Here is a 403,533-nt window from a genome sequence, read left to right on the forward strand (position 1 = left end):
AACACTCATACTGGAGGAAATCTCCACATAAAAACTAAAAATAAAATGAATGAGTTTTTTATAAGCACTAGCAATGCCCCATCTATAATTGCCTCAATAAAAGAAGTTCAAGTCCCTAGTAATACTTAGACTTTCCTAGGTAGGCTTTTATAATGTCATTCCACTCTTTGCTTATGCGCGCTGCGGTGGTGTATGGAATATTGTATAATGCTTCGTAGTTTGTGTATCCCGTTTTAAGAAGCTCTTCTAGATAAAACAGTGTAGCATTTACATCCCCTTCCCTTGCACTCAATGATATGGATTGAATAAATGCATCCTGATTATTAGGGTTTACTAGTGACCTCAATACGTTTGCAAATAGCAATTGCTCAATCTTAGTATCCTTACGCTTTAATATTTTATACTGTAATTCAACCTCAGATTGTACAAATCTCTTTAAACGCATAGCCGACTTGCGTTTTATCATAGCATTATCTGTGCTGTCTATTTGCATATCAAGTTCGTCCATCTGGTAACTCCACCACCCTAAGTTATTAAAGTAACTATTACTCATATCCTCTCGGATATTATATTGAAACTCCTCTGCCATGAGATCTTCACCGTAGCTGAACATAGCGTATATATCACGATCTGATCTATAATTCTTAAGTCGCTTGATGTTATCTAAAAGCTCTTTCTGCTCGTCGATGTCAAGGCGCTTTTTATATTTGTCTTTAAGTGTTGATACAAAATCAAAAGCATTAAGACCATCTTGCTTTCGGTACATTGTTTTCCCAAAGGCTACATCACTATTATAATAAGATTGGAGCTTCTGGTCACTCGTAGTTTCATCTATCAAAATAGCCGTAAGAGCCTCTGCTATATATCCTGCGCTAGGCCAGTCTACACCATCATAGGTGTGATAACTCACCAGATTTTTTCTCAGACCATAATTACGACTGTAAGATCTTAACTTGTAATACTGACTGCCCTCATCTGGAGAAAGCAAGGCTATTTTAAGATTCTCATTACTACGAAGACTTTTTTTATCTAAAAATGCATTTCCTATTGCTATGACTCCATAAATAGATGTATCTGCCTGTGCTTGTGATGTTACAATGACACCATCTTTTCCATATCCAGAGAGGATAATTTTATCCTTATCAATTGCGTATGCTTGAGATAGCTTTTCTATAAATTCTTTACTCTGGTTTATAGCTATCGAGAGGGTATCACTTAGTCTGTAATTTGGGCTAGCTATTATACTCTCTGTTAATCCTGCACCTATAGAAAACTGCTGTACCGCACTTGACCCGCGACCTAGCTCATCATAAATTACCACAACCGGATAGTTGACGGCTTCCTTATAATCTGCTGGTAGATATAAAGAATAGTTATCTGTCGAATTATCAAAGGTTACTTGTGGAATAACTACCCCTTTTACAGGTGTTGATTGTGCAACTGCAAGTGATGAAATAAACAAGAAAATGTAAAAGTACCGCATAGCGTTTTTTTGATGAATCTAGCAGGTATCAAAAACCGTGCACAAATAAAGGTAGTACAAAAAACAATATTTTTCAGGCACTGATTGTGCAAAATTTATTTCTGTATTTTTAAAGAACAAAACCAATCCAAATGAAATATAGAATTCTAGTTGTAAGTTTTTTAGTACTCGCTTTCGCGAAAGCGTTATCACCTCAACTACACGCACAAGAGTACTTTACAGGAAAGTACGCACCTTTTGACGTTGCAATCCCTTCTCCAGCACAATTTCTAGGTTATGAGATTGGTGAACAACATACACGTCACGATCAAATAGTATCCTATTTTCAAAAACTAGCCGAATTATCACCGAGAGCAACCTTAAGTGAATACGGAAGAACTCACGAAAACCGCAAACTTGTGATGCTTACCGTATCGAGCATTAACAATCAAGAGATATTACCTACGCTTAAAAACCAACACCTCGCCTTTGTAGACACCAAGCAACGCGCGACCAATTATGATGATATTCCTGTTTTTATACAACTTGGCTATAATGTACATGGCAATGAGCCATCCAGCTCTGAGGCGGCATTGCTCACGGCATACACGCTCGTGGCATCACAACATCCAGAAATAGAAAAATATAGAGAAAACAGTATCATATTTATAGACCCTACCATAAATCCAGATGGCCGTGATCGTCACACGCAGTGGGCAAATAGTTATAAAGGCTCACCACTAGTTTCTGATAATATAGATGCAGAGCATACAGAAATGTGGCCACGCGGACGTACTAACCACTACTGGTTTGACTTAAACCGTGATTGGCTACTTGCCGTAAATCCAGAAAGCCGCGGAAAATTAGATTGGTATCACGAGTGGTATCCTAATGTAGTTACAGATTTTCACGAGATGGGTACAAACAGTAGTCACTTTTTCGAGCCTATGCTCCCCATTGGCAGTATGGATCCTATTATGCCTAAAGAAAACTACGAAGACCTCAACAATCTTTTTGCTCCTTACTTTTCAAGTGCGCTGGATGAGATAGGTAGTTTTTATTTTACAAAGGAATCTTTTGACGGCACCTACCCCGGTTATGGATCGTCATATCCGGATCTTCAGGGAGCACTAGCACTTCTTTTTGAACAAGCAAGTAGTCGCGGGCATCTTCAGGACACAGATTTCGGAACTATAAGTTTTCCTTTTACCATTAGAAATCAGTACACCTCCGGGATGGCTACTGTAAAGGCTGCTGTGGAGAATAAAGGTACTTTACGTAAGTACCAGCAAGATTTTTTTAAGTCCGCTTTCGCGAAAGCAAAAACAGATCAAGCAGCCGCTTATGAATTTGGAGATCCTTATGACGCAAACAGAACAAAAGCTTTTATAGACAAACTTCTCAAACATCGCATCAAGTTATATGACAAAGGAGATGGTCGCTATGTAGTCCCTACGCAACAAGCGCAAAAAAGAATGGTGCAGTCCTTCTTTGAAACCTATAAGAAATACAGAGACAGTGTTTACTATGATGCAAGCGCTTGGTCTGTGGGTAATTTTTACAATATGCGTTACAAAGGATTGTCTAGCACACCGAACTTGGGTAACGAAGTTACGTCTACAGATGAGCTCACTAAGGTTCAAATGGTAATAAAAACAGATTATGCATACCTCATCGATTATGATGATTATAATGCGCCTGCTTTGCTTGCTTATTTACAGCGTGAAGGTCTGACGATGGCGACGGCGTTCAAACCTTTTACTGCAAAAACAACGAGCGGTAATCATGATTTCAACTACGGAACACTAATGCTGCCTGTAAGTCGTCAAGAAAAAACTCCAGAAGAAGTGTATCGTATTATTACATCTGGACAACAGAAATTCCAAGTGCCAATCTATGCGGCAAATACCGGTTTTAGCATCAAAGGAATTGACTTAGGAAGTCAGAATTTCCGAAAAGTGGATACTCCAAAAGCGCTTATGATTATAGGAGATGGGACAAGCTCGTACGAAGCTGGCGAAATATGGCATTTACTTGATACGCGTGTACATATGCCTATTACAAAAGTGATGAGCAACAACCTTAACAGAGTAGATTTGAGCAAATACAACACTGTAGTAATGGTTTCTGGAAGCTATGGAAATTTATCTAAGCGATTTCAAGAAAATCTCACTTCATGGGTTTCACAAGGAAACACCTTAATTACTTCTGGAACTGCAAGTAGCTGGGCTATCAAATCAAAAATAGCCTCTGGAACGCTCACAAAAGAAAACAAGAAAGACTCTACAAAAACTATGGAGCGCGAGCCTTATGTGAATCAAAGACCTAATCGAGGAAAAGAGCGCCTAGGTGGAGCTATTTTTGAGGTAGACTTAGATCTTACCCACCCACTAGCTTTTGGATACAGGTATGACAAGCTGCCTGTATATAAAAATAATAATGTCTGGTTGCAGCCTAGTAAAAATGAGTATAACACTGTTGCTCAATATTCGGCGGCGCCACATATAGATGGTTATATTTCTGAGAAGAATCTCAACACCTTTATGAAAAAGAGTGCATCTCTTGTGGTCTCTCGTAAAGGACGAGGACGCGTCGTGATGTTTGCAGATAACCCTAACTTTAGAGGAAGTTGGTATGGAACTAACAAACTATTTTTAAACGCAATCTTTTTCGGAAGTTTGATTAATTAAAAGCTAGCGCATCTCTTATTATGAAATGGGTTTGTTGTGCTTTCGCGCAAGCGGAATGTTAAAAATCACAATATGTTGCTGTAAGAAACGTTAAGTTAAGATAACTCTTACAAAAAATTAATATTCTCACACGCAACCTTTTACATAAATTTGCATCTATAGATTATAACTAACATTATCCCAAGATGCAAGTAGAAATAAAAAACAAACCTATTCTCATTGTTTCAATAATCGTTCTCTCATTATGTGCGTTGTTTTTCTTCTTTCTTTAAGAACTTAAAATAACTACCTAATTAAAATAAAAAAGCCCAATACTCTTTCGAGTATTGGGCTTTTTTGTTGCTAGCTGTGAGTACTTATGATCTCACTAGTTTTTTATACTTAATACGCTTAGGCATTAGATCTCCACCTAACCTCTTCTTCTTATTCTCTTCATATTCAGAGAATCCTCCCTCAAAGAAATATACCTGGCTATCTCCCTCAAACGCAAGAATGTGTGTACAGATACGATCTAAGAACCAACGGTCGTGACTAATTACTACGGCACATCCTGCAAAGTTCTCTAGTCCTTCTTCTAGCGCTCTTAATGTGTTTACATCAAGGTCGTTTGTAGGCTCATCCAGTAACAGTACATTTCCTTCTTCTCTTAGTGTCATAGCAAGGTGCAAACGGTTGCGCTCACCACCAGATAGTGTTGCCACTTTCTTATTTTGCTCACTTCCTGAGAAGTTAAATCTACTTAAATATGCTCTAGAATTTACTTCCTTCCCTCCCATCATGACAAGCTCTTGCTCGTCTGAGAAGTTCTGCCAGATGGTTTTATCTGGATCTATATTACTGTGACTCTGATCTACATATGCGATTTGAGCAGTATCTCCTACGGTAAAGTTTCCTTTATCTGGAGCTTCCTCACCCATAATCATCTTAAAGATAGTAGTCTTACCAGCTCCGTTAGGTCCTATCACTCCTACAATACCTGCTTGTGGTAAGTTAAAGTTTAAATCTTCATACAGTAATTTATCACCAAAAGCCTTACTTACTCCTGATGCCTCAATAACGTTAGTACCAAGACGTGGCCCGTTAGGTATATAGATTTCTACCTTTTCATCTACTTGCTTCTGGTCTTGACTCATCATCTTGTCATAGTTCTGTAGACGAGCTTTTTGTTTAGTCTGGCGACCTTTTGCTCCTTGACGTACCCACTCCAGCTCGCGCTCTAATGTTTTTTGACGTTTTGAAGCTGTTTTATGCTCTTGCGCCATGCGCTTAGATTTTTGATCTAACCAAGAAGAGTAGTTTCCTTTCCAAGGAATTCCCTCACCTCTATCTAGCTCAAGAATCCATCCTGCTACATTATCAAGGAAGTAACGGTCGTGCGTTACGGCAATCACCGTTCCTTTGTATTGCGCTAGGTGGTGCTCTAACCAGTGCACAGATTCTGCATCAAGGTGGTTAGTAGGTTCATCTAGTAATAACACGTCTGGCTCTTGTAATAACAATCTACATAATGCCACACGACGCTTTTCTCCACCAGAGAGCACACCTACTTTTTGATCTGCCGGAGGTGTACGTAGCGCATCCATCGCGATCTCTAGTTTTGTATCTAGCTCCCATGCTCCACGTGCATCTATCTCATCTTGTAAGACAGCCTGGCGAGCCATAAGCTTATCCATCTTATCTGCATCTGAGTATACCTCTTCTAGACCAAATGAATCATTAATCTTATTGTATTCATCAAGAATAGCAACCGTTTCGGCAGCTCCTTCTTTTACAATCTCAATTACGGTTTTTTCTGGATCTAGCTTAGGCTCTTGCTCAAGATACCCTACAGAAAATTCTTTATCTGAAGTTACATCACCTTGAAAGTTTGTATCTAATCCTGCGATGATTTTCATCAAGGTAGATTTACCAGAACCGTTAAGACCTAAGATTCCTATTTTTGCTCCGTAAAAGAAGCTTAGGTATATCTTTTTAAGTACAGGTGTCTGTGCTCCAGGAAACGTCTTTGAAACGCCCTGCATTGAAAAAATGATCTTTTTATCGTCGCTCATAATTTGGCTTTTGGCTCTAAGCTGTATGCTTTAAGCTAGTTGTTTTATTGTTAGTACGCTTTCGCGAAAGCGCACTAGGTATCATATCCTTTGTTGTAAAATAGGATTTTACGATGCAAAGGTAATTAGTTACTCAATCATCCCTTAGTATTAATTGGAATATTATGCTGTGTTAATTGTGTGAGCATTTCTGGGATATCTGCAGGCTCTAAGAATAAGTTCTTTATTTTCTTATTCTTCAACCTTAAAATCAGAGATCTATGTCCTGTAAAGGCTGTTTTATCTTGAACGTAAGCAATTTCTGAAAGGCTAATCTCTTTCTGCCATGAAACGCGAAAAATACTTGAAACACTCAATATTAAAAGTACGCCACCTAAAGACCCTGTTATAATAGTAAGTATATCAACATCAGTATTATTGAAACGTTTGTAAGCATATATTAAAAGAAATAACGAAGTAGATAAAGTACTAAAGAGCAATAATTCATCCATGCGCTTATCATTAATTGATATGCTTTCCTCTGTGAGCTTTATATTTTCTAATGTATTTGCCATAAGTAGTTTAAAGCACTAATTTACAAATCTCCTTCTAAAACTGCACGCATCGCTTTTGCTTTAAGCAAGCATTCTTCATACTCACTATCTGGGTCTGAGCCAGCAGTGATGGCTCCACCTACGGAGTATGAGATATATTCATTTTCTGCATTGTATAAAATACTACGTATTACGACATTAAAATCAAAATCGCCATCTGGCGTAAAGTAACCTACAGCGCCGCTATACAAGCCACGTTTTGACTCCTCTAGTGACTCAATAATTTGCATTGCTCGTAACTTTGGAGCTCCGGTCATGCTTCCCATTGGGAAGGTACTACGTATCACGTCTACCGGTGAGATCCCTAATCCTAGTTCTGAAGTTACGGTAGAGATCATTTGGTGCACCTGCTTAAATGGGTATACCTCACACAACTCCTCTACTACAACAGATCCTCTGCGGGCTGTGCGAGACAAGTCATTGCGCACCAGGTCTACAATCATTATGTTTTCTGAGCGTTCCTTTGAGTTTTGTTGTAACGCTTTCGCGAAAGCGGTATCCTCCTTTTCATCTACCCCACGTTTTGCTGTTCCTTTTATGGGCTGCGTGACAATCTTACTCCCTATTTTCTTAATATATCGCTCCGGAGATGCCGAAAGTAAGAACTGATCCTCAAGCTTGAGATAGGTGCCAAAAGGTGGCGAACTAATAGCATTAAGGCGTTTATAGATTTCTAATGGGTTTATAGTTCCCAGCGCATAAAACTCTTGGCACAGATTTGCTTCATAAATATCTCCCCGATAAATATGTTCTAACATGCTGCGCACTTTTTCCTTGTACGCTTCTTTATGGATCTTAAGTTTTATGGATAATGGCTGTGCTTTAAATTCGATTTCAGAAGACTGAGTTGCCAGTATCTCCTCGTAATCATCCTCCATCTCATCATCTACCATCCCTAGATATAACATCTCCAGTGTGTCTCCTTTGAGTAAGAACAATTTTTTAGGTTGGAAAAAATGTAGGTCGGCAAAGTCTAGCTTGTCGCTATTTTTTGAAGTAAGACGCTCTGTATCATTCTTAAGATCATAGCTTAAATAACCAAAAATCCAATCCTTAATTGTACTTTGATATTCCTCCAACTGGTCAAAAGCACCTTGATAATCTGTCTTTAAACTAGTAAAAGCGTCTACTGCTAAGATGGCTTCATACTCAGGATAATTCTGACGTTCATAGCTATTACTATCAAGCCAGATAACCTCTTCATATTGTTGAGACCACGATAATAACTGCTCTTTGAGCGTTGTTATATCACTAATAGAAATAATTTTTGAAGTACGATTCATCACTGTAAAAATACATAAGAATCTGTCGCAATTAAATTGATGTTAAAAAACAATTATTAAGTAATTTGCGCATAATCCTACCGACCAAGTAGACTTATAAAAATCTAACCACTAACACACTGATATTATGGTGTCAAAAACATTACAGACCACTTATAGAGAACGCCTTTTTAGACATCTGGATGGTATAGTAACAGCGCCATCTGCGTTTACACTCTATAAAAATGGAGTAACCGACTTTATTTTGCAAGAAAAGGAAGTGAGTCTAACTACTTTAAGCAACACTTTTACTGTAAACGAGGGCTACTTGAACGTAGCATTGCGTGTACTAGCATCACAGGGATGGATTGAGCAAGCTGTGAATAATGAGGATAATGAAGTGGTTTATAAGGTAAACGAATTATCGCCTATTGCATTTGCACTGTTTCCTCTATATGAAGATGTGACTGCACTGCAAAAGCTTTCTGAGAATTATCATTTTAGAAAATTTGAGGCAGCTCCATTTAAGAAACTCCAAAATATTTTTGAGAAATATAAAGAAGCCTATGGTCTCACCTTATCTTCAACTACCAAGGAGCGCGAAGTGCAAGAGCAAATACTTGCACATATAGAAGGAACTATCTTAGGCCCAACGCTTGTGCACTTATCAATGAATGGTGCCTTTCATAAATATTTTATGCAAGCCAGCTTTAAGCCTGAGGAGTTTCATGCAGATGGACAAAACTTTAAAAAGCTGCTAGATATGCTCTCCTATTTTGAACTTTTTAATAAAAAAGGACAGACCTACCAGTTTACAGACAAAGGACTATTTTTTGCAAAAAGAGCAAGCTCTTACGGAGTAACCGTATCTTACATACCTACCCTACGTAAACTTGATGATCTTATTTTTGGCGATGCATTGAGTGCAAAACACCATGGCGATGGAAACCAAGAAGGCCATGTAGATAGAGCTATGAATGTCTGGGGAAGTGGTGGTGCACATGCCACTTATTTTAAAGTGGTAGATACTATTATACTTGATATTTTCAATAAACCTCTAGACGAGCAACCTAAAGGGATATTAGATATGGGCTGTGGTAATGGTGCATTTTTAATTCACCTTTATAACCTCATCGAGCGTCACACTTTACGTGGTAAGCATCTAGATGAATACCCACTCATCCTTGTAGGAGCAGATTACAACCAAGCCGCCATAGACATTACTAAGCAAAACGTAATACAATCTGAAATCTGGGCAAAAGTAATGTGGGGAGATATAGGTGATCCAGAAAGACTAGCGACAGATTTAAAAGAAGAGTACGATATAACACTAGGAGATCTTCTCAATGTACGTTCTTTCTTAGATCACAATCGTGTTTGGAAAGCACCAGAGAAAAAGCTTGAGCATGCAAGTAGATCAACAGGCGCATTTTCATATGAAGGAAAACGACTATCTAACAATGATGTGGAGGCGTCTCTTGCGGATCACTTTAGTAAGTGGTCACCTTATGTAGGAAAACATGGATTACTGCTTATAGAATTACACAGTATCCCACCAGCGGTTGCTGCTCGTAATATAGGGCGTACTGCAGTTACAGCTTATGACGCTACACATGGATATTCTGATCAATATATTGTAGAAGTGCCAGTCTTTCATGATACACTTGCCGCTATTGGAATGAAAAGAGATGAAACCTTGAGTGCTAAGTTTCCAAATACAGAAGCAGCTACGGTAACGGTAAATCTTTTTAGACAATAGTTTCTTTTATCTTTGCAGCCTATGGAAGAGAAAAAAGCACAACCTAACAATCCGCTGCACGGTGTGAAGCTTGCAGATATACTTGAATTTCTAGTTGAAAAATATGGCTGGAAGGAAATGAGCTTACAGGTAGATATCAATTGCTTTAAAAAAGATCCTTCCATAAAATCTAGCTTAAAGTTTTTAAGAAGAACTCCATGGGCAAGGGAGAAAGTGGAGTATTTATACCTACAGTCTATATAAAGAAATAGCGCACTACTTTATATAGTGCGCTATTAATCATCCACAAAAAAAAACACTACTCTTAAACAGTAGTTTGCACACCTGCATACTGCTCTATTAATCGTACCATTAAATCATTAAGTTTTTCTACTTTAAAACTTTCTGTAGTGGCTTCTATGTGATCATTTCCTATACCACTATCATCAGTTAAGAACACATATGTTCCATTAGTTGACACACTAAAAGACCTCATTAAAAACTCTACTTCTTTATTTGCTCCACTGGCAACTACTGGAATAATTTTTATACCCTGCTCTTTTGCTTTTGCAATTTGACTTTTAATCATGGCAACGTTTTCTTGATTAAAATGAGGCGGAGCATCTAGCATCAAAAAGAGTATCCTAGCCTTTGCTTTCTCGTTCCATGACTGTGACAATGATACCTTAAGCGCCTCCTCTACTGCTTCTTCATAATCTCCACCTCCAGCTGCATGCTGCGACGAAAGGAAGTCTTTTACTTCATTTACATCGCTGCTAAAATCTATTGTACGAGTTACATAATCATCACCATGGTCTCTGTACACCGTAAGCGCTACTCTCTTTTGTTCAACACTCGTATCTATCCTATTCATTATATTTTTGAGTTCTGACTTGAGATATGCAATCTCATCACCCATGGAACCTGTAGCATCAACTGCAAATAATATATCGATAGCATTACTAGCTTGATGTTCATGAATTGTAAAAGAGACTTGTTTCTGATTTCTAGAGATTTTCTTTCCTTCTATCTCACCACTGTAATACAGTTGCACTAGATAAGTATCAGTTGGACTATATTTTCCTTTAAACAGCATACTCATTCCTGATGTATCTGTCATTCCTTTCATCAAGAGGTTATTATTTTTATAAAGAGCAACACCTACGTTTGCTACTGGCAGTCCGCTGTTATCCGTTACTTGTATATCAGTTCTACCATCATGATTAAATCCCCACTTCATTGCAATTTCCTTTGCTTCTCCGGAGTTGTAGATTTTCACAAACTCAGCGTATTTCTCTACATCATTTATTTCACCAGCTGTTAGTTGGCCATACGCAGGATCATTCTGAGAAATTCCAGAAGAAGGTTTGCCATCCGTAATATGTATTCCAGCAACTTTCCCTTCAAGTTTTGAAGAAACGGTAGAAACAGCATATCCTAATGCTTTCTTCTCTCTTCTTACACCCATGGCTGTAACCACGACTTCATCTAACTCACTACTGTATTCTAAAATGACATTTATAGTAGTCTGAGAATTAACAGGAATCTCTTTTGAATTATAGCCAACGTAGGTAAAGACTAATGTATCTGTAGCAGCAGCTTTAATCTCGTAGTTCCCATTAAAGTCGGACACAGCGCCTATCTCACTGTTTTTTACGAGAACATTAGCTCCTGGAAGAGGTTCGCCATCATTTGATACGTTTCCTGAAATAATTATTTCTTGTGCTTGTACTCCTAGTATAAAAAGGAGCAGCATTATGAATGTGCTAAGTGTTTTCATATCCTTTGGTTTTTAATTATGAGGTGAAATTAGAGTAGACACCACCTTTTAAAAACCTAGATTGAGGGAACAGGATGTTTGAGTGAGGGAAGTAACCCTTAAGTTGAAGTTGAAGTTGAAGTTGAAGTTGAAGTTGAAGTTGAAGTTGAAGTTGAAGTTGAAGTTGAAGTTGAAGTTGAATATTAATTAAAATTCCTTCCGGAAACATAATACACCAAACTCAAAAAGAAATGTAAACACATTGCTATAAACCAATTACAACTTCTTAGCCTCCTCCCAAAAAGCGTCCATTTCGGCAAGCGTCATGTCTGAAAGGTCTTTATTAAGTTCTTTGGCCTTACCTTCTAAGTACTGAAAGCGTTTTATAAATTTCTTATTGGTGCGCTCTAGTGCGCTTTCTGGATCTACTTTTAAGAAGCGGGCGTAGTTAATCATTGAAAAGAGTACATCACCTAACTCGGCTTCAATCTTTTCTTGATTGTTTTCATTTACTTCGTGCTGTAGCTCCTCAAGTTCTTCTTGCACTTTTTCAAAAACCTGCTGTGGTTCTTCCCAGTCAAAACCTACACCTGCTACTTTATCTTGAATTCGGCTAGCTTTTACTAGTGCGGGTAATCCCTTTGGCACACCTTCTAGTACAGACTTCTTACCTTCTTTAAGCTTAAGCTTTTCCCAGTTGCGCTCCACCTCTTTTGCGTCGGCAACATCTATATCTCCATAAATATGAGGATGGCGAGAAATAAGTTTATCTGAAATACTGTTTGCAACATCTGCGATATCAAAGTCCTTGGTCTCGCTTCCTATTTTGGCATAGAATACAATGTGTAATAAGAGATCTCCAAGCTCCTTTTTTACTTCTTCTAGATCATTATCTAGTATGGCGTCGCCTAGCTCATAAGTCTCCTCTATGGTAAGATGGCGCAGGCTCTCCATCGTTTGTTTTTTATCCCAAGGACAACCTACGCGTAGCTCATCCATTATGGTTAGTAATCTATCAAAGGCTTGTAATTGTGTTTCTCTTGTATTCATCATCCCTTGTGTAAGTGTAGCGGCAACTATTTGCTGTTGTCACCTCTATTCAGTGTTATTTACAGTATTCTGGTTTGGCACATTTTCGCGAAAGCGTAACCACCATTAAAACTAAAAAAGCCTTTACACATAAACTGTAAAGGCTTTTTAATATTATAAAAAGTTATGCACTATTCCTCTTCTTCGCTTGCTGCTGCAGGAGCTGCTGGCGCTTCAAAATTGAGCATATCTTTTGCTTGTAAGATGTTGTACCACTGTACTACCTTTTTGATGTCACTAGCATACACACGATCCTCATCATAATCTGGAACTACGTTAAAGAAAAACTCTTCAAGTTCATCTTTTGACACTTTATGATTAATAGTAGGTGCTCCGTTTTCTTTATCTTTTATAGCTTGTAATACCTCTCTCAGTGGCTTTTCTTCACTTAGGGTATAGATAGCAATTTCTGAAAGTACACTTACATTATGACGAATACCTACAGTAATTCTCTTACCATCTACAAGAGATTCTGCCACAAAACCACTACGTGTTTGCTTCTTTAACTCATATATTCCAGGCTTTCCAGCGATTGCAATTACTTTATCTAAACTCATATGTTATTAAAATTGGGTGGCAAAGATGCACTTTGCGATACTTATTTACAAATTTTGTTTGCAAGGATTTGTTAATCTTCACAGAAGACCTTGAGAATACTAGCGTTTTTTTGATGCAGCCGGAAAACGCATACGATATTCTGCACTGCACTTCCCTTTTGAGATATTTGCGAGCTTCCCTTTTATTAAGCGTTTTTTAAGACTAGAGAGTTTATCTGTAAAAAGTATACCATCTATGTGGTCATACTCGTGCTGTATCACACGTGCTATAAGACCATCATAAGTCTCTGTATGCTCTTTAAAGTTTTCGTCTTGATACTTGATGGTTACCGTAGGCTTTCTAAAAACATCTTCGTTTATACCAGGTATGCTCAGGCACCCTTCAGAAAAAGCCCACTCCTCGCCTTCTTCTTCTAGAATCTCTGCATTGATAAAGGTTTTCTTAAAGCTAGATAGCTGCTTTTGCTCCTCTGCTGTAAAGCTCTCATCATCTGCAAATGGTGTTGTATCTACAAGAAAGATGCGTATAGGTAATCCCACTTGTGGTGCTGCAAGGCCTACGCCGTGCGCTCCATACATTGTCTCATACATATTCTCAAGGAGCTCACTAAGATTAGGATACTCTGGAGTAATGTCTTTTGCCTTTTTCTTAAGCACGGGACTTCCGTATGCTACTATAGGTAATATCATATCTATTTATTATACAGGTAATCCTGCAGTATAATGGTTGCACTTATTTGATCTACAAGTGCTTTGTTTTGTCTTTTCTTTTTACCGATGCCGCTATCTAGCATAGTCTGGAAAGCCATCTTTGAGGTAAAACGTTCATCTTGCCTAATGATTTCAAGCTCGGGATGTTTTTTTTCTACGCTTTCGCGAAAGCGTACAATATCTACCTCTACATCACTCGCCTCATTATTCATGCGCTTAGGCTCACCTATCACCATAGCCTCCACTTTCTCTTCTGAAAGATATTTCTTTAAAAATGTAAAGATATCCTTAGTATCAACAGTTGTAAGACCAGAAGCGATCATTTGCAACTCATCTGTCACTGCAATACCAGTGCGCTTTGTTCCATAATCTATTGCAATGATGCGTGCCATCTATAAAATTTGGTGCAAAAATAAGGAAAAACGAGCTATAAGATTGCTCGTCGTAGCGGCTTTCGTTGTTACTTCACTTTATCAATATAAAAAATCCACACTCAATGAACTTATATTTGAAGAAGTAAGTGAGCTTCTCTAGCAGGCTAAGGTTTATACCGTTGTTTTATATATAACAACAAACTGCAAACTTGTTTCCTTTTTGACACCTTGGTAATTGTTAAAAAAGCAATTGAAACTTTATCTTTGAACTCCGTTAATGACTACTGAGAGACTTATTAATATCTCTCTCGGCGTTTAAAAATTATCAAATGACACAACTTAGAAATATCATCGAAGAGGCGTGGGAAGATCGCTCACACCTTACAAATCCAGTTACTATTAATGCAATACGAGAAGTAGTAGACATGCTAGACCGCGGTACACTACGCGTAGCAGAACCTACTGACGACGGATGGCAAGTAAATGAATGGGTGAAAAAAGCCGTTGTACTTTATTTTCCCATCCAAAAAATGGAAACACTTGAGGCTGGTATTTTTGAGTATCATGACAAAATTCCATTAAAAAAGGACTTTGCAAATCGTGGTATTCGCGTAGTGCCTAATGCAGTGGCACGTCACGGAGCTTATATCTCTAAAGGCGTAATCCTTATGCCAAGTTATGTAAACATAGGAGCTTATGTAGATGAGGGAACTATGGTGGATACATGGGCAACCGTAGGAAGTTGTGCGCAAATAGGTAAAAACGTACACCTAAGTGGTGGTGTAGGTATAGGTGGTGTTTTAGAACCACTACAAGCATCTCCAGTTATCATAGAAGATGGTGCTTTTATAGGATCTAGATGTATCGTAGTAGAAGGTGTACACGTTGAGAAAGAAGCTGTTTTAGGAGCAAACGTAGTACTTACTATGAGCACAAAGATTATAGATGTAACAGGTGATGAGCCTGTAGAAATGAAAGGACGTGTACCTGCAAGATCTGTAGTAATACCTGGAAGTTACACTAAGAAATTTGCTGCAGGAGAGTACCAAGTTCCTTGTGCATTAATCATAGGGAAACGTAAAGAAAGTACTAACAAAAAGACATCACTTAACGATGCCTTAAGAGAGTATGACGTAGCGGTATAATATGACAACGGAGCAGACTAATGATATTCAAATAGATGCAGTTATTACATGGGTTAATGGTGATGACTTAACATGGCAGCACAAAATCAACACCTATCTTGCTACTAAGATTGATTTCTCTAAAAAAGCAGAAAGCACTCGCTATAATGCGATAGGCGAAGTGCAGATTGCAATAGCATCGATTATCAAGTTTGCTCCGTTTATAAAAAACATATACCTAGTTACCGACAACCAAGTACCACAAGGCTTTGACAGACTATGTACAAAGGCCCAAGAACATGGAGTTAACCTAGAAATTATAGATCATACGGTAATTTTTAGAGGCTACGAGGAGTCTTTACCGAGCTTTAACTCTATCTCTATAGAAGTTATGCTCTATAGAATCCCAAACCTGTCTGAGCACTTTATAGTTTTTAATGATGATTTTTTCCTAATGAGAGCTACCGCTCCCGAAGATTTTTTTATCAATGGAATGCCCGTATTGCGCGGCTCATGGGAAAAATTTAATGAAGACAGAACACTTAGAGTTTACTTTCAGAAGCTACTCAAGCTTATAGGGAAAGCACCAGACCCTAATAGAACAAGCTTTAAAAGACTACAGCAACAAAGCGCTATGCTAGCTGGCACAAAGAAGTATGTGAGAAGATATCACACCCCTATGAGTGTAAGAAAATCTACGCTAGTTGATTATTTTAACGAACATGAGGACTTGCTCAAAAAGAATATTTCATTTAGGTTCCGCGATAAGAGTCAGTTTTTACTGTCTTCCCTATCTGAGCATCTCGAAATTAAAAAGGGAACCTTTCACTACTCAAAAGACACGCGACTAACTTATTTCAGATCTTACAAGAAACCTTCAAGTGTAAAAAAGAAGTTGGCTCAATTTATAGAAGATCCATCTAAAATATTTGTAACCTTCCAGAGCTTAGAAAGAGCAGATCCTGCTTTACTTGCACATATTAAAAACTGGATATCTAGTAGACTAGATCAAGATCTCAGCTAGAAAATTATTTTTTGATAGATAAATGCTACTTTCCATGCAAAGTCATGGAGAGACAAATCCATGATTCACAAAAAGATCCCTACATTTCTTTTAAGTCTATATTAAAATGTAACGCTAGGTTTTCCCACTGCACTCTATTGCGGTCCTCATTAACGTTTGTTTTTTTAAGGGCCACTTTTTGACTACCTACAAGTGGTATAGGGTCTTCCACAGTATATGGTGCAAATCGAGATAATGTCCCATTTAAAAGCGCCATTGTTTTAAACCACAGATCATCACTTTTGGGAGATAATTCTTGAAAAAGATCTACATTTAAAACTTGTTTATTAAGAGACCCTACAGGATATAAAACTCCACATACTCCCACAGGCATCATTGTCATATCTTCAATGGCAGCAGATGTTACATGTTTCCATTGTTTATAAGGAAGGACTTCTCCTTGTTCATTGTATGATATACTCCTTACTCTATTTGCAATAATATCCTTTGGATATTCTAGGTGGGACTTATACAATTGCCCTAATAAATTAGGATGGTACATCACATCATCATCAACGGTCACGATTATGCTATCAGGAAAAAGCTCTAAAGAATGGATAAGCTTACGGTGAGAAAAAGTATAGGGCGAGTATCTTATCTCAAACACATCACCTTCTAACGCTTTGAGTCCTGCTGGCACAGCACTTTCTAAGTCTTCGTTAAGCCAAAGAATAATTTTATCTGGTTGAGGATTTGCAGAAAGTAGACTCCTCACTGTATATTGAACAAGCTTAAGACGAGAAGGAATTGTGGTAAGTGACACAATCAATGGCACCGTATTCTTGTTTCTTGACTTAATCTTACTAACAGATTTGTTTTTTAACGCAAAACTTTTAAGTATGGATGGAAAATATTCTTTTAACTTCATAATTCAATAAAAATAGCGGCTATCTAAATAGTAACATCATGATTTTTATCGATACCATGAATTGCGTAAGTCACTTTATTGTCACGAGTATTTTTTCTAATCGCCGCATTTTTGTCAAGAGTTTCTTGTGTCTTGTATCCTCTTGCGTGATCTAAATGAACACAAATTGCAGTATAACGTATCTGAATAGATTTTATGCCAGAATTCATCAAGCGCTCGCCAAGCTCCCTATCTTGTCCTCCGTACTGCATGCGCTCATCAAAACCATTTACCCTCACAATATCTTCTTTCCAACCGCTAGCGTTGTGACCATTCCAACTAGCATTTGTAGGAGTAAGAAAATTTAGGGCTCTTGAAGTAAATTTGCCAGCCGTGAGTTTTTTATTTTTAAATGAAGATTTTAAACCACGCTCTTTTAACCAGTTTACATCAAAACAATTTTGATTCTGGATATCTGCATAATTTATTGAATTTGATATATCTAAAGGAAGTTTGAAATAACCTCCCGAAAGAAAATAACCTTTCCTTCTATGTTTTATATGCTCTTCAACAAAGTTATTTTTTGGTATACAATCACCATCACTCATTAATATGTAATCCGAGTTACAGGCAACTATGGCTTTATTGAGAATACGTGATTTTTGAAAACCTTCATCTTCCTGCCATACATGTATAATAGGAACTGGAAAATCTTTTGAAAAATCTTCTAAAAGCTTTTTTGTCTGTGGTCCAGATCCATCATCTGCTATAACAATTTCAAAATCGAAGGTCGTTTGAAATTGATATCCCCAAAGTGTTTTTTCTAACCAATCAACAGCATTATACGTGCTTAATATTACGGAAACTGATGGCTTAAGTGATTTCATAGGCAGGAGACAAAACTAGCTAATTATTCATAAAATAGCTAGCATATTTAGTACAATAGAACAACGTACACCATAACACAAAGCATTCACCGTATTCCTAAGTGATGATGCCCATTTTAATCAATATATTATTCATAGGAAAGCAAAAAAAAACCTCTCAGTTTCCTGAGAGGCTTTTAGTATAAGAACTAGATGGTGAGAATTACTCTCCTCCTTCCATTTTCTTTTTAAGAGCTGCAAGAGCATCGTTTGCATCACCTAAAGTAGGCTTAGACTCATCTGCTTGAGTTTTAGCTTTCTTAGCTTGTTGCTTAACGATCTTAGCTTCTTCTTCTTTATGGATAACCATATGTGAAGCAACTACACGCTTGAAGTCTTTGTTGAATTCAATAATTTGGAATTCTGCCTCTTCTCCTTTTCCTAATTTAGTTCCGTCTTCTTTTTCAAGGTGACGAGTAGGAACAAATGCAGTAATATCCTCGTTAAAATCGATAGTAGCTCCTTTGTCTACAATCTCTGTGATTGCAGCTTTGTGAGTAGTACCCATTTTGAACTCATCCTCGTACTTATCCCAAGGATTTGCTTCGATTTGTTTGTGACCTAAAGATAATTTACGTCCATCTACGTCAAGCTCAAGAACCACTACTTCTAGTTTATCTCCTACCTCACAGAATTCTGATGGGTGCTTCACTTTCTTAGTCCAAGAAAGATCTGAGATGTAAATTAATCCATCAATACCTTCTTCTAGTTCTAAGAACACACCGAAGTTTGTAAAGTTACGCACGATACCTTCGTGACGTGAACCTACAGGGTATTTAGAAGTAATATCTGTCCATGGATCTTGCGTTAATTGCTTGATACCAAGGCTCATCTTACGATCTTCACGATCTAAAGTAAGAATTTGAGCATCTACTACGTCTCCTACTTTTACAAAGTCTTGAGCGCTACGTAAGTGCGTAGACCATGACATTTCTGATACGTGAATAAGACCTTCTACTCCTTCTTCTACTTCGATAAATGCACCGTAATCTGCGATTACAACTACTTTACCTTTTACGTTATCACCTACTTTAAGCTCTTCTCCTAAAGCTTCCCATGGGTGCTTAGAAAGTTGCTTAAGACCTAACTGGATACGTGTTTTATCCTCATCAAAGTCAAGGATTACAACATTCAGTTTCTGATCAAGCTCAACGATTTCGTTCGGGTGGTTGATACGTGACCAAGAAAGGTCTGTAATGTGTACCAGTCCATCAACACCTCCAAGATCAACAAATACACCGTAAGAAGTAATGTTTTTAACAACACCTTCAAGTACTTGTCCTTTTTCAAGCTGCCCGATGATCTCCTTCTTCTGCTCTTCGATATCTGCTTCGATAAGCGCTTTGTGAGATACGACAACGTTTTTAAACTCGTGGTTGATTTTTACAACCTTGAATTCCATTGTTTTGTTTACATACTGATCGTAATCACGTATAGGCTTCACATCAATTTGTGATCCTGGTAAGAATGCTTCGATACCGAAAACATCTACGATCATACCTCCTTTAGTACGAGCTTTTACAAATCCGTTTACGATAGTTCCCTCATCGTGTGCAGCGTTAACGCGATCCCAAGCCTTGATAACACGTGCCTTACGGTGTGATAATATCAATTGCCCAGTTGCATCCTCACGTACGTCGATAAGTACTTCTACTTTATCACCTACTTTAAGGTCTGGATTGTAACGGAACTCGTTAAGAGAGATTACTCCTTCAGACTTAGCGTTAATGTCAATGATTGCATCACGATCAGTAAGTGTAATTACTGTTCCTTCTACAACATCGTCATCAAGTGTATCTACAAAGTTACTTGCTACAAGCGCTTCAAATTCTTCAAGTTGCTTGTCATCTACAGTATCGATTCCTTCTTCGTACTTCTCCCAGTTAAAGTCTTTAAGAAATTGTTCTGGGTTTTCTTGAGCTGGAGTTAGCTCAACTTTTGGTGCTGCTACTGCAGCTTCTTCCTGAACTTCAGGATTTTTTGTTTCTTCAGCCATTTGCTAAAATTTACATCTACCTAAAAACAAGCGTTTTATAGACAGATGGGTTTTGTATTTTACGTTTCTGCGAAAGCTTCATAAACCTAGAAACCGTAAAAGGGTTTGTTTTATTTTTTAAATACCTCAATGGCAGCTTTCTAAAGGTGGCCAAAAAGGAGTGCAAAAATACACCCTTTATCTTTATTTACAAAGGGGTTGTGAGATAAAAAAGCGTCTCCATAATTATCCTCCATTCCTAGAAGAACAAACTTACTCTTCTAAGGCTATTAAACCCACTAATTACAAAGATTAAAGCCATATGCCTAAGCTTATTACACACAAGATCTTGTCGTAAATTTTACAAAAAAATAACAAGCCTAAAGGAAAACCGTAAACAAGTGTGAAAATCTATTTGTAGATTCGCTAAGTCCATTTTCACTTAAACACTAAAAAGTATTGATTCTTAGAATTTTAACGCTTTCGCGAAAGCCCATTTCTATAATAATCTACCCATATATTTAGAAAGCCATCGAAATATTAACCAAGTGAGAAATTGCAACAAGATGATAATCTAGGACAGCACTTTAAATAAACTCAATAAACAATGAAAAACTTTCACATAATCAAATCTATTGTGTGTTTATTATTACTTTCAAACATAAGTTGTGCGGATAATGAGAAACAATCACAAAAAGACTTACAAAATCTCTTCTATAAATATCATTTAAAGAACTCAACTATTGAAAAGTCTAAAAATGAAATTGAAATCATAAGTTCAAAGGAAATTCATTCATACTATAACGGAGTGTTTTACAAGATAAAAGGCACAAATGAACTATATTTTGGAATCACCGATAAAAATAAAATCCTCTCCATTAACCATCTGCAAGGAAAGGAAAAATCTTCATTATTTAATAAAAGTAACTGCATTGTACGTTCCAATAATAAAGGAAATACAAAATCTCAAGATATAGATGATTGCTTTACATTTTTTGCCGGAGAGTTTCCTTATCAAGGTTACACTCAGTTAGAGTTTAAATGGGATTGTTCAAATAAAGATGTAGCTTCAGAGAATCTTCTTGAAGGAAAATATTTCTTCTTTTTAAAAGAAGGTGAAAACCATGAAATTTGTAATCTAAGAGCTAAAAAGGAAGATGGGCAATTTGTCAATATTACTTACAATATAAATGATAAATTATTCAAAAAAACAACCAATATTCTAACCGTAAGTCGTTAATCTTTATTCATAATATTTATTAGTATTACCTAGTTGATAAAAAACATAACTATGAAACTTTTTCTAAACCTCCTTTTAGCTTCTACACTCTTACTTACCTCTTGTGATAGTGATGACGACACCACAAATACAGATAGCCTTTCTACACTTACAGACTTGAATGGTGAAACTGGCTTATCATATGATGAAAGTTTAAGCAAGTGGACAGACTTAAAAAATGATAATGGGAAATCTTACATCTATCAAACAGACATTATCTCCTTTACAGGTGATGGAAGCACTACAGAAATCAAAGTGATAAATAACAGTGTGGTCTCTAGAGTATATCAAGCCTTTACTGTAAATGGTGAGACTGGAGAAAGAACAATTACAGACACTTACTCTGAAAACGAAGCTGCATTAGGAACAAACCCAGAAGGCGCTGCACCACTCACAATAGACGAGTTATATAATTCTTGCGCAAGCGAATACCTCGTAGTAGATCAAGAGAACAATACGATATCCTTACAAACTGAAGTAAATGGCTTACTTACATTATGCGGTTTTACACCTAATGATTGTGCAGATGATTGTTTTACCGGTATTTCCATAAAAGCATTTGACTGGATTAACTAGTCCTATTTAACGCACAGCATGTTTTCGTGAGGTCCATAACTGTCGTTAAGATTCTTTTCCCTTAAGCAATCCTATCGTCCTACTTATAGATTGTATATTTATGCTATAGAACAATGGTAAGATCAGCCGCTACAATCCATTTATTTGTATCAAATCTTATTTGAAAATCCCTATAGCAATAATGAAAACATTAAAAGAACAAACATACGCCAAAATTGAAGCTGGAAGACAGGCAAAACCTGACTTTATGAAAGGCGTAGATAAAGTTATCGAGGAGGCTAAAGCTTTTTTAACTGGAAAGGATGCGCTTCAAGTAGGTAACAAAGCTCCAGAGTTTGAACTTCCTAATCCTAAAAAGCAGAAGATATCTCTCACCACTTTATTGAGTCAAGGTCCTGTTGTGGTTACATTTTATCGCGGTGATTGGTGTCCTTATTGCAACTTACAACTACGAGCATTACAGTCAAAACTAGAGGAAATTCGCGCGCTAGGTGCAACACTTGTTGCCATAAGTCCACAGGTGCCAGATGGATCTATGACAGAAAGTGAGATTAGCAATATGGAATTTACGGTACTATCTGATCAAGATGCAAAGGTGGCTTCTCTATATGGAGTGTCATGGGAGGTGCCAGCATTTTTAATGGATCACATGAAGGTAGATAGAGGACTAGATTTAGATAAAATAAACAATGGCAAAGGAAGCATATTACCTATTCCTGCCACTTTTGTGCTCAATAAAGAAGGCATAGTTACATGGAGCTATGTAAATGTGGACTATAGAACACGAGCAGAACCTAGTGACATTATTGAGGCTCTTAAAGTAATTTCTTAATATAGAACTAGTGATAGTGCAAACCGTTGTTCAAACTCTTTTATCAATGTTAAGAAAAATCTATATAATCGCTATTATGCTAGCCTTTACTAGCTGCGACTCTAGCAAACACATACGAGACCATAAGAGTAGTGAGAACACAACTGCAGTAATAGAAAAATTGAATAGTAGTAGTTTTGTAAATGACTTCCTTTCTTTCTCTTATCCCGCATCATTCAAGACCTCTTATGAAGCACACGAGACTTTAAAAGTAAACACGCTAAAGGGTGATAGCACGACTATCGTGATTTATGAAATGGATCAAGAATTAAAACTTGAAGATTTTGCAAGAGCGTTCATTAATAACATGAATACATCTACTCAAGAGATAAATAGTCTAGATTTTCAATTAGGTAATGACACACTGCCTGCAAAGAAAGCAACCATAAACAATAGTAAAGAGGTACTAATTCTAGAGGTGAAAAACTCAGCCAAAAAAACATTGTTCGTGAGTTTTGAAAAACTCATGACAAAAGACGGAGATTTTACAGAAGAAACCAAATCAACAATGCAACTGATTAACTCAACAATTAATTATAATTAATCCAGCAATCTTAAGTGCATATATTTATAGCCCGCCACAAACAATGATTAGTATTAGAAGAGTATGGATTGGAGCACCTTTGAGATAGACAATAAACCATTTAGTTGGGGACAAACATTTAATCACGTCTTTGAAATCTTTAAGCGTGAAAACCTCAACAAGTATACTAGTTCTTGGAAGCTACACAAAGTACCTTCAAACGGATTTTTAGGCTTAGATGGTGTTTCATGTGAATTCTACGGGCCTTCTTATAACAGACCAATTTCCTCCATTTCATTTGGATTAAAACCTATCAAAAAGGGATGGTTTCAACAGCACCACGCGCCTTATATGAAGCAGCTCATATCTATTCTAGGCGAACCTCATAACATTAATAAGAATCCGCTGCCGGATGGTAAAAAGTATAACGAGGGATATAGCAGCGGCAGTGTTATTTATGCTGCACACTGGTGGTTTGGCGATATAAGGATTGGTCTCTCTGTCTATGGAGGTATTAGAAATGAGTCATTAGGAAAAACAGCGGCACTCCTCTATATAGGTTGGTATAATGAGATAGCAATGGCTAAGCCATACATCGATGAGTATTATGATAGAGAAGCTCGTATAAGCAAGCAGCTCACTCTAGTAGAAACCTTTACACTCAGCTATGGCCAGTTAAAAACACTTCGTAGATCTTATGAGCTACCTAGTGATTTACTGGCAGATAAGGAAGATGAAATTCACGCAGCACAGCTCACTTTATACCACGCTAACGTTTATAGGACTCCAAAAAACCTTGCACAACAAATGCAACCTAACCAGCTACGGCTTTTATCTCTAGACACTACCCAGCATTACGCACTAGCCACTATGTACGACTTCACGGTATTTGACTATGATAGCGAGCTCGTGTTTACTAATGTACTACCAGCAAAAGGAGCCGGAGCTACAGAGATTACTGTAAACAACATAACGTATAGAGACAGTCCTAATAGTGTCCCGTTATCTGAACTCAAAACCAAAATCAAATCTTTAGGATTTACCATTAAAACCGCCGAGTTTTACGATGCTTGATGATTACAAATGGCATTCGTAATAGCTTTATCAAACTAGCAGCTTACAGCATATTCTGATTAAATTGAGTGGTGCTACGCTTTCGCGAAAATATGCACACAATAACTATTTCTAGTAGCGAGACACGCTGCGCTAGATTTACAAATAAGTGTATATTTAGACAATCAATTAAAAAACAAGTAATTGCACATACTTTAAGTAATATCAGATTTTCAATGAGACTTCTATGATTTGATCTCTGTTTGCTTTGTAAGATTGTTTTTTATCCGCTCACAAATGAAAAATATATACACAATACTTTTACTTCTTTCGATACTTAGTTGTACCGAAAAAAAGATAAATACTATTATCGAGCCTCTAGTTAACAATAAGGTAACAACTAAAAAGAGAAACGAGGTATTTATAAAAGTAAATGACACTATAGATTCTTTTTTTACGAATTTAACGCTGGATGAGATGCAGGCTATGCCTGACATGTTATACCTAGGCAAAAAGGAGAATAAATCATCTATAACAATTCCTACAGACACTACAGTTTATATAATAGGTGGAGACCCTTTCATTTCAATGTTTTACAAACTTGAAATTGAGAAAGGCGACAGCATTTTAATTAATGTCGAAAACACAAGAATTAATTCTTCCAAGCAAGTTAAATATCCAGTTTTTACACACTTAAATAGTGATAAATCATGGAGCGAAACTAACTTTGATTACCTTCTGTTTAAGCAAAATCTAAATAGTGAGGCAATTGTAATCGACGAAGATAAATTTCAAAACAATAAGTTCTCAATAAAACAAATACATAAAAATTCAAACTTGCTATTGGATAGTCTAAAAGCTATTAATAGTATCTCAGATGAGTTCTACAGAAGTACAAAGCTTGACCAGCAACTTAAGTACGCAACATCGAAAGTAAGAGAAGCTAGAAAGCAGCATTTAAAATTGGATATTGATAGTTTAGATATAAAAATAAATAGTGAAGAATTATTTGAACGCAATGAATACGTAAGTTTTTTAAAAGCTTTGGTGTTATATAAATATTTTCAAAACGATAAAAGAGTTTCAAACACTGTACAATTTGATGTTGTTACTAAAGAAACAAAGCTATTTAATCAGTCAACAAAGGAAATGTTACTAAGTGCTTATCTTAAAAGCATCTATTTTTTGGAGAAATCAAAATTTCAGAATTACTTAGCAAAATTTCACACTATAAACACTAGTAATAAGTTTAAAAACAAATGGCACATAATCGTTCAAAACCAACAAGAAAATGCTAAGAAATTAGACATAAACAACCGTACTATTGGAATTTTATCCAATTTGGTTAATGACAACCAATTGACATTTGAAGAAATTCTCTTAAAAGAAAAAGGAAAAATAGTGCTAGTTGATTTTTGGGCAAGTTGGTGTGTACCTTGTAGAAAAGAAATGCCATTTCTAGAAGATTTAAAAGCAACGTTCAATGAGACAGAATTTGAAATTATTGAAATTTCAATTGACAAAGAATACTCAGCTTGGGTTCGTGCTAGTAAATTAGAAAACCTATCAACTGAAGAAAATAATTATATAATTGCAGATTGGAAGAAGTCAAAACTCTATAATAATTACAATATTAAGACAATTCCAAGGTACCTCCTTTTTGACAAATTTGGAAAAATCATTGATGATAATGCTCCAAGACCAAGTGATAATGAGCTTGCATCCTTGATTAAAGCTAACTTATAAGAAATGCCATTAATATTTATACACTCCCGTAGTTGCACGGCGCCATTTCATAATCAGGATTATGGCACAGCGTTATCAACCTAACAACATAAAGAGTAATATGGTAAAAAAGGAATTGGATCTATAAAAACAAGATTACTTCTGCTTTATTTCCGCAAGCTTAATCCTCAATTTGATTTACTAAAGTATCAAATCACTTCACATTTTCGCGAAAGCGCACTTATTTTTTATACCACGTATCATAGCGCATAAAATTCTTACAACAATAAAAAGGCAGCAATATAGTATTGCTGCCTTTCCTTCTTTGGAGCCCCCTAAACCCCATTCTAGCCTTGCTTTCGCGAAAGCGTAGAAATCTTTAAACCGTTGTTAGTCTACTCCTTGTGCGTCGCTTATGACACGGTCTATAAAGTCTGTATTGATATGTAGCAATCTTGCTAGGTTGTATAGCACGATAACCTCGCTGTCATCTATCTCACCATCTGCATAGGAGATGATAGATAAATCACGTAGTAAATTGAGTTTTTGCATGACCGAAAGCACAATATGTAAATCACGTGTGAGCTCTTGTACCTCGCTTATCATCTCATCTTCTGTGAGTCCTTTGATAGTCATCATACAATTTGCAAAAACCTTAGGCGCTACAATACTGCTCAATGCTTGGATCTCTGAGTCGTCTACCACGCCATCTGCATTTGATATGAGGTAACCACCTAAGAACATTAAACGCTGTATTTTTTCTGAATGTTCGCTTTCGTCCTCTAGGTTTTCTGGCTCCATTAATGACATAATGCGCTTGATTTCTAGCTCCATCGCCTCTTCTGTAATCTCACCCTTGATGGTATCGTTAAAGGCTGCGTAGGTCTCACTCTTATTAAAAAGCTCGAGTGCCTTAATCCTAAGCGGACTAAAAGGATGCGTGCTATACCAGTCTGAAGGGTCGTGATTTGAGTCGTTAAGAACTTCCTCAAGATCACTAAACTGCTCTATGTATGCATTAAGCTGGAAGTCTAATGAATCTGTTGTTACGCCAGAAGATAGTTTGAAAAAGGTGCGACCTACGGCTTCAAAATCTTGACAACACAGCAGTCCTGCTCTATCTGCGCTTATCTCTGCATTTCTATTCCACGCAAATAATTTCATCGCGTGTATAGGTGCGAGATCATTCTCACCTTGATCAAGTATCTGTCTCACAGGGTAATCAAAGTGTTCAAATAACACATGCCCTATCTCATGCCCTACTACAAAGGTGAGCTCATCTTTTGAGAATCGCTCCAGTATTCCTGATGATAGAATGATGTATAACTTATTATCATCAGGTGGATAGCATGAGGCATTAAACATATCACTTTGATATACAAAAAACTCAATATCTGCCTTAAGTTTCAAGGTTTGCTTGCAGTGCTCTCCTATCTCATGGAGCATGGGTGCAAGTGTTTTTGTAAGTCTTAAACTAGATTTTAATAGGTGTTTTCTAGACTTAAACTTGCTATTACCTTTATTTACTTTTTCCAGCGTCTTTTGAATCAGCTCGTCTTTTTGAAAAGCGATTACATAGTCTCTATCTCCATCATATACAAGTAGGTTTAAATCTACATCTGCCCTTTTATTTGTATAAATTTCTGGTTCTTGCTCTACAGTGGCTTTGTGATTGAGTGCATTTATTTCTTCTATACGTTTTGCATATGCAGTCGCTAGCTCAGAGGTTACATTTTGAAAATCTACGCTTGCTTCTTGCAGTTTTGCATGATCTCCAGATGCTTGTGCATCGCTTAGCTCGCTTAACATTTTATCTTGTGCAGTAGCTAGTGCTACTTGATGCTCTTTTTCTAGTGCTGAGAGTGTTTCTGATGTGTATGACATATTGTTAAGCTTGAACGGTTATTTTTGAATTAGATAGTTTCATGAGTCTTCCCTTGAGGTCAAAGATTCCAAGAATTTGATCTTCGCCCTTTTGAGCAATAATGTTATTACCTGGCAACTCTACCTCATAACCTTTCTTTTTAAGGTAGAAATACAGACTGTATTTGTGAGGGAAGGAATAGTTTGCAGCAATAAATGTGAAGTGAGAGCATAACAAAGCCGGTGCGGTTCTCACCTTACTCTCTACCTCTTCTGAAGTAATAGTCACATATACTGTTATGCCTTTAAAAGGTAACGCGAGGTAACAGCTCTCATTTGCCATTACTGAGGCTATGGTCGCAAAATAAATACCGGGATCTGAGTCAATCTCAAATTTTGGAGCTATAAAATCCTCAATATTACACGCCTTTCCTAATGCTTGTACTGCTTGTGATGTTTGTAAAAACTTTTCTGGTATACCGCTTTGATTATTTGCCCATGCCCACAACCAGCTTTTCTCGTTTTCTGAATACGTTCCTAGTACTTGAATGTCAAAGACCTTATCATCACCAAAGGTTACCTTACCCTCGAGCATATCAAAACTCCATCCTAAATCTTTTACCAGCTCATCAAATATTTCTTGCTTCTCTAGTGAGAGTGCAATAGACTGGTTATACATTTCTTGTATAGTCACTGTAGACTCGCCAGCATCTTTTTGCTCATCTCCGGCAGCTGTGTCTGATGTACTTGCTGTAGCTGTTTCTGTAGTTTCCTCTGCAAACTCTTCTAGTTTTTCTTCAAGAAGTGACGTAATGCGTTCGGCTCTTTCTTCTACTTTGTCTGCGTTAACCACTGGTCCGTGATTTATTTTCAAAATGCCTTCTTCAAAGGTGATAGCGCGTTCTAGATTATGCTCGTCATTTTCATTTACAATCACTACACTTTTTAAGCCTCCCTTTAACAGCTCTACTCCCATAGCGTCCTCGCAAACCACCTTAAAAGCTTCTATTAACGGTAAAAAGTAAATTTTAGGAAATGTCTCATTATACAAGTGGGAGAAACGGTCTTCCATTAATGTATTCCACTCTATTTGTAAAGGAACTGTATAACCGGCAGCTCTGTTGATTTCTGTTTCTAATTGTGGAAATACTTCTTTTTGAAATGCTTGAATAATTCTTTTTTCTTTAAGTCCCATAATGTTGTGTTTTTATAATTGATAAAATTGTTTTTATAATAATTGAAGTAATTTTTCTTCTAATAATGAAGAAAGGTTTTGAGGCAAGGCTTTGTGTATTGCAATTGATATAGTTAGTGTGCTTGCCTCAATAGTAAGTTGTAATTTTTCTGCTTGTTGTATGACGATGTTGTCAACCCCAAGCCAGGCTTCCTTCCCCAAACTGTCTTGTGTGATGGAGTCTATACTGTTTTTAAATGTTACAAATAGATCTTGAACATTGAGTCTATTATTCTCCTCTTTGAGATCTAATGCTTCTACATTGACATGTTTAATCTGACTTCCTAACTGTGATTTTTCATTTTTTAACCAGATTTTGAGTTGTAATACTGTCAACGCATTTGTAGTTGATGATAGCGGCCTACTTATGGCTCCTTGTGATAGCTCTACAACCATTTTTTTAGGTTGTTTTACTGTAACCATCGTGATGCTATGCATGTGTACAAAGGATATTTCCTCGTTTTGAGTGCCTAAACAGATAGCTGTAGTGTGATTATCATCTTTTTTAAGATCAATGAGTAACCCCTCTAGGTAGACTCCGTTAGTCAGTGAAATCGCTATTAAAACGTCTTCTTCTTTTTTAAAAATAGACTGTAGGACTCCCTCTAACGTCTGGGCTACAAACGCTTTATAGTATGGTGATGTATTCATAATGTAAGGTGTTTTAAGAATCCTCTATGAGGTATTTGTAGTCATCTGGCAGTTGCTCCATGAGATCAAGAAATATGTTATCTCGGGAGATGGTTTTATAATCGTAGTATGACATGATTTTTAAATCCAGATCATCATAATCCATTTTTACTAAGAACATCCCAGCACCCTCGGTCAAGTTATTAGGATTTTGAGCTCCTTCACGAGGCTTGTGCTTCTCGATAGCCAAGTACATCGAACTTAAATCTGATTGATGTACCCATATTCGATTCAAATAAACTGGAGCATTAGGTTTTGAAAACTCTTGTTGCACTAGATGATCAATAGTATCGGCTTTTTTTGATCCGTAATTATTGATAATTATGGAGTTAGGATGATATCTATACGACTCTCTACTATCATCATAATTATTAGGTTTTACGATTAGTTCATAAAAACCTTTTCGCTCGGCTTTCAGCCTGAAATCAACACGCGCCTCTCTCGTCCAGGTATTGGGATATTTATCTAATACACTGCAAATTTTATTTGAGAAGAATTGAAAATCATCAAAGGAAGGATCCTTATCTAGTGTGATGTTAATTTCATGATTAAAGACATTTACCTCCATGGCTACTACATCATTATCTAAGACTTGATGCATCTCTTCCCTCAATACAATTTCTTGCTTTTGATATTGTGTTAAGGCTTCAATACTTCTATCGTCTTCATAAAAATCTGGAACATATACATCCTTGTTTTGCGCATCCCATCTAAAATTAATGACAATCTCTGGGTTTTCTTTAAGGCTTAATTCTACCCAATACAAATTAGGATTCATGGTAGCCGCATTAAAGTTCCTTTTAAAAGTTAGGATATCATATTTGTTATGATGATGCGTGTTCAAATACGTATCAAATCCTTTTTTTGCGTTAGCGCTAGAAACTCCGCAACTTCCTAAGATCAGCAATACTGCTATAAAAATTAATGAAACAATAAATCTATACATACCAATACCTCTTACTAGTTCTACTTAAATGACACCTATGATTACAAATTGTTTTCTAATACGTTAGTAAGCACTTTAACTCTGCTCTCTACGTCATCTGCGTTCAATATTGGGCTGTGATCCAAGATTAGTACACCATTAGAAAATGTAAATCCGTTTGTAGGATTGTGGTGATCTTTAGTATTAGTAATATGTATTTCCTTTAAGCTCTCGGCTAGCGCTTCCTTACCCATCTCATCTGCTGTGATAGCTTTAAATGCCTCGATGATTGGTAAGAAATAAATTTTTGGATAAGAATCGCTATAAAGATGTAAGAAGCGATCTTCAAATAATGTGTCCCATGCTATGTTAAAAGTAACATCAAAACCTGCTGCTTCAATGATCGCTTTTTGTAATTGTGGAAACTGCTCTTCTTGAAATGTTTTAGTAAATCTTTTTTCTTTTAATCCCATGATATTTTGTTTTTAAAGTTGTTATCTGCTTCAAAACTAAGACAGGGATAAGGGTATTCTACCAAGCGTTTTACATTCGCTATTTTTGGTTTTATAAGTGCGTTTAGAGTGTATCTAGCACTTGTTTTAAGTACGATTTTTTACGTGTAGCTACTGGTATTTCCTCACCGTTTGTAAGATGTACTGTATTATTAACATTAATAGTCTTAATGTACTTTATGTTTACTAAGTGTGACTGATGCACGCGTACAAAGGTGTGCTCGCTTAGTATATTTTCATAGTACTTAAGATTACGAGCGCTCATTATAGTTCTATCTACTGTATGAAATACCGTATACGCTCCATCAGACTGGCATCGTACGATATCTTTAGTTTGTAAAAAATATTGTGCTTCTGCTGTTTTAATTAATAGGGTTTTCTCAATCTCTTTTTGATTGATCTCTGAGACTTTATCTACCGCATTTTTATAGACTTGCTCTTTTTTATAAGCGACTCTAAATCTATCTATACATTCTGAAAGCTCATCAGAATCAATAGGCTTCAACAAATAATCTATGGTGTCAAATTTTATAGCTTTTATCGCAAATTCATCATAAGCCGTTGTAAAGATTATTTTAAAATTAATACTATCAAGTGCTTCTAGTATTTGAAAAGCATTTCCTCCTATTAACTCTATATCTAGAAAAACAAGATCAAGACTTTCTGCTTTTAAAAATGAAATTGCTTCTGGTACATTATCAATTTTGGCTATAACATCAATGTCCTTTTGCGTGTACCGTATGAGTTTATCTAATGTATTTAATGCATTAAACTCATCTTCTATAATAACTGCTTTAATCATTACTGCTTTAATTTAAATGAGACCTTCGTTCCTGCGGGGTTCTTCTGTTCATCAAAGAGATCTTCAATTATAAATGATTTCTCCTCCCCCATTTTTCTCATTTTTAAACGTTCTTTAAAAATAGCGGTTGCGTGTAATTCTTCGGTCACTTTTTCTTGCTTTGCTTTTGCAGATCTTCCTACTCCATTATCTACAATAACAAATAATAGCTGCTTTGCCTCTTTTTCTATCTTAATCTCTAGCGCTCCTCCTTCTTTTCTTTCTTTGAGCCCGTATTCGATAGCATTTTCAACAAAAGGTTGCAACATCATAGGTGGCACTTTAACCTCTTTAGGATTGATGTCTGGATCATGATGAATTACATAGGTAAATGCATTATTAAAACGAAGTTGCTGGGTTTCTATATAATTAGAAATCATGGCTATCTCTTTATCTAAAGTGATAGACTCCTTCCTTACGTAATCAAAGTTTTGCCTGATGAGCTTTGAGAATTTTGCAATATAATTAGATGACTTTATAGCATTCCCCTCTAGTGTGATATTTTGAATTGCTGCTAGTGTATTAAATATAAAGTGTGGATTCATTTGCGCACGCAGTAAGCTTTGCTCTAGTGTTGTAGCTTTATTTGCTGCTCTTAACTTTGCGCTATAAACGTAAAAACCAATTGCCACAAGGAGTGCAAGAAATAACAATACGATACTTATTAATAGCCATTTATTTCGAGTATTAATCTCCTGTTGATGTTCAATTTCTGTTTCTTTCTTCTTTATTTCATAATTGACATTTGCAAACTCTAAAAGATTGTCCTGCTCTAACCTACTTACATCTAGCTGCAGGCTATCTCTAATTATTTGATTATTTAAAGCTTGTGCATAATCACCATAAAAAAGCGAAACCGCCACCAGCCTGTCTCTCACATTTATCTCTTCCTTCGCATCCTTATTGGATTGATAAATGCGAAGCGCCTTATCATAATTAACGCGAGCAGAATCAATTTCTGAGGTCAATAAAAATAAATTACCCAGCCCTTTATATGGTGCTGCATTTACGACATTAATATTCTTATTTAACCTGATTGCCCCTCTTAAAAATTGTTCTGCATTCTCATATTTTCCAGCCTCTATATATGTGTATCCTATATTATTGAGCACACTTACTAATATCTTGGGGTCACCCTTAGACTGACTCAGATTCATAGCTTCGGAGTAGCTATTTAATGCCTTGTTATATTCTTTTAACTCTAGATATATACTCGCTTTATTATTCTTTATCGCTATAATAGAAAGCGTGTCTGCTTGTTTGGTATATAAACTATCTGTAGCTTCTATATAAGACAACGCCTTCTCATAATCTTTTAACTGGTAATGCAGTTTAAATAATTGATTATAAGCCTTCCCTTCTATACGAGTATTATCAATAAGTTTAGATAAATGCAACGCCTTTAGTGCATATGCTTGAGAACCTTCTACGTCACCCATATGTAACGAAGCGCCACTTAACGTGATTAAGGCGCGACCTTCATTATAACTATCATTTAAGTTTGCAAAAAGCTCATAGCTTTCCAGCTGAGTATTAAATGCTTCCTCATAATGATAACTTACATATTGAGCTTCTCCTTTTTGAAACAAAAGTAATGCTCGTTCTCGCACACTAAGATCTTCGTGGTCGTTCAGCACGCTATCTAGTATCACAATAGATTGCTCTGGTTGTAATTGTACCAGACTATCCATATTAGCAAGCTTATTTTCAATACTTGGACGAATTGAATTTTCCTTTGTACAAGCAGAAAAAAGAAGTAATAAGCAAATACTAAAACTCCATCTTTTCAGCGTTTTAATTGTTGTCATCATAAATAAAAATCTGGATATTGATTTCGTGTAGTAGTGCAAAGAAGTAATTGTTTTGAATAAATAAGATTGCTATAATTTTCAGAAACAATCATGAGCTCAACAAATATAACCTTATGATGTAATCTATTAAAGATTATTAGAATGTCATCTGATATTATGACCCACAATTTAAGCACTAGAATTTATTACGCTTTCGCGAAAGCGCAACTCGACTTCTCAACTAAGCATAAGTAATTTATCTAGCAAATATTATATCTTTAAGCTACCAATCAAAACTAAATGAGCCTAAAAATCACCTTAGAATACATCGCAGAAACTGAATTTTTCAATGAAAAACCTCTAAAATTCAACGACAATTTAAAAAAAGCAATCGCTAGCGTATCTGAAGGTAATAGTGACTTGCACAACTTTATAAATGAAGATTTAGAAGAGTCGTTACTCTCATCATCTAGTATTGTTTTAAAAACAGATATATCTAATAGTAGAGTGTTTTCAGTAATTACATATACTACTAGTATAGAGCTATCCTGTTCACAGTTAGACTCAGTTGTATCTGCCACTACAAGCCAACTATCTGATGGTTATGGTGAAGAACCCTTAGAGATTTTATTGAGCAATAGACTCTTTTCAAAAAAGAAAATATACATAGGCCTACTTCAAATGTCACTGCAGTATCCTTATAAAATTGAGACTAATTATAACGACAGTATAAATACCATATATCAGCAAGTAGATTGCCCTCTAGCGCTTTTAGAAGCTGTAGACCAAGGCGACCTAGAACTTGTCATTTCCTTACTAAAATTTGAAGAGGCAGTAAATTGCACCACTGCAGAGGGTGACTCTTTACTCATATATGCTATCACAAAAAAACAAGAGGAAATCGCTTTATATTTAATAGAAAATGGTGCAGATATCTCAAATATAGATGTGCTATTTATGCACACCGTATACGTGGGTTCTATAAAGTTGAGTCAGTTTTTACTAGAAAATGGCGCCGTTATAAACAAACCGTTACTCAATGAAATGCCCGCACTACTATGGGCCGTAAACAATATTGAGATGGCTAAGTTTTTGATACAAAGAGGCGCAGATGTAAACACACAAAACGACTACCAGAGATCTGCATTGAGCTTATCAAGCAATCCGGATGTGGTTGCATTATTACTAGAAAATGGTGCAAACCCAAACCATATCTCAGAAGAAGATAAAACTCCACTTGATTATTTAAAAGAAGATTTAAGCTATACCGATGACGCAAGGCTCTCTGTAAATTATAAGAAAATTATTGCCCTACTAAAAGCCCACAATAAATAAGCAAAGTTTTAAATCAAAATGTTACGCTTTCGCGAAAGCGTAATTCAAAACAAAAAATAGACAGACCTGTCTGTTTTAAATATTTTACTCTATATTTGCCGTATGAAACACGCCGTAGTAAAAAGTAGAATTATAGAAACCGCCTCAAACTTATTTTATAAGAACGGTTATAATACTACAGGTATCAATCAGATTATTGCTGAAGCTGGTATTGCAAAGGCGACCCTCTATAATCATTTTAAATCTAAGGAGGAAATTTGTCTAGCATATCTCAAACACAAAAACATAAGCTTTCTTAAAGATTTTGAAGCATTTACCACTTCAAAAACAAAGGGAAAAGAACAACTCCTCGCTATTTTTGACTTCTTAACGTTATTCTTTAAACAGAAGGATTTTAATGGATGCTGGTGTATAAAAACAGTAGCAGAAATACCAAAAGACAATACGCTCATAAGAAACGAAATCCAATTACAGAAAAACACCTTCATTGATCTTATCACAAAACTAGTAGCGACCAACTTAGATGAAAAAGATGAGGCACAAACAGCCTCTCTTGCTAGACAAATCTATTTACTTTATGAGAGCGCTGTAGGAGAAAGTCACCTGCACCAACAAGACTGGCCTATCTTAGAGTCAAAAAATATTTGTGAAAGACTGATTGCCTAAAAAAATTTGAATACTAAAAGACAGACTTGTCTGTCTATATTTAATAATTAAATAATTGAACTATGAAAGAATTTCAAAACAAAGTAGCCTTAGTAATAGGTGGAACAAGCGGTATCGGCAATGCGACTACAAACACTTTACTAGAAGGTGGTGCAACGGTACACGTGGTAGGTAGAAACACAGATAAAATAAGTGATGCTCCTAACCTTATCAAACACACCGTGAATATCTCAAACACACAAGAAGTAGATGGTTTAGTTGCTAAAATCAGCGAGCTAGAAAACTTAGATTATCTTGTAAATGCTTCTGGAATCTTTGGCCCTAAGCCATTTTTAGATCACACTATGGAAGATTATAACTCTTACCAAGATCTTAATAGAGGTTTCTTTTTTATCACGCAGAGTGCTGCAAAGAAAATGAAAGCTACTCAAGGTGGTTCTATTGTAAATGTAGGATCTATGTGGGCTAAGCAAGCAGTAAAGGCAACTCCATCTTCTGCATATTCTATGCAAAAAGCAGGATTACACTCCCTCACGCAACACCTAGCAATGGAACTTGCAGATGATAACATACGTGTAAATGCAGTATCGCCTGCGCTAGTAAATACCCCTGTTTATAATAATGTTTTTGGCGGTGAAGAAGAAGCTCAAAAAGCGCTCGTTGGTTTTAACGCTTTTCACCCAATAGGACGTTTTGGTGAGGCTCAAGACATCGCAAATAGTATTACATTTTTACTCTCTGACAAAGCAGCCTGGGTAACAGGTGCAATATGGGATACAGATGGCGGTGTAATGGCTGGAAGAAATTAAAAAGCACACATATTCACTCAAAGCCATAGCTCGTATTGTACGAGCTATGGCTTTTATTGTTTATGAGCACTATGTGTTTTTAAATGAATATTTCTCTTTTTCCACCTCTTTGCGGAAATCCGTAGCGAGATTTTAAAAAGAGTTTGTAGTTTCGTTTTGAGAAGCTACTAAACATTAAAAAAAATTACGACTGTATTGTTTTACGCTTTCTCAAAAGTTTAAATTAAGACATTACTAAACATCAACTAATCAATAAATGGACAGAAGAAAACTCAAATCAGTAATAGATCAAAAAAGAGAAAGAAATAAACACTTAAATGTTCAAATCAATTACTTACAAATAGTTGAAGAAGAGCTATCATATAATAAATTCGTACGCTTTTTTAGCACCACATACCTCATTATCAAACGATTTATATTAGTTACAGCATCATTATTTTTAATAATTGCTGGACTTGTTACTTATATCAATCCAGATTGGATATATGAAAACACAAATGTTGATGAATTTTTAATAGCCGATACAGAGAAATATTATAAGGATGTAGCTGGTGAAACATTTAAAGATTCCTTAATTAATCTGTCGACTAGTAATTCAGAAATAACACCCAATTCTATATTTGAAAGTTTAGAATATGGATTCAATAAAGCTATTGAAAATGAAGTGCATGAGATAATTGTTAGTTTTGGAATTCTTTCAATCTTTATAGGATTTTTATTGCTGTATATCTCTAGATTGACTAAAAAACTACGTGCACGAAATAAACAAATCGCAATAGCCGAGGAGAAAACATCAACAGTTTTAAATGAATTTAAAAACATTTTCAACTCTGAAGAATGTGAATTACAAAATCTCGAAGATATTTATGACCATAACATAGTAGGTGAACAACAACGGAACTAGAAAAACATCCCATTATCATCAACCCCAATTCCCTATTTTCGCGAAAGCATAACTAATTATTATAAAAATAAATCACTTCATCTCATTAATGAAACATTCCCTAAAAGCAGCATTTCTACTAATAGCCTTATTTGTATTTCACTCTGCGGTTGCACAAGAAAATTTTAAAAAAACAACACTAGTCAAGAACATCTTCTCTGCATTGAAAAACCAAGATGACACAAAGATCATAGAAAGTCTGGCTAATGAAGAGGAGATCTTATACCTCATCCCTATTATGCAAGCAAGTTCTAGCGAAAACATACCTGAAGTAGCAACCATAATAGCCAACTTTAAAACAGAAGCAGCCAAGGATTTTAAAGAAGTACTGAGAAAGGGATCGGCCTTTAATGTGCAATGGGAAGACATTAAGTTACAGACGGTTCGTTATGAACCTCAAGATAATAATAAGATTGCTGCTATTGAGAAGGGACATATCATTCTAGTATGCAGTAGCAATGACGTTGACTTTGAAGTTATTTTAAGAAAATCTATCAAAATAAAAGACCACTGGCGATTAATGGATAGAATGAAGTTTAGACTGCTGTAATTACATAAATGCCTTAACAAAGATTTAATCGAAATCCTATTTTCGCGAAAGCGTAATTATCTATCTTTATCTAGCACTTTAAAAACAAGCATATGAAACTTACAGACGATCAAATCAACAATAGACTAGAAGATTTTCCAGACTGGGAGTATGACGATAACGCGATACACACCACGATAGAGTTTGAGAACTTCCGCGAGGTGTTTGCAACCATGACGCGCATTGCCTTTGAGTGTGAGAAAATGGATCACCACCCTACCTGGACAAACACGTATAATGAGCTAGAAATCTCTCTTAACACACACGATGCAGATGGTGTTACAGAAAAGGATTTTGACCTTGCAGCGGCTATAGATGATATTTTAGGCGCATAAAGGACTATAAATTTTAAAGAAATCAACCGATTTCATATTTTTACCGCGGTCAATACTATTTGTATTGATCGCGTTTTTAATTACACTATTATTAAAAAAGAGATTTTTGCTTACGCGAAAATATCTATTACTATATATACATGGGAAGAGCATTTGAGTTTAGAAAAGCACGTAAAATGAAGCGCTGGAGCGCTATGTCTAAAGCATTTACACGCATAGGTAAGGATATTGTAATGGCCGTTAAAGAAGGTGGTCCAGATCCAGACTCAAACTCAAGACTGCGTGCGGTAATACAGAATGCTAAGGCGGTAAACATGCCTAAGGACAATGTAGAACGCGCTATTAAAAGAGCCTCAGATAAGAGCCAAGGCGACTACAAGGAAGTAATCTTTGAAGGATATGCACAACACGGTATCGCCATACTTGTAGAAACTGCTACAGATAACAATACACGTACGGTAGCAAACGTGAGAGCAGCTTTTAATAAATGTGACGGTAACCTAGGTACTTCTGGGTCTGTAGTATTTATGTTTGATCACACTTGTACTTTCCGCGTAAATGCAGAAGGACAGGATGTAGAAGAGATAGAACTTGAGTTTATAGATTTTGGTGCCGAAGAAGTTTTTGAAGACGAAGACGGGATACATATCTACGCCCCTTTTGAAAGCTACGGAGCGATACAAAGCGCCCTTGAAGAAAAAGGAATTGAAATCTTAGAATCTGGTTTTGACCGTATACCTCAAGTGACTAAACAACTTACTCCAGAAGAAGAGGCAGATGTAAACAAGCTTATCGATAAGCTGGATGAAGATGATGATGTGCAGAATGTGTTCTCTACTATGCAAGCAAGCACAGAGGAAGAAGAGTAAAAGATATAACACATAAAAAAATCCCTCAAGATTTCTCTTGAGGGATTTTTTTATGGATTTATGAGACTACTACTCCTGGTATAAATACAAAGATGAAGCGCCTTCTAATTCGTTGTTTACAGTTGGAGTAAGATCTCCTCCAGCTTCTACATTTGCAAATGCAAGTACTCTACCACCTGCGTTTGCTCTCTCAGCAATATATACAACGTCATTTGCTGCATCATACTCTGCTGCTACTGGATTACCTAAAAAGGTAGCTGCTCCAGCTACACGTACTTGGTTTCCTGCTACTGCAAGAGTTTCTCCATTTGCTACTGCAGCAAATTTAGATTCAAAGTTTGAGATCACGTGAAAACCACCATCTGTATCTGATGCTGCATCTCCTACATCTGTAAGAATCATTGTACCATTGCTCTCTGCAATACCGTGTGTTCTTACAATACCTTCTATAGTAATTCTCTTAGTAGGTGTGATTGCCGCATCTGCTGTATTTGTAGCTGTAAAGTTTGCAAATACTGCTACGTCAGATGTTTTATCTACTACAGCATAGAGGTTATCTCCTACAAATTCAATTCCCCATAAGGCAAAATCAGTAGTTACTGTGTTTCTTAGAGTAAATTCGCCATTTGTTTTCTGGAAAATAAATATTCTACCGTCTGCAGTGTCTGGGTTTCCATCTACGTCTGCGTTATCTGCAACAACATAAAGATCACCATTAACAGCAAGGTCACGTGGACTTACTAAGACTGCATTACTACTTAAAGTGGCAGTAAGATTAATACCCGCAGTAGAAAGAAGCACGTTTCCGTAAGCATTTAATTGTAATCCTGATCTAGATGCTTGAGTTACCTCATCACTAGAACCGTCATAATAAATACCCTCTGCATCTGTAGAAACAGTTCCAAAGCTAGCAGCTGTAATATTTGATGTGTCTCTCACATCATACACTGTTACATCACCATCACTATTACTTGATGCATAAAGTTCTGCACGTGAATCTGCAGTTACGACAGTTGATCCTCCTTCATCATCAGTTGAACAGCTAGCAGCTACTAATGCTGCTCCTAATAGTAATCCACAAATTTTTAATGATTTCATAAACGTAATTTTAAGTTAAATTGATTATTGTTTGGGATATGTACGCTGAAAAGGGTTTGAAAGGTTTTCTAAAAAGATAAGATTAACACAGTTTAACGATTAACACCCCTGCTGTGATACTTCTTGAAAGACTATAATTTCTTTATCTAAGGAGTTATTATACGGCAGTGGATAGCTCATAATCAAAAAATTACACGCCATTTTTGTTTGTCAAAAAATACACACCAAACTTTTAAAAGTTAAATATTTGTTAATTACTTGACAAGCTATTTCACCAATTGAAATTTGAGTTTATGTTTGCCGCGCAAAATAAGTTTGATCAATCAAGCTTATTGCCTACTCTTAATGAAAAACAATTTCATATTCGGGCTTAGGATGATTACAAGATTTAATCCAACAGCTGCTCAAAGATTTGAGAACCGAGTATTCTGGCCGTCTTGTACCATCAATATCGCTCTAAAGCGTCTAGAGGAATTTGCATTCTCTCCATTTACCGTTTTTATTTTCCGTATCTGAGGTTCATAGACTTAACCATTTCTTAAAGGGGATACCTTCCCTATTTCTATACCTTTTTTACCTTTCATTTTTAAAATAAACCAATGAAGACCAAGTACATTGATCTCATCGAGCAAACGTATTATTTCCCACAAGAGGAATTTAATCTCAACAAAAACCATCTTGAGTTTCACGGCATTGACCTAATGAAACTTGTAGAGCAATATGGTGCACCACTTAAGTTTACTTATCTACCTAAAATCTCTGATAACATACAGCGAGCAAAAAAATGGTTTGCAGATGCTATCGAGGCAAATGGTTATGAAGGAAGCTATAACTACTGCTACTGTACAAAAAGCTCACACTTTAAGCATGTACTCAATGAGGCGTTGTCTAATAATATCCACATCGAGACTTCGTCTGCATTTGACATAGATATCGTAGAGAGCTTAAAGGCTGCTGGAAAAATAACAGACGACACCTATGTAATAAGCAATGGTTTTAAACGTGATAGATACGTAGAAAACATCGCACGCCTAATTAACAATGGTCATGAAAATGCAATTCCAGTAATTGACAATTATGAGGAGATAGAACTACTAAGTAATCAGATCAATGGTAAATTTAAAGTAGGTATTCGAATCGCATCTGAAGAGGAGCCTAAGTTTGAATTCTACACCTCAAGACTTGGAATAGGATATAAAAATATCGTTCCATTCTTTAATAACCAGATCAAAAATAACGAGAAAGTTGAGCTTAAAATGCTTCACTTCTTTATAAATACAGGTATACGCGACACCGCATATTACTGGAACGAGCTCATGAAGTGTATTAAAGTGTACATTAATCTTAAAAAGATTTGTCCGTCACTTGATAGTCTAAACATAGGTGGAGGTTTCCCTATTAAAAACTCGCTTGCCTTTGAGTATGATTATGCATACATGATTAACGAGATCATCGCACAAATCAAACAAGCTTGTGATGATGCTGATGTAAAAGTGCCACATATTTTTACTGAGTTTGGCAGCTTTACTGTTGGTGAAAGCGGTGGAGCTATTTATGAAGTACTTTACCAGAAGCAACAAAACGACCGTGAGAAGTGGAACATGATTAACTCTTCATTTATCACAACATTACCAGATACCTGGGCTATAAATAAACGTTTTATCATGCTAGCGGTAAATCGCTGGAATGAGGAATATGAGCGTGTATTATTAGGAGGTCTTACCTGTGATAGTGATGACTATTACAACAGTGAGCAGCATATGAACGCGATTTATATGCCTAAGTACAAAAAGGACAAACCACTTTACATAGGTTTCTTTAATACTGGGGCGTACCAAGAGTCTATAGGGGGTTTCGGCGGACTGCAACACTGCCTTGTTCCTTCTCCTAAGCATATCCTTATTGACCGGAATGAAGATGGAGAGATTACCACAGAAATATTTGCAGAGCAGCAGACTAGTGATCAATTGCTAGGCATTTTAGGGTATTAAACACGCTTTCGCGAAAGCAAAACAAAAAATATTAAATAAATTATATAACCACTAACAGTAACAACACCGAGAAAACAACATTCTCACTTTACATCTAACATCTAGTATCACCATGAAAACGTACGCAGGCATACCACAAGAATATGCAGGAGCTGAAAAAGCTAAAATTGTTTTACTCCCTGTCCCTTACGACGGAACTAGTACTTGGGGCAAAGGAGCCGACAAGGGTCCTGAAGCATTTTTACATGCTTCTGAAAATATGGAGCTTTACGACATAGAAACTGAAAGCGAAGTTTACAAACAAGGGATACACCTTGCAGATCCTATCACAGAAAATGCATCACCAGAAGCAATGGTGGAAGCTGTGCACAAGATGGTAAAGAAAAACATTAAACGTAACAAGTTTGTTACCATGTTTGGTGGAGAGCATTCTGTATCTATAGGTGCGATACGCGCATTTAATGAGACTTTTGATAACCTCACAGTATTACAACTAGACGCACATGCAGATTTACGTGAGTCTTATGAAGGCTCTACTTGCAATCACGCATGCGCTGTGTATGAAGCAAACCAAACTACAAATCTTGTACAAGTAGGAATACGTAGTATGGATGCCATAGAAAAAACAGTGATGAATGAAGACAATGTCTTCTTTGCTCACGAGATGGCAACAGATGATTACTGGATGGACAATGCGATTGAGGCAATGACAGAAAATGTATATGTAACATTTGATCTAGATGCCTTTGATCCATCTGTACTTCCTGCTACAGGAACTCCAGAACCTGGAGGTTTATTTTGGTATGAAACACTAGACTTCTTACGTCGCGTGTTTGCAGAGAAGAATGTTGTAGGTTTTGATATTGTAGAGCTTTGCCCTAATGGAAACAGCAAACCTTCTGAGTTTGCAGCGGCAAAATTATACTACAAAATGCTTAGCTATAAGTTTGAGCAAGAAGATGCCGAAGAAGAATATGAAGTAAGCGGATTACAAGAAAAGAGCAAAAAAATTAATCAAGAAGAAGACGACTATAATGACTAATAAAGGAGCAATATCACAATTTATTGAGAAGTACTATCTACACTTTAACTCTGCTGCGCTAGTAGATGCTGCCAAAGGGTATGAAGCTCAACTAGAAAATGGGTCAAAAATGCTTGTTTCCCTTGCTGGAGCAATGAGTACTGCAGAGATAGGAAAAATCTTTGCAGAGATGATACGCCAGAAAAAAGTGCATATTATCTCATGTACAGGTGCAAACTTAGAAGAAGATATCATGAACTTAGTTGCTCACAGCCACTACAAGCGTGTACCTAATTATAGAGATCTTACTCCTCAAGATGAGTGGGATTTACTAGAAAAAGGTCTCAACCGTGTTACAGACACGTGTATTCCAGAAGAAGAAGCTTTCCGTCGTATTCAAGAACATATTGTAAAGATATGGCAAGAAGCAGAGGCTGCTGGTGAGCGTTATTTACCGCATGAGTACATGTATAAATTATTACTTTCTGGAGTATTAGAGCAATACTACGAGATAGACATTAAGGATAGCTGGATGTATGCAGCTGCAGAGGCAAACTTGCCTATTATCTGTCCAGGTTGGGAAGATAGCACTATGGGTAACATCTTTGCGAGCTATGTGATGAAAGGCGAACTTAAAGCCACAACTATGAAGTCGGGCATTGAGTACATGACATTCCTCGCAGACTGGTATACGGCAAACTCAGAAAATGGAATAGGTTTCTTCCAGATAGGTGGAGGTATTGCTGGTGATTTCCCTATTTGTGTAGTGCCTATGCTTTACCAAGATATGGAGCGCACAGAAACTCCTTTCTGGAGCTATTTCTGCCAGATAAGTGACTCAACTACAAGTTATGGATCTTATTCTGGAGCTGTACCTAATGAAAAAATCACTTGGGGAAAACTAGATATGGATACTCCTAAATTTATCATCGAGAGCGATGCGACTATTGTAGCGCCATTAATCTTTGCTTACCTGTTAGATATGTAATTAAGGTGTCTCAACACATCTTTAATAAGAAACGCACAATGAGAAAACCAAACAACCTAAGACGCGTCATTGTAGACTATGCAAAGCTCAATGACGATATATTAAACTTACTAGTAGCAAAGTATCCAGATGGATATGAGTCTCATCATATTATCTCTTTTAAAAATGCTCAAGGTGAGATGGTAGATTGTGTAGAAGTAACTACAGAAGACACCTTATACCTTGTTAAAGTAAGTAAGCGCCTTGTTGTGGCGATGGAGGACTTTGACCAAGATGAATATGATGATGATGACAATCTAGATCTCGATATAGAAGACGAAGATCAAGAAGAACGAGAGGACTAAAAATAATTGCAATTATTTAAAAAAATTGCAACTCCTTTTGTAACATTCTTATCTCCCACTACGTATAAGCTATAGGGTAAAATCCTAGATTGGGAAATCTATTCAATAGTGGTCGCACACGCGGCACTTTTAAATTAACAACAATTTTTAATTTACACTATTATGAAAACAATTTTTATTGCCCTTTTTACAGCGGTAACACTTGCACTTAACCTACAAACAGATAATGTAACAGCTACATTTACAGGGTATGCAGATGGTTCTTATTATTTTGAGGATGCAGATGAGCTTACACATTCTTTTGATGCAATAAGCGAGACTGCAGCAACGCAGTACGACCTTACTACAGACGCGTACAAGGGAAAAACCTTCAAAGTATCTTTTACTTCAACGACAGAGGTAAATGAAGATGACGAGGAGTATGAAGTACTTTCTATTACTGCTCTTGAGTTAATCAAATAATCTCAATAACCTTATAACCATAGGGCAGTTGGTCATACCTTCTGCCCTATTTTTATGGATTTGATGTACGCTTTCGCGAAAGCGGTATTCCCTCCACACCAAGTAGTACTCCACAAGTTTAAGTTTTAAAATTATGAATCTTAAAGACGGTGTAAAATCATCAGATAATAAAGTATCCTCAGAAGCAATGGCACTTAGTCTGTTTGTAAAAGACACCACAAAATCACTTACAGACCGTTTAGAATCTTACGAAGACATTATCAACTTAGAAGTAGGTGATACAGGTCTAACAAGAGCAAAATCTCTTGAACGTGAGTTTGACATTAGACAGTTATACATCAAATACGAAGGTGATAACCCTACGGGAACACAAAAAGATAGAATTGCCTTTGCACAAGTATATGATGCCCTGCGTAGAGATTTTCATACCATGTCACTCGCTACTTGCGGTAACTACGGTGTCGCAGTTGCACTTGCTGCAAAGTTAGGCGGAATTGCTTGTAACATATACATTCCAGAGTCCTATCACACAGATCGTGTTGTAGAGATGGAACGTCTGGGAGCTACAATTTTTAGACTAGAAGGTAGTTATGAGGATGTAGTCACTGCTAGTAGTAAACTAGCACAAGAACATGAATGGTATGATGCAAATCCTGGAGGTGCAAATACACCGCTACAGATATCTGCATACTCACAAATTGCAGTAGAGATTGTAGATGAATTAGGTGACGCGCCACAGTATTGCGCTGCACCGGTTTCTAATGGGACATTATTTGCTGGGATTTATAGAGGCTTTGTGAGTTTATATAAACGAGGCAAAACCTCTCGCATTCCTAAAATGATTGCAGCTTCTTCTACAGGTAAAAATCCTATTATTCAATCTCATAAAGAAGGTCTAGACCACTGTCGTGATCTTGATCCAGATAAGATTAAAGAAACTAAGTACAATGAGCCACTTATAAACTGGCACAGCTTTGATGGAGAGGAAGCTCTGTATGCTATCCAGCAATCTGATGGAAAAGCATTTAACATTAGTGATAAAAAAATGCGAGAGATGAGTACGCTCCTACTTAAAAAAGAGGGACTACGCATTCTTCCTGCATCAACTGCTGGTCTTATTGCACTCTTAGAACATGATGAAAAGGAGAATCTCGCTCCAGATCGTTTTGTAGCAGTACTTACTGCTAAAAATTAACTATCACCAGCAGTCGCTGGATATAACTTTAACACATACCTGTTTAGTCAGGACACATATATGAAAAAATCAATAGACGGAAATGCGCTTGTATACTGTCAAGGCGCTTTTAATACTGCAAATGGAAAAACAGCTCACGGCTTAGTGCGCTTTACAGAACGTTATAATGTAGTAGGTGTTATAGACAGCACGTACGCAGGTAAAGATGCTGGCGAAGTGCTGGACGGGAAACCAAATGGAATACGAATTTTTGAAAACATCGAGACTGCTATTAAAGCGTTACAAGGTGAAAAAGAGTTTCCAAAATCACTTGTTATCGGTCTTGCACCAGATGGTGGGCGTCTTCCTAAGGAGGCAAGAGAAACTATTGCAACAGCGATTAAACAGGGCTGGAATGTTGATAGTGGTTTACATGATTTCCTTACTAATGATGAGCATCTTGTAGCGCTAAGTAAGGAGCACAACATTCAAATACGTGACGTACGTAAAACTCCGGACCGCGATACCTTGCACTTTTTCTCTGGCGAAATAGAAAAAGTGAATTGTCTTAAGATTGCTGTTTTAGGTACAGATAGCGCTATTGGTAAACGCACAACCTCATGGTTAATCGTACACGGACTGCGCAACGGCGGAAAAAAAGCGGAGATGATTGGTACCGGTCAAACTGCGTGGATGCAAGGAGCAAAATACAGCATGGTAATGGATAGCTGCATTAACGACTTTGTGTCTGGAGAGATAGAGCACGCAGTAGTGAGTGCATACAATAATGAACAACCTGATGTAATCGTGATAGAAGGTCAAGGAAGTCTTATGAACCCAGCATACCCTGGAGGTTTTGAAATCCTTGCGGCTGGAAGACCAGATTATGTTATCTTACAACACGCTCCTAAACGTCTGGAATATGATGGATTCCCTGGCTATAAATTGCACTCATTACAAGAGCAGGTTAATGCCATCGAGGTAATCTCTGGCAAGAAGGTCATTGCGGTGACAGTAAACCACGAGAATATGACACCAGAACAAATTGAACCAGCTTGTAAAGCGATTACAGACGAGACAGGCCTTCCCGCTTTTGATGTACTTGCTCATGGCGTACAAGGCTTAATAAAGGTTCTTGAAAAACACATTAAATAATCCATGAAAATCACAAACGTTAGTTACGAGCGTCTAGAACTTACACTCACTGCACCCTATACGATTGCTTATGAGACTGTATCGCAGGCAACTAATTTTATTCTCAAAATAGAGACAGACAGCAACATCATAGGTTTAGGTTGTGCTGCTCCAGATCTTGAGGTAACAAAGGAAACTGGTGATGATGTAGCTAGAGCGCTAGACCTTGTGATCATTCCATATCTTAAAGGTAAAAATGCACTCAACTATGCGCGCATTCTTGATGAGTTAAAACCACTGCTCAGCGTTATCTCCTCTGCGCTGGCGATGGTGGACATGGCGTTGCTAGACATTGCTTCAAAAAAGATGGATGTGCCGCTTTATCAATTTTTAGGTGGTTATCGTGATAGTATTGCAACGAGTATTACCATAGGTATTTTAAGTGTAGAAGAGACTTTGAAGCAAGCTCAAGAATATGTAGACCAAGGATTTACAATTATTAAGCTTAAAGGAGGATTATCGCTAGAGGAGGATATAGAAAAAATACACCGCTTGCGCGAAAATCATCCACACCTCACCCTACGCTTTGATGGAAACCAAGGCTACACAGTAGCGCAGGCTGTGACATTTGTTGAACAAACAAGAGCGTCCCGCATAGAAATACTCGAACAACCTACCCTAGTCGCAGACGAAGAAAAACTAGGAGAAGTAAAGAGAAAAGTTCACATCCCAGTTATGGCAGATGAGAGTTTAAAATCACTGAAAGATGCCTTTAGACTTGCTCAAAATAGCCGTATGAATATGGTAAATATCAAGATTCAAAAGGTAGGTGGTATTATGGAGGCGATGCATATCAACTCTGTAGCGAGAGCTGCAGGACTAGAAGCAATGATAGGCTGTATAGATGAGTGTAGACTTGGCATTTCTTCTGGATTACACTTTGCATTATCTCGTCCTAATACAGTGTATGCAGATCTTGATGGACATCTAGATTTTGAGAATGATCCTTTTAAAGGATTGTTTAGCCTAGAGAAAGGAATCTTAAAACCTAATGGAAAAACTGGTTTGGGATTGAGTGATTTTTAGGGGATAAAACGATAGTAAGGCAAGTTAAATCAACTTGTCTTATTGTCTTTAATTAAAATAATAACTCCAATAAAAATCAATAGAGACGCAAAAACGAATTGCATAGGATCGTACTCTCCTTCAAATATAAAATAGTCTTGATCTTTATTAGATAACATTCTAACCTGATTATTACCAGAAACAAGATGACAGAATTTATTGCCTGCCTTCTTTCCATAGGTTTCACCTTTAAATAGAAGTTTACAATAGCCTCCTCTAGTACTCAAATTACGACAAGATAATGGAGCCTCTATGACATCCATAATAACTATCATATTAGCATCGACCATCTCCTTCTTTTCAAAAGTATTGTAGATCAAAAGAAAGGCAACAGTAATCATCAGTCCCGCTCCTATTTTGAGGCCTTTACTGATAATTAAATAGAGAAACTTATTCTTCAACAACTTCAATTAGTCCAGAGTTTTCAAACATAAATCCAAAATCTACATTACTTTCAATACTATTAACTTCATTAATTATTTTAAGTAATAAAATTTTTGTGTCATCAATCTTTTTTGACTCATCAACGTTGATACTTATCCACTTTCTTTCTGTAACTAGAGGGTAATTATTATCACCATTAAAATTTAGCAAGTAATAACGCAATACCGAGTTTAGACTATCTATTGGATATTTTAGATCATTATTTACAGTAATACTATCTGTATTAATATAAATTACTTCTTTCATTTTATAATGAAATATATCTCCGCAAAATTGTAGTGGTTGTATTTCAAAGATTTTACTATTAGTTTCTAGCTTAAATAGCGCATAATTTTTTTCGCAATCAATCTCTTCTAAAATTTCAGTTATTTCACTAAAGCTCGCTAATGTGTCGATATCATACTCAATAAATCCATTCGCCAGATTTCTAATTGTAAGAAAATTTTGCTGCTCTTTCTTAAATGGATTTTTGCCATTATTATGATTACAGCTAGTTGTGAAATACATCAAAGCTGAAACAATTATTATGTTTCTAAAGCTTTTAAAAAATTTCATCATAAAATCTAAGATTCCATAAACCCCACCACATCATGACAGCTTCGGCTATCATTCCTGCGCCGTATTGTGGTGACCAGCCGTCTAGAATGGTGCTGACTAACCTACCTCCTGCGAGACCACCCATAAACAGTATGTTTACTATGGTTGCAGATTTCCAGTGGTTTTTATTAATAATACCATAAATCCAATAACCACCAAAGGCGATGTAGATTCCCATTATTGCTCTAAAGATATTTTTGAGCTCTAAATCTAGAACTTCAAAACCAAAAATGTAAGGCAGTATAACACTGGGATGCGCTCCATAAACGAATGACATGGCTATTACAATACATGCAGATAGTGCTAGTTGTAAATTTTTAGGGAGCCTAGACATTAGTAATTAAACGAGACGTTTTGCAATACGATCTTTTGCCAGTTGTAAGATAGTATGAAACTGATCTTCAATATTAGTTTCTGTATTGTCTATCTCAATAGCATCAGCTGCTTTTACGAGTGGAGAATCTTCACGAGTAGTATCTATATGATCTCGCTCTACTACGTTAGAAAGTACAGCATCATAACTCACTTTATCACCTCTTTCTACAAGTTCATTGTACCGACGTTTTGCACGCTCCTCTGCACTGGCAGTCATAAATATTTTGAGCTCAGCTTTAGGAAATACTACGGTACCTATATCACGACCATCCATTACGATTCCTTTTTCTTCTCCCATGCGTTGCTGTTGCTCTACAAGTTTAGCACGCACTTCAGATATAGTAGCTATAGGGCTTACAAAGGAAGAAACCTCGAGGGTTCTGATGTACTTCTCGACACTCTTGCCATTAAGACAAACCTCTGCTTTTCCAGAAGCGGTATCTCTTGTAAATGAAATCTTAATATCATCAAGCCTTTTTACTAACGTTTCTTTGTCAAAAAAACCATCAGAGATAAGGCTATTTTCCATTGCATATAGGGTCACTGCACGATACATCGCACCCGTATCTACGTAAATGTATTCTAGCCACTCTGCAAGTTGTTTGGCTACTGTACTTTTTCCTGTGGATGAATATCCGTCTATGGCAATGGTAATTTTCAAGAGTATGTATTTTACACAAAAATAGGAAAACGTATGCTAGTGCTTACCATATAGATTTAAAGATTATTTCTACTAGTATAGATGAGCATACTCGCTTCTTTAAATAGAAGAAAGCGACACCATGACTCGCTAGCCCCGATTGCAATGAAAATCCCGCAGTGTAGCGATAGCGCAACGAGGAATTGTAATGAAAAGCGGGAAACCACCTTGCAAATATGCTCAAAATGGACTGCTCCTAAAATTGAAAAGAATTATTGTAAATCGATGCCTAGTCCAAAGAAACTACTAGCAGCGGCACTGTTATAACGAGCATATGCATAATTGAAACGCATCTTGTTAATCTTAATCCCAAAGCCTGCACTGATACCCGCAAAACTACGCTGATTGATAATACGCAACTCCTCACTCCTACGGAAGTTGTAGCCCAGTCGCACATTAAAACCTCCTTTAGGAAACAACTCTACACCCACAATCGCGTGACGTATTACGTTATCAAGAAGTCCTATTTTTTCTGTGGTGGTATTGCCGTCAAGATCTGTGGTACCTCTAGCTTCATTCTCAAAAGCGATGTTCCATAATTGCAGGTTTTCTAGCGTCACGTGCCAGCGTATAGGCACGTTAGGTAATATCTGAGAAATACCAGCATCAATCTCTAGCGGAAGCTTCTCAAAAGTATCTACATAAGGTGTAAACTGAGTTCCTATATTGCGTACTACTACTGCTGCGTTGAGATCCCAATCTTCATAATTATAGGTAAGTCCAAGATCTACCGCTCCTCCCGCCGAAGAATACTCGGCTAGTGTGGAGGTGATTAATTTTACATTTGCACCTACATAAAAATCTGAGTACGGAATATTAATCGCATAACCCAATGAAAGCGACGCCTCACTACCACCAAAATCTCCAGTTGCATTCCCATTCTCATCCCTACCATCAAAGGTTCCATAATTTACATAGGTGATTCCCGCATGCAAGACTTGCGTGCGTCTATCCCATAAATAGGCATAAGAGGCGGTACCGTAATTGATATCTGCCAGATAGTTTACATAGTTTACAGAAAGCTGATTATCCATCCTGTAATTAATGTTGGCTGGATTATAGAGCGCAGAGTCTGGGTCGTAATCGTAGTTTGTAATGATTTTTCCTCCTAAAGCAGCTTGTCTAGGTGATGACATCAAGTTGAGAAACTGATAGGTAGCACGTCCCCCTAACTGGCTATATGCCGTTAGTGAACACGTAAACAACAATAAAAAGAAGCTCTTTTTCATTAATCAGTACTGCATCATGATACTTAACGATTGCAATGATAGTATATTTTGAGAGGGATGGGAAATAATTAGAACTATAGGATAAATAAAAAGGGAAACTCGTGATGAGTTTCCCTTTTTATGGTTTAACGCTTTCGCGAAAATTTGATAAACTATCCTTAAGCTAGTTTTTTTGCATTTTTTACTTTTTGCTTAGTAAGTGCTAGTTCTAACACCTCGCTCATGTCACTTACATAGTGGAATGTTAAGCCCTTTAAGTAGTCTTGTTTGATCTCTTCTATATCGCGACGGTTCTGCTCACATAAGAGTATCTCCTTAATTTTAGCACGCTTTGCTGCAAGAATCTTTTCTTTGATTCCTCCTACTGGCAGTACTTTGCCTCTTAAGGTAATCTCACCTGTCATCGCTAGATTTTTCTTCACTTTACGTTGTGTAAATAAAGAAACTAAAGATGTAAGCATAGTGATACCTGCACTAGGTCCATCTTTAGGAGTTGCTCCTTCTGGTACGTGAATGTGTACATTATACTTATCAAAGATGGTAGGCTCTAACCCTAGAATCTCGGCGTTTGCTTTAATGTACTCCATGGCTATGGTAGCACTCTCCTTCATCACTTTACCTAAGTTTCCTGTGATAGATAGTGTCCCCTTGCCCTTTGATAAAGCAGATTCTATAAATAAGATATCGCCTCCTACTCTCGTCCATGCAAGTCCTGTAACTACTCCGGCAACTTCGTTATTTTCATACTTGTTGCGTTCCATTTTTGGAGAGCCTAGTATCTCAATAACATCTTCATTAGATATTTTCACATTGTACTCTTCTTCCATCGCGAGATTTTTTGCCCCGTAACGCACCATTTTTGCAACTTGCTTTTCTAGGCCACGTACTCCAGATTCTCTTGTATATCCTTCTACAATTTTTTCTAGTTGTGGCTTAGCTATTTTAAGTTGGTCATCTGTCATACCATGCTCTTTAAGCTGCTTAGGTAGTAAGTGACGTTTTGCAATCTCTGTCTTCTCTTCTATCGTATATCCAGTAACGTTTATAATCTCCATACGATCTAACAAAGCTGGTTGTATGGTATTTAAACTATTTGAAGTAGCGATAAACATCACTTTAGAAAGGTCATACCCCATCTCAAGGAAGTTATCGTGAAACTCACTATTCTGCTCTGGATCTAGTACCTCAAGTAATGCAGATGATGGGTCTCCCTGGTTTCCTGCGCTTAATTTATCTATCTCATCAAGTACAAAAACTGGGTTGCTAGTTCCTGCCTTACGCAAGCTCTGGATAATACGTCCAGGCATTGCTCCTATATATGTCTTTCTGTGACCGCGTATTTCAGACTCATCACGCATTCCACCTAGACTTACTCTTACGTACTCACGCCCTAATGCTTCTGCAACAGATTTTCCTAGCGAGGTTTTACCTACACCTGGAGGTCCGTACAAACATAAAATAGGCGACTTCATATCATTACGTAATTTTAGTACCGCTAGATATTCTATAATACGTTTCTTCACATCATCAAGACCATAATGATCACGGTCTAGAATCTTCATCGCGCGTTTTAAATCAAATTTATCTTTAGAGAACTCATTCCAAGGAAGGTCTAAAAATAAATCAAGATAATTGCGCTGTATGCTATACTCAGCTACCTGAGGATTCATGCGTTGCATTTTTGAAAGTTCCTTATTAAAGTGCTTCTCAACTTTTGCATCCCACTTCTTTTTCTTTGCGCGTGCACGCATTTCTTCTAGATCATCCTCAGAGCTTGCGCCTCCCAGTTCTTCTTGGATAGTCTTCATTTGCTGGTGCAAGAAATACTCACGCTGCTGCTGGCTCATGTCATTTTGAACCTTGCTCTGGATATCATTTTTGAGCTCCAGCTTCTGGCGCTCCATATCCATAAACTTAAGCGTCTCAAGTGCTCGCATATGCAAGTCGTCTATGTTAAGAAGCTCTTGCTTCTCTGCAACAGAGAGGTTCATGTTTGAACTCACAAAGTTGATTAAGAAAGAATCACTCTGGATATTCTTAATTGCAAAGGAAGCCTCTGAAGGTATATTTGGAGAGTCTTGGATAATCTTAAGCGACAATTCTTTTATAGAATCGATAACTGCTTTAAAACCTTGATCTCCTGCTTCTGGGCGTACTTCTACATATTCCTTAATAGTAGCCTTCATATAAGGCTCTACCTGCGTTACTTGATCTACCTCAAAGCGTTTTTTACCTTGTATGATAACTGTAACATTACCGTCAGGCATTTTAAGCACACGTAAAATACGTGCTACTACACCTACTTTATGAATATCATCTGCAGTTGGATTTTCTACTTCTTCATCCTTTTGCGCCACTACTCCTACTACTTTCCCTCCCTTATTTGCTTCATCAATAAGCTTTATAGAAGTATCTCTTCCTGCCGAAATAGGAATAACTACTCCAGGAAAAAGCACCGTATTACGTAAAGGTAAAATAGGCAAGCTTTCTGGAAGCTCCTCGTTATTAATTGCCTCCTCATCTTCTGGAGTCATTAACGGGATTAATTCTGCATCTCCATCTATCTCTTGCAGTGACAATCTGTCTAATGTTGTAAATTTTGGTTTTGCCATATATAATGTGTGCCACAATGTCGCATATTCCTATGCGCCCTGTGGATGTATAACTATTAGTATTCTCTTTAAATATAGCGAGTTTAGCCTATTATAAGATAATGGTTACCCTCACGGTAAGCTTTAATTCAATTGTTGTGCCAAGCGAGTACTTTGCTTTCGCGAAAATTTGAAGAAACAACACAAATGCGCGTTCTTTATCTATAATGTAATTATCTACTTGTATTAGAGCGATTCAAGATAATGTTATAAAATTTTTACGAAAGTGTAACAAAGAAATAAAACACGCATCTTTACTATAGAATGAACCAAAAGTGAATTTTACCAACCATCAAATAACCGAATTAATAACACTGTGCCAGCAAGGTAATCAGGGTGCTCAAATGGAGGTGTATAACCGCTACTACAAAGCGATGTACAACACTTCGCTACGCATTGTGAAACACGAAGCAGAGGCAGAAGATATTATGCAAGAGTCCTTCTTGAGTGCTTTTACAAAGCTGGATAGTTATAAAGGTGAGGCATCCTTTGGGAGTTGGTTAAAACGTATTGTGGTAAACAACAGCCTCAATGCTTATAACAAAGGAAAGAAGCTCGATGAGACACCGCTAGAAGATCATTTATATAAAATAGAAGATGATGCAGAAGGTGTGAGTGAGGTAGACCTCACAAGTGTGAGAGCACAAGAAGTCGTTCATGCTATGAGTATGCTTAAAGATAATTATAGACAATCACTGTCTTTACATCTTATAGAAGGTTATGACTACGAGGAAATGAGTGAGATTATGAATGTAAGCTATGCAAACTGTAGAACCATGGTGTCAAGAGCAAAAGACAGCTTACGAAAACTATTAAACAACAATGAAAAAGGAACCTATAGATCAAGTATTTAAACGTCTGGAAGGACGCCTGGATACCGCTGCACCTAGTGCAGATCACAAAGCTAATTTTCTAGCAAAATTACAGGCGCAAGCTACAGAAGATATTCCTGCAAAGGAAACAAAAACGATACAATGGATGCGACCGCTGTTTATTGCAGCGAGTGTGATTCTTCTTGCAGGATTAATGTTTACACAGTTTAACGCTACACCTAAAGCTAAGGAACTCGCAGATGTTTCTCCAGAAATGGAAAACACGCAGGATTTCTTTACAAAAACAATAGAACGTGAGCTCTTTGAGATTAAGGAGAACATGAATCCAGAAAACCAAGCCATGGTTATGGATGCCATAAAACAACTTGAAATCTTAGAGAAAAACTATGATGATTTAAAAAAAGACCTTTCTGAAAGTGGAGAAGACAAGCGTGTGATCTACGCAATGATAGATAACTTCCAGAATAGAATTGACCTTCTACAACATGTAGTAGAACAAATGGATGCCATCAAAGAATTAAATGCTATTGAAAAAGCCGTAACGCTATAGTTACTCAAATTATAAACTTATGAAAACGAAAATAACACAACTCTTACTTATAGTGCTCATGATCCCTTCTATCATGATGGCCGCAAGTGTAGATCCTCAGGGGAAATACACTAAGGAAAAGAGAATCAAAAAGGAATATACTGTAAACCCAGATGTAAAACTAGTGATTGACAATAGCTACGGAAATGTCAATATGGTAAGCTGGAACGAAGATAGAATCGTCATTGAAGTTCTAGTAAGAACTAATGGTAATGACGAGGATCGTGTAAAAGAAAAACTAGACGAAATAGATGTCAATTTTGAAGGATCAAGTAGCTATGTGAGCGCAAAAACAAACTTCGAAAAAAGCAGTAGCAGATCATGGTGGAACAGTTGGAAAAACAGCAATGTTAATATGGAAATTAACTATACCATTAAACTTCCAGCAACTAGTGTGGTAGATGTAAGCAATGATTATGGAGGTATAAACATAGACCGCCTAGAGGGAAATGCAAAAATAAATTGTGACTATGGGAAAATCACGATAGGCGAACTGCTAGCAGAAAATAACTACCTCAACTTTGATTATACTAAAAATAGCACCATAGGTTACATGAGAAGTGGGCGCATTAATGCAGACTACTCAAGCTTCTTCTTAGAAAGAGGTGGAGATATCGAACTTAATGCAGATTATAGCAAGTCAGAATTTGGACGTATTGAGAATCTAAATTACAACTGCGACTATGGCTCTGTAATTACTGGAGACACTAAAGATATTATAGGTCGAGGAGATTACATCTCTGCAAAAATTGGTGTAGTACATGGAGATCTAAATATCAATGCAGATTATGGAAGTATACGCATAGAGGAGCTGGCAAGTGATGCTGGAGACATCTCTATACAAAGTGACTACACCGGTATTAAAGTAGGCTATAACCCTCAATACAGCTTTACGTTTGCTATAAAACTCGAGTATGCTGGATTAAGCGGTAAAGAAGATCTAACTTTTAATAAGGAGCGTATAGAATCTTCAGACAAGTATTATGAAGGATATAGAGGGAACTCTAATACTAATAACCACGTAAACATCAACTCAGAATATGGTGGTGTTACTTTATTCAAAAACTAATAATCAATCATCAAAACAACAATTATGAAAAAATTAATCGCACTCAGTTTTATTCTTTTAGTAAGTACACAAATCCATGCGCAATGGTGGGGAAAGGGAGTAAAAGGTAATGGTCAAGAAGAAACCGAAACACGCAACGTGGGTGAATATGACGAGATAAGCATTGCAGGTTTCTTTGACGTGACACTTGTTGCAGGTAATGAAGGAGAAATCACATTACAAGGAGAAAGTAACTTACTAGATTATGTTGAAACAGAAGTAAACGGCGATAGACTTACTATCAAAGTTCAAAACAAACAAAATCTAAAGACGAGCTACGGAAAGGATATTAAAATTAAAATCCCTTTTAGAGATTTAGATCGTGTATCATTATCAGGATCTGGGGAGATTATGAGTGATGATGTAATCAAAGCAAATACTTTTGAGGTTTCTGTCTCAGGTTCTGGAGATGTTGCTCTTATTGTGGAGGCAAATCGCACAGAGAGTCGCGTTACAGGATCTGGTGATCTTATTCTCAAAGGCTACACAAAAGACCATACTGTAAAAGTTACTGGATCTGGTGATATAGAAGCAGGACGTTTTAAAGCAGAAATGGTAGATGCTCAGGTAACTGGATCTGGTGACATACGCGTAGCTTGTGAAAAAAGTATCAAAGCCCGTGTAACTGGGTCTGGAGATATTGAGTATCTGGGTAATCCAACAAAGCAAGACACTAAGGTTTCTGGATCTGGAGATATTACAAGAGGATAGTTTTTAAACTCTTCTTTATAACAAAAAAATGCCCTCTTATTAGGGCATTTTTTATTGACTTATGGAATACAACTATTCCTCTTTCTTTAAGATTTTTGAAGTTCCTGTAAAACGTTCTATCGTTAATTTAGGTTCACCATATACTTGAAGTTGTGCTTTATCTGCAAGATCTACAACAATCTCTTGATCTGCAGTTACAATTGTTGTTGTGCTTCCTACGCCTATTACATTAATCACATCTGTATTAAAAGTTTGAGCTCTACACTCTGCATTATCTTTTAAATCCAGCGTTACCGTTTGAGCATTTCCCATTAACTCTAGGTCTGTTCTTTCAGATGCCGAGAGCGTGAATTTTTTAGTGTTGATATCTGCTTTCGCGAAAGCGTTATCTGTAACACTCACAGTCAGATCATCTCCCATATAATCCATCTCTATTTTTGAATTTGAATTTGCCGTTATGGTAGCTTGGGTTGCTTTTATCTCCCCTTGAAACTGGCTATCATCTAGAAAGTTTCCTGTAAAAGAATCTGCTTTAAGAATGGATTGCGCTTTCACTTTACTCTTAGCATCTAGACTTACAGAATTGAGCGTAACAAAACGCACGGTAATATTAAGACGTTTTGCACTTCTGATATCTTTTCTAGCCGAAACTAACAATAGACTATCACGCACATCAAAGCTTATGAGTTCTATAAGGTTATCATCCATCTCAAGATCATAGCCTGGTTGAGAATCTGCTATAAGTGTTACTTCTAGACCATCTGTTACTTTAATATCTGTAAATGGGCGTAATACTTCAGATACATCTTTCACATTTCTACTTCCTTTTACTCGCTCCCTTTGAGCGCATACAGTCGCAGTCACAAACATGAGCATAGCAATAGCTATACCTTTCATATATATTTTTTTCATAGAATTAAATGTACAATAAATGAGCCATCATTAATAATAACACATAAAAAAAGCATCTGATTACAGATGCTCTTTAAAATAATGTCGTTTATAGATATTAATAGACAATGTTAATCACTCCATCTACTGTGAGTACTTCTTCGTCATCTGGATTTGTAAAGGCTCCAGAAAAAGTTCCTACGATTGTAGTACCATCGTTTGCAGTGATATTATTTACAAATGGAGTCGTCGCTTCTATAGATGGTGTGTGCACAACACCATCTTTAGTTATAATTGTGTTTTGCATCACACTATCTCCCGTTTGTTCTAGCACGATGTCAAATCTAAAAGTATCTCCCGTATCCATGTCTGTGCTCACTACACTTAGCAAAGAGCCACTTATAGAAACATTCGTTGTATTAAAGTTTATAAAATCGCCTCCTACGGTTCCTTGTACAAAGCCATCTCGCGCTGGCGACGAGCAATCTCCTAAGTCTTCTAGAATAGCTGTAAGACTTCCATCTTCGTCTCCACATGCAGCTATTTCTTCTTCTAATGCTGCCGTATAGATTTGACATGCAGCTATCAATGCATCTTCATCCTCTGTATCTACCGCATTAAATTCTTCTTGCGCTACTAACGCAGCTTCTTGTGCAGCGGCACAATCACCTCCACAGTTTAGAGAATCAATAGTCAATTGGATATTACCATCTGCATCACCGCAGGCAGCTATCTGAGCAGATAAGGCGTTGCTATATGCAACACAAAGCTGCTCTTCATTATCACTACTAGCATTACTAAAAGCTGCTAAAGCAACGTTTGTGGCTACTCTAGCTTGTAAACACGGGTCTGCTGTTGAGCAGTCGCCTAGACTTGTAAGCATTGATTGTAGTTCCCCAGAGGAGTCTCCACAAACTGCAATAGTTGCCTGCAGGGCTATCGAGTATGCTTCACATGCTTGAGCATAATTTGAAGCAGTTGCTCCAGAAAATGTAGCCTGCGTTACAGCCAGAACATCAAACGCTGTCTGACATTCTTCACTATCGGGATCTATCGCATCAGGATCAGAGCCATCACCTGTAACGCTAAAAACTCCTTCTAGAGGTTCGTCATCACAAGAGGTCACCGTCACGGCAATCATCATTATAAATAAAAATAAAACGTGTAGTTTTTTCATCGTAGTAGGAATTTCTAAATCTGAAACACAAACATAATCAAATTATTGGACTGTTTTGTGCTTAGGTTATGAGCCATTGCGAGCCTTTAGCAACTTATTTTGCTCTTGCATAAGATGTTCAATATTTGAAAGGAGCTCAATATTTTTAGGAGTTTTTTCTTCTGTATTTTTAGGATCTTCTGCTTTATCCTTAAATCTATTTATTCCTTTAATCACTACAAAAATGGTAATTGCGATTACCAAAAAATCTATGGACACCTCAATAAGCTCTCCATAACCTATTGCTATCTCTGTCACTTCCCCTTCGGCTGCACGTAAAAGGTATTTTCTATCGGATAGGTTTATACCATCTGTAAGTAACGAAAGTGGTGGCATCACTACTTTTTTTACAATAGTATTTACCACATTATTAAAAGCAGTGCCTATAATAATACCTACTGCCATGTCAATCATGTTACCCTTAATCGCAAAATTTTTGAATTCTTGAATAAATCCAGCCATAACTATCTCTTATATGCCGTAGCAACTTAAATATTGAATAATAAATTTTAAAGAAACCCAATCTACTTGTAATAGCGGGATTTTTTTACGCTTTCGCGAAAGCGTAACCTACGTAATTACCGTTCTGTCTTTAGGCACTCGAAGTAATAGTAAGACACCTGCTGCAAAAAATAAAATTAAAAACACAATCGAATAGCGCATGCTTCCAGTAAGTTCCTCTATGAAACCATATAGAAACATACCGATGATGATCCCTATTTTCTCGGCAACATCATAAAAGCTGAAGTATGAGGTGGTGTCCTCTGTTTCTGGTAAAAACTTAGCATAGGTAGATCGTGATAGTGATTGTATACCACCCATTACTAAACCTACAAACCCAGCAGTAATGTAAAATTGGAACGGCGTATACACAAAGTATGCCCAGCCACAAATTACGATCCAAATAATATTAATAATTACCAGTGCCTTTATATTACCCACACGCGCCGAAAGTTTTGAAGTAAGTATAGCTCCCAGCACTGCTACAAGTTGTATTAAAAGTATACTCACAATTAATCCCGTCGTGCGCTCGCTATCACTACCCCACTCTAGTTCTTGCTCTCCAAAATATGCTGCAGCAAGCATCACTGTCTGTACGGCCATACTGTATACAAAAAAGGCGATAAGATACTTTTTAAGACGTAGTTGGTCTTGCATAGACGACCAAATAGCTCTTAACTCCTTAAAGCCATTAAAGAATACATCTTTGGTAAGCTTTCCTTGTGCTTGATTTCCTTGAGGCAAATAGGCGTAGGTATACTGACTAAAACCTATCCACCAGACTCCAGTAAGAACAAATGATAAACGTGTGGGGAAACCTTCGTCTTCAAAACCAAATGTTTCATACCCAAGTATCATTGCTAGACAAACTACAAGTAGCAGCACGCTCCCTATGTACCCTAGGGAATATCCCTTTGCACTTATCTTATCATGCTGCTCCGGATGCGCAATATCTGGCAAGTATGAATTGTAAAAAACTAGACTTCCCCAGAAACCTATAAGTCCCAATGCGTATAACGTAAGACTCAAGTATATATGCTCAAGGCTAAACCAGTATAAACCTATTGTAGAGAAAGCTCCTAGATAGCAAAAGAGTTTTAAAAAGAATTTCTTATTGCCCAGATAATCTGCCACTCCAGAGAGAATAGGAGAAATAATAGCTACTATTAAAAAGGCAACCGCTGTGGTATAAAATATAAGCGGGCTACGACGCAGCATCATCCCAAAAACTTCAATCTCTTCTATACCGGCTCCTCTAAAAAGAGCTCCATAAAATAATGGAAATATAGCAGATGCAATGACAAGACTGTAGGTGGAGTTTGCCCAGTCATAAAATGCCCAAGCATTTAATAATTTCTTGTCACCTTTTTTGAGTTGTTCTTTCATAGCACTAAAATAAAAAAGCTGTGCGAGTGCACAGCTTTTTAAACTATATATTATTGTAATTTCTTATTTGAAGCTCGTCACGCCAAATTTTGCAGCTTCTGCTCTGGCCATTGGCGCTTTGGCAGTAAGATTTGCAATACGACTATCTGATGATGGGTGCGTACTCATAATCTGTGGTGGTGCTTCACCTCCACTTGCAGCTTTCATACGTTTCCATAACTCTGCTGCTTCATCAGGGTTGTATCCAGCTATAGCAGCGATTACAATACCTATCTCGTCTGCTTGAGTTTCATGGCTACGTGAGAAAGGAAGCATCCCTCCTACTTGTGAACCTATACCATAAAGTTGCATGATTTGCTGCTGCTTTGCTTGATCTTGACCTCCTACCGCAATAGCAGTGGCAACACCTCCATATTGTTGTAATTGTGCAGCACTCATACGTTGTGCACCGTGATCTGCAAGTGCGTGAGCAAGCTCATGTCCCATTACCATGGCAAGTCCAGTTTCAGATTGAGTAATTGGTAAAATCCCAGTGTACACTACAATCTTTCCTCCTGGCATACACCAGGCATTTACTGCTTCATCTTTTACTAGATTATATTCCCAGCGGTAATCTTGTAAATATCCAGGCTCTCCTAATGCCGTAAGGTAACGCTCTGCTGCTACGGCTATTTTTTCACCTACACGCTTTACCATATTAGCATCTGCTGTTCCAGTAATCACATTATTTTCAGATAGAAATGCGTCATACTGCTGGAATGCCATTGGAAATAACTGATCGTTACTTACAAAGTTAAGTGTCTTCTTGCCTGTAAACGGGCTTGTCTTACATGCACATACAAGAAGTAAAGTCATGATAAGAACAAATGTATTTTTAAGTTTCATAATGATGGTTTTAAATCAGAATATAAAAATACGCAAATGTTAAATACCGCTTAGGTGTAGCTCTGTGAAATCTTTCTTAATGATTAAAGCACAAGCTTTCGGGTCAAAATGCACATCTTCCATAGAAATCTCTTCATTATCTAACTCTATAGTCGTGATTTCAAACGGTAAACCTATTAAGTGTATTCTAAAAGTGTCATATGTAGTAATAAAGTCCCCACGTTTGTGCTGTTGTATAATCCAGTCTTTCTCTCTACCTACCATTTTGAAGGTGCGGTAACTGTAACGATCTTTTTTATAATCGTATCCATCTTGAGCATCTTCATATAATTTTGAAGCATTTTTACCTAGACCGTAGTACACCTCAAGTTCTACTTGCTCTATCTCAAGCTCTCCTACATATTGCTGTATAGGATACTTAGGTAAGATGGTTCCTTCTTTTACAAACAATGGCATCTCGTCAATATCTGCATCCACCCACTGCTCTTTACCTCCTTGTACAATTTGCTTAGTCCAGTAGTTATACCATTGTCCTCTAGGAACGTACATACGACGTCCTTTAGCATTTGGCTCTAGTATCGGACAAACTAGAATATGATGTCCAAAGATAAACTCGTCTGTACGATAATGCGTTTGCGCATCATCTTGATCAAAATATACAAGCGGCTTTAATAATGGCGTGCCTTTCTTGATATACTCATAAAACATAGTATATAAATAAGGTAATAATCTATAACGCAAGTTGATAAATTTACGAGCGATATCTGTCACACCTTCGTCAAAGGTCCACGGCTCTTGGTCTCCATGATGCCCAGAGGAGTGTGTACGGCAGAAAGGATGAAAAACTCCTAGCTGTATCCATCTAGCATAAAGCTCTCCCGTAGGTTGCTCTGCAAATCCTCCTATATCTGTACCTGTAAAACTCATCCCTGAGATACACATACGTTGCACTTGGATATTTGCTACCCATAAATGCTCCCAGCTAGCCACGTTATCACCCGTCCAAGAACTTGTGTAACGTTGCGCTCCTGAGTATGCAGACCTTGTGATTACAAAAGGACGTTTAGGATACGCAAATTTCTTCACTCCTTCATAAGTAGCGCGAGCCATTTGAGTACCGTAAATATTATGTGCTTTTAAGTGGCTACAAGGGTGCCCGTCGTAATTATGACGCACATCTGGAGGAAATGTTTTTCCTGGAACCTCCATCACTGCAGGCTCATTCATATCATTCCACACTCCTTTTACGCCTACATCTTGAATAAGCTCTTTGAATAAACCAGCCCACCAATCGCGTACCTCAGGGTTTGTATAATCAGGAAAATTACACTCTCCCGGCCATACTTTACCTTTCATAGCTGGACCATCTGCGCGTTTACAGAAGTAGTCATTTTCTACACCTTCATTATAAACCCAATAATCTTTATCTATTTTAATCCCTGGATCTATGATCACAATGGTTTTAAAACCATCATCTGCTAGTTCTTTTACCATTCTCTTAGGGTCAGGAAAATGATCTTTATTCCATGTAAAACATCTCCAGCCATCCATATAATCGATGTCTAGATAAATCCCATCACAAGGAATTTTGAGTTCGCGAAATTTACTTGCAATCTCCTTTACATTGCTTTCTGGAAAATAACTCCACTTGCACTGGTGATACCCCAGTGCCCATAACGGTGGCAACTCAGGAACTCCTGTAAGGTTTGTATAACTCGCTACCACATCTGGCATCTCAGGACCATAGATGAAGTAATAATTCATCTCACCTCCTTGAGCCCAAAAGCTTGTAACTCCCATACGCTCATGAGCAAAATCAAAATAAGTTTTAAAGGTGTTGTCAAAAAACACACCGTATGCCTTCTTTTGATGTAGCCCTATGTAAAAAGGGACGGCTTTATATATAGGATCTTGATCCTTTGCAAATGCATATTGATCTGTTGCCCAGTTATGTACTCGTTTTCCTCGTAAGTTAGAATGCATAGGCTTATCACCTAGCCCGTAATAGGACTCAGCATGCTGCGCCTTCTTACTCATCTTAACTATATTACCTCCATACTGGAAGCTCTCCTCATAGTGAAAACCTAATTCGTCTTCGTTTATGAGATTACCTTCTGTATCATAAATACTGGTCTGTAGGCTCTCTTTTTCAATACGTATATGAAGCTTTGCGGTGTTTACATGATAATAGTTATCATCATCTGTAAGCTCTAGATGATTGTAGCCACGAGGAGCATCTTCATCTATCGCATAAGAAAAGTCTGGCTCAAAAACGCCACCTGTTGCAAAGCGAAAACGTATCACACTATCTCGCAGCACAGTAAGTTCTAAAATCACCTCATTTGAGGTAGTAAAATATAAGATATCTGTCTCTTGTTTGACATCTACCACCTTTTTAGGAAATTGATTCCCTTTTTGCTCTAATTCGGTATTTACAATCATGGTAATTGTTATTTTACTCTCAAATAAACACTATATCGTGTAAAAATGAAGTTAATTCGTAATTAGTTATTAACGCTAACGTTTTCGTAAGCTCAGAAATGGTATTTATATGACTTTTAGAGGATTTAGAACACACAATCATTGCTCTTTATCTAGATCTTCATCCCGCTTTACATTACAATTCCTCATCGCGACTTGGGTCTGCTCTTGCGGGATTTTCATTACAATCGGGGTTATAGAGTCCCGCAAGTGTGCATTTATATAAGCCTCATTATTTTCTCTGTTTACCAAATTGAAATGTAGTCACTAACTACTTCTTCAATTCAAAAATCACTCCCGCCAAAGGCCCTATTTTCACCACCGCCGAGTGATCTTTTCCATTCCAAGAGGTTTGGGTAACATCTAATGCTTTGTTATGATAATCACCAGTACCAGCATACTTACTTGCGTCGCTGTTATATATTTCGCGTAAGCTTCCTTTAAAAGGTAACCCTATGCGATACTGAGGTTGGGGTGTAGGTGTCATATTAAACACACACACAACTACACTATTCTCATCATTGCCCCTTCTAATGTAACTTAGTACGGCATTTGTATTATCGTCATGTGCAATCCATTCAAAACCTTCTGGTTCAAATTGCTTCTCGTACAATGCTGGTGTACTTGTATACAGACCATTAATATCTTTAAAAGCACTTAGTGCTGCTTTGTGAATATCATATTCTAGCACGTACCAATCTAGTTGTTCTTGAAAATTCCACTCTGTACCTTGACCAAATTCGCTTCCCATAAATAGCAATTTCCCACCCGGATGCGTATACATATAGGTATACAGAAGACGAAGATTTGCAAAGCGTTGCCACTCATCACCAGGCATTCTACCTATAATAGAATTTTTACCATAAACCACCTCATCATGAGATAAGGGTAGCATAAAGTTTTCTGTAAAACCATAGGTCATTGAGAAGCTAATCTCATTGTGGTGATGATTTCTATAGATAGTATCTCTTTTAAAGTAAGCAAGGCTATCGTGCATCCATCCCATCATCCACTTCATCCCAAAACCTAAACCTCCTGAAAATACTGGCCTACTCACTGCTGGAAAATTAGTAGACTCCTCTGCAATGGTTTGAACATCTGGAAAACTAGCATACACCTCTGCATTAAGCTCCTTTAGAAACGAAATTACAGCGAGGTTTTCTCTCCCTCCTTGATCATTAGGCTCCCACTCGCCTTCTTCCCTACTATAATCGAGGTAAAGCATAGAAGCTACAGCATCTACTCTCAAGCCATCTACGTGATATTGCTCTAACCAGAAGAGCGCATTACTAATCAAGAAGCTTCTCACTTCACTACGTTCGTAATTGAATATAAGTGACTTCCAGTCGGGATGCCATCCTTTCTTTCTATCTGGGTGCTCGTAACAGGCTGTCCCATCAAAGTTACCAAGACCGTGCGCATCTTCTGGAAAATGAGAAGGTACCCAGTCTAAAATTACTCCAATGTCATTTTGATGCAACGCATCTATCAAAGTCATTAACTCCTCAGGATATCCAAATCGAGAGGTAGGCGCAAAATATCCTGTAATTTGATAACCCCAACTAGGATCATAGGGATGCTCCATTACTGGCATAAACTCCACATGTGTAAAGTTTAATTCTTTTACGTAAGCCACGAGTTCGCTGGCTAGTTCGGTATAACTAAGGCTGCGGTTTCTTTCTTCCTGCTTTCTTCTCCAACTCCCTAGGTGCATCTCATACACCGAGTAAGGTGCACTAAGACTATTATGCTTGTGGCGTTTTTTCATCCACGCACCATCCTTCCAGTTATGATTTGTTTTATAAACTACAGAAGCGGTTTGAGGTGGGTGCTCTGCTCGTCTCGCATACGGGTCTGCCTTTTCTGTAACAACACCGTTGTGGTTGGAGTGAATTTTGTATTTGTATACTTCACCATGAGATACTTTTGGGATAAAACCTTCCCAAATCCCGCTTCCATCCCATCGTACGTTGAGAATATGCTCGTCCTCATTCCAGTAATTAAAATTACCTACTACAGATACGCGTTTTGCACTAGGTGCCCATACGGAAAAATAAGTTCCATCTACACCGTCTACAGTTATGGCGTGACTACCCATTTTATCATGGAGACGGTAGTGTTTTCCTCCCTTAAAAAGGTCAATGTCAAATGCTGTAAATAAGCTATGTGCTATTACTTCTGCCATTAAATAGTTGTTCCTGACACTATAGTAGCTCCATTCTTTACAACCACGATGCCATCCCGCACTACATAAGTATCTGTTTCTACATCGTCTAGATGCTTTCCTCCAGTAATACGAACATCGTCACCTATTTTTGCATTTTTATCAATAATACAGTTAGTTATAAAACAGCGATCTCCTATACCTACGTGTGGGATTCCTTTATCACGAGCGGAGTTAATCTCTTCAAGATCTAAGAAGCGATTACTTCCCATCACGTAACAATTTTCTATAACTGTACCTTTACCTATACGTGATCGTATTCCTATGACAGAATTTGCAATACGACTACCATGTACGATACTACCCTCCGCTACTATAGATTTTTCAAGCGTTGTTCCAGAGATTTTTGTTGGTGGTAATACACGTGGTCTCGTTAAGATACTTTGCCCTTTATTAAATAAATTAAACTTAGGTATATCTGACGTTAGATCTATGTTTGCCTCAAAAAAGGAATCGATATTCCCTATATCTGTCCAATACCCTTCATAGGCATAACTAAGTACCTTATGGTTTTCTATAGATTGCGGAATAATCTCTTTTCCAAAATCCATGGTATCCGTCCCCTCTAGCAGATTAATCAATAAATCTTTATTAAAAATATAAATCCCCATAGATGCGAGATAGTGTTTACCCTCGCTCTTCATTGCTGGTGAAACTTCAGATTCCCATTCTGGAAGAAGTTCGGCAGCTGGTTTTTCTATGAAAGAGTCAATCATATTGTCATCTTTAGTTTTGAGAATACCAAACGATGTCGCGTCTTTTGCATTTACCGGCAGTGATGCAATACTTATCTCTGCTCCAGAAGCCTTATGAGCATCTAGCATTTCATTAAAATCCATCTGATATAATTGATCTCCAGAGAGTATCATAATATAATCAGACTCATAACCTTTAAAGTGGTGTAAACACTGTCTTACAGCATCTGCAGTGCCTTGAAACCAACCTTTATTTTCTGGAGTTTGCTCAGCTGCAAGAATATCTACAAATGCGTCAGAAAAATATGAAAATTGATAAGTGTGCTTAATATGCTTATTAAGGGAAGCCGAGTTAAACTGAGTTAACACAAACATCCTTTTAATATTGGAATTCAAACAATTTGAAATAGGAATATCTACTAGACGATATTTTCCTGCTATGGGAACTGCGGGTTTTGATCTTTGTGCTGTGAGTGGATATAATCTTGAGCCTTGACCGCCCCCTAATATTATTGCTAGTACTTCCTTATTCATGTTTGTGTTGCTTTTAGAGTTTGGTATTTTTATTTTTTTATGTTGACTTCCTTAGGTATCATTTCTTTATATAATGAGACATAGGTTTCTGCTGCGTTTTCCCAGCTGTGGTCTATCTCCATCATTTGTTTTTGATTTGCACTAAAGGCTTTCTTATCCTTATAAAAAAGAGAAGCGCGCTCTATGCTGTATACAACATCCCATACAGAAGTTTGATCATGACAAATACCATGACCGCCATCCCCTATATCTATAACTGTATCTTTTAACCCTCCAGTGCGTCGCACAATAGGCATACAACCATATCTTAAGCTATATAACTGATTTAAACCGCAAGGTTCAACCCTACTAGGCATTAAAAGAAAATCTGCTCCAGCATATACTTGATGTGACATCCTTTCTTCATAACCTATATGAGCATTATATCTTCCTTTATACTTGGTCTTAAGTTCCTCTAGCTGGCGTTCTACTTCTTGCGAGCCGCTCCCTAATAAAATGATATTAATATCATGCTGTTTTAAAGCAGTATCAATAATCTCAGGTAATAAATCTGCTCCTTTCTCCCAGACCAGCCTACCTATAAACCCGAAAAGTGGTTTTGAGGCGTCTAACCCAAACTCATCACAAATAGCCTTTTTATTAGCCTCACGGCCTTTAACTCTCGTTCTTATTGTATAATTTTTAATAAGGTAATCATCTGTAGCAGGGTTCCATGTTTCGGCATCAATACCGTTTAGAATCCCCACGCACTTTGATTTTTCGTCTCTAAGCAAGCCTTCTAGTCCATTTGCTTTTTCTTGTAATTCCACCATATATGATGGAGATACAGTATTCACTCGCCATGCACATTTAATAGCAGCAGCAAGTGGGTTTATATCACCGTACCAATCTAGGAGTCCTTTATCGCTTTCGCGAAAGCGTGGTAACATTCCAACCATATCGTGTGAGAAGTTACCTTGATACTGCGCATTATGTATAGAAAGTAAGGTAGGTACTTTCATAAGGCTATCAAACTCTGGGCAACGTTGCATCATAAAAGGTATAAATCCTGTATGATGATCATGGCAATGCATGATATCTAGTTTTTTCTTTAAACTTAACACCCATTGTAGCACTACTCGTTGAAAAGCAACAAAACGCAATGGATCATCTTCATATCCATATACCTTCCTTCTATCTGTAAGCTCTGTGATTCTGACTAAAAACAATGGAAAACCCAGCTCATTATCTACATCTATAACTTCGCCAAAATACGTTGTACCCTCTATGACTATGTTGTGAAAAAAGACTATAGAACCTGTCGCCCGTTCCACCCAGCTCGTTTTATAATACGGCATTATCACCGCAGCAGTATGACCTATGCGATTTTGATATTTTGGGAGAGCACCAACCACATCTGCTAGCCCGCCTACTTTTGCAACAGGATAACACTCGGCACTTACATGAAGAATATTCATAGTTTCAGGTAATTAGGTAATATCTTAAATGTAACTATTATTAAGAGTACAACTCTTTATGAGCTATTAAATATAGGTTAAATCATAAATAACTAAGCATGAATTATTCACATTTATAAGGTACAAAATCAAGGGATATCATAATTTATTAATAATATTATTACAATACATGACCAGCAGATGTATATTTTATGTCGTTATATACAAGTTTAAAATTGAGGATACCATGTCATTTTCACAATGCTTTAACGACCAAGTCTACAGTAATGAATTAACTTTACTTAAAAAGAAAATTGATATGAAAAGAATAATAGGAGTATTTGCTTTATTAAGCATTTTTACTAGTTGCACAGGGTCTGCTCAAGAGAGCAAAAAAGAAAGCTTTGAGGTTACAAAAACAGATGCGGAATGGAAAGCACAGCTAACCGAAGAACAATATTATGTATTGCGTTTAGAAGGTACAGAGCGACCTAACTCTAGCCCGCTCAATAATGTAAAAGAAGCGGGAACTTTTCACTGTGCTGCTTGTGACACACCGCTTTTTAAAACAAAAAATAAATTTGATAGTGGAACTGGCTGGCCTAGTTTTGACAGAGGTATAGAAGGAAATATAGCATATAGCTCTGATCGTAAACTTGGTTATACAAGAACCGAAGAGCATTGTGCTACATGTGGAGGACATCTAGGACACGTTTTTAACGACGGACCTAAAGAAACTACAGGAAAAAGACATTGTATTAATGGAGATGCACTCGTATTTGTGCCAGAATCAAAATAATATGAGTTACCCAATACAAAAAACGGAGGCAGAATGGCTCGAGGAGCTAGGCCCAGAACGTTATCGCATACTGAGAGAAAAAGGAACAGAACGCCCATTTACTGGAACTTATAATCTACACAACGAAGAAGGCGCTTACCATTGCGGTGCCTGTGACCAAAAGCTTTTTGAAAGCGCATCAAAATTTGACAGTGGTTGTGGATGGCCTAGTTTTGACGAGTCCATCCCAGGAACTGTAGAGTATGTACGTGACAAATCACTGGGAATGATAAGAACGGAAATTCTATGTTCTAATTGCGGTTCTCACTTAGGACACGTTTTTGACGATGGCCCTACTGCAAGCGGACAACGATACTGTGTAAATTCACTAAGTATAGATTTTGAAAAATAAGAATTACGCTTTCGCGAAAGCGTAAAAACAACAATTAAAACCGAAGCAAACACTTCGGTTTTTGTGTTTTATATATGACGGGATAATCCGTATTTTTGAACTACAATAATTAGACTTAAAAAAATCTAGATATGAGCAAATATGATGTAATCGTTTTAGGAAGTGGTCCAGGCGGATATGTAACAGCAATACGCGCAAGCCAGTTAGGCTTAAAAACTGCGGTTATTGAAAAAGAAAGCCTAGGAGGCGTTTGTTTAAACTGGGGTTGTATCCCTACAAAAGCCCTTCTTAAAAGTGCTCAGGTATTTGAATACTTAAATCACGCAGAAGACTATGGTCTTAAAGCAACAGGAGTAGAAAAAGACTTTACTGCAGTTGTAAAACGTAGTCGTGGAGTGGCAGAGGGAATGAGCAAAGGTGTTCAATTCTTAATGAAGAAAAATAAAATAGACGTTATAAACGGTTTCGGAAAGATCAAGCCTGGTAAAAAGGTAGATGTAGACGGTAAAGAATATAGCGCAAACCATATTATAATCGCAACGGGCGCTCGCTCACGTGAGTTACCTAATCTTAAGCAAGATGGTGAGACGGTAATAGGTTACCGTAAAGCGATGACACTTGAGAAGCAACCTAAATCTATGATTGTAGTAGGATCTGGAGCTATAGGTGTTGAGTTTGCTAGTTTTTATAACACAATGGGTACAGAAGTAACTATTGTAGAGTATTTACCAAACGTTGTTCCTGTAGAGGATGAAGATGTATCAAAACAATTTGAGCGTTCAATGAAGAAAGCTGGAATTAAAGTGATGACAAACTCTTCTGTAGAAAAAGTTGAAAAAACAAAGACTGGTGTAAAAGCTACGGTAAAGACTAAAAAAGGAGAAGAAATCCTTGAGGCTGATATCGTATTAAGTGCTGTAGGAATCAAAACTAATATTGAAAACATAGGCTTAGAGGATGTAGGTATCGTAACAGATAAAGACAAAATTATCGTTAATGATTTTTACCAAACTAACATGCCAGGTTACTATGCAATAGGAGATGTAACTCCTGGTCCTGCTCTTGCTCACGTAGCATCTGCAGAAGGAATTACTTGTGTAGAAAAAATTGCAGGTATGAACGTAGAAAAAATAGACTACGGCAACATACCAGGATGTACGTATGCAACTCCAGAAATCGCATCTGTAGGACTGACAGAAAAGCAAGCAAAAGAAGCTGGATACGAACTGAAAGTAGGTAAATTCCCTTTTTCTGCATCTGGTAAAGCAAGTGCTTCTGGAGCAAAAGATGGGTTTGTAAAAGTAATCTTTGATGCAAAATATGGTGAGTGGCTAGGATGTCACATGATAGGTGCAGGAGTTACAGATATGATTGCAGAAGCTGTCTTAGGACGTAAGCTTGAAACTACAGGTCACGAAGTATTAAAAACCATCCACCCACACCCTACAATGAGTGAGGCTGTGATGGAAGCAGTAGCAGATGCTTATGATGAAGTAATTCACCTATAAGAGCTACACTTTATTCATATGAAGTTTTTAGAAAATCCTGCCTTAGGCAGGATTTTCTGTTTTATAACCTCTCAAAATAGTTAGCTTTACTGTTGGTAATTAACAGCTGTATGATGAAACATTTTGATTTCTTTAAATTATTACATCTCTTTGTAATTTCCTTCATATTAGGGTCGTGTGGACCTGCTTCAAACGTAAATCGTTTTGCTCCACTTACTACAGTAAATACTGCAGAGTCTTTAAAAAAACCATACGTAATATTGATATCACTCGATGGTTTTAGACACGATTATGTAAATACTTATAACCCTCCTCATTTAAGTTCATTTATACAAGAAGGATCTCAAGCTGCTTCCTTGATACCATCTTTTCCCACAAAAACATTTCCTAATCACTACACGATTGCAACAGGAATGTATCCTGATAATCACGGCCTGCTTGCAAACTCATATTATAATTATGAAAAGAAAAAAACATACAGCATAGGTAATCGAGAGACCGTGGTAGATGGGTCTTTTTATAATGGAACTCCATTATGGGTAAATGCAAATAGTGAAGGTATGGTAACGGCTAGTTACTTTTTTGTTGGCACAGAAGCAGATATTCAAGGTGTACACCCTACTTACTATTATAATTACGATGGGAAAGCAACCAATCAAGAACGCGTAGATCAAGCAATAAAGTGGTTAGAAATGCCCGAACAAACAAGACCACATCTTATCACTCTATACTTCTCTGATATGGATGATACTGGACATCGTTACGGCCCAAACAGTAAAGAGAAACTAAAAGAAGCGCTTTTTAAACTAGATAGTACACTAGGAAATTTATTCAGTCGCGTTGATAACACGGGATTACCAGTAAATATTGTTATTACCTCAGACCATGGTATGGCAGAGCAATCTATTGAAAAACTCATTAGTACGGAGCCACTAATTAACGATGCGCTTTACAACATGATTGACAACGGTGTCATTCTCAATATACACCCTCATACTAGTGCGGAAACAGATAAAATTTTCAATAAATTAAAGAAACTAGAAAACAAATTCACGGTTTATAAAACCAAAGACACACCACATTTTGAGTATGTCCCAAAGAATAAAAACTGGGGACCCATACAAGTAATTCCTGATCATGGGTATTACTTTAGTTCAAGTAAGAGTATCGAAAGAAGAAAAACTGGAAACCAAGAAGTCTTTGGTGTACATGGGTTCACTCCTGCTTTAAAAGATATGCACGGTATTCTTTATGCAAAAGGTCCAGCGATAAACGCGGGAGGAAGATTACCTTCTGTAAAAAACATTCACGTATACCCTATGATATGTAAAATTCTAGGACTTTCTGTACCTAGTAATGTAGATGGCAAATTATCTTACTTAAGAGACATGCTTAGAGAATAACTGCTTTGCATAGCGGTTTAAAATCTCTTTTAATCCTTCATCAAAAAGTTCTCAATGGCGAGATCATAACTTCTAAGACCAAAACCTATAATTACCCCTTTTGCGTATTTTGACAAGTAAGAATGATGCCTAAACTCTTCTCTAGCAAATGTGTTTGAAATGTGAACTTCTATAACAGGTGTACTTATAGATGCTACGGCATCCCCTAATCCCACAGAGGTATGCGTATAAGCTGCACCATTTAAAATCACTCCATCAAATGTATCATTTGCTTCGTGCAATTTTGAAATGAGCTCTCCTTCTATATTACTTTGAAAATAGCTAAGCTCTGTATCCTTATATGCAAATTGAAGTTTTGTAAAATAGTCTTCAAATGTTTGAGTCCCATAAATTTCTGGTTCACGCTTACCGAGCATATTTAAATTTGGGCCATTAATTATAAGTAATTTCATAGGATATAGTTGTTGAGTACGCTTTCGCGAAAGCATAAAAATACAGATTTACAAGGCGTAAAAAAAGCGCCTACAGTGAGGCGCTTTTCACAATTCTTACTAATTAATTTCTAGAATGCAAATCCAGCTCCTAACATAAATACTCTATTACGAGCATCAAGGTCAAAACCTCCTAAATCTTCACTACTAAAAACGTCAGAAAGTCCTAGATTATAACGTGCGTTAAAAAATAAACCATTGTTAAGTTTATATCCTAAGCCACCTACAACAGCAAAGTCTACCGTGTTTATGGCATCGTTATTAAAGCTAATATCTCCAGAATCACCATCAGGATTAGAATCGATCTCGCTATTTACATTAAATCCTATTTGTGGCCCTACTTCCCCATAAAACCCATCTACAAAGTAGTACTTTGCAAGTACTGGCACATTAATATAATCTAGCTGAAACTCAACATCGTCTCCGTTATCAACACTCTGGATATCATACCCTTGACCCGAATAATAAACCTCCGGCTGTATTGAGAATTTCTCTGAGATAGGCACTTCTACAAATCCTCCAAAATGGAAACTTGTTCTTGCATCTGGATCATCAAAATCATCACCTCCTACGGTTGCAAAGTTAACTCCTCCCTTTGCCCCAAAAGACACCTCGTCTTGTGCTTGAACTGCTACAGTTCCAAATAAGGCTGCGATGGCTACTACTACTATTTTTTTCATGTTTGTGTTTGTGTTTGTTTTTAAATGTTATTCAAAGCTATCCATCATCCTGTTAAATGCGTGTTAGGCACTTTCTAAACTCTTGTTAATTGAGAATCCTTTAATAATTGTATTTTCACTTTCGTGAAATGGGAAACAGGCATATCAAACTATAAAAGCTACCTACGTATAGAACGTGGTCTCTCTGAGAACACTATAGACAATTATGCTCGAGACTTAAAGAAACTAACGCGCCATCTAGAGCAATTAGATAGTGCACAAGACCCTATTACTATATCTAAAGATGACATTCAAGATTTTATATATACCATAGCAAAGGAAGTACAAGCTAGATCACAAGCGCGTATCATCTCTGGACTTAAAGGTTTTTTTAATTACCTGATATTTGAAGATTATAGAAAAGATAATCCATTAGATCTTATAGAATCTCCTAGATTAGGTCGTAAACTTCCAGACACATTAGCTGAAGAGGAAATAGACGCTCTTATTTCCGCCATTAATCTCTCTACGCCTCAGGGAGAACGTAATCGCGCAATGCTAGAAACACTCTATTCTTGCGGACTTCGAGTAACAGAATTAATAAGCCTAAAACTTTCTGACTTATATTTTGAAGAAGGGTTTATAAATGTGATAGGTAAAGGAGACAAACAGCGCTTTGTCCCTATAAGTGAGCATACTCAAAAGTATATCGACATTTACCGTAATGAAATACGAACGCATATAGACGTCAAGCCAGAGCATGTAGATATTCTATTTTTAAATAGAAGAGGTCGCCAGCTCACACGTGCCATGATTTTTACAATCATAAAAGATCTCGCTGTAAAAGCTGGAATTAAGAAAAGTATTAGCCCGCATACGTTTCGTCACAGCTTTGCTACCCACCTTTTACAAAATGGCGCCGATTTGAGAAGTATTCAGCAAATGTTAGGTCACGAGAGCATCACAACTACCGAAATCTATATGCATGTAGACCGCAGTGATCTCGCTCGTGTGATGGAGAAATATCACCCTAGAAAGGACTCTTAGGGTTTTCTTTCAATTTTTCGCGAAAGCGTAACTATACTACTTTACAATAAGTATTTCCTCTTGTCTTCCTGAAACATACCTAAAGCCATCTTCACCCCAGAATCCTGCTTCCTCAAGCATAATTCTAATGTCTTTATTCCACTCCGGAATAGTTACTGTTGTATTAAGTTCTATAGCATATGCCGTGTTCTCGTAGAGTTTGTAATCTCCTGTACCTGGCACCCCTCCTTGAGAATCCCACATCCCGATCGTAGGGCCAGCGGCATGACCGTAGTGTCCAAGTGGATGCGTGTAAATAGACGGAACAAGACCTTCTGCTCTAGCCTCTTTTAATGATTTTAAAAGTATCTCATTACCTGTTTTACCTGTTTTAAAATTTGAGGCAAGCACATCTTGCACACGATTACCATCTGCAAAAGCCTTACTCAAGAATGCTGGCACTTCTTTCTCGTCATCCTTTAAAACGTATGCGTGTTGCTGGCAATCTGTATTGAGTCGTAAGTAAGTTATTCCAAAATCACAGTGTAGCAAGTCACCCTTCTGGATTACTTTACCTTCTGGTCTATTAGAAAATGATACTATATGACTCTCTAATTTTTCTTCAGATCGCTGGATATCAACTGTAGGGTGAAACCATGTTTCCAGTCCCATATCTGTAACTCGCTGGCGTAAGTACCACACCACATCATCTGTAGTTGTAACACCTGGGACAATCACTTTATAGCTAAAGGCATCCTTTATAATATCATGAGTCACATCTACTAGCTGTTCAAAATATTTCATTTCAAGTGCCGTGCGTGTTTCTAGCCATCCTACAGCTAGATTTTGTGCAGAGACTACTTTTGCTTGTTGGGCAGGAGATAATTTTGATATAAATGCCTCATAATCTGTCTTTACAATTCCATCTGCAAGACCAAAATTATCAGAATAATTAAGACCAATTTTTGAAGGGTTGCGCTCTTCTATAATCTCTAGAAGACGTGCCCATTGATCTGGTTGTTTTTCTTTATCCCATGCAGAGATGATATTCTTCCCTACGTTGTATCTAGCGACTGCTAGCTTTTCAATTGTGTTCTCTTCTTTATTTCTATAAAAAACTAATATGGTTCTTCTTCTCGCATTGAGCCAGGTAGAAGGAAGCATGGTTTTTATAACTGGATCTTCATTATACTCTCGAGAAATCACAACCCACATATCGATATCTGAGCGATCCATTAAAGTAGGTAACAGATTATCAAATCTATCTGCCAATACCTCATCGATTACATCTGCCCTATCGCGTTCTGTTAAAATCTGACCGTACATGCATGTAAATGGAAGTAGTAAAAGTAATAGTAATGCTTTCATAGTTAAGTTGCTAGTCCTTAAAAATACTAAAAACAAAAAAGAGTATTCAAATGAATACTCTTTTCTTATATATAAATTGCTGTATGACTATTTTATTTGTCACCTTTATTTTTGCGCTTTTTCTTGCGCTCTTTCTTTTGCTTTTTCACTTTCTTTTCTGCGTTTCCTGTCTCTTCTTCAATAATAAGTCTTTCTACTTGCTCTTCTGGAAGGAAATCATCAAGTAAAGATTTGAACTCTTTTTTTTGTGCTTCTACGCTCTTTTTACGCTCTTCTAGAGGAGACTCTTCATCAAATTGGATTTGAATTAGTTTTGTATAATGATCTTTCAAATAGCTTTTCAAAACCTCCTTTGTAAATACGTCGAGTCCTAAAAGTTCTTCGTACATATTTGCTCTTTCTATACTTAAAATGTTGGCATCTGGCTTTTCATTATACGACGCTGCTACTCCGGGTGTAGATGGAACTAAACGCCTACCTCTACCACTAAAATTAGTGCCGCTTTGACCTCCAAATCCTTGAGCCTCTACACTCACTAGGCACAACATCATTACTGCTACTATAAAATATCTCATCATCTCGACTATCAGTTTTTGCAAATATGCATAATTATTTTGTGATTACTCGTATCCAATAATGATGCCTAAAATCATAAATCCTTAATTACATAAGGATTTCTAGCAACATCGTTGATGTATTCAAAGTAATGGCACTGCCTAAATTATTTATGCTATTTGCTTTTTTGCCCTCTGTTATTGAAATGAAAAACTTCTGATTTAGGTTTATAGATAAAGCCCCCTTATCAAAAATTAAGATAAGCTAGTGTGGGTATTTACGCTTTCGCGAAAGCGTAGCCTCAAACCTATAAACTATTTAAATACTCTTTTAAGGTTTGACCCCGTTGAATTTTACCTGTTGCTGTGCGCTTAAAGGAAGTTAAAGAAACTGCTATTTTAGGAAGTTCAAAAGGACCAAAATCCTTTATATCAGTAACATGCTCTTTAATAAAAAGAGGTTCTTCTTGCTCTACAAATAACGTTAATTGCTCTCCCAGCAATTGATCTGGGACTCCAGCGACAAAGTATGGAACGTGGATATATGGCGCCAACTTAGCTTCTATTTGTTCTGGAAACAATTTTACTCCACCACTATTTATCACATTATCAATACGACCTAGCCAGATAAACTTTTTATAGGTTATGAGCTTTACAAGGTCATTTGTAATCACTGGGTCTGAGCTTACTTTAGGAGCCTTTATAACAAGGCAGTCTCTGCTATCTGTATCTACCGTGACTTTATCTAGCAATTTAAAAGGAATAATTCCTTCTTTATTTTTTTTAGGATTAACCCTCCTCGCTGCAATATGAGTAACGGTTTCAGTCATTCCATAGGTTTCATAAACCTTGGTTTTTAGACCCTGCAGCCTTAAAGAAAGTGCTGGTGATATTGCACCTCCTCCTACAATGAGCTTAGAAAGTAAGTGTAATCTTGATAGTGAATTATCAAGCTGAAAAGGTGTCATCGCACAAAAATCATACGTTCTATACACAGCATCCAGCGGATTGGATTTTGGTTGCGCCATATCTATACGCCATCCCAATGTCATCGCCCTCACAAGCATCATTTTACCAGCGATGTAATGCGCAGGAAGACACAACAATGCCGTTGTCTTTTCAAAAACATTAAAATGTTTTGCTGTTGCCTTTGCACTATTAATCATGTGCTTCTTGTTTATTTTAATAGGCTTAGGTGTTCCTGTAGATCCAGATGTATGTACTGTCACATACTTCTTAGCATCTAGCCATTCTAAGATAAACTCACCTACAGATTCTTCATAAGGCTCACCTTCTTTAATAAAGGTGTGCGCTTGCTCCTTTAATGAAGCAATAGTAAATGAAGCGCCGTTAAGCTTAAATTTAGGATGTAAGCGCGTATATTTTTCAACAAGCTCCGTCATATATTTTAAATATACGGGTTCCGTGTAAGATTAATATTAAGCAAACGTAAAATGTATGCCTAGGCAACTACTTAATCAGCAACAGGAGGCTTTACACTTCCTGTGAGTTTCTCTTTCCAGTTGGACCATTTGTATTTTCGCGCAAAAACGAACATAAGAATAGGCAGTATTATAAAGATTGGAACTATTTGACCTATAGCTGAAGGCTCTGCAACATCCAAGAAAATAGAGTTGGTTTGCAATGCACTCCAATCTGAAGTAACTAGAAGTGCAATAAACATATTATTTGCCGCATGAAACCCTAATGCGAGCTCCATTCCATCATCCATGAGCGTTATAATTCCTAAAAAGAAACCTAGACCTATGTACACAGATAAAATACTATATCCAAGCTTTTCAATTTCCGGATTAAGTGCATGCATGAGTCCAAAAATGAGTGATGTGATAATAAGAGGTACAAACTTATTACCTGCAGCGACTCCTATTCCCTGCATTAAGTACCCTCTAAAAAGAAACTCTTCAAAAGAAGTTTGTAAGGGCAACAATATTAAGGTGATTGCTAGAAGCCCAAGAAAAGGCATGAGATTAAAATTCCACACAAGATCTTCTGGGGCAAAATAGTAGGCCACTACTGTGGATACCACAGAAAATATACCCCAAATGGTAAATGCAAAGAAAAAACGGGACCAATCTATGTTTTTTCTAGCGGTTACTAGCTTTGTAAATCGCTGTTTATGAATATACTTTACCACAATAACGAGTCCAAGTAACCCTCCTAAAAAGGTGCAAAGTGCAAGTATTAAGTAGAGATTACTTTCTCCCTCAAAAAGTGGAAAGAAGTTCTCTTCACCTGCTTCCATAAAGGTATCTATATCGCCAGCTTTCATCCATGATCCTACCGTTATAGGGATTACTCCTAAAAATTGCCATCCTACAAAGAATATTATTAAGAAACCTACTATGTATCTCCACCCCTCGTGTAAACTCTTATACGCCTGCTCTATATACATATATTATAATTTAAAATCCCACTGCTTGTTATTATTCATTTTTAAAGTTCCATTCACTACTTCTAGTGGTGATGGAATATTATTTGTAAAAAGACTACCTGTACCCAGTCCTTGAGGTCCTTTTGCTCCTATTTTGTGTGTCCATTGTGCGATTGCGTTGAGCCCAACATTACTTTCTAATGCAGAAGTAATCCACCATTCGATTCCTAATGAATCTGCCACATCAATCCACTCTTGACTTCCCTTAAAACCTCCTACAAAACTAGGTTTTAAAATAATATATTGCGGTTTTATAGTTTCTAGTAGCTCACGTTTTGAAGCGAGATCTGTCACTCCTATGAGTTCTTCATCTAGCGCTATGGGTGTAGGTGTACTGGCACATAATTCGGCCATTTCCTTCCACTGTTTTGTAGCAATAGGTTGTTCTATCGAGTGAATATCTAGCTCAGCTAGTTGGGCTAGGACTTCTTTAGCTTTCGCGAAAGCAAAACCACCATTTGCATCAACCCGCAAGGTAAGCTGCTCTTTACTATAATCCTTTCTTATAGAGGAAAGAATCGCCATTTCGTCTTCAAACTCAATAGCACCTATTTTCATTTTTATGCAATCAAAACCTTGCTCAAGCTTTTCGGCTACTTGGGTTCTCATAAAATCCTCATCTCCCATCCACACAAGTCCATTAATATCTATAGCCGATGTTCCTTTTGTAAAAGAAGATGGAAATAGAACGAAGGGATCACTAGACGCGAGTGATAAGAACGCCATCTCGACACCTGCCTGTATACTTGGGTATTCCATTAGCTCATCCCAAAGCGCCTGAGGCCCATTTGAAATATGATTACAAACCCATTGTAATTTTTGTTCATAATCTGGCACGTCATCATAACTAAGACCCCTGAGGATACCGCACTCACCTACACCAGTTTTACCAGCATCTTGAATAATAATATACCACGTCTCTTTAGTACGTAATATACCTCGAGAAGTACCGCTAGGTCTTTTAAACTCTAAAATATGTTTTTTATACTGTGCTTTCAATAGAATTATATTGGTCTAGTAAAAATACTTAATCATAGGCATACATTACTCATAGAATAGTATTCTCAAGAATTTGAATAATCACTCTTTTAGTGTACAAGCAAGCGGTTCATCCCCTATTTATTGCCTTACATCTATGTTCTTTTCAATAGACATCAAACAACAAAATCATAAATACCTATAAAACAATTATTTAACTCAAATTTTTACAAGTTAAAAATATTCGAAATATATTTTTTGTAATAAAAAAAATAAGTAGTTTTATATAAATAAACGTCACTATTATGATTGCATATCCTACAAAGGGACATTTATTAGTAGCCGAACCATCAATACTGGGTGATACTTCATTCACTAGGTCTGTTATTCTTCTTGCAGATCATAATGATAAAGGCTCTGTAGGGTTTATTCTTAACAAACCCCTGGATGTCAAACTATCAGATTTAATAGAAGGTATAGAAGATTGTGAGATGCCCATATACAATGGTGGTCCCGTAGAGCAAGAGAACTTATATTTCATACATACTGCGCCAGATCTTATAGAAGGTAGTCTAGAGATAGCATCAGGCATTTACTGGGGAGGAAATTTTGAAAGAGCTCTAGAACTTATCATAAATGAAGAGATATGCTGTGAGAAAATTAAATTTTTTCTTGGATATAGTGGGTGGGACAGTAACCAACTTAATCAAGAGATTATCCAGAACAGCTGGGTAATTCTTGAAAATGAACAGCAAGACGAGCTACTTAAAGATAACCACACAGCGCTGTGGAGAGATAAAATTATTGAGATAGGCGGCGATTATGCGTTATGGTCTAATGCTCCTGAGAATCCACAATATAATTAACCCAACCTTACTTTTACATTAAGCTTTTTAAGAAGTGCAGAGGCTGTATCTATCTTGAACTGCTTCTTTCTATACTTTGTAATGGGTTGTATTCCCATAATTGTGTTTGTAATAAAAAGCTCATCTGCCTTTTGTAATTCAAAAGGTGATATTGATGCCTCTTCAAAAGTATATTCATCCATCAATCCTATTATACTGATGAGTTGTTTCCTTATAACTCCACGCAAGCAACCATCAGATAGTGGCGGCGTTTTAATATGAGTTCCTTTTACTAAGAATAAATTTCCTTGAAGTGCTTCGGCTATATTTTTCTCATTATTTACTAGAAGACAGTTATCATATCCATTTTCTTGAGCATAGATGCTCCCTGTAACGTGTACAATCTTATTTGTAGTCTTGAGCGTAGATATTAAATCTGCATTTATGTAATGATCTTTATACAACTCAACTTCATACGGCTCTTCGTTGAGAAGATAAAATGGATTAGTGTGCGCTTTCGCGAAAGCGTAATAGCCCACACCACGCTCCTCCGGAAGATATTTACCACCACCAGATCTATACACCGTAATGCGTATACGAGCAGTTTGATCAATTAAACTTGATGCTTCAAGTGTTTTTAAGAGTTCTTGTTCGAGAAATTCTGGCGTAAATTCCATAGGGATTTCCATGCGGAGAATACGCATAGAAGCCATGAGTCTAAAGTAGTGGTCTTCCCAGAAAAGAAGCTTCCCGTTTACTGCCTTGATTGTTTCAAAAAGTCCATCGCCATAAAGTAAACCTCTATTAAATGGATTAAGTTGCGCGTCTTCTGGTGAGAATAAAGTTCCGTTGTGATTGATCATAAAAAAACCGCCTTTTTGGGAGGCGGTGCAAAGATATTAATTAGGCTTTAGTTATGATGAGCCTATTACTTGTTTCAACTCTGAAATTTGATTTTCCCAAAACATTTTACCTTCATCTACTTCATCTTCCTCTGCAAAGTCTGTTACCATAAGTGATACATCCTTTGTAATCTCATCTACTTGTAGGCGCAATTCAAAATAATACTCCTCACCTTCGTCTGCTGCCCACTGAAATTTTATACGATCACCATTCTTTTTAGTAAGAAGCTTTGCTTTTTCTTCACTTCCATCCCAAATAAAAGTATAGTGGTCGCCTCTTAAATTTACATTATCTGCAAACCACTCGCTCATCCCTGATGGAGTAGCTATGTATTGGTATAACAAAGAAGGAGAAGCCCTTACAACAAACTCAATCTCATATTTAATTTTATCGCTCATAGAAATTTCTTAATGGTATGACAATATATTGAAAGTAATTAGGAGAACAAAGTAATTAAATTGATTTTATTTAAGAAAGAGGTTTGCACAACCACTAATATATTTTATATTTGCACCCGCTTAGGAACATTGCTTAAGCAACAACGTAAATTGCTTTCTCTTTAAAACTGCAATTTATAATTATGGCGAGGTAGCTCAGTTGGTTAGAGCGTCGGATTCATAACCCGGAGGTCGGGGGATCGTGCCCCCCTCTCGCTACAACAATAAAAAGGCTTCACAGAAATGTGAAGCCTTTTTTGTTATATGAAATTTTCGTTGAAATGTAAACTATCCGTATTCATCAACTTCTCAGCTTTTTATAGAGTTAATTACTCTAGACACTATCAATACAAATAAGCATGACAAAGGTTGTAAATTCACAATTATCTTACTGTATGCAACCTAGGTATGAAATAACGTAGTACGTAACATTATAATCTTCTTTAGACCTTAGTAATTTTTGACACTTAAATTTGTGCAAAATGGTAATTATAAGGCATGAAACAATCAGATATTACTTAATAATAATATTTTTCACCAACACCTCTGTGGTAGGCGCATCTGCTATTCCCTCAAATCCAGGTTGCTTTCCACCTACCTCAACAATTATATCTTGTGGCTCAAAAACCTTCTGGCCATCATCATTTATTCGTGCATAGGTCTCAGGAGCAACCTCAAATGAAACCGTTTTAGACGATCCTGCTGCTAATGAAATACGCTTAAATGCAACAAGACTACGATTAGGATTCATTCCCTCTACTCCTTTGTGTTTTACATAAACCTGAACAACTTCATCTCCATCCAAATCTCCTGTATTATGAACATCTACCGAAAATTTGAGTGGTGCTTTTACTCCTATTTGTTCGTTTAGAGTAAGATTGTCATATTTGAAAGTTGTGTAGCTCAGTCCGTGACCAAAAGGGAAAAGTGGTTCTCCTTTGAAATATTTATAGGTTCTACCTTCCATGTCATAAGATTTAAAATCAGGCAGATCATTAACACTCTTATAAAAAGTAACAGGTAATTTCCCTCCAGGATTATAATCTCCAAATAACACATCTGCTATTGCTTGACCACCAAACTCACCTGGATACCAAGCTTCAAGTATAGCGGGCACTTTGTCTGCAGCCCAATTAACTGCAAGAGCACTTCCATTCATCAAAACAACAACGGTTGGTTTACCAAGTGCTTGAACTTTTTTCATAAGTTCTATTTGAGTTTTAGGGAGTGTAATTTCTGAACGGTCACCCTTATCGAATCCTTCTAGTAATACCGGCATCTCTTCTCCCTCAATATCTGGTGAGAGACCCAAACAAAGAATAACAACTTCAGACTTTCTTGCTGCCTCTAGGGCTGGAGTAATTAAATCCTGATTCATTTTTGCCCAGACAAAATGAGCTTGCGGATCTGCATGGTAATTATAATAGTCAATGCGTACTTTACTTACTTCTCCTTTATCAAGTGCTACATCAAAATATTTAGTCTTAGGCTCGTGGTCATCCATAAACTCAAACTGTAAAGAATCATTTACATATAATTTAGCAGCGCTACTCGCTTTCACCCCAATTCTGTAGGTACCACTCTCTGGGGCTGTAAGCTCTCCAGACCAACGTACCGAGAAGGTATCAGTACCTAAACTATCAATTGGCTTTTCTGGCATCCAAATGAAATTTACATTTTCATCTACTCTAGTAAATGCAGGTTCACCTTTCCATGAACGATTAGCAAAATATTCTGCTTTTAAACCAGGCTTACCAGAATGTGATAATGCAGAAGCTGGAATAACATCAAGAATAGGCCAACCTTCAGCAACATCACTTCCTAAAGCGTAAAGTACTTGAGCATTTGGAAGTTTTTCTCTTATAGATTTTAGCGGTGTATAATAGTTTGCAGGTGTACCGTGATAATTCCCTAGTAATGCTTGCTTTGAATTTGCATTAGGACCTATAACAGCAATAGATTTTATATCCTTATTCAATGGCAAGAGGTTATTCTCATTTTTGAGTAACACCATTGATTCTCTCGCAACCTTTTTAGACAATTCATAATGCTCTTCACTTGCAACCACATCATAAGAAATATCTGCCCACTTAACATTATCATCAAACATTCCTAATTCAAAACGCGCAGAAAACAGTCTTGTTAGCGCAATATCTAATTTGGACTCATCTATCAGCTTTTTGAGAACAGCTTCCGTAAGAGAAGGATCATAAACGCTTCCACAATTTAAATCTGTACCTCTATCAACTGCTAATGCTCCTGCGGCTGCTGGAGTTTCTGTCAATCCATGTTTTCCAGGTTCCCAGAAATCATTGATTGCCCAACAATCTGAAACAACATATCCTTTAAATCCCCAATCATCTCGTAAAATCCTATTAAGTAATAGATTACTACCACAACAAGCTTCATCTCGATACCTATTATAAGCGCACATTACCGAGTGTACATTTGCTTCTTTGACTGCTGCCTCAAAGGCAGGTAAATAAGTTTCGTATAAATCCTTATCTGTAGTATGATAATTATCCTCATGCCTAGATTTCTCTGGACCACTATGTACCGCAAAATGCTTTGCAGTGGCAACCACCTTTAAGTAATCTGGATCATCACCTTGTAGTCCCTTAATATAGTTTACACCCATACGACTAGTTAAATAAGGATCTTCTCCATATGTTTCTTGCCCACGGCCCCATCTAGGATCTCTAAATATATTAATGTTAGGAGTCCAGAACGTTAAACCCTGATAAATACCTCTTTTACCTTCATTTACAAACTTATGGTGTTTTGCTCGAGCTTCATCAGAAACAGCTACACCCATGTCGTGAATTAAGTCCGAATCCCAAGTAGCACCCATTCCAATTCCTTGTGGAAATACTGTTGCTAGTCCAGCTCTCGCCACACCGTGCAAGCATTCATTCCACCAGTTATATTCAGGCACCCCTAATCTCTCGATAGCCGGAGCATCATAACGCATTTGAGAAACTTTCTCTTCTAAAGTCATTTGATTAATCAAATCTTTAACACGATCTTCTCGTGGAAGTTTCTGGTTTTGAAATGCAAACTCATAAGAGATTGCCTTTTCTTCACAACTCGAGAGCAATGCAATACATATTGCTAAAATTGATATAGTAAGTATTCTATTCATTCGGCTACTGTAAAAATTAAACTATTTATAAATGCAAGAATTTTATTCTCAACACTCCCAAATTTAATCTCTTTATCAACATACTGGTTAGAAGACATTAAGCAGTACATACCATTTATGTTGCGATTAAGTGCTTATATGCCCCAAATGCAACATTTGAACTATATCGTGCTTCATTTCTCTTACATGACCGAAACTAGCCAATTGCTAAGGGAGAAATGTATCTAGCGAAGAGATTTGATTGTAAGTGATGTTTTAAAAAATGCTATTATAATGTATTTCTTAAAGGAAATAGAAGATTATATATTAATCAATCTCTAGGCTGAGCCTCCGTAGGTAGAATTCCAAAATGCGCTTTAAAACACTTCGTAAAGTATGAAGGTGAGGAAAAGCCAACTTTATAACAGACTTCACTTACGTTTGCATTTTCAGTTTGCAATATCTGTTTAGCTCGCTCTAATCTAAGCTTACGCACAAATTCATTAACTGTTTGCCCCGTGAGTGATTTAACCTTGCGATAGAGTTGACTCCTGCTAAGGCTAAGTTCTGATGCTAATGACTCGACACTTAAATTAGAATCACTCATATTATTATTTACATAAGTTAGTACCTTCTGTATAAATACTTTATCAATAGAGGTTGCACTAGCATTCTCATCTGATCCACTTATGGCTCCAAAGTATTTATCAAATATCAACTGTCTACTCTTAATGAGCTGCTCCAAACGTAATTTGAGTAGTCTAAAATCAAAGGGCTTTACCATATAGGCATCTGCGCCATACCCTATTCCCTCTATACGATCGTCTATGAGCGCTTTGGCTGTGAGCATTAATAAGGGAATGTGGCTTGTGCGTATGTCATTTTTAATTTGCTTACAAAATTCAAAACCATCCATTTCAGGCATTATCACATCAGTAATAATAATATCTGGATTCGATTCTTTAGCAACATTGAGTCCTTCAACCCCATTAGCCGCTTGTAAAATTTTATACGTCCCTTTAAGTTCGCTACGCAAGTATTTTCTAAGTTCCGCGTTGTCCTCCACTATCAATAGGGTGTGCGACCTATGTGTAGGTAGAACATCAATTTCTTCTGGGATATTTGTTATGAATGTTTGTGGTGTTTTTTCTTTCTGTATCTCGAGATCTGTTTCTTTTGATATTAATTCTTTCTTTTTAAAATGCTTTTTACCAGAGGGCAATAATATTCTAAATGTTGTTCCTTCCCCATACTTACTATCTACCTTGATTTCACCTCGATGAAGCTGTACCAAGTCCTTTACAACCTCTAGACCTATACCTGTCCCACCATAATAAGTTTTATTAAGATTTTCTACTTGGTAAAAACGATTAAATATACGCTTGAGTTGTTTCTTTTTAAGTCCTGGTCCAGTGTCGCTAATGATGATTTCGACTACTGCAATTTTTTTATCGGGATTAATTAACGGCATTATCTCGCCAGCCTCGTTTAATTTTACCTCCACATTTATTGCTCCGCCGTCTGGGGTTACTTTTATAGCATTTGACATGATGTTGAAAATAACTTTTTCAAGCATGCCTTCATCTGCATATAACTTCACATCTGGGATTGCGGCGTCTACCGAAAGATATATATTACGATTAAATGCTTCCTCTTTAAAATATGAGATAATATCTTGGGTAAAACTAAGTGCATTAATCTTCTTTGCTCGTATTCGTAATTTGTTCAATTCGAGCTTACGTAGGTCCATCAATTCATTAATGAGCCTAAATAATCGATCGGTATTTTTATAAATGATATGATGCTTTTCCTTTATACGTTGTGGTAAATTGAGTGTTGTGTCATTGAGAATATCCTTCAGCGGACTAATCATTAAAGTAAGTGGAGTTCTAAACTCATGTGAGATGTTTGTAAAAAACTGTAGCTTTTTCTCGTGTAATATGTCTTCTTGTTCACGTTGAGCACGCTCGTTTGAGATTGCCTCTTTTTCGCGTAAGCGTTGCTTTGAAATCTTACTTATAGCGTAAAGGCCTAGTACAAATAACAAGATATAACATACAATCGCTAGATTAGTCTTCCACCAAGGAGGAAGAATTTTAATTTTTAATTCTAGAACATCTTCATTCCAAACACCATCATTGTTAGCAACCTTTACTTTAAAAGTATAATCGCCATTATCTAGATTTGTATAAGTAGCACTTCTTGCATTTCCTACATAATTCCAAGTTGTTTCTAGCCCCTCAAGATAGTACGCATATTGATTTTTTTCAGGACGTGTAAAACTTACTCCAGCATACTCAATAGTAAATACAGATTGCTTGTGATTAAATATAATTTCACTAGTCTCAGCGATTGATTTTTTAATAGGAGCATCCTCTTGTGAAGGATCTACCTCTTCATTATAGATTTTTAAACCTGTAAAATATAAAGAAGGAACGTTGTTGTTTATTACAATCTCGGCTGGGTTAAAAAAGTCAACTCCCCTATAATTACCAAAATATAATGTACCATCACCATCCTTTAAGACTGCATTAAAATTAAAATCGTTAGAGAGTAAACCATCACTACTGGTGTATTCTGTAAACGTGTTTTTTAATACATCATATTTAGTAATTCCAGAATTACCTGCAAACCACATATTGCCGTCGTTACCCTCAATAATACTTACTACGTTATCATTGCTCAATCCGCTGTTAGTGTTTAGCCAACTGAAAGAATCATCACGTATGCTATAATGACACACCCCAGCTCCTCTAGTTCCTATCCACATATCACCATTTGAGCTTTGATATAAGGATAATATATGGCGCGCACTCTTTCTATTTTCGCCTGGCTTTTCCATTCGGTCTACTAATGAAATCGCCCGCCACTCTTTATTTGCAAATTGGTCAATTTTAAAGAGTCCATCTGTAGAACCCAACCATATCGCAGAATCACGGTCTACGAGCACCTTACGCACATCACTAGTCTCAATGCCCAAACTTTTAAAAGCTTCGCCATCTTGATGTACAATTGTCTTAGTGACTGGATCAAGAGTATGCAACCCTCCATAAAAAGTACCTATAATGATTGTTCCATTTTCATCTTCGTCAAAACTCAAAATAGCATCAGAGATAAGGGCTCCATCCGTATTTAGTCTATTAAAATTCTTAAATACCCTAGAACCTTTCTTTAAGAAGTAGATACCATTATCCCAGCTCCCTATCCACACATTCTCCTTGCTATCTATAAAAATAGTTTGAAGATAGTCACTATCTAGACCTTGGTACAAACCATAACCTTCTCCGTTTACGTGTGTTATCTTACCTGAAATGGGACTATAAATATCCAGACCACCACCGTCCATCACTATCCAGATATCACCACTGGCATCTTGTGACATACCAGTAACAGAATTTTCTTTAAGTGAGTTTTCATTATTAGATAAGCTCTCTATATTATTAAACTTGTCATATAATTTATCACTTACAGCTACGCCATTATTGTAATAGCCCATCCACACTCTCTCATTATCGTCCAGAAAAAGTGACCAGATAGAGTTTGATAAAATACTATTATCATCCGTACGATCAGATAGATAATGTTTAATGAGCGTTCCGTCACTTCTCAGATGAAATAAACCATCGTTCTCACTACCGAACAATAAAGAATTATCTGATAAAGTGATTGCAGAAAGTATACGCTTTCGCGAAAGCGGGAAATGCTCCACCTTACTTACTGTGGTTCCATTTTTTAAGGTGAGCTTATAAATACCTTCAGAAATAGTACCTAGCCATAAGTTATCTTCTTTGTCAAAAACAAGCGTCTGTATTTGACTTTGAAAAACCTGAGTGTTTTCTAATTCACTAGAAGGCAATAACACTTGGTTAGTATGTTCATTATAAACACGTAATCCATTTAAGGTTCCTAAAAATGTTTGATGTGATTCACTTTCTAGTTTAAGACTAGATTGTATAATAGTATTTCTACCATCATAATCATTTATATATTTGCTTTCTAAAGTTTTTGTTTTGAGTACTATCAGCCCCGCCTCTGTTCCTAACAATAGCTCATTGTCTTTAGAGTTTCCTATACTCAATATTGATATATTGGCTAGCACTTCACTACCTAAAAAGACTTTCTCAAATCTATCTAAAGATTTATTATAACGATTAAGACCATCTTCTGTACCTACCCATAGTGTGTTTTCAGTATCTAGATACATACTATAAATAAGATTACTAGATAAAGAGGCAGGGGCATTTACTTCATATCTATATGAAGTATATGTTACACCATCAAATTTGTATAATCCGCTACCGTTGGTACCTATCCAGATAAAACCGTAATCATCTTGTATAATAGACGAGATCCCTACTTTAGATATTCCATCCTTTATGCTTACAAAATTCAAAGATTTTGTAGCATTCTGTGCTTGAGTCGAAAATGACTGAAGACAAAACAGTAATGTAATCAGTAAAAGTAATTTTCTGAAAATCATGAAGAAAAAAGTTATTGAAATCTAAAGGTACTGTCTTTCACAAAAACAAACTGACCTCAAGTGCTTCTACTACCTCATAGTAATAGTTACGATAGTGCTTTCCAGTTTTACCATCTCTTTAATAGATAAGTTCAAGTACACTCTTCTAGAAATTCTGTGCGTTTTGAAGTATAATAATACTTTATTTTTTAATTAAAATAGCCTCCCAACAGTTTGACATACTATAATTATCACGAATAGTCGCAAAATATTAAATGTATTTGATTTACGCTTTCGCGAAAGCGTATTCTACCTCAATTACTTCTTAATCCAAACGTCCTCCATCTCTTCCAGAGTTTTTCCTTTGGTCTCTGGTATAAATTTCCACACAAAAAGCATCGCTAGTACACTCATACCTCCGTAAACCCAGTATGCAAAACCATGATTAAACTGCTCGGTTAGATAGGTATTATCATCCATCATAGGAAAAGTGAGTGATACTAGATAGTTTGCTATCCATTGTGCCGCAACGGCTATAGACATTGCACGACCTCTAATTTTATTAGGAAAAATTTCTGAGAGTAACACCCATGTAACAGGACCCCAACTCACAGCAAAACTTGCCACATAAACCATCATACATGCTAGTGCGAGATATCCAGTAGCACCGGTAAAAAAGACAAATCCTAATGAGAACATTGCAATAGCCATTCCTAACGCACCTATCATCATTAAAGGTTTACGTCCATATTTATCTACCGTTTTTATAGCAACGATAGTAAATAAGAAGTTTACAACACCGACAATTATGGTGAGTAACAGCGCACCGTCCGTATTAGGATCAATCTTCTTGAAGATTTCCGGAGCATAATATAAAACCACATTAATACCTACAAATTGCTGGAGTATAGAAAGTAAGACCCCCACAATAATCACTAGCCATCCAAAGGATAGTAATTTACCCGAGTGCTGCGTGAGCGACTCTTTGATCTGATCTAAAATATACTGCCCAGCCACTTTTCCGTTCACTTTTTCAAGTACGTTAAGTGCCTCTTGGGGATTGTTACGTAGCATTAATGAGCGTGGTGTATCTGGTACTCCTAATAAAAATATGAAAAAGAGCCCTGCAGGTATAATTTCACTAGCAAACATATAACGCCATCCTAAAGTATTAAGCCACTCGTCAGACCCTCCAGTTTTTGAGATAAAGTAGTTTACAAAATAAACTACCATAAATCCAGCAACGATAGCCAGCTGATTGTAAGAAACAAGCTTCCCTCTAATATTTGCAGGCGCAATCTCTGCAATGTATAATGGTGACATCATAGACGCAAGTCCAACTCCCATACCACCAATAATTCTGTAAACGATAAAAACAGTACTAAATGTATGATCACCTTGACCTATACTCTCAAAAAACAACTCTGGCATCGCCGAGCCTATGGCAGATATCAAGAAAAGTATAGCCGCAAGAATTAATCCATTCCTTCTACCTAGCCAGCGGCTTACAAAACCACTCAAAGCTCCACCTATAATACAGCCTATAAGGGCACTGGACACTATAAATCCTTTGAAAGCATTTGCTGCTGTCTCACTAAGCCCTTTGGGTATTACAAAGAAGCTATCTAGAGAACCTACGGTTCCAGAAATAACACCTGTATCGTACCCAAAAAGGAGCCCTCCTAGCGTTGCAACTACAGTAAGTTTGAGTAAATAGCCTGATTTTTTATCGTTTGACATCTAATTAAGATTATATGTATTGATTAATGATGTTCTCAAAAAGCTCTTGCTTTCCACTAATTAATGGTAACTCTCCGTTTTCTTGAGCTATTTTGTATAAATCAGTAAGGTCTAGTTTTCCGTTTTCAAAATCCTTTCCATTACCTCCATCAAATGAGCTATACCTATCTGTCACCATCTTTTTATAAGGTGAAGATGTAAGAATTTTATCTGCTGTGATTAAAGCACGTGCAAACGTATCTGCACCGCCTATGTGTGCAAGAAAAACATCCTCCATATCTGTGGAGTTTCTACGCACTTTTGCATCAAAGTTTACACCACCGCCTTGCAGTCCGCCAACTTGTAAGAATACAAGCATCGCTTCTGTAGTTTCTTGAATATTATTAGGAAACTGGTCTGTATCCCATCCATTTTGATAATCACCACGATTTGCATCAATACTACCTAGCATTCCCGCTTTTGCAGATACTGCAAGCTCGTGCTGGAAAGTGTGTTGCGCAAGTGTAGCATGATTTACCTCTATATTCATTTTAAAATCTTTCTCAAGACCGTATTCATGTAAAAAGCCTATTGCAGTAGCAGCATCAAAGTCATACTGATGCTTCATAGGTTCCATAGGCTTTGGCTCGATAAAGAAATTCCCTTTAAAACCTTGGCTACGTGCATAATCTCTAGCCATTCCAAAGAAACGACCTAGATGGTCTTGCTCACGTTTTAAATCTGTGTTGAGTAAAGACATATATCCTTCACGACCACCCCAGAACACATAGTTCTCTCCATCTAATTTCATGGTAGCATCTAGTGCCAGTTTTATCTGTCCGCCTGCTCTTGCTAGGACATTAAAATCTGGATTACTCACAGCACCATTCATATATCTAGGGTTAGAAAAGCAGTTTGCCGTTCCCCATAATAATTTGATACTAGTATCTGCTTGCTTTTGTTTGATATAGTCTGTAATACCGTGAATTCTTTTTTCACTTTCGGCAAAGGTTGCTCCCTCTTCTACAAGATCAAAATCATGAAAACAGAAATAGTCAAATCCCATTTTTGTGATAAATTCAAATGCTGCATCTGCTTTCGCGAAAGCGGCATCCATGGGATCTTTTGGTGCATCCCAAGGAAAGTTTTGTGTTCCAGGACCAAAAGGATCTGCGCCCTGCCCACAGAAGGTATGCCAGTAAGCAATTGAAAATCTAAAATGCTCACGCATAGTTTTACCTGCCACTACTTGGTCTGGGTTGTAATATTTGAACGCAAGTGGATTATCTGAATCTTTACCTTCAAATTTGATTTTTTCTATGTTTTTGAAATAAGTTTTTGTTGCCATTAGTTGTGTTTTTGTACTATGAATTCTAATTCTGTTTTCCAGTTATTATATGCCGCTTCGTAGGGCTCTTTATTTTTAATAGGGATATAGGTCATCACGTGGTCGTTCTTTGTAATACTTTCTCCAAAACGATCAAAATCACCATCTGTAAGTCCGGCGGCTCTTGCTGCACCTACGGCACCCGTAGTATTATAAATCTCTATTTCTTGACCTATGAGAGTTGCTACTGTATTTGCAAATATTTCAGAACGGAATAGGTTATCATTTCCTGCTCTTATAACGTTGATTTCGGTTTGATCTTTCTTAAGTATATCCATCCCATAGACAAATGAAAAAGCAATACCCTCCAGTGCAGCCCTATATAAATGAGCGTTGCTATGCTGGTTGAGATTGAGATTACAAAAGTGCGTACCCACATTTTTATTATCCAGCATACGTTCTGCACCGTTACCAAAAGGGATTACAAGAACTCCATCTGATCCTATAGGTAACTTTGAAGCTTTACGATTCATGTTCTCGTATGAATTCTCTACACTATTATTGCGTAACCAGCGATACTGGATCCCCGCACCATTAATATTGAGTAATCTCCCTACAGTGGGATGCTCTTTTGTATAATTTACGTGAGCAAAATGATTTACTTTACGTATTTCTTTAAATTCACTTTGATCTGTTACTGCATAAATCACCCCTGAAGTTCCGCCGGTGGCGGCAACTTCTCCCGGTCTAAAAATGTTGAGTGACAGTGCATTGTTAGGTTGGTCACCAGATCTGTAGGTCACAGAGATTCCCTTAGGTAAACCTGTAGCCTTAGCTGCAGCAGTGTGCACTTTACCTTGATCTGTAAAATTATCTACAACATCTGGGGTAAGACTGTGATCAATACCGTAATAATCTAGAAGCTCTGTAGCGACTTTATTTGTTTTATAATTCCATAAAGTACCTTCGGCTAGACCATTTTTTGTGGTTACTAGTTCTCCTGTAAGTTTATAGGCTACGTAGTCTCCTGGCAACATATATTTATGAATCTGTTCATAAATATGTGGCTGGTTATCTTTAACCCATTTTAACTTAGATGCAGTAAAGTTTCCTGGTGCGTTAAGTAACTCTGTGGCACAAAACTCATGACCTAAATCTTGATATGCCTTGTCTCCTATTGCTACAGCTCTACTATCACACCATATGATAGAATTGCGAAGGCTTTTACCCTCTTTATCTACTAGTACTAAACCGTGCATCTGGTATGAAATACCGATGGCAGTAATTTTAGTGGCATCTATTTTTGCTTCCTGAAGAATGCGTTTTGTCGCTTTACAAATGTAATCCCACCATTGTTCTGGATCTTGTTCTGCCCAATCTCTTTGTATGGCGATAATCTCCATTTCGCCTGGTGGCTCATGCAATGAAGCCAGTTTTTTGCCCGTCGCAGCCTCAACTATGGCAACTTTTACCGACGAACTCCCGATGTCATATCCTATAGTATACAATATATGTTATTTTAAATTTTAATAAGTTTTATCTGTTTCCTATCATTAATAAGGATATCATACACACGATTTTTATGAATGCATACTCAAACTCACCAGTTACCTCATCACATTAAAGAAGAGTTGCTGCTACTTTTTATGTACTCTAGAATGCTAAATGTGGTCATACTCAATTGCATTTTTGCTACAATAAGAAATGCGTGGATAATGTATGTTTAACAAGAAGCTAAAAATAGTCTTAGACCTAAATTGAGCTTAGAACAAATCGAGCATCTTATAGAACAAATGATGCGAATAGCAGTAAAAACAACAATTTACAGCTCTATATTCACACCTCAATTAAGATATTTTATTTCTAGTGACCGATTATCATATTCTAATGAACTAGCACTTTTTGGCCATCAAAATAGTGGCAACAATCGATGATTTAGATAAACTATAATCAAATTTCTTGTTGAAAAGTAAACCTCAAATTATGTATACAATTCTTTTGAAACTGCTTTAAAAAAAACGTATCCTATTACAAATGTTGTATCTGTGTATTTATGTCCACAATAGACCGCAGGATTTCTTATGTTTATTAAAATTTTAAAGACTACTATGCAGTTATTTCCAGCTACAAATTTTCAAGAATCTTTTGGGTCAAAAAAATCAAGCTTATTTACGATACACAACTCCAACGGGATGACCGCCCAGATTACAAATTATGGAGCAACACTCGTTAGTTTGTGGGTAAAGAATGCTTTGGGTAAAGAAAACGATGTGGTTTTAGGGTATGAACGATTATCTGATTATCGCAAAATGACTAATCCGTATTTTGGGAGAACTATTGGTCGTTATGGAAATCGCATCTCAAGTAGTCAATTCACCATTGACAATAAGGTTTTTACATTAGAAAAAAATGATGGCCATCATAATCTACATGCTGGAAGTGATGCATTTCATACTGCAATATGGGATCTTGTTGAACATACTGCAAACACACTAACGCTATCATACCTATCACCACATCTTGAAGGTGGATTTCCAGGAAATCTAGCTGTTTCTGTTATATTTAAAATCACAGAGGAGAATGCTTTAGATATATCTTATAAGGCAACAACAGATGCTACAACCCATGTTAACCTCACTCATCACTCTTACTTTAATCTCAACTTAGATAAAACTGAACCTATAGATAATCACTTGCTCCAAATACACGGAAGGTCATACCTCCCGATAGATAAAGAATGTATCCCTACAGACTATATAGAAGCGGTTTCTAATACTCCGTTCGACTTTAGAAATTTTAAAAAAATAGGACAAGACATTAATGCTACACATCAACAAGTGATACTCGCAGGTGGCTATGATCACAATTTTATTCTTGATGGGAAAGATATGAGAGTTGTCGCACAAGTGAGTAGTCCATCCTCAGGAATTACGATGACTGTTACTACAGATGAGCCTGGATTGCAGTTTTATAGTGGTAATCACATATCCTCTACTCCTGTTGGAAAATATAATGAGACCTACATTGACAGAGGTGGTTTTTGTCTTGAGACGCAGCACTTTCCAGATAGCCCCAATAGAGCTGATTTTCCATCTACTCTTTTAGAGGCTGGGTCCCTTTACACTTCAAAGTGCACATTTACTTTTAGCATAACTAAATAAATATAAGCGCTTTATAGCAGTGCTTTCTGTCTTAACGACATATTCTAAAAATAAATTTAGAACGTAACATTATAATCTTCTTTAGACTTTACTAATTTTTGATACTTAAATTTGTGCAGAATGGTAATTATAAAGCATGAAGCAAAAACTAGCATCACTTATTTATTGGATTAAAAGTTTACTAGTCAAGATATTTAAAAAATATGATGGTAGATGGGCTTATATTATCACCACAACCATAGCCTTAGCACTCTTTATAGGCGGTATAAAATTATTTATATCCCTTACAGAAACTTTAAAAAGCACCTATCTAGCTGAGTCTGATGCGGCAATCTCTAATTATGTAGCTAGTTTCAGAACACCTTACCTCACTAGTTATTTTGTTTTTGTCACAGATCTAGGTGATGCATTAGGTTATGTAATCACATTTATATTATGTACAATTATATTTTACTTTACGTTTAAAAAATGGAGGTACGTTGCCCAGCTTGCATTTGTAATGGTACTTGCACTTAGTTCTAATCTTCTCTTAAAACAACTTATCAATAGAGCGCGACCAGATGTAGAACACCTCGTTACAGTAGAAACTCTGAGTTACCCAAGCGGGCACGCTATGATGGCGATGGCTTTTTACGGGACATTATTATTTTTAATAAGTAAGTTTCCTATTAAGAGGTTATATAAAGTCCTATTTATCACTTTGTGCTTAATCTTGATTTTAAGTATCGGTATAAGTCGTATCTATCTAGGTGTACACTATCCCTCAGATATCGCGGGTGGATTTATTGCAGGCTTTGTTTGGGTAGTATTTTGTGTGATTGTTTTTGATTTAATTCAAATTTTTAAACGTGACCCAGCTACCTAATATAGGTTTTAAGCTTTCGCGGAAGCAAGAAAAAACACTCACAGTATCTTTAAAAAGAAATCTAATGAACTATAGAAAATATATACCACACCTATTTATTGTCACTCTCGCTATCATTCTTACTATAAGCTGTGCAAATAGCTACAACGGCCAGAGCGATGAAAAAGACAAAACAACGATTAAGAAAAAATCTAAAAAAGATTATACGATTCTAAACACCTGGGAGATGCCGAAGGTTTTAAATGAAGTAAGTGGCATCTCGTGGCTTTCAAATAACACCATTGCTTGTGTAGAAGATGAGGACGGCATTATTTTCATATATGACCTCAAAAAAGAAAAAGTCATTCAAGAGATAACATTTGCTGGTAGTGGAGACTATGAGGGTATCGTGATTAATGACAAGGATGCTTATGTGATGCGTAGTGATGGTTTGATTTATGAGGTATCACGCTTTCGCGAAAGCGAACCCAAAACAACTACTTTCCAAACAGCATTTACCGCTCGTAATAATATAGAAACACTCACGCTAGATGCCGAAAAAAATAGCCTAGTAGTAACACCTAAGGATCGCGATCAATCTGATGATTTCAAGGGCATATATTACATCCCACTAGATTCAAAAAAGATGGACGCCCAGCCTTTCATACAAATTAATATGAAAGATAAAGCGTTTAAAGATTTTAAAAAGAAGAAAGCGTATCGCACCTTTAGTCCGTCTGATGTAGCAATACATCCAGTGACTGGCGATTACTATGTGCTCGAAGGTAAAAACCCAAAGCTGGCGATACTAGATAGCGATGGTACAATTAAAAAAGTATACAAGCTTGATAAAGACGACTTTGCCCAGCCAGAGGGAATTACTTTTAGTCCTAACGGAAAGCTTTTTATCTCTAACGAAGCTAGAAAGGACGAAGCAACTATTGTAGAGGTGGTTTTTAAATAAAAAAAATCTCTTGTCAATTAAAACAATACACTCTTAAAAGAAGTATGATATACTCACTATAAATTTATAGGCATAGCATTTATGTCATTCCATGATACTGCCTTTACAGTTTATGGCATTAAATCAAAGGAGATTTTTACTCCTTCTATAATCATCCCCGTACCTATAATACCTATTATTAAACCCATAATTTTACCTATTACAGAGATTACGTTATTTCCTAAAAATCTAACAATAAAATTACTAGCACTAAATGTCATATACATGAGCATACACATAATAGCAAAGATGAAAATCACTACCGCTATTTCTATGTAAGTTGCGTCTGATACTGAGTTCATTGCGGTTACAATCGTACCTGGACCTGCGATAATGGGGATCGCTAAGGGTGAGATTGCTATATTTTCATCTATATCTACTTCCTTAAGATGCTTGACATTGACCTTTTTAGACTGTAGCATATCAAAACCAATAAGAAATACTAGAATACCTCCAAATATCTTAAAAGCCGGTATTGTTATTTGGAATAACTCAAAGATAAACTTGCCTAACAACACAAAACCAGCAACAATAATAAACGCAACTATGTTTGCTCTTTTATTGATGTTTTGCTTTGTCTTTTTATCTGCTCCTTCTGTGAGTGACAAAAAGATAGTCATGTTTGAGATAGGATTAGTTATAGCAAAAAAGCCCGTAAATACGGTAATTGCAAACGTAATTAAGTTATCCATAAGCGGTGGGGTTATGTCTGGTTCTACTATATATTACAATTCTCCGTAATAATTCATCACAACACTGATGTATATTTAAAAATTGTTTCTAAGACATGATGAATATATGACTTTTTGTTGAAAGAGAATGTGATGAGTATATAACTCAAGAACATTACTATTCTATGTGTCTGTAATTATATTTCAACAAACAGATAATCACTCTTCAACGAGTTATTACAAGATTTAAATAAATCACAAAAAACAAAGGGTATCTCTCGATACCCTTTGAATACAAACTAAATGTAAATAAACAAACTAATTCAAATAATTGTGAGCCTTATGACGCTCTTATTTACCTCTTATAACTTTTACTAAGTCGATAGCTAATGCTGTCTTTTCTTCTATTTTCTTATAATCCCATGCGCCATTATCATCTACTGCTATGAGTTTTGAGCCTAGGCCTACACAGGTTACTCCTGCTTTAAACCATTCTTCTAAGCTTTCTTTGGTAGGAGAAACACCACCTGTAGGCATCACCGAAGTCCAAGGACATGGACCTTTAATCGCTTTTACAAACTGGGCTCCATAAATACCTCCTGGAAAGAGTTTTACAATCTCACAGCCTAGCTCTTCGGCGCGAGCAATTTCTGTTAGCGATCCGCAGCCTGGTGACCATAGCACTTTTCTTCTATTACACACCATGGCGATATCTTCACGCAGTACGGGAGTCACTACAAAGTTTGCTCCTAGCTGCAGGTATAAAGAAGCTGCTGCTGCGTCTGTGACACTACCTACACCAAGTATTAACTCAGGTAATTCCGCTTTCGCGAAAGCGCACAACTCATCAAACACTTTATATGCATTATCACCGCGGCTAGTAAACTCTATTACTCGAGCACCACCGTTATAACAAGCCTGTAATATATGCTTTCCTACCTCAACAGATTCATTATAAAACAAAGGAACAATTCCCGTGTCTTTCATTACTTGTGCTACTTCTAATCTTGTAAATCTTGCCATAATTATCTTGAAACTTTTCCTGATTGATCTCCATCCATAAACCGTTCTATATCTTGTAAAGAGACCAAGTTGTAATCACCATAAATGGTATGTTTTAAACAACAAGACGCTACAGCAATATCTACTGCACGCTGCTTGTTCATAGGGTCATCTATGAGACCAAAGGCTAGACCACCCATAAATGCATCTCCACTACCTACACGGTCTACCACGGGAGTTACTTCTTGTATGTGTGCTCTATACACTTGCTCACCATCATATAATAATCCTCCTATGCGCTGGTGAGATGCACTCACAGAGTATCTTAATGTGGTCGCAACCTGCTTGAGGTTAGGGCATAGTTTAAAAAGCTTATCATACAAAACAGGAAGTGATTTTTCATCCTGATAGTTAGGACCTACTTTGTCCTCACCTAGCATAAAAAAAGCAGTGTCTATATCTCCTAATATTAAATTACTATAATTAAGAAGTTCTGGCATTACATCCTTAGGCTCCTTGCCCCATTTCCAAAGCTTTGAACGGTAATTCAAGTCTGTAGAGATGGTGAGCCCCATCTTACTAGCTACTTTTACAGCCTCTAGACACTCTAGCGCTGCTGCTTCTGATATTGCTGGGGTGATACCACTCCAGTGAAACCATGTAGCACCTTCAAAAATAGCTTCCCAGTCAAAACATCCTTTTGTGATAGTAGCCATAGAGCTACCAGCACGGTCATATACCACGTTGCTAGCTCTTGTTCCGGCTCCTGTTTCTAGAAAGTAAATCCCTAGTCTATCTCCACCTCTTTTTATATACTTATCGCCTACTCCAATTTTTTTAATTTCTTGAAGTGCTGTATCGCCTATTTCATTATTAGGAAGCCTAGTAACAAAGTCTGCAGAGACGCCTAGATTATTAAGTGAGACTGCTACATTAAATTCTCCTCCACCATAGGTTACCCCAAAGGTTTTGGCTTGAGAAAATCTCAAGAATCGCTCTGTAGAGAGCCGTAACATAATCTCACCAAAAGTGACTACTTTACTCATATTCTAAGAATATATATTTTTTTAAATACCTAATGCTTGACCACCACCTACTTGAATTGTTTCGGCAGTTAAGAAGGCTGCATCTTTACTCGCAAGGAATGATACTACACCTGCTACATCATCTGGCTGACCAAGACGACCTAACATGATATTATTTGCCCATGAAGCAAATACTTCTGGCTTAGTCTCCTTAATTTGCTTGTGGAAAGGTGTATCAATAGTTCCTGGTGATACTGCATTCACACGGATACCATATTCTGCAAGATCCTTTGCTAGTGCTCTCGTGATTGTATGCACTCCAGCTTTTGAAGTACCATAAATACCTGCTCCTGGTCCACCTGCATTCCACCCAGCGTTAGAAGTATAATTAATAATTGTAGGGTGATCTCCTTTTTTAAGGAATGGTATTGCTGCTCTAGAAGCAAAGAATACGGAGTCTAAGTTAAGCGCCATTACAAATCTGTAAAACTCTGTAGTCATCTCTTCAAATCTTGAACGACCACCTAGTCCACCAGCGTTGTTTACTAGCACATCAATCTTACCGTACTTCTCCCCTATTTTTTTAATGTTTTCTGTTACCGCTTCATCATTAGTTACGTCAAAGCCATAATACTCGGCAGTAATACCTTCTGCCTTAAGCTCCTCAAGTCTTTTTGCACCTTCTTCATCTTGAATTCCGTTTATTATAACGGTATATCCATCGTTACCTAATCGTTTTGCTACCGCAAATCCTATTCCTCCTGTGGCACCAGTTATAATAGCTACTTTTCCTTTATTACTCATAATATTACTTTTTACTTTTTATTATTATCTATTTGATTTAAGAAGTTCAATTTTTGGGATTAATATCCACACACTCGCAATTACAATAAATGCTAATGCCGCCCCTATTGCAAATGCTGGTGTATAATTACCACCTTCAGTTAATACTGGTACTAATGCTACGAGTCCTGCTCCTGTAAGTTTTGCTGCTGTTCCAGCAAAGCCTGATAGCGTACCTACTGTCTTTTTACCATACAAATCACTTGGTAATGTTTGTACATTTCCTATCGCCGTTTGGAACCCAAATAGCACTACTGCCATTATTAAAACAGCTGCTATAGGCGATCCTGGATTTGATAAGGCAAGAAGCGCAGGTAACATAATGACACATCCTAGTGTTATTACCATCTTACGAGTCTTGTTAATATTCCATCCTGATTTTAATCTATTTTGTGCTAATAAACCACCAAACCAAGCTCCAAACATAGCTCCTACATAAGGAACCCAACCATAGATACCTATCGCTTTTACATCCATACCATACACTTCTGAAAGGTATATAGGGATCCAAAAAACAAACAGCCACCATATAGGATCTATCGCTGCAGAGGCTATAATCACACCCCAACTTTGCTTTTTAGAAAGCAACTCTCCTACCCCAGGGTTATACTCCGTAAGTTTTTCATCTTCCTCTGTTTCTTCTTTTATTTTTTGCCCCTTTAGAATATGTTGCTTTTCTAATTCTGTTAGCCACGGGTGACTTTTAGGCGGTGCTTTTACTAAAATTAACCAAGGAACTAACCATAACAATCCTATAAGACCTATGATTACAAATATCATTTGCCAGCTAAAATAAACAGTCAAAAAAGCAATGGTTGGAATTGCAACGATACCACCTATAGCTGCGCCAGAATTAAACAATCCTTGTGCAAATGCTCTCTCTGTGGCTGGAAACCACTCTGCATTTCCTTTGGCCGCTCCTGGCCAGTTTCCTGCTTCAGAAATCCCTAAGATTGATCTAAAGATTGAGAAACTCAATACTCCATTTGCTAGCGCATGTAGCGCTGTAGCGATAGACCAAAACCCTATTGATAATACAAATCCAAACCTAGTCCCTACCTTATCGAAAATTTTACCAAAGATGGATTGTCCAAAAGCATATGAAAACATAAAAACCACCGATATTAAAGCGTAGATCTCCTTTCTTTCGGTAGTGGTCTTATCTGGATATAAATCTTCTGCTATACTAGGCCATAAAACAACGAGAGCTTGACGGTCTATATAATTAATAACAGTTGCCAGCGCTATAAGTCCTACAACCCACCATCTTAGTCCTTTAAGTTTCATAAACTATAATTTTATATCTAATTAATTACTTTAAATAAGGCAAATAATTACCCTAGCCATGCGTGCATGACTTTTAAATATTTTCAACTTTTCTTTGAGTTTTACGCTTTCGCGAAAGCGTACTTTATACCTTAAATATTATAGCAATATTGATACAAAGCTTTAAAGTGTTTTTTCATCATTGCTTTTGCTTCTTGAGGTTTTTGTTGCTCTATTGCGAGGTATATTTTCTCGTGCTCTTCTATAGCTGATTGTGACATTCCAGAGTCACAAACATGATACTTTTCAAAATTTGTGATTATTTCTGGAGTTATAATGAGCATGAAATTATTCATGGTACTATTACCTGATGCTTTTGCAATGGCTAGGTGAAAGAGTAAATCTTCTTGCACCGCATCTTTACCATTGATTACTTTTTCTGTGTAAGCATCTAGCGCTTGTCGCATTTTTTTGAGATCACTATCTGTGCGTCTCAATGCAGCGAGTCTAGCAGTTTTAAGCTCTAAGAGAATACGTGTTTCAACCAGTGATTTAAAATCTGGATCTTCTAGCTTAAGGATATCATCTATCATCCCATTAAGAGCAATGACCCCAATGTTTGCAACAAAAGTTCCACTTTGTGGTATAGACTTTAGAATTCCATAAAACTCTAATTTTTGAATAGCCTCTCTCACACTACTACGAGTCACTTCAAAACGCTCAGATAACATACGCTCTGAAGGTAGCTTATCACCTGGCTCCAAATTTTTGAGATTAATAATATCCCTAATTTGACCTATGATTGCCCTTCCCGCATCTTTATTTTCAATTGTCTTTGTACGTGTCTCCAGTTTCATATCGTAACCTATTTAGTATAATTAACAAGTATCCATCATTACTATTATAACAGTCTAACTATAAGCATCAAATCCTAATTTGATTAAAGATACACAGTTGCATAAAACTATCATTTTCTCCTCCTATTATCATTAAGAATTTTACAAAAAAGTTTTACAATTTTAATCTTCTATGAATTATTGAAAATGTACCAATCCACAAACGGACTGGCACATTTAAATAAACTAAATTTTAATATCCTGGGTTTTGGGTGATTACTCCACCACTTGCTAAAATTTCAGAAATTGGAATAGGGAATAAAAAGTAATCACTATTAATCGCTTCTCCCATTTCTGCTTCTGCAGTTCCAGTTCTTACTAAATCAAACCATCTGTGCCCTTCAAAGGCTAATTCAAGTCGTCTTTCATCTTGTATAGATTGTCTTACTAATGCTTGCGTATTTATAATTACAGGGTCTAGCACTGGTAATCCAGCTCTTGTTCTGATATCATCAAGCTCTGCAAGAGAGACCGCTGGTGTAGCTCCGTTTTCATTTAATGTCTCGGCATATAATAATTGTACATCTGCAAGTCTTATCTCGATCCAATCATGATCAGGCCCTCCTGTTTGAGGATATTTTGGTGAAGAGAGAAGTGTTTCATCTATATTTACAGCTCTTCTCAAATCTGTATCACCTCCTGCTTCACTAGCATCATATGCTGCAATTAAATCTGAATCTAATGGCATTAATGCTTTAGTATCTAAACCTCCATACCAAGACCAAAATTCTGAAAATCCATACTCATCAGATATCGAGCTTGAAATTTGCGTAGCAAAAATAACTTCAGAATTCAAATCGTTATCTACTCCAAATATATCTGCATAATCAGCTTGCAATTGAATTCCAGCAGCTGCAGCTCCATTTACAACGGCTGCTAATTGTGTCTCAGCATTTCCAAAATCTCCTCTTGTCATGTAAACTTTACCCAATAAACTTTGTGCTGCATATCTAGACGCTCGCCCTCCCACTATTTCCGTATCTAAAGCGGCAATAGCATCCATTAAGTCTGGAACTATGATATTGTTGTACACATCTTCGAGTGGTTGCCTTACTAGTATTGAGGTATCAGTAGTACTAGGCGTAGGTGATAAATTTACTGGCACATCTCCAAAGACTCTTACTAATTTAAAATAAGATAGTGCTCTCAAAAACTTAGCTTCACCCACTTGAGTCTCATCTAGTGAATTATCGATTACGTTATTTGCACTTAAGATTGACTTATACATCGCTGTATAAAATGGTCCAAAAAACTGATCTTCCATTACAGTTAATTCAGCATTATACCTGTCAAAAGCCGGGAAAGGCTCCTCATCCATTAATGCATTATCTGCTCTGAAATCTCCCATGACAGCCATAGGAGTTACAGACCCGTGCTGATAAAAGTATGCTGCATTAAGAACCCCATCAAAATTTGTTAAAGAGTCTGTACTAGCAATATTTGGCGGAACTTGATCTAAGTCACTATCACATGCTGTTATTAACAGCAGCGATCCTAATAAATATTTATATACTGTTTTCATTTTTTCCTTCTTTAAAAATTAACATTTAAACCTAGCGTAAAACTTCTCGCTATCGGGCTTGCTCCTACCTGTACTCCATAAGTAGTAGGTCCTAAATAACCTCCATTTGAAGTTTCAACACCTTCTGGATTGAAAGAAGTATAATCATCTCCCCATAAGTATAAAAGGTTTGTTGCTGCCGCATACACTCTTGCAGAACTTACACCTACTCTACGTATAGTTTCTGAATCTATCGTATACCCAATTGTAAGATTTCTTAAGGCTACGTATGATGCATCTTGCACTTGTGCATCTAATTGATTTCTTGACTGTGTATAAAATTGTCCATTTGCATCAGCAATACCGTCACCATTTGCGTCAAAGCTATCTCTTAATCTTCCACCAAATTCAGAATTATAGTAAATAGGATCTATATTAAACACATCACCTCCTTGAGCTCCTTGGAATTGGAGTGACATATCAAATGCTTTGTAAGCAACTTGAGCATTAAAGCCCCAATAGAAATCTGGTGTATTTTGTCCAATTTTCACTAAGTCTCCACCTTCTTCAACAGTTTTAGTCCGATCTATTATCCCATCACCATTTTGGTCTACTACATAATATTCAGAACTATTAATATCTATAGCACGCGAAGGATCTTCAATATGGACATCTTCAACGCGTCCATTAGTTTCTAATCCCCACATTTCTCCAATCTCACCACCTACATAGTTTCTAAATACTGGACCCCTTCCACTTTGACCATAAATAGTTTGTGGTAATTCGTCTAGACCACCTAAGTCTGTGATTTCTGTGTTTACTGTAGAGAGGTTTGCACCTACATTTATAGTAAAGTCTTCCTTCCTAAGCACTGCTGCCGTAAGTTCTAATTCTAACCCAGAGCTTCTCACGTCTCCAGAGTTGAGTCTTATTGAAGTTGTTCCTAAAACTTCTGACACACTCTGATTAATTAAGATATTTTCAATATCCGATGTATAGTAATCTGCGCTTAATCTAATTCGGTTTTTAATAAATCCTAAATCAATACCATAATTAGTTTCTGTATTAGTTTGCCATGTAAGGTCTTCATTTGCAACATCTGCAGGGATTAAAAACCCATTCCCTAAAACTGTTGCTTGAGGGTTAAGAAGACTTAATGAATTATAAGCTCCTAAATCTGAAGTTGTTCCTAAAGAACCTGTACTGAATCTCACCTTTAGTGAGCTCACAGCTTCAGAGTTATAAAATCCTTCATTATGAACATTCCATCCTACTGAAAGTGCTGGGAAAGTTTCGTACTTGTTATTTCCTCCAAATCTAGAATCACCATCTCTTCTAACGGATGCAGATAATAAATAACGATTATCAAACGCATAATTTACACGCCCAAAAACACTTCTTCTTACAATAGTTTCATCTCTCTCTGTAACTGCAATATCTGCAGGATCTAAGAGATTGTAGTTAATTATATCTCCAAAAGGAACATTAGATCCTCTCAAAGCAACACCCTTAGTATACAGATTTTGAAATTCAATACCAGCAACTGCCGAGATATCATGCTTACCTATCAATTTACTGTAATTTAAAGTTGTTTCACTAAGTGTAGAGATTCTCTTAACATCAGTTTTATCTAAAGCTGTTTGATTAGTTCGTCCTCTTGAATCAAATTCAAGACCTCTCCAGAAGTAATCTTCTGTATCTCTAATATCTGCCCCTAAGACTGTTTTAATATTTAAACCATCAAGAATACTATATTGAAAATAAGAAGTGACATTTGCAAAAAATGTTTTTTGATATCTGTCTGTATTGTTCAGTTTTGTTGCTGGACCAGCATCTCCGGTTCCTCCTATACCATTGCCAGATCGCCCATAATGCCAGTCTTGTGCAGTATCACCTACCTCTAAAGTATAGATACTATTATTAAAAGGAGAATCACCTCCTCTGTATCCAGAATCGAAACTAGCAAGTCCTAATCCTTGAGCTTGCTGATCAAGCTGTTGCACAAATGCGATTGAAGCTTCTGTGTGATTAATAGGATGAATACTATAAGCTCTCAATAAATCTCTCATATCATGACCTACAATATCTCTATCTGATGTAAATCCATTAAAACTTAAACCTGTTTTAAACTTATCGCCAAGTTTTGCATCAACATTCATCCTTGCATTAAGTCGCTCAAAACCTTGAGTTCGAACAATACCTTCTGTTTTCTGATAACCTAATGAAGCAAAATAGTTTACATCTTCACTACCACCACTTACACTAAAATCATGACTTGTAGTATATCCATTTTGAAAGAGCCAGTCTTCAATACCAACTACATCTGGTGAGTTTTTATAAGCGTTTAAACGGTAATCCAACAATTCAGGATCTACTTCAGAAACGTCATAAGTTCCATTTGCTATTCCGTTTTCTAGTGTAGTCGCCCACTCTGCAGCAGTAGATTTAATATTATCTCTAAGATATCTGCTTGATGTACTTGCATACGTATTATAGCTAAACTTAGCCTTTCCTTCTTTTCCTTTTTTAGTAGTAACTAGAATTACCCCATTTGCTCCTCTAGAACCATAAATCGCAGCAGATGCTGCATCTTTAAGGACCTCTAAGCTTTCTATGTCATTGGGATTCACAGTTGCCAAACTTCCAGAAATAGGATAACCATCCACAACAATAAGCGGACTTGAATTACCATTAATAGAAGATGCTGCTCTTATTTGAATCTTTGGGTCTGCACCAGGAGCACCGTCTTGGTTTTGAATTAAAACTCCAGATAATTTACCCGCTAGAGCCTCATCTACTCGACTTGCTTGAATTGCAGCTATATCACCACCTTCTACTTTTGCTACCGCACCAGTAATTGATGATTTCTTTTGAGTTCCGTATCCAATTACAACTACTTCATCAAGAGCATTCGAATCTGTAATTAAGGTAACATTTGCAACAGCTTGACCTGTCACCGCAATCGTTTGAGTAGTAAAACCTACATAAGAGAATTGCAAAATATCTCCTGATGTTACAGAAATCTGGTAGTTACCGTCAAAATCAGTTGAAGCGCCTGTTTGCGTGCCGCGAATCGCGACATTTACTCCAGGAATAGGAGCATTTCCTTCGTCAGATACAACAGTTCCCTTTATAATGTAACTCTCCTGCCCAAAGAGCAAGACACCACACAAAAGAAAAAGGACTAAGGAAAACTTAGTTTTTACATTCATAATTAATGATTTAGATTAAATTAATTTGTTTTATTAAATAATCCTCAGAAACCTATTAACTGCTCTCTATTCTGTATGCTATTTCATACATTTACAATAGATAAGCTTGCTGAGCTTATTTATACTTCGTACCAGAAGTAATAATAAAGAGGACGGTGTCGAAGCTGTCCTTTTTTTGGTTTACCAAACTGGTCAACCAAATTGGTTTACCAAATATGAGTATAATATTCTGTTAATACAAAAATTATAGTGTTAAAATATTAACTATTCCATAAAATCTTCTCTTATTGGCGAGAATACGTCAATTAACACCCCTGCCTCAGTACAAATTGCTCCATGTAATTCATGTGGTGGTATGTAAAAAGAATCACCTCCTTTTAATGTTTTTGTCTTACCGTTAATAGTCACATCAAAAGACCCACTTTCTACATATGTTACTTGTGAGTGATAATGCTCATGCATAGGTCCTATTCCGCCCTTCTCAAAGTGTACTTTCACAAGCATGATTTTGTCATCATAGCCCATTATTTTACGTTTTACTCCTTCACCTACAACTTCCCACTCAATGTCGTTTCCTTCTATAAATTCTTTACTTGCTCCAAATGATTTCATATTCTTAGTTTTTAATTTGTTTTAATGTATAACTACCCTTCCAGGTGTATGTTTGATTTGATATAGTAATGGAGTGTTGCGCTTTCGCGAAAGCGTTATCTACTAACACCACAAGTTGCTCCTCTCCAGATTGCATAGTGATTTTTATAGCCACATATCCTTCTGGTGCTTGTTCTTGAGTTATAGATGCCACAGATGCATATGCATCTTGCGCTTTTTCTGTAACCGCATTATATGTACCATGAGACTCTAGTACTTGAGCGTACACTGCATTTTTCACTCCCGTTTTACGATGTATAAACATAGGATCTCTACGTAGGTTAAACGATGGGTCATTTGCTCCTACACGTCCAAGAATAAAAGTATCCTTACTATCTGAAAGTGTGGTGACGCTATAAAACTTGTTGTTGTTAAGCCATGTAAACTGGCTACTGGCTTCCTTAGGAGTACCAGTAGCTTCCTTCCATATATGTTGATAGCCATTTCCAGTTCCTAGCGGTCGTAATTCTCCCGGTGCTTCTACATCAAAACCAGTATAAATCACCTGCCCATGATAGTAAAATGGCAAGTCTATTTGATGCGCTTGGTCACTCTTTATTAGGTTAATATCTATGATGTATGGCTTGCTACTACCTTCTGGTGTTAACATCATCATAGTACGTGTAATCTTCGTTCCAGGATACGCGTTATTTTCTGTAGCGCTTACTACTTGTAGGTTTTTATCATTTGTATCAAAAATGATAATCTCAGGATGATGCTTTGAGCTTTCCTTGAAACTACCTTTAAAATGTGATGTCTCATCAATCACTACGGTATTATGAGCAATGGTCTGTTTTGCCCATGTCGTATTTTCTTTTAGATAACCGCCACCATTCTTTTGTTCGACATTTACAAAACGCGCTAGACCATAATCTTGTAATATCTCCTCCCCATCCTCGTAAAGAGAATAAGAGAGTTTATCAAAATGCCCATGACTAAGCCCGTGACTCGCGTTCTTCATTACGAGGGCGGTAGTGCCAGACTCATGGTTTGCTCTTAAAATGGCAACACCACCTTGATTGCCTTTTGGACCGTCATGTAGTAAAACAGACTCCTTTGTGAATGGGATTGCTTTACCCGCCTCAATTGCCTGTGCTACTGCAAGACCGGTAATATCAAGCTCTACTTGTCCTTGCTGCTGCGCTACCGATAGTAAACGTGCATCTTGATTTCCATAGTAATAAGCAATATCCACTGCAGATACTAAGGAAGAAGTGTTGTAAGACATTCCTTTTTGACCATCATTAAGAGGGAAAAATTCACCATCTTCATCGGTGAGGTTAAGTAATGCATCTACTGCTTTTATTAAAACTCCGCCGTTGTATTCAAATATTTTAAGGGTTGGTTTTTTGGTTTCTAACGCTTTCGCGAAAGCTAAAAAAGGATACATCGCATATCGCTGATAATACGGTCCTTCTGTATAATAGCCATCTGGTGAAAAAGGTTCGTCTAGATTTGCAAGAAAACCTGTTTTTTGACCTTCAGCCTTTATGAGGCCTCCATCATTATCCATCGCGGTTGCCGAAATACTATCGTTTTTAATGCCGTACAATGCTCGATCTACAAGCTCATCATCATCCATCACTAAACCTATCATACCTACAGCAACAGTTCCCCAAGTGCTGTGATTATGTATACGGTTAAAAAATTGTGGTGTTTCTACAGACAGAAAATCTGCAAAAGGACGAAATAGCTCTGTATCAAGTGTCTCACGATCTTCTTCTGGTATCCAACTACGTATGGCGTCATAAGCTTGGCTCATATGCACTAGCCAGTTTGCATCATTGAGGCATTGCCAGAATATCTTCCCACGAGAATATGATCGCTCTTGTGGATGACGTGGTAATGAAGGATACATCTCTGCATATTTCATTAATACATCTCTCGTATACTGTGCATATTTCTCTTCTCCCGTGAGCTGAAAAATCACTCCTGCCTTATGAAGTATGGTATAATTTAATTTATGCTGTGTGTGGGTATAACCTCCAGCCATATCTTTTGGGATAGGCACTTGTATCCCTTTTTCCATAGCTGCATCTACTTCTTGTTTTGCTACAGCTAGCGAATTATCAAACAACGGAACACTTCCCAACTTAGCTCTAATATCATCAACCACAGTTGCGGTAAGTACTACATTTGGGTTTGCACTACTCATAGTAGCAACCGATGTGTCTTTACTAGCTGCCTGCTCATCACAAGAAACCAGTAAGGTCGAAAGTGTGATACCAACTATAAGAGCCGTATTTCTGCTAATTAATTTCATAAAATCTTACTTAATTTTATATTCAAGCCTAGCTGCGGGAGCTAGCGGCTGAGATATGTTTTGTTTTCCTTGGGTAATCGTAATTGTGGTAGGCTTATCACTTAACAGTGTAATGTATAAACGGTCGTTTTCTACTTGCGTCATCACATCGGCCTCTTGTGAAAAATCAATAATCACATCACCTATTGTTAATTGTGAAGTAGCAAATGATATGTTAGTATCATCCTTAGATAAGGTGATACTATTGTTTTGAGTATCGCTAGTAGTAATAATTGACCAATCGGCAAATTTGTTACCCATGCTATCTTCATGTATCCTCTTATCGTAAGTGTCAAATGGATAAAGCACCGTCACAAAACTGAAGTTATCTGCAGCTGCTTTTTGCACAACAGACCACTCTTTACCACGTTTACCGTCTGTAACTACAGTATCTACGGCTTGTAGTTGTAAAATATCTAAGCCGCTTCCATTATCAAAAGTAGCTCTAAGTAACGCTGGGCTATGCTCACTACTATAATGACCCTGCCAGACTTGCTTGTAAGTATGTGGAGCCTCTGATTGAAAATTATCTTTAACAATCCAGAATTCATTCTCAACATTTATTACTTGTCTAGTATAGCTGACACCTACATTTTCAAATCCGTTGTGCGAGCCTACAAACACATCTGCTGTAGCATTTGCGCTCCACCCTAAGACCTTTGGCGTAGGAAGTTCTTTAAATTTCCCAAAACCGCTTCCTCCTTTATTTGAAGTGTATTGCTTGCCTTGCAGCTCGTCATCTACAAGCGCCACATTTTTTACCATACTATTTTTAAATAGCTCAAGATCTTCTAGAGAGTAACGTACTTGGTAGTTAGGCAATACTACCATTCCATTTGCCATTGCTTGAATACCCAGCATATCTCCATGCTGATGGTCAGGCTTATCTGCATCAAGTCCGGCAGCTATGACAAGCATATTATCTTGGTCATCCCAGCCTTCTCTCATGATATAGTATCCCGTATTTTCAAAAGCATAAGAGCCTACTTGAGGTGTGGTAGCTTTAATATCTTTTAAGGCACCTAGTTGTTCCTTACTTAAATTCCATAAATACTTAGGTTTTACCGTGCTCTTTGCAAAGTATCCCATCTCAGGATCATCAAATAAAAGATACCCCAAAGTAAGTGTTCCAGAAATATCGTTTTTCTCTGCCCAAGGTGCATCTGTATCATCAGATAATACTGGCGCAGATGCGTCTGGAAATGCGATTTTAGTAAGTGTAGTAAAAAGAGATTTTAAACGTTCTTCCCAGATGGGGCTTACTTTCTTATTACTTTTTTGAGCAAGTTGATAGATATAAAAGTAGTTGTCAATATCGCTTTGATGATAGTGAATGGTACGTTCAAACTGGAAACCATCCTCATTAATCTCGCGCTGCAAGTGCTTCTCGAGAATACTCATCGCTCTTTCATACCATAAATCTGCATCTTGAAAATCATTGAATATAATAGCAAGCATAGCCAGCGCACTCAACCCTCTCGTTTGATGATTACCAGATTTAAACTCGGCATTATTCTCATATAGGTGTGAAGCGTGTTGTAATAAGGTGGCGATGGTGGTAAGCTGCTCCTCATCTGAATATGCTTTCTCTCCAAGAAATCCATTATGAATTTGTAGCCAATTGAGAACTCTGTAACCAGACCTAAAGGCTTCGTAAACTCCGTTTCCATCGGGAATGGTTTCATATTCACCTGCGATTAAAGCGTCATTGAGTGACTGCAGCTGTCCTGTGAAGTAATCAATGTATTGTGCATCTTTATCCTTGTAGCGATAAAGAAAGGAAATATCCACCATTTTATGCTGTCTCGCTAGGTGCCTGAGACCGTATGCATTGATAGGAGTATCATTTTTATAATTAAAAGGTAACTTCCAGTGCGTACTGGCATCAAATTTATCTAAGTGATCTTGAGCACGAGCAGTATGAGAAACTTCCATCGCAGGATACAAGGATTTATACTCCTCAAAACGAGTATCATTCTCTGTCCAGTCGTAAAAGTAACGTTCTTGAAAAACAGTTCTAAAATGAGCAGCAAGCTTCTCTACTGTGTCATCACCAAGCTCATCTTTCACCTCTTTTTTTAGATAAACAGCAAGGTCTTCTACAGCTACCACCTTATCTGATGGTAATTTCTGAGAACAAAGCGTAAGTGAAAATAAACAAAAACACCACTTCAATAAAGGGAACTGTTGTGGCTTATACATTAGTAAACCAGTTTAAGTTTCAGATTTTGAACTACTTTTATTTCACCAGAGTTAGACACTGTATTGTCTACTGGCTCTTGACCTTTTTCTCCCCAAAGAACCGCGACATACTTCACACGATTATTTGTAAATGTGTTATTTGCTAGGGTAACATTTACAATACCTCTTGTTTGTAGTAAGATATTAGCGCTATCACTAGCACCACATTTTGTAAACGTATTTCCCGTAACTACAAGGCTTCCACCTATGGTAGACTCATCATAACCACCTCGATAGTAATCTAACACATCACTGGCTACATTTTCAAACTGAGAATCTTCTATAAATACAAAAGCTGCATTATAATCACCTTTATCATTTACCTCTTTATTAAGTTGGATACCACTTTGTGTGTTTTTAATCACACTATTTTTAATCATGATGGTATCTGCAAAAGATGCTTTACTCGTTTCTAGCACACTTTTGAATCCATTTATTTCTACATTATCAAGCCATAATTCATAAGACTGCCCCATGTTTTTGTCAAGCGTTGCAAAAGCATCTGTGGTTGACGTTCCTTTAAGTGAAATGTTTTTGAGTTTGAGTTTTGCTCTTGGTTGTAGCTCAAAACCTTTGGCAGTATTACTAAATGTAAGTACCGGTTTTTCTGAAGATGCAGATTGAAGAGTTACCGCTTTCGCGAAAGCGTACTTTTCATTAATCTCATAATTACCAGCACTAAGCTCGATAGTATCTCCATCATTACTTGTCGCAACAGCCTCTGTAAGCTCTGCTGTAGTTGACACTTTTACCGTTTTTCCTGCTTGTTTTTCTGGATGTGGGTTGAACCATGAGGTCCCGTAATTAGTTACGTCAAGCAAGGCCGATGCACCTGTAGTGGCTCCTGAGATGGCACCTACACTATTGCCCGACGCCCTTTTGTTTCCAAAAATATCTTCATTAATCTTATCAAAACCAAAGCCGTTGTACATCTCTGTCTCCAGTGATTCTGGCGACTGAAAGATTTCTGTAGGTGATGATAATGTCACTTCTTTGGTTAACAAACCATCTGTTTGATAAGCACTTTTATTTTCTACGTTAAGAATGTTATTTTTAAAAGTAACCCCAGTGATGCTATCGTAATTTTTGATGATTTCTGTAGTTTCAATATCTCCGTACACTAAGTTATTTGCAACAATCATACGTTCTGCGCGGGCAGAGCGTATTTCTGAAGCCGGAAGGACTTCTGCCTGACTTAGGTTTGCTCCTACTCCAAAATGCCAAGGCGTCTTTGTGTTTATAAATGAATTGTGAGCGACTACCACATCTGTAACCTGATTATAACGATTGAGTGGTGACTTAGGAATACCATTCATTACTGCCAGAGGAGCACGAAATTCATTTCCTTTTAAGTTATAGAAGTAATTATTTACAATAAAATGACCCGTATTAATTACTCGTATCCCTCCTATAAACTCAGATGCATCATTACCTATAAATACATTACCATCTATGGTCGCATAATTACCGTGACGAAGCACTAGCGAACCTTCTGACTCAAAAAAGACATTATTTTTAAAGGTATTATAATTAGACTTACTTGAGATAATCTCTACTTCTCCATTACACTTTTCAAAATAATTGTGTTCTACATTTACATAACCCGGTGTCATAGACGTATAGCTGTCTCCTAGCTGCATAGTCTCTGCACGAGGCCCACCTTTTCTAGGACGTGGTCCGAAATGGTTATCCTTAATCTGGTGATAGGTATTTACATTTTCATTACCCTTTAAAAACACGCGAAGCGTAGGCCCTTGGTTTGTTTTACCAGTAATATAATTATGATCAAAAGTATTATGTTGCCCCCATAATTCTATCCAGTGGTTTTTACTATCACGATCTGGATTTGTAAAATCTTCTATCACACAATCTGTTACACGCGAGTGATATGCTATCCTCTCATCATCTATTTTAAAACGTATAATGGCATTTTCTGTGGTATAACCATTTTTAAAATAAAGTCCTTCTACTACAAGGTGCTTCCCTCCTAGTTTAAGTGAAGAGTTGCCTTCTAAAATAACTTTTCCAGCATTTTCTGCCTTAAGAGTAATAGGATTTGCCTCCGTTCCTTCTCCGTAAAATTTTATAGCTAAATCTTTCCACACGCCATCTTTAAGACTGATTACATCTCCTGGCTTTGCATCTTTAATTGCTTCTTTTAATTCCTCTGGGGTAGTGACTGTCTGTGACACTAAAGTAATAGGCTCCTTGCATGATGCAAAGATGATAAGGCTACAAAAGAGAAGAAGATATCGAGTCATAAATATGTTGTGAGTACTAAGAGTACGCTTTCGCGAAAGCAAAAAAAGCAATACACTTACGTTATAATTGTCTAAAATCAATCACTCGCCACATTGCTATTTAAGAGTGTAATAATTTTAAAATTGAGCTTTAAACAAATTGGTTATCCAAACTGGTTGACCAATTTACAATCTCAAATATATAGATAATTACGATACTCACAATTATTTACACAATTATTTATTGAATTCCCACAAAAATGAAGACAAACTGAGCGAATATTAAATCACTGTTGTCGTTGTGACTCTCAGCATATAAGCTAGATTTCATATTTACCTGTACTACTACACGAAGATTATCTAATTGCTTAGTTAAAAAGAATATGATGTGGTTATGAGCGCAACAGTTTTTTACCTGTAGTCACAAAAGAAATTCCTTGCTGGCCGTAGGTACTTATCATAATCGCTTCAATGATAGGTTCATTAGTATCAGGCTGTATTTTCCAGTCAAAGATGAAATTTGCACCCGTGCCTCCTTCTTTATCCACGCCGTCTATAACAATCTGAACGGTCTCCATAGGGTTGATAAAAATGGTTTTGTCAAAATACACACGTATTGGCTTGCCGTAGGTGTTATAGTACACTGCCTTGTCCACATACACCTGCGCTTCTCGATTAGGATTATGCAAACTTATGGTCGCCGTTAAGTCTGCTTGATCATTTTCTGTGCGTAGGTAAATTTGAGAGTAAATAGATAAAAAGGTACTCCCCGACTCAAGCGAATCATTTATAGCCCCTTTCACTGTTCGCTTCTCCCAGTTCACTGGGTCTACAGAGCTAAGTGGCTTTGGCTCCTCACAAGAAAGAAGTAATAGATATACTAAGACAAAAGGAAGTAAATATTTCATAATAGAGCTGAGATATATGTAAGGTGTACATACTATAATAGATAAGTACTACAAGATATCAAATTTCTGGGTTTAAATTGGTGTATGGTGTTTGTATCTGTTCTTTTTAAAGGAATGTTTATAAAATCTAAAAAACACAAAAGGAAATTCAGATTCTTGCAATTTACGTAAGCTAGCTAGTACCGAATTATTATAAACAACTGCCCTACAACATCATATATCACTAATCAAATAGAAAAATTTCAATAGAAATAAAATTTTTATAAATTTTCTTAATCCGTGTTAAGTACAGTAAAATATGACTGTCCCGCATTAATTATTACAAGTACAAAATATCAGAGTCGATATAACCTCCAATATTACCGTCAAAATACAAAGCTCAACTTTTGATTAACATTTATTTATATATTTTAGCCCTAACAAACTAACCATCTTTCTATTATCGCTTGAAGAAATTACTCCCTCACCTTCTTTTGCTATGCGCTTTTTTTGCAAATGCTCAAGATTTAACTCAAATAGGCAAAGCCAAACTCTTTACGTTGGGTGGTGGCGTTTCTGCAAACTCAGTGTACTACAACGGTGACGGACAGCGAGACCCTTTTACTTACGTATTAAATGGTAACCTTAACCTAAACATAAGCGGTATTTATAATGTTCCTATATCGTTTGCGTATTCTAACCAAGATTTTAATTACAGTCAGCCATTTAAGTTCAATAGGCTTAGTTTAAACCCATCTTATAAATGGCTTACAGCGCATATAGGAGATGTATCGATGACGTTCTCTCCCTATACTTTAAGCGGTCACCAATTTACTGGTTTAGGTTTTGACGCAACGCCTACAGCAAAGCTCAAACTGAGCGCTATGTACGGGCGTTTAATACGAGCAAATGAATATGACCCAGAAGATCCTCAAGCAGTACCTGCCTATAAACGTATAGGGTACGGATTAAAATCTGCTTATGATTTTGAAAAATTCTCGTTAGGCCTCACCTTCTTTGCTGCAAAAGATGAAGAAAACTCTATAGAAAACCCCTTTCCTGTAGAAACTGATGTGAGTCCACAAGATAACCTGGTGATTAGTGTGGATGGTAAAGTAAAACTTTTTGGATCTGCTGTTCTTAATGTAGAGTATGCAACATCTGGAATTACAGACGACACAAGAGCTTCAGGTTCTCCAGAAAATGGCGGTCCAGTGGGGCTCCTTTATAAAGGGAATGCTACTACCAGATACTATAATGCCTTTAACGCACAACTCTCTACTAGCGTGGGTAATGGTAGTGTAGGTGCTACTTATGAACGTATAGACCCAGGGTATCAAACTCTAGGAGCTTATTTTTTTAATAATGATCTTGAGAATATCGCTGTAAATGCTTCTCAATCTATTTTTGATAGCGCTATAAATATTTCTGTAAATGCCGGACTCCAGCGAGATAATCTGGATAAAGCAAAAACATCTGAGTTACAACGTGTCGTAGCAGCGGTAAATATTAGTGCGCTCGCCACAGAAAAACTTAACATAAACGCCTCTTATTCTAACTTTCAGAGTGTAACAAACATTAGAGATCAGTTTGATTATATCAATGCAGTTACGCCCTTTGACAACATAGACACCTTAAACTTTAGGCAGTTATCTCGCAATGCGACCTTAAATCTAACCTATGCGATTGCAAAATCTAAAGAGCGTGTTCAAAATGCGAGCATAAATCTATCCATGCAGGATACAGAAGATTTGCAAGAGCAATTTTTATCTGGAACCCAGACCACTGTAGGAGCTACTACGTTTTATAATACGGGTGGAAATTACTCTATTAATTTTGTACCCATTGACCTTAGTGTGACCGCAGGCGTTAATGCCTCATTTAATAAAACATTAGAATCTAGCAATAATACCCTAGGACCTACTGTAGCAATATCAAAACTCTTTTTTGATAAAAAACTACGAAGCTCCTTTGCTGCTTCTTATAATAGAAGTAGTGCAGATGGGGAATTACAAAACACCATACTCAACTTTAGAGCAAATGCTGGTTACCAGCTCTTTAAAAAACACCAATTTAACTTAAGCCTATTATCTCTTTTTAGAAATAATGCAACGGCTGCTACTAATAACCTTGTAAATGACTTTACAGCAACACTAGGCTATAACTATTCTTTTACCGTAGGTAAACTCCCTGCTTTAAGATTTGGAGAGCGAGATCCTCGCGAGTCTTCCTCTGGACTTACAGAGATACAATTTAGGTCTGACGGGACAATCTATCAAGGAAACGCAAATGAACTTGACACCCAGATATCTGACGCAAAAGATCGAGATGCTTTCTCATTCATACCACCTGTGGTAAAGGAAAAGGTAGATGGTGCAAAGCTTACGATGCTAGATCTAAAGACAGCAAAGGAGAAGGATCTTAGAGATGCTGCTATTGAATATCTCACGGAGGTGGATGATTATAACGCTTTCGCGAAAGCGTATGACCAAGCAATTCTTATCGCCGTAAGAAGATTAACGCCAGATGCCATGTACCTTGATGATACTATCGAAAAGGAATTTGCTATTGCAGGTGCAAAAGTGCAAGCACATCAATACAAAGGAATCCCACTTGCAGATGTTCCGGATAAAACGAGTATAAGCTACAAGGACTATAAGATATATTATGATGCTTTTGAAATCAAACGAGAAAAACTCATAAATCACAGGTATATGCTAGAACGCATTGCCAAAATTAGATCTATGCGTGACTTAAAGGACGATAAACAGCTTAAACAGTTTAGAAAAGAGCTCGCTGCCAAAGTGTATGAGGCTTATGGAAACATTGCAAAAAACCCAACTTCCTTAAGCAAGGCACTCACCGTAGACCTTATTTTATACTATAAAAACCTAGCAACCAAGTTTGCTGATAAAGATGAGTACACGATAAAATACTTATCTAAAATTAAAAACTAATACAGATACAATGAAGCAATATCTCCTACAGTTATTCTTTTTGCTTTTTGCTATACAGGTAGTGATAGCACAGCAATTTCCTGTACAAGTAATTCCACAGACCATACCACCTAGGCCTGTAGTATTATCTGACTATGCAAATGCATCATCTGTTAATGATAAGGTGCGTGTGCAACTTATTCTCAATGACCTTACAGAGCTTAACCGCGAGGTACGCCTCAAGCTTTTTATAGAAGGACAAGGTATTAATGCACAGAGTAATGATGTGGTTGTAGGAGCCACTCCAATATTTCTAGAAGGTGGTGTCGCAACTACCTTAGGCACGGCACAACTAGCTCCTTATTTTGACCTTCAGAATTTACAAGGTATCTCTCCAGGAGTATATGGTAATTCCTTACCAGAAGGATCTTATAGCTTCTGTTTTGAAGTTTATGACTTATTTACTGGTAATGTAGTCTCGGCAAAGACTTGTACTAATTTTGTGCTTTTTGATAATGATCCTCCCCTACTTAACCTTCCATTAAACGCAGTGGGAATACAAGAGATGAACCCTCTTAATATTGTTTTCCAGTGGACACCTAGACACATCAATGTTTCAAACGTACAGTACGAACTTATAGTTTCTGAAATATGGGATCTTAACATAGACCCTCAAGCGGCATTTTTATCTTCTCCTCCCATTTTTCAAACCACTACTACACAAACTACCTTCATTTATGATGGATTACAACCCTCATTAATACCTGGCAAACGTTATGGATGGCGCGTGCGTGCCTTTGCAGCCGCAGGAGCCGAAGAGATAGGTGTATTTACAAATAATGGCTTTAGTGAGATCTTTTACTTTGACTACCAGACACAGTGTGATGAGCCGCTATTTCCGGATGTAGAGGAGCTTACTAATCGCAGCGCGGAGCTTACCTGGCAAGGTAACTTTGACCATCTTGATTATACGGTAAAGTATCGCGAGAAAGATGCAGAATCAGAATGGTATGACTTAACTACTCCTCAAGATTATATCGAAATTGACAATCTTGAACCTGAGACTACCTATGAATATAAGATACAAGGTAACTGTATGTTTGGCAGTTATGGAGAGACTTTTATTCAAGAGTTTACAACACTTTCTGATGAAGCTTCGAGCTATCAAGGTTGTGCGATTGAGCCTGAGCCTATTCTTCTTGAAAATCAAGAGCGCCTTACGGAGCTTTTCTTATATGATAACTTTACTGCTGGTAAGTTTAAAGTACGCGTACTAGAAGTAGAAAATAGCACCTCTCCTTTTAAAGGAAAAGGATACGTTACCATACCATGGCTAGGATTTATCACTATCGCTGCAGAGTTTGAAAACATTGAACTCAACACCGATAAAGAGCTTATTTCTGGAGCAGTAGTTACTACCTATGATCCGGATTGGGGTAATGTCTTAAATACAGATGGTGTATTTGATGATGTTTTTGGTAACAATGGTGATGTCATTCAATTTGATGCCTCAGATATGGTTATCAGTGATGTACAAGTCTCTGCAGATGGGGCTATTACATTAATTGATAATGAAGGTAATTCTGTCCCTATTGTAGTAGGTACACCGGTGGTAATCACTGATAGCACGGGGAATCAATGGCTCGTAACAAATGATGGAGAAGTAGTAGAACTAGGTCCTGCAGCAGAAGGTGGCGTTGTTACTTCTGAGAATACAAACGGCGTGAGCTCTAGTGGAAGTGTTACAGCGATTTCCTCTCAAGATGTTGTAGTAACATTTACAGAATCTGGCTTTTATGCTTTTGACCCACTACCAGCAGGTGCCTCATCTAGTCTTGCGAGTGAATATAATACAATCTCTCAAGCAAGTGGAGGAACATACGATGTACCCTATAAAGCAATTTCTGATATCACAGGACATACTACAGACTTTCTAGAGGGGAATGTAACTTTTGCCAATGGAAAAACTAAAAGTGATCTCATTTTTAAAACTACAGAAGGTACAGCGATAGACACTACATGGTCTGGAAACACCGTATCGTTATCCCTTACAAAACAATTTGAATTTGGAAAAACTGCAATTCTTGCAACCGTAAAACCAGCAGACTCTACTGGAAATTATGATGTGGCTGGTACTGCAGATTTATGGCATATGAGTCCCAAAACTGTAAATGTAACAGTCGTTCCCATTAATGGATCAAGTACAGGAACAGCTTCTCAAATACAAACAGAACTTAATACGATTTATGAAAAAGCAGGTATTTCATTTAACGTTGATTTAAAAGATGATTTTGAGGTACCTGCAAATGTTTGGGACATAGGGCCAACCACTGGAAGTCTTGACGTAGGTGATAGCGGTGTTTTTTCTAACTACTCTCCAGAAGAGAATGCCATTAAAAATTATTATAAAGATGCTCGAGATATTGAAGATGATCAATACTATATGTTTGTCTTTAACAATGTACCTATCGTTAATGAAGACCCATCAAAAAATACGCAAGGGTTTATGCCGCTTAAGCGTCAATATGGATTTGTCTTTAATAACAGCACAACGACCATGGCTCATGAGCTAGGTCATGGTGTTTTTGGGTTAGAACATTATACGGCAAGTGGCACAGATGATTTCTTGATGCATGAAGAGAATATCACTGGAACAGTATTACCACACATGGACTGGCAAACTATTCATGCTGCTGGATTACAGTTATATCTTTTTCAAGGTGATTCGGATGGGGAGAATTATGTGTCATCTGGATTATTTAGTAAGTTAAACTTCGGTAAAAATGAAGATAACACCTACACATTTTTGACTCCTGCTGCGCAATATATTGTGCTTCCTGATAGTGTTAAAAATGTCACTAAATATTATGGATATTATGGAACTAGTTTCTTGAGTAGTGAAGAACAATTTAAAGAATTCATGACAGTAGTACCTGGCACGCTAAAATCTTTTCAGGTTGGTAATAAAACATTCCAAGCAAATATAATATCATCTGGAGAAGACTTTGTTCTAGCTGGTTACTTTAGCGGAGATGAACGTTACATTGAGTCCAATTATGGGATAGAAATAAATGAACAGAATAATAATTCTACACTAATATTTGCAATTGAGAAGAATGAAAACAATATTGGGTATAAGGCAATACAACTTGAAGTTGGAGAGAATTTTACTAGCTCTACTACAAATAGCGTATTACAAAACCCAACCGACTTTCCATATTCCAGTAGCTGGGTAATTGACAGAAAGGATTTAAACGTATCTGCAACAGGATCCCAGTACTCATATTCTGAAGCTGAAATTGCCTACTTTTTTGATCAAAACTACAATGAAAATAACACACATAATACACTCCTTATAAGAAACAAGCTTTTAGAATTCAAAACAGCATACCCATCCTTTGTGAGTGAATATGCAGGTTTACAGTATAACGAAAGTCAATTTGAAAACTGGTCAATGTGTGCAACATTCAAATCATTTGAGGAATTAGGCATTCCTAGGACATTTGAGGTTGATATTACCAATGAATTTTGTCAATGTGTCCAATATGACAATACAAATAATTCTCCAACCTATCCAGACTACAGGCATGAGTGCTCTCAAAATACTAATTCTCCATACTCAACAAGCGAACCTACAAGGAGAGAGTGGCTGGAATTATTTTATAGATACTTAAAGGATAGATCTTTTGAAATAACGGAAACTATTTCTAATGATATCTTAGATTATAATCAAGTTAATCCAGACTTAGTTTCTAGTGAAGAAACTTTAGATATTATAAGAACAATTAATCTAGCTAGTCAAAACGATATTGCTTCAATGAGTTCATTAGCCATATTAAGGATTTTATCCAAAATTGCTAATGAACCTTATGTCAGTGAAAATAATGACCTTAATAGAGATATGGAAGCAGCGGCTATTAAATTAATTCAGTACAGTAGTGAATTAATAGCTAAGGATATTATACTTGGTATGGAATCCCCTAATATATATAATTCGTCCGTTTATCTCTACGAACAACTTTTCAGATCAATTGATGATGATTATCTATTTGGTCTAACAAATAATAATAGAGAAAAGTTTATATCTGAGTGTACAAAGTTAATTTACAAAGATTCACAGTTCTTTGATACACGCCTAACAAGCTCTATAGAGGATATGGAAAACAGGTTATTCATTTTTGAATACTCAAACTTCGTCAAAAGCTTAGGGATATTTATTGTTCAAACTGCGGAAGCTACTTCAGTTTTTGATGAAATTTCAGGGGTTTCAATTAATAATGAAATATTACATTATGATATCGATAAGGAATTCTTAGATACTGGTAAAATTTCCCTATCACAAACATTAGATTCTGGATGGTTTACACAACAGACATCATTTACCAATGATGATCTTCTACCTTTTGACTTGGTCACTTTCGTCAATAGGTCAAATCTTTCTTTGGTTAAAAGTTACACCGAAAATCTAAAAGATTCTAGTCTACCCGTACCTGCTATAGCAATTGCTTATGCTTCACAAGCAGCTTCTAATGAAACTACATCTCAAGCTATTTATACCACGTTAGACGTAATAGGATTGATTGGAAGTGGTGGCACCTTGGCAGGGGTAAGTGGATTATCAAAACTTCAAAAAATATATTTGATAGCAGATATTGGAAGTAGCGGTTTAAGTATTACATCAACTGCCTTGAGTGACAATGAGGCTAATGCGGAGGTTAGAAGCATATTAAATACCATATCAGGTATTACTGGAGTAGTTTCATTAGGAGATAATATATCTGGGTTCAAAAACTTGGTTGCTCAATCTAAAAATAAAATTAATTCTGGAGCTGATGTCGTACAACTTGTCGATGATATTGAATCACTGCCTACTAAAATTGCTAATATGGATGATGTAGATATAACAAAACTTGTTACTAATTATCCTGACGTTACTGAAAATTACATTAAGCTTACTTTAAAAAACATTAGTGATAAACTAATTGCTGGAGAAAATAACATCGATTTGATGAAAAATCAATTAGTAAGAGTTTTACAAAGTCGCAAAGCAGTAAATAATGGTTTTATACAGTTAATTACCACTACATATCCTAACATTCTAAACAAGTACAATAATCTTCTCAGTACAGATGTTGAACAAGCTGCTAAGTTTCTAAATGACTTTTCAAATGCGGATACTTCAGTACTAGTCCAACTTAATAAAACAGGCAATGAATCTATTTTATTTGAAGCTTGGTTAAATTTCACAAATAAATATCCTAATAGAATATTCTCTTGTAATTAATAATATTATGAATAAAATTAAATTATTATTACTTGTTTTTCTTCTCTTCAGTTTTGGAGCTAACTCTCAGTGTTGGCTATCAGATTTAACAGCAGAATTAACTAGTGGTTCAGTGGAATTTAAAGCGTTAATTAAGTCTAATAATGAAGGTATTAACGCATATAGAATTTTACATTCAGCTGGTAGGTCGGGCCTGAGAACTACACCTGAAGCTTTAGCAAGTTTATCTACAATTTTATCTAATACTAAAGCTCAAAATATTTTAGGAAATGAAATGAATACTATTTTGACAAAATTTGCGCAAACTCATTCAACTTCATTTTACAATAGAATGGCTTTTAAAGATCATTTAAATCTTCTTAATTCTCAAATAAATAAATATGAAGGTATTCCCGGTTTCAATAAAAGTATTCGAGATCCTTTAAACAATGCTAATACAAATGTACAAGATGGCTTTTGGCACACTTTAAAGGATATGGAAGCCCGAAATATACCTCCATCACATATCAAAAAAGTCGATATGCAATTTGACAGCGCAGAATTACCTTGTACATATTGTAAATTTGATTTGGAACTTAATACAAATAGCCCTATAAAATATTTAGAATATAAGAGCTATCAAGACGCAAGTAAAATATCTAAAAATCAGTTTCTCAACTATTTAGCTAGTATCGATAATTTTGATCAATTAAATTATGTCTTTAGCAGTCAAAAACTATCCGTTACACAGGCTCAAGATGGCTTAAAGTTATTTTTAAAAAATAATGAAATAGATATTATTGATAATTTGAATGAATCACTCAAATTAGAAATTACTTTAAGCGAAGCTTCAATTAGTTTGACTACTTCACAGATTAATTATATCGCAAATAAAATTACAACAATATTCTAATGGTAATTATAGAAAATGTTTCCGACTTCAAAGTCAACAGTGATTCGTTAATCACTATGCATGGAAAAATGACGTCTCGTAGGTTGCAAATCTGGAATAACATCCATAATTATTGTACTGAGATCTTTGATAATAGGATAATACCTACTATTAAATTTCAAGACATTGACAATGTATGGATTTACACACCTCAAAAAACATTCAATTATTGTATTTCTAAAGATAAAATATCCAAATCATATGAGCACTTTGTTCCTCAAGTAGATATAGATGGAGTTTTAATTGGTCATCATTTAGAAGATGATGACAACAAAATTTCTGCTATTGACGAGGTCACTGGATCAACTCTTTGGAAAACTAAGTATAAAAACTCAGGCTTTATATCTCAGAATCTCAATAATGAGTTCATATTTATAAATAGCGATGAGGAAATGAAACGAGATAAGCTCATTTCCATAAACGTTAAATCTGGTACTGAAAACTGGATTTACTCATTGGATAAGACACAAAGCCTTCATAACAATCTTAACCACGCATCAACTCTGGCATTTGTAAAAATAATTTGTGAAGAAAACGATATAATATGGATTGCTATTAACACTGGTTCACTATATGGAATTTCAAGAAAAAATGGAGCGTTACTATATTCTTTTCCACAGAGTTCGACTAAAGGAAAAGACAAAGATGTAGAACCCTATTCTTCTTTTGGACAGCAAACTATATATGATAAAAACAGAAAAATTATTGTAAGTCCTAATGGCAAGTTTTGTTCATTAGTTAACCTGTCCCAATCTAGCCCTTTCATCACAATTAAGGAGATTGACTACGCTTCATATACTACGGTGTTTTTGAATAAAACAGCAGGTATCTTTAACGATAATATTTTCTTTTTTGAGGGAGGAGACAGCAATCTATATGGGATATATAATTTCATTAATAATAAAATCATATCTCTCAAAACTATAGAGATTGTTAAAGACAAATTCCCCGCAATTAGAAAAATGGATGTCTCAAATGGCATTATTTATATCCTTGATCATTTTTATTCATTACACATTTACTATGATTCTAAAGAAAATCATATATCATAACCAAGCTTTATGAAAACCAAAACCCACATATTCACCCTTCTCGCATTCCTACTGTGTACTGTGACCTTTGCTTCAACGGGCAAAGACACTCTTGCGGTAGGGAAACGCACACGTACTTTTGCTACAGCTCCTGTAGCAAGTACGATCTCTGCAAATACAGAAGCGTTGCGCATTTCCAAGAAATCGTTACAACCGGCCAATTTTAAAACAAGGTCATTTGCTGCGCTTGATGAGAAGATAGATGTTGAATATGAGCTCATGGAAAACACCTATCGCTCTGAGTTTTCTAACTCTTACTTTAATGAACTGTATCCAATTTCAGAGAATGACAGTACATATTTACAAGAAGTAAAAGCAAAAGCTATTGCTGTATTTAACCGGTTAGATGAGACTGGTAATGTTGTTGATATACTTAGTATTGAAACCCTATTAGATTTAGTTAACCCTCTTGAACCAATTGAATTTCCAATAGGTCTGAGTAAAACAATTGCAGGGTCTACTTACATAGTGGGCATAAGTGATGCTGCTTTCTACCCCACCTATACGGAACTTACAATATTTGTTCGTATTACAATACCTCAGTCTGATGGGCAAGGAGCGCAAAAACAGCTATTTTTTGGGGCTACAGGTATTAAGATATCTAATGATGGAGGACTATTAGGCGATACAAACCTCGCTCTTCTAGGCGATTATCCTATCCCTATTAGTGGTGGGAATGGGGCACTTGTTATAAAAGGTGGTTTTAACCTTGAAACAGGAGATATTGCTGACAAAACGTATGTTACTATAGACTGCGATGGGTTCAAAGAACTTAGTATAAATGCACAGGTTCAATTTTCAAGGAATCTTGTTGTACCGCTCAAACCGGATTATACCGTAGACAATTCTAATTATGAAGGCACGTCTATTAAAAAAAGAGTAGGAGCTGATTTTGAAATTGTTGTCTCAGATTGGAATGATATTATGGGGGAAGTCACTATACCCCGATTTGCACTTAAATCTCAAGAAACAGAAAATGAAGGTAGTGCAAAAAGAAGCTTCGTTTTTGAGGTAAATACAGCTGTATTCGATTTTAGTGATATTAGAAATGCTGACAATATAGTATGGCCTCCTGAATATGAACAAGACTATCTAGACACTGATTCCCCAGAACTATGGAAAGGCGTGTACGTTCAATCGTTAACCGTCTCCCTACCCGAGCAGTTTAAACGTAAGGGAAGTACAGAACGTATCGAACTTAGCGCATCAAATCTATTAATCGACGGTCAAGGTGTCTCTGGAGATTTCTCGGCAGATAATATATTACCACTAAATGAAGGTTCGGCCTCAAAATGGCAATTTTCTGTAGATCATATAGAAGCATCCTTTATTGCAAATAATTTTACAAGAGCAGAGTTCAGAGGTGCCATTGTCCTCCCGATATCAGAAGAAGTTACAGATGAAGATGTAGCAAACCAGCAAGAAAATTCGAGTAATGAGAATACTCCAAGCGCCGCACTCGCTTACGAAGGTTTAATCAATCCTGCTACTGATGAATATACCCTCACGGCAAGCCCCACAACGGCTATTAAATTCAATGTATGGAAAGCGACAGCTACCATTGCTTCTAATTCTTACGTTCGCTTTACCGTTGCAGAAAATAAGTTTAAACCAGAAGCGATGCTTCATGGAAGCATGGGAATCTATGCAGATAATAGTGACCCACCAGGTGAAGGAGTACCAGAAACCCCTCCAGATCCTAATGCTAAGAAAACTGTAGAGTTTGAAGGAGTCACATTTGAAAGTCTGCACCTAAAAACAGATTCCCCTATTTTTAGTGTGGCTTATTTGGGGTATGAAGGTGAGGTTAAACTCGCTAACTTTCCAATATCAATAGGTGATATAGAACTTACTACCACAGATAATACGGCAAAATTAGAATTTGACTTAATGCTTAATCTGCAGGAGGATGCTTTTGGCGCTTCCACGCGTCTAGCAGTTAATGGAACTTTTGGCGAAGATGAAGGAATCACTAGATGGAAATACCAAAACATTACATTCTCTGAGATTTCTATAAATGCAGATATAGGAGGCGCAGAGTTTGAGGGAAGTATCACATTAATGGATAACGACCCTACTTATGGAGATGGATTCCAAGGAAATCTTACTGCTAGATTTAAAGGAATGGGTTCTGAAAAAGTTACCGTTTCTGCAAATGCTATATTTGGTAAAACAGAGTTTAGATATTGGTATGTAGATGCCCTAGCAGATGGATTAAATGTTGAGACAGGAACGGGCTTCACCATCAAAGGTTTTGGTGGAGGTGCTTTTTATCGAATGAAGAAAGCTGGCTTTAGCTCTAGCTTTACAGCTTCTGGATCAGAGTATGTCCCAGACCTTGATTCTGGACTTGGAATTAAGGCTATGATTTTATTTGCTACTACAGGTACTTCAAGAGCTTTAAATGGTGGTGCTGGTTTTGAAATTGCTTTCAATAGCTCTGGCGGTCTTAACCGTATTAGTATTTATGGAGAGGGTCACGTCATGCAAGATTTTGATATTCCTAATCCCGCTGCTAAGCTTAAAGGAACGCTCGCAGAAGTAGTACAAAATGAAGCAGGTTTTTCTGATGCTGTTCTTGATCAGCTTAAAGAAACCAATCTTGTCGAAGTGTCAAAACAAGTATATCCAGATAACGTAGCTGGAGAAGTGGGTCTTAATGCATATGCTGCCATAGAGTATGACTTTACAACAAGTACACTACACGGTACTTTTGATCTTTACATCGATGCTGCTGGAGGTCTTTTTAGAGGCCGTGCATCTGGCAATAGAGCTGGATGGGCAGTCTTGCACTTTGCACCGGACACTTGGTATGTACATATGGGTACCCCTACAGATAGATTAGGTCTCAAGGTGGGTATAGGTGGTGCCTCTATTGAAAGTGGAGGTTATTTTATGCTAGGAGATAACATACCTGCAAGTCCACCGCCACCAGCAGTTGTTGCAGATATCTTGGGGGTACAACTAGCCGAACTAGATTCTATGCGGGATGAAAATGCGCTAGGAAATGGCCGTGGCTTTGCCTTTGGAACAGACTTTAGTTTAGACACTGGAGATATAAGCTTCTTGATATTTTATGCAAGACTTCAAGCAGGTGTTGGTTTTGATATCATGGTAAAAGATTATGGTACTGCCGAGTGTAACGGCAGTGGTCAAATAGGTCTAAACGGCTGGTATGCAAATGGACAAGCTTATGCATATTTGCAAGGAGAACTAGGAGTTAAAGTACGCCTCTTATTTATTAAAAAAGATATTCCTATAATAAGTGCTGGACTCGCAGTATTAATGCAAGCAAAACTACCTAACCCTGTTTGGTTTAGAGGATATGCTGGTGGGCATTTTAGTGTTCTAGGTGGTCTTGTAAAAGGAAGGTTTAGACTAAAAGTTGAACTTGGGGAGCAATGCGAATTTGTAGATGGAGCACCTTTAGGCGGTCTCAAAATTATTGCAGATATTCAACCTGGTGATAACACTTCTAATGTAGATGTTTTTACAGCTCCACAAGTTGGTTTTAATATGCGTGTTAATCACATATTTGAGCTAGAGGATGAACAAGGAACTTTTACGTACCGTATTAAATTAAAAGAGTTTGAAGTAACAAATGCTGGGGTTCCTCTTGTAGGTACTACAGAGTGGAATGATAATAATGATCTCTTAACATTTGTACCTGATGATATACTCCCTCCAACCACAGATTTACAGATAAAGGTATCTGTAAACTTTGAAGAACGCGTGAATGGTGTATGGCGAATACTTACTGATAATGGACAAGAAGCGGTAGAAACAGAGATTCGTAGCTTTACTACAGGTGAAGCTCCAGACTACATCCCGCTTTCTAACATTGCATATATGTATCCTACCATAGATCAAAAGTTTGTGCATAAGGATGAATATGGACAAGCGTTTGTACAGTTAAAAACAGGTCAAGATTATCTTTTTGAAAATCTCGAGGGCTACACTCAAAAGGCATACTTTGTTTCAGATCAAGGAAGTGAAGATGTAACTATAGGCTATAATAACTCAGATAACAAGGTGTTTTTAAATATGCCTACCATGAGTGACAACTTAGATTACACCTTAACTATGGTCACAGAGCCCATATCCTCAGAAACTCAAGGAAGTTTAACGGAAACATTTACAGAGCAAAACTTAGGTGAAGATACTGAAGTAGAGGTACGCGAAGTAACCTTAGGACAAACGGTAATTAATGCAGAGGCTGTAGAGATGCTTTCTTTTGACTTTCATACAAGTGTGTATAGCACATTTGCTGCAAAACTGGCATCTAAAGCATATACACAACCTATGGTTGAGATTATATACTCAGATGTGCATGCACTACACACAAAGTCTAATGAAACAGAACGTTTTAATCTTGAAGAGGTAGAAGGCACAGAACTTACTAACTATGCTCCTATGATGCGCATAGAAGCAGATTTAAGTAACAATACTTATTATCAAAATGAAATCTATCCTTTAATTTACCAGAATTACCCTATCAGTAATTTTACTGTAAATAGAGATGTCTCAGACTTAGGATTGCCTCCAGTAAAAGCTATGGATCTTTTAGAGTGGTATCCAGTTTATACCACTACAGAGCCTAATAATTATTTATTAAGAGAGCGCATCCCTTTCAGGTATTTATTGCCACTCACCTTCAAGGAAGATTTTATTGATATTCAATATAAGATAACCAATGCATATCTAAATAATTCATCGCAATATGCGCAACACATTGCTCAATATGACTACATCATAAACGGCATATTCCCATATATAAAACAAGGTAATTACAATACTAAAATTAAGTATGTACTTCCCGATGGAACCGTAACAAGTATCACAGATTACATGTACAACAAGCCCAATTAACAATGACTCATAAACTTTTTATATTCTTTTTATTAATAAACTTTACCGTTACAGCACAGTCTGTAACTGATACACTTGTAAAAAGTGATAATCGTATAGAAGTTTTGGCTCGGGTTTCAGAAACGGAAGCTCTGATACGATGGGCACCTACAAAACCTATTGCTTGGAAGCAATTAAACCAGTACGGTTATATTATAGAACGATATACGATTATAAGAGATGGAAAAACCTTACCTAATCCAGAAGCCAGAACACTCACTTCTATTCCTATAACACCAAAGCCACTTGAGGCTTGGGAGGCGATTGTTCAAAATAATGATAATGCCGCTATTGTAGCTCAAGCTATTTACGGAGAACGTTTTGATGTAAGCGGCACTGATAAGATAGAAGCGATTGTAGCGCTATCTGAAGATCTAGAACAACGTCACACATTTGCACTCTACACTGCAGATCAAGATTTTGAAGTTGCCGTTATGGCAGGTTTAGGCTTTAGAGATAATACCGCAGCATCAAATGAAAAGTATATTTATCGTGTGGTTTCTAATGTGCCAGAAAGCATTAATAACATAGCATACGGAGGGGTATTCCAAGGCTACCAAGATTTTGAACCTTTACCAAAACCGATAGACTTAGTGAGCACTTTTTCTGACGCGGCTACATCTCTAAGCTGGAATTTTAAAATTCATAGATCACTATTTACGAGTTATAATATTGAAAGAGCGCAAGAAGGTGAGTCATTTAAAAAAATTAATAAACGACCATACACTTTATTGAATCAAGCAGCAGATGAACGTAGTGGCCGCATTTATTACATGGACTCTATTGCAAATAACAAAGGTTATAAATATAGAGTACAGGGTATATCTGTCTTTGGTGAACTAAGCCCTTACTCTGAGGAAGCAGGAGGAACTGGAAGAGCAGCATTAGGTTTTACTCCTTTTCTCACGACAAAAGAGTTTATTGACGAAAACACTGTCAAGTTAACTTGGGAATTTCCAGAGGAAGCAAACAGTGAGCTTTCTGGATTTACGCTTAATAAATCTAACGGTCTAGGAGAGACTCAAGAAGTTTTAATTAAAGACATACCTCCTACTGCAAGATCTATAAGATACAATAAACTGTTACCTTCTAATTATTTTACGGTAAGTGCTGTTGGGAAGTATGGTTCACAAAAGAAATCTTTCCCTATGCTGGTACAGCCGGTAGATTCTATTCCTCCATCTAGACCTGTAGGTCTTACTGGTAAAATAGATAGCTCTGGAGTTGTACGAATCAAATGGGAGGCAAATACAGATGTAGATATTTTTGGGTATCGTGTCTTTAGAGGAAATCTAGAAAATGAGGAGTATAGTCAAGTTACATCAAAACCTATCTCAACAACAGCCTTTAGAGATACCATTTCTATTAAGAATTTAAATAGTAACGTATATTATAAAATTGTTGCTCTAGACTATCGCTATAATCAAAGTGACTACTCTGACCCTCTTACTCTTAAAAAACCAGATATCATACCTCCAACCTCGCCAGTGTTTAAAAAGTTTGATGTAAGTGATGGAAAAGTAAATCTGCAATGGGCAAGAAGTTCTAGCGACGACGCAAAAACGACACATATATATCGTAAGGAAAATGACAGTCAGGACTGGCTACTTGTTTATGAAGGTGATAATACCACAGAACGATATATAGATAAAAAAGTAACTGAAGGCAACTTATATAGCTATACTCTCATTGCAATTGATGAGAGCAACTTAGAATCACCACCTTCACCATCTGTTTCAGTTAAAATACCTAAAACAAATAAAGAAAATCAAGTGCGTAGTTTTTCTGGAATAGCAAATAAACTCCAGCAATCTATAGATATAAGCTGGGCATACAGAGCAGATGACATCTCTGAATTTGAAATTTACAAATCTAAAACCGAAGAAAAACTACGATTATTACGTGTAGTACCTGCAGATACAAGGAGGCTTACAGATACTAATCTTAAAATAAATACAAGCTATACTTATGGGATTAGAGCAGTTTTTAAAGATGGGCGCATTAGTAAACTCAAAAAAATCACTGTAAAATATTAAAGTAGTTACGCTTTCGCGAAAGCGTGATAAACATTTTCATCAATGAAGCAAACAATACAACTTCTTCTACTTATACTAATTATAAGCACTACCTCGCAGGTAGGTGCCCAGTACTGGGTGAGAGGTGATATTACTATTGCAGATGCTGACTTTTTAGGGGGCTTTAACGCAAGTTTAGAGATTCGTATTAATTCCAATGCTATTATTGACTTATCCACAATGTCTGATGGAAATATGAACAGTACTGGGAGAACACAAATTATAAACAGAGCATATACTGGTTCTTTCCCTAATTCAATACAGTTTGTAGATTATATGTCTGGCGCCTCAATCTCAAGTGGAGATGGTAACACTAACGGATGTTATGGGAATTTTGGGGGTAGTAGCACTAATAATGCAACTACAAATGGAACTTTATTTAGAGGACCTTATTCATTTGAAGCCACAGGTAGCAACACTTATTTTGGATGTGATGAGATCATTCAAAATAATGTAATACAGACATTTCAAGTATGGAAACTAAAAAATTTAGTACAACCATTTGACAACTCAGTATGCACTGAGCAATCTATAATACTTAATCCTGGTAACTGGGGACCTTCTATAAAAGGTGTTTTATATAACACTAATACCATGGGCAATTATCAACCTCTCGAAACATTCTCAACTCCTGCAAGTTCATATACTGTAGATCTCAACACCCTGCCTAATCTTACTTTGCCAGGTACAGTGCGTTTTAGACTAGATTATGGAAATGGCATACTTTCTAACAGTGTGATTTATAATGTTACGGGATGCTCACCAGAAGTAACAAATATTGATGTGAGCGAACCCAATTGCTCCTATGATGAAGGTATGTTTACGTTAACCTTTGAAGAGGCACTTAATGGAGATACACTAACTAATATTGCTGTTATAGGTCCAGGTCCTAATGGTATGTTTGAAGATCCAGAAAATTCGGATACTGATGACGAATTAGTGGACACTGTTAATGAAGTTATTACGGTTCAAGGAGATCAATTTGCGTATCCTAACTCACTACCGGTAGGGACTTATGCTTTTAGGTATCAAACTAATGGCTCAGACACTGACCAACAAACTATGCCGTTTACTATAACCGCTCCACCCGCCCTAGAATATAGCGTACAAATAGAATCTGAAATCACCTGTAATGATGCAGACGATGGAAAAATAAGAATTACCATAAACCCAAATAACAATGGTAGTCTAGGTACACCGCCATATAATTATGTATTGAGCAATGGAAATACTGGGAATTTTTCTGGAAATAGTACTACTGTATCAAGTTTTATTGCTGGAGAAACTACTATTCAAGTATTTGATAGTCAAAACTGTACTGAGAGAGAATGATACAAATAATAATGAAAATAATAGTTAATTAATCACGCTTTCGCGAAAGCTTAAAATATTTATATGAAACTCATAATATGTTTCCTCATCATGTTCTCCGTTTGTAATATTACTTATGGACAAGATTATGGGGTCTATTTTGAGACAAAAGATAGTAATACATTTGCTTTTGGAGACAATCCAATCACATCATCTACTACAACAACCCTCAGCGTTTCTGGCGGCACAAGTACTTCCTATACGGGACCTCCTGCTGCTTTTCCGCAGGGGTCTACGTTTCATAATTCTTACCTTCCTATACCTAATAATATAAGCGCTGGTGGATCTGGTACTGTAACAATAGAATCTTGGTATGCTAATGATGGCGGCGGTACTGGAGGTGGTGATTGTGATTTCGGTGATGAGTTTACTACAACTATTTCAAACTTTCTCTTAAATTCATTTCAACTTGAGGGTTGTCAAGTGGTTACAGATGCTTACTTAATACATATTCAAGAACCATCTGCGGGACAAAGTACAGTGTGCTTAGATGAGGAGCTTACGCTTTCTGTAGGTAGGTACTGGCAATACAAATTAAATTCAGGACCTTGGACTAATTTTCCAAATGCTTATAACAATACAGACGAACCTTCATTTATTATCTCCGATCTTACCGGTAGTAATGAAACAGGAATTATCAAATTTAGAACTGGCTATGATGGCCAATATGCAAATACAGTAACTTATACGATTGCACCAGAGACCCCAAGCATTCAAAGCTTAGTACGTAACAACACAAGTTGCGACTACAATAGCGACGGTAGTTTTACACTAAATTTTAACACGAATCTCTCTGGGGAACAAATAGAATTTAACCTTAAAAAAGGCTCAATTAATGGTCCACTACTAACCGAAACTGCAAATATAACCGGGAATACTTATAGCTGGCCAGACACATTAGCCCCAGACATCTACTATCTTACATACCAAGCTTTTCCAAATGGCTGTGCAAAAACCTATAATGGAATTACAATAGGCAGTCCTCCCCCACTTGAATATTTTATAGAGGCAACAGACATAAGCTGTTTTAATGAAAATAATGGAGAAATCAACATTACAATAAATCCAAATAACAATGGTAGTATAGGTACACCTCCTTATAATTATGTATTAGGCAATGGTAATACAGGTACTTTTTCTGGAGCAGGCACCACTATAAGTGGCTTGAGTGCAGGAAGTACAACTATTCAAGTATTTGATTCTAATGCATGCACTGAGAGACTATAATGAAAAACAATAAACTACTTATCATCTTAATTTTGTTGTTAATTGCTGGCTTTACTGTTAGTGGACAGTCTTATAGCATTGATTACATTGATGTCCAAGTAAATTTGAGTTGTGGCCAGACAACCACAAATTATGGTGATAATTTCAATGTAGAAGTAAATCAGATAGGTAACTCTCCGCGTGGATATATTGTAAATGAAATTGGTAGAGCTACAGAAGATGGAAGTCCGTGTTCATTTAATAATGAGTTTACTGAATTAAAGACTAGTACTCAGTCTTTATGCAGTGTGTTTACAGATACCGCTGGTGGATGTTGTACTGATTATGATTTTGAATTTATAATGATCCCTAACTATTCTATTTTAACTCCAGCACCTTCTGCCAGTAATGCTTTACCTGAAGTTACACTAGAGATGACTGCTGGCTATGACCCTCTAGTTTATCAGTGGGAATTCTTACATCCTACTACAAATAATTGGACTTCTTTTCCTGCCGAATTTTTAGGCCAGAGTTCAATCACTTTTAATGCCGAAGATTTATTTGGTGCAAATGCTTCAAGTTTTTATGAAGTAAGTATTCAATATAGAATCGCTCTGTGTAATGGTTGGGTACCACCAGGTTTTCCTTATACCTACAGCTTTATCAAAGAAAGTCCTAATGTTGAAGATGTGGTTGTGATAGATCCAACTTGTCAATACAATGAAGATGGAAGATTTACTGTGATATTTGATAGACCGCTAGATGATGGCGAACAGCTTACCAATATCGGAATTATCTCTGCTGGTCCCGACAATAATATTGCAAATACAGGAGATAATGTATTTACAGCAGCAATGCCACCTACTTTTTCTGGTACTGGTAATACATATACCTATCCTAACTTTCTCCCTACCGGAGATTACATTCTAAGCTATCAAGCAAATAATACAAGTTCTGCAGAGTTTTCTGACCCATTCACTATTGGCACTGGACCTAGTCTAGCGTACGAAATTACAGCAACAGATATTTCCTGTTTTAATGAAAATGATGGAACAATCACTATTACAATTGATCCTAATAGCAGCGGCAGTGTGGGAACCCCTCCTTACAAATACACTATAAATGGAGGTGCTCCCGTAAATTTCACAGGTACAACTACCAGTATACAAAATCTAGGTCCAGATAATTACATCATTAAAGTATTTGATTCTAATGCATGCACTGAGAGACTATAATGAAAAACAATAAACTGCATATCATTCTTTTTCTACTGTTTTCTAGCTCCCTTGTGGCTCAGAACAAATTATATGTGTTATCAAGGAGGGCAACTCACAACGCGGCCTACTCAATGCAAAATCCAAATTTTGATGAATTTGAAGCTGGATGGCTTTTTACAGAAGATGAAGGTGAGAGCACTCGGTCTGATAACTTTATACAATTAGCCATTGATTACAGAATGGGATATAACGATGACACTAATAATAATTGTGGTGGTTCTGTCTGTGGTCAATTCTCTTATATTTGCGCTCCTAGCTCACCCTTCCCAGCGGATGTAACAGATCTTGACTATAATGAGAACATCACTCTCAACAGCTACAAAAGAATCATTTACAATGGCCCATCAGACTTAGGCCCTGATGATGTAGGGGATACTTGTTTACCCTTAAATTATATTGCTATTTATGTCCCGTCATCTGTGACACCTACTGGCGCGGTTTGTGATGATGCACCTTTATTTGACTTCTATAATGGAAGCTCTACAACAATTCCTTTTCTAACTTGGAAATATCAAAGAGATAATGGACAATGGGCACTATTACCTAACCATAGAAATACCTATCCTCTAGATGCCTCTGTTACTGATATTTTTGGAACCAATCCAGAAAACTATTTTACAGGTGTACTAAAAGTTCAATACACGGTAGAAGCTCAATTTTCTAACGCAGTGTACTATTCACCTATCCACACCATCACTATAGCTCCTAAAACTCCTGGAATACAGAATTTAACTGTTGCTGAAACAAGTTGTGTTTATACAAATGACGGTAGTTTCAATTTGAACTTCGATTCAAATATAAATGGTGATCAACTATTATTTAATCTACGAAAAGGGAGCACTTCGGGCCCGTTATTTACTCGCACAGAAACTATAAATGGTTCTAATTATTTATGGCCTGAAAATCTTGCTCCAGATAACTACTATCTCACTTATCAAACATTACCTAATGGTTGTGATCGAACCTTTGGACCTATAACCATAGGGAGTCCAGATCCCATGGCTTACACCATTACTGCAAATGACATAAGCTGTTTCAATGAAAATGATGGGGAGATTATTATCAATATAGATTCCAGCAATCCTGGCACACCCCCATATAAATACACTATAAATGGAGGTACTCCCATCAACTTTTCTGGTACTAATACAAGCATACAAAATCTAGGTCCTAACAGTTACAACATTCAAGTGTTTGATCAAAATGATTGCACACAAAGACTATAATCTTATGAAAAAGAATTACTTCCTTCTAAGTTTAATTTTATTTGTTTTTGCTTTCGCGAAAGCGCAAAATAATCCAGTTATAACTTATGATGATACGATTGGCCCTACATTAGGTGATAAAATTGTAACGGTTAATTTTGAACAGCCAGCCGCCATAACTATAGATGAGTTAGTTCCTAATGAAGGGAATGTTACTATTTTAGGAGGAAACGATGGGTACTTCACTGTCAGAATTACTGGAGGAAATCCAAATACCTCTGCGGTTGTACCATATAATATTATATTAAAGAAAAATAATGCTGAATATAATGGTGCTACAGTAGATGGAACATCTGGTTCTGGATTTTATGATGTGAATTTTTCTAATTTAATTGCAGGAACAGGTACAGATTCTTATTCTGTAGAAGTATCTAACCCTAACGGAAGCTGTACAGAAATACTAACAAACATTGAAATAACTGAACCTCCCGTATTTGAATTTAATGATGCTTTTGAAGTCGTTAATCAACCTGATTGTAATGGAGATAAAGGTACTATTAAAGTAAGAGCACAAGGTGGAATAGCCGACTATAGCTACCAACTCCTAAAAGAAACCACACCAGGTTCAAACGTATATGTTAATGAAGGATTAACCACAACCTCAAACGCTACAACAGACTATACTACACAAGAGCTTAATCCAGGCAATTACAAAGTACAAGTGAAGGACGATAATGGCTCTGGAAATGCCACTATACTATCTTCTGTTTTTACTATTAATAATGTTGCTCCTGTTACATTTACTCTAAACACAAAGACAGACGTCTCTTGTAAAGGAGGAAATAATGGGGCTATAAGTATCAATGTATCTGGTGGTGACGGGACTTATACTTTTAATTGGACTAAAGCAGGTAGCACATTTACCTCTACCCAACAAAACCTCACAGATTTAACAGCAGGAACGTATACTCTCTACGTTGAGGATTCAAACAACTGCCCAGATAATGTTTCTGACTTTGATCGCATAATCGTGATTGGTGAGCCTACGGATGACCTAGCAATTACCTTAGAAACGTCAGGTATACAAAATCCTACCGGAGTGGGACTTTCTGATGGTTTTATAAAAGTTGATGTTTCTGGTGGAACAGAAAATCAATCCGGAAACCCTTATACCTATAGCTGGACACTTAATAGCGTCGAAGTGGGCGAAGACGAGGATCTTACCAATGTAGAGGATGGAGAATATACACTTACCGTAACAGATGCGGCAGGATGTACTGCAACTTTTACTGATATACTTACTGACCCTCAACCTGTTGAAGCAATGCTAGATATTACAACTTCCATAGATTGTAATGGTGATTCAGGAACATTAGAGGCATCTGGATCTGGTGGTAGTGGATCTTATACTTATGAATGGTTTATTTTTAATGGTTCATCTTTTGTTGATACAGGTGTTACAACCGCAATTTATACTAATGCTGTACCTGGAGAATATAAAATCCAAGTAACAGATGCATTCAATATCAGTGATAGTATATCTATAACTCTCTCTGAGCCCACCTTAATTACCCTATCAAGTCCTACTGTAAAAAACGTTTCATGTTTTGATGGTGCAAATGGCTCTATTGAAATTTCAGCAAGTGGAGGAACTGGAAACTTATCTTACGAATGGAGATTACAGGGTGCAACACCTATCATAGCAACTACAAGCGATATTTTCAACTTAGGTGCTGGCAACTATATACTAACTGTGCGTGATGAAAACATGTGTAGCATCACTATGGACACTCCTATTGCTATTACTCAACCAGCAAGTGCATTATCTATAACTAATTTTACAGAAACTGACATTCTAATCAATGGAGAAGATACCGGTAGTATTGATATTAATGTTTCTGGAGGAACTCCCGGTTATACATTTAACTGGACAAAAAATGGAGACGCTGCCTTTAATAGTGCAACAGAAGACCTATCTGGACTGACCGCTGGTGTATATACAGTTATAGTTACAGATGGACAATACTATGCAGGATCTGGTAATGAAGGTTGTACTACCACTCAAACTTTTACACTAACGGAGCCTAGCTTTTTAGATATTGAAATTGTAGTGAATACAGATATCGATTGTAATGGTAATTTTTCTGGTAGTCTTGATGCCATTGCAACCGGAGGAACACAGTCATATAATTATCAATGGAAAGAATTGATAAATGGAACTTTTGTAAATGTTACAAACTCAACTGCTACCTCATCACAATTACAAAATGTAGGTGCTGGGGAATATGAAGTAACGGTAACAGATAGTAACGGGGCTAGCAATACAGATAGTTATATTTTTATAGAACCTACTCTTATTACAATTTCAAACATAGTTATTCAAGACGTTGCATGTTTTGGTGAAGACACTGGAAGTATAACACTAAATGTTTCTGAAGGTACAGGCCCTTATACCTATGAATGGAGAGATGATCTTAATGACATAGTTGGAAATACAAAAAATCTTCTAGGTGTTACAACCGGAACCTACACACTTACCGTCACCGATTTCAATGGTTGTACAATATCATCTAGTGCGATATCTATAGAACAACCCAATGCTCCTTTATTAATAACTGAGGAAAGCAAAGTAGACCTCACTGGTTTTGAAACTAATAACGGTTCAATAGACATATCTGTAAGTGGTGGTACTACTGACTATTCGTTTTTATGGAGTAAAGAGGGAGATGTAACGTTTACTGCAATAACGGAGGATTTAAATGCTCTGAGCGCCGGAACTTACAATGTACTTGTTACCGACAGTAATAATTGTACAATGACTGACAGCTTTACGCTCACAGAACCTGACTTATTAATTATAGAATCAATAGACCAAGCAAATCTAAACTTATGTTTTGGTGATAGTACCACAGACATAACTTCTGTAGTTTCAGGAGGAGTACCTCCTTACAATTATTCTTGGTACTTAAATAGTGAGCCAGGAAATGTGCTCTCTACCTTAGATAATCTCATAGACAGCCCTGCTGGAATCTATACACTTAATGTAATGGATGATAACGGCAATGAAGCTAGCAGCAATAATATCATTGTTACTGCCCCATCTAAAATAGTAGTCTCAGAAATCCACACGGACATTCTCTGTAAAGGAGAATTGACTGGAGAAATAGATATTACTGTTATTGGAGGGACACCTAAAACTACCGGTGCGCCCTATTTTTATGCGTGGAGCAATGGGGCTACATCAGAAGACATATCTGGAATACCAGCTGGTGAGTATTCTGTCACGGTTACAGATGCAAACACCTGTCAATCTGAAGAGATTTTCATTACCATAAGCGAACCTGTAAATTCACTTTCAATTAGTGATTCTACAATAACTGATGCCACAGGAAGTGGATTAAGTAATGGTAGTGTATCTGTTGTTGTGTCTGGAGGAATTCCAGCTTATGAATACACGTGGACAAATAGTGCAGGCTCTGTCATTTCAAATAGCAATGAAATTACAAATCAAACTGCTGGTATTTACTCACTAACGGTTGTTGATGCAAATGGCTGTACAATTGCACCTACAGACTTTGAAATTAAAGAACCAAATTTGTTAACAGTAGCAATAAACAATATTGATATTACTTGTAATGGAGGTACAGGAAGTCTTGAAGCTGATGCAAATGGAGGAATAGCTCCTTACACGTACTCTTGGAAAGATGAATCTGGTATAGAAATTAGCACAGCTATAAATTCTGGGACCATAGTTTCCGGTGCATATGATCTAACAGTATATGACGCAAATGATAATTCGGAATCGATTATAGGATATTTCTTTTCACAACCTGATGCCATCTCATTAAGCTCACAACTTACTCATGTGAGCTGTCACAATGCGTCAAATGGTGCTATCGAACTTGTAATTACCGGGGGATCCAATAATTATGATATTTCATGGGATTATGATGTAAACAACTCATCTCAGAATGCTTTAGGGCTAGCGGGAGGAACTTATGTAGTTACAATTGTAGATCAATTGGATGCCTCATGTAGGTTAACAGAAACTTTTATTATAGATGAGCCAGAAGCCTTCGGAATAAATAATAATATTGTCCAAATGCCTAGTGTGTCTGATAATGATGGAAGTATCAGTTTAAGTGTTTTTGGAGGTATCGCACCTTTCACTTATGAATGGGTTAATCAAGATGGAACACTTATAAGTACTATGACTGAAGGAGCTAATCATCAAATAAATAACCTAGCCTCTGGAATCTATACAGTTACAGTAACAGATAGTAGTGGAGCTTCTTGTATTGTGAATGAAACCTATATCGTAGGTCTACCTGCTACACTTATCACTGAAATTAATCAATCTGGAACGATTACTTGCGCTACAGATACAGTTGCCTTAAATGTGAATACAACAGGTACATATACGTACCAATGGTTTGATGCTGTTACTGATACTGCAATAGCTAATGAAACTGGAGTTTCAATTACTGTAGGAGGTGGTTCTTACTATGTGAGAGTTATTGATAATGTTAGAGACTTAACAGAAATTAGTACTGCGACTATTGTTATTGAGCCAGCGGCTGTGCAGGCTAGTGTTGTAACCACGAATGCATTGTGTTTTGAAGATGCAAATGGTTCGATAGTCATAAATGCCAATGGCGGAAGCGATAGCTACCAGTATATTTATAGATTAGTTGGTCAAAGTTATCCTACTACTTGGATAGATTTTGAAAATGGTGCTTCTACTACAATCACGGGCTTAATACAAGGTAACTATGAGATTAGAGTAAGAGATAATCTGGGATGCACCTATAATAACAACGGAACCATAGTAAACATACCAGTCACTATATCAGAACCCCAGGTCCTTGCAATTGACAGTGAAACGATTGTAAATACAACTGGAAATGGGTTGAATAATGGAAGCGTTTCTGTAACAATAAGTGGAGGTACATCACCATATACTTTTTTATGGACAGATAGCTCTGGTGCCATTATAAATTCGGATGTTGCAACAATTAATAATCTAATTGCAGATACTTATATTTTAAACATTACTGATGCAAATGGATGTACTATTAGCCCTACAGAGTTTGAGGTGACAGAGCCCCTTGCTCTAGACGTTGACATTGTCAAGACTGACATCACATGCAATGGCGGCACAGGAAACTTAGAAGCAACAGCTAGTGGAGGTACTCCTGAGTACATATATTTATGGACAGATTCTAATAGTAATGTGATAAGCAATTCTTCAAATACTGGTAGTATTACAGCTGGTATTTACAACTTACTTATAAAAGACGCATTTGATAATGAACTCTCACGAGTTATTGAATTTACAGAACCAGATGTTTTAGCTTTAAGCAATATAATTACAGATGTAAGTTGTTACAATGATTCTAATGGAGCTATAGAACTATCAATAACTGGAGGTTCTGGAACCTATGATATATCTTGGGATTATAGTCAGACTAATACCACTACAATAGCTTCTGGTTTATCTGGCGGAACGTATACTGTAACGATAAAAGATGGTATTGATGCTACTTGTATGCTTACAGAAACCTTTACCATAGAAGAACCTGAACCTTATGGTTTAAATAATATTATGGTAACTACACCATCATCTACCAATAATGATGGTACGGTGAGCTTGAATGTTTTTGGCGGTACCGCCCCATTTACATTTGACTGGGTAGATGAAAGCGGTAACGCCGTTACGAGTACTACTGCAAATAGTACAAATTCAATTTCCGGACTAGCAGAGGGAGATTACACATTAACAGTAACAGATAGTAGCCCTTTCAATTGCCAGCTTATAAATACGTTTACCTTAGGTCTTCCTGGAGAGCTGTTAGTGGCCGTAGATCAAACTCAAGAAGTAACTTGTAATGGAGGTAATGACGGACAAATTACTGTTACTACAAATACGGGTGTAAATACGTATACGTGGTATGATGCATCTGTTACTCCTGCTGTATTAATTACAGGTCTAGACACACCTATTGTTCAAGTCGCTGCGGGTACATATTATGTAGAGGTGTATGATGCAGTACAATCTATCACAGAACTTAGTGCTCCTATTATTATTTCTGAACCTGACGCTGTTCAGGCAAGTGTTACCACAACTGATGTAGTTTGCTTTGAAGAGTCAAATGGAGCTTTTATAATAAATGCTATAGGAGGATCTGGAAGTTATGAGTATGTATATAGAGCCGTGGGCGAAAATTATCCAACAGCATGGACACAGTTTGATAATAACACGGCTACTACCATCAATAATCTCTCTCAGGGTAATTATCAAGTAAGAGTAAGAGATAATGCTTTATGTACTTTTAATAACAACAATGGAACAATTACGGATATTGACGTCGTTATCACACAACCTAATGAACTACTTATCTCTGATACTACGATAACAAATACAACAGGTAACGGCCTAGAAAACGGAAATATAACTGTTGTCATTAGCGGAGGCACCTCCCCTTACACTTACTCATGGACAGATAGTTTTGGAACTGTTATCGATTCTGACATATCTACTATTGATGGTATCGCTGCAGGCAACTACACTTTAAATGTTACTGATGCAAGTGGGTGTACTATTGAACCAACAAACTTTATAGTCACCGAACCTAATATATTGAGCGTAGAGATTATCGAGAGTGATATTACTTGTAATGGTGGTGAAGGGAGCCTAGAAGCTATTGTTAGTGGAGGAACTCCTGAGTACACATACTCATGGAAAGATGCTAATAATAATGAAATAAGTAGTACTTCAAACTCCGGTAATATCATGGCTGGCGTGTACAATCTACTTATTACAGATTCATTTAATAATGAACTATCAGAAGTTATTGACTTTGTACAACCTGAGCCTTTAGCTTTAAGCAAAACAATCACAGATGTAAGTTGTTATAATGAAGGTAATGGGTCAATCGAGCTATCAATTACCGGAGGTTCTGGCGCCTATGATGTAACTTGGGATTATAACTCAACAAATACCACAACAATAGCTTCGGGCTTATCTGGTGGAACATATACCGTTACTATAAAGGACCAGATTGATATATCTTGTGAGCTTGTAGAAAGCTTTGTCATTAACGAACCTTTGCCTTATGGAATAAATAATACCGTTGTTCAAATGCCGAGCCCTGAAGGTAATGATGGAAGTATTAGTTTAGGCATTTTTGGCGGAGTTGCTCCATTTACCTATAATTGGATTGATCAAAGTGGTATAAATGTAGCTACCGTAACTGAAGGAGCTAATCATGAACTTAATAACTTATCTGCTGGGATATATACAGTAACAGCAACTGATAGTAGTGGAGCATCTTGCGAGGTTTCAGAAACCTTTATTGTTGGTTTACCGGCTACTCTTATTTCAGATATCGGTCAAACAGGCGTAATCACTTGTACAGATGATACTGTTATACTAAACGTAGTTACTACAAACACCTATAATTATCAATGGTTTAATGCAATCACTAATTCTGTAATTACTGGAGAGACCTCAAGCTCTATTAATGTAGGTGCCGGATCTTATTATATAATGGCGACAGATACGGGGAGAGATTTAGTCGAGATAAGCGCACCTATAACTATTGTTGAACCAGATGCTATTCAAGTAAGTGCTTCCACTACAGATGCTCTTTGTTTCAATGATGCTAATGGGACTATAATTATAAATGCAACGGGTGGTAGTGGTAGCTATCAATATATCTATAGACGCGTTGGGCAGGTTTATCCTACTACTTGGACAGATTTTGACGATAATGCTTCAACTATAATTACAGATATATCGCAAGGTGATTATGAAATAAGAGTTAGAGATAATCTTGGATGTACTTATAATACTAATGGTTCCATTATAAATACACCAGTTACAGTCTCTCAACCTAATGAACTGGTCATTTCTAGTAGTACTATTATAAATACAACTGGTAATGGATTGAGTAACGGTAGTGTTTCGGTTATAATCTCTGGGGGCACCTTAGACTACACCTACCAGTGGTCTAATGCTACTGGTCAAATAGTATCTACTATAGACACCATCGACGACGTAACTGCAGGTATATACACGCTAACTGTTACTGATGCAAATGGATGTACTATTATACCAACTGATTTTGAGGTTTTAGAACCGCAACCTCTCATACTTGATACTAATATCACTGCTATAATTCTTTGCAACGGTGATGCATCAGGATCTATTTCTGTTATGGCGACAGGAGGAGTTCCTTTTTCAAACTCGGCAAATGATTATAATTTCGAATGGTTTGATAATACAACTACCGCTCTTGTGGGAACAAACCCTTCTGTAGATGACCTTATCGCAGGTTCATATTACGTTGTGGTTACAGATGCAAATAATAATGTAGCCGTAAGTGATGTTATTGAAATATCTGAGCCAGATGCTTTATCACTTACACTTGAGGCTGACTTTGTTTTATGTGGAGATCAAAATGATTGGGAGATAATATCGACAGTTACAGGAGGAATTCCGGGTTATAACTATATCTGGAGTAATGGAGATGTATCACCAAATCTTACAAATGTTTTACCAGGAGAATATACGCTTAGTATTTCCGATCAATATGGTTGTGTTACAAGTAATACAATCACACTTGTTCCACCTCCTGCCTTAACAGCAAATGCTACTACTGTAAATACAACATGTTTTGATGGAGAGGACGGTAGCATACAGCTAGCTCCCGCGGGTGGCTCACCTCCATATTTATACATATGGGATAACGGTGGTTCATCTAATATTGTAAATAATCTAGAAGCTGGAACCTATCAAGTTTCAATTATTGATAGTAAAGGCTGTGAAATTATTGAAACGTATGAAATAACAGAACCCGCTGAAACTATTTTGAACTTAGGTCCAGATACCACATTATGTTTAGACCAAACTTTAGAGCTAGATGCAACTATTGCAAATGGATTATCTTACAGTTGGACTTCAGATAACGGTTTTACAAGTAGCGACCCACAAGTCGTCTTGTCTGAAGAAGGAACTTATACCGTAATTGCAACAAACACAAGTGGATGTATTGTAACAGATGAAATATCTATTTTAACTGTAGAAGAACCTATTAATGCAGAGTTCTTAGTTTCTACTCAAGCATTTATTGATCAACCATTCGTTATTGTTCAAGTGAGCGATCCTTTTCCTGATACCGTAGAATGGATACTTCCTGAAGAGGCAAATATTCTTGAAATGGGTACAGACTATGTTGAACTTAGTTTTAGTGCCACAGGTGAATATGACCTTACTTTAAAAGTTACAAATGGAAATTGTACAGAATATCAAACTAAGCGCATTATTATTATCGAAGGTCAGGAATTTGATGTAGAGTTAGAGTCGAATGATGATCCTACTGTCAAGTCATTTTTGATATATCCTAACCCGACCTCAGGTGAGTTTACGCTTGACGTAGAATTAAAAGAAATAATGCCTCTAAGTGTTAAGGTATTTGGTCTTTCCAATAATATCCCTGTTGATCAAAGATATCTAGATAATCAAGATACATATCAAGAAACTTATAACTTATCAGTAGCCTCAGGAGTATATTTTATATTACTAGAAACTCCAAATAATACAGTTCTCAAAAAATTAATTATCCAGTAACCTAAGGTTTGGACAGTTTTATAATGTTAAGTAGTATTGTAAAACTGTTTGAATCTATGACCTATAGAGCAAGATTAAAGTCAATCGTACATCTCTTCATAACTAATCCGTTTTTCTTAAGGAGAATGGACAATTATATATTGTCTAATTCTTTTTAATATACGACCTTCAAACGTCATTAAGAGTAACAATTAGACCTAACTATTTCAATTTAGTAAATTAGAAATTATAATAAGAGGAGAGTTTAAACTCACGCTTTCGCGAAAGCGTAACACTACTCACTAAGGTTATAAGAATTTATAGCATCAGATACTTCATAACCTAGACGTAATCCTTCTGTGCAATCCATTCTCACATGTACTCCTAGTGGAAGTCTAGAGTAAGCATTTTCTTGAGCCATTTCTGAAAGGGAATTATACTGTCTAGGCGCTCCTCTAAATTCGGTTCTACCTTCGTGTGTTTTGTCTGTAAAATTGATAGTGTTTCCAAACTCATTGATAAATACCCCAGCTGCCGCCGAAGAAAATGCAGAATGGCCCGAGGGATACCCTGGGAATGACGGGTTAGGCCAATTAATAAACCTATATAAATTGGTTTGATAAGTTGGGTCAATATGCGCTTGGATATATACACTAGGGCGCATTACCATATACTCATACTTATCTGCCCAAGTGGAAACAGCAGCATCGTTTAATGAGAAGCCTAACTTTAAAAGTATCATAAGTGATTGCTCATAACTCACATCCATTTGATCTATCAATTGATTTGCAATAGAAATTTGGCGACCAGGAGGACTCATCATAAGACCTTCTACATCGTCAGACCAGAACTCTGCTACCCACAAATCATCATTATTTTCTTCTCTAGCTGCGTTGTTGATGGTATACACTTCCATCATTTCATTATAAAAGTCGCTATCTACATTAGTGCTATAATTAATTGCTGGCGGCACACTTGATGTCTCTTCTGAAGATATTACAAATGTTCTTGCACTTGCCCAATAAGGAAACCAAGCTCTCTCCTCATCTGCACTGTAGGTCCAGTAGCCTTCACCTGCAGGAGGTTCATAAGCATAGGGTTGTGGTTCTATTATTTGAGATTCAGCTGCGGTATCAGTTTGACTGTATGCAATTACTTGTTCTGCAACGTAGGTTCCCCAGGCTATAGAATTTGCAATTACTTCTGCACTCAAACCTTCTTGAAGTCTAGTTTCTTGAGCATTTTTATGTTGGCCAATTTTCACATCTACATCTCCTTGCACATTATACATGAAATGATCAAAAACTATTGCATAGCAAGTGTTTAATGCCGTTTTGATATCTATGCTATCTGGACGCTCACTAAAATCAATGGTTAATCTATCAATATTATTCACATTAGATTGATAGCCATCTATATCTGCAACCGCTACTTCATATGCCGCGAGATGTATGTAAGCTAAGGATCTAGCAGTAGCAACTGGTCTCATCCCGTATGCATATTGATCTACTTCTAACCAGAGCGTATTCCAGTCTGTGATGAGTTGTGTTGTTTGGTCTGTAACAGCTATTGAAGTATCAATAATATCAGATACTTCTAGATTTTGATTAAGACGCACATCATCTAGATCATCTTGACACGATTGAAATAATACGAAAACAAAAAGTCCTAAAAGAAACGAATATCTACGTGGGGTTCTCATAATGAATTATTTAAAGAGTATAATACGCCATAAAAGAGGTCAAACCCCTATGACATGTACAGATTACAAATAATTTAATATTCCTTTATATGATAGTTTTATTTCTAAACAATACTAAAGATTTAAGCAAGATATAAAAACGCCTTAAAAATCTAACAATCAATAAATTATACTAACAAATAATTATACTAGTACGAAAATCTAGAATCAACAAAAAACATCGATGAAATACATTAATAATCTACAAAATACACAATTTAACATTTTTATTAACATTTATCGTAGGTTTTTTTCTAGTTTAGCAGCTTTAAAAATAAACCCCTAATGAATTAAGGTATCCCAAATTCCTTAATTGACTTAAACCTACTATTGTTATGAAGCAAACCTACTTAAAGGTTGTTATCCTCATTTTTGTGTTTGTATTTGGTGTTATGACTACCTCGCAAGGGCAGGTTAACTTATCACAAGCTGTAAACCACAATCACACTACCTTGAATTCTAATGGTACTGTAAAGCGAGTTATCATTAAGACAAAAAATCCAGAGACATTAAAACTATTATACACGAAAGGCTTTGACTTTACTTGTGGTAGTAAAGGCGTTTCTACAGGGGTACAATTGGATTTAAATGAAAATGAAATTAATATTCTAAAAGAGCTGAATATTCCTCATCAAATTACTATTGATAATTTGACAAAGTACATCAGCGAAAGAAATAATCGTAATCTACCTCAAGCTAAAACTGAATTAAAGAGACTTAAAAGTATTAGCCAAGGAAAGTCTCCTAGCCCTCTTGCTAATTTAGGTCAAACTACAAGATCTTTTAGTCAAAGTTCTGAAAGCATTCCAAGCGCTATTCAATATGACGAATGCAGTGAGGTAGACTGGACTCCTCAAAATTTTACGCTAGGTTCTATGGGAGGGGCTTATAATTACCAAGAAATCTTAGATCAATTAACTCTGATGCAGCAAATGTATCCTAACATTATTTCAGTTGCTAAAGACGCTTCGCCTACTAACCAGAAAACACATGGTTATACTGGAACAAACCCAGATATAGCTCCCCAAACTATGTGGTATGTAAAAATATCTGACAATCCAGATACAGATGAAGCTGGTGAACCTCAGTCATTAATTACGGGAGCAGCTCACGCAAGAGAGGTAAGTAGTGTGATGAATATCATCTACTACATGTGGTATATTTTAGAAAACTATAATGTGGATCCACTTATCACAAATATGATTGATAATCAAGAGCTTTACTTTATACCTGTTATTAATCCTGATGGGTATATTTATAATGGTATTCAAGCTCCTAATGGTGGAGGAAACCAAAGAAAGAACCTTAGACCAGGCACTGGTAATGGACAATACACTCAAGGGGTTGACCTTAATAGAAACTCTCCATACTATTGGGGAATAGATGATGCAGGATCTTCGCCTAGCGTTATATCTGGAACTTATAGAGGTCCATCTCCAGCATCTGAACCAGAAACACAAATCATAGCTGATTTTGTACAGTCCAAAGATTTAAAAGTAGCGATCAATCACCACTCAGGCTTAAATTCAATTGTAACATCATCATATAATGGAAGTACCTCTGCAGCACCTTCTGGTCGTGAAGATGAGTTCCAAGAGCTTATGCAAAATGTAACCCATTACAACCGTTACATCCATGGCTCTGCTCCAAATACATTATATCCAGCTAATGGAGATTTTAATGACTGGATGCTTGGAGGTCCACCAGTGACCACCAACCCATCAGGAGGAGGTTCTTATACTAATTCGGGCTCTGGAAAGAATATTATTGCCTTTACTCCAGAAAATGGCGACGAGTTTGCTCCAGACCCTACACATATTGTACCTGTGGCAAAAAGAGCTTTACGAATGAATTTGATTACCAGTCTATCTGCTGGTAGTTATGCTCAGTTGCACGACCTTACAAATACAGATATAAATGGATTAAATTCTACACTAAACTTCGCAGTTGAATATATAGGTCAGACACTTGATGATTTGACGCTCACAGTTACTCCTGTAAGCTCAAATATCAATAGCATAACAGCACTACCTCTCAATTCATTGAGTAACATGAGTAAGCTAGAACAAAGAGAAGTAAGCTTACCTATAACCCTAAATGGCAGTATTCAGCCTAATGAACTTATAGAATATGAAGTTACTTTAAGCAACAGCAATTATGATATATACAAAGCTGTATTTCGAAAATATTACAACCCTACAATTCTAATAGATGCAGATGGTATCTCAAACTGGACTGGTAATTGGGTAAACTATACTAATGGATATAATGGAAGTACTAATGCAATATCTGTAGTCTCTAGCGGGTCATATGGTAATAACCAAGTACGAACCACTACCTTGAGTACACTACAAAATTTTGACTCTTCAGAGGGTTACGTAATACAATTTAATGCCTTCTGGGATATAGAGCGCAATTTTGATCTAGTACAGCTGGAGGCATCGACAGATGGAACTAACTGGACAGCATTATGTGGTAAGTACAATAAACCTGCTGCACCTACATCTGTTAATAATCATTTTAATAGTACTAAAGGAGGTCCAAATAACCCTAGTAATCATCAAGAATCAAATGGAATCTACGTGTATGATGGTGATCAGATTGTAAATGGCGTTAACAAGTGGATACGAGAAGAAATATTTATCGACTTTGAAAACAACACGACATTATTAGGACAGACTGGAGTGCAACTCCGCTTTAGGTTTGATAGTGATGGAAGCAATATACGCGATGGATATAACACGGATTTTGCTGGTTTTATTTTTGATGATTTTAAAATTTTAGCCTTAGATACTTATACTCCTGAGTTATGTACAGAAACAGCTATCTCAAGTTTCCCTTATAATGAAAGTTTTGAATCCGGACTAGGCGTATGGTCACAAGATCAAGGTGATGATGGAGAGTGGTTAAGAAATTCTAGAGGCACTCCCTCTGGAAGTACAGGTCCAAACGGAGCAAATGATGGAACTTTCTATTTATACACAGAAGCTACAGAAGATCCTAACGCTCCAGGGGAAAACTTAGGTAATAATGCTACAGCAATATTAACAAGTCCTTGTTTTGATTTATCTAATGCCTCTAGTGCGACTTTCAACTTTGACTACCATATGTTTGGAGACAATATGGGGAATTTAATTGTAGAAGTACTTGATGATGAAAACTTCACATGGACGCCTCTATTTACACAAAATGGAAATACTGGAGCTACACAAAACCAATGGAGTTCGGAAAGTGCAGCATTAACACCATATTTAAATAAAACTATTAAAATAAGATTTGTAGGAACCACTGGAAATGGCTTCAGTAGTGACATGGCTATCGATAATATAGAACTGTTAGCCACTATAGAAGAACCGGACACTGTACCTCCTACAGCTGTATGTCAAAATATTACTGCTTCATTAGGAGCAGACGGTACGGTAACTATTCTCGCTACACAAATTGACAATGGATCTACAGACGATGGTACAATCGCAAGCTTAACACTAGATATTGATACTTTTGACTGTTCAAACGTTGGTGTAAATACTGTTACTCTTACTGTGACAGATACTGGAAATAATACAGATACTTGTACAGCAACCGTTACAATTGAGCCATATACTACAGCTCCAGATGGTTTGGCTATTTCAAACATAGAAATCACTACAGCGAGCGTAAGTTGGAATGCAGCGGCAAGTGGGGATTATAGTTTACGCTTTCGCGAAAGCGGAACTACAGCCTTTACGACGCAAGTTGTTTCTACAAACACATTTGAACTAGCAAATCTAGAACCTGAAACTACTTATGAAGCCCAAGTAAGCGCAGTATGTTCTGGCGCAGCAAATTCACCATATAGTACCGTTGTAGAATTCACTACAAAACCATTGTGCGATGCAATTACAACTTTACCTTATACTGAAAACTTCACAGCAGACTTCGGGATTTTTGAACAAATAGATGGTGATGATGGTGATTGGTTGAGAGATAATGATGGAACTCCAACAGGAGATACTGGACCAGGAACAGGAACAGGTAATTTGCTAATTGATGGTGATGACTATTTATATGTAGAAGCATCTGCACCCGCCACAACAGTTGGCGGTATTAATCAAGGTAGTACTGCCATATTACAATCACAATGTTTAGACCTTACAGATTATACTATCGCAAGTTTAGTTTTCAACTATCACATGAGAACAGCAGGCACATTCTCCCAAAGACCAACATTGGACATTGTTGTAAGTGAAGATGGCGGAGAAACTTTTAGTCCGGCAGTTGCTCAACTAGAAGGCGCTGACGGAACAGGCTGGAGAGAAGAGACTATTGACTTATCATCATTTTCAGGAAAAAATATCAAACTTAGGTTGGTAGGTAATACAGGAGTAGGAAGTTTTCAAGGAGATATAGCTATAGATAATTTACGTTTTATCGCTTCAAATACAACCTACATTTACGACGCAGGAGCTTGGACACCACAAGATCCAAGTGGTGACGCTACAAGTAATGATAATATCGAAGTACGTTCTGGCGCTCCTACCCTATCTGCAAATACAGTAGTAAATAATGTAACAATACTTGCTGGTGCAACATTAGATCTAGCAGCTACTACTCTGGATGTAAATGGTGACCTTACTAATGCGGGTGACATCTCAGGAGCAAGTGGTACACTTTTAATGACGGGAAGCTCTCCTCAAGAAATTGCAGGTAATGCTCTTGAAATTGCCAACTTAGTTATTGATAATAGTGATACCACTCAAGGTGTTACCTTAAGCACGGCACTTTCAATCAATAAATTATTGACATTAACAGATGGAACTCTTAATACTGGAGATACACTCACCTTATTGAGTAATGCTACAAGAACTGCAATGATCGATGTTATCACTGGAGGTACTATCTCTGGTAATGTAACTACAGAAAGATACATTCCAGCAAGGAGGGCTTTTAGATTATTTTCTAGTCCAGTAACCACAGTGACAAGTATCAATGCAAACTGGCAAGAAGGTGTTCATAATACAGGCACGTCTTTTCCTACCGATAACATGAATCCTAACCCAGGTTATGGTACTCATATCTCAGGTTCCTTAACAGGTGAAAATGGCTTTGATGCTACAGCTTCTGGAAATGGATCTATTTTTAAATTAGACAATGCTTTGCAGTCTTGGCAAGATGTTACCAATACAGATGTAACTACCTTGACTGCTGGTGAACCTATTAGACTTCTAGTAAGAGGTGATCGTAGTGTTAACATTACAAGTAACGCTGCAACTCCTACTGCCACAACATTAAGAGCGACAGGAACTCTCGCTACCTCACCTGTCAGTTTCAGTGGTAGCACACTTAACCATAATGCTGGAGCTTTTAACTTTATAGGAAATCCATACCAAGCTTCCATAAATATCAATACGACACTAGCCTCTTCTACAAATGTGAGAACTGGTGAAGTTTGGGTATGGGATGCTACACTAGGCGCTAGAGGGCAATATGTAACTGTTCTTTTAGACGGAAGTGGTTCTAGTAATGGAGCTAATTCTAAAAACTACCATTACATACAACCAGGACAAGCTATATTTACAGCAACAGACGCTACTGTAACAGATAGCAGTACTCAAATTGTGTTCAACGAGATAGATAAAGTCACAGGTAATGAAGTGCCTCTTTACAGCAACTCATCAAATGCGATTGCAACATCACCACACCTCATAGGTAGATTATACAGAAGTGAACACTATGGTGAAGACGCAGGTCTACAAGACAACTTTGTAATTCTGTATAATGATCGTTATAGTAATGACGTAACTCCAGAAGATGTTTCAAAGTTCTTCAATATCGATGAGAACATGGGCGTTTTAAGAGATGGAGGCTTACTAAGCGTTGATAAAGTAGCTATGCCTACAGAAGACGACCAGATACAACTTTACAATGCTTTATATCGTGCAAGCGATTACACCTTAGACCTTGAGCTTTATGGACTCACAGACATAGAAACATATCTCAAGGATAATCATACAGGTGTTACTACCTTACTAGAAGAAGGATTAAACACTATCTCCTTTAGCGTTGACAGTAATATGGAGACAAGTTTAGATACAAAGCGCTTTGAAATTATATATCAGCGCGAGGTGTTATCAACCACAGCTGAGGAAGCCGTTGATTTTACAATGTATCCTAATCCTATCACAAATGGAAGATTAACTATTACCTCTACTGCATTTTCCGGAAGCAAGGTAGATGTGATAATCACAAATTTATTAGGACAAACGATAATGACCAAGGAGGCATCATTCAATGGTAATAAGACTGTAATTGATAATCTTAACCAACTAAGTAGCGGTATGTACATACTATCTATAGAGAATAAAGAAATCAAGATTTCTCATAAAATTGTTATTCAATAAATTAAAAATATTCATATGACTACATATAAAAAATATATCCTAACTACACTCTTCTTTTTATTCATAAGTGCGGGAGCTCAAGCTCAAATAATCTTTGCAAATGATGTAAACGACGAAGCTCCAGCTGCACCCATAGATGGATTTATAGCAATTGGTATCGCTGCAGGTGCATATATTGGATTTAAGAAGAGGGCGCAGTCAGAAAAATAATTATTTAGTGTTAATTCAAGGCGAAAGGAGCATTCTTTATAGAATGCTCTTTTTGTTTTTGGGAATTACGCTTTCGCGAAAACTTGAAATTTATCACCCTATCCAATCAAGTTGAAGTTTATCATGAAACCATAATTACTTCAATACTAAAAACCTAATAGCAAGCAAATTACACTCAGCAAAGTCAACAAAATCATCGACGAAATACACATACACCTCAAAAAACCACAAGTACAACCTACTTGTTTTTAGGTAAAAACATCGGTGAAATACACAATTATCAGCTCAATTACACATTTTTAGCTGTTTTCCTATTATAAATCTAGTTTTTTTCATAATTTAGCCGTCCCAACTCACTACAACACCCACCCCAACGGTTTTGTAGCGACAAATCTGACAAAATGAAAAGCCCCTCAATTAATCGAGTATTACTTCTCGCCTCCGTAATTTTGGTTATCACACAATGTGTGTCATCCATTAGCGCGCAAACTGTTTTATTTAATGCAGACTTCTCAAATACCACTGGTGATAATGCGTGGACCCAGAGCATCAATACTAATGGCTCTTTTACTGTAGGAGGAATTGCTGTCAATAATCAATATCCTTCTTATGCAAACAATGCTCTTTTTGCGCTAGAAAGTCCTGTAATAGATTTAACTGGTTATGGAAATCTAACCCTTGATTTAGATCATTTTTACAAAACTCAACCTGGGAGAGATGGAATTCAACTTCAGTATCGCATAAATGGAGGTCCATGGTCTGTTCTTGGAACAGCAGCTAGTGGCTTCTATAATGATACAGATGTAGATGGCATAGCTAATAATACCGATGGATGGTCTGGCGATAACACACCTACAGGTGGTGATGCCTTCACTAATGCTCCTACGCTAAATCTTAGCGCATTTGACACTAATTTTAATAACGCAGCAAATATTCAAATTCGAGTAGTTTTTGGAAGTGATAATATTGGTGATATTTTGACCGATAATAATGGGGCTGCTATTGACAATGTAATCATTAGGGGATTACCTGCAACTAATTGCATTGATGCAACGTTATATACGGAAAGTTTTGAAACTGGTTTTGGTAGATGGTCACAAACTACCGCAGATAATTTTGACTGGTCTATAGGTTCTGGGAATACTCCAACGAATAATACCGGTCCATCTACCGCATCAGACGGCAATCAATATGCTTATATAGAAGCTAGTAATTCAAGTACAGGTTCAGTAGCCCGATTAATTTCAGATTGTATTGACCTTACTAATTACACCTCTGCTCTTTTTGAATTTGACTATCATATGCATGGTAATAATGGATCACTTAATTTAGATATAAGTACAAATGGAGGAGGTTCTTGGTCGAATTTATTTTCTAGAAATGGAGAACAGCAGGCGGATGAAACATCTCCTTGGTTAACAGAAACAATAAGCCTTAATGCCTACTTGGGCTCCGTTGTTTACTTTCGCTTCTCTGCTACAGACGGTACTGGAAATAACAACAGATCGGATACAGCGATTGACGCTATATCAATCACTGGAATTAACGGTCCTACACCAGACATTAGTCTATCGGGTAATTCAGTAATTATATCAGATGGTGATGCTATTCCAACACTGGCAGACAACACAAATTTCGGAACAACAACTGTAGGAGCACCTATCTCTAAAATATTTAGAATTTCAAACACAGGAGTTGCAGATTTAATTTTAGCGGGAACACCAACAATAATCGCTGCTGGTACTCCTGGATTTAATTACTTTACTATAACACAGTCACCTGCAACAACAATAATTCCAGGAGGTAATACTACTTTTGAAATCACCTATAATCCGCTACTTACAGGAATACATAATGCAGAAGTATTAATTGCTTCTAATGATCCGGACGAGAACCCTTTTAATTTTGTTATATCTGGCACTACTTTGGATGTAGAACCTGAGATTGTTCTGTCGGGTGATGGAATAGAAATAAGTAATAATGATATTACTCCATCCTTAACAGATAACACTAATTTTGGAAGTGTTGAGCTTGGTTATTCTGTAACAAAAACATTTGTAATTGAAAATGAAGGAATTAACGATTTACTACTCACTGGAGGCAGCCCATACATAGATATTGTAGGAGCTGGTGCTTCTAGGTTTCAGGTATCTCTTATTCCAAACAATACGATAGCTGGTGGAAATTTTGTTACATTTCAAATTAAATACACTCCAGATGCTCTAATTACACACCCCGCAACTGTTAGGATTCAAAACAATGACACAGATGAAGGGACGTTTTTATTCAACATTCAAGGAACGGGTATAGTAAATAACAACCTTGATTACACTATCTACTACGAAAATTTTGATACAGATGATGGCAATTGGACGCCTAGTTCAACTTCTGGATCAATTTGGAGATACGGATCAAATAACGTAGAAGCTGGGGCTGAAGGAGACTATTGGTATACAGATAATTATAATAATTATGCTAATAATACCAGAACTTACGTAACAAGTCCTCCAATATCGCTGAGTGGTTATTCCAATGTTCGTTTTTTATTAGATATGAGAATTAATACTAATGCAGACCGTGATGACGGTATGCAAGTACAATATCGTCTTAACGGTGCAGGTGTATGGAGTACGCTAGGTGATAATACGGATACATCAAACTGGTATAATGATGCCGAGGTTCGTGCCATAGGAATAAATGAAAATGGCTGGTCAGGTGATAATGAATCAGATCTTAATGTTCCTGGAAGATCAGATTTCACGCAACAATTTGTAGATCTACCTAGTAACACCATTGGACAATCCATTGAGTTTCGTATCTACTTCGCATCAGACGGCGGAACAACAGATGATGGGGCAAATTTTGATAATGTTTTTTTAATAGGCACCCAAGATAATCCAGATCCAGATCCAGTAATTGCACCAGGAGCTGTTACTCCTAACATGAGTTTATGGCTTAAAGCAAACGACATCGACGCTGTGTCAAGTGGTGATTTACTTAATATATGGCAAGACAGAGCTCGTGATAATGATGCATTTACTGCAGAGCTCGCACCACCAACGTATCATAACAGTGCAGCAATCAATGCTAATTACAACCCTCTAGTTGAATTTGACACGTCTGCCAACCAAGTTCTTAAGGGAAAAGGAGGATTTGATACATCAGATTATTGGGTGGTGTTACGAACGCCCCAACTTAATGAATCTGGTGTAATAGAGGGCGTACTATCTGGGCGTGTAGAAAGAGGTGCATTTGCAAATGATGGAACTGGCTTATGGGTTAATCCAGGTTCTGAAAGATTCAACAATCAAGATAACCTCGTAAGTCATATGATAGGAGCAACTCCTCAAAATACATCTGCCGCAGATGGTAGTAATTATGGAAGAGCTTATGTAAGTACTGCAGATGAAATGAATAGCGAACTTATCATACTAAATGTGAAAGCAAGTAGTGATGGACTTACCAGTGAAATTTACAAAAACGGTGTTCGTATTGACAATTATACTGGAACATATTCTGTAAGTGGTAACGACATGCCATACTCAGAAGTAACAAATAGCCAGTTCAATTTAGGAGTAGGAAGAATTACGCTAGTAGGTCATGCTTTCCAATCATTTTTTGAAGGGCAAATCACAGAATTTATTAGTTATAGATTACCAAATTCGCTATTCGACCAAAAGCGAATCCAATCATACTTAGCTATTAAAAATGGTATTACATTGCACTCTGTTACAAGTGACCCTACAAACGATGATGCAAATCCCGGAGATGAAAATTACGTTGACAGTGCTGGAAATATTATCTGGAATGCTGTCAATAATAGTGGGTTTACACACGATATTGCAGGAATAGGTAGGGATGATGCGAGTGGTTTAAATCAAAAACAATCTATCTCGAGTCATATTGATGGAGCGATTACAATGGGAATCGAAACTATTTACGATACAAATAGCGATCACATTAATTCTGCTTCAGCGACTATTGATGACAAAAACTTTTTAATGTGGGGTAACAATAATGCATCACTATCTGCGGCCTCGCCTATCGCTGTAGATATGAGTTTAAACATTCCTGGATTATCCACAAATGTGAATTTTATCTCTATAAATCGTACTTGGAAAGTCGTTGAAACTGGTGATTTAAGTACTGTAAAAGTATCTTTAGAAGAATCCCTATTATCAGCAACTATTACCCCTCCAGGAAATTTCTTTATGTTTATTTCAGACTCTCCTACGTTTGACCCGACGTCAGACTATCGCATAATGACATCTAACGGTTCTAAACTAGAAACTACGTACGATTTTACAGGTGAAAAATACATCACATTCGGTTATGCTCCAGAATATATCTATGAGCGATCAATTACATTTGATGGTACTAGAGATTATATGGATGCAGACGATGTTGCAGATCTTACTGGGCCTTTCACTATATCGACTTGGGTAAAACGAGGAGCAAATGCAAATAATAGCGATATTATTTCAAAAAGAAATATTGGTCCATATACAGAAGGGTATGCACTTCTACTTAACAACGCTAGAAGACCCCGCATTGTATGGAAAAATGCAGCAGGCACTACTGAAGCTTTAAACTCTTCTATTGTACTTCCTCAGGATGAATGGCACCACGTTGCTGTAATATATGATGGAAATAGAGTTACATTTTACATTGACGGTATAGAAGATACCTCTGCTGTGCGCAATGCTCCGGCAAGTTCAAATCAACACTTTCTAGTAGCTGCTGCAAACTACCAGAGTCCTACAAGATTCTTTGATGGAACTATAGATGAGGTAAGAGTATGGAATCAAGCATTATCGCAAGAGCAACTACAATTCATTATGAATCAGGAAATAGAGAAATTTACCGATGACTCTGTTAATGGTAAAATTATACCTCAAAACATCTCTAAAAACGAAGTAGCTAGCATTCCTTGGGCAGACCTAGAGATGTATTTACCTATGAATAAATACACTTTCACAAACGTAAAAGATGAATCTGATAATAATTACGTAGCAGCTATTAAAAATCTTCAAACGGTAGATTTCCAAACGGCTCCCCTACCTTATGTTTCGACAGCAGATGGGGTATGGGCAAACACTAACACATGGACTAACGGGGATACACAAGCACTACCAGGAGCGCCTTCAATAGTTGATGGAACGCAAACCATTGACTGGAATATTGTTCAAACAGCTCACAATGTGTCTACGGCATCAAATAACACGGTTCTAGCACTTGATGTAAATACAGCCGAGTTAACCATTGGGAATGATAGTAAGATAGAAGTATCTCACTATTTAAGATTAGACGGCATAATGGATCTTGTAGGAGAGTCACAATTAGTGCAAACAGAAAATAGTGACTTAGCAGCTACAAGTTCAGGAAGATTAGAAAGAGATCAACAGGGTACATCAGATACCTATTCTTATAATATCTGGTCATCTCCAGTAGGTCCAATAAATATAACAGACATCAATGAAGCACACACTGTTGCTTCTATAATGAATGATGGTACAGATGAAAACAACCCACAGTCATTAAACTTTAGTACTGGCTATAACGGGGCTAATTCTACACCAAAGACCGTAAGTGCATACTGGTTATACACTTACAGAAATGATCCTGCAGATACCTATAGCGCATGGGAACAGATAGGACCTTATGGAACCCTTGAAACTGGTGATGGTTTTACTATGAAAGGCCCAGGCAGCGGCGCAGTAACAGACCCTCAGAACTACGTGTTTATCGGTAAGCCAAATAATGGAACAGACGCAACATCTATTGATAAAACAATAAATGCCGGTAATGACTACCTTATGGGTAACCCTTTCCCTTCTGCTCTTGATGCAAATAAATTTATTAATGATAATCCACACTTAACGGGCACACTATCATTCTGGGAGCACTGGGGTGGAGGTAATCATTTCTTAGCAGACTATGAAGCTGGATATGCACTCTATACTTTAAGTGGGGGTACTCCTGCAGTAAGTCATCCTGCTCAAAATACGAGCGGTGCAAGTACCAATACTCCTACGCAATTTATAGCCGTAGGTCAAGGATTCTTTGTAAGAGGAGCTACTACTGGGACTACTAGTTTTAATAATACACAACGCGTGTTTGCTAAAGAAGCATCTTCTGGTTCGTTTTTCTTTAATGGGCAAAACCAACAAACAGAAAGTACTCTTAACGCAGAAGATGAAATTGTAAAACACGAAGATCTGAGAGAGAAATTTAGAATAGGTTTTGATTCCCCTAGTGCTTATCACAGACAGCTTTTAATGACTATTGATGAGAATACGACTTTTGGGTACGATAGAGCTTATGATGCAGTGATAGACAATCACCCACAAGAGGATATGATGTGGATGCTAGATGATGAGAAAGCAATAATTCTTGGAGTTCCTAGTATTGAAAATGACAGAAAATTTCCTCTACGTATAGGATTACCTATGGATGGCGAAATCTCTATTGGTGTAGACGCTCTTGAAAATGTAAATACAGATAATACCACTGTATATTTATTTGATGCACTTCAAGACACCTATACAGATATCACTATAGATCAGAAATTCACTCTTACGCTAGAAGCTGGAACTTACTTAGACAGATTCTATATCGTTCTTGAAAAAACTGCAGAGGCAGAAGAAGAGACGGAGGATACTGCAGAAGAAACAGATGAACAAGAAGAAGAGGATCAAGATATCGAAGTGGTAGATACGGAGACTATTGATGATGCTGAGCAATCAGATAATTTAAGTGTTTACTTCAACAGCCAATCGCATAACATTATAATAAATAAAAGGGTAGATTATGATGTACAGTCTGTACAGTTATTTACCATGTTAGGACAACTTATTAAAGAATGGACACCAGAAAGCGAAACTACAAGAGTAGAATTACCAGTACAAGATGTAAGTACGGGTGCTTACATCATTAAAGTGCAGAAATTACAAACTACACACACTCAAAAATTAATTATTCACTAACATTGCCCCAAATCGCAACGTTGACAAAACCTCCTTTTTAAAGGAGGTTTTTGTTTTTTGTACGCTTTCGCGAAAGCGTAACCCACTCTATAAAACTTTAAGAAAATACTAACATACTTCGCTGTAAGTTTAACCAGTTTTGTGTGACTCTAAATATTTAATAATCTAACCATAATTATGAGATATACATTTCTTACTATAGCAGCCAGCGCACTGCTTACAATTACATCTTGCAAACAAGAAAACACAACTACTACTCCTACACCAGAAGTAGCTACTGTAAATAAAAACCTTGCAAGAGTTCAAACTTCATGGATTACCGAGCGTGTAGCCAAAACCGAAAAAAGATTAAACAGTACTGAAGCCGGAAAGATTGTATGGCAATCTATGGAAGCTCATGGCGGACTGCAACGATTTTTTGAAAATGGACCACTTTCTTTCCGTTTTGATTATGTTCCTTTAGATGGAAGTACTCGTCGCTATACAGATGAAACACTAGACACGTGGAATAATAAAGCGGTACACTGGAAACCAGAAGACACTACACAACGTTTTGGATGGGATGGAGAAAAAGCTTGGAAGCAAGTAACAGACTCAACAGCATTTCCTTTTGATATGCGCTTCTGGGCACTTACACCCTACTACCTTGCAGGCTCACCTTTTATCTTAGACGGCGAAGGTGTAAATCTTGAAAAACTAGAAGATAAGACGTTTAAAGACAAAAACTATGACGTGGTGAAAATCACCTTTAGTGAAGGTACTGGAGACGCTCCAGATGATTATTATATTATCTATGTAGGTAAGGAAGACCATAAAGTTGACGTTGTGCGTTACATCGTCTCATACCCTAAATACTTTCCTAATGGCGGCGCTGCTCCAGAAAAACTTATGGAAGTTCAAGGAACAACCGTCGTAAACGGCATTGAGCTACCTACAGGTTTCCACACACACTGGTTAACAAAAGACGAAGAAGCTGGAGAGCATATTACTAATATTACAATAGACAACATCCGCTTTATTCCGGAGGTTGAAAAAAGCTATTTTGACATTCCTGAAGGCGCAGATATTATTGAATAAATAAGCACGCTTTCGCGAAAGCGAACTAATAAACTAAAGCCAACTCGTTACTGCGAGTTGGCTTTTTTATTTAACATAAAAACCACCAAAATATGTTAAGAAACCTAACTTCATGTTAAAAGCGACATCCGCTGAAATCCAAATCATCTCTCTGTCCGTAAAACTATCTCAACTTGATATAGAAACTTGATTCAAAACATATGGACACTACAAACAACCATCCAGAAGAAATAGCATCAACTGCTACCAAGAACCATTCAATTGCAAAAAAAATAGCCGTAAACCCTTGGGGAACCACTGTCCTCATTACAACATTCTTACTGCTAGTGATATCTGCATATATAGCATACATGCTGCGATATGACTTTTCACAACTAGATTTTGAACGTAAAAGTACTGTGTTTGGTTATGCATTTATGACGGTAGCCTCCGTCTTTCTAGCCTACAAAAGTGCTTTCTTTTTATATACTCTTTATAATTATTTCCGTTACAAACCAGTCGCTTCTGTTACAGATGAACAGTTGCCTACCGTTACAGTAATTGTTCCCGCTTATAACGAGGGAAAGCAAGTATATGCAACACTACAAAGTCTTGCAGATAGTGATTATCCCGTAGAAAAAATCCAACTATTATCTATAGATGATGGTAGTCAAGATGACACATGGCACTGGATGCAGGTAGCCAAAAAAGAATTAGGAAACCGTGTTTCTATATGCCAACAGCCTAAAAATATGGGTAAACGTCATGCATTATATCGTGGTTTTCACGAAGGAAATGGTGAAGTTTTCATCACCGTAGACAGTGATTCTATTGTTACTCCAGACACGCTTCGTAATCTAGTAAGTCCCTTTGTTAACAATGAAGACTGTGGTGCCGTAGCAGGTAACATAAGAGTATTAAATAATGAGAAAGCACTACTACCTAAAATGCTTGATGTAAGTTTTGTACTTAGTTTTGAATTTGTGAGATCGGCAGAGAGTAACCTCAATTCTGTATTATGCACTCCTGGTGCACTGGCAGCTTATAGAAGGGATGCTGTTTTTGCTTGTCTAGAAGAATGGATTGATCAAACCTTCATGGGAAAACCATCAGATATAGGTGAGGATCGAGCAATGACTAATATGATTCTTAGCCAAGGTAAGCACGTACTATTCCAAAAAAATGCTTACGCATATACTAATGTACCGGAAAACTATAAAGGACTTTATAAAATGTTCATTAGATGGGGACGAAGCAACGTACGTGAGAATATTGCAATGGCAAAATATGTGTTTACAGATTTTAGAAAAGATTCTAAAGCAGGCACAAGATTGCTTTTTCTGAGTCAGTCATTGCAAATTATCATGACATATCCCTTCCTAGCTTTTATGTTATTTTTCATAGCGACTCACCCAGTGCTATTCTTAACTTCAACACTTGTAAGCATCCTTGTACTCTCTACATTTCCTGCCCTATTTTACGGTAAAAAATATAATATTGGCGAGTCTTTTTATGCATACTCATACAGTTTATTCTATACGTTTGGCCTATTCTGGATCACTCCTTACGCCATTGCAACAGCGGGTAAAAGTGGCTGGTTAACACGTAGCTTACCACAAGCAGCATAATTGACTATAATACATAAGAAAGGCTCAAATTCATTCGATGAATTTGAGCCTTTTTGATTTTATACGGTTTGATACGCTTTCGCAAAAATGTGAATACACTCAAACAAGCAGTTGAAATAACGCTGGTTTATCATTAAGATACTCACCATAAAATTTACGCGCACGCATTCTATCGAGAAGTGGCTGTAAATCTTCTGAAGATTTTATTTGTAGACCTACGATTGCTGGTCCCTGCTCTCTACTTGTTTTTTTTGAATATTCAAAATAAGTAATATCATCTGTGGGTCCAAGTACCTCAGCCACAAACTCTTTTAAAGCTCCCGCTCGCTGCGGGAACTTCACAATAAAATAATGTTTTAATCCTTGATGTAACAAAGCACGCTCTTTGATTTCGGCGGTACGGGTGATATCGTTGTTACTTCCGCTTACGATACAAGCGATATTTTTACCTTTAATTTCTTCAGCAAATTGATCTAGAACGGCAAGCGTCATTGCGCCAGCGGGTTCTGCTACTATAGCATCTCTATTATATAAATCAAGAATAGTCTGGCATATCTTACCTTCAGAAACGGTAACTACCCTATCCACAAACTGCTGAGCAATTGCAAAGTTGCGATCGCCTACTCGTTGCACTGCCGCACCATCAACAAATTTATCAATCTCATCTAGCGTAGTATTTTCCTTTTTTGAGAGCGAAGTCAGCATCGCTGGAGCTCCCGCTGGCTCTACTCCTATAATCTTTGTTTTAGGTGATAGATGATGAAAAACGCTAGACAATCCAGCTATCAATCCTCCTCCACCTACTGGAACAAAAACATAATCCAAAGCCTGCTCAGATTGCGTTAAAATCTCTAAGCCTACAGTTGCCTGGCCTTCTATTATTTTTTCATCATCAAAGGGATGTACAAATGTTTTTCCTTCTGTGGTACAAATATGACTAGCTCTAGCAAATGCGTCATCAAAAGTATCACCTTCTAACACGACAGTAATCCAATCTCCACCAAACATTTCTACTTGCTCCACCTTTTGATTAGGTGTTGTAGAAGGCATAAAGATAGTGCCATGAATACCTAAACGTGAGCATGACAAAGCTACGCCCTGCGCATGATTACCAGCACTAGCACAAACGATGCCTACTTCTTTTTGTTCATCTGTAAGCGTGCTTATCTTATTGTAAGCGCCGCGTATTTTGTAACTGCGAACTTGCTGTAAGTCTTCACGCTTCAAAAAAACTTCTGCATCAAACTTGGTTGAGTAGGTAAAGCTGCGCATAAATGGTGTCTTTATGGCAACCTTCTTTACCCTATTTGCTGCATCAGTAATTGACTTTAACGTGGGAATAAATATTGTTGTTGCTACTGCCATTTACACATAGTATCCATACTTGTTATTTTGAAATTTATTACACCCTAATCTTTTACAGATTAACAATGCATCTCTTCTGTTTAGGCTGTTTTTACTTTCTTCATTGCAACCATAGCTCTTCGTAGTGTAGCTCCTATTTCCTCAACAGGATGATTGCGTATTGCATCGTTTACAGCAATTAATTCTTGATTATCTACATCATTTTCTTTCGCGAAAGCGGAACCTATAATATTAGTATCCACCTTCTTCATAAAGTCAGTTAACAAAGGCTTACAAGCATGATCAAAAAGATAGCAACCGTACTCTGCCGTATCAGAAATGATACGGTTCATTTCAAACAACTTCTTACGTGCGATCGTATTTGCAATAAGTGGTGTTTCATGTAGCGACTCATAATACGCACTTTCTTCTATAATTCCTGCAGCGGTCATGGTTTCAAAAGCGAGCTCTACTCCTGCTTTCACCATCGCTACCATGAGAACTCCGTGATCAAAATATTCTTGCTCCGTAATCTCTTCTGTAGTGATTTCTTGTTTTTCAAAAGCAGTTTCTCCAGTGGCAGCTCTCCATTTGTGAAGATTCTTATCATCTGCAGCCCAGTCTTCCATCATTGTTTTTGAGAAGTGACCAGAAATAATATCATCCATATGCTTTTCAAATAGCGGACGCATAATTTCTTTTAATTCCTCGGCTAGTTGGAAAGCTTTAATCTTAGACGGATTATTAAGACGATCCATCATCGTTGTAATTCCGCCATGTTTTAAGGCTTCTGTAATGGTTTCCCAGCCATACTGGATTAATTTTCCAGCATATGCAGGATCAATCCCTTTTTCTACCATTTTATCAAAACAAAGTATTGAGCCTGTTTGTAGCACTCCACAAAGTATGGTTTGCTCGCCCATAAGATCAGACTTCACTTCTGCCACAAAAGAAGACTCTAGAACACCTGCTCTGTGCCCTCCTGTCGCTGCTGCATAGGCTTTTGCTTGTGCCAGCCCCTTCCCTTCTGGATCATTATTAGGGTGTACTGCAATTAAGGTAGGTACTCCAAAACCTCTTTTATATTCCTCTCTTACCTCAGACCCTGGGCACTTAGGCGCCACCATGATTACCGTTAGATCCTCACGAATTTTCATTCCTTCTTCTACAATATTAAAACCGTGAGAATAAGCAAGCGTAGCTCCCTTTTTCATTAAAGGCATTACAGCTTTTACTACCGAGGTATGCTGCTTATCTGGTGTAAGATTCAACACTAAATCTGCAGTAGGAATAAGTTCTTCATACGTCCCTACTGTAAATCCATTATCTGTTGCATTCTTAAAAGACTGACGCTTGTCTGTAATCGCTCCCTCACGTAATGCGTATGAGATATTACAACCGCTATCACGCATATTAAGACCTTGATTAAGACCTTGCGCACCGCAACCTACAATCACAATCTTCTTGCCTTCTATAGCCGCAATTCCATCTTGAAATTCGCTAGCATCCATAAAACGGCATTTCCCTAGTTGTGCCAGTTGATCTCTAAGTGGCAATGTGTTGAAGTAGTTCATTCTAATTAATTTTCGGTAAAGACGGTGGTTAGTAATACGTCTTTATAATGATTAGTTATTGTTTTTTAGACTCTGTATTTGAAGTGTTACGCTTTCGCGAAAGCGGTCTCCTGCTCATTTCTTATTTGTTGTAACAATGAAGAGATAGGCATCTCTGTCTTAGTAACTGCAATTCTACCCGAGCGAGTAAACTGCATGATACCAAAAGGTTTTAACTCTCGGTGTACCAAATCAATCTCAGACCTGCGACCTGACTTCTCTAGCACAAAGAAATCTTTATTTACTGTGACTATGCGAGCATGACTATCTTTAATGATATTCTGAATTTGAGGCTCTTCAAAAAGCAACTCAGATTTGATTTTAAAAAGTGCACTTTCTGTAAAAATGGTCTCCTCATCAGTATGATAAAAGGCCTTGATTACCTCGACCTGGCGCTCTATCTGACCTTTAATTTTTTCCATTTGATGTTCTGTAACATTTACCACTAGTGTAAACTTAAAAACATCATCTATCTCACTCTCTGAAGCAGAGAGACTCTCAATATTAATCTTACGACGTTGAAATATAGCAGAGATGCGATTGAGTAACCCAATGTTATTCTCACTGTATATGGTAACTGTATATGTTGTTATTTGCTCACTCATACCTATTGAGTTTAAGTACTTATTATTTTTATTGCAGCTAGATTATTTAAGGAATTTCGGCGTAAAGTTCTTAATAGAAAAATCCTAAGCTAGGCGTATATCAGATACCGATGCTCCTGTAGGAATCATAGGGAATACATTGTCCTCTTTTTCTACCATCACTTCTAGAAAGAAACTATTTTCTGAAGCAATCATACGAGTAATAGCATCTTCTAGGCCGTTTCTGTCACTCACTTTTTGAGCTTCAATATCATAAGCCTCTGCTATCTTACAGAAGTTAGGGTTCTTCATCTCTGTGCTGGCATAACGCTTGTCAAAAAACAGTTGCTGCCACTGGCGCACCATTCCTAAAAACTCATTATTGAGCACTACAATCTTTACTGCAGCACCGGTTTGAAAAATAGTCCCCAGTTCTTGTATAGTCATCTGGTAACCACCATCTCCTATGATAGCTACTACTTCACGATCTGGCGCTCCCATCTTTGCTCCTATTGCTGCTGGAAGGGCAAAGCCCATCGTCCCTAGACCTCCAGAAGTAATGTTACTCTTAGATTTTTTAAAGTTTGCATAGCGTATACCTACCATCTGATGCTGTCCCACATCTGTTACTATAATGGCGTCGCCATTTGTTTTAGTATTGATAAGCTCTATGACCTCCCCCATGGTTAGACCTTCCTTTGTGGGGTGAATATCGTTCTTTATTACTTTATCAAACTCTATATTATAATGGTCTTTAAATTTTTGATACCAGGCGGTATGTTCTTTATTTTCTATCATCGGCAATATTCTTTCTAGGGTCTCTCTAGAATTACCTAATACCGGTATATCTGCTTTTACGTTTTTATTTACCTCAGCGGGATCTATTTCAAAATGAATCACCTTAGCTTGCTTTGCATAACTTTCAAGATTCCCTGTCACACGGTCATCAAAGCGCATCCCAATTGCTATTAACACATCACATTGGTTAGTAAGTACATTAGGCCCATAATTACCATGCATCCCCACCATACCCACATTAAGCGGATGATCTGTAGGAATTGCAGATACTCCAAGGATTGTCCACGCAGCTGGGATTCCAGATTTTTCAACAAAGGCTTTAAAAGCCTCTTCTGCTTCACCAAGAATAACACCTTGCCCCCATACAATCATGGGTTGTTTTGCACTATTTATAGCTTGTGCAGCTGCTTGTAATTGTTCTTCCTTTACTTCTGGTACAGGCACATAACTACGTATGTGTTCGCATTTTTCATAAGAAAATTCAAACTCTTCAAACTGGGCATCCTTTGTTATATCAATTAATACAGGGCCTGGTCTTCCAGAACGCGCTATATAAAAAGCTTTTGCCAGTACTTCTGGTATTTCCTTAGCACTTGTAATTTGATGATTCCACTTTGTAACAGGTGTAGAAATCCCTATAATATCGGTCTCTTGAAATGCATCACTTCCCAATAAATGCGAGCCTACTTGCCCAGTAATACAAACCATAGGTGTGCTGTCTATTTGAGCATCTGCAATACCTGTAATTAGGTTTGTGGCTCCTGGCCCTGAAGTCGCAATAGCAACACCTACTTTTCCTGTTGCTCTAGCAAACCCTTGTGCCGCATGCGTCGCACCCTGCTCATGACGTGTGAGTACGTGATGTATCTTATCTTGATGTATGTGCAACTGATCATAAAATGGCATGATCGCCCCACCGGGATATCCATAAATTAAATCTGCTCCCTCTGCCAGCAAGCAGTGTATTAATGCCTCACTACCGCTCATTGTGATAGTTGTCTTTGCTGGATTTTGTATGGTTTTTGTCTCCATATACAGGTATTTATGTGGCATTATTTTTAAACGTGCCCTTGTTTATTATCTTCTTAAACCTTCAAACCTCTTATATTAAACAGAAGAGAAAAACTTGAAGGTAACTCCTTGTCACTCCACTTTTCTAAAACTCATCTGTAACACAGCCCTCACTTGCAGAGGAAACCATTCTCGCATATTTGTAGAGCGATCCTCTTTGAACCTTAAGTGGCGGTGCAATCCAGTTTGCTTGACGGCTTGCAAGTTCTTCCTCGCTTATCTCCATATTTATGGTATTATTTTCTGCATCAATTACAATGATATCTCCATCTTCTATGAGTGCAATACCACCACCATCTTGTGCTTCTGGAGTGATATGACCCACCACAAAACCATGTGTCCCACCAGAAAAGCGTCCATCTGTAATAAGTGCTACGTCTTTACCAAGTCCTGCGCCCATGATTGCTGCTGTAGGTTTAAGCATTTCTGGCATTCCTGGACCACCTTGCGGCCCTTCATATCGTATTACGACAACATCTCCTTTCTTTACTTTACCTGCACCTATCCCTGCGTTTGCTTCATACTCACCATTAAATACACGTGCGCTTCCGCGAAAATGTAATCCTTCCTTTCCAGTAATCTTTGCAACCGAACCTTCGCTTGCTATATTTCCATACAGTATACGGATGTGCCCTGTAGCCTTTATAGGATTCTCTACGGTATGAATTACATCTTGATGTGCTTTTAGATGATCAACCTCAGCTAGATTTTCTGCAATGGTTTTGCCGGTTACGGTCATACAGTCTCCGTGAAGCATCCCTTGATCAAGCATATATTTTAATACGCCAGGAACACCTCCCACTTTGTGCAGGTCTTCCATTAAGTATTTTCCAGAAGGTTTTAAATCTGCTAGAAATGGAGTCGTATCACTTATTTTCTGAAAATCTTCAAGTTTAAAATCGATTTGTGCAGCTTTTGCGATTGCAAGAAAATGCAAAACTGCATTTGTAGAACCTCCCAATACAGTGACTAGCTTTACTGCGTTTTCTAGTGACTTACGTGTCACGATATCTGAAGGCTTAATATCATTTTCAATTAAGTTTCTCAAAGCAGCACCTACTCTAGCGCATTCTGCTGTTTTATCTGGAGAAACTGCAGGATTAGAACTCGTATATGGCAAGCTCATTCCTAATGCTTCTATGGCAGAAGCCATTGTATTTGCTGTGTACATACCGCCGCATGCACCAGCTCCTGGACATGCTTTTTTTACTACGGTTTTAAACTCTTTTTCTGTAATGCTGCCCGCCACTTTCTCTCCCCATGCTTCAAAAGCAGAAACAACATCGAGCTTCTTATCTTCATGACATCCAGGTGCTATAGTTCCTCCATAAACAAGTATAGAAGGTCTATCTAAACGTAATTGCGCCATCAAAGCTCCAGGCATATTCTTGTCACATCCCACAACGGTAATAAGCGCGTCATAAGACATCGCTTGCACCACCGTTTCCATTGAGTCTGCAATGATATCACGTGAAGGTAAAGAGTATCGCATACCAGGAGTTCCCATTGATATACCATCACTAACCCCTATGGTATTGTAAATCAAACCTACCAGATCGGATGTTTGTACGCCCTGCTTGATATCTACCGCCAGCTTATTTAAATGCATATTGCACGGGTTACCTTCATAACCTGTACTAGCAATACCCACAAGTGGCTTTTTAAAATCTGCATCTGTAAGACCTATGGCATGTAACATTGCCTGTGCTGCTGGCTGTGTAGGGTCTTGAGTGACCGCTTTACTGTATTTATTAAGTTCCTTCAAGAGTATAATGTGTTTGGAATGGTTAAAATTATTATTCTAATATCAACTGCACAGTTTATAATAATAAAGCTACCGACAACCAAACCAACTCATTTAGACTTAAAAATCTGAATATCAATTAATTAATACAGAACAAAACATACTTCTACAAGAATCTATCGTCTTATTTAATAGAAAAACAGCGTTATATAATTCATACTTAGTCAATTAAAAAAACTCAATTCTTCACCTTTTAAGTTAATAGCAATATCCTTATGCAATACTTTATATTAAATCTTTCAGAAAATCACCACGGCTCCCTTAATAAGTCCCTATTTTTGGTAAAAACATACCGCCGTGACTATTCCTCAACTACTAGATACACAACGAGATTATTTTGCAACTGGACAAACTAAGGATATTGCCTTCAGGAAAGATTGCTTGGTACGCTTTCGCGAAAGCATAAAAAACCACGAGCAAGAGATTATCAAAGCACTAGCAGATGATTTTAAAAAACCAGCTTTTGAAAGTGTTGCTACAGAAGTGAGTATTGTCATGATGGAACTTAATAAGGCCATTAAAGAAATCTGGAAATGGCAGATGCCAAAAAAGGTTTCTTCTTCGCTTTTAAATTTTCCATCTAGTGATAAAATTATGTATGAGCCATATGGCACAACGCTGGTAATCTCACCGTGGAATTATCCTTTCCAGCTTGCCGTAGGACCAATAGTAGGCGCAATTGCTGCTGGTAATACGGTTGTATTAAAACCCAGCGAACTCACTCCTAAAACATCAGAACTACTTGCAAAGATAATTTCTGAAGTGTTTGATAATAGACATGTAGCAGTTGTTCAGGGTGATAAAGAGGTAGCACAAGAATTGCTAGCACAACGATGGGATTACATTTTCTTTACAGGAAGTGTTCCCGTGGGAAAAATAGTTTACAAAGCAGCTGCAGAACATCTTACACCAGTAACTCTTGAGCTAGGCGGAAAAAGCCCTTGTATCGTTGATCAATCTGCCAAAATACAACTAGCCGCAAAGCGAATTGTTTGGGGGAAATTTGTTAATGCTGGACAGACCTGTATCGCTCCAGATTATATCCTAGTGCATACTTCTGTAAAAGATAAGTTGCTCACCGCACTAGATGTGGAAATCACAAATGCTTATGGTGCAGATCCTGCTATATCTCCAGATTTTGCAAGAATCATCAGTGACAAAAACTTTGATAGACTTTCAAGCATGCTTGAAAATGCAACAGTATTTAAAGGCGGAAATACTAATAAGGATGAACTTTACATTGCCCCTACGGTGCTTGATAAAGTAACTGTAAAAGACAAAGTAATGCAGGATGAAATTTTTGGCCCGATTCTCCCTGTACTCACTTATGAAAAAAAAGAGGACATCTCAAGAATTATAAATGCTATGGAGAAACCACTAAGTGCCTATGTGTTTTCAGAAAAGCGATCTTTTAAGAAATGGTTTAATAATAGCTTTTCATTTGGTGGAGGAGCAATGAATGATACACTTGTTCATTTTGTAAATGACAAGCTGCCATTTGGCGGCGTGGGTCACTCAGGAATAGGAAGCTATCATGGTAAAAAATCATTTTACACCTTTAGTCATGCAAAGGCAATTGTAAGTCGTGGCACATGGATGGATGTGCCTATGCGTTATGCTCCTTACAAAGGAAAAATAGGTATGCTCAAGAAGTTTATGAACTGGCTTTAATAACATTACTACATAAAAAAATAGGGCATTTACCCCTACTAAAACAATTGCATCCCTAGTACTTTTACGTATGTTCAATTTTCCCCCCACAATAATATACTTATGGGAAGACCAACTAAAACCGAACGTTTAAAAGAAGCCAGACCAATTATTATGCAATCAACCCTAATTTTTTGCAAATTAAATTTACAGAAAATCTATGCCCGCAGCCGTCGCCTTGAACTTACTCACTGGAACGAGGATCAAGACTACGCAGATTACATCAACAATCTCTGGACAACAATGATGAAGCACGACGCTATTAAAAAAGATGCTTTAAAACTTGATGAAATGCTAGGTACGGGTGATGCTGTTCAATTATTAAGTGACATCGTCATGGAACATAGACAATCAAAAAATGGCTAATCTAAACTGACTATCATGTTGCATTTGTGCCAGCTTATTAAGATCGCTGGCAACTACTTGTAGCACTCGAGGATAACCTCCTGTAGTCTGACAGTCATTCATTAAAATAATAAATTTTCCAGCGGGTGTGAGCTGCACTGTTCCTGGTATAACAGGACTTGTGTATATACTTTTTAGAGCGTTTGGCAATGTCTCAACAAGTTGTATTGCCATCCTGTTCCATAGATTTGAAACCGTAAAAACACGGTTATTTAATTCTTGCTGCTCTGTGTAGCTGAGTTTTGAAAACTCAGGCCCTTTTTTAGCGTTGATAGTAGCTATAGATGAATATAACAACCCAGATTGTGATTGCATCTTGAGATATGCATTTTTTGACGCGCCATATCTCGAGACACCTAGCGATAGCTCCATCCCTGCAGTGAGCTTTCCATATGGTGTGAGCGGGTAATACCAGCTCTTACTACCTAATATGACTTGAGAATCTAGTCCTCCTGCAAATGCAAGATAGCATCTAGATCCTCCACTTATTTTAGACATTTTTAATACTTGTTTGGCTTTCGCCAAAACAGGAACGCCTTCCATTACCTGAGCCCCATCTAGCGTAGCTCCTGCATTGCTGCCAGTAATTACAAAGTAAACATTATGATTGAATACTATAGTAGGTCCCAGTAAAGTACACTCTAGCATTGCTGCATGAGGTATATTATTGAGAATAGCATTTGCAATCATAAAAGCATGTTTATCCATAGCACCACTTTGTGGAACTCCTAGATGTGCGTAGCCTGCTCTACCATGATCTTGGACGGTTGTATAAAATCCTGGATGCAATATGGAAATAGAAGGTTTCATAAATTATTTGACGTTACCATCTTCTCATACTCACGCTCTTTTATGGCATAAAATGTAATTGTATCGCCTGCATTAAATAGACTAGGCTTTGCTTTTGTTGCGTCAAATAGCGAAATAGGAGTTCTCCCTATTACATGCCAGCCACCAGGACTTTCTTGAGGATAAATACCTGTTTGTGTTCCTCCAATGGCAACACTTCCCCTTGCTATTGAACGTGATGGAACAGATTTTCTATCAAGATGTAATCGAGCATCAAGATTTTCTAAATATGGGAAACCCGGAAGAAATCCTAAAAAGTAGATAGGATACTCTCTATTTGTATGGATTTTTATAATTTCAGGTATTGTGCGTTTTACTTGGAATGCATATTCTTCTAAATCTGGAGCATAGAGACTGCTATAGCAAACAGGAATCTGGTGTACGACGCCATTACAATCATTATTAGATACTGGAACATTGAGCAAATCGGAGACTTGATTAATTAAAGAATCTATGTTTGTAGTTATAGCAATACAATCTTTAAGAAGCAACTCATTATATGTATGTACTACCTCAGCATTGAAAAGTTTTGACAAATCATCTTTTTTAATGAGCAACCAATTCAAAAGATCCTTAGATGGAGTACTATCTATTTGAATTAACAATGAATAGTCTCCTAACCTACTAATATGAAAATCATACTGGCACATCATTTTATTAAAATATTCTCTTGAGTAAATGCTTTGTGAATTTCTTTTACAATCTGTAATGCATTTTCTGTGTCGCCGTGAACGCAAAGTGTATTTACGTCAAAAGGAAGTGTAAGATTGTTTACTGTTTTGAGTTGGCGCTGCTTTACCATTTGTAATACGTGAGGTAAGATTGTACTATGAGATGTTAATACCGCATCTGGCAAACTACGAGATACTAGTGAGTAATCATCATTGTAATTTCTATCTGCAAAGCCTTCTATGCTTATAGCTAGTTTTGAAACAGCTAGCGATGCAATTACAGAATTATGAGGTACGTAGAGCACAAGACGGTCATCTATCTCAAGTATGGTATCTATAATGAGATGAGCTATTTGTTCATCTTTAGCTGCTTGGTTATATAAGGCACCGTGTGGTTTTACATGATGTACGTGTTGTCCACTTTTTGCTGCTAGGTTAATAAGAAGTTTAATTTGAGAAGTTATTGACTCTTTTAAGAGTGCATTAGAAATAGTCATTGCCTCACGACCAAAGTTGCTACGATCTGGGTAACTGGGGTGAGCTCCAATTTTCACATTAGATATTTTCGCGAAAGCGAGGACCTCCAGCATCGTTGCTGTATCTCCTGCGTGACCACCACAAGCAATATTGCAAGAGCTTAAATATGGCATTAACTGAGCCTCATTCCCAACACCTTCTCCTACATCGCTATTGAGATCTATATGGATCATAGTAGACCAAATACTTTTAAGATAGTGCGCGCACCTAGTACAAAAACGATTAACCAAATAACGATTGAAATTCCATTTTCAAGTGATGTGTTTACATACTTCCCTAATACTTCACTTTTGTTTACTATCCAGATTAAATAACCAGCAATTATAGGTAATAATACTCCATTTGCTACTTGCGCAAACTGGATAATCTCTACAGGGCTGTACCCTATGGATGAAAAAATGATACCAAGTATAAGTATTGAAAGCCAGACTGATCTAAACTTAACTGATTTGAGATCTCGTTCCCAACCTAAACAACCTTGTACAACATATGCTGCTGCAAGAGGAGCTGTGATTGCAGAGGTTAAGCCTGTAGCTCCTAACCCTAACCCAATAAAATACCGTGCATAATCTCCAAAAAGTGGCTCTAGACTTTGAGCAAGGTCGGCTGCATTTTTTATCTCGCTTCCCTGTATGGCCGCAGCACAAATAATAATGGCCATGCTTACCAAACCTCCTAAAATCACTGCAACGATTGTATCGCGTCGCGCAGCTGGTAAATCTGATGTATTATCCCACTTCTCACTGACTAATGATGCATGTAAAAACAAATTATAAGGAACTACCGTAGTACCTACTAGTGCAACAATAGTGAGTAAGCTACCTTCTGGAAAAGAAGGAATAAAACTACCTTTTAAAACAGCTAGTATATCTGGCTTGGTTACAAATGCCGTTGTGACAAAAGCTATACTCATGATAATAACAAGTGTGACAAGTATACGTTCTAGCACTTTATAATTTCCAATAAATAAGATAATGCTAGCGAGGATTCCTAGCACTAATGACCAACTATTAATATCCAAAGTACCTAAACTTAATGAGCTCGAAAAACCGAGTGCTTCTATACCTAGAACGCCTCCGCTTATATTACCTGCCTCATATGCCGCATTGCCTATTGCTATAGCGCAAAGCATTAAGATAACTGCAAAAGTTCGTGTAATTTTATTTGATATGGAATCTCTTATAACGCCAGATAGCCCTTTACCAGAGACAAGACCTATACGAGCTGCCATTTCTTGTAATACTATGGTAGCTATTATAGATAAAACCATAGCCCATAGTAGTGTAAATCCATATGCAGCTCCTGTAATTGTACATACTGTAACAGTGCCCGGACCTATAAAGGCGGCAGCTACTAGTACACCAGGACCTGATAATTTGAATTTATTATTCATCTATTGCGCTCAACATATTTAAATTATATGATAAGCACAAAGTACGGAGAACACTTGATATATTAACCTACGGTAATTTATTTTTAAAAAGTACGCTAAAGATAGAGCCTTCCCCCTTTACACTAGATACGCTTATCTCATCTCCCATGTCTTCTATTTGGTTTTTGGTCATAAATAAACCTAAACCTTTTGCATCTTCATTGCGGTGAAATGTTTTATATAATCCGAATAGTTTCCCACCATTGGCATTAAGATCAAGTCCTAAACCATTATCTTCAACAGAAAGTAATAAATCATTGATAGATGTCATCTCTGCATTAATTTTTACAATAGACTGCCTACTACTATCGCTATACTTAACTGCATTTGAGATTAGATTAAATAAAATACTCTCTAAATATGCAGCATTATAAGTAATCTGTATGTCGTTAGGAATATCACATAAGATAATAACATCCTTCTCGCTTATTTGAGCTTTTAGTGTATTTATTGTCTTATCTATATATTCTCTCAAGAGAATAAGTTTTGGCTTGTCTGATAAGTTTCTATTTGAAGAAGCTATGTCATTAAGGTTACTAATAGTACCACTAAGACCATCTGAAATATCATAAAGATAGCGTGCTAGTTCTTTCTTCTCTTCTGGACTCTCCGCATCATCTATGAGCTGGAGAATTGTTTTTAAATTACCTGCATGTGTTCTCAAATTATGAGAAACAATGAGTGCAAAGTTCTTGAGACGTCCATTATGACTCTCTATGAGCTTATTTTTATTAAGAATATCTTCTTCATACTCCTTCATTGCAGTGATATCAACGTGAGTTCCTATCATACGAGATGGCTTTCCATTCTCATCCCACTCTACAGCTTTACCTCTATCTTGAATCCACTTATAGGCACCACTTGAAGAAAACACTCGATGCTGTCCAGAATAGTACTTAGTGCGCCCCTCAAAGTAAGCATTCATATCATCAAAATACATTTGCTTATCATCCGGATGAACTTTATCTGTCCATGTACTATCACTTAGTAATAAACTATCCCTAGGGATTTCTAAAAACTCTAATGATTTATCTGAGTAATAAACTTCATCATTCTCAATATCCCAATCCCACACTCCTATTTCTGACCCTTCAAGAGCAAACTCAAATCGATCTTTGACACTGAGTAGTTCTAGCTGAATATTTTTCATCTCAGTGATATCTGTAGCATACCCATGCCAGCTTGTTACATTCTCAGAAAGTTTTTCTGGAGTAGCTTGTATTTTTACCCAGCCATGAGCACCAGATGGTAATAGGAATCTAAATTGTTGAATCCACGGAGTCGAAGTTTTCATAGATTTATAAATAGCATCTAATACTGGCTTTCTATCATCTACGTGTACTAAATCTGAAATAACATGCGCATTATCTTGAAGATACTCTAGCGTAAGTCCGTAGAGTGCCTCTGCATTCTCTGTAATGAAAGGAAAAGAATAACTTTTAGAACGTTTGTCAAACTGAATTCTAAAGAAAAAACCCTCTACCTGATCTAAGAATTTTCTTAAACTATCAAGGCTAACCGCTTCTTGAGAAGTATGATCTGGAGATTTTTTTTTTGATATCATAGTAAGGGGGTTCTATCACGTTAAACAAAGATATTATTAAAAAAAAATGAACAGTCTTACTGTTATCACAAATTAAACATTGTTACAATGTTATCGATGAAATACGCTTATCAACGATAAAGTGTTCTATTTTATTACGTAAAATATAGTTTGTTAAGAAAATATTAACCTAACCAACCATCTCGATCTAAACTTCTATACTGTATTGCCTCAGATATATGAGTGCCTGTCACAATAGCAGCACCTTCGAGATCTGCAATAGTTCTTGACACTTTTAAAATACGATCATAAGCACGGGCAGAAAGATTTAAACGTTCCATTGCAGTTTTCAATAATTCTTTAGATGCGTCATCAAGTGCACAATACTTTCTTATTTGCTTCACATTCATCTGAGCGTTATAGTTAGTTTTTACGCTTTCGCGAAAGCGTTCTACCTGCAATTCTCTGGCTGCTGTAACACGTTTACGTATATCAACACTTGACTCTGCCTTAGTCTCATCACTAAGCTTTTCAAAAGGCACAGGAGTCACTTCAATATGAATATCAATACGATCTAAAAGTGGCCCTGATATTTTACTCAAATAGCGCTGCATCTCTGCAGGGCTACTCGTAACAGGAGCATTAGGATCATTAAAATAGCCTCCAGGACTAGGATTCATACTCGCGACAAGCATAAAACTAGAAGGATAAGTAACCGTAAATCGCGCTCTAGATATAGTAACTTCTCTATCTTCGAGTGGCTGTCTCATCACTTCTAATACAGAACGCTTAAACTCTGGCAGTTCATCCAGAAATAAAACACCATTATGAGATAAAGATATCTCACCAGGTTGAGGATAAGCACCGCCCCCAACTAACGCTACATCTGATATAGTATGATGCGGACTTCTAAAAGGTCGCTCAGACATGAGGCCTTGGTGTTCCTTTACACGCCCCACCACAGAATGAATCTTAGTTGTTTCCAGCGCTTCTCGCAATGACATGGGAGGTAAAATACTAGGTAATCTTTTACTAAGCATGGTTTTACCAGATCCTGGTGGCCCTATGAGTATAATATTATGACCTCCTGCTGCCGCAATTTCCATGCAGCGCTTAATGGATTCTTGACCTTTTACATCTGCAAAGTCAAACTCTGGATGCTCAAGACTTTTATAGAACTCTGCTCTAGTATCTATAACAGTAGGCTCAAGAGGTGTTCCTTGATCAAAAAAAGCAATTACTTCACTTATATTTTCTACACCATATACATCAAGTCCATCTACAATTGCTGCTTCTTTTGCATTTTGAGCCGGTAAAATAAATCCTTTATATCCTTCTTCTCTAGCTTTGATTGCAATAGGTAAAGCTCCCTTTATAGGTTGTAGACCTCCATCGAGAGAAAGTTCTCCCATAAGGATATACTTCTCTACCTCTTCTCCTTTAATCTGTTCGGTGGCAATAAGTATGCCTGTAGCAAGAGGTAAATCATATGCAGACCCTTCCTTGCGTAAGTCTGCAGGAGACATATTAAGAATAAGTTTCTTCCCTGGTATTTTATAACCATTATTTTGTAATGCTGCTGCAATACGATAGCTGCTTTCCTTGATTGCATTATCTGGTAGCCCTACTAAGTGGTAGCCTACTCCCTTATCTACATTTACCTCTATTGTAATTGTAGTAGCATCTACCCCAAAAACAGCACTTCCATATACCTTAGTTAGCATCTAATCAATTGTTTGCATAAATATAGGTAATACTCTGGTAATCAACCCCTGCAATTTCAATAAGCTGTTTTAGGGGCAAACACCCCTACAGCTTTTTGTAAAATCACCCTACTTTTACAATAGATTAAAAGAATTTTTATCCATTATAAAACCACTCACCGCAAGTCATATTGAGAATATCATAATAGAATAGACATTATTTAGGGGTGAAAGGCATCTCTGCACTCGCAGAGGTGCTTTTCTTTTTAAATCATTAAAAATTAACTTTTTACCATAAAAAGTTGTCGCTAACTAGAAAATGTACTTTATATTTGGCGCACCTAAGAGATTAGGGGACTGTGAGCTATTTATTTAGCTATCATGAATTTAGGGGTGAAAGGCATCCCTGCTTTGCAGGGGTGTTTTTCTTTTTACAACTATACTTATACAAAAAAGCCTGAGAAATGAATTTCTCAGGCTTTTTTGATTATTGTGATTAGTACTCTTACTTGGTAAGAATATTAAATTCAATTTTTGAAGAGTGGAATACACTATGTGTTTGTTTAGTGAAATCTTCTTCTTTTGCTTCAAAAATATTATCCACATACGTTTGCGGATTTAAATCTATAAGAGGAAACCAAGTGCTTTGTATTTGTACTTGCAATTTGTGTCCCTTTTTAAATGTATGAAGCACGTCTTGTAGCTTAACAAAAACCTCATCTTTCTCTCCTGCAACAAATGGCTGAGGGCGTTCAAAACTCTTTCTAAAACGACCGCGCATTACCTCGCTACGCACCATCTGATGGTAACCAGCCATCTCTACTCCTTCTTCTGTTTCTTCAGTGTTAGGTACATCATCTGGATATACATCTATAATTTTTACAATCCAATCTGCAGATGTTCCGGTGGTAGCTACATTAAGCTTTGCCATTATATCACCTACAAGGGTAAGATCATCTTCTAGCACAGGCGTTTCATAAACAAGTACGTCCTCACGAGCCGCAGCAAATCTTTGATCGTCAGACATATATTTACGTGGTGTAAATACCATCTTTTTACCCTCTGCATATGGTACTGGGTTTGCTGGATCACTTACAAACTTTTCTGCATCATATTTTGTAGAAGGACTTCCCGTAAGTGCATTATCTTTCCCTAAAAAGAAAGAAGCTTTCATTGATTTTTTAGGTGGCCATTGCTCAAAGGAGTTCCACTCTTTACTTCCTGAGTCAAAAACGTGTGCTTCTGGTAATCCTGTTGCTCCACCTTTATCACCTCCTTTTAAGAAGTGATTAAAGAATTTTGTCTCAATATCTCTTTGAAAATAGTCTGAAATATTATCGCCAAAATAAACATTACCTACAGCCTGCCTCTTTTTGTTACGTGCCCAGTCTCCGTGACTCCAAGGTCCAAAAACAACCGTATTGTAATTATTACTGCGTTTCTCGATGTTTTTGTACGTCTCCCAAGGTCCGTATAAATCTTCGGCATCATATAGTCCTCCTACAACCATTACTGCTGGCTCTATATTTTCTAGGTGCTGTATAAGCCCTCTAGATTGCCAGAACTCATCATAGTTAGGGTGTTCTTTTAATTGCGTCCAGAACTCATTAGTCTCATCATAATATTTATCTAAGTTTGATAAAGGACCTGTTTTTAAGAAAAAGTCAAACTGATCATCACTATCTAAATCTGGAAAATCATACCAAGACTCTGTAGTAGGTGCATCCTTCTGATATCCAAAAACCGCCGTAGCTCTCCAGTAACTTAACAAGTAAGCTCCGTTATGGTGAAAATCATCAAAAAAGAAATCACCTATACACGCTTGTGGTGACGCTGCTTTAAGCGCAGGGTGTCCACTTAAGAGTGAGTAGGTTGCATAAAAACCTGGGTAAGAAATTCCCCAAGTACCTACATTACCATTATTATTTTCTACATTATTAACAAGCCATTCTATAGTATCATAAGTATCACTTGCCTCATCTACCTGAGCACCTGTTTTATTAGGTATAAAAGCGCGCATATTATCATACTTACCCTCACTCATCCAGCGACCACGTACATCTTGATATACGATAATATTACCTTCTTGCATTAAATAAGCATTAGGCGCTATTGCTGTACGCATCTTTCCTTCTCCATAAGGTTTAGAGCTATATGGTGTGCGCTGCATTAAAATAGGATACGTTTTTGAGGTATCCTTTGGCGAGTAAATAGTAGTATGAAGATGTACGCCATCTCTCATTTTAATACGTACTTCTTGTTTATTATAATGCTCAGAAACCTGATATGTAGTGTCTAAGATTGTTTCTCGTGATTGTGCAGATGACGCTTTCGCGAAAGCAAAAAAGCATACTACACAAAGTAGTTTGAAGATGTTATTCATTTATTGATTGTTAAAAGTTATGATGGCTTTTTCTAGCCACTTTTCATATTTTTTTGCATTAGGTGTGTACCCAACAGGTTTATTTAGGAGTGTTTCGTCGTGATCTAGCATTACGTAATAAGGCGCCGCAACAATATTATAACGCTCTATCTGGAAGTTGCTCCACTTATTACCTACCGTTTTAATACGACGACCAGATGCACTCACGCCTTGCTCCTCTTTTGGTAACTCCTCTTGTGAGTCTCCATAGAGAGAGATAAGCACAACATCGTTCTTTAGCAAGTTAAGCACCTCAGGCTTAGACCACACAAGCTCCTCCATACGACGACAATTTACACACGCCTTACCTGTAAAGTCAAGTAAAACAGGTTTATTTTCTTGACGCGCATAAGCCATACCTGCTTCATAATCTGTAAAGGATAATAATCCGTGAGGACCTATCTCTGCATTATCCGGAAACTCCTCAGACGAGTTAGACAGTGTGTTTTGTCCTCCTATACCGTAAGGCGACTCGCTATAATTCATAGGTGGCGGGAAGCCGCTTATAAGTTTAAGTGGAGCACCCCAGACACCTGGTATGAGATAAAGAATAAATGCCGTTGTGAGTATACCTAGTAGCAAGCGACCTACCGAGATATGTTTTACTTCTGTATCGTGTGCTAGTTTAATTTTTCCAAATAAGTACAAGGCAAGGCCTATCATTATCGCAATTAAGAGTACTAAAAATACTTCTCTAGGCAAGTAATTACCATCTACTACAAGATCTGCATTTGATAAGAATTTGAGTGCTAGCCCTAGTTCTAAAAATCCTAGAACTACCTTTACTGTGTTGAGCCATCCGCCAGATTTTGGCAAACTATTTAACCACCCTGGAAACATTGCAAATAGTGCAAATGGCAAGGCAATCGCACTAGAGAAACCTAGCATACTTATGATAGGTGTGATACCACCCTCTGTTATAGACTGCACTAAAGCGACACCTACTATAGGTCCCGTACAGCTAAAAGAAACAATAGCAAGTGCAAGCGCCATAAAAAAGATACCTAGGTAACCACCTCTATCTGCTTTACGATCTATCTTATTTGCCCATTTTTGAGGAAGCATAATCTCAAATGCTCCAAAAAATGAAATAGCAAACACTACAAGTAATACAAAGAATACTAAATTAAAAGTAACGCTCGTAGACACCTCAACAATTGCAGTCGCACCAAAAATTGCCGTGACCGTAAGACCTATGACCACATATATAATAATGATAGAGATACCGTAAATAATGGCGTTACGTATACCAGCTGCTCTAGATTTACTTTGTTTTGTAAAGTAACTCACCGTCATAGGGATCATAGGGAATACACAAGGTGTAAATAATGCTGCCAGACCTCCTAAAAAGGATAAGAAGAAGACCGTCCACAGCCCTTTGTTGCTTGTGCTTTCATCGTCTTCATAATCATCATCGCTATCGCCTTTATCCTTTTGTGCGGGAGTAGCACCATACTTTTCAAACTCATTATAATCTGTAAAGACTTTTGCCTTGCCAGTTTTTAAGTTGTGAGCAATATAAAAGTCTTGAGGAATACACACCTCTTTACAGACCTGATAGTTTATAACCGATTTGACAATGGTTATACTTTTATCTGTAAGTGTAATAGGCATAGAGAGCACAGGATTCTGCCCTACATACTTTATGACATCTTCTTCAAAAATCTCATCAAAGGCTGTCTTTGTCTCACTCTCTTGTGCAAACTTCTCGCGGGAAACTCCTGCATCCTTTTGTAAAAACTCAAAATTAAACGGAATACCAGCTGGCGATTTTTGAGCATAAATATACCATCCCTCTTCTATGGTGGCCTCGTAGTTTAAAATATATTCTGTATCAGATTTTTTCTCTACGCTACCTGCCCACTGTACTGGATCCACGGTAACTTCAGAAATACCAAAACTAAAATCTTGTGCACTTACAGCAGTCGCCATAAGTACTATAAGCGAACTTAATATTATGAATGCTTTACGCGTCATATAGTTGTAAATTTTATCATTTTTTGTGTGTCATCAGCTACCTTAAAGCGGTCATCTGCTCTGTGACCTATTACCCACACAATATCTTTACCATTACAAAGCAGCCACACGTGCTCCTTTGCTATCAAAGATACCTTTTCATCTTTTAAATACTTACTCAACTTCTTTTTTCCTTTCATCCCAAAAGGATAGAAAAAATCACCTTCTTCCCACTTCCTTATCGTGAGCGGAAATGTCAACTTTGTCGCATCTACCACTATCTCCTTTCTTGAGGTGCTCTCAAATGTATCACTTGTCTCAAGCCTTAATGTACCAAAGTCACCTTCTATCTTACTCACACCAGATTCCCAGGTATAAGTTGTAGGTTGTGCAACGGCATTTTCTGTAAGTAATAGCACGTCTCTATCTTTTAGTAAACGATGCGTTTCAGAAAATATTTGCTTACCAGATTGTGCATCAAGCAGCTCATAAACATCACTCCACGCTGTAAAATTATAAGGCTGTAGTAACTGGTATAAAACCGCCTGTGGTTCCTCGTGTTTCTTTAGCGCTTGTACGTTTATTACTTGTAGTCCATCTTGTGTTGTCACATACGCTTTCCTTAAAGACGCTGTGTAGATTGCTAGTAACTTATCTGTTTGACGTAGATGTTGCTGCGTGGTCTGTAAACCCTGCAAAGTAGCTGGTTGCGCTGCCACCATACTCGGTATAGCGTGATGCCTCAAGTGGTTGCGCACGTAGTTATCTGTTGCATTACTGCTATCCTCACGCCACGCTAGTTTTTCATGTAATGCATACGCTTTTATACGCTTTCGCGAAAAAGGCAACAGCGGTCTCACAACCCGTCCGTTTATTTCCGGGATGCCAGTAAGACCTTTAACGCCCGTACCGCGACCTAAGTTTATGAGAAAAGTTTCTAACTCATCATTGAGATGATGGGCAGTTAAGATATAATCCAAACCTTCGGTAGCCGAAAGTTCTTTAAACCACTGATAACGCAGCTCTCTTGCGGCGATCTGAGTTGATGTTTTTTCAATTTTCGCGTAAGCGGAAGTATCAAAACTCTTTATGTAAATAGGAATGTTATGGCGCTTGCAATAGCTTTCTACAAAAGCTTGATCACCATCACTCTCTACTCCTCTTAAATTAAAATTGCAGTGTGCTACACGTATCGTAAGGCCTGCCTGACGACACAGTAACAATAAGAGCATACTATCAAGCCCACCACTTACTGTGACGAGTATCTTACTATCAAGAAGAAATGGTAAATCTTGTGCGATATGGTGCTTAAAATCCTCAAGCATCCTCACACATTATACACGACCCTTAAGGGCATTAAATACCCAAGCAATGGCAAAGAATCCAACACCTACAGAGGCAAAGCCCCATCCGGCAACATCGGTATATTTAAAAACGCCTAGAGCAATAAGTCCTAAACCTACTAAAATCATTATAAAAGTGGCCCACGCCAAAACGGTATTTTTATTCATACCCATAGTTTTATTTTTAGGGAAAATCTTATGTAATAAGACAAGCTACAAATATCGGTTATTTATTGGAATTTGGGTAGTCGGTAATTTTTACAATTCTCATTTCAAGCTTGTGCTACAATACTTACCTTTATAGACAGAAAAACATTCAAGCACACACACATTTTATGGATTTAAAATTCAATAAAAACGAAGATCATAATAAGCTACTCTTATCAGAGATGAGAAACCGCCTTGCCGAAGTAAAACTAGGTGGTGGGCAAAAACGTATAGATAAACATAAGGCTAAGGGTAAAATGACTGCCCGAGAGCGCATAGATTACCTAGTAGACAACCCAAAAAAGTGTATTGAGATTGCCGCTTTTGCTGGAGAAGGGATGTATGAAGAACACGGCGGATGCCCTTCTGGTGGTGTGGTTGTAAAAATAGGATACGTATCTGGTAAGCAATGTCTCATCGTTGCAAATGATGCTACTGTTAAGGCCGGAGCCTGGTTCCCTATCACAGGAAAGAAAAATCTAAGAGCACAAGAAATCGCTATGGAAAATAAACTACCTATCATCTACCTAGTAGATAGCGCAGGTGTTTATCTCCCTATGCAAGATGAGATTTTTCCAGATAAGGAGCACTTTGGACGCATCTTCCGTAACAATGCGGTGATGAGTAGTATGGGTATCACACAGATTTCTGCAGTAATGGGAAGTTGTGTTGCTGGTGGTGCATACTTACCTATTATGAGTGATGAAGCGCTTATAGTAGATAAAACGGGAAGTATTTTCCTTGCGGGAAGCTACCTTGTAAAAGCAGCAATAGGTGAATCTATAGATAATGAGACACTAGGAGGTGCCACTACACACTGTGAGATTTCTGGTGTAACAGATTATAAATCTAAAGATGACAAGGACGCTCTTGATACCATTAAAAAATTGATGGGAAAAATAGGCGATTATACAAAAGCAGGTTATAACCGTATTGAACCTGCAAAGCCTGCTAAGGATCCAGAAGAACTTTTTGGCATCCTGCCTGCCTCTCGTGCAGATCAATATGATATGCGAGACATTATAGACAGACTGGTAGACAACTCTGAGTTTGATGAGTACAAGGAAGGCTACGGGCAATCTATACTTACGGGTTATGCTCGCATTAATGGATGGGCAGTAGGTATCGTTGCAAACCAGCGCAAGCTTGTAAAAACTAAAAAAGGCGAAATGCAGTTTGGTGGAGTGATCTACTCAGACAGTGCAGATAAAGCGACGCGCTTTATAGCCAACTGTAACCAGAAAAAAATACCGCTTGTATTCTTACAAGATGTAACTGGCTTTATGGTAGGTAGTAAAAGTGAGCACGGAGGTATTATAAAAGACGGAGCAAAAATGGTAAATGCTGTTTCAAACTCGGTGGTGCCTAAGTTTACTATTGTTATAGGAAACTCTTACGGAGCAGGAAACTATGCAATGTGTGGTAAAGCTTACGACCCAAGGCTTATAGTAGCCTGGCCTAGTGCAGAGCTTGCAGTGATGTCTGGTAATAGTGCTGCAAAAGTATTACTACAAATAGAAACTGCCTCGCTCAAAAAGCAAGGAAAAGAAATTACACCAGAGGTAGAAAAAGAACTTTTTGACCGTATTAAGTCTCGTTATGATGATCAAGTATCACCATACTACGCAGCATCAAGAATCTGGACAGATGGCATTATAGACCCACGAGATACACGTAAGTGGATCTCAATGGGTATCGAAGCCGCAGACCACGCTCCTATCGAGAAGCCCTTTAATCTTGGGGTGATTCAAGTGTAATCGCAATAGCTGTAACAGATATGAAGGTTGTTCGTTTACTATATAAACGAACAACCTTTTTTTATGCCTTATAACAACGAACTCATTACAAAAAAGCCTTGGCTACATCGCAACTGGAAGTGGTTTGTACCCACCACTCTTATCATTGTTTGTTTTACACTATTCATTATGGCTGCTGGTGATTTTATAAACGCAATGGGAACTGCAATGGCAGATCCAGAACTTATTAAGAAAGCTAGAGAAGAAGCAGAAAGAAACAAGGAGGTAACGACCTACTTTGGATCACCGTTACAAATAGGCAATATTATAGATGGTGATGTTCTCATAGATGATAAAGCAAAAACCATACGCATTACTGTCCCTCTTAAAGGAAACAAAGGTTCAGGCAAGATTGATATTTATGCACATCTTGCTGAAGAAAAATGGCAGCACGACTCTATAGATGTTCGTCTTAAAAAACCAGAAAAGCGCACCTTTAAGGTATTGCGATAATTAACCCAACTCCTTAAAATACCTCCTCGCTTCCTTCATCACTCTTGGTGCGAGATACAAGGTTGCAATCATTGTTGGTATTGCCATTATGGCAAAAAATCCGTCTATCAAGTTAATCATCATACTAAGTGATGTGGTTGCTCCTATCAAGATACTCGCGATGTAAGCGATGTTATAATACTTCTTATTATGCGCTCCAAAAAGGAAACTCAAGCACTTAGTCCCGTAGTAACTATATGAGAAAAGCGATGAGATACTAAAAACGGCAATGCACAATAGTAATATGTATTTCCCTGCGGGTGATAAAGCTTTCGCGAAAGCGGAAGCCGTAAGCGTAACTCCATTTGCATCTGTCGTTTGCCACACGTCTGTTACCAAAATTGCAAGCGCAGTAAGTGTACACACCACAATGGTATCTATTGCAGGGCCTAGCATTGCCACCAGTCCTTCACGTATGGGTTGTGCAGTTTTTGCAGCGCCGTGCGCCATAGGTGCCGTACCTACACCAGCCTCGTTTGAAAAAGCACCACGTTTAATACCGAGTAATATGAGACCACCTACCACGCCACCCAGCAGTTTATCTCCTGTATAAAAATCGGCAGAGAAGGCATCTGTAAATATGAGACTCAAATATTTAGGAACGACATCTATGTTTACAAAGAGTATAGCCATTACTGCTACAAAGTAAATAAAGACCATCGCCGGTACCAGTCTTGACGCAGTTTTAGAAATACGATCGAGTCCGCCAAGTATGACAACTGATGTGATAGCAACAAGCACAAGCCCGATAATCAAGTTAGAGGTAAAACCCACCTCAACACCCTGAGGTACGAGCAATATATCATTTACCGCCTGCGTGAGTTGGTTTACATTAAAAACCGGCAATGCTCCCACGAGTCCCGCAATGCTGAAGATTACGGCAAGCGGTTTCCAAGCTTTACCCATTCCTTCTGTGATAAAATACATAGGTCCTCCCTGTGTTTTGCCCTCACTATCTTTACCTCTATACATTATGGCAAGTGAGCCTGTAAAAAACTTTGTTGCCATACCCACAATGGCACTCATCCACATCCAGAAAACAGCACCTGGACCTCCTATAGCAATCGCTACTGCCACACCTGCGATGTTACCCATACCTACGGTTGCACTAAGCGCTGTAGTGAGCGCCTGAAAGTGTGTGATCTCTCCTTCATCATTTTCTCCATCGTACTTTCCTCGCAAGACTGCAACAGCGTGACCTAGATATCTAAATGGCAAAAATCTCGAATAGATGAGTAAAAACAGACCGCCACCTATAAGTAAGCAAACGAGCGGGATTCCCCACATAGCGCTAGAAAAATCTGCTATAAATTCATTAGCCTGATCGTAAAATGAGGGTTGTGCTTGCATACAAGATCTATTTATATGGTGAAGTAACAAAAATTAAGAGCAGTTTACCAAAACGTTCACATATATTTTTGAACAGGCATTTGTTTTCGTCACTAAATTTACTGTTATGACACTCACCGCCAGCCAAATCGAGAACATACTGAGAAACCCAGAGGAAACTGCAGCTGCAGCAAATCTCATTTACGTCTCTGATGCAGACCTCAACATAAGAAGGAAAAAGAAGAAGAAAAACTTTCACTATTACTTTAATGATAAGCCTCTTAAGGACAAAAAGGAATTAGAGCGCATCAATAATCTTGTGATACCGCCTAACTGGGAGAAAGTGCGCATTGCATATCCTCCTAACGGACATTTACAAGTGGTAGGTCGCGATGCTAAAAACAGAAAAGTATACCGCTATCACGACCTATGGTCAAAAATTAGAAACCAAACTAAGTTTTATAAACTAGCCAATTTTGGAAATGCACTGCCTAGCATACGCGAGCGCATAGATGAGGATCTTGACGCTCCAGAGATGTCAAAACGCAAGGTGCTTGCACTTGTCCTCAGGCTTATGGAAGAAACCCACATACGTATAGGTAACGACTACTACGCAAAGCGCAATAAAACCTACGGCCTCTCTACCTTACGCACCCGACACGTGACAACTACCAAGGAAAAAATCTGCTTTGAGTTTGTGGGTAAAAAAGGCAAAAAGCACAACATCACCCTACGCAATAAGAAACTGGCAAAACTTGTAAACCGTTGTGAGGAAATACCTGGCTGGGAGTTATTCCAATTTTATGATGCAAATGGCGAAAAGCACCGCGTAGATAGCACGATGGTAAACGATTACATACACGAGCTGAGTGGAGACTTATTTTCGGCAAAAGATTTTAGAACTTGGGGAGCTACAAAAACTTTTTTTGAAACCGTGCACGACCTAGGCTACACAGAAGACGAAAAAGAAAACAAAGCAAACATACTCACCGCCTTTGATGCCGCTGCAGAGGCTCTAGGTAACACACGCAATGTATGTCGCAAGTACTATGTGCATCCTCAAATAGTAGATGCCTATGAGTCTGGATCTATCGTCGCTGAGTTTAAAAAGGTAGATGCTCATCAAGGAGCAAGGCCATTCTTTACAGAAACTGAGGAGGTATTACTGCAAATGATTTCAAAGTTTGAATTAGACTTTAGTAAGTGATATAAGTACGCTTTCGCGAAAGCGTAACACAAAAAAAGCCCCTTCGTAACGAAAGGGCTTATTAATTTTTAAGATGGTATGCTCTTATTTTGCAAGGTATGCGAGCACGTTCTTCTCGATGCGCTCCTGAATATTTGAAGTATCTGCTTTCGCGAAAGCGTCACCTGTAATATTCTCGTACAATTCAATATATCTTTCTGATACAGTCTCTATGTACTCATCTGTCATCTCAGGCACTGTTTGCCCCTCTAGACCTTGAAAGTCATTTGAGATAAGCCACTGTCTCACAAACTCTTTAGATAGTTGTTTTTGAGCTTCGCCAGCTGCTTGACGCTCCTCATAACCTTCGGCATAGAAGTAACGAGAAGAGTCTGGTGTATGTATCTCATCTATGAGAACAATCTCACCATCTGCTGTTTTTCCAAACTCATACTTGGTATCTACCAATATAAGTCCTCTAGATGCTGCTATCTCACTTCCTCTTTGAAAAAGCTTGCGTGTGTAATCTTCTAGCACGAGGTAATCCTCTTCTGAAACGATGTTCTTTTTAATAATATCCTCTCTTGAGATATCCTCATCGTGGTCACCCATCTCTGCCTTAGTAGCTGGCGTGATGATAGGTTCTGGAAAGGCATCATTTTCTTTCATTCCTTCTGGCATTGCAACACCACAAAGTATTCTCCTACCAGCTTTATACTCTCTAGCCGCGTGCCCAGACATATAGCCACGTATTACCATCTCAACTTTAAAAGGCTCACATCGCTTCCCTATTGCCACATTAGGATCTGGCGTAGCCACGAGCCAGTTAGGCACGAGGTCTTCTGTATCCTTCATCATTTTAGTAGCAATCTGATTTAAGATTTGTCCTTTGAAAGGAATTCCTTTAGGCATTACAACGTCAAAGGCGCTTAGCCTATCTGTTGCAATCATAAGTAATAAATCATCTTCGAGTGTGTAGACTTCTCTCACTTTACCCTTGTAGATAGATTTCTGACCAGGGAAGTTAAAATTAGTGTCTGTAATAGTGTTCACTATAGGTTGGTTTGAACGGTTGTATTAATCCTTTTGAGGTATTAAAACAACACGATTAGTTATTCTTCAAAAGTAAAATTCTGAATGATATATTACGAATTAAAAGTATAGAAATATGTTAGTCGTTTCTATTTTCTATCTCGCGATAAGCCGCAATCATTTTCTTTACTAGAGGATGGCGCACCACATCTTTATCATCAAGATAAATCATCCCTACTCCTTTTACGGTTTTGAGGATAAGTAACGCTTCCTTAAGACCACTGGTGACACGTCTAGGTAAATCTATCTGCCCTGGATCTCCAGTAATCATAAACTTTGCATTACGTCCCATACGAGTAAGGAACATCTTCATCTGGGCGTGAGTTGTGTTTTGAGCTTCATCAAGTATCACAAAAGCATTATCAAGTGTACGACCACGCATAAAAGCCATAGGTGCAATTTGTATCACTCCTTTTTCAATAAAGGTCTCTAGCTTTTCGCTAGGTATCATATCCCTAAGGGCATCATAAAGTGGTTGCATATAAGGGTCGAGCTTCTCCTTCATATCACCAGGTAGAAAACCTAAATTTTCTCCAGCCTCTACAGCAGGTCTCGTGAGTATAATACGTTTTACTCGCTTCTCTTTAAGCGCTTTTACGGCTAGTGCAACGCCTACATATGTTTTACCGGTACCAGCAGGACCTATCGCAAAGGTTAGGTCATTCTTTTTTGAAAGCTCTACCAGCTTACGCTGGTTTGCCGTTTGCGGCTTTATGAGTTTACCACTCACGCCGTGTACAAGTACATCACCACTCTCTACAGGCGTCTCATAATCTTCTTTACTCACACTTGTAAGTACGCGCTCTATTGAGTTTTCATCTATCTTATTGTACTTCCCAAAGTGATCCATAAGCATCGTCATACGCCTATCAAACTCTTCTAGAAGATCTTCATCTCCGTAAGCTTTGATTTTATTACCTCTAGCTACTATCTTGAGTTTAGGAAAATACTGCTTAAGGAGTTCTATATTAGCATTGCGCTGTCCAAAAAATTCGCGCGGATTGATTTCTGAGAGTTCTAAGATTAATTCGTTCAAAAGGCAGAAGGATTTAGTGAGTTACGTCCGTAAAATATTTTAGCTTTGTTTACTACTAAAATACGTCTTTTTTAACCATGAATTACTAGGTATACACCTCTCTAAGTTAAGAAATAATGAACATTTTTAGTTTATAACTATTGTAGATTTATATGCTTTTTGGCAAGCATACACTTATAACTCAATGAAAATAATCACTCTTACTACAGATTTTGGAGAGAAAGATCCTTTTGCAGGTGCTGTTAAGGGAGCCATTTATTCAGAGTTAGAAGAAGTGCGCATTGTAGACATCTCACATTCTGTATCTCCTTTCCACCTAATGGAAGCCGCTTATATTATTCAAAATGCGTATCAAAATTTTCCAAAAGGAACTATACACGTTATAGGTGTAGACAGCGAGCTCACCCCAGAGACAAACCATATTGCCGTCAAGCTAGATGGACATTATTTTATATGTGCAAATAATGGCATTATCTCCCTTCTAACTAAGGACATTGTACCTGAAGAAAAAGTAGAAATAAACATTCACGATCGCACACAAACTAACTTTACAGTTCTAGATGTATTTGTAAAAACGGCATGCCATATCGCACGTGGCGGCACCCTAGGTGTGATAGGAAAAAATATAGACACTATACGACAGCTTACTGGAATCTCACCAGTAATAAATAACTCACGAAATCAAATTTCTGGTAATGTAATTTACATAGATAACTATGGAAATGTAATCAGTAATATCACAAAAAAACTATTTGAAGAAGTAGGCAAAGGACGTGATTATAGACTTCAAGCAAGAGGTGCCGATATCTCGAAAATACATAATCAGTATAGTGATGCAATAAACTTCAGTATTGATAAATTAAAACGTGAAGAAGAAGGTAAAAAACTAGCTGTATTCAATTCTGGTGGATATGTAGAACTTGCTATTTATAAAAGCAATCCTAGTACGGTAGGAAGTGCTGCTAGCCTCTTTGGCCTCAACTATAGAGATACTGTAATGATTAATTTTATAGACAAATGATTGTAAGACTAGTAAAATTACGCTTTCGCGAAAGCGAGATACCCTCTTTTCTATCCAACTTTGAGAAAGTAAAAGAAAAAATTAGAGCGTCTAACGGGTGTATGTATCTAGAGCTACTACGTGGGGAAGATGACCCTTGTATTTTCTTTACTCACAGTCACTGGACTTCAGACGAAGCATTACAGAATTATCGAAACTCAGAACTTTTTAAAGGAATCTGGGCAGAGACGAAAACCAAGTTTAGCGCAAAGCCTGAGGCTTGGACAACTTCATCATTAGAAAAACTACTTTAGATTTCTGGATTTCGTCGCAGAGAAGAAGGACTAATACCATATTTCTCTTTAAATATTTTTGAAAAGTAGCTCCTACTCGATAGTCCAAGTGCATATACTACTTCAGACACATTTTTATCTTCTGAGGTGAGCATTGTTAAGGCACGTTTTAATCGATACTCTTTTATATAGTCATTTACGGTCATCCCGTAATTGCGTTTAAACCCATCTTGTAACCTGTAAGTTTCGATACCGACCACTTCGGCAATTTCTGGGATAGTGACAAGTTCAGATATGTGGTTTTCGATATACTGAACAGCAGCTGCAATGTTGTCTAAATCTGCCAATCGGAGTGTAGGATGCTTTTTCCCTTCGAGAGAATCTTCTTTAAATAACTTGAGCATCAATGAGGTACATTCTAATGCTTTTGCACCAAGATAATTTGTTCTCACTAAGCCTTCATCATCATTTGTCAATATATCATCAATGATATCTGAAATCTGCAAACTGTAATATCCTTTATAACACACTTGAGTGAGCGCGTTAACATCTGCAAATAGCGGATAATACACTTCATCTACCTTAGACAAATCGTAAGAAAGCTGCTCTTGAAACTTTGCCTTGTTGATTTCCAAATAACAAATAATCGCCGGCTTTTCTTTTTTAATGATATAGACCTGATCTTCGTTATATCTAGGTGCTGCAATAAGATGCTCTGCTCTTCTAATGGCCATTTCTTCAGAATCTCTAGAAAATTTATGACCTACCTCACCTTTCATGCAATAGATGAAACGAAGGGAATTCATTCCATTATTCTCAAAATAAAGTTCTGTATCATCTACCATGTCACCATTAATGATGTGAAGGCCGATACCATTAGGAAAATTAATGCCTTTTATGAAACCTTTACCTAAGTGTGTAGGGATTTGCATCGCAAATTCTCCAAAGTTGTTTGTGTAATTGACCCCGAAAGCATCTGCGATTTCTGGCACAAAGTCGTCTACCTGCTCTATTTTAAGTTTGTATGATTTCATATTTCCTTATGTGAATCATGAAGGTCTGAAATATATTGCTATAAAAAATAAAGCGTACTGTATTTAACCCAGCTTTAACCAGAAAGCATAATTATATGTGAACGCTAGATGAGCTCTTTCTTATAGGCTTTTTTAAAGAGTTTAAAGGTAGCTTTTGCACTTTTTACTGCGGTTTTAATTTCTTCATAGCTAAAGTTTAAAGAATCAACAGCTTCTTTAAATTCATTCCATCTAGATAAACCTTCATTTACATTTCCATTAAAAAAATGGTGATTCTCTACATGAGAAAGATTACTGCAAGATTCAAGCTTTTTACTCATCATCATACCACCTATCATAGATCCTTCTATAACGTATAGCTTACCTACTAAGGTTGCCTCATCCCTAGCTCCAGTTATGCGCATAGGCTCAGGCAAGGGCAAACTTGAGAAAGAAGTTATGTCTTTTGCAAGTGCATTTGTCTTTTGATAACCTGCAAACGACTTTAATCCAAGTGGTAACATTTCGTAGCGACCATTTATAAAATCTTCGACAGCTTTATATACTTTGAAGTTTTGACGTAATAATGTTTCATATTGATTTTGATCAATTGAACCATCCATGATAAAATTAGTTAAGTTATTTTTTTCTATTTCATCATGAATTGATGCTGTTCCATTCTTAAGTGCTTCTAAAATCATAGGGATGTTTTTATAAGTAAACTATACATATGTTAAATTTAATCTTGCTTATCAACTAGTTAATAGAGAATCAACTAGCTCATCATAAACTATACCAATTAAATACAATTAAGCTTGACCCGTAGGTCCAAAATTTAGGGGAACAGGTTGTTTCTCATAATCCTTTATAACACCATGTGCATTTTCAAAACGTTTAACGTTTTCTGCGAGTGCTTTTGCAAGCCTTTTAGCATGTTGAGGTGTTAATATGATGCGGCTTTTCACCTTACTTTTAGGCGTGCCAGGCATAATATTTACAAAGTCTACTACAAATTCTGAAACAGAATGATTTATTATAGCCAGGTTTGAGTACGTGCCTTGAGCGATAGCCTCATCTAGTTCTATATTTATTTGTTTTTGGTTGTTTTGTGTCTTTTTATCTTCAGCCATGTGGGCGTTTATTGTAATGAGAGTAGAACTCTCAATTCGATTGATTTAGTTTTTAAGTTTCCTTTCTAAGGAAGTCTGGAAAGGTAAGAATTGCCTTGCATTTGCGAAAGCGGAAATCCTCATTACAGTGTTAGATATTCGTTAATTAAAACTTAATATTTCTATAAAAAATTGAATTACAAGGATTAAAAAACCCGTTCAGTACAGCTGAACGGGTGTTAAACAAAATTACATATGTTGTTTAAACAAGCATTTTGTAATTCATAGTATGTAATGATTTAAATTTTTCTCTTGTTTTAATTCATATTTTTTGAGCACATTATTATTTTTAAGCAAGGTATGCTCTTCATTTTATAATGAATTTTTGATTTTATCAAGATGCTCTCTTATTTTGGCTATCCGATCTTGGTGGGAGATATTTTCTCTATTAATATCTTCCATATACTCCTTTATATCATTTACGAGATCTGTGCTTTGCTTAATACGATTTCTCGTGTTTTGTACAATAACAGGTCTGTTTTTGATTTTATCAATATGTGGTGCAAGTTTTGAAGCAAGCACACCAATATGTCTCTTTAAAATAAAGCCATCTGCACCGTTTAAAATAGTTTCTGCTGCTAGTTCCTCATCTTGAAGTGTGCCTGTAACAAATAAAAAAATGGCAGTAGGAGACTTACTTCTAGCCACCTCTAGGACCTCCATACCTGAACAAGTAGGCAAATTATAATCTGAGATTATTAGTTGTGGGTTAAAAGTCTTGATAGCCACTTCTAAGTCTGCAAGATTATCAACCACTTGCACTTTATACGTCTTATCTAACTTGTGAATTTGTCTTGTAATAAGAGCAGCATCTGAGTCTGTATCTTCTACAAGTAGTATATGTACTTCTGTTGACATAGTTATTTATTTAACGTTAACCAATATTTGGCTATAACAGGAATTTGCTCCTTTAATTCGGCATAGTTCTTAGGCTTCTCTAGATAACTATTAGCTCCATAAATATAAGCCTTATCCTTATCAGTTTTTTGATCTGAGGAACTCATCATAACAATAGGTGCATATTTAAAGACCTCTATTTTTCTTATTTCTTTCAATAAGTCTAAGCCACTTAGTTTAGGCATTTTTATGTCTAATAATATGAGATTCGGTGTAACTCCAACATCATCATATGCTTTAAACCAAGCTAAAGCCTTCAATGAATCATCAATAAAACAAATATCAACCAAGGGCATTTCTTTTTCAAAAATACGACCCATTAATGCACGGTCTGTAGCATTATCCTCTACAGAAATCACTAATCCTTTCATTATCTAGCGGGTAATTGAAAATAAAATGTAGCACCGTTATCTACCTGACCCTCTGCCCAAATACGACCTTGATGCTTCTCTAATACTCGTTGAGAGATAGCAAGACCTATACCCGAACCTTCAAACTCGTCCTTTACAAGTCTATTAAACACTCCAAAAATTTTCTCACTATACTTATTATCAAAACCTATCCCATTATCCTTCACGTAATAAACTACAGGAGAGACACTGTTATCACAACCTATTTCTATAATAGGTTTTTCTATAGTGTGAGAATACTTAAGAGCATTGCCTACAAGATTATTGAGCAACTGAAAAATCATAGCTCGATCTCCGTAAGCATCAGGTAATTTTGAGTCTATGATAAATTGAGCACTTTTATACTTTAGATCAACTTGTAAAAATGTAATTACTTCTTCTACTACCTCTTTCATAGAAAAAACTCCCATGGATATCTGATTTTTTCCTATCCCAGAAAAAGCCAAAATATCATCTATAAGCATGTTCATTTTACTTGTAGAGTCTATTATAGTTTGGATAGCTTTTTTACCATACTCATCAAGTGTTTCAAAGTAATCCTCTTTGATTATTTGTGCAAACCCATCTATACCACGTAAAGGAGATCTTAAATCATGAGAAACGCTATAACTAAAAGATTCTAACTCCTTGTAAGCTTCTTTAAGTTTATCGTTAAGAAGTTTCACCTCTTGATATCTACTTATGATTATGTTAGAAATACTTGTTTTAAGCGCTTGCGCAGAAGCGATCTCATAATCTTTCCAAGGTAGGGAGGTATTTACCTGTTCCTGATTCCATTTTTCAAAAGATTTCCTTGGACTTAGCCCTTTCCCTTTTTCTTCTACTGCCTTTTCTGGATTTCCTCCCCAAGATATAAGTTGTTTGAGTTCTGGTTTAAACCACAGCAAGCAATCCTTTTCTCCCTTTGCTATAAAGACACAAAGTAATCCCGAGCCTATTTTGGCGAAAGCCGCCCCCTTGTCATACTCTTCTGCAATATTTTGAGTGGTATATATATCGCCCATCTGGGTGTCATATATCCAGTCTATAAGCGCTATAATTTCTTGTTTACTGGGAGTTTCTCCTACAGTTGACACATTATTTTCCAATAATACGGCTCCACCTGATGCTTCGGTTATTGTGAGCATTGAGGTAGGCTTCTGGGTTAAGCCATTTGCTACATCCCATCCATCACTCATTTGCTCTACGAGCGTAGCTCTTATTGCAGTAGTAGCGTTAATACGAGTAAGCACCTCATTTGAAGCCCTTAATGTGAGCTGCGTAGAAAATACTTGAGTTAAAAACTTAACTGTTTGTCTTTTATAATAGTTTACAAACTTTGGACTATAATGATGACATGCTATTAAACCCCATAATTCTCCATCACTCACTATTGCCGCAGTGAGGGTCGCCCCTACCTTCATATTCTGTAAATACTCTATGTGTATGGGAGACGATGCCCGAGACTCGCAAAGACCTAAATCTAATGGCTCGTCTTGCAAAGTGAGCTTTGCATAAACGGGAACCGTTTGTGATGCAACATCTGCTATGATACGCACACCTTGTTTTAAAAAAAGTTTACGTGCTTGCTGTGGTATATCTGTCGCAGGATAATGCATGCCTATCCAGCTATCAAGTTGTTCTTCACGAGCCTCAGATACAATCTTACCATTCCAGTTTTCATCAAATTTATAGATCATTACACGATCATAACCTGCAAACTGTTTAATAAGCTGAGCCGTTTTATCACACATAGCCGAGACAGATACAGCTTCACTTAAGTCTGATATAATCTCGGATAACTGGCGCTGCATGAATTGAGCACTTTCTTGCTGCTCTATAGGCTCTAATTCTACATATACTAGTTGATTGTTGTGGTGAGTGACTACCACATAACGATTATCGTTAATAGTAACTTCAAGCGAGTTATTATCTCCGCTCTTGATATATGTTTCTATAAGCGTCCCATTTTCTCCTAGCACATCCTTAAGACGCTTAGAAAAAAAGTCTTCACGCTTTCGCGAAAGCGTAGAAATCACATTTTCAGATATATGTGATATCTCAAAAGATGGGTTATCTATCACAAAAAGCATCGCATGAGACTGTATGCGCCCTATAAGATGGATTGGTTCCTTATCACAATTAGTTAGATCTATCTTTTTTGGGTATAAAGCAGATGGACTCCCCATGGTTTACTTACTTTTTAATTTTAAAATAAAACGTACTTCCTACATTAACTTGAGAATCTACCCAAATTGATCCATCGTGAAGTTTTACAATTTTTTCACAATGGGCAAGGCCCACGCCCGTACCTTCATATTTATGCTGAGTTGATGCTCGCCCAAAGATTTTAAATACTTGATCAAGATCTTCTTCGGCTATTCCTATACCGTTGTCATTAATCACAAAAGTCCAATATCCATCATCTTCAAAGGATGAAATACGTACTACAGGACTCACATCTGGCTTTGAATATTTAAGAGAGTTCCCTATTAAGTTCTGGAACAACAATCTTAACTCTGTATTATATGCTTGGATAGTAGGCATTTTACTAAGATGTATTTTACCGCCACACTCTCTCAATCTTTTACCAAGATCATATTTTACAATTTCTAGTAATTCTTGCACGTTTACTTCTGTACGTTCTAGCTCTTGCCCTATGCGACTATGTTCAAGAAGTCCTTTGATTTGGTTTGCCATTCTACCTGCTGCACCATAAATGTACCCTAAGTATTCGGTGGCCTTAGGGTCTAGATCATCTCCAAATTTCTTAAGAATAACATCACTACTAAAGCGTATCGTTCCTAAAGGTTCTTGTAAATCATGCGAGCATATAGATACAAACTGTTCTAAATCTGTATTAATGCGCTGTAGCTCTTCATTCTTATCATACATTAACTGCTGTGCATGCTGTAAGTCTGAGATATTAACTAAGGTAGAACGTGAGTACGAGTGACCTTCTTCTGGAATTACAAGCTCTGAGTTAAGGATAATAGGTATCTCGTTACCTTCTGTATCTACAAGGGTCATTTGCTCACCTTCTATCACTCCTGTTTTTTGAATTTCATCTAGAAGTCCAAGCCCTTTAGCCTTAGAATCATCTGTATAAAAATCAAATATACGCCTGCCTACAACCTCACTACGAGAATTTAAGCCTATTGTATCAATGAAAATTTTATTACACTCTACGATACGTCCTGTAGAAGGATCAACACTTACGTGCATCACAGGATCATTCTCATAAAAGTCTTTAAACTTCTGCTGGCTTTCTTTTAATTTCTTTTGTGAATCGACCGTTTTTGTAATGTCTACAAAGGTGATTACAGAACCCTCTATTTTATTTGATCCTGTATAAAATGGAGAAATACGTCTTATATATGAGCGCCCACCTTTTTTATTAATTTGTGTTTCATTTACCTCTCCTGTGCTCATCACTGTTTCAATCTTACTTCTAAGTGATGATTTTTTACCAGTACCTAACTGGATCAAGAAGTGATCTATAGGTCTCCCTATATCTTGCTTCATTAACTTAAAATGTTCTTGTATAGAAGGTGTAAATTTTCTAATAGTAAGTTGTCTATCTAGAAAGATTGTTGCTATTTGAGTACTGTTAAGAATATTATCCATGTCTGCATTAAGTAATGCTAGATCATCCATTTTTTCAATATGCTCTACATTCACGGTGTGCAGCTCCTCATTTACACTCTGTAGTTCCTCATTTGTACTTTGCAACTCCTCATTTGATGCTAGCAACTCTTCATTGAGCGTTTGTAATTCTTCATTACTAGTCTCTGCATCTTCCAGTGCTTTTTTAAGCTCTCCCCTTGTTTCCTCTATCTCGTCTATAAGATCTTTAATGCGTTCATCTGGAGCTACTGCAAGATTCATTGTACCACGAGCTATGGCTGCATCAGGATTTAATTCCTTTTCAATAAACGTAATTACGTAATTACAATCATCAGCGTTATTTTGAAAAATGGGTTTTACTAGCACATTTACAACAGTATCTGCTCCTGCTTTTGTAGTAATAACATCATTGTAAATGAAGTCTTTTTTGGAACGTTTTGCTTTTCTTGCCGCCGAGTTTACAGCTGTTTTTAAATTATCAGGAAGCATCTTTAGTAAGTCTAAAGAAAAACCGCTTTCAGGTAATTGTGCATATTTTGAAAAAGAACCCAATGCATCTAGTACTTTAAAATCTGCATCCACATACACACTTGCAGTATCAAATTGAGACAAAAGCGCATTGCTGATACTCATTTTAACGTCACTAGTAAATGTTTCTTTCTTTTGAATCACTGTCTTTTTCTGCTTTCGCGAAAGCATAACATTACTCTTATCTGCATTTGAGGTAAGTAACTCACTATGCATTCTTTCTGATGGATGGATGTTCTTAAAAATTTTAAGCTTAGCATTTATTGTCTCAAAGGAGTTACGCAAGGCAGTTATAGACTCACTTGATCCTAGAAATAAAAATCCATTAAGTTTTAGTGCATAATGTAATGTATGCAATACCGCAGTTTGCACCTCTGGCTTTAAATAAATTAAAAGATTACGGCATGACACCATATCCATATTTTTAAATGGAGGATCTTTTAAAATATCATGATTTGAAAAAATTATTTTCTTTCTAAGGTCTTTATCTATTTTAAACTCTTTTCCATCTTTAATAAAGAACTTCTGTAATTTACTGGGAGAAACACTCTGAACAATAGTATTATTAAAGACTCCTTGAGATGCTAGTGCAATATGCTCTTCAGAAATATCTGTTGCAAAGATTTTGAGTTTGATATCCTTCTCTTGACGATCTATTTCTTCTTGAAAGAGGATTGCTAGTGAGTATGCTTCTTCTCCGGTGGAGCAAGCCACATCCCACACTTTTATTGTATCTCCATCTCTTTTATTTCTTACAATACTAGGTATAGTCTCAGCCTCCAATAAATTCCAAGCGTTTGTATCTCTAAAAAATTTTGTAACTCCAATTAAAAACTCCTTGTACAACACAGAAACCTCTTCTGGATGAATTTTTAAATATGCGATGTACTGATCAAAATTCCCCATTTTGAGGTTTTGCATACGTCTTTCTGTACGTCTCAGAATTGTAGGGCGCTTATAATAATTGAAATTTATATTGGTATTAGTATGCAGGATATTTAAAATAGCACGTAAACGTTCATTATCTTCTACAGAGAGATCGTCCTTAAAATTAAATACGTCTTCATTATTAAAGTAACGATGTATTTCATCTATCATTTCTCCAGCGGGTACAATATAGTCTACGTCACCACTATTAATTGCGCTTGTAGGCATCCCATCAAAGCTCGCCTCATCTGGCTGCTGTACAAGTACCACTCCTCCATGTTCTTTAATCGCTTGCACGCCTTTTGTGCCATCACTACCCGTACCACTTAATATAACGCCTACCGCTTGCTTCCCGTAAGCCTCTGCAAGAGAACTCATGAATAAGTCTATAGGAAGATTAAGTGTTTTAGCCACTGGTTTATCTAATAATATAAGGTGTCCATTTTCAATAATAAGATTCATTGAAGGAGGTATCACATAGATATGACTACGTTTTATTTCTGAGTCATTAGTAACCGCAACTATAGGAACATTTGTTTTTTTAGACAGCAATTCGGCCATGAGGCTTTTGTGGTCTGGAGATAGGTGCTGTATGATTATATAACTGTAATCGTAATTTTCGACTACATTATTAAAAAAGGCATTAAGTGCCTCTAGGCCGCCAGCACTGGCTCCTACAGCAACAATAACATGCTTTTTATTATCTGTATCTTTCAAAAAAGTAGGGGTTAAAACTGTAATTTTTACTAAAAAAAATAACTGAAGATATGTTTAAAACTTCAAATTAAGTTTTGTTTAAGAAATTTACGATTAAATATTAACATTTTGTTTATGTTAATAGAAAATCAAAAGAAATATTCATTTTTTTAATCAAAAGCGTTCATAGTCTCATTCAATAAAGCACATTCTACTCATTTTAATAATTACATTATTTCCAGACTATAAGCGCTAGATCTGTTTTTTTTGACTTAGAGAGTAAGTAATTTCACAACCTCTTCACTTGCCTAATTGCACTCAACTTTATGATAATATTTTCTACACATTATTTAATTAATGTTTGACACACTCGTTCATTATACGAGAAATAGTTTCACTTAAAAGAATTATAACAGTCTCAACAACTTTTAGGTGTATGAATAATTCCCATTATTAAATTAAGATGATTAGTTATGAAAATTAGTACGCTTTCGCGAAAGCATAAATCAACACTTATAGTATGAATTGATCATAAAAAGGTTGAAGCCCAACTAAGAAATAAATTCGCTTTTGTCAAATAAAAAACCCGCCCAGCATCGCTGAACGGGTTTTAGATATTTTTCAAATTCTTTTTTCTTAATGAATCAAGAACTTAAATTATATACTAGTTGTAATTTACTTCTTGCTTTTCAGCCATCATATTCTCAAGATCTTCTTTGCTTCCCACGAGTATATTATCGTAACGACGCATTCCCGTTCCTGCTGGAATTTTGTGACCTACAATTACATTTTCCTTAAGACCTTCTAAGTAATCAATCTTACCGCTTACAGCAGCTTCGTTTAATACTTTAGTTGTCTCTTGGAATGATGCTGCAGAGATAAATGACTTAGTCTGTAACGATGCTCTTGTAATACCCTGAAGGATAGGAGAAGCTGTAGCTGGACTTACATCACGAGCTGTAACTTGATTCTTATCTTCTCTTCTAAGTAAAGAATTCTCATCGCGAAGTTCACGAGGTGAAACTAATTGACCTGGTTTAAGTCTCTCAGATTCTCCTGCATCTTCTACGACTTTCATACCGTACATTGCATCATTTTCTTCAATGAAATCTGCTTTGTGTACCAGTTGATTCTCTAGGAAGATAGTATCTCCTGGATCTTGTATACGTACTTTACGCATCATCTGGCGCACAACAACTTCAAAGTGCTTATCATTAATCTTCACCCCTTGTAAACGATATACTTCTTGTACTTCGTTAACTAGGTACTGCTGTACTGCAGACGGCCCTTTGATATTAAGAATATCATTAGGTGTCACAGATCCATCAGAAAGTGGCATACCTGCGCGTACATAATCATTTTCTTGCACAAGAATCTGATTAGATAACTTCACTAAGTACTTTTTGATTTCTCCAAGCTTAGACTCTACGATTATCTCACGGTTACCACGTTTGATTTTTCCGAATGAAACAACACCGTCTATCTCAGATACTACTGCTGGGTTAGATGGGTTACGTGCTTCAAACAATTCAGTTACACGTGGAAGACCCCCTGTAATATCGCCAGCCTTTGCAGACCTACGAGGTATTTTTACAAGAATCTTACCTTCTTTAATCTTATCTCCATCATCAATCATAAGGTGAGCTCCTACTGGTAAGTTGTAAGAACGTAGCGCGTTTCCTTTGCTATCCTCAATGATTAATGTTGGTATTTTTTTCTTATCTCTAGATTCAGATATTACTTTCTCTTGGAAACCTGTTTGCTCATCTGTTTCAACACGGTAAGTGATACCTTGCTCAATAGACTCAAACTTAATTTTTCCTGCAAATTCTGAAATAACTACACCGTTAAATGGATCCCACTTACAGATTACATCTCCTTCTTTCACTTTATCACCAGAGCTGGCAAATATTTGTGAACCATAAGGAATTGTATTTGTACTTAAGGTAATACCAGTTTTAGGATCAGATACTTTTGCCTCAGAAGTACGAGAGATTACGATTTGAACATCGTTTCCTTCGCTATCTTGACCAGTTACAGTTTTAAGATCTTCGATCTCAAGTAGTCCAGGGAATTTAGCTGTTACACTAGAATCCTCAGACACACCTCCTGCTACCCCTCCTACGTGGAACGTACGAAGTGTAAGTTGTGTACCTGGTTCTCCAATAGACTGTGCTGCTACTACTCCTACAGCCTCACCCATTTGCACCGTTTTATTGGTTGCTAGGTTACGACCATAACATTTTACACAAATACCTTTCTTAGCCTCACAAGTAAGCGCAGAACGTACTTCTACAGTTTCTATTGGCGCAGCGCCTATAAGTTCTGCTATATCCTCATCTATCTCTGCTCCTGCTTCAACGATCACTTCGTTAGTAAGTGGGTTGATAACATCATTAAGAGAAGTACGACCTATAATACGCGCACTTAGAGATTCAATAACCTCTTCATTTTTCTTAAGAGCTGCTACTTCTACTCCTCTTAACGTACCACAATCTGTACTGTTAATAATAACATCTTGTGATACATCTACTAGACGACGTGTTAAGTAACCTGCATCTGCCGTTTTAAGGGCGGTATCTGCAAGACCTTTACGTGCACCGTGCGTTGAGATAAAGTATTCAAGAATTGAAAGACCTTCCTTAAAGTTAGAAAGAATAGGGTTTTCAATAATAGCACCACCTCCATCGTTAGATTTTTTAGGTTTTGCCATAAGACCACGCATACCAGTAAGCTGACGTATCTGCTCCTTAGATCCACGTGCTCCTGAGTCAAGCATCATATACACCGAGTTAAACCCTTGTTGATCCTCACGGATACGCTTCATAGAAAGCTCTGTAAGAGTGGCGTTTGTTGATGTCCAAACATCAATAACTTGGTTATAACGCTCTGTATTAGTAATAAGACCCATATTATAAGATCCTGTAATACCCTCTACCTGCTCATTTGCTTCGTCTATCATACCATGCTTCTCATCTGGGATAATAATATCACCAAGTGAGAATGATAATCCTCCACGGAATGCAAATCCATATCCCATAGTTTTAATACGGTCAAGGAAGTCTGCAGTTACAGGTACACTTGTTACTTTAAGAATACCACCAATGATATCACGAAGCGACTTTTTAGTCAATACTTCGTTAATATATCCAGCTTCTTCTGGCACTGCTTCGTTAAATAATACACGACCTACAGTAGTCTCGATTACTTTATAAACAAGCTCTTTATTTTCATTAAAATCCTTAGCACGTATTTTAATGATAGCATTAATGTCTACACGCTTTTCATTGTAGGCAATATTCACCTCTTCTGCAGAGTAGAAAGTGATTCCTTCTCCTTTTACATGAAACTCTGGAGTTGACTTTCTGGCCTTTGTCATATAGTAAAGACCTAATACCATATCCTGAGAAGGTACTGCTACTGGAGCACCATTTGCAGGGTTTAAGATATTGTGAGAAGCAAGCATTAATAACTGCGCCTCAAGTATCGCCTCTGGCCCAAGTGGTAAGTGTACTGCCATCTGGTCACCATCAAAATCGGCGTTAAATGCTGTACATACTAATGGGTGTAACTGTATTGCTTTACCTTCAATAAGCTTAGGCTGAAATGCCTGTATACCTAAACGGTGAAGCGTAGGAGCACGGTTAAGGAGGATAGGATGTCCTTTAAGAACATTCTCTAAAATATCCCAAACCACTGGCTCTTTCTTATCTATTATTTTCTTTGCAGATTTTACTGTCTTTACAATCCCACGCTCAATAAGCTTACGGATTACAAATGGCTTATAAAGCTCTGCAGCCATTCCTTTAGGAATACCACACTCAAACAATTTAAGCTCAGGTCCAACAACAATTACAGAACGTGCTGAATAATCCACACGCTTACCAAGTAAGTTCTGACGGAAACGCCCTTGCTTACCTTTTAAAGAATCAGATAGAGACTTTAATGGTCTGTTAGAATCTGTTTTTACTGCAGATGACTTACGCGTGTTATCAAAAAGTGAATCTACAGACTCCTGTAGCATACGCTTTTCATTACGTAAGATAACCTCTGGAGCTTTGATTTCCATCAATCTCTTAAGACGGTTGTTACGTATAATTACACGACGATAAAGGTCATTTAAATCCGATGTTGCAAAGCGTCCTCCATCTAGTGGCACTAGTGGGCGTAATTCTGGTGGAATTACTGGAACAACTTTCATAATCATCCACTCTGGATGATTCTCACGGTTCTTATTTGAATCACGAAGAGCTTCTACAACTTGAAGACGTTTAAGCGCTTCCGTTTTACGTTGTTTAGACGTTTCGTTATTAGCTTTATGACGTAACTCGTAAGATAGTTCATCAAGATCTATCCTTTTAAGAAGATCGATCAAACACTCAGCACCCATTTTGGCGATAAACTTGTTTGGATCCTCGTCATCAAGGTATAGGTTTTCTTGTGGTAAACTGTCAAGTATGTTTAAGTACTCCTCTTCAGTTAAGAAATCCATCTTGTTAAGCTCCTCACCTTCTTCACTCTTTGCAATACCTGGTTGTATAACCACATAACGCTCATAGTAAATGATCATATCTAATTTCTTAGAAGGCAGACCAAGTAAGTAACCTATTTTGTTAGGTAACGATCTAAAGTACCATATGTGTGCAACTGGAACCACAAGATTAATGTGCCCCACGCGATCACGACGTACTTTCTTTTCTGTTACTTCAACACCACAACGATCACATACGATTCCCTTGTAGCGTATTCTTTTATATTTACCACAAGCACACTCATAGTCCTTTACAGGACCAAAAATACGCTCACAGAACAGCCCGTCACGCTCTGGCTTGTGCGTACGGTAGTTTATTGTTTCCGGCTTTAAAACTTCTCCTCTTGATGCTCCTAGAATAGATTCTGGAGACGCAAGACCAATCGAGATAGCATTAAACTTCGGCTGTTGTACATTGTCATTATTTCTTGCCATAATTCTGTATATGTCGAATTAATTATTGTTGTGAATGGTTGTTGTTACGCTTTCGCGAAAGCGAACCCTTAAAAGAATCCGCTTTCCAAAAACCATTTACTTTTCTTCTAGACGAATGTCTAGTCCCAGTCCTTTAAGTTCATGCATCAATACGTTGAAAGATTCTGGAAGACCTGGCTCAGGCATAGGTTCTCCTTTTACAATACTTTCATACGTCTTAGCACGACCAATCACGTCATCAGATTTTACAGTTAAGATCTCACGCAATGTTGCCGAAGCTCCATATGCCTCAAGAGCCCAAACTTCCATCTCACCAAAACGCTGACCTCCAAACTGCGCCTTACCTCCAAGAGGTTGCTGCGTAATAAGAGAGTATGGTCCGATAGAACGCGCGTGCATCTTATCATCTACCATGTGCCCTAGTTTTAGCATGTAGATAACTCCTACTGTTGCTGGTTGATCAAAACGATCTCCTGTACCTCCATCATATAAGTATGTATGTCCAAAACGTGGAATACCTGCCTCATCAGTAAGTGCATTAATTTGATCTAATGTAGCTCCATCAAAAATAGGCGTCGCATAGGTTCTTCCTAATTTTTGACCAGCCCATCCTAGTACCGTTTCATAAATCTGCCCAATGTTCATACGAGATGGTACACCAAGTGGGTTAAGAACGATATCTACTGGAGTTCCATCCTCAAGGAAAGGCATATCTTCTTGACGAACGATACGTGCAACAATACCTTTGTTACCGTGACGTCCTGCCATTTTATCTCCTACTTTAAGCTTACGTTTTTTAGCAATATAAACCTTAGCAAGTTTGATGATACCAGCTGGTAACTCATCTCCTACTGAGATTGTAAATTTCTCACGACGTAAGTTTCCTTGTAAATCGTTTTCTTTAATCTTATAGTTGTGTAATAAGTCTGCTATAAGTGCATTAGTCTTATCATCTGTAGTCCACGTTCCTTGTGTAAGGTGCGTGTAATCTTCTACAGAGTTAAGCATCTTAAGTGTGAATTTCTTTCCTTTAGGAAGAACTTCTTCACCTAAGTCATTCATAACACCTTGAGCAGTTTTACCATTTACTAGCTTAAATAATTTTTCAATTACTACCGCCTGTAAATCATCAAACTTATCATCATATTGATTTTCAAGAACAGCGATGTCCTCCTTATCTTTTGCACGCTTACGCTTATCTTTTATTGCTCTTGCAAACAATTTCTTATTGATAACCACACCGTGTAAAGATGGAGAAGCTTTAAGTGAAGCATCTTTTACATCACCTGCTTTGTCTCCAAAAATGGCACGTAAAAGTTTTTCTTCTGGAGTAGGATCAGACTCTCCTTTTGGAGTAATCTTACCTATTAATATATCTCCAGGTTTTACCTCTGCTCCTATGCGGATCATTCCGTGCTCATCAAGATCCTTAGTAGCTTCCTCAGAAACGTTAGGGATATCATTAGTAAGCTCTTCATTACCTAACTTAGTATCACGCACATCAAGAGAATACTCATCAATGTGAATAGAAGTAAAGATATCATCACGTACTACCTTTTCAGATATTACAATTGCATCCTCAAAGTTATATCCTTTCCAAGGCATGAAGGCAACCTTCATGTTACGTCCTAGTGCAAGCTCCCCTTTCTCGGTAGCATACCCTTGACATAGTACTTGGCCTTTTTCTACTCTATCACCTACTTTTACAATAGGCTTCAAGTTGATATTTGTTCCTTGGTTAGTTTTACGGAACTTTATAAGGTTATATGATTTAGAATCTTCGTCAAAACTAACTAGACGCTCATCTTCCGTACGATCATATTTGATAGTAATCATGTTTGCATCTACATACTCAACAGTACCCGCTCCTTCTGCGTTAATAAGTACTCTAGAATCTGTAGCTACTTGACGTTCCAGACCTGTTCCCACTATAGGCGCATCTGCCATAATAAGTGGTACTGCCTGGCGCATCATGTTTGATCCCATCAGTGCACGGTTTGCATCATCATGTTCCAAGAATGGAATAAGAGATGCAGATATAGATGCAATCTGGTTAGGAGAGACATCTGCATAGTGTACCGTATCTGGGTCTACTACAGGAAAATCACCTTCCATTCGAGCAATTACTTTTTCTTCAGTAATTGATCCGCTGTCATCCATCGGGTTGTTTGCTTGTGCAATTAACATCCCTTCTTCCTCCTCTGCACTTAAATAAAGTGGTTCAGATTTTAAATCGATTTTACCGTTTTCTACCTTCCTATATGGAGTCTCAATGAATCCCATATTATTCACCTTTGCATAAACTGCAAGAGATGATATAAGACCAATGTTTGGCCCCTCTGGTGTTTCAATAGGACATAGTCTTCCGTAGTGAGTATAGTGAACATCACGTACCTCAAATCCAGCACGCTCACGAGATAGACCTCCAGGTCCAAGAGCAGAAAGACGACGCTTGTGCGTTATCTCTGCAAGAGGATTGGTTTGATCCATAAATTGTGATAACTGGTTTGTTCCAAAGAATGAATTAATAACAGAAGACAACGTCTTAGCATTAATCAAGTCAATAGGAGTAAAAACTTCATTATCACGAACGTTCATACGCTCACGAATAGTACGAGCCATACGTGCAAGACCTACACCAAACTGTGCAGATAATTGCTCACCAACTGTACGTACACGACGGTTTGATAAGTGATCAATATCGTCAATCTCTGCTTTTGCATTAATTAACTCAATTAAATACTTAATAATAGTAATAATATCAAGCTTAGTAAGCACCTGCTTATCCATCTCAATATCAAGACCTAATTTCTTGTTCATTCTATAGCGACCTACCTCACCTAAGTTGTAACGTTGATCTGAGAAGAATAATTTATCAATAATACCACGTGCTGTTTCCTCATCTGGCGGTTCAGCATTACGTAGTTGTCTATAAATGTGTTCAACAGCCTCTTTTTCAGAGTTTGTTGGATCTTTTTGTAATGTATTATGAATAATCGCATAATCTGCCTGCTGATTATCTTCTTTGTGAAGTAATACAGTCTTAGCTCCAGCTTCAAGAATTTCTTCTACATGCTCTTTTTCTAATACAGTATCACGATCAAGCACAATCTCGTTACGCTCGATAGAAACAACTTCACCAGTATCTTCATCTACGAAGTCTTCATGCCACGTATTAAGAACACGTGCAGCAAGCTTACGACCTAAATATTTTTTTAATCCTGTTTTAGAAACTTTTACTTCTTCTGCAAGGTCAAAGATTTCAAGAATGTCTTTATCTCTTTCAAAACCGATTGCACGGAAAAGTGTAGTAACAGGTAATTTCTTTTTACGATCGATATATGCGTACATAACGCTATTAATATCTGTCGCAAATTCTATCCAAGATCCTTTAAAAGGAATTACTCGGGCAGAATATAATTTTGTTCCATTTGCGTGGAACGATTGTCCAAAGAAAACTCCAGGTGAACGGTGTAGTTGAGAAACAACAACACGCTCTGCGCCATTGATCACAAATGTTCCGCTAGGAGTCATGTATGGAATTGTACCTAGATATACATCTTGTACAATAGTTTCAAAATCCTCGTGCTCTTCGTCAGTACAGTATAATTTCAGACGTGCTTTTAAAGGCACACTATATGTAAGACCTCGCTCAATACACTCTTGTATAGAGTATCTTGGTGGGTCAACGAAATAATCTAAAAACTCGAGTACAAAGTTGTTACGAGTATCTGTAATTGGGAAGTTCTCGAGAAAAGTATTATAAAGACCCTCATCACCTCTCTCATCAGACTTTGTTTCCAGCTGGAAAAAATCTTGGAAAGACTTTACTTGAATATCCAAAAAGTCTGGATAATCAGGTCTATTCTTTACCGATGAGAAACTGATTCTTTCTCCTTGTTTTGCATCTTGCATCATCAACGAACGGAATTTGATTAGAACTAAACTTGCCCCTTAGCAAGTTTAAATATGATTTATTTTGTACGATTAAAACCAAGTAAATATCGAGTCACAAAAAAAGGTAACCACTTTATACGACAAATGGTTTAGGTATAATCATACTCTTTTCAGAGTACAATTAACCTAAACCTTTATCCTGTTATTATGGTAAGCTTACTTAAGCTCAACCTCTGCTCCAGCTTCTTCTAATTGAGCTTTAAGTGCTTCAGCTTCGTCTTTAGAAACACCTTCCTTAATAGGAGATGGTGCATTATCTACAAGCTCTTTTGCGTCTTTAAGTCCAGCTCCAGTTAATTCTTTTACAAGTTTAACTACAGCAAGTTTAGAACCACCAGCAGCTTTAAGGATTACGTCAAATTCTGACTTTTCCTCAGCAGCTTCAGCTCCAGCTCCAGCTGGTCCAGCTACTACTGCAGCAGCAGCAGGCTCGATACCGTATTCATCTTTTAAAATAGTAGCTAACTCGTTTACTTCTTTTACTGTAAGGTTAACTAATTGTTCTGCGAAATCTTTTAAATCTGCCATTTTCTATCGTTTTTGAAAATTGTAATTGTTATATAATAAATAATAGTGCGTACTGCTTAACCTTCCTTTTCAGAAAGGGTTTTGATAATACCAGCAAGTTTCCCTCCACTTGACTTAAGAGCGCTAACAACGTTCTTAGCAGGCGACTGAAGCAATCCAACGATGTCTCCAATAAGTTCTTCTCTAGATTTGATATTTACCAGACTCTCTAGTTGATCATCACCAACATAGATAGCTTCTTCAATAAATGCTCCTTTTAAAACAGGCTTTTCAGATTTCTTACGAAATTCTTTAATTACCTTAGCAGGTGCATTACCCGTCTCAGCAAACATGATTGCAGTGTTCCCCTTTAATACATTAGGAAGTTCTGCAAAATCCTTGTCTGATGCTTCCATTGCTTTTGCAAGCAATGTATTCTTAACTACTGCAAGACTTACTCCAGCTTTAAAACATGCACGACGTAAATTAGAAGTCGTACCTGCATCTAAACCAGATATATCTGCAAGATAAATATTTACATTATCCCCTAACTGCGCAGTTAAATCTTTAATTACTATTGATTTTTCTTCTCTTGTCATAATTTAAAATTTGAACTAGTCAGTAGCGAATCGCTTAGCATCTACCTCTACAGATGGACTCATTGTACTAGACATAAAAATACTCTTTATGTAAACACCTTTTGCCGTAGTAGGTTTAAGCTTTACTAATGTTGTTATTAATTCTCTTGCGTTTCCTGCAATCTTATCAGCATCAAAAGATGCCTTACCTACAGAAGCGTGGATGATACCAGTTTTATCAACTTTAAAGTCAATTTTACCAGCCTTCACATCAGATACTGCCTTTGCAATATCCATAGTCACTGTACCAGTCTTAGGGTTAGGCATTAAACCACGTGGTCCTAAGACACGTCCTAAAGGTCCTAATTTACCCATTACACTAGGCATTGTGATTATAACGTCTACATCTGTCCAACCACTTTTAATTTTCTCAAGGTACTCATCAAGTCCAACGTAATCTGCACCAGCCTCTTGAGCCTCTGCAGCCTTGTCTGGAGTAACAAGTGCAAGCACCTTTACATCCTTACCAGTACCGTGAGGTAATGTCACCACTCCACGAACCATTTGGTTTGCTTTACGAGGATCAACATTAAGACGTACAGCAATATCTACAGAAGGATCAAAGTTTACGTTACTTACTTCTTTAATTAAAGCAGAAGCATCAGCAAGACTGTAGGTTTGACCCGCTTCAATCTTCGTCTGATTTTCTTTTTGCTTTTTTGTTAATTTTGCCATTTTAATTTTGTTTTAAGCTATTAAGCTGGAGCATCTCCACCTTTAACCGTTATTCCCATTGAACGAGCTGTACCAGCCACCATCTTCATTGCACTATCAACTGTAAATGCATTTAAGTCAGGCATCTTGTCCTCTGCAATTGCACGTACTTGATCCCAAGTAACTTTTGCAACCTTCTTACGGTTAGGCTCACCAGAACCACTTTTAACTTTAGCTGCTTCCAATAATTGAACTGCTGCTGGAGGAGTCTTGATTACAAAATCAAAAGACTTATCCTTATAAACAGTAATTGCAACAGGAAGTACCTTACCAGCTTTATCTTGAGTCCTAGCATTAAACTGCTTACAGAACTCCATGATATTTACACCGGCTGCACCTAAAGCAGGTCCTACTGGTGGAGAAGGATTTGCAGCCCCTCCACGTACTTGTAACTTAACAACCTTACTTACTTCTTTTGCCATTTCTAAAAATTTAAACAGATTTGCTCATAATGTGGAAGCATAGAACAAAATCTAAAATATATTAATGTAACAATTAATTTCTTATACTTTTTCCACTTGCATATAGCTAAGCTCTAACGGAGTCTTCCTTCCAAAAATCTTCACCATCACCTCAAGCTTACGCTTTTCTTCGTTAACCTTCTCTACAGTACCATTAAACCCATTAAATGGACCATCAATCACCTTGATTGTCTCACCTATAGTAAATGGTATAGATATACTATCCTGCTTCACAGCAAGCTCATCTACCTTACCTAACATGCGATTAACCTCCGACTTACGCAAAGGAACAGGATCACCACCTTTAACCTCACCAAGAAAACCAATTACACCATTAATTGACTTAATGATGTGAGGAATCTCCCCACCAAGGTTAGCTTTTACCATTATATACCCAGGAAAATAAACACGCTCTTTATTAACCTTTTTTCCATTACGGATTTGGATAACTTTTTCAGTAGGCACTAACACCTCCTCTATACTATCCTCAAGATTTAAACGAGAAATTTCTTGCTCGATATACGCTTTAACCTTATTCTCTTGACCACTAACGGCCCTTACCACATACCACTGCTTTGTGCTGCTTGTCTTAGCCATCTTGTCTGAATTAATTTGTTCCAACTACTTTATCAAAATACAACTTAATCACATTACTAAAAACGGTATCAACACCCCAAATAGCCAATGAAAAAATTATTGAAAACACAGCAACCACAACCATAAGACGTTGCGCTTCTGGAAGCGGCGTCCACGTTACGTGGTTTCTAAGCTCATTATATGATTCTTGAACGTAATTAATTAATCCAGCCATAATAGTTATTTCTTTCTAAACAAACACTAAGCAAGCGCATCAGTGTTTTAATGTTTTCAAAATATAAATTAGCTCTAAAAATAAATCCTAAAGCTAATTTAAGTTGCACGGGATGAGAGACTCGAACTCACGACACCTGGTTTTGGAGACCAGTGCTCTACCAACTGAGCTAATCCCGTATACTTTAAGTTTTGAATCTCAAATTTCAAAAGCGAAATTATCGTTATTATTCAAAAACTTAGGATTTCAAAAGCAACGCTCTCGCGAAAACTAAACAGAACCCCTCTTAACAAAAGTCAAGGCGTCTTGCAAAACAAGACACCTTTCCTTTTTATCTATAGACTAGAAATTAATCTAATATTTCAGTTACCTGACCAGCACCTACAGTTCTACCACCTTCACGTACTGCAAAACGTAGTCCGATACTTAAAGCGATAGGCTGGATAAGCTCAACAGTAATTGTTAAGTTATCTCCAGGCATTACCATCTCAACTCCATCAGGAAGAGCGATGTTACCAGTTACATCAGTTGTACGTACGTAAAACTGTGGACGGTAGTTATTGTGGAATGGAGTGTGACGTCCACCTTCTTCTTTCTTAAGGATATAAACCTCAGCCTTAAACTTAGCGTGTGGTGTTACTGACCCTGGCTTAACAATTACCATACCTCTTGAAATCATTGATTTCTCAATACCTCTTAAAAGGATACCAGCGTTATCTCCAGCCTCACCTCTATCAAGGATCTGACGGAACATCTCAATACCAGTAATAGTAGATGTAAGTTTTTCTGCACCCATACCAATGATCTCAACAGGATCTCCAGTGTTTGCAATACCAGTTTCGATACGACCTGTAGCAACAGTTCCACGACCAGTAATAGAGAATACATCCTCTATAGGCATTAGGAAGTCTTTTTCAGTCTCACGTAATGGCTCTTCAATCCAAGCATCAACAGCAGCCATAAGCTCTAATACTGTATCAACCCACTTTTGCTCACCGTTCAATGCTCCAAGAGCAGAACCAGCAATTACAGGACCATTATCTCCGTCATACTCGTAAAAAGAAAGAAGATCTCTGATCTCCATCTCTACAAGCTCAAGTAATTCTTCATCATCAACCATATCCACTTTGTTCATGAATACAACGATACGAGGAATACCTACCTGACGACCAAGAAGGATGTGCTCACGTGTTTGTGGCATTGGCCCATCTGTTGCAGCAACAACAAGTATAGCACCGTCCATTTGAGCAGCACCAGTTACCATATTCTTTACATAATCGGCGTGACCTGGACAATCAACGTGTGCATAGTGACGGTTTTCCGTAGCATACTCAACGTGTGAAGAGTTTATTGTTATACCTCTTTCTTTTTCCTCAGGAGCATTATCAATTTGATCAAAAGCAGAAGCTTCTGAAAAACCCGCATCTGCCAATACTTTTGTAATCGCAGCTGTTAAAGTTGTTTTACCGTGATCTACGTGTCCGATAGTTCCAACATTTAAATGGGGTTTCGAACGATCGTATGTTTCCTTTGCCATAATGTAATTATTTAATCTTAGTTATTATTAGTGTACTAGTTTACTATTGATCGAATACCTTCTCATTTAAACACGAAAAGTGAGTGCGACCAGCACTCATTGTTATTATTTCTTTTTTTGAGCCAACGACGGGAATTGAACCCGTGGCCTCTTCCTTACCAAGGAAACGCTCTACCCCTGAGCTACGTCGGCTAGTAAATTTTACGCTTTCGCGAAAGCTCAACACCTCAAAGGTATTTAGAGCGGGAGACCAGGTTCGAACTGGCGACATTCAGCTTGGAAGGCTGACGCTCTACCAACTGAGCTACTCCCGCGTTTATAAACTCACCTTATATATAAATACAAAGTGAGATTAAAGGTGTGGGGAGAGCAGGATTCGAACCTGCGAAGTTAAAAACAACTGAGTTACAGTCAGTCCTCGTTGGCCGCTTGAGTATCTCCCCATTGTATTATCAAAATTCAGTGCGCAAAACTACGTATTAATTTTGAATAATAAAACAATATTTTAAAGAACTTTTTAACCTTTTTATTTTGGTTAAAAAAGAGCCGATGGAGGGACTCGAACCCACGACCTGCTGATTACAAATCAGCTGCTCTAGCCAGCTGAGCTACATCGGCTTTTTACTTACATACGACTCTCTAAAGAGACATAAAAAAGTCCGCTATTTCTAACGGACTGCGAAGATAACTAATTTTTATACTTATCCAATTTTTTTTCAAAAAAAAATTAAAAAAATTAAGATCTAATTTTCTCTTTCCTTTTCAAAAGCATCCTTTCCATAGACTGCACACATGTATCTGTGGCTTCTTCAAAAGATTTGGCCATTTTCTTTACAATAAACTCATCCCCTGGAACACTGATCAATAGCTCAACAATTTTATTATCCGGCTTCACATTAGGCTCTAATTTTAAGAACACATCTGCGTGAATTATCTTATCATAAAAATGCTCAAGCTTTCCCACTTTTTTTTCAATAAATTCAATGAGTTTTACATCTGCATCAAATTTTGGAGCTTCTACAGTTACTTTCATAAGATTATATATTTTTGGTTTATAATTCAAACACCTAATAAATAGTGTTTGCTTCTAATACGCCAGAAATCATTTTTTATTACGTGGGTGTGCTTTAGAGTAAACATCTTTGAGCGCTTGGACGCTATTGTGAGTATATACTTGCGTAGACGCAAGACTCGCGTGACCCAACAACTCTTTTACAATATTCAAGTCTGCACCCTGATTAAGCAAATGTGTCGCAAAAGAGTGCCTTAATATATGAGGACTCGTCTTTAACTTATCTGACGTCTCACTAAAATAACGATTAATTATCCTGTACACAAGGGTGCTATAGATTTTAGCACCTTTATTAGTAACCAAAAGAGCATCTACTCCATCATTAACTACAGAAGATCTAACAGCAGTGTACCTATTATAGGTATCAACAACACTAGAAAGTAATGGAACAACGCGCTCCTTATTACGCTTACCTATAACTTTTATGGTTTTTTGAGTTACATCAACACTACCCATCGTCAATCCAACAAGCTCTGCACGTCTCATTCCCGTCGCATACAACAGCTCAATAATCAACAAGTCCCGTAGCGTAACAAAATTATCAGCTTCTTTTAGTCGTTCAAAAACAGTACCCACCTCTAGCTCAGAGAATGGAATTTGCAACCTTTTGGGTGTTTTTAGAGACTTATGTTTAGCCAGCGGTGAAGCTTCAATGTCACCTATTTTAAGTAAAAACTTATAATATGCCTTTAAGGAGGATATTTTTCTATTGACCGTTCTATTGGAAACTCCATTATCCACAAGAGTCACAATCCAAGATCGGATTTGCACATAATGAATGTCTGCTAAATTACTTTGATCAAAAGTTATTTTGGCGAAAGCCAAAAACTCAACAACATCTTTCTCATATGCTACAACAGTATGCTGACTATAATTTTTCTCAAGGCTGAGATATTCTAGAAAGGATATCAATGACATAAGTGGTGGCTTATAAAATTTTAATGCAAATTTCTTTTATAAAATATACATAAAATAAAAAACCGTTGCACTGTAAAGATAAACTTTACAACACAACGGTTTTATATGATTGAGAGAGGTTTAATCTCCCTGTTAATCCAGATCATGCTTAGCATGACAACGGATTAATAAATGCTAGATATTCTCTGCATCTCTCATCCCTTGGATGTACGATGCTTTTTGAATCTCACGTCTTCTTACTACAGAAGGCTTTGTAAACTGCTTGCGCTCTCTAAGATTACGCATAGTCTTTGTGCGATCAAATTTACGCTTAAAACGTTTAAGCGCTCTATCTATATTTTCTCCGTCTTTTACTGGTATAATTAACATAGTGGGACCTCCTTTCTTTAAATTCTTATTCGGTTTTCAGGCTGCAAATATACGCTTTAAAAGTAACCCTACAACCCTATCCTTTAATTTTTTGAAATTTCTTCAGACTTAGGCTTATAAGTCTTCTTATCGATAACCATTTTTGCAATGATTTCGCGTAATATCTCTGAAGTACCTCCACCTATAGGCCCTAGTCTACTATCACGTAACATACGAGCAAGCGGATATTCTTCCATATAACCATAACCTCCTAGCATTTGTAAACAGTCATAAATTACTTCGTCTGCAATTTTTGTCGCAGTAAGTTTTGACATGGTTGCCTCTTTCACCACATATTCACCTTTATTAAGACGGTATGCTACAGTATAATTAAAAGCTTTTGACATCTCCACCTCTGCCTGACGCTCTGCAAGTTTATGACGCAATGCTTGAAACTTATCAATAGTAACTCCAAAGGCCATTCTCTCTTTCATGTAATCTAAGGCATACTCGATAGCATACTCTGCTCTCGCGTGAGCATTAATACCCATAATAAGACGCTCTGATGCAAAATGCTGCATAATGTAACCAAAACCTGCATTTTCTTCACCCATAAGGTTTGCTGCTGGCACCTTCACATTATCAAATGCGATCTCTCCAGTATCTGATGCTCTCCACCCTAGCTTATCAAGTTTTGTAGCACTTATACCAGGCATATCTCTATCTAAAAGAAAGATACTCATGCCCTTTCCTCCTAGCTCAGGAGCGGTTTTTGCCGCAACAATTAAATAATCTGAATATACACCGTTTGTGATAAAGGTTTTAGACCCATTAATCACGTAGTGATCCCCATCCTTTACAGCAGTGGTTCTCATTCCAGCCACATCACTTCCCCCAAAAGGTTCTGTAATACATAAACATCCTATTTTATCTCCAGCAATACTGGCTGTAAGATATTCAGACTTTATTCTTTCATCTCCCTCTACATTAAGGTGTGTCATTGCAAGGTAAGCGTGTGCCCATATTGCCGCTGCAAATCCTCCACTATTAATGCGCTGTAATTCTTCTAATAAAATTACAGTATAGAAAAAATCTAAGTTCATTCCTCCATATGCCTCAGGATAACTAATCCCAAAGAATCCCATATCTCCAAACTTCTTCCAGATAAAACGTTCTATCTGTCCTGTTTTTTCCCACTTATCAATGTGTGGCACTACTTCTTTCTTAAGGAAATCTCTCAAGCTTGCGCGAAAGAGGTTATGCTCTTCCGTAAAATACATGTCTGTCATATTTAAAGTTCTTTTTCAATCCAACCGTAAAACTTTTTCAGCTCCACATTGTTGGAAATTTCATCCTAATGAGTAATTCTCTAAAAAAAGAATAATTACTAAGAATGTGATGTTTATTTATAGCAATTTCAATCAATATGTAAATATAAACTTATTATATCATATTTAAAGTCTGTCATACCATCCAAATTTTTCAATTCTTCTATTGATTTGACACCTTCTCTGAGAATTCGATAATCTACTATCTCTTTGGCTAAGTCAAAATTAAGCAGAGGAACCGTAGATAAGTCTGATGCGGTCGCAGTATTAACATTTACTGGCACAATAGCAGGTTTTTCTTTTACCGTGTATTCATCAAGGATTGCGCGCTTTATACTTTTGTCAACACCAAAAACACTGTAAATCTGAAAATCCACCTGATAACCACCGGTTTTGCCGAGATGCCTAAGTACTTTGCTCGCTGCATTGTCATCCACTCCTTTAATAGCAAGTAATTTTTCAAAAGTTACACTATTAAGATCACCTTTTTCTTCGGCAGTTTTCCATTTTCTTTTAGAGTTAAACTTCTTTTTTGGGGTATGTTTTTGCTCTTCAATCCATTTCGGCCATTTAAAGTAGGGCTCTAGAACACCTAGCAAAGAATCTGAAACACCAGATACTTTTTGAAACTGAATGGCGGAGTCAAACCATTTTCCGCTTTCGCGAAAGCGTAACACTCTATCTATCTCCTCTGTGGTCATACCAAGTTTATAACCGTTGAAGTCCGTCAGTAATGTAGGATTGAAAGGAAAAATTTTAGGCTTACGTTTTTCAATCTCTACCAGCTTAAGGGAGTCTATTTCCTTCTGAAATGCCAAAACCTCTAGATCTTCTTCTTGAGATATTTGTACATCTGCTTCTGATGGATAAAAAATTACCGTAGCAGTACAAGCAATGATTATTGCTATAAAAAAGAAAATCCCATTTCTTTTACGCCTATCGTAAATGAAATGGGATTTTAAAGTTTTCATACTATTTACTATTACTCTATAGCCTGCTCCTTAAGCTTTATAGCGTTAAGGTATCTAGTTAATTGCTTTTTAACAACAGGGAATAGGAAGAATAGTCCTACCATGTTAGGGAAAACCATTGCAAAAATCATTGCATCAGAGAAAGCCCATATGGAGTTCATACTTGCAGATGCTCCCACAACTACAAACGTTAAGAATAACAATTTGTAAACTAGATCCGCAACCTTACCACGTCCAAAAAGGAATTTCCAAGATTGTAGTCCGTAATAAGACCATGATATCATAGTTGACACCGCAAATAGAACTACTGCGATTGTCAAGAATACGTCAGAATAAGGAATATATTCCGCAAAAGCCTTGGCAGTAATACCAGCCCCTTCAAAAGATTCTCCATCTATCATTACAGCTCCTAATCCATCACCACCGTATTGGAATGCTCCGCTAAAGTTGAAAATAATAATTACAAGTGCCGTCATCGTACAGATAAGTACTGTATCAATAAATGGCTCTAGTAACGCTACTAGACCTTCACTTGCTGAGTACTTAGTACGTACTGCAGAGTGTGCAATAGATGCAGATCCCGCTCCAGCTTCATTAGAAAAAGCCGCTCTTTTAAAACCTACAAGTAACACCCCTATGAATCCTCCTACACCAATAGCCGTAGGATTAAATGCTTCTTTTACAATAAGTCCGATAGCATCATCAATAAGGCTAAAGTTACTTAGTATAATATATAGACATGCAACCACATACATAATTGCCATAAAAGGAACTACTTTTTCTGTAACCTGAGCAATACGCTTTATACCACCTATGATGATAATACCTACAATCACGGCTAGTACAATACCAACAATAAATCCTGAGGCAGCACTTGTCATATTGAACATTTCTTTAAGAACAATAGTTGCTTGGTTAGATTGAGCTGCGTTACCACCTCCAAAAGAACCACCTATACAGAAAATAGCAAATATTACAGCTGCAATCTTTCCTATAGTAGCAAATCCTCTTGCTTTTAAACCTTTAGTTAGGTAGTACATAGGCCCTCCGTATACTGTCCCATCTTCACCTACATCTCTAAATTGAACACCTAGCGTACATTCTACGAATTTTGTAGACATTCCAAGAAGACCACAAACAATCATCCAGAAAGTAGCTCCCGGACCACCTAATGCGATAGCAAGTGCAACACCGGCAATGTTACCATTACCTACTGTACCAGATACTGCAGTAGCTAGTGCTTGGAAGTGAGAAACTTCACCAGCAGAGCTTTCATCTCTAATAGTGTCTACGATATCTCCATCTATTGCTAGATTATCATCTACCTCTAGATTTTCTATATGCTCCTCTATATCAACTTTTGATAAGTCTTGCCCTTGAGCAATACCATCTTCACCATAAAGCTCTGCAGCTCCATGCTTTTCAATATCTTCATATTTACCACGTACTGTCTGGATTGCTCTCCAGAAGAAACGGATGTTTGGGAATCCAAAATAAATCGTAAAAAAAGCGGCACTCGCCACTAATAAAATAAGAACAAAAGGTGTTCCTGCAACTTCAAAAAATACAATCGCCGAAAAGAAATCTGAAATTGGTTGAAATGCTTGGTCAATTTTCTGGTCAATTCCTATTTCTTGAGTTTCTTGCGCAAAAGAAAGAAGGGGAATAAAAACAGAAAGAATGAATAAAAGGTATTTCTTCATTAGTATAGATATATTAAGTTATTGTAAATTCAGCTAGCAATATCCAAAAAAATGCCCCTTATTCAAAGGAAACTATCTTAAAATCCTTAACAATATTTAAATACCAAAAGTCTCATGCAATCTTTTGATTTGCTCAGGACGCCCTATCACTATTAATTTTGACTCCTTCTCAAGTCGCATATCTGCTTCTGGATTAACAATATACTTCCCTGACGGGGATCTATATCCTATGATGGTACAACCAGTTTTATAGCGTAAATCAATTTCTTTAATACTAGCCTCTTTTCCATCTGCACAGATTTGGTCAAAGCTTATTTCTTCTACATTGATGCTATCTTCCTCACCTACGACTGATAAATTATCTAAAAATTCGATAAGATCAGGTACAACTACAAGTGATGCCATATGATCACCACCTATTTTATCAGGCATGATTACATTATCTGCACCCGCAAGTTTGAGTTTCTTCTGTGACGCCTCGGCAGTTGCACGACTTATAATCTTGAGTTTACTGTTGAGCTGGCGAGCACTGAGTACAATAAAAAGGTTATCTGCATCCTCAGGTAAAGCACATAAAAGCGCAGAAGCTCTTGAGATCCCAGCTTTTTCTAGAATTTCATCTTCATTTGCATTACCATAAACAAAATGAATATTCTTATCCATCTCATAACGCTCTATAACATCTAGATCCATCTCTATAACCACAAACTGCTTATTATAAGCCATGAGTTTTTGCACGGCTTCTTGCCCATTACGGCCATAACCACAAACAATAATGTGATCTGTCATTTTATCGATTTCTTGCTGCACCTTTTTATGTATTAAATCTTTATAAGAACTCTTACTTATTATATACTCTGAGATAACCGTCAAAGCATAACCCACAATCACCACACTTAATAGAATAAGTATCACTGTAAAGATTTTTGCTTCGGGCGTGAGCGGAATCACTTCGCCAAAACCTACAGTCGTAATTGTAATCACTGTCATATATACAGCATCTACCCAATTATAGTCTGCTATAAAACGATAGCCAACAACCCCTAAAAGTAACGTAGTTACTAGAAGTACTATGGCTAGATAAATTTTATTCTTAAAAAAGGAAAACAAATTCATAGGTCAAAAACAGAAGTGCGCTTTGTATATATAAGATCTTTTAACTTAAGCCAAAACGCTACTGTAAGGTATAATGCAAAACCTACTCCTAAAGTTGCAAATGAAACATATATAAAAAATAGTCTCACATTTTTTGCGCGCATTCCTAAACGGTCTGCGAGTCTAGAAGAAACATAAAATCCATGTTTCTCAAAATAATGCCGTATATCGTATACAAATTTCAACATATTGTGAAGGTAATAAATACTATATGTATAATGCTATCAAAGACTAATCTTCAAGAATAATAAAGGTAGAAATAAGGGTAATTACGCTTTCGCGAAAGCGTACTCAAAACCAAACACTCCTACTATAATTACAATTTAATTTGCAACCTCACTCATAAATTTAATCCTATATAAACGCAGCTCCTCATCTTCATAATCGCCATCAAACTCTTCCATGGCTACTTCGATTTTATCTGTCTCTGCTTCCATAAAGTAATCATGAAGCTCCTCTTGTTGATCCTCGTCAAGTATATCATTAATCCAGTAATCTATATTAAGACGCGTACCACTAAAAACGATTGCTTCCATCGCTTTAATAAAATCTGGCATATCCTTACCTTTTGCAGAGGCGAGATCATCAAGTGGTAATTTGCGATCGATGTTTTGAATAATGTATAGTTTCAATCCGCTATTTGCTCCAGTGCTCTTTACGACAAGATCATCTGGTCTCAAAATATCATTTTCAGAAACATACCTATCAATGAGCGCTACAAATTCTTTACCGTACTTTTTTGCCTTACCATCCCCTACTCCATGCACATTACCTAGTTCCTCAACGTTTACAGGATATTTAATAGACATATCTTCTAGTGAAGGGTCTTGAAAAACGACAAATGGAGGCACATCAAGTTTCTTTGCCACTTTTTTACGTAAATCTTTCAGCATTTCTAGAAGCTTCTTATCGGCTCCTGCCCCAGCTTTTTGAGCAGATATGATGGCATTATCGCTGTTTGCATCAAACACATGATCATCTGTCATCATAAAAGAAACAGGATTCTCTATATAGTCTAGGCCTTTTGGTGTCATCTTTACTACACCATACGTTTCAATATCCTTTTTTATATATCCTGCAACAAGAGCCTGGCGTATAAGGGCAAACCAGTATTCTTTTTTCTGATCATGACCTATACCAAAAAATGGCTGCTCATGGGTTTTATGCGAACTTATAATAGCGTTCTCCTTTCCTCTTAGAGTAAGAACAATCTCTTTACTTTTATAAATCTCATTAGTATCTCTTACTACAGATAATACTTTTACAAGTTCCTCTTTTGCTTCATGTTGCTTTTTAGGATTACGCATGTTATCATCAAGCATCCCTCCTTCTCCGGTTGCGTTATCAAACTCTTCTCCAAAATAATGGAGAATAAATTTACGCCTAGACATACTTGTCTCTGCAAAAGCTACTACTTCTTGCAGTAATGCATGACCTATTTCTTGCTCGGCCACAGGCTTACCGCTCATAAATTTTTCAAGCTTTTCTATATCCTTATATGCATAAAAAGCTAGACAGTGACCTTCACCTCCATCTCTTCCTGCTCTACCCGTTTCTTGGTAATAACTTTCTATACTTTTAGGAATGTCATGATGTATAACAAATCTCACATCTGGCTTATCGATTCCCATCCCAAAAGCGATGGTAGCAACCACCACATCTACATCTTCCATCAAGAACATATCTTGATGTCTCACGCGCGTTTTTGCATCGAGTCCTGCATGATATGGTACTGCTTTTAAGCCATTAACTTGTAATGTCTGTGCTAGCTCCTCTACACGCTTGCGAGCGAGGCAATATATAATACCACTCTTACCTTCGTTTTGTTTTACAAATCGAATAATATCGGCATCTACTTGAGCCGTTTTAGGCCGTACTTCGTAATAAAGATTAGGTCTATTAAATGAAGCCTTAAAAGTGTTTGCATTGGTAATCCCTAAGTTTTTAAGAATATCTTCTTGCACTTTTGGCGTAGCAGTAGCGGTAACTGCTATAATAGGAATATTATCACCTATTCTACCTATGATCTTACGTAGGTTACGATATTCTGGTCTAAAATCGTGTCCCCACTCTGAAATACAGTGTGCCTCATCTATAGCCAGAAAAGATATAGTAACCCCTCTCAAAAACTCTACATTTTCTTCTTTAGTAAGTGACTCGGGAGCCACATATAAGAGTTTTGTTACTCCTCTAGTGATATCTTCTTTTACTTTTTTTATCTCTCCTTTAGTGAGCGAGCTATTAAGTACATGAGCTATTCCTTCTTCTTGAGATATACCTCTAAGCGCATCAACTTGGTTTTTCATTAAAGCTATAAGTGGCGATACCACAATAGCAGTTCCCTCTGCAATAAGTGCGGGTAACTGATAACATAATGATTTTCCACCTCCTGTGGGCATAATCACAAAACTGTGATTACCACCTACGATGCTTCTTATGACTTCTTCTTGCAGACCCTTGAACTGACTAAAGCCAAAATATCTTTTAAGTTCTTCGTGTAAGTCTATTTGCCTTGTCCCCATATGTATTCAAATACATTTTTACATACCTTTGTGTTTTCTAAAGATAGTAATTTCCGCACGTTAAACAAATCTTAACAAAACCCAGTTTTGAACAACTTCCAGCAAATCATTGCTAGCGCACAGAAAACCATTCATATTGAGCAAACTGCGATTGCAAATCTCAGTTCATTAATAGACGAAGAATTTGCACAAGCAGTACAAGCCATCTATAATTCTAAGGGCAGAGTAGTCATAACCGGCATAGGTAAGAGCGCAATTATTGCTCAAAAAATCGTAGCAACCTTAAATAGTACAGGAACTCCTGCTCTATTTATGCATGCTGCAGATGCCATTCATGGTGATTTAGGAAGCATATTAATAGATGACATTGTTATCTGTATATCAAAAAGTGGAAATACTCCAGAAATCAAAGTTCTAGTACCTCTTATTAAAAAGACAGAAAACACGCTCATTGCAATTACGGCAAATAGAGATTCGTTTTTAGGTAAAGAAGCAGACTACATATTACATGCTAATACAGAAGAAGAGGCATGCCCTAACAACCTCGCCCCTACCACAAGCACAACAGTACAGCTTGTTCTAGGCGATGCAGTAGCAGTTGCCCTGCTAAACCTAAGAGGTTTTACAGAAAGTGATTTTGCACGATACCATCCTGGTGGTGCTCTAGGCAAAAGATTATACCTTACTGTTAATGATATTTGCTCTACTCATGAAAATCCTCAAGTAACACCAGATGCAAGTATAAAAGAGGTGATTATTGAGATTACTAATAAGATGCTTGGTGTTACAGCAGTAGTTCTTAACGGAGCTATCCAAGGAATTATAACAGACGGCGACTTGCGACGTATGCTATCAAAAAATGATTCTCTTGATGGTCTTACTGCCGCTGCAATCATGAGCACCACACCAAAAACAGTATGCCATGATGCTATGGCAATTGATGCAAAAGAAATTTTAGAAACACACAATATCACCCAGCTATTAGTTGAAAAAGAAGGAAACTACGCTGGTGTGGTACACATACATGATCTCATAAAAGAAGGAATCGCATAATGGCAAAAAAAGTAAAAAAACACCCAGATGAGATGTCCTTTCTTGACCACTTGGAAGAATTAAGATGGCACTTAATTAGAGCTACGCTCGCTGTAGTCATTATAGGTACCGTTGCTTTTATATTTAAAGGAACCCTTTTTGAAATTATTTTTGGCCCTCAAAATCCCGACTTTGTCTCTTATGATATTTTATGTAAGATTTCTCAATTTTTTGGGGCAGAAAAAGGATGTATTGCAGATGGAGACATGGATTTTATCATCCAAAGTAGAAAAGTAGCTGGCCAATTTAGTGCGGCTATATGGACCTCTATCATGGCAGGTGTCGTCATAGGTTTTCCGTATATTCTTTATGAATTTTGGAGATTTATTTCTCCAGGACTGTATGAAAATGAACGTAAATCAAGTAAAGGCTTTATTGTAGTTGCCTCTTTACTTTTCTTTTTGGGAGCAGCATTTGGATACTTTGTAGTAGCACCATTATCTATCAACTTCTTAGCAACTTTTAAAATATCTGACGCAGTTCAAAATGAATTTGACATCGATTCTTTTATAGGCCTCGTGCGAGCATCAGTACTAGCTTCTGGATTTATATTTGAATTACCTATCATCATGTATTTCCTTACTAAAATAGGTCTTGTGACTCCTGAATTCCTTAAAAAGAATCGCAAGTACGCATTAGTTATTGTATTAATTTTGGCAGCAATTATAACGCCTCCAGATATTTCAACCCAAGTAATCGTTGCTGTGCCTATCATTATCCTGTACGAAGTAAGTATTTTTATTTCTAGAGGTGTTATCAGAAGAGAAAAACGCCGACTTAAGAAACAAGGACTTGCATAACATTACTTAACTAATATTTAATTTTTTTACGCTTTCGCGAAAGCGTAAAACCACTATCCCCACAACTATGAGCAATAATATAATAGACGATTTTAATAGCTACCGTTCTACAATGAACGATAAAATACTTGCCGACAACAACAAGATCGTCAAGCGTATTTTTAATCTAGACACTAATGCCTTTACAGAAGGTGCATTAGATAAAAAGACAAAAGAACTTCTAGGGCTCGTTGCCTCAACAGTATTACGTTGTGATGACTGTGTAAAATATCACCTCGAGAGCTGTCATGATGAAGGTGTAACTAAGGAAGAAGTAATGGAAACATTAAGTATAGGTACTCTTGTAGGAGGAACTATTGTGATACCTCACTTGCGCCGTGCATATGAATACTGGGAAGCACTAGACGAGAGAAAAGCAGGTAAATAATAACACTGTGCACAATGATGAGATTTTGTAAGTTTTTTATATCCTTCTTCGTTGTGCACAGCATTATACTCACCGCTTTTCGATATTTAAGCAATTACAAAATAAGCTGGTTTGGAATTTTATTTCAAGGTTTATTTTTTGGTCTCATAATGGCTTTCACTTTTACACGTTATAATAAGGTCAAGACAAAGGATTAAACAATTTGTATATTTACTTACTATGAAACTACGTGCTGAAAATTTAATGAAATCCTATAAGGGCCGACAGGTGGTTAAGGGAATTTCTGTAGAGGTAAATCAAGGAGAAATAGTAGGTTTACTAGGGCCTAACGGAGCTGGAAAAACCACCTCTTTTTATATGATAGTAGGTCTTGTGAAGCCTAATGGTGGTAATATCTATCTAGAACAACAAGATATTACAAAATACCCTATGTACAAACGCGCTCAAAACGGGATAGGCTATCTAGCTCAAGAGGCATCTGTTTTTAGAAAACTAAGTATTGAAGATAACATCTTGAGTGTGCTACAGCTCACAAAATTATCAAAGAAAGAGCAACTTCATAAAATGGAGGAACTCATAGAAGAGTTTAGCTTAGGTCATATACGTAAAAGTCGTGGTGATTTACTTTCTGGAGGTGAACGTCGTCGTACAGAGATTGCACGAGCACTAGCTACCTCTCCATCTTTTATATTACTTGATGAGCCTTTTGCTGGTGTTGACCCCGTAGCTGTAGAAGATATACAGCGTATCGTGGCACAACTCAAAGACAAAAATATAGGAATACTTATAACCGATCACAATGTCCAAGAAACACTTGCCATTACAGATCGCACTTACCTAATGTTTGAGGGTAGTATTCTTAAACATGGTGAGCCAGAAGAACTCGCAGCAGATGAGATGGTACGTAAAGTCTATCTAGGTCAAAACTTTGAACTGCGTAAGAAAAAACTATTTACCTAGCCTACCATTAAACAAATCTCTAGGTGGGTTTTCTTGTACATCTCACTTATTAAACAATTGCCATTTTGAAAACAACATTTACAATCATACTCGTCTGTTTCCTTTCTGTTTTTTGCAAGGCACAAACCCCTATACCTACACAGACTCAAGACACCTTAAGTGTTATAAAACTAGCAGTGTACGATACTAAGGTCATGCTTAAAGGCATAGGTCACGCTTATACCGGGCCACTGCGATGGAAAAAAGATGACTGGATTGTAGCTGGTACCATTGCTGGGGGAACGGCACTACTTTACTTTGTAGATGATGACGTAAATAATTTTTTCTCAAAAAGAAGTGACGATTTACCAACAGTATTAGACGAAGTTGGAGAACGTGGCGGAAGTCCGCAGGTAATTTATGGCCTAACGGCTGGAACTTATTTATTTGGGTTATTTACTAAGAACCAAAAAGTACGTAGAGCGGGAGCCTTAATGACATCATCGGCAGTGACGGCTGGACTTTTACAAACCATTCTCAAGGCCTCCACAGGTAGAAGTAGACCAGAAAACGGTAAGGGAAAATTTGAATTTAACCCCTACAGTGGAATGGCAGGCTTTAGATCATTCCCTTCTGGACACACGATACTATCTGTAACCATGGCACACGCAGTTGCAAAACAATTTGATAACGCCTGGGTTAAGGTTGGAATATATGCCTTAGGATCTATTGCACCTTTACAAAGAATCTGGGGTGGAGCCCACTGGCTTACAGACGTGGCCCTTAGTGCTGCACTTAGTATTGTGATTGTAGATTCTATAGATAACTATATGAACAAGGCAAATGTATATCCCGACGGCTCTAAGAAAAACAATAGCATTTCTTGGAAATTTAATGTAGGCTTAGGTCGCGCCGGGCTTACTGGTACTTTCTAGATTAACTTACTGGTAAAGTTTCTTGCTTCTGTGCTTTTATAGTAAGCACAAGCATTGCTACCCTGCTTATCACAAAACATAATAATCCAAAAACGGTACATAGCAAGGCTACTTTGAGTCCTCCTGCCATCATAGGCTGTGAGATATTACCATTTCCCTCTATAGCATCAAAGGCTGTAATAAGACCTATAGTAGACCCGAGAAGTCCCCACATAAGTGCAAAAAGACTGAGATGACCTATGAGCTCTAGTGTATTTCTTACACGCTTTTTACCTACAAGTGCTAAAATAAATAAGACTAGTACTGCAAGTAAAACTAGTAAAATAGGCACCATAAATAGTAGCCCTCCTTCATTAATACGATCGATAATTTGTGACATAACTTTAGTTTTTAAGATTAATGTGATGTAAATCTAGAGAGATAAAACACTTCTTAATATTATTTGCGACGAGTACCAGTTTATACTTCCAATATAGCAATTTAAAATCCGTCAACGAATAACCACCAGCCTGTTAGGTTATAGACAGCATATAAAGCGTTATTCATCTCAAAATAAATAAGGGCTATCATTTTTTTGTCATCTTTGTGAGATGCTAGCACCATTGCTTAAAAAAACCATTTACTTACCTATACATATTATACTATGGGTATTAGTATGGTTATTTTACATTTACTTTTTTAGCTATGCGGCAGATAATGATCAGTTTGTCATACACTTTGCAACTAGCCTCCTACCTATTACTATCGTAGTAACCTACATTATTGCTTATTATCTAATACCACGTTTCCTTCTCAAAAAGAGATATATTGTTTTTACTGCATACCTATTATACACTGTAGTAGGCTCACTGTTTTTAATAATTATCATCACCTTCATAAACTTTATCTTCTTATCTAATTATGATATGAAGCAAATGCCCTTGCTCACGCGTAACTTTGTTTTTGTTTTCATACTCGTGTACCTCGTGGCTGGATTAGTCTCACTTGCACAACTGCTCAAATACAACTACAAGGCAATACATCGCAATAGTGTATTAGAAAATAAAATACTAGAAGGGCAATTACTACTTAAAGAAAAGGAACTCCATTACCTTAAAGAGCAAATACACCCTCATTTTTTATTTAACACACTTAATACGATTTATGGAGCGGCCCTAAAAGAATCTAAGCACACTCCAGACCTGATTCTCAAATTATCTAATCTACTCGACTACTCGCTTAATCAAATAAAGAAAAAGACCGTTGCCATATCTGAAGAGACTGGATATATAGATTCTTATATAGGTCTTGAGCAGGTGCGTTTTAGAGAGTCTCTAAGTGTCACCTTTACAAAAAACATACAGCGAGATATTCAAGTCCCGCCTATGTTATTTATCGCCTTTGTAGAAAATGCTTTTAAACACGGAGGGCCTATTGATGAGTTCCTTATTATAAACATACATCTTGAGGTGGTAGATAAGCGATTACATTTTACAATAAAAAATACAGTGAAAGCTGCTCAAAACAACACGCTTAATCATGGTCTTGGGCTTAAAAACAGTAAAAAAAGACTTGATGTGCTTTACCCAAAGAAATACACACTCACAAGTGAGCTAAAAGACAACTGGTTTTACCTAGATGTAAACATTACATTAGATCAATGAGAACGTACAATGCAATCATAATAGACGACGAGCCCATGGCACGTGAAATTTTAGAAAGTCACCTTTCAAAAATTGAACAAATAAGCGTGGTAGCCTCTTGTAAAAATGCCGCACAAGGTTTTAGCGCTCTAAGTGCTCACGATGTAGACCTTGTATTTTTAGACATAAATATGCCAGAGGTTACAGGTCTTATGTTTGCCAGAGCAATACAAGGTAATACTAAGATTATTTTTACCACCGCTTACCGTGAGTATGCCATAGATGGTTTTGATCTTCAAGCAGTAGACTACCTACTTAAACCTATCTCATTAGAAAGATTAATGAAGGCCCTACAGAAATTTTATAACGAAGTAGATAAGCCAGCGCAAAAAACAATTACAGATACCTTTACATTTTTTAGATCTGACCGTAAAATGGTGAAGGTAGACTTTAACAGTATTCTCTATATAGAAAGTCTAGGTGACTACCTAAAAATTCACACCAACGATGAGATTATTGTTACCCGAGAGACACTATCATCTGCTATAGAAAAATTGCCCATAAAACAATTCTTAAGAACCCATCGCTCATACATAGTGGCTGTGCAAAAAATAGATAGCTACACAAATGAGCACATCACTATAGATGAAACCGTTATCCCTATAAGTAGAAGCTATCGAGATACAACGCTTCAGTTATTAAGTTCTATAAAATAACGCAGTTTATTACGTACCTTTGCAAGCCTTTAAAAGTCTTAACGACTGAGGTAAAAATAATGTGTTGATTACGCTTTCGCGAAAGCGTAAAAGACCCCATTAAAAGGAGTACCGCATACTATGAAAACAGAATTAGAAAGACAATTAGACCAAATTGAAGCAATAGGTGATGACCACATAGGGACCAGCGCGGTTACCCCATTGCGTGCAGATGCTTTTGAAATGAGCAATGCAGATAAACTTGCAAGCATCCAGAAGGACGTCGCTCACATTATGGAAACCCTAGGGCTAGATATGACAGACGACAGCCTTAAAGGAACACCAAAACGTGTGGCAAAGATGTTTGTAAACGAGATATTTTCTGGTTTACATCCTGATAATAAGCCTAATGTTTCAGTATTTGATAATAATTACAAATACGGAGAGATGCTAGTTGAAAAAAACATCACAGTATACTCTACCTGTGAGCATCACTTACTACCTATAGTAGGTCGTGCACACGTAGCATACATCTCAAACGGAACCGTGGTAGGGCTTAGTAAAATGAACCGCATTGTAGACTACTATGCAAAGCGTCCTCAAGTACAAGAGCGACTCACTATGCAAATTGTGCAAGAATTACAACGTGCTATGGGCACAGAAGATGTAGCCTGCGTTATAGACGCAAAACACCTTTGTGTAAACAGCCGTGGTATACGTGATATAGAAAGTAGCACGGTAACCAGCGAGTTTGGCGGGAAGTTTAAAGAAGAAGCTACACGTAGAGAATTTTTAGACTACATCAAGCTAGACACAGATTTTTAAGAAGCTACAGCTTGCTTATGCATACCTATAAAAAAGCGGTTTCTTTTTAGTGACCGCTTTTTGAGTTTTACAATTAAGATATTTACCTTCGTTACACACATAAATAGCACATAAAATGCCTTTATACCAAGATCAAGAACTCACAGTTTACAATTCGCTTTCTGGAAAGAAAGAAATCTTCACACCTCTACTCGAGGGTTATGTAGGTATGTATGTGTGCGGTCCTACGGTATATAGTAATGTACACTTAGGTAATGTGCGCACCTTTATGAGTTTTGATATGATATTTAGGTATCTCAAACACTTAGGTTATAAAGTGCGCTATGTGCGTAATATTACAGATGCTGGTCACCTCACAGATGATGCAGATCAAGGAGAGGATAAGATTGCAAAAAAAGCAAGACTAGAGCAAATTGAGCCTATGGAAGTTGTACAGAAGTACACGCTAGACTTTCACGACATTCTCAATAAATTTAATTTCTTACCTCCTAGTATAGAACCTACAGCTACAGGTCACATCATAGAGCAAATAGAAATAATCAAAAAGATTATAGACAACGGGTATGCTTATGAGAAAAATGGCTCTGTATACTTTGATGTAATAAAATTTAATGAAGACCACGAGTATGGTAAACTTTCTGGCCGCAAGCTAGAAGATATGATTACAAACACTCGTGCCCTTAGTGCACAAGATGAGAAGAACAATCCTCAAGATTTTGCACTTTGGAAAAAAGCAGAACCTGAGCACATAATGCGCTGGCCTAGCCCGTGGGGTGATGGCTTCCCAGGGTGGCACCTAGAGTGTACTGCAATGAGTACAAAATATCTAGGAGAACAGTTTGATATACACGGTGGTGGTATGGATCTTAAGTTTCCTCATCACGAGTGTGAGATTGCTCAAAATGAAGCTGCAATAGGTACAGAGCCTGTAAAGTACTGGCTACACGCAAATATGCTCACCCTTAACGGCCAGAAAATGGCAAAGAGTACTGGTAACAGTATCAACCCAGGTGAGATTTTTACAGGAGACAGTACTCACTTAACAAAGGGATTTGCCCCTAGCGTTGCAAGGTTTTTTATCTTACAGAGTAGCTACCGCAGCATTATGGACTTCTCAAATGACGCATTACTAGCGAGTGAAAAAGGTTTTAACAGACTAATGGAAGCGCTCAAAATTGCAAAAAATCTAGACACATCTAAAGAAAGTAGCTTTAATGTAAACGACTGGAAGGCGTCTTGCTACGCCGCGATGAATGACGATTTTAACACTCCGATACTCATTGCACATCTTTTTGATGCAGTAAAGCAAATACACCTTATTAAAGACGGAAAAGCAACTATCACTGCAAGTGATCTTAAGTTATTACTTGAGACGATTAATGCTTTCGTTTTTGACGTACTTGGACTTGAAGACAATAACGCTTTCGCGAAAGCGGACGACTCAAAATTAAGTGGCACCGTAGAGTTACTTATAAAACTTCGTAAAGAAGCACGTGAAAACAAAGATTTTGCACTAAGTGACAAAATACGAGATGAACTTATAGAGCTAGGTATCCAGCTCAAAGATGGTCGTGAGGGAACTACCTTTACTGTAAACTAATGGCTTCTGCAAAGAAAATAGCAATTGCTCCCTTTTTAGGAATCATCTGGTTTTACCAAAAATTTATCTCCTCGTGGACACCTAGCACTTGCCGCTACTCACCCACTTGCTCTTATTACACCAAGACCGCTTTTCAAAGGCACGGACTTTTAACAGGTGGAAAGCTGGCATTAAAACGTATTTTATCTTGCCATCCTTGGGGTGGCCAAGGATATGACCCAGTTCCCGAAAAAGAAGAAGTAAATAATATGTAATCCCTTTTAAAATCTGCTATTAAGGTTTTAAATTGCTTACTTAAATAAACAACACTTACTCAGTCATAATTGGAGTAATTAACAAATATTCTGAGTAGCCAATAATCCCAACATATGCTCGCATTAAAATTTACGTGGAATCCAGTATCAGGACTAGATCTAGGCTTTATTACCATCCATTTTTATAGCTTAATGTTTGTAGTTGCATTCTCATTGGGTTTCTATTTAATGAAAAAAATGTTTCAGCGTGAGGATGTTGCTATTGAGAAACTAGACAGTTTATTTATTTATGCTGTAGTCTCTATTCTTTTAGGAGCACGACTAGGTCACGTTTTCTTTTATCAAACAGAATTACTTTGGGAAGACCCGCTTTCTGTGTTGTTACCATTTAGGTTTGTCCCAGAATTTGAGTTTACCGGTTTTAGAGGTCTTGCCAGTCATGGAGCCGCAATGGCCACCATTTTCGGGCTATACTTATATAACAAAAAAGTGTTGCACAAATCGGTTTTATGGATCTTAGATCGTGTAGTAATCACTTGTGCTTCTGGAGCTGTGTTTGTGCGCATAGGGAACTTTTTAAACTCAGAGATGGTGGGGAAGGTTACAGATGGTCCACTAGGCATACAGTTTGTGCAAGATGAGATTTCTGAGCGACGAGCAGTATCACTCACTAATATTCCTAATCCAGCACAAGCATATCAAGCGCTAACTAGCGACCCTCAATTTGCAGATATCATAAGCACTATACCGTTTAGATATCCTGGACAGCTCATGGAGGCTTTTGGGTATGTGTTTGTATTCCTTATCTTATTTATTCTATACTGGAAGACAGACGCCCGCAAGAAATCAGGATTTTTATTCGGTTTATTCTTATTACTACTCATGGGCGTGCGTTTTATAGTAGAAAACTTTAAACGTGAGCAGGTGGAGAATCGGGAAGATTGGATATTTAATTTGAACACAGGTCAGGTATTAAGTATTCCTTTTATACTAATAGGCCTATATTTTGTAATCACATCATTTACTAAAAAAACATCTTATGAAGCTTCGTAACGCTGCTTACATTTCGCTTTTCTCAATTCTTCTTACTGGAGTAAGTTGCAAAAATAATAACAACCCAGATAGCATAATCTCTGTTGAGAAACCGTCTTTTAAAAAAGAAGGAGAGCTTACACTTATAAAAGCTTCTGGACAAGTAATACGTACGATAGATATAGAAGTAGCAGACACTGCATACGAGCAAGAAGTAGATCTTAAAAATAGAGATAGACTTCTACCACATCAAGGAGTCCTTTTTCTATATCCACAAGAAGAATTAAGAGGATATTATATGACTGACATTAGATTCCCTCTAGATCTTATACACATAAACGCAGAGAATGTGATTGTGAGTTTTTCTGAAAACACTACACCGCTAGATGATAAGACATTCTTACCTTCACAAGTACCTTCGCAGCTAGTTTTAAAGATTAACGGTGGCCTATCTGAAGAGTGGGTTATTGAGGTAGGAGATCGGGTAGAATGGAAGCTTCTTTAATGAGCACAACCTCTCTAAACTTGAGAATCATCGACGTAACTCTTTTTTTTCAACTATTAAAACTACTTCTATAATCTTAAATAGATATTTTCAACACTGTAGTACTTTTATTTAATTCTGAAATATTTACAACACGAACAGTTTGCTTTTCCTTAGCAGTTCCAAAATCTTCAAAAACAGTTATTTTAAAAGTAATCCCTTTATTAGAATAGATTTTAGCACTCAAATTTTCTATATTAAATATCCACTGCCCTTTATCTGAAGCTGTCAGAAAATACTCTTCTACTCCAAACCCGTTCAATTCATCTAATTTTAGACGGTTTGCATCTGCCACCTTGGTATGTTCCCAAGTAAAATATCTTTTTTGAGGGTTAACAATTTGAAGATTAAATTGAGAGTCAAAATCATTCCATTGGAATACCACCCTTCTAAAGAGGATTTTAGTACCTACAAACTTCTTATCAACAAGATTTATATTTACTAAGCTTCCATTAACCGACAAAAAGGATTTAAATTCTGAAATAATAGCTTTCTCAAATCCTATTAATTGTGAAATTGGCTTATCTAAAAGAAAATTTTGACAAGATAAATACGCTTCAAATGCCCCATTAATGTTTCCGTTCTTTCTATACAAAAGAGCAACATCTCTATAGTTTTGTAAATGATTAGGATTGTCTTTAATTAATTTTGTATAAATATTAATTGCCTCATTCAAATAGCCCAAACTCTCATATTCATAAGCGATTGCCCTCAATGAAGCTGGATCTCCATTTGAAACCTCTAAACTATTTGATAAAACGCGTGCTGTAAGAAAATTGTTGCCCCAACCTGAAAAATAGCGTGCCGCATGAACATAAAATTGATAATTCTTTATATTATTTTCTCTTATTTTTAGATATAGACTATATGCTTCTTCAATATTTTGTGAAGGTTTGAGAGCTCTTGTCATTTCTGGCAGGTCACTATCCATTACATAAGCTTCGTTAGTGTATGTTGATGTAGTACCGAGGACAATAGCCTTCTTTCCAGTAGAGCTATTGATAGACCCCGTCTTAGTAGTTATTAATATAGCACCACTATTACCCTCTGACCCATATCTATTAGTTGCTGCAAGCCCTTTCAAAACACTTACGCTTTTGACGTTATTTGGATCAATAATATCTAAAGCGCCACCTCCTAAAATATTGCCAGAACTGTCTTTATTCAAATTACTCCTAGGCAGAGGAACTCCATCTATAACTAGTAATGGGTGGCTGTTTCCATTTATTGTATTCCACCCCCTAATAATTGTTGCTGATATATCATTATTAAAGCCTACCTCAACACCAGCAATTTTCCCTTTAATAGCTGTACCCAACCCTACATTGTTAGTAGATATTTCATCTTCATCCAGTGTTTTGACATCATACCCAAGCTTCCTTTTATCTATTGCCTTGTCACCCACTAGAACTATTTCTTCAATTTCTACCGATTTAGGTTTTCCAATTAAAAGCACCTCACGAAGAGTGTTTCCAGAAGAGCTTAGATCAAGAAGGGAATCAATCTGACTAATCGGCCTATCAAATGATTCAAAGCCCTTTGAAATAAATCGCAATGTATCATTTAATGCAACTCTTAACTCATAAATACCTTTTAGAGTGGTAAGTGTAGTCTCCCCTGTTGTCAAATTCATCACCTCAATATCACCTACAGGCCCATAATTTGAGACAACTTTACCTTTTACTTTTTCCCTAACAGTATTAGATATATCATTGAAGCTCTTATTGTTCGACACATCCGAAATAACAGTAATTGATGAACCTAACAGATTTTTAAAACCTTTTTTACAGAAGGGACTACTACAATATATAGTAGTAGGTTTTTTAAAATTAAGCTTTGATGGAAATAAGCTCTCAGCACCATCTGTAAATACTAATATTTCATCTGTTTCTATTTGTTGATCTAGAATTGATTGATATGAAGTTGACCCGTCGTAGATAACGTTTAAAAGAGATTTTCTTAACTCTGACCACTCTCCATTGGATATGTCAAAATATTCCTTAGATTGAATCTCATTGCTAAATACTAAAAGCTCAATATCAATATTTTTATTGTCAAGAAAATATTGTTGAAGGATTTCTATATTCTGAATTCTTTGCGTCTCACCAATAGACAAAGAGCTATCCCAGCAAATAGTGACTGATTCCCTTTCTTGAGAATTAAGCGAAAACACTAAGAATAAATAGAAAATAAAACTCACAATTGCCCTCATATCAATATTTTAACCAAATATACCTAATTAACAAAAAGAAATGGAACAACAAAAAACCCGCTTCTATTAAGAAGCGGGTTTTTATATATTGTAAAGTATAACTTATTTCTTAGCTAAGAAATCGCTTACTTGGTCTGGAGCCATTACTGCTTCCACAAATGTATAAGCTCCAGATTTTGGAGACTTTACCATTTTTATCGCTTTAGTTAAACGCTTTGATCCTGTCTGTAAAGATGCTACTGATTTCTTTGCCATAACTTATTTGATTTCTTTATGAACAGTCATCTTCTTCAATACGTTGTTGAATTTCTTCAACTCCATACGATCCGGTGTGTTCTTTTTGTTTTTAGTCGTGATATATCTTGACGTTCCTGGTTGACCAGTCGCTTTGTGCTCAGTGCACTCTAAGATTACCTGTACTCTATTCCCTTTCTTTGCCATCTCGGTGTTTCTTTATGGGATTATTTAGTTAAGAATCCGTTTGCGCGTGCCTCTTTAACAACCGCATCGATTCCTTTCTTATTGATATTTTTTAACGCAGACGTTGATACTTTCAACGTGATCCACTTATCTTCTGCTGGAAGGTAAAAACGTTTTTTCATAAGATTCACGTTAAATTTACGCTTCGTCTTATTCATCGCGTGGGAAACATTGTTTCCTACCATTGCTTTTTTACCTGTAAGCTCACAAACTCTAGACATTCCTAAAACTTTAAATAGTTATTTCAAAACAGGCTGCAAAAATACGTAATTTTATATCTCACTACAAAACTTATTTGTACTTTTTTTCCTGTTTCTTCAAGTGATTTTCACTTTTCTTTACTTCTACTCTTTTTTAAGCACTACGCAAGTACTAGAATAGCACTTTTTCGCGAAAGCATACTTTTAATATAATTTTTACTTAGAAAGTAACTCTTCCTTAAGTAACTCTAAGGCTTTATTTACAGCCTTGCCTATTACTCGTTCTCTGTGATTACCCATCATAAAATGATGCGCTGTCACGCCCTTCTCTGTAGCTATACCTATATAAACTGTCCCTACCTCTGCATCACTGTCGCCTTTTAATGGCCCTGCATTACCCGTGGTAGAAATACCTATATCAGACTTGTAAAGTTTTCTGGCATTTACGGCCATTTGCTCTGCTACCTGTGCGCTTACAACAGAATGTTTTTTGATAACTTCTGGATCTACACCCAAAATATCAACTTTAGACTGTGTAGCATATGTCACCAGACTTCCTTTTAGGTATCCTGAAGCACCACTGTGTGCTGTAAATCGCTCTACCATCTGCCCTCCTGTACAACTCTCTGCTATTGCGAGTGTTTTACCTTTTTCGACAAATAATCCCGCTACAACCTGCTCAAATTCACCATCACTTTCATATCCCACAAAAATATCGTCTATATACGGTAACAACTTATCTGCTTGTTCTTGCATAGCGGCCTCAACCACTTCCTTATATAAACCCGAGGTTGATAGGCGTAAACGTACTCTACCTAATGAAGGAAGGTAAGCTAGTTTAATTTCATCTGGCAGTTCATTCTCAAAAAGCTCTATCCTTTCGGCGATGGCACTTTCACCCATTCCGTAAGTTAAAAACGTTTTATGAAGTATGTAAGGGAGTTTAAACTGCTTTTGTAAACGTGGTAGCACTTCATTTTCCATAAGCCCCTTCATTTCATAAGGAACACCAGGCATAGAGACAAATATTGTATTATCATTCTCAATCCACATTCCCGGAGCAGTACCAAATTCATTTACTAACACCTCAGCCTTACTAGGCACCATAGCTTGTGTTTTATTTGCATCAAGCATTGGCTTTTTAATATATTCTTTAAAAAGATGCGCTACATGATCTAGCACTCCTTGATTAAGCACTAACTCATCATTAAAGTACTTACAAATTGTATGCTTTGTAATATCATCCTTAGTAGGACCTAGGCCGCCTGTAACAATTACAAGATCTGCTCTAGATTGGGCTGCGGCAAATGCCTCTAGTATATGACTCTCATCATCTTGGATAGAAGTAATCTGATAGATAGAAACTCCTATTTTATTAAGAGCTGAGGATATAAAAGCACTATTTGTATCTACAATCTGGCCTATGAGAATCTCATCGCCTATGGTTATAATTTCTGCGTTCATCTAGAAATCTTCTTGAAGCTCTGCAATTACGGTTCCTAAGGTAGACGTTATATCATCCAGCTTAGACTGTATTGCAGATGTAGGCTTGTTGCTATCGCTCCACTTCTCCATTGCCTTGATCTGATCCAGTAAATCGATCCCAAACATATCGAGATTAGGTTTCATTTTATGTGCAAATTGATAAGCCATCTTATGATTATTATTTTCGATAGCACTTTGCATAGACTCTAAATCTGGCGGAATTTCTTGTAAGAATGTCGCTACGATAACGCCTACAAAATCCTCATCACCACCAGCAATCTCTCTTACTTTTTCTAGATTATAATGTCTCAACATGTCTTATTTTACGTTTATAGAGAACATCTCTGTTTCTCCTATATACCCTTTTAATTTATCGTTTTCTTGTACTCGCGCAACTCCAGCCGGAGTACCCGTAAATATAACATCTCCTATCTTAAGTGTAAAATACTGAGACACATAACTTATTAATTCATCTATTTTCCATAGCATTTCACTAGTAGCACCTTCTTGAACTACATGACCGTTATTCTCTAAACGAAACGAAATATCATCTACAGAGTTAAAGTCTGACACAGGCAACCACTTAGGACTTATCACAGCAGCACCGTCAAAACCTTTTGCCTTTTCCCATGGCAATCCTTTTTCTTTGAGCTGTGCTTGCAAATCACGAGCCGTAAAGTCAATACCTAACCCTATCTCATCATAATAGCTACTAGCATATTTCTTATCTATATACTTCCCTATCTTCTTGATTTTTACAAGAATTTCCACCTCATGATGCACATCACTAGAAAATGGTGGTATCACAAAAGGATGTTTACTTAATAATATAGAAGAATCTGGTTTTAAAAAAACCACAGGATGTTCTGGGCGTTCATTCTCAAGCTCTGCTATATGCTTTGCATAATTACGACCTATACATATAAGTTTCATAAGCTATCCTTTAGTATTAAGTTTGCGCAGTTTTATTGCCGTCAGCACTTTCTTAGTGTAAAGGGGAAAATCTGCATTTTGAATCCAGCCAAAATATCCAGGTTCATTATCTAGCACCTCTTCTACTTTTTTTCCTTTGTGTTTTCCAAAGGTAAAGATCTCTATACCATCCTTATCATACCCTATAAATCCAGCAAAATCTGCTTGCTTTTTACGCGTACTAAAATCGCCTAAGAATTTCATATCATTCTCCAGCTCATCATATCTATCCAGCTGCGATTTTAACACTTCATAGGTAGCCCAAGTATCTGCAGAGGCGCTGTGCGCATTAGTAAGGTCCTTACCACAATAAAACTTATAAGCCGCCACAAGTGTGCGTTGCTCCATCTTGTGAAAAATATTCTGCACATCAATGGCATTGCGATTTTTCATATCAAAATCAATACCTGATCGCAGTAACTCTTCTACTAGTAATGGGATGTCAAATCTATTTGAATTAAATCCCGCGAGATCTGAATCTTTTATAATATCATAAACATCCTTTGCACGAGCCGCAAACGTAGGCTTATCTGCCACATCTGCATCACTTATTCCATGCACCGCAGTTGTTGCCGCAGGAATAGGCACAGTAGGATTTATACGTTCTGTAAACTCCTCTTCCCTCCCATCTGGAAAAACTTTAAGTATAGATATCTCAACAATTCTGTCTTTGGCTACATTAATTCCAGTAGTCTCAAGGTCAAAAAAGCAAATCGGTCTTGTAATTTTTAATTGCATAGCACAAAAATACTTGTTTCAAACTACAAAATTAACTCCCTCTTTCATTAAAAATTGGAGATTCTCTATCTTGGTACATCTTTTGATTTTAAGATAATTATGAAAAATAAACTTTTACTGTTAGCCTTTTTAATTTTCGCTTTCGCGAAAATGGGAACCGCACAAAACTCTCCTTTCACCACAGATGATGTCTCTGGTGTTTATAGTAAGGGGGTTGACACCACCTCAGAGAACGCTAAATTTGATACAAGTACAAAATTCACAAAATCAATTACCTTAGCACCCAACGGCAGATTTGAGTATCACAATTTTAGACAACTTAAAGGTCAAGAAGAAGAGCACTGGTGGGCACGCGGTAACTGGAAACTTGAGGGTAAAGTTGTTGTTTTTACAACTACCGAAGATGATATAAACGATCAATTTACAATTGATTTAAACAATACAAGAGCGCGCTTCTTTAAGAAGTCTCCTCGCAATAAATCGCCTAAAATTCAGCCTACATATATTCAGTTTTTCGAATCTGACTACTCACTCACTAAGAATTTAAAACTCCCTAAAACAGATGAATAGATTACAACTATTATTTTTTATAGCCTTGGTGTCAGGGTTTCAATTTTTCGCGAAAGCGCAACAAAACAACACACCTCCTGTCGAATTGATAGAAGATAAACAAGCCAAAAGATGGTTACTCTATGCTCAAAACAACACAGATGAAGAGCAAGAGGCTTTCCTAATCGTGCAGGGAGAAGGCTTTAGAAGAAGCGCAGATAGGCCTGTGATAAAAAAACTTCCTCCTAACTCAAAAGTCCTCATGATTACGCTTATCCCTCTCAAAGGAGTAGAGCCCACCTACACTAAGATTTTTACTTATGAGAACGAATTACAAGACATCTCTACCAGAAAAGGAGCAGACAAAGAGGAGTTTGTAAACATAAGACCCCTAAAGGATGATGAACTCACCATATTTACAGAGCCAGATTGCGAGAAATGTAAGTTGCTCACAGATTTTTTAAATAAAAATCATTACAAATACCGTGTGCTGGATGTAAGCACTAACAACAAGGTGAATGACTTTATGTTTGATCATCTCAAAAACTCAAGCTATAAAGGAGGGATTATAGATTTACCAGTAGTAATGTTTGAAGGAAGAAAGCACTGGAGCATTGTAGATATTAAAAACTTCATACGTGAGTACGACTGGAAAGGATTAAAAAAGAACTGATCCCGACAACTCAGATTTTAATAACTCCTATAGAACAAGAAAGGCGCAACTCACGTTGCGCCTTTGGCTTATATAAATTTAATCGCTTTACTTATACTTCGCGATTTACATCAAATCCTTCTAGATACTCAGCAACACGTTTTACAAACTGCCCGCCTAGCGCCCCATTTACCACACGGTGGTCATAAGAGTGTGAAAGGTACATTTTCATACGTATCCCGATAAAATCTCCATCTGGAGTTTCTATTACCGCAGGTACTTTACGTATTGCTCCTAGCGCAAGAATTGCAACTTGCGGCTGATTGATAATAGGAGTTCCCATGATAGACCCAAAGGTTCCTACGTTTGTTACCGTATAAGTTCCTCCAGCAGTATCATCTGGTTTTAATTTTCCATCTCTAGCACGCCCCGCAAGATCATTAACAGACTTTGCCATCCCTACGAGGTTAAGTTGGTCTGCATTTTTTATTACAGGTACTATGAGATTACCATCTGGTAAAGCGGCTGCCATACCTAGGTTTATATTTTTACGCTTTATGATTTTATCACCATCTACAGCAATGTTAATCATAGGGAAATCACGTATAGCTTTTGCTACAGCCTCCATAAATATAGGAGTAAAGGTTAAATTCTGACCTTCTTTTGCTTTAAAGCTATCCTTGTGCTTCTTTCTCCAGTTCCAGATGTTTGTTACATCTGCTTCAATAAAAGATTGAACGTGTGCACTTGTTTGTACAGATGCGACCATGTGATGCGATATGAGTTTACCCATACGTGTCATCTCTATAATCTCATCTTCACCATTCACACTTACTGGTGTAGCTTTTACTGCTGGAGCTGCCTTAGCAGCAGGTGCTTGTTTTTGTGCAGCTGGCTTAGCCGGAGCTGTACCACGAGTAGAAAGATATGTCAACATATCATCCTTAGTCACTCTACCATCTTTACCTGTCCCTGCAATGGCATCTAGCTCTGCTTGATCAATACCTTCTTCCTTTGCCATGTTACGCACCAGTGGTGAGTAAAAACGGTCTCCAGAACTTACAGGTGCAGCTACTGCGTCTTTTGCTGCAGTTACAGTTTGAGCGACTGCAGCAACTGCAACCTCTTCTTTTTTAGTTTCTTTTTGAGCAGGCGCTGGTGTAGCGTCACCGCTTCCTTCTCCTTCGGTTTCTATAATAGCAATAGTCTGCCCTACCTCAACAACATCATCTACTTCAAACAGTTTTTCTATTAAAACACCGTCTACTTCACTAGGAACTTCACTATCTACCTTATCTGTAGCGATCTCTAATACAGGCTCATCTGCCTCTATAGTATCTCCTACTTCTTTTAACCAAGTTGTAAGCGTTGCTTCTGCAACACTTTCTCCCATTTTTGGTAGCTTTAATTCAAATCTTGCCATATTCGTAAAATGTAGCTGTTTTTAATACTCGTTTTTGCAAAAATAGTAATTAAATCAATCCAATAGTGATTATAAACTATTAATCTCTATTAAACTCAATCACATCGCCCTTCCCTAGACTACTATTACTGCCTATTGCAAAAGTACCATTTTTAGGAATGATTTTATAGGTAGCACCACTACCTCGATATGTTATAATTTCCTTAATTATGTCACTATACGCCACATATGCCGCATCAAAAACAAGCTCTTGCCCTTCCTTAGGAACACACATATCACTGATAACTGTTACAGGTTTTGTTACCGCTTTCGCGAAAGCGTCACTCAAAAATGTATTATCTGTAAGCAGCACATATTCTTTTACGATACTCTCGCTATCAACCAGGTGAGACTGTAAATACTTTTTATAAAACCCAGCCTTAAACTTTGCTAAGCTCACACCAACATTTACAAGAACACCTTTGAACACATTATCGCCAAAGTGCTTTTTATAAAACAATTGCATCGCTCCATAAAAACACTTTCTATAATGCTCATCCCTTACTGTGCTCTCTCCTTTAAAATGTAGTATCGCCTCATCGCCTACGTAGTAATTGCCATAACCAGCCTTTGTTATGGTGTAAGACAAGTCTATATCTTCACCGAACATAAAATAGCGTTCATCAAAGCCCCCTACTTCTTTGTAGAGTTTGCAAGACATAAACATAAATGCCCCCACTAGAATAGAAACCTCACCCCTAGCATCACTAGCTATATGAGTGGCATAATAAGAAGATCCGTAACCCATCATCTTACTTAATGCAACTTTGAGAGTAGGAACATTGCGTTTACTTTCTGGTAGATAAACTCCTCTTCCATTTACAAGACGCACTCCTTGTGCTCCTTTATATTGATCTGAAGCTATTTCTAACAAACATGTAAACACACTTGAAGGCACCACCGTATCAGGGTTAAGAATACATATATGAGTTCCTTGCGCTATGTCAACCCCTTGATTATTTGCAGATGAAAAGCCAACATTATTGTCATTGGCAATAATCTTTACCTCAGGAAACTTCTCCTTGACCATTTGCACACTTCCATCTACAGAGGCATTATCAACCACTATAATCTCTGCATCAATTAAAGCTACAGCTTCCTGTACACTGTCTAGGCATAACTCTAGATAGTGCATGACATTATAACTTACAATGATTATGGATAGTTCCAAAAAGCTTAAAGGAATTTAATAAGTTTTACTATGTACAATCGATAGCTACATGGTTGAAAATTTATCAATTGACAATATATTAATTTAATTCTTTAAAGAATTTTCAAAAGGAATGCGATGTAAGATACTTCTACCTAGCGTTACCTCATCTGCATACTCAAGCTCATCACCTACAGATATACCGCGGGCAATGGTAGAGGTCTTAATATCATAGGCCTCAAGCTGTCTATAAATATAAAAGTTTGTAGTATCTCCTTCCATAGTAGAGCTCAATGCAAATATCACCTCCTTTAACTCTCCGCTTTTTGCTCTATCTATGAGTGAAAAGATATTTAAATCCTGAGGTCCTATACCATCCAGCGGACTGATTTTACCTCCTAGCACGTGGTATAACCCTCGATACTGACTGGTATTCTCTATCGCCATTACATCCCTTACGTCTTCTACCACACAAACTATGCTTTCATCCCTATTAGGATTTGAGCATATCTCGCATAATACCACATCTGAGATATTGTGACACTTTTTACAGAATTTAATAGTATCGCGCATTGTATTTAACGCTTCTGTAAGGTGGTGAGTTTGTATTTCTGGCTGGCGTAATAAGTGTAATACTAATCGTAATGCAGTACGCTTGCCTACTCCTGGGAGTTGAGACATTTCATAGACTGCATTTTCAAGAAGTTTTGAAGAGAATTCCATAGTTGTAAAGATAACTCTTTAGTAACGTTATGTAAAAATCTCTTAGATCATAGACGCTCTAATTCTTATCCTCCAGTAGCGGTACAAATCTAAATTCTCCGTATTCCTTTTTCTCAAAAGAAGTGGCAGAAGTTCGTACGTAGCGTTGCATAATTTGAGGATCATCACCTACAGGTATAATAAGTCTACCCCCTATCTTGAGTTGAGCGAGTAGCGGTTTTGGAACAAACGGAGCTCCAGCCGTCACTATAATACTATCAAAAGGTGCATAAGACGGTAATCCTTTGTACCCATCACCAAAACTTAAAAAACGAGGCCTATATCCTAGCTTAGTCAGAAACAACTTTGTTTTCTTATACAACTCTTGCTGGCGTTCTATGGAATATACTTTGGCTCCTAGTTCACAAAGCACAGCAGTTTGGTAACCACTTCCAGTCCCTATCTCAAGAACTTGGTCTCCCTTTTTAATTTCCATTAACTCACTTTGAAAAGCGACTGTATATGGTTGTGAGATGGTTTGATCTGCTGCGATAGGAAACGCTTTGTCTTGATATGCGTGATGCTCAAAACTACTATCCATAAAAAAATGACGCGGAATCTTCCCAATCGCTTTAAGAACAAGATCATTGGTGATTCCCTTATCTCTCAATATTTGAACAAGTTGGCGGCGTTTTCCTTGGTGGCGAGTAGTATCTTTCATGAATTACTAAATTAGAAGAAAAGTTGGAAATTTAACATATCTCTAGCTAAGATTTTACACCCATTTTAAAAAAATATTCTTTGAAGAAATGTGTATGCTCTCAAAAAGTATCTAAAACCTTATTTTTGTATAAAAATCAAACACTATGCTTAAAGCTGGCGTACTAGGTGCTGGACACTTAGGAAAAATACACTTAAAACTTCTTAAACTTTCTGAACACTACGATCTTGTAGGGTTTTATGACACCTCAAAAGAGGTTAGAGATGCCATCTCTCAAGAATTTGGCTACACTGCTTTTGAGACCGAAGAAGATTTAATCAACGCCTGTGATATGGTAGATGTAGTGACCCCTACTACCTTCCACTATGCAAGTGCCGAAAAAGTAATCAAAGCTGGCAAGCATCTCTTTATTGAGAAACCAATAACAACTACCGTTGATGAGGCAGAAAAACTACTCACACTTGCAAAAGAACACAACGTTCTAGGGCAAGTAGGTCATGTAGAGCGCTTCAATCCGGCATTTATGTCTGTGAGTCACTCCATAAAAAGCCCAATGTTTATCGAGGCACATAGACTTGCAGAATTTAATCCTAGAGGAACCGATGTACCTGTGGTATTAGACTTAATGATACATGACATTGATGCAATACTAAGTGTTGTAAATAGCCCTGTTAAAAGTGTAAACGCAAGTGGTGTATCTGTTATATCAGAAACTCCAGATATTGCAAATGCCCGTATTGAGTTTGAAAACGGATGCGTCGCAAACCTTACCGCGAGTCGTATCTCTATGAAAAACATGCGCAAAGCACGTTTCTTTCAGAAGGACGCATACATTTCGGTAGATTTTCTTGAGAAAAAAGTAGAGGTTGTAAAGATGAAAGATGCTCCAGAATCTCCAGATGATTTTGCAATGATTCTTCAGAATGCAGAAGGAATCAAGAAGCAAATTTATTTTGACAACCCAGATGTACCTAGTAATAACGCGATACTTGATGAGCTAGACGCTTTCGCGAAAGCAATAAAAGGAAACACTACCCCAATCGTATCATTGAAGGCTGGAACCGAAGCTTTACGAGTAGCAAAAATGATTATTGCAGATTTTTAAAACACAAATTCAAACACACAAATCCTTAAAAGAGGAAACACACTAAGCACTTCACTTATGAAAAACATAGCAGTTATAGGAGCAGGAACAATGGGTAACGGTATTGCACACACTTTTGCTCAAAGTGGTTACCAAGTTCAACTAGTAGATATCTCTCAAGATTCTCTAGACCGTGGGATTAGTACTATCTCAAAAAACCTAGATAGAATGGTTGCCAAAGAGCGTATTACCGCTATAGAAAAGCAGCAAACTCTTGACAACATCACAACGTACACAAACCTTGCAGAGGGTGTTAAGAACGCTGAGCTTGTAGTTGAAGCCGCTACCGAAAACGTAGATTTAAAATTAAAGATTTTTGAATCTCTAGATGAAGCCACAAGTGACTCATGCATACTTGCTACAAACACATCGTCTATTTCGATTACCCAGATTGCGGCTGTTACAGAACGTCCAGACCAAGTAATAGGAATGCACTTTATGAATCCTGTGCCTATCATGAAACTTGTAGAAATCATAAGAGGTTATAATACGAGTGACCTTACTACAAAGACCATCATGGAACTTTCTGAAAAGCTAGGTAAAGTACCAGTGGAGGTTAACGATTACCCAGGATTTGTAGCAAATCGCATCCTTATGCCTATGATTAATGAGGCTATAGAAACACTATACAACGGTGTGGCTGGTGTTTATGAAATAGACACAGTTATGAAACTAGGGATGGCACACCCTATGGGACCATTACAACTTGCAGATTTTATAGGTCTAGATGTTTGTCTATCAATCCTAGAGGTAATGCACGACGGCTTTAAAAATCCAAAATATGCACCTTGCCCGCTCTTAGTAAACATGGTGAGAGCTGGAAAATTAGGAGTGAAGTCTGGTGAAGGTTTTTACGACTATAAAGAAAGTCGCAAGGCAGAGAAAGTCGCAGCGATGTTTGCTTCATAATCTCAAAAAGACTCATAACTTGATAAAGGCGCAGATTACTGCGCCTTAACTACACATAACATGGCAAAAATTCTCCCATTCCGTGCGGTAAGACCTACTAGAGACAAAGTAGGGCTGGTTGCTACACGCGCCTACCAATTTTATGATCAAGTAGGACGCGACCACAGAATGGCACAAAATCCGTTCTCATTCTTACACATTATCAACCCAGGTTATAAATTTCAAAAAGAAATCACTGGGAAACAACGTTTTGAACTAGTGCGCAATCGCTATCAAGAATTTAAAGATGATGGTGTCTTTGTTAAGGAAGAGCAACCTGCATTTTATGTATATAGAATTGTAGATAGAGAAAAGAATACCTTTTGTGGTATTGTAGCTAGCGCTTCTGTAGAAGACTATGAGAAGGATATTATAAAAAAACACGAAGACACGCTAGAAGACCGCGAGACTCTTTTTACAGAATACCTAGACACTGTAGGCTTTAATGCAGAAGCTGTATTGCTCACTTATAAAAACTCTGATGAGATTGAGAGCATTCTTAACAATGCAATGAGTGATCGCGCCGAGTATGAATTTACAACCACTTATCGCGACACACATTACTTATGGCCAGTAACAGACACGGCGACTATAGAAAAGCTGCAACATGCTTTTGCTAGCATGGATAGTCTCTACATTGCAGATGGCCATCATAGATCTTCTTCCTCTGCCTTACTTTCTAAAAAACACATTAAAGATCAAGAAAGCTATCATTCATTCATGAGTTTCCTCATACCGGAATCGGAGTTACTCATTTATGAATTCAATAGACTTATAAAGGATCTTAACGGCCTGAGTAAAGAAGCTTTTTTAATAGCACTAGACAGCAAGTTTAGAATTGAGAATCGCGGCACCACTCCTTATAAACCATCAAAGAAACATCACTTTAACATGTATCTAGATGGTGAGTATTACAGCCTCTACTTAAGACATAGCTTGCGCACTTTTGACACTCCGCTAGATAGACTAGACACTCACATATTATATGAAACGGTACTTAAACCTATTTTAGGAATTATAGACTTGAGAAATGATGACCGCATAGTATATGTAGATGGAAGGCGTGATATCTCTAGCTTAACAGATCGTATAGATAGTAAAGAATATGCAGTGAGCTTTGGTATGCTCCCAGTAACTATCAATGAGCTAAAAGAAATAGCAGACGCTGGATTAAAAATGCCACCAAAAAGTACGTATATTGAACCTAAACTACGCAGCGGCGTAACCATTTACGAATTTTAATGAGTATAGCAGAAAATATCTTACGCTTTCGCGAAAACATTCCTTCACATGTTACTCTTGTAGCTGTTTCAAAAACAAAACCTGTTTCAGACCTTATGGAGGCGTATGAAACTGGCCAACGCATTTTTGGAGAGAATAAGATTCAAGAAATGACAGACAAGTGGGAAGAAATGCCCAAAGATATACAGTGGCACATGATAGGTCACGTTCAAACCAATAAAGTAAAATTTATGGCTCCATACGTGAGCCTTATACATGCTGTAGATCGTTTAAAACTTATAAAAGAAGTAAACAAACAAGCAGCAGCAAATAACCGAGTAATTGATATTCTTATTCAGATTAAGATTGCTCGTGAAGATTCAAAATTTGGTATGGCAGTACAGGATGCGGTCAAGCTTTTTGAAGAAAACACATTAGATAATTATCCGCATGTAAATGTTGTTGGACTGATGGGAATGGCAACTTTTACAGATAACCAAGATCAAATTGCAGCAGAGTTTGAGTTGCTAGAAGGATTATTTTTACGCTTTCGCGAAAGCGCAAATCTCACCATACTATCCTCAGGAATGAGTGGTGATTATAAACTCGCAATTGACAAAGGGAGCACTATGATTAGAGTAGGAAGCAGTATTTTTGGTGCTAGATAACTTTAATTACTCTGACTTATATTTAAAATAACGTGATTCCCTAAAAACTGGAATTTTAAAAAATAGCATATTTACGCAATACTAGACATAGAAACCACTGGCGGTAAGTACAACGAAGAAGGTATAACAGAAATCGCCATATATAAATTTGACGGACATCAAGTTGTAGACCAATTTATCACTCTCGTAAATCCAGAACGCCCCATACAAGCATTTGTAGTAGGACTTACTGGCATTAACAACGGGATGTTAAAAGATGCTCCAAAGTTTCATGAAATAGCAAAGCGTATTATTGAAATTACTGAGGGATGTATTATTGTGGCTCATAATGCCCAGTTTGACTATCGCATTTTAAGTCTAGAGTTTGACAGACTCGGATATCCGTTTGAAAGAACAACGCTATGCTCTGTAGAGCTCTCACAAGAGTTGCTCCCAGGTCATGATAGCTATAGCCTAGGCAAGTTAACGAAGGCACTAGGAATCGCGATGTCTAACAGACATAGAGCAGATGGAGATGCTATTGCCACAGTAAAGCTTTTTAAGCTACTCCTAGAAAAAGATTCAGAAAAGACAATTATAACCAAGGCCATACGCTCTTTCCCAAAAAAGCATATGGATACCAAACTCAAGGACCTCATAAGAAGCGTTCCTTCTGAGACTGGTGTGTACTTTATGCATAATGTAAATGGAACCATCATTTACATAGGCAAAAGTAAAAACATGAAAAAACGCCTTACGCAACATTTTACTAATGATAATCGTAAGAGTAAGCAAATACAAGATCAGGTAGAAACGGTTACTTACCAGACTACAGGTACTGAGCTCATTGCACTTCTAAAGGAAAATGAAGAAATAAAACGCAACAAGCCAAAGTTTAATAGAGCCTTACGTAGAACTAAATTTAAGGTACAACTCACTCACTATACAGACAGTGAAGGCTATATACACCTTAAGACTGAAAGAGCAGATGCACGTAAGGAATCTATCACTACCTACAGCAACACCATGAGTGCCAAAGCTAATCTAGAGCGCATTATAGACTCGTATGATTTATGCCAGCATAAGACACTGTACAATGAGAAGAATGGTAACTGTTTTAATTACACCATTAAAAAATGTAATGGCGCTTGTATAGGTGAAGAATCACCAGAATCTTATAATAAAAGGGTTCAGGCTTTTTTAGATAAGCACAGCTATAAAAATAAGAGTATGGTCATTGTTGAGCGTGGTCGCACTTCAAATGAACGCTCTGTAGTACTTATAGAAGATGGGGTTTTTAAAGGGATAGGTTATTTTAAACCTGACTTCCAACTTAACAATCTAGAAACACTCAAAGCTATTATAACTCCCATGGAGGATAACAGAGATGCTAGACATATTATCCAAAGTTATTGTCGTAGTAGAAAACGACTTAAGATTATCCCGCTAGACCAGATTACTAACTAGCACAGAAAACACTATTTTTAAGCCACTGTATAAAAATTAGATATTTTGACAAAAGAGGGTACATCATTCTGGCGCAGGAAACTACATGATATTATTTACGAAGCAGATACACCTGCTGGAAAATTATTTGATGTAGTACTACTTGTTCTCATACTAGCGAGTATTGCATTAGTCATGCTGGAGAGTGTAAAGAGTTTAGATGCAAAATACCATGATGTTTTTGAGGTAGGAGAATGGATTATCACCATCTTCTTCACGCTAGAATACTTTGCGAGAATTATAACGATAAAGAAACCTACAAAATATATTTTTAGCTTTTACGGGCTTATCGATTTCTTCTCAACGATACCACAATATCTTGCATTTTTCTTTATTGGTTCAAACGCCTTACTCACTGTAAGAGCACTGCGCCTCTTACGAGTATTTAGGATTTTAAAAATCACGAGATACGTAGGTGAGTCTAATAAGTTATCAAAGGCACTACGAGATAGTAGAGCTAAGATTAGCATTTTCTTATTTGCCGTACTCATTCTGTGTATAATCGCTGGTACTATTATGTATATGGTAGAAGGAGAAGAAAGTGGTTTTTCAAGCATACCTGTAAGTGTTTACTGGTGTATTGTAACACTCACAACGGTAGGTTTTGGTGATATTGCACCCGTTACTCCACTTGGACAACTTATTGCCGCTATCATCATGATTCTAGGATATGGTATTATTGCAGTACCTACAGGTATTGTAAGTGCAGAATATGCAAAAGACATGAGCTCAGAAAAAATCACGATAGATGGTGAAGATTATGTGCATATGAACACGCAAGCATGCGTAAACTGTAATGCAAAGAAACATCGTGATGACGCAGAGTTTTGTCATAAATGCGGACACACGCTTAATGTCTCACATGAGTAAATATCTCATCCCCATCGTAGGACCTACTGCAATAGGTAAAACTGCACTTTCTATTAAAGTTGCACAATATCTTAAAACAGAAATTCTATCTGCAGACTCTAGACAGTTTTTTAAAGAGATGTACATAGGCACCGCTGTTCCAGAACCTGAGGAACTCAACGCAGCTCCACATCACTTTATACAGCACCTTTCGGTAGATCAAGATTACAGTGTAGGTCACTTTGAAAAAGACGCTATCAAGAAAATTACGGCACTACATAAAAAGCATGACACACTCGTTATGGTAGGTGGCTCAGGCATGTACGTGGATGCTGTCATTAATGGCTTAGATGAGTTTCCACCTGTAAAGGATGGTGTACGAGCAAAGCTCAAAGATTTACACGAGAGCGAAGGCATTGAAGCACTACAGGAACTTCTATTAGAAAAAGACCCTACCTATTACAAGCAAGTTGATATACAGAACACACAGCGTGTCATAAGAGCTTTAGAGGTATGTCTTTCGGCAGATGAGCCTTTTTCATTTTACAGAAATAGACCTAAACCTAAGCGCAATTTTGAAACCATCAAAATAGGATTACAAGCAGACCGTAAAATCATGTATGATCGTATTAATTTACGCGTAGATCTTATGATTAAAAATGGTCTGGTTGAAGAGGTGGAAAGTTTGCTTTCGCGAAAGCATAACAACGCCCTTATAACTGTAGGCTACAGAGAACTTTTTGAATATTTTGAAGGCACAGTTACTCTAGAGAGAGCTATTGAAAATATAAAAACAAATACCCGTCGTTTTGCAAAAAGACAAATGACCTGGTATCGTCGTGATGAGACTATCAATTGGTTTGACTACAAGACACCTTTTGAAGAAATAGCGTCGTTTATAAATAAAAAAACGCACCACTCATAGAGTGGTACGTTTTTATAGGTACACTAATATCGTTTATACCGATATTGGCTATTAGTCGTCTTTCTTTACAACCAGACGGAATCCTTCTCCGTGTATGTTTAAGATCTCTACAAGGTCATCCTTTTTAAGGTACTTACGTAATTTTGCAATATATACATCCATACTTCTAGATGTAAAGTAATTATCATCTCTCCAGATTTTTGTAAGGGCTAGTTCTCGTGGCATTAAATCATTTTCATGAAGTGCAAGCATGCGTAATAACTCATTTTCCTTAAGAGACAATTTTATAGGCTCTTCTTCTTTATACGTTAAGAAACGTAGCTTTGAATTTAAGTGGAAGTTACCAATATTGAATTCAAACTGCTTAGAATCTGCCACAGAATCAACAGATTTACGCTGTATGATTGCCTTAATCTTCATAAGAAGGACTTCACTATCAAATGGCTTGTTTAGGTAGTCATCTGCTCCTACTTTATATCCTTTAAGGACATCTTCTTTTAGCGCCTTAGCTGTCAAAAAGATGATAGGAATATCTTCATTCTTCTCTCTTATCTCTTTGGCTAGTGTAAATCCGTCTTTATAAGGCATCATTACATCAAGGATACAAAGATCGTAATCGTCTTTTTTGATTTTTTCAAATCCTTCCATACCGTTGTTTGCATGAGTGACATTGTAGTCTTTCATCATAAGGTAATCTTTAAGAACTGTTCCGAAGTTCGGATCGTCCTCTACTAGTAAAATCTTTTTGTTTTCAGTTTCCATATTAATATGATATTAGTGGTATTTTGATTATGAATGCACTTCCCATTCCTTTTTCACTTTCAACGGAGATTTCTCCTTGGTGGTCGTCTACGATTCTTTTTGCGTAGGCAAGTCCCAATCCGTGGCCTTTTACGTTATGTATGTCTCCTGTATGCTCACGATAAAATTTGTCAAATACTTTTTTCTGTACTGCCTTGGTCATACCATCACCTTTGTCTTTAATCTTGATGATAATTGAGTCCTTTGTGTTTTCTGTATAGACGTCAACCTCTGGCGCTCTATCTTCTGGAGTGTACTTTACAGCATTATCCATAATATTTACTAAGACATTAGTAAAGTGTGACTCATTTGCTAGTACTGGTGTACGCTCTGCATCTAGATGAAGATCTATATAACCGCCGCGATCTTCTACTATTAATAGTACGTGATTGCTAGCGTCTTCTACTAGTTCATGCATATCTAAACGTTCCTTTTGAATATCTAGTTCATTCTTTTCAAGTTTTGAAATACGTAAAACGTTTTCTACTTGACCATGCATTCTTTTATTTTCTTCTCTTATAAGTCCTTGATAATAACTAACCTTTTCGGGATTAGCACTTATTTTTGAGTTTTTAAGGGCATCTAGCGCAAGGTTTATAGTTGCTATAGGCGTTTTAAACTCATGCGTCATATTATTTATAAAATCTGTTTTTATTTGAGAGATTTGACGCTGCTTATTAAGTTGATGTAATGCGCTTGAATATGCTATAACGATAATGAGTGTAAATATTATAGACAGGCCAGCCATTCCTAAAATAGAAGAAATTACAAACTTCTTTTCCCCTGGAAACTGTACATATAATGAGTAGTCACTTAAGTCTTGATTATATAGAAATATTGGCTCGCTATATCCTGGAGCAGATTTTCTAAATTTAAAATTTTCTGATCTTACCTTAGTAAGTAAATCATTACTATACACTCCAAAATCAAAATCTGTTTCTAGATTTCTCTCTGCAAGCTCTATCGTTAACAGTCTTTCTATTTCTTCTGCAGTTAGTCTTTTATGAATAGGAATCTTAGTCGCTATCTCACTCACTATATCAGAAAATCTAAACTTCTCATAGTCAATAAGACGTGAAAACTCTTGTATTCTATTTGAGGTGGTTTCTTCTCCTCCTTCTACGTTATTCTTTCTTATAATTTGAGTAGACTTTCTGTTTGCATAACGTTTAAAGGCAATACTATCACCTTTTTCACCTATAAAACCAGGTGCTGTTATTTTAAAATCTTCTTGAAGAATACCGCTTGTATAAAGAATAAGTTCATTATTTACTAGATCCTCATTTAGATAAAAATACTCATCAAATGTAAGATCATCCGGCACACCAATACTATCTACCATATTCTGCACAGGGTAATAGTAATCTTCCAATTCTCTGTTTTCAATTTTATCTACAACGGCAGATAAAGCTTGTCTAGCATTAAAGCTAAATTGCTCTCGCTTTGTCTCAACACTACTTGTTATCCAGTAACCTTGAACAAAGATGATTCCTATGAGTGAAAGACTCATAAGAATGATTAATAAGTAAAACAGTTTTTTATTCACTATCCAAAAGTAAGATTTTAACATTTGAAGCCGATTCGGTTTAACCAAATGTTAACAAGCAGCTATTTTACTACTTCCACCCCCTACTAATGCGCATCATAATGTGAGTGTGAATGCGACCTACAGCGTCTTTGGACAAGTCTAAAAACTCATTTTCTATTAGTACATCTGCCATAGCGGTCTTACGATTATCTGTCCATTGTGAATTCATGCGTTTAATTACGTCATTTTCTGACGCTTGATCCCTCTTCATAACACGTGCAATTCGATCGCTTTTTGGAGCAGTAACTAAAATAGTATAATCACAATCTAGGTGACCGCCATTTTCAAAAAGTATAGCTACTTCTTTAATAACGTAAGGAGCGTTTTGTTCTGAAGCCCATTTTAAAAAATGTTTTTTTACTGCCGGATGCACTATGCTATTAAGCCTTTTTAATAGTTTAGGACTACTAAACACCTCATTTGCGATATAAGCTCTATTTAGCTTACCGTCTATATAAGACTGATCGCCTAGTAAAAATGTAATTTGCTTTATTAAGACCTCATCTGTGTTCATGAGTTTCTTAGCCTCCACGTCTGCAATATAAATGGGCACTCCTAGCTCGTTAAAAAACGAACCTATTGTTGTTTTACCACTTCCTATTCCTCCTGTGAGACCTACAATAATCATACTCTTAGTTTACTACAATAAATTTAACTTGCTTATTAATAAGTCGTACAGACTTAACTCCTTTAGGTTCTCTAGCAATTTTGAGCGTTAAATATGCGTCTGCATTACTTGCTGTAGCATAATCACAAGTCACTAAAAAGTCTGATGGTGTTATACTTTCAAAATTCTCAAGTTCTACCAGGTAAATAATTTCGGCCGTTTTTGGTAAGATTTTTACACGCTTCTCCGGATCATTTAATACAGTTATAGGTACCGTAATTTTACCTTCTGTAAATTTTGCAATTTCCTGATGTAGTGTTATCGACTTATGAGATATCTTAAGTTCATCTGGCAGGGCATCAAGTGATAGCTGCACTTTTTCTGAAAGATCTGTATTGATATTTAAAATTTCCTTTTGTTCTGTAGGAATGAAACGTATGTTTGATAACAACGAACTAGGACCAACAACGGTAACACTGTCTGGTACTATAGTCATTTTATTACGTCCTCCATAACCACTTTTATAGTCAAGGGTCGCCTTGGATATCACCGGGACCTGTTTTGATGCAACAGAATCTATTGTTATAGTAATTTGAGAAGGTGTCATCGATAGTATAGACAGATCACCATTCATAACACTTTTGATCACTTGCTGGTTTTCATTTGTATTAAATACAAAGTCCCTTTTAGACACTTGATCTAATTGCTCATAAGGTATTGCCGCCACTGGAGCATCTAATGCATTTGCAAGTAAAGAGAATCCAGATCCCTCTGTTTGAATTTTAATAAGCTCCGGCGCTATGGTTTGTATCGTTCTATCTAGTGGAACATCTGTGACGCTTAGTGCTACTTCGTATTGTGTATTGTATGTTTTTGAAAGCTTTATAAGAGCAGCGACAATGGTAGTAAGCAAGAGAAAGAAAAAGAATTCTCGCGCAGTTACACTATTAATCTTAATTCCCTTAGACATAAATTACAAATCGTTTTACCCCTCTAATGTACTAAAAAAAAGGTGTGGATACCGCTTGCGGGGCTCCTTGCCTAACCATTTAATTTGCATTGTAGAATCCAGAAAGCCTGTACCATAACCATAAAACTGTATAAATGTGGCCATTACACTAAGTAATCCAATAGCTATACTTTTATTAATAATAGAGGCATGTAAAAATATGAGAGCAGTGTATAGTGCATAAAAACTTATTGCAAGATAATATCCCGCTAAAAGAAGCACTAAGCTCACAACAAGTCCTAATATAAAGAGTGTAGGAAACCAGTACGTTATTTTGGCCGTAGTGGGATGCCATTTATTTAAGATAGGCCGCACAAGTCCAAATTTATTTACTTGTATATAAAATTTCTTCCAAGAAATGCGGCGTTTGTGATATACAAAAGCTTGTGGAATAAGTGCTGTTTTAAAATTAAGTTTCCATAACCTCAATACTAAATCTGGATCTTCACCTGGGTGGATATTCCCAAAACCTCCACTTGCCTCAAATGCTTTTTTAGAGAGACCCATATTAAAACTTCTAGGCTGGAATTTGCCTGTATCTTCTCCTCCACCTCTTATTCCGCCAGTGGTGAACAGAGAGGTCATACTATAACTTATTGCCTTTTGTAAATTTGAAAAATCAGGGTGCGCAGCGTCTGGACCTCCAAAACAGTCTACATAATTTTTCTGTAATTGTTCATCCATAACACCCACATATGATGGAGGCAGTATGCAATCAGAATCTAAAATTATAAAGTAATTACCACGAGCTCGTTGCATACCATAGTTACGAGAGCTTCCTGGTCCAGAATTTGGTTTTGGTAAATATGTTATATCTAGATGGGGAAATGCAGCAATTTCATCCTCGCAAGAGATTGTAGATCCGTCTTCAATGATTACTATCTCGTAAGGTATTGTAGATTCTTGCGCGTCAAAACTTGCTAGTAATTCGGCGATTTCATCTGGGCGATTAAAAACGGGTACAATAAAAGAATAAGATAATTGCATATTAAGACAAAGCTAACGGTTACACCATAGGGAAGCAATAAAAAACCATCGAGGATGTGTCGATGGTTTTAATGTGATATTAGTACGCTTTCGCGAAAGCGTAAAAAATAAAAATCTATTCGTGCCCTTCTGCTTTCATAAAAGATTCCATCACCTCATTACTCACACCAGTGTTGCTAAAACCTCCATCATTATAAAGGTTTTGCATAGTCACACGCTTTGTAAGATCTGAAAATAATGAAATAGTATAATCTGCACAATCTTGAGCTGTAGCATTACCTAACGGGCTCATTTTTTCTGCATAAGCTATAAACCCATCAAATCCTTTTACCCCTTGTCCAGCCGTAGTAGGCGTAGGAGATTGAGAGATCGTATTTACACGTACGTTTTTCTCTTTACCGTAAAAGTAACCGAAGCTACGCGCGATAGACTCTAAGTATGCCTTATTATCTGCCATGTCATTATAATCTGGAAAAACACGCTGTGCTGCCATATAGGTAAGAGCAACGATACTTCCCCACTCATTCATTGCATCTTGCTTATAAAGCGTTTGCATCACTTTATGGAAAGACATTGCAGAGACGTCTGTTCCCTTTTGTGTCCAGTCATACTTTTGGTCTGTATAAGCACGACCTTTACGTACGTTTATAGACATTCCAATAGAGTGTAAAACGAAGTCTAATTTACCACCTAAAATTTCTTGAGCCTTAGAGACAAGAGCATCAAGATCTTCTAGAGAGGTTGCGTCTGCAGGTATGATTTCTGAACCTGTCTTTTCGGCAAGGTCATTAATTTGTCCCATACGCATAGCGATAGGCGCGTTTGTAAGAACAAAAGTCCCTCCTTCTTCGTGCACACGCTCTGCGGTTTTCCAAGCGATTGAATTAGGATCCAATGCTCCAAAAATAATTCCGCGTTTTCCTTTAAGTAAATTATAACTCATAATATTATTAATGGTTTGATGTGTTTTGTTATGCTCTCTAGCTTGTTGTTGCTAAAAGAGTGTAAATATCGTAGTTTCTGTGCAAACAACCCTAATTAAGTAAATTTTTTGCGTGATCTATTGCGGCTTGACTTTTCTGGCTACCACCTAGCATTGCCGCTATCTCCACAATACGACCATCTTCATCTAGCTGCTCGATAAATGTCTGGGTGCGCTCATCTGTGTCTTTCTTATACACTTTAAAATGAGAAGCACCTTGTCCAGCTATTTGTGGTAAGTGAGTTATACTTATGAGCTGCATGGTGCGACCCATTTTTTTAAGTATACCCCCCATCTTCACAGCAATATCTCCGCTTACTCCAGTATCTATTTCATCAAAAATGAGTGTAGGCAACTGTTTGTGTTTACTTAGTACAGACTTCAGAGCGAGCATAACCCTTGAGAGTTCTCCTCCAGAAGCACCTTTTCCTAAGGGCTTTAACTCACTCCCCTTATTTGCCGAGAATAAAAATTCTAACGTATCATTACCTGCGGCGTGAAGATCTTCTTGAGCAGCTAGTGATACTTGAAATTGCGCATTAGGCATCCCTAATTCTACTAACAATTTCTCTACTAGAGATTTTAAATGGGGTGCTGCCGTCGCACGCTCTTTATGAAGTTTTGTTGCTAACTTAATAGCTTTGTCATATTGCGTTTTGATCTTATTTTCTAGCGTGTCAATCTTATCATCAACGCCTGCAATATCCTGCAAATCGTTATCAAGATTGTTTCTAATATCGATAAGTTCTTTTACAGTCGCTACTTGATGCTTTTTGAGTAGCGAGTGCAGTAATTGCATTCTATTATTAAGTCGCTCTAGTGCAAGAGGATCTGCATCTACCGCATCAGACATCTCACTTAAAGTTGCTCCTATATCTTCGAGTTCTAAAAGAGCACTATTAAGCTGCTCATAAATTGCAGTATACTGATTACCATAACTACTTAATCGAGATAATGATGCTCTAGCCGCCGTGAGCTGATCTATTGCTCCACTTTCATCTAGGGAGATATTTTGAACAGCAGTAGCAAGCTGCTGCATAATCTCATCTGCATTACTTAGCGTATTAAGCTCTTCTTCTAAAGACTCATACTCACCTTCTTTTAAAGAGGCTTCATCTAGCTCATTAAAAAGGAAAGATTGATAGTCATATTCTAGCTGGGCTTGCTTTTTCTTTTCTAACAATTCCTTTAGCTCGTTCTGTAGTACTTTCCAAGCTTTAAAAGACTCTTTGTATTGTCCAAGTAATTTAAGGTTATCAGAAAATGTATCAATCATCTCAAATTGAAAATCATTTTCAACTACTTGTAATGTTTTATTCTGGCTATGTATATCAACTAACCTTGACCCTAAAATTGTAAGCTGCGCTAGCGTTACAGGAGTGTCATTAATAAATGCTCTACTTTTTCCAGATGGTAAAATCTCCCTCCTTACTATTGTCGCACTTTCGTAATCAAGATCGTGTTCTTTAAAAAAAGGATTAAGTTGATATCCCTCTATATGAAAAACACCTTCTACAATACATTTTTGTGTAGCATCTCCAGCACTTGACATATCTGCACGTTTACCAGTAATAAGTCCCAGTGCGCCCAGTAATATAGATTTACCTGCACCAGTCTCACCAGTAATTACAGTAAAACCCTTGTCAAATCTGAGTTGAACAGACTGGATAAGTGCATAATTTTTTATAGATAATGATGTAAGCAATGGCTATAAATATTTAATTAATCTTAATGCTATTTACGTTTACAAATGTCGATTAAAGCTAATGAAAAATTCCCGCAAGACGGGAATTTTAAACATTGATTATTTTAGAATAACTGATTTTAAAATTTAATCTGCCTCCAAAAATTAGATTTAGTAGGCGCTACTTGATTAAGTACTTCTACAAGTGATGTTATATTAACCGATGGCCCTGAAGAAAATATAGATGCGATTTCCTCCGCTTTTGTATCGAAGAACACACGTGTTAAAAAGTTATTAGGCCTTTTTTTATATAAAGATTGAAACTGTGATAAAGTAGTCGATATTGCTTGTTTACTACGCTTCTTATCATCAACCATAAAATCTAAACCTGTACGGTGATAGCTATACATAATCCCAGCAAACTCTCTAAAGTTAGGAGACAATAAATCTTCGTTTAAACGATATCTCGATTGCGCGCCATCTTGAGGATTCCAACCAGTCTGGCTATTAGGTTGAGCTGTAGTTACAATTTGCTTTGCTTCTTGAAAATACTTACCCCCATCATTAAGCTTAAAGGTATTTGCATCCATACCTATAATTGTATAAGCATAAAAAGCCATAACCGAAACTAAGTTAGAGTCAAAAGTATTGGGGTTATAAATAAGAGGCTGAAACTCTGTGTATTCAAAATCAAACTGCTTGTCATTAAAGTTAAAAGTAGCTGTATCGTAATTAGATCCATACACAGGTCTTGATGCTCCTACTTGCACAGTAGCTCTAAAATTATTTCCATCTTGCTGGGTGATGATAATATTAAAAGAACAATCTATGCGCTCTTGCTGTTTGAATCTACGATCTGTCCACTTTGTATTATTAACAAACTCTGTAAGTGATCTTTCTAGCGTTTTAAACACCTGAAGATCTGCCTTGTTAGTTTGCTCTGCGTTAATAACAACAACAGCGTTAAGCTCTTGAGCTATAGAATTTAAAGAAAACAATAAGACTATTAATAATGTAAAGGTTCTCATAGTACTTGTGATGCTATTTTATCAAATATATCAATAGATACTGCAGCCTTAGATTTTAACTCATATGGTGTTGCGGTACCTTCTTTATCAATAAACGTAATTTTATTGGTTTTGGTCTGAAAACCAGCACCTTTATCATTAAGCGAATTTAAAACAATCCCATCAAGATTCTTTTTCTTTAATTTTTTTCGTGCATTTTCAATTTCATTTTGAGTTTCTAATGCAAAGCCAAGAAGGTATTGATGTTTTTTAATCTCACCTAAAGAAGCTAGAATATCCTTAGTTTTCACTAATTCAATACTCATTGAGCTATCATTCTTTTTTATTTTTTCTGTAGCAACAGTAGCTGGTTTATAATCTGCCACAGCGGCAGATGCTATTGCCACATCAACATCATTAAAGATCGCATGTGCCGCATCATACATTTGCTCTCCAGAGACTACATTATGCACAGTAATAGCGCTGTTTGACACTTTAATTGCACTAGGCCCAAGTATTAAATCTACTTGAGCACCTAGACTTGCGGCCCTAAGAGCTAGCTCTACTCCCATTCTACCGCTACTATGATTTCCTATAAAACGCACAGGGTCTATAGCTTCATAAGTAGGTCCAGCCGTAATCATCACACGTTTCCCTTTAAATGGTAGTTTATTAAGAATGTCTTTCTCTATAAATGAGACGATATCCTCTGGCTCTGCCATTCTTCCTTTTCCTACAAGACCAGAAGCTAGCTCACCACTAGTGGCTTCTATCATCACATTCCCGTAGGATTGTAATTTCTGAAAAGAATTTTCGGATGAAGGGTGGATGTACATATCTAGATCCATTGCTGGAGCAAAATACACTGGACATTTTGCACTCAGATATGTTGCAAGTAGCAAATTATCTGAGGCGCCATTTGCCATTTTTGAGAGTGTGTTTGCCGTAGCAGGAGCTATTACCATAAGATCTGCCCATAAGCCTAACTCTACATGATTAGTCCATACCGCATTCTCATCTCCTTCAATTGTAAATGATGAGTGTACTGGATTACGAGAGAGTGTACTCAATGTAAGTGGAGTTACAAATTCCTTTGCTGCCTCTGTCATTACTACTTGCACAGAAGCGCCAGCCTTTATGAATGCTCTCACAAGACTGGCGCTTTTGTATGCTGCAATGCCAGCGGTAACTCCTAAAAGTATTTTTTTACCGCTTAAAACTGACATCTATCTAATCGTTACTTTTTCCTTCTTCAGTAGCAGTTGTGTCTCTATGGTAGATACGATCTTCTAACCACTCTTGCACTGCAAGTGCATGTGCTTTAGGAAGGCGCTCGTAAAACTTAGAAACTTCTATTTGTTCTTTATTTTCAAAGATCTCTTCAAGACTATCATTAAATGTTGCAAATTCATCCAACTTTTCTGACAATTCCTTCTTGATTTCAGTGTTGATTTGTGTAGCACGTTTTGAGATGATTGATATCGCCTCATAGATATTATTTGTAGGTGCATCTACAAGATTTTTATCAATAGTCGTGGTACTCAATGGTGCATCAATGTCCTTGATATTCATAGTATTCATCTTTAATTTAATAGATCATTTGCTTGCAGCGCTTCATTAATCTCTGCAAGTTCCTTTGCTGCCTCATCAGCATATTTTCCTTGAGGATAATATTTTTCTAGTGCGTTGTAAGCTGCTTTTGCAGCTTTTAAACGTTCTACTTGACGACGTTTTACACTCCCCATAGCAAGCTGGTATGCAGAGTTAAACTTCCAGTATAAAGCATCTTCTCTGTAAATAGAGCCTGGGTAATCAAGCAAGAAATTATCAAATGCACTTATCGCATTTGGAAAAGTAAGCCTACTAGCCCCAATTTTATTGTACCCTTTTGCTATCTCATACGCTTTGCGCTCAAGCTTAGTTCTTAATTCTTGCACCTTTGCATTAGCCTCATCTAATTGCTCAGAATCTGGATACTCATTGATAAATCCTTGTAGCTTCTCTAGTGCTATATACGTATCCCCTTGATCTAAATTAAATCTAGGCGATCTTCTATAGTAACTCTCTGCACTCTTAAATGCAGCTTCCTCTCTTTTTGTACTCTGAGGAAATGACTTCACAAAACGCTCAAACTGATAACCACCACTATAGTAATCACCTAGTTCATAAAACGTATTTGCATATAAATAAGTAACACGTTCTGCTTGGGGTCTCCCTCTATATAAAGGAACAATTTGTTCCCAAAGCCTTAATGCTTTCTTGTATTTCCCTTGACTATACAAGGAATCTGCAAATTCATATTTTGCTTTAATATCATCGTTCTTGAGAACATCTTGATATGTTGAACAAGAGCTCAATAACACTACGGAAACTAATAGGAAAAATATATTCTTCATAAGGGTCTGAAACAGCAGGCAAAACTACGTAAAATCAATTACATAACATAACTTAATTAATAGTGCTCAAAAATAAACGCTTTGACCCTGCTAATTATTTTGTTATGATACGTTTAACTTTTTTGAATAACAGAGAGCGCGTCACCTATTTTTTCATGTAATACATCACTCGCTGCCATTAATGGCAATCGCACATAAGGCTCGCAAATTCCTTGATGAGATAATAACGATTTGATTCCAGCGGGGTTTCCTTCTTCAAAGATTAAATCTATCATTGATAGGAGCGGTAAGTGTTTTTGGTACGCTTTCGCGAAAGCGTTATTCAAACCATCATTCATAATCTGAGAAAAATAGGAAGGTAATCCTTGACCTATTACAGAAATAACACCACTACCACCTGCCGATACTAACGATAACGCAAGTGCATCATCTCCAGAAAGCACCACAAAATCTTCTGGCACCTTGTGTATCAAGTGTAATACTTGAGCCATATCATTTACAGCTTCCTTTATAGCCACGATGTTCTCAAAATCACTAGCTAGTCTTGCCGAAGTCACTGGCAACATATTACTAGAAGTTCTACCTGGCACATTGTACAAAATGATAGGCAAAGGACTTGCCGCTGAAATAGCTGCAAAGTGCTGATATATTCCTTCTTGAGTAGGCTTATTATATGCGGGCGATACTGAGAGAATCGCTGTAATCCCATCAAGATCTGTCGTGCTAAGCTCCTCTACTACTGCAGCTGTATTATTACCACCTACACCTAACACTATAGGCAAACGTTTATTTGTAACTTTTACTATATGAGCAACAATCTGTTTCTTTTCTTGAATGGTAAGTGTTGCTGTTTCGGCAGTAGTACCTAGTGCTACTAGATAATTAATACCTCCAGCAATACAATGCTCTATAAGACGTGTAAGCCCGTCAAAATCTACAGATAAATCTTTGTGAAATGGCGTTACAAGGGCAACACCCGTTCCTCTCAACTCTTTCATTAATGTATAACTTTTAAAATCTTTAAATACTTTTCAAACTCTTTTATAAAAACTGACTCTTGTCCATCATCTACATGAATGGTAAGATCATTTACAGATTCCATTTCTGGAGATACTCCTATTTTTAAAACTGCATTAGACATTGCCGTCATTGCCCTAAGAGCAAGTGCGTCTGTGTGATAGTAACTTATAAGAATATCAAAACGCTGTTTTTTAAAATCCTCAAGAGGTGCTGTTTTAAATACACCTTTCCACCCTATTTGTTTTTCTGAGAAAAGTGACGGAAGTTCTTTCTGCTCCTTAGTCAACGCTTTCACGTACTCAAGCGTCACCAGATCTTTTTCTGAAAGATTTAAAATCTTAAGAATCTTTTTGAGAGATGCAGGATCAAAAGGCTTTGTACTGTCTTGTAATAATCCTACAACAACCGGTTTTGTCCCAGTAGGCTTATAATCGCGTTTGCGTAGTTGCTTGTCTATTTGCTTATGAATAGATTTTGCTTTTAATCCGTTTAAAAACATGTAACTTTACTTTCATACAAATGTAGCCAAAATATACTGCTACTTATGACACAAAAATGAAGAGAACAACGCTTATAACTATCATTAGTTCTATTGTTATATATACAACAGTAGTCTCATGCAAAAAAGAAGTCCACTACGCACCAGAACGAATAAAAAGTGAACTCATAACTGTAAATAATAACACAGAAGGAAATGCTGAAATTGTATCGTTTATAAATCCTTACAAAAATGCCATACAAGCAGAAATGGACAGTGTGCTTGCTGTAGCACCTGCGTCTTACACAAAAAAAGATGGCAAGTTCAATACAGCAGTAGGAAACATGATGGCAGATGCAGTTTTTGAAATGACAAATCCAGTTTTTGAAAAAAGAGCAGGATATCCTTTTAATGCTGTTCTCTTAAATTATGGAGGGATACGCTCTGCTCTTAACCAAGGATCAATCACAACGAGAACGGCCTATGAATTAATGCCTTTTGAAAACGAAGTAGTGGTTGTTGAGTTAAGTGGCAAGCAAATGAAGGCCATGTTTCAATACTTAAAAAATGGAACTGCACACCCTATTTCTGGAATGGAAATTCAACTGTCAAACGACGGCGAAATAAAAAAAGCACTTATCCAAGGAGAAGAGGTTACTGACAATAACACTTACTTTATCGCCACAAATGACTACCTGATGAATGGCGGAGATAACATGACCTTTTTTGAAAACCCTATAAGTGTACTTCGTTTAGATTATAAAATTAGAAATGTACTTATAGATTACTTTAAGAAATACGACACCATAGCACCAGTGAGAGATAATAGATTTACAAGAGATAGCAAATGATACGTAGAAAATTTTTAAAACAAACTGCAGCTGCTAGTAGCCTCATAGGGTTAGGAGGGTTAACTATGGGAATGAATAGCAATTCACTCTTAGAGCCAAACAAAAAGCACATCACCATACTTCACACTAATGATGTTCATAGTCATGTAGAACCCTTTCCTTCTAATGATCCTAAATATGCAAATCTAGGTGGTGCAGCGCGTAGGATGAACATTATTCAAAATGTGCGCAAAGAAAATCCAAACACACTTCTTCTAGACGCGGGAGATATCTTTCAAGGCACTCCATACTTTAACTTTTATGGTGGAGAACTAGAGTTTAAGCTTATGTCTATGATGGGATATGATGCGGCAACGATAGGTAATCATGATTTTGATAATGGAATAGGCGGTCTTGCTGCTCAGATCCCTAATGCGTCATTTGAACTACTTTCGTCTAACTATGACTTCTCAAACACCATTATGGATGGTCTAACAAAGCCCTATAAAGTTTTTGTAAAAGATGGAGTACGCATAGGCGTTTTTGGAGTAGGAATACAACTCAGCGGACTTGTAAATAAAACAATGTTTAAAGAGACTTCCTACCTCGATCCGATAGAGCTAACCACAGACACTGTAGATGCACTAAGAAACAAAGAACAATGTGATATAGTAATTTGTTTGTCGCATCTAGGGTATTCTTATAAGAATGAGAGCAAAATCTCTGACTTAACGCTTGCTGCAAAAACCTCTGGAATTGATTTAATAATAGGCGGACACACCCACACATTCTTAGAAAAACCAACAATCGTTCAGAACAAAAATGAAAAGTTTGTACTAGTTAATCAAGTAGGCTGGGGAGGCATCAACCTAGGCAGAATAGATTTCTATCTTGATGAATCAAAAAACCTTGAATCATCAAGTCTGGTGCTAGACGTATAAATCTTATAGCACCATCATTCTTTTTTAAATATTAAAATGAAAAATAATTCTGGGGTATTATATATACTCCTTATCTATTTTCTTAGTGTTTTCTAGTCGCGTTAGAAACATAGCAAACATAACTTTGGCTATCCCAGCACAAAAAAGGGTAACTAAAAGAAAAAAATGAATATCAAGAATATAGGTGTAAATAAATGCAAAAGCAGACTCTACCAGCACTGCAGTAGCAACAAAGGTCAATAAAAGGTTTGACGGATGCTTATTAAACAATGGAATTGCATACAGCAATGTAATAAAAACAAGCAACCCAGCAAATGAGATCAAAAAGACGGTTAAATGAACTATTTCCGGAAGTATCTCATAAGCTAAATAACCAATAAAAGTAGTCACCGAAAAAACTCCCAATAACACCTCAAGGTATAAGTGTTTAGGAAAGTTCTCAACTCGAAAGCGCATAACTTCCCTTAGTGCATAGAGCATTGATAAAAAGCAAAAAACCATTGCTATAGATACGATGTAGATGTACCTATTAAAATCGATTAAAAAGAATATCTCTGCAGTAATTCCTGAAATAAGCGTAATCAGGAAAGGAAAGTGAAATTGTCCAATTGCCTTGTAGACATATACAAACAATAAGATTCCAAATATTGGATAAAGATAAAAGGAAGCCTCAAGACTTAAAACCATCGCTACAATCACAATTAAAATCGTAGTTGTAATTGCCGCTAGTCTATAGTTACGTCCGTGTATGTAATATGCTCTATCGATTTATCAAAGCTAATTAATTCAAATCAATTAACTTACACATTACCTGCGTTTTACACAAACATTTAATTACGAGAACGTTTTCATAAAGTATAATAATGAAAGTAATAAACAACTCAACACGACCCTTTTTCTACTAGCAATATGAAATCTCAATAAAGATGCTCCGTTAAGTAGATTCTTATACTCGAGTCCCACTACCATCATAATCTGCAATAGTGTCAATTTTAGTCAAGAAAGTCGCCAGTACTACTTTTAAATAAATGGTCATTATTGCCCCCACTAGAAGAAAACCAATTTCAGTGTAAATGTATTTGTAAATAAAAGCAAAAACCATTTCTCCCATATATGCCCCGCCAATACCGAAGAGAGAAATATTACCAGTATGTTTATTATAACTAGGAGTTAAAAAGTACGCCCCAATGGTGATAATAAATATAATTACAGAAATAATAAAAATACTTAAATCTGGCACTAGAGGAGCTACAGAGTAGATAAGATAACCCAGCACAAATCCAAAACCTAAAAACCCTATTATGAGCTCCAAAACATAATGCCTTGAGAAAACTTTTGACCTTCTTTTAAGCACAGGCCTTAGCAAAAGAAGCAAACAAATGGATGAGACACCAGAAAAAATAGAAGCTATGGTAACATAGGTTTGAAAATCAAACAGAAACAAGATTTCAGTAATATTAGTGCTTATCAAAAACACAAAAAACAAAACATTGAATTTATTGTTAGCTTTATATTCATATAAAAACAAACACAGAGAAAAGATAGGATATAGATAAAAAGATAAAGTTACATCCCAAAATCCCATCACAAGCATAATCATCAGACCAGTTATCAAACCAGCTGTTCTATATGCTCTTCCTTTTTCTATTTTAGTATTATTCAATAACTAAATTTAAGAATTCTTCCTCAGAAATAATAGGGACGCCCAGGCTTTCTGCCTTCTGTAACTTGCTTGGTCCCATCTTATCTCCGGCTACAACGTAGGTCGTTTTACTAGAGATAGAACTTGAGACTTTCCCTCCGTTATCTTCTATGAGTTTTTTAAGATCATTACGTGGCATCTCAAACACACCAGAGACCACAAAAGTCTTACCCGCAAGCACATCTGACTGGCTTGCAAGCTTCTCTGCAGAAATTTCTAGCTGTACTCCGTAAGATTTTAAACGCTGTATAAGTGCTATATGTTCCGCTTTCGCGAAAAATGCTACTACACTCTCAGCAATCTTACTTCCTATTTCATCTACAGCAATCAGCTCCTCCTCTGTTGCCGAAATAATCGCATCAATAGACTTGTAATGTTTTGCAAGTTTCTTTGCAACAGTCTCTCCTACGTATCGTATACCTAAACCAAACAACACCTTCTCAAAAGGAATCTTAACAGACGCCTGCACACCATTCACTAAGTTTTCGGCACTTTTTTGAGCCATTCTTTCTAACGGAAGTAACTGTGCTACTGTAAGCTCATATAAATCTGCATAATTTGATATAAGCCCCTCATTTACGAGCAAGGCTACCGTCTCACCTCCTAGCCCATCAATATCCATTGCTTTTCTAGATATATAGTGCTGTATTCGTCCTATAATTTGTGGTGGGCAACCCATATCGTTAGGACAGTAATGCTGCGCTTCTCCCTCTTTACGTACAAGCGAAGTATCACATTCTGGACACTGAGTTATATAATCGGTAGGCTCAGAATCTGCTGGACGCTTAGTAAGATCTACCGCTATGATTTTTGGGATGATTTCCCCTCCTTTTTCTACAAACACCTCATCACCTTCTCGTATGTCTAGTCGTTCTATCTGATCTGCATTATGAAGGCTGGCTCTTTTAACGGTTGTCCCGGCAAGCTCTACAGGCTCTAGGTTTGCCACTGGTGTGATGGCTCCAGTACGACCTACCTGGTATGTTATTTCGCGTAAGCGGGTAGACACCTGTTCTGCTTTAAACTTATAAGCCATAGCCCATCGCGGAGCTTTTGCCGTATACCCCAACTCCTCTTGCTGCTGGAGTCCGTTTACTTTTACTACAACACCATCTGTCTCATATGGTAAATCGTGACGAGCTTTATCCCAGTGATTAATAAAATCTAACACCTCATCAATACTCTTTGCGAGTACTGCCGCATCTGGCACCATAAAACCCCAGTCTCTAGCTTTTTGCAAACTTTCCATCTGGGTAGCTATCCCTAGATTATTACCGGTAATATTATAAAGTAAGCACTGCAATGGTCGCTTTGCAACCTCTGTACTATCTTGAAGTTTTAGAGAACCACTTGCAGTATTACGCGGGTTACGATATAGCTCAAACCCTAGTTCCTCGCGCTCTGCATTCATCGCGTGAAAACCGTCCCAAGGAAGCACAATCTCACCACGTATGTCAAACTTAGGAGGATAATCTCCTTTTAACTTTAAAGGAACAGACTTTATGGTTTTAATATTAGTAGTTACATCATCTCCCTGTAATCCATCTCCACGGGTTACAGCTCTGAGCAACTCTCCATTTTCATAGGTAAGACTTATTGAAGCTCCATCATACTTAAGCTCGCAGGTATAATGCACTTCACCATCTACCATTTTCTTAACGCGGGCTTCCCAGTCCTCAAGATCTTCCTTTGAGTAGGAGTTATCTAGGGAGTACATTCTATGCTCGTGTACAATAGTCTCAAAATTTTTAGTCACTGCACCACCTACTCGATGTGTAGGCGAGTTAGGATCATCATATGCTGGATTTGCAAGTTCTAGTGCCTTAAGTTGTTCTAATTTTTTATCAAATTCAAAATCAGAAATAGTGGGCGTATCTAGCGTGTAGTAGTTATAGTTGTGCTCGCGTAGCTCTTGACGAAGCTGTAAGATTTGTTCTTCAATAGTCATATGTAAAAATAACCAAAAAGAAAGGCTGTTACAATGAAGATTGCAACAGCCTTTACACTATTTATTATATAAAAAGTTAGTCTTCTATAAATAGATTTCTAACTAATGCAGCACAAATACCTCCTGCAATAGGTGTAACAATAAATAACCATAACTGGCTCATCGCTTTACCTCCAGCAAATAGTGCAGGACCTAAACTTCTTGCAGGGTTTACAGACGTACCTGTAATAGGGATTGCAACCATATGTATTAAGGCTAAAGAAATTCCAATAGCTAGACCTGCCATAAGAGGAGATGCATTTTTTGCCGTTGTTCCAAAGATCACGAGTAAAAACAAAAATGTAAATACAAACTCTGCAATGAGAGCAGATGTCATATTATAATTACCCAGATAGCCTTCACCCCAGCCATTACTACCTAGACCCCACTCTGGCATAGTAAAACCAGCACTTCCAGAGGCTAATAGATATAACACGCCTGCAGCTAGTATCGCTCCAATGCATTGTGATATCACATAACCTACGGTATCTTTTGCGCTAAGTTTACCTGCAACAAGCATTGCAATTGAAATAGCTGGATTAATATGACAACCAGAAATTGGACCAATAGCATATGCCATCACAACTACCGAAAATCCAAAAGCAAGCGAGATACCTAAGAGTCCTATTCCTTCGGGACCAGATTGTGAGACACTAGCAATAGTTGCCGCTCCACAACCAAACAAAACCAAGGCAAATGTGCCCAAACCTTCTGCAAAAAATTTTTTCTTTGTGTTCATTTGTAAATAATTGTTTTAGTTAATTACTACAAACTAGACATTTTTAGGCAAAAGCTTAAACAAAATAAAGATACCTCTCAAGTAATAGACAAAAAACGCTTTTGCATCGCTTAAGAGTAAACTACGTGCAAACTAACAGAGCCAAACTACTCATTATCAGACAACGAAGCTTTTAACCACTTAGGCATTGCCATAGGCTCAAAGTTCTCCATCTGATCTAGAAGACCATCAATGGTAGTGTCTACAAGAAGGATGTCATAATTTTCTTGTTTAAGAAAACCTTTGTCTACCATATTTTTAAGCGCACTTAGAAGATCATCATAAAAGCCATTTACATTGAGCATCCCCACAGGTTTTTTATGTAAAGCTAGCTGGCTCCAAGTAAGCACCTCAAAAAGCTCTTCCATCGTTCCGAAACCACCAGGAAGTGTTATAAAACCGTCAGACAGTTCTTGGAGCTTCATCTTGCGCTCGTGCATTGTCTCATTTACTATAAGCTCTGTAAGGCCTGTATGCACCACTTCTTTAATTTGTAAAAATGCCGGAATCACCCCAATCACTTTACCATTTGCATCAAGAGCGCCCTGAGCAACAGCTCCCATAACTCCTATTTTGGCAGCACCGTATACAAGTGTCATATCCTTTTTTGCCAGTGTGGCTCCTAGCAAGCGAGCTTGATTTATAATCTCTGGATCAGTTCCTGCACTGCTACCACAGTACACACAAATAGATGCTAACTTCATACGATTTCTTTTTTTCTAACAATTGTTTTAATATTTAGACGCACTTAGATTTAAGCCATACACGCCTTAATCATTCTATCTTTACCAAACATATCTTTTCTAAGCACAACGTCTGTAAAGCCAATATTTTTTAATAACGCTACTGTCTCTCTACCCAGATATTCATTAATCTCAAAATACAGAGCTCCTGTGGTTGCTAAGCTTTTACTGGCCAGCTCACCAATCTTTCTATAAAAAATAAGAGGATCTTGATCTGAAACAAATAGTGCACTATCTGGCTCATTGCTCAGCACGTTTGCTCTCATCATTGCCTTTTCTTGCTCTCTTACATACGGCGGGTTACTCACGATAACATTATAAACCTCATCGAGGGCTTGCGTCTCAAGGATGTTCTGGTTATAAAAGTCTACTTTCACGCCATTTGCCTTAGCATTTTGATATGCTGTGGCAAGTGCATTCTGGGAGATATCTACCGCTTCTACTGTTGCTTTATTAATATTTTTTGCAAGTGTAATTGCTATACAACCAGAACCTGTACCTATGTCTAAAAGACGTAGCGTATCTTTGGCTTCCTCTTTTATTAGACCTTGTGCCACATCATCAATAATCCAGGCAACGAGCTCTTCGGTTTCTGGTCTAGGTATTAATGTAGCCGGGTTTACCTGAAAGTCAAGCCCGTAAAATGACGAGCTACCTGTGATATATTGTATAGGCTCACTCTTAGACAGTCTAGCTGTTATATCTTCAAGCTCTTTACGTTGTGATGGGTGTATGTTTTGCTTTCGCGAAAGCGAGATCTCAACCCTATTCATTTTCAATACGTGCTCAAGCGTTAAGAAGCATAGGTTCTCGACCTCTTCTGGCTCATAAAGTGCGGCCAGTTGCTCCCTAAAATCTGCGCGAAAATCGTCTATACTCATAATGTAATAAGCATATGAACGGGACACGAAAAGTGACCCGTATTACCCATAGGCCCATCTATATAGTCAAAACCGGTGCGCTTGTATAATTTTTGTGCTGCCTCCATATAAGGCATCGTCTCAAGATAGCATTGCTCAAACCCAAAATCACGAGCCGTATCTAGGCACTTCTTCATCATAGCCGACCCTAGACCCTTGCCTCGTGCTTCTTCTAAGAAGTACATCTTTTGCAACTCGCACACATTACCATCATAATTATCAAGTTGTGCGATGCCCGCACAGCCTATTACCGTACCATCATCTTCTACCACAAAGTATGCAGCTTTAGGCCTATCATAATGCTCATACATAGTATGTAGCGCCGCATCTGCATAAGCGGTTCCTTCCTTTGGAGCGCCCATATCTAAAATTACCTTACGCACTAAGGCTGCTACCTGTGCATTATCTTCCTTTTGAATAGGTCTAATGATTGGTTTGTTCATCACAATTAAACGTTTACTTTTGCGATGTGAAGATACACAACACCTATATAAAAAGATGTATTGCCCTTGCAAAAAATGGGCTTCCAGCAGCAATGCCTAACCCCTCGGTAGGAGCCGTACTTGTGCATAATAACACGATTATTGCAGAAGGCTATACAAGTGCATATGGCGGTCCTCACGCAGAGGTAAATTGTATCGCTTTCGCGAAAGCGAATACCCCAGAACTCATTGCCAAATCTACCTTATACGTATCTCTAGAACCCTGCTCACACTGGGGAAAAACCCCTCCTTGTGCAGATCTCGTTATAGACTCAGGAATTAAACGCGTAGTGATAGGCACCATAGACCCTTTTGCCAAAGTAGCCGGCGCTGGCATAAAAAAACTTATGCAAGCTGGAGTTGATGTTACCGTAGGCGTGCTTGAAAAAGAATGTCAAGAGGTAAATAAACGCTTCTTTACCTATCACAATGAGAAGCGACCATTTATAATTTTAAAATGGGCCGAAACCGCAAATGGTTTTATAGCTCCTGCTACCAGAGATAAACAAGAACCGGTGTGGATTACAAACCCCCACTCAAGACAACTAGTGCACAAACTACGTAGCGAGGAGATGGGCATTTTAGTGGGCGGAAAGACCGTTATAGAAGATAACCCTACACTTACCACACGTGACTGGCACGGCAGCAACCCGACTAGAATCGTGATTGACACACAAGGTAACCTCCCTGAGGAGTTACACATATTTAATAATGAAGCTCCTACAATAGTGCTTAACGACAGTGACCCAAAAAGCATCTGTAAAGAACTTTTTGAGCATAACATACAATCTGTTATTGTAGAAGGTGGCGCTGCTACCCTACAACGCTTTATAGATGCAGCTTTATGGGATGAGGCTAGCGTATTTACAGGCCTTACAAACTTTAATGCAGGTATAAAGGCTCCCAAGAAAACAAGCCAATTTACACTACAATCTACTCAACACATACAAGGTGACAGGTTGGATACTTACACACGCAACGACACTTGATTTACTTATTACTAAGCATAGCGGCTTCCAGCCTCATATTTGTAATCTTCAAGTTATTTTCAAAATTTGAAGTAAATACGCTACAAGCAATTATCGTAAACTATGTGGTGGCCTTTACTTGTGGCATCTTGTTTTATGAGGGCGATACGACACTAGCACAAGTCCCAGAGCAAGAGTGGTTTTATGCATCTGCTGGGCTAGGTGTGCTCTTTATTATTGTATTTAACTTAATGGCATACACTACACAAAAGAGTGGCCTCTCTGTGGTATCGGTTGCGACCAAGATGAGTGTGGGGATTCCCATACTTTTTGGCGTTTTCTATTACAACGAGTCGCTAGGGTTCTACAAAAGCCTTGGGATTATACTTGCTTTAATAGCCGTTTATCTCGCCTCTGTAAAAGCAAAAGATGGGATTGCTATAAAGAAAGAAAACCTCATCTTCCCAATTCTTGTGTTCTTAGGTAGTGGCGCGATAGATACTAGTCTTAAATTTATAGAGGGTGCTTATGTAAGTAATGGCGATGTACCCATTTTTAGTGCAACTATCTTTGGCGCTGCTGCCTGTATTGGCTTTTTAATTATAGGGTATCAAATCATCACTAAGACATTTACATTTAAGCTCAAAAATATTGTGGCAGGTGTCGGTCTGGGTATACCTAACTACTTTTCTATCTATATGCTTGTACAGGCTTTGCGAGATCCAAGATTTGATAGTTCTACACTTTTTACCATAAACAATGTTGCCATTGTGATGGTAAGTACCTTTATAGGAATTTTGTTTTTTAAGGAAAAACTTCTCCTCAAAAACTGGATAGGTATTGCACTTGCCGTAGTGAGTATTTTGCTTGTAAGTTTATTTAATTAGAAAATAATTCTACTTTTTTTTACGCTTTCGCGAAAGCGTACTCAACCACCCTCGCCCTATAATTCTACTAGCCCTGTTTATCCAAACATCACGCTAAAACTCCGTTAACAAAGGGATTACAACACACAAGCTCTGTAACATTTTATAAATTACCTCAACATATCTATGTAACCAAAATGAAAATGATATGGGATTCGGTGGAGCAGCTCTTGCAGCAAATCAAGTAATAAAAAACAATAGAAACCTTCTTAAGCAAAAGCGTAAGAGAGGCGATCTATCTTTTGTATCTACTGTAAACGAAAAGTGGGTAGATCCTAAAAAAGCGTCTTTTGATCAACTTATGGAAATACGTAAACGCATACGCAGAGATAACAAACGCTATAGACGCAAGGTCCTAATGGTTACAATTATTGCCTTTATACTATTTGTACTTGCGATAGCTGTAATACCGTGGGATCTCATTTTTACAAATGGTTTTAATCCTCACAAGTATTAATACCAAATCACAGATTACTCTCTACGGTACTGCTTTGTCTCTTCAAAAACGTGATCAAGTATAGCGATGTCTTGTTCTGTAAGTTCTATATCACGACGCGCCATTGCTATTTTTGCCGTCTCGTAGGCCTTATTTGTTTTGTGCGTCACAAAGCCACTAGCACCTCCCCAAGAAAATGAAGGAACAAAATTACGTGGAAAACCACTCCCAAAAATATTAGAAGCCACGCCCACTACGGTACCGGTATTAAACATTGTATTAATACCACACTTAGAGTGGTCACCCATCATTAGACCACAAAACTGTAGCCCTGTATTTGCAAAGCGACCCGTCTCATAATCCCATAACTTTACGGGAGCATAATTATTTTTAAGGTTTGAGTTGTTTGAATCTGCACCTATATTACACCATTCTCCTAGCACACTATTGCCTAAAAAGCCATCGTGACCCTTTGAAGAGTACCCCATAAGCACGGAGTTATTTACCTCTCCTCCTACTTTACAGTGAGGACCTAAAGTGGTGCCGCTATAAATTTTGGCGCCCATTTTTACAGCTCCGTGATCACATACTGCAAAAGGTCCTCTTACAAGTGCACCTTCCATAATCTGCGCATCTTTACCTATATAAATAGGGCCATCTGTCGCATTAAGATGTGAGTAGTGAACTGTTGCTCCTTCCTCAATAAATATTTGTTCTTTATTTATTGCTATTACGTGCTCTGGAATGTCTTGAGACTCTCTATCTTCGGTAAACATCTCAAAATCTCTAGTGATTGCTTCACCGTTTTTAGCAAAAATATCCCAAGTATGCTCGATTCTTAAAACATCTGATGCTGTATAATCTATGCTCTCATAAGTATCAAAGTCTACTTCTTGTCCTTCTTGTACTGAAAATGCGATTATTTCCTCCCCATCAAGCAACACCTGCTTTGATGATAAATTTTTAATAATCTCAGCTAAATTGTCTGAAGGAAGATAGGATGCATTAATCATCACGTTTTCTTCAAGCTCTATCATAGGCCACTTATCTGAAAGATACTCTTCTGTTACAGTTGAGGTTGTTGAGCCAAGTACAAACTCCCACTTTTCTCGTATAGTCATAATGCCCACGCGCAAGTCAGCGACTGGTTTTGTATACGTAAATGGTAAAAGCTGATTGCGTACGTTTCCGTCAAAAAGGATAAAGTTCATGGGTTAGATTTTAGTCTCTATACAAAGTGTGCGAGACAGATAGACTTAAAGATAAAACTTATTGAAAACGAAGTTACTTATTATTTACGAGGCTTCTTTACTAAAAGTGTCCACTCAAAGTTAAACTCAGAAACCTGCACACCGTCTTTATTTGTCCCTACAGCCTTCATCCAGCATGTTTGTCCTTCTCCTGTAGCTACAGCATTTGCTATAGCTTCTTTAATAGCTTGACCATCATCACACACAAAGTGTATTCTCCCAGTTGCTTTTTTTGTAAAGCTTGCATTATTGTTTGCAACAAGCATTGATATTTTCTGACCGCTTTCTTGTATGTGTGCAATAACAAGTGCTCCTGTGGCAAGCTCTGCAGCCATACCTTGTACTGCCCAAAACATACTATTAAAAGGGTTTTGGTTAATCCATCTGTGTTTTACAGAGGTCGTACAAGAGCTAGGAGAGAGTTTTTTTACACGTACTCCCGTAAGCCACGCAGATGGCAGCTTAAACATTGTGAACGTATTGAATTTACCAGGTAAGGGGAATGACATAATCTATTGTTTTGCGGTAAAAATAGGGAATAAAAAAGGTTCCCAAATGAGAACCTTTTAAGAAAAGATGTATAAATTTTAATTGTTGAGAAGTTCTATTTTAAGGTAACTACCTATACCAGTACCACTATTTCCTACGGGATTAGCTAGTAACACAAAATTTCCTGAAGCAAATCCAAAATTGTAAGATCCTCCAGCCGTAAGCTCTGCAATACCTGTATATGTTTTTGCACTCCCTACAGCACCTGTTCCGTTCACCTCCTCTCTAGGCATTGAAAAACGCATTACCCATTTTCCATCAGCATCCATTAACCCAGCAACATAGTTACTACTTGTTGTGGATATCCCAGATACTGTCAACGTGATTGTCACTTCATAAACACCATCTAGCGGAGCTACAAATGTACTTGTAGCATCGTTAAAGTCACTACCAGAATCAATAAGCTCTGTAATAGTATTAATCTTATAAATACCATTATCATTGGCAATATTACCGGCAAGTCTAGAATCATAATCAGAAATTAAGCGACCTCTAAAGTTACCTACAAGACTATTAAGTTGCCTCTTTACATTACCATGGCTATCAATTACTAGAGGTACATCATCTGTAGATGTACTAGCTGCTGCATTACGCACTCGCAAATCACCATTTACATCTAGCATTGTGGTGGGATGAGCAGTATTAACGCCGACCTGAGACCACACTATCTGAGATAATAATAGGACTATTATACATAAGGGAGTTTTAAAAATATGTCTTACTTGCATTACTATTTAATTATAAAAAACCTGAATTGGTTTCAGTAGGACAAATTTAAGGCGGGCCTATAAATGTTAAATTTTAAAAAGTCGCAAACTATAATTTTCAGACAAAAGAACATTTTCACAAGCTGTAATACGCAACACAACTGTATTTACAAGACATTAGTTATTTATTCTACTTAAAACATATAAGTTTTAATTCCTTAAATAAATGTTAATATTTAGTACTATGCGTAACAAAGTACCTTTTTTTAGACATATATTTGCATAAGACATTAATAGACTATGGAAACTAGCATACCCACACATCACAAAAATGTAGGAACCTTAATACACCTTTCTACCTTCTGTAAATACCTTTTCCCTTTTGGAAATTTTATTGCGCCGCTCATTTTATGGAGCGCTCAAAAGCGCAACTCGTTATTTATAGACAAGCACGGTAGAGATGCCATAAACTTTCAGCTCAGTATACTTTTATATTTTATTGCGCTGGCGGTAATAAGCATTCCGTTCTTTATTTACTTTATAGTAAGTGCTGGTGAAGGAAGTGCTAGCTTGCTTAACAATGGATACATAAATGACCCTAGTGACTTTGCAGATCTAGGTGGTTTTCTCATCACTGCCATTGTGGTAGGTGTGCTGGCTATAGGATTATTTCTTATAGAGATTATCACAGTAATTTCGGCAGCAGTGCAGGCATCACAAGGAGGCATTTATAAGTTTCCGCTTCTTATAAATTTTATTAAAGCTTCTGCCGTTGCAGAAACCCCAGATACTCAAGAGGACTCATCAACTCAAGAGCAACCTACTATGTAATGTAGTGGTATGACTATGTACGCTTTCGCGAAAGCGTAACAACAATTAATCAATCACCTGACCCAAATCAGGACCAAAACGAACAGTTTAATGTATTTAAAAATGGAAATCTATGAAGATTGAAAACACCAAAGCGCAAATGCGAAAAGGCGTGCTAGAATACTGTATCCTCTCTGTATTAAAAGACGAAGATGCATATGTAGCAGAGATCTTAGGCACGCTTAAAGACGCCAAGTTGCTGGTGGTAGAGGGTACAATTTATCCGCTTCTCACTAGACTTAAAAACGCTGGTTTACTCAACTATCGCTGGGAAGAATCTACCAGTGGTCCACCACGTAAATATTATGGACTTACCGAAACGGGTAAGATATTTTTAAAAGAACTCTCAACCACTTGGGATGAGTTACAGACAGCAGTAGCCGTAGTTACATCCACTAAAACCACAAAAAAATGAACAAGACAGTTAATATAAATTTAGCAGGAGTATTTTTTCATATAGATGAAGATGCTTACGGTAAATTACAGAGATATCTCGCTGCCATCAAACGTTCTTTTGAAGGTATGCAAGGTGAAGATGAAATTATAGCAGATATAGAAGCTCGTATCTCTGAGCTATTTTCTGAGCGCATTAAAGACGAGCGCCAGGTAATAGGCTCACAAGAGCTAGACGAGGTGATTGCTGTAATGGGACAACCTGAAGACTATATGGTAGATGACGATATTTTTGAAGATGAGCCTGCAGCTAGCAGCAACTCCTCAAAAAAGTCAAAACAAGCACCACGTATCGCACAACGCCGTTTTTACAGAGATACAGATAATGCTTATATAGGCGGTGTATCTAGCGGTATGGGACACTATCTGGGTATAGATCCATTATGGGTACGTATAGGCTGGGTGTTACTTATAGCGCTTACTTGGTTTACACTAGGAGGTACTGCACTTATCTATCTTGCCCTATGGGTTTTTGTACCAGAGGCACAAACCACGGCAGATAAACTCGCAATGCGGGGAAAGGCAGTTAACATTGACAATATCACAGAAAAAGTAAAAGAAGGATTTGAAAATGTGGCTGACACCGTAAAGAGTGTAGATTATGATAAGTATGGCAATAAAGTAAAAACAGGAGCTCAAGGTTTTTTCGGGACCATTGGTAAGATTATTATGTTTTTCTTTAAAGTCCTTGCAAAGATTATAGGGGTACTCCTTATTATAACTGGAGCTACCGTAGTTATCTCATTACTTATCACCTTCTTAACTGGTGGTGTAGTAGATATTTTCACCCCTAATCTAGCCGATTTACCTTGGGTAAATAATGAGACAGGATTGCCTATCTGGCTTGTACTTCTTCTCACGTTATTTGCAGTTGGGATACCTTTCTTCTTCCTGTTTTATTTAGGACTTAAGATTGTTTCTTCTAACTTAAAATCTATGCCGGTGAGTGCAAAGCTTAGCCTCTTTGGGTTATGGCTTGTATCTGCGATAGTAATAGGTGTATTTTCTGTAAAAGAAGCTATTAAGTATTCTAACACAGAAACTGGTAAAGTAGTAGAGCGCACAGAGCTTGCTATAACGGCAAGTGACACGCTGCGCATACAGATGCGAGAGAGTGATCGTTATGAAATTCCTTTTGGGCGATCTACTGGGTTTATGAGAACAATTAAGAGTGACACAGAAAATGTGACTATAGAGCGTGACGTACGTCTTATTGTGAGAAGTACTAAAGATAGCAATGGCTACATCCAGATAGAAAAACGAGCAGATAACTTCACGTATGAAGAAGCACGTGAGCTAGCCTCATCTATACAGTATGATTTTAAACTAGAAGACGATGTTTTATCACTAGATGGCTTTCTTACCTCACCTACTCAAAAATCATATGGCCACTGGAATGATCGCGAGGTACAAGTGATTGTATACCTTCCAGAAGGAACTACCCTCATTGCCGATGATAATACATACTCATACCACCGCAATGATAGCAGGTACCGTGACATACTAGATAATGGAACAGAAGAGCAATACCTTACCGTAGGTAATGGCAAGCTTCTTTGTGACGGCTGTCCAGAAGATCGCAGTTATGATTACAATGATGATGATAACTCTTGGGAGCAATCTGGTAATGATTCTTGGGAAGAACGCAGTTATGAAGAAGGAGAAAATGCTCCAGAATTTACAGAAATTACAGAAATCAAGGGCTTAAATATAAGTGAGAATGTAGTCTACTTCAGGATCACTGAAAAGACTACGAGAAAACAATTAGCTAGTGCTCGAAAACAACTTAAAGATGCAAAAAATATTGATATAGACTTCTCTCAATCATCTTTTTATCAAAATGGAGTAATCAAAAGTTTAACGCTATCGGTAGAATGTAATGATGGCTATAACGGTAAGCTTACCAAATGGACATCTAATCTTAAAAATTACAAAACTGGGTTTGTAAGAGATTATCGTAAAACTACAAGTAAACCGTTTGTTATTGGCAAAATATAATAGATTTTCTTCACTATGAAAAACCCAACCAATCTTCTTTGGATCCTGTTGCTGCTCCCCTTGATCGGAGTGGCGCAGGTGTCTAAGGATAGCAAACTTTATAAAGATATTCTTGCTATAGACACTGCTCTTTTTGACTCGTATAATAATTGTGACCTCGCAACTCACGAAACTCTCATCTCAGAAGATCTTGAGTTTTATCACGACAAGGGTGGACTTTCTACTAGCAAAACAGAGTATATGAAGTCGCTCAAGGAGAATATTTGTAATAAAGTACAGAGAACACTTACTCCAGACACCTTTGAGGTGCACGAGATAGCGGGTTTTGGCGCTATATCACTTGGAAAACATAGTTTTCACAACCTAGTAGAAGACAGCCACTCAGAACCATCTAAGTTTATAACCATATTAAAAGACACCCCAAAAGGCTGGAAAATTACACGAGTGATAAGCTTGCACTAGCAATCTATACAACTCAGTCATAAATTATTACAGTTGGGTAGGTTACGCTTTCGCGAAAGCGGACTTATCTACATCTTTACACCATCAATCAAAAACAATCAATCAAACAAAAACGAACCAATCACCAAAAAACCAATCATTATGACAACGCTCATCAAAACAATTTTAGGAATCCTTACTGCTTTACTCGTCACCTCTTGTCAGTTTGACATTAATCTAGGGCAAATAAGCGGAAACGGAAATGTAGTTACAGAAGATCTGAACATCACAGAAGACTTTGACGAAGTAGTCGCTGGAAATGGCTGGGAAGTATTTTTAGAAAAAGGAAGCACAAACGCCGTAATACTTGAAGCAGACCAAAACCTAGTAGACGCTGCCGAAATTTATGTAAAAGACGGGAAGCTTAAAATATACTGCGAAGACAATATCAAAAGTGCTACCTCAAAAAAGGTGTTTGTAACCTACTCAGAAAATCTTACTGATGTGAGCGTAAATAGTGGTGCAAGTCTCACTACAAAGGAAACACTTACTGGAGATGACATTGAATTTGACGCATCTTCTGGAGGGACAATGCGCGTACAAGTTTCTGCAAAAAATGTAGAGACAGATGTTAGTAGCGGTGGCGTGGCTCGTATCTCTGGTAGTGCAGAGCGACTAGATGCTTCGGTTTCTAGTGGTGGTGTAGCGAGAATAAGTAAACTCAAATCTGTGAGTGCAAAGGCAGATGCTTCATCTGGAGGTGTGATGGATGTTTATGCTTCTCAGGATCTTAAGGCAGAGGCCTCTTCTGGAGGAATCATAAATTACTACGGTAGCCCAAGAAATGTAGATAAGCCTAAAAAGAGCTACTCTGGCGGGGTTATAAGAAGCAAAGAATAATTACAACAAATAACATCAATCAATCAACACAAAAAATGCTCGATAGTATCGAGCATTTTTTTATGTGTATAATAGTTAAAAGTTACAATCCAGCCTTTATTTTCATAAACTGGGCTTCTAGCATTGCCATTTTTTCTTCTAGTCCATCTGCCAGTTCTGGCACTCTGTGATAGAAGACGTAGCGTATGCGCCAGAGTTCTTTAATTTCTTTTATAGGAAACTCTAGGTCGTCTATATTTTTATGATCTGCTCTAAGGGTGATAGTGTTACCAGAGAGGTAGCAACGTCTTAATACTAGTCTATCATTAAAAACGGCTAGAATGAGATGTCCATTATTGAGCTTTTTATAAACGTTTTTGGGGATGTGCTCACCTATTACTATATCTTTTGGAAAGAGTCCTTTGTCATTACTACTCATCTCCAAGTTATCTACTGTAAAGGCTCTGAAATCTTTTTCTGGGTTTACGGGTAGTTGTAAGACAGGCATATCTGCTACAAAAGCTTCCCTGTCATTATATAGTAGATAATCGTTTGTGTTTTTTGGGGTGATGCAAGGTATGGTAGCAAAAGTTTCTTTTGTAATCTGCTCGTGATTTGTAGTAAGGTCTGCTTTAAATTTGAGCAAACTATTTACGGTAAGCTCTTTTGTGAGCAAGTCATCTATAGGAATGCTAAAATAATTAGCAATTTTAATTACCGTATCTATTTTAGGTTCACTCCTGCCCTCCTCATAAGCCCCTAACGTCCCTCTTTTCAGGTCAAAGAGCTCTGCAAACGACTGCTGACTAAGCGTCTTTACGGTTCTTATTTTTCGAATGTTTTTACCAAAGAATGACATATTTTGCTAATTTTATTTGCAAATGACAAAATTGTTTGTATATTTACCTAACAATTTTAGCAAAAAGAATTCACTTATGCTAATTTATTTAGCTTTTTCGCGAAAGCGTAATAGCATCATCAAACATTCATCAATCAAAAATCAAACATTATGACCACTTTAATTATTTACATCCTGAGCCACTTATAAACAATTGGGTATTTACAGAGACAAGTTTTCGTATTATTAACCTTCCAATGTATTGGAACACAACATTGACACTCTTTATGAAGAACCACTTTACAATTACTCGAGATTTTTTATTAGAACTCAATTTTAATATCACTACAGAAAATACGGCAGATGGTATTATGGTTGTACAAAAGGAAAACTCAGGTATCAAAAACCTGATTCTGGGCATTGCTCCTCCTATTCTAATTATCGAGCAATTTATTTTTACCATCAATAACCAGTCAGAAAAGATTTTTAAAAGTCTGCTGCAAAAAAACCGAGATATCATACACGGCGCTTTTGTACTAGATGATACTGGTAAAAAGGTCATCTTTAGAGATACCCTACAGATAGAAAATCTTGACCTCAACGAGCTAGAGGGAAGCTTGAACTCCCTGAGTTTACTTATGAGTGAGTACTCAGAACAGATTATAGAATTTTCAAAATATTAAAAAAACGACATTATGAACATATTTAAACGACTTTTTAAAATAGGACAAGCAGAGGCAAATGCATCTATAGATAATATGGAAGATCCTATCAAGATGACAGAGCAAGGCATACGAGATATGAAAGAAGATCTTGCCAAAAGTGTAGAGGCTATGGCTCAAGTAAAAGCAATGGCCATACGCGCAAAAAACGAGCGTGACGAGCACGATGCAAAAGCAAAAGACTACGAGAGCAAAGCCATCGCTATTCTTAAAAAAGCTCACGCAGGATCTATGGATGCGACAGATGCAGACAGACTAGCCAAAGAAGCCCTGGCCAAAAAAGAAGAAGCACAGTCACACGCGACACGCGCTGGTGAGGATACCTCAAAATTTGAAGGTAATGTAGCACAACTACAAGGCTCTATCCAGACTATTAAAGATAACATAAGCAACTGGGAGAACGAGCTTAAAACACTCAAGGCACGTGTAAAAGTGAGCGATGCTACTAAGAATGTAAACAAGCAAATGGCAGCCCTAGATAACACTGGTACCGTGAGTATGCTAGAACGAATGAAAGAAAAAGTAGCGCAAGAAGAAGCACTTGCAGAGGCTTATGGAGACATCGCAGATACTAATAAAAGTATAGATGATGAGATAAACGCCGCTGCAGATACTAGCGAGGAGAAAGTAGATGATGAGCTTGCAAAACTTAAAGAACAATTAGGGCTAGGTAAAGACAACGCCTAGCCATCATAAACCTTAAAACCATCAACCATTGGACAACTTTATAAATCTCATATTTTCAGAAGTTAATATCATCTTGAGCGTCTTATTGATACTCTTGATCATTTACTGGATACTTACCTCGGTGAGCGGTATTGATTTTGACTACGATATGGACATCGACATTGATCTCGATGTAGATGTAGATGCAGATTTTGACATCAACACCGTAGACTCTGGTAGTATGGATTTTGAAGATGTCTCAAGTGCAGAGGTAGACAGGTCACACGTTGTAAATAAAAGACGTAAACCGCTTAAGTGGTGGCAAGTATTGTTAATTTACTTCAACTTTGTAGGTCTTCCATTTATGTTCACCTTTACGGTATGGGTATTTTTATGGTGGCTTTGCACCCTAGTAACCACAAGTATTACCGGTAGCTATGCAACAAGTTTTGGTTACATACTTATGTTGAGCTGTATGATCCCTGCTTTGTTCCTTACTAAGATATTTACCACTCCATTTAAGTCGTTTTTTAAAAACTTGAATAAAGATGGTGATAAGGCTACAGACTTTTTAGGTCGTGACGCAGTGTTGCTATCTACCATTTCTGGAGACAAGATGGGTAATGCAGAGGTACTAGCAGATGGCAACCCTATGAGTATTTATGTAAAATCACTAGATGGGTCAGAAATACGCTTTCGCGAAAGCGTACTCATCATCAAACAGTCACCAGATAAAAATTACTTTTTAGTCAGCAAATATTAATTAAGCGTGTAAACGCACATTCATAATCAACCAAAAACAAAAATCATCAATTTTATGGAAAACCTACCATCTATCGCCATCGCCCTTGTTGTGGGTATTGTGGCACTCATTGTTATTTACTTCCTCATCATCGCGATGTTCTACAAAAAGGTACATCAAGGTCAAGCCTTGGTTCGTACAGGTTTTGGCGGGACAAAAGTAGCGACAGATAAAGGGCTCTATGTGGTTCCTGTCTTTCACCGTGTAGAAGTAATGGATATTTCTGTAAAGAAAATCCAGATTGAGCGTCTTGCATCAGAGGGTCTTATTTGTAAAGACAATATGCGTGCAGATATCAAGGTAGCCTTCTTTGTACGTGTAAATAATGAAGTAGAGTACATTAAGAAAGTAGCTCAAACCATAGGTGTGCAACGTGCATCACGTCAAGAAACGCTAGAAGAGCTTTTTGAGGCAAAATTTTCTGAAGCGCTTAAAACCGTGGGTAAAAAGTTTGACTTTATACAGCTTTATGAGGCTCGTCGTGAGTTTCGTGATGAGATTGTAGACATTATAGGTACAGATCTTAATGGATATACTCTTGAAGATTGTGCGATAGATTACCTAGAGCAAACTGCAGTTACACATCTTAAGGCAGATAACATACTTGATGCAGAAGGTATCAAGAAAATCACAGATCTTACAGCTGCACAAAACATCAAAGCAAACCTTATTAAACGTGATGAGGAGAAAGTAATACGCAAGCAAGATGTAGAGGCTCGCGAGGCGATACTAGAACTAGATAAGCAACTCGCCGAAAAAGAAGAACAGCAAAAACGTGAGATCTCAAACATAAAATCTCGTGAAGAGGCAGAGATTCTTAAAGTTGCCGAAGAAGAGCGTCTCAAGTCTGAAACAGCTCGCATTGCTACCGAAGAAAAAGTAAAAGTAGCCGAAGAAAATATGCAACGCCAGATTATCGTTGCTGAGAAAAACAAGCAACGTACTGACAAGGTGGAGACAGAGCGTGTGGAGAAAGACCGTATGCTAGAACTTACCGAGAGAGAGCGCGTAGTAACACTGGCTCAAATCGAAAAAGAGAAAGTTGTTGAAGTTGAGAAAAAGAACATTCAAGATGTGATACGAGACCGCGTGATGCTAGAGAAAGGTGTGGTAGAGGAGCAAGAAAATATGAAAGATATTGAGGCTTTCAAAACTGCAGACCGTTCTAAGCAAGTAGCAATTACAAATGCGGAGGCAGCAGCTCAAGAAGATCTTATTAAGACCATAAAAGCAGCCGAAGCATCAAAAGAAGCAGCAAAACAAAAAGCCGAAGAAATTAATATCGAAGCACTAGCGCATAAAGAAGCAAGTGAGAAAGAGGCAGATGCACGTAAAATTCTTGCCGAAGCACAAGCTAAGGAAGAAGCAACCGTGGGTATGTCTGAGGCACAAGTAATGCACGCTAAGGCAGATGCAAACGAGCGTCAAGGTATTGTTGAGGCAACTGTTATCGAGAAAAAGGCACTTGCAGAAGCTGCCGGAATTGAAGCAAAAGCAGAGGCAAAACGTAAAGATGGTCTTGCAGAGGCAGATGTAATTAAAGAGAAAGCCCTTGCAGATGCCGCAGGTATCGAAGAGAAAGCAAATGCTATGAAGAAACTTGACGGTGTAGGTAAAGAACACGAAGAGTTTAAACTACGTCTTGATAAAGAACTTCAAGTAGATCTTGCAGAAATTAATATCCAGAAAGATATTGCAGATGCGCAAGCACAAGTTATAGGCGATGCTCTTAAAGCTGCAAATATTGATATTGTAGGTGGTGAGACTATGTTCTTTGACCAGATTATAGGGCAAATTACAAAGGCCAAAGGTTATGACAGACTCGTACACCACTCAGAAACGGTGACAGAGGTAAAAGATGCCATTTTAGGTAGTGATGATGTAAAAGGAAACTTGCTTGAAAAAGTAAAAGAATTTGCAGATAAGTACGGCATCTCTTCTGAGGATCTTAAAAATGTGACCATTGCAAACTTACTGATGGATTTAAAATCTAAATCTTCAGACAGCGATGAGCAAACCTTATTCAGTAACCTATTTAACCTTGCAAAGGGATTAGGATTATCTGACAAGAAACTGAAATAAAACTCAGTAAACAACGGCAGCTTGCAACCAGTGAGATGGCAAGCTGCTGGTTGTTTTTACGCTTTCGCGAAAGCGTAATTACTACCACATCTCACAACTTTCATCACAAGAATCAATCAACAAACCAACGATTAGTTTCCAACATTTATGGCAAACGAAACTCCAGATATACAACCTAAAGCAACGCAAACTCTTGACGGCGGCACCTATGAGATTATACAAGGTAGACTGCAAAAACAAAAAACCGACTTACAAAAGCGGCTACAAGAACTTAACGAGGAGCGTAAAAATGTTTTTGGTTCACTAGAAACAAAGCTCATTGCAAATGACCGTATCAATACAGAAAATAACTGTATTGCTCGTGATATTGTATCGCTTAAAAACTTGTGTTTATTTGGCTACAATGTGCATTTTGGACTACGTACAGACATACACCTAGGAGATGTTTTTAGTGCCTATGAGTTTAAAGACAATCGTTTTGAACCTCGTGATCTTTCACTTTTACAAGACGACACTTTTCTACTAGACTTTGCAAACCTGTACAAGTATTACCGTAATACCATCTTTTCAAAGTTTGCGATTATAGGTAACTACCTGTATATGGTTTTTCAGCTTAGTGATAGTGTTACAGATATTAAAACATTTAAGTGGCTCATAAAAGAAGATACGTTACAGTATGTAGATAACCGTAGTGAGCACGAGTATCGCTTCCCACAGCAACACGATTTTAAGTGGCAAGAGGCTACGCGTGATATGCACCGTTATGGTGAGCACGCTCACGTGTCTATTTTAGACAAGGTGTTTGTAGAGACTATAGGTGGTGATCTTACCATAAAAATAGAAGATAATACAGATCAAGGTAAAGGAATATTAGATGAGCCCGTAGAGCTTATAGACCAGACACTAGATGATGGCCAGTATCGCTATGCAGATCTGGGTAACCTACTTGCGCTAGAGATTAAACCCTTTCAAGAAGAGCCTCGCTATTTTGTATTTAATAACAAACTAAAGGAAGTTCAAAAAATACAGAGTGTTAAGGACACCTGTGTCTTGCTTCCAGATGATCAAGGTATCATTTTCCCAACAGGCTACTACTTACAAACAGGAGAATACAACATTTTTGATAATGCCATCCCAAATGTAAAATTTCAGCAGAAGGTGAGTTCGCCTAACGGGGAGGACTTTTTATATGTCTTTTACTCGCCAGAAGAGGCGCTGTACAACTTGATGTCATATAATGTGATTACTCAAGAGATAAAAACACCTATTATCTGTAATGGTTTTACCGTATTGCAAGATGGGCAGCTATGCTATTTTAGAACCGAAAATGAGCAAACCAAGCATCACGTGATACAGATCTGGCAAACCCCATTTTTAAAGGGGGACTATATGCCTTCTCAGCACGAAGACACGTTACTTTATAAAATAGGAAATAAGGATATTGTAAAAGCAATGGCAGAGGTAAATAGCCTCATCACACTGCTCAATAAAGAAGATAATTACGACGGACTGTATAGCGATATTGCTAAGTTCTCAAAAGATATACTAGATGCTTACTACTGGCTTCCAGAAGCAGAAACCAAGCAACTCAACGTACCACTTGCAGAAATAAATGGAGCTGCAAATGCCGCTATAGATGAGTTTCAAAAAGTAGTACAACTCAAGCGCAACGCTGCCAAACAAACTAAAGAAGTTGAGACCAAAGCCTCTGAGATTTTTGGCAAAATAAAAAGCACCTCTTTTAAGTCTATTAATGATTTTGTGGCGCTGCTCACGCAGTTGCGATCATTACGTGGAGAGACCATCTCGCTTAATGACATACGCTATGTAGATCCCACTTTCGTGAAAACGCTAGAGGAAGAAATTGCTGTGCAAACACAAAAAATTTCTGAGAAGTGTGTACAGTTCTTACTAGATGACAAAGCGTTAAAACCATATCACGATGCCGTAGCCGAAAAGAAACAGGTGATGGATGGCATCAAGAAAGTCATTGAAGCCAAAAAACTCGAAGAAGAAGTAAACCAGATTGCAACAGATCTTGAGTTACTTATCGACATTGTTTCAAATCTTGATATAGAAGACACCTCCCACTCTACTAAGATAATTGATGATATCTCGCTCATTTTTGCAACTATCAATCAGTTAAAGGCTGGGATTAAGAATAAGAAAAAATCACTGGGAAGTGCAGAGGCACAAGCCGACTTTGCTGCCCAACTTAAGTTAATTGATCAAAGTATCATAAACTACCTAGATATTGCCACCACGCCAGAAAAGTGTGATGAGTTCCAAACTAAAATCTCTATCCAGCTAGAAGAGCTAGAAGGAAAGTTTGCAGACTGGGATGAGTTTATCACGCTCATTATTGAAAAGCGCGAGGAAGTATACGGAGCTTTTGAAGCACGTAAAAATGCACTGATAGAAAAGCGCAACAAAAAGGCAATGGCATTAAAAAATGCCTCAGAACGCATTTTAAAAGGCGTACGTAAAAAAGCCGAAAGCTTTAAAACAGCTTCGGAAATAAACGGATATTTTGCCGCAGACCTTATGATTAATAAGGTGCGTGATATCATACAGCAACTTAAAGAGCAAGAAGATACCGGAAAGGCAGAAGAGATTGAGACTGGACTTAAAACAGCCCGTGAAGATGCGCTGCGCAAGCTCAAAGACAAACTAGATCTCTATGAAGATGGAGATACGGTGATACGACTTGGCAAGCATAAATTTGGTGTAAACAAACAACCGCTTGACCTCACTATTGTGCTTAAAGATGGCGCGCTTAACTATCACCTCACAGGCACCGATTTTTATCAAGAACTCTCAAACGAGACCCTTCTCGCCTCTCGCCACATCTGGGATCAAGAATTTGTATCAGAAACTAGCGAGGTGTACCGCAGTGCCTACCTAGCTTATAAATTATTTAATAAACTAGACAAGCACACCCTACTAGAAGCCGGTGATGATGCGCTACTTGGGATAGTACAAGAAGAAAGCCGCAATGATTATGCAGAGGGCTATGTAAAAGGTGTGCACGATGTAGACGCGACTAAAATTTTAAAGGTACTCGTACACAAACACAACGAGCTAGGACTACTCACCTACGCCCCAGAAATTAGAGCATACGCTCAGTATTTCTGGAACAGCATTGACCCAAGTACTCAAAAAACACTTAACCAATCTATAAAGGCTTCGGGAGAGGTGTTGCAGTTTTTTCCAGATGCAAAGGAGTACCAATTTATTGTTGATACTTTAAGTGAGGAGATACACGCTTTCGCGAAAGCGGAATCCCTTTTCTCACCCGAGTTAAGTCAGACCATTGCGACCTATATCTTTGACGAGCTTCAAGGTGACACAGAGTTTGTGCGTAGTAGTGTTGCGGTGCGTTTAAAAGACGCTTTCGCGAAAGCGTTAAAACAACAACAGGCAGATCTCAAGTTTAAAAAGAGTTATGAGTCACTCCCTAGCCTAAAAGGGAAAGTGCAGCTCGTAAAACAGTGGGTGACGGCATTTGTACGCACCCAAGAAAGCCTAACCGATGTACGCTACGTAGATGAAGTAGTGTGTTTACTACTCTTTGAAGATGAGTCGGTTTTAAAAACAAAAGCGGCTTCTCCAAATGAGAAAATTACTGGTTTAAGCGGTGATCACAGCACGATAACCGAAGGTGTTTTCAACTTTAACTACCACGACTTTACGGCAAGGCTCAACTTATTTGTAACAGAGCAAGTACCCGCATTTGAAACTTTTAAGAAAGCAAAACACACGGTTACTGAAGAGTTAAAAGAAGCTTTAAAACTAGACGAATTTAAACCAAGAGTGCTTACATCCTTTGTGCGTAACAAGCTGATTGACCAAGTGTATTTCCCATTGTTTGGTGATAACCTTGCAAAGCAATTAGGAACCGTGGGCGATAACAAACGTACCGACCGTATGGGTATGTTGCTGCTCATCTCACCACCAGGATACGGAAAAACCACCCTGATGGAATATATCGCAAACCGTCTAGGTCTTGTTTTTGTAAAAATTAACGGCCCAGCGATAGGTCACGAAGTTACGTCTGTAGATCCAGAAAGTGCTACAAATAGCGCTGCACGTGAAGAGCTCAAAAAACTCAACGTCGCTTTTGAGATGGGTAACAATGTGATGCTATACCTAGACGATATACAGCACTGTAATCCTGAGTTTTTACAAAAATTCATCTCCTTATCTGACGGTACACGTAAGATAGAAGGTGTGTACAACGGGAAGTCAAAAACTTATGACCTACGTAGCAAGAAATTCTGTGTAATAATGGCGGGTAACCCGTATACAGAGAGTGGAGAGAAATTCCGCATACCAGATATGCTTGCAAACAGGGCAGATATTTATAACCTGGGAGATATCATAGGAGATACGGAACACCTGTTTAAATTGAGTCTTATTGAGAATTCGCTCACTGCAAATCCGCTACTGCAGCAGTTAAGTAGTAGTCATTTTGAAGATGTGTATACCTTAATAGACCGCATAGAAAATGGGACTCAGGACAGTCAGCTCAAAGGAAATCACACCGCACAAGAGGTGGCAGATTACACAAAGGTACTAGAGAAGGTAATCACCATACGCAACACAGTACTTAAGGTAAATGCAGAATACATACGCAGTGCCGCGCAAGAAGATGCTTATCGTACAGAGCCGTCATTTAAACTTCAAGGATCATACCGTGATATGAATAAACTCGTAGCCAAAGTAGTTCCCATTATGAACGACACTGAGCTCGCGACCTTGCTCCTATCGCATTATGAAAGCGAGTCACAAACACTCACTTCAAGCGCAGAAGCAAACCTCTTAAAGTACCGCGAACTCATAAATGCGCTAGATGAAACGCAGCAACAGCGCTGGAACACGATGAAAGAAACCTTTGTAAAAAATAATAAACTCAAAGGTTTTGGTGATAAAAATGAAATGGCACAGGTGCTCTCTCAAATGATGGAGTTTACCGAGAATCTTGAAGGGATAAAAAAGGCGCTTGAGAAGGGGTTGGAGCGGTAAAAGGCTTATCAATACTCAATACATATACTCATTACATAACTCATACATACTATTGACTCATTTATAGTATGTATGAGTTTTATTTGGCGCTACTTTTAAATAAAAAATAAAATGAAAGCACTTCATTTACTTTGGTTATTAGCTTGTCTAAGTTCTGTTTCTTGTAATTCTTCTCTAAAGACTTTTAGCGGCAATGCTCAAGGGACTTTGAACAAACACAATAAAATCGTAATCACTAGAAATGACAGCCTAAACAAACTTAAAGCAGCACTTACTAGAGGCGAAATTTCAATTGCTGAGTTTTTTTCAATGGGTCAAAATATCAATAAAAACAAAATACTCGTAAAGGCAAAGAATAATGGGAATTTTAGAATAAGAGCATCTAGAAAGGATACTTTAGTCTTTAGTTCTTATCGATTTATAAGTCAAAAAATAGCTGTAGCTGATTTTGAAAAAAATAAAGGTATTCACATAAGATTAGAACCTCAACCGTGCAAAGAGTATGTACCGTGCGAGGAGAAGCCTAAATTACATATTGCCATATTAGAAAAGATTAAGGTTGAAGGAGAAGAAAACACATACTATTGCAATAGAACTAGCATCCCGTTTGACAGAAAATTTAAAGGCACCTATAAAGTTATAGAAAACGTTTACGGTGACTTTAAAACAGATACTATATCTTTTAGCATTTACGATCACTACGGAAGACCTCCTGCTGAGCAATATGAGAAAGTTATTTTCTATGTGTATGATAATTGTGGCGTTCTTAATAGTAGAAAATACACTTACACCATTCCCGTAAAATCAAATAATGGTGAATGGGTTGTTCCATTTCGATATCAATCAAAAGAGTTTTTACAATTGAAAAAAGAAGGATTTTTAGATTTACTACCGAAACCTATGACTTTTGAGAAAAAGATTAATTTCATCGTCAAAGAAAATATATCTAATGACTCAATAAAAAAATTATATCCTTCACCTTATTTTATAACAAAAGGTAGACAAGTCGAGGTAAAATATGGAAATACGCTTGAAGAATTATTAGAAATAAAAAGAAGAACGATTTTTGATAACACCGATTTTTTAGATTTGAACTAATCTAGGTTTCAATTGTTAGAAGTAAACTAATCCGTCGTAAAACATCTCCCCTAGCCCCTCTTCAAAGAGGGGAAAATACTCACGATACTTTTTAATTTTGCTTTGCAAAATTAAAAAGTATCAAACCACAACAGTGTCCCTCTTTGAAGAGGGAAAAAAGATGTCCGCAAAAAGGAGATAAAGTCACAAGACGAGAGATGTCCACAAAGAATCACAAATAAAAAAACGACAGCTCTCGCTGTCGTTTTTAAATTCTATATAAGGTATGTCATTTACTGACGTGCAGCTGGAACCTCGTCCACATACGTAGAGCCTACTCCTGGCTCATCTTGTGGAAGCTCGTCTTTTGACGCTAGGTAACGTTCTGCATCTAGTGCAGCCATACATCCTGTTCCGGCAGCGGTAATTGCTTGACGGTACACGTGATCTGCCGCATCTCCAGATACGAATACTCCCGGTACGTTTGTTTTAGAAGTTCCTGGTGTATTGATGATATATCCAGTCTCATCTAAATCTAAGTAGTCCTTAAAGATATCTGTGTTAGGCTTGTGCCCTATCGCTACAAAAAATCCAGTTGCTGGGATATCGTGCTCCTCACCGGTTACATTATTCTTTACTCTTGCTCCAGTCACACCTACATCGTCACCTAGCACCTCAACAGTTTCTGTATTGAAAAGGATTTCGATGTTTTCTGTTTTCTGTACACGAGCAGCCATAATTTTTGATGCTCTAAACTCGTCACGACGTACGAGCATTGTTACTTTCTTACATAATTTAGAAAGGTAGTGTGCCTCCTCACAAGCGCTATCTCCAGCACCTACAATTATGGTTTCTTGGCCACGATAAAAGAATCCGTCGCAAACGGCACAGGCAGATACACCTCCACCCATTTTTAAATACTTCTGCTCAGAAGGTAATCCTAAATATTTTGCACTCGCTCCTGTAGATATAATCACAGACTCTGCGTGTATTTCCTTTTCTCCGTTGATCCACGCTTTGTGCACATCTCCAGAAAAATCTACTTTAGTCACCCATCCGTCACGTACATCTGTATCAAAACGCTGTGCTTGTTTCATTAACTGCACCATCATTTCTGGTCCAGTCACACCATCTACATAACCAGGGAAGTTCTCCACCTCGTTTGTCGTGGTAAGCTGTCCTCCTGGCTGCTGCCCTTGGTAAAGAACTGGTGCCATATTTGCACGTGCTGCATAAATTGCTGCGGTATATCCCGCTGGTCCTGAACCTATGATAAGGCATTTTACTTTTTCTACTGACATACTGTATTATTTTTAAGCTTTCGCGAAAGCGTAACAAACACTTTTACAATCGCACAATTCTTATTTATATCTTCCTTACAAAAGTAGGTTTTACAAGCCAAACCTTACAATCAAGTTATCAAGAAAACGAATGGCTTTATCACCAAAAGTGATATAACTCATCACGAGCTTACTCTTGCATAGATTAAAGATAAGATTCTAACCTCTAACACGTGTTTTCAAATTGTTAATACATCATAGAGTGTGGTGATAATTCTGTAATTTGCCGTTAAAATCTGATACTATGAAAAGTCGTTTTACTTATATCTTATTATTACTTGTTGCAAGTGTAGCTTGCGCACAAGAAACTAGAGAAAATGATGTCACACTAGCCTCAAACCTAGATTACACCTATGAGGTTATTGTTCCAGAACTTACTAACCCTTGGGGATTAGCTGTATTGCCAGATGAGTCTATGCTTATCACTGAAAAAAGTGGAGAACTCATACACTTTAAGGATGGTAAAAAAACAATGATTACTGGTGCTCCAGAGGTGGTGACGCGTAATCAAGGTGGTTTACTGGACATACGCTTGCATCCAGATTATGTAACTAATGGCTGGATATACATCACGTACTCATCGCCAGAAGGCGAAGAAGATGGAGCGATGACAGCACTTATGAGAGCAAAATTAAAAGACGGCGCGCTTACCGAAAAGAAGGTGTTATATAAAGGAAGCCCAAATACGAGAAAGGGACATCACTTTGGCAGTCGCGTGCGTTTTGACAAAGATGGTTATGTGTACTTTTCTATAGGAGATCGTGGTGCGAGAGATGAGAATCCGCAGGATATTACTCGTGATGGAGGTAAGATTTATAGACTTAATGCAGATGGTAGCATCCCTGCAGATAATCCTTTTGTAGGTAAAGACGGAGCAAAAGAAGCTATCTTCTCTTATGGACATCGTAATCCGCAAGGAATGACTGTGCATCCTGAGACAGGTAAGATATGGATACACGAACACGGACCTCGTGGTGGGGATGAGATTAATATCCCTGAGGCTGGTAAAAACTTTGGGTGGCCAATAATCTCTTACGGTATTAATTACAGCGGAACTACATTTACAGAAATTACAGAAAAAGAGGGAATGGAGCAGCCAGTGTATTACTGGGTTCCTTCTATCGCTCCTTCTGGGATGGCTTTTGCAAACAATACTGGTGATGCAAAACTTGATGGTAACTTATTAATAGGTTCGCTTAAATTTGAATACCTAGAACTTGCCATTTTAGAAAATAACAAGGTGGTTGCTCGTGAAAAGTTACTAGAAGATGTAGGTCGTGTGCGCAATGTGATTAATCACAATGGCACTATCTATGTAGGTGTTGAGGGAAAAGGAATCCTTAAACTAGTTAAGAAATAATGAAACTACTTATAAGTTTATGTACGGCAGGAGTTAGTGTGTTTTTATTTTTCGCGAAAGCGGAAAAAGAAGTTTACACCTCTCAAGACCCACTTGCAGAATCTATAGAACGTGGTGCAGAGGTATACCAAGACTTTTGTATACAGTGTCACCTAGGTAAGGGTGAAGGTGTGGCAGGGACTTTCCCGCCGCTTGCTGGATCAGACTGGCTTACAGAAGATCGCTATAAAGAAGCCATAAAAGCTGTAAAGTATGGCCAGCAAGGTCCTATTACCGTAAATGGTGTCGCATATAATGGCGTGATGGCAAACCTTGAGCTTTATGAAGATGAGGTGGCAGATGTAATGAACTACATTATGAACAGCTGGGGCAATAAACAGAAAGAAATGATTACTGAAGAAGCGGTGAAAGCTATCTCAAAATAAAACCAAGAGTTTTTATTTCATAATTATTGGAAATAGTTGTCTTGATTTTACTGGTGTAATCCACTACTTTTTAAAATATCGATGAGCCGAGAATATTCTTCTCGGCTTTTTCATTTCTAATCCATTTCAATTACCCATTTTAAATTGTATTTTTACCTCCTAATCGTCCTCAAATTTATGGGTAAAATAATTGCTATTGCAAACCAAAAAGGTGGTGTAGGCAAGACCACTACTTCTGTTAATCTCGCAGCCTCTCTAGGTGTGCTAGAGAAAAAAGTACTCCTCATTGATGCAGACCCTCAGGCTAATGCAACCTCAGGTTTAGGTATTGATGTAGAAAGTGTAGAGGTGGGTACGTACCAACTTCTGGAGCATACTAATAATGCAGAAGAGGCAATCATAAAAACGTCTTCACCTAACCTTGACCTTATACCGGCACATATTGATCTTGTTGCTATCGAGATTGAACTTGTTGATAAAGAGTCACGAGAGTACATGATGAAAAAAGCGATAGGTCACCTTAGAGATAAGTATGACTATATCTTGATAGACTGTGCACCATCATTAGGACTGCTTACTCTTAATGCCCTCACATCTGCAGACGCTGTGATTATCCCAATACAGTGTGAGTACTTTGCACTAGAAGGATTAGGAAAACTATTAAATACCATAAAAAGTGTTCAAAAAATTCACAATCCAGATTTAGATATCGAAGGATTGCTACTCACAATGTTTGACTCTAGACTACGATTATCTAATCAAGTGGTAGAAGAGGTTCAAAAACATTTTAGTGAGATGGTTTTTGAAACAATCATACAGCGTAATGTGCGTTTAAGTGAGGCACCTAGTTACGGAGAAAGCATTATTAATTATGATGCCGCAAGTAAAGGAGCAACCAATTACTTGAGCCTAGCTCAAGAACTTATTACAAAAAATAATAGCTAGAATGGCTAAAGCAACAAAAAAACAAGCGCTAGGTCGCGGACTTTCGGCATTACTGAAAGATCCAGAAAATGATATAAAAAGCGCCGAAGATAAAAATGCAGACAAGGTTGTAGGTAATATCATTGAGCTTGATCTAGATGATATAGATGTAAACCCTTTCCAACCTCGTACAAGCTTTAATGAAGAAACTCTAAGGGAGCTCGCCTCATCTATTAAGGAACTAGGCGTTATACAGCCTATTACGGTTCGTAAGATGAGTTTTGGAAAATACCAACTGGTTTCTGGAGAACGTCGTTATAGAGCGTCTAAGCTTATAGGTAACAAAACAGTACCTGCATACATACGTATCGCAAATGATAATGAGAGTCTCACAATGGCTCTTGTTGAAAACATACAACGTCAAGATCTTGACCCAATAGAAATTGCACTTTCATACCAGAGATTAATAGACGAGATCAACCTCACGCAGGAGCAAATGAGTGATCGCGTGGGTAAAAATCGATCTACAATAACTAATTATCTGCGTTTATTAAAGCTTGATCCTATTGTACAGACTGGTATGCGAGATGGCTTCTTGTCTATGGGACACGGGCGCGCACTTATAAATGTAGATGATACTGGTGACCAACTAGATATTTATGAAAAAATCTTACAAGAAAAGCTTTCTGTAAGACAAACGGAGGCATTGGTAAAAAATTATCATGCTACCTCTAACATTGAAACACCTAAAGAGCAAAAAGAAGAAACTCCTAAATTCATTAAGAAAGGAACTAAAGAGTTTGCCGAGTATTTTGGAGCAAAGGTGGATATCAAAGTAGCAAAAAATGGCCGCGGAAAGATTTCTATTCCGTTCTCTTCAGAAGAGGACTTTAATCGATTACAGAAATTAATCAAAGGTGCAAAGTAACAAATACCTCTTACTGGTTTTTTTATTGTGTTTTTACGCTTTCGCGAAAGCGCAACAAGACTCCCCTGCAGAAACTATTATTGATGCAGATGAGGTAGAGGGCATATCTAGTAAAGAACCTTATGACCCTCTAAGACCAGCAAAAGCTGCCTTTTACGGCGCTGTACTCCCTGGATTAGGTCAAATTTATAATAAAGATTACTGGAAACTTCCACTAGTGTACGGAGCTTTAGGCTCTACAATTTACGGTGTATCATATAATAGCAAACAGTCTGAGCGTTTTAGAACTGCCTTTAAAGATAGACTGGCTGGTCGTATAGACGAGTTTACTACAGTTAATGAAGATGGTACGACCACAGAAATCTTTTCTGATGATGCTCTTATTAATGGTCAAGATCAATTTAGAAGAAGAAGAGATCTGTTTATCTTAGTATCTGCTGGAGTCTATGTTCTCCAGATTATAGAGGCAAATGTAGATGCTCACTTATCACAATATGATGTAGATGATGACTTAAGCTTTGGACCTGCACTTTATTATGACGACTTAGGGCAGACCATGAATTATGGACTCTCTTTTAATTACAAGTTTTAGTATATGAAAATAGCACTCCTAGGCTATGGAAAAATGGGTAAAACCATTGAAAAAATTGCCGCAGATAGAGGCCACGAGATTGTTGCAAAAGTAAACTCTCCTGAGAGCTTTACACTAGCAGATGCAGATATTGCCATTGATTTTAGTATTCCAGATAGTGCTGTAAATCATCTAACAAAATGTTTTGAAGCAGGTGTACCGGTTGTTTCTGGAACGACAGGCTGGCTAGACAACTATCAAGATATGGTTACCCTTTGTAATACTAATAATGGAGGATTCATTTATGCTTCAAACTTTAGTGTAGGCGTTAATTTATTTTTTGAGTTTAACAGAAAACTTGCAGCTATCATGGCACCTCATAAAGACTATAAAGTTGATATGACAGAGATTCACCATACTCAAAAACTAGACGCACCTAGCGGTACAGCCATTACACTTGCCGAAGGCGTTATGGAAGCATCAGACTACACAGGCTGGGCTCTTAATGAGGGACAGCATATACAAGAAAACCATCTCCCAATCACTGCCGAGAGAGAAGGAACTGTACCCGGCACACATATTATCAATTACAAAAGTGAGATAGATACTATTACTCTAAGCCACGAAGCCCACTCTAGACAAGGATTTGCTCTGGGAGCCGTAGTTGCAGCAGAATGGTTACAAGGAAAACAAGGGGTTTTCAACATGAGAGACGTTTTAGGACTTTAACTTGTAACATTATCTAATAACGTAAGACCAACTTACAGATTCAAAATATTACAGATGACACTTATACAATGGTTTATATTTTTTCTAATTGTTCAAGCAGTACACTTTGCTGGAACTTGGAAACTCTATGTACGCGCTGGACGTAAAGCATGGGAAGCAGCAGTACCAGTTTACAATGCAGTAGTACTCATGGGTATTATAAATCGTCCTAAGTGGTGGACCATTTTACTATTTATACCTATTGTAAATCTTATTATGATACCTGTCGTTTGGGTAGAGACTGCCCGGTCTTTTGGATTCAACACCTTTAAAGACACTGCACTTACGATTTTTACAGGAGGATTATATTTATACTACATCAATTATGCGACAGATGCTCCGTATAAACACGATAGAGATATTAATCCAAAATCGTCTAGTGGAGAATGGACAAGTTCTTTACTGTTTGCCATAGTTGCAGCAACATTAGTGCATACATATTTTATGCAACCCTTTGTAATACCGACTTCGTCGTTAGAAAAAACCCTCTTGGTAGGCGATTGGTTATTCGTGAGTAAATTTCATTACGGAGCACGAACTCCCCTTACCACAGTAGCTACACCTATGCTACACGATACTATTCCTGTTATAAAAGAAAAAAGTTACTTATCAAAACCACAACTACCATATTTTAGACTTCCTGGTTTTCAAAAAATAAAAAGAAATGACATCGTCGTTTTTAACTGGCCAGTTGATACACTTGTAGATATTACCCCTGGAAGCATGCGCGGTAGTGTGCGTAAACCTATTGACAAAAAATCTAACTATGTCAAGAGAGCTGTAGGAATAGCTGGAGATTCTCTTGAAGTACGCGATGGCTATGTGTATATCAATGGAGAGCAAAACGATCTTCCAGATCGTGCTCGTATTCAGTTTACTTATAACATTGTATCGAAAGTTCCTTTAGTTAAAAACGCAACTAATGCAAGTGGATATTACACCTTCCCAACGGATCTTATTAATGGAAGATATGAGATATCAGACATTGTTTTAACAGGAAATAGTGGAGGTAACGGGCCTTATTCTCATAGCGCCCAAGTAAGTGAAGCTGCTATTGAAAAACTTAAGAATAACTCAAATATCATAAGTATTGAGCGAGCACATTATGATGCTAAAGAAAATAACACAGGGATCTTTGGAGCCATGCCAGGTAGAGCTTCTAGCGTAGATAACTTTGGACCTATTTATATTCCTGAAGAAGGAACGACGGTAGCTATAAATACTGAGAGTCTGCCTTACTACAAACGTATTATCGAAGTGTACGAAGGTTATGAAATGGGTAGAGAGCGTGAAATCACAGTAAACGGTAACCAGATATTAATGAATGGCGAGCCTCTTACTGAGTATACTTTTGAGCAAAATTATTATTGGTTGATGGGTGATAACCGTCATAACTCGCAAGATGCAAGAGCTTGGGGTTACGTTCCTTTTAATCACGTAGTAGGTAAGCCTGTGTTTGTATGGTTTAGTAAAGACGCAAACGTTCCTGGTTTTAACGGAATACGATGGAATCGTGTATTTACAACCGTAGGTGGCGATGGACCTTTAGTGAGTTACCGCTACTGGTTTTTAGGAGCCTTATTATTATACATAGGATGGTCTTTCTTTAGAAAGAAAAAACAGGCTAAGAAGTAATTTATGAAACCAGCTCTTATTACCGTAGGCTACTGTGCTCCTATTATACAGTACGCAGTAATTTATCAAACCGAACAACTTCACATTGAAGCTAAGGGGAATTTCCAAAAGCAATCGTACCGCACGCGTATGAAGATTGCTACATCTACTGGTGAGTTAACACTCATAGTCCCTATTCTTCACCGAAAGGATAAAACAGAGCGCCAGCAGTATTATGATGTGAAGATTGAAAATAAATTTCACTGGCAGCGCGACCACTGGCGGTCTCTTAAAATCGCATATCAAACCTCTCCTTACTTTGAATATTATGAGGATGAATTTGAGCATCTATACCATACTACCTATGACAGTCTTATAGACTTCAACAACGCTTGTCATACCGTTATTATGGAGTGTTTACAGTTAGAAATTACACCCATTCTTACTGAAGAGTATTTTAAAAATCCTGAACAATTAGATTATAGACATCTAGTACAAGCCAAAAAAGAACCTAACTACCCATTACCAGAGTATCACCAACTCTTTAATGAAAATCACGGCTATTTATCTAACCTAACTATTTTAGACCTGCTATTCAATCTCGGCCCTAGTGCACAAGATTATCTTGCTAAGGTTGATCTTTCTAACGAGCTAGCATAAAAGTCGCCATAGAAGGCTTGTGATCACTTAAATCTACATCGTAGGTTTCAAAGTTTGTAACCGGTAAAGACTCGTCTACTAAGATAAAGTCTATACGTAAAGGTATGATATCAAACCAGAAGGTTGCTCCAGTTCCTGATCCCGCTTTCGCGAAAGCGTCAACTTTATCACCTTTCACCTTGCGATACATATAAGAGGTAGCGCTATTGTTAAAATCTCCTGTAACAACAACTGGAAAAGGAGATAGTGCTTCACTCTGTAAAAACTTAGCTACCTGAGCTTCTTGCTTTTCAAAAGCTTGACCTAATCTACCCAGTAATTTTTTTGAATTCTCCTTTTGTAAGTTTACTAGATTAGGCGATAAGCTGAATGATTGAAAATGCATATTATACACCCTTACAGTATCAGTAGCTGTTGCAATATCTGCATAAATCCCATTATTACCCGTATTTTCAAAATCCAATGAACCACTATTAATAATTGGATATTTTGAGAAAATCACTTGACCAAAAGATTTACTAGGCGATGTCATTACTTTATACTCGTATGGATATACCTTCTCATCGGGTTTAAATCCTGGATAATATTCTTGAAAGGAAACGACATCAGGATCTTTATCAGAAATTAGCTGCACAACACGCTCACCTACTTTCACTTCATCAGACCAACCGTGTATATTAAACTGCCTTACATTATAGGTAAGCACTTTTAACGCATTTGAATTATCTACCTCTTCCCCTCCGCCCAAGCGTATGAGAGAGAAAATATGAGTTATACCCAGAGCGAGTACAATTGCTGAGAGCAACAGTTGTCTTCTACCCCTAAAAAACCAATAAACAAAGAATATAAAATTTATAATAAGCAGTACAGGAAGTACAAGGCTAAGCACAGAAAGTGCAGGAAAAATATGTGGAGGTATAAATGGTAATAAATAACTAGCTAGTAGGAGTACGGCAAATATGCTATTTACAAAGAAGATAATCTTACCGAAGAATTCGAGCTTTTTCATCTCTTATTCCTTACCGGCTTTAAATAAAAAGTCCTTCTCAGCCTTAGACAGACTGTCGTAACCACTTTTACTTATCTTATCAAGAATAGCATCTATGCGTTGCTGCTGTTCAGATTTTGATCCAGTCGCAGGTCTTCTCGATTTTGAGGTCGTATTATTTGCCGTTTTATGTACGGTACGAAGTGGGGATTTCTTTTCTTTTTTAGGAGTTTTAGTAAACCAACTTGTTACTGAATCCATGATTTTTTCAAACCACAATCCTATATCATTCCCTTTAAGTAATTGCTTTGCATAAACAAACCCAAAAGCAGCACCACCTAAGTGTGATATTAGTCCGCCAGCGTTTCCAGAATCTAGCATTAATAAATCTCTAAGCACTACAAAAACAGCAATCCACCAGAGCTTGATATTAAATGTAAATATCCTTATCTCTGCATTAGGTGTGTATGTCCCTATGAAAACGACAATTGCATTTACAGCTGCGCTTGCACCTAGTAAAACGCCTGTCCCTCTAAAGGCTGGAAGTACGTTGTATAACAAAGCAAAAAGTGTTCCTCCGGCAATTGCTCCCAAGAGGTAAATAGCAAGAAATTTCTTTTCAGAAAAAATGTTTAATACAAACCGTGAGAAGACATAAAGCCAGACCATATTCCAGAACAAATGTCCAAAACCAGCATGTAAAAAAGCATATGTAAGTATACCCCACGGCTGCTGTAAAAATCTCACAAAGTCTGATGGCAACACAAAGTATCTACTAAAGAAATCTGATCCTAAACCAGATATCCATGGAACGATATTAAAAAGCAAGTACACGGCTACGTTAATTACAATCAGTTTGATTGCAATATTTGCGGTACTATATTTATATGCTAATGATGTATTTGCCATATGTAACTATCAATATTGACCTAATCCTTTTTTCTTCCAGTAAAACATCATTACAAACCCAAATAGCGCACCTCCAAAGTGAGCCCAGTGTGCGATGTTTGCTCCAAAAATTGAGAAGCCTGTCACCCCAGAAAATAAATCTATCCCTACAATGATAGGAATAAAGTATTTAGCCTTGATAGGCACAGGAATAAACAGCAATCCCAAAGAAGCATTAGGAAATAACATCCCAAACGCTACAAGTAATCCCATTATTGCCCCAGAGGCACCTACTGCAGGCACAGCAAAAGATTCATACAACTCTTGAGCCGTTTCTCTCGGTATAATCTCACTAAACTGCCCTGTACTTAGAATAGCTTTTATATCCTCAGTATTGAAGCCTAAAGCCATGATTGCATCACTCGCGCTATTAAAATGATAATAGTTAACGAGTGTATGTATCAGAGCTGCTCCAAGACCAGCTGAAAAATAAAAGAAGATAAATCGTTTCTGTCCAAGTGCATTTTCTATAGGACTCCCAAACATCCACAAGGCATACATATTAAAAAGTATGTGCATAGGGCTCCCCATATCATGCATAAACATATGCGTAAGTGGCTGCCATACTTGCCAGCTTGGATTTTCAACAAACCACAATGCAAATAATTGCATTGCTGGATCTGGCTTTATAATAAACAGAGATCCTAGATAGAAAATCACATTAACTATCAGTAGTATTTTTACTGTCTCAGTTATTCTCCCCATACCTACTTAAATTTTCTTTCTAAGTCTTCACTTGTCATGGTCACAAAGGTCTTGCGATTAGTAGGTGAAATACTTGGTTCTTTACAAGCAAAAAGACTATTAACCAGATGTTCTCGCGAGGCACTGTCTAGTGCAACACCACCTTTCACAGCAAGACTTTTTGCCATACTCTTAGCTAGAGTATCTGTCTGGCTAAAGCCACTATCTGGCACCTCATTCTCAAGATCACTTAATAATTGATCAATCACCACTGGCACTTGGCTCTCTGTGATAGAAGTAGGAATTCCGTTTATTTCAAGAATGTCACCGCTTATGGCGCCAAAAATAAAACCTGTGTTTTCTAAACCAGCTTTGAGTTCTTTAATAAGCTCCAATTCTGTAGTACTATAAGCCAATGTTAATGGAAATAACAATTGCTGACTTACAGACTCCTTTACCGTAATGTTACGCAAGAATTCTTCATAAAGCACACGCTGGTGCGCTCTATGTTGATCTATAATCACCATTCCGCTTTTTATGGTACTAACGATGTATTTATTATTGAGTTGATAGGTAGATGATTCATTTTGAGAAGATGAACTCGTAGTACTACTCTTAGTAGCATTAAGTCCACTCTCAAACATATCTGGTGTGCTTACCTCCTTTTCAAAAGTCATCGTACTTGCAGCCGTTGCCTGAGACTCCATGCCTTCGTACATGCTTTCCCAACCAGCAGCACTAGGCTTCTCAAATTCTGGACGTTGCGCTCCACGTTTTGGTGGTGCTACATTTTCAAATGGATTGAAAGTACGGTCTACCTCTATTTTAGGTGTTACAATACCCTTATTTTTATACTCATATGGCGTATCAAGCTCACTATCGCGATTAAAATCAAGTACGGGCGCAATACTAAATTGCCCTAAACTATGCTTGATGGTACTGCGCAACATTGCGTACAAGGCATGCTCATCATCAAACTTTATTTCTGTCTTGGTAGGATGTATATTGATATCAATCGTACTTGGATCTACCTTGAGATATAAAAAGTAGCTCGCTCTAGCTCTATCTGGCAAGAGGCCATCAAAGGCTGCCGTTACAGCATGATTGAGATAAGCGCTTTTTATAAAACGGTCGTTTACAAAGAAAAACTGCTCTCCGCGTGTCTTCTTAGAAAACTCAGGTTTTACCACAAATCCATTTATGGTAAGAATATCTGTCTCCTCTTGTACGGGAACTAACTTCTCATTAGTCTTACCGCCAAAAATAGCCACAATGCGCTGCTTAAGATTGCCAGTAGGGAGTTGAAATAGTTCACCCTCGTTATGATACATTGTAAAAGCAATATCTGGGTGTGCCAATGAAACGCGTTGAAACTCGTCAATCACATGACGTAACTCAACACTATTAGATTTTAAAAAATTACGCCTTGCAGGTATATTAAAAAATAGATTTTTTACAGATAGTGACGTTCCTTTTGGGGTTGCACAAACTTCTTGCACATTAATCTTACTACCTTCTATCTCTATGCGTGTTCCGACCTCTGCTCCTTCTGGTCGCGTCTTGAGCTCTACGTGAGCAACTGCCGCAATAGAGGCAAGTGCTTCCCCACGAAATCCTTTTGTATTTAAATTGAATAAATCATCGGCTGCTGTGATTTTTGAAGTGGCGTGGCGTTCAAAACTCATACGAGCATCTGTATCACTCATTCCTTTCCCGTCATCTATAATCTGGATCAGGGTTTTACCAGCATCTTTTACTATAAGTTTAATGGTAGATGCTCCTGCATCTATAGCATTCTCAAGTAATTCCTTTACCACAGAAGCTGGGCGCTGCACAACTTCTCCCGCAGCGATCTGGTTTGCTACGTGATCGGGTAAGAGTTTAATAATGTCTGCCATTAGGACTTACGGTTATAGCGGATTTGTAAATATGGATAAGTCGAAGTCTATAATCCAAAGAAATAATAATACCATGAGAATAAATATAATGGCGATTGTACGGTTATATCCACCTTTACGACTTTCTTGAAGCTCGTCCCACGCAGTAGTAATTTTTTTCTTAAGCCCACCGTTGTAGTCGAGCGTTTTACGGTGCTCATCAAAGCGTCCTTCTATCTTAAAAGGGCTCCCTTCCTTATCGCTATTATAATAGCGCGGCTCGTAACTATACTTCTTATTTGTGCGTTTTATAATTCCCATAATACTATTGTTTCAAAGATACAATTTCGTATCCAAAAAGCGTACCGTTCCATTCATTCTCCCTACAGAATTAAGAACAATCATATTAAAAAGAAGCACAAATAGCACGACAGCTACTGTGAGATATAGTAGGTAGTTATTTGCTTATTACGCTTTCGCGAAAGCGTAACCCTACACAATTTAAAACTTTGCGTCTTTTCTTAATTGCGCCATTTTTATAGCTGCAATCGCTGCTTCCGTCCCTTTATTACCATGTATGCCACCACTACGAGCTCTTGATTGCTCTATGTTATTATCTGTAAGCACACAGAAAATAACAGGAATATCTTGTTGTAAGTTCAAGTCTTTAATCCCTTGAGTCACTCCTTCACATACAAAATCAAAATGCTTAGTCTCACCTTGAATCACGGTACCTATGACGATAATAGCATCTAGCATATCATATGCTTGCGTCATTTTTTTTGCTCCATAGATGAGCTCAAATGCTCCTGGAACATTCCAACGCACAATATTGTCATTAATCGCTCCACAATCCTTTAAAGCGTCAAATGTGCCTTGAAAAAGTCCCTCTGTGATCTCATCGTTCCACTCAGAAACAACAATCCCAAACTTGAAGTTTTTCGAGTTTGGGATGGTTGTTTTATCATAGGCCGAGAGGTTGTTACCTACTGTTGCCATAATAATAATTTATGTTACAATGTAAAGCGCTCTTGCGCTAGACACTATGTTATTGTGCTGCTTGCGCGCGACCTAAGTATAAGTCTACTTGACTTGCATACTCAGATGTTGCATACTCTTCCTTAATACGAGTAAGATGCTTTACTGCTGCGTCCATCTTTCCAAGATCGATTGCTGCTACACCTGCTTTAAATAAGAAACGTGGTGTTGTAAAGTCATTTGCATTCATCCCTGCTGCTTTCTCATAATAATCAAGAGCCTCATCTGCTTGACCTAGTTGCATGAATGCGTCACCTATTGCTCCTTTTGCAAGTGGTGCTAGCATTTTATCATCACTAGAAAAATCTTGCAAGTGAGTAATTGCGTTTTGATAATCTTTAATCTCAAGGTAAGACATTCCAGCATAATAGTGAGCAAGGTTACCAGAAGGAGTTCCTCCATAGTTATCTGCTACGTCTAAAAGACCGTACTTACCGTTCTTTCCATTAAGTGCCACCATGTATAGTGAGTCTTTAACAGAAGTATTTGTTGCTTCTAGTGCTGTTGTAAAGCTCTCTTGAGCTACTACAAGCTCATTTGCAGCTTCTGCTCTTGCAGGTTCTGCAATAAATTTATTGTATGCTAGATACAATAAAGCAATAACTAGGATAGCGATGATAACTCCTATTACAGGTTTTTGGTTTTTCTCAAACCACTCCTCTGCTCTATTGGCTCCTTCATCTAGTGATCCAAAGACCTCTGCAGTTGTGCTTTCGCTATCATCTATAAACTCTTCAACTTCTTCCTTTACAGGCTTCGTTTTCGGTTTATATCCTCTTTTATTATATGTTGCCATATTTCGTCGTTTATTAGTCGGGCAAAAATATAATATTTATTGAATTATGAAAGGGAAATTAATGCTTAATTTTGAAGACTAATAAAGCACTATTACTAGATGTACTAAGCTTTTGCAAAAGCGTTGCACACCTACACCACCCTATGATTCTAAAATCTCTCTCCCTTATTAACTACAAGAATTTTGAGTCCAAGGACTTTATCTTTGATGCAAAAATAAATTGTTTCGTTGGAAATAACGGCGTGGGGAAGACTAATATACTTGATGCGATTTACCACTTATCCTTTGGTAAAAGCTACTTTAATCCCGTTACAAGTCAAAACATAAATCACAGTGCAGATTTCTTTGTGGTTAATGGCGTTTATGAAAAAGATGACCGTGAAGAGAAAGTTGTTGTTAGCGCAAAAAAAGGCAGCAAGAAAGTTATAAAACGCAATGCCAAGGTGTATGAGCGCTTTGCAGATCACATAGGTTTTTTACCGCTTGTTATTATTTCTCCCGCAGATAGAGATTTAATTACCGAAGGAAGTGACACCCGCCGTAAATTTATAGACGGCGTGATCTCACAAAGTGACAAAAGCTACTTATCTAACCTTTTAGGTTACTCAAAAATATTATCACAACGCAACGCACTCCTTAAATACTTTGCTGCAAATAACACTTTTAATGCAGATACACTTGCCGTGTACAATGAGCAACTAGAGGGTTTTGGAACTCCTATCTTTGAAAAGCGCAAACAATTTTTAGAACGTTTTGCACCAATATTTAATGAGCGCTACAAAGCAATAAGTGGTGGTACAGAACATGTTACTCTCACATACAGTAGTACCTTAAGCGACATGCCTCTTAAGCACTCGCTTACCAATGCACTAGCAAAAGATCGCTCCTTACAATACACAAGTGTAGGTATTCATAAAGACGACCTCCAATTTGAAATCAATGGACATCCCGTAAAGAAGTTTGGGAGTCAAGGACAGCAAAAATCATATCTCATTGCCTTAAAACTAGCACAGTTTGATTTTATAAAACAAGAAAGTGGCACCACGCCCTTACTGTTACTTGATGATATTTTTGACAAGCTGGATGAGAGCCGAGTGCAACATATCATTGAACTAGTAAACACCAATGATTTTGGCCAACTATTCATAAGTGACACCCATCCGGAACGCACGGAAAGTGTGGTTAAAAATATTCATCAGAGTTATGAGCTTTTTCATCTGGAACGCGCTCAATAAGACATTCTTTTTATCGTATTTTGCATTTCAACTTTTAGTACACTTTCGTGAAAAATTTATACCTACTACTCATTCTAGCCATCACTCTAGGCTGCACACAGTCTAATGAGGAAAAACTAAGCCACATAAGCGGTTATTGGGAAATAGCTTCTATTGAAAATCCTAACGGACAAGTAAAAGAGTTCAGCATGAGTCAGAATATTGACTTCTTTGAAGTAAATGCAGACGGAAAGGGTGTTCGTAAAAAAGTACAACCTAACATAGTAGGAGAATTTACAACGTCGCAATCTAGCGAAAACATCAATGTAGTTTACAAGGGTGATTTATTACTACTAGAATATGCTACAGCTATGGACACCTGGCAAGAAACCGTAAAGAAAGCAACTACAGAAGAGCTAGTCTTAATTAACGAAGATGGACTCATTTATACCTACAGAAAATACACACCCCTAGCACTCGATTAATGGCAAAAAGAAATACAGACCCTATATCTATAAGTCAAGCCTTGGGAGAATTTGTTGAAAAGAACAAACTCAACAAAGGAATAGACAAAGTAGACGTGACAGGCGCATGGTTTGCACTCAATCCAGCGTTTGAGACCTACACTACTTCCATACGTTTTGAAAGGGAAACACTATTTGTAAATCTAAGCTCTTCTGTCTTTAGAGAAGAACTCTCTTATGGAAAGGAAAAAATTCTTAAAATGATCAATGAAGAATTAGGCAGAGAGGTTGTGAAGAAGATTGTGTTGCGGTGAAATCTTGATTGAAGGGTTCAGGTTTAAAGTTGAAAACCACTTTATCTATCTGCCGTGATACTCCATATTAGGTAATGGAGCATCGTTTTTTAGATATTTATCAAACCAATTAATAACGTCTTTGTTAACTTCTGTTCTGAATTCTCTAATTCCGTGATCTCCTCCTTCAAAAATTTTCAGTCGATAAGGGATTCTATATTTCTCAAATTCAAGTGCTAGCCTGAGCGATTTTTCAGCCTTTACTCTCCAATCTGAATTCCCGTGAAGCATTAATATTGGAACATCTTTAGGAAATTTGTTAGCCCAATAAATTGCTGAACGGCTTTCTAATTCTTTCTTTTTATTTATCTCATAATTGGGGATTAACTCAGCAAATACATTAGTTTCCATTTCTGGTCTATCTATTTGTGTTAAATCACTCTCTGCCCCTCCCACAACTGCAGCTTTAATGTTATCTGAATTTTTTAAAGCAATATAAGTCATCATTCCTCCTCTACTCCAACCATACATTCCAATTTTTTCAGTATTAGCACTCTCTACTTCTTTCAGGACGTCCGTTAAAATTAATACATCATTAATATCTTTACCGCCAAATTCTTCTTTGCCTTCACCACCTGCGTTACCCCTATATTGACTAGCTATTACAACGTAGCCTTCTTTTGCCATTTCTCCCAAAGTTGTAACGGCTCTACCAACATTCAATGCACCAAAATCTCTATTACCGCCTCTATTATAAATAATACACGGATAATTCCCTTCTTTTTTTGGCTTCACCATTAATCCTTCGACTTTCAAGCCATCGCTTAGGTAAGTAATACCATAAATATCAATGCTATCTAAATACTTAAAGTGATCTTTATATTGAACGACCCCATCCTTATACTCTATAAGATTGGGATATACTGGATCTTCTGATAGCTCTATAATTCGAGAATCAATAATTAATTTCTCAGATTGAGCTTGACAACTAAGAAATGTCAAGAAAATTAAAGCCAAATAAGACATTCTCATATGTAATCATTTTTGTGATAGCTAAAAAAGACACAACCCTAAACTTAGGAAAGTTACATACGCTCTGGAACGTCAATCCCAAGTAAGCTAAAGGCACTTTCTATGACCTGCCCTACTTCTTTACTTAGGGCTACACGGAAACTTTGATCCTCTATATTATCTGTACCTAGAATCTGCACTTGCTGGAAGAATGAGTTATATTCTTTCACTAAATCATAGGTATAGTTGGCTATGATTGCAGGGCTCTTCTGTGCTGCAGCCAGCTGTATGGTTGCTGGATATTCTTGTATGATTTTAAGTAATTCTTTTTCTTTAGGATGCAATGTTCTCTCTTGAGCAACATCCACAGGCACACCCATCTCTTTTGCTTTACGCAAGATTGCTTGGATACGTACGTAAGTATATTGAATAAATGGACCTGTATTCCCTTGAAAGTCTACAGACTCCTTAGGGTCAAATAAAATACGCTTCTTAGGATCTACTTTTAATATGTAGTACTTAAGAGCTCCAAGACCTATCGTCTTATAAAGTGCTTTCTTCTCTTCTTCAGAATAGCCTTCTAGTTTCCCTAGTTCCTCAGAGATTTCGCCTGCTGTTTGTGCAACTTCGTTAATTAGATCATCTGCATCTACTACAGTTCCTTCACGAGATTTCATTTTTCCAGATGGAAGATCTACCATTCCATAACTTAGGTGAAATAGGTTCTCTGCCCAGTCGTATCCTAGTTTTTTAAGAATCAAGAATAATACTTGGAAGTGATAATCCTGCTCGTTACCTACCGTATAAATCATACCACCTACATCTGGATGGTCTTTTACACGCTGTATTGCAGTACCAATATCTTGCGTCATGTATACTGCAGTACCATCTGCACGCAATACAATTTTTCTATCTAAGCCATCTTCTGTAAGGTCACACCATACAGAACCATCTGGATCTTTCTCAAAAACTCCCTTTGCAAGACCTTCTTCTATATTATCTTTTCCTAGAAGGTAAGTATTACTCTCATAGTAATAACTATCAAAATCTACTCCTATATTTTTATAGGTAACCTCAAATCCGTCATAAACCCACTGGTTCATCTTCTTCCACAAAGCAACAACCTCAGCATCTCCTGCCTCCCACTTGCGTAGCATTTCTTGAGCTTCAAGAATGAGCGGAGCTTCTTTCTTTGCTTCTTCTTCTGTTTTTCCAGCAGCAATTAAATCTGCTATTTGCTTTTTATATTCTTGGTCAAACTTCACATAATAATTCCCAACGAGCTTATCTCCTTTAAGACCCGTAGACTCTGGCGTCTCACCATTACCAAAACGCTCCCAAGCAAGCATAGATTTACAAATATGAATCCCGCGATCATTAATAATCTGCGTTTTATACACTTTTGATCCTGCAGCTTTAATAATTTCAGACACAGAGTATCCTAGCAATACATTACGCACGTGACCTAAGTGAAGTGGCTTATTTGTGTTAGGTGATGAGTACTCCACCATTACTGCCTTTCCAGCTTCTGGAGTTCTTCCAAAATTTTCGGCTGCTTGTATATCTGCAAATGAAGACATATAAAAGCTATCTGCAATTACAAGGTTCAAGAAACCTTTAACCACATTAAATGCAGTGATCTCTGCCACATGCTCCACAAGGTATTCCCCTATTTGTGTCCCTATTTGCACAGGGTTTCCTTTTACCACTCTAAGCATCGGGAAGACTACCACCGTAATATCTCCTTCAAATTCTTTCCGCGTTGCTTGAAATTCTACTTCAGCAAGCGTTGCGTTGAATAGTTGGCTTACTGCCGTTTTTACGTGAGTTTCAATGGTAGATTGTAAAGACATAGATTCTTAATGATTGGTACTGGTTGGGTTTGTTACGCTTTCGCGAAAGCGTAATAGAAACATTTATAATACGTAAAAATCCCCTATTTACGGGTATTACGTGAAGCACAAAGATATGTGAAAATTGAAAGTTAGCGCACAGAATCCATAGCGAAACTCGTATCTTTAAAAGAAAAAATGCTATTAAATGTATCTTACAACAACCCAGATGTAAAACGTAAAATAGATGCCGAGGTGGGTGAAGCCTTTGGACTACGCGAGCGTATCAAACAAGGCGGCATAGGAATAGGCCACCTAGTGATCACAGAATCAAGTGTACAGATTCAAAATTTCCTTGCGCTTGATAAATATCGCAACAAGTGCAACATAGAGTTGCGACCACGAGGAATTATCGTAGGCTTTAGAGCATTACTAGACAGTTATGCGCTCATAATTCCGTACTGGAAATTAAACCTCTACAAAGGACGCGCCGAGGAATATAGCATCTATCGTGACAACTATTTTATTAAGATAGAGGCAAAAGCAAAGGATAAAAAAGTGCACAACTTTATCAAACGCATTCTTCAAGAAAAAGCTACACTAGCTCCTACTAACATAGACGATCTTTAAACCTTATGAAAATCTTACTCACAGGAGCAAATGGCTATATCGGGATGCGCCTACTCTCCATGTTACTAGAAGCAAAACACGAGGTTATTTGCGCGGTGCGCAATGAAGCCAGACTTTCTGTATCAAAAAAAATAAGAGAGCAAATCACCGTTGTAGAAATTGACTTTCTAGATGAACCAGATATTTCAAAAATACCTGTAGATATAGATGCGGCTTATTACTTGCTCCACTCTATGAGCTCAAGTACATCAGATTTTGACGAGAAAGAAGAACTTTCGGCAATAAATTTTAATAAGTACATCGCTCCCACAAATTGCAAGCAAGTCATTTATCTAGGCGGTATCGCAAATGACAAAACACTAAGTAAGCACTTAAAATCAAGACAAAATGTAGAGACTACATTGCGCAAAGGTAAAGCTGCGCTTACCGTATTGAGAGCAGGAATTATAGTAGGTTCTGGAAGCTCATCTTTTGAAATCATAAGAGATTTATGTGAGAAGTTACCGGTGATGATTACTCCAAAATGGGTGCAAACCAAATGCCAACCTATAGCCATACGTAATGTGATGCAATACCTCACAGGCGTACTAGGTAACGAGCAAACGTATAATGACCAGTTTGACATAGGCGGTCCAGATGTGCTCACGTATCGCGACATGATGCAGCGATATGCAAAAGTGCGCGGCTTGAAATTATATATACTGACCGTACCAGTTATGAGTCCAAAAATATCCTCTTATTGGTTGTATTTTATAACCTCTACATCTTATAAACTCGCGCTCAATCTTGTAGATAGCATGAAAATAGAAGTAGTCTCAAAAGATACTAGGCTGCAAGATTTACTACAAATAACACCTATTTCTTATGAGGAGGCTATTAATTTGGCTTTCGCCAAAATTGAACAAAACCAAGTAGCCAGCTCGTGGAAAGATAGCCTCGTAAGTGGCCGACTCAAAACGAATCTTGAAGAATACATACAGGTACCCACATATGGATGTCTTAAAGACAGGCAGACTATACGGCTCAAAGACAGAGAACTCGCTCTGGAAAATATCTGGGCAATAGGTGGTGATAGAGGCTGGTATTATGCAGACTGGCTCTGGAAAATACGCGGATACATAGACAAACTTGCAGGTGGAGTAGGCTTGCGCCGTGGAAGAACACATAGCAATAAAATTTACACAGGTGACGTACTTGACTTCTGGAGAGTACTACTCGCAAGTAAAGAAGAACCTAGACTACTACTCTTTGCCGAAATGAGAGTGCCTGGCGAAGCCTGGCTAGAGTTTACCATAGATGAAAACGACGTATTACATCAAACAGCAACCTTTAGACCTAAAGGACTGTTTGGCAGACTATACTGGTATAGCATGCTGCCTTTTCACTACTTTATTTTTGGAGGTATGATTAGAAATATAGCTACTAAAAGATTTAAGTAGCATATAAAAAAGGCGTACTAGAAAAAGTATAATTGAAAGATTATATGGTTCCTTTTTAAATCCTACTAAAAAAAATTACCTGTACTGCTTGCGCAGTTAAATTATAAAAATGAAAACTACAAACATTTTTAAAATTGCTACTTTCAAAACTTATATCCAGAACGCCTATATGATAAATATAACGTCTTATTTTTTAAAAACCAATGATTCATCAATGCTTTAGATGAACGACACAATGTTCATTCATAAAATAAGATAAACCATAGATTTTACAACTAGCCGCCTTCATGAAGCAGCTATGAGATATTACTATTTCTTAGGTAGAAAAACTTCTGCCATCATGCAACGGGCACTACCACCTCCACAAGTCTCAATAGTACCTAAGTCACTACTTAATATTTTACTGTGTCTTTCTATCTTCTTTACCTGATCTGAAGTAAGGCTTTGATGTGCATCTGCACTCATCACAAGATACTTCTTATCATCTGCCCCTAATACTTGAAGCATGTTCCCAGCAAAATGATGCATTTGATCTTCTGTGATTGCTATAATCTCTTTGTTAGTTGCCTTTAAATGCTTCAGTACATTTTTACGTTCCTTCTTATCATCAATAGTATCAAGACAAATCACACAAAACTCTTCTGCAAGACACATCATCACATTAGTGTGATAAATAGGTAGACGCTCTCCGTTTACAGTTTGATTTGCCGTAAAAACAATAGGAGTATATTCAAAATCCTCACAGAATTCTATAAAAAGTTGTTCATCTGCTCTTGCAGATAGTGCGCAATATGCGCGCTCATTCTGGCGATCCATTAAAATACTTCCAGTACCTTCTAAGAAAAAATCTTCCTCTTCTGCCTCTGTGTAGTCTATGACATTGTTAATCTGAAAACCTTCTTTCTCAAGACGCACAAGTACTTCTTCTCTGCGCTCTCTTCTTCTATTTTCGGCAAACATTGGGTATAATGCAACATCACCATTTTCATGAAAAGAAACCCAGTTATTAGGGAATACAGAATCTGGAGTATTACCCTCCTTATCATCATTTTCAACAATAACATTTACTCCTACAAATCTCAGTTTAGCTACAAAATCATCAAACTCTTGTTGTGCTTTTGCATTAATCTCGTCATTTTTAATACTAAGATCCTCTTGAAAATAATTATTTACTGCCGTTTCTTCATTCATTCTAAACTGGATAGGGCGAATCATTAAGATGGTATTGGTTATTTGTCGTAATGCCATGAGTGTATAATCTTTAGGTTAAAAGTAGCGCATGAGTCGCTTAGAAATTTTAAATTCTATATCGATTGCGAAGTTAATTTGAAACTTGATTAAGTAGTGTGATTTGGTTTACTTTTTTTTCAAAAAGCTTAAGAAAGGAATAACAGAAAAAGCAGCTCTAAAGCTTAGCTACTAAATGGTCCATAATCATCTCTGCATGTACTCGAGTATTTTCAATAAAAAATCTACTGGTCTTGAGACCTCCAGCAGCTACACCGGCAATAAAGACATTTTTAAGAGGGGTCTCTAAGGTTTCTTCGTTATAAATAGGAGTCTTAAACTCCTCGCTCCCTATTGGTAGGTTTAAATTCTCAAAGAGCTTGTAGTTAGGTTTGTAACCTATCATTGCAAGCACAAAATCGTTCTCTATAGCAACTAAGCCTTCTGGAGTCTTAATCGTGACTTCTCTCTCAGTGATATCAACAACCTCTGAGTTAAAGTGCGCGTTTATTGAACCTTCCTTAATTCGGTTCTCGATATTAGGTTTGATCCAATATTTTGTTCGGCTATTTATTTCTGATCCACGTACCACCATAGTCACCTTAGCTCCTTTATGATAGGTTTCTAGTGCTACATCGCAAGCAGAGTTTGCAGCACCTATGACCACTACATGCTGATCTACATATGGATGCGGACTATCATAAAAATATTTGACTTTTGATAAATCTGCACCTGGCACATTAAGCTCTCTAGGTATATCGTAAAAACCAGTTGAAACAATGACTGCCTTGGTAAAAACATCACCTTTGCCAGTTACGACCTCATAACCGTCGTCTTTGGGAGTCATTTTTTCTACAGCAGTATATAAGCTCACATTGAGCTTATACGTTTCTAATACTCTACGGTAGTATTCTAGTGATTCTTTGCGAGTAGGTTTATCACGATCTGACACAAAAGGCACCTCTCCTATTTCTAGAAGCTCTGAGGTGCTAAAAAAAGTCATGTTTTCAGGAAAATTATATAAAGAATTTACCAGCACTCCTTTTTCAACTATGATATAATTGAGTCCTTTTTTTTGCGCAGCGATTCCACAAGCAAGACCTATGGGACCAGCTCCTATAATAACAAGATCGTATGATGATTTATCTAACATTATCTATTTCTCCAGAAAAATGGGGTTAATAAAATAAGTACTGTAAATAACTCTAAACGCCCTATTAGCATTAAAAATGCCATCCACCATTTTCCTCCTAGTGGTAGCCAGCCATAATTATCTACTGGACCTAGACCTCCAAAGGCAGGACCTACGTTTCCTAGCGCAGATGCTGCGCCTCCAAGTGCTGTTCTAAAATCTAGTCCCATTGATGCTAGCACGCTTGCCCCTATGATCCACGATAGCATGTAGAGTATAAAGAAGGCGAGTATATTAAAAATAATAGACCTATCTACAGATTTTGTATTGTAACGCACAGGTAATATTGCGTTAGGATGTAATGTTCTTTTAAACTCTACGAGCGCATTACGAATGGTAAGTAAATGCCTCACCACCTTAATCCCTCCAGAAGTAGAACCTGCAGAACCTCCCAGAAACATTAACCCAAAAAAGATTACAGTAAGAAATGGCGTCCACATCGTATAATCTGCAGTGATAAAACCTGTTGTTGTAATTACTGCAAGTACTTGAAATAAAGCGTGACGCACAGATGCTTCTGCTTTACCCCATACCATGGGATGATCTATACTAGATAGCCCTAGGTCTACATTGAAGTAAATCACCAAAGAAGCAATAATTCCAAATCCAAACACAAATGCCATATAAAGACGAAACTCCTCATCTCTAAATATTTTCTGAATTCTGCCTTTAAAAGCAAAGTAACTAAGTACAAAGTTGGTACCCGCAAGAAGCATAAAGAAGATTATTATGTATTGGATAAGCGGCTTGTCATTCCAGTATGCAACACTTGCGTTTTTAGTAGAAAAACCACCTGTAGACAAGGTACTTAACGCATGATTAATTGCGTCAAAAAATGACATACCCGCAAGTTTTAGTAAGATAGTTTCAATCACTGTAAAACTCACATAAATCAACCAGAGACGCTTTGCAGTATCAGTGATTCTTGGGTGAAGTTTATCTGCGCTAGGCCCTGGAGCTTCGGCAGCAAATAATTGCATTCCACCTATTCCCAGTAGTGGTAATATTGCTATTGCAAGAACTATAATTCCCATTCCCCCTATCCAGTGTGTCATAGAACGCCAGAACAAAATACTCTTGGGTAATGTTTCTATCTCATTTAAAATAGTTGCTCCCGTAGTGGTATAACCACTTATAGTTTCAAAAAAAGCATTTGTAATACCCGGTATAGCACCTGAAAAAAGGTAAGGCAGCATACCGCTTAGTGACATAAATAACCATCCAAAGGTCACAATAATATATCCTTCACGCTTCTTAACTTCTTTCTCATGCCCTCTAGTAATGAACATGAGCAACATACCCACAAACGAAGTAATCAAAGCCGCAGCAGATACTTCTAGCATTACACCATCTTTGGTTATAAAACTCACAAGCGCTGCTATAAGCATAAAGCCACCATTAAATAACAGTAGCACACCCATTAAATGAAATATAATCTTGTAATTAAGTTTAGGCATGGGGCTAGATAAACATTTCTTCTACTTTCTTAATAGATCGTGGTAAACAGCATACCACCACGCGATCTCCTACTTCTATTCTAAAATCCCCAAGCGCTATAAGGCCTTGATCATTACGCACAACTCCTGCAATGGTTGCAGAGCGAGGAAAATCTATATCTCTAATGCGCTTACCTTGTACCGCAGAAGAACCTTTTACAATAAACTCTAGCAGCTCAGCATTCATATTATTGAGCTTTGTCATTGCAACCACCTCTCCTTTACGGATGTATCTAAATATATTATTTGCTGCAAGTAGCTTTTTATTAATCAAAGTATCAATCCCTATACTCTGTGAGAGCTGGAAGTAATCCATATTTTCTACTAGTGCAATCGTTTTTTGAACACCTTTAGACTTAGCAACTAGACATGACATAATATTAGTCTCACTATCACCTGTAACAGAGATAAAGGCATCCATGTCGTGTATGTTTTCTTCATCTAGCAGTTCTACATTACGTCCATCACCATTAATGATTAATGCTTTAGGATGCAAATCTGCAAGATCTATTGCTTTGTCACGATTTTTTTCAACTAGCTTGACATTAAACTTATCACTACAAAGATATCTAGCAGTTTTAGATCCTATCTGACTGCCTCCTAAAATCATTACATTTTTGATTTTCTGGCGCACCTTACCCGTAAGCTTGTAAATTTCTTCAACGCCTCCTTTTACAGTTACAAAATAGATATGATCACCTTCTTTAAAGATAGTATCTCCCCTAGGTATGAGTGTATACTGAGTTCCTACGCGTTGAATCGCAATAGGCATAAAGTGTAGTTTAGGAAAAATCTTTGCAGCTTCTTTAACGCTTTTACCCACAAAAGAGGCCGTGCGTGATAAAGTAGTACCTACCATTGTAAGAGCACCATTATCAAACTCAAAACTATCTGAAAAACCACTTTGATTGAGTAATAATTCAATCTCACTCGCGGCTAGACTCTCTGGCGATATCAACTCATCGATACCAAACTTTTGAAAACCAGCAAGATCTTTGTGCTTTATAAACTCTGTATTAGAGATACGAGCAATAGTTCGCTTTGCGCCTAGCTGCTTTGCAAGTACACAGACAGTAATATTAGTCGTTTCACTAGCAGTTACCGCAATAAGTAGATCTACACCATCTACGCGAGAGTCTTGCAATATCGCTATGGAGGTTGCATCACCCTTGATTGTCCTAATATCCAGATGTGTATCTGCATAAGAAAGACTTTCTCTATCGGTATCAATTAAGGTAATATCTTGAGATTCGTAAGAGAGTAATTTAGCTAAGTGAAAGCCTACTTCCCCTGCTCCTGCAATGATTATTTTCATAAATGGGTGTGCTCAAAAATGCCTACAAAGATAATACTTTGATAACCGATTAAAAAAATGCAGCCGTTAATCCTTTGACCGACTCCTATTTATTGGTGCGCTTTCGCGAAAATTTGAACACATTTCCTTAAAAAGCACATCATGGACACTATAAAAGGTCATAATTATAGTTTAATATGCATCATCAAAATGACCTTAGGTGAGGTTAATCACATTTTGGCGAAAGCCTTATCTTTGTAAAAAAAAAGGCAATGTCTAAGAAAGTAACACCCTATAAGTCTTCTGAGCAATCAAAAAAAGATCAGGTCGAGCAAATGTTTGACAATATCTCTGGAGAATATGATGGGCTTAACCGTGTCATCTCTTTTGGTATCGATGTAAAGTGGCGTAAAAAAGTAGTGCAACTAGTTGCAGATACAAACCCAACTTCTATTCTTGATATTGCAACAGGAACTGGAGACCTCATCATTAATATGGCTAGTACAAATGCTAGCAAGCTAGTAGGCCTTGATATTTCTGAAGGAATGCTCTCTGTAGGCAGAAAAAAGATAGCTTCAAAAAAACTAGATAGCCGCATCGAGATGATGCAGGCAGATAGTGAGAATATGCCCTTTGAAGACAGCAGCTTTGACGCAATCACGGTCGCTTTTGGGGTGCGCAACTTTGAAACACTAGAAAAAGGCCTTGCCGAAATTTTACGTGTACTTAAACCAGGTGGAATCTTTGTGATATTAGAAACCTCTGTACCTACAAAAACACCTTTTAAACAAGGGTATAATTTTCACTCTAAAGTAATCTTACCTACCGTGGGTAAACTGTTTTCTAAAGATAAGAACGCTTATGGTTATCTAAGCGAAAGTGCAAATGCATTTCCTTTTGGCGAGAAACTAAACAATATTTTACGTAAAATTGGGTTTAAAGACGTGCAACACAAACCCCAAACCTTTGGAGTTGCAACAATTTATACTGCTACAAAATAATTTTATGCGTACATACATTGCTGTAATAGCACTTGTTTTAAGTTTCTCAACGGCCCAAGGTCAATGGCTCTCTAGAGCACGAGTTCAGAACGATCAAAATTTTGACAAAAAACCAATCTCTTGGGGATACTACTTTGGTATAAACTCCATGGATTATAATTTTGACTACCAGACAGATCAAGAAGATATTCAAGTAGAACGTTCTGTAGGATTCAATGTAGGTATCGTGGGTGATCTTAGACTTTCTGAGTTTATAAGTTTACGCACAGAACCTGGACTCGTTTACACACAGCGTAACTTAATGTATGCTCCAGATGCTCGTTTTGACAATGAAAGCGATTTACTAAGAGAAGTACCATCTACTTACATCTATCTCCCGCTTGCTCTTAAATTTAATACGAGAAGACTTAATAATGTGCGTCCCTACGTTCAGTTTGGGGTCGCTGCGGTTACTAACTTATCTAGTAACGAGCAAAACCCAGATGACAACTTTGCTGGACAGTTCCGTACTACTTCAAATCCTTTCTTTTATGAGATGGCTATAGGCGTGGAGCTCTACCTCTACTACTTTAAGTTTATCCCAAGTATAAAAGGAGTATTTGCAACCTCTGACGAGCTTGTAAGAGACAACAGTCCAAACAGCCCGTGGACAGGTAATATCAACAAAATGCAAACACGCGGTGTGTTTTTAAACTTTACTTTTCAGTAATACTTACCCTCGTTTAAATTCGCTCAGGCAGATGGCTGTTGCCGTAGCTACATTGAGACTTTCGGTCGCTTGTACTTCGCCAAATCTCGGTATAGCAATACGATTAGATACTAAAGATTCTATTTCTCGAGAAATACCATTTGCTTCATTGCCCATGATAATAACTCCTTCTTGCGGCAAACTTGTCGCATAAATATTTGTACCATCCATAAAGGTTCCAAAGACTTCTCTACTATCATCTTTTAGGTATTCATCTAGATGGGTATACACCACATTTACTCTTGTTAATGAGCCCATAGTAGCCTGCACTACTTTAGGATTATAACAATCTACAGTTCCTATAGAACACACGAGTTGCTTAATGCCAAACCAATCACACAAACGTATAATCGTTCCTAGATTACCTGGATCTCGCACATCATCTAGCAACAAGGTAAGCCCAGATCTATCTAACTCTGCAGCCTCTGGCATTCTAAAAGTTGCCACTGCTTTTTGCGAAGTTTTTAAAAAAGTAATTTTCTTTAAATCTGCAGCACTCACCTCCTGTACTATCGCCTGATTTTTGTTTTGTAACGCTTTCGCGAAAGCGGAAACATCTTCTGCATATAGTTCTACAAGTTCTAAGTCCGAATGAAGCAGCTCATGTACCACCTTAATTCCCTCAGCCACAAAGACACGCTCACGCTGTCTGTACTTTTTTTGACCTAAACTCGTTATTCGTTTGATTGTATTTTTGCTTACCACGATTAAGATGTACTTTTGAGATGATGAAAACGCCCTTTTGAAAAAGACTTTTACAAAAATATCACTAATTCTGCTAGTGGCGGTGTTTCTATTAGGTTGTGACGCAACAAAGCGCGTACCAGACGATGGACATCTACTCACAGAAAACACCATTTATGATGGTGATAAGAAAGTAAGTGAGAGCCGCCTTTATAATTTTCTTTACCAGAAACCCAATACTACGCTACCCGGATTAGGAATTCCGCTGCGACTTTATATTTACAATCTTGCGAGACCTAACATAGATTCTGTACTCGATGCGCAAAGAGCAGCAAGCAAAGATAGATTCACCTTCTGGGAACGCGTACTTTCTCGCAAGCAAGTAGAAGCTGCCCGCAACTTTAAAAAGAGCATCAATACAGGAATTAAAAATACCGGAGAAGCTCCTGCCATAGTTACAGATGCAATCACGCAAAAATCTGCACAACGCCTTAATTCATACTATGTAAACAATGGATACTTTAATGCTACTGTAGATTATGAAATTAAAAAAGACAGCAACCAGCGCGCCAGCGTAGATTATAAGGTAAGTAAGCGTAAACCTTATTATTTAGATAGCATAAAACCTATTATAGCCTCCCCAGTAGCAGACTCTATATACCAAGTACACAAAAAAGCTTCTCTTTTAAAGCCAGGCGCACGCTATGCAACGAGTAATATTAATGCCGAAACACAACGTCTTACAGAACTCTTTAGAAACAATGGCTTATATCATTTTGAGTCAGAATATATACGTCTCGTAGGGGATACCGTAAACACAAATCATAAAGCCAACTTAGAGTACATTATAGACAACCCTACAGAAAACATAAACGACTCGATTTATGAAGTACCGTTTAAAGTTCACAATGTTTCTGAAGTAAATATTATTACAGATTACAGTTATGCCAATAGAGACAAACCATTTAATGACTCCTTAGTTAAAGATGGTTTTAAGATCTATGCTTATGATAAAATAAATTACAGACCTAAGGCCCTCACAGATATTATCCCTCTTAAACCAGGCGACATTTATAAAGATAGAGATCGCATCCAGAGTTTAAGCAGACTAAGTAGACTTGGCACTTTTAAATACCCAAGTATTCAATACATGGAAGACCCTGCAGATAGCACAAGGTCTGATCTTATTGCAAGCATAAGACTCTCCCCTCTTGAGAAATATAAATTAAGAGCAGACTTTGACGTCTCTACTTCAAACATTCAAGATTTTGGGATTGCGGGATTTGGATCTTTATTGATACGTAATATCTTTAGAGGTGCCGAAACCTTAGAAATTTCTGCTCGTGGAAGCCTTGGAGCATCAGACGATGCTGCAAATCCTGATGATAGTTTTTTCAATATTTCAGAAATAGGTGCAGATGTAAGACTCACATTCCCTCGTATTTTTTTCCCAGTGAGTACAAGCGCTCTCATTCCAGCCGAATGGCAACCTAACACTCGTTTTAATCTTGGTATAGGAGTACAACAAAACATAGGTCTTGATAAACAAACGGTAACCGCGGGACTTACCTACAACTGGAGTCCATCGTGGAAACGCAGCTTTAGTGTAGACCTCATCAATGCTCAATATGTGCGCAACCTAAACCCTAATAATTATTTTAATATCTATAGAAATAGTTATGAAGATCTCAATACCATCGCACGCAACAATGAAGCAAATATCAACCCTGGATATTTTATAACCGATGAAAATGGCGATAGAAATCTTTCTATACCCACAGGAGCAGAGCAGTTTATAAATGACGTAAACCGTAGCCAAATAGACAATCTAGTGCAAGACGATATAGATGATATACGAGCGATAGGAGAACGCCAAGAGCGACTTACAGAAGACAACCTTATTGTATCCTTAAATATATCACACACTTATGACAATAGGGAAAATCTGTTTGATGAAACCTTTAGCCGACTGAGAACTCGTGTGGAACTTGCTGGTAATGCGCTAGCACTTGCCGGAGGAATTGCAAACACAGAGAAAAACGAAGATGGAAACAAAAGCCTTTTTGGTGTTGTGTATTCTCAGTACGTAAAAACAGAAATAGAATACTCACGTCACTGGGATCTGGGAGAAAATAACATCATTGCAGCAAGAGCCTTTGGCGGTATTGCAATTCCTTACGGCAACTCTACGAGTATCCCTTTTATACGTAGTTTTTTTGGTGGAGGCTCTAATGATAACAGAGCTTGGAGAGCTTATGACCTAGGCCCAGGAAGCAGTGGCAGTCCTAATGAGTTTAATGAAGCAAACATGAAACTTGCCTTCAACCTTGAGTACCGTTTTGATTTAATAGGTCCTATTGAAGGAGCGCTATTTACAGACGCCGGAAATATCTGGAATGTTTTTGATAATGTAGAAGACCCTAGATCGCGCTTTAATAATATCGCTAGTTTAAAAGATCTTGCGGTAGGCTCAGGTTTTGGACTCAGGTGGGATTTTGACTTTTTTGCCCTTCGCTTTGATGTCGGCTTTAAATCTTACAACCCAGCACTCCCAGAAGGTGATCGCTGGTTTAAGGAATACAACTTCTCAAATGCAGTTTACAACGTGGGGATTAATTATCCTTTCTAGTAACCCCTCCATCTTCTTATTATTTACTCTAGAGTTTTATGGAGAGTTTCTATTGCTTTTTTTCGCTTTCGCGAAAATGTGACAAAGCTAAAACGTTGTCGTAGTAACCTCCATATGCCGGCTACTTTCCGAGTAATATTTGTTATTTTTACTGCACTAATCTTAAACAACAACAATGTCGCATTCTATAAAACCAGGTGTAGCCACGGGCCACGAAGTACAAGCAATTTTTAACTATGCAAAAGAGAAAGGTTTTGCCCTTCCTGCGGTTAATGTAATTGGGTCTAACAGTATCAACACGGTTCTAGAGACTGCAGCAGCGCTTAATGCTCCTGTAATTATCCAGTTTTCAAATGGTGGAGCTCAGTTTAATGCTGGAAAAGGATTAAACAATGACAACCAAAAAGCAGCCGTACTAGGAGCTGTAGCTGGAGCAAAGCACGTACACGAACTTGCAAAAGCATACGGAGCAACCGTAATTTTACACACAGATCACTGTGCAAAAAAATTACTTCCTTGGATGGACGGGATGCTTGATGCAAATGAGGCTTACTATAAAGAACATGGTCATTCACTCTTTAGCTCTCACATGATTGACTTAAGTGAAGAACCACTTGAGGAGAATATTGAGATTTGCAAAGGATATCTTGAGCGCATGGCTAAGATGGAAATGACACTTGAGATAGAATTAGGTATCACTGGTGGTGAAGAAGATGGTGTAGATAACAGTGATGTAGATGATTCAAAATTATACACACAACCAGAAGAAGTTGCTTATGCTTATGAGGAACTAAGTAAAGTAAGTGATCAATTTACGATTGCTGCAGCTTTTGGAAATGTACACGGAGTTTACAAGCCAGGTAACGTAAAGCTTACTCCGAAGATTCTTAAAAATTCTCAAGAGCATATCTCTGAGAAGTATGGAAAGGAGCACAACCACATTGATTTTGTATTTCACGGAGGAAGTGGATCTACCGTAGAGGAAATACGTGAGGGAATCTCTTACGGAGTTATCAAAATGAACATTGATACAGATTTACAATGGTCTACTGCAGAAGGTATCCGTGATTATTTTGGAGAAAATGCTGAGTATCTTAAAACTCAAATAGGAAACCCTACTGGTGATGACTCTCCAAACAAGAAGTTTTATGATCCTCGCGTATGGTTACGTAAGGCAGAAGGAACAATGGGAGCACGTCTTAAAAAGGCTTTTGAAGATTTAAATAATATCGATACACTATAGTATCAACACATTATAAAATTTGTAAAAACGGATTGCATCAAAATTGATTTGATGTAATCCGTTTTCCGTATTTTTACAGCTTGCATTAGTAATTAATGAGTCCTTAAATTGCTAGGACTTACTTTCTGATACAGGAAAGAATTTATTTATAGTTATAACATTTTCGCGAAAGCGGAATAAATACCATTAACCAAATTCAAACATAATATGGCTTGGTTCAAACGTAAAGAAAAAGGAATACACACTGCAACAGAGGACAAAAAAGATACTCCTAAAGGGCTGTGGTACAAATCACCTACTGGAAAGATAGTAGATACAGAAGAGCTAGAAAAGAATTTCTACATCTCACCTGAGGATGGATACCACGTACGAATAGGTAGTAATGAATATTTTGAAATCCTCTTTGATGATAATAAATTTAAAGAGCTAGATACCAAACTTACTTCTAAGGACCCTCTTAAATTTGAGGATAAAAAGAAGTATGTAGACCGTCTCGCTGCTGCTCAAGAAAAAACAGGTCTTAAAGACGCTATTAGAACTGCCGTTGGTAAGTCTAAAGGTGCAGATATTGTAATAGCTTGTATGGACTTCAGCTTTATAGGTGGGTCTATGGGAAGTGTTGTAGGTGAAAAAATTGCACGTGCTGCAGATTATTCTCTTAAAAACAACATTCCATTTATGATTATCTCTAAATCTGGAGGTGCTCGTATGATGGAAGCGGCATTATCACTCATGCAACTTGCAAAAACAAGTGCTAAGCTTGCTCAACTTGCAGATGCAGGGATACCTTATGTATCGCTTTGTACAGATCCTACTACCGGAGGTACTACAGCATCATTTGCCATGCTTGGGGACATTAACATCTCTGAACCTGGTGCACTTATAGGCTTTGCAGGACCACGTATTGTACGTGATACTACTGGAAAGGAATTACCAGAAGGCTTCCAAACAGCAGAGTTCTTGCAAGAACACGGTTTCTTAGATTTTATCACTCCGCGTCAGGAATTAAAAAACAAAGTAAATCTTTACTTAGATTTAATCATGAATCGAGCGGTTAGAGCTTAATCATTATAAAATATAAAAAGAGGCTAAACGTAATGTTTAGCCTCTTTTTTATAACATCACTTATGAGATTTTTTATCCCCATCATTTTAATATCATGCTTATTATCCTGCAATAAACAATTGAAATACGAGGATTATGATGAAGATGATTTTAATGAAGTACAAGGGTTAATTATTTCTGCAATTCCAGACGGTGATCCATTTAATAGCTCTTCAGTAAAAAATATAAGATACCAATATAACTTAGATCAGAGCCCACCTCTTATAGGCTTTGAAAATATTAATATGTTTGAAGCTCAAAGAGGATATCCTTTGATAGTTTTAGTTCACAAAGAAGACATGAGCATAAGTTTTTATGGAAGAGTCGGGATACTGGACAGTCTGAATACTAGAGAAAAATCTTTTCTGATGAAACATTTTCAAGAAGAGTTAGAGAAAATGGAATGAAATTTTACTTCTCCCTATCAATCACATAATTCACCATAAGCTCAAGAGAGTCACGGTACACAGACTTAGGATATGTCATTAAGATTTCTAGCGCTTCTTGCTGTAATCCCTTCATCTTGGTAATAGCATATTCCAGACCACCATTGTCTCGTACAAAGGCAATTACTTCATTTACACGCTTCTTATCTGTATTCTTATTTTTAATACTATTGATGAGCCAATTTTTATCTTTTTTAGAAACGGTGTTCAGTACATAAATGAGCGGTAAGGTCATCTTTTGCTCTTTGATATCAATACCTGTAGGTTTCCCAATTTTGGCAGTACCGTAATCAAACAAGTCATCTTTAATTTGGAAAGCCATACCTATAAGCTCTCCAAATTTATGCATGCGCTTCACCTCTTCATCTTTAGCATGAACAGCACAAGCTCCCATAGCACAACAAGCCGCAATGAGCGTTGCTGTTTTTTGTCTAATAATTTCGTAATACAAATCTTCTGTAATATCTAGCTTGCGGGCTTTTTCTATTTGGAGTAATTCGCCTTCTGAGATTTCTCTCACCGCAACAGATATAATTTGCAATAAATCTGTATCGCCATTATCTATAGAAAGCAACAGTCCCTTTGAGAATAAAAAATCTCCAACAAGTACTGCAATCTTATTTTTCCATAATGCATTAAGCGAGAAGAAACCTCTACGAATGTTACTATCATCTACTACATCATCATGTACGAGACTAGCAGTATGGATTAATTCTATAACCGAAGCCCCACGATAGGTGCGGTCGTTTACCTCTCCATTGTTCATCATCTTTGCGGTAAGAAAGACAAACATAGGGCGCATTTGCTTCCCTTTGCGGTTTACAATATAATGTGTGATACGATTGAGAAGAGCCACCTTAGAGCGCATAGAAAGAGAAAACTTTTCTTCAAAAAGCTCCATTTCATAAGCGATGGGTTCTTTAATCTGTGCTACTATTTTCATTATAGTAAAGATAAGTAACAGCTACTTTGCATCCTATTGCTTATTAGCTAGTTGTCCGCAGGCTGCATCGATATCTTTACCTCTTGATCTACGCACGGTTACTGTCACACCATTTGCTTCAAGCACTGACACATAACGGTCTAAAGCTTCAGGATTTGCTTGCTGGAACTGACCATCATCAATGGGGTTATATTCAATGATATTTACTTTGCTAGGTACTGCTTTACAAAAGTCTAACAAGGCCATAATATCTATCTGACGATCATTAATACCATCCCATACCACGTATTCATAGGTTATACGTTTCCCTGTTTTTTGATACCAGTAAATAAGCGCCTCTTTAAGATCTGCAAGTGGCATTTGCTCATTAAAAGGCATAATCTCTGTACGCACATCATCAAGCGCAGAGTGTAATGAAACAGCAAGGTTAAACTTCACCTCATCATCTGCCATTTTCTTAATAATCTTAGGCACTCCAGAGGTAGAAACCGTAATGCGCTTAGGAGACATCCCTAATCCTTCAGGATCTGTAATCTTATCAATCGCTTTAATGACATTATTATAATTCATTAAAGGCTCTCCCATTCCCATAAAGACAATATTAGAGAGCGGCTTATCGTGATATAGTCTACTTTGTCTATCTATCACGACCACTTGATCTACAATCTCATCTGGATTGAGATTACGCATGCGTTTTAAACGTGCGGTAGCACAAAACTTACAGTTAAGGCTACAGCCTACTTGTGACGAAACACAAGCAGTTGTTCTATTTTTTGTAGGAATCAATACAGACTCCACCATGAGACCATCATGTAACTCTACTCCATTTTTTATAGTACCGTCACTACTGCGCTGCATCTGGTCTACACGGATGTGATTAATCACGAAGTTTTCATCTAAGAGTATACGAGTATCCTTAGAAAGGTTTGTCATATCAATAAAGTCGTGTGCGCCTTTTTGCCACAGCCATTCATATACCTGATTTCCTCGGAAGGCTTTATCGCCTTGAGCTACAAAAAAATCTCTAAGCTCTTCCTTACTTAATTTACGTATGTCTCTCTTATCTGTTTTCACAATGCAAAGGTACGTAGTTGTTTGTTGGTTTTCACGTTTGAATACAAGCTTACTATTAAAAGCTTTTCAATACTATCAAAACAATGACACACAAACCTATTTCAAATAAAAACGCCAGACTTCTTAGGGAGAAACTAGCGTTATAAACTCATAAAATAATTGCATTTTTAGTCCAGACTATCTTGAAAAACTTTCAAACCTATGCCAGATTCAAAAGAATAATTTAAAGCAGATAGGGAGCGTTCTAATGCACCTATCACACAAAGCAAATCATTTGCCGACACAGATCCCATGTGCCCTACTCTAAAGTAATTGGCTTTGATTTCTGAGAGCAAGCCTCCGGCCACAATCACATCATCTTGCGTCATATTTGCTCTCAAAGCAGCCCCATCAAGACCCTCTGGATAGTACACTGCAGTAAGCGTACTCGCAGCAATCTCTTCTGTTTTTGGTAATATATCTAAATCTAAAGAACGGATTGCAGCTCTAAAAGCACTAGCAAGACGCTCATGCCTATGTACTCTTGCGACCATTCCTTCACTACAAATTAATTGCATACTTTTTTCAAGTGCAAGAATTAAGTTAACAGGTGGCGTGCCAAAATAAGATGGACGCCTTTCCTCATATGCTGTCATAATGGGCAACCAGTTATTCCAAGATGCATAGTAATTTTGAACAGGTGTTTTTCGGTTTTTCCACACTTCTATTGCTTTTTGCGATGCTACTAGTAATGCTAATCCTGGCGGCACACCTATTGCCTTTTGAGATCCTGTAAGGACCACATCTACACCCCAGGCATCTTGCAAGATTTCTTGACCAGCTACAGAGCATACTCCATCAAGTATAGTAAGTACATTATATTTTTTTGCAAGTTTACACAGAGGCTCTGGCGCCACCATGACACCTGTAGATGTATCTACATGCGTGAAGGTAACTACCTTATATTTTTTTGTTTTAAAAGCCGCTTCTATCTCCGTTAAAGACACAACCTCGCCTATAGGCGCACTTAATATGGTCGTATCTGCACCATAGGTTTCCAGTATATCTTTAAAACGTTCTCCAAAATAACCAGAAGAAACAACTAGCGCAGCATCTCCTTTTTCTATTAGATTTGCAGCTGCCATATCCATCGCAAGCGTACCACTCCCTGCCACTACAAAAGGCTGTCCACTCGGAGCATTCCACACTTCACGCATCATATCTAGACTATTCCCAAAAACCTCTATAAAATTTGGTGCAACATGACTCGCAGTAGGAACTGCCATCGCTTGTAACACATCTGGCTCAAATTCTATTGGACCAGGGATCATCAGTAGTTTTCTGCTTTTCATTTTTGCTAAGATTTTAATGATACTTTTTAGGTTTTCCTTTTCCTATTTACTTTAAAAATATTTCTTCTTATAACGCTTTCGCGAAAGCGTAACATAGTAAACATCATGCACTACAACTATTTATCAAGATAGCAATCTAATTAAATGTCAGGGTAAAATGACGCAATTGTAGACATTATTATCACCCAAATAAGAATTTCTGAACGAAAAAGGCGGCATACACGACACCGCCTTCCCAACAATTAACAATTTGTTTGAGGCTACGCTGTCAAAACAGGATTATTATTTAATACCGTTTTCTTCTCTTGAAATTGATTACTAGTATTATTTGCTCCTCCAGCCTTTAGAGCCTTATCTCCTGCATAAAATGTTTTGTGATCATCTCCTAGGTCAGAACCAGCCATTCTCTGGTGTTTCACACAAGAAACTCCTTTACGTATCTCTTGCCTTTGCACATCTTTCACATAAGCCAGCATACCTTGATCTCCAAAATAACCTTCGGTAAGATCATTCATATGCAGTGCAGTAGTGTGATAAGTAGGCAACGTAATGAGGTGGTGGAATATTCCCGCTTCAAGGGCTCCGTCTCTTTGGAATGTTTTAATTTTTTCATCTGCTCTATGAGACAATTCCGTCTGATCATAAGCTGCATCCATTAAATTATTACGATCATATGCAGTCATATTTTCACCCTCCTCTACCATCTCATCATACGCTTGATTTCTAAAGTTAAGTGTCCAGTTAAAAGAAGGAGAGTTATTATAAACTAGTTTTGCACTTGGCTCTACTGCTCTCACTCTATTTACCATATGAGCGATTTGCTTTACATTAGGCGTAGGCGTTTCAATCCATAATAGGTCAGCGCCGTTTTGCAAACTCGTAATACAATCTAGCACCACTCTATCTATGTTTGAACCGCTCTTAAACTTGTAAAGACCATTAGGCAATCTTACTGGTCGCACGAGTTTTCCATCTCTTTTAAGAAGCACATCATCTTCATTTGCGCTATTAATATCTACTTCTTCTGCCTCTACAAAAGCGAGATATTGAGAAGCGAGATCTCCTGGCTCTTGGCTTACAGGTAATTTCTGGGTAAGACCTGCACCCTCAGAATCTGTTCTTGCTACAATAACACCCTCATCTACTCCTAGCTCTAAAAAGGCATAACGTAGTGCGTTAAGTTTTGCTATAAAATCCTCATGAGGAACGGTCACTTTACCATCCTGGTGACCGCACTGCTTTGCATCAGAAACTTGGTTTTCTATCTGCAGTGCGCATGCTCCAGCTTCTATCATTTTCTTTGCCAGTAAATAAGTAGCCTCTTCATTTCCAAAACCTGCGTCTATATCTGCGATAATTGGAACTATATGCGTTTCATAATTATCAATTTGATCTTGCACATCCTCACCGGCATCAAGACGACGAAACAAATCATTAAGTTCTACGGCATCTGCTTGTCTTAAGAATGTATAAATTTCTTCAATTAATTTTGGCACAGCAGTCTTTTCATGCATAGATTGATCTGGCAAAGGACCTAACTCTGAGCGTAAAGCGGCAACCATCCATCCAGAGAGGTATAAGTATTTTTTATTAGTAGTACCATGATGTTTCTTAACAGCAATCATTTTTTGCTGCGCTACAAACCCGTGCCAGCAACCTAGCGACTGAGTATAACTCATAGGATTTGCATCGTACTCTTCCATATCCTTGCGCATTATACTCGCAGTATATCTTGCAATGTCGAGGCCTGTTTTAAATCTATTTTGAACAGCCATACGAGCTGTATTTTCTGGACTTATGGCACTCCAAGAGTTTCCATGCTTTGCTTTAAGTGATCTAACAACTTCAAGAGCCGAATTGTAGTTTGACATAATACTAAGTTTTAAAAATTTATTTAATGTGTGCCTATAAAGGCGGTGATAGTTTTGTTATGATTATTTGAAAAATAGCCTATGGATATTTACCTAAAGAAATTTATAAGCTGGCGTGGTTAAGAACTCTTCAAAGTCTTCTGCTAGAACCAACTCTTTAAAAAGATTAAATGCATTCTCAAACTGAGTTTCTTTTATTTTATGAGAACCCACTTCAGTAATGATTTTTTCAACTTCTTCATCAAAAAGCTCATTGAAGTATTCTTTTGTAAATGCTTTTCCATCTTCCAGCACTGCTTTGTTTTTTATCCAATGCCAAATTTGTGTTCTAGAGATTTCGGCAGTAGCAGCGTCCTCCATTAAGTGATAGAGAGCTACCGCACCTTGACCACTTAACCATGCGTTGAGATAGAGTATTCCTACATTAATATTTTTACGTACTCCAGCTTCTGTGACCGTGCCCGCAGGAATTGCAACTAGGTCATCTGCTGTCACAACAACATCATCTCTTGTAATGTTCAGCTGGTTTGCTGTAGGCATATGTTTATCAAACTCATCCATCGCAATTTGAACAAGCGCTGGATGAGCAACCCATGTACCATCGTGTCCATTTATAACCTCGCGTTCTTTGTCTTTTCTTACTTTTTCTAAAGCTGCTTGATTTGCCGAGGAGTCATTTTTAATAGGCACTTGCGCTGCCATACCTCCTATTGCTAGGATTCCGCGTTTGTGACACCTTTGTATTACCAACTTAGAATATGCGTCCATAAAAGGCGCCGTCATTCCTACTTGATCCCTGTTAGGAACTAAGAAATCAGGATCATTTCTAAACTTCTTGATATACGAGAATATATAATCCCAGCGACCGCAATTAAGACCAACGATATAATCCTTTAACTCATAAATAATTTCATCCAACTGATGGCTTGCCGTGATTGTCTCGATTAGTACCGTACATTTAATCGTTCCCTCAGGAATATTTAAGTAATCTTGAGAAAATTTAAAAACCTCATTCCATAGTCTCGCTTCCTTGTAATGCTCAAGTTTTGCTAGGTAGAAATAGGGTCCTGTACCATTTTCTAGTAACTGACGTACGTTTGTAAAGAAGTACAATCCAAAATCTAACAAAGACCCAGACACTTCTACGCCGTCTACAAGAACATGTTTTTCATTAAGGTGCCACCCTCTTGGCCTTACCAGTAATGTAGCCACAGCATCATTGAGTGTATATTTTTTATCCTTAGTAGGGTGGTGATATGATATTGTTTTATTTACAGCATCTCGCAAGTTAATCTGACCTTCCATCACATTTCTCCATGTAGGCGCAGTACTATCTTCTAGGTCTGCCATAAATGTTTTTGCACCAGAGTTAAGTGCGTTAATAACCATCTTACGATCTGTAGGTCCTGTGATCTCCACCCTTCTATCTTGCAAATCTTGAGGAATCTCTCCCGCAGTCCACTCACCCTCTCTTATTTCTTGTGTTTCTAAAGGAAAGACAGGCTTTTGCCCTTGATCAAATAGTAACTGTTGTTGCTCTCTAGAACGTAATAACTCTAAACGTGCGGGATTAAACTTATCATGAAGCGCCTTAATGAAGTCTAATGCCTCATCAGTGAGTATTTCTGAATAATAGCTTTTTACTTGGTTGCTAAAGCTTAGTGCATGTTGGTTTATTTCAGGAGCCATAATTATCTTTTTAAAATTCTATGGCACAATGTTAAAAAAAATACTTTGATTAAAAAAGCGAACGTTCGCTAAAAATATATTTTCACTAAAGATAGCTGTTCGCAAAAAGTGGTATATTTGTTTATATGGAAGAAGAAGATATCAAACTTATATTTGGCTTAAAGCTACGCCAGATAAGGACTGACAAGAATTTATCACTTTTTGGACTATCAAAACTTACAGGGCTTTCAAAATCATATTTAAATGAAATTGAAAATGGAAAAAAATATCCTAAACCAGATAAGATTGTCACACTTTCTGAAAAATTAGACATTCCATATGATCAAATGGTCTCTTTGAAACTTGATAAAAATCTTGCTCCCATAGGAGAGATTTTAAAATCAAAGATTCTCAAAGAGATACCTCTTGAGCTTTTTGGGATTAAGGAAAGTGACTTAATAGATATTGTATCTAATGCTCCAGCCAAGGTCAATGCTTTTATAAGCACAATTATAGAGATAGCGCAACACTACAACTTTAGCAGAGAAAGCTTCTTTCTAGCCTCTGTGCGATCATTTCAAGAGGCAAACAATAACTACTTTGACAACGTAGAGCAAAAAGTGCTCGACTTTGTTAAGTCTTATCAAATAAATCAAGGACAGGGTATCTTATCAAATGAACTAGAGGAAATTCTCATAGAAGAGTACAACTACACCATAAAAAATGATGAACTAGACAAACACGAGGATTTAGATAACCTCCGATCTGTTTTTATTCCAAAATCACGATCGCTACTAGTCGCGGGTGATATAGATGAGTCACAACGCACATTTATCTACGCAAAGGAAATAGCCTATAATTATCTAAACATTACAGAAAGGCTATACACGTTCCCGTGGATTCTTTTTGAAACTTTTGACCAAGTGCTCAATAATTTTTATGCCTCTTACTTTGCTGGAGCATTAATCATTCCAAGAAAAAACCTCACAACTAAAATCAAAGATATTTTTAAGGAGCGTACTTTTCAAAAAGATACTTTTGAGCACATTACAAATGAATTTAACGCATCACCTGAGTCTTTCTATCAGCGACTTACAAATATCCTACCTAAAGAATTCAACATTAAAAACTTGTTTTTCTTGCGGTTTACGCACAAACTTAACGACACAAAATTTCACCTCACAAAGGAGCTACACCTAGCACACCAGCACGCACCAAGAGCTAATGAGAGTGATGAACACTATTGCAGAAGATGGGTGTCACTACAAGTACTTAAAGATCTATCTAAGAGTAGCGAGAATAGTAAGTTTGACTTGCAAATTTCTAATTATGAAAATGAAGGTGTACGGTACTTAGTTTTATCTACCGCTACAAAGGACCCCTTTAAAGAAGACAAGTTTAGAAGCATAAGCATAGGTCTCCTCATCAACAAACAACTAGAGCGCAAAATAAAATTCCTTAAGGATCCAAATATCCCCACGCGTAATGTAGGAGTAACTTGCGAGCGTTGCGCCATTAAAGATTGTGAAGTGCGACAAGCTCCACCTAAGGTTCTAGACCGAACTTCAAAAAACAAAAACATTGCAGCCATTGTGAAGCAGCTTAATGATGAGCATTAAGAATACTAGCGTACACAAGTGGGCTTAACTCCCTAGCCCCGATTGTAATGAAAATCCCACAGCTGCCTGGCGAAGCCGGCGCGAGGAATTGCAATGAAAGCGGGAAACTAGATACCACAAATACTATAAGGTGATGCTCCTAAAACAAAAAACCCAAACATTGCTGTTTGGGTTTCTATAGTTATATATGTTGAAATTAGATAATCAACATTGCATCTCCGTAAGAGTAGAATTTATATTTCTCTTTTACCGCTTCTTCATAAGCTTTCTTCATAAAGTCATGACCTGCAAATGCAGAAACCATCATTAATAAAGTAGACTTAGGCGTGTGAAAGTTTGTAATCATACAATTTGCAATACTAAAATCGTATGGAGGGAAGATAAATTTGTTAGTCCATCCACCAAACTCGTTAAGAGTATTATTGCTAGAAACAGCACTCTCCATCACTCTCATTGAAGTTGTACCTACGGCACAAATACGACGTTTTTCCTTCAGCGCCTTGTTAATGATTTCTGTTGCTGGCTTATGTATATATGCCTCTTCACTATCCATTTTATGCTTAGATAGATCTTCTACCTCAACTGCACTGAAAGTTCCTAAACCTACGTGTAGTGTAACCTCAGCAAAGTCTACTCCTTTAATTTCAAGACGCTTTAACAAGTGCTTTGAGAAGTGTAATCCTGCAGTAGGTGCTGCTACAGCTCCTTCTTCTGTTGCATAAATGGTCTGGTAGCGATCTTCATCTTCTGGCTCTACCTCTCTATTAATATATTTAGGTAATGGCGTTTCTCCTAATGAAGTTAGCTTTTTTCTAAACTCCTCATAAGATCCATCATATAAGAAACGAAGTGTACGTCCTCTTGATGTTGTATTATCAATTACCTCTGCTACTAGACTCTCATCGTCACCAAAGTAAAGCTTGTTACCTATACGTATTTTACGTGCTGGATCTACAAGAACATCCCATAGGCGTGTTTCTGAGTTAAGCTCTCTAAGTAAGAATACCTCGATACGTGCTCCAGTTTTTTCTTTATTACCGTATAAACGCGCTGGAAAAACCTTAGTATTATTAAGCACCATCACATCTTCCGGCTCAAAATAATCAATAATGTCTTTAAACATTTTGTGCTCGATAGTCTGCTCTTTGCGGTTAAGTACCATAAGGCGTGACTCGTCACGATTTTCGGCTGGGCGATCTGCCAGTAATTCATCTGGCAAATCAAAGTTAAAATGTGATAACTTCATAAAGGGTTTTTATTTTAGTTTTTGTGCTCACAAAAGCAGTATGAACCGCTCATTTGCAAGATCGCAAAGATACAATCTTGAGATAGGCGTTGTCAAGTGTTTAGCCAATTATCTCTTGACCAAACCCTAAAGTTTCTAAATCTTTCCAAAAATCTGGATATGACTTAGACACCACACCCGCATCATCTATCAACAATGGAACCGATAGCGCTAGTGGCGCAAAAGCCATTGCCATACGATGATCATGATATGTCGCAATCGTAATATTCTCGTTAAGCGCTGTTTCTTGTGGCAGTAAGGTAAGATCTGTGTCTGTTACCATAATCCCACCGCCTAGCTTTGTAATCTCTTCTCGTAGTGCTTCTAGCCTGTCTGTTTCTTTTATTTTGAGTGTATGCAATCCCGTGAGATGACATCCTACTCCTAGTCCTAAACAAGTAACTGCTATAGTCTGTGCAATATCTGGCGCATTTGCAAGATCCAAAGTGATTGTTTCAGGAAGTTCAAAATCTTTGGCTAGTGACAAGGTAAGTGTATCCCCATTAAATTCAGAAATTACACCTAGCTGCTTATAAATATCTTGCAAGACCGCATCACCCTGCAAGCTATCTTCCTTATAACTGCTTATGGTTATAGAAGTGTCTAAAGTACGCTTTCGCGAAAGCGCAACAATACTATAAAAGTAAGATGCACTACTCCAGTCTGACTCTACTGTAATTTCCCTATGCTCGCTACTTTTTCTTCCTGGTTTGATAGTTATAATCTGACCTTCAAAAGTGGCCGCAATATCTAGCTGATGTAATAATGCTAGCGTCATGTTTATATATGGTACCGAAGTGATTTTACCATCGAGATGAATGGTAAGTCCATTTTCTAGCGCTGCTCCCATCATCATAAGTGCAGAGATATACTGGCTGCTCACATTTGCCTTGAGCGTAACCTCACTTTTTGTGAGTGTACATCCTTTAATATGAAGCGGCGGATACCCATCATTTTTTACATAAGAAACTTGAGCACCTAACTGCTGCAATGCTTCTACAAGTATTGCCATAGGGCGCTGCTGCATGCGCTCGCTCCCCGTGAGCAATGTCTCTCTACCTTCTTGTATAGAAAAATAAGCGGTAAGAAAACGCATAGCCGTACCTGCATGGTAAATATCTACCTCAGTATCCTTAGATGCTAGTGCCTTTTGCATCACCGCAGCATCATCACTATTTGAAATATTCTTTACCACAATACCATCAAAGAGCGCTTGTAAGATAAGCAGTCTGTTAGTCTCACTTTTTGACCCTGTGATTTGTATCTCACCACTGCTGCTGGCTGCAGTATGTTGTACTTTTAAGAGCATAGGCTATTACTTCAATTTCTCATTATTGTGATGACGATCATGATCACGCTTAGTCTTTATATCAAGCTTTTTATCAAACGCTTCTTGAAGATTAACTCCTGTTTGGTTGGCAAGGCATAATACTACAAACATTACATCTGCAAGTTCCTCGCCTAGATCTTTGTTTTTATCACTTTCTTTCTCACTCTGCTCCCCATAGCGACGTGCAATAATGCGCGCCACCTCTCCAACTTCTTCAGTAAGCTGAGCCATATTAGTAAGTTCATTAAAATAGCGCACTCCGTGAGCTTTTATCCAATCGTCTACTGCTTGTTGTGAGTCTGAAATGTTCATGTCTTTTTTTATCAAAACTACTTTGTTTTAATCAAAAGCCAAACTTATCCTACTATTAGATTTTAGATAATACTATTTTTTCTGTTTCCTTAGAAACTATTGCTTCATAGAATTTCTTTAAATCACCGTAGCTATCTGCCTCTAGAAATGACTCATTAATTGATCGTTGAACAGAAATAGTAACCCCATTGACATTTTTTGATATAATGTATTTATAAAATCCGATGTTTCCAGCTAGACTTACAGATAATGACTCTGGCATACTTTCTACCTGATAGCCGTCTGGAATTTCTATATTAAATATAAACCTACTCAAACGCCCATATTCATAATCTATAGGTAGTTTACGCTCTTCTTCTTTAAAGACATTTATTTCTTCGCCATAAAATAATAGTGGACTTATGTACATTTTATCACCTATCGTTTCAATATAATCATCTGCCCTTGACTTAAATGACAACTTGAGTGGCTTATAGACATTATCTATTTCTTTTACCCCAAGATCAAGTATTTCATAATCTTTATAAATGGAAGATATATATATTGCCATTTCTGAAACATCTTTACCCGATAAATTTTTACGCATTTTATATGCATCATTATTGGTATATCTATTATTTGCCATGACCATAGGCGAGTTCTCTTCGTCAATTTTCACATTAACAACAGCATCGTGGGTAGCTTGCTTTGCAATTAGTTTTATTTCTTCTGAGACTCCATCTTCTTTTAATAATCTACCTCCAAACCAATTAAGTAATTCTGGTTTAAGCACATTAGGACTTGACATCTTATCTGATGCATCAAGCAACAATAAATCTCCGTCTATTTTAGCACAAGCAATAACTGCATTAAATCCTGACTGGGTTGGAAATAAAAAAATCCCGTTAGACTTAGTTCCGAGTATCACTGGTGATGCGTCTATACCAGCATATTGAAGCATTGACACTAGGAGCAAGTTTATTTCAGTAAGGCTTCCCTTCGTTTCTTTATAGACACTAGATAAATTATCATTAACATATATACCGTAAAAACCATCCCAAACCATTTTAGTTTTAACATAATCATAAATGCGGAGTATTGCTTCTTTTTTAGACAATCCGACAATTAGTTGATCAATATCATCTTTAAAAAATCCTTTTTTTCTGAGTTGCCCACCAAAATTAGGCGAGTCATAAATTTGCTTTGCTACATCACCCCAGTTAGATGTATAAAATTCTGGCACTTGATTAGGGTAACGGGTAGCAGATAATTCAAATTGAAGTGTAGACCTATAGTTGTTTACATTTCCAGAAAACGGCTCTCTCTTAAGAGATGGAACATCATTCTGGACTACTGAGGATTCTATATCGTCAAATTCAAATACATTTGTTCCCTTTTTTTCCTTTATAGCCAATCCTTGAGCTTTTTGCTTGTAAGGAATTGATAATTTTCGGCCTCTTGAACTTGTGTTAATTTTGAATGGCAACCAGCCGCTTCTATGAATTTTATACTCAAGATACTCGGGAGCTTCAAAAGATAATCCCACCTTTTTTATAGGTATAGATTCTTGGAAGTAAAATTTATCAAATTTATTTAGATAAGGCGTTCTTATGGAATATTCATACTCTATTACAGAACCGTTTTTTATGTTAGGCATTGTAAAAGTAACTTTTGTGTACCTCTCATTAATCTTCTCTTTATAAATCTGTTTTTTATCAAGTTTGATTTTTTCTACGTCTCCATCAAAATTGAAAGTATATGCCTTAAGGCCACTCAAAACCTCATTTGCACTGTTATTAGCCCCTTGATACAAATAGACACTCACCGTTAACCAATCATTGTTGTCTTTGTTATAAATCTTTATGCGTTCCTGTCTTTTTATGAGACCTGTAAACCCTTTCTCTTTAGCATAAATAAAAGTAGTTTCAAAATTCCTGTACAATATAGCAGCCTTTGCCTCAGGCTCTAAAGGATGCTCTACTTCCAGCAACTCTTCTTTAGAAACCTTACCAAATTTATAATTTTGCGCTAAGCAAGTGGCTGAACAAAAACTTGCAATAAAAAAAAAGAGTAATAATTTATTCATATTAAATTTTTAAAGTAAATAAAATCTAAAAAGTATCTATTCAGAAAATTTGATTCACTAGGCTTTCTTGAAGACAACTTTCTCACTTTCTTTCTTAATAATCATCTCAAAAAAAGCTTTTAAAGATTTATAATAATCTACTGCTACTAATGGTGTATCTATAGTTCGTTGCACTGAAATAGATAAACCTGCCGTAGCGTTCGAGATATTATATTTATAAGAAGCTATACCATCCACCATAGAAACCACTAATGGTTCTGGAAGAGTCTCTACAACGTAGCCCTCAGGAATACTTATATTGATGGTTATTCGATCCGAACGAGAATAATCAAAATCTACAGGTAGTGTTCTTTCATCGGACTTGAATAAATTCTCGTCTGTACTATAAAAAAATAATGGGTTCAAATAAATTTTATCTCCTATAGTCTCAAAATAACTAGCAACATCTGCATCAAAAGATACACTTAAAGGCTTGTATGTATTTAATAAGTCAGAAACATTAAGATTTTCTATTTCAGTATCATTAAATTCTGCAGACACTGCTGTGCTAAGTTCAGTCTCTTCTTTACCGTATAAAGATTTTCGCATTTCATAAGCATAATTATTTGAAAATCTATTTTTTACCGATGCACTGGCAATTCCCGTATCATCAAAATTTACATTGGCAAGAGCATAGTGTATTGCTTGTGCATTTTTTAAAGTTATTGCCTTAGATACGCCATCATCTTCAACCATTCTTCCTCCAAACCAATTAAGTAGTTGACTTTTCAATATATTAGGACTACCTAATTTATCTGAAGCATCTAGCAATACTAATTCCCCCTCAATCTCTACTCCAGCTATAACAGCATTAAATCCAGTTCTCGTAGGGAAAAGGTAAATTCCATGAGATTTTGTACCTAATAAAATAGGATCTGCCTTAATTCCTGCATACTTCAACATTGACACAAGTAACAAATTAATATCTGCCATGTTTCCAATATTGTTTTTGAATGTACTAGCTGTACCATTCTCTACAAAAATCCCATAATTACCATTCCATGTAATCTTATTCCGGATGTAATCATAAATTTTCACAACCTTTTCTTTTTCTGACACCTCATTAATAAGCAGATCAACCTCATCCTTAAAAAAACCTTGTCTATTAAGTTGAGATCCAAAACCTGAAGATTTGTATATATTGCTAGCCACCTCATCCCAACTTGTTGCAAAGAACTCAGGTGCATCATTAGGAAAACGAGTCATTTCTAATTCAAACTGTAAAGTAGTACGGTAATTATTTACATTACCAGCATAAGGCTCTGATTTGAGAGATGGTACATTTTTTAAATTTACTTCAGAAATATCTTCTCTATACTTTATAGTCCGAGTTCTATTTTCCGGTTGTTTAATCTTAGAAGTTGATTTTTCCTTATACCTTATTTGAAAATTACCTTCTCGTGAACTTTTAGCAATAGAAAAAGGTACCCAACCATTGCGATGAGTTTTATAAACAAGATACTCAGGAGAAGCTAGAGTCATTTCTACTACATCAACAGGTATTGATTCTTGAAAGTAATACTTATCAAAAGTGGTTAAATACGGCGACCTGATACTATATTCATATTCTATAATCGATCCGCTTTTTATATTGGGCATCGAAAAAGTTACCTTAGTATAATTCTCATTAACCTCCTCTTTGAAAATATTCTTTTTATCTAATTTCGTTTTCTCTATTTTCTCATCAAGATTATACGTATACGCTTTGAGACCATTTATATTTTCCGCACCTCCTGAGCCAGTATAAAGGAATATGCTAACTGATGCCCAATCATTACCTTTCTCGTTATAAATTTTTATACGATTTTGAAAATTTGTAGTTGCTGTGAAGCCCTCGTCATTAGTGTAATTGAATTTTGTCCTAAATAATCTATATAAAATTGCAGCATCAGCTTCCGGCTCATTAGGGTGCACATCTTGCATCAGTTCCTCTTTAGAGACTTTTCCAAATTTATAATTTTGTGAAAAGCAAGTGGCTGTAGAGAAACCTACGACAAAGAGAATGAGTAATAATCTATTCATATTGGTTATCATATTTTTTCGAGTAAAATTTTTGAATTATCATATTTAGCGACACCTTGTAAGAACTTCCTATACGCTTTATAGTCTTCTTTAGAAAAAGTTCCGCTATTTATATTTAATACCCGTCTGTATGACAAGCTGTTGTCATTAATCAATTCGACAGTAAGCACGTATTTTCCAAACTCTGAGTGCAACACTACAGGTTCTGGCAAGTATCGGATTTTAAACTCTTTCGGAGTATTTATTGTAATAACATCTACATCCTTATAACCTCTATCAATTCTAAAGGAACTTGTGCGCTCGACTTCTTTTCTAGGCATGCGCCTTATTCTATTAAAAGCGTTGAGAGTTAATGTAAAATCTTCACCTACTTTAGATGCATAACTTTTTGATGTAAAGACAAGTTTTTCTTGCAGATTCACCTTGTCCTTATTGTTTGTAAAATTGATACTATCAATCTTTAGATTATTGATACTATTAAAAAAATTATAGTAATACCGTTTTTGTTTTTTTTTCTCTAACTCAAGTAATCCAGATCTGCTATCATATTGTGTTCCGTATGTAGATATACTTAATGCTCCTGAAAGTGCCCCGTTTAAGTCAACTGTGTAATCACCTTCAATTTCCTGAAGATTAGTATCATTACTATACTCAGGAGTGTGCACTATGAATCCGCCTTCTGGTTTGATAACAAGTACATCTCTATCATCTGTAAAGTCTCCTAAAAAACCAAAAGGTATTGTCTGGCTAGTGCATTCGAGCCAGGTATAATTATCATCTTTAGGGATAGCGAGAATAACGTGACTACCTTGCAGTGATGCAAAATCCTCTTCTAAACTTCTCTTTTCATCTCCCGCATATACTACGGTATAATATGAAGGCACACCAACAACTTCCAACAAAGCCTTCGTATAATTCACTAGACCTTTACAATCGCCATATCCTAAGTCATGGACTTCTTGAGCGGGAGTAGGTTTCCAACCACCGATACCAATTTGCACACTTACATATCGCGTTTTTTGCTGCACATAATCGTAGATGATTCTCGCTTTTTCTTCATCAGTTTTTGCATCAGAAACTAAAGACTGTATTTCCGACACTGTTTCATCGTCTAGCGCTGTCATTCCTCGAAGTAAACTATTATTCATCCAAGTGCCAAATTCTTTCCAGTTCTTAGCATTACCATCCACACCTGCAAGATGAAACCTCTCTAAAGAGAACAAAACTCTGGGTACTACTTCATGTATAGGAAGACCATAAGTCTCTTGTGAGATGCTTAGTTTATTACTAGCTGATATACTTATTACATTAATTTGATTCTGTACTTCTAAGTCATTATTATCGTCAATAATTTTATGGCGGAGTCCTAAACTAGGAGCTACATTTATATTATATTTTATGTTCTCAATACTAGTTCTAAAATTATTGTACAATCTAAAAGATGGGATAAAAGCAGTACTAACTGATTTTACTTTAGATGTAAAAATCACTGTAAATGGGAAACCTGTAGTAGGTGTAAAGTCTAAATATCTAACTCTTGAGCTTGAATAAAGGCTAAAACCATCTACAGCACTCACATCTCTAAAGTCTCCTTTCTTTATTTTTTCGACCTCATTTCCAAATGCATCAAGTATAATCGCCTGAAGACTTAAAACCTTAGTGTTATCATCATAGAACTCGGCTGCATTTATATGTCTTAAGCCTTTCGAATTAAGTACAGTAACAACTCTCTTTTCTTCTCTAAAAAGAGTTTTATAATCTGAGATTTCAATATGAGTTTCTTGAAGCCTTACAACAGCATCTGCATTGTTTGTTAGCTCCTCAGGAATATCAGCTACAGTATAGATTAAATCTTGGCTATACATCACAGAAGTAAAGCCCAAGAAGGCAAGAAAGTAAATAAAACGCATTAATTGATTGATGATTGATGAATTATGCGCCAAAATAAAACTTAAAGAATTCTCTTACAAGAATTATACGCGGTTTTTTGTATCAATTACAATTGTAACAGGCCCATCATTAAGTAATTGAACCTTCATATCTGCACCAAATTCTCCTGTATAGGTGGGTTTGTTGCGCTTTCGCGAAAGCGTACTCACAAACTCCTCATACATCGGGATGGCTTTATCTGGTCGTGCTGCTTCTAAAAATGAAGGTCGATTCCCCTTCTTAGTACTTGCAAATAACGTAAACTGACTAATAACCAAAATGTCTCCATCAACATCACCCACAGAAAGATTCATGGCACCATCATTATCACTGAAAATTCGCAGGCCAATTATTTTATTTGTGAGCCACTCAACATCTTCATTGGTATCCTCATGAGTAACACCTAGCAAAACAAGTAACCCTTGGTTAATCTCAGATTTTACAACTCCGTTTATAGTGACAGAAGCTTCTGTTACTCGCTGAATTACTGCCTTCATTATTATTGCTCTTCTGGGTAGTGATCTTTTCTGTAATGCTGCTCGTCATCTCCTTCTAGCATCTGTGTATAACTCTTATAACGTGACCAATGTAGCTCATCATTATCAAGTGCCTCTTTTACAGCACATTTAGGTTCTTCAAGATGCAAACAGTTATTGAATTTGCATTCACTCTTTAAAGCAAAGAACTCAGGAAAATAGTCTCCTATTTCTTCTCGTTCCATATCTACAATACCAAACCCTTTGATTCCAGGAGTATCGATAATACGTGCATCAAAATGTAAATCAAACATCTCTGCAAAGGTAGTAGTATGCTGTCCTTGACTGTGCTGTACGCTTATTTGCTTTGTTTTGAGATCCAAGGTAGGTTCGATGGCATTGACAAGAGTAGATTTTCCTACTCCAGAATGACCTGTAAACATACACGTCTTACCTTCCATCATTTCTTTTACCGCATCGATATTCTTTCCAGTAATTGCGGAAATTCCTACACACTCATATCCTATCTCGCGATACATTGCCGCAAGATATTTTATCTCCATAATTTCCTCTTCATTATAAGTATCTATCTTATTGAAGAGTAACACCGCTTTAATATGGTAAGCCTCTGCAGTTACCAGAAAACGATCTATAAACGCCGTAAAAGTAGGCGGATTGTTAAGCGTCACTAGTAAGAATACAGTATCCACGTTACTAGCGATGATGTGTGTTTGCTTAGAAAGGTTTACAGACTTACGTACAATGTAGTTATCTCTGTCGTGTATTTTTGTAATCACACCCGTCTCAACATCACTTTTAGTATCAAGATCAAAATCTACAACATCTCCTACAGAAACTGGATTTGTACTTTTAATTCCTTTAATACGGAATTTTCCTTTTATTCTACATTCATACCACTGGCCGCCATCCGTCTTTACGGTGTACCAACTTCCAGTAGATTTATAAACAGTTCCTGTCATACGCTTGTGTCAATTGCAAAAATACTTTCTTTTTAGTTACTCACTAGAAATATTAAAAAAACTACTTGTCTTAATTTTAAGAATTGTAGGAATTTACAGCAAGATTTTAATATTTTAGCGCAATAAATCAATCAAAAATGATATTAATGAAAAAATCAATTCTTTTTATTGCAGCTTTTATTTTAATGACTCCTTTCCTTGTAGCTCAAACAAGCCTGTATGAAAACCCAGCGTTTGATGAAATTGCTAAGGAGCATAAAATTATCGCAATCGTACCATTTAAAACTCAGGTAAAGCTTAGACCTAGACAAATGAAAGACATGACAGATGAGCAACTAAGCCGTCTTGAAAAAGCAGAAGGTGAGGGATTACAAACTGGTATGTTTTCTTGGTTTCTAAAAAGAAAAAAAAGAGGTAAACTTACTACTCTAGAAATCCAACAACCTTCTAGAACAAATGCTCTTCTAAAAAAGGAAGGTATTGACTATGACAACATTTATGAGTACACTACTGACGAACTTGCTAAAATTCTAGAGGTAGATGCCATCATATCTGGAGATTATGAGACTAACAAACCTATGAGCGAAGGAGCCAGCGTTGCCCTGTCTTTACTAATAGGCTTTGGTGGATCTACAAATAGTGCTATTGTAAACATGAATGTAAACAATGGAGCAGATGGCCAACTTCTATGGAACTATAACAAAAAAGTACGTGGTGGGCTAGGTAGCTCTCCTGAAGACTTGGTAAATGTCTTAATGAGAAAAGCATCTAGAAGACTTGCTTACACTAAGAAAGATTAATCACTTTACTCACAAATAAAAAAAGGCTCAACATTACGTTGAGCCTTTTTCTTTATAGCTAGCTATCTAAAGTCTTACGACTTCGCCACCTTCTTCTGGTGATTTATAGACTCTTGGTGTACTGCTTTAAATACACGTAGTATAAACTCTTCGCTTAGATTGTTTTGCTCTCCCTCTAAAATCATCTTACCTAGGATTTCGTTCCATCGTTTTGTCTGTAAAATCGAAACGTTATTTTCTGCCTTAAGCTCTCCTATACTATCAGAGATTTTCATGCGCTTTCCTAAGCTTTCAATAAGCTGATGATCTATCACGTCAATCTTAGTACGCAATGTGTTCAATTTATTATTGTACTCTACCTCTGTACCTTCTTCTTTGCGGATTTTTAAATCCTTCATCATTTGCACGAGCGTAGCTGGTGTGATTTGCTGTGCAGCATCACTCCATGCATTATCTGGGTCATAATGCGTCTCTACCATGATACCATCATAGTTGAGATCAAGACCTGTCTGGCATAAATCATGAATAATATCACGACGTCCAGCAATGTGTGACGGATCTAGAATTAAAGGAAGATCTGGAAATTTATTCTGAAGATCTATCGCTATTTGCCATTCTGGATTATTTCTGTAACGTGTCTTCTCATACGTAGAGAACCCTCTGTGTATTACACCTAGATTTTTAATATCCTGAGTATAAAAACGCTCTACCGCCCCTAACCATAAGGCAAGATCTGGATTTACTGGGTTTTTAATAAGCACCGTTTTATCTGTTCCTTTAAGAGCTTCTGCAATTTCTTGAACGATAAATGGAGATACTGTTGTACGAGCCCCTATCCATAAGATATCGATATCTGCTTCAAGAGCTAGGTCTACGTGATTTGCATTTGCAACCTCTGTCGTAGTAAGCATTCCTGTTTCTTCTTTGGCTTTTTGTAACCATTTAAGTCCAAGAGCACCTACTCCTTCAAAGTTTCCTGGACGCGTTCTTGGCTTCCAGATCCCGGCACGTAGTACGGTAGCATCTGTGTCTTTCAGTTGGTGAGCAATTTTAAGCACCTGCGCTTCCGTCTCTGCACTACATGGTCCTGCAATTACAAGAGGGTGATCAAGGCCAAAAGCGTCTAACCAATTTCTAAGTTCTTTCTTATTTTCCATAACATTTAATTTGTGCCGCTTCGGGCTTTTGATATTTACGCTTTCGCGAAAGCGCAAAACTATTTAATTCCGTTTAAAATTTCCTTAATGTGGTTCGTGTTTTCCATCTCATCGTGCACCCCTTGAAAATCATCATTTTCAAGAAGTGTTTTAAAATCGTTGAGATTGGCAATATATTCAGTTAATGTCTCTAAGACATTCTCTTTATTCTCTTTAAAAATCGAGGTCCATGTTACTGGATTACTTTTTGCCAAACGCACGGTAGATGCAAAACCGCTGCCTGCCATGTCAAAAATATCACGTTCATTTTTCTCTTTTTGTATCACCGTCTTACCTAGCATAAACGCGCTTATGTGTGAGAGGTGACTTACGTAAGCAATATGCTTGTCATGAGACACAGGGTCCATGTAGCGTATGCGCATTCCCATATTTTTGAAGAGGTCTAGCACTTGTTCTTGCAGCTTAAAAGCTGTTTTCTCTACCTCGCATATAATATTAGTCTTCCCAGTATATAAGCCTGTAATCGCTGCACTAGGCCCAGAAAACTCTGTCCCTGCGATAGGATGACATGCAAGAAAATTGCGACGTTTAGGGTGTGATGCTACTACTTCACAAATGGCTTGTTTTGTAGATCCCATGTCGACCACAATCGTATCGTCTCCTATATGATTAAGAACGTCTGGTAGTACGTGAATAGCCACATCTACTGGGATTGCCAGCACTACGAGGTCTGCTGTTTTAATATCTTCTAGTACGGCGCCTTTATCTATAAAACCTAATGACAACGCTTCGGCTAGGTGAGAATCACTTGCATCTATACCATAAATAGTTGCCGCAGGTTCTTGCTCGCGCAAATCTCGCGCAAATGATCCTCCTATAAGCCCCAACCCTATGATGTAAATGTCTTTCATTATCTAAATATTACTCTCTAATTGCTCAAATTCAATGTTTTATTAACAAAAACACCTCATATCCAGCTATTAATTATCTTAAAATCTACTTATTGCTTCTTTAATTTTTTCTTCTTTTACACAAAGGCTAAATCTGATGTATCCTTTCCCCATCGTTCCAAAAATGGTTCCTGGTGTGATAAAAATGAATTTCTCCAGCAAGATGTTATCTATAAAAGCCTCTGCATCGATTCCTTCTGGCAGTTTTGCCCAGACAAATAATCCTACAGCCTCTCTGTCGTAGGTACAACCTAACCTTTCGGCAAGCTCATAAACTAGTTTACGGCGGCGTCCATAAATGGTATTGATATGCTCAAACCAGTCATCTCCTAAGCCTAAGGCTGCTACAGCTCCTTTCTGTATGCCATAAAACATACCGCTATCCATATTAGATTTTACGCGCAATACGTGACCTATATTTTCGGCGCTTCCTAGTACCATTCCCACACGCCATCCAGACATGTTAAAGGTCTTACTAAGACTGTTAAGTTCTAAGGCTACTTCAGCCGCTCCTGGAACCGCAAGCAATGATTGCGGATTGTCATTAAGGACAAAACTATATGGATTATCGTTGATTACTAGTATGTGTTGCGCTTTCGCGAAAGCGATCAATTCTTCAAAAAAACCATCTGGCACCTTAGTCCCCGTAGGCATGTGAGGATAATTTACCCACATTAACTTTACACCCGAAAGATCTTGAGCCGCCAGCGCTTTTAAGTCTGGCAACCATCCGTTCTCCTCATTGAGATCGTATGTAATTGCTTCTGCTTCCACAAGTTTTGTTACCGCAGCATAACTAGGGTATCCAGGATTAGGCAAAAGGACTTTATCTCCGGGATTTAAAAATGCCATCGAAATGTGCATAATACCTTCCTTAGAACCCATAAGTGGTAATATCTCAGTATCTGGATTTGCGATGACTCCATATTGCTTTTTATAAAAATCTGCCATGGCTCCTCGCAACTCAGGAATACCGGTATAACTCTGGTACTGGTGAGCTACACTATCATGTAATCCTTTGAGCATCGCCGCAACTGCTGCCGGAGGCGCTGGCATATCTGGGCTTCCTATTCCCATATTAATCACAGGATGACCGTCTGCAATGAGTGCGCGAACTTCTTTTAGCTTTCGCGAGAAGTAGTATTCCTTGGTTTCCTGTAACCTATTTGCTGGTTGCATCATTGCTTTCTGTTTTTGTAAGCTCCTAGTACTTTAAAGTCATTTGCCATGATTTCTAGTAATTGTACTGCCTTATTAAAGCTTTCTATCGTATCAAAAGTGACATCTACAAAAAAGGCATATTTCCACGGCTTCTCGATTATAGGCATGGACTGAATTTTTGTGAGATTCATCTTGCAATCACTCAGTACATTTAAAATTGCCGCTAGGCTACCACGCTTATGATCTGCCGAAAATCTTATAGATGCCTTATCAATAACACCTTTTACTAGTTTTTTATCCTTATTTAAAATAAAGAAGCGAGTTGCATTCTCATTGATGGTCTGTATAGACTCTCTTATGATTTCTAGATTATAAATACTTGCTGCAGCTGTGCTTGCTATGGCTGCTATTCCTTGTAATTGGTTTTCTTGTATCTCACGTGCTACACCCGCGGTATCTGTATCTTCTACAAGTTTTATGTCTGGGTAGTTTCTAAAAAACTCACGACATTGCAAAATCGCCATAGGGTGCGACCACACCTCCTTTATGTCATTTATTGCTTGACCTGGCAACGCCATTAACTGGTGCTGGATATCAAGGTAGAACTCTCCTTCTATATGCAAATCATGTTTATCTAGCAGCGCATAGTTAGGGAGTATTGCCCCTGCGATACTATTTTCTATAGCCATCACAGCATCTTGTACTTCGCCTTCTACCAGTGCGTCTACTAGCCTAGGAAAAGACATACACTCCACCACAGCAACGTCTGTCCCAAAAAATTCTTGAGCTACCTTGTGATGAAATGATCCTTGTACGCCTTGTATTGCTACTTTCATAATTGTGCAAAAAAAAATCCTGATAAAAATTTATCAGGACTTATTGAAATATTGAGTGTTATTAAATTAGCACAATATCAATCCTGATCTCTTCCCGTAAAAGAAGAAATAGAAAAAATTGTTCCAATAATAAACGTTTGATAACATGTTGAGTTATTTGACTGCTAAAGTAGAAAAAATATCTAATGAGCCAATTTATTTAGCTCCTTTTGTGAAATATTTTTTATAAGCCGTAGATTTTGAGAAATTATCAATCAAACATTGATAAACTAATGAAAATGAGAATACGACACCTATCCTTATCTTAAAATCTAATCCGCATGGATGATCATCACACTTTTAGATGTATCCTCCCGTTATCAATTCTTACATTTACAGTATTAAACACTCCTCTATGTCCATTGTAGTAACAGACATCACAAAAATGTACGGCACTCAGAAAGCGCTTGATCATATTTCCTTTTCCCTACAAAAAGGTGAAATTGTAGGTTTTCTTGGACCTAATGGTGCTGGCAAGAGTACATTGATGAAAATACTCACCACCTACCTAACTCCTACCTCTGGAACAGCAACGGTGCATGAATATGACACAAAAAGTAATGTACAAGAAGTACGTCGTGCTGTGGGTTACTTACCAGAACACAACCCGCTTTATGTAGAAATGTATGTGCGAGAATATCTAGCGTTTAATGCAGGAGTTTATAAGGTATCAAAAGAACGTATAGATGAAGTTATCAACCTCACAGGACTAACCTCTGAGGCACATAAAAAAATAAGCCAACTATCAAAAGGTTACAGACAGCGTGTAGGTCTTGCTACTGCTTTACTACATGACCCAGAAGTATTGATACTAGACGAGCCAACTACGGGACTCGATCCTAATCAGCTGTTAGATATTAGAAATCTGATTAAAGATATAGGTAAGGAAAAAACGATATTAATGAGTACGCATATCATGCAAGAGGTAGAAGCCATCTGTGATCGTGTCATTATTATTAATAAAGGAACTATAGTAGCCGACAAAAAAATGACGGAACTACGAGATGGACAGCAGCAAATAGTCATAGCCGAATTTGATTACCGCGTAGAAGAAGTTGCATTGAGCAGGCTAGACAAAGTAGCTTCTGTAAAAAACACTACAGGATTTACTTATGAAATTACGTTTAGTACTCAAGATGATATGAGAGCAAAAGTCTTTGACTTTGCACATGATAACGACCTTAAAATCCTACAACTCAATCAAAAAAACGTGAGCTTAGAAGGATTATTTACGGAACTCACTTCCTCCTAAAAGCACCTTGTAAGTCACTTATAAACCCCGCACTCTTATTGTTTTCTTAATTTTGTTTAATTAAATACTAAATAACTTAAACAAAGTAATCGTTAGTCGTAATTTTATGGAAAAAAGAAAAACCATAAAAAAATTGCTATGACACAAGAACTAGGAAATGCAAATTTTGAAAACTTCATAGGCGCAACAGAAGGCTTCTCTGAGATTGCTTATCAATTTACATCACATATTCTCACATTAGGATATGCGGTGATGCTCGCAGGCTTACTCTACTTTATCCTTACCATCAAAAATGTAGATAAAAAATTTCAAATGTCGAACATCTTATCAGCTGTGGTGATGGTATCGGCATTTTTACTTTTATATGCGCAGGCACAAAACTGGACATCCAGTTTCACCTATAATGAAGAAGTAGGAAGATATTTTCTAGATCCAAGTGGAGATTTATTTAATAATGGATATCGCTATCTCAACTGGCTCATCGATGTACCTATGCTTTTATTCCAAATTCTATTTGTGGTAAGCTTAACTTCTTCAAAATTTAGCTCAGTGCGTAATCAGTTCTGGTTTTCTGGAGCAATGATGATTATTACTGGATATATTGGCCAGTTTCATGAAGTAAGTAACTTGACTGCCTTTTTAGTATGGGGAGCTATTTCATCTGCATTTTTCTTCCATATTTTATGGGTAATGAAAAAGGTAATCAAAGAAGGAAAAGAAGGCATTTCTCCGGCAGGACAAAAAATACTTTCTAATATCTGGATCTTATTTTTAATATCGTGGACTTTATACCCAGGCGCTTACTTAATGCCATACCTTACTGGTGTAGACGGATTTTTATACAGTGAAGACGGTGTGATGGCGAGACAACTTGTATACACAATTGCAGATGTATGTTCTAAAGTCATCTATGGTGTACTACTAGGTAACCTAGCAATAACATTAAGTAAAAATAAAGAGCTAGTCGAAGCAAATAGCTAATCGTAAAACGCGAGTTACAAACTCAACAATAGTAACATCACGTTAGATGGTATCATGCATACCGTTTAACGTGATTTTTATATATAGGCAGGCCCTATAGATCTTGCAATTTTGCCTAAAAACTAGCGGTAAAGGCTTTAATTTACAGAAATGGCTGTAAATTGAGCCTCAACAGTTTGATAATACAAAGAATAATGTATCTTTGCACGCTGATAGAGACGCTATCAATACATGAATTTCATTTAAAATAATACTGGAATGTATTTAACAAAAGAAGAAAAACAAGAGCTTTTTGCAAAGCACGGTAAAGGGAAAAACGATACAGGATCTGCTGAGGGTCAAATCGCAATCTTTACACAACGTATCTCACACTTATCTAACCACCTGAAAACAAATCGTAAAGATTATGTTACAGAGCGTTCACTAGTAATGCTAGTAGGTAAGCGTCGTTCTTTACTTGATTACTTAAAGAAAAAAGATATCTTACGTTACAGAGCTATTATTAAGGAACTAGGTATCCGTAAATAATAATTTTTTAAAAAGGGAGCTTCACGGCTCCCTTTTTCTATATATTTAATACCGATGTTTTGAGAGATACGCTTTCGCGAAATTTCAAAACGGATCACATTCTGAAAACACATTAGTACACAACCATAATGGCTAGTTACTAAAATTTCAGATTTTTGCCACAGGCAAAACATATTATATAAGACCTTTTGTATGATTACATATCATAACAAAAACGGCAGAGAAAGCTTTCACAGCTAGTTTTTCATTGGTGTCCGATTTTTGGGAAGTAACTACCCTTTAATCATCCCGTATCTTTTTACAGATACATCAACTACACAACGCAACGACACATGGAATACCCACGAAGGGTGTTCTAACATTAACAATTTTCGCGAAAGCGGGATTACAACAATCCTTTGCACGTGAGAATATCTCGACATAGATCGAGGTGAAAAACACATTTTATGATTCCAAAGGTTTACAAAGAGGTCATCGACCTTGGTGATGGAAGAGAAATCTCTATCGAAACAGGAAAACTTGCAAAGCAAGCACACGGATCTGTAGTAGTACAGTCTGGAAAGTGTATGTTGCTTTGTACAGTAGTATCAAACTACGAGAGTAAAGACGTAGACTTCTTACCACTTACGGTAGATTACCGTGAGAAGTTTGCAGCTGCAGGTCGTTACCCAGGTGGTTTCTTTAAAAGAGAAGCACGTCCATCTGACGGTGAAGTATTAACTATGCGTCTTGTGGATCGTGTACTACGTCCATTATTCCCAAAAGATTACCACTCTGAAACTCAGGTGATGATCCAGTTAATGTCTCATGATGATGACGTTATGCCAGATGCTATGGCAGGTCTTGCAGCAAGTGCTGCTATCCAACTATCTGACTTCCCATTTGAGTGTGCTATCTCTGAGGCAAGAGTAGGACGTGTAAACGGTGAGTTTATCATTAACCCTACTAGAGCACAGCTAGAAGAGTCTGACATCGATATGATGATAGGTGCCTCTGCAGATTCTGTGATGATGGTAGAAGGTGAGATGGATGAAATTTCTGAAGAAGAAATGGCAGACGCAATTAAATTTGCTCACGACCACATTAAAGTACAGTGTGAGGCACAGATACGCCTTGCAGAAGCTTTTGGTAAAAAAGAAGTACGCGAGTACCCAGCCGAAAGAGAAGATGCAGACCTTAAACAAAAGGTACACGACATGGCGTATGATAAGGTATATGCAATCGCACAAGCCGGATCTGCAAAGCATGAGCGTAGCGCTGCTTTTAAAGAAATTAAAGAAGAGATCAAAGCAACTTTTTCTGAGGAAGAACTTGAAGACTTTGGTGATCTTGTATCTAAGTATTACCGTGCTGCCGAAAAGGCTGCAATACGTGATCTTACACTTAATGAAGGACTTCGTCTTGATGGTCGTAAGACTACAGAGATACGCCCTATCTGGAGTGAGGTAGATTACTTACCATCTGTACACGGATCTGCCGTGTTTACACGTGGAGAAACTCAAGCACTAGCTACAGTAACGCTAGGTACGTCTAGAGATGCAAATAAAATAGACATGCCATCACATGAAGGAGAAGAAAACTTCTACCTTCACTATAACTTCCCTCCTTTCTGTACAGGTGAGGCAAGACCTATACGTGGTACTTCACGTCGTGAGGTAGGTCACGGTAACCTTGCACAACGTGGCCTTAAAGGAATGGTACCAGCAGATTGTCCTTATACAGTACGTGTGGTGTCTGAGGTGTTAGAATCAAACGGTTCTTCATCTATGGCAACAGTATGTGCGGGTACAATGGCAATGATGGATGCAGGTATACAGATGACAAAGCCAGTTTCTGGTATCGCAATGGGACTTATCTCTGATGCAGATAGCGGTAAGTATGCAGTACTTTCTGATATCCTTGGAGATGAAGATCACTTAGGAGATATGGACTTTAAAGTAACAGGAACGGCAGACGGTATTACGGCTTGCCAGATGGACATTAAAGTAAAAGGACTATCATATGAGATTCTTGTAAATGCATTACAACAAGCACGTGCAGGTCGTTTACATATCCTTGATAAGATTACAGAAACGATTGCAGCTCCACGTGAGGACGTAAAAGAATACGCTCCTAAAATGGTAGGTGTACGTATTGCAAATGAATTCATAGGTGCATTAATAGGCCCAGGAGGAAAAGTAATACAAGAACTTCAGAAAGAAACTGGAACTACCATCGTGATAAACGAAGATCCAGTAACAGAAGAAGGTATCGTAGAAATCTTAGGAACAGGTCAAGAAGGTATCAACGCCGTACTTGCAAAGATAGACTCTATTACATTTAAGCCAGTTGTGGGTAACACATACAAGGTGAAGGTAATCAAGATGCTAGATTTTGGTGCAGTAGTAGAATATCTTGACGCTCCAGGTAACGAAGTATTATTACACGTATCTGAGATCGCTTGGGAACGTACAGAAAATGCTAGTGACGTACTTTCTATGGGTGAAGAGCTTGAAGTAAAATACTTCGGTATAGACAAGCGCACACGTAAGGAAAAAGTATCTCGCAAGGCATTACTAGACAAGCCAGAAGGTTATACTGCACCAGCTCCTAGAGAGCGCAGTAACGATCGTGGTGGTCGTGACAACCGTGGTGGTCGCGATAACAGACGTGACGATCGTAAGAGAGATTAATTCTCATATAGCTGTAAGTCATTAAACACTTACACTAATCAATAATAGAAAATCGGTTATCCTTCACAGGGTAGCCGATTTTTTTTGTGCTACGCTTTCGCGAAAGCGTAATCTGAGGAATCGTGATTAAAAACTTCTTTTAAAAATCTACTCATATAACATGCCACCCATGCAAGAAATAATAAGTTTACGCGCAATCCTTACATATGCCGCTTAACACACAATTTATACTGTTTACACTATAGCCATCTGGCACAGTAAAATGGACTGTTTCTGGCAAGCACTCGATGGTGTCACAACTTTTACAGCGAAAGTGAAAATGATTATCAGACATATTCTTATCATCGCAGTCCATGCAAAGAGCAAAGTACTGCTTGCCATCTTCGGCGATAATTTTATGTACCATTCCATCTTCATGAAAGCGATTTAACACCCTATAAATGGTAGCTCGATCAATTTCTACATTTAATTTTTGCTCGATAGCCTCACGACTCATCGCTTTCCCTGTGTTTGAAAGTAAATTTAACACAGCCTCTTTAGATGGAGTATTCCTACGTTTCATGCATTGCTTTTAAAAATACAAAGTTAATGCAAATTAATCGCATTAACTTTATTGCGACATTGTCGCAATAGTGTGTACTTGTTGTATATTTACCAAAAAATAAAGCAATGAGAAGGAGGGTAATTATAAAGCAAGGCGCACTTGCATTAACTGCGATGATATCAACTCTTCCATTAACCGCTTTTAACACTATACATGTTATGACTAGTAATAAAAAATTTGATGTAATAATCATTGGCGGCAGCTATGCAGGACTATCAGCTGCTATGGCATTAGGGAGATCCCTTCGTGACGTACTTATAATTGATAGCGGTTTACCTTGTAATAGACAGACACCACATTCACACAACTTTATAACTCAAGATGGTGAAAAGCCCCGTGAAATTGCAAGAAAAGCAACAGCTCAGGTATTACAGTATAACACTGTTCAAATCCATAATGACCTTGCCATTAGTGGAGCGAAAACCAATGATGGTTTTAGTATAACTACAAAAAAGGGAGAGGAATTTAAAGCCAGCAAACTCATCTTTGCCACTGGGGTAAAAGATATAATGCCTGATATTAAAGGTTTTTCTCAATGCTGGGGTATCTCTGCCATACATTGCCCATACTGCCACGGCTATGAGGTAAAGCACAAAAAAACAGGAATTATAGCAAATGGAGATGTTACCTTTCACTATGCACAGCTCATACGTAACTGGACAACAGACCTTACTATATTTACAAATGGCACATCAACACTCACCAGAGAACAACACGATAAAATAAAGAGACATAACATCTCAATAATTGAAAAGGAGATCTCGCAGTTGCAACATGATCACGGGCAAATAGAGCAACTTGTGTTTAAAGACAATACTACATTTGAACTAGATGCTATATACGCACGACCAGAAATTGAGCAACACTGCGACATTCCAGCAATGCTAGGATGCGAGCTTACGGAGCAAAAGCTTATCAAGGTAGATGAGTTTCAAAAAACTACGGTAGGTGGCGTGTTTGCTTGCGGAGATAATTCGAGCCTTTTTAGAGCTGTTTCAAAAGCTGTTGCTGCAGGAAATATGGCAGGTGCCATAATGAATAACCAGATGACCGAAGCAGCATTTACATAAAAAAAGCAATCGTTTCTTTATGTTGAGAGCTAATATGTGCCCATAAACTCACGCAGCTGTATAACCAGCTACTTTTTATAGCTCATCCTCATCTTAGCCATCAAATCATTGTAAGAACAAATAACACTAGTAAATCACAATAACATCGGCCACCCTTCACAGGGTAGCCGATTTTTTTTGTGCTACGCTTTTGCGAAAATGTGAGCAACCACAACACTTCCCAAGGCATCATCAAAAATAACTTGTAAAAATATGGCTACAATGAGGAAATGCGTAAAGGAGATTGGTTGTAGTAGTGTATTTTAGTAGGCTTATTCTTTGCTTTAAAAAGCCTAGACCATTATCGTTCAAAGGCAATGGATAAAGATAAGTTCACGAATAAAAGAATGATATTAATCAAAAATAAATTAAGTAAATTTTTAAAAACTATTATAACAACTAAAACCTATAAATAATGAAAAAAATAGTCCTACTTACAATTGCTCTTATAACACTAAATAGTTGTGGAACTGACGAAGATGAACTTCAACCTAATTTATCATTTAATATTGAAAATGGGAGTCGATTCGCATCGTCCAATATTAATGTAACAAATACTACAACAAACCAAAATGGAGGTTATATATGGGAGGTGATTTCAGATTTCGAGACTCAAACCTTTACAACACAAGATTTAACTTTTGATGCAAATAGAATTGGAGATTACATAATTCGATTAAAATCCAATCAATTCGACATACAAACTGAAGACACTATTACTATAACGAGACCCCAAGCATTATTTTTTGAAAAAGTAACATTAAAAGACATCCCACAAAATTACAGCTCACTTTACTTTAAAATTTTTGAAATACGTTTGAACGGAAGTAATTCGTATACATATACTTCTCAGGCAAGGCAAAATATTAGCTCATTATTTCCAGAAACAATCGACTGGAATATCGATTTCCCAGGTAATATTATTGGCTTAGATGACGGTAGCAATAGTACTCAGAATGGCGCCGTTTATCAAGTTGAATTCTATGATAACAATGACAACTTAATAACCAAGATTAATCCCTTTAGTAATACTTACTTTAACACAAGTGAATTTAAAGCTGGAGATAAAGAGTTCACAACAACGTCAAATAATTGTTCAGGCTGTGATTATTTTGAAGTAACGTTTCAATTTAGTTTTAATTAAAAAATGTAATGAATTCCAGATTGCACATTTCCATTTCGAGATACCAATCGATTGGTACACCTTTGATTTCATACATTTGATATCTACTCATTCCAATAGATTAATTTTAAATCGGTTATCCTTCACAGGGTAGCCGATTTTTTTTGTGGCACGCTTTCGCGAAAATGTGAGCAACCACAACACTTCCCAAGGCTTCATTAAAAATAACTTATAGAAATATGGTAATAATGAGGAAATGCGTAAAGGAGATTGGTTGTAGTGGTGTATTTTAGAGGACTGTAGCGTAACGGTTTACCTAGCCGCATTTACAGAACCTTAAACGAGATACAATTTATTAAACTAAAATAGTTATCTAGCACACAATTTTACTAGGCTTACAGGCCAAAAATAGTGAACTTGCTGTTATGCGATAGTTAGCTGCAAAATAACCACCAATGAAAGAATGGACTGAAATTCCAGATATTAAACTCTTTTCTGACGGAGGAGCTGCACCAAATCCTGGGCAAGGTGGTTTTGGAGTGATTTTGTCATATAAAGGAAAACGAAAAGAATTTTTTCAAGGTTATGAATTAACTACTAATAACCGAATGGAATTGATGGGAGTAATTTTTGGACTTGAACGATTAAAAACAAAATCTAATGTTCAAGTGTTTACAGATTCCAAATATGTGATTAACGGAATAACAAAAGGTTGGGCAGAAAAATGGAAAAAAAACGGTTGGAAAAGAAAAAAAAATAGCCCAGCAATCAATAGTGATTTATGGGACAGATTATTAAATGCAATATCTGAACATAATGTAGAATTCAACTGGGTTAAAGGACATTCAGGACATACGGAAAATGAACGCTGTGACGCCCTTGCAACTAATGGGATAAACTCAATTGAACTTGTAGATGATGTTGGATATCAAGATATAGAAATTGACAATTATCAAAGTTCACACACGAATTAAACATTTAACAAAAAAAGCAAAGTTAAGATAAAAAACGTAGGTGATGAATGCCGAAAATGTGGAGAGCCCGTAATAAAGAAAACACCCAAAAAGAAAAAAATAAAACCAAGTCAATCATATTATTTTGAATATTATCTTTTTTGCCCTTCTTGTAAAACAATGTACATGACAGAAGATGGAAAAAGAGAAATCATTGACCAAAACAAACTGTTTAAATAAATTCAATACTTGAAACCCATAGCTCAATAAGATTAAAATTCCAGCAGAATAAGGACTAAAATAAAATATGCAAATAACTAAAACCGATTTAAGCGGACTTAATGAAAAACAGAGGCAAGCAGTAGTTTCCAAATGTAAAAGACTTCTTGTTCTTGCAGGAGCAGGTTCAGGAAAAACCAAAACACTACTTCAAAAACTAATCTACCTCATTGAAGAAAAGGGTATAAATCCAAGTAATATTTTAGCAATTACATTTACTAAAAATGCTGCTAATGAAATGCTTGATAGATTAATCATTTCAGCAGACGACACGGAAGAATATGCCGGAATTCTTGCAGATAAAAATCGAACAACCAAAGAGAAAGATACTGAACGCTACTTTTTCACTAAAAAGCACAAATGGATTGACAACTTAACATTAAGAACGTTTCATAGTCTTTGTTACAGTATTATCAGAAACTTTGGTGTAAATGAATTTGACAATAAATTCAAAATTATTGGGGACACCAAAGCAAAAGATGATGAATTTGCCAAGTACTCTGCAACAGAAACCGCTTTTGAGGTCATTCATAAAATCTTAATCGAGAATTGTGAATCTAATGAGTACCTACTCGACTTGAAAAGGTACATTTTAGATTATATGATTGACAAAATTCATATTAAAAAAGACAAACGTATTTCTTTACCTAAAGATGGTAAATTCTACACAACGTTAAATGGAACAAAGGTTCGGTCTAAATCTGAACAATATATAGCTAATTGGCTTTATAGACACAGCATTAAATTTGAATATGAGCCTAACGTAAATTTTAGGGATTTTGATTTTCGACCAGATTTCTATATTCCAGAAGCTAATTTATATTTAGAACACGTTAGTCAAAAAAGCTACCCAACTAAAGGAAAAGAGCAACAATTCAACAAAGCAAATAAATTGTTAGTCAAAACATTTGAGCACCAAACTAATGATACTGCTCTATTTAATCTAGCACTAGAGAGAATTGTAAAAAACAGGCTTCCTTCAAACTATCATTTTTCAACTGCTTTATCATTTGAAGAAGAATTCAAATCATATCATAAAGAAATTAAGGATTATCTACGACAGACTATGCGAGTGATTGATATGGTTAAAGTGGAGAATTTACCAGCTAAAAATGTATTAGAACAATCACAAAAAGACCAACACGAAAGAGTAAGAGACTTTTATAAACTTGCAATTCCAATCATTGAGCAATATCAATCGTATTGCACCAACAAATCATATCTAGACTTTAATGATATGATTACAAGAACTATCTCGTTATTCAATAATCACAAAGAAATAGCAGATAAGTTTAGAGCAAAATACAAGTACATTCTTGTAGATGAATTCCAAGATGTGAATAACTTACAAGTCGAGTTAATAAAACTTCTGCTCACCGACAACAATCAACTTTTTTGCGTAGGCGACGATTGGCAAAGTATTTATGGTTTCAGGGGTTCAAATGTAGATTATATAGTCAACTTCAAAGAGCACTTTAAAGAATCTGAAACCATAAAATTAAGTATGAACTACAGGAGTACCGAACATATTGTTGGTGCAAGTAATGAAGTAATTAAGCATAACAAGTTCAAGGTGGATAAGGATGTTCGTTCAAATAAAAAATCAAGTAGTAAAATTCACATTTATGCAGGCAAAAATGAAGCTGAAAACATTGAATATGTCCTTGACCAAGTCATCAAACTAAAAGACAAAGGATATACAAAAGAAGATATTCTGTTTTTGTATCGTAGAAGTAAAATGTATAGTCCATATTTTGAACGATTTAAACAAGAGCGAGTTTGGGTTTCGGGTAAAACAATTCACGCTTCAAAAGGACTTGAGGCAAAAGCAGTATTTATAATTGGTCTGACTGAGGGAAACGGTGGATTTCCAGACATTTGGATGGAAGACAGAGTTTATCAGGTAATTAAAAAATCAAATCACGATTTGTTACTTGAAGAGGAAAGGCGACTATTTTATGTTGCAATTACAAGAGCTAAAGATAAATTATTCTTGATTACGGAAAAAGGGAATGAATCAAGTTTTCTAAAGGAAATTCCGGATGATTTTACTTTCAAAACAAGCATACCCTTTAAATCAGTAATTGAACAAATAACTTTATGCTCGAATTGCAACAATCAATTGGATTTACGCTTCACATTTTGTCCATATTGCGGAGAAGAACAAAATTTAGACAAATAAAACCCAGCCCATAACAAAGAACTGAGTTAAAAATCAAACCTATTTAAAAGTTCCTTTTAGAATAGAAAAATTAAAGACAACACACAAAAATTCGGCTCGTGTGTAATCCGAAAAGCTATAGCTTATTTTCAGCGATACTTTTCCTACACGGAGCCTCTATAAAACAATATGAAAAAAACTCTGGTATTAGTAATAATGATTCTGACATCTAATTTAGTTGATGCACAGTTTGTAAAGGAAAAATCATTAAACGTCCAAATCGGATATGGACTGAGCGCGCCGAATAATAGCGTTGGTGAAATAGTAGATGATGGATTTTTTGCTCAAGGAGAATTAGTACTAAAAGTAACTTCTTGGTTTGAATTAAGACCATATGCTGGTTTAATATTAACTAACTCAAACGGAAAAGACTTAAATGACAATCCAACGGATGAAAAAGCCGAATCAAAAGCATTTTTATTGGGTGGAAAATCAAGAGTTAGAGCTCCAATTCCCTGGGTTGCACCTTATATCGAGATCGGCATAGGAACTTCTATTGGGAAATTTGAAACATTTACTACTTTCAATAATATTGATAAAAGCGGAATAATTTACCACATACCTTTTTCCTTAGGGTTAGAATTAGGACGAAATAACAATGTTGACTTAGGATTCACTTATTACTTTCAGCCTTCTGTTGAACAGTATGTTGGAGCATTTGCAGTCGGAATAACATTTCCGTTGAATAATTAACGTTTTGCAACAAAGAACTGAATTGAAAAACAAGCCTACTTAAAAGTTACTTTTAGTATAAAAAAATTAAAGACAAAACACAAAAATTCGGCTCTGTGTTAATCTTAAAAGATAGTGTCATTTTAGTGATTGTTTTCCATATACGGAGACATCACTACACACCTAAGTATACAGGAAACCTCAAAACTAATCACCCAACTAACAGTTTCAAATTATGATGAATAACAAGATCATCGCCCTCATAAAAATCTCTTTTACTATCTATCTGGCGGCAATGCTATATTGCTTATTTACTAATGGTTGTTATGATTTTTATTATAAGTACTCACCAAAAATTTCTTTGGGTTTTTTAATTCTATTTTTAGTGTTACTAGTTATGGCTATTATTAAAAAATCTAGCAGAAAGACTATAGCCCTTAATGCTGTATTTTTAATACTTAGTTCTTTTATTTTCATTGCTCATCTACTCAATATTTAATATGAAAAATGTAATAATTTACAGTTTTCTCATAGTAGTCTTTAGTTCTTGCGCGCAAAAAGCAGAGACTAACCTAGAGTCAAAAAGTAAAGGTGATAGTGCGCTACTAGGAAGTGATATACACTCGCAAAGTTGTTACCCAAATGAAATAGAGGCGTACCTAAATGACGCAGACAAGTCTGGTACCAATATTCGTAAAAATCCTAACGGAGAGATCATAACAACACTCACAAAGGATGATGTAAACTTTGAATATATGTTGAGGCTCACAGCGTCACAAAACGGATGGTTTAAAATTAAAAACCCGATAATGGGCGTCGAAAATGATACCAATATCCCAGGCGGAGAAGGCTGGATACATGGCTCTGTAATATCTGTTGACACTCGTAATTATCAAGGAGAACATTAAAATTACTAGATAAGCCAGAAAGTGGTAAGACTCTTGTGATTTTTGAAGAGCAAGTAGCTGGTCTTAACATAATAGAGATTTGCGGTAATTGGATAAAAGTTGAATATAACCACCATATAGGTTGGATTGAAAGTAAATGGTTATGCGGTAACCCGCTTACTAATTGCTCGTAAGGAATAGTATCTAAGTGGATCACAGAAAAGAAGTTTTAAATAAAGAAGATAATTAAAAAACAAACCTATTCAGCTGCGCACTCAGCCAATGCTTTAAGTTACTATTAGCTTATAGTTTTTTAAAGTAGGACTTCCTGATTTTATTATGGGAAAGGCTTTTTTCAAGAGCTTGTTTTTAGTGCTACGCTTTACACATGAGACTGTTTTGCACAATTAAAAAACTACAAAATGAATAAAATTTCGAGAATAGCAAATAAAGTTTTTTATTACTCGTTAGGAATTTCACTTTTACTAGGAATTGGGTTTTTCGGATTTGAGATTTTTAAAAGCCTTTATCTCTTCGTTGGTTATTCTTTCGCCTTTGTACTAATTCCTTTAATAACATTATCGCTATTAATTATACTTATTTCGAATTTTAAAAAATTCGGATTTCTAAACGGTATCAAAGAATCGAGTATTAATATTTTCGCTTTAACGATATGCTCAGCGTTAATATGGTTTGTTCAATCTTACGCATTAAAAAAAAGTAATCAAATCAACGTAAAAGTCATTAATACATCTGAACTTGGAATTTCAAACATTACGCTCATCGGTCGTAATGCATTGACTAAAATTGACACTTTAGCCCCTGAAGAAAATAAGACTATAGTTTTTAAAGGAAAACAAATCAATTATAAAACGGAAAACAGTTATGAAAATGAAATTCGTTTACTTTACTATTTTGATAAAAAATGGAGAGAAAATAAAATATTGAGCGGTTTTAGTAGATGGAGAGTGATTGATAAGGATTGGGAAATCAAAATCCATAGTGCGGATTCTATTGAATTAAATCAAAAGTAAAAACCCGATAAAGAACTTAGCTAAAAACCAAAAAACCTCCTAAACTAACCTCCCAACCCCACCACCACATGTTTGAAAAATCAAAATCCTTCTTATACAGAATCGTTTTTATGATTTTGTTTATTGTGCTCGCAAAAACTTGCGTCTCAGACTATATAAATGGTGGTGATGAGTATAGAAGAAGGGACATTTGAATTATTGAGATAATTAATAGAAGCCTAAATAATTTTCAACTACATCTCTGCAATACCAAATCTTTAACAACACAATCAATCAAAAATCATGAGTAAACCATTACAAAATTTCATTATTGGATTAGGCATCGCTTCCATAGTTTTTGCACTTTATGGTGTATTTAATGGCGGAAAATTCATAGAGGCTATAGGAGGTATTGTCATAGGAGCATCACTTATTGGTGCGATTGTGATTAATCAAAATAGAAAAAGTAACTGAAGTCAGTAGACACATATCTACACTCTAAATTCTTCATATCAATAACAACATCATCCATTAAATCATCATCAATCATAAAATTAAATGAATAGTAATCTCCATTTCAAATTACTCCTACTTATATGCATTAGTGTAGTTTTCAAAAGTAATTCACAAATAACTCTTAGTCATAATGTTGGATCAACTCCTGTAGAGACGGATATGACATCATGTGAACGTGATGAAAGCTGGTCTCGCATATTCAAATTATCCGATTTTGGTATAGCTGCTAGTGAGCAATTTATAATTACATCTGGACAAGTAGGGCTCAGTAAATCAAGTACTGGAGCTTATCTTGAATTTAATATCTATAGTATTGATGGCGATTTCCCTTACTATCCTTACTCAGTATATCCAACTACACATTTGGGTGGTTATGGTCTAGGTCAATCTCCAGAAATCAATGGAACTCCAGAAATTATAGAGACAGACTTTGATAGACCAATTATAGTACCTGCCGGAACCGAAAGAATATTAGTTACAGTTTCAAAAACAGATGATTTTTATAATGAAGAGTCTGGTGAAGTTTTTATAGCGGGCACAGAACAAGATACAGGAGTTTCTTGGTATTGGGGTTGTGATGACAATGGCTATATAACGCCAACAACAGATTTAATCACTCCGGTTGATGATGCAAACTTTTATATTAACGTAACAGGAAATGTTATTGATGTAAACAGTAGAGGTACAATCACAAGACTATCCCATAATGCTTGTGATGATATTGTTGAAACTAATATACATTCTTGTACATCTTCAGATATATACTGGTCACGAGCATTCACCTTAGAAGAATTTGGAATTTCAACTAATGAAGAATTTACGATTAACTCTGGACAAGTTGGAATTACCAAATCTAGCTATCAACCAGAACTAAATTTTAGGATTTATAAGATTGATAATAATTTTCCATCTTCTTTTTCCGAGTCTGATTTAATAGGTAGTAGTCAATACCAGCAAATTTCACCCAATATAGGTGATAATCCACAAATTATAAATATTGCCTTTGACACTCCTGTAGTTATACCTCCAAATGTAGAACGAATTCTAGTAGAAGTACACAAAGGCATTACTTACGGCAGTGCTTTAGCATTCATAGCAGGAAGTACTCAAGACAATGATGTCTCTTGGCAAAGGGGCTGTACTAGAAATGTAAATACTATTAATGGTTTTGCAACAGCTACACAAATAGGTGCTCCTGATGCAAATTTTTACATAAATGTTACTGGAGAAGTAAATAACATTTATAATGATTTTGAAATGAACGTCTCAAATATTTGTGCTGAATTTGTAAAAGAATTTAGTCTCGAAGGTAATTCTACGATTACGTCGGTATTATGGGATTTTGGTGATGTTGCTTCGGGCGACAGCAAGACATCAAGTGAATTATCACCATTCCATGATTTTTCTGCAGATGGAATTTACACCGTTACCGCTACTATAACCACAACTAGCGGCAGCTCAGAAGTTATTACTGAAACAATTTCTGTAACCGAACCACCTCAAGCCTACGGAATTAGCAACATAACACAATGTGAAGATATGGAAGGTACTGGTATTTCCTCTTTTGACGTGTCAAATATCACCAATCAGGTATTAGGTGGACAGCAAGACAAAACTGTAACTTTTATAGATGGCGTAGGTAATGAGTATGATGTACTGCCCAATCCTTTTACAAACACTGTTAGTAATCTAGAAACAATAACGGTGCGAGTTGCTCATAACAATAATCTTTGCTGTTATTCTGAAACCTCATTTGATCTGATTACTACCCCACTCCCTATTCTTGAAAACATTTCAGATATCACTAACTGTGAAAATGCAACACAAGGATATTCGGATTTTGATTTAAGTATGATAGCTACAGATATATCGCAAAATCAACCAAATAGCACCATACAATTTTTCAATGGTAACGGAGTAGAACTTCAAGAACCTCTACCTAATCCGTACTCAAATAGTACACCATGGCAAGAGATAATCACAATTAAAGCGACAAATAATCAAACCGGGTGCTCTAATGAAACAACCTTTAATTTGAATGTTGCAGCAAATCCAATAGCAAATGATATCGAGATTCTTACAGGTTGTGATGATAACGAAGACGGCATTTCAGAATATTTTGACACCTCTAATGTAGAAAGTCAAGTTATGGGTGATCAATCTGGAATGCAGGTTTCATATTACGACACTGCAGGAGCCTTACTACCCTACCCATTACCAAACCCTTTTACAAATACAGAACCAGACATTCAGGACATCATTGTTAGAGTTACTGATCCATCAACAGATTGCTATTCAGAGACCATATTGACACTAGAAACCTCTCAGCAACCAGTAATAAATGAATTAGACAGCTTGTTTGCATGTAATCAAACTGATGGCTTTTCACAGTTTGACACATCACAAATTGAGAATACCCTTCTTGGGAATCAAACAGGTCTAATCGTAACATATTGGGATAATTCAGGTAATGCCTTACCTAGTCCGCTGCCTAATCCTTATCTGAATACCGTAGCTTTTAATCAAACTATAAACGTAAAGGTTGAAAATGAATTAAACCCACTATGCTATTCAGAAACCTCATTTAACTTGATTATTAATGAACTACCTGAAATACAATTAGAGGAAGAATATTTTATCTGTAATTCAGAAAACAGCCTATCCCTTAATGTAGAGGCAGGTTTTGAATCATACTTGTGGCTATACGAAGATGGCACTACTATATCAAATACAAGGACGGCAAACATCAGTACAGAAGGAAACTATACGGTTATAGTTGCTCAAATGGAAAATGGCATTTCATGTGAAAATTATTTTGATTTTACATTAATTCGCTCGGCGCTACCAGAAATTCAAGAAGTAAGATATGGTGAACTAGGAAATAATTTTATTGAGATAATTACTTCAAGTGTTGGTGATTTTGAATATTCAATTGATGGAATTGATTTTCAAAACAGCAATTATTTTTCTGATGTTTCAGGCGGAATCTATAACGTTCAAGTAAGAGATAAGGAAGGTTGTGGAAAAGATAGTAAGAAAATAACAGTAGTCGATTATCCTAAATTTTTCACACCTAATAATGATGGCTATCATGATTTTTGGCACATCTATGGAATAACAAATTACCCAAGTGCCAAAATACACATATACGATAGATTCGGTAAGCTATTGAAACAACTTTCTCCCTCAGAGCAAGGGTGGAATGGTATTTACAGAGGTCAAAAAATGCCGTCAAGCGACTATTGGTTTAGCGTAGATCTTGGTCAAGGGACTCTATTTTCTGGACACTTTACACTTAAGAGATAAGTAAAAAAAATGCTAAAAAAACATCTCCTTATAATATTGACCTTATTTATTAGCCTTCAAAGCTTCTCTCAAAGAAAATATCAAAAGAGTGAGTATTCTAAATATCTAGAACAACACCCTTTCGGCTCAATATCTGAGAATTATGTATTAATCCTTTCTGGATATTTTGATGATTGTGGAGAATTTGGTGGGCACGAAGAAACCATTGAACTTACACGAATTGACAGAAAACTAACGGCCATTATCACCATTTTTGATAATAATTGTGATGGTAATACCGCAGCAAAATTAGATTCACAGTCCTACTTAGTTAAAGAAGCTACTGTACCTCTTTTTCAAGATTACTTAAATCAATTATTGACAAAGAGCTTAGCTTATTATATTCCTTATCATGTAGGAAACACCTACACAGCAATTTTAGATTTCAAAAAGATCAATGATAGTGAAGAGCTTGATGATACTTTTAAAAGAGTACACCTTGTATATCCTAGTGTAAGCTCAAAATGGCCTGCCTTTGAAAAACTAAAATACAACATCATCAATCAATAACTAAATGCCTCAAAACACCACACCTAAACCTCACATAAACAAGCACGTAGGCTGGATACGAGTGCTTGCCATTATCCTTCCTTACCTATTTATTGTTGGTATATTTCAGCTCATAGGCTACTATGTTATTGGCATAGATTATAATGAGCTTCCTACACAGAAGTCTCCTTTCCAGTTATTTGTAGGCACCATATTCTCTTTACTAGGAACACTTACTGTGATATGGATTTTTATAAAATTTGTAGATAGAAAACCTTTTATCGAGTTAGGTTTTGCGCTAAAAAACAGGAAGAAAGACATCATCGTTGGTCTACTTATAGGCGCGGCAATCATGGCGCTGGGTTATCTTATCATGTTATCAATGGGCGAAATTCAATTTAAGGGCTTCCATTGGGATGCTATACAGCTGCTGTATTCCATCCTCACGTTTGTAAATATTGCGATATTAGAAGAGGCGCTGCTGCGTGGTTACGTACTGCGCAACCTGATGATTTCTTTTAATAAGTACATCGCTCTTATTGTTTCGGCGCTGTTGTTTTCATTGCTTCACGCAGTAAATCCTAATGTAGATATGTTTGCGCTAGCCAACTTATTTCTAGCGGGTATTTTACTAGGGATTTCATATGTGTACACTAAGAATTTATGGTTTCCTATCGCGCTGCATTTGAGCTGGAACCTTTTTCAAACCTTATTTGGTTTCAATGTAAGTGGTATTGATTCGTATCATCTTATTGAAATTAGCATCACAGAAAACAACCTCCTCAACGGCGGTCTTTTTGGTTTTGAAGGCTCCATATTTTCTATCATTTTTCAGGTGATTACTATTATTCTGATAGTTCGGTATTACAACAAAAACAAAGACTCTTCAGCGACAGCATAACAAACTGTTTCAACCATTACATATTGATTTCATAAGAGCTTATGGGGAATGAGTACGCTTTCGCGAAAGCGTGATTACCCACATCAACCTCTTACTATTTAATTTTCCATACTTTTAACCCATAGTCTTTCACTAGACTAGTGTTAAACCTACCCTGCAACTATCTCAATGTTGATAGTTGGGTCATTATACATCACTACTATGAAGAAAATATCGTTAGTACTCGCACTCATGGTTACTGCAGTTGGATTTACTCAAAACAAGCAAGATGCTCAGCCTAAGCTTGAAAGCAATACGGTCTATTTAAAAAAGATAGCGCATAGAACGTCAAGTATTGAGCCTATTGCTAACCCTGAGAATAATCCGCTTACTACTAAAATCAACGCACTAGAGAACGATCTCAAAGATATGGAGGCAATGCAACTTCAAGATTCATTCTTGTTACAAGATTTATCTAGTTACGCCACAAAGGATGATGTCTTTAATGGCTACATCAAGCACTTGCGCGGCTTTAAGACACCTAGCGTATATGTTGAGGAAATTGTAAAATTCCCACCCGTAGTGGAAGTGGGCAACACAACAAATAAGTTAAAACTTGGTAATGGAGTAGCAGAAGCTCAAGCAGCACTAGACCAAGGATCCATAAGACAAATGCGTACGGAAGATAGCAATCCATCTACCGGGGTTGAAATTATCTCTAACAGAAACCCAAGTAGTAAACCCTTACCTAATGCGGAAAACAATCCGCTAATAGCGCAAATAAATGCACTAGAAGCTGCGCTGATAACGGCAAAGGTTGCTCAATTTCAACAAGAATTTGAAACCACATTTTATGGAGTAGATGGTAATCAAAGTAAGGATGTAGATAATCCAGATATGATTTTAAACAACTATATCAATAATCTCGAAGAAAACCTACAAAAGCAGGGCTACTACAGAAGAGTTTCTGAGCGCTTGAGACATAAGAACAGGGCAATGGTAAAGAAACCTGGTCTAGAGCATAAAGCTGGTGTTACCCCTGGCGGAAAATTAATGATGCAACAAAGAACAAATACAAAAGCAACGACTGTCAAGAAGAAAACAAAGCAGTAAATAGCACAGAAATAACTATCCCAAACAAGTGAACACCTCACCACCTACAAATCCAAGTTGGAGCGCCTGTACTACGTGTAATGGGCAGGGAAGTAAAAGTCAGCGACTTCGTAAGAAAGTGCGCTTAGCTTACCAGCGAGCGGTTGCGGAGTATGAGGAATCAGATAAAAAAGGCATCGCTCCCACTCGACCAAAAAGACACCAAAGCAAATGCATTGCATGTAACGGCTCCGGTATAACCCCAGCACCATCTCCACCATCACCAGATACAGAGCACTATCCTCACGTGGCAATTATAGGTGCTGGCATAGGAGGTGTGGCGCTAGCGGTAGCTTGCTTACATCGTGGGGTTCCGTTTACGTTATATGAGCGCGATAAGAGTTTTGACGCACGTTCGCAAGGCTACGGCCTTACCTTGCAACAAGCGAGCAAGGCAATTGAAGGTTTTGGAATCACTCAATTGGATGAGGGAATTGTGTCTACTAGGCATCTCGTTCATACTCCAGAAGGTACGGTCGTAGGTGAATGGGGCATGAGAAAGTGGATGGAAGAAGATGATGATGCAAGCCCTAAGCGCACCAATATTCACATAGCTAGGCAATCATTACGACTTGCGTTGCTAGAACAACTGGGCGACTCGCCACACATACAATGGGGACATCAATATGTGGAGCACAGCAGCGCTCAAAATGGAACTTTAAAAATAAAATTTCTAGTAGATGGAAATATTAAAACCACAAACGCCCACCTCATTGTAGGTGCCGACGGCATACGCAGCGCAGTGCGCAATACCGTTATAGACGAGAAAACGTCGCCATTACAATACCTGGATTGCATGGTGATTTTAGGTATTTGTTCGCTAGACAAACTAGATGATGTAGAAAGCACCCTACTGGATCAAGCAACGGTTTTTCAAACGGCAAATGGTCACGAGCGCATCTACATGATGCCTTATGACAAAGATGCTATTATGTGGCAGCTTAGCTTCCCCATCTCAGAGCAAGAAGCGATAGCGCTCAATCAAGCGGGGCCAGCAACACTTAAAAAGGAAGCGATTAAGAGAACGCAATGGCATTACCCTATCCCACAAATTATGACAATGACTCCAGAAACCTTAATTTCTGGCTATCCTGCTTACGACAGAGCACTATTAAAACCTGAATTATTGAAAAACGCTGGAGCAATCACCTTACTAGGCGACGCTGCACACCCTATGAGCCCTTTTAAAGGACAAGGCGCAAACCAAGCACTTCTTGATGCGCTGGCGCTAGCCAGAGCAATATCGGCAGGCTGTAAGCCTGGATCAAACTGGAAAGAAAGAGGATTAAGAGAAAATGTACTCAACACTTTTGAGGAAAGCATGCTAGAACGCACCGCCTCAAAAGTAACCGACTCCTCAAAGGCAGCTGCTTTTTTACATTCTCCTATAGTACTTGAAAAAAATAATGCCCCCCGGGGAAAATCCTTTAGAAACAAGGATTAAAACATCGTATAAAGTGTCGTTACAATTCGTCCCTTACCATCACTTGGTAGCGTAACACTCAGTTGTCGTTCTTCCACAGCCTTCATATTAAAAGGCGGCATTAACAGCTGGACACCACTTTTCTTCTTCAATCTAGTTCCCTGACCAGAAATAATATCTTGATTAGGTGTAAAATCACCATCTGGCAGATGTTCAGTAAGAATTACATATTTAAAAGAAACCAATTTATTTACAACACTCGCTATCTCACGATTAGATAGATGTTGTAACACTTGTCTTAAAATCACGCAATCACCCTTGGGAAGTGCTTCTGTAGCTATGTCTAGACAATTGAAACTGAGTCGTTCATTTTTAAAGATAGCTTTATTGTGCTCAATAAGCGCCGCCACAATATCTACACCTGTATAGCGCTGTGCGTAAGGAATAAGCTTGCTACCTATATTAAAATCTCCACAACCCAGATCACATACTGTAAGTGGCTTTTCAAAAGAGCTAAGAAATGCTGTCACTGCCTCCACATATGGAACAACAATCTCAGGATGGTGTGATCCTTCACCAGAGTAAAAACCAGAAACACCAGCTCCCCACAGGTTCAAATCATACACCTGCTCCATCGCCTTTTTTGTAGGCCATGGTTTTTTAGCTTTCACCGAGAGATTATCTTTTGACATTTAAAAAGTTTATAAAGTTCAAAGTACTAACATCTATTCTTCACCTGCAACCCATCAAGAAATTTGGATTAAAATATCGCTATGGTAAATTCGATGTTAGCATTGATGTATCACGCTTTCGCGAAAGCGTAAACTCCAAATTATTACTCATAAGAAAACAATAAAAGTTCCTCTGCAAAGAGGAATTCAAGAAGATATTTACACAACTGAACAATCAAAAGTCCCTCTTCGAAGAGGGATTTAGGGAGATGTCCGCAAAGAGAAACTCAATAACATGCTCTGTCAAGAGCAAAATGCAACCCACAAAACAAATAAAAAGTCCCTCTTTGAAGAGGGATTTAGGGAGATGTCCACACAGAGAAGAATACCATATCCTAATAATTCAATTCAAGAAAATGTCCGCACAGAAAAACTCAACAACAACTTACCACAAATTAGAACAAAGAACCCTTGCTCTGCCAAGAGCAAAATACAACCCACAAAACAATCAAAAGTCCCTCTTCGAAGAGGGATTTAGGGAGATGTCCACACAGAGAAGCTAAACAAAATTTATCTATACTTGGATTTAAGGAGACCTCCGCAGTACACAATTAAAAAATTAACACACAATTGCATAACACCTTATCAATTAATCGTAATATTGCAATCAACAAATAAGTCAATCATGGGATTAGCAAAAACTGAGATGTTTACAGATGAGCAAAATGAGATTTCTCTTTTTGCCAAAGCTTTTGGTCATCCAGCTCGAGTATCCATACTACAGCATTTATTTAAAATAGATTCTTGTGTATGCGGAGACCTAGTTGCCGAAATAGGGCTTGCGCAACCTACCATCTCACAACATTTAAAGGAACTCAAACTTTTGGGTCTTATTAAAGGAAATGTGGAAGGTACGAGTGTGTGCTACTGTATAGATAAAGAAAACTGGACCGCCATGAAAAATGTAATGGCAGCTTTTCTTGACCAAGATCTAAAGAGTAGCGGAGAGTGCTGCTAAAAAAAATTACATTTATTAATCGCATTATCGCAATAAACAAATAGCATTATGAAACTATCACAAATTAAAACAGCTTTACAAGAGTTAAAAACCATTTCTTTCCAGTTGCCAGATGGCTCTTTAGTTCCTAATCACTTTCACGTTACAGAAGTGGGAAAAGTCACTAAAAACTTTATTGATTGCGGAGGTACCGTACGTTATGAGGAAGTTGCAAATTTCCAACTTTGGAATGCAGATGATTATGATCACAGACTTCACCCAGAAAAGTTACTAGATATCATCCAACTTTCTGAAAAGATGCTTCACATGGGAGATCTTGAGATTGAAGTAGAGTACCAAGCAGACACGATTGGGAAATTTGGGCTTGATTTTGATGGCACTTCATTTTTACTCACTAGCAAGCAAACAGATTGCCTCGCAAAAGATAATTGTGGTATTCCTGAGAAGAAGACCAAGCTACAATTTGCTGATATACCAGCAGGAAGTTCTTGCGAACCAGGTAGCGGATGTTGCTAAAAAATCTCTTATAAATATTGTCATCATGGCTATAAATAGAACGGCACTATTTCCAGAAATAGTAACAACAATAGAAGGATTATCTACAACTTCGATATCTGAGCAGCGGAAAGCAGTCTTGCAACCACTAGCAGATTATATACAGTCTAAGGCTTCTAACAAAGAAGCCATTAGACTTAATTTTATTTGCACGCACAACTCACGTAGGAGTCACCTATCGCAAGTATGGGCGCAAGCAATGGCCGGCTACTTTGATATAACAAATGTGTCTTGCTATTCTGGTGGTACGGAGGCAACAGCACTCTTCCCGATGGCAGCACAAACACTTGAGGGCGCAGGTTTTCAGATAGCTATTATATCAGAGTCTGATAACCCAGTGTACAGCATCAAATATGGAAGCAATGAGCAGCCAGTGATTGGATTTTCAAAAACAATGGATCATGATTTTAACCCTAGTAGTAAGTTTGGAGCAATAATGACCTGTTCTCAAGCAGATGAAGGTTGTCCTTTTGTGCCAGGTGCAGAAAAACGTTTTCCTATTACTTATGATGATCCAAAAGCGTTTGATAACACTCCGCAACAGGTAGAAAAATACCAAGAACGAAGTCTACAAATCGCAACCGAATTACTATTTGTATTCGCTCAAATAAAACCATAGCATGGCACCAAAGAAATTAAACTTTTTAGATAGAAATCTTACGTTATGGATTTTTGTAGCGATGGCTATAGGCGTTAGTCTGGGGTATTTTACCCCTTCTTTTCCAGATGTCATAAATTCATTTAACAGCGGAACCACAAATATCCCTATCGCGATAGGATTAATATTAATGATGTATCCACCGCTTGCCAAAGTGAATTATGCACTCTTACCTAAGGTATTTAAAAACACAAAGATTCTTTCTATCTCGCTATTACTTAACTGGATTGTAGGTCCAGTGTTGATGTTTATACTAGCGATTACATTCCTGAGGGATTATCCTGAATATATGGTCGGGCTTATTTTAATAGGTCTTGCGAGATGCATCGCTATGGTACTAGTATGGAATGATCTCGCCGAGGGAAGTAGTGAGTATGGTGCAGGGCTTGTCGCACTTAACAGCGTCTTTCAAGTGTTTGCATATAGCTTTTATGCCTGGTTGTTTATAACGGTCCTTCCACCCTATTTTGGATTTGAAGGTGCTATAATTGATATCTCTATTGCAACCATAGCAGAGAGCGTAGCCATATATTTAGGACTACCCTTTTTATTAGGTATCGCAAGCCGACTTATCTTGGTTAAACTAAAAGGAGAGTTTTGGTATACAAACACTTTTATCCCTACCATATCCCCATTAACCTTAATTGCGCTACTTTTTACAATTGTTGTGATGTTTTCTCTTAAAGGGGAACTCATAGTTCAAATACCAATGGACGTAGTTATTATCGCCATACCATTGCTTATATACTTCACATTGATGTTTATCATAGGTTTCTTTGTGACCAAAGCAACTGGCGCAGAATATGACAAAACAACTGCGGTTGCTTTTACAGCCGCAGGAAACAATTTTGAACTTGCCATTGCAGTAGCCATTGCCGTATTTGGACTTAATTCTGGACAAGCATTTACAGGCGTTATTGGTCCGCTAGTAGAGGTGCCAGCGTTGATATTACTGGTGCGCGTTTCTTTCTGGTTACGTAAAAAATATTACAAGAAAGCAGCAGTATAGTACAAACTTATTACAGTAAAGGAAGAGAGGTTTACTTAAATATAAGTAAACCTCTTTTTTATTTAATGTTAACTAGGAGTCGGTAATCTTTTCTTTCAAACTCCCTAGCGCTAAGTCATTTTAGTTCACAAAAGCCGCTTTGCGTGGGATTCAGTGCTTACTTTTGCAAGTTCATAGAATTACATTTTGTGCGACATCTAAAAACTCACTTTCACCCTGATATCACCACGCTAGATAATAAAAAAATTATACAGCGATTGAGTACCAGAAGTATTACTACACAAGGTAACCGCATCTTGCTCATGTATACAGATCGATATGAGGACTACAGTCTTCCCGGTGGAGGTCTCGATGAAGGTGAAGATATGATTGTTGGGATGATGAGAGAACTCAACGAGGAGACTGGTGCAAGGGGAATACAAAACATAAAACCCTTTGGGATTTATGAAGAATATAGACCTTGCTATAAACCAGACTATGATGTGCAGCACATGATTTCATATTGCTACACTTGTGACGTTAATAAAACGCTGGGGGATTCAAGACTAGAAGATTACGAGAAAAATAATGGTATGAAGGCTGTCTGGATAGATATTAAAGAGGCGATTGCTCACAATGAACATACGATAGCAACTAGTGACAAACAAGGAATGTCTATCGTGAGAGAAACCTATTTACTCACTCTTATCGCAGCACAGCTTGACAACCATAACCACTTATAAAAAACAACATGGAGATAATAGATTGGATACAAGATTGGTTTAAAGGAAATTGTGATGGCGACTGGGAGCAAGGAGAAGTTATCCAGATCACAACATTAGATAATCCAGGATGGGAGATCGAGATTGACGTCTCAAACACATCCCTAGCTATGATCACCATACCGTGGATTCTTAATGAAAACGGTAAAGATGATTGGTATGGTGTAAAAATTGAAAACCAAAGATTCAGCGCTTCAGGTGATGTTGGAAAATTGAAATTTCTACTAGGTCTTTTTAGAGAAACTGTAGAGAAAATTGAGGGAATCGAAGCATAAAACCTTCAGACAATAATTCATTTTCTATTTATAAATAATTCCAACCCTCTTTGACTTAGCGGCGACTTTATTGGGTACGCTTTCGCGAAAGCGTAAACTCGTTCATGGTCACTCAGAGATTACCTTTCCTTAATACATTAACAACACGGCAATCTTTAGGAGCAAACATTGCAAATAGATTAATAATGAGCTTTTTAGACCCTTATTCTAGGCTAATTTATTGTCAAAAAATAAAAAAAGTAATACTTTAGAATTTCTAGCGTAGGAACACTATTTATTAATGAGCAATTTCATAAATCGTTTTTTAAAAAAGTCGGAAGCTCCTCTTTCAGAAGAGGGAAGCTCTGATCAATACGTTGATTTTTTAGCGCATTTTTATAATCAAGGATTCAACTCTGATAAACTAGATGAAATAAAGAAAAAGGTAAAAAAAACAAGCCTAAGCGCAGATGAAAATACTGCACAATTTCAGCTAGTTCATTTATACCTCACCATCGAAAACTATTTATTGGTTTATGATGCTGGTTTTTTAGGATCTAGAAGTAGTTTAAGAAACGAGTTATCATCTACATTTCCGGAAATTGCTAGCACGCCTCCATTTAAGGTTCTTGAGGTACAAGACCGTGTTCAAGAAATCAAACTTGCTTATACATTTGCTCTATATTGTTTTGATAAAGCTACTACACTTGTAAACTATTTTAGCATATTATCACCTGAGTTCACCATCAAAAAGGAAATAGACTATAGCCTACTTAAAGAGGATATGGTTCACTATTTATCTTGCAGAAGGAAGATAAGAGAATACATAGAACAGCTGCATGTAGAAATTACCTCAAAAACAATAAAGAATAGCACTACTTATCCTTATGAAGAATGGTGTAACGACTTCCAGAATTACTTTGAACACCTTGAGACGGTAGATAAAATAACATATTACATACCTGAAAAAGTAGTAGAAAAGAAAGCTACTACTGTGAGTACACAAATTACAGCGCCAACCCAAAAGGAAGCACCTGCAATTACAACATCGCAAGATCAGGAAGGTAGCACCTTATTATTTTCTGCACTAGAAAATATGCTTGATAAAGCAATAATTTTTGACAGCTCAGGAAAGATTTTATATGGCAATTACAAGGCTAGAAAAGTTTTTCAATTAAAGGACTTGGAGGCAAACCCAAAAAATATTTATGACCTACTTCCTCCTAGTATAGGTCTGCAATTACAAAGAGATATTGAGGATATCGCTTACTCCCACGATAAAGAAGTGCTAGGCTTACGCCGTGACATTACCATCACCACGGCAGATGGAAAGAGTGAATATTTTGAAATTTCGACATCAAATAACTTCTCTGAGAACACTGATACGTACAGTATTTTTCTAAAAAATATCACCAAGAAAAAAGATACACTAGAGACCATTAATAAGGAAATGGAGCATGCTCAACGCGCTGCTAAAGCCAAAGCTACTTTCTTATCAAATATGAGTCACGAGATAAGAACACCTCTTAATGTGATATTAGGTCTCGCAGATATTATTAGTAAAAGTGATAATGAGGATCCAGAGCTTTTTAAAAAGAACATAGAAGGGATTGATTTTTCGGCAAAAAATCTTTTGTCTATTGTTAATGATATTCTTGATTTTTCTAAGATAGAAGCCGGAAAACTATCCATTCAATCTTATGACTTTAACATCAGAAAAGTGATCATTTCGCTCGCCAATGGTTTTGCTTCCAAAGCAAACGAAAAAGGTGTCGAGGTGCAGACGCTGATAGATCCCAAAGTTCCTGATATTGTCATAGGTGATCAATTTAGAATCAACCAGATTCTCACTAACCTTATAGGTAATGCCATAAAGTTTACAAATGAAGGAAAGATCGAAATTATTGTAAATGCAATCGCTACAGATGAAGAAAATATCGATATAAGCTTTGAGGTAAAGGATACAGGAATTGGCATATCTGAAGATAAAATTAATAGCATATTTGACAGTTTCTATCAAGTGGAAGAAACTGAAAATTCCAAAGTAGGCGGCACTGGATTAGGCCTTGCTATCACCAAAGAACTTATAAATCTACAACATGGTACATTAACGGCTAGTAGCACACTTGGCGTGGGTTCTAGTTTTTGTTTTACAATACCACTTCTTAAAAGTAAATTGCAAAGCACTGAGGAAACCGTAAAGACACGCACCTCAAATGACAAGCAACTTCAAGGCCTAAAAGTGCTCGTTGCAGAAGACAATACCATGAATCAGTTTTACATTTCTCAACTTCTTAATAGGTTAGGGATTGATGTCGCTATGGCTTCAAATGGACAAGAAGCTGTAGAAATATATAAAAATGCTCCAAAGGGATATTACAACCTCATCCTTATGGACATGCATATGCCTATTCTAGGCGGCATAGAAGCAATATCTGCGATTAGAGAATCAAGAAAATATGCTCTAAAAAAGACACCCATAGTCATCTGCTCTGCCGATGTTTTTCCAGAATCAAGAAAAGAAGCAATCAAAGCAGGCATTGACTTTTACCTTACAAAACCACTTGAGGAAGATGCTCTTAAAGAAGTGCTTTATTGGCTCATCTCTAACGAAGATTTGTATGATTTAGAATCATCTACAACAAGCGACAAGTCCTTAAGCAGTGTGGTGAATATGAGTAAGTTGAGAGAAACGTTTGACAATGATGAAGAATTCATCATATCATTACTAGAAGTATTTATAGCAGATACCCCAAGCGATTACAAGAGCCTTATTACATGTATGGAAAGAGGTTTTTATCAAAGAGCTAGTGGCCTTGCTCATAAGATTAAATCTAGTTTTATGAACCTCGGAATGACTCAACAAGGATATATCTTACAGCAAATAGAGAAACACACTACTCCTTCAGGAACTATTGAAACTGCTCAAAAATATGTAGAACAACTACAACAGATATATACTAAATCGCTTCTTGATGTAAATATTATACTTATAGAATTAAAGAGAGGATAGTAGCTTACTCTTCTTTTTAGAAATCTCAGAATCACTTAGCATCACAACAAAAAGCCCTCAAAATAAAATCACAAGCCATACGTAACACCAATACTCATAGCTTGATTACCAAAGGAGCTATTAAAATTTTGAGAAAATAAATTATAAGGTGTAAAGTAATAATTCATCATTAGACCTATATAGCTGTGCTCAAAGGCAAAAACTGTGATTCCTAGTCCTGCACTTAAAAATATAGTCTCACTGCCATAAAAGTTATCGTCACTATCTTCTGGCACATCCGGTTTCATAGTATCCGTTTGCAAGAAACTAAAACCCGTTCCCACACGAGCTTCTATAAACGTACGGCTATCTATTCTTTCAACTCGATTTATAAAAGCGCCTAGATGACCACTTAATGAATTTATTCGTCCTTTAACAACACTGTCACCCGCCATAATAAAAACACGCTCATTAGATTGAGGAAAAAATAGGGTAAGCGACGGGTCTAATCGCCATTTATCATTAAGCTTAATGCCTCCTGTAATACTTAAATAAGAGCTTGTGTTAATTGCTTTCTTAAGATTTGATATAGGAACATATGCACCTACCGAGAGGCTTATGTGAGCTCCCAGACTACCCTCTTCTGGTAAAGAAGCTTGCGAAATACTCCTACCCACTACAAACAAAAAAACTACCAGTGTTGTATGTATGATTTTTACAATTCTCATAACGCTAGATTATCTGATTCTAGAAAAACTATGAACCGTATTATATGAGACTCCTGCCCCAAAAATGAGCAACAACGCACCTTCTGAGGAATATGCATAATTTACAAGAAGATTACCTTCTTTAGTAAGTCCTATTCGTGTTTTACTAGCTGTACACCCACCCAGTATATATGGAATGCCAGTGCAGTCAAGGTTTTCACCTTTAAAATGAAATAATCCATTTCCTTTTAACCTACCTGCAATCACTGTAGTATCTACTGGATTACCATCTTTTAAAAGAACTGCCTTTAAGTTTTTATCATTTACTAGCTTTAAGGTAATCGTATAATTAGACAAACTATCATATTCCTTATCATCTACCTCAAGATGCCTAAAGGCTTTGTAATAACCGCCCTCATAAGGCTCTTGAACATCGCCCTTGCGACCGTATCGTTGTAAGACGTGCATATCATAAGTACCACTTAACAAAGATATCGATGCTGCATCTATCTTATGCTTTGCCTTATTAATCATTCTAGGGCTGTATGATGCACAACTTGTCATCATGAATAATAAAACAATAACGGTTCCCTTTGCAAATATTTCCATAGCAGTATTTTTTAATTACCACTGTAAATCTATTGTACTTTTCACACCATGAATGGTGTGTTTTAAGTATTTATGCATATATTTTTGTGAAAATCACAAATCATGCAAGCTAAGCTTATCAAACATATTAATGCCTTACTGCCCTCCGATAGTTCAATAAATGATGCTATAGCCACTGCGCTTGATATCAGTTATGATGCTGCTCATAGGAGAACTAGCGGTAAAAGCAAGCTTTCTCTAGAGGAAAGCGTGCAACTAGCGTCTTATTTTAATTGCTCGCTAGATGTTCTTAAAGAAGATGGGTTAAACAATATTGTTGCTATGAGAAAAACGCAACAAATTAAAACGCCAACAGATCTAGAACACTATTTTAATAGCTCTTCAATTTCTGTGGCTTCCTTAACCTCCTCAAAAGACGTTACTCTTTATTATTCGGCTAAGGATATTCCTATTTTTCATACCCTTGCGGGAAATTTACTCACGCGTTTTAAAATATATGTCTGGCTTCGTTTACTATCGTCTTCAGAAAAACGGATTTCCTTTGAGGCTTATAAAATTCCATTATCTGTGATTGAAGCAGCCAAGAAACTTGGTGATTTATATAAAGGTATTCCGAAGACTGAAATCTGGGATACAACTACTTTTAATAGTACGCTTAAACAAATACTATTCTATTACCAAGCAGGCATGCTCAGTATAGAAACGGCCACATCATTATGCAACCACCTATCAGAATTACTACAAAGCATATCTACAGAAGTAAGTAAAAAAGACAGTGATCTAAAAATCTATCATAACGAATTGTTACTTATGAACAACACTGTATTAATAGACACACCTTACAAGAAGGCTTTTTATGTTCCCTTTACTTTTTTAAGCTACTTTGAAACCTCTGACACAAAAACCTGCGAACAAGCTCATTTATATATCAAAGAGCAATTACAGCAGAGTAAGTTTTTAAATACTGCAGGAGAGCGGGAACAACATTTGTTTTTTAAAAAAATACAAGATAAGATTGACGCTCTCGTGCAATTAATTTCGGCAAGTGATGTGCTAGGTTTTGAATAGATATAGCTTAAGTAATCACAAGCTAATTAAATAAGAGCAAAAAAAAACTGCTTCTCGATGGAGAAGCAGTTTTTCACTTTTTCGCGAAAGCGAAACTAGTATTATCCTTTATTTTGATTTTTGAACTTATCAAACTCACCTAGCTTTTTTGCTTTTGGCCAGCTGTTGTTATCAGTATCAATATCTGCTGTTTCAAGATCTGGATCTACAGTAATCTTAACGATTTCCTTATCTGATGCGATTGCTTTACTTACTTCTGCATCATTCTTTCTCCATACTTGAGCTGGATACGTAACTTTTTTCTTAGTTCCGTCTGCATATTCATACTCTACGATGATAGGCATTGGGATTCCTCCTGGCTTTTCAAAAACAACTTTATATAAAAACTTAGGTGTGTTGATTTTTGCACGCTCTTCTGGAGTAAAGTTGTCCATAAGATATTCCTTAAGTGTAGCCGAAGATTCTAAAATATCTCTACCTCTCATATCTTCTGTAAACTCTGGGCTATCTTCATCTACTACATAGATAGCTTCAATAGCGCTAGGATCTGTAACACCGTAACGAGCAAGTAATTCTTTACCAGCCGTGGTCACATTATCTGTAACGTAGTATTGCTTTACTTCTTTGAGACCAATATCTACAGCTTCTGTGCTATAGAACCATCCTCTCCAGAACCAGTCAAGATCTACTGCAGATGCATCTTCCATAGTACGGAAGAAATCTTCTGGACTTGGGTGTTTAAACATCCATCTCTGAGCGTACGTTTTAAATGCATGGTCAAAAAGCTCATGCCCCATTACTGTCTCACGAAGTATATTTAAAGCCGTTGCTGGCTTACCATATGCATTTGCACCAAGGTTGAAAGCATTTTCTGGGTTAGACATGATAGGTGCAATATATTCTTGATTTCCCTTCATGTATCCTACAATTTTTGATGGCGCCCCTCGTCTAGATGGGTATGCGTCATTTCCTTTAATTGCTTCTGGGAAGTTCTGTCCAAATTCTTGCTCTGTAAGAAACTGCATAAAGGTATCTAGACCTTCATCCATCCATCCCCACTGGCGCTCATCACTGTTTACAATCATAGGAAAGTAGTTGTGACCTACCTCGTGTATGATTACAGAGATCATCCCGAATTTTGTTCTGTCACTATAAGTTCCATCCTCATTAGGACGTCCATAGTTCCAGCAAATCATAGGGTACTCCATTCCTTGTCCTTTTGCGTGTACTGAGATCGCTTTAGGGTAAGGGTAGTTAAATGTATATTTTGAATATGTATCAAGTGTTTGTACAATCGCCTTAGTAGAGTACTCTTCCCATAATGGGTTTCCTTCTGGAGGGTAGATAGAAATTGCCATTACATCACGCTCTGGAAATTTTACTGCTTGAGCATCCATGATATAGCGACGAGAAGACGTAAATGCAAAATCACGAACATTTTGAGCTTTAAGCTTCCAAGTTTGAGTTGCTTTTACATTTCCTGCAGCAAGCTTCTCTGCCTCTGCTTGTGTACGGATAATCACAGGCTTGTCATAAGACTTCTTTGCCTGCTCCCAGCGCTTCATTTCTTCTTTGCTGTAAACTTCTTTTAAGTTTGTGATCTCACCTGTACCATCGAGTAAGTGATCTTTAGGAACTGTAATGTCTACTTCGTAATCACCAAATGGTAATGCAAATTCTCCATTACCCCAGAACTGGTAGTTCTGCCATCCTTCTACATCATTATACACTGCCATTCTTGGGAAAAACTGAGCAATAATGTATCCTTTATTACCGTCTGCATATGTTTCATATCCAGAACGAGCACGATCTACTGTGTGCTCAGGAACAAGGTAACTCCATTTTATAGAAAATGTGTAAGTATCTCCAGCCTTAAGTGGTTGTGGCATATCAATACGCATCATGGTCCAGTTAATAGTGTGCTTTAAGTCACGACCGTTTGCCTTTACCTCTTGAATTTTAAAACCTCCGTCAAAAGGCTCACTTTTCATAAAAGAACCTACAAAAGAACCTGGCTGAGATACAGCTCCTACTCCTCCTCCATTTTTTTCTTTTGCTGGAGAGTCTTTTTCTCTCACGTTTTGATCAAGTTGTACCCATAAGTACTCAAGATCGTCTGGTGAGTTATTTGTGTAGGTAATAGTCTCAGAACCATTGATAATCTGTGTGTCATCATTAAGGTTAATAGACATTTTATAGTCTGCAGTGTTCTGGTAGTACGCGTGACCAGGCGCACCAGAAGCAGTTCTATACTCATTAGGAGTAGACATCTCATTGTAAAGCTGTCTAAACCTGTTTGTGTTTTCGTGTCCCATAGGACGCTCTTGTGTTTGTTCTTCTTGAGCAAAAGCGCTTGTCCTAGAAGTAAAAATGCCGCGAGCAGCATATACGTGTAACGAATCATAAGTTTGTTGAATTTGTTTTATCGCTTAAAAATAGCCAAACAATAAAGGGGTTAAGTCTTTATTTGGTAAATTTTAACAAGCCTTTAGCATTTGCCGCAGTGAGTAGAAAGCTTTTCTTTTTTCCAGCTATGGTGGTATGAACCATATTTTTCTGATCTGGAAATACATCCATCAGTAATGTGCTCTCAATTTCAAACGTATTTATTGCCGTAACATCAAGCACTTCTAAATAACAAACTACGTAGTCGTCCTCATACTTTTTACCCACAAAATTCATCTCGCGTTGCTCTCCGTTTACAGTAATAAGCATCTTTTTTTGAAAGTATTTTACGAGATACTTATCAAGCTCTTCTTGATCTGATGCCGCATCAACAACAACATCGGTGTCATAACGCTCTTGAATTACCGCTTCTAGATCGTCATAAAACAATCGAGTGATTATCTGGATAGATTGTGCCTCAACATTATAATTAAGGTCTGTAACGCTTAGATAGTACTTATGGATTGATGCTGCCATAATTAAAGGTGCAACAACTAGAAGTAGAATGATTTTTTTCATAGTGAGATTAATGGATGTGTTACGCTTTCGCGAAAGCATACTTATTCGTTTTCAACAAATATGCCACAGCTTAATTTTTATTCATCAAAGATCTATATGCTGCAGATTTTTCAATCATAAAATCCAGCAAACCTAATGCATTATTTGCATCAACCAGCTCCTTTGCTTTAGGGTCTTCAAAAGTATAATAAACAAAATCTTCTATATATTCTTTCTCAATATTGAGCTCATTCATATAAATACTATCTGAAAACGCATACCTGCTTTCTTGAACCAATTTTTCAAATCTAGAAACTTCAATATGCTTTTTGAGCATCTTTAATCTACCGGTAATGGAGTTTATGAGTCCATCTATAGGTATACCTCCACCACTAGATATAGCTGTATGATAGCGACGTTCTTCAACAGTGCGAGGTGGTGCAGTATTCTCCGGAATACCTAGATCTGTAGGTGTGATTTTAGGCTCATAAGTTGTGCTTCCTATATCTTTAGTAATATCTCCTGTGAGGTCTATATTACTTATGTTTACTTGATCTAACTCTGTGATTTTAGGGATAAGATATAAGGTGATCCTACCTCGATTATACATGGTCTCATTCACAACAAATTGTCTGGGCTCGTATTGCACAGCGCTTATATTAATAGTATCATTAAGGCGAGCTTCTATAGCAAATTGCCCATTACTAGAAGTTATAGTTCCACGTTTTAAGGAAAGGTTTACAATCGTAAGATTTGCCTTATCTATAGTGTCATTAAGAACTTGCCCCTCTAGCATAATGGCCTCCTGACTCATCGCCGTGAGCGCACTCACAAATAACAGTGCTAGTAGTAGATATTTATTCATTGTTCTTATCATTTGTAGGTAAGGTGCCTTCGGCGGCTTTTAGTTTCAAATATACGGGAGATTTTGTGAGCATAAAGTCTAGCAACCCCAAAGTATTACCTTCGTTTGCTATTGCCTCTGCTCGCTCATCCTCAAAAACATAATAAACAAAATCTAAAATAAGCTCATCAGGAATATTGAGTGACTTGATGTACATACTGTCATTAAAGTTATCTCTACTGCCTTCCACTAAGGCTCTGAATTTTGAAATCTTCAGCTGATTTTTGAGCATTTTTGTGCGACCACTTATCGCATTTATAAGCGACCCTAGTGGGCCTGCACCTCCTGTTGCTCCATAATACCTGCGTTCTTCGGCAGTCATGGTAGGTCTAGCATTTGCTGGAATACCTAAGTCTCTAGGATCTATAAAAACTTGCAAAGGAACAGTACTTAAATCTTTAGCTAAATCGCCACTTAAGGTTATATTACTCACAACAACCTCGTCTAGTTCATTCACCTTGGGTTCTAAGTAAAAGGAAATCTTGCCTCTACCATATATTACTGGAGTCACAACAATCTGTCTACTCTCATATTGTACAGCACTAATATTGAGCGTGTCATGTACTCTTACGGGAATTTCAAAAACTCCATTTGCATTTGTGGTAGCCCCTCTTTTAAGCGTAAGATTGACAATATTGAGTTGACTGACGCCTATCGTATCGTTAAGAACGGTACCGGTAAGGGTTATTGTTTCTTGACCTAATCCCGAAAAGGCAACAGTAGATATTATAAGTAGTAATAGTCTTTTCATTAATTCCCTTTAAGTTGCGCACCTTGTGCTAGGAGCAAAATCTTATATTCTTTTTGCTTAGACAGTAAATACTCCAGCGTACTGAGCTTATTTTTTAAATCAACATCTTTTAACTGCTCGTCATCTTTAAGCACCCAAAAAGTAAAATCATCAATGTATTCTTCTGGTATTTGTAGCGAACTAGTAAAAACAGCATCTGCATAATAGTTTCTCAGTTGATCAACCCTTTTTTGATATTCCATAATCTCAACCGCTCTTTTAAGACGTTTAGTCTTTCCAGAAAGCTTATTGAGAATTCCATCTAATGAAACATCTAACCTAAAATTTTGCCTACCTACCTGATCTGGCGGTTTTGATGTTGCTGTATGCAATCTGCGATATTCGACGGCAATGGGCTTTCTCTTAGCACCAAGCGCCTTAGGTCTAACAACAAGTTTTACTTCCTTTGCATCTTTCTTAATATTACCTGATAGCCCATTATTTGATAATTGAACCGTTTGTAGTTCGCTCACATCAGGAGTCATAAACACTTCAATTAACCCACTATCATATATCTTATTAGTAACCGTTAGTCGTTCTGTTTTAAACTGCAGTGCTTTAATTATTAGTGTATCTCCTTTGCGTACCTCAATATTGAATGTGCCATTAGCACTAGTGATGGTTGCTTTTTTTGTTGTGATATTGGCTACTGTCACTTGCCCTACATCATCCTTTATATTAAGTAACTTCCCCGTAATTTCACGAGATTCTTGACCATTTAAAATGGTGCCATACATAAACATTACCAGCAAAAAGAATCTCATTTACAATCAGTTAGTCTTTTCAAAGAAAACTGTAACTACCCCAAAAAACAATCAATACAGCTCTAAAATTTTGTTAATTGGCAATCACATGATCACTAGTTTGTATTTTTACCCAAAGCTTTACAATGTCTAAAAACCTTATCATAGCAAGCACCTCCACTATTCATGGCAGTGCTTATCTAGAATATTTACTCCCTACCCTTAAAAAACTATATACCGGTGTCGATGAGATATTATTTATCCCATACGCACGACCAGGAGGCATAACTCATGACGATTATACAGCCATTGCTCAGAAAGCATTCTCAAAAATCAATAAGAAGGTAATAGGGATTCATACTTATAAAGACGCTGCAGAAGCTATAAAGGTTGCCCAAGGAATTTTTACAGGTGGTGGGAATACATTTGTTTTAGTAAACCAGCTATATAAAAATGCGGTGATGCAACCACTCAGAGAAGTATTACTTAAAGGCACTCCATACTTAGGGACTAGTGCTGGAAGTAATATTTGTGGACTTACGATGCAAACTACAAATGACATGCCCATAATCTACCCTCCTAGCTTTAAGACACTAGGGATGGTTCCTTTTAATATCAATCCGCATTATTTAGATCCAGACACAAACTCTACCCACATGGGAGAGACTAGAGAAACTAGAATAAAAGAATATCACGCTTATAATACAGTACCCGTGATAGGTTTAAGAGAAGGAAGCTGGGTAAGAGTAGAAGGAAAAAAAATTATTTTAGAGGGAACTCTTTCGGCTAGAATATTTGAACAAAACAAAACTCCCTACGAGATAGATACAAATACACTTCTCACTTTCTAAGAATTACGCTTTCGCGAAAACATCCTCTTATAACCCACAGATCCTAATACGTTTAAATCTCGTATATACATAGCGTAGTGATTTAAATCCAAAAAAAAAGGCTCTACATTAATGTAGAGCCTTTTCTATTGGAGCGGGAGACCAGGTTCGAACTGGCGACATTCAGCTTGGAAGGCTGACGCTCTACCAACTGAGCTACTCCCGCGTTTATTGAAGCTAAGCTTCAAAAGGTATTAACATCAAATCTGTTTGATATTAAAGCGAGGCAAAAATACTTTTTTTTTGAATACCTGCAAGAAAAATGCAAAAAAAATTTTCACATCAACATTTGCTGCAAAAATGTATTTCATCGATAAAAAAATACACTTCATCCGGAACAGACTGATTATCAACACACATAATTCCCTTCAAAAATTAAGGGCGAAAAAAAGTTTATTTTAGAACTAGTTAGACCGACTTAACATGGGTATTTTTAACTAAAAAAGGTTCAAAATAGCTTATCCCAACTTAAAATATAATTACCCTATTTAATTACACCTCAAATGAAAAAATTACTAATCCTTTCAAGCTTTTTATTAGTATCCTTATCTGCCTTCGGTCAGGTAAAGATAGGTGACAATCCAAATACAATTGATGGCTCTTCTCTTCTTGAACTTGAGAGCACCAGCAAGGTGTTAGTTGCCACAAGAATAAGTACAAGTCAAATGAATGCTATCACTCCACTTTCTGGAGCTCTAGTATTCAATACTGATGAAAATTGCTTTTTCCAATACACAGGAGCAAACTGGCAGAGTTTATGCCAGATAGCGTCAATGATTGTTGATAATAATGATGGAACATACACCTATACAGATGCTAGTGGAAACTCTCAAATTATTAACACCCAGGCTTCTTCTAATCCGTACGACAACTCAAACTCTGGACTTGTAGGGACAAACGTACAAGATGCCATAGACGAAATCAATACATCTATAGAAAACGTATCCATTATTGACAACGGTGATGGAACTTATAATTTTACAGACCCAAGCGGAACCACAACTACTATTGCAGATACTTCGATTTCTACTTTAGTAGATAATGGAGACGGAACATACACGTATACAGATGAAACTGGGGCAACACAAATAATTGATACGACTGCATCTGGTAATATTTTTGAAAATAATGGCACCGGACTTTCCTCAGATACCGTACAAGAAGCAATAGAAGAAATCAATGCCGCAGTAGGTACAGTTGCACTCGTTGATAACGGCGATGGAACTTACGATTTCACAGACGCAAGCGGAACTACAACAACAATTACAGACACATCTATTTCGACATTGGTTGATAACGGAGATGGAACTTATACTTACACTGATGAAACTGGGGCGACTCAATTAATCGATACAAACGCCTCTGCAAATCCGTATGACAACACAGCATCTGGACTAACAGCTACGAATGTGCAGGATGCTATCGATGAAATTACAGGAGCTTTAAGTGCTGTTAATGTAACTTTAGTAGACAATGGAGATGGCACTTATACTTTTACTGACGTATTTGGTAACGAAACCACGATTGCTGACACATCACTATCTACACTCGTTGACAACGCAGACGGAACATACACCTACACAGATGAAACAGGAGCGACTCAAGTAATCGACACAAACGCTTCTGCTAATCCTTATGATAATACAACTTCTGGATTAGTAGCAACAAACGTGCAAGAAGCTATTGATGAAATCAACGCTGCAGCAGGAACAGTAGCGCTCGTAGATAACGGCGATGGAACGTACGACTTCACAGACGCAAGCGGAACGACAACAACTATCGCAGATACGTCTATCTCGACACTTGTTGACAACGCAGACGGAACATACACCTACACAGATGAAACAGGAGCAACTCAAGTAATCGACACAAACGCTTCTGCAAATCCTTATGACAATACAACTTCTGGGTTAGCAGCAACTAATGTGCAAGATGCCATAGACGAAATAAACGCAGCAGCTGGAACGGTAGCGCTAGTAGATAACGGCGATGGAACTTACGATTTCACAGACGCAAGCGGAACGACAACAACTATAGCAGACACGTCTATCTCCACACTCGTTGACAACGCAGATGGAACATACACCTACACAGATGAAACAGGAGCAACACAAGTAATCGACACAAACGCTTCTGCAAATCCTTATGACAATACAACGTCAGGACTCGTAGCAACTAATGTGCAAGACGCTATTGACGAAATCAACGCAGCAGCAGGAACAGTAGCGCTCGTAGATAACGGTGACGGAACGTATGATTTCACAGACGCAAGTGGTACGACAACAACTATCGCAGACACCTCTATCTCTACACTCGTTGACAACGCAGACGGAACATACACCTACACAGATGAAACAGGAGCAACACAAATAATCGACACAAACGCTTCTGCAAATCCTTATGACAATTCAACATCTGGGCTAGTAGCAGCAAACGTGCAAGACGCTATTGACGAAATCAACGCAGCAGCAGGAACAGTAGCGCTCGTAGATAATGGTAACGGAACGTATGATTTCACAGACGCAAGCGGAACTACAACGACTATCGCAGATACGTCTATCTCGACACTCGTTAACAACGCAGACGGAACATACACCTACACAGATGAAACAGGAGCAACACAAGTAATCGACACAAACGCTTCTGCAAATCCTTATGACAATACAACGTCAGGACTAGTAGCAACAAACGTGCAAGATGCCATAGACGAAATAAACGCGGCAGCTGGAACAGTAGCGCTCGTAGATAATGGAGACGGAACATATGATTTCACAGACGCAAGCGGAACAACAACGACCATCGCAGATACTTCTGTATCAACGCTAGTTGATAATGGCAATGGAACTTATGGTTATACCGATGAAACTGGAATAACCACAGTAATTGACACTAACGGCTTTAATATCACAAATACTGTGGCAGGTAATACAATTGCAACGGTTACTGACGCGGCAGGAAATGCAACAGATATTAATGAAACTGTAACAACCTTTGCAGACGCAATGGACGGTTTAATCACATATACTGATGAAAATGGAGATCCACAAACAGTAGCTAAGTCAGATATCACAGATAATACTGACGGAACATACACGTTCACAAACAATGATGGATCAGACGTTACCATTAACACAAACGGTATTGTAATTGCTGATGTCAATGACGGACAAGTAATAGCTACCATAACAGAAGCCGATGGCACTGTTTCTAACATTGAAGAAACTATAACTTCAATTTCTGATGATAACACTGCCACTTCCGTGAAAACAATTGCAACCTATACAGATGAGGAAGGAAACGATCAAGTTATTGATGAAACAATAACAGACGTTACTGACTTAAACACAGCGGCAGTTACAAACACCATTGCTACCTATAACGCAGAAGACGCAACAGCTTTTACAATTGCAGAAACAGTTACTACAATCTCTGATGAAACTGACGGAAACGTTACATTCACAAATGAAGCAGGTGCAACAATCACCGTAGCTAAAGCTGACATTACAGATAATGCAGACGGAACGTA

333 protein-coding genes and 7 tRNA genes (1 of these 340 only partly in view) are annotated in these 403,533 nt (G+C 37.2%); 150 read left to right on the forward strand and 190 right to left on the reverse strand.

The features are described from left to right. A protein-coding gene (locus tag D017_RS00525) for a hypothetical protein (RefSeq protein WP_152023834.1) crosses the window boundary here: on the forward strand, window positions 1-129 show its final stretch. The gene continues 270 nt to the left of window position 1, outside the view; only the last 129 of its 399 coding nucleotides appear in the window; its start codon lies off the left edge, out of view; its stop codon occupies window positions 127-129. Here the strand turns inward: D017_RS00525 and D017_RS00530 are convergent. Next, window positions 116-1,483 (reverse strand): hypothetical protein, encoded by a 1,368-nt coding sequence (locus D017_RS00530; RefSeq protein WP_152023835.1) that lies wholly within the window; start codon window positions 1,481-1,483, stop codon window positions 116-118. The genes D017_RS00525 and D017_RS00530 overlap by 14 nt on opposite strands. Window positions 1,484-1,614: 131 nt before the next feature. Between D017_RS00530 and D017_RS00535 the strand changes: the two genes are divergently transcribed. Beyond that, the gene (locus D017_RS00535) at window positions 1,615-4,152 is read left to right on the forward strand and encodes a M14 family zinc carboxypeptidase (RefSeq protein WP_035334072.1); all 2,538 of its coding nucleotides are present in this window, start codon (window positions 1,615-1,617) and stop codon (window positions 4,150-4,152) included. A gap of 356 nt (window positions 4,153-4,508) precedes the next feature. Here the strand turns inward: D017_RS00535 and ettA are convergent, their stop codons facing one another. The 3 genes from ettA to pabB form a co-directional block, all read right to left on the reverse strand. Further along, the gene (gene ettA / locus D017_RS00540) at window positions 4,509-6,203 is read right to left on the reverse strand and encodes an energy-dependent translational throttle protein EttA (protein WP_035334073.1); all 1,695 of its coding nucleotides are present in this window, start codon (window positions 6,201-6,203) and stop codon (window positions 4,509-4,511) included. 137 nt (window positions 6,204-6,340) lie between these two features. After that, window positions 6,341-6,757 carry a hypothetical protein gene (locus D017_RS00545; protein WP_035334074.1) on the reverse strand — a complete coding sequence of 139 codons (417 nt, stop codon included), beginning with the start codon at window positions 6,755-6,757 and terminating at the stop codon, window positions 6,341-6,343. A 20-nt stretch (window positions 6,758-6,777) separates the two neighbouring features. Next, the gene (gene pabB / locus D017_RS00550) at window positions 6,778-8,079 is read right to left on the reverse strand and encodes an aminodeoxychorismate synthase component I (protein WP_035334076.1); all 1,302 of its coding nucleotides are present in this window, start codon (window positions 8,077-8,079) and stop codon (window positions 6,778-6,780) included. A 127-nt stretch (window positions 8,080-8,206) separates the two neighbouring features. On the opposite strand from pabB, the gene D017_RS00555 reads away from it, so the two are divergent. Next, on the forward strand, window positions 8,207-9,817 hold the full coding sequence (locus D017_RS00555; protein ID WP_035334077.1) for a class I SAM-dependent methyltransferase: 1,611 nt from the start codon (window positions 8,207-8,209) through the stop codon (window positions 9,815-9,817). Between the two features lie 21 nt (window positions 9,818-9,838). Then, window positions 9,839-10,060, forward strand: coding sequence for a VF530 family protein (locus D017_RS00560; RefSeq protein ID WP_035334080.1), 222 nt, complete (start codon window positions 9,839-9,841; stop codon window positions 10,058-10,060). Window positions 10,061-10,121: 61 nt separating this feature from the next. On the opposite strand, the gene D017_RS00565 is transcribed toward D017_RS00560, so the two are convergent. From D017_RS00565 to ruvX, 5 genes are all read right to left on the reverse strand, one after another. Continuing rightward, the gene (locus D017_RS00565) at window positions 10,122-11,576 is read right to left on the reverse strand and encodes a vWA domain-containing protein (RefSeq protein WP_051583753.1); all 1,455 of its coding nucleotides are present in this window, start codon (window positions 11,574-11,576) and stop codon (window positions 10,122-10,124) included. A gap of 255 nt (window positions 11,577-11,831) precedes the next feature. Beyond that, entirely contained in the window at window positions 11,832-12,605 is a 774-nt protein-coding gene (mazG, locus tag D017_RS00575; RefSeq protein ID WP_035334083.1) for a nucleoside triphosphate pyrophosphohydrolase, read from the reverse strand. Between the two features lie 170 nt (window positions 12,606-12,775). Further along, on the reverse strand, window positions 12,776-13,201 hold the full coding sequence (locus D017_RS00580; RefSeq protein WP_035334085.1) for a DUF5606 domain-containing protein: 426 nt from the start codon (window positions 13,199-13,201) through the stop codon (window positions 12,776-12,778). Window positions 13,202-13,300: 99 nt separating this feature from the next. Then, entirely contained in the window at window positions 13,301-13,891 is a 591-nt protein-coding gene (gene def / locus D017_RS00585; RefSeq protein ID WP_035334086.1) for a peptide deformylase, read from the reverse strand. Between the two features lie 2 nt (window positions 13,892-13,893). Continuing rightward, window positions 13,894-14,304 carry a Holliday junction resolvase RuvX gene (ruvX, locus tag D017_RS00590; RefSeq protein ID WP_035334087.1) on the reverse strand — a complete coding sequence of 137 codons (411 nt, stop codon included), beginning with the start codon at window positions 14,302-14,304 and terminating at the stop codon, window positions 13,894-13,896. A 311-nt stretch (window positions 14,305-14,615) separates the two neighbouring features. Here ruvX and D017_RS00595 point away from each other — a divergent pair, with 311 nt between their 5' ends. Both D017_RS00595 and D017_RS00600 read left to right on the forward strand, forming a co-directional pair. After that, window positions 14,616-15,431, forward strand: coding sequence for a 2,3,4,5-tetrahydropyridine-2,6-dicarboxylate N-succinyltransferase (locus D017_RS00595; RefSeq protein ID WP_035334088.1), 816 nt, complete (start codon window positions 14,616-14,618; stop codon window positions 15,429-15,431). A 1-nt stretch (window position 15,432) separates the two neighbouring features. Next, on the forward strand, window positions 15,433-16,434 hold the full coding sequence (locus D017_RS00600; protein WP_035334089.1) for a Stealth CR1 domain-containing protein: 1,002 nt from the start codon (window positions 15,433-15,435) through the stop codon (window positions 16,432-16,434). Between the two features lie 79 nt (window positions 16,435-16,513). Here D017_RS00600 and D017_RS00605 read toward each other — a convergent pair whose 3' ends face one another. The 3 genes from D017_RS00605 to rpsA all read right to left on the reverse strand — a co-directional run bounded on the left by D017_RS00605 (window position 16,514) and on the right by rpsA (window position 20,242). Continuing rightward, a complete protein-coding gene (locus D017_RS00605) occupies window positions 16,514-17,341 on the reverse strand; it encodes a hypothetical protein (RefSeq protein WP_035334090.1) in 828 nt (275 codons plus the stop codon). Window positions 17,342-17,364: 23 nt separating this feature from the next. Beyond that, window positions 17,365-18,207 carry a glycosyltransferase family 2 protein gene (locus D017_RS00610; protein WP_035334091.1) on the reverse strand — a complete coding sequence of 281 codons (843 nt, stop codon included), beginning with the start codon at window positions 18,205-18,207 and terminating at the stop codon, window positions 17,365-17,367. A gap of 202 nt (window positions 18,208-18,409) precedes the next feature. Further along, window positions 18,410-20,242, reverse strand: coding sequence for a 30S ribosomal protein S1 (gene rpsA / locus D017_RS00615; RefSeq protein ID WP_035334093.1), 1,833 nt, complete (start codon window positions 20,240-20,242; stop codon window positions 18,410-18,412). Window positions 20,243-20,828: 586 nt separating this feature from the next. Between rpsA and D017_RS00620 the strand changes: the two genes are divergently transcribed. From D017_RS00620 to D017_RS14875, 6 genes are all read left to right on the forward strand, one after another. Further along, window positions 20,829-21,461, forward strand: coding sequence for a hypothetical protein (locus D017_RS00620; RefSeq protein WP_035334095.1), 633 nt, complete (start codon window positions 20,829-20,831; stop codon window positions 21,459-21,461). A 51-nt stretch (window positions 21,462-21,512) separates the two neighbouring features. Continuing rightward, window positions 21,513-22,076 carry a hypothetical protein gene (locus tag D017_RS00625; RefSeq protein WP_035334096.1) on the forward strand — a complete coding sequence of 188 codons (564 nt, stop codon included), beginning with the start codon at window positions 21,513-21,515 and terminating at the stop codon, window positions 22,074-22,076. 181 nt (window positions 22,077-22,257) lie between these two features. Further along, window positions 22,258-22,908 (forward strand): peroxiredoxin-like family protein, encoded by a 651-nt coding sequence (locus D017_RS00630; protein ID WP_035334097.1) that lies wholly within the window; start codon window positions 22,258-22,260, stop codon window positions 22,906-22,908. A gap of 46 nt (window positions 22,909-22,954) precedes the next feature. After that, window positions 22,955-23,491 carry a hypothetical protein gene (locus D017_RS00635; protein WP_035334098.1) on the forward strand — a complete coding sequence of 179 codons (537 nt, stop codon included), beginning with the start codon at window positions 22,955-22,957 and terminating at the stop codon, window positions 23,489-23,491. 63 nt (window positions 23,492-23,554) lie between these two features. After that, window positions 23,555-24,544, forward strand: coding sequence for a hypothetical protein (locus tag D017_RS00640; protein WP_035334099.1), 990 nt, complete (start codon window positions 23,555-23,557; stop codon window positions 24,542-24,544). 276 nt (window positions 24,545-24,820) lie between these two features. Next, window positions 24,821-26,269: a TlpA disulfide reductase family protein gene (locus D017_RS14875; RefSeq protein ID WP_051583754.1), complete on the forward strand. Its 1,449-nt coding sequence runs from the start codon at window positions 24,821-24,823 to the stop codon at window positions 26,267-26,269. Between the two features lie 369 nt (window positions 26,270-26,638). Here D017_RS14875 and D017_RS00650 read toward each other — a convergent pair whose 3' ends face one another. The 7 genes from D017_RS00650 to D017_RS00680 form a co-directional block, all read right to left on the reverse strand. Beyond that, on the reverse strand, window positions 26,639-28,132 hold the full coding sequence (locus tag D017_RS00650; protein WP_035334101.1) for a M48 family metallopeptidase: 1,494 nt from the start codon (window positions 28,130-28,132) through the stop codon (window positions 26,639-26,641). 4 nt (window positions 28,133-28,136) lie between these two features. Then, window positions 28,137-29,306, reverse strand: a complete 1,170-nt coding sequence (locus D017_RS15410; RefSeq protein ID WP_192816521.1) for a DUF6882 domain-containing protein — start codon at window positions 29,304-29,306, stop codon at window positions 28,137-28,139. 33 nt (window positions 29,307-29,339) lie between these two features. Then, window positions 29,340-29,996 carry a hypothetical protein gene (locus D017_RS00660; protein ID WP_035334102.1) on the reverse strand — a complete coding sequence of 219 codons (657 nt, stop codon included), beginning with the start codon at window positions 29,994-29,996 and terminating at the stop codon, window positions 29,340-29,342. A 13-nt stretch (window positions 29,997-30,009) separates the two neighbouring features. Next, window positions 30,010-30,981: a hypothetical protein gene (locus D017_RS00665; RefSeq protein ID WP_035334103.1), complete on the reverse strand. Its 972-nt coding sequence runs from the start codon at window positions 30,979-30,981 to the stop codon at window positions 30,010-30,012. 41 nt (window positions 30,982-31,022) lie between these two features. Beyond that, window positions 31,023-31,433 carry a hypothetical protein gene (locus D017_RS00670; RefSeq protein WP_035334106.1) on the reverse strand — a complete coding sequence of 137 codons (411 nt, stop codon included), beginning with the start codon at window positions 31,431-31,433 and terminating at the stop codon, window positions 31,023-31,025. 103 nt (window positions 31,434-31,536) lie between these two features. Continuing rightward, window positions 31,537-32,274 carry a LytTR family DNA-binding domain-containing protein gene (locus tag D017_RS00675; RefSeq protein WP_035334108.1) on the reverse strand — a complete coding sequence of 246 codons (738 nt, stop codon included), beginning with the start codon at window positions 32,272-32,274 and terminating at the stop codon, window positions 31,537-31,539. Continuing rightward, window positions 32,274-34,004 carry a histidine kinase gene (locus D017_RS00680; RefSeq protein ID WP_225969317.1) on the reverse strand — a complete coding sequence of 577 codons (1,731 nt, stop codon included), beginning with the start codon at window positions 34,002-34,004 and terminating at the stop codon, window positions 32,274-32,276. The genes D017_RS00675 and D017_RS00680 overlap by 1 nt, the downstream gene beginning before the upstream one ends. Window positions 34,005-34,403: 399 nt before the next feature. Here D017_RS00680 and D017_RS00685 point away from each other — a divergent pair, with 399 nt between their 5' ends. From D017_RS00685 to D017_RS00715, 7 genes are all read left to right on the forward strand, one after another. Continuing rightward, a complete protein-coding gene (locus D017_RS00685; RefSeq protein WP_035334109.1) occupies window positions 34,404-35,438 on the forward strand; it encodes an ankyrin repeat domain-containing protein in 1,035 nt (344 codons plus the stop codon). Window positions 35,439-35,540: 102 nt separating this feature from the next. Beyond that, window positions 35,541-36,104, forward strand: a complete 564-nt coding sequence (locus D017_RS00690; RefSeq protein WP_035334110.1) for a TetR/AcrR family transcriptional regulator — start codon at window positions 35,541-35,543, stop codon at window positions 36,102-36,104. Window positions 36,105-36,166: 62 nt separating this feature from the next. Then, window positions 36,167-36,913, forward strand: a complete 747-nt coding sequence (locus tag D017_RS00695) for an SDR family oxidoreductase (RefSeq protein WP_035334111.1) — start codon at window positions 36,167-36,169, stop codon at window positions 36,911-36,913. A gap of 256 nt (window positions 36,914-37,169) precedes the next feature. Beyond that, complete coding sequence (locus tag D017_RS00700; RefSeq protein ID WP_035334113.1) at window positions 37,170-37,817, forward strand: hypothetical protein; 648 nt, start codon at window positions 37,170-37,172, stop codon at window positions 37,815-37,817. A gap of 88 nt (window positions 37,818-37,905) precedes the next feature. Continuing rightward, the gene (locus D017_RS00705; RefSeq protein ID WP_035334114.1) at window positions 37,906-38,406 is read left to right on the forward strand and encodes a hypothetical protein; all 501 of its coding nucleotides are present in this window, start codon (window positions 37,906-37,908) and stop codon (window positions 38,404-38,406) included. 92 nt (window positions 38,407-38,498) lie between these two features. After that, window positions 38,499-38,780, forward strand: coding sequence for a 4a-hydroxytetrahydrobiopterin dehydratase (locus tag D017_RS00710; RefSeq protein WP_013749750.1), 282 nt, complete (start codon window positions 38,499-38,501; stop codon window positions 38,778-38,780). Window positions 38,781-38,920: 140 nt separating this feature from the next. Beyond that, complete coding sequence (locus D017_RS00715; protein ID WP_035334116.1) at window positions 38,921-39,649, forward strand: YebC/PmpR family DNA-binding transcriptional regulator; 729 nt, start codon at window positions 38,921-38,923, stop codon at window positions 39,647-39,649. A gap of 69 nt (window positions 39,650-39,718) precedes the next feature. Here the strand turns inward: D017_RS00715 and D017_RS00720 are convergent, their stop codons facing one another. Beyond that, window positions 39,719-40,747 (reverse strand): hypothetical protein, encoded by a 1,029-nt coding sequence (locus D017_RS00720; protein WP_035334118.1) that lies wholly within the window; start codon window positions 40,745-40,747, stop codon window positions 39,719-39,721. 345 nt (window positions 40,748-41,092) lie between these two features. Between D017_RS00720 and D017_RS15305 the strand changes: the two genes are divergently transcribed. From D017_RS15305 to D017_RS00760, 9 genes are all read left to right on the forward strand, one after another. Next, entirely contained in the window at window positions 41,093-41,263 is a 171-nt protein-coding gene (locus tag D017_RS15305) for a hypothetical protein (protein ID WP_160164946.1), read from the forward strand. A gap of 83 nt (window positions 41,264-41,346) precedes the next feature. Further along, entirely contained in the window at window positions 41,347-42,738 is a 1,392-nt protein-coding gene (locus D017_RS00725) for an arginine decarboxylase (RefSeq protein ID WP_035334119.1), read from the forward strand. Window positions 42,739-42,850: 112 nt separating this feature from the next. Further along, on the forward strand, window positions 42,851-43,780 hold the full coding sequence (gene speB, locus D017_RS00730) for an agmatinase (protein ID WP_035334120.1): 930 nt from the start codon (window positions 42,851-42,853) through the stop codon (window positions 43,778-43,780). Beyond that, a complete protein-coding gene (locus D017_RS00735; protein WP_035334121.1) occupies window positions 43,773-44,747 on the forward strand; it encodes a deoxyhypusine synthase family protein in 975 nt (324 codons plus the stop codon). Before speB ends, D017_RS00735 begins: the two co-directional genes overlap by 8 nt. Before the next feature lie 38 nt (window positions 44,748-44,785). Further along, on the forward strand, window positions 44,786-45,091 hold the full coding sequence (locus D017_RS00740) for a hypothetical protein (RefSeq protein ID WP_035334123.1): 306 nt from the start codon (window positions 44,786-44,788) through the stop codon (window positions 45,089-45,091). 162 nt (window positions 45,092-45,253) lie between these two features. Further along, window positions 45,254-45,553, forward strand: a complete 300-nt coding sequence (locus D017_RS00745) for a hypothetical protein (protein ID WP_035334124.1) — start codon at window positions 45,254-45,256, stop codon at window positions 45,551-45,553. 133 nt (window positions 45,554-45,686) lie between these two features. Continuing rightward, window positions 45,687-46,748: a pyridoxal-phosphate dependent enzyme gene (locus tag D017_RS00750; protein ID WP_035334125.1), complete on the forward strand. Its 1,062-nt coding sequence runs from the start codon at window positions 45,687-45,689 to the stop codon at window positions 46,746-46,748. Window positions 46,749-46,808: 60 nt separating this feature from the next. Further along, the gene (locus tag D017_RS00755; RefSeq protein WP_035334127.1) at window positions 46,809-47,882 is read left to right on the forward strand and encodes a DUF1611 domain-containing protein; all 1,074 of its coding nucleotides are present in this window, start codon (window positions 46,809-46,811) and stop codon (window positions 47,880-47,882) included. 3 nt (window positions 47,883-47,885) lie between these two features. Beyond that, entirely contained in the window at window positions 47,886-48,947 is a 1,062-nt protein-coding gene (locus tag D017_RS00760; RefSeq protein ID WP_035334128.1) for a dipeptide epimerase, read from the forward strand. 29 nt (window positions 48,948-48,976) lie between these two features. Here D017_RS00760 and D017_RS00765 read toward each other — a convergent pair whose 3' ends face one another. The 6 genes from D017_RS00765 to lon form a co-directional block, all read right to left on the reverse strand. Next, window positions 48,977-49,387, reverse strand: coding sequence for a hypothetical protein (locus D017_RS00765; RefSeq protein WP_152023836.1), 411 nt, complete (start codon window positions 49,385-49,387; stop codon window positions 48,977-48,979). Continuing rightward, window positions 49,377-49,988: a hypothetical protein gene (locus D017_RS00770; protein WP_051583756.1), complete on the reverse strand. Its 612-nt coding sequence runs from the start codon at window positions 49,986-49,988 to the stop codon at window positions 49,377-49,379. Before D017_RS00770 ends, D017_RS00765 begins: the two co-directional genes overlap by 11 nt. After that, window positions 49,972-50,361: a DUF4345 domain-containing protein gene (locus D017_RS00775; protein ID WP_035334131.1), complete on the reverse strand. Its 390-nt coding sequence runs from the start codon at window positions 50,359-50,361 to the stop codon at window positions 49,972-49,974. The genes D017_RS00770 and D017_RS00775 overlap by 17 nt, the downstream gene beginning before the upstream one ends. Before the next feature lie 6 nt (window positions 50,362-50,367). After that, window positions 50,368-51,069 carry a (d)CMP kinase gene (gene cmk / locus D017_RS00780; protein ID WP_035334132.1) on the reverse strand — a complete coding sequence of 234 codons (702 nt, stop codon included), beginning with the start codon at window positions 51,067-51,069 and terminating at the stop codon, window positions 50,368-50,370. A gap of 245 nt (window positions 51,070-51,314) precedes the next feature. Continuing rightward, window positions 51,315-52,331, reverse strand: coding sequence for a type IX secretion system protein PorQ (porQ, locus tag D017_RS00785; protein ID WP_035334133.1), 1,017 nt, complete (start codon window positions 52,329-52,331; stop codon window positions 51,315-51,317). A 158-nt stretch (window positions 52,332-52,489) separates the two neighbouring features. Next, a complete protein-coding gene (lon, locus tag D017_RS00790) occupies window positions 52,490-54,943 on the reverse strand; it encodes an endopeptidase La (RefSeq protein ID WP_035334134.1) in 2,454 nt (817 codons plus the stop codon). Window positions 54,944-55,257: 314 nt separating this feature from the next. Between lon and D017_RS00795 the strand changes: the two genes are divergently transcribed. From D017_RS00795 to D017_RS00810, 4 genes are read left to right on the forward strand one after another with little or no spacing between them, the layout of a single operon-like run. Beyond that, window positions 55,258-55,836 carry an RNA polymerase sigma factor gene (locus D017_RS00795; RefSeq protein ID WP_035334135.1) on the forward strand — a complete coding sequence of 193 codons (579 nt, stop codon included), beginning with the start codon at window positions 55,258-55,260 and terminating at the stop codon, window positions 55,834-55,836. Beyond that, the gene (locus D017_RS00800; RefSeq protein WP_035334138.1) at window positions 55,805-56,365 is read left to right on the forward strand and encodes a hypothetical protein; all 561 of its coding nucleotides are present in this window, start codon (window positions 55,805-55,807) and stop codon (window positions 56,363-56,365) included. Before D017_RS00795 ends, D017_RS00800 begins: the two co-directional genes overlap by 32 nt. A gap of 19 nt (window positions 56,366-56,384) precedes the next feature. Then, a complete protein-coding gene (locus D017_RS00805; protein ID WP_035334140.1) occupies window positions 56,385-57,473 on the forward strand; it encodes a hypothetical protein in 1,089 nt (362 codons plus the stop codon). A gap of 24 nt (window positions 57,474-57,497) precedes the next feature. Beyond that, entirely contained in the window at window positions 57,498-58,223 is a 726-nt protein-coding gene (locus D017_RS00810) for a head GIN domain-containing protein (RefSeq protein WP_035334142.1), read from the forward strand. A 72-nt stretch (window positions 58,224-58,295) separates the two neighbouring features. Here the strand turns inward: D017_RS00810 and D017_RS00815 are convergent, their stop codons facing one another. From D017_RS00815 to D017_RS00855, 9 genes are all read right to left on the reverse strand, one after another. Next, window positions 58,296-59,135, reverse strand: coding sequence for a DUF2807 domain-containing protein (locus tag D017_RS00815; RefSeq protein WP_081804613.1), 840 nt, complete (start codon window positions 59,133-59,135; stop codon window positions 58,296-58,298). A 97-nt stretch (window positions 59,136-59,232) separates the two neighbouring features. Further along, the gene (locus D017_RS00820; protein ID WP_152023837.1) at window positions 59,233-60,291 is read right to left on the reverse strand and encodes a hypothetical protein; all 1,059 of its coding nucleotides are present in this window, start codon (window positions 60,289-60,291) and stop codon (window positions 59,233-59,235) included. Between the two features lie 66 nt (window positions 60,292-60,357). Then, entirely contained in the window at window positions 60,358-60,792 is a 435-nt protein-coding gene (mscL, locus tag D017_RS00825; RefSeq protein WP_035334148.1) for a large-conductance mechanosensitive channel protein MscL, read from the reverse strand. 108 nt (window positions 60,793-60,900) lie between these two features. Continuing rightward, a complete protein-coding gene (locus D017_RS00830; RefSeq protein WP_035334149.1) occupies window positions 60,901-62,217 on the reverse strand; it encodes an MFS transporter in 1,317 nt (438 codons plus the stop codon). A gap of 63 nt (window positions 62,218-62,280) precedes the next feature. Beyond that, window positions 62,281-63,102, reverse strand: coding sequence for a M48 family metallopeptidase (locus D017_RS00835; protein WP_051583757.1), 822 nt, complete (start codon window positions 63,100-63,102; stop codon window positions 62,281-62,283). A gap of 39 nt (window positions 63,103-63,141) precedes the next feature. Next, complete coding sequence (locus D017_RS00840) at window positions 63,142-65,544, reverse strand: glycoside hydrolase family 31 protein (RefSeq protein ID WP_035334151.1); 2,403 nt, start codon at window positions 65,542-65,544, stop codon at window positions 63,142-63,144. Window positions 65,545-65,854: 310 nt separating this feature from the next. Beyond that, the gene (glgB, locus tag D017_RS00845) at window positions 65,855-67,768 is read right to left on the reverse strand and encodes a 1,4-alpha-glucan branching protein GlgB (protein WP_035334152.1); all 1,914 of its coding nucleotides are present in this window, start codon (window positions 67,766-67,768) and stop codon (window positions 65,855-65,857) included. Next, window positions 67,768-69,036: a glucose-1-phosphate adenylyltransferase gene (locus D017_RS00850; protein WP_035334154.1), complete on the reverse strand. Its 1,269-nt coding sequence runs from the start codon at window positions 69,034-69,036 to the stop codon at window positions 67,768-67,770. Before D017_RS00850 ends, glgB begins: the two co-directional genes overlap by 1 nt. A gap of 29 nt (window positions 69,037-69,065) precedes the next feature. Next, the gene (locus D017_RS00855; protein ID WP_035334156.1) at window positions 69,066-70,493 is read right to left on the reverse strand and encodes a glycogen synthase; all 1,428 of its coding nucleotides are present in this window, start codon (window positions 70,491-70,493) and stop codon (window positions 69,066-69,068) included. Window positions 70,494-70,791: 298 nt separating this feature from the next. Here D017_RS00855 and msrB (D017_RS00860) point away from each other — a divergent pair, with 298 nt between their 5' ends. The 4 genes from msrB (D017_RS00860) (at window position 70,792) to D017_RS00875 (ending at window position 74,573) form a co-directional block, all read left to right on the forward strand. Next, window positions 70,792-71,271: a peptide-methionine (R)-S-oxide reductase MsrB gene (msrB, locus tag D017_RS00860; protein ID WP_035334157.1), complete on the forward strand. Its 480-nt coding sequence runs from the start codon at window positions 70,792-70,794 to the stop codon at window positions 71,269-71,271. 1 nt (window position 71,272) lies between these two features. Then, the gene (msrB, locus tag D017_RS00865) at window positions 71,273-71,662 is read left to right on the forward strand and encodes a peptide-methionine (R)-S-oxide reductase MsrB (RefSeq protein ID WP_035334159.1); all 390 of its coding nucleotides are present in this window, start codon (window positions 71,273-71,275) and stop codon (window positions 71,660-71,662) included. A gap of 131 nt (window positions 71,663-71,793) precedes the next feature. Next, entirely contained in the window at window positions 71,794-73,170 is a 1,377-nt protein-coding gene (gene lpdA, locus D017_RS00870) for a dihydrolipoyl dehydrogenase (protein ID WP_035334160.1), read from the forward strand. Window positions 73,171-73,280: 110 nt separating this feature from the next. After that, window positions 73,281-74,573, forward strand: coding sequence for an ectonucleotide pyrophosphatase/phosphodiesterase (locus tag D017_RS00875; protein ID WP_225969318.1), 1,293 nt, complete (start codon window positions 73,281-73,283; stop codon window positions 74,571-74,573). A 29-nt stretch (window positions 74,574-74,602) separates the two neighbouring features. Here the strand turns inward: D017_RS00875 and aroQ are convergent, their stop codons facing one another. Together aroQ and D017_RS00885 are read right to left on the reverse strand one after the other, a co-directional pair. Further along, window positions 74,603-75,025 (reverse strand): type II 3-dehydroquinate dehydratase, encoded by a 423-nt coding sequence (aroQ, locus tag D017_RS00880; protein ID WP_035337767.1) that lies wholly within the window; start codon window positions 75,023-75,025, stop codon window positions 74,603-74,605. 110 nt (window positions 75,026-75,135) lie between these two features. Next, the gene (locus tag D017_RS00885; RefSeq protein ID WP_035334164.1) at window positions 75,136-75,744 is read right to left on the reverse strand and encodes a porin family protein; all 609 of its coding nucleotides are present in this window, start codon (window positions 75,742-75,744) and stop codon (window positions 75,136-75,138) included. A gap of 123 nt (window positions 75,745-75,867) precedes the next feature. Here D017_RS00885 and xerD point away from each other — a divergent pair, with 123 nt between their 5' ends. Beyond that, entirely contained in the window at window positions 75,868-76,770 is a 903-nt protein-coding gene (gene xerD, locus D017_RS00890) for a site-specific tyrosine recombinase XerD (RefSeq protein ID WP_035334166.1), read from the forward strand. 36 nt (window positions 76,771-76,806) lie between these two features. Here the strand turns inward: xerD and D017_RS00895 are convergent, their stop codons facing one another. The 5 genes from D017_RS00895 to menC form a co-directional block, all read right to left on the reverse strand. Next, window positions 76,807-78,117: a M24 family metallopeptidase gene (locus D017_RS00895; protein ID WP_035334168.1), complete on the reverse strand. Its 1,311-nt coding sequence runs from the start codon at window positions 78,115-78,117 to the stop codon at window positions 76,807-76,809. A gap of 92 nt (window positions 78,118-78,209) precedes the next feature. Further along, window positions 78,210-78,695: a hypothetical protein gene (locus tag D017_RS00900; RefSeq protein ID WP_035334170.1), complete on the reverse strand. Its 486-nt coding sequence runs from the start codon at window positions 78,693-78,695 to the stop codon at window positions 78,210-78,212. A 284-nt stretch (window positions 78,696-78,979) separates the two neighbouring features. Beyond that, complete coding sequence (locus D017_RS00905; RefSeq protein WP_035334172.1) at window positions 78,980-80,074, reverse strand: AMP-binding protein; 1,095 nt, start codon at window positions 80,072-80,074, stop codon at window positions 78,980-78,982. 71 nt (window positions 80,075-80,145) lie between these two features. Beyond that, a complete protein-coding gene (locus D017_RS00910; protein WP_035334174.1) occupies window positions 80,146-81,084 on the reverse strand; it encodes a CPBP family intramembrane glutamic endopeptidase in 939 nt (312 codons plus the stop codon). 3 nt (window positions 81,085-81,087) lie between these two features. Then, window positions 81,088-82,122, reverse strand: a complete 1,035-nt coding sequence (gene menC, locus D017_RS00915) for an o-succinylbenzoate synthase (RefSeq protein WP_035334176.1) — start codon at window positions 82,120-82,122, stop codon at window positions 81,088-81,090. Window positions 82,123-82,406: 284 nt separating this feature from the next. Here menC and D017_RS00920 point away from each other — a divergent pair, with 284 nt between their 5' ends. Continuing rightward, window positions 82,407-82,967, forward strand: a complete 561-nt coding sequence (locus D017_RS00920; RefSeq protein ID WP_035334178.1) for a YqgE/AlgH family protein — start codon at window positions 82,407-82,409, stop codon at window positions 82,965-82,967. On the opposite strand, the gene D017_RS00925 is transcribed toward D017_RS00920, so the two are convergent. Next, complete coding sequence (locus D017_RS00925; protein ID WP_035334180.1) at window positions 82,964-83,809, reverse strand: aminotransferase class IV; 846 nt, start codon at window positions 83,807-83,809, stop codon at window positions 82,964-82,966. The genes D017_RS00920 and D017_RS00925 overlap by 4 nt on opposite strands. 51 nt (window positions 83,810-83,860) lie before the next feature. Beyond that, window positions 83,861-84,247, reverse strand: coding sequence for an START-like domain-containing protein (locus D017_RS00930; RefSeq protein ID WP_035334182.1), 387 nt, complete (start codon window positions 84,245-84,247; stop codon window positions 83,861-83,863). 184 nt (window positions 84,248-84,431) lie between these two features. On the opposite strand from D017_RS00930, the gene D017_RS00935 reads away from it, so the two are divergent. After that, window positions 84,432-84,505: transfer RNA gene (locus D017_RS00935), tRNA-Met, on the forward strand. A 295-nt stretch (window positions 84,506-84,800) separates the two neighbouring features. Here the strand turns inward: D017_RS00935 and D017_RS00940 are convergent. The 5 genes from D017_RS00940 to D017_RS00960 form a co-directional block, all read right to left on the reverse strand. After that, the gene (locus D017_RS00940) at window positions 84,801-87,428 is read right to left on the reverse strand and encodes a glycoside hydrolase family 3 C-terminal domain-containing protein (protein ID WP_035334183.1); all 2,628 of its coding nucleotides are present in this window, start codon (window positions 87,426-87,428) and stop codon (window positions 84,801-84,803) included. A 310-nt stretch (window positions 87,429-87,738) separates the two neighbouring features. After that, window positions 87,739-91,800, reverse strand: coding sequence for a hybrid sensor histidine kinase/response regulator transcription factor (locus tag D017_RS00945; protein ID WP_225969319.1), 4,062 nt, complete (start codon window positions 91,798-91,800; stop codon window positions 87,739-87,741). Window positions 91,801-92,184: 384 nt separating this feature from the next. Beyond that, window positions 92,185-93,606, reverse strand: coding sequence for a D-xylose transporter XylE (xylE, locus tag D017_RS00950; RefSeq protein ID WP_035334185.1), 1,422 nt, complete (start codon window positions 93,604-93,606; stop codon window positions 92,185-92,187). A gap of 10 nt (window positions 93,607-93,616) precedes the next feature. Next, window positions 93,617-94,933 (reverse strand): xylose isomerase, encoded by a 1,317-nt coding sequence (xylA, locus tag D017_RS00955; protein WP_035334186.1) that lies wholly within the window; start codon window positions 94,931-94,933, stop codon window positions 93,617-93,619. After that, the gene (locus tag D017_RS00960; RefSeq protein ID WP_035334187.1) at window positions 94,933-96,420 is read right to left on the reverse strand and encodes an FGGY family carbohydrate kinase; all 1,488 of its coding nucleotides are present in this window, start codon (window positions 96,418-96,420) and stop codon (window positions 94,933-94,935) included. The genes xylA and D017_RS00960 overlap by 1 nt, the downstream gene beginning before the upstream one ends. A gap of 600 nt (window positions 96,421-97,020) precedes the next feature. Between D017_RS00960 and D017_RS00965 the strand changes: the two genes are divergently transcribed. The 3 genes from D017_RS00965 (at window position 97,021) to D017_RS00975 (ending at window position 99,881) form a co-directional block, all read left to right on the forward strand. Next, on the forward strand, window positions 97,021-98,073 hold the full coding sequence (locus D017_RS00965) for an aldose epimerase family protein (protein WP_160164947.1): 1,053 nt from the start codon (window positions 97,021-97,023) through the stop codon (window positions 98,071-98,073). 136 nt (window positions 98,074-98,209) lie between these two features. Further along, window positions 98,210-98,938 (forward strand): phosphatase PAP2 family protein, encoded by a 729-nt coding sequence (locus D017_RS00970; RefSeq protein WP_035334188.1) that lies wholly within the window; start codon window positions 98,210-98,212, stop codon window positions 98,936-98,938. 64 nt (window positions 98,939-99,002) lie between these two features. Further along, the gene (locus tag D017_RS00975; protein ID WP_035334189.1) at window positions 99,003-99,881 is read left to right on the forward strand and encodes an SdiA-regulated domain-containing protein; all 879 of its coding nucleotides are present in this window, start codon (window positions 99,003-99,005) and stop codon (window positions 99,879-99,881) included. Window positions 99,882-99,991: 110 nt separating this feature from the next. Here D017_RS00975 and D017_RS00980 read toward each other — a convergent pair whose 3' ends face one another. The 13 genes from D017_RS00980 to D017_RS01040 form a co-directional block, all read right to left on the reverse strand. Next, a complete protein-coding gene (locus D017_RS00980; RefSeq protein WP_035334190.1) occupies window positions 99,992-100,612 on the reverse strand; it encodes a MarC family protein in 621 nt (206 codons plus the stop codon). A 330-nt stretch (window positions 100,613-100,942) separates the two neighbouring features. Further along, entirely contained in the window at window positions 100,943-101,614 is a 672-nt protein-coding gene (locus tag D017_RS00985; protein WP_035334192.1) for a bifunctional 4-hydroxy-2-oxoglutarate aldolase/2-dehydro-3-deoxy-phosphogluconate aldolase, read from the reverse strand. A 2-nt stretch (window positions 101,615-101,616) separates the two neighbouring features. Next, window positions 101,617-102,639: a sugar kinase gene (locus D017_RS00990; RefSeq protein ID WP_035334193.1), complete on the reverse strand. Its 1,023-nt coding sequence runs from the start codon at window positions 102,637-102,639 to the stop codon at window positions 101,617-101,619. A 21-nt stretch (window positions 102,640-102,660) separates the two neighbouring features. Continuing rightward, window positions 102,661-103,422: an SDR family NAD(P)-dependent oxidoreductase gene (locus D017_RS00995; protein WP_035334194.1), complete on the reverse strand. Its 762-nt coding sequence runs from the start codon at window positions 103,420-103,422 to the stop codon at window positions 102,661-102,663. A gap of 24 nt (window positions 103,423-103,446) precedes the next feature. Continuing rightward, window positions 103,447-104,748: an MFS transporter gene (locus D017_RS01000; RefSeq protein WP_035334195.1), complete on the reverse strand. Its 1,302-nt coding sequence runs from the start codon at window positions 104,746-104,748 to the stop codon at window positions 103,447-103,449. A 131-nt stretch (window positions 104,749-104,879) separates the two neighbouring features. After that, the gene (locus tag D017_RS01005) at window positions 104,880-105,584 is read right to left on the reverse strand and encodes a FadR/GntR family transcriptional regulator (protein WP_035334196.1); all 705 of its coding nucleotides are present in this window, start codon (window positions 105,582-105,584) and stop codon (window positions 104,880-104,882) included. 232 nt (window positions 105,585-105,816) lie between these two features. After that, a complete protein-coding gene (locus tag D017_RS01010) occupies window positions 105,817-107,145 on the reverse strand; it encodes a RagB/SusD family nutrient uptake outer membrane protein (protein WP_035334197.1) in 1,329 nt (442 codons plus the stop codon). An 11-nt stretch (window positions 107,146-107,156) separates the two neighbouring features. Then, window positions 107,157-110,336, reverse strand: coding sequence for a TonB-dependent receptor (locus tag D017_RS01015; RefSeq protein ID WP_035334198.1), 3,180 nt, complete (start codon window positions 110,334-110,336; stop codon window positions 107,157-107,159). Between the two features lie 264 nt (window positions 110,337-110,600). After that, entirely contained in the window at window positions 110,601-110,948 is a 348-nt protein-coding gene (locus D017_RS01020) for a cupin domain-containing protein (RefSeq protein ID WP_013749808.1), read from the reverse strand. A 4-nt stretch (window positions 110,949-110,952) separates the two neighbouring features. Then, window positions 110,953-113,250, reverse strand: a complete 2,298-nt coding sequence (locus D017_RS01025; RefSeq protein ID WP_051583759.1) for an alginate lyase family protein — start codon at window positions 113,248-113,250, stop codon at window positions 110,953-110,955. A 6-nt stretch (window positions 113,251-113,256) separates the two neighbouring features. After that, window positions 113,257-115,491, reverse strand: coding sequence for a heparinase II/III family protein (locus tag D017_RS01030; protein ID WP_035334199.1), 2,235 nt, complete (start codon window positions 115,489-115,491; stop codon window positions 113,257-113,259). Next, window positions 115,491-117,791 (reverse strand): chondroitinase-B domain-containing protein, encoded by a 2,301-nt coding sequence (locus D017_RS01035; RefSeq protein WP_035334200.1) that lies wholly within the window; start codon window positions 117,789-117,791, stop codon window positions 115,491-115,493. The genes D017_RS01030 and D017_RS01035 overlap by 1 nt, the downstream gene beginning before the upstream one ends. Before the next feature lie 371 nt (window positions 117,792-118,162). Continuing rightward, window positions 118,163-118,678, reverse strand: a complete 516-nt coding sequence (locus D017_RS01040; protein ID WP_035334201.1) for a DUF3124 domain-containing protein — start codon at window positions 118,676-118,678, stop codon at window positions 118,163-118,165. A gap of 446 nt (window positions 118,679-119,124) precedes the next feature. Between D017_RS01040 and D017_RS01045 the strand changes: the two genes are divergently transcribed. The 11 genes from D017_RS01045 (at window position 119,125) to D017_RS15230 (ending at window position 150,572) form a co-directional block, all read left to right on the forward strand. Beyond that, on the forward strand, window positions 119,125-121,614 hold the full coding sequence (locus tag D017_RS01045) for a hypothetical protein (protein WP_051583760.1): 2,490 nt from the start codon (window positions 119,125-119,127) through the stop codon (window positions 121,612-121,614). A 10-nt stretch (window positions 121,615-121,624) separates the two neighbouring features. After that, window positions 121,625-126,877, forward strand: a complete 5,253-nt coding sequence (locus tag D017_RS01050; RefSeq protein WP_035334202.1) for a fibronectin type III domain-containing protein — start codon at window positions 121,625-121,627, stop codon at window positions 126,875-126,877. Between the two features lie 7 nt (window positions 126,878-126,884). After that, window positions 126,885-127,769, forward strand: coding sequence for a hypothetical protein (locus D017_RS01055; protein ID WP_035334203.1), 885 nt, complete (start codon window positions 126,885-126,887; stop codon window positions 127,767-127,769). 56 nt (window positions 127,770-127,825) lie between these two features. Continuing rightward, a complete protein-coding gene (locus tag D017_RS01060) occupies window positions 127,826-128,860 on the forward strand; it encodes a PQQ-binding-like beta-propeller repeat protein (protein ID WP_160164948.1) in 1,035 nt (344 codons plus the stop codon). Window positions 128,861-128,869: 9 nt separating this feature from the next. After that, window positions 128,870-133,768, forward strand: coding sequence for a hypothetical protein (locus D017_RS01065; RefSeq protein ID WP_051583761.1), 4,899 nt, complete (start codon window positions 128,870-128,872; stop codon window positions 133,766-133,768). Window positions 133,769-133,770: 2 nt separating this feature from the next. Then, window positions 133,771-135,843: a hypothetical protein gene (locus D017_RS01070; protein ID WP_051583762.1), complete on the forward strand. Its 2,073-nt coding sequence runs from the start codon at window positions 133,771-133,773 to the stop codon at window positions 135,841-135,843. 42 nt (window positions 135,844-135,885) lie between these two features. Beyond that, complete coding sequence (locus D017_RS01075; RefSeq protein ID WP_035334205.1) at window positions 135,886-137,214, forward strand: hypothetical protein; 1,329 nt, start codon at window positions 135,886-135,888, stop codon at window positions 137,212-137,214. A gap of 63 nt (window positions 137,215-137,277) precedes the next feature. Further along, entirely contained in the window at window positions 137,278-138,480 is a 1,203-nt protein-coding gene (locus D017_RS01080; protein ID WP_152023838.1) for a hypothetical protein, read from the forward strand. Next, entirely contained in the window at window positions 138,480-139,694 is a 1,215-nt protein-coding gene (locus D017_RS01085) for a SprB repeat-containing protein (RefSeq protein WP_035334207.1), read from the forward strand. The genes D017_RS01080 and D017_RS01085 overlap by 1 nt, the downstream gene beginning before the upstream one ends. A gap of 113 nt (window positions 139,695-139,807) precedes the next feature. After that, window positions 139,808-140,962, forward strand: a complete 1,155-nt coding sequence (locus D017_RS01090; protein WP_035334208.1) for a SprB repeat-containing protein — start codon at window positions 139,808-139,810, stop codon at window positions 140,960-140,962. Window positions 140,963-140,966: 4 nt separating this feature from the next. Beyond that, complete coding sequence (locus tag D017_RS15230; RefSeq protein ID WP_160164949.1) at window positions 140,967-150,572, forward strand: T9SS type A sorting domain-containing protein; 9,606 nt, start codon at window positions 140,967-140,969, stop codon at window positions 150,570-150,572. A gap of 274 nt (window positions 150,573-150,846) precedes the next feature. Here the strand turns inward: D017_RS15230 and D017_RS01100 are convergent, their stop codons facing one another. After that, a complete protein-coding gene (locus D017_RS01100) occupies window positions 150,847-152,253 on the reverse strand; it encodes a vanadium-dependent haloperoxidase (RefSeq protein WP_035334210.1) in 1,407 nt (468 codons plus the stop codon). Between the two features lie 374 nt (window positions 152,254-152,627). Between D017_RS01100 and D017_RS01105 the strand changes: the two genes are divergently transcribed. The 5 genes from D017_RS01105 to D017_RS01125 all read left to right on the forward strand — a co-directional run bounded on the left by D017_RS01105 (window position 152,628) and on the right by D017_RS01125 (window position 168,552). Continuing rightward, window positions 152,628-158,672, forward strand: a complete 6,045-nt coding sequence (locus tag D017_RS01105) for a M14 family zinc carboxypeptidase (RefSeq protein ID WP_035334211.1) — start codon at window positions 152,628-152,630, stop codon at window positions 158,670-158,672. A 15-nt stretch (window positions 158,673-158,687) separates the two neighbouring features. Further along, the gene (locus tag D017_RS01110) at window positions 158,688-158,882 is read left to right on the forward strand and encodes a hypothetical protein (protein ID WP_035334212.1); all 195 of its coding nucleotides are present in this window, start codon (window positions 158,688-158,690) and stop codon (window positions 158,880-158,882) included. A 401-nt stretch (window positions 158,883-159,283) separates the two neighbouring features. After that, window positions 159,284-165,868, forward strand: a complete 6,585-nt coding sequence (locus D017_RS01115) for a choice-of-anchor D domain-containing protein (RefSeq protein WP_081804615.1) — start codon at window positions 159,284-159,286, stop codon at window positions 165,866-165,868. 177 nt (window positions 165,869-166,045) lie between these two features. Further along, window positions 166,046-166,945, forward strand: a complete 900-nt coding sequence (locus D017_RS01120; RefSeq protein ID WP_035334213.1) for a DUF6503 family protein — start codon at window positions 166,046-166,048, stop codon at window positions 166,943-166,945. A gap of 200 nt (window positions 166,946-167,145) precedes the next feature. Continuing rightward, window positions 167,146-168,552: a glycosyltransferase family 2 protein gene (locus tag D017_RS01125; RefSeq protein WP_035334214.1), complete on the forward strand. Its 1,407-nt coding sequence runs from the start codon at window positions 167,146-167,148 to the stop codon at window positions 168,550-168,552. A 99-nt stretch (window positions 168,553-168,651) separates the two neighbouring features. Here D017_RS01125 and ilvA read toward each other — a convergent pair whose 3' ends face one another. The 5 genes from ilvA to ilvD all read right to left on the reverse strand — a co-directional run bounded on the left by ilvA (window position 168,652) and on the right by ilvD (window position 175,727). Further along, complete coding sequence (gene ilvA / locus D017_RS01130) at window positions 168,652-169,917, reverse strand: threonine ammonia-lyase (protein ID WP_035334215.1); 1,266 nt, start codon at window positions 169,915-169,917, stop codon at window positions 168,652-168,654. Between the two features lie 80 nt (window positions 169,918-169,997). Continuing rightward, on the reverse strand, window positions 169,998-171,470 hold the full coding sequence (gene ilvC, locus D017_RS01135) for a ketol-acid reductoisomerase (RefSeq protein ID WP_035334216.1): 1,473 nt from the start codon (window positions 171,468-171,470) through the stop codon (window positions 169,998-170,000). 86 nt (window positions 171,471-171,556) lie between these two features. Beyond that, a complete protein-coding gene (gene ilvN, locus D017_RS01140; protein ID WP_035334217.1) occupies window positions 171,557-172,114 on the reverse strand; it encodes an acetolactate synthase small subunit in 558 nt (185 codons plus the stop codon). 84 nt (window positions 172,115-172,198) lie between these two features. Continuing rightward, window positions 172,199-173,923, reverse strand: coding sequence for a biosynthetic-type acetolactate synthase large subunit (ilvB, locus tag D017_RS01145; RefSeq protein ID WP_035334218.1), 1,725 nt, complete (start codon window positions 173,921-173,923; stop codon window positions 172,199-172,201). Window positions 173,924-174,047: 124 nt separating this feature from the next. Then, window positions 174,048-175,727, reverse strand: a complete 1,680-nt coding sequence (gene ilvD, locus D017_RS01150) for a dihydroxy-acid dehydratase (protein ID WP_035334220.1) — start codon at window positions 175,725-175,727, stop codon at window positions 174,048-174,050. A gap of 336 nt (window positions 175,728-176,063) precedes the next feature. Here ilvD and D017_RS01155 point away from each other — a divergent pair, with 336 nt between their 5' ends. Continuing rightward, a complete protein-coding gene (locus tag D017_RS01155) occupies window positions 176,064-177,437 on the forward strand; it encodes an aldehyde dehydrogenase (protein ID WP_035334222.1) in 1,374 nt (457 codons plus the stop codon). A gap of 153 nt (window positions 177,438-177,590) precedes the next feature. Then, the gene (locus D017_RS01160) at window positions 177,591-177,842 is read left to right on the forward strand and encodes a hypothetical protein (protein WP_152023839.1); all 252 of its coding nucleotides are present in this window, start codon (window positions 177,591-177,593) and stop codon (window positions 177,840-177,842) included. Here D017_RS01160 and D017_RS01165 read toward each other — a convergent pair. From D017_RS01165 to D017_RS01210, 10 genes are all read right to left on the reverse strand, one after another. Continuing rightward, on the reverse strand, window positions 177,828-178,691 hold the full coding sequence (locus D017_RS01165) for a biotin-dependent carboxyltransferase family protein (RefSeq protein ID WP_035334224.1): 864 nt from the start codon (window positions 178,689-178,691) through the stop codon (window positions 177,828-177,830). The two genes, D017_RS01160 and D017_RS01165, sit on opposite strands and share 15 nt — an antisense overlap. Then, the gene (gene pxpB, locus D017_RS01170) at window positions 178,688-179,383 is read right to left on the reverse strand and encodes a 5-oxoprolinase subunit PxpB (protein WP_051583764.1); all 696 of its coding nucleotides are present in this window, start codon (window positions 179,381-179,383) and stop codon (window positions 178,688-178,690) included. The genes D017_RS01165 and pxpB overlap by 4 nt, the downstream gene beginning before the upstream one ends. Then, window positions 179,380-180,111: a 5-oxoprolinase subunit PxpA gene (gene pxpA / locus D017_RS01175; protein ID WP_035334225.1), complete on the reverse strand. Its 732-nt coding sequence runs from the start codon at window positions 180,109-180,111 to the stop codon at window positions 179,380-179,382. The genes pxpB and pxpA overlap by 4 nt, the downstream gene beginning before the upstream one ends. Further along, complete coding sequence (locus D017_RS01180) at window positions 180,108-181,331, reverse strand: Nramp family divalent metal transporter (protein WP_035334226.1); 1,224 nt, start codon at window positions 181,329-181,331, stop codon at window positions 180,108-180,110. The genes pxpA and D017_RS01180 overlap by 4 nt, the downstream gene beginning before the upstream one ends. 67 nt (window positions 181,332-181,398) lie before the next feature. Beyond that, complete coding sequence (locus D017_RS01185) at window positions 181,399-182,934, reverse strand: PAS domain-containing protein (protein WP_035334227.1); 1,536 nt, start codon at window positions 182,932-182,934, stop codon at window positions 181,399-181,401. Between the two features lie 164 nt (window positions 182,935-183,098). Then, window positions 183,099-184,637, reverse strand: a complete 1,539-nt coding sequence (locus D017_RS01190) for a YifB family Mg chelatase-like AAA ATPase (protein WP_035334228.1) — start codon at window positions 184,635-184,637, stop codon at window positions 183,099-183,101. A 484-nt stretch (window positions 184,638-185,121) separates the two neighbouring features. Continuing rightward, window positions 185,122-186,999 (reverse strand): CocE/NonD family hydrolase, encoded by a 1,878-nt coding sequence (locus tag D017_RS01195; RefSeq protein WP_035334229.1) that lies wholly within the window; start codon window positions 186,997-186,999, stop codon window positions 185,122-185,124. Further along, complete coding sequence (locus tag D017_RS01200; protein WP_035334230.1) at window positions 187,000-189,015, reverse strand: thioredoxin family protein; 2,016 nt, start codon at window positions 189,013-189,015, stop codon at window positions 187,000-187,002. Then, a complete protein-coding gene (gene tilS, locus D017_RS01205) occupies window positions 189,012-190,319 on the reverse strand; it encodes a tRNA lysidine(34) synthetase TilS (protein ID WP_035334231.1) in 1,308 nt (435 codons plus the stop codon). Before tilS ends, D017_RS01200 begins: the two co-directional genes overlap by 4 nt. Window positions 190,320-190,328: 9 nt before the next feature. Next, window positions 190,329-190,511, reverse strand: coding sequence for a CAL67264 family membrane protein (locus tag D017_RS01210; protein ID WP_035334232.1), 183 nt, complete (start codon window positions 190,509-190,511; stop codon window positions 190,329-190,331). A 161-nt stretch (window positions 190,512-190,672) separates the two neighbouring features. Between D017_RS01210 and D017_RS01215 the strand changes: the two genes are divergently transcribed. Both D017_RS01215 and D017_RS01220 read left to right on the forward strand, forming a co-directional pair. Further along, on the forward strand, window positions 190,673-192,301 hold the full coding sequence (locus D017_RS01215; protein WP_035325179.1) for a carboxyl transferase domain-containing protein: 1,629 nt from the start codon (window positions 190,673-190,675) through the stop codon (window positions 192,299-192,301). Between the two features lie 63 nt (window positions 192,302-192,364). After that, entirely contained in the window at window positions 192,365-192,793 is a 429-nt protein-coding gene (locus D017_RS01220; RefSeq protein ID WP_035334233.1) for a cytochrome c oxidase assembly factor Coa1 family protein, read from the forward strand. Here the strand turns inward: D017_RS01220 and D017_RS01225 are convergent, their stop codons facing one another. Then, complete coding sequence (locus D017_RS01225; RefSeq protein ID WP_035334234.1) at window positions 192,794-194,182, reverse strand: alanine/glycine:cation symporter family protein; 1,389 nt, start codon at window positions 194,180-194,182, stop codon at window positions 192,794-192,796. A gap of 106 nt (window positions 194,183-194,288) precedes the next feature. Here D017_RS01225 and D017_RS01230 point away from each other — a divergent pair, with 106 nt between their 5' ends. Continuing rightward, entirely contained in the window at window positions 194,289-195,368 is a 1,080-nt protein-coding gene (locus tag D017_RS01230) for a DNA topoisomerase IB (RefSeq protein WP_035334235.1), read from the forward strand. Between the two features lie 84 nt (window positions 195,369-195,452). Here D017_RS01230 and D017_RS01235 read toward each other — a convergent pair whose 3' ends face one another. Together D017_RS01235 and D017_RS01240 are read right to left on the reverse strand one after the other, a co-directional pair. Further along, on the reverse strand, window positions 195,453-196,403 hold the full coding sequence (locus D017_RS01235) for a phosphoribosylaminoimidazolesuccinocarboxamide synthase (RefSeq protein ID WP_152023840.1): 951 nt from the start codon (window positions 196,401-196,403) through the stop codon (window positions 195,453-195,455). Window positions 196,404-196,518: 115 nt separating this feature from the next. Then, entirely contained in the window at window positions 196,519-197,475 is a 957-nt protein-coding gene (locus tag D017_RS01240) for a PhoH family protein (RefSeq protein ID WP_035325186.1), read from the reverse strand. A gap of 184 nt (window positions 197,476-197,659) precedes the next feature. Between D017_RS01240 and D017_RS01245 the strand changes: the two genes are divergently transcribed. Together D017_RS01245 and D017_RS01250 are read left to right on the forward strand one after the other, a co-directional pair. Then, window positions 197,660-198,496 (forward strand): SAM-dependent chlorinase/fluorinase, encoded by an 837-nt coding sequence (locus tag D017_RS01245; protein ID WP_035334237.1) that lies wholly within the window; start codon window positions 197,660-197,662, stop codon window positions 198,494-198,496. Continuing rightward, the gene (locus tag D017_RS01250; protein WP_035334238.1) at window positions 198,493-198,789 is read left to right on the forward strand and encodes an antibiotic biosynthesis monooxygenase; all 297 of its coding nucleotides are present in this window, start codon (window positions 198,493-198,495) and stop codon (window positions 198,787-198,789) included. The genes D017_RS01245 and D017_RS01250 overlap by 4 nt, the downstream gene beginning before the upstream one ends. Here D017_RS01250 and D017_RS01255 read toward each other — a convergent pair. The 30 genes from D017_RS01255 to D017_RS01400 all read right to left on the reverse strand — a co-directional run bounded on the left by D017_RS01255 (window position 198,786) and on the right by D017_RS01400 (window position 231,622). Continuing rightward, window positions 198,786-199,802: an AraC family transcriptional regulator gene (locus tag D017_RS01255; RefSeq protein ID WP_035334239.1), complete on the reverse strand. Its 1,017-nt coding sequence runs from the start codon at window positions 199,800-199,802 to the stop codon at window positions 198,786-198,788. The two genes, D017_RS01250 and D017_RS01255, sit on opposite strands and share 4 nt — an antisense overlap. 104 nt (window positions 199,803-199,906) lie before the next feature. Then, complete coding sequence (locus D017_RS01260; RefSeq protein ID WP_035334240.1) at window positions 199,907-200,482, reverse strand: biliverdin-producing heme oxygenase; 576 nt, start codon at window positions 200,480-200,482, stop codon at window positions 199,907-199,909. A 108-nt stretch (window positions 200,483-200,590) separates the two neighbouring features. Beyond that, on the reverse strand, window positions 200,591-200,911 hold the full coding sequence (locus D017_RS01265) for a DUF3467 domain-containing protein (RefSeq protein ID WP_035334241.1): 321 nt from the start codon (window positions 200,909-200,911) through the stop codon (window positions 200,591-200,593). 351 nt (window positions 200,912-201,262) lie between these two features. Further along, window positions 201,263-201,808: a response regulator gene (locus D017_RS01270; protein ID WP_035334242.1), complete on the reverse strand. Its 546-nt coding sequence runs from the start codon at window positions 201,806-201,808 to the stop codon at window positions 201,263-201,265. Window positions 201,809-201,810: 2 nt separating this feature from the next. Beyond that, window positions 201,811-202,218, reverse strand: a complete 408-nt coding sequence (locus tag D017_RS01275; protein WP_035334243.1) for a response regulator — start codon at window positions 202,216-202,218, stop codon at window positions 201,811-201,813. Then, on the reverse strand, window positions 202,218-204,425 hold the full coding sequence (locus D017_RS01280; RefSeq protein WP_035334244.1) for an ATP-binding protein: 2,208 nt from the start codon (window positions 204,423-204,425) through the stop codon (window positions 202,218-202,220). The genes D017_RS01275 and D017_RS01280 overlap by 1 nt, the downstream gene beginning before the upstream one ends. Window positions 204,426-204,432: 7 nt before the next feature. Further along, window positions 204,433-208,035, reverse strand: a complete 3,603-nt coding sequence (locus D017_RS01285; protein ID WP_035334245.1) for a CheR family methyltransferase — start codon at window positions 208,033-208,035, stop codon at window positions 204,433-204,435. Window positions 208,036-208,678: 643 nt separating this feature from the next. Then, a complete protein-coding gene (rpoC, locus tag D017_RS01290; RefSeq protein WP_035334246.1) occupies window positions 208,679-212,980 on the reverse strand; it encodes a DNA-directed RNA polymerase subunit beta' in 4,302 nt (1,433 codons plus the stop codon). A gap of 96 nt (window positions 212,981-213,076) precedes the next feature. Further along, window positions 213,077-216,898, reverse strand: coding sequence for a DNA-directed RNA polymerase subunit beta (rpoB, locus tag D017_RS01295; RefSeq protein ID WP_192816522.1), 3,822 nt, complete (start codon window positions 216,896-216,898; stop codon window positions 213,077-213,079). Window positions 216,899-217,093: 195 nt separating this feature from the next. Beyond that, window positions 217,094-217,465 carry a 50S ribosomal protein L7/L12 gene (gene rplL, locus D017_RS01300; RefSeq protein ID WP_035334247.1) on the reverse strand — a complete coding sequence of 124 codons (372 nt, stop codon included), beginning with the start codon at window positions 217,463-217,465 and terminating at the stop codon, window positions 217,094-217,096. A gap of 56 nt (window positions 217,466-217,521) precedes the next feature. Then, window positions 217,522-218,043 (reverse strand): 50S ribosomal protein L10, encoded by a 522-nt coding sequence (rplJ, locus tag D017_RS01305; protein ID WP_035334248.1) that lies wholly within the window; start codon window positions 218,041-218,043, stop codon window positions 217,522-217,524. 15 nt (window positions 218,044-218,058) lie between these two features. Next, the gene (gene rplA, locus D017_RS01310; RefSeq protein WP_035334249.1) at window positions 218,059-218,757 is read right to left on the reverse strand and encodes a 50S ribosomal protein L1; all 699 of its coding nucleotides are present in this window, start codon (window positions 218,755-218,757) and stop codon (window positions 218,059-218,061) included. Between the two features lie 20 nt (window positions 218,758-218,777). Beyond that, window positions 218,778-219,218 (reverse strand): 50S ribosomal protein L11, encoded by a 441-nt coding sequence (rplK, locus tag D017_RS01315; protein ID WP_035334250.1) that lies wholly within the window; start codon window positions 219,216-219,218, stop codon window positions 218,778-218,780. An 81-nt stretch (window positions 219,219-219,299) separates the two neighbouring features. Further along, window positions 219,300-219,854 carry a transcription termination/antitermination protein NusG gene (gene nusG / locus D017_RS01320; protein WP_035337793.1) on the reverse strand — a complete coding sequence of 185 codons (555 nt, stop codon included), beginning with the start codon at window positions 219,852-219,854 and terminating at the stop codon, window positions 219,300-219,302. Between the two features lie 10 nt (window positions 219,855-219,864). Then, complete coding sequence (gene secE, locus D017_RS01325) at window positions 219,865-220,068, reverse strand: preprotein translocase subunit SecE (RefSeq protein ID WP_013749864.1); 204 nt, start codon at window positions 220,066-220,068, stop codon at window positions 219,865-219,867. A gap of 106 nt (window positions 220,069-220,174) precedes the next feature. Next, window positions 220,175-220,247 (reverse strand) — tRNA-Trp (locus D017_RS01330). Between the two features lie 170 nt (window positions 220,248-220,417). Continuing rightward, a complete protein-coding gene (tuf, locus tag D017_RS01335) occupies window positions 220,418-221,605 on the reverse strand; it encodes an elongation factor Tu (RefSeq protein ID WP_035334251.1) in 1,188 nt (395 codons plus the stop codon). Between the two features lie 120 nt (window positions 221,606-221,725). After that, window positions 221,726-221,797, reverse strand: a tRNA-Thr gene (locus D017_RS01340). Window positions 221,798-221,846: 49 nt separating this feature from the next. After that, window positions 221,847-221,919: transfer RNA gene (locus D017_RS01345), tRNA-Gly, on the reverse strand. Window positions 221,920-221,966: 47 nt separating this feature from the next. Beyond that, window positions 221,967-222,048: transfer RNA gene (locus D017_RS01350), tRNA-Tyr, on the reverse strand. A 101-nt stretch (window positions 222,049-222,149) separates the two neighbouring features. After that, a tRNA-Thr gene (locus tag D017_RS01355) sits at window positions 222,150-222,223 on the reverse strand. Between the two features lie 118 nt (window positions 222,224-222,341). Then, window positions 222,342-222,638 carry an HPF/RaiA family ribosome-associated protein gene (locus tag D017_RS01360; protein WP_035334252.1) on the reverse strand — a complete coding sequence of 99 codons (297 nt, stop codon included), beginning with the start codon at window positions 222,636-222,638 and terminating at the stop codon, window positions 222,342-222,344. 69 nt (window positions 222,639-222,707) lie between these two features. Further along, a complete protein-coding gene (locus tag D017_RS01365) occupies window positions 222,708-223,595 on the reverse strand; it encodes a tyrosine-type recombinase/integrase (protein WP_035334253.1) in 888 nt (295 codons plus the stop codon). Window positions 223,596-223,769: 174 nt separating this feature from the next. Continuing rightward, the gene (gene rpsU / locus D017_RS01370; protein ID WP_013749868.1) at window positions 223,770-223,964 is read right to left on the reverse strand and encodes a 30S ribosomal protein S21; all 195 of its coding nucleotides are present in this window, start codon (window positions 223,962-223,964) and stop codon (window positions 223,770-223,772) included. An 83-nt stretch (window positions 223,965-224,047) separates the two neighbouring features. After that, complete coding sequence (locus tag D017_RS01375; RefSeq protein ID WP_035334254.1) at window positions 224,048-225,232, reverse strand: acyl-CoA dehydrogenase family protein; 1,185 nt, start codon at window positions 225,230-225,232, stop codon at window positions 224,048-224,050. 128 nt (window positions 225,233-225,360) lie between these two features. After that, window positions 225,361-226,242, reverse strand: a complete 882-nt coding sequence (locus tag D017_RS01380; RefSeq protein ID WP_035334255.1) for a helix-hairpin-helix domain-containing protein — start codon at window positions 226,240-226,242, stop codon at window positions 225,361-225,363. Window positions 226,243-226,253: 11 nt separating this feature from the next. Beyond that, window positions 226,254-227,945, reverse strand: a complete 1,692-nt coding sequence (locus D017_RS01385; protein WP_035334256.1) for an alanine/glycine:cation symporter family protein — start codon at window positions 227,943-227,945, stop codon at window positions 226,254-226,256. 96 nt (window positions 227,946-228,041) lie between these two features. Further along, a complete protein-coding gene (locus D017_RS01390; RefSeq protein ID WP_035334257.1) occupies window positions 228,042-229,061 on the reverse strand; it encodes a potassium channel protein in 1,020 nt (339 codons plus the stop codon). Beyond that, complete coding sequence (locus D017_RS01395; protein ID WP_035334258.1) at window positions 229,058-229,288, reverse strand: hypothetical protein; 231 nt, start codon at window positions 229,286-229,288, stop codon at window positions 229,058-229,060. Before D017_RS01395 ends, D017_RS01390 begins: the two co-directional genes overlap by 4 nt. A gap of 135 nt (window positions 229,289-229,423) precedes the next feature. Further along, a complete protein-coding gene (locus D017_RS01400; protein ID WP_035334259.1) occupies window positions 229,424-231,622 on the reverse strand; it encodes an ATP-dependent DNA helicase RecQ in 2,199 nt (732 codons plus the stop codon). 87 nt (window positions 231,623-231,709) lie between these two features. Here D017_RS01400 and D017_RS01405 point away from each other — a divergent pair, with 87 nt between their 5' ends. The 5 genes from D017_RS01405 to D017_RS01425 all read left to right on the forward strand — a co-directional run bounded on the left by D017_RS01405 (window position 231,710) and on the right by D017_RS01425 (window position 235,815). Further along, complete coding sequence (locus D017_RS01405; RefSeq protein WP_035334260.1) at window positions 231,710-232,675, forward strand: KpsF/GutQ family sugar-phosphate isomerase; 966 nt, start codon at window positions 231,710-231,712, stop codon at window positions 232,673-232,675. Beyond that, window positions 232,675-233,514, forward strand: coding sequence for a twin-arginine translocase subunit TatC (gene tatC / locus D017_RS01410; protein ID WP_035334261.1), 840 nt, complete (start codon window positions 232,675-232,677; stop codon window positions 233,512-233,514). The genes D017_RS01405 and tatC overlap by 1 nt, the downstream gene beginning before the upstream one ends. A 67-nt stretch (window positions 233,515-233,581) precedes the next feature. Further along, the gene (locus tag D017_RS01415; protein WP_035334262.1) at window positions 233,582-233,941 is read left to right on the forward strand and encodes a carboxymuconolactone decarboxylase family protein; all 360 of its coding nucleotides are present in this window, start codon (window positions 233,582-233,584) and stop codon (window positions 233,939-233,941) included. Window positions 233,942-234,160: 219 nt separating this feature from the next. Next, on the forward strand, window positions 234,161-234,901 hold the full coding sequence (gene lptB / locus D017_RS01420; protein ID WP_035334263.1) for an LPS export ABC transporter ATP-binding protein: 741 nt from the start codon (window positions 234,161-234,163) through the stop codon (window positions 234,899-234,901). A 65-nt stretch (window positions 234,902-234,966) separates the two neighbouring features. After that, window positions 234,967-235,815 carry a phosphatase PAP2 family protein gene (locus tag D017_RS01425; RefSeq protein WP_051583765.1) on the forward strand — a complete coding sequence of 283 codons (849 nt, stop codon included), beginning with the start codon at window positions 234,967-234,969 and terminating at the stop codon, window positions 235,813-235,815. A gap of 1 nt (window position 235,816) precedes the next feature. Here D017_RS01425 and D017_RS01430 read toward each other — a convergent pair whose 3' ends face one another. After that, window positions 235,817-236,194: a MotA/TolQ/ExbB proton channel family protein gene (locus D017_RS01430; RefSeq protein ID WP_035334265.1), complete on the reverse strand. Its 378-nt coding sequence runs from the start codon at window positions 236,192-236,194 to the stop codon at window positions 235,817-235,819. 211 nt (window positions 236,195-236,405) lie between these two features. Between D017_RS01430 and D017_RS01435 the strand changes: the two genes are divergently transcribed. From D017_RS01435 to D017_RS01465, 7 genes are all read left to right on the forward strand, one after another. Continuing rightward, complete coding sequence (locus D017_RS01435) at window positions 236,406-237,458, forward strand: histidine kinase (protein ID WP_035334266.1); 1,053 nt, start codon at window positions 236,406-236,408, stop codon at window positions 237,456-237,458. Further along, on the forward strand, window positions 237,455-238,153 hold the full coding sequence (locus tag D017_RS01440; protein WP_035334267.1) for a LytTR family DNA-binding domain-containing protein: 699 nt from the start codon (window positions 237,455-237,457) through the stop codon (window positions 238,151-238,153). The genes D017_RS01435 and D017_RS01440 overlap by 4 nt, the downstream gene beginning before the upstream one ends. Window positions 238,154-238,273: 120 nt before the next feature. Beyond that, window positions 238,274-238,957 carry a GTP cyclohydrolase I FolE gene (gene folE / locus D017_RS01445; RefSeq protein WP_051583766.1) on the forward strand — a complete coding sequence of 228 codons (684 nt, stop codon included), beginning with the start codon at window positions 238,274-238,276 and terminating at the stop codon, window positions 238,955-238,957. Window positions 238,958-239,072: 115 nt separating this feature from the next. Next, on the forward strand, window positions 239,073-240,557 hold the full coding sequence (gene cysS, locus D017_RS01450) for a cysteine--tRNA ligase (RefSeq protein WP_035334268.1): 1,485 nt from the start codon (window positions 239,073-239,075) through the stop codon (window positions 240,555-240,557). Beyond that, window positions 240,557-240,811 carry a membrane protein insertion efficiency factor YidD gene (gene yidD, locus D017_RS01455; RefSeq protein WP_035334269.1) on the forward strand — a complete coding sequence of 85 codons (255 nt, stop codon included), beginning with the start codon at window positions 240,557-240,559 and terminating at the stop codon, window positions 240,809-240,811. Before cysS ends, yidD begins: the two co-directional genes overlap by 1 nt. Before the next feature lie 114 nt (window positions 240,812-240,925). Further along, window positions 240,926-241,864: a prolipoprotein diacylglyceryl transferase gene (gene lgt, locus D017_RS01460; protein ID WP_035334270.1), complete on the forward strand. Its 939-nt coding sequence runs from the start codon at window positions 240,926-240,928 to the stop codon at window positions 241,862-241,864. Then, a complete protein-coding gene (locus D017_RS01465; RefSeq protein ID WP_035334271.1) occupies window positions 241,851-242,348 on the forward strand; it encodes a DUF192 domain-containing protein in 498 nt (165 codons plus the stop codon). Before lgt ends, D017_RS01465 begins: the two co-directional genes overlap by 14 nt. A gap of 76 nt (window positions 242,349-242,424) precedes the next feature. On the opposite strand, the gene D017_RS01470 is transcribed toward D017_RS01465, so the two are convergent. The 8 genes from D017_RS01470 to D017_RS01500 all read right to left on the reverse strand — a co-directional run bounded on the left by D017_RS01470 (window position 242,425) and on the right by D017_RS01500 (window position 248,474). Continuing rightward, window positions 242,425-244,599: a TonB-dependent receptor plug domain-containing protein gene (locus tag D017_RS01470; protein ID WP_081804616.1), complete on the reverse strand. Its 2,175-nt coding sequence runs from the start codon at window positions 244,597-244,599 to the stop codon at window positions 242,425-242,427. 102 nt (window positions 244,600-244,701) lie between these two features. After that, a complete protein-coding gene (locus tag D017_RS15155; RefSeq protein WP_013749889.1) occupies window positions 244,702-244,854 on the reverse strand; it encodes a DUF4295 domain-containing protein in 153 nt (50 codons plus the stop codon). A 3-nt stretch (window positions 244,855-244,857) separates the two neighbouring features. Then, window positions 244,858-245,040: a 50S ribosomal protein L33 gene (gene rpmG, locus D017_RS01475; RefSeq protein WP_013749890.1), complete on the reverse strand. Its 183-nt coding sequence runs from the start codon at window positions 245,038-245,040 to the stop codon at window positions 244,858-244,860. Between the two features lie 20 nt (window positions 245,041-245,060). Continuing rightward, complete coding sequence (gene rpmB / locus D017_RS01480; RefSeq protein WP_013749891.1) at window positions 245,061-245,300, reverse strand: 50S ribosomal protein L28; 240 nt, start codon at window positions 245,298-245,300, stop codon at window positions 245,061-245,063. Between the two features lie 195 nt (window positions 245,301-245,495). Beyond that, window positions 245,496-246,743, reverse strand: a complete 1,248-nt coding sequence (locus D017_RS01485) for a competence/damage-inducible protein A (protein WP_035334273.1) — start codon at window positions 246,741-246,743, stop codon at window positions 245,496-245,498. Beyond that, a complete protein-coding gene (locus D017_RS01490) occupies window positions 246,744-247,079 on the reverse strand; it encodes an Hpt domain-containing protein (RefSeq protein WP_035334274.1) in 336 nt (111 codons plus the stop codon). It lies immediately after the preceding gene. Window positions 247,080-247,082: 3 nt separating this feature from the next. After that, complete coding sequence (locus D017_RS01495) at window positions 247,083-247,697, reverse strand: fumarylacetoacetate hydrolase family protein (RefSeq protein ID WP_035334275.1); 615 nt, start codon at window positions 247,695-247,697, stop codon at window positions 247,083-247,085. A gap of 3 nt (window positions 247,698-247,700) precedes the next feature. Next, window positions 247,701-248,474, reverse strand: a complete 774-nt coding sequence (locus D017_RS01500) for a 3'-5' exonuclease (protein ID WP_035334276.1) — start codon at window positions 248,472-248,474, stop codon at window positions 247,701-247,703. Between the two features lie 99 nt (window positions 248,475-248,573). Here D017_RS01500 and D017_RS01505 point away from each other — a divergent pair, with 99 nt between their 5' ends. Both D017_RS01505 and D017_RS01510 read left to right on the forward strand, forming a co-directional pair. After that, window positions 248,574-249,044 carry a hypothetical protein gene (locus D017_RS01505; RefSeq protein WP_152023841.1) on the forward strand — a complete coding sequence of 157 codons (471 nt, stop codon included), beginning with the start codon at window positions 248,574-248,576 and terminating at the stop codon, window positions 249,042-249,044. Then, window positions 249,037-249,696, forward strand: coding sequence for a hypothetical protein (locus D017_RS01510; protein ID WP_051583767.1), 660 nt, complete (start codon window positions 249,037-249,039; stop codon window positions 249,694-249,696). Before D017_RS01505 ends, D017_RS01510 begins: the two co-directional genes overlap by 8 nt. A gap of 91 nt (window positions 249,697-249,787) precedes the next feature. On the opposite strand, the gene D017_RS01515 is transcribed toward D017_RS01510, so the two are convergent. The 4 genes from D017_RS01515 to D017_RS01530 form a co-directional block, all read right to left on the reverse strand. Beyond that, window positions 249,788-251,098, reverse strand: coding sequence for a dihydrolipoamide acetyltransferase family protein (locus tag D017_RS01515; RefSeq protein ID WP_035334278.1), 1,311 nt, complete (start codon window positions 251,096-251,098; stop codon window positions 249,788-249,790). A 79-nt stretch (window positions 251,099-251,177) separates the two neighbouring features. Beyond that, entirely contained in the window at window positions 251,178-252,308 is a 1,131-nt protein-coding gene (locus D017_RS01520; RefSeq protein ID WP_035334279.1) for a glycosyltransferase family 2 protein, read from the reverse strand. A gap of 84 nt (window positions 252,309-252,392) precedes the next feature. Further along, window positions 252,393-253,010 (reverse strand): recombination mediator RecR, encoded by a 618-nt coding sequence (recR, locus tag D017_RS01525; RefSeq protein WP_035334280.1) that lies wholly within the window; start codon window positions 253,008-253,010, stop codon window positions 252,393-252,395. A 58-nt stretch (window positions 253,011-253,068) separates the two neighbouring features. Then, window positions 253,069-253,710 (reverse strand): protein-L-isoaspartate(D-aspartate) O-methyltransferase, encoded by a 642-nt coding sequence (locus D017_RS01530; protein ID WP_035334281.1) that lies wholly within the window; start codon window positions 253,708-253,710, stop codon window positions 253,069-253,071. Between the two features lie 145 nt (window positions 253,711-253,855). Between D017_RS01530 and D017_RS01535 the strand changes: the two genes are divergently transcribed. The 7 genes from D017_RS01535 (at window position 253,856) to miaA (ending at window position 260,950) form a co-directional block, all read left to right on the forward strand. Next, complete coding sequence (locus tag D017_RS01535) at window positions 253,856-254,815, forward strand: Gfo/Idh/MocA family oxidoreductase (protein ID WP_035334282.1); 960 nt, start codon at window positions 253,856-253,858, stop codon at window positions 254,813-254,815. Between the two features lie 57 nt (window positions 254,816-254,872). Continuing rightward, entirely contained in the window at window positions 254,873-255,763 is an 891-nt protein-coding gene (locus D017_RS01540) for a 3-hydroxybutyryl-CoA dehydrogenase (protein WP_035334283.1), read from the forward strand. A 60-nt stretch (window positions 255,764-255,823) separates the two neighbouring features. Further along, complete coding sequence (locus D017_RS01545; RefSeq protein ID WP_035334284.1) at window positions 255,824-257,044, forward strand: DUF1015 domain-containing protein; 1,221 nt, start codon at window positions 255,824-255,826, stop codon at window positions 257,042-257,044. Continuing rightward, entirely contained in the window at window positions 257,044-257,691 is a 648-nt protein-coding gene (locus D017_RS01550) for a YggS family pyridoxal phosphate-dependent enzyme (protein WP_035334285.1), read from the forward strand. The genes D017_RS01545 and D017_RS01550 overlap by 1 nt, the downstream gene beginning before the upstream one ends. A 69-nt stretch (window positions 257,692-257,760) precedes the next feature. After that, on the forward strand, window positions 257,761-259,137 hold the full coding sequence (locus tag D017_RS01555) for an exonuclease domain-containing protein (RefSeq protein WP_035334286.1): 1,377 nt from the start codon (window positions 257,761-257,763) through the stop codon (window positions 259,135-259,137). Between the two features lie 45 nt (window positions 259,138-259,182). After that, complete coding sequence (locus tag D017_RS01560) at window positions 259,183-260,046, forward strand: ion transporter (protein ID WP_035334287.1); 864 nt, start codon at window positions 259,183-259,185, stop codon at window positions 260,044-260,046. Continuing rightward, on the forward strand, window positions 260,039-260,950 hold the full coding sequence (gene miaA / locus D017_RS01565; protein WP_035334288.1) for a tRNA (adenosine(37)-N6)-dimethylallyltransferase MiaA: 912 nt from the start codon (window positions 260,039-260,041) through the stop codon (window positions 260,948-260,950). The genes D017_RS01560 and miaA overlap by 8 nt, the downstream gene beginning before the upstream one ends. 51 nt (window positions 260,951-261,001) lie before the next feature. Here the strand turns inward: miaA and D017_RS01570 are convergent, their stop codons facing one another. From D017_RS01570 to D017_RS14880, 13 genes are all read right to left on the reverse strand, one after another. Beyond that, window positions 261,002-261,712 carry a response regulator transcription factor gene (locus tag D017_RS01570; RefSeq protein ID WP_035334289.1) on the reverse strand — a complete coding sequence of 237 codons (711 nt, stop codon included), beginning with the start codon at window positions 261,710-261,712 and terminating at the stop codon, window positions 261,002-261,004. 1 nt (window position 261,713) lies between these two features. Beyond that, the gene (locus tag D017_RS01575) at window positions 261,714-263,261 is read right to left on the reverse strand and encodes a HAMP domain-containing sensor histidine kinase (RefSeq protein WP_225969320.1); all 1,548 of its coding nucleotides are present in this window, start codon (window positions 263,259-263,261) and stop codon (window positions 261,714-261,716) included. A 106-nt stretch (window positions 263,262-263,367) separates the two neighbouring features. Next, entirely contained in the window at window positions 263,368-263,967 is a 600-nt protein-coding gene (gene coaE / locus D017_RS01580; protein WP_035334290.1) for a dephospho-CoA kinase, read from the reverse strand. A 4-nt stretch (window positions 263,968-263,971) separates the two neighbouring features. Beyond that, window positions 263,972-264,916: a hypothetical protein gene (locus D017_RS01585; RefSeq protein ID WP_035334291.1), complete on the reverse strand. Its 945-nt coding sequence runs from the start codon at window positions 264,914-264,916 to the stop codon at window positions 263,972-263,974. Between the two features lie 15 nt (window positions 264,917-264,931). Beyond that, complete coding sequence (locus D017_RS01590) at window positions 264,932-265,942, reverse strand: glycosyltransferase (RefSeq protein ID WP_035334292.1); 1,011 nt, start codon at window positions 265,940-265,942, stop codon at window positions 264,932-264,934. A 115-nt stretch (window positions 265,943-266,057) separates the two neighbouring features. Further along, window positions 266,058-266,885 carry an SDR family oxidoreductase gene (locus tag D017_RS01595; protein WP_035334293.1) on the reverse strand — a complete coding sequence of 276 codons (828 nt, stop codon included), beginning with the start codon at window positions 266,883-266,885 and terminating at the stop codon, window positions 266,058-266,060. A 91-nt stretch (window positions 266,886-266,976) separates the two neighbouring features. Continuing rightward, window positions 266,977-268,629, reverse strand: a complete 1,653-nt coding sequence (gene recN / locus D017_RS01600) for a DNA repair protein RecN (RefSeq protein ID WP_035334294.1) — start codon at window positions 268,627-268,629, stop codon at window positions 266,977-266,979. A 119-nt stretch (window positions 268,630-268,748) separates the two neighbouring features. Continuing rightward, window positions 268,749-269,636 (reverse strand): DUF4835 family protein, encoded by an 888-nt coding sequence (locus D017_RS01605; protein WP_035334295.1) that lies wholly within the window; start codon window positions 269,634-269,636, stop codon window positions 268,749-268,751. Further along, the gene (gene coaBC / locus D017_RS01610; RefSeq protein WP_035334296.1) at window positions 269,633-270,841 is read right to left on the reverse strand and encodes a bifunctional phosphopantothenoylcysteine decarboxylase/phosphopantothenate--cysteine ligase CoaBC; all 1,209 of its coding nucleotides are present in this window, start codon (window positions 270,839-270,841) and stop codon (window positions 269,633-269,635) included. The genes D017_RS01605 and coaBC overlap by 4 nt, the downstream gene beginning before the upstream one ends. Before the next feature lie 4 nt (window positions 270,842-270,845). Further along, window positions 270,846-271,187 (reverse strand): DNA-directed RNA polymerase subunit omega, encoded by a 342-nt coding sequence (locus tag D017_RS01615; RefSeq protein WP_035337805.1) that lies wholly within the window; start codon window positions 271,185-271,187, stop codon window positions 270,846-270,848. 11 nt (window positions 271,188-271,198) lie between these two features. Continuing rightward, entirely contained in the window at window positions 271,199-272,011 is an 813-nt protein-coding gene (gene bamD, locus D017_RS01620) for an outer membrane protein assembly factor BamD (protein ID WP_035334297.1), read from the reverse strand. Between the two features lie 113 nt (window positions 272,012-272,124). Further along, complete coding sequence (dapA, locus tag D017_RS01625) at window positions 272,125-273,009, reverse strand: 4-hydroxy-tetrahydrodipicolinate synthase (protein ID WP_035334298.1); 885 nt, start codon at window positions 273,007-273,009, stop codon at window positions 272,125-272,127. After that, a complete protein-coding gene (locus D017_RS14880; protein ID WP_051583769.1) occupies window positions 273,009-273,530 on the reverse strand; it encodes a hypothetical protein in 522 nt (173 codons plus the stop codon). Before D017_RS14880 ends, dapA begins: the two co-directional genes overlap by 1 nt. A gap of 56 nt (window positions 273,531-273,586) precedes the next feature. Between D017_RS14880 and D017_RS01635 the strand changes: the two genes are divergently transcribed. Both D017_RS01635 and D017_RS01640 read left to right on the forward strand, forming a co-directional pair. Then, window positions 273,587-274,360 carry a 5'-nucleotidase gene (locus D017_RS01635; RefSeq protein ID WP_035334299.1) on the forward strand — a complete coding sequence of 258 codons (774 nt, stop codon included), beginning with the start codon at window positions 273,587-273,589 and terminating at the stop codon, window positions 274,358-274,360. Then, the gene (locus D017_RS01640) at window positions 274,357-275,280 is read left to right on the forward strand and encodes a metallophosphatase (protein ID WP_035334300.1); all 924 of its coding nucleotides are present in this window, start codon (window positions 274,357-274,359) and stop codon (window positions 275,278-275,280) included. Before D017_RS01635 ends, D017_RS01640 begins: the two co-directional genes overlap by 4 nt. Before the next feature lie 57 nt (window positions 275,281-275,337). On the opposite strand, the gene D017_RS01645 is transcribed toward D017_RS01640, so the two are convergent. The 7 genes from D017_RS01645 to D017_RS01675 all read right to left on the reverse strand — a co-directional run bounded on the left by D017_RS01645 (window position 275,338) and on the right by D017_RS01675 (window position 281,853). Then, window positions 275,338-275,760 carry a hypothetical protein gene (locus D017_RS01645; protein WP_152023842.1) on the reverse strand — a complete coding sequence of 141 codons (423 nt, stop codon included), beginning with the start codon at window positions 275,758-275,760 and terminating at the stop codon, window positions 275,338-275,340. A gap of 466 nt (window positions 275,761-276,226) precedes the next feature. Then, complete coding sequence (locus D017_RS01650; protein ID WP_035334302.1) at window positions 276,227-276,943, reverse strand: hypothetical protein; 717 nt, start codon at window positions 276,941-276,943, stop codon at window positions 276,227-276,229. Further along, a complete protein-coding gene (gene ligA / locus D017_RS01655) occupies window positions 276,936-278,930 on the reverse strand; it encodes an NAD-dependent DNA ligase LigA (protein WP_035334303.1) in 1,995 nt (664 codons plus the stop codon). Before ligA ends, D017_RS01650 begins: the two co-directional genes overlap by 8 nt. Window positions 278,931-279,006: 76 nt before the next feature. After that, window positions 279,007-279,708: an aquaporin Z gene (gene aqpZ, locus D017_RS01660; protein ID WP_021778408.1), complete on the reverse strand. Its 702-nt coding sequence runs from the start codon at window positions 279,706-279,708 to the stop codon at window positions 279,007-279,009. Between the two features lie 146 nt (window positions 279,709-279,854). Further along, window positions 279,855-280,451, reverse strand: a complete 597-nt coding sequence (locus tag D017_RS01665) for a TIGR00730 family Rossman fold protein (protein WP_035334305.1) — start codon at window positions 280,449-280,451, stop codon at window positions 279,855-279,857. A 50-nt stretch (window positions 280,452-280,501) separates the two neighbouring features. Next, window positions 280,502-281,371: a peptide chain release factor N(5)-glutamine methyltransferase gene (prmC, locus tag D017_RS01670; protein ID WP_035334306.1), complete on the reverse strand. Its 870-nt coding sequence runs from the start codon at window positions 281,369-281,371 to the stop codon at window positions 280,502-280,504. Next, window positions 281,368-281,853 (reverse strand): GNAT family N-acetyltransferase, encoded by a 486-nt coding sequence (locus tag D017_RS01675; protein WP_035334307.1) that lies wholly within the window; start codon window positions 281,851-281,853, stop codon window positions 281,368-281,370. Before D017_RS01675 ends, prmC begins: the two co-directional genes overlap by 4 nt. A 26-nt stretch (window positions 281,854-281,879) precedes the next feature. On the opposite strand from D017_RS01675, the gene ribD reads away from it, so the two are divergent. The 3 genes from ribD to D017_RS01690 all read left to right on the forward strand — a co-directional run bounded on the left by ribD (window position 281,880) and on the right by D017_RS01690 (window position 284,243). Continuing rightward, a complete protein-coding gene (gene ribD / locus D017_RS01680; protein WP_035334308.1) occupies window positions 281,880-282,881 on the forward strand; it encodes a bifunctional diaminohydroxyphosphoribosylaminopyrimidine deaminase/5-amino-6-(5-phosphoribosylamino)uracil reductase RibD in 1,002 nt (333 codons plus the stop codon). Further along, the gene (locus D017_RS01685) at window positions 282,878-283,747 is read left to right on the forward strand and encodes an EamA family transporter (protein WP_035334309.1); all 870 of its coding nucleotides are present in this window, start codon (window positions 282,878-282,880) and stop codon (window positions 283,745-283,747) included. Before ribD ends, D017_RS01685 begins: the two co-directional genes overlap by 4 nt. 187 nt (window positions 283,748-283,934) lie before the next feature. After that, complete coding sequence (locus D017_RS01690; protein WP_035334311.1) at window positions 283,935-284,243, forward strand: hypothetical protein; 309 nt, start codon at window positions 283,935-283,937, stop codon at window positions 284,241-284,243. Between the two features lie 14 nt (window positions 284,244-284,257). On the opposite strand, the gene D017_RS01695 is transcribed toward D017_RS01690, so the two are convergent. From D017_RS01695 to D017_RS01705, 3 genes are all read right to left on the reverse strand, one after another. Continuing rightward, window positions 284,258-285,433 (reverse strand): GlmU family protein, encoded by a 1,176-nt coding sequence (locus D017_RS01695; RefSeq protein WP_035334312.1) that lies wholly within the window; start codon window positions 285,431-285,433, stop codon window positions 284,258-284,260. An 80-nt stretch (window positions 285,434-285,513) separates the two neighbouring features. Next, window positions 285,514-285,981: a DUF4442 domain-containing protein gene (locus D017_RS01700; RefSeq protein ID WP_035334313.1), complete on the reverse strand. Its 468-nt coding sequence runs from the start codon at window positions 285,979-285,981 to the stop codon at window positions 285,514-285,516. A 78-nt stretch (window positions 285,982-286,059) separates the two neighbouring features. After that, window positions 286,060-286,686, reverse strand: coding sequence for a hypothetical protein (locus D017_RS01705; protein WP_152023843.1), 627 nt, complete (start codon window positions 286,684-286,686; stop codon window positions 286,060-286,062). 342 nt (window positions 286,687-287,028) lie between these two features. Here D017_RS01705 and D017_RS01710 point away from each other — a divergent pair, with 342 nt between their 5' ends. From D017_RS01710 to D017_RS01730, 5 genes are all read left to right on the forward strand, one after another. After that, window positions 287,029-287,559, forward strand: coding sequence for a DUF4870 domain-containing protein (locus D017_RS01710; RefSeq protein WP_021778400.1), 531 nt, complete (start codon window positions 287,029-287,031; stop codon window positions 287,557-287,559). Window positions 287,560-287,671: 112 nt separating this feature from the next. Beyond that, entirely contained in the window at window positions 287,672-288,013 is a 342-nt protein-coding gene (locus tag D017_RS01715) for a PadR family transcriptional regulator (protein ID WP_021778399.1), read from the forward strand. Further along, on the forward strand, window positions 288,010-290,049 hold the full coding sequence (locus D017_RS01720) for a PspC domain-containing protein (protein ID WP_051583770.1): 2,040 nt from the start codon (window positions 288,010-288,012) through the stop codon (window positions 290,047-290,049). The genes D017_RS01715 and D017_RS01720 overlap by 4 nt, the downstream gene beginning before the upstream one ends. A 15-nt stretch (window positions 290,050-290,064) precedes the next feature. Next, window positions 290,065-290,511, forward strand: a complete 447-nt coding sequence (locus tag D017_RS01725) for a nuclear transport factor 2 family protein (protein ID WP_035334315.1) — start codon at window positions 290,065-290,067, stop codon at window positions 290,509-290,511. A 141-nt stretch (window positions 290,512-290,652) separates the two neighbouring features. Continuing rightward, window positions 290,653-291,390, forward strand: coding sequence for a head GIN domain-containing protein (locus D017_RS01730; protein WP_035334316.1), 738 nt, complete (start codon window positions 290,653-290,655; stop codon window positions 291,388-291,390). A gap of 82 nt (window positions 291,391-291,472) precedes the next feature. Here D017_RS01730 and D017_RS01735 read toward each other — a convergent pair whose 3' ends face one another. Beyond that, complete coding sequence (locus tag D017_RS01735) at window positions 291,473-292,228, reverse strand: helix-turn-helix transcriptional regulator (protein WP_035334317.1); 756 nt, start codon at window positions 292,226-292,228, stop codon at window positions 291,473-291,475. Window positions 292,229-292,494: 266 nt separating this feature from the next. On the opposite strand from D017_RS01735, the gene D017_RS01740 reads away from it, so the two are divergent. From D017_RS01740 to D017_RS01765, 6 genes are all read left to right on the forward strand, one after another. Continuing rightward, entirely contained in the window at window positions 292,495-292,890 is a 396-nt protein-coding gene (locus tag D017_RS01740; RefSeq protein ID WP_035334318.1) for a hypothetical protein, read from the forward strand. A gap of 12 nt (window positions 292,891-292,902) precedes the next feature. Then, window positions 292,903-293,616 carry a PspA/IM30 family protein gene (locus tag D017_RS01745; RefSeq protein ID WP_035334319.1) on the forward strand — a complete coding sequence of 238 codons (714 nt, stop codon included), beginning with the start codon at window positions 292,903-292,905 and terminating at the stop codon, window positions 293,614-293,616. A gap of 28 nt (window positions 293,617-293,644) precedes the next feature. Further along, window positions 293,645-294,358 carry a hypothetical protein gene (locus D017_RS01750; protein ID WP_035334320.1) on the forward strand — a complete coding sequence of 238 codons (714 nt, stop codon included), beginning with the start codon at window positions 293,645-293,647 and terminating at the stop codon, window positions 294,356-294,358. Window positions 294,359-294,412: 54 nt separating this feature from the next. Further along, window positions 294,413-296,479: an SPFH domain-containing protein gene (locus tag D017_RS01755; RefSeq protein WP_021778391.1), complete on the forward strand. Its 2,067-nt coding sequence runs from the start codon at window positions 294,413-294,415 to the stop codon at window positions 296,477-296,479. A gap of 147 nt (window positions 296,480-296,626) precedes the next feature. Beyond that, window positions 296,627-301,504 (forward strand): DNA repair ATPase, encoded by a 4,878-nt coding sequence (locus D017_RS01760; protein ID WP_035334321.1) that lies wholly within the window; start codon window positions 296,627-296,629, stop codon window positions 301,502-301,504. Between the two features lie 111 nt (window positions 301,505-301,615). Continuing rightward, entirely contained in the window at window positions 301,616-302,602 is a 987-nt protein-coding gene (locus D017_RS01765; RefSeq protein WP_035334323.1) for a hypothetical protein, read from the forward strand. 272 nt (window positions 302,603-302,874) lie between these two features. Here the strand turns inward: D017_RS01765 and trxB are convergent, their stop codons facing one another. Further along, complete coding sequence (gene trxB / locus D017_RS01770; RefSeq protein ID WP_021778389.1) at window positions 302,875-303,882, reverse strand: thioredoxin-disulfide reductase; 1,008 nt, start codon at window positions 303,880-303,882, stop codon at window positions 302,875-302,877. 283 nt (window positions 303,883-304,165) lie between these two features. Between trxB and D017_RS01775 the strand changes: the two genes are divergently transcribed. The 8 genes from D017_RS01775 to D017_RS01810 all read left to right on the forward strand — a co-directional run bounded on the left by D017_RS01775 (window position 304,166) and on the right by D017_RS01810 (window position 311,171). Further along, window positions 304,166-305,281, forward strand: coding sequence for a PQQ-dependent sugar dehydrogenase (locus D017_RS01775; RefSeq protein WP_035334325.1), 1,116 nt, complete (start codon window positions 304,166-304,168; stop codon window positions 305,279-305,281). After that, the gene (locus tag D017_RS01780; protein ID WP_035334327.1) at window positions 305,281-305,706 is read left to right on the forward strand and encodes a cytochrome c; all 426 of its coding nucleotides are present in this window, start codon (window positions 305,281-305,283) and stop codon (window positions 305,704-305,706) included. Before D017_RS01775 ends, D017_RS01780 begins: the two co-directional genes overlap by 1 nt. A gap of 177 nt (window positions 305,707-305,883) precedes the next feature. Continuing rightward, a complete protein-coding gene (locus tag D017_RS01785) occupies window positions 305,884-306,651 on the forward strand; it encodes an AAA family ATPase (protein ID WP_035334329.1) in 768 nt (255 codons plus the stop codon). Between the two features lies 1 nt (window position 306,652). Then, window positions 306,653-307,558: a ParB/RepB/Spo0J family partition protein gene (locus D017_RS01790; RefSeq protein WP_035334331.1), complete on the forward strand. Its 906-nt coding sequence runs from the start codon at window positions 306,653-306,655 to the stop codon at window positions 307,556-307,558. Then, window positions 307,548-308,150 carry a DUF5683 domain-containing protein gene (locus tag D017_RS01795; RefSeq protein WP_035334333.1) on the forward strand — a complete coding sequence of 201 codons (603 nt, stop codon included), beginning with the start codon at window positions 307,548-307,550 and terminating at the stop codon, window positions 308,148-308,150. The genes D017_RS01790 and D017_RS01795 overlap by 11 nt, the downstream gene beginning before the upstream one ends. A 3-nt stretch (window positions 308,151-308,153) precedes the next feature. Next, window positions 308,154-308,858: a 4-hydroxy-tetrahydrodipicolinate reductase gene (gene dapB, locus D017_RS01800; protein ID WP_035334334.1), complete on the forward strand. Its 705-nt coding sequence runs from the start codon at window positions 308,154-308,156 to the stop codon at window positions 308,856-308,858. A gap of 54 nt (window positions 308,859-308,912) precedes the next feature. Beyond that, window positions 308,913-310,532, forward strand: a complete 1,620-nt coding sequence (gene lepB, locus D017_RS01805; RefSeq protein WP_035334336.1) for a signal peptidase I — start codon at window positions 308,913-308,915, stop codon at window positions 310,530-310,532. Window positions 310,533-310,535: 3 nt separating this feature from the next. Beyond that, the gene (locus D017_RS01810; RefSeq protein ID WP_035334338.1) at window positions 310,536-311,171 is read left to right on the forward strand and encodes a WbqC family protein; all 636 of its coding nucleotides are present in this window, start codon (window positions 310,536-310,538) and stop codon (window positions 311,169-311,171) included. Here D017_RS01810 and D017_RS01815 read toward each other — a convergent pair. From D017_RS01815 to D017_RS01845, 7 genes are all read right to left on the reverse strand, one after another. Next, the gene (locus D017_RS01815; protein ID WP_035334339.1) at window positions 311,155-312,180 is read right to left on the reverse strand and encodes an endonuclease/exonuclease/phosphatase family protein; all 1,026 of its coding nucleotides are present in this window, start codon (window positions 312,178-312,180) and stop codon (window positions 311,155-311,157) included. The genes D017_RS01810 and D017_RS01815 overlap by 17 nt on opposite strands. A 3-nt stretch (window positions 312,181-312,183) precedes the next feature. Next, a complete protein-coding gene (locus D017_RS01820) occupies window positions 312,184-313,068 on the reverse strand; it encodes a rhomboid family intramembrane serine protease (protein WP_035334340.1) in 885 nt (294 codons plus the stop codon). 9 nt (window positions 313,069-313,077) lie between these two features. Beyond that, window positions 313,078-313,812: a rhomboid family intramembrane serine protease gene (locus tag D017_RS01825; protein WP_035334341.1), complete on the reverse strand. Its 735-nt coding sequence runs from the start codon at window positions 313,810-313,812 to the stop codon at window positions 313,078-313,080. 2 nt (window positions 313,813-313,814) lie between these two features. Further along, the gene (gene mutL / locus D017_RS01830) at window positions 313,815-315,689 is read right to left on the reverse strand and encodes a DNA mismatch repair endonuclease MutL (protein ID WP_035334342.1); all 1,875 of its coding nucleotides are present in this window, start codon (window positions 315,687-315,689) and stop codon (window positions 313,815-313,817) included. Between the two features lie 12 nt (window positions 315,690-315,701). After that, window positions 315,702-315,989 carry a hypothetical protein gene (locus tag D017_RS01835; RefSeq protein WP_035334344.1) on the reverse strand — a complete coding sequence of 96 codons (288 nt, stop codon included), beginning with the start codon at window positions 315,987-315,989 and terminating at the stop codon, window positions 315,702-315,704. A gap of 180 nt (window positions 315,990-316,169) precedes the next feature. Next, the gene (ribH, locus tag D017_RS01840; protein WP_035334346.1) at window positions 316,170-316,667 is read right to left on the reverse strand and encodes a 6,7-dimethyl-8-ribityllumazine synthase; all 498 of its coding nucleotides are present in this window, start codon (window positions 316,665-316,667) and stop codon (window positions 316,170-316,172) included. A 49-nt stretch (window positions 316,668-316,716) separates the two neighbouring features. Then, window positions 316,717-317,502, reverse strand: coding sequence for a tetratricopeptide repeat protein (locus D017_RS01845; RefSeq protein ID WP_035334348.1), 786 nt, complete (start codon window positions 317,500-317,502; stop codon window positions 316,717-316,719). 143 nt (window positions 317,503-317,645) lie between these two features. Between D017_RS01845 and D017_RS01850 the strand changes: the two genes are divergently transcribed. Genes D017_RS01850 through D017_RS01860 form a run of 3 tightly spaced genes read left to right on the forward strand, consistent with a single transcriptional unit; the run spans window position 317,646 to window position 319,494 of the window. Then, entirely contained in the window at window positions 317,646-318,737 is a 1,092-nt protein-coding gene (locus D017_RS01850) for a DNA replication/repair protein RecF (protein WP_035337815.1), read from the forward strand. Window positions 318,738-318,784: 47 nt separating this feature from the next. Beyond that, window positions 318,785-319,201 carry a hypothetical protein gene (locus tag D017_RS01855; protein ID WP_035334350.1) on the forward strand — a complete coding sequence of 139 codons (417 nt, stop codon included), beginning with the start codon at window positions 318,785-318,787 and terminating at the stop codon, window positions 319,199-319,201. Then, window positions 319,201-319,494: a DUF721 domain-containing protein gene (locus tag D017_RS01860; protein ID WP_035334352.1), complete on the forward strand. Its 294-nt coding sequence runs from the start codon at window positions 319,201-319,203 to the stop codon at window positions 319,492-319,494. Before D017_RS01855 ends, D017_RS01860 begins: the two co-directional genes overlap by 1 nt. A 45-nt stretch (window positions 319,495-319,539) precedes the next feature. Here D017_RS01860 and D017_RS01865 read toward each other — a convergent pair whose 3' ends face one another. Both D017_RS01865 and argS read right to left on the reverse strand, forming a co-directional pair. Then, on the reverse strand, window positions 319,540-320,505 hold the full coding sequence (locus tag D017_RS01865) for a prolyl oligopeptidase family serine peptidase (protein WP_051583771.1): 966 nt from the start codon (window positions 320,503-320,505) through the stop codon (window positions 319,540-319,542). A 53-nt stretch (window positions 320,506-320,558) separates the two neighbouring features. Then, window positions 320,559-322,337: an arginine--tRNA ligase gene (gene argS, locus D017_RS01870; RefSeq protein WP_035334354.1), complete on the reverse strand. Its 1,779-nt coding sequence runs from the start codon at window positions 322,335-322,337 to the stop codon at window positions 320,559-320,561. 177 nt (window positions 322,338-322,514) lie between these two features. Between argS and D017_RS01875 the strand changes: the two genes are divergently transcribed. Together D017_RS01875 and D017_RS01880 are read left to right on the forward strand one after the other, a co-directional pair. Beyond that, window positions 322,515-322,946, forward strand: coding sequence for a hypothetical protein (locus tag D017_RS01875; RefSeq protein WP_035334356.1), 432 nt, complete (start codon window positions 322,515-322,517; stop codon window positions 322,944-322,946). A 5-nt stretch (window positions 322,947-322,951) separates the two neighbouring features. Beyond that, window positions 322,952-324,385, forward strand: coding sequence for an SDR family oxidoreductase (locus D017_RS01880; RefSeq protein ID WP_035334358.1), 1,434 nt, complete (start codon window positions 322,952-322,954; stop codon window positions 324,383-324,385). Between the two features lie 309 nt (window positions 324,386-324,694). Here the strand turns inward: D017_RS01880 and D017_RS01885 are convergent, their stop codons facing one another. The 4 genes from D017_RS01885 to trkA form a co-directional block, all read right to left on the reverse strand. Next, window positions 324,695-325,633 carry an arginine deiminase-related protein gene (locus tag D017_RS01885; protein WP_035334359.1) on the reverse strand — a complete coding sequence of 313 codons (939 nt, stop codon included), beginning with the start codon at window positions 325,631-325,633 and terminating at the stop codon, window positions 324,695-324,697. 157 nt (window positions 325,634-325,790) lie between these two features. Further along, entirely contained in the window at window positions 325,791-326,765 is a 975-nt protein-coding gene (locus D017_RS01890) for a YpdA family putative bacillithiol disulfide reductase (protein ID WP_035334361.1), read from the reverse strand. Then, window positions 326,765-328,261: a potassium transporter TrkG gene (locus D017_RS01895; RefSeq protein WP_035334363.1), complete on the reverse strand. Its 1,497-nt coding sequence runs from the start codon at window positions 328,259-328,261 to the stop codon at window positions 326,765-326,767. The genes D017_RS01890 and D017_RS01895 overlap by 1 nt, the downstream gene beginning before the upstream one ends. A gap of 4 nt (window positions 328,262-328,265) precedes the next feature. Continuing rightward, the gene (gene trkA / locus D017_RS01900) at window positions 328,266-329,615 is read right to left on the reverse strand and encodes a Trk system potassium transporter TrkA (RefSeq protein ID WP_035334365.1); all 1,350 of its coding nucleotides are present in this window, start codon (window positions 329,613-329,615) and stop codon (window positions 328,266-328,268) included. A gap of 251 nt (window positions 329,616-329,866) precedes the next feature. On the opposite strand from trkA, the gene ubiE reads away from it, so the two are divergent. Continuing rightward, a complete protein-coding gene (gene ubiE, locus D017_RS01905) occupies window positions 329,867-330,595 on the forward strand; it encodes a bifunctional demethylmenaquinone methyltransferase/2-methoxy-6-polyprenyl-1,4-benzoquinol methylase UbiE (RefSeq protein WP_035334367.1) in 729 nt (242 codons plus the stop codon). A 4-nt stretch (window positions 330,596-330,599) separates the two neighbouring features. Continuing rightward, window positions 330,600-331,304, forward strand: coding sequence for a porin family protein (locus D017_RS01910; protein ID WP_035337822.1), 705 nt, complete (start codon window positions 330,600-330,602; stop codon window positions 331,302-331,304). Between the two features lie 3 nt (window positions 331,305-331,307). Here D017_RS01910 and D017_RS01915 read toward each other — a convergent pair whose 3' ends face one another. Then, window positions 331,308-332,048: an RNA methyltransferase gene (locus D017_RS01915; RefSeq protein WP_035334369.1), complete on the reverse strand. Its 741-nt coding sequence runs from the start codon at window positions 332,046-332,048 to the stop codon at window positions 331,308-331,310. A gap of 37 nt (window positions 332,049-332,085) precedes the next feature. Between D017_RS01915 and D017_RS01920 the strand changes: the two genes are divergently transcribed. The 4 genes from D017_RS01920 (at window position 332,086) to D017_RS01935 (ending at window position 337,410) form a co-directional block, all read left to right on the forward strand. Beyond that, complete coding sequence (locus D017_RS01920; protein ID WP_035334370.1) at window positions 332,086-334,656, forward strand: BamA/TamA family outer membrane protein; 2,571 nt, start codon at window positions 332,086-332,088, stop codon at window positions 334,654-334,656. A 175-nt stretch (window positions 334,657-334,831) separates the two neighbouring features. Next, a complete protein-coding gene (fbaA, locus tag D017_RS01925) occupies window positions 334,832-335,899 on the forward strand; it encodes a class II fructose-bisphosphate aldolase (RefSeq protein WP_035334372.1) in 1,068 nt (355 codons plus the stop codon). A gap of 207 nt (window positions 335,900-336,106) precedes the next feature. Further along, window positions 336,107-336,964: an acetyl-CoA carboxylase, carboxyltransferase subunit beta gene (gene accD / locus D017_RS01930; protein ID WP_035334374.1), complete on the forward strand. Its 858-nt coding sequence runs from the start codon at window positions 336,107-336,109 to the stop codon at window positions 336,962-336,964. A 119-nt stretch (window positions 336,965-337,083) separates the two neighbouring features. Beyond that, window positions 337,084-337,410, forward strand: coding sequence for a hypothetical protein (locus tag D017_RS01935; protein WP_035334376.1), 327 nt, complete (start codon window positions 337,084-337,086; stop codon window positions 337,408-337,410). 4 nt (window positions 337,411-337,414) lie between these two features. On the opposite strand, the gene D017_RS01940 is transcribed toward D017_RS01935, so the two are convergent. The 5 genes from D017_RS01940 to aceB all read right to left on the reverse strand — a co-directional run bounded on the left by D017_RS01940 (window position 337,415) and on the right by aceB (window position 344,357). After that, window positions 337,415-338,392 (reverse strand): polyprenyl synthetase family protein, encoded by a 978-nt coding sequence (locus D017_RS01940; RefSeq protein WP_035334378.1) that lies wholly within the window; start codon window positions 338,390-338,392, stop codon window positions 337,415-337,417. Window positions 338,393-338,425: 33 nt separating this feature from the next. Continuing rightward, a complete protein-coding gene (rlmN, locus tag D017_RS01945) occupies window positions 338,426-339,466 on the reverse strand; it encodes a 23S rRNA (adenine(2503)-C(2))-methyltransferase RlmN (RefSeq protein WP_035334380.1) in 1,041 nt (346 codons plus the stop codon). Between the two features lie 167 nt (window positions 339,467-339,633). Further along, window positions 339,634-340,797, reverse strand: coding sequence for an alanine--glyoxylate aminotransferase family protein (locus D017_RS01950; protein ID WP_035334382.1), 1,164 nt, complete (start codon window positions 340,795-340,797; stop codon window positions 339,634-339,636). Between the two features lie 260 nt (window positions 340,798-341,057). After that, window positions 341,058-342,668, reverse strand: coding sequence for an isocitrate lyase (locus tag D017_RS01955; RefSeq protein ID WP_035334384.1), 1,611 nt, complete (start codon window positions 342,666-342,668; stop codon window positions 341,058-341,060). A gap of 93 nt (window positions 342,669-342,761) precedes the next feature. After that, complete coding sequence (gene aceB, locus D017_RS01960) at window positions 342,762-344,357, reverse strand: malate synthase A (RefSeq protein ID WP_035334386.1); 1,596 nt, start codon at window positions 344,355-344,357, stop codon at window positions 342,762-342,764. A 125-nt stretch (window positions 344,358-344,482) separates the two neighbouring features. On the opposite strand from aceB, the gene D017_RS01965 reads away from it, so the two are divergent. Further along, window positions 344,483-345,955 (forward strand): helix-turn-helix transcriptional regulator, encoded by a 1,473-nt coding sequence (locus tag D017_RS01965; RefSeq protein ID WP_035334388.1) that lies wholly within the window; start codon window positions 344,483-344,485, stop codon window positions 345,953-345,955. Window positions 345,956-346,151: 196 nt separating this feature from the next. On the opposite strand, the gene queA is transcribed toward D017_RS01965, so the two are convergent. The 8 genes from queA to rsgA form a co-directional block, all read right to left on the reverse strand. After that, window positions 346,152-347,201 carry a tRNA preQ1(34) S-adenosylmethionine ribosyltransferase-isomerase QueA gene (gene queA / locus D017_RS01970; RefSeq protein ID WP_035334390.1) on the reverse strand — a complete coding sequence of 350 codons (1,050 nt, stop codon included), beginning with the start codon at window positions 347,199-347,201 and terminating at the stop codon, window positions 346,152-346,154. 100 nt (window positions 347,202-347,301) lie between these two features. Next, the gene (locus D017_RS01975; protein ID WP_035334391.1) at window positions 347,302-348,549 is read right to left on the reverse strand and encodes a 3-phosphoshikimate 1-carboxyvinyltransferase; all 1,248 of its coding nucleotides are present in this window, start codon (window positions 348,547-348,549) and stop codon (window positions 347,302-347,304) included. Window positions 348,550-348,555: 6 nt separating this feature from the next. Beyond that, entirely contained in the window at window positions 348,556-348,882 is a 327-nt protein-coding gene (locus D017_RS01980; protein ID WP_035334393.1) for a nucleotide pyrophosphohydrolase, read from the reverse strand. Between the two features lie 55 nt (window positions 348,883-348,937). After that, window positions 348,938-350,947 carry a DUF3857 domain-containing protein gene (locus tag D017_RS01985; RefSeq protein ID WP_035334394.1) on the reverse strand — a complete coding sequence of 670 codons (2,010 nt, stop codon included), beginning with the start codon at window positions 350,945-350,947 and terminating at the stop codon, window positions 348,938-348,940. A 57-nt stretch (window positions 350,948-351,004) separates the two neighbouring features. Further along, the gene (locus D017_RS01990; RefSeq protein ID WP_160164950.1) at window positions 351,005-353,008 is read right to left on the reverse strand and encodes a DUF3857 domain-containing protein; all 2,004 of its coding nucleotides are present in this window, start codon (window positions 353,006-353,008) and stop codon (window positions 351,005-351,007) included. An 8-nt stretch (window positions 353,009-353,016) separates the two neighbouring features. Continuing rightward, window positions 353,017-354,918, reverse strand: coding sequence for a transglutaminase family protein (locus tag D017_RS01995; RefSeq protein ID WP_035334396.1), 1,902 nt, complete (start codon window positions 354,916-354,918; stop codon window positions 353,017-353,019). Between the two features lie 63 nt (window positions 354,919-354,981). Next, entirely contained in the window at window positions 354,982-355,434 is a 453-nt protein-coding gene (dtd, locus tag D017_RS02000) for a D-aminoacyl-tRNA deacylase (protein WP_035334397.1), read from the reverse strand. 2 nt (window positions 355,435-355,436) lie between these two features. Then, entirely contained in the window at window positions 355,437-356,393 is a 957-nt protein-coding gene (gene rsgA, locus D017_RS02005) for a ribosome small subunit-dependent GTPase A (protein ID WP_035334398.1), read from the reverse strand. Between the two features lie 146 nt (window positions 356,394-356,539). Between rsgA and D017_RS02010 the strand changes: the two genes are divergently transcribed. Continuing rightward, window positions 356,540-357,193 carry a hypothetical protein gene (locus D017_RS02010; RefSeq protein ID WP_035334400.1) on the forward strand — a complete coding sequence of 218 codons (654 nt, stop codon included), beginning with the start codon at window positions 356,540-356,542 and terminating at the stop codon, window positions 357,191-357,193. Between the two features lie 74 nt (window positions 357,194-357,267). Here D017_RS02010 and D017_RS02015 read toward each other — a convergent pair whose 3' ends face one another. From D017_RS02015 to D017_RS02030, 4 genes are all read right to left on the reverse strand, one after another. Beyond that, complete coding sequence (locus tag D017_RS02015) at window positions 357,268-358,350, reverse strand: bifunctional 3-deoxy-7-phosphoheptulonate synthase/chorismate mutase type II (RefSeq protein WP_013749997.1); 1,083 nt, start codon at window positions 358,348-358,350, stop codon at window positions 357,268-357,270. 59 nt (window positions 358,351-358,409) lie between these two features. Continuing rightward, window positions 358,410-359,261: a prephenate dehydrogenase gene (locus tag D017_RS02020; RefSeq protein WP_035334403.1), complete on the reverse strand. Its 852-nt coding sequence runs from the start codon at window positions 359,259-359,261 to the stop codon at window positions 358,410-358,412. A 78-nt stretch (window positions 359,262-359,339) separates the two neighbouring features. Then, entirely contained in the window at window positions 359,340-360,482 is a 1,143-nt protein-coding gene (locus D017_RS02025; RefSeq protein ID WP_035334404.1) for an aminotransferase class I/II-fold pyridoxal phosphate-dependent enzyme, read from the reverse strand. Then, window positions 360,479-361,297, reverse strand: coding sequence for a prephenate dehydratase (locus tag D017_RS02030; RefSeq protein WP_035334406.1), 819 nt, complete (start codon window positions 361,295-361,297; stop codon window positions 360,479-360,481). The genes D017_RS02025 and D017_RS02030 overlap by 4 nt, the downstream gene beginning before the upstream one ends. A 394-nt stretch (window positions 361,298-361,691) precedes the next feature. On the opposite strand from D017_RS02030, the gene gldA reads away from it, so the two are divergent. The 4 genes from gldA (at window position 361,692) to D017_RS02050 (ending at window position 366,769) form a co-directional block, all read left to right on the forward strand. Beyond that, window positions 361,692-362,588 carry a gliding motility-associated ABC transporter ATP-binding subunit GldA gene (gldA, locus tag D017_RS02035; protein ID WP_035334408.1) on the forward strand — a complete coding sequence of 299 codons (897 nt, stop codon included), beginning with the start codon at window positions 361,692-361,694 and terminating at the stop codon, window positions 362,586-362,588. Between the two features lie 138 nt (window positions 362,589-362,726). Beyond that, entirely contained in the window at window positions 362,727-363,569 is an 843-nt protein-coding gene (locus D017_RS02040) for a bacteriorhodopsin (protein WP_035334410.1), read from the forward strand. A gap of 258 nt (window positions 363,570-363,827) precedes the next feature. Further along, the gene (gene rpsO / locus D017_RS02045; RefSeq protein WP_035334411.1) at window positions 363,828-364,097 is read left to right on the forward strand and encodes a 30S ribosomal protein S15; all 270 of its coding nucleotides are present in this window, start codon (window positions 363,828-363,830) and stop codon (window positions 364,095-364,097) included. A 446-nt stretch (window positions 364,098-364,543) separates the two neighbouring features. Further along, the gene (locus tag D017_RS02050; protein WP_035334412.1) at window positions 364,544-366,769 is read left to right on the forward strand and encodes a polyribonucleotide nucleotidyltransferase; all 2,226 of its coding nucleotides are present in this window, start codon (window positions 364,544-364,546) and stop codon (window positions 366,767-366,769) included. 187 nt (window positions 366,770-366,956) lie between these two features. Here D017_RS02050 and D017_RS02055 read toward each other — a convergent pair whose 3' ends face one another. After that, complete coding sequence (locus D017_RS02055; RefSeq protein ID WP_035334413.1) at window positions 366,957-367,331, reverse strand: transcriptional repressor; 375 nt, start codon at window positions 367,329-367,331, stop codon at window positions 366,957-366,959. Between the two features lie 200 nt (window positions 367,332-367,531). Here D017_RS02055 and D017_RS02060 point away from each other — a divergent pair, with 200 nt between their 5' ends. From D017_RS02060 to D017_RS02120, 13 genes are all read left to right on the forward strand, one after another. Beyond that, on the forward strand, window positions 367,532-368,443 hold the full coding sequence (locus D017_RS02060) for an NAD(P)/FAD-dependent oxidoreductase (protein ID WP_035337824.1): 912 nt from the start codon (window positions 367,532-367,534) through the stop codon (window positions 368,441-368,443). 454 nt (window positions 368,444-368,897) lie between these two features. Further along, on the forward strand, window positions 368,898-369,626 hold the full coding sequence (locus tag D017_RS02065) for a hypothetical protein (protein ID WP_035334414.1): 729 nt from the start codon (window positions 368,898-368,900) through the stop codon (window positions 369,624-369,626). A 434-nt stretch (window positions 369,627-370,060) separates the two neighbouring features. Then, a complete protein-coding gene (gene rnhA, locus D017_RS02070; protein ID WP_035334416.1) occupies window positions 370,061-370,579 on the forward strand; it encodes a ribonuclease HI in 519 nt (172 codons plus the stop codon). Between the two features lie 286 nt (window positions 370,580-370,865). Next, the gene (locus D017_RS02075; RefSeq protein WP_081804617.1) at window positions 370,866-373,019 is read left to right on the forward strand and encodes a UvrD-helicase domain-containing protein; all 2,154 of its coding nucleotides are present in this window, start codon (window positions 370,866-370,868) and stop codon (window positions 373,017-373,019) included. A gap of 168 nt (window positions 373,020-373,187) precedes the next feature. Next, on the forward strand, window positions 373,188-373,751 hold the full coding sequence (locus D017_RS02080) for a hypothetical protein (protein ID WP_035334418.1): 564 nt from the start codon (window positions 373,188-373,190) through the stop codon (window positions 373,749-373,751). 479 nt (window positions 373,752-374,230) lie between these two features. After that, window positions 374,231-374,638 (forward strand): SH3 domain-containing protein, encoded by a 408-nt coding sequence (locus D017_RS02090; RefSeq protein WP_035334422.1) that lies wholly within the window; start codon window positions 374,231-374,233, stop codon window positions 374,636-374,638. A gap of 401 nt (window positions 374,639-375,039) precedes the next feature. After that, entirely contained in the window at window positions 375,040-375,651 is a 612-nt protein-coding gene (locus tag D017_RS02095) for a hypothetical protein (RefSeq protein ID WP_035334424.1), read from the forward strand. A 282-nt stretch (window positions 375,652-375,933) separates the two neighbouring features. Then, window positions 375,934-376,104, forward strand: coding sequence for a hypothetical protein (locus D017_RS15310; RefSeq protein WP_160164951.1), 171 nt, complete (start codon window positions 375,934-375,936; stop codon window positions 376,102-376,104). Window positions 376,105-376,188: 84 nt separating this feature from the next. Then, the gene (locus tag D017_RS02100) at window positions 376,189-379,452 is read left to right on the forward strand and encodes a T9SS type B sorting domain-containing protein (protein ID WP_225969321.1); all 3,264 of its coding nucleotides are present in this window, start codon (window positions 376,189-376,191) and stop codon (window positions 379,450-379,452) included. A 36-nt stretch (window positions 379,453-379,488) separates the two neighbouring features. Further along, the gene (locus D017_RS02105) at window positions 379,489-380,001 is read left to right on the forward strand and encodes a hypothetical protein (RefSeq protein ID WP_152023844.1); all 513 of its coding nucleotides are present in this window, start codon (window positions 379,489-379,491) and stop codon (window positions 379,999-380,001) included. A gap of 4 nt (window positions 380,002-380,005) precedes the next feature. After that, window positions 380,006-380,881, forward strand: a complete 876-nt coding sequence (locus D017_RS02110; RefSeq protein WP_035334428.1) for a type II CAAX endopeptidase family protein — start codon at window positions 380,006-380,008, stop codon at window positions 380,879-380,881. A 201-nt stretch (window positions 380,882-381,082) separates the two neighbouring features. Continuing rightward, window positions 381,083-381,973, forward strand: coding sequence for a hypothetical protein (locus D017_RS02115; protein WP_035334430.1), 891 nt, complete (start codon window positions 381,083-381,085; stop codon window positions 381,971-381,973). A gap of 28 nt (window positions 381,974-382,001) precedes the next feature. Beyond that, complete coding sequence (locus tag D017_RS02120) at window positions 382,002-383,456, forward strand: NAD(P)/FAD-dependent oxidoreductase (protein WP_035334432.1); 1,455 nt, start codon at window positions 382,002-382,004, stop codon at window positions 383,454-383,456. Here D017_RS02120 and D017_RS02125 read toward each other — a convergent pair. Next, window positions 383,453-384,127, reverse strand: a complete 675-nt coding sequence (locus tag D017_RS02125; RefSeq protein ID WP_035334434.1) for a class I SAM-dependent methyltransferase — start codon at window positions 384,125-384,127, stop codon at window positions 383,453-383,455. The genes D017_RS02120 and D017_RS02125 overlap by 4 nt on opposite strands. A 664-nt stretch (window positions 384,128-384,791) precedes the next feature. On the opposite strand from D017_RS02125, the gene D017_RS02135 reads away from it, so the two are divergent. The 7 genes from D017_RS02135 to D017_RS14885 all read left to right on the forward strand — a co-directional run bounded on the left by D017_RS02135 (window position 384,792) and on the right by D017_RS14885 (window position 391,374). Further along, window positions 384,792-385,124 carry a metalloregulator ArsR/SmtB family transcription factor gene (locus D017_RS02135; protein ID WP_035334437.1) on the forward strand — a complete coding sequence of 111 codons (333 nt, stop codon included), beginning with the start codon at window positions 384,792-384,794 and terminating at the stop codon, window positions 385,122-385,124. A 48-nt stretch (window positions 385,125-385,172) separates the two neighbouring features. Beyond that, a complete protein-coding gene (locus D017_RS02140) occupies window positions 385,173-385,640 on the forward strand; it encodes a DUF6428 family protein (RefSeq protein WP_035334439.1) in 468 nt (155 codons plus the stop codon). A 25-nt stretch (window positions 385,641-385,665) separates the two neighbouring features. Beyond that, window positions 385,666-386,298, forward strand: coding sequence for a protein-tyrosine-phosphatase (locus D017_RS02145; protein WP_035334441.1), 633 nt, complete (start codon window positions 385,666-385,668; stop codon window positions 386,296-386,298). A gap of 1 nt (window position 386,299) precedes the next feature. Next, the gene (gene arsB, locus D017_RS02150) at window positions 386,300-387,346 is read left to right on the forward strand and encodes an ACR3 family arsenite efflux transporter (protein ID WP_035334443.1); all 1,047 of its coding nucleotides are present in this window, start codon (window positions 386,300-386,302) and stop codon (window positions 387,344-387,346) included. Between the two features lie 188 nt (window positions 387,347-387,534). Beyond that, window positions 387,535-388,068 (forward strand): NUDIX hydrolase, encoded by a 534-nt coding sequence (locus tag D017_RS02155; RefSeq protein ID WP_035337834.1) that lies wholly within the window; start codon window positions 387,535-387,537, stop codon window positions 388,066-388,068. 8 nt (window positions 388,069-388,076) lie between these two features. After that, window positions 388,077-388,382 (forward strand): immunity 53 family protein, encoded by a 306-nt coding sequence (locus D017_RS02160; RefSeq protein ID WP_035334445.1) that lies wholly within the window; start codon window positions 388,077-388,079, stop codon window positions 388,380-388,382. A 280-nt stretch (window positions 388,383-388,662) separates the two neighbouring features. Continuing rightward, complete coding sequence (locus D017_RS14885) at window positions 388,663-391,374, forward strand: ATP-binding protein (protein ID WP_051583772.1); 2,712 nt, start codon at window positions 388,663-388,665, stop codon at window positions 391,372-391,374. A 68-nt stretch (window positions 391,375-391,442) separates the two neighbouring features. Here D017_RS14885 and D017_RS02170 read toward each other — a convergent pair whose 3' ends face one another. Continuing rightward, complete coding sequence (locus D017_RS02170) at window positions 391,443-392,081, reverse strand: hypothetical protein (RefSeq protein WP_035334447.1); 639 nt, start codon at window positions 392,079-392,081, stop codon at window positions 391,443-391,445. A gap of 9 nt (window positions 392,082-392,090) precedes the next feature. Next, complete coding sequence (locus tag D017_RS14890; RefSeq protein WP_051583773.1) at window positions 392,091-392,669, reverse strand: hypothetical protein; 579 nt, start codon at window positions 392,667-392,669, stop codon at window positions 392,091-392,093. Between the two features lie 102 nt (window positions 392,670-392,771). On the opposite strand from D017_RS14890, the gene D017_RS02180 reads away from it, so the two are divergent. Then, window positions 392,772-393,737, forward strand: a complete 966-nt coding sequence (locus tag D017_RS02180) for a hypothetical protein (protein ID WP_051583774.1) — start codon at window positions 392,772-392,774, stop codon at window positions 393,735-393,737. 101 nt (window positions 393,738-393,838) lie between these two features. Here D017_RS02180 and D017_RS02185 read toward each other — a convergent pair whose 3' ends face one another. From D017_RS02185 to D017_RS02205, 5 genes are all read right to left on the reverse strand, one after another. Next, window positions 393,839-396,052 carry a M1 family metallopeptidase gene (locus D017_RS02185; protein ID WP_152023845.1) on the reverse strand — a complete coding sequence of 738 codons (2,214 nt, stop codon included), beginning with the start codon at window positions 396,050-396,052 and terminating at the stop codon, window positions 393,839-393,841. 148 nt (window positions 396,053-396,200) lie between these two features. Then, window positions 396,201-396,701: a DUF6702 family protein gene (locus D017_RS02190; RefSeq protein WP_035337848.1), complete on the reverse strand. Its 501-nt coding sequence runs from the start codon at window positions 396,699-396,701 to the stop codon at window positions 396,201-396,203. Between the two features lie 70 nt (window positions 396,702-396,771). After that, the gene (locus D017_RS02195; RefSeq protein ID WP_035334449.1) at window positions 396,772-397,545 is read right to left on the reverse strand and encodes a hypothetical protein; all 774 of its coding nucleotides are present in this window, start codon (window positions 397,543-397,545) and stop codon (window positions 396,772-396,774) included. After that, on the reverse strand, window positions 397,538-398,335 hold the full coding sequence (locus D017_RS02200; protein WP_035334450.1) for a carboxypeptidase-like regulatory domain-containing protein: 798 nt from the start codon (window positions 398,333-398,335) through the stop codon (window positions 397,538-397,540). Before D017_RS02200 ends, D017_RS02195 begins: the two co-directional genes overlap by 8 nt. Further along, complete coding sequence (locus D017_RS02205; RefSeq protein ID WP_152023846.1) at window positions 398,335-399,138, reverse strand: hypothetical protein; 804 nt, start codon at window positions 399,136-399,138, stop codon at window positions 398,335-398,337. Before D017_RS02205 ends, D017_RS02200 begins: the two co-directional genes overlap by 1 nt. A 125-nt stretch (window positions 399,139-399,263) precedes the next feature. On the opposite strand from D017_RS02205, the gene pepE reads away from it, so the two are divergent. Then, window positions 399,264-399,968, forward strand: coding sequence for a dipeptidase PepE (gene pepE / locus D017_RS02210; RefSeq protein WP_051583775.1), 705 nt, complete (start codon window positions 399,264-399,266; stop codon window positions 399,966-399,968). 129 nt (window positions 399,969-400,097) lie between these two features. On the opposite strand, the gene D017_RS02215 is transcribed toward pepE, so the two are convergent. After that, window positions 400,098-400,173 (reverse strand) — tRNA-Gly (locus D017_RS02215). Window positions 400,174-400,510: 337 nt separating this feature from the next. On the opposite strand from D017_RS02215, the gene D017_RS02220 reads away from it, so the two are divergent. Next, a partial coding sequence (locus tag D017_RS02220; RefSeq protein ID WP_035334453.1) for a hypothetical protein occupies window positions 400,511-403,533 on the forward strand: 3,023 nt, incomplete at its 3' end.

It is taken from the genome of Dokdonia sp. PRO95, assembly GCF_000355805.1.
GTDB lineage: Bacteria > Bacteroidota > Bacteroidia > Flavobacteriales > Flavobacteriaceae > Dokdonia.

Bases quoted from the DNA above. Each gene is read 5' to 3' on its own strand.
- D017_RS00530 (WP_152023835.1), bottom strand. From the start codon at position 1,483: ATGCGGTACTTTTACATTTTCTTGTTTATTTCATCACTTGCAGTTGCA.
- D017_RS00535 (WP_035334072.1), top strand. From the start codon at position 1,615: ATGAAATATAGAATTCTAGTTGTAAGTTTTTTAGTACTCGCTTTCGCG.
- ettA (WP_035334073.1), bottom strand. From the start codon at position 6,203: ATGAGCGACGATAAAAAGATCATTTTTTCAATGCAGGGCGTTTCAAAG.
- D017_RS00545 (WP_035334074.1), bottom strand. From the start codon at position 6,757: ATGGCAAATACATTAGAAAATATAAAGCTCACAGAGGAAAGCATATCA.
- pabB (WP_035334076.1), bottom strand. From the start codon at position 8,079: ATGAATCGTACTTCAAAAATTATTTCTATTAGTGATATAACAACGCTC.
- D017_RS00555 (WP_035334077.1), top strand. From the start codon at position 8,207: ATGGTGTCAAAAACATTACAGACCACTTATAGAGAACGCCTTTTTAGA.
- D017_RS00560 (WP_035334080.1), top strand. From the start codon at position 9,839: ATGGAAGAGAAAAAAGCACAACCTAACAATCCGCTGCACGGTGTGAAG.
- D017_RS00565 (WP_051583753.1), bottom strand. From the start codon at position 11,576: ATGAAAACACTTAGCACATTCATAATGCTGCTCCTTTTTATACTAGGA.
- mazG (WP_035334083.1), bottom strand. From the start codon at position 12,605: ATGAATACAAGAGAAACACAATTACAAGCCTTTGATAGATTACTAACC.
- D017_RS00580 (WP_035334085.1), bottom strand. From the start codon at position 13,201: ATGAGTTTAGATAAAGTAATTGCAATCGCTGGAAAGCCTGGAATATAT.
- def (WP_035334086.1), bottom strand. From the start codon at position 13,891: ATGATATTACCTATAGTAGCATACGGAAGTCCCGTGCTTAAGAAAAAG.
- ruvX (WP_035334087.1), bottom strand. From the start codon at position 14,304: ATGGCACGCATCATTGCAATAGATTATGGAACAAAGCGCACTGGTATT.
- D017_RS00595 (WP_035334088.1), top strand. From the start codon at position 14,616: ATGACACAACTTAGAAATATCATCGAAGAGGCGTGGGAAGATCGCTCA.
- D017_RS00600 (WP_035334089.1), top strand. From the start codon at position 15,433: ATGACAACGGAGCAGACTAATGATATTCAAATAGATGCAGTTATTACA.
- D017_RS00605 (WP_035334090.1), bottom strand. From the start codon at position 17,341: ATGAAGTTAAAAGAATATTTTCCATCCATACTTAAAAGTTTTGCGTTA.
- D017_RS00610 (WP_035334091.1), bottom strand. From the start codon at position 18,207: ATGAAATCACTTAAGCCATCAGTTTCCGTAATATTAAGCACGTATAAT.
- rpsA (WP_035334093.1), bottom strand. From the start codon at position 20,242: ATGGCTGAAGAAACAAAAAATCCTGAAGTTCAGGAAGAAGCTGCAGTA.
- D017_RS00620 (WP_035334095.1), top strand. From the start codon at position 20,829: ATGAAAAACTTTCACATAATCAAATCTATTGTGTGTTTATTATTACTT.
- D017_RS00625 (WP_035334096.1), top strand. From the start codon at position 21,513: ATGAAACTTTTTCTAAACCTCCTTTTAGCTTCTACACTCTTACTTACC.
- D017_RS00630 (WP_035334097.1), top strand. From the start codon at position 22,258: ATGAAAACATTAAAAGAACAAACATACGCCAAAATTGAAGCTGGAAGA.
- D017_RS00635 (WP_035334098.1), top strand. From the start codon at position 22,955: ATGTTAAGAAAAATCTATATAATCGCTATTATGCTAGCCTTTACTAGC.
- D017_RS00640 (WP_035334099.1), top strand. From the start codon at position 23,555: ATGGATTGGAGCACCTTTGAGATAGACAATAAACCATTTAGTTGGGGA.
- D017_RS14875 (WP_051583754.1), top strand. From the start codon at position 24,821: ATGAAAAATATATACACAATACTTTTACTTCTTTCGATACTTAGTTGT.
- D017_RS00650 (WP_035334101.1), bottom strand. From the start codon at position 28,132: ATGTCATACACATCAGAAACACTCTCAGCACTAGAAAAAGAGCATCAA.
- D017_RS15410 (WP_192816521.1), bottom strand. From the start codon at position 29,306: ATGGGACTTAAAGAAAAAAGAATTATTCAAGCATTTCAAAAAGAAGTA.
- D017_RS00660 (WP_035334102.1), bottom strand. From the start codon at position 29,996: ATGAATACATCACCATACTATAAAGCGTTTGTAGCCCAGACGTTAGAG.
- D017_RS00665 (WP_035334103.1), bottom strand. From the start codon at position 30,981: ATGTATAGATTTATTGTTTCATTAATTTTTATAGCAGTATTGCTGATC.
- D017_RS00670 (WP_035334106.1), bottom strand. From the start codon at position 31,433: ATGGGATTAAAAGAAAAAAGATTTACTAAAACATTTCAAGAAGAGCAG.
- D017_RS00675 (WP_035334108.1), bottom strand. From the start codon at position 32,274: ATGATTAAAGCAGTTATTATAGAAGATGAGTTTAATGCATTAAATACA.
- D017_RS00680 (WP_225969317.1), bottom strand. From the start codon at position 34,004: ATGGATAGTCTGGTACAATTACAACCAGAGCAATCTATTGTGATACTA.
- D017_RS00685 (WP_035334109.1), top strand. From the start codon at position 34,404: ATGAGCCTAAAAATCACCTTAGAATACATCGCAGAAACTGAATTTTTC.
- D017_RS00690 (WP_035334110.1), top strand. From the start codon at position 35,541: ATGAAACACGCCGTAGTAAAAAGTAGAATTATAGAAACCGCCTCAAAC.
- D017_RS00695 (WP_035334111.1), top strand. From the start codon at position 36,167: ATGAAAGAATTTCAAAACAAAGTAGCCTTAGTAATAGGTGGAACAAGC.
- D017_RS00700 (WP_035334113.1), top strand. From the start codon at position 37,170: ATGGACAGAAGAAAACTCAAATCAGTAATAGATCAAAAAAGAGAAAGA.
- D017_RS00705 (WP_035334114.1), top strand. From the start codon at position 37,906: ATGAAACATTCCCTAAAAGCAGCATTTCTACTAATAGCCTTATTTGTA.
- D017_RS00710 (WP_013749750.1), top strand. From the start codon at position 38,499: ATGAAACTTACAGACGATCAAATCAACAATAGACTAGAAGATTTTCCA.
- D017_RS00715 (WP_035334116.1), top strand. From the start codon at position 38,921: ATGGGAAGAGCATTTGAGTTTAGAAAAGCACGTAAAATGAAGCGCTGG.
- D017_RS00720 (WP_035334118.1), bottom strand. From the start codon at position 40,747: ATGAAATCATTAAAAATTTGTGGATTACTATTAGGAGCAGCATTAGTA.
- D017_RS15305 (WP_160164946.1), top strand. From the start codon at position 41,093: ATGAAAAACAATTTCATATTCGGGCTTAGGATGATTACAAGATTTAAT.
- D017_RS00725 (WP_035334119.1), top strand. From the start codon at position 41,347: ATGAAGACCAAGTACATTGATCTCATCGAGCAAACGTATTATTTCCCA.
- speB (WP_035334120.1), top strand. From the start codon at position 42,851: ATGAAAACGTACGCAGGCATACCACAAGAATATGCAGGAGCTGAAAAA.
- D017_RS00735 (WP_035334121.1), top strand. From the start codon at position 43,773: ATGACTAATAAAGGAGCAATATCACAATTTATTGAGAAGTACTATCTA.
- D017_RS00740 (WP_035334123.1), top strand. From the start codon at position 44,786: ATGAGAAAACCAAACAACCTAAGACGCGTCATTGTAGACTATGCAAAG.
- D017_RS00745 (WP_035334124.1), top strand. From the start codon at position 45,254: ATGAAAACAATTTTTATTGCCCTTTTTACAGCGGTAACACTTGCACTT.
- D017_RS00750 (WP_035334125.1), top strand. From the start codon at position 45,687: ATGAATCTTAAAGACGGTGTAAAATCATCAGATAATAAAGTATCCTCA.
- D017_RS00755 (WP_035334127.1), top strand. From the start codon at position 46,809: ATGAAAAAATCAATAGACGGAAATGCGCTTGTATACTGTCAAGGCGCT.
- D017_RS00760 (WP_035334128.1), top strand. From the start codon at position 47,886: ATGAAAATCACAAACGTTAGTTACGAGCGTCTAGAACTTACACTCACT.
- D017_RS00770 (WP_051583756.1), bottom strand. From the start codon at position 49,988: ATGATGAAATTTTTTAAAAGCTTTAGAAACATAATAATTGTTTCAGCT.
- D017_RS00775 (WP_035334131.1), bottom strand. From the start codon at position 50,361: ATGTCTAGGCTCCCTAAAAATTTACAACTAGCACTATCTGCATGTATT.
- porQ (WP_035334133.1), bottom strand. From the start codon at position 52,331: ATGAAAAAGAGCTTCTTTTTATTGTTGTTTACGTGTTCACTAACGGCA.
- lon (WP_035334134.1), bottom strand. From the start codon at position 54,943: ATGGCAAAACCAAAATTTACAACATTAGACAGATTGTCACTGCAAGAG.
- D017_RS00800 (WP_035334138.1), top strand. From the start codon at position 55,805: ATGAAAAAGGAACCTATAGATCAAGTATTTAAACGTCTGGAAGGACGC.
- D017_RS00805 (WP_035334140.1), top strand. From the start codon at position 56,385: ATGAAAACGAAAATAACACAACTCTTACTTATAGTGCTCATGATCCCT.
- D017_RS00810 (WP_035334142.1), top strand. From the start codon at position 57,498: ATGAAAAAATTAATCGCACTCAGTTTTATTCTTTTAGTAAGTACACAA.
- D017_RS00815 (WP_081804613.1), bottom strand. From the start codon at position 59,135: ATGAAAAAAATATATATGAAAGGTATAGCTATTGCTATGCTCATGTTT.
- D017_RS00820 (WP_152023837.1), bottom strand. From the start codon at position 60,291: ATGAAAAAACTACACGTTTTATTTTTATTTATAATGATGATTGCCGTG.
- mscL (WP_035334148.1), bottom strand. From the start codon at position 60,792: ATGGCTGGATTTATTCAAGAATTCAAAAATTTTGCGATTAAGGGTAAC.
- D017_RS00830 (WP_035334149.1), bottom strand. From the start codon at position 62,217: ATGAAAGAACAACTCAAAAAAGGTGACAAGAAATTATTAAATGCTTGG.
- D017_RS00835 (WP_051583757.1), bottom strand. From the start codon at position 63,102: ATGAAACTTAAAAATACATTTGTTCTTATCATGACTTTACTTCTTGTA.
- D017_RS00840 (WP_035334151.1), bottom strand. From the start codon at position 65,544: ATGATTGTAAATACCGAATTAGAGCAAAAAGGGAATCAATTTCCTAAA.
- glgB (WP_035334152.1), bottom strand. From the start codon at position 67,768: ATGGCAGAAGTAATAGCACATAGCTTATTTACAGCATTTGACATTGAC.
- D017_RS00850 (WP_035334154.1), bottom strand. From the start codon at position 69,036: ATGAATAAGGAAGTACTAGCAATAATATTAGGGGGCGGTCAAGGCTCA.
- D017_RS00855 (WP_035334156.1), bottom strand. From the start codon at position 70,493: ATGAATATTCTTCATGTAAGTGCCGAGTGTTATCCTGTTGCAAAAGTA.
- msrB (WP_035334157.1), top strand. From the start codon at position 70,792: ATGAAAAGAATAATAGGAGTATTTGCTTTATTAAGCATTTTTACTAGT.
- msrB (WP_035334159.1), top strand. From the start codon at position 71,273: ATGAGTTACCCAATACAAAAAACGGAGGCAGAATGGCTCGAGGAGCTA.
- lpdA (WP_035334160.1), top strand. From the start codon at position 71,794: ATGAGCAAATATGATGTAATCGTTTTAGGAAGTGGTCCAGGCGGATAT.
- D017_RS00875 (WP_225969318.1), top strand. From the start codon at position 73,281: ATGATGAAACATTTTGATTTCTTTAAATTATTACATCTCTTTGTAATT.
- aroQ (WP_035337767.1), bottom strand. From the start codon at position 75,025: ATGAAATTACTTATAATTAATGGCCCAAATTTAAATATGCTCGGTAAG.
- D017_RS00885 (WP_035334164.1), bottom strand. From the start codon at position 75,744: ATGAAAAAAATAGTAGTAGTAGCCATCGCAGCCTTATTTGGAACTGTA.
- D017_RS00895 (WP_035334168.1), bottom strand. From the start codon at position 78,117: ATGAAAGCATTACTATTACTTTTACTACTTCCATTTACATGCATGTAC.
- D017_RS00900 (WP_035334170.1), bottom strand. From the start codon at position 78,695: ATGATGAGATATTTTATAGTAGCAGTAATGATGTTGTGCCTAGTGAGT.
- D017_RS00905 (WP_035334172.1), bottom strand. From the start codon at position 80,074: ATGACGGAGCTTGTTGAAAAATATACGCGCTTACATCCTAAATTTAAG.
- D017_RS00910 (WP_035334174.1), bottom strand. From the start codon at position 81,084: ATGTATATAGAGCAGGCGTATAAGAGTTTACACGAGGGGTGGAGATAC.
- D017_RS00920 (WP_035334178.1), top strand. From the start codon at position 82,407: ATGATTGCATATCCTACAAAGGGACATTTATTAGTAGCCGAACCATCA.
- D017_RS00925 (WP_035334180.1), bottom strand. From the start codon at position 83,809: ATGATCAATCACAACGGAACTTTATTCTCACCAGAAGACGCGCAACTT.
- D017_RS00930 (WP_035334182.1), bottom strand. From the start codon at position 84,247: ATGAGCGATAAAATTAAATATGAGATTGAGTTTGTTGTAAGGGCTTCT.
- D017_RS00940 (WP_035334183.1), bottom strand. From the start codon at position 87,428: ATGAATAGAATACTTACTATATCAATTTTAGCAATATGTATTGCATTG.
- xylE (WP_035334185.1), bottom strand. From the start codon at position 93,606: ATGTCAAACGATAAAAAATCAGGCTATTTACTCAAACTTACTGTAGTT.
- xylA (WP_035334186.1), bottom strand. From the start codon at position 94,933: ATGGCAACAAAAACTTATTTCAAAAACATAGAAAAAATCAAATTTGAA.
- D017_RS00965 (WP_160164947.1), top strand. From the start codon at position 97,021: ATGCAGTTATTTCCAGCTACAAATTTTCAAGAATCTTTTGGGTCAAAA.
- D017_RS00970 (WP_035334188.1), top strand. From the start codon at position 98,210: ATGAAGCAAAAACTAGCATCACTTATTTATTGGATTAAAAGTTTACTA.
- D017_RS00975 (WP_035334189.1), top strand. From the start codon at position 99,003: ATGAACTATAGAAAATATATACCACACCTATTTATTGTCACTCTCGCT.
- D017_RS00980 (WP_035334190.1), bottom strand. From the start codon at position 100,612: ATGGATAACTTAATTACGTTTGCAATTACCGTATTTACGGGCTTTTTT.
- D017_RS00985 (WP_035334192.1), bottom strand. From the start codon at position 101,614: ATGGCAAGATTTACAAGATTAGAAGTAGCACAAGTAATGAAAGACACG.
- D017_RS00990 (WP_035334193.1), bottom strand. From the start codon at position 102,639: ATGAGTAAAGTAGTCACTTTTGGTGAGATTATGTTACGGCTCTCTACA.
- D017_RS00995 (WP_035334194.1), bottom strand. From the start codon at position 103,422: ATGAGTAATAAAGGAAAAGTAGCTATTATAACTGGTGCCACAGGAGGA.
- D017_RS01000 (WP_035334195.1), bottom strand. From the start codon at position 104,748: ATGAAACTTAAAGGACTAAGATGGTGGGTTGTAGGACTTATAGCGCTG.
- D017_RS01005 (WP_035334196.1), bottom strand. From the start codon at position 105,584: ATGAAACTGGAGACACGTACAAAGACAATTGAAAATAAAGATGCGGGA.
- D017_RS01010 (WP_035334197.1), bottom strand. From the start codon at position 107,145: ATGAAAACAGTATATAAATATTTATTAGGATCGCTGCTGTTAATAACA.
- D017_RS01015 (WP_035334198.1), bottom strand. From the start codon at position 110,336: ATGAATGTAAAAACTAAGTTTTCCTTAGTCCTTTTTCTTTTGTGTGGT.
- D017_RS01020 (WP_013749808.1), bottom strand. From the start codon at position 110,948: ATGAAATCATTTGGAGCAAGTAAAGAATTTATAGAAGGAAACGACATT.
- D017_RS01025 (WP_051583759.1), bottom strand. From the start codon at position 113,250: ATGAAATTAATTAGCAGAAATACGGCTCTTATAGTTGGTATCACACTT.
- D017_RS01030 (WP_035334199.1), bottom strand. From the start codon at position 115,491: ATGTATAAGCCACAACAGTTCCCTTTATTGAAGTGGTGTTTTTGTTTA.
- D017_RS01035 (WP_035334200.1), bottom strand. From the start codon at position 117,791: ATGACTCGATATCTTCTTCTCTTTTGTAGCCTTATCATCTTTGCATCA.
- D017_RS01040 (WP_035334201.1), bottom strand. From the start codon at position 118,678: ATGAAATATTTACTTCCTTTTGTCTTAGTATATCTATTACTTCTTTCT.
- D017_RS01050 (WP_035334202.1), top strand. From the start codon at position 121,625: ATGAAGCAATATCTCCTACAGTTATTCTTTTTGCTTTTTGCTATACAG.
- D017_RS01055 (WP_035334203.1), top strand. From the start codon at position 126,885: ATGAATAAAATTAAATTATTATTACTTGTTTTTCTTCTCTTCAGTTTT.
- D017_RS01060 (WP_160164948.1), top strand. From the start codon at position 127,826: ATGCATGGAAAAATGACGTCTCGTAGGTTGCAAATCTGGAATAACATC.
- D017_RS01065 (WP_051583761.1), top strand. From the start codon at position 128,870: ATGAAAACCAAAACCCACATATTCACCCTTCTCGCATTCCTACTGTGT.
- D017_RS01070 (WP_051583762.1), top strand. From the start codon at position 133,771: ATGACTCATAAACTTTTTATATTCTTTTTATTAATAAACTTTACCGTT.
- D017_RS01075 (WP_035334205.1), top strand. From the start codon at position 135,886: ATGAAGCAAACAATACAACTTCTTCTACTTATACTAATTATAAGCACT.
- D017_RS01080 (WP_152023838.1), top strand. From the start codon at position 137,278: ATGAAACTCATAATATGTTTCCTCATCATGTTCTCCGTTTGTAATATT.
- D017_RS01085 (WP_035334207.1), top strand. From the start codon at position 138,480: ATGAAAAACAATAAACTACTTATCATCTTAATTTTGTTGTTAATTGCT.
- D017_RS01090 (WP_035334208.1), top strand. From the start codon at position 139,808: ATGCAAAATCCAAATTTTGATGAATTTGAAGCTGGATGGCTTTTTACA.
- D017_RS15230 (WP_160164949.1), top strand. From the start codon at position 140,967: ATGAAAAAGAATTACTTCCTTCTAAGTTTAATTTTATTTGTTTTTGCT.
- D017_RS01100 (WP_035334210.1), bottom strand. From the start codon at position 152,253: ATGAGAACCCCACGTAGATATTCGTTTCTTTTAGGACTTTTTGTTTTC.
- D017_RS01105 (WP_035334211.1), top strand. From the start codon at position 152,628: ATGAAGCAAACCTACTTAAAGGTTGTTATCCTCATTTTTGTGTTTGTA.
- D017_RS01110 (WP_035334212.1), top strand. From the start codon at position 158,688: ATGACTACATATAAAAAATATATCCTAACTACACTCTTCTTTTTATTC.
- D017_RS01115 (WP_081804615.1), top strand. From the start codon at position 159,284: ATGAAAAGCCCCTCAATTAATCGAGTATTACTTCTCGCCTCCGTAATT.
- D017_RS01120 (WP_035334213.1), top strand. From the start codon at position 166,046: ATGAGATATACATTTCTTACTATAGCAGCCAGCGCACTGCTTACAATT.
- D017_RS01125 (WP_035334214.1), top strand. From the start codon at position 167,146: ATGGACACTACAAACAACCATCCAGAAGAAATAGCATCAACTGCTACC.
- ilvA (WP_035334215.1), bottom strand. From the start codon at position 169,917: ATGGCAGTAGCAACAACAATATTTATTCCCACGTTAAAGTCAATTACT.
- ilvC (WP_035334216.1), bottom strand. From the start codon at position 171,470: ATGAACTACTTCAACACATTGCCACTTAGAGATCAACTGGCACAACTA.
- ilvN (WP_035334217.1), bottom strand. From the start codon at position 172,114: ATGAGTGAGCAAATAACAACATATACAGTTACCATATACAGTGAGAAT.
- ilvB (WP_035334218.1), bottom strand. From the start codon at position 173,923: ATGGAGACAAAAACCATACAAAATCCAGCAAAGACAACTATCACAATG.
- D017_RS01160 (WP_152023839.1), top strand. From the start codon at position 177,591: ATGCAATCAACCCTAATTTTTTGCAAATTAAATTTACAGAAAATCTAT.
- D017_RS01165 (WP_035334224.1), bottom strand. From the start codon at position 178,691: ATGAAACCTTCTATTTCCATATTGCATCCAGGATTTTATACAACCGTC.
- pxpB (WP_051583764.1), bottom strand. From the start codon at position 179,383: ATGATGTGCCAGTATGATTTTCATATTAGTAGGTTAGGAGACTATTCA.
- pxpA (WP_035334225.1), bottom strand. From the start codon at position 180,111: ATGATCCATATAGATCTCAATAGCGATGTAGGAGAAGGTGTTGGGAAT.
- D017_RS01180 (WP_035334226.1), bottom strand. From the start codon at position 181,331: ATGAATAATAAATTCAAATTATCAGGTCCTGGTGTACTAGTAGCTGCC.
- D017_RS01185 (WP_035334227.1), bottom strand. From the start codon at position 182,934: ATGATATCAAAAAAAAAATCTCCAGATCATACTTCTCAAGAAGCGGTT.
- D017_RS01190 (WP_035334228.1), bottom strand. From the start codon at position 184,637: ATGCTAACTAAGGTATATGGAAGTGCTGTTTTTGGGGTAGATGCTACT.
- D017_RS01195 (WP_035334229.1), bottom strand. From the start codon at position 186,999: ATGAATAACATCTTCAAACTACTTTGTGTAGTATGCTTTTTTGCTTTC.
- D017_RS01200 (WP_035334230.1), bottom strand. From the start codon at position 189,015: ATGACGCGTAAAGCATTCATAATATTAAGTTCGCTTATAGTACTTATG.
- tilS (WP_035334231.1), bottom strand. From the start codon at position 190,319: ATGCTTGAGGATTTTAAGCACCATATCGCACAAGATTTACCATTTCTT.
- D017_RS01210 (WP_035334232.1), bottom strand. From the start codon at position 190,511: ATGGGTATGAATAAAAATACCGTTTTGGCGTGGGCCACTTTTATAATG.
- D017_RS01215 (WP_035325179.1), top strand. From the start codon at position 190,673: ATGGATTTAAAATTCAATAAAAACGAAGATCATAATAAGCTACTCTTA.
- D017_RS01220 (WP_035334233.1), top strand. From the start codon at position 192,365: ATGCCTTATAACAACGAACTCATTACAAAAAAGCCTTGGCTACATCGC.
- D017_RS01225 (WP_035334234.1), bottom strand. From the start codon at position 194,182: ATGCAAGCACAACCCTCATTTTACGATCAGGCTAATGAATTTATAGCA.
- D017_RS01230 (WP_035334235.1), top strand. From the start codon at position 194,289: ATGACACTCACCGCCAGCCAAATCGAGAACATACTGAGAAACCCAGAG.
- D017_RS01245 (WP_035334237.1), top strand. From the start codon at position 197,660: ATGAAAATAATCACTCTTACTACAGATTTTGGAGAGAAAGATCCTTTT.
- D017_RS01250 (WP_035334238.1), top strand. From the start codon at position 198,493: ATGATTGTAAGACTAGTAAAATTACGCTTTCGCGAAAGCGAGATACCC.
- D017_RS01255 (WP_035334239.1), bottom strand. From the start codon at position 199,802: ATGAAATCATACAAACTTAAAATAGAGCAGGTAGACGACTTTGTGCCA.
- D017_RS01260 (WP_035334240.1), bottom strand. From the start codon at position 200,482: ATGATTTTAGAAGCACTTAAGAATGGAACAGCATCAATTCATGATGAA.
- D017_RS01265 (WP_035334241.1), bottom strand. From the start codon at position 200,911: ATGGCTGAAGATAAAAAGACACAAAACAACCAAAAACAAATAAATATA.
- D017_RS01270 (WP_035334242.1), bottom strand. From the start codon at position 201,808: ATGTCAACAGAAGTACATATACTACTTGTAGAAGATACAGACTCAGAT.
- D017_RS01275 (WP_035334243.1), bottom strand. From the start codon at position 202,218: ATGAAAGGATTAGTGATTTCTGTAGAGGATAATGCTACAGACCGTGCA.
- D017_RS01280 (WP_035334244.1), bottom strand. From the start codon at position 204,425: ATGGGGAGTCCATCTGCTTTATACCCAAAAAAGATAGATCTAACTAAT.
- rpoC (WP_035334246.1), bottom strand. From the start codon at position 212,980: ATGGCAAGAAATAATGACAATGTACAACAGCCGAAGTTTAATGCTATC.
- rpoB (WP_192816522.1), bottom strand. From the start codon at position 216,898: ATGATGCAAGATGCAAAACAAGGAGAAAGAATCAGTTTCTCATCGGTA.
- rplL (WP_035334247.1), bottom strand. From the start codon at position 217,465: ATGGCAGATTTAAAAGATTTCGCAGAACAATTAGTTAACCTTACAGTA.
- rplJ (WP_035334248.1), bottom strand. From the start codon at position 218,043: ATGACAAGAGAAGAAAAATCAATAGTAATTAAAGATTTAACTGCGCAG.
- rplA (WP_035334249.1), bottom strand. From the start codon at position 218,757: ATGGCAAAATTAACAAAAAAGCAAAAAGAAAATCAGACGAAGATTGAA.
- rplK (WP_035334250.1), bottom strand. From the start codon at position 219,218: ATGGCAAAAGAAGTAAGTAAGGTTGTTAAGTTACAAGTACGTGGAGGG.
- nusG (WP_035337793.1), bottom strand. From the start codon at position 219,854: ATGGCTAAGACAAGCAGCACAAAGCAGTGGTATGTGGTAAGGGCCGTT.
- secE (WP_013749864.1), bottom strand. From the start codon at position 220,068: ATGGCTGGATTAATTAATTACGTTCAAGAATCATATAATGAGCTTAGA.
- tuf (WP_035334251.1), bottom strand. From the start codon at position 221,605: ATGGCAAAGGAAACATACGATCGTTCGAAACCCCATTTAAATGTTGGA.
- D017_RS01360 (WP_035334252.1), bottom strand. From the start codon at position 222,638: ATGAAAGTAACTGTAGAAGCTCCAAAATTTGATGCAGATGTAAAACTC.
- D017_RS01365 (WP_035334253.1), bottom strand. From the start codon at position 223,595: ATGTCATTGATATCCTTTCTAGAATATCTCAGCCTTGAGAAAAATTAT.
- rpsU (WP_013749868.1), bottom strand. From the start codon at position 223,964: ATGTTAATTATACCAGTAAAAGACGGAGAAAATATAGATAGAGCGCTT.
- D017_RS01375 (WP_035334254.1), bottom strand. From the start codon at position 225,232: ATGACAGACATGTATTTTACGGAAGAGCATAACCTCTTTCGCGCAAGC.
- D017_RS01380 (WP_035334255.1), bottom strand. From the start codon at position 226,242: ATGAAAACTTTAAAATCCCATTTCATTTACGATAGGCGTAAAAGAAAT.
- D017_RS01385 (WP_035334256.1), bottom strand. From the start codon at position 227,945: ATGAAGAAATACCTTTTATTCATTCTTTCTGTTTTTATTCCCCTTCTT.
- D017_RS01390 (WP_035334257.1), bottom strand. From the start codon at position 229,061: ATGAATTTGTTTTCCTTTTTTAAGAATAAAATTTATCTAGCCATAGTA.
- D017_RS01395 (WP_035334258.1), bottom strand. From the start codon at position 229,288: ATGTTGAAATTTGTATACGATATACGGCATTATTTTGAGAAACATGGA.
- D017_RS01400 (WP_035334259.1), bottom strand. From the start codon at position 231,622: ATGGGGACAAGGCAAATAGACTTACACGAAGAACTTAAAAGATATTTT.
- tatC (WP_035334261.1), top strand. From the start codon at position 232,675: ATGGCAAAAAAAGTAAAAAAACACCCAGATGAGATGTCCTTTCTTGAC.
- D017_RS01415 (WP_035334262.1), top strand. From the start codon at position 233,582: ATGAGCAATAATATAATAGACGATTTTAATAGCTACCGTTCTACAATG.
- lptB (WP_035334263.1), top strand. From the start codon at position 234,161: ATGAAACTACGTGCTGAAAATTTAATGAAATCCTATAAGGGCCGACAG.
- D017_RS01430 (WP_035334265.1), bottom strand. From the start codon at position 236,194: ATGTCACAAATTATCGATCGTATTAATGAAGGAGGGCTACTATTTATG.
- D017_RS01435 (WP_035334266.1), top strand. From the start codon at position 236,406: ATGCTAGCACCATTGCTTAAAAAAACCATTTACTTACCTATACATATT.
- D017_RS01440 (WP_035334267.1), top strand. From the start codon at position 237,455: ATGAGAACGTACAATGCAATCATAATAGACGACGAGCCCATGGCACGT.
- folE (WP_051583766.1), top strand. From the start codon at position 238,274: ATGAAAACAGAATTAGAAAGACAATTAGACCAAATTGAAGCAATAGGT.
- cysS (WP_035334268.1), top strand. From the start codon at position 239,073: ATGCCTTTATACCAAGATCAAGAACTCACAGTTTACAATTCGCTTTCT.
- yidD (WP_035334269.1), top strand. From the start codon at position 240,557: ATGGCTTCTGCAAAGAAAATAGCAATTGCTCCCTTTTTAGGAATCATC.
- lgt (WP_035334270.1), top strand. From the start codon at position 240,926: ATGCTCGCATTAAAATTTACGTGGAATCCAGTATCAGGACTAGATCTA.
- D017_RS01465 (WP_035334271.1), top strand. From the start codon at position 241,851: ATGAAGCTTCGTAACGCTGCTTACATTTCGCTTTTCTCAATTCTTCTT.
- D017_RS01470 (WP_081804616.1), bottom strand. From the start codon at position 244,599: ATGAGGGCAATTGTGAGTTTTATTTTCTATTTATTCTTAGTGTTTTCG.
- D017_RS15155 (WP_013749889.1), bottom strand. From the start codon at position 244,854: ATGGCAAAGAAATCAGTAGCATCTTTACAGACAGGATCAAAGCGTTTA.
- rpmG (WP_013749890.1), bottom strand. From the start codon at position 245,040: ATGGCAAAGAAAGGGAATAGAGTACAGGTAATCTTAGAGTGCACTGAG.
- rpmB (WP_013749891.1), bottom strand. From the start codon at position 245,300: ATGTCTAGAGTTTGTGAGCTTACAGGTAAAAAAGCAATGGTAGGAAAC.
- D017_RS01485 (WP_035334273.1), bottom strand. From the start codon at position 246,743: ATGAACGCAGAAATTATAACCATAGGCGATGAGATTCTCATAGGCCAG.
- D017_RS01490 (WP_035334274.1), bottom strand. From the start codon at position 247,079: ATGTTGAGACATTATAATCTAGAAAAAGTAAGAGAGATTGCTGGTGGT.
- D017_RS01495 (WP_035334275.1), bottom strand. From the start codon at position 247,697: ATGAAACTTATATGTATAGGTCGTAATTATGCAAAGCATATAGCAGAG.
- D017_RS01500 (WP_035334276.1), bottom strand. From the start codon at position 248,474: ATGCAATTAAAAATTACAAGACCGATTTGCTTTTTTGACCTTGAGACT.
- D017_RS01505 (WP_152023841.1), top strand. From the start codon at position 248,574: ATGAAAAATAAACTTTTACTGTTAGCCTTTTTAATTTTCGCTTTCGCG.
- D017_RS01510 (WP_051583767.1), top strand. From the start codon at position 249,037: ATGAATAGATTACAACTATTATTTTTTATAGCCTTGGTGTCAGGGTTT.
- D017_RS01515 (WP_035334278.1), bottom strand. From the start codon at position 251,098: ATGGCAAGATTTGAATTAAAGCTACCAAAAATGGGAGAAAGTGTTGCA.
- recR (WP_035334280.1), bottom strand. From the start codon at position 253,010: ATGGAATTCTCTTCAAAACTTCTTGAAAATGCAGTCTATGAAATGTCT.
- D017_RS01530 (WP_035334281.1), bottom strand. From the start codon at position 253,710: ATGAAAGATACTACTCGCCACCAAGGAAAACGCCGCCAACTTGTTCAA.
- D017_RS01535 (WP_035334282.1), top strand. From the start codon at position 253,856: ATGCTTAAAGCTGGCGTACTAGGTGCTGGACACTTAGGAAAAATACAC.
- D017_RS01540 (WP_035334283.1), top strand. From the start codon at position 254,873: ATGAAAAACATAGCAGTTATAGGAGCAGGAACAATGGGTAACGGTATT.
- D017_RS01545 (WP_035334284.1), top strand. From the start codon at position 255,824: ATGGCAAAAATTCTCCCATTCCGTGCGGTAAGACCTACTAGAGACAAA.
- D017_RS01550 (WP_035334285.1), top strand. From the start codon at position 257,044: ATGAGTATAGCAGAAAATATCTTACGCTTTCGCGAAAACATTCCTTCA.
- miaA (WP_035334288.1), top strand. From the start codon at position 260,039: ATGAGTAAATATCTCATCCCCATCGTAGGACCTACTGCAATAGGTAAA.
- D017_RS01570 (WP_035334289.1), bottom strand. From the start codon at position 261,712: ATGGAAACTGAAAACAAAAAGATTTTACTAGTAGAGGACGATCCGAAC.
- D017_RS01575 (WP_225969320.1), bottom strand. From the start codon at position 263,261: ATGAGTCTTTCACTCATAGGAATCATCTTTGTTCAAGGTTACTGGATA.
- coaE (WP_035334290.1), bottom strand. From the start codon at position 263,967: ATGATTATTGTAGGTCTCACAGGAGGAATAGGAAGTGGTAAAACAACA.
- D017_RS01585 (WP_035334291.1), bottom strand. From the start codon at position 264,916: ATGTCTAAGGGAATTAAGATTAATAGTGTAACTGCGCGAGAATTCTTT.
- D017_RS01590 (WP_035334292.1), bottom strand. From the start codon at position 265,942: ATGCAATTATCTTATTCTTTTATTGTACCCGTTTTTAATCGCCCAGAT.
- D017_RS01595 (WP_035334293.1), bottom strand. From the start codon at position 266,885: ATGAGTTATAATTTACTTAAAGGAAAACGCGGAATTATTTTTGGAGCA.
- D017_RS01605 (WP_035334295.1), bottom strand. From the start codon at position 269,636: ATGAGAACCTTTACATTATTAATAGTCTTATTGTTTTCTTTAAATTCT.
- coaBC (WP_035334296.1), bottom strand. From the start codon at position 270,841: ATGTCAGTTTTAAGCGGTAAAAAAATACTTTTAGGAGTTACCGCTGGC.
- D017_RS01615 (WP_035337805.1), bottom strand. From the start codon at position 271,187: ATGAATATCAAGGACATTGATGCACCATTGAGTACCACGACTATTGAT.
- bamD (WP_035334297.1), bottom strand. From the start codon at position 272,011: ATGAAGAATATATTTTTCCTATTAGTTTCCGTAGTGTTATTGAGCTCT.
- dapA (WP_035334298.1), bottom strand. From the start codon at position 273,009: ATGAAAGAGTTGAGAGGAACGGGTGTTGCCCTTGTAACGCCATTTCAC.
- D017_RS14880 (WP_051583769.1), bottom strand. From the start codon at position 273,530: ATGTTTTTAAACGGATTAAAAGCAAAATCTATTCATAAGCAAATAGAC.
- D017_RS01635 (WP_035334299.1), top strand. From the start codon at position 273,587: ATGAAGAGAACAACGCTTATAACTATCATTAGTTCTATTGTTATATAT.
- D017_RS01640 (WP_035334300.1), top strand. From the start codon at position 274,357: ATGATACGTAGAAAATTTTTAAAACAAACTGCAGCTGCTAGTAGCCTC.
- D017_RS01645 (WP_152023842.1), bottom strand. From the start codon at position 275,760: ATGCTCTATGCACTAAGGGAAGTTATGCGCTTTCGAGTTGAGAACTTT.
- ligA (WP_035334303.1), bottom strand. From the start codon at position 278,930: ATGACTATTGAAGAACAAATCTTACAGCTTCGTCAAGAGCTACGCGAG.
- aqpZ (WP_021778408.1), bottom strand. From the start codon at position 279,708: ATGAACACAAAGAAAAAATTTTTTGCAGAAGGTTTGGGCACATTTGCC.
- D017_RS01665 (WP_035334305.1), bottom strand. From the start codon at position 280,451: ATGAAGTTAGCATCTATTTGTGTGTACTGTGGTAGCAGTGCAGGAACT.
- prmC (WP_035334306.1), bottom strand. From the start codon at position 281,371: ATGAGTATAGACGATTTTCGCGCAGATTTTAGGGAGCAACTGGCCGCA.
- D017_RS01675 (WP_035334307.1), bottom strand. From the start codon at position 281,853: ATGAACAAACCAATCATTAGACCTATTCAAAAGGAAGATAATGCACAG.
- D017_RS01690 (WP_035334311.1), top strand. From the start codon at position 283,935: ATGGGATTCGGTGGAGCAGCTCTTGCAGCAAATCAAGTAATAAAAAAC.
- D017_RS01695 (WP_035334312.1), bottom strand. From the start codon at position 285,433: ATGAACTTTATCCTTTTTGACGGAAACGTACGCAATCAGCTTTTACCA.
- D017_RS01700 (WP_035334313.1), bottom strand. From the start codon at position 285,981: ATGTCATTCCCCTTACCTGGTAAATTCAATACGTTCACAATGTTTAAG.
- D017_RS01710 (WP_021778400.1), top strand. From the start codon at position 287,029: ATGGAAACTAGCATACCCACACATCACAAAAATGTAGGAACCTTAATA.
- D017_RS01715 (WP_021778399.1), top strand. From the start codon at position 287,672: ATGAAGATTGAAAACACCAAAGCGCAAATGCGAAAAGGCGTGCTAGAA.
- D017_RS01720 (WP_051583770.1), top strand. From the start codon at position 288,010: ATGAACAAGACAGTTAATATAAATTTAGCAGGAGTATTTTTTCATATA.
- D017_RS01725 (WP_035334315.1), top strand. From the start codon at position 290,065: ATGAAAAACCCAACCAATCTTCTTTGGATCCTGTTGCTGCTCCCCTTG.
- D017_RS01730 (WP_035334316.1), top strand. From the start codon at position 290,653: ATGACAACGCTCATCAAAACAATTTTAGGAATCCTTACTGCTTTACTC.
- D017_RS01735 (WP_035334317.1), bottom strand. From the start codon at position 292,228: ATGTCATTCTTTGGTAAAAACATTCGAAAAATAAGAACCGTAAAGACG.
- D017_RS01740 (WP_035334318.1), top strand. From the start codon at position 292,495: ATGAAGAACCACTTTACAATTACTCGAGATTTTTTATTAGAACTCAAT.
- D017_RS01745 (WP_035334319.1), top strand. From the start codon at position 292,903: ATGAACATATTTAAACGACTTTTTAAAATAGGACAAGCAGAGGCAAAT.
- D017_RS01755 (WP_021778391.1), top strand. From the start codon at position 294,413: ATGGAAAACCTACCATCTATCGCCATCGCCCTTGTTGTGGGTATTGTG.
- D017_RS01760 (WP_035334321.1), top strand. From the start codon at position 296,627: ATGGCAAACGAAACTCCAGATATACAACCTAAAGCAACGCAAACTCTT.
- D017_RS01765 (WP_035334323.1), top strand. From the start codon at position 301,616: ATGAAAGCACTTCATTTACTTTGGTTATTAGCTTGTCTAAGTTCTGTT.
- trxB (WP_021778389.1), bottom strand. From the start codon at position 303,882: ATGTCAGTAGAAAAAGTAAAATGCCTTATCATAGGTTCAGGACCAGCG.
- D017_RS01775 (WP_035334325.1), top strand. From the start codon at position 304,166: ATGAAAAGTCGTTTTACTTATATCTTATTATTACTTGTTGCAAGTGTA.
- D017_RS01780 (WP_035334327.1), top strand. From the start codon at position 305,281: ATGAAACTACTTATAAGTTTATGTACGGCAGGAGTTAGTGTGTTTTTA.
- D017_RS01785 (WP_035334329.1), top strand. From the start codon at position 305,884: ATGGGTAAAATAATTGCTATTGCAAACCAAAAAGGTGGTGTAGGCAAG.
- D017_RS01790 (WP_035334331.1), top strand. From the start codon at position 306,653: ATGGCTAAAGCAACAAAAAAACAAGCGCTAGGTCGCGGACTTTCGGCA.
- dapB (WP_035334334.1), top strand. From the start codon at position 308,154: ATGAAAATAGCACTCCTAGGCTATGGAAAAATGGGTAAAACCATTGAA.
- lepB (WP_035334336.1), top strand. From the start codon at position 308,913: ATGACACTTATACAATGGTTTATATTTTTTCTAATTGTTCAAGCAGTA.
- D017_RS01810 (WP_035334338.1), top strand. From the start codon at position 310,536: ATGAAACCAGCTCTTATTACCGTAGGCTACTGTGCTCCTATTATACAG.
- D017_RS01815 (WP_035334339.1), bottom strand. From the start codon at position 312,180: ATGAAAAAGCTCGAATTCTTCGGTAAGATTATCTTCTTTGTAAATAGC.
- D017_RS01820 (WP_035334340.1), bottom strand. From the start codon at position 313,068: ATGGCAAATACATCATTAGCATATAAATATAGTACCGCAAATATTGCA.
- D017_RS01825 (WP_035334341.1), bottom strand. From the start codon at position 313,812: ATGGGGAGAATAACTGAGACAGTAAAAATACTACTGATAGTTAATGTG.
- mutL (WP_035334342.1), bottom strand. From the start codon at position 315,689: ATGGCAGACATTATTAAACTCTTACCCGATCACGTAGCAAACCAGATC.
- D017_RS01835 (WP_035334344.1), bottom strand. From the start codon at position 315,989: ATGGGAATTATAAAACGCACAAATAAGAAGTATAGTTACGAGCCGCGC.
- ribH (WP_035334346.1), bottom strand. From the start codon at position 316,667: ATGGCAACAGTAGGTAACAACCTCTCGGCCTATGATAAAACAACCATC.
- D017_RS01845 (WP_035334348.1), bottom strand. From the start codon at position 317,502: ATGGCAACATATAATAAAAGAGGATATAAACCGAAAACGAAGCCTGTA.
- D017_RS01850 (WP_035337815.1), top strand. From the start codon at position 317,646: ATGATTCTAAAATCTCTCTCCCTTATTAACTACAAGAATTTTGAGTCC.
- D017_RS01860 (WP_035334352.1), top strand. From the start codon at position 319,201: ATGGCAAAAAGAAATACAGACCCTATATCTATAAGTCAAGCCTTGGGA.
- D017_RS01865 (WP_051583771.1), bottom strand. From the start codon at position 320,505: ATGAGAATGTCTTATTTGGCTTTAATTTTCTTGACATTTCTTAGTTGT.
- argS (WP_035334354.1), bottom strand. From the start codon at position 322,337: ATGTCTTTACAATCTACCATTGAAACTCACGTAAAAACGGCAGTAAGC.
- D017_RS01875 (WP_035334356.1), top strand. From the start codon at position 322,515: ATGCTATTAAATGTATCTTACAACAACCCAGATGTAAAACGTAAAATA.
- D017_RS01880 (WP_035334358.1), top strand. From the start codon at position 322,952: ATGAAAATCTTACTCACAGGAGCAAATGGCTATATCGGGATGCGCCTA.
- D017_RS01885 (WP_035334359.1), bottom strand. From the start codon at position 325,633: ATGGCATTACGACAAATAACCAATACCATCTTAATGATTCGCCCTATC.
- D017_RS01890 (WP_035334361.1), bottom strand. From the start codon at position 326,765: ATGTTAGATAAATCATCATACGATCTTGTTATTATAGGAGCTGGTCCC.
- D017_RS01895 (WP_035334363.1), bottom strand. From the start codon at position 328,261: ATGCCTAAACTTAATTACAAGATTATATTTCATTTAATGGGTGTGCTA.
- trkA (WP_035334365.1), bottom strand. From the start codon at position 329,615: ATGAAAATAATCATTGCAGGAGCAGGGGAAGTAGGCTTTCACTTAGCT.
- ubiE (WP_035334367.1), top strand. From the start codon at position 329,867: ATGTCTAAGAAAGTAACACCCTATAAGTCTTCTGAGCAATCAAAAAAA.
- D017_RS01910 (WP_035337822.1), top strand. From the start codon at position 330,600: ATGCGTACATACATTGCTGTAATAGCACTTGTTTTAAGTTTCTCAACG.
- fbaA (WP_035334372.1), top strand. From the start codon at position 334,832: ATGTCGCATTCTATAAAACCAGGTGTAGCCACGGGCCACGAAGTACAA.
- accD (WP_035334374.1), top strand. From the start codon at position 336,107: ATGGCTTGGTTCAAACGTAAAGAAAAAGGAATACACACTGCAACAGAG.
- D017_RS01940 (WP_035334378.1), bottom strand. From the start codon at position 338,392: ATGAAAATAGTAGCACAGATTAAAGAACCCATCGCTTATGAAATGGAG.
- D017_RS01950 (WP_035334382.1), bottom strand. From the start codon at position 340,797: ATGAAAAGCAGAAAACTACTGATGATCCCTGGTCCAATAGAATTTGAG.
- D017_RS01955 (WP_035334384.1), bottom strand. From the start codon at position 342,668: ATGTCAAACTACAATTCGGCTCTTGAAGTTGTTAGATCACTTAAAGCA.
- aceB (WP_035334386.1), bottom strand. From the start codon at position 344,357: ATGGCTCCTGAAATAAACCAACATGCACTAAGCTTTAGCAACCAAGTA.
- D017_RS01965 (WP_035334388.1), top strand. From the start codon at position 344,483: ATGGAAGAAGAAGATATCAAACTTATATTTGGCTTAAAGCTACGCCAG.
- queA (WP_035334390.1), bottom strand. From the start codon at position 347,201: ATGAAGTTATCACATTTTAACTTTGATTTGCCAGATGAATTACTGGCA.
- D017_RS01975 (WP_035334391.1), bottom strand. From the start codon at position 348,549: ATGCTCTTAAAAGTACAACATACTGCAGCCAGCAGCAGTGGTGAGATA.
- D017_RS01980 (WP_035334393.1), bottom strand. From the start codon at position 348,882: ATGAACATTTCAGACTCACAACAAGCAGTAGACGATTGGATAAAAGCT.
- D017_RS01985 (WP_035334394.1), bottom strand. From the start codon at position 350,947: ATGAATAAATTATTACTCTTTTTTTTTATTGCAAGTTTTTGTTCAGCC.
- D017_RS01990 (WP_160164950.1), bottom strand. From the start codon at position 353,008: ATGAATAGATTATTACTCATTCTCTTTGTCGTAGGTTTCTCTACAGCC.
- D017_RS01995 (WP_035334396.1), bottom strand. From the start codon at position 354,918: ATGCGTTTTATTTACTTTCTTGCCTTCTTGGGCTTTACTTCTGTGATG.
- dtd (WP_035334397.1), bottom strand. From the start codon at position 355,434: ATGAAGGCAGTAATTCAGCGAGTAACAGAAGCTTCTGTCACTATAAAC.
- rsgA (WP_035334398.1), bottom strand. From the start codon at position 356,393: ATGACAGGAACTGTTTATAAATCTACTGGAAGTTGGTACACCGTAAAG.
- D017_RS02010 (WP_035334400.1), top strand. From the start codon at position 356,540: ATGAAAAAATCAATTCTTTTTATTGCAGCTTTTATTTTAATGACTCCT.
- D017_RS02015 (WP_013749997.1), bottom strand. From the start codon at position 358,350: ATGGAAAATAAGAAAGAACTTAGAAATTGGTTAGACGCTTTTGGCCTT.
- D017_RS02020 (WP_035334403.1), bottom strand. From the start codon at position 359,261: ATGAAAGACATTTACATCATAGGGTTGGGGCTTATAGGAGGATCATTT.
- D017_RS02025 (WP_035334404.1), bottom strand. From the start codon at position 360,482: ATGATGCAACCAGCAAATAGGTTACAGGAAACCAAGGAATACTACTTC.
- D017_RS02030 (WP_035334406.1), bottom strand. From the start codon at position 361,297: ATGAAAGTAGCAATACAAGGCGTACAAGGATCATTTCATCACAAGGTA.
- gldA (WP_035334408.1), top strand. From the start codon at position 361,692: ATGTCCATTGTAGTAACAGACATCACAAAAATGTACGGCACTCAGAAA.
- D017_RS02040 (WP_035334410.1), top strand. From the start codon at position 362,727: ATGACACAAGAACTAGGAAATGCAAATTTTGAAAACTTCATAGGCGCA.
- rpsO (WP_035334411.1), top strand. From the start codon at position 363,828: ATGTATTTAACAAAAGAAGAAAAACAAGAGCTTTTTGCAAAGCACGGT.
- D017_RS02050 (WP_035334412.1), top strand. From the start codon at position 364,544: ATGATTCCAAAGGTTTACAAAGAGGTCATCGACCTTGGTGATGGAAGA.
- D017_RS02055 (WP_035334413.1), bottom strand. From the start codon at position 367,331: ATGAAACGTAGGAATACTCCATCTAAAGAGGCTGTGTTAAATTTACTT.
- D017_RS02060 (WP_035337824.1), top strand. From the start codon at position 367,532: ATGACTAGTAATAAAAAATTTGATGTAATAATCATTGGCGGCAGCTAT.
- D017_RS02065 (WP_035334414.1), top strand. From the start codon at position 368,898: ATGAAAAAAATAGTCCTACTTACAATTGCTCTTATAACACTAAATAGT.
- rnhA (WP_035334416.1), top strand. From the start codon at position 370,061: ATGAAAGAATGGACTGAAATTCCAGATATTAAACTCTTTTCTGACGGA.
- D017_RS02075 (WP_081804617.1), top strand. From the start codon at position 370,866: ATGCAAATAACTAAAACCGATTTAAGCGGACTTAATGAAAAACAGAGG.
- D017_RS02080 (WP_035334418.1), top strand. From the start codon at position 373,188: ATGAAAAAAACTCTGGTATTAGTAATAATGATTCTGACATCTAATTTA.
- D017_RS02090 (WP_035334422.1), top strand. From the start codon at position 374,231: ATGAAAAATGTAATAATTTACAGTTTTCTCATAGTAGTCTTTAGTTCT.
- D017_RS02095 (WP_035334424.1), top strand. From the start codon at position 375,040: ATGAATAAAATTTCGAGAATAGCAAATAAAGTTTTTTATTACTCGTTA.
- D017_RS15310 (WP_160164951.1), top strand. From the start codon at position 375,934: ATGAGTAAACCATTACAAAATTTCATTATTGGATTAGGCATCGCTTCC.
- D017_RS02100 (WP_225969321.1), top strand. From the start codon at position 376,189: ATGAATAGTAATCTCCATTTCAAATTACTCCTACTTATATGCATTAGT.
- D017_RS02110 (WP_035334428.1), top strand. From the start codon at position 380,006: ATGCCTCAAAACACCACACCTAAACCTCACATAAACAAGCACGTAGGC.
- D017_RS02115 (WP_035334430.1), top strand. From the start codon at position 381,083: ATGAAGAAAATATCGTTAGTACTCGCACTCATGGTTACTGCAGTTGGA.
- D017_RS02125 (WP_035334434.1), bottom strand. From the start codon at position 384,127: ATGTCAAAAGATAATCTCTCGGTGAAAGCTAAAAAACCATGGCCTACA.
- D017_RS02135 (WP_035334437.1), top strand. From the start codon at position 384,792: ATGGGATTAGCAAAAACTGAGATGTTTACAGATGAGCAAAATGAGATT.
- D017_RS02140 (WP_035334439.1), top strand. From the start codon at position 385,173: ATGAAACTATCACAAATTAAAACAGCTTTACAAGAGTTAAAAACCATT.
- D017_RS02145 (WP_035334441.1), top strand. From the start codon at position 385,666: ATGGCTATAAATAGAACGGCACTATTTCCAGAAATAGTAACAACAATA.
- arsB (WP_035334443.1), top strand. From the start codon at position 386,300: ATGGCACCAAAGAAATTAAACTTTTTAGATAGAAATCTTACGTTATGG.
- D017_RS02160 (WP_035334445.1), top strand. From the start codon at position 388,077: ATGGAGATAATAGATTGGATACAAGATTGGTTTAAAGGAAATTGTGAT.
- D017_RS14885 (WP_051583772.1), top strand. From the start codon at position 388,663: ATGAGCAATTTCATAAATCGTTTTTTAAAAAAGTCGGAAGCTCCTCTT.
- D017_RS02170 (WP_035334447.1), bottom strand. From the start codon at position 392,081: ATGAGAATTGTAAAAATCATACATACAACACTGGTAGTTTTTTTGTTT.
- D017_RS14890 (WP_051583773.1), bottom strand. From the start codon at position 392,669: ATGGAAATATTTGCAAAGGGAACCGTTATTGTTTTATTATTCATGATG.
- D017_RS02180 (WP_051583774.1), top strand. From the start codon at position 392,772: ATGCAAGCTAAGCTTATCAAACATATTAATGCCTTACTGCCCTCCGAT.
- D017_RS02185 (WP_152023845.1), bottom strand. From the start codon at position 396,052: ATGGGACACGAAAACACAAACAGGTTTAGACAGCTTTACAATGAGATG.
- D017_RS02190 (WP_035337848.1), bottom strand. From the start codon at position 396,701: ATGAAAAAAATCATTCTACTTCTAGTTGTTGCACCTTTAATTATGGCA.
- D017_RS02195 (WP_035334449.1), bottom strand. From the start codon at position 397,545: ATGAATAAATATCTACTACTAGCACTGTTATTTGTGAGTGCGCTCACG.
- D017_RS02200 (WP_035334450.1), bottom strand. From the start codon at position 398,335: ATGAAAAGACTATTACTACTTATAATATCTACTGTTGCCTTTTCGGGA.
- D017_RS02205 (WP_152023846.1), bottom strand. From the start codon at position 399,138: ATGAGATTCTTTTTGCTGGTAATGTTTATGTATGGCACCATTTTAAAT.
- pepE (WP_051583775.1), top strand. From the start codon at position 399,264: ATGTCTAAAAACCTTATCATAGCAAGCACCTCCACTATTCATGGCAGT.